The 461,373-nt window shown below is 69.8% G+C and carries 407 protein-coding genes, 7 tRNA genes, 6 rRNA genes, 1 pseudogene and 1 riboswitch (2 of these 422 running past the window's edge); of the genes and pseudogenes, 247 read left to right on the plus strand and 174 right to left on the minus strand.

The genetic code is table 11. The annotated features are described in order from the left end of the window. On the minus strand, window positions 1-986 hold the 5' portion of the coding sequence (locus tag A6048_RS02000) for a serine hydrolase (protein ID WP_107747998.1). The gene continues 115 nt to the left of window position 1, outside the view; the window shows 986 of its 1,101 coding nt (coding positions 1-986); the start codon lies at window positions 984-986; its stop codon lies off the left edge, out of view. Between the two features lie 267 nt (window positions 987-1,253). On the opposite strand from A6048_RS02000, the gene A6048_RS02005 reads away from it, so the two are divergent. From A6048_RS02005 to A6048_RS02015, 3 genes are all read left to right on the plus strand, one after another. Next, complete coding sequence (locus tag A6048_RS02005; RefSeq protein WP_107747999.1) at window positions 1,254-2,195, plus strand: exonuclease domain-containing protein; 942 nt, start codon at window positions 1,254-1,256, stop codon at window positions 2,193-2,195. 113 nt (window positions 2,196-2,308) lie between these two features. Next, window positions 2,309-3,670, plus strand: coding sequence for an aspartate aminotransferase family protein (locus A6048_RS02010; RefSeq protein WP_107748000.1), 1,362 nt, complete (start codon window positions 2,309-2,311; stop codon window positions 3,668-3,670). A 6-nt stretch (window positions 3,671-3,676) separates the two neighbouring features. Continuing rightward, window positions 3,677-4,108, plus strand: coding sequence for a phage holin family protein (locus tag A6048_RS02015; RefSeq protein ID WP_107748001.1), 432 nt, complete (start codon window positions 3,677-3,679; stop codon window positions 4,106-4,108). A 132-nt stretch (window positions 4,109-4,240) separates the two neighbouring features. Here the strand turns inward: A6048_RS02015 and A6048_RS02020 are convergent, their stop codons facing one another. The 6 genes from A6048_RS02020 to A6048_RS02045 all read right to left on the minus strand — a co-directional run bounded on the left by A6048_RS02020 (window position 4,241) and on the right by A6048_RS02045 (window position 11,444). Beyond that, window positions 4,241-5,374, minus strand: coding sequence for a glycerophosphodiester phosphodiesterase family protein (locus tag A6048_RS02020; RefSeq protein WP_107748002.1), 1,134 nt, complete (start codon window positions 5,372-5,374; stop codon window positions 4,241-4,243). Between the two features lie 268 nt (window positions 5,375-5,642). After that, window positions 5,643-6,743 (minus strand): peptidoglycan recognition protein family protein, encoded by a 1,101-nt coding sequence (locus A6048_RS02025; protein ID WP_107748003.1) that lies wholly within the window; start codon window positions 6,741-6,743, stop codon window positions 5,643-5,645. Window positions 6,744-7,141: 398 nt separating this feature from the next. Continuing rightward, entirely contained in the window at window positions 7,142-9,004 is a 1,863-nt protein-coding gene (gene leuA / locus A6048_RS02030; protein ID WP_107748004.1) for a 2-isopropylmalate synthase, read from the minus strand. A gap of 158 nt (window positions 9,005-9,162) precedes the next feature. Beyond that, complete coding sequence (locus A6048_RS02035; protein ID WP_107748005.1) at window positions 9,163-9,600, minus strand: GNAT family N-acetyltransferase; 438 nt, start codon at window positions 9,598-9,600, stop codon at window positions 9,163-9,165. 47 nt (window positions 9,601-9,647) lie between these two features. Beyond that, entirely contained in the window at window positions 9,648-10,490 is an 843-nt protein-coding gene (locus A6048_RS02040; RefSeq protein WP_162845709.1) for a trypsin-like serine protease, read from the minus strand. 60 nt (window positions 10,491-10,550) lie between these two features. Then, window positions 10,551-11,444, minus strand: a complete 894-nt coding sequence (locus A6048_RS02045; RefSeq protein ID WP_107748006.1) for a DMT family transporter — start codon at window positions 11,442-11,444, stop codon at window positions 10,551-10,553. A gap of 71 nt (window positions 11,445-11,515) precedes the next feature. On the opposite strand from A6048_RS02045, the gene A6048_RS02050 reads away from it, so the two are divergent. Continuing rightward, the gene (locus A6048_RS02050) at window positions 11,516-12,778 is read left to right on the plus strand and encodes an aspartate kinase (RefSeq protein WP_107748007.1); all 1,263 of its coding nucleotides are present in this window, start codon (window positions 11,516-11,518) and stop codon (window positions 12,776-12,778) included. Window positions 12,779-13,017: 239 nt separating this feature from the next. On the opposite strand, the gene A6048_RS02055 is transcribed toward A6048_RS02050, so the two are convergent. After that, the gene (locus A6048_RS02055) at window positions 13,018-13,893 is read right to left on the minus strand and encodes a DUF559 domain-containing protein (RefSeq protein ID WP_107748008.1); all 876 of its coding nucleotides are present in this window, start codon (window positions 13,891-13,893) and stop codon (window positions 13,018-13,020) included. 479 nt (window positions 13,894-14,372) lie between these two features. On the opposite strand from A6048_RS02055, the gene A6048_RS02060 reads away from it, so the two are divergent. From A6048_RS02060 to A6048_RS02070, 3 genes are all read left to right on the plus strand, one after another. Beyond that, on the plus strand, window positions 14,373-15,407 hold the full coding sequence (locus A6048_RS02060) for an aspartate-semialdehyde dehydrogenase (protein ID WP_107748009.1): 1,035 nt from the start codon (window positions 14,373-14,375) through the stop codon (window positions 15,405-15,407). Window positions 15,408-15,590: 183 nt separating this feature from the next. Beyond that, complete coding sequence (locus tag A6048_RS02065) at window positions 15,591-16,598, plus strand: ABC transporter ATP-binding protein (protein ID WP_235027646.1); 1,008 nt, start codon at window positions 15,591-15,593, stop codon at window positions 16,596-16,598. Further along, window positions 16,595-17,473 carry an ABC transporter permease gene (locus tag A6048_RS02070; RefSeq protein WP_200837436.1) on the plus strand — a complete coding sequence of 293 codons (879 nt, stop codon included), beginning with the start codon at window positions 16,595-16,597 and terminating at the stop codon, window positions 17,471-17,473. The genes A6048_RS02065 and A6048_RS02070 overlap by 4 nt, the downstream gene beginning before the upstream one ends. A 56-nt stretch (window positions 17,474-17,529) precedes the next feature. On the opposite strand, the gene A6048_RS02075 is transcribed toward A6048_RS02070, so the two are convergent. After that, window positions 17,530-18,495, minus strand: coding sequence for an NAD(P)-dependent oxidoreductase (locus tag A6048_RS02075; RefSeq protein ID WP_107748011.1), 966 nt, complete (start codon window positions 18,493-18,495; stop codon window positions 17,530-17,532). 247 nt (window positions 18,496-18,742) lie between these two features. On the opposite strand from A6048_RS02075, the gene A6048_RS02085 reads away from it, so the two are divergent. From A6048_RS02085 to A6048_RS02190, 22 genes are all read left to right on the plus strand, one after another. Further along, complete coding sequence (locus A6048_RS02085) at window positions 18,743-18,970, plus strand: helix-turn-helix transcriptional regulator (protein WP_107748012.1); 228 nt, start codon at window positions 18,743-18,745, stop codon at window positions 18,968-18,970. After that, window positions 18,970-19,500 carry a hypothetical protein gene (locus A6048_RS02090; RefSeq protein ID WP_107748013.1) on the plus strand — a complete coding sequence of 177 codons (531 nt, stop codon included), beginning with the start codon at window positions 18,970-18,972 and terminating at the stop codon, window positions 19,498-19,500. Before A6048_RS02085 ends, A6048_RS02090 begins: the two co-directional genes overlap by 1 nt. A gap of 307 nt (window positions 19,501-19,807) precedes the next feature. Beyond that, entirely contained in the window at window positions 19,808-21,283 is a 1,476-nt protein-coding gene (locus A6048_RS02095) for a class I adenylate-forming enzyme family protein (protein WP_235027647.1), read from the plus strand. Between the two features lie 49 nt (window positions 21,284-21,332). Beyond that, entirely contained in the window at window positions 21,333-23,198 is a 1,866-nt protein-coding gene (locus A6048_RS02100) for a DUF3556 domain-containing protein (RefSeq protein WP_107748015.1), read from the plus strand. Window positions 23,199-23,267: 69 nt separating this feature from the next. Continuing rightward, the gene (locus A6048_RS02105) at window positions 23,268-24,734 is read left to right on the plus strand and encodes a phytoene desaturase family protein (protein ID WP_107748016.1); all 1,467 of its coding nucleotides are present in this window, start codon (window positions 23,268-23,270) and stop codon (window positions 24,732-24,734) included. Window positions 24,735-24,765: 31 nt separating this feature from the next. Next, the gene (locus A6048_RS02110) at window positions 24,766-26,040 is read left to right on the plus strand and encodes a PucR family transcriptional regulator (protein WP_107748017.1); all 1,275 of its coding nucleotides are present in this window, start codon (window positions 24,766-24,768) and stop codon (window positions 26,038-26,040) included. A gap of 150 nt (window positions 26,041-26,190) precedes the next feature. Beyond that, window positions 26,191-26,445 carry a BatC protein gene (locus tag A6048_RS02115; protein ID WP_107748018.1) on the plus strand — a complete coding sequence of 85 codons (255 nt, stop codon included), beginning with the start codon at window positions 26,191-26,193 and terminating at the stop codon, window positions 26,443-26,445. A gap of 6 nt (window positions 26,446-26,451) precedes the next feature. Next, window positions 26,452-27,675, plus strand: a complete 1,224-nt coding sequence (locus A6048_RS02120; protein WP_107748019.1) for a cupin domain-containing protein — start codon at window positions 26,452-26,454, stop codon at window positions 27,673-27,675. Between the two features lie 97 nt (window positions 27,676-27,772). After that, on the plus strand, window positions 27,773-28,585 hold the full coding sequence (locus A6048_RS02125) for a ferredoxin family protein (protein ID WP_107748020.1): 813 nt from the start codon (window positions 27,773-27,775) through the stop codon (window positions 28,583-28,585). 799 nt (window positions 28,586-29,384) lie between these two features. Next, complete coding sequence (locus A6048_RS02130) at window positions 29,385-29,909, plus strand: OsmC family protein (RefSeq protein WP_107748104.1); 525 nt, start codon at window positions 29,385-29,387, stop codon at window positions 29,907-29,909. A 31-nt stretch (window positions 29,910-29,940) separates the two neighbouring features. Then, window positions 29,941-30,408 (plus strand): cyanase, encoded by a 468-nt coding sequence (gene cynS / locus A6048_RS02135; protein ID WP_107748021.1) that lies wholly within the window; start codon window positions 29,941-29,943, stop codon window positions 30,406-30,408. 44 nt (window positions 30,409-30,452) lie between these two features. After that, window positions 30,453-31,529: an acyl-CoA dehydrogenase family protein gene (locus tag A6048_RS02140; RefSeq protein WP_107748022.1), complete on the plus strand. Its 1,077-nt coding sequence runs from the start codon at window positions 30,453-30,455 to the stop codon at window positions 31,527-31,529. A gap of 48 nt (window positions 31,530-31,577) precedes the next feature. Then, window positions 31,578-32,246: an RNA polymerase sigma factor gene (locus tag A6048_RS02145; protein ID WP_107748023.1), complete on the plus strand. Its 669-nt coding sequence runs from the start codon at window positions 31,578-31,580 to the stop codon at window positions 32,244-32,246. Further along, window positions 32,243-32,530, plus strand: a complete 288-nt coding sequence (locus tag A6048_RS02150; protein WP_107748024.1) for an anti-sigma factor — start codon at window positions 32,243-32,245, stop codon at window positions 32,528-32,530. Before A6048_RS02145 ends, A6048_RS02150 begins: the two co-directional genes overlap by 4 nt. After that, window positions 32,527-33,114 carry a flavin reductase family protein gene (locus A6048_RS02155; RefSeq protein ID WP_107748025.1) on the plus strand — a complete coding sequence of 196 codons (588 nt, stop codon included), beginning with the start codon at window positions 32,527-32,529 and terminating at the stop codon, window positions 33,112-33,114. Before A6048_RS02150 ends, A6048_RS02155 begins: the two co-directional genes overlap by 4 nt. 35 nt (window positions 33,115-33,149) lie before the next feature. Then, window positions 33,150-34,379, plus strand: coding sequence for a CmpA/NrtA family ABC transporter substrate-binding protein (locus tag A6048_RS02160; RefSeq protein ID WP_159110405.1), 1,230 nt, complete (start codon window positions 33,150-33,152; stop codon window positions 34,377-34,379). Next, window positions 34,376-35,341, plus strand: a complete 966-nt coding sequence (locus A6048_RS02165; RefSeq protein ID WP_235027648.1) for an ABC transporter permease — start codon at window positions 34,376-34,378, stop codon at window positions 35,339-35,341. The genes A6048_RS02160 and A6048_RS02165 overlap by 4 nt, the downstream gene beginning before the upstream one ends. Then, the gene (locus A6048_RS02170; protein WP_107748027.1) at window positions 35,334-36,179 is read left to right on the plus strand and encodes an ABC transporter ATP-binding protein; all 846 of its coding nucleotides are present in this window, start codon (window positions 35,334-35,336) and stop codon (window positions 36,177-36,179) included. Before A6048_RS02165 ends, A6048_RS02170 begins: the two co-directional genes overlap by 8 nt. Next, a complete protein-coding gene (locus A6048_RS02175; protein ID WP_107748028.1) occupies window positions 36,176-36,493 on the plus strand; it encodes a rhodanese-like domain-containing protein in 318 nt (105 codons plus the stop codon). The genes A6048_RS02170 and A6048_RS02175 overlap by 4 nt, the downstream gene beginning before the upstream one ends. Before the next feature lie 71 nt (window positions 36,494-36,564). Continuing rightward, window positions 36,565-37,956, plus strand: a complete 1,392-nt coding sequence (locus A6048_RS02180; RefSeq protein WP_107748106.1) for an MBL fold metallo-hydrolase — start codon at window positions 36,565-36,567, stop codon at window positions 37,954-37,956. Window positions 37,957-38,050: 94 nt separating this feature from the next. Continuing rightward, a complete protein-coding gene (locus A6048_RS02185) occupies window positions 38,051-38,506 on the plus strand; it encodes a rhodanese-like domain-containing protein (protein WP_244911042.1) in 456 nt (151 codons plus the stop codon). A 50-nt stretch (window positions 38,507-38,556) separates the two neighbouring features. Beyond that, a complete protein-coding gene (locus A6048_RS02190; protein WP_107748029.1) occupies window positions 38,557-39,444 on the plus strand; it encodes a sulfite exporter TauE/SafE family protein in 888 nt (295 codons plus the stop codon). 175 nt (window positions 39,445-39,619) lie between these two features. Here the strand turns inward: A6048_RS02190 and A6048_RS02195 are convergent, their stop codons facing one another. The 3 genes from A6048_RS02195 to A6048_RS02205 form a co-directional block, all read right to left on the minus strand. Then, the gene (locus A6048_RS02195) at window positions 39,620-40,720 is read right to left on the minus strand and encodes an Rv3169 family protein (protein ID WP_107748030.1); all 1,101 of its coding nucleotides are present in this window, start codon (window positions 40,718-40,720) and stop codon (window positions 39,620-39,622) included. A 166-nt stretch (window positions 40,721-40,886) separates the two neighbouring features. Further along, on the minus strand, window positions 40,887-41,582 hold the full coding sequence (locus tag A6048_RS02200) for a DUF4352 domain-containing protein (protein WP_107748031.1): 696 nt from the start codon (window positions 41,580-41,582) through the stop codon (window positions 40,887-40,889). A gap of 196 nt (window positions 41,583-41,778) precedes the next feature. After that, window positions 41,779-42,939: a phosphotransferase family protein gene (locus tag A6048_RS02205; RefSeq protein ID WP_107748032.1), complete on the minus strand. Its 1,161-nt coding sequence runs from the start codon at window positions 42,937-42,939 to the stop codon at window positions 41,779-41,781. Window positions 42,940-43,329: 390 nt separating this feature from the next. On the opposite strand from A6048_RS02205, the gene A6048_RS02210 reads away from it, so the two are divergent. The 5 genes from A6048_RS02210 to A6048_RS02230 all read left to right on the plus strand — a co-directional run bounded on the left by A6048_RS02210 (window position 43,330) and on the right by A6048_RS02230 (window position 48,948). After that, window positions 43,330-44,310 (plus strand): LLM class flavin-dependent oxidoreductase, encoded by a 981-nt coding sequence (locus A6048_RS02210; protein ID WP_107748107.1) that lies wholly within the window; start codon window positions 43,330-43,332, stop codon window positions 44,308-44,310. Window positions 44,311-44,354: 44 nt separating this feature from the next. After that, window positions 44,355-44,975: a maleylpyruvate isomerase family mycothiol-dependent enzyme gene (locus tag A6048_RS02215; protein ID WP_107748033.1), complete on the plus strand. Its 621-nt coding sequence runs from the start codon at window positions 44,355-44,357 to the stop codon at window positions 44,973-44,975. Window positions 44,976-45,203: 228 nt separating this feature from the next. Then, entirely contained in the window at window positions 45,204-46,391 is a 1,188-nt protein-coding gene (locus A6048_RS02220; protein ID WP_107748034.1) for a Fic family protein, read from the plus strand. A 193-nt stretch (window positions 46,392-46,584) separates the two neighbouring features. Further along, window positions 46,585-48,063: a glutamine synthetase beta-grasp domain-containing protein gene (locus tag A6048_RS02225; RefSeq protein ID WP_107748035.1), complete on the plus strand. Its 1,479-nt coding sequence runs from the start codon at window positions 46,585-46,587 to the stop codon at window positions 48,061-48,063. Between the two features lie 39 nt (window positions 48,064-48,102). Then, complete coding sequence (locus tag A6048_RS02230; RefSeq protein WP_107748036.1) at window positions 48,103-48,948, plus strand: SDR family oxidoreductase; 846 nt, start codon at window positions 48,103-48,105, stop codon at window positions 48,946-48,948. On the opposite strand, the gene bioD is transcribed toward A6048_RS02230, so the two are convergent. Genes bioD through bioB form a run of 4 tightly spaced genes read right to left on the minus strand, consistent with a single transcriptional unit; the run spans window position 48,936 to window position 53,614 of the window. Continuing rightward, a complete protein-coding gene (gene bioD, locus A6048_RS02235; protein ID WP_107748037.1) occupies window positions 48,936-49,748 on the minus strand; it encodes an ATP-dependent dethiobiotin synthetase BioD in 813 nt (270 codons plus the stop codon). The genes A6048_RS02230 and bioD overlap by 13 nt on opposite strands. Next, window positions 49,745-51,022, minus strand: a complete 1,278-nt coding sequence (locus tag A6048_RS02240; RefSeq protein WP_107748038.1) for an 8-amino-7-oxononanoate synthase — start codon at window positions 51,020-51,022, stop codon at window positions 49,745-49,747. The genes bioD and A6048_RS02240 overlap by 4 nt, the downstream gene beginning before the upstream one ends. After that, window positions 51,019-52,470: an adenosylmethionine--8-amino-7-oxononanoate transaminase gene (locus tag A6048_RS02245; RefSeq protein WP_170114845.1), complete on the minus strand. Its 1,452-nt coding sequence runs from the start codon at window positions 52,468-52,470 to the stop codon at window positions 51,019-51,021. Before A6048_RS02245 ends, A6048_RS02240 begins: the two co-directional genes overlap by 4 nt. Before the next feature lies 1 nt (window position 52,471). Then, the gene (bioB, locus tag A6048_RS02250; RefSeq protein WP_107748039.1) at window positions 52,472-53,614 is read right to left on the minus strand and encodes a biotin synthase BioB; all 1,143 of its coding nucleotides are present in this window, start codon (window positions 53,612-53,614) and stop codon (window positions 52,472-52,474) included. Window positions 53,615-53,734: 120 nt separating this feature from the next. On the opposite strand from bioB, the gene A6048_RS02255 reads away from it, so the two are divergent. Continuing rightward, a complete protein-coding gene (locus tag A6048_RS02255) occupies window positions 53,735-54,271 on the plus strand; it encodes a TetR family transcriptional regulator (protein ID WP_107748040.1) in 537 nt (178 codons plus the stop codon). Between the two features lie 119 nt (window positions 54,272-54,390). Here A6048_RS02255 and A6048_RS02260 read toward each other — a convergent pair whose 3' ends face one another. Together A6048_RS02260 and A6048_RS02265 are read right to left on the minus strand one after the other, a co-directional pair. Beyond that, window positions 54,391-54,936, minus strand: coding sequence for a CAP domain-containing protein (locus A6048_RS02260; RefSeq protein WP_107748041.1), 546 nt, complete (start codon window positions 54,934-54,936; stop codon window positions 54,391-54,393). A 138-nt stretch (window positions 54,937-55,074) separates the two neighbouring features. Next, complete coding sequence (locus A6048_RS02265) at window positions 55,075-55,653, minus strand: CAP domain-containing protein (RefSeq protein WP_107748042.1); 579 nt, start codon at window positions 55,651-55,653, stop codon at window positions 55,075-55,077. A 233-nt stretch (window positions 55,654-55,886) separates the two neighbouring features. On the opposite strand from A6048_RS02265, the gene A6048_RS02270 reads away from it, so the two are divergent. Both A6048_RS02270 and A6048_RS02275 read left to right on the plus strand, forming a co-directional pair. Next, window positions 55,887-56,993 (plus strand): baeRF3 domain-containing protein, encoded by a 1,107-nt coding sequence (locus A6048_RS02270; protein ID WP_107748043.1) that lies wholly within the window; start codon window positions 55,887-55,889, stop codon window positions 56,991-56,993. A gap of 142 nt (window positions 56,994-57,135) precedes the next feature. Then, complete coding sequence (locus tag A6048_RS02275; RefSeq protein ID WP_107748109.1) at window positions 57,136-59,199, plus strand: NADPH-dependent 2,4-dienoyl-CoA reductase; 2,064 nt, start codon at window positions 57,136-57,138, stop codon at window positions 59,197-59,199. 246 nt (window positions 59,200-59,445) lie between these two features. Here the strand turns inward: A6048_RS02275 and A6048_RS02280 are convergent, their stop codons facing one another. Continuing rightward, window positions 59,446-61,062: an MFS transporter gene (locus tag A6048_RS02280; RefSeq protein WP_235027617.1), complete on the minus strand. Its 1,617-nt coding sequence runs from the start codon at window positions 61,060-61,062 to the stop codon at window positions 59,446-59,448. Between the two features lie 139 nt (window positions 61,063-61,201). Between A6048_RS02280 and A6048_RS02285 the strand changes: the two genes are divergently transcribed. Both A6048_RS02285 and A6048_RS02290 read left to right on the plus strand, forming a co-directional pair. Beyond that, window positions 61,202-61,975: a SurA N-terminal domain-containing protein gene (locus A6048_RS02285; RefSeq protein ID WP_107748045.1), complete on the plus strand. Its 774-nt coding sequence runs from the start codon at window positions 61,202-61,204 to the stop codon at window positions 61,973-61,975. A 45-nt stretch (window positions 61,976-62,020) separates the two neighbouring features. Continuing rightward, window positions 62,021-63,688 (plus strand): hypothetical protein, encoded by a 1,668-nt coding sequence (locus A6048_RS02290; RefSeq protein ID WP_244911043.1) that lies wholly within the window; start codon window positions 62,021-62,023, stop codon window positions 63,686-63,688. A gap of 175 nt (window positions 63,689-63,863) precedes the next feature. Here A6048_RS02290 and A6048_RS02295 read toward each other — a convergent pair whose 3' ends face one another. Together A6048_RS02295 and A6048_RS02300 are read right to left on the minus strand one after the other, a co-directional pair. Further along, window positions 63,864-65,060: an IS30 family transposase gene (locus tag A6048_RS02295; RefSeq protein ID WP_108835158.1), complete on the minus strand. Its 1,197-nt coding sequence runs from the start codon at window positions 65,058-65,060 to the stop codon at window positions 63,864-63,866. Between the two features lie 133 nt (window positions 65,061-65,193). After that, window positions 65,194-66,048 carry a universal stress protein gene (locus A6048_RS02300; protein ID WP_107749341.1) on the minus strand — a complete coding sequence of 285 codons (855 nt, stop codon included), beginning with the start codon at window positions 66,046-66,048 and terminating at the stop codon, window positions 65,194-65,196. A gap of 152 nt (window positions 66,049-66,200) precedes the next feature. Between A6048_RS02300 and A6048_RS02305 the strand changes: the two genes are divergently transcribed. Together A6048_RS02305 and A6048_RS02310 are read left to right on the plus strand one after the other, a co-directional pair. Then, entirely contained in the window at window positions 66,201-66,641 is a 441-nt protein-coding gene (locus A6048_RS02305) for a Fur family transcriptional regulator (RefSeq protein ID WP_162533920.1), read from the plus strand. Window positions 66,642-66,696: 55 nt separating this feature from the next. Next, the gene (locus A6048_RS02310) at window positions 66,697-68,223 is read left to right on the plus strand and encodes a catalase (RefSeq protein WP_107749342.1); all 1,527 of its coding nucleotides are present in this window, start codon (window positions 66,697-66,699) and stop codon (window positions 68,221-68,223) included. 147 nt (window positions 68,224-68,370) lie between these two features. Here the strand turns inward: A6048_RS02310 and A6048_RS02315 are convergent, their stop codons facing one another. The 9 genes from A6048_RS02315 to A6048_RS02355 all read right to left on the minus strand — a co-directional run bounded on the left by A6048_RS02315 (window position 68,371) and on the right by A6048_RS02355 (window position 78,227). Next, complete coding sequence (locus A6048_RS02315) at window positions 68,371-69,432, minus strand: phosphotransferase family protein (protein ID WP_107749343.1); 1,062 nt, start codon at window positions 69,430-69,432, stop codon at window positions 68,371-68,373. Next, a complete protein-coding gene (locus tag A6048_RS02320) occupies window positions 69,429-70,553 on the minus strand; it encodes a TIGR03857 family LLM class F420-dependent oxidoreductase (protein WP_107749344.1) in 1,125 nt (374 codons plus the stop codon). The genes A6048_RS02315 and A6048_RS02320 overlap by 4 nt, the downstream gene beginning before the upstream one ends. A 196-nt stretch (window positions 70,554-70,749) precedes the next feature. Continuing rightward, the gene (mgtE, locus tag A6048_RS02325) at window positions 70,750-72,198 is read right to left on the minus strand and encodes a magnesium transporter (protein ID WP_200837366.1); all 1,449 of its coding nucleotides are present in this window, start codon (window positions 72,196-72,198) and stop codon (window positions 70,750-70,752) included. Then, on the minus strand, window positions 72,191-72,640 hold the full coding sequence (locus tag A6048_RS02330; RefSeq protein WP_235027483.1) for a cation:proton antiporter: 450 nt from the start codon (window positions 72,638-72,640) through the stop codon (window positions 72,191-72,193). Before A6048_RS02330 ends, mgtE begins: the two co-directional genes overlap by 8 nt. Then, window positions 72,637-72,894 (minus strand): MrpF/PhaF family protein, encoded by a 258-nt coding sequence (locus A6048_RS02335; protein WP_107749345.1) that lies wholly within the window; start codon window positions 72,892-72,894, stop codon window positions 72,637-72,639. The genes A6048_RS02330 and A6048_RS02335 overlap by 4 nt, the downstream gene beginning before the upstream one ends. Then, entirely contained in the window at window positions 72,891-73,256 is a 366-nt protein-coding gene (locus A6048_RS02340) for a Na+/H+ antiporter subunit E (RefSeq protein ID WP_107749346.1), read from the minus strand. The genes A6048_RS02335 and A6048_RS02340 overlap by 4 nt, the downstream gene beginning before the upstream one ends. Further along, the gene (locus tag A6048_RS02345) at window positions 73,253-74,980 is read right to left on the minus strand and encodes a monovalent cation/H+ antiporter subunit D family protein (protein WP_107749381.1); all 1,728 of its coding nucleotides are present in this window, start codon (window positions 74,978-74,980) and stop codon (window positions 73,253-73,255) included. The genes A6048_RS02340 and A6048_RS02345 overlap by 4 nt, the downstream gene beginning before the upstream one ends. Continuing rightward, complete coding sequence (locus A6048_RS02350) at window positions 74,980-75,393, minus strand: sodium:proton antiporter (RefSeq protein WP_107749347.1); 414 nt, start codon at window positions 75,391-75,393, stop codon at window positions 74,980-74,982. The genes A6048_RS02345 and A6048_RS02350 overlap by 1 nt, the downstream gene beginning before the upstream one ends. After that, window positions 75,390-78,227, minus strand: a complete 2,838-nt coding sequence (locus A6048_RS02355; protein ID WP_107749348.1) for a DUF4040 family protein — start codon at window positions 78,225-78,227, stop codon at window positions 75,390-75,392. The genes A6048_RS02350 and A6048_RS02355 overlap by 4 nt, the downstream gene beginning before the upstream one ends. Window positions 78,228-78,394: 167 nt before the next feature. Between A6048_RS02355 and A6048_RS02360 the strand changes: the two genes are divergently transcribed. Continuing rightward, window positions 78,395-79,936 (plus strand): hypothetical protein, encoded by a 1,542-nt coding sequence (locus A6048_RS02360; protein WP_244911044.1) that lies wholly within the window; start codon window positions 78,395-78,397, stop codon window positions 79,934-79,936. Here A6048_RS02360 and A6048_RS02365 read toward each other — a convergent pair. The 4 genes from A6048_RS02365 to A6048_RS02380 form a co-directional block, all read right to left on the minus strand. Further along, entirely contained in the window at window positions 79,875-81,956 is a 2,082-nt protein-coding gene (locus A6048_RS02365; protein ID WP_107749350.1) for an acyl-CoA dehydrogenase family protein, read from the minus strand. The two genes, A6048_RS02360 and A6048_RS02365, sit on opposite strands and share 62 nt — an antisense overlap. Window positions 81,957-82,085: 129 nt before the next feature. Further along, window positions 82,086-82,159 (minus strand) — tRNA-Pro (locus tag A6048_RS02370). A gap of 69 nt (window positions 82,160-82,228) precedes the next feature. Further along, entirely contained in the window at window positions 82,229-83,215 is a 987-nt protein-coding gene (locus A6048_RS02375; RefSeq protein WP_107749351.1) for a metallophosphoesterase, read from the minus strand. Window positions 83,216-83,263: 48 nt separating this feature from the next. Continuing rightward, complete coding sequence (locus A6048_RS02380; RefSeq protein ID WP_107749352.1) at window positions 83,264-85,645, minus strand: transglycosylase domain-containing protein; 2,382 nt, start codon at window positions 85,643-85,645, stop codon at window positions 83,264-83,266. Between the two features lie 271 nt (window positions 85,646-85,916). On the opposite strand from A6048_RS02380, the gene A6048_RS02385 reads away from it, so the two are divergent. Continuing rightward, on the plus strand, window positions 85,917-86,294 hold the full coding sequence (locus tag A6048_RS02385) for a WhiB family transcriptional regulator (protein ID WP_170114850.1): 378 nt from the start codon (window positions 85,917-85,919) through the stop codon (window positions 86,292-86,294). Window positions 86,295-86,516: 222 nt separating this feature from the next. Here A6048_RS02385 and bagB read toward each other — a convergent pair whose 3' ends face one another. Together bagB and bagA are read right to left on the minus strand one after the other, a co-directional pair. Then, a complete protein-coding gene (gene bagB, locus A6048_RS02390; RefSeq protein ID WP_107749353.1) occupies window positions 86,517-87,623 on the minus strand; it encodes an ArsA family ATPase in 1,107 nt (368 codons plus the stop codon). A gap of 1 nt (window position 87,624) precedes the next feature. Then, complete coding sequence (gene bagA, locus A6048_RS02395) at window positions 87,625-88,701, minus strand: ATPase BagA (RefSeq protein WP_235027333.1); 1,077 nt, start codon at window positions 88,699-88,701, stop codon at window positions 87,625-87,627. Between the two features lie 66 nt (window positions 88,702-88,767). Between bagA and sp36 the strand changes: the two genes are divergently transcribed. Genes sp36 through A6048_RS02410 form a run of 3 tightly spaced genes read left to right on the plus strand, consistent with a single transcriptional unit; the run spans window position 88,768 to window position 90,267 of the window. Continuing rightward, window positions 88,768-88,938 (plus strand): Sp36 family protein, encoded by a 171-nt coding sequence (gene sp36, locus A6048_RS02400; RefSeq protein WP_107749354.1) that lies wholly within the window; start codon window positions 88,768-88,770, stop codon window positions 88,936-88,938. Further along, complete coding sequence (locus tag A6048_RS02405; protein WP_107749355.1) at window positions 88,938-89,417, plus strand: RidA family protein; 480 nt, start codon at window positions 88,938-88,940, stop codon at window positions 89,415-89,417. Before sp36 ends, A6048_RS02405 begins: the two co-directional genes overlap by 1 nt. A gap of 10 nt (window positions 89,418-89,427) precedes the next feature. Then, window positions 89,428-90,267, plus strand: coding sequence for an MBL fold metallo-hydrolase (locus A6048_RS02410; RefSeq protein WP_107749356.1), 840 nt, complete (start codon window positions 89,428-89,430; stop codon window positions 90,265-90,267). A 136-nt stretch (window positions 90,268-90,403) separates the two neighbouring features. Here A6048_RS02410 and A6048_RS02415 read toward each other — a convergent pair whose 3' ends face one another. Further along, on the minus strand, window positions 90,404-91,108 hold the full coding sequence (locus A6048_RS02415; RefSeq protein WP_107749357.1) for a Crp/Fnr family transcriptional regulator: 705 nt from the start codon (window positions 91,106-91,108) through the stop codon (window positions 90,404-90,406). Between the two features lie 317 nt (window positions 91,109-91,425). Between A6048_RS02415 and nth the strand changes: the two genes are divergently transcribed. From nth to A6048_RS02435, 4 genes are read left to right on the plus strand one after another with little or no spacing between them, the layout of a single operon-like run. Beyond that, on the plus strand, window positions 91,426-92,220 hold the full coding sequence (gene nth, locus A6048_RS02420) for an endonuclease III (protein ID WP_372450624.1): 795 nt from the start codon (window positions 91,426-91,428) through the stop codon (window positions 92,218-92,220). Then, window positions 92,217-92,882: a TlpA family protein disulfide reductase gene (locus A6048_RS02425; protein WP_107749359.1), complete on the plus strand. Its 666-nt coding sequence runs from the start codon at window positions 92,217-92,219 to the stop codon at window positions 92,880-92,882. Before nth ends, A6048_RS02425 begins: the two co-directional genes overlap by 4 nt. Further along, on the plus strand, window positions 92,879-93,949 hold the full coding sequence (locus A6048_RS02430) for an NUDIX hydrolase (RefSeq protein ID WP_235027334.1): 1,071 nt from the start codon (window positions 92,879-92,881) through the stop codon (window positions 93,947-93,949). Before A6048_RS02425 ends, A6048_RS02430 begins: the two co-directional genes overlap by 4 nt. Beyond that, window positions 93,946-95,142, plus strand: a complete 1,197-nt coding sequence (locus tag A6048_RS02435; RefSeq protein ID WP_107749360.1) for a MarP family serine protease — start codon at window positions 93,946-93,948, stop codon at window positions 95,140-95,142. Before A6048_RS02430 ends, A6048_RS02435 begins: the two co-directional genes overlap by 4 nt. A 209-nt stretch (window positions 95,143-95,351) precedes the next feature. On the opposite strand, the gene A6048_RS02440 is transcribed toward A6048_RS02435, so the two are convergent. The 4 genes from A6048_RS02440 to A6048_RS02455 form a co-directional block, all read right to left on the minus strand. After that, window positions 95,352-96,221, minus strand: coding sequence for an alpha/beta fold hydrolase (locus A6048_RS02440; protein ID WP_235027335.1), 870 nt, complete (start codon window positions 96,219-96,221; stop codon window positions 95,352-95,354). A gap of 95 nt (window positions 96,222-96,316) precedes the next feature. Then, complete coding sequence (locus A6048_RS02445) at window positions 96,317-96,832, minus strand: phage holin family protein (RefSeq protein WP_107749361.1); 516 nt, start codon at window positions 96,830-96,832, stop codon at window positions 96,317-96,319. 81 nt (window positions 96,833-96,913) lie between these two features. Beyond that, window positions 96,914-98,881: an acetate--CoA ligase gene (acs, locus tag A6048_RS02450; RefSeq protein WP_107749362.1), complete on the minus strand. Its 1,968-nt coding sequence runs from the start codon at window positions 98,879-98,881 to the stop codon at window positions 96,914-96,916. 144 nt (window positions 98,882-99,025) lie between these two features. Then, window positions 99,026-99,862: a PRC-barrel domain-containing protein gene (locus A6048_RS02455; protein ID WP_107749363.1), complete on the minus strand. Its 837-nt coding sequence runs from the start codon at window positions 99,860-99,862 to the stop codon at window positions 99,026-99,028. A 162-nt stretch (window positions 99,863-100,024) separates the two neighbouring features. Between A6048_RS02455 and A6048_RS02460 the strand changes: the two genes are divergently transcribed. Beyond that, entirely contained in the window at window positions 100,025-100,783 is a 759-nt protein-coding gene (locus tag A6048_RS02460) for a Fic family protein (protein WP_107749385.1), read from the plus strand. Between the two features lie 423 nt (window positions 100,784-101,206). Here the strand turns inward: A6048_RS02460 and A6048_RS02465 are convergent, their stop codons facing one another. Continuing rightward, the gene (locus A6048_RS02465) at window positions 101,207-102,037 is read right to left on the minus strand and encodes an HAD family hydrolase (protein ID WP_107749364.1); all 831 of its coding nucleotides are present in this window, start codon (window positions 102,035-102,037) and stop codon (window positions 101,207-101,209) included. Window positions 102,038-102,296: 259 nt separating this feature from the next. Between A6048_RS02465 and A6048_RS02470 the strand changes: the two genes are divergently transcribed. The 7 genes from A6048_RS02470 (at window position 102,297) to A6048_RS02500 (ending at window position 107,207) form a co-directional block, all read left to right on the plus strand. After that, window positions 102,297-103,412 (plus strand): CpaE-like family protein, encoded by a 1,116-nt coding sequence (locus tag A6048_RS02470; protein WP_244911045.1) that lies wholly within the window; start codon window positions 102,297-102,299, stop codon window positions 103,410-103,412. Next, the gene (locus A6048_RS02475) at window positions 103,402-104,586 is read left to right on the plus strand and encodes a TadA family conjugal transfer-associated ATPase (RefSeq protein WP_107749366.1); all 1,185 of its coding nucleotides are present in this window, start codon (window positions 103,402-103,404) and stop codon (window positions 104,584-104,586) included. The genes A6048_RS02470 and A6048_RS02475 overlap by 11 nt, the downstream gene beginning before the upstream one ends. Then, window positions 104,586-105,473, plus strand: a complete 888-nt coding sequence (locus A6048_RS02480; protein WP_107749367.1) for a type II secretion system F family protein — start codon at window positions 104,586-104,588, stop codon at window positions 105,471-105,473. Before A6048_RS02475 ends, A6048_RS02480 begins: the two co-directional genes overlap by 1 nt. Further along, entirely contained in the window at window positions 105,470-106,138 is a 669-nt protein-coding gene (locus A6048_RS02485) for a type II secretion system F family protein (protein WP_107749368.1), read from the plus strand. Before A6048_RS02480 ends, A6048_RS02485 begins: the two co-directional genes overlap by 4 nt. A 66-nt stretch (window positions 106,139-106,204) precedes the next feature. Then, window positions 106,205-106,456 (plus strand): DUF4244 domain-containing protein, encoded by a 252-nt coding sequence (locus A6048_RS02490; RefSeq protein WP_107749369.1) that lies wholly within the window; start codon window positions 106,205-106,207, stop codon window positions 106,454-106,456. After that, the gene (locus tag A6048_RS02495; RefSeq protein ID WP_244911046.1) at window positions 106,456-106,815 is read left to right on the plus strand and encodes a TadE family type IV pilus minor pilin; all 360 of its coding nucleotides are present in this window, start codon (window positions 106,456-106,458) and stop codon (window positions 106,813-106,815) included. The genes A6048_RS02490 and A6048_RS02495 overlap by 1 nt, the downstream gene beginning before the upstream one ends. A gap of 74 nt (window positions 106,816-106,889) precedes the next feature. Further along, on the plus strand, window positions 106,890-107,207 hold the full coding sequence (locus A6048_RS02500; protein WP_162845759.1) for an Rv3654c family TadE-like protein: 318 nt from the start codon (window positions 106,890-106,892) through the stop codon (window positions 107,205-107,207). Here the strand turns inward: A6048_RS02500 and A6048_RS02505 are convergent. Then, window positions 107,202-109,538, minus strand: a complete 2,337-nt coding sequence (locus tag A6048_RS02505; protein WP_107749372.1) for a DEAD/DEAH box helicase — start codon at window positions 109,536-109,538, stop codon at window positions 107,202-107,204. The genes A6048_RS02500 and A6048_RS02505 overlap by 6 nt on opposite strands. A gap of 293 nt (window positions 109,539-109,831) precedes the next feature. On the opposite strand from A6048_RS02505, the gene A6048_RS02510 reads away from it, so the two are divergent. The 3 genes from A6048_RS02510 to A6048_RS02520 all read left to right on the plus strand — a co-directional run bounded on the left by A6048_RS02510 (window position 109,832) and on the right by A6048_RS02520 (window position 111,701). Beyond that, on the plus strand, window positions 109,832-110,035 hold the full coding sequence (locus A6048_RS02510) for a cold-shock protein (protein ID WP_107749373.1): 204 nt from the start codon (window positions 109,832-109,834) through the stop codon (window positions 110,033-110,035). 89 nt (window positions 110,036-110,124) lie between these two features. Then, window positions 110,125-110,712, plus strand: a complete 588-nt coding sequence (locus A6048_RS02515) for a hypothetical protein (protein ID WP_211310057.1) — start codon at window positions 110,125-110,127, stop codon at window positions 110,710-110,712. Window positions 110,713-110,903: 191 nt separating this feature from the next. Continuing rightward, the gene (locus tag A6048_RS02520; RefSeq protein ID WP_244911047.1) at window positions 110,904-111,701 is read left to right on the plus strand and encodes an NRDE family protein; all 798 of its coding nucleotides are present in this window, start codon (window positions 110,904-110,906) and stop codon (window positions 111,699-111,701) included. A gap of 58 nt (window positions 111,702-111,759) precedes the next feature. Here the strand turns inward: A6048_RS02520 and A6048_RS02525 are convergent, their stop codons facing one another. Both A6048_RS02525 and A6048_RS02530 read right to left on the minus strand, forming a co-directional pair. Further along, complete coding sequence (locus A6048_RS02525; RefSeq protein WP_107749375.1) at window positions 111,760-112,830, minus strand: 2-oxoacid:ferredoxin oxidoreductase subunit beta; 1,071 nt, start codon at window positions 112,828-112,830, stop codon at window positions 111,760-111,762. A gap of 23 nt (window positions 112,831-112,853) precedes the next feature. After that, a complete protein-coding gene (locus A6048_RS02530; RefSeq protein ID WP_107749376.1) occupies window positions 112,854-114,854 on the minus strand; it encodes a 2-oxoacid:acceptor oxidoreductase subunit alpha in 2,001 nt (666 codons plus the stop codon). A 412-nt stretch (window positions 114,855-115,266) separates the two neighbouring features. On the opposite strand from A6048_RS02530, the gene A6048_RS02535 reads away from it, so the two are divergent. From A6048_RS02535 to A6048_RS02545, 3 genes and pseudogenes are all read left to right on the plus strand, one after another. Then, window positions 115,267-116,967 carry an alpha/beta fold hydrolase gene (locus A6048_RS02535; RefSeq protein WP_146166401.1) on the plus strand — a complete coding sequence of 567 codons (1,701 nt, stop codon included), beginning with the start codon at window positions 115,267-115,269 and terminating at the stop codon, window positions 116,965-116,967. 312 nt (window positions 116,968-117,279) lie between these two features. After that, window positions 117,280-120,255 (plus strand): type I DNA topoisomerase, encoded by a 2,976-nt coding sequence (topA, locus tag A6048_RS02540; protein ID WP_107749378.1) that lies wholly within the window; start codon window positions 117,280-117,282, stop codon window positions 120,253-120,255. A 118-nt stretch (window positions 120,256-120,373) separates the two neighbouring features. Beyond that, window positions 120,374-121,569 (plus strand): annotated as a pseudogene (locus A6048_RS02545) (IS30 family transposase). 145 nt (window positions 121,570-121,714) lie between these two features. Here the strand turns inward: A6048_RS02545 and A6048_RS02550 are convergent. After that, on the minus strand, window positions 121,715-123,298 hold the full coding sequence (locus A6048_RS02550) for an adenylate/guanylate cyclase domain-containing protein (protein WP_107748957.1): 1,584 nt from the start codon (window positions 123,296-123,298) through the stop codon (window positions 121,715-121,717). Between the two features lie 72 nt (window positions 123,299-123,370). Here A6048_RS02550 and A6048_RS02555 point away from each other — a divergent pair, with 72 nt between their 5' ends. Beyond that, window positions 123,371-124,582: a DNA polymerase III subunit delta' gene (locus tag A6048_RS02555; protein WP_107748956.1), complete on the plus strand. Its 1,212-nt coding sequence runs from the start codon at window positions 123,371-123,373 to the stop codon at window positions 124,580-124,582. A gap of 122 nt (window positions 124,583-124,704) precedes the next feature. Further along, window positions 124,705-124,777, plus strand: a tRNA-Thr gene (locus A6048_RS02560). 141 nt (window positions 124,778-124,918) lie between these two features. Here A6048_RS02560 and A6048_RS02565 read toward each other — a convergent pair. Then, entirely contained in the window at window positions 124,919-125,524 is a 606-nt protein-coding gene (locus tag A6048_RS02565; RefSeq protein ID WP_107748955.1) for a TetR/AcrR family transcriptional regulator, read from the minus strand. A 46-nt stretch (window positions 125,525-125,570) separates the two neighbouring features. On the opposite strand from A6048_RS02565, the gene A6048_RS02570 reads away from it, so the two are divergent. Both A6048_RS02570 and A6048_RS02575 read left to right on the plus strand, forming a co-directional pair. Continuing rightward, window positions 125,571-126,395: an alpha/beta fold hydrolase gene (locus A6048_RS02570; RefSeq protein ID WP_107748954.1), complete on the plus strand. Its 825-nt coding sequence runs from the start codon at window positions 125,571-125,573 to the stop codon at window positions 126,393-126,395. A 178-nt stretch (window positions 126,396-126,573) separates the two neighbouring features. Next, on the plus strand, window positions 126,574-127,377 hold the full coding sequence (locus A6048_RS02575) for a crotonase/enoyl-CoA hydratase family protein (protein WP_107748953.1): 804 nt from the start codon (window positions 126,574-126,576) through the stop codon (window positions 127,375-127,377). A 144-nt stretch (window positions 127,378-127,521) separates the two neighbouring features. Here the strand turns inward: A6048_RS02575 and A6048_RS02580 are convergent, their stop codons facing one another. After that, window positions 127,522-128,220, minus strand: a complete 699-nt coding sequence (locus A6048_RS02580; RefSeq protein ID WP_107748977.1) for an IclR family transcriptional regulator — start codon at window positions 128,218-128,220, stop codon at window positions 127,522-127,524. Window positions 128,221-128,471: 251 nt separating this feature from the next. On the opposite strand from A6048_RS02580, the gene A6048_RS02585 reads away from it, so the two are divergent. The 4 genes from A6048_RS02585 to A6048_RS18170 all read left to right on the plus strand — a co-directional run bounded on the left by A6048_RS02585 (window position 128,472) and on the right by A6048_RS18170 (window position 132,990). Then, window positions 128,472-129,638 carry an acyl-CoA dehydrogenase family protein gene (locus A6048_RS02585; RefSeq protein WP_107748952.1) on the plus strand — a complete coding sequence of 389 codons (1,167 nt, stop codon included), beginning with the start codon at window positions 128,472-128,474 and terminating at the stop codon, window positions 129,636-129,638. Further along, window positions 129,635-130,762, plus strand: a complete 1,128-nt coding sequence (locus tag A6048_RS02590; RefSeq protein WP_107748951.1) for an acyl-CoA dehydrogenase family protein — start codon at window positions 129,635-129,637, stop codon at window positions 130,760-130,762. Before A6048_RS02585 ends, A6048_RS02590 begins: the two co-directional genes overlap by 4 nt. Before the next feature lie 118 nt (window positions 130,763-130,880). Then, the gene (locus A6048_RS02595) at window positions 130,881-132,050 is read left to right on the plus strand and encodes a CaiB/BaiF CoA transferase family protein (RefSeq protein WP_107748950.1); all 1,170 of its coding nucleotides are present in this window, start codon (window positions 130,881-130,883) and stop codon (window positions 132,048-132,050) included. Between the two features lie 55 nt (window positions 132,051-132,105). Beyond that, on the plus strand, window positions 132,106-132,990 hold the full coding sequence (locus A6048_RS18170; protein WP_162533921.1) for a DUF1542 domain-containing protein: 885 nt from the start codon (window positions 132,106-132,108) through the stop codon (window positions 132,988-132,990). A 17-nt stretch (window positions 132,991-133,007) separates the two neighbouring features. Here the strand turns inward: A6048_RS18170 and A6048_RS02605 are convergent, their stop codons facing one another. Next, window positions 133,008-133,826 (minus strand): HNH endonuclease family protein, encoded by an 819-nt coding sequence (locus A6048_RS02605; RefSeq protein ID WP_162845741.1) that lies wholly within the window; start codon window positions 133,824-133,826, stop codon window positions 133,008-133,010. 60 nt (window positions 133,827-133,886) lie between these two features. Between A6048_RS02605 and A6048_RS02610 the strand changes: the two genes are divergently transcribed. From A6048_RS02610 to A6048_RS02620, 3 genes are all read left to right on the plus strand, one after another. Continuing rightward, window positions 133,887-135,827, plus strand: coding sequence for a hypothetical protein (locus A6048_RS02610; protein WP_107748949.1), 1,941 nt, complete (start codon window positions 133,887-133,889; stop codon window positions 135,825-135,827). Window positions 135,828-135,904: 77 nt separating this feature from the next. Continuing rightward, window positions 135,905-138,007, plus strand: coding sequence for a DUF6541 family protein (locus tag A6048_RS02615; protein WP_107748948.1), 2,103 nt, complete (start codon window positions 135,905-135,907; stop codon window positions 138,005-138,007). 89 nt (window positions 138,008-138,096) lie between these two features. Beyond that, a complete protein-coding gene (locus A6048_RS02620; RefSeq protein ID WP_107748947.1) occupies window positions 138,097-139,035 on the plus strand; it encodes an SDR family NAD(P)-dependent oxidoreductase in 939 nt (312 codons plus the stop codon). Between the two features lie 48 nt (window positions 139,036-139,083). Here the strand turns inward: A6048_RS02620 and A6048_RS02625 are convergent, their stop codons facing one another. From A6048_RS02625 to A6048_RS02645, 5 genes are read right to left on the minus strand one after another with little or no spacing between them, the layout of a single operon-like run. After that, a complete protein-coding gene (locus A6048_RS02625) occupies window positions 139,084-139,773 on the minus strand; it encodes a hypothetical protein (RefSeq protein ID WP_107748946.1) in 690 nt (229 codons plus the stop codon). A gap of 11 nt (window positions 139,774-139,784) precedes the next feature. Then, the gene (locus A6048_RS02630; RefSeq protein WP_107748945.1) at window positions 139,785-141,455 is read right to left on the minus strand and encodes an alpha/beta hydrolase; all 1,671 of its coding nucleotides are present in this window, start codon (window positions 141,453-141,455) and stop codon (window positions 139,785-139,787) included. Continuing rightward, window positions 141,452-141,799 (minus strand): hypothetical protein, encoded by a 348-nt coding sequence (locus tag A6048_RS02635; RefSeq protein ID WP_107748944.1) that lies wholly within the window; start codon window positions 141,797-141,799, stop codon window positions 141,452-141,454. The genes A6048_RS02630 and A6048_RS02635 overlap by 4 nt, the downstream gene beginning before the upstream one ends. After that, window positions 141,796-142,185 carry a DUF2304 domain-containing protein gene (locus A6048_RS02640; RefSeq protein ID WP_107748943.1) on the minus strand — a complete coding sequence of 130 codons (390 nt, stop codon included), beginning with the start codon at window positions 142,183-142,185 and terminating at the stop codon, window positions 141,796-141,798. Before A6048_RS02640 ends, A6048_RS02635 begins: the two co-directional genes overlap by 4 nt. Beyond that, entirely contained in the window at window positions 142,182-142,877 is a 696-nt protein-coding gene (locus A6048_RS02645) for a glycosyltransferase family 2 protein (protein ID WP_107748975.1), read from the minus strand. Before A6048_RS02645 ends, A6048_RS02640 begins: the two co-directional genes overlap by 4 nt. Before the next feature lie 134 nt (window positions 142,878-143,011). Here A6048_RS02645 and A6048_RS02650 point away from each other — a divergent pair, with 134 nt between their 5' ends. Both A6048_RS02650 and A6048_RS02655 read left to right on the plus strand, forming a co-directional pair. After that, window positions 143,012-143,908 (plus strand): glycosyltransferase family 2 protein, encoded by an 897-nt coding sequence (locus A6048_RS02650; protein WP_107748974.1) that lies wholly within the window; start codon window positions 143,012-143,014, stop codon window positions 143,906-143,908. A 145-nt stretch (window positions 143,909-144,053) separates the two neighbouring features. Further along, on the plus strand, window positions 144,054-144,401 hold the full coding sequence (locus tag A6048_RS02655; protein ID WP_107748942.1) for a hypothetical protein: 348 nt from the start codon (window positions 144,054-144,056) through the stop codon (window positions 144,399-144,401). Between the two features lie 74 nt (window positions 144,402-144,475). Here the strand turns inward: A6048_RS02655 and A6048_RS02660 are convergent, their stop codons facing one another. From A6048_RS02660 to A6048_RS02670, 3 genes are read right to left on the minus strand one after another with little or no spacing between them, the layout of a single operon-like run. Beyond that, the gene (locus tag A6048_RS02660; RefSeq protein WP_107748941.1) at window positions 144,476-146,536 is read right to left on the minus strand and encodes an arabinofuranosyltransferase; all 2,061 of its coding nucleotides are present in this window, start codon (window positions 146,534-146,536) and stop codon (window positions 144,476-144,478) included. Next, window positions 146,536-147,873, minus strand: a complete 1,338-nt coding sequence (locus A6048_RS02665) for a polysaccharide biosynthesis protein (protein ID WP_107748940.1) — start codon at window positions 147,871-147,873, stop codon at window positions 146,536-146,538. Before A6048_RS02665 ends, A6048_RS02660 begins: the two co-directional genes overlap by 1 nt. After that, window positions 147,851-149,239 (minus strand): M1 family metallopeptidase, encoded by a 1,389-nt coding sequence (locus A6048_RS02670; RefSeq protein ID WP_200837450.1) that lies wholly within the window; start codon window positions 149,237-149,239, stop codon window positions 147,851-147,853. The genes A6048_RS02665 and A6048_RS02670 overlap by 23 nt, the downstream gene beginning before the upstream one ends. Before the next feature lie 248 nt (window positions 149,240-149,487). On the opposite strand from A6048_RS02670, the gene A6048_RS02675 reads away from it, so the two are divergent. Both A6048_RS02675 and A6048_RS02680 read left to right on the plus strand, forming a co-directional pair. Beyond that, a complete protein-coding gene (locus A6048_RS02675; RefSeq protein ID WP_107748938.1) occupies window positions 149,488-149,937 on the plus strand; it encodes a hypothetical protein in 450 nt (149 codons plus the stop codon). Then, entirely contained in the window at window positions 149,934-150,374 is a 441-nt protein-coding gene (locus A6048_RS02680) for a winged helix-turn-helix domain-containing protein (protein ID WP_107748937.1), read from the plus strand. Before A6048_RS02675 ends, A6048_RS02680 begins: the two co-directional genes overlap by 4 nt. Window positions 150,375-150,469: 95 nt before the next feature. Here A6048_RS02680 and A6048_RS02685 read toward each other — a convergent pair whose 3' ends face one another. After that, on the minus strand, window positions 150,470-154,321 hold the full coding sequence (locus tag A6048_RS02685; RefSeq protein ID WP_107748936.1) for a Pls/PosA family non-ribosomal peptide synthetase: 3,852 nt from the start codon (window positions 154,319-154,321) through the stop codon (window positions 150,470-150,472). Between the two features lie 67 nt (window positions 154,322-154,388). Here A6048_RS02685 and A6048_RS02690 point away from each other — a divergent pair, with 67 nt between their 5' ends. From A6048_RS02690 to A6048_RS02700, 3 genes are all read left to right on the plus strand, one after another. Next, window positions 154,389-155,216: an SDR family oxidoreductase gene (locus A6048_RS02690; RefSeq protein WP_107748935.1), complete on the plus strand. Its 828-nt coding sequence runs from the start codon at window positions 154,389-154,391 to the stop codon at window positions 155,214-155,216. A gap of 177 nt (window positions 155,217-155,393) precedes the next feature. Then, window positions 155,394-155,600, plus strand: a complete 207-nt coding sequence (locus A6048_RS02695; protein WP_107748973.1) for a PspC domain-containing protein — start codon at window positions 155,394-155,396, stop codon at window positions 155,598-155,600. Between the two features lie 23 nt (window positions 155,601-155,623). Continuing rightward, complete coding sequence (locus tag A6048_RS02700; protein ID WP_107748934.1) at window positions 155,624-156,484, plus strand: crotonase/enoyl-CoA hydratase family protein; 861 nt, start codon at window positions 155,624-155,626, stop codon at window positions 156,482-156,484. 141 nt (window positions 156,485-156,625) lie between these two features. On the opposite strand, the gene A6048_RS02705 is transcribed toward A6048_RS02700, so the two are convergent. Continuing rightward, the gene (locus tag A6048_RS02705) at window positions 156,626-157,138 is read right to left on the minus strand and encodes an inorganic diphosphatase (RefSeq protein WP_107748933.1); all 513 of its coding nucleotides are present in this window, start codon (window positions 157,136-157,138) and stop codon (window positions 156,626-156,628) included. A gap of 182 nt (window positions 157,139-157,320) precedes the next feature. Between A6048_RS02705 and dacB the strand changes: the two genes are divergently transcribed. The 7 genes from dacB (at window position 157,321) to A6048_RS02740 (ending at window position 163,792) form a co-directional block, all read left to right on the plus strand. Next, the gene (dacB, locus tag A6048_RS02710) at window positions 157,321-158,715 is read left to right on the plus strand and encodes a D-alanyl-D-alanine carboxypeptidase/D-alanyl-D-alanine endopeptidase (RefSeq protein ID WP_107748932.1); all 1,395 of its coding nucleotides are present in this window, start codon (window positions 157,321-157,323) and stop codon (window positions 158,713-158,715) included. Window positions 158,716-158,722: 7 nt separating this feature from the next. Continuing rightward, window positions 158,723-159,793, plus strand: a complete 1,071-nt coding sequence (gene tilS, locus A6048_RS02715; protein WP_244911048.1) for a tRNA lysidine(34) synthetase TilS — start codon at window positions 158,723-158,725, stop codon at window positions 159,791-159,793. Further along, the gene (gene hpt / locus A6048_RS02720) at window positions 159,794-160,351 is read left to right on the plus strand and encodes a hypoxanthine phosphoribosyltransferase (protein ID WP_107748931.1); all 558 of its coding nucleotides are present in this window, start codon (window positions 159,794-159,796) and stop codon (window positions 160,349-160,351) included. A gap of 136 nt (window positions 160,352-160,487) precedes the next feature. Beyond that, entirely contained in the window at window positions 160,488-162,038 is a 1,551-nt protein-coding gene (locus tag A6048_RS02725) for an acyl-CoA synthetase (protein WP_107748930.1), read from the plus strand. A gap of 77 nt (window positions 162,039-162,115) precedes the next feature. Beyond that, window positions 162,116-162,574, plus strand: coding sequence for a hypothetical protein (locus tag A6048_RS02730; protein ID WP_107748929.1), 459 nt, complete (start codon window positions 162,116-162,118; stop codon window positions 162,572-162,574). 48 nt (window positions 162,575-162,622) lie between these two features. After that, window positions 162,623-163,459, plus strand: coding sequence for a sigma factor (locus A6048_RS02735; protein ID WP_107748928.1), 837 nt, complete (start codon window positions 162,623-162,625; stop codon window positions 163,457-163,459). Window positions 163,460-163,555: 96 nt separating this feature from the next. Continuing rightward, entirely contained in the window at window positions 163,556-163,792 is a 237-nt protein-coding gene (locus A6048_RS02740) for a DUF1059 domain-containing protein (protein WP_107748927.1), read from the plus strand. A gap of 83 nt (window positions 163,793-163,875) precedes the next feature. On the opposite strand, the gene A6048_RS02745 is transcribed toward A6048_RS02740, so the two are convergent. Beyond that, window positions 163,876-165,240: an amidase gene (locus tag A6048_RS02745; protein WP_235027595.1), complete on the minus strand. Its 1,365-nt coding sequence runs from the start codon at window positions 165,238-165,240 to the stop codon at window positions 163,876-163,878. Between the two features lie 166 nt (window positions 165,241-165,406). Here A6048_RS02745 and ftsH point away from each other — a divergent pair, with 166 nt between their 5' ends. From ftsH to A6048_RS02805, 12 genes are all read left to right on the plus strand, one after another. After that, complete coding sequence (gene ftsH / locus A6048_RS02750) at window positions 165,407-167,926, plus strand: ATP-dependent zinc metalloprotease FtsH (RefSeq protein ID WP_107748926.1); 2,520 nt, start codon at window positions 165,407-165,409, stop codon at window positions 167,924-167,926. A gap of 33 nt (window positions 167,927-167,959) precedes the next feature. Then, the gene (folE, locus tag A6048_RS02755; RefSeq protein WP_107748925.1) at window positions 167,960-168,583 is read left to right on the plus strand and encodes a GTP cyclohydrolase I FolE; all 624 of its coding nucleotides are present in this window, start codon (window positions 167,960-167,962) and stop codon (window positions 168,581-168,583) included. 59 nt (window positions 168,584-168,642) lie between these two features. Further along, a complete protein-coding gene (gene folP, locus A6048_RS02760; RefSeq protein ID WP_107748924.1) occupies window positions 168,643-169,464 on the plus strand; it encodes a dihydropteroate synthase in 822 nt (273 codons plus the stop codon). Then, the gene (gene folB, locus A6048_RS02765) at window positions 169,464-169,859 is read left to right on the plus strand and encodes a dihydroneopterin aldolase (RefSeq protein WP_107748923.1); all 396 of its coding nucleotides are present in this window, start codon (window positions 169,464-169,466) and stop codon (window positions 169,857-169,859) included. Before folP ends, folB begins: the two co-directional genes overlap by 1 nt. Beyond that, complete coding sequence (gene folK, locus A6048_RS02770) at window positions 169,856-170,380, plus strand: 2-amino-4-hydroxy-6-hydroxymethyldihydropteridine diphosphokinase (RefSeq protein WP_107748922.1); 525 nt, start codon at window positions 169,856-169,858, stop codon at window positions 170,378-170,380. The genes folB and folK overlap by 4 nt, the downstream gene beginning before the upstream one ends. 1 nt (window position 170,381) lies before the next feature. Beyond that, window positions 170,382-170,858 carry a DUF3180 domain-containing protein gene (locus tag A6048_RS02775; RefSeq protein WP_107748921.1) on the plus strand — a complete coding sequence of 159 codons (477 nt, stop codon included), beginning with the start codon at window positions 170,382-170,384 and terminating at the stop codon, window positions 170,856-170,858. A gap of 91 nt (window positions 170,859-170,949) precedes the next feature. Continuing rightward, window positions 170,950-172,104 carry a DUF6779 domain-containing protein gene (locus A6048_RS02780; RefSeq protein WP_107748970.1) on the plus strand — a complete coding sequence of 385 codons (1,155 nt, stop codon included), beginning with the start codon at window positions 170,950-170,952 and terminating at the stop codon, window positions 172,102-172,104. Between the two features lie 176 nt (window positions 172,105-172,280). Beyond that, on the plus strand, window positions 172,281-173,234 hold the full coding sequence (locus A6048_RS02785) for a Rossmann-like and DUF2520 domain-containing protein (RefSeq protein ID WP_107748969.1): 954 nt from the start codon (window positions 172,281-172,283) through the stop codon (window positions 173,232-173,234). Continuing rightward, on the plus strand, window positions 173,231-174,217 hold the full coding sequence (gene panC, locus A6048_RS02790; protein WP_107748920.1) for a pantoate--beta-alanine ligase: 987 nt from the start codon (window positions 173,231-173,233) through the stop codon (window positions 174,215-174,217). Before A6048_RS02785 ends, panC begins: the two co-directional genes overlap by 4 nt. Beyond that, entirely contained in the window at window positions 174,218-174,643 is a 426-nt protein-coding gene (gene panD, locus A6048_RS02795; RefSeq protein WP_107748919.1) for an aspartate 1-decarboxylase, read from the plus strand. A 16-nt stretch (window positions 174,644-174,659) separates the two neighbouring features. Then, window positions 174,660-175,430 (plus strand): type III pantothenate kinase, encoded by a 771-nt coding sequence (locus A6048_RS02800; RefSeq protein ID WP_107748918.1) that lies wholly within the window; start codon window positions 174,660-174,662, stop codon window positions 175,428-175,430. Between the two features lie 40 nt (window positions 175,431-175,470). Further along, a complete protein-coding gene (locus A6048_RS02805; protein ID WP_235027593.1) occupies window positions 175,471-176,133 on the plus strand; it encodes a TMEM175 family protein in 663 nt (220 codons plus the stop codon). 100 nt (window positions 176,134-176,233) lie between these two features. Here the strand turns inward: A6048_RS02805 and ygiD are convergent, their stop codons facing one another. Continuing rightward, a complete protein-coding gene (gene ygiD, locus A6048_RS02810) occupies window positions 176,234-177,025 on the minus strand; it encodes a 4,5-DOPA-extradiol-dioxygenase (RefSeq protein WP_107748916.1) in 792 nt (263 codons plus the stop codon). Between the two features lie 325 nt (window positions 177,026-177,350). Between ygiD and A6048_RS02815 the strand changes: the two genes are divergently transcribed. Genes A6048_RS02815 through lysS form a run of 3 tightly spaced genes read left to right on the plus strand, consistent with a single transcriptional unit; the run spans window position 177,351 to window position 180,456 of the window. Then, entirely contained in the window at window positions 177,351-177,794 is a 444-nt protein-coding gene (locus A6048_RS02815) for a rhodanese-like domain-containing protein (protein WP_235027592.1), read from the plus strand. A gap of 58 nt (window positions 177,795-177,852) precedes the next feature. Further along, window positions 177,853-178,815: a glutaminase A gene (glsA, locus tag A6048_RS02820; protein ID WP_107748914.1), complete on the plus strand. Its 963-nt coding sequence runs from the start codon at window positions 177,853-177,855 to the stop codon at window positions 178,813-178,815. Between the two features lie 21 nt (window positions 178,816-178,836). Continuing rightward, entirely contained in the window at window positions 178,837-180,456 is a 1,620-nt protein-coding gene (lysS, locus tag A6048_RS02825; RefSeq protein WP_107748913.1) for a lysine--tRNA ligase, read from the plus strand. Between the two features lie 27 nt (window positions 180,457-180,483). Here lysS and A6048_RS02830 read toward each other — a convergent pair whose 3' ends face one another. Beyond that, window positions 180,484-181,101, minus strand: coding sequence for a DUF1801 domain-containing protein (locus A6048_RS02830; RefSeq protein ID WP_107748912.1), 618 nt, complete (start codon window positions 181,099-181,101; stop codon window positions 180,484-180,486). A 102-nt stretch (window positions 181,102-181,203) separates the two neighbouring features. Between A6048_RS02830 and A6048_RS18585 the strand changes: the two genes are divergently transcribed. Continuing rightward, window positions 181,204-181,830, plus strand: a complete 627-nt coding sequence (locus tag A6048_RS18585; protein ID WP_235027591.1) for a L,D-transpeptidase — start codon at window positions 181,204-181,206, stop codon at window positions 181,828-181,830. A 4-nt stretch (window positions 181,831-181,834) separates the two neighbouring features. On the opposite strand, the gene A6048_RS02840 is transcribed toward A6048_RS18585, so the two are convergent. The 3 genes from A6048_RS02840 to hrpB form a co-directional block, all read right to left on the minus strand. Beyond that, entirely contained in the window at window positions 181,835-182,389 is a 555-nt protein-coding gene (locus A6048_RS02840; RefSeq protein WP_107748911.1) for a hypothetical protein, read from the minus strand. A gap of 89 nt (window positions 182,390-182,478) precedes the next feature. Next, complete coding sequence (locus tag A6048_RS02845; protein WP_107748967.1) at window positions 182,479-183,015, minus strand: hypothetical protein; 537 nt, start codon at window positions 183,013-183,015, stop codon at window positions 182,479-182,481. A gap of 112 nt (window positions 183,016-183,127) precedes the next feature. Then, window positions 183,128-185,683 carry an ATP-dependent helicase HrpB gene (hrpB, locus tag A6048_RS02850; protein WP_107748910.1) on the minus strand — a complete coding sequence of 852 codons (2,556 nt, stop codon included), beginning with the start codon at window positions 185,681-185,683 and terminating at the stop codon, window positions 183,128-183,130. Between the two features lie 217 nt (window positions 185,684-185,900). On the opposite strand from hrpB, the gene A6048_RS02855 reads away from it, so the two are divergent. After that, window positions 185,901-188,549, plus strand: coding sequence for an ATP-dependent Clp protease ATP-binding subunit (locus A6048_RS02855; protein WP_107748909.1), 2,649 nt, complete (start codon window positions 185,901-185,903; stop codon window positions 188,547-188,549). Window positions 188,550-188,724: 175 nt separating this feature from the next. Here A6048_RS02855 and A6048_RS02860 read toward each other — a convergent pair whose 3' ends face one another. Both A6048_RS02860 and A6048_RS02865 read right to left on the minus strand, forming a co-directional pair. Next, window positions 188,725-189,246 carry a flavin reductase family protein gene (locus tag A6048_RS02860; protein ID WP_107748908.1) on the minus strand — a complete coding sequence of 174 codons (522 nt, stop codon included), beginning with the start codon at window positions 189,244-189,246 and terminating at the stop codon, window positions 188,725-188,727. A gap of 63 nt (window positions 189,247-189,309) precedes the next feature. Then, a complete protein-coding gene (locus A6048_RS02865) occupies window positions 189,310-190,485 on the minus strand; it encodes an ROK family transcriptional regulator (RefSeq protein WP_200837359.1) in 1,176 nt (391 codons plus the stop codon). Window positions 190,486-190,633: 148 nt separating this feature from the next. Between A6048_RS02865 and A6048_RS02870 the strand changes: the two genes are divergently transcribed. From A6048_RS02870 to A6048_RS02885, 4 genes are read left to right on the plus strand one after another with little or no spacing between them, the layout of a single operon-like run. Next, window positions 190,634-191,851, plus strand: coding sequence for an LLM class flavin-dependent oxidoreductase (locus A6048_RS02870; RefSeq protein ID WP_107748965.1), 1,218 nt, complete (start codon window positions 190,634-190,636; stop codon window positions 191,849-191,851). A 20-nt stretch (window positions 191,852-191,871) separates the two neighbouring features. After that, the gene (locus A6048_RS02875; protein WP_235027468.1) at window positions 191,872-192,726 is read left to right on the plus strand and encodes an ABC transporter permease; all 855 of its coding nucleotides are present in this window, start codon (window positions 191,872-191,874) and stop codon (window positions 192,724-192,726) included. Window positions 192,727-192,755: 29 nt separating this feature from the next. Next, window positions 192,756-193,490, plus strand: coding sequence for an ABC transporter ATP-binding protein (locus tag A6048_RS02880; protein ID WP_107748907.1), 735 nt, complete (start codon window positions 192,756-192,758; stop codon window positions 193,488-193,490). After that, entirely contained in the window at window positions 193,487-194,539 is a 1,053-nt protein-coding gene (locus tag A6048_RS02885; RefSeq protein WP_107748906.1) for an ABC transporter substrate-binding protein, read from the plus strand. Before A6048_RS02880 ends, A6048_RS02885 begins: the two co-directional genes overlap by 4 nt. Window positions 194,540-194,597: 58 nt before the next feature. Here A6048_RS02885 and A6048_RS02890 read toward each other — a convergent pair whose 3' ends face one another. Genes A6048_RS02890 through A6048_RS02900 form a run of 3 tightly spaced genes read right to left on the minus strand, consistent with a single transcriptional unit; the run spans window position 194,598 to window position 196,245 of the window. Further along, the gene (locus A6048_RS02890; protein ID WP_107748905.1) at window positions 194,598-194,990 is read right to left on the minus strand and encodes a DedA family protein; all 393 of its coding nucleotides are present in this window, start codon (window positions 194,988-194,990) and stop codon (window positions 194,598-194,600) included. A gap of 37 nt (window positions 194,991-195,027) precedes the next feature. Next, window positions 195,028-195,336: an antibiotic biosynthesis monooxygenase family protein gene (locus A6048_RS02895; RefSeq protein WP_107748904.1), complete on the minus strand. Its 309-nt coding sequence runs from the start codon at window positions 195,334-195,336 to the stop codon at window positions 195,028-195,030. 39 nt (window positions 195,337-195,375) lie between these two features. Next, on the minus strand, window positions 195,376-196,245 hold the full coding sequence (locus A6048_RS02900) for an HhH-GPD family protein (RefSeq protein WP_107748903.1): 870 nt from the start codon (window positions 196,243-196,245) through the stop codon (window positions 195,376-195,378). 38 nt (window positions 196,246-196,283) lie between these two features. Between A6048_RS02900 and A6048_RS02905 the strand changes: the two genes are divergently transcribed. Both A6048_RS02905 and A6048_RS02910 read left to right on the plus strand, forming a co-directional pair. Beyond that, window positions 196,284-196,937, plus strand: a complete 654-nt coding sequence (locus A6048_RS02905; protein ID WP_107748902.1) for a carbonic anhydrase — start codon at window positions 196,284-196,286, stop codon at window positions 196,935-196,937. Window positions 196,938-197,007: 70 nt separating this feature from the next. Further along, on the plus strand, window positions 197,008-197,658 hold the full coding sequence (locus A6048_RS02910; protein ID WP_107748901.1) for a hypothetical protein: 651 nt from the start codon (window positions 197,008-197,010) through the stop codon (window positions 197,656-197,658). Window positions 197,659-197,719: 61 nt separating this feature from the next. Here the strand turns inward: A6048_RS02910 and disA are convergent, their stop codons facing one another. Together disA and A6048_RS02920 are read right to left on the minus strand one after the other, a co-directional pair. Then, window positions 197,720-198,772: a DNA integrity scanning diadenylate cyclase DisA gene (gene disA, locus A6048_RS02915; protein ID WP_107748900.1), complete on the minus strand. Its 1,053-nt coding sequence runs from the start codon at window positions 198,770-198,772 to the stop codon at window positions 197,720-197,722. A gap of 52 nt (window positions 198,773-198,824) precedes the next feature. Further along, window positions 198,825-199,388: a hypothetical protein gene (locus A6048_RS02920; protein ID WP_107748899.1), complete on the minus strand. Its 564-nt coding sequence runs from the start codon at window positions 199,386-199,388 to the stop codon at window positions 198,825-198,827. 197 nt (window positions 199,389-199,585) lie between these two features. On the opposite strand from A6048_RS02920, the gene A6048_RS02925 reads away from it, so the two are divergent. The 5 genes from A6048_RS02925 to rlmB are packed head-to-tail and all read left to right on the plus strand — an operon-like array spanning window position 199,586 to window position 203,802. Next, window positions 199,586-200,083 (plus strand): CarD family transcriptional regulator, encoded by a 498-nt coding sequence (locus tag A6048_RS02925; protein WP_107748898.1) that lies wholly within the window; start codon window positions 199,586-199,588, stop codon window positions 200,081-200,083. Window positions 200,084-200,112: 29 nt separating this feature from the next. Next, window positions 200,113-200,895 (plus strand): 2-C-methyl-D-erythritol 4-phosphate cytidylyltransferase, encoded by a 783-nt coding sequence (gene ispD / locus A6048_RS02930; RefSeq protein ID WP_235027665.1) that lies wholly within the window; start codon window positions 200,113-200,115, stop codon window positions 200,893-200,895. Then, complete coding sequence (gene ispF / locus A6048_RS02935; RefSeq protein ID WP_107748896.1) at window positions 200,892-201,374, plus strand: 2-C-methyl-D-erythritol 2,4-cyclodiphosphate synthase; 483 nt, start codon at window positions 200,892-200,894, stop codon at window positions 201,372-201,374. The genes ispD and ispF overlap by 4 nt, the downstream gene beginning before the upstream one ends. Before the next feature lie 42 nt (window positions 201,375-201,416). Further along, the gene (gene cysS, locus A6048_RS02940; protein ID WP_107748895.1) at window positions 201,417-202,832 is read left to right on the plus strand and encodes a cysteine--tRNA ligase; all 1,416 of its coding nucleotides are present in this window, start codon (window positions 201,417-201,419) and stop codon (window positions 202,830-202,832) included. A gap of 1 nt (window position 202,833) precedes the next feature. After that, window positions 202,834-203,802, plus strand: coding sequence for a 23S rRNA (guanosine(2251)-2'-O)-methyltransferase RlmB (gene rlmB, locus A6048_RS02945; protein WP_107748894.1), 969 nt, complete (start codon window positions 202,834-202,836; stop codon window positions 203,800-203,802). A 19-nt stretch (window positions 203,803-203,821) separates the two neighbouring features. On the opposite strand, the gene A6048_RS02950 is transcribed toward rlmB, so the two are convergent. From A6048_RS02950 to otsB, 5 genes are all read right to left on the minus strand, one after another. Next, window positions 203,822-204,769 (minus strand): aminoglycoside phosphotransferase family protein, encoded by a 948-nt coding sequence (locus tag A6048_RS02950; RefSeq protein ID WP_107748893.1) that lies wholly within the window; start codon window positions 204,767-204,769, stop codon window positions 203,822-203,824. 129 nt (window positions 204,770-204,898) lie between these two features. Next, complete coding sequence (locus tag A6048_RS02955) at window positions 204,899-205,747, minus strand: metal ABC transporter permease (protein WP_107748892.1); 849 nt, start codon at window positions 205,745-205,747, stop codon at window positions 204,899-204,901. A gap of 2 nt (window positions 205,748-205,749) precedes the next feature. After that, window positions 205,750-206,619, minus strand: coding sequence for a metal ABC transporter ATP-binding protein (locus tag A6048_RS02960; RefSeq protein ID WP_372450583.1), 870 nt, complete (start codon window positions 206,617-206,619; stop codon window positions 205,750-205,752). A 4-nt stretch (window positions 206,620-206,623) separates the two neighbouring features. After that, on the minus strand, window positions 206,624-207,727 hold the full coding sequence (locus A6048_RS02965; protein ID WP_107748890.1) for a metal ABC transporter solute-binding protein, Zn/Mn family: 1,104 nt from the start codon (window positions 207,725-207,727) through the stop codon (window positions 206,624-206,626). An 80-nt stretch (window positions 207,728-207,807) separates the two neighbouring features. After that, complete coding sequence (gene otsB / locus A6048_RS02970) at window positions 207,808-208,632, minus strand: trehalose-phosphatase (RefSeq protein ID WP_107748889.1); 825 nt, start codon at window positions 208,630-208,632, stop codon at window positions 207,808-207,810. A gap of 135 nt (window positions 208,633-208,767) precedes the next feature. Between otsB and A6048_RS02975 the strand changes: the two genes are divergently transcribed. From A6048_RS02975 to A6048_RS03000, 6 genes are all read left to right on the plus strand, one after another. Continuing rightward, complete coding sequence (locus A6048_RS02975) at window positions 208,768-210,240, plus strand: amidase (RefSeq protein ID WP_107748888.1); 1,473 nt, start codon at window positions 208,768-208,770, stop codon at window positions 210,238-210,240. Further along, window positions 210,237-210,938 (plus strand): GntR family transcriptional regulator, encoded by a 702-nt coding sequence (locus tag A6048_RS02980; RefSeq protein ID WP_107748887.1) that lies wholly within the window; start codon window positions 210,237-210,239, stop codon window positions 210,936-210,938. The genes A6048_RS02975 and A6048_RS02980 overlap by 4 nt, the downstream gene beginning before the upstream one ends. Window positions 210,939-211,043: 105 nt before the next feature. Further along, complete coding sequence (ehuB, locus tag A6048_RS02985) at window positions 211,044-211,922, plus strand: ectoine/hydroxyectoine ABC transporter substrate-binding protein EhuB (RefSeq protein ID WP_107748886.1); 879 nt, start codon at window positions 211,044-211,046, stop codon at window positions 211,920-211,922. Window positions 211,923-211,932: 10 nt separating this feature from the next. Continuing rightward, window positions 211,933-212,628 (plus strand): ectoine/hydroxyectoine ABC transporter permease subunit EhuC, encoded by a 696-nt coding sequence (ehuC, locus tag A6048_RS02990; RefSeq protein ID WP_107748885.1) that lies wholly within the window; start codon window positions 211,933-211,935, stop codon window positions 212,626-212,628. Further along, on the plus strand, window positions 212,628-213,284 hold the full coding sequence (gene ehuD / locus A6048_RS02995) for an ectoine/hydroxyectoine ABC transporter permease subunit EhuD (protein ID WP_107748884.1): 657 nt from the start codon (window positions 212,628-212,630) through the stop codon (window positions 213,282-213,284). The genes ehuC and ehuD overlap by 1 nt, the downstream gene beginning before the upstream one ends. 22 nt (window positions 213,285-213,306) lie before the next feature. Beyond that, window positions 213,307-214,065, plus strand: coding sequence for an amino acid ABC transporter ATP-binding protein (locus A6048_RS03000; protein WP_107748963.1), 759 nt, complete (start codon window positions 213,307-213,309; stop codon window positions 214,063-214,065). Between the two features lie 4 nt (window positions 214,066-214,069). Here the strand turns inward: A6048_RS03000 and A6048_RS03005 are convergent, their stop codons facing one another. Then, window positions 214,070-214,669: a helix-turn-helix transcriptional regulator gene (locus tag A6048_RS03005; protein WP_244911049.1), complete on the minus strand. Its 600-nt coding sequence runs from the start codon at window positions 214,667-214,669 to the stop codon at window positions 214,070-214,072. 112 nt (window positions 214,670-214,781) lie between these two features. Here A6048_RS03005 and A6048_RS03010 point away from each other — a divergent pair, with 112 nt between their 5' ends. Further along, window positions 214,782-215,054: a WhiB family transcriptional regulator gene (locus tag A6048_RS03010; protein WP_107748882.1), complete on the plus strand. Its 273-nt coding sequence runs from the start codon at window positions 214,782-214,784 to the stop codon at window positions 215,052-215,054. Window positions 215,055-215,103: 49 nt separating this feature from the next. Here A6048_RS03010 and A6048_RS03015 read toward each other — a convergent pair whose 3' ends face one another. Genes A6048_RS03015 through A6048_RS03025 form a run of 3 tightly spaced genes read right to left on the minus strand, consistent with a single transcriptional unit; the run spans window position 215,104 to window position 220,966 of the window. Further along, window positions 215,104-216,567 carry an NAD-dependent succinate-semialdehyde dehydrogenase gene (locus tag A6048_RS03015; protein WP_107748881.1) on the minus strand — a complete coding sequence of 488 codons (1,464 nt, stop codon included), beginning with the start codon at window positions 216,565-216,567 and terminating at the stop codon, window positions 215,104-215,106. Beyond that, window positions 216,564-219,680 carry an FAD-binding and (Fe-S)-binding domain-containing protein gene (locus tag A6048_RS03020; protein WP_244911050.1) on the minus strand — a complete coding sequence of 1,039 codons (3,117 nt, stop codon included), beginning with the start codon at window positions 219,678-219,680 and terminating at the stop codon, window positions 216,564-216,566. The genes A6048_RS03015 and A6048_RS03020 overlap by 4 nt, the downstream gene beginning before the upstream one ends. Further along, on the minus strand, window positions 219,677-220,966 hold the full coding sequence (locus A6048_RS03025; RefSeq protein WP_107748880.1) for an aspartate aminotransferase family protein: 1,290 nt from the start codon (window positions 220,964-220,966) through the stop codon (window positions 219,677-219,679). Before A6048_RS03025 ends, A6048_RS03020 begins: the two co-directional genes overlap by 4 nt. 86 nt (window positions 220,967-221,052) lie before the next feature. Here A6048_RS03025 and A6048_RS03030 point away from each other — a divergent pair, with 86 nt between their 5' ends. Continuing rightward, window positions 221,053-222,042 carry a D-2-hydroxyacid dehydrogenase gene (locus A6048_RS03030; RefSeq protein ID WP_107748962.1) on the plus strand — a complete coding sequence of 330 codons (990 nt, stop codon included), beginning with the start codon at window positions 221,053-221,055 and terminating at the stop codon, window positions 222,040-222,042. 36 nt (window positions 222,043-222,078) lie between these two features. On the opposite strand, the gene A6048_RS03035 is transcribed toward A6048_RS03030, so the two are convergent. Then, complete coding sequence (locus A6048_RS03035) at window positions 222,079-222,990, minus strand: LysR family transcriptional regulator (protein WP_107748879.1); 912 nt, start codon at window positions 222,988-222,990, stop codon at window positions 222,079-222,081. A gap of 149 nt (window positions 222,991-223,139) precedes the next feature. Between A6048_RS03035 and A6048_RS03040 the strand changes: the two genes are divergently transcribed. Next, window positions 223,140-224,375 carry a Glu/Leu/Phe/Val family dehydrogenase gene (locus A6048_RS03040; protein WP_200837376.1) on the plus strand — a complete coding sequence of 412 codons (1,236 nt, stop codon included), beginning with the start codon at window positions 223,140-223,142 and terminating at the stop codon, window positions 224,373-224,375. Between the two features lie 26 nt (window positions 224,376-224,401). On the opposite strand, the gene A6048_RS03045 is transcribed toward A6048_RS03040, so the two are convergent. Beyond that, a complete protein-coding gene (locus A6048_RS03045) occupies window positions 224,402-225,400 on the minus strand; it encodes a phosphotransferase family protein (protein WP_107748878.1) in 999 nt (332 codons plus the stop codon). A gap of 91 nt (window positions 225,401-225,491) precedes the next feature. Further along, window positions 225,492-226,217 (minus strand): cholesterol catabolism transcriptional regulator KstR, encoded by a 726-nt coding sequence (kstR, locus tag A6048_RS03050; RefSeq protein ID WP_107748877.1) that lies wholly within the window; start codon window positions 226,215-226,217, stop codon window positions 225,492-225,494. Window positions 226,218-226,383: 166 nt separating this feature from the next. Between kstR and A6048_RS03055 the strand changes: the two genes are divergently transcribed. The 5 genes from A6048_RS03055 (at window position 226,384) to A6048_RS03075 (ending at window position 233,782) form a co-directional block, all read left to right on the plus strand. Continuing rightward, entirely contained in the window at window positions 226,384-228,570 is a 2,187-nt protein-coding gene (locus A6048_RS03055; protein WP_107748876.1) for an acyl-CoA dehydrogenase family protein, read from the plus strand. Between the two features lie 83 nt (window positions 228,571-228,653). Further along, the gene (locus A6048_RS03060) at window positions 228,654-231,014 is read left to right on the plus strand and encodes an acyl-CoA dehydrogenase family protein (protein ID WP_107748875.1); all 2,361 of its coding nucleotides are present in this window, start codon (window positions 228,654-228,656) and stop codon (window positions 231,012-231,014) included. 40 nt (window positions 231,015-231,054) lie between these two features. Further along, window positions 231,055-232,164 (plus strand): bifunctional MaoC family dehydratase N-terminal/OB-fold nucleic acid binding domain-containing protein, encoded by a 1,110-nt coding sequence (locus A6048_RS03065; RefSeq protein ID WP_107748874.1) that lies wholly within the window; start codon window positions 231,055-231,057, stop codon window positions 232,162-232,164. Next, window positions 232,161-232,598, plus strand: coding sequence for a MaoC family dehydratase (locus A6048_RS03070; RefSeq protein ID WP_412523682.1), 438 nt, complete (start codon window positions 232,161-232,163; stop codon window positions 232,596-232,598). The genes A6048_RS03065 and A6048_RS03070 overlap by 4 nt, the downstream gene beginning before the upstream one ends. Beyond that, a complete protein-coding gene (locus A6048_RS03075; RefSeq protein ID WP_107748873.1) occupies window positions 232,595-233,782 on the plus strand; it encodes a lipid-transfer protein in 1,188 nt (395 codons plus the stop codon). Before A6048_RS03070 ends, A6048_RS03075 begins: the two co-directional genes overlap by 4 nt. Before the next feature lie 87 nt (window positions 233,783-233,869). Here the strand turns inward: A6048_RS03075 and A6048_RS03080 are convergent, their stop codons facing one another. After that, window positions 233,870-234,949 (minus strand): alpha/beta hydrolase, encoded by a 1,080-nt coding sequence (locus A6048_RS03080; RefSeq protein WP_235027499.1) that lies wholly within the window; start codon window positions 234,947-234,949, stop codon window positions 233,870-233,872. 187 nt (window positions 234,950-235,136) lie between these two features. Between A6048_RS03080 and A6048_RS03085 the strand changes: the two genes are divergently transcribed. Beyond that, window positions 235,137-236,786, plus strand: a complete 1,650-nt coding sequence (locus A6048_RS03085) for an AMP-binding protein (protein ID WP_107748871.1) — start codon at window positions 235,137-235,139, stop codon at window positions 236,784-236,786. 85 nt (window positions 236,787-236,871) lie between these two features. Here the strand turns inward: A6048_RS03085 and A6048_RS03090 are convergent, their stop codons facing one another. Together A6048_RS03090 and treS are read right to left on the minus strand one after the other, a co-directional pair. After that, on the minus strand, window positions 236,872-238,263 hold the full coding sequence (locus tag A6048_RS03090; protein WP_107748870.1) for a maltokinase N-terminal cap-like domain-containing protein: 1,392 nt from the start codon (window positions 238,261-238,263) through the stop codon (window positions 236,872-236,874). 11 nt (window positions 238,264-238,274) lie between these two features. Beyond that, entirely contained in the window at window positions 238,275-240,080 is a 1,806-nt protein-coding gene (gene treS / locus A6048_RS03095; protein WP_425320804.1) for a maltose alpha-D-glucosyltransferase, read from the minus strand. A gap of 34 nt (window positions 240,081-240,114) precedes the next feature. Between treS and A6048_RS03100 the strand changes: the two genes are divergently transcribed. The 3 genes from A6048_RS03100 to A6048_RS03110 all read left to right on the plus strand — a co-directional run bounded on the left by A6048_RS03100 (window position 240,115) and on the right by A6048_RS03110 (window position 241,990). Continuing rightward, window positions 240,115-240,498, plus strand: a complete 384-nt coding sequence (locus A6048_RS03100; RefSeq protein ID WP_235027441.1) for a hypothetical protein — start codon at window positions 240,115-240,117, stop codon at window positions 240,496-240,498. Continuing rightward, window positions 240,495-240,869, plus strand: a complete 375-nt coding sequence (locus A6048_RS03105) for a hypothetical protein (RefSeq protein ID WP_107748869.1) — start codon at window positions 240,495-240,497, stop codon at window positions 240,867-240,869. Before A6048_RS03100 ends, A6048_RS03105 begins: the two co-directional genes overlap by 4 nt. A 77-nt stretch (window positions 240,870-240,946) precedes the next feature. Beyond that, complete coding sequence (locus tag A6048_RS03110; protein ID WP_107748868.1) at window positions 240,947-241,990, plus strand: LLM class F420-dependent oxidoreductase; 1,044 nt, start codon at window positions 240,947-240,949, stop codon at window positions 241,988-241,990. A gap of 127 nt (window positions 241,991-242,117) precedes the next feature. Here A6048_RS03110 and A6048_RS03115 read toward each other — a convergent pair whose 3' ends face one another. Next, window positions 242,118-242,978, minus strand: coding sequence for a MaoC/PaaZ C-terminal domain-containing protein (locus tag A6048_RS03115; protein ID WP_107748867.1), 861 nt, complete (start codon window positions 242,976-242,978; stop codon window positions 242,118-242,120). Window position 242,979: 1 nt separating this feature from the next. Continuing rightward, window positions 242,980-244,716 (minus strand): 3-oxosteroid 1-dehydrogenase, encoded by a 1,737-nt coding sequence (gene kstD, locus A6048_RS03120; RefSeq protein WP_107748958.1) that lies wholly within the window; start codon window positions 244,714-244,716, stop codon window positions 242,980-242,982. Window positions 244,717-244,776: 60 nt separating this feature from the next. Here kstD and A6048_RS03125 point away from each other — a divergent pair, with 60 nt between their 5' ends. Next, on the plus strand, window positions 244,777-245,562 hold the full coding sequence (locus tag A6048_RS03125; protein ID WP_107748866.1) for a 2-keto-4-pentenoate hydratase: 786 nt from the start codon (window positions 244,777-244,779) through the stop codon (window positions 245,560-245,562). A 44-nt stretch (window positions 245,563-245,606) separates the two neighbouring features. On the opposite strand, the gene A6048_RS03130 is transcribed toward A6048_RS03125, so the two are convergent. Next, window positions 245,607-246,368, minus strand: a complete 762-nt coding sequence (locus A6048_RS03130) for an IclR family transcriptional regulator (RefSeq protein WP_107748865.1) — start codon at window positions 246,366-246,368, stop codon at window positions 245,607-245,609. A 138-nt stretch (window positions 246,369-246,506) separates the two neighbouring features. On the opposite strand from A6048_RS03130, the gene A6048_RS03135 reads away from it, so the two are divergent. The 3 genes from A6048_RS03135 (at window position 246,507) to dmpG (ending at window position 250,279) form a co-directional block, all read left to right on the plus strand. Beyond that, the gene (locus tag A6048_RS03135; RefSeq protein WP_107748864.1) at window positions 246,507-248,171 is read left to right on the plus strand and encodes an HNH endonuclease signature motif containing protein; all 1,665 of its coding nucleotides are present in this window, start codon (window positions 246,507-246,509) and stop codon (window positions 248,169-248,171) included. A gap of 105 nt (window positions 248,172-248,276) precedes the next feature. Further along, window positions 248,277-249,209: an acetaldehyde dehydrogenase (acetylating) gene (locus tag A6048_RS03140; protein WP_107748863.1), complete on the plus strand. Its 933-nt coding sequence runs from the start codon at window positions 248,277-248,279 to the stop codon at window positions 249,207-249,209. A 5-nt stretch (window positions 249,210-249,214) separates the two neighbouring features. After that, window positions 249,215-250,279: a 4-hydroxy-2-oxovalerate aldolase gene (gene dmpG / locus A6048_RS03145; protein ID WP_107748862.1), complete on the plus strand. Its 1,065-nt coding sequence runs from the start codon at window positions 249,215-249,217 to the stop codon at window positions 250,277-250,279. A 191-nt stretch (window positions 250,280-250,470) separates the two neighbouring features. Here the strand turns inward: dmpG and A6048_RS03150 are convergent, their stop codons facing one another. The 5 genes from A6048_RS03150 to A6048_RS03170 all read right to left on the minus strand — a co-directional run bounded on the left by A6048_RS03150 (window position 250,471) and on the right by A6048_RS03170 (window position 255,425). Then, entirely contained in the window at window positions 250,471-252,060 is a 1,590-nt protein-coding gene (locus A6048_RS03150) for an IS1182 family transposase (RefSeq protein WP_033098515.1), read from the minus strand. A 94-nt stretch (window positions 252,061-252,154) separates the two neighbouring features. Further along, window positions 252,155-252,676 (minus strand): flavodoxin domain-containing protein, encoded by a 522-nt coding sequence (locus A6048_RS03155; protein WP_107748733.1) that lies wholly within the window; start codon window positions 252,674-252,676, stop codon window positions 252,155-252,157. 13 nt (window positions 252,677-252,689) lie between these two features. Beyond that, window positions 252,690-253,751 carry a ferredoxin--NADP reductase gene (locus tag A6048_RS03160; protein ID WP_107748734.1) on the minus strand — a complete coding sequence of 354 codons (1,062 nt, stop codon included), beginning with the start codon at window positions 253,749-253,751 and terminating at the stop codon, window positions 252,690-252,692. Between the two features lie 55 nt (window positions 253,752-253,806). Next, window positions 253,807-254,202: a hypothetical protein gene (locus A6048_RS03165; RefSeq protein ID WP_107748735.1), complete on the minus strand. Its 396-nt coding sequence runs from the start codon at window positions 254,200-254,202 to the stop codon at window positions 253,807-253,809. Beyond that, on the minus strand, window positions 254,202-255,425 hold the full coding sequence (locus A6048_RS03170; RefSeq protein WP_107748736.1) for a 3-ketosteroid-9-alpha-monooxygenase, oxygenase component: 1,224 nt from the start codon (window positions 255,423-255,425) through the stop codon (window positions 254,202-254,204). The genes A6048_RS03165 and A6048_RS03170 overlap by 1 nt, the downstream gene beginning before the upstream one ends. 188 nt (window positions 255,426-255,613) lie before the next feature. On the opposite strand from A6048_RS03170, the gene hsaA reads away from it, so the two are divergent. The 5 genes from hsaA (at window position 255,614) to A6048_RS03195 (ending at window position 260,944) form a co-directional block, all read left to right on the plus strand. Next, on the plus strand, window positions 255,614-256,789 hold the full coding sequence (gene hsaA, locus A6048_RS03175) for a 3-hydroxy-9,10-secoandrosta-1,3,5(10)-triene-9,17-dione monooxygenase oxygenase subunit (protein WP_107748737.1): 1,176 nt from the start codon (window positions 255,614-255,616) through the stop codon (window positions 256,787-256,789). Window positions 256,790-256,821: 32 nt separating this feature from the next. Continuing rightward, the gene (gene hsaC, locus A6048_RS03180) at window positions 256,822-257,724 is read left to right on the plus strand and encodes an iron-dependent extradiol dioxygenase HsaC (RefSeq protein WP_107748738.1); all 903 of its coding nucleotides are present in this window, start codon (window positions 256,822-256,824) and stop codon (window positions 257,722-257,724) included. Window positions 257,725-257,872: 148 nt separating this feature from the next. Beyond that, window positions 257,873-258,457, plus strand: a complete 585-nt coding sequence (gene hsaB, locus A6048_RS03185) for a 3-hydroxy-9,10-secoandrosta-1,3,5(10)-triene-9,17-dione monooxygenase reductase subunit (protein WP_107748739.1) — start codon at window positions 257,873-257,875, stop codon at window positions 258,455-258,457. Window positions 258,458-258,465: 8 nt separating this feature from the next. Beyond that, window positions 258,466-259,701, plus strand: coding sequence for a hypothetical protein (locus A6048_RS03190; RefSeq protein WP_107748845.1), 1,236 nt, complete (start codon window positions 258,466-258,468; stop codon window positions 259,699-259,701). Between the two features lie 52 nt (window positions 259,702-259,753). After that, window positions 259,754-260,944: a sulfotransferase family protein gene (locus tag A6048_RS03195; protein ID WP_107748740.1), complete on the plus strand. Its 1,191-nt coding sequence runs from the start codon at window positions 259,754-259,756 to the stop codon at window positions 260,942-260,944. A gap of 52 nt (window positions 260,945-260,996) precedes the next feature. On the opposite strand, the gene A6048_RS03200 is transcribed toward A6048_RS03195, so the two are convergent. The 8 genes from A6048_RS03200 to A6048_RS03235 form a co-directional block, all read right to left on the minus strand. Then, the gene (locus A6048_RS03200) at window positions 260,997-261,818 is read right to left on the minus strand and encodes an inositol monophosphatase family protein (protein ID WP_107748741.1); all 822 of its coding nucleotides are present in this window, start codon (window positions 261,816-261,818) and stop codon (window positions 260,997-260,999) included. 10 nt (window positions 261,819-261,828) lie between these two features. Then, entirely contained in the window at window positions 261,829-262,974 is a 1,146-nt protein-coding gene (locus tag A6048_RS03205; RefSeq protein ID WP_107748742.1) for an acyl-CoA dehydrogenase family protein, read from the minus strand. Further along, window positions 262,971-263,957 carry an acyl-CoA dehydrogenase family protein gene (locus A6048_RS03210; protein ID WP_107748743.1) on the minus strand — a complete coding sequence of 329 codons (987 nt, stop codon included), beginning with the start codon at window positions 263,955-263,957 and terminating at the stop codon, window positions 262,971-262,973. The genes A6048_RS03205 and A6048_RS03210 overlap by 4 nt, the downstream gene beginning before the upstream one ends. Before the next feature lie 16 nt (window positions 263,958-263,973). Continuing rightward, window positions 263,974-265,143, minus strand: a complete 1,170-nt coding sequence (locus tag A6048_RS03215) for an acyl-CoA dehydrogenase family protein (RefSeq protein WP_107748744.1) — start codon at window positions 265,141-265,143, stop codon at window positions 263,974-263,976. A gap of 4 nt (window positions 265,144-265,147) precedes the next feature. Next, window positions 265,148-266,077 (minus strand): enoyl-CoA hydratase, encoded by a 930-nt coding sequence (locus tag A6048_RS03220; protein ID WP_107748745.1) that lies wholly within the window; start codon window positions 266,075-266,077, stop codon window positions 265,148-265,150. Between the two features lie 151 nt (window positions 266,078-266,228). Next, the gene (locus A6048_RS03225) at window positions 266,229-267,185 is read right to left on the minus strand and encodes an SDR family NAD(P)-dependent oxidoreductase (protein WP_107748746.1); all 957 of its coding nucleotides are present in this window, start codon (window positions 267,183-267,185) and stop codon (window positions 266,229-266,231) included. Further along, window positions 267,182-268,774, minus strand: a complete 1,593-nt coding sequence (locus A6048_RS03230) for a FadD3 family acyl-CoA ligase (RefSeq protein ID WP_107748747.1) — start codon at window positions 268,772-268,774, stop codon at window positions 267,182-267,184. The genes A6048_RS03225 and A6048_RS03230 overlap by 4 nt, the downstream gene beginning before the upstream one ends. A gap of 71 nt (window positions 268,775-268,845) precedes the next feature. Then, window positions 268,846-269,700 (minus strand): mycofactocin-coupled SDR family oxidoreductase, encoded by an 855-nt coding sequence (locus A6048_RS03235; protein WP_146166370.1) that lies wholly within the window; start codon window positions 269,698-269,700, stop codon window positions 268,846-268,848. Window positions 269,701-269,778: 78 nt separating this feature from the next. On the opposite strand from A6048_RS03235, the gene A6048_RS03240 reads away from it, so the two are divergent. After that, window positions 269,779-271,011, plus strand: a complete 1,233-nt coding sequence (locus A6048_RS03240; RefSeq protein WP_107748748.1) for an acyl-CoA dehydrogenase family protein — start codon at window positions 269,779-269,781, stop codon at window positions 271,009-271,011. After that, window positions 271,008-271,829 (plus strand): SDR family oxidoreductase, encoded by an 822-nt coding sequence (locus A6048_RS03245; RefSeq protein ID WP_107748749.1) that lies wholly within the window; start codon window positions 271,008-271,010, stop codon window positions 271,827-271,829. Before A6048_RS03240 ends, A6048_RS03245 begins: the two co-directional genes overlap by 4 nt. A 24-nt stretch (window positions 271,830-271,853) precedes the next feature. Here A6048_RS03245 and A6048_RS03250 read toward each other — a convergent pair whose 3' ends face one another. After that, complete coding sequence (locus A6048_RS03250; RefSeq protein WP_107748750.1) at window positions 271,854-272,642, minus strand: hypothetical protein; 789 nt, start codon at window positions 272,640-272,642, stop codon at window positions 271,854-271,856. 226 nt (window positions 272,643-272,868) lie between these two features. Next, entirely contained in the window at window positions 272,869-274,269 is a 1,401-nt protein-coding gene (locus A6048_RS03255; protein ID WP_107748751.1) for an IS1380 family transposase, read from the minus strand. 151 nt (window positions 274,270-274,420) lie between these two features. Here A6048_RS03255 and A6048_RS03260 point away from each other — a divergent pair, with 151 nt between their 5' ends. After that, window positions 274,421-275,002 (plus strand): TetR/AcrR family transcriptional regulator, encoded by a 582-nt coding sequence (locus A6048_RS03260; RefSeq protein WP_107748752.1) that lies wholly within the window; start codon window positions 274,421-274,423, stop codon window positions 275,000-275,002. A 44-nt stretch (window positions 275,003-275,046) separates the two neighbouring features. Next, window positions 275,047-276,216 (plus strand): acetyl-CoA C-acetyltransferase, encoded by a 1,170-nt coding sequence (locus A6048_RS03265; protein ID WP_107748753.1) that lies wholly within the window; start codon window positions 275,047-275,049, stop codon window positions 276,214-276,216. Window positions 276,217-276,286: 70 nt separating this feature from the next. Here A6048_RS03265 and A6048_RS03270 read toward each other — a convergent pair whose 3' ends face one another. From A6048_RS03270 to A6048_RS03290, 5 genes are all read right to left on the minus strand, one after another. After that, window positions 276,287-276,976 carry a hypothetical protein gene (locus A6048_RS03270; RefSeq protein ID WP_107748754.1) on the minus strand — a complete coding sequence of 230 codons (690 nt, stop codon included), beginning with the start codon at window positions 276,974-276,976 and terminating at the stop codon, window positions 276,287-276,289. 178 nt (window positions 276,977-277,154) lie between these two features. Continuing rightward, window positions 277,155-278,240 (minus strand): NAD(P)H-dependent flavin oxidoreductase, encoded by a 1,086-nt coding sequence (locus A6048_RS03275; RefSeq protein ID WP_107748755.1) that lies wholly within the window; start codon window positions 278,238-278,240, stop codon window positions 277,155-277,157. Continuing rightward, window positions 278,237-279,007: a CoA-transferase subunit beta gene (locus tag A6048_RS03280; RefSeq protein ID WP_107748756.1), complete on the minus strand. Its 771-nt coding sequence runs from the start codon at window positions 279,005-279,007 to the stop codon at window positions 278,237-278,239. The genes A6048_RS03275 and A6048_RS03280 overlap by 4 nt, the downstream gene beginning before the upstream one ends. Then, the gene (locus A6048_RS03285; protein ID WP_200837412.1) at window positions 279,007-279,939 is read right to left on the minus strand and encodes a CoA transferase subunit A; all 933 of its coding nucleotides are present in this window, start codon (window positions 279,937-279,939) and stop codon (window positions 279,007-279,009) included. The genes A6048_RS03280 and A6048_RS03285 overlap by 1 nt, the downstream gene beginning before the upstream one ends. Next, entirely contained in the window at window positions 279,939-280,733 is a 795-nt protein-coding gene (locus A6048_RS03290) for an enoyl-CoA hydratase family protein (protein WP_107748758.1), read from the minus strand. Before A6048_RS03290 ends, A6048_RS03285 begins: the two co-directional genes overlap by 1 nt. A gap of 78 nt (window positions 280,734-280,811) precedes the next feature. Between A6048_RS03290 and A6048_RS03295 the strand changes: the two genes are divergently transcribed. Further along, complete coding sequence (locus tag A6048_RS03295) at window positions 280,812-281,585, plus strand: SDR family oxidoreductase (protein WP_107748759.1); 774 nt, start codon at window positions 280,812-280,814, stop codon at window positions 281,583-281,585. A 29-nt stretch (window positions 281,586-281,614) separates the two neighbouring features. Beyond that, the gene (locus tag A6048_RS03300) at window positions 281,615-282,532 is read left to right on the plus strand and encodes an SDR family oxidoreductase (RefSeq protein ID WP_107748760.1); all 918 of its coding nucleotides are present in this window, start codon (window positions 281,615-281,617) and stop codon (window positions 282,530-282,532) included. Window positions 282,533-282,641: 109 nt separating this feature from the next. Here A6048_RS03300 and A6048_RS03305 read toward each other — a convergent pair whose 3' ends face one another. From A6048_RS03305 to A6048_RS03320, 4 genes are all read right to left on the minus strand, one after another. Beyond that, entirely contained in the window at window positions 282,642-284,324 is a 1,683-nt protein-coding gene (locus A6048_RS03305; RefSeq protein WP_107748761.1) for a hypothetical protein, read from the minus strand. Window positions 284,325-284,684: 360 nt separating this feature from the next. After that, window positions 284,685-285,104 (minus strand): nitroreductase family deazaflavin-dependent oxidoreductase, encoded by a 420-nt coding sequence (locus tag A6048_RS03310; protein ID WP_200837413.1) that lies wholly within the window; start codon window positions 285,102-285,104, stop codon window positions 284,685-284,687. Between the two features lie 80 nt (window positions 285,105-285,184). After that, entirely contained in the window at window positions 285,185-285,772 is a 588-nt protein-coding gene (locus A6048_RS03315) for a GNAT family N-acetyltransferase (protein ID WP_107748763.1), read from the minus strand. Window position 285,773: 1 nt separating this feature from the next. Beyond that, complete coding sequence (locus tag A6048_RS03320; RefSeq protein ID WP_107748764.1) at window positions 285,774-286,940, minus strand: steroid 3-ketoacyl-CoA thiolase; 1,167 nt, start codon at window positions 286,938-286,940, stop codon at window positions 285,774-285,776. 171 nt (window positions 286,941-287,111) lie between these two features. Between A6048_RS03320 and A6048_RS03325 the strand changes: the two genes are divergently transcribed. After that, entirely contained in the window at window positions 287,112-288,356 is a 1,245-nt protein-coding gene (locus tag A6048_RS03325) for a cytochrome P450 (protein ID WP_107748765.1), read from the plus strand. Window positions 288,357-288,525: 169 nt separating this feature from the next. Continuing rightward, a complete protein-coding gene (locus A6048_RS03330; RefSeq protein WP_107748766.1) occupies window positions 288,526-289,551 on the plus strand; it encodes an alpha/beta hydrolase in 1,026 nt (341 codons plus the stop codon). Window positions 289,552-289,860: 309 nt separating this feature from the next. On the opposite strand, the gene A6048_RS18175 is transcribed toward A6048_RS03330, so the two are convergent. The 6 genes from A6048_RS18175 to A6048_RS03360 form a co-directional block, all read right to left on the minus strand. Continuing rightward, window positions 289,861-290,667 carry a PDDEXK family nuclease gene (locus A6048_RS18175; protein ID WP_146166371.1) on the minus strand — a complete coding sequence of 269 codons (807 nt, stop codon included), beginning with the start codon at window positions 290,665-290,667 and terminating at the stop codon, window positions 289,861-289,863. A 478-nt stretch (window positions 290,668-291,145) separates the two neighbouring features. After that, on the minus strand, window positions 291,146-292,051 hold the full coding sequence (locus A6048_RS03340) for a TIGR03619 family F420-dependent LLM class oxidoreductase (protein WP_107748847.1): 906 nt from the start codon (window positions 292,049-292,051) through the stop codon (window positions 291,146-291,148). Window positions 292,052-292,053: 2 nt separating this feature from the next. Beyond that, window positions 292,054-292,572, minus strand: a complete 519-nt coding sequence (locus A6048_RS03345; RefSeq protein ID WP_107748767.1) for a nuclear transport factor 2 family protein — start codon at window positions 292,570-292,572, stop codon at window positions 292,054-292,056. Further along, entirely contained in the window at window positions 292,569-293,762 is a 1,194-nt protein-coding gene (locus tag A6048_RS03350; RefSeq protein WP_107748768.1) for a thiolase domain-containing protein, read from the minus strand. The genes A6048_RS03345 and A6048_RS03350 overlap by 4 nt, the downstream gene beginning before the upstream one ends. Then, window positions 293,759-294,820, minus strand: coding sequence for a thiolase domain-containing protein (locus A6048_RS03355; protein WP_107748769.1), 1,062 nt, complete (start codon window positions 294,818-294,820; stop codon window positions 293,759-293,761). The genes A6048_RS03350 and A6048_RS03355 overlap by 4 nt, the downstream gene beginning before the upstream one ends. A 9-nt stretch (window positions 294,821-294,829) precedes the next feature. Next, window positions 294,830-295,870, minus strand: a complete 1,041-nt coding sequence (locus A6048_RS03360) for a Zn-ribbon domain-containing OB-fold protein (protein ID WP_235027390.1) — start codon at window positions 295,868-295,870, stop codon at window positions 294,830-294,832. 89 nt (window positions 295,871-295,959) lie between these two features. Here A6048_RS03360 and A6048_RS03365 point away from each other — a divergent pair, with 89 nt between their 5' ends. Continuing rightward, window positions 295,960-296,994 (plus strand): LLM class F420-dependent oxidoreductase, encoded by a 1,035-nt coding sequence (locus tag A6048_RS03365; protein WP_107748770.1) that lies wholly within the window; start codon window positions 295,960-295,962, stop codon window positions 296,992-296,994. 45 nt (window positions 296,995-297,039) lie between these two features. Continuing rightward, complete coding sequence (locus A6048_RS03370; protein WP_200837325.1) at window positions 297,040-298,644, plus strand: acyl-CoA synthetase; 1,605 nt, start codon at window positions 297,040-297,042, stop codon at window positions 298,642-298,644. Window positions 298,645-298,768: 124 nt separating this feature from the next. Here the strand turns inward: A6048_RS03370 and A6048_RS03375 are convergent, their stop codons facing one another. Next, window positions 298,769-299,512: a hypothetical protein gene (locus A6048_RS03375; protein WP_107748771.1), complete on the minus strand. Its 744-nt coding sequence runs from the start codon at window positions 299,510-299,512 to the stop codon at window positions 298,769-298,771. A 381-nt stretch (window positions 299,513-299,893) separates the two neighbouring features. Between A6048_RS03375 and A6048_RS03380 the strand changes: the two genes are divergently transcribed. From A6048_RS03380 to A6048_RS03430, 10 genes are all read left to right on the plus strand, one after another. Then, on the plus strand, window positions 299,894-300,583 hold the full coding sequence (locus A6048_RS03380) for a hypothetical protein (protein ID WP_146166372.1): 690 nt from the start codon (window positions 299,894-299,896) through the stop codon (window positions 300,581-300,583). Between the two features lie 186 nt (window positions 300,584-300,769). Beyond that, window positions 300,770-301,294, plus strand: coding sequence for an alternate-type signal peptide domain-containing protein (locus A6048_RS03385; protein WP_107748773.1), 525 nt, complete (start codon window positions 300,770-300,772; stop codon window positions 301,292-301,294). 65 nt (window positions 301,295-301,359) lie between these two features. Then, window positions 301,360-301,848 carry a hypothetical protein gene (locus A6048_RS03390; RefSeq protein ID WP_107748774.1) on the plus strand — a complete coding sequence of 163 codons (489 nt, stop codon included), beginning with the start codon at window positions 301,360-301,362 and terminating at the stop codon, window positions 301,846-301,848. Then, window positions 301,845-302,465 carry a signal peptidase I gene (locus tag A6048_RS03395; RefSeq protein ID WP_107748775.1) on the plus strand — a complete coding sequence of 207 codons (621 nt, stop codon included), beginning with the start codon at window positions 301,845-301,847 and terminating at the stop codon, window positions 302,463-302,465. Before A6048_RS03390 ends, A6048_RS03395 begins: the two co-directional genes overlap by 4 nt. Before the next feature lie 79 nt (window positions 302,466-302,544). Then, the gene (locus tag A6048_RS03400) at window positions 302,545-303,063 is read left to right on the plus strand and encodes a SipW-dependent-type signal peptide-containing protein (protein WP_159110239.1); all 519 of its coding nucleotides are present in this window, start codon (window positions 302,545-302,547) and stop codon (window positions 303,061-303,063) included. Further along, entirely contained in the window at window positions 303,063-303,662 is a 600-nt protein-coding gene (locus A6048_RS03405) for a signal peptidase I (protein ID WP_327494957.1), read from the plus strand. Before A6048_RS03400 ends, A6048_RS03405 begins: the two co-directional genes overlap by 1 nt. Before the next feature lie 289 nt (window positions 303,663-303,951). Further along, a complete protein-coding gene (locus tag A6048_RS18180) occupies window positions 303,952-304,806 on the plus strand; it encodes a hypothetical protein (protein WP_146166373.1) in 855 nt (284 codons plus the stop codon). Between the two features lie 686 nt (window positions 304,807-305,492). Then, window positions 305,493-306,590 carry an Ig-like domain-containing protein gene (locus A6048_RS03420; RefSeq protein WP_159110240.1) on the plus strand — a complete coding sequence of 366 codons (1,098 nt, stop codon included), beginning with the start codon at window positions 305,493-305,495 and terminating at the stop codon, window positions 306,588-306,590. Window positions 306,591-307,132: 542 nt separating this feature from the next. Then, a complete protein-coding gene (locus A6048_RS03425) occupies window positions 307,133-310,984 on the plus strand; it encodes a beta strand repeat-containing protein (RefSeq protein WP_159110241.1) in 3,852 nt (1,283 codons plus the stop codon). A 124-nt stretch (window positions 310,985-311,108) separates the two neighbouring features. Beyond that, complete coding sequence (locus A6048_RS03430; RefSeq protein WP_107748781.1) at window positions 311,109-312,569, plus strand: aldehyde dehydrogenase family protein; 1,461 nt, start codon at window positions 311,109-311,111, stop codon at window positions 312,567-312,569. A gap of 18 nt (window positions 312,570-312,587) precedes the next feature. Here the strand turns inward: A6048_RS03430 and A6048_RS03435 are convergent, their stop codons facing one another. After that, the gene (locus A6048_RS03435) at window positions 312,588-313,394 is read right to left on the minus strand and encodes a crotonase/enoyl-CoA hydratase family protein (RefSeq protein ID WP_107748782.1); all 807 of its coding nucleotides are present in this window, start codon (window positions 313,392-313,394) and stop codon (window positions 312,588-312,590) included. Between the two features lie 76 nt (window positions 313,395-313,470). On the opposite strand from A6048_RS03435, the gene A6048_RS03440 reads away from it, so the two are divergent. After that, window positions 313,471-315,108, plus strand: coding sequence for an acyl-CoA synthetase (locus tag A6048_RS03440; RefSeq protein WP_107748783.1), 1,638 nt, complete (start codon window positions 313,471-313,473; stop codon window positions 315,106-315,108). A 2-nt stretch (window positions 315,109-315,110) separates the two neighbouring features. Continuing rightward, window positions 315,111-316,217 carry an NAD(P)H-dependent flavin oxidoreductase gene (locus tag A6048_RS03445; RefSeq protein ID WP_200837326.1) on the plus strand — a complete coding sequence of 369 codons (1,107 nt, stop codon included), beginning with the start codon at window positions 315,111-315,113 and terminating at the stop codon, window positions 316,215-316,217. A gap of 189 nt (window positions 316,218-316,406) precedes the next feature. On the opposite strand, the gene trhA is transcribed toward A6048_RS03445, so the two are convergent. The 4 genes from trhA to A6048_RS03465 are packed head-to-tail and all read right to left on the minus strand — an operon-like array spanning window position 316,407 to window position 321,124. Then, window positions 316,407-317,099, minus strand: coding sequence for a PAQR family membrane homeostasis protein TrhA (trhA, locus tag A6048_RS03450; RefSeq protein ID WP_235027391.1), 693 nt, complete (start codon window positions 317,097-317,099; stop codon window positions 316,407-316,409). A 20-nt stretch (window positions 317,100-317,119) separates the two neighbouring features. Further along, on the minus strand, window positions 317,120-318,805 hold the full coding sequence (locus tag A6048_RS03455; protein ID WP_107748785.1) for an AMP-binding protein: 1,686 nt from the start codon (window positions 318,803-318,805) through the stop codon (window positions 317,120-317,122). After that, window positions 318,802-319,866, minus strand: coding sequence for an acyl-CoA dehydrogenase family protein (locus A6048_RS03460; RefSeq protein WP_107748786.1), 1,065 nt, complete (start codon window positions 319,864-319,866; stop codon window positions 318,802-318,804). Before A6048_RS03460 ends, A6048_RS03455 begins: the two co-directional genes overlap by 4 nt. 1 nt (window position 319,867) lies before the next feature. Then, window positions 319,868-321,124, minus strand: a complete 1,257-nt coding sequence (locus tag A6048_RS03465) for an acyl-CoA dehydrogenase family protein (RefSeq protein ID WP_107748787.1) — start codon at window positions 321,122-321,124, stop codon at window positions 319,868-319,870. A 108-nt stretch (window positions 321,125-321,232) separates the two neighbouring features. On the opposite strand from A6048_RS03465, the gene A6048_RS03470 reads away from it, so the two are divergent. The 12 genes from A6048_RS03470 to A6048_RS03525 all read left to right on the plus strand — a co-directional run bounded on the left by A6048_RS03470 (window position 321,233) and on the right by A6048_RS03525 (window position 332,855). After that, window positions 321,233-321,427 carry a ferredoxin gene (locus tag A6048_RS03470; protein ID WP_107748788.1) on the plus strand — a complete coding sequence of 65 codons (195 nt, stop codon included), beginning with the start codon at window positions 321,233-321,235 and terminating at the stop codon, window positions 321,425-321,427. Further along, on the plus strand, window positions 321,424-322,353 hold the full coding sequence (locus tag A6048_RS03475) for a 3-oxoacyl-ACP reductase (RefSeq protein ID WP_107748789.1): 930 nt from the start codon (window positions 321,424-321,426) through the stop codon (window positions 322,351-322,353). The genes A6048_RS03470 and A6048_RS03475 overlap by 4 nt, the downstream gene beginning before the upstream one ends. Before the next feature lie 233 nt (window positions 322,354-322,586). Then, window positions 322,587-323,351, plus strand: coding sequence for an MlaE family ABC transporter permease (locus tag A6048_RS03480; RefSeq protein WP_067711895.1), 765 nt, complete (start codon window positions 322,587-322,589; stop codon window positions 323,349-323,351). 10 nt (window positions 323,352-323,361) lie between these two features. Next, window positions 323,362-324,204 (plus strand): MlaE family ABC transporter permease, encoded by an 843-nt coding sequence (locus tag A6048_RS03485; protein WP_370446349.1) that lies wholly within the window; start codon window positions 323,362-323,364, stop codon window positions 324,202-324,204. Window positions 324,205-324,225: 21 nt separating this feature from the next. Next, window positions 324,226-325,452, plus strand: coding sequence for an MCE family protein (locus A6048_RS03490; RefSeq protein ID WP_231750479.1), 1,227 nt, complete (start codon window positions 324,226-324,228; stop codon window positions 325,450-325,452). Beyond that, a complete protein-coding gene (locus tag A6048_RS03495) occupies window positions 325,449-326,504 on the plus strand; it encodes an MCE family protein (protein WP_107748792.1) in 1,056 nt (351 codons plus the stop codon). Before A6048_RS03490 ends, A6048_RS03495 begins: the two co-directional genes overlap by 4 nt. Then, the gene (locus A6048_RS03500; RefSeq protein WP_107748852.1) at window positions 326,497-327,645 is read left to right on the plus strand and encodes an MCE family protein; all 1,149 of its coding nucleotides are present in this window, start codon (window positions 326,497-326,499) and stop codon (window positions 327,643-327,645) included. The genes A6048_RS03495 and A6048_RS03500 overlap by 8 nt, the downstream gene beginning before the upstream one ends. After that, window positions 327,642-328,907 carry an MCE family protein gene (locus A6048_RS03505; protein ID WP_107748793.1) on the plus strand — a complete coding sequence of 422 codons (1,266 nt, stop codon included), beginning with the start codon at window positions 327,642-327,644 and terminating at the stop codon, window positions 328,905-328,907. The genes A6048_RS03500 and A6048_RS03505 overlap by 4 nt, the downstream gene beginning before the upstream one ends. Further along, the gene (locus tag A6048_RS03510) at window positions 328,908-330,113 is read left to right on the plus strand and encodes an MCE family protein (protein ID WP_107748794.1); all 1,206 of its coding nucleotides are present in this window, start codon (window positions 328,908-328,910) and stop codon (window positions 330,111-330,113) included. Further along, on the plus strand, window positions 330,110-331,528 hold the full coding sequence (locus A6048_RS03515; RefSeq protein ID WP_107748795.1) for an MCE family protein: 1,419 nt from the start codon (window positions 330,110-330,112) through the stop codon (window positions 331,526-331,528). Before A6048_RS03510 ends, A6048_RS03515 begins: the two co-directional genes overlap by 4 nt. Next, window positions 331,528-332,070, plus strand: a complete 543-nt coding sequence (locus tag A6048_RS03520; protein ID WP_107748796.1) for a hypothetical protein — start codon at window positions 331,528-331,530, stop codon at window positions 332,068-332,070. Before A6048_RS03515 ends, A6048_RS03520 begins: the two co-directional genes overlap by 1 nt. Continuing rightward, window positions 332,067-332,855 carry a hypothetical protein gene (locus A6048_RS03525; protein ID WP_107748797.1) on the plus strand — a complete coding sequence of 263 codons (789 nt, stop codon included), beginning with the start codon at window positions 332,067-332,069 and terminating at the stop codon, window positions 332,853-332,855. Before A6048_RS03520 ends, A6048_RS03525 begins: the two co-directional genes overlap by 4 nt. A 33-nt stretch (window positions 332,856-332,888) precedes the next feature. Here A6048_RS03525 and A6048_RS03530 read toward each other — a convergent pair whose 3' ends face one another. The 3 genes from A6048_RS03530 to A6048_RS03540 all read right to left on the minus strand — a co-directional run bounded on the left by A6048_RS03530 (window position 332,889) and on the right by A6048_RS03540 (window position 336,009). Next, on the minus strand, window positions 332,889-334,337 hold the full coding sequence (locus A6048_RS03530) for an alpha,alpha-trehalose-phosphate synthase (UDP-forming) (RefSeq protein ID WP_107748798.1): 1,449 nt from the start codon (window positions 334,335-334,337) through the stop codon (window positions 332,889-332,891). A gap of 31 nt (window positions 334,338-334,368) precedes the next feature. Then, a complete protein-coding gene (locus tag A6048_RS03535) occupies window positions 334,369-334,557 on the minus strand; it encodes a hypothetical protein (RefSeq protein WP_107748799.1) in 189 nt (62 codons plus the stop codon). A gap of 69 nt (window positions 334,558-334,626) precedes the next feature. Then, window positions 334,627-336,009 (minus strand): threonine/serine exporter family protein, encoded by a 1,383-nt coding sequence (locus A6048_RS03540; RefSeq protein WP_107748800.1) that lies wholly within the window; start codon window positions 336,007-336,009, stop codon window positions 334,627-334,629. Window positions 336,010-336,099: 90 nt separating this feature from the next. On the opposite strand from A6048_RS03540, the gene A6048_RS03545 reads away from it, so the two are divergent. The 3 genes from A6048_RS03545 (at window position 336,100) to A6048_RS03555 (ending at window position 337,081) form a co-directional block, all read left to right on the plus strand. After that, window positions 336,100-336,172 (plus strand) — tRNA-Thr (locus A6048_RS03545). A gap of 90 nt (window positions 336,173-336,262) precedes the next feature. After that, window positions 336,263-336,670 (plus strand): nuclear transport factor 2 family protein, encoded by a 408-nt coding sequence (locus A6048_RS03550; protein ID WP_235027456.1) that lies wholly within the window; start codon window positions 336,263-336,265, stop codon window positions 336,668-336,670. Window positions 336,671-336,673: 3 nt separating this feature from the next. Further along, window positions 336,674-337,081 (plus strand): nuclear transport factor 2 family protein, encoded by a 408-nt coding sequence (locus tag A6048_RS03555; protein ID WP_235027457.1) that lies wholly within the window; start codon window positions 336,674-336,676, stop codon window positions 337,079-337,081. A 52-nt stretch (window positions 337,082-337,133) separates the two neighbouring features. Here A6048_RS03555 and A6048_RS03560 read toward each other — a convergent pair whose 3' ends face one another. After that, entirely contained in the window at window positions 337,134-337,562 is a 429-nt protein-coding gene (locus A6048_RS03560) for an HIT family protein (protein ID WP_107748802.1), read from the minus strand. A gap of 127 nt (window positions 337,563-337,689) precedes the next feature. Between A6048_RS03560 and A6048_RS03565 the strand changes: the two genes are divergently transcribed. Both A6048_RS03565 and purD read left to right on the plus strand, forming a co-directional pair. Continuing rightward, a complete protein-coding gene (locus A6048_RS03565; RefSeq protein WP_107748854.1) occupies window positions 337,690-338,394 on the plus strand; it encodes a TetR/AcrR family transcriptional regulator in 705 nt (234 codons plus the stop codon). A gap of 72 nt (window positions 338,395-338,466) precedes the next feature. After that, the gene (purD, locus tag A6048_RS03570) at window positions 338,467-339,723 is read left to right on the plus strand and encodes a phosphoribosylamine--glycine ligase (RefSeq protein ID WP_107748803.1); all 1,257 of its coding nucleotides are present in this window, start codon (window positions 338,467-338,469) and stop codon (window positions 339,721-339,723) included. Window positions 339,724-339,777: 54 nt separating this feature from the next. On the opposite strand, the gene idi is transcribed toward purD, so the two are convergent. Together idi and A6048_RS03580 are read right to left on the minus strand one after the other, a co-directional pair. Next, entirely contained in the window at window positions 339,778-340,332 is a 555-nt protein-coding gene (gene idi, locus A6048_RS03575) for an isopentenyl-diphosphate Delta-isomerase (RefSeq protein WP_017835303.1), read from the minus strand. Window positions 340,333-340,376: 44 nt separating this feature from the next. Continuing rightward, on the minus strand, window positions 340,377-341,516 hold the full coding sequence (locus tag A6048_RS03580) for an acyl-CoA dehydrogenase family protein (protein ID WP_107748804.1): 1,140 nt from the start codon (window positions 341,514-341,516) through the stop codon (window positions 340,377-340,379). A 142-nt stretch (window positions 341,517-341,658) separates the two neighbouring features. Between A6048_RS03580 and A6048_RS03585 the strand changes: the two genes are divergently transcribed. The 6 genes from A6048_RS03585 to purB all read left to right on the plus strand — a co-directional run bounded on the left by A6048_RS03585 (window position 341,659) and on the right by purB (window position 349,440). Further along, window positions 341,659-343,302: an AMP-binding protein gene (locus tag A6048_RS03585; RefSeq protein WP_107748805.1), complete on the plus strand. Its 1,644-nt coding sequence runs from the start codon at window positions 341,659-341,661 to the stop codon at window positions 343,300-343,302. 75 nt (window positions 343,303-343,377) lie between these two features. Then, window positions 343,378-344,832 (plus strand): family 43 glycosylhydrolase, encoded by a 1,455-nt coding sequence (locus A6048_RS03590; RefSeq protein WP_107748806.1) that lies wholly within the window; start codon window positions 343,378-343,380, stop codon window positions 344,830-344,832. A gap of 137 nt (window positions 344,833-344,969) precedes the next feature. Next, window positions 344,970-346,592, plus strand: a complete 1,623-nt coding sequence (locus tag A6048_RS03595) for an SLC13 family permease (protein WP_235027458.1) — start codon at window positions 344,970-344,972, stop codon at window positions 346,590-346,592. A 22-nt stretch (window positions 346,593-346,614) separates the two neighbouring features. Continuing rightward, window positions 346,615-347,808: an aminotransferase class I/II-fold pyridoxal phosphate-dependent enzyme gene (locus A6048_RS03600; protein ID WP_107748808.1), complete on the plus strand. Its 1,194-nt coding sequence runs from the start codon at window positions 346,615-346,617 to the stop codon at window positions 347,806-347,808. 9 nt (window positions 347,809-347,817) lie between these two features. Next, entirely contained in the window at window positions 347,818-347,961 is a 144-nt protein-coding gene (locus A6048_RS18185; RefSeq protein WP_159110286.1) for a hypothetical protein, read from the plus strand. Window positions 347,962-347,982: 21 nt separating this feature from the next. Next, on the plus strand, window positions 347,983-349,440 hold the full coding sequence (gene purB, locus A6048_RS03605) for an adenylosuccinate lyase (protein WP_107748809.1): 1,458 nt from the start codon (window positions 347,983-347,985) through the stop codon (window positions 349,438-349,440). 76 nt (window positions 349,441-349,516) lie between these two features. Here the strand turns inward: purB and A6048_RS03610 are convergent, their stop codons facing one another. From A6048_RS03610 to A6048_RS03620, 3 genes are read right to left on the minus strand one after another with little or no spacing between them, the layout of a single operon-like run. Then, the gene (locus A6048_RS03610; protein ID WP_107748810.1) at window positions 349,517-350,173 is read right to left on the minus strand and encodes a response regulator; all 657 of its coding nucleotides are present in this window, start codon (window positions 350,171-350,173) and stop codon (window positions 349,517-349,519) included. Next, entirely contained in the window at window positions 350,170-351,438 is a 1,269-nt protein-coding gene (locus A6048_RS03615) for a sensor histidine kinase (protein ID WP_107748811.1), read from the minus strand. The genes A6048_RS03610 and A6048_RS03615 overlap by 4 nt, the downstream gene beginning before the upstream one ends. A gap of 26 nt (window positions 351,439-351,464) precedes the next feature. Then, window positions 351,465-353,615: a serine hydrolase domain-containing protein gene (locus tag A6048_RS03620; protein WP_107748812.1), complete on the minus strand. Its 2,151-nt coding sequence runs from the start codon at window positions 353,613-353,615 to the stop codon at window positions 351,465-351,467. Window positions 353,616-353,713: 98 nt separating this feature from the next. Between A6048_RS03620 and A6048_RS03625 the strand changes: the two genes are divergently transcribed. After that, entirely contained in the window at window positions 353,714-354,577 is an 864-nt protein-coding gene (locus tag A6048_RS03625) for an alpha/beta hydrolase (protein WP_107748813.1), read from the plus strand. 69 nt (window positions 354,578-354,646) lie between these two features. Here A6048_RS03625 and A6048_RS03630 read toward each other — a convergent pair whose 3' ends face one another. Then, window positions 354,647-355,906 carry a CHAP domain-containing protein gene (locus A6048_RS03630; protein WP_235027464.1) on the minus strand — a complete coding sequence of 420 codons (1,260 nt, stop codon included), beginning with the start codon at window positions 355,904-355,906 and terminating at the stop codon, window positions 354,647-354,649. 180 nt (window positions 355,907-356,086) lie between these two features. Between A6048_RS03630 and A6048_RS03635 the strand changes: the two genes are divergently transcribed. Further along, the gene (locus A6048_RS03635; RefSeq protein WP_107748814.1) at window positions 356,087-356,980 is read left to right on the plus strand and encodes a phosphoribosylaminoimidazolesuccinocarboxamide synthase; all 894 of its coding nucleotides are present in this window, start codon (window positions 356,087-356,089) and stop codon (window positions 356,978-356,980) included. After that, window positions 356,977-359,283 (plus strand): S9 family peptidase, encoded by a 2,307-nt coding sequence (locus A6048_RS03640; protein ID WP_235027463.1) that lies wholly within the window; start codon window positions 356,977-356,979, stop codon window positions 359,281-359,283. The genes A6048_RS03635 and A6048_RS03640 overlap by 4 nt, the downstream gene beginning before the upstream one ends. Before the next feature lie 57 nt (window positions 359,284-359,340). Here A6048_RS03640 and A6048_RS03645 read toward each other — a convergent pair whose 3' ends face one another. Next, a complete protein-coding gene (locus tag A6048_RS03645; protein ID WP_107748815.1) occupies window positions 359,341-359,871 on the minus strand; it encodes a hypothetical protein in 531 nt (176 codons plus the stop codon). After that, the gene (locus tag A6048_RS03650) at window positions 359,868-360,146 is read right to left on the minus strand and encodes a helix-turn-helix transcriptional regulator (protein ID WP_107748816.1); all 279 of its coding nucleotides are present in this window, start codon (window positions 360,144-360,146) and stop codon (window positions 359,868-359,870) included. The genes A6048_RS03645 and A6048_RS03650 overlap by 4 nt, the downstream gene beginning before the upstream one ends. Before the next feature lie 63 nt (window positions 360,147-360,209). Between A6048_RS03650 and A6048_RS03655 the strand changes: the two genes are divergently transcribed. The 4 genes from A6048_RS03655 (at window position 360,210) to purQ (ending at window position 362,578) form a co-directional block, all read left to right on the plus strand. After that, on the plus strand, window positions 360,210-360,701 hold the full coding sequence (locus A6048_RS03655; RefSeq protein ID WP_107748817.1) for a glutathione peroxidase: 492 nt from the start codon (window positions 360,210-360,212) through the stop codon (window positions 360,699-360,701). Window positions 360,702-360,790: 89 nt separating this feature from the next. Then, window positions 360,791-361,525, plus strand: a complete 735-nt coding sequence (locus A6048_RS03660; protein WP_107748818.1) for a DUF2334 domain-containing protein — start codon at window positions 360,791-360,793, stop codon at window positions 361,523-361,525. 124 nt (window positions 361,526-361,649) lie between these two features. Continuing rightward, window positions 361,650-361,904 (plus strand): phosphoribosylformylglycinamidine synthase subunit PurS, encoded by a 255-nt coding sequence (purS, locus tag A6048_RS03665; protein ID WP_107748819.1) that lies wholly within the window; start codon window positions 361,650-361,652, stop codon window positions 361,902-361,904. Further along, on the plus strand, window positions 361,901-362,578 hold the full coding sequence (purQ, locus tag A6048_RS03670) for a phosphoribosylformylglycinamidine synthase subunit PurQ (protein WP_107748820.1): 678 nt from the start codon (window positions 361,901-361,903) through the stop codon (window positions 362,576-362,578). Before purS ends, purQ begins: the two co-directional genes overlap by 4 nt. A gap of 79 nt (window positions 362,579-362,657) precedes the next feature. On the opposite strand, the gene A6048_RS03675 is transcribed toward purQ, so the two are convergent. The 3 genes from A6048_RS03675 to A6048_RS03685 form a co-directional block, all read right to left on the minus strand. Next, on the minus strand, window positions 362,658-362,849 hold the full coding sequence (locus A6048_RS03675) for a hypothetical protein (RefSeq protein ID WP_107748821.1): 192 nt from the start codon (window positions 362,847-362,849) through the stop codon (window positions 362,658-362,660). A gap of 157 nt (window positions 362,850-363,006) precedes the next feature. Further along, entirely contained in the window at window positions 363,007-363,207 is a 201-nt protein-coding gene (locus A6048_RS03680) for a hypothetical protein (RefSeq protein ID WP_107748822.1), read from the minus strand. A 376-nt stretch (window positions 363,208-363,583) separates the two neighbouring features. Further along, a complete protein-coding gene (locus A6048_RS03685) occupies window positions 363,584-363,781 on the minus strand; it encodes a hypothetical protein (protein WP_107748823.1) in 198 nt (65 codons plus the stop codon). 233 nt (window positions 363,782-364,014) lie between these two features. Between A6048_RS03685 and A6048_RS03690 the strand changes: the two genes are divergently transcribed. From A6048_RS03690 to A6048_RS03700, 3 genes are all read left to right on the plus strand, one after another. After that, window positions 364,015-365,226 carry a saccharopine dehydrogenase family protein gene (locus A6048_RS03690; protein WP_107748856.1) on the plus strand — a complete coding sequence of 404 codons (1,212 nt, stop codon included), beginning with the start codon at window positions 364,015-364,017 and terminating at the stop codon, window positions 365,224-365,226. A gap of 67 nt (window positions 365,227-365,293) precedes the next feature. Then, window positions 365,294-367,594, plus strand: coding sequence for a phosphoribosylformylglycinamidine synthase subunit PurL (gene purL, locus A6048_RS03695; protein WP_107748824.1), 2,301 nt, complete (start codon window positions 365,294-365,296; stop codon window positions 367,592-367,594). Between the two features lie 39 nt (window positions 367,595-367,633). Then, window positions 367,634-368,302 (plus strand): YoaK family protein, encoded by a 669-nt coding sequence (locus A6048_RS03700; RefSeq protein WP_107748825.1) that lies wholly within the window; start codon window positions 367,634-367,636, stop codon window positions 368,300-368,302. Window positions 368,303-368,311: 9 nt separating this feature from the next. Here A6048_RS03700 and A6048_RS03705 read toward each other — a convergent pair whose 3' ends face one another. Further along, window positions 368,312-369,448 carry a hypothetical protein gene (locus A6048_RS03705; protein WP_107748857.1) on the minus strand — a complete coding sequence of 379 codons (1,137 nt, stop codon included), beginning with the start codon at window positions 369,446-369,448 and terminating at the stop codon, window positions 368,312-368,314. 60 nt (window positions 369,449-369,508) lie between these two features. On the opposite strand from A6048_RS03705, the gene A6048_RS03710 reads away from it, so the two are divergent. The 4 genes from A6048_RS03710 to purM all read left to right on the plus strand — a co-directional run bounded on the left by A6048_RS03710 (window position 369,509) and on the right by purM (window position 374,416). After that, entirely contained in the window at window positions 369,509-371,095 is a 1,587-nt protein-coding gene (locus A6048_RS03710; protein ID WP_244911051.1) for an LssY C-terminal domain-containing protein, read from the plus strand. Continuing rightward, entirely contained in the window at window positions 371,092-371,475 is a 384-nt protein-coding gene (locus tag A6048_RS03715) for a sterol carrier family protein (protein WP_107748826.1), read from the plus strand. The genes A6048_RS03710 and A6048_RS03715 overlap by 4 nt, the downstream gene beginning before the upstream one ends. A gap of 136 nt (window positions 371,476-371,611) precedes the next feature. Then, window positions 371,612-373,291: an amidophosphoribosyltransferase gene (purF, locus tag A6048_RS03720; RefSeq protein WP_235027624.1), complete on the plus strand. Its 1,680-nt coding sequence runs from the start codon at window positions 371,612-371,614 to the stop codon at window positions 373,289-373,291. 39 nt (window positions 373,292-373,330) lie between these two features. Next, window positions 373,331-374,416, plus strand: a complete 1,086-nt coding sequence (purM, locus tag A6048_RS03725; RefSeq protein ID WP_107748827.1) for a phosphoribosylformylglycinamidine cyclo-ligase — start codon at window positions 373,331-373,333, stop codon at window positions 374,414-374,416. 88 nt (window positions 374,417-374,504) lie between these two features. Here the strand turns inward: purM and A6048_RS03730 are convergent, their stop codons facing one another. Both A6048_RS03730 and ygfZ read right to left on the minus strand, forming a co-directional pair. Next, on the minus strand, window positions 374,505-374,708 hold the full coding sequence (locus A6048_RS03730) for a DUF3073 domain-containing protein (RefSeq protein ID WP_107748828.1): 204 nt from the start codon (window positions 374,706-374,708) through the stop codon (window positions 374,505-374,507). A gap of 132 nt (window positions 374,709-374,840) precedes the next feature. Then, a complete protein-coding gene (gene ygfZ / locus A6048_RS03735; RefSeq protein ID WP_107748829.1) occupies window positions 374,841-376,004 on the minus strand; it encodes a CAF17-like 4Fe-4S cluster assembly/insertion protein YgfZ in 1,164 nt (387 codons plus the stop codon). A 38-nt stretch (window positions 376,005-376,042) separates the two neighbouring features. Between ygfZ and A6048_RS03740 the strand changes: the two genes are divergently transcribed. Next, the gene (locus A6048_RS03740) at window positions 376,043-376,963 is read left to right on the plus strand and encodes an aminodeoxychorismate lyase (protein WP_107748830.1); all 921 of its coding nucleotides are present in this window, start codon (window positions 376,043-376,045) and stop codon (window positions 376,961-376,963) included. Between the two features lie 179 nt (window positions 376,964-377,142). On the opposite strand, the gene A6048_RS03745 is transcribed toward A6048_RS03740, so the two are convergent. From A6048_RS03745 to A6048_RS03760, 4 genes are all read right to left on the minus strand, one after another. Next, window positions 377,143-377,832: a heme-binding beta-barrel domain-containing protein gene (locus A6048_RS03745; RefSeq protein ID WP_235027623.1), complete on the minus strand. Its 690-nt coding sequence runs from the start codon at window positions 377,830-377,832 to the stop codon at window positions 377,143-377,145. Window positions 377,833-377,951: 119 nt separating this feature from the next. After that, window positions 377,952-378,452: a DUF8021 domain-containing protein gene (locus tag A6048_RS03750; protein WP_107748831.1), complete on the minus strand. Its 501-nt coding sequence runs from the start codon at window positions 378,450-378,452 to the stop codon at window positions 377,952-377,954. 48 nt (window positions 378,453-378,500) lie between these two features. Further along, window positions 378,501-379,331, minus strand: a complete 831-nt coding sequence (locus A6048_RS03755; protein WP_107748859.1) for a sulfurtransferase — start codon at window positions 379,329-379,331, stop codon at window positions 378,501-378,503. A 10-nt stretch (window positions 379,332-379,341) separates the two neighbouring features. Continuing rightward, window positions 379,342-380,082, minus strand: a complete 741-nt coding sequence (locus A6048_RS03760; RefSeq protein WP_162845737.1) for an LmeA family phospholipid-binding protein — start codon at window positions 380,080-380,082, stop codon at window positions 379,342-379,344. An 84-nt stretch (window positions 380,083-380,166) separates the two neighbouring features. Here A6048_RS03760 and A6048_RS03765 point away from each other — a divergent pair, with 84 nt between their 5' ends. From A6048_RS03765 to pstB, 6 genes are all read left to right on the plus strand, one after another. Further along, complete coding sequence (locus A6048_RS03765; RefSeq protein WP_107748833.1) at window positions 380,167-380,856, plus strand: winged helix-turn-helix domain-containing protein; 690 nt, start codon at window positions 380,167-380,169, stop codon at window positions 380,854-380,856. Further along, on the plus strand, window positions 380,853-381,794 hold the full coding sequence (gene mshD / locus A6048_RS03770; RefSeq protein WP_107748834.1) for a mycothiol synthase: 942 nt from the start codon (window positions 380,853-380,855) through the stop codon (window positions 381,792-381,794). Before A6048_RS03765 ends, mshD begins: the two co-directional genes overlap by 4 nt. Window positions 381,795-382,041: 247 nt before the next feature. Then, window positions 382,042-383,151, plus strand: a complete 1,110-nt coding sequence (gene pstS, locus A6048_RS03775) for a phosphate ABC transporter substrate-binding protein PstS (RefSeq protein ID WP_107748835.1) — start codon at window positions 382,042-382,044, stop codon at window positions 383,149-383,151. Window positions 383,152-383,229: 78 nt separating this feature from the next. Beyond that, window positions 383,230-384,282, plus strand: a complete 1,053-nt coding sequence (gene pstC, locus A6048_RS03780; protein ID WP_107748836.1) for a phosphate ABC transporter permease subunit PstC — start codon at window positions 383,230-383,232, stop codon at window positions 384,280-384,282. Next, window positions 384,282-385,196 carry a phosphate ABC transporter permease PstA gene (gene pstA, locus A6048_RS03785; RefSeq protein WP_107748837.1) on the plus strand — a complete coding sequence of 305 codons (915 nt, stop codon included), beginning with the start codon at window positions 384,282-384,284 and terminating at the stop codon, window positions 385,194-385,196. The genes pstC and pstA overlap by 1 nt, the downstream gene beginning before the upstream one ends. 10 nt (window positions 385,197-385,206) lie before the next feature. Then, the gene (gene pstB / locus A6048_RS03790; RefSeq protein WP_107748838.1) at window positions 385,207-385,983 is read left to right on the plus strand and encodes a phosphate ABC transporter ATP-binding protein PstB; all 777 of its coding nucleotides are present in this window, start codon (window positions 385,207-385,209) and stop codon (window positions 385,981-385,983) included. 87 nt (window positions 385,984-386,070) lie between these two features. Here the strand turns inward: pstB and phoU are convergent, their stop codons facing one another. From phoU to A6048_RS03805, 3 genes are all read right to left on the minus strand, one after another. Beyond that, complete coding sequence (gene phoU / locus A6048_RS03795) at window positions 386,071-386,844, minus strand: phosphate signaling complex protein PhoU (RefSeq protein ID WP_107748860.1); 774 nt, start codon at window positions 386,842-386,844, stop codon at window positions 386,071-386,073. A gap of 101 nt (window positions 386,845-386,945) precedes the next feature. Then, a complete protein-coding gene (dusB, locus tag A6048_RS03800; RefSeq protein ID WP_107748839.1) occupies window positions 386,946-388,124 on the minus strand; it encodes a tRNA dihydrouridine synthase DusB in 1,179 nt (392 codons plus the stop codon). 126 nt (window positions 388,125-388,250) lie between these two features. After that, window positions 388,251-388,326 (minus strand) — tRNA-Lys (locus A6048_RS03805). Between the two features lie 127 nt (window positions 388,327-388,453). Here A6048_RS03805 and A6048_RS03810 point away from each other — a divergent pair. The 7 genes from A6048_RS03810 (at window position 388,454) to A6048_RS03840 (ending at window position 395,396) form a co-directional block, all read left to right on the plus strand. Then, window positions 388,454-388,526, plus strand: a tRNA-Glu gene (locus A6048_RS03810). A gap of 205 nt (window positions 388,527-388,731) precedes the next feature. Next, window positions 388,732-388,805: transfer RNA gene (locus A6048_RS03815), tRNA-Asp, on the plus strand. 49 nt (window positions 388,806-388,854) lie between these two features. After that, a tRNA-Phe gene (locus A6048_RS03820) sits at window positions 388,855-388,928 on the plus strand. An 85-nt stretch (window positions 388,929-389,013) separates the two neighbouring features. Further along, window positions 389,014-392,256: an arabinosyltransferase domain-containing protein gene (locus A6048_RS03825; protein WP_107748840.1), complete on the plus strand. Its 3,243-nt coding sequence runs from the start codon at window positions 389,014-389,016 to the stop codon at window positions 392,254-392,256. A gap of 71 nt (window positions 392,257-392,327) precedes the next feature. Continuing rightward, window positions 392,328-393,113 (plus strand): enoyl-CoA hydratase, encoded by a 786-nt coding sequence (locus tag A6048_RS03830; RefSeq protein ID WP_107748841.1) that lies wholly within the window; start codon window positions 392,328-392,330, stop codon window positions 393,111-393,113. Next, a complete protein-coding gene (locus tag A6048_RS03835) occupies window positions 393,101-394,321 on the plus strand; it encodes a CobW family GTP-binding protein (RefSeq protein WP_235027622.1) in 1,221 nt (406 codons plus the stop codon). Before A6048_RS03830 ends, A6048_RS03835 begins: the two co-directional genes overlap by 13 nt. Window positions 394,322-394,505: 184 nt before the next feature. Beyond that, window positions 394,506-395,396: a LuxR C-terminal-related transcriptional regulator gene (locus A6048_RS03840; RefSeq protein ID WP_107748842.1), complete on the plus strand. Its 891-nt coding sequence runs from the start codon at window positions 394,506-394,508 to the stop codon at window positions 395,394-395,396. Between the two features lie 60 nt (window positions 395,397-395,456). Here A6048_RS03840 and A6048_RS03845 read toward each other — a convergent pair whose 3' ends face one another. Beyond that, window positions 395,457-396,032 (minus strand): cob(I)yrinic acid a,c-diamide adenosyltransferase, encoded by a 576-nt coding sequence (locus A6048_RS03845; protein WP_107748843.1) that lies wholly within the window; start codon window positions 396,030-396,032, stop codon window positions 395,457-395,459. 72 nt (window positions 396,033-396,104) lie between these two features. Here A6048_RS03845 and murA point away from each other — a divergent pair, with 72 nt between their 5' ends. The 5 genes from murA to A6048_RS03870 all read left to right on the plus strand — a co-directional run bounded on the left by murA (window position 396,105) and on the right by A6048_RS03870 (window position 404,287). Next, window positions 396,105-397,388: a UDP-N-acetylglucosamine 1-carboxyvinyltransferase gene (gene murA, locus A6048_RS03850; protein ID WP_107748844.1), complete on the plus strand. Its 1,284-nt coding sequence runs from the start codon at window positions 396,105-396,107 to the stop codon at window positions 397,386-397,388. Between the two features lie 433 nt (window positions 397,389-397,821). Next, window positions 397,822-399,338 (plus strand): 16S ribosomal RNA (locus A6048_RS03855). Between the two features lie 348 nt (window positions 399,339-399,686). Beyond that, window positions 399,687-402,782: ribosomal RNA gene (locus A6048_RS03860) — 23S ribosomal RNA — on the plus strand. Window positions 402,783-402,882: 100 nt separating this feature from the next. Continuing rightward, window positions 402,883-402,999, plus strand: a 5S ribosomal RNA gene (rrf, locus tag A6048_RS03865). Together the 16S, 23S and 5S rRNA genes form the textbook arrangement of a ribosomal RNA operon. Before the next feature lie 301 nt (window positions 403,000-403,300). Continuing rightward, entirely contained in the window at window positions 403,301-404,287 is a 987-nt protein-coding gene (locus tag A6048_RS03870; protein ID WP_200837417.1) for an arsenic resistance protein, read from the plus strand. A 283-nt stretch (window positions 404,288-404,570) separates the two neighbouring features. Here the strand turns inward: A6048_RS03870 and istB are convergent, their stop codons facing one another. Both istB and istA read right to left on the minus strand, forming a co-directional pair. Beyond that, entirely contained in the window at window positions 404,571-405,353 is a 783-nt protein-coding gene (gene istB / locus A6048_RS03875; protein ID WP_107749439.1) for an IS21-like element helper ATPase IstB, read from the minus strand. Then, on the minus strand, window positions 405,350-406,921 hold the full coding sequence (istA, locus tag A6048_RS03880; protein ID WP_342352587.1) for an IS21 family transposase: 1,572 nt from the start codon (window positions 406,919-406,921) through the stop codon (window positions 405,350-405,352). The genes istB and istA overlap by 4 nt, the downstream gene beginning before the upstream one ends. Between istA and A6048_RS18190 the strand changes: the two genes are divergently transcribed. Continuing rightward, entirely contained in the window at window positions 406,896-407,042 is a 147-nt protein-coding gene (locus A6048_RS18190) for a hypothetical protein (protein ID WP_159110380.1), read from the plus strand. The genes istA and A6048_RS18190 overlap by 26 nt on opposite strands. 817 nt (window positions 407,043-407,859) lie before the next feature. Here A6048_RS18190 and A6048_RS03885 read toward each other — a convergent pair. Beyond that, a complete protein-coding gene (locus tag A6048_RS03885; protein WP_107749434.1) occupies window positions 407,860-408,420 on the minus strand; it encodes an RBBP9/YdeN family alpha/beta hydrolase in 561 nt (186 codons plus the stop codon). A 1,213-nt stretch (window positions 408,421-409,633) separates the two neighbouring features. On the opposite strand from A6048_RS03885, the gene A6048_RS03890 reads away from it, so the two are divergent. From A6048_RS03890 to rrf (A6048_RS03900), 3 genes are all read left to right on the plus strand, one after another. Continuing rightward, window positions 409,634-411,150: ribosomal RNA gene (locus tag A6048_RS03890) — 16S ribosomal RNA — on the plus strand. 348 nt (window positions 411,151-411,498) lie between these two features. Beyond that, window positions 411,499-414,593 (plus strand): 23S ribosomal RNA (locus tag A6048_RS03895). Between the two features lie 100 nt (window positions 414,594-414,693). After that, window positions 414,694-414,810 (plus strand): 5S ribosomal RNA (rrf, locus tag A6048_RS03900). Between the two features lie 54 nt (window positions 414,811-414,864). Here the strand turns inward: rrf (A6048_RS03900) and malQ are convergent. Next, window positions 414,865-417,039 carry a 4-alpha-glucanotransferase gene (gene malQ, locus A6048_RS03905; protein WP_170114847.1) on the minus strand — a complete coding sequence of 725 codons (2,175 nt, stop codon included), beginning with the start codon at window positions 417,037-417,039 and terminating at the stop codon, window positions 414,865-414,867. Window positions 417,040-417,232: 193 nt separating this feature from the next. Here malQ and A6048_RS03910 point away from each other — a divergent pair, with 193 nt between their 5' ends. The 8 genes from A6048_RS03910 to A6048_RS03945 all read left to right on the plus strand — a co-directional run bounded on the left by A6048_RS03910 (window position 417,233) and on the right by A6048_RS03945 (window position 428,284). Further along, entirely contained in the window at window positions 417,233-418,444 is a 1,212-nt protein-coding gene (locus A6048_RS03910) for an acetyl-CoA C-acetyltransferase (RefSeq protein WP_107748695.1), read from the plus strand. Between the two features lie 53 nt (window positions 418,445-418,497). Then, a complete protein-coding gene (locus A6048_RS03915) occupies window positions 418,498-420,675 on the plus strand; it encodes a 3-hydroxyacyl-CoA dehydrogenase NAD-binding domain-containing protein (RefSeq protein ID WP_412523683.1) in 2,178 nt (725 codons plus the stop codon). A gap of 250 nt (window positions 420,676-420,925) precedes the next feature. Next, window positions 420,926-422,026, plus strand: coding sequence for a heme/hemin ABC transporter substrate-binding protein (locus A6048_RS03920; RefSeq protein WP_107748693.1), 1,101 nt, complete (start codon window positions 420,926-420,928; stop codon window positions 422,024-422,026). An 83-nt stretch (window positions 422,027-422,109) separates the two neighbouring features. After that, window positions 422,110-423,126, plus strand: a complete 1,017-nt coding sequence (locus tag A6048_RS03925) for a FecCD family ABC transporter permease (RefSeq protein ID WP_107748731.1) — start codon at window positions 422,110-422,112, stop codon at window positions 423,124-423,126. A gap of 11 nt (window positions 423,127-423,137) precedes the next feature. Further along, window positions 423,138-424,004, plus strand: a complete 867-nt coding sequence (locus A6048_RS03930; RefSeq protein WP_107748692.1) for a heme ABC transporter ATP-binding protein — start codon at window positions 423,138-423,140, stop codon at window positions 424,002-424,004. A gap of 41 nt (window positions 424,005-424,045) precedes the next feature. Next, window positions 424,046-425,422, plus strand: a complete 1,377-nt coding sequence (locus A6048_RS03935; protein ID WP_162533923.1) for a hypothetical protein — start codon at window positions 424,046-424,048, stop codon at window positions 425,420-425,422. Next, a complete protein-coding gene (locus A6048_RS18195; RefSeq protein WP_159110305.1) occupies window positions 425,419-426,906 on the plus strand; it encodes a hypothetical protein in 1,488 nt (495 codons plus the stop codon). The genes A6048_RS03935 and A6048_RS18195 overlap by 4 nt, the downstream gene beginning before the upstream one ends. Window position 426,907: 1 nt before the next feature. Beyond that, window positions 426,908-428,284 (plus strand): hypothetical protein, encoded by a 1,377-nt coding sequence (locus A6048_RS03945; protein ID WP_107748690.1) that lies wholly within the window; start codon window positions 426,908-426,910, stop codon window positions 428,282-428,284. 159 nt (window positions 428,285-428,443) lie between these two features. Here the strand turns inward: A6048_RS03945 and A6048_RS03950 are convergent, their stop codons facing one another. After that, window positions 428,444-429,082 carry a biliverdin-producing heme oxygenase gene (locus A6048_RS03950; protein ID WP_107748689.1) on the minus strand — a complete coding sequence of 213 codons (639 nt, stop codon included), beginning with the start codon at window positions 429,080-429,082 and terminating at the stop codon, window positions 428,444-428,446. A 190-nt stretch (window positions 429,083-429,272) separates the two neighbouring features. Between A6048_RS03950 and A6048_RS03955 the strand changes: the two genes are divergently transcribed. Continuing rightward, complete coding sequence (locus tag A6048_RS03955) at window positions 429,273-429,749, plus strand: MaoC family dehydratase (protein WP_235027482.1); 477 nt, start codon at window positions 429,273-429,275, stop codon at window positions 429,747-429,749. A 23-nt stretch (window positions 429,750-429,772) separates the two neighbouring features. Here A6048_RS03955 and A6048_RS03960 read toward each other — a convergent pair whose 3' ends face one another. Together A6048_RS03960 and A6048_RS03965 are read right to left on the minus strand one after the other, a co-directional pair. Continuing rightward, window positions 429,773-430,930 (minus strand): MalY/PatB family protein, encoded by a 1,158-nt coding sequence (locus A6048_RS03960; protein WP_107748687.1) that lies wholly within the window; start codon window positions 430,928-430,930, stop codon window positions 429,773-429,775. A 43-nt stretch (window positions 430,931-430,973) separates the two neighbouring features. Continuing rightward, complete coding sequence (locus tag A6048_RS03965; RefSeq protein WP_146166368.1) at window positions 430,974-431,537, minus strand: hypothetical protein; 564 nt, start codon at window positions 431,535-431,537, stop codon at window positions 430,974-430,976. A gap of 170 nt (window positions 431,538-431,707) precedes the next feature. On the opposite strand from A6048_RS03965, the gene A6048_RS03970 reads away from it, so the two are divergent. The 4 genes from A6048_RS03970 (at window position 431,708) to A6048_RS03985 (ending at window position 437,904) form a co-directional block, all read left to right on the plus strand. Further along, entirely contained in the window at window positions 431,708-433,120 is a 1,413-nt protein-coding gene (locus A6048_RS03970; RefSeq protein ID WP_107748685.1) for a nitrate/nitrite transporter, read from the plus strand. A 35-nt stretch (window positions 433,121-433,155) separates the two neighbouring features. Beyond that, window positions 433,156-435,270, plus strand: a complete 2,115-nt coding sequence (locus A6048_RS03975; RefSeq protein WP_107748684.1) for a molybdopterin oxidoreductase family protein — start codon at window positions 433,156-433,158, stop codon at window positions 435,268-435,270. Beyond that, window positions 435,270-436,700, plus strand: a complete 1,431-nt coding sequence (locus A6048_RS03980; protein WP_107748683.1) for an FAD-dependent oxidoreductase — start codon at window positions 435,270-435,272, stop codon at window positions 436,698-436,700. Before A6048_RS03975 ends, A6048_RS03980 begins: the two co-directional genes overlap by 1 nt. Before the next feature lie 73 nt (window positions 436,701-436,773). After that, complete coding sequence (locus tag A6048_RS03985; protein WP_107748682.1) at window positions 436,774-437,904, plus strand: uroporphyrinogen-III synthase; 1,131 nt, start codon at window positions 436,774-436,776, stop codon at window positions 437,902-437,904. Window positions 437,905-438,115: 211 nt separating this feature from the next. Here the strand turns inward: A6048_RS03985 and nirD are convergent, their stop codons facing one another. The 5 genes from nirD to A6048_RS04010 all read right to left on the minus strand — a co-directional run bounded on the left by nirD (window position 438,116) and on the right by A6048_RS04010 (window position 446,104). Beyond that, on the minus strand, window positions 438,116-438,496 hold the full coding sequence (gene nirD / locus A6048_RS03990; RefSeq protein ID WP_107748681.1) for a nitrite reductase small subunit NirD: 381 nt from the start codon (window positions 438,494-438,496) through the stop codon (window positions 438,116-438,118). A 35-nt stretch (window positions 438,497-438,531) separates the two neighbouring features. Continuing rightward, a complete protein-coding gene (gene nirB / locus A6048_RS03995; protein ID WP_107748680.1) occupies window positions 438,532-441,057 on the minus strand; it encodes a nitrite reductase large subunit NirB in 2,526 nt (841 codons plus the stop codon). A gap of 189 nt (window positions 441,058-441,246) precedes the next feature. Beyond that, entirely contained in the window at window positions 441,247-441,933 is a 687-nt protein-coding gene (locus tag A6048_RS04000) for a DUF3239 domain-containing protein (RefSeq protein WP_107748679.1), read from the minus strand. A 42-nt stretch (window positions 441,934-441,975) separates the two neighbouring features. Continuing rightward, complete coding sequence (locus tag A6048_RS04005; RefSeq protein WP_107748678.1) at window positions 441,976-443,643, minus strand: DNA repair helicase XPB; 1,668 nt, start codon at window positions 443,641-443,643, stop codon at window positions 441,976-441,978. 64 nt (window positions 443,644-443,707) lie between these two features. Further along, on the minus strand, window positions 443,708-446,104 hold the full coding sequence (locus A6048_RS04010) for a helicase-associated domain-containing protein (RefSeq protein ID WP_107748677.1): 2,397 nt from the start codon (window positions 446,102-446,104) through the stop codon (window positions 443,708-443,710). A 102-nt stretch (window positions 446,105-446,206) separates the two neighbouring features. Here A6048_RS04010 and A6048_RS04015 point away from each other — a divergent pair, with 102 nt between their 5' ends. Then, window positions 446,207-446,404 carry a hypothetical protein gene (locus A6048_RS04015; protein ID WP_107748676.1) on the plus strand — a complete coding sequence of 66 codons (198 nt, stop codon included), beginning with the start codon at window positions 446,207-446,209 and terminating at the stop codon, window positions 446,402-446,404. Between the two features lie 112 nt (window positions 446,405-446,516). Here A6048_RS04015 and A6048_RS04020 read toward each other — a convergent pair whose 3' ends face one another. Next, window positions 446,517-447,149 (minus strand): transglycosylase family protein, encoded by a 633-nt coding sequence (locus A6048_RS04020; RefSeq protein WP_107748675.1) that lies wholly within the window; start codon window positions 447,147-447,149, stop codon window positions 446,517-446,519. A gap of 11 nt (window positions 447,150-447,160) precedes the next feature. Next, window positions 447,161-447,317: riboswitch (cyclic di-AMP (ydaO/yuaA leader) on the minus strand. Window positions 447,318-447,495: 178 nt separating this feature from the next. Next, window positions 447,496-447,777, minus strand: coding sequence for a hypothetical protein (locus tag A6048_RS04025; RefSeq protein WP_107748674.1), 282 nt, complete (start codon window positions 447,775-447,777; stop codon window positions 447,496-447,498). A 121-nt stretch (window positions 447,778-447,898) separates the two neighbouring features. Between A6048_RS04025 and A6048_RS18765 the strand changes: the two genes are divergently transcribed. After that, on the plus strand, window positions 447,899-448,300 hold the full coding sequence (locus A6048_RS18765; protein WP_107748730.1) for a cold-shock protein: 402 nt from the start codon (window positions 447,899-447,901) through the stop codon (window positions 448,298-448,300). Between the two features lie 9 nt (window positions 448,301-448,309). Here the strand turns inward: A6048_RS18765 and A6048_RS04035 are convergent, their stop codons facing one another. Genes A6048_RS04035 through A6048_RS04045 form a run of 3 tightly spaced genes read right to left on the minus strand, consistent with a single transcriptional unit; the run spans window position 448,310 to window position 451,096 of the window. Beyond that, window positions 448,310-448,819, minus strand: coding sequence for a DUF2771 family protein (locus A6048_RS04035; protein ID WP_107748673.1), 510 nt, complete (start codon window positions 448,817-448,819; stop codon window positions 448,310-448,312). Next, complete coding sequence (locus tag A6048_RS04040) at window positions 448,816-450,207, minus strand: MFS transporter (protein WP_107748672.1); 1,392 nt, start codon at window positions 450,205-450,207, stop codon at window positions 448,816-448,818. The genes A6048_RS04035 and A6048_RS04040 overlap by 4 nt, the downstream gene beginning before the upstream one ends. Then, window positions 450,200-451,096, minus strand: a complete 897-nt coding sequence (locus A6048_RS04045; protein WP_107748671.1) for a glutaminyl-peptide cyclotransferase — start codon at window positions 451,094-451,096, stop codon at window positions 450,200-450,202. The genes A6048_RS04040 and A6048_RS04045 overlap by 8 nt, the downstream gene beginning before the upstream one ends. 57 nt (window positions 451,097-451,153) lie before the next feature. Here A6048_RS04045 and A6048_RS04050 point away from each other — a divergent pair, with 57 nt between their 5' ends. Further along, window positions 451,154-452,038, plus strand: a complete 885-nt coding sequence (locus A6048_RS04050; protein ID WP_107748729.1) for a DUF3027 domain-containing protein — start codon at window positions 451,154-451,156, stop codon at window positions 452,036-452,038. Window positions 452,039-452,093: 55 nt separating this feature from the next. Here the strand turns inward: A6048_RS04050 and A6048_RS04055 are convergent, their stop codons facing one another. Continuing rightward, complete coding sequence (locus tag A6048_RS04055) at window positions 452,094-452,363, minus strand: DUF2530 domain-containing protein (protein ID WP_107748670.1); 270 nt, start codon at window positions 452,361-452,363, stop codon at window positions 452,094-452,096. A gap of 75 nt (window positions 452,364-452,438) precedes the next feature. Between A6048_RS04055 and A6048_RS04060 the strand changes: the two genes are divergently transcribed. Then, window positions 452,439-453,908: an NCS2 family permease gene (locus A6048_RS04060; RefSeq protein WP_107748669.1), complete on the plus strand. Its 1,470-nt coding sequence runs from the start codon at window positions 452,439-452,441 to the stop codon at window positions 453,906-453,908. A 14-nt stretch (window positions 453,909-453,922) separates the two neighbouring features. Further along, window positions 453,923-454,756, plus strand: coding sequence for a TrmH family RNA methyltransferase (locus A6048_RS04065; protein ID WP_107748668.1), 834 nt, complete (start codon window positions 453,923-453,925; stop codon window positions 454,754-454,756). A 13-nt stretch (window positions 454,757-454,769) separates the two neighbouring features. On the opposite strand, the gene A6048_RS04070 is transcribed toward A6048_RS04065, so the two are convergent. The 3 genes from A6048_RS04070 to serC all read right to left on the minus strand — a co-directional run bounded on the left by A6048_RS04070 (window position 454,770) and on the right by serC (window position 457,866). Next, the gene (locus A6048_RS04070; RefSeq protein WP_107748667.1) at window positions 454,770-455,678 is read right to left on the minus strand and encodes a DUF6928 family protein; all 909 of its coding nucleotides are present in this window, start codon (window positions 455,676-455,678) and stop codon (window positions 454,770-454,772) included. Between the two features lie 8 nt (window positions 455,679-455,686). Continuing rightward, the gene (gene sepH / locus A6048_RS04075; RefSeq protein ID WP_107748666.1) at window positions 455,687-456,571 is read right to left on the minus strand and encodes a septation protein SepH; all 885 of its coding nucleotides are present in this window, start codon (window positions 456,569-456,571) and stop codon (window positions 455,687-455,689) included. A 170-nt stretch (window positions 456,572-456,741) separates the two neighbouring features. Then, the gene (gene serC / locus A6048_RS04080) at window positions 456,742-457,866 is read right to left on the minus strand and encodes a phosphoserine transaminase (RefSeq protein WP_107748665.1); all 1,125 of its coding nucleotides are present in this window, start codon (window positions 457,864-457,866) and stop codon (window positions 456,742-456,744) included. An 88-nt stretch (window positions 457,867-457,954) separates the two neighbouring features. Between serC and pdxH the strand changes: the two genes are divergently transcribed. The 3 genes from pdxH (at window position 457,955) to A6048_RS04095 (ending at window position 460,452) form a co-directional block, all read left to right on the plus strand. Beyond that, the gene (gene pdxH / locus A6048_RS04085; RefSeq protein WP_107748664.1) at window positions 457,955-458,620 is read left to right on the plus strand and encodes a pyridoxamine 5'-phosphate oxidase; all 666 of its coding nucleotides are present in this window, start codon (window positions 457,955-457,957) and stop codon (window positions 458,618-458,620) included. Window positions 458,621-458,774: 154 nt separating this feature from the next. Next, window positions 458,775-460,064 (plus strand): citrate synthase, encoded by a 1,290-nt coding sequence (locus A6048_RS04090; protein WP_107748663.1) that lies wholly within the window; start codon window positions 458,775-458,777, stop codon window positions 460,062-460,064. 31 nt (window positions 460,065-460,095) lie between these two features. Further along, window positions 460,096-460,452 (plus strand): FKBP-type peptidyl-prolyl cis-trans isomerase, encoded by a 357-nt coding sequence (locus tag A6048_RS04095; RefSeq protein ID WP_107748662.1) that lies wholly within the window; start codon window positions 460,096-460,098, stop codon window positions 460,450-460,452. Window positions 460,453-460,574: 122 nt separating this feature from the next. On the opposite strand, the gene A6048_RS04100 is transcribed toward A6048_RS04095, so the two are convergent. Further along, a protein-coding gene (locus tag A6048_RS04100; RefSeq protein ID WP_107748661.1) for a propionyl-CoA synthetase crosses the window boundary here: on the minus strand, window positions 460,575-461,373 show its 3' portion. Its footprint extends 1,121 nt past the window's final position; only the last 799 of its 1,920 coding nucleotides appear in the window; its start codon lies off the right edge, out of view — the gene reads right to left on this strand; it ends in the stop codon at window positions 460,575-460,577.

The following is a 461,373-nucleotide window of genomic DNA, read 5'->3' on the forward strand; positions in this document are numbered from 1 at the left end:
CGGCCGGAGGCGGTGTTGATCACGGCGATGTCATGGTCCGTGGTGTCGGTCTCACCGGTCTTGTTGGCGCTCGATCCCTCGGGGAGGTGGGCCGGCAGCTTCCACAGCCGCTCCTGGCCGAGCATCAGGTCGAGCACGGTCCGCGCGACCGCGGGGTAGGTCAGGGCCTCGCTGCTGGGCGCCCGCCCGTCGGCGGCCCGGACCAGCTCGGTGAGGTACCCCACACTGCCGCGCGCGCTGACCCGGCTCCAGTCACCGGTCCACTCCCCGCGGAAGGTCCCGCCGGTGTGGAACTCGTCGGCCAGGTCCACCCGGTCGGCCACGTCGTTGATCGCCTCGATCGGGTCGTCGGTGTCGGGCGCCTCGGGACCCCGCACGGAGAGGTCGTAGAGCAGGTTCGCGGCCTCGTTGTCCGAGACGGAGATCGCCTGCTCCAGCAGCTCGTCGAGGGGCCCGTAGGGGGTCTCGGCGGCGGGGTCGGCGTCCCAGGCCTCGAGCGCGGCCACCGCGTAGGCCACTTTGATCACCGAGGCGGCATAGCGGGGTTCGTCGTCCCCGGCGCACACCACGCGCTCGTCGGGGGCGTCGATCGCCAGGACGCACGCCGCCAACTGGTGGCCCGACAGCCCCGCGTCGGCGACCGCCCCGGACAGCAGCGGACCCACCTCGCGCCAGCCGGACGGCACCGGCCGCACGCCGTGCGCGGGGTCCTCGACCCGGCCGTCCGGTACGGAGGCGGCGGGCTGAGATGATCCGGGCTCAGAAGGTCCGAGCTCAGAAGAGCCGGGGTGGGTGCTGGCCGACGCGGTGTCCGGGCGCACCAGCTCGGTCCCGGGTGCGGTCACCGCCACCCCCAGCAGCGCCGCCATGCACAGCGCGCCGTATCCGCTCGCGGTCAGGTGGAGCAGTCGACGGGTACGACGCCGCGCCCGAACCGGGGCATCCCGCAGGCGCGCCGCGGGAGTGTCCGACCGGTACCGCGCCACGTGCTCTCCTGGATCCGGCCGGACCGCCGACGGCCGGTGCGCTGATCTGACGGCGTCGACATTAGTCCGCCCGCGCGGCGCGGTGGAATCGGGCGGATGGACGGCAGGCGGCGGGAAGTCGGCGGGCAGGTCGGTCGGGAGTCTGCTGCGGGTCGGCGGGGAAGTCGCCCCGCACGTCGGCTGCGGTCCGGGATGTCGGGGCGGTCTGCCACGATAGGCGGCACGGACGGACGTGGTCGGCACGGACGGCGCGGGAGACGGGGTGACATGAGCGGCTGGGTGGTGGTGGACGTCGAGACGTCCGGGATGAGGCCGTCGGTCGACCGGGTGCTGTCGGTGGCGGCGGTGGTGATCGACGACGACGGCGAGGTGGTCGAGGAGTTCGCGACCCTGCTGAACCCGGGAGTCGACCCGGGGCCCGTCCACGTGCACGGCCTCACCCCGGCCCTCCTCGCCGGCAAACCACGCTTCGCCGATGTGGCCGCGGACCTGGCCCGTGTGCTCGACGGCCGCACCGTGGTGGCGCACAACGCCACGTTCGACGCCTCCTTCCTGGCCTCCGAGGCGCGGCGGGCCGGACTCGAGCCGCCGCTGGAGCGGTTCCTGTGCACGCTGGACTTCGCGGGTCGGCTGCACCTGTCCACCGCCGACCTCAAGCTGGTCACGCTCGCCGCGCACTTCGGGGTCGAACAGCGGGCCGCGCACGACGCCCACGACGACGCCCTGGTGCTGGCCGGGGTGTTCGCCGGGATGCTGCGGGTGGCCGCGGCCAAGGACGTCCGGCCCACCGTGCGCGAACTCGCCGGGATGCTGGCGGACCCGGAGACCGGCTTCCTGGTCTCCCGCGTCTGGGCGGAGGCACTGGCCGCACCCCGGCTCTGGCGGCCGGCCGGGAGGCTGAAGCGCGGCGGCGGGCTGGTGCAGGGCATGGAGGTGGTCTTCACGCAGGACGTGGACCGCGACCCGGAGGAGATCGCCGGCCTCGTCGTCGAGTCCGGTCTCTACCTGGCCGACCGCATCTCCTCCCGCACCTCCCTGGCGGTGTGCGACGCCCCGGGCGCGGTCCGGGGCCGCGCGGCGTTCGCCCGCAAGAAGGGGCTCGAACTGGTCCCGTTCGCCCGGTTCGCCGAAATGCTGACCGACGTCACGCCCGGGCGGCCCGTCGCGGGCGCGCAGGCGGTGGACAGCGCGCAGGAGGCGCTCTTCTGACCCAGGCCTTCTGACGGGCGCGTTCCGCATCGTGGGGCGCTGGTCCGAGGGGGCGCCGCGGAACTGACATGATGGGCTGCGGCCCACATCGTCGACCACAGGAGTACCGCCCCGTGCCCGCACCCCAGAACGCCGCCGCCCGCGAGGTCTACGAGAAGGAGCGGGCCCACGTCCTGACCCCGTGGTCCGCCTGGGGCGCCAGCGACCCGATGGTCGTCACCGCCGCAGAGGGCTGCCACCTGACCGACGGCGACGGCAACCGCCTGCTCGACTTCACCTCCCAGCTGGTCAACACCAACATCGGCCACCAGCACCCCGTGGTGGTCAAGGCCATCCAGGACCAGGCCGCCGAGCTGTGCACCATCAATCCCGCGCACGCCAACGCCGCCCGCGCCGAGGCCGCCCGGCTGATCGCCGAGGTCGCGCCCGCCGGCATGAACCGGGTGTTCTTCACCAACGCCGGCACCGAGGCCGTCGAGCACGCGATCCGCATGGCGCGCCGCCACACCGGCCGGCACAAGACCCTCTCGGCGTTCCGCAGCTACCACGGTGCCACCACCACCTCGATGAACCTCACCGGCGACGCCCGCCGCTGGGCCAATGACATGGGCAACACCGGGGCCGTGCACTTCCACGCGCCCTACCTGTACCGGTCGCATTTCTACGCCGAGAACGAGAAGCAGGAATGCGACCGCGCGCTCGAGCACCTGGACTCGCTCATCGCACTCGAGGGCCCGGACCACTTCGCCGCCCTGATCATCGAGTCGGTGCCCGGCACGGTCGGCATCATGGTGCCGCCGGCCGACTACCTGCGCGGCGTGCGCGAGATCTGCGACAAGTACGGGATCGTCATGATCTGCGACGAGGTCATGTCCGGCTTCGGCCGCACCGGCGCCTGGCTGGCCCTGGACAACTTCCGCTCCGGCGACGACGACTGGGCCCCCGACCTCATCACCTTCGCCAAGGGCTCCAACTCCGGCTACGTCCCGCTGGGCGGGGTGATCCTGCACGACCGGATCGCCGCCTCCTTCGAGACCACCCCCTACACCGGTGGCCTGACCTACGCCGGGCACCCGCTGGCCTGCGCCTCCGTGGTGGCCACGATCAACCTGATGCGGGACGAGAAGATTGTCGAGAACGCCCGCTCCATCGGTGAGGACGTGATCGGCCCGCGCCTGCGCGAACTCGCCCGGAAGCACCCGTCGATCGGCGAGGTCCGAGGCCTGGGAGTGTTCTGGGCCGTGGAGATGGTGGCCGACCGCGAGACACGCGAGCCCCTGGCCCCCTACGGTGGGACATCGGAGGCCATGGCCAGGACCTTCGCCGCCGCCAAGTCCGACGGCGTGCTGTTGTTCATGAACTACAACCGGTTCCACATCGTGCCGCCCTGCATCATCACGGCGGACGAGGCCAACGCGGGGCTCGACATCCTCGACCGCGCGCTCGATGTGGCCGATTCCTACGTGGGGAGCTGACCGGACATGGCGCTGATACTGGGGTTGATCGTCAACGCGGTCGCCCTGTGGGTGGCGACGCTGATCGTGCCGGGGATCTCCCTGTACGAACCCGCCGCGGACGCCGGGATGGCCTCTGGCACCGCGGACAACGAGGTGAGCGTGCCGACCATCGCCGCGCTGCTCATCGTGGCCGTGGTGTTCACGCTGGTCAACGCGGTGATCAAGCCGATCGTGCAGCTGCTGTCCCTGCCGTTGACCATCCTCACGCTGGGGCTGTTCCTGCTGGTGGTCAACGCGCTGATGCTCATGCTCACCGGCTGGATCACCACCACGTTCCAACCCTTCGGGGCGCAGTACGTGGTGAGCGGGTTCTGGGCGGCGTTCTTCGGGGCGATCGTGATCGGCCTGGTCAACTGGGTGCTCGGCATGGTGATCCCCACGCGCGCCCGCGACTGAGGCTGGCCCCTCGCGCGCCCGCGGTCCCTCGGGTGGCCCCGGCCGCTCGACGAGAAGAGCGTTCCGAACACGTCGCCCGAGTGGGGGTGTTCGGAACGCTCTTCTCGTGGGCGCGGCGGGCCCCGGGTCAGCTCACCCCTCGGCGGTGTACTGCGGCGGTAGCGCCAAGCCCCGCTCCGACATGAGGTCCCGCAGCCGGTCGGGATAGTCGGTGATGATCCCGTCGACCCCGATGTCCATGAGGTACTCCATGGTCGGAACGTTGTTCACCGTCCACGGGACGATCTTCAGACCGTGAGAGTGAGCGCTCTCGACCATCTCTTCCGTGACGTACGCCCGGCAGTCGCTCTCACCGACCGTGCAGCTCTGGTCGGGGTGGGTCGCGACCGGTGAGTAGGCGACCACACCGTCGATGGAGGCCGCGGCTGCGACGCCGTCACCGTCGAAGTCCCCGATATCGATTCCTCCGAGCCACGGCGAGGGCTCGCCGGAGTCGATGCCGAGGAAGTCGTGGTTCGTCAGGGCCACGAGCGGGAGGGCCGGGGCGAGCTCGTGCATCGCCATCAGCGCGCCCCAGTCGAACGACTGGACCGTGATCTGCTGCTCGAGGCCCGAGTCGGCGATCTCCTCGTGGACCGCCGAGACGAACTTCTCGCGCGGGGCGGTCTGGTCCGGGGCCCCGGCCTCCACCTTCGTCTCGATGTTCATCCACACCCCGCCCGGCCCGTCGGCCCCGTGGGCCTTGACCAGGTCGAATAGCTCGGAGAGGAGCATCATCTTCTCACCCGGATGGGTCTGCTGCTCGGGGTACCCGGGACGACGGAGCGAACCACAGTCGAGCGTCCGGACCTGCTCGAGCGTGAGCTGGTGGATGTAGTTGTCCATGTACGGGAACAGGGGATCGCCCTCCACCCCGGGTGCGGTGTCCTGGCAGACGTCCGTCCGGGGCCGTCGGTCGTGCGTGACCACGACCGCGCCGTCGGCGGTGACCTGGGTGTCGAGTTCAAGGGTGGTCACGCCCAGTTCGAGCGCATGGGAGAACGCCTGCGGGGTGCTCTCGACATGGAGCCCCACGCCCCCGCGGTGCGCCTGGAGATCGAAGGCGCGCTCCCCGGCGCCGAGCGAGCCGAGGGCATCGAGTGAACCCAGCGGTCCGTCGGCGCCGAGCGATCCCGTCGCGGCGGTGGCGACGGTCAGGGATGAGGCGGTGAGGAGGCAACCGAGGGCGGTGCCTCCTACCGTGAAGAGGGCACGTGTGCTGCGCATGGGGAACCTCGCCGGAAGTGGGATCGGCATTCCGGGTGGGCCCCGGTTGCCACTTGCCGACGAGACGTTATGCGGCGTCGCCTACGGGCGGTTCGACCCGGAGTGAACACGGGGTGACGAGTGAGACAGCCTTGGGGGCAAGGGGAGTGACGTGCGCTCTGGTGCGGCCTCGGGAGGGCGGAGTCCGCTACTCCCGTGCCGGGCTCGCCGTTCGGATTCGTCCGGATAGCGGGCCCTGCACGGAAGTAGCGGAGTCGTCAGACGGAAGTCAGGAGCCGAAGGCGGCCGAGGAGACCGCGTTCGGGGCCCAGCCGCGCGCGGCGGCGTCGCGGATGAACTGCATCTGCGGGTAGAACGAGTTGCCCGGGCAGGCGGTCCCGCCCCAGTCGCGGTGTCCCGAGACGGCCGGCATGTTGCGCGTGGCCCCGCCCTGCGGATTGCGGTAGGTGATGCCGCCACGCGGGTTGATGCCGGTGGCCGAACAGAGGGCACGCACGCAGTTGATGGTCGCGCCCACGGCGGCGGCGGTCGGCGGTGCCCCGGTGAAGTCGCCCAGCAGACTGATGCCGATATTGCCGTTGTTGACGCCGCCCGTATGGCCTGCGGTGACCACCGGGGGAGCGATACCGGCGAGCGGCGGCACCTGGAATACCGGGGTCCCGCCGACGGTTCCGCCGCGGCCCTGGTAGATCCGGCCCTCGGGGTCGATGAGCAGGTGGTATCCGACGTCGCCCCAGCCCAGCGTGTTGGCGTGGTAGTTGTAGATCGCGCGCACGCTGGCGGCGCGGTCCAGGCCGACGGGCGAGGCCGTGTGGTGGATGGTGATCGCCTGTGCCGGGTGGAACTGGGAAGCCCAGCGGTTGCCGGACACGTCGCCGGCACCCCACGCCGCGCGCGGGATGATCGGCAGGCCGAGCGTCCCGACGCTGGCCAGGCTGTAGTTGCGCGGTGCGCCCCGGCCGTCGTCGAACGCGGTCGCCCGCGCGCCGGCGGGCGCGTCGACCTCGTAGCCCACGGAACCGTCCGGCGCGGCGACGAGTTCAGAGGCGGGCGTGCTCCCGGAGTCCGGGGCGGAGTCCATCGCCTCGAGCGGCAGCCAGTCGCCCACCGAGCCGTCGGGGAACGCGAACCGGATGCGGCCGGCGATCTCCTCGGCGCTGGGGAAGGTCACCCCGACGTAGCCGAGTGGACCGTTCGGCTGGATCATGCCGCTGCCGGTCGGGACCGACTTGAGCAGATCCTGGGCCATGCCGAGGGAACCGGTGTCGAACGGGTTGGCCCCGGCGAGGGGGCCACGGACGGAGGAGGCGACAGCGACGCCCACCCCGACTGACGCGGCGGTGAGAAACCCACGGCGTGAAACGGGCATAAGGGTGCACTCCAGACTTGTACTGCAGAAAACTGACGCCTGGCATATCGGCGCGATCGACCGTCACATTACGCCCTCGACGTAACCAAATCGAGACCTTCGTTACCGGAGTGATATATGTGGCTAGTGAGGTTCAGGGGGCGCATCTGAAGCTCCTTTCGCCCGGAAACCGCGGGCCCGAGGCCCAGTCACGCACCCGCCCAGTCACGCGCCCGCCCGGCCGCACGCGCACCCGGCCGCACGCACACCCGGTCACACCGCCCGCCGCCCGCCGCCCGCCGCCCGCACGCACACCCGGTCGCACCGCTCGCCCGGTGCCACAGCTGCCCGCCCACCCGCACAAAAAAAGCGTTCCGCACACGGCGATGTGTGCGGAACGCTCTTCTGGTCGGGTCAGCTCAGGGAGCCCAGGTGCGGGCGCCCTCGGTGCTGCCCACGGTGTCGTCGGAGCCCGCGGCCTCGTCCGCGTACGCCCGGTTCACCGCCGAGACCACCGCGCGCAGCGACGCCGTGGTGATGGAACCGGCGCGGCCGACCCCCCAGAAGACCCGGTTGCCGAACTGCACCTCGACATAGGCGGCCGCGGTCGCGTCGTCTCCGGCGGTCATGGCGTGCTCCGAGTAGTCGAGGATGCGCACCTCGTCGTCGAACATCTCGTTGAGCGCGGCGACGAACGCCGCCAGGGGGCCGTTACCGGACCCGGTGAGCTCCCGGGTCTCGCCCTTCCACTTGATGACGGCCTCGATGGAGTCCTCGCCGTCATCGGTCTCGGAGACCTCGAGGTGCTGGGACATGCGCTCCATGGGGGAGATGCGGTCCAGGTACTCCAGCGTGAAGATGTCCCACATCTGCTTGGGTGTGACCTCGCCGCCCTCGGAATCGGTGACGTTCTGCACCAGCGCGGAGAACTCCATCTGCAGGCGCCGCGGCAGCTGCAGGCCGTAGTCGCTCTTCATGATGTAGGCGACGCCACCCTTGCCGGACTGCGAGTTCACGCGGATCACGGCCTCGTACGACCGGCCTTCGTCCTTGGGGTCGACGGGCAGGTACGGGACCTCCCAGGTGATGTCGGTGACGTCCTCGCCGCGTGCGTCGGCCTCGGCCTCCAGGGCGTCGAAGCCCTTGTTGATCGCGTCCTGGTGCGAGCCGGAGAAGGCGGTGAACACCAGGTCGCCGCCGTAGGGGTGGCGCTCGGGTACCCGCAGCTGGTTGGCGTACTCGACGGTGCGGCGGATCTCGTCCATGTCGGAGAAGTTGATCTGCGGGTCGACGCCACGGGTGAGCAGGTTCATGCCCAGAGTCACCAGGCAGACGTTGCCGGTGCGCTCGCCGTTGCCGAACAGGCAGCCCTCGATGCGGTCGGCGCCGGCCTGGAAGGCCAGCTCGGCGGCGGCCACGCCGGTGCCGCGGTCGTTGTGCGGGTGCAGCGACAGGATGGTCGAGTCGCGCCGCGCCAGGTTGCGGTGCATCCACTCGATCTGGTCGGCGTACACGTTGGGCGTGGCCATCTCGACCGTCGCGGGCAGGTTGAGGATGATCGGGTTCTCGGGGGTGGCGCCCACGACCTCGGTGACGGCGTCGCAGACCTCCTTGGAGAACGCCAGCTCGGTGCCGGTGAAGGACTCGGGTGAGTACTCCCAGCGCCAGTTGGTGTCCGGGTAGTCCTTCGCGACGGCCGTGACCAGGGCGGCGGCGTCGGTGGCGATCTTCTTGATGGCGTCGCGGTCCTTACGGAACACCACCTTGCGCTGCAGGATCGAGGTGGAGTTGTAGAAGTGCACGATCACGTTGGACGCGCCCTCGCAGGCCTCGAACGTTCGGCGGATCAGGTCCTCCCGGCACTGGACCAGCACCTGGATGGTGACGTCCTCGGGGATGGCGTCGTCCTCGATGATCTCGCGGACGAAGTCGTAGTCCGTCTGCGACGCCGACGGGAAGCCGACCTCGATCTCCTTGTAGCCCATGCGCACCAGCAGCTCGAACATGCGGCGCTTGCGGGCCGGGCTCATGGGGTCGATCAGCGCCTGGTTGCCGTCGCGCAGATCCACGGCGCACCACTGGGGCGCGTGGGTGATGGTCTTGTCCGGCCAGGTGCGGTCGGGCAGCGAGACGTCCTCGACCTCCTCGGCGAAGGGCCGATACCGATGCGCCGGCATCGAGGAGCCCTTCTGTCGGTTCCACGACGGTTGGTCGGGGCGTCCGGGCTTGGAGGGGGAGGTGATCGTCGACGACGACGAGACGAATGCGTCAGCGGGATTCATTGCGGGGGCTCTACTTCCATGGATTCGATCTGTGGGGGGATCGGACCGGCGCGACGAGATCCCGCGACGGGGAGCCGGTCCGCCTCAGCGGGCCCCGCCGCGGCACCCAAGAAGGAGCACGCGCTGCATGGGGGTCACGATACACCGTGTCGGGGGCGTCATGGAATCGGGATGACGAAGGTCGTGGACCCGGTGGTCGTCTCGGGTGGGGAGAGGGGCGAGTCGGGGCCCAGTTCCTGGTCGTGGTGCATGGAACCCCAGAGTCTGCGGCAACCGGCCTCCTCGGCGATGCCGACGGCCTTGTCCACGAGCTGATGGGCGATCCCGCGGCCCCGCAACGCCTCGCTCACCCGGATTCCGTAGACGAACAGGTCCGGGCTGGCGCCCAGGTACCCGGTCTCCACCGCCACCAGCATCCCCACGGGGACCTCGTCCTGCAGGGCCAGCAGCAGGAGGTTGGACCCGTTGTCGAGGAAGTCCCGGGTCCATTCCGCGGTGGGCGGGTAGGCGAAGAGGTCGCCGGCCGACAGCACGAGATCGAGGTCGGAGCGAGAGGCGCGACGGATCACGAGCTCCGACTGCTCCGGCGAGGTCATCTGTCAAGTGTGACAAAACCTGCGCGGTAAGGCACGGGTCGTCGGGTTCATCGGTTGGCGACCATCCAGTCGATCCACCCGTTCTGGAACGGGATCGACTCGTACCAGGCCGGATTGGTTCCGTTGGGCTGGCGTCGGCCGTGGTCGGAACCGGAATGGATGCCCACCAGCAGGTCGCCGTGGAAAACCGGTCCCCCTGAGTCCCCGTTCCCGTATCCACCCTGGGTGGTGTGGGACCGGCCGATCCGGGATCCGGCGCGCGGCTCCACGCGCTCGAGGCGGGTGAGTCCGGTGCGCAGCTCCGCGGAGCGCTGACCGCGGGGGGTGGTCTCGCCGAAGCCGTGGAAGCGCAGGGTCGCGCCGGGGGCGGGGTCGGCACCTGCCCGCTTGACCGACGGGGACGGCGCCCGGTGGGCCAGCTTGAGCAGCATGACGTCCCCGGCGGGGGCGTGGTAGGCGGCGACGGGGGTGTGGCGTCCGACACTGCCGGTGTCCAGGGAGCCGAACGCCCCGACGATCGACGGACTGGCCAGCGAGGCGGTCTCGGCGAACCCGCCCGGCACGGTGGCCTGGTTGCCGAAGCCCAGGGTGTAGGCGTTCGGATTGGCGGGTCCGCAGTGTTTGGCGGTGGCCACCCAGTACGGGGCCACCACCACCCCGGAGCAGGGCGTGCCCGGAATGCCGCTGAACGTGGTGATCTGCACGGCCCAGGGCGCCGGGCCGGAGGGGGTTCCGTTGACCACGGCTCCGGCCGTGGGGGCGGCGACGGCCAGTGGGGCGACGAGCGCGGCGACGGCGGCGCCGACCGTTGCGCGGCGGGAGAGGCGAGCACGGCCCCCACGCACGACGCGGCCGAAATCAGAGGTGCCGCTGGGGCGTGTGGGGCGCATGAGGTTCAGGGTAGGCGATGGAGTGGAATTGCTCAGCCGCTCGGGGTGGGTCCTCATGGCTCAGGAATCGCGGGAGACGGCGCCCGCGTTACCCGGGACCGTCTCGGCCCCGCGGTCGACCTCCTTGTTTGCTAACCGCACCGTGGCCACCACCATCAGGACGAGCGTCGCGGCCAGGATCGCCAGCTCGGGGCCGTCGACGGTGAACCACTCGCCCAGCACCACCACGCCGAGTCCCAGTGCGACGACCGGCGTGGTGACGGTCGAGGCGGGCACCGCCTGGTGCACGGCCCCCGCCGAGAACGACATCTGCTGCAGCGTCAGCGCGATCACCGCCGCCGCCACCAGTCCGTACACCTCCCCCGTGGTGAACACCTCGAGCACCCCGCCCGTGAACCACCGGTCGGCGACGCCCTTGGTGAGCAGCGCGACGTAGGCGAAGGCGAGGCCTCCGGCGACGCCCAGGAGCAGCGCCCGGTTGCCGTTGCGGCGGCGATTGCGGGACAGGCGGAGCAACACCGCGATCACCGCGAGCCCGCCCGCGCACGCGAGCGCCCACTCGTACCAGGGCGGATGGGCGTCACCCCCCGTCGGCCGACCATAGATCACCAGGACCACCACGCATCCCGCCAGGACGTATCCCCAGAACAGTTCCGTCTTGGTGATCCGCCGACCCGTCACCCACGCGCCCAGCGGGAGCGCGAAGGTCAGTGAGAGGACTGTGATGGTCTGCACCAGGATCAGCGAACCGAACGCCAGCGCCAGTCCCTGAAAGGCGAATCCGGCCAGGCTGATGGCCATGCCGGTCCACCAGAACCTGCTGGCGAGGACGCCGAAACGACCCTCGAGCCGGCCCTCGGCGCGGTCCTTGGTCCGGTGCCGCATCACGGTTCCGAAGGCCTGGCTGAGGGCGGAGGCGAGGGCCAACAACACGGCCGCCAAGGTTTCCGTCATCGGTGATGAGTAAACACCTCCCGTAAAGTAGGGCTGCGTTAAGCCGATCAACACCGGAAGGGTGTGACCGCGTGGCACTCGTAGTGCAGAAGTACGGCGGCTCCTCCGTGGAGTCCGCAGAACGAATCCGTCGGGTCGCCGAGAGGATCGTCGAGACAAAGAAGGCCGGGAACGACGTCGTGGTGGTCGCCTCGGCGATGGGGGACACGACCGACGAGCTCCTGGACCTGGCCGACCAGGTCTGCCCGGCGCCCCCGCAGCGCGAGATGGACATGCTGCTGACCTCGGGCGAGAGGATCTCCAACGCCCTGCTGGCCATGGCCATCAGCTCGTTCGGGATGGAGGCCTACTCGTTCACCGGCTCGCAGGCCGGGATCATCACCACCACCAAGCACGGCGACAGCAGGATCATCGACATCACCCCGGGGCGGGTCCGTGACGCCCTCGACCAGGGCAAGATCGCCCTGGTCGCCGGGTTCCAGGGCGTGTCCCGGGAGACCCTCGACGTCACGACTCTCGGCCGTGGCGGTTCGGACACCACCGCGGTGGCCATGGCGGCCGCGCTGGGAGCCGACGTCTGCGAGATCTACTCGGACGTCGACGGCATCTACACCGCCGACCCCCGGATCGTCCCCGACGCCCGCAAGCTCGACTCCATCTCGTACGAGGAGATGCTGGAGATGGCGGCCGTCGGCTCGAAGATCCTCAACCTGCGGAGCGTCGAGTTCGCCCGCCGGTACCACGTGCCCCTGCGCGTGCGCTCGTCGTATTCGACCAACCCGGGCACGCTCGTGGCCGGAAAAGTGGAGGACATCCCCGTGGAAGACGCAGTCCTGACCGGAGTCGCACACGACGCCTCGGAGGCCAAGATCACGGTCGTCGGTATCCCCGACCAGCCGGGGTACGCCGCCAAGATCTTCCGCGTGGTGGCAGACGCCGAGATCAACATCGACATGGTCCTGCAGAACGTCTCCAAGGCGGAGGGCAAGACCGACATCACCTTCACCTGCCCGCGTGAGGTCGGGGCCAGGGCCGTCGAGGTGCTCTCACAGGCTAAGGACGACCTAGGGATCGACCAGGTGCTCTACGACGACAACGTCGGCAAGGTCTCCCTGGTGGGCGCCGGCATGAAGTCGCACCCGGGCGTCACCGCGACCTTCTGCGAGTCGCTGTCCGAGGCCGGGGTCAATATCGAGCTCATCTCCACCTCGGAGATCCGCATCTCGGCGTTGGTCCGCGAGGACGAGCTCCCCGAGAGCGTCCGCGCCCTGCACGCCGCGTTCGAGCTCGGCGGCGAGGAGGAGGCCCAGGTCTACGCCGGCACCGGTCGCTGACCTGAGCCCCGCACGGCCCGCGCCTGTCCGCGCTCCGGTCCACCGGCCCACCTCACTATCGGCCGGTCCACCGGCCCACCTCACCATCGGGAAGAGGGATTCGCCTGTATCGCCCGAGTGGCTCTGCACGAATTCCTCTTCCCGGCGGACCTGCGGCGGGTCTGCGGCGGAGGAGCGGCGGAGGAGCGGCGGATCTGCGGCGGAGGAGGGGCGGCAGAAGGGCCCGGTGGGTGGGTGATTCAGGCACCGGGGCTCACGTAGCCGCGTCGGCCCAACGCCGCCCGCACGTGCGCCAGGATCTCGTCGGGGCTGCGAACCAGTGAGGTCGCGGTGACTACCTCGATGTACCAGCCGGCCGCTCGCAGTCGGTTCCGTCGGATCTCATCGTCGGCCTGTTGCTTCCGCGTGCGGTGACCCGCGCCGTCGTACTCCACCGCCACCTTCAGGGACGGCCACGCGATGTCGAGGCGGTATCTGAACTCGGGCACCCGGTGCTGGAGGACGAATCCGGTCAACCCGTTCTCGAGTAGGAACAGCCGCGTTCGGGTCTCCCATGGCGATTCGGCGAGGGTGTCGACCTCCCCGAGCCGCGTGAGCACGATCCTGCGGCCGCGCACGCCTCGTAACCCTTCGGCCAGCGGGCGCAGCCGATTGATCGGCAGGAGCCCCATGGTGGTGGAGGTGTCGAGGGCGCAGATGGCCTCGACTCTCGGTTCGTGACGTGCGATGTCGAAGAGAGTCCACTCCGGGCTCGCTATGCGGATGTCCGGGCAGTGCCCCGACGTCAGGATCTGGACGTGCTCGGGCGGGATCCGGTATTGCCATCCAGTAACGCCCGGCCGCTCGATCCGCCGCCCCGGCGCCACCACCTCGTCCGCGAAGTCGAGCGGCGCGAAGGCGTGCCCGTAGATGACTGCCGCGAGCCATCCTGTCACCGCTGCGTCCGGGTAGAGCTCCATGAGTGCCTCCGCCCGCGCCCAGGAGTCGATGGGAACGCCGTCGCGGAACCACAGGCCGTGATGAAGGCGGGCATAGCCGCGACTCGTCAACCGGCTTCCGGTCCGGTGCCGGAGGTCACGGGTACGGATGGGTACGTTCCGGGGGCGCGCGCTCACGGAGTGCGACTATGCCTGGTGCTCGAATCCTCGCGAGCGCTTCGATGGGGTGGTCCGGGTTGGCCTGTGGACGAGCACGGGGTGTGGATACCGCCCAGCGCCTCTTCTGAAATATCACCGCCCCGCCGATCCTGCCCTGCCCGCCCTGCCGATCCCGCCCTGCCCGCCCTGCCGCGCCGAGAAGTGGAACGCGGCGAGAAGAGGAAATCGTGCACGGCTCCTCGCGCGATTCAGGCGATTTCCTCTTGGCGGCGGAGAGGGGCAGAGAGGGCGGAGAGGGCGGCGGGGATGCAACCGGCGGGTCGACGGGCTCGAGGCCGTGGGCGGTGTGATGAGGGCCCGCAGCCCGGATGTGACGAGAGTCGCTGGAGGGCATTTACGAGGCCGGTAGACTGGGCGATCATCGGCCGACCCGAGCGCAGGGTGGAGCTGCCACCCGCGGGCGGCCGTAGCGAGTACACCAGGAGTTGACCTCACCAATGACCACTGTCGCCGTAGTCGGAGCCACGGGCCAGGTGGGGCGCGTGATGCGCGCCCTGCTGGAGGAGCGGAACTTCCCGGCTGACAAGGTGCGGTTCTTCGCCTCCGCCCGGTCGGCGGGCACCACGCTGCCGTTCCGCGGCGAGGAGATCGTCGTGGAGGACACGGCCGACACCACCGACGAGGAGCTCAAGGGCATCGACATCGCCCTGTTCTCGGCCGGCGGCACCATGTCCAAGGAGCAGGCGCCCAGGTTTGCGGCGGCCGGCGCCGTCGTCGTCGACAACTCCAGCGCCTGGCGCAAGGACCCCGACGTCCCGCTGATCGTCTCCGAGGTCAACCCCGAGGCGGCGCAGAACCCGCCCAAGGGCATCATCGCCAACCCCAACTGCACCACCATGGCCGCGATGCCGGTGCTCAAGGTGCTTCATGAGGCGGCCGGTCTCAAGCGGCTGGTGGTGTCGACGTACCAGGCCGTGTCCGGGTCGGGTTTGCAGGGCGTGCGGACCCTCGAGGAGCAGGTGACCGGGAACGTCGGCGTCGGCCACGAGTTGGTGCACGACGGCGCGGCGCTCAAGGTGGACGACACGGGGCCGTACGTGGCGCCGATCGCGTTCAACGTGCTGCCGCTGGCGGGCGCGCTGGTCGACGACGGGTCCGAGGAGACCGACGAGGAGCAGAAGCTTCGCAACGAGTCGCGCAAGATCCTCGGGCTGCCCGAGCTCCGCGTGGCCGGCACCTGCGTGCGCGTGCCGGTGTTCACCGGTCACACGCTGAGCATCAACGCCGAGTTCGAGCGGGACATCACCCCGGAGCAGGCGCGCGAGGTGCTGTCGAAGGCCGCGGGCGTGAAGGTCGTGGAGGTGCCGACCCCGCTGGACGCGGCGGGCATCGACGAGTCGCTGGTGGGCCGCATCCGCCAGGACCAGTCGATCGAGGGCAACAGGGGCCTGAACCTCATGGTGGCGGGCGACAACCTGCGCAAGGGTGCCGCGCTCAACACCATCCAGATCGCAGAGTTGCTGGTCAAGTAGCGCGCTCGCTGCGGGGAGCGCAGCCGTTGGTCGGACATGCAGCCGCGAACCGGGCTGTGGGAAGACCCCGACGACGACGAACTCCGCAGCAGCACACCACGAGAGCCGCCGCTCGGTTGAGCAGACCGGGCGGCGGCTCTCGGGGCGCTAGAGTGTGTCCAGCGATCGGAGGACTGTGTGGGCGTGAACGACGACGCCGTGCGCGGCGACGCCCGGTCGGAGGTGCGCGGCGATCCACGGACGGACGCGCGCGGCGATGACCCGATGATCGAGGTCCGCGATCTGCGCAAACAGTACGGTCGCCGTGGTCCGGTCGCGCTCAAGGGCATCGACTTCACGGTGGATCGTGGCGAACTGTTCGGACTGCTCGGGCCCAACGGCGCCGGTAAGACGACGACGCTGGGCATTCTGACCACGCGGGTGAGACCGACCTCGGGCACTGCGCGGATCGACGGGATCGACGTGGTGGCCGGACCGCAGGCGGTCAAACGGCGGATCGCGGTGATGCCGCAGCAGAGCAACCTGGACCGATCGTTGACGGCCCTGGAGAATCTGACGTTCCACGGCGCCTATTACGGAATGCGCTTGAAGGACAGGCGACGGCGCTCACGCGAGCTGTTGGAACAGTTCGGGTTGGCCGACCGCGCCGATGAACAGGTGGAGAACTTCTCCGGCGGTATGGCGCAGCGACTACTCATCGCGCGGGCACTCATGCACCGTCCGCCGCTTCTCTTCCTCGACGAACCGACCACTGGGTTGGATCCGCAGTCACGGTTGTTCCTCTGGGACAGGGTGACCGAACTCCACCGCTCCGGCACCACGATCATGCTGACCACGCATGATATGGCGGAGGCGGATCGACTGTGTGAGCGGATCGCGATCGTCGACCACGGTGAGCGCATCGCGCTGGACACGCCGGCAGGTCTGCGGGATCTGCTGCCGGGTGGTCGCGGCATCGAACTCGTGGTGGACGCCCCGGACGATCCCGCTCCGCTGCTGGGAGAGCTCGGGGAGACGGAGTCCGCCGAGATCGACCAGGGGCGGTGGCGCGTGCGGTGCTATGGCGACAGTCGCCTGGGCGAGGCGGTCGCGGTCGCCGAACAACGAGGAGCCGTGGTGCGGGATGTGCGCCGGCTCGAGGGCAGCCTGGAAGACGTGTTCGTGCACCTGACCGGGCGGGAGCTGCGATGAGTGACGTGACGAGGAACCCCGGCACGACCGCTGGTGCGCCGGCGGGGGCGTCGTCCAGACCGGACGGGGGCCGGACGACACCGGACCCGATGCTGGCGCGCGCGACCGGTTTCCGTGCGTTCCTGGGCCTGCTGCAGCGAGATATCTGGAACACCCTCCGTCACGAGCTCGGGGGTTTCCTGGCGCAGTCGCTCATGCAACCGTTGGCGTTTCTCTTCGTGTTCGGCCTCGTCCTGCCGGAGATCGGCGCGGTGGACGAGGGCTATGCGACGCAACTGTTGCCGGGCATCATCGCGCTGACGCTCGTGTTGACGGCGCTGCAGAACGTGGCGCTGCCACTGGTGATCGAGTTCTCCTACACCAAGGAGATCGAGGACCGGCTGCTGGCGCCGATCTCCCCGTTGATGGTGGGAGTGGAGAAGTTGGTGTTCGCGACCGGGCGGTCCCTGATCGCGGCGCTGCTTATCCTGCCGCTCGGAGCAGTGATCCTGCCGGACGGGTTGCAGACCGGAGGTGCGAACTGGGGGGTGTTCGCGCTGCTCCTGGTCGTCGGCGGCCTCGCCGGGGCCTCCATCGGCCTGGTGCTGGGCACGTCGGTGCCGGCGAAACGCATCAACATGGTCTTCGCATTGGCCCTGACGCCGCTGATCTTCACCGGTGCCACGTTCTACCCGTGGCAGTTGCTCGATTCCCTGCGGTGGTTCCAGGTGCTGACGTTGGTCAACCCGCTCACCTACGTCTCGGAGGGGATGCGCGCCGCCCTGACCTCGTCGCCGCACCTGGGGGCGGAGTGGATCGCGCTCGGGCTCGGGGTCTCGACGGTGGCCTTTGCGACCGTCGGCCTGCGCGGGTTCGTCCGCCGTGCGGTGGATTGACGGCTCCCGTGTAGTGCGCGCGACGGGTTCAGCCCTCGGGTCGCGGGTGGTGAGCGTCAGTAGCCGCGGCCGTACTCGACCACGGACAGCAGGTCCTCGCCGTCGACGAACCTGCGCAGGTTCTCCGCGAGGGGCCCCGCCATCTCCTCGGTGAGCCGTCCGGCCGGGTTGGCGACGTGCGGGGTGATCACCACGGTGTCGAGGCCGAACAGCGGGTCGTCCGGCGCGGGCGGTTCCGGATCGGTCACGTCGAGGGCAGCTCCCCCGATCAGTCCCGCGGTGAGGGCGCGGTACAGGGCCGCCTGGTCGATCAGCGGCCCGCGGGCCACGTTGACTATCCAGGAGTGCGGGCGGAGCAGCGCCAGGGTGCGGTCGTTGATCAGGTGTCGGGTCTCCGGGGTGTCGGGCGCGGCCAGCACCACGTGGTCGGCCTGAGCGAGCACCTCCTCGGTCCGCTCGGCCGGAACGGTGAGGGCGGCTCCCTCGACCGGGCGGCCGGACCTGGTGACGGCGAGGGTCCGCGCTCCACACGCGGTGAGCAGTGGCACGAGCTCACGCCCGATGCCGCCGGCGCCGATGATCGCGACCGAGGCGCCCCGGAGAGTGCGGACAGTCGGATCCACGGCATCCTTGGCCCAGCGGGTGTGGGCCGACCGGACCACCTGCCGGGTGCCCGCGAGCAGCAGGGCGAGCGCGTGTTCGGCGACGCCCCGGGCGTAGAAGCCGGAGGCGTTGGTCCAGGTCCGGCGGTCGTCGAGCACTCCCTCGGCGACGAAGTGCTCGATTCCCGCGGTGCTCAGCGCCACCCACTCGACCTGTTGAGGCAGGGCCGGGAAACCGTCCGGGCCCCCGATCCACACCAGCACCCGGGCCTCCTCGAGCGGAACCACCGAACCCCCCGCGCCCTCCACCGCGGCGACGAGGTGGGGGTCGCGGGTCGGTTCGACGGCCACGCGCAGCGCGGTGGCGTCACCCGTCCCGGGCCGGTTGGCGCGGTCCGCAGAGGGTGGCGAGGGGATCATGTCGGCAGGGCCTTCTTTCCCGTCTCGGCGATGGTGGACACGGTGAGGAGCCCGATCACGCAGACCCCGATCACCCAGTATGCGGGTGCCATGCCGCTGCCGGTCCAGGCGACGAGCTGCGCGGCGAAGTACGGCGCGGTCCCTCGATGACGACGACAACGCCCGCAGCAGAGCTGGTGGGAGCCGCCGCCCACTCAAAGGTCAACTACTCTTGACATGAAAAGTCAAGCCTGATTAACATCGGGCCATGGCAGTCCGAGAGTCCGACGCGACCGGATCGAACCCGGTCCGGGAGTGCCGCAAGGTCAAGCGGGTCACCCAGGCCGAGCTCGCCGAGGCGGTGGGTGTCAGCAGGCAGACGATCATCGCGGTCGAGCGGGGCGACTATTCGCCGTCGGTGTACCTGGCGATTCGAATCGCGCGGACCCTGGAGCGGTCGGTTGAAGAGCTTTTCACTCTGGAAGAGGAGTCCTGATGAATCAGCGCAACAGCGTGTTCGACAGGTGGTCGGACCGGGTCATGGATCTCGACAGCCCTGCGTACGGTGACGAGCGGGAACGCACCGTGTTCATGGAGGCGAGTTCGTTCGGTCTCACTATCGGTCTGTACGCGGGACTGGCGGGGTCCGTCGTGTCAGCAGCGTTTGGCCTTTTCCTCGTTCCGACGGTGCTCCTCGCGCTCACGATCCTGCCCGCGGCGGCGACCCAGTGGTACGCGCGGCGGCGGGGAGTCCACCTCAACACCCTTGCCGAGGAGGGCGGGGCCAAGTCGACGCTGGTCAACATGGTCGCGGTGTGCACGGTCATCGCCCTGACGTTCGCCGCGATGACCTACACCGTCTTCGCGGGGCAGCCGCTCCTGCCCTTCCCCTCGGTCACGGTGACACCGGGGGAGGGTCTTCTCGGGGGCATGGCACAGGGAGCCGTGGTCGGCGGGATGGTCGGGGCGGTCGCCGGGATCATCGGTTCCGTCGTGAGTTACCGCAAGGCGAACCGCGGGAGGTAGCAGCGGCGACCGTGCGGGCGGCCACCCTGATCGCGTCCGCCCGGCAGCCCGTGCGAGGGTGACCGGCGCGGGGGAGAGCACGTCAACCATCGCGACGACGACAACGCCCGCAGCCTCCCGGGGCCGAGCCGTCGCCCAGTCGAGCAGGTCACGCCGCGTCGTCGAGTCGTCCGGTCGCTGACCGGCCCCCCTGTCTCCCCGGCACAACAGCTGACGCTTTCTTTGGCGTCCTGGGACGTTCTCAGGCACTGGCCCGCTCCATAGTGTTGCGGATCACACCGATCCCCATCACTACGAAGGTTGCCGGATGCCAATGCGCACTGACCTGCTCGGATACTCTGTCTGGAATCGCACCGAGGGCCTCGACGCCCCCTTCGCGCAGGACGAGAGCACCGCGCTGACCTACCGCGAGTTCTCGCAGCTCGTGGCCGCGTACGCCCGGATTCTCGCGGGCCACGGAGTCGGCGAGCGGGACGTCGTGGCGGTACAACTGTCCAACAGGGTCGAGTTCCTCGTCGCCGTGATGGCGGCCTGGAGCCTGCGAGCCGTCGCGACGCCGGTCAACCCGGTCCTGGCCCCGGCGGAGCTCGAGCACCAGCTCGGGGACTCCACCACCCTCGTCGTGGTGACCGAGTCGCCGGACGCCATCCGCGCGCTCACCGTCTCGCCGACAGTGCTCGATGTCGCTGAGTGCCCCACCACCGGCGACTCGGTGCCCACCGCCACGTTCACGCCTCAGGACACGGCGCTGCTGGTCTACACCTCCGGGTCCACCGGACGCCCCAAAGGGGTCGAGCTGACCCACGCGAATCTCGAGCACATGACCCGCGCGCTGGCCGAGCATGTCGACGCCCGCCCCGACGAGCACTGCCTACTGGTCCTGCCGCTGTTCCACGTCAACGCCATCTGCGTGAGCTTCCTCCTGCCCGCCTCGGTGGGCGGTCGCCTCACCCTGCTCCGACGCTTCAGGCCGGAGACCTTTCTCGACGCGATCGAGGAGCACCGGCCGACCTACTTCTCCGCCGTCCCGGCCATCTTCGCGACCCTCGCCGACACGCCGGGCGCTGAGAACCGGGATTTCAGCTGCCTACGGCGCGCGATCTGCGGAGCGGCACCGGTGTCGAGGGAGCTCCTCGACCGGGTGACCGGCGTGCTCGGTATCCCGGTGGTCGAGGGGTACGGCCTCACCGAGGGGACATGCGCCTCCACGTGCAACCCACCGGGTGGCCCGATCAAGGCCGGCACCGTCGGGGTCCCCCTGCCGGGGATCAGCGTCAAGGTCGTCGATCAGGACGGCGGTGAGCTGCCCGTCGGCCACGCCGGAGAGGTGATGATCTCGGGCCCCACGGTGATGAAGGGCTACCTGGGGATGCCGGAGGCCACCGCCGACACCATCGAGGACGGATGGCTGCACACCGGTGACGTCGGGAAGTTCGACGCCGACGGCTACCTCACGCTGGTCGACCGCATCAAGGACATGATCATCCGGGGCGGGGAGAACCTGTACCCCAAGGAGATCGAGAACGCCCTGGCCACGCATCCCGCGGTGCTCGAGTGCGCGGTCGTCGGAGCACCACACCAGACCTACGGGGAGATCCCCGTCGCCTACGTCGTGACCTACGCGAACACCGAGGTCACCGAGGACGAACTCCTCGAGGCCGCCCGCGAGCGCATCACCAAGATCAAGCTGCCCGCGGCGATCCACTTCGTCGACGAACTGCCCCGTAACCCGGTCGGCAAGATCGACAAACCCTCACTGCGTCGCGTCGCGGCCGTCTCGTAGCCTGCCGCGTCACCCGCCCCATCACAGCTGGACGTCAAAGGAGTACATCATGGGATTCACGCAGGGCGTTCCGCCCGACATCGACCCGAAGAAGTTCAACGGCCTGCCGCTCATGGAGCGGGTACGGATCGCACACACGCACTGGGCGGACCACGGGTTCGGCACCCCCAAGATGATCAACGTCATCTACCTGTTCAAGGTGCTGATCCTGCAAATCGGCATCGGGATCACGCTGGCCACACTGACCTCCGGATTCAACCCGCTGGACGTGGGTAGCTGGTGGAACGAGCTGATCGTCTACCAGAAGGCCATCCTGTGGACCATGCTGCTGGAGATCATGGGCCTGGGCGGCACCTGGGGTCCCCTGTGTGGACGCTTCAAGCCCATGACCGGCGGAGTCCTCTACTGGACCAGGGTGGGCGGCATCCGGCTCCCACCCTGGCCGGACAAGGTGCCGGGCACCCGCGGTGACACCAGATCGCTGTTCGACGTCCTGCTCTACTGCGTGATCCTGGCCAACCTGCTGCTCGCCGTGGTCCTCCCCGGCGTCGCCGCCCGGGGGATGGCCGACCAGTCGGTGGTCAACCCGTCCGTGGTGATGCCGCTGGTCGTGCTGATGGTGGTTATGGGCCTGCGGGACAAGGTCATCTTTATCGCCTCCCGCGGTGAGCAGTACTACCCCGCGATCGTGTTCTTCTCGTTCCTGCCGTTCGTGGACATCGTGGTGGCCCTCAAGCTGCTCATCGTGACGGTGTGGATCGGTGCGGGCATCTCCAAGCTGGGCAAGCACTTCTCCCACGTGATCCCGCCGATGATCAGCAACACCCCGTGGATCGTGTCCAAGTCGGTCAAGCGGGCGCACTACCGCAAGTATCCGGAGGATCTGCGCCCCTCCCGGATGGCCTCGGGCGTGGCGCATGTGCTGGGCACGCTGGTGGAGGTGGTGGCGCCCCTGGTGCTGCTGTTCTCGACCAACATCTACGTCTCGATCGCCGCCGCCGTCCTCATGGTGTGCTTCCACCTGTTCATCTTCTCCACGTTCCCGCTGGCGGTGCCGCTGGAGTGGAACATCCTGTTCGCCTTCGCCACGATCGTGCTGTTCCTCGGATTCCCCAACCAGGACGGCTTCGGCGTGACGGACTTCTCCAACCCGTTCCTGCTGGCCCTCATCGTGGCCGGCCTGGTGTTCTTCCCGATCCTGGGCAACCTGCGGCCCGACCTGGTGTCGTTCCTGCCGTCCATGCGCCAGTACGCCGGCAACTGGGCCACCGCGCTGTGGGCGTTCGCGCCGGGCGCCGAGGCCAAGCTGGACGAGTTCATCGACCGCCCGGCCAAGACGACGCCCGTGCAGCTCGAGTCTATGTACGACCCCGACGTGGCGCGGATGACGCTCGACCTGACCCTGGGGTGGCGGTCCCTGCACAGCAACGGGCGCGGCCTGTTCTCCCTGCTCATGCACCATCTGGGGGAGGACCTGGAGAAATACGACGTCCGCGAGGCCGAGTTCGCCTCCAATACGATCATCGGGTTCAACTTCGGCGACGGGCATCTCCACGACCACCGTCTGATCGCGGCCATCCAGAAGCGGGTCGGGTATGCCCCCGGCGAGTTTGTGGTGGTGTGGATGGAGTCGCAACCCATCCACAAGGGCACCCAGCAGTACAAGATCATCGACGCGGCGCTCGGGATCATCGAGGAGGGATACGTCAACGTGGCCGACGAGGTCGAGGCACGGCCGCACCTGCCCAACGGACCCATCCCGCGCTACACCACGTGGCGGGCCGAGACGGGTGGGCAGCCCACGGGCGGCCGACGCACGGCTGAGCACAAGGCCAACCACCACGCGGCCGATCACCACGCGGCCGACCACAAGAGGATGAGCGAGCCCACGGCCGACGAGGCGGTCAGCTCATGAGGTAGCCGCGCGGCGACCACCGAGGGGAGCCGGAGAGCTCTCCACCCACCACTACGCCGGAGGAGAACAATGAGTACCGCCACCATCGTGGGCAGCGGCCCCAACGGGCTGGCCGCCGCCGTCCACCTCGCACGCCAGGGGGTCGACGTGACGGTCCTGGAGGCCGCGGACACGATCGGTGGCGGTACCCGTTCCGGCGAACTGACCGTTCCGGGACTGATCCACGACCACTGCTCGGCCATCCATCCGATGGGGGCGGCGTCCCCCTTCCTGCAGACGCTCGGCCTGGAGCGTCACGGTCTGCGGTGGCTTCACCCCGAGATCGATTGCGCCCATCCGCTCGACAGCGGCGACGCCGGGCTCCTCTACACCTCGGTGGCCCGCACGGTCGAGGGGTTGGGGGAGGACGGCCGGGTCTGGCATGCGCTGTTCAACGATCTGGCCCGGGACTTCGACATCCTGGCCGGCGAATTGATGGGCCCGTTCTTCCATGTGCCCAGGCGGCCCGACAAGCTGGCGCTCTTCGGCCCCCGTGCCCTGGCACCCGCGACGGTCCTGGCCAGGCTGTTCCGCACCGAGCGGGGGCGGGCCCTGTTTGGCGGGCTCGCCGCCCACGTGTTCTCGAGACTCGACCGGCCCGCGAGTTCGGCGGTCGGGCTGATGATCGGGGCGTCGGGGCACAAGTACGGGTGGGTGGTCGCCGAGGGCGGCTCGCAGGCGATCGCCGACTCGCTGGCTGCCGTCCTCGCCGAGCACGGCGGGCGCATCCACACGGGAGTGCGCGTCTCGTCGTCGTCGGATATTCCCCCGTCGGACCTGGTCCTCCTCGACACCTCCCCGGACACCGCCCTGCGGGTCTTCGGCTCGCGCCTCCCCAACCGGATCGCGTCGTCGTTCCGACGCTTCTCCGCCGGCCCGGCCGCCTACAAGGTGGACTACGCCGTCACCGGCGGGGTTCCGTGGCGCAACGCCGACTGCGGGAGGGCAGGGACCGTGCACCTCGGCGGGGGCTTCGACGAGATCCACCAGGCGGAGAAGGCATGTGCGCTGGGCCGGATGCCGGAGCGACCGTTCGTGCTGGTGGGCCAGCAGTACGTGGCCGACCCGGGCCGGGCCGCCGGGGACACCGTCCCTCTGTACGCCTACGCGCACGTTCCCGCCGACTACCCGGGCCGCGCGGAGGAGGCGGTCACAGCGCAGATCGAGCGATTCGCCCCGGGGTTCCGCGACCGGATCGTCGCCACCCACGTGACGCCCCCGTGGCGGCTGGAGGCGCAGAACGAGAACCAGCGGGGAGGCGACATCGTCGGTGGATCCAACGCCGGACTGCAGGTGGTCTTCCGCCCCAGGATCTCCGCCGACCCCTATAGCCTCGGGATCCCGGGCGCCTACCTGTGCTCGGCCTCGACGCCGCCGGGCGCCGGAGCGCACGGGATGCCCGGGTACAACGCCGCCCGCGCGGCGCTGAAGTATCTCGGGACGGAGACGGGAGCGCCGAGCGTGATGAGTGTCGAACGTGATGAGAACCGAGCGTGAAGAGAACAGAGCGTGAAGAGAACACAGCGCGATGAGTGACGCCCCCCGGGTCGAGTCCTTCGACAACGACGACGACGAGGGGATGGCCTCGCGCGTGTTGGCCGATCTCGCGCGTGAGCTCTCGGAGGACATCGACGCGGTGGTCGCGACGGTGACCAAGTACATCGCGGACACCATCGACGACCTGTCCGCCGAGACCGGTCTGATGGACCTGCTCACCGCAAGCGTGCACGGAAACGTGAGCACGATCCTGCACGTCATGGGCAACAAGATCCCGCTCGACCATCTGCAGCCCACCACCGCCGCGGTCGAGTACGCCTTCCGGTTGGCCCAGCGGAACGTCTCCGCCAACGCCCTGGTCCGCGCCTATCACCTGGGGGCCCACGAGATGCAGCGCGTGGTCCTGCAGCGGATGGAGACCAGAGATCTCGCTCCGCAGCGCACCATCGACGTGATCTCCGAGTTCGCCACGATGGAGCACCAGTACATCGACTGGATCATCCGCTACGTCCTCAACGCCTACGAATCCGAGCGGCAGCGCTGGAGCGACATGCCGGGCAGCGTGCTGGTCTCGGCGATCGAGGACCTCATGAACGATCCGGGAAGCGGTGCGACGCGGTTCGAGACCAAGACCGGATACGCGCTCAAGCGGACGCATCTGGCCGTGATCGCGTGGGATCCCGATCCGGAGAGTTCTGCCCGCCGGTTGCACAGCAGGATCCTCGCCGCGGCCGGGGTGATCAATGCACCCTCGCCCCCGCTGCAGGTCACGATCGACGAGACGACCGTGTGGAACTGGATCCCCGTCGACGCCGCCGCGGTGCGGACGCTCGACCTGACCAGGCTGCGGGAGTCCATGGGCGGCGCTCACCTGGCGATGGGTGAGCCGATGTGGGGGCCAGAGGGGTTCAAACGCAGCCACGAGCAGGCCCGGATCGCGTTCGGCTGCGCCACCGCCCCGGGGCGCCGGTCGCGGCCCGTGTCCAGCTACGCCGAACCGGGTCTGGCCGCGACGTCACTGATCGCCAAGGACACCCCGGAAGCGAGGATCTGGGTCCGGGAAACGCTGGGCCCACTGGCCGCGGACACCCCGCAGGCGGCGGAGTCCCGGGAGACCCTGGCCACCTATCTGGCCGAGAACCGCAGCCTGATCCGCACGGCGGAGTTGCTCCACGTGCACAAGAACACCGTGCGGTACCGCATCTCCAGGATCTTCACCGACCTCGACGCGGAGCGACGGGTGGGGGACACCCTCGACCTCGCCCTGGCGTTGCGCGTTCACGAGTATCTCGGCCACGGGCCCTGATCGCCGGTCTGTCGACCGGTCGTGCCCCGTGTTGATCCGGTGGCATAGTGGGGGAACGGCAAGCCCCATCGTGTCCGGGCCAGTCCGGGTACGTGGCGACACCGCATGAATCCGTGCAGGTCAACGCCTGCACCGACGAGAGGATCGCACATGGCTATCAGTGACGACGACATGACGACCACCGGTAACTCAGGCGAGGGAGTCGCCGACGGTGGCTCCAACCCGGAGGGCCACGACGGCGGGGCCGACGGTTCGGCCAACAAGGGCGAGGGCGCCGCTGACGGCGGTTCGAACCCGGGCGGCCACGACGGTGGTGCTGACGGCGCGGCCGGCTCGGGCGAGGGTGTCGCCGACGGCGGCTCGAACCCGGACGGGGCCGATGGCGGCGCCGACGGCACGGCCTGAGTAGTAGTGCTGGAGCGGTGCGTCGCTTGCGGGCGGGATGATTTCGCGGCGGAGGTGTGGGGACAGCGGCCCCTGCTGAGCCCGGCGGCCCAGTTGCCACGCGACTTCTCCGACCTGCTGTCTCCGCAGATGGTCGACGAGATCATCGCCGAACGAGGGGTACGCACACCCTTCGTCCGGATGGCGCGGGAGGGCACGCTCGTCGACCGGGCGTGCTTCACCCGCGCCGGCGGGTTCGGCGCGCAGATGCCCGACCAGATCGACCCCGACGGCGTGCTCACGCAGTTCGCCGCCGGGGCGACGATCGTCCTGCAGGGCCTGCACCGATTCTGGCCCCCGATCATCGACTTCGTCCGGGGCATGACCTCGGATGTCGGCCACCCGGTGCAGACCAACGCGTACATCACCCCGCCCGCGAACCGCGGGTTCGATCCGCACTACGACGTCCACGACGTCTTTGTGCTCCAGGTGTCCGGCTCCAAGCGGTGGCGGGTTCACGAGCCCGTCCACCGTCACCCGCTTCCCGATCAGCCCTGGACCGATCACCGCAAAGCGATCGCGGCGCGGGCTTCCGATGAACCGGTCATCGACGCCGTGCTCCAGCCGGGAGATTGCCTCTACCTGCCGCGCGGCTGGGTCCACTCCGCCGAGGCGCAGGGCGACACCTCCATCCACCTCACCGTGGGCGTGGCCCCCTTCACCGGCCACGATGTCGCCACGGCGATGATCGAGGCGCTGGCCTCGGAGGAGGAGCTGCGAGCGTCGTTGCCGCTCGGGCTCGCCCCGGTCGACGCCGCCGCCACGCAGGACTACACCCGCGAGGTCCTCGACGTGCTGGCCCGGCTGATCGCCGAGAAGCAGGAGCACCTCAGCGATCTCGCCGGCGACGCGCTCGCCACGCAGTACCTGGACCTCACGCGACCCGCCCCGGTCCGCCCGCTGGCCACGCTCGACGCGGTCGCCTCGCTCGACGCCGACACCCCGCTGCGGTGGCGCGACGGGCTTCACGGGCGGGTGGATTACGACGGCTCCGACGGCAGCAACCCGGACACTGTCGTGCTGAAGTTGCCCACCAAGTCGATCTCGTTCCCGGCGGTGTGCGAACCCGCCCTACACGCAGTCCTCGAGGGCGCTCCCGTGAGCGCCGGTTCGCTGCCCGGCCTTGATGCGGACGACGGCCTGGTGGTTCTCCGGCGGTTGCTGCGGGAGGCAGTACTGGTGGCACTGTGAGGGTGGTGATCCTGTGACCAGGCCTGCGGACTGGGAGCCGTGCAGCGTGTCGGCGCTGCGCCGGGGCGATCGACTAGAAGGCTCGGGCTCAAGGGGGATGCGGTGGCTCATGCTCGAGCTCTGCGGACCCTGGGGGCATTCGGCGTTGCTCGAGTCCCCGGCGCTGTTGCCGCCTGAGCTGGGACGGCAGATCGCCCAGCGTGCTCAGGCGGCCGATATCCGGGTCGCGGCGATCCGCCGGCCCGGTAAGCGTTCCGAGCAGCGACGGTGGCGGTGGGCTCTGGCCGACGCCAGACCCGGGCAGGAGTCCCTGCGATGGGGCGAGGTCGACGGCCCCGAGGGGTACGCCGACATCCCCCTCGACGGCTCCGCAGGGACGCCGACCGATGAGCCGCTGGTCGCCATCTGCGCCCATGGCAAGCACGACCAGTGCTGCGCTGTGCGTGGGCGCAAGGCCACCACCCACATTTCCGAGCGGTACCCGGAGGCGACGTGGGAATGCTCGCACCTGGGCGGGGACCGATTCGCCGCTACGATGATCGTCCTGCCGCACGGGCTCTTCTACGGCCGCGTCGATCTGGCGGAGGACCCGGCCGACATCGTCACCCGCTACACCGAGGGCCGGGTTGAGCCGCGCCACCTCCGCGGGCGAAGTAGCTACCCGGCAGAAGTGCAGGTCGCGCAGCACCACGCTCGCGCAGCGTTCGGCGACGACCGCATCGACGCCCTCGCTCCGCTGGACGTCGTCGAATCGGACGGCCACGTCGACGTCACTCTTGAGGGCCCGCGCGGACCGGTCCAGGTGCGACTGCGTGAGACCTTCTCCGAGCCGATCTTCACGATGTGTCAGGCACGAACGGCTGGCCCGGCAAAGCAGTGGGAGCTGGTGGAGATCTCCGGGGGAGGGTAGCGCGAGCGTGGTGCCCCACGTGTCCCCAGACCGCTTGCTAATACTTGGGTAGATGAGCGCGATTGATGTGTCGGGCCTGGCGTCATTGCAAGGAAGACGGTTGCCAACAGCGTGGCTGCCCTTCCCGGCCGCGGTGCTCTTAGTGGCCGGGTCGCTCCACATGTGGCTCCCGCTCATCGGAGTGACCGGTGGCTGGACGGTACATGCCGCTGGCGGATAGGCGCGATGGCGTCCATATCCTGGGCAACGAGCAGTTCTAGCAACTGCAGGCGTCCTTAGGCGGCAAGTGGATACTGCCGATAACAGCACTGGTCGCAATAGGACTCTCGGTATGGGCCTGGAGATGCGGCCGCGTCTGAGGGGCGACCTTGGATTGTGTGGGGAGCGGGTCGGGCCGCGGATTGATCTCGCCGGAGGCAAGCGAGGAGATCGCGCGGAACGAAGAACTCGAAATCGAGCACGGCGCGAGCGCGACCCCCGTGCTCAGCCTGGGCGGGTAGCCGAGGGTCGTCCTCCCCTTGGCCGGCCCCGGGACGGCACGGGGCCGGGCGTCGACACGGACGCCCAGCGGTTTCGGTGACGGACGTCACTCGTTTTACCGTTGGCGTTTCGCCTGCGTATCGACTTGTTTCGTCAGTGTAAAGGGTCGCCGGGGAGTGCAACGGAACACCGTCCGCGGGGAACGAACCGGGTGACACTCCACTGCATGACCGGCTGACGCGGTCGCTGCGTGGAGGAGCCCCGGACGGCCGACCGGCCGCCGGCCCCACCGAAGAAGGACCCCATCGTGACCGAGACCATTCGCACCCTCGTCGACATCGACCTCGACGGCCTGGCCGACCTCTCCGCCACCTCCAAGGAGAACCCCTCCACCGGTCACCGCACTCTCAAGGCGACCACCGTTTGTGAGACCGGCTTCCGCAACCTCACATCAGTGCGGGACACCGCGCCGGTCCTCGTCTCCGAGCCGTGCGCGCTGCTCGGCGACAACGCCGCCCCCAATCCGTCCGAGGTCGCCCTCGCCGCGCTCGGGTCCTGCATCAACGTGGGCCTGGTGGCGAACGCCGGGCACCGCGGCGTCGCGCTGACCACCGCCGAGATCGCCATGGAGGGCGACATCGACATCTCCGCCGTCTGGGGGATCGGCGACACCGATCCGGCCAAGATCATGGGGTTTACCGCGATCCGCTGCACCATCACGCTCGCCGGTGACACCGACGAGACCACCCTCACCGAGATCGCCGAATCCGCCATGCGCTGGTCACCGGTCGTCAACACCATGACCAACCCGGTCGAGGTCTCCCACACCACCGTCGTCGCCTGATCGCCCGTCACTAGACCCGAGGAGAGCACCGATGAACACCACCGACCCCCGCACGGTCCTGGACAAGATCGAAGCCGGCCGCATCGTCGACGCGGCGCGCGTCCGCGCCGGCAAATCCTGGGAGGAACTGGCCAAAGCGGCCGGTAGCACCCCCGTCTGGACGACCGCGGCGCTGCTCGGGATGCACCCGATGGGCGCCGAGCAGGCTGCGGCCTTAGCCGACCTCCTGGACCTGGGCGGCGACGTCGTCGAGGCCCTCGTCGCCCAGCCCACCCGAGGCGACGTCGTCGGTCCGCCTCCGGCCGACCCCACGCTGTATCGATTCCACGAGGCGCTCATGGTCTACGGACCGGCACTCAAAGCTCTGATCCACGAAGAGTTCGGTGACGGGATCATGAGCGCCATCAACTTCCAGGTCGACATCGCCCGCCGGTCGGACCCGGGTGGCGACCGAGTCGTCGTGACCTTTGACGGGAAATTTCTCGATTACAACTGGTGAGCCCCGCCACCACCACCCATCTCACGCCAATTCGGAGGAACACCATGACCGCCACAGCGATCCCCGTATCCACCTCTACTCCCGTCGACCTGGACAGTGTGTTAGAGACAGTCGCCGCCCGGGCGGACGACCTCGACCGTGGGGAGGGCGCCGCCAGAGACGTCCTGCCCCTGCTCGCCTCGACCGGCGCGCTCGACGCGGGCCTGTCGCGCAACCGTGACGGTGGACTGTCCGGGATGGTCGAGACCCTGGCCCAGGTGTCCGCCTGCTGCCTCTCCTCGGCGTTCACCGCCTGGGCGCACCGCATGACCATGGAGTACCTGGCGCAGGCCGACACCCCCTACTCCCGCGACCTGCTCACGACGATGGTCACCGGTGAACGCCCAGGAGTCACCGGAATGGCCTCGGCGTTCCGCGAGCTGGCCGGCTGTGGCAGCCTCGACGTGACCGCCACGGTCGAGGGTGAAGAACTGGTGCTCGACGGCACCCTGCGATGGGCCTCCAACCTGTACGAGGACGCCGTCCTCGTCACGGCTGCGCGCACCACCACCGGCGACCGCATTCTGGTCGCCCTGCCCGTGGACACCCCCGGCGTCACCGTGGGCCCACCCTTCTCACTCATGGCGCTCGGCTCCACCGCGTCGTCGTTCTTGAAGATCGAGAATGTCCGGATCGGTGCACACCAGGTGCTGACCAGCGATTTCGAGGCCTTCCTCACCGCCGTTCGGCCTACTTTCGTGATGTTGCAGACCGCGCTGTGCGTGGGCCTGGCTACCACTGCCCTGGAGGAGGCCCGCTCGTCGCTCATCGGCGTCAACGCGGTGTTCGCCGGCGAGGTCGACCGGCTCGTGGGCAAGCTCGCGCTGGTCCGCTCTGCCATGACCGCCCACGCCCGCGCCGAGGCGACCGCCCACGCCGCCGGGCGCGCCGAACTCCTCGCTATGCGGCTGCAGGCCGCGGAGGTCGCGTTCGAGGCCGCGATCCTGGAGACCAAATCCGCTGGGGGCAAGGGCTATGCAAGCTCGTCCGGCACGTCCCGGCGCATGCGCGAGGCCGTCTTCTTCCCGGTCCAGTCGCCGTCCGAGGCCCAGCTGCGGTGGGAGCTGGCCACCTGCGCCTGAGCGGCGTCAGCGAGGCACCCGAGACGAGCCACCTGAAAGGAGTGCACCATGACCGTCGATGAACTGGGGCCCGCCGCCGTCCTGGCCCGAGGCGAACGCCACGAGGTCGCCGGCTTGGTGGCCGAGTACTACCCGGGCATGCTCCGCTTCGCCCAGACGCTCGTGCCGTCCAGCGCGGCAGCCGAAGACGTGGTCCAGGAGACCTGGATCGCCGTGCTCGGCGGCCTGGAGGGCTTCGAGGGACGCTCCGGCTTCCGCACCTGGCTCTACGCCGTGCTGCGGAACAAGGCCTATCGGGCCACCGGGCAGGAGATCCGCCTTCGGCGTTACGAAATCGTGCCAGCTCCGGGAGACGACGGGCAGGACGACCCCCACGGCATCGCCGGCCGGATGCACCCGGCCGGACACCCGGACGCCGGTCACTGGTCGACGCCGCCCGAGGCCAGGTTCCTGCCCGAGACGGCGGCCGTCAACGCGGAACTCGGCCGGGTACTCGCTGCCGAACTCGGCCGATTACCGGACCGGCAGCGCCAGGTGGTGTTGCTGCGCGAGGTCGACGGACTGACCGCCACCGAGGTGGAGGAGCTCGCCGGCATCCCGGCGACCACCCAGCGTTCCCTGCTCCACAGAGCGCGAGCGCGGCTGCGCAGCGCGCTCGAGTGCTACACGACCGGCCAGTGCGCCGACCCCACCCATCTCCACGCGGAGGTCCGATGACCACCACTTACCGCCCCAGCCCGGTCGAACCCGATTGTGTCGAATTCGTGAACCTGGCCCACCGACTCCTCGATGCCGACGAGTCGACCTGGGATCGCGAGATACACGCCCACCTGGCCTCCTGCTCGCCTTGCGCGGTCTACCTCCGTCAACTCGAGGACCTCCGAACTCTGCTCCGCTCCCTCGGCCCCGCCCTGCCCGCAGACGACCCCCGGCTCCTCACCGCGCTGAAGGCACTCGAGAACCGCCCGAACCCGACCACCGCCCACAGGAGCACCACATGACAGTCACCGCCGATCAGACCGACTTCTCAGATCACGCCCACCTCGGGGACGACGACCTCTCGGGGGTGTGGCGCCGAGGTGACCAGGTCGACGCGGCCGCTCTCAAGCAGACAGCGGGCGCCTTCCCCAGCGGGGTCACCGTCATCACCACCGTGCAGGGAATCCAGCCGGTGGGCATGACGGTGAGCTCCTTCACGACCGTCTCCATCGATCCGCCGCTGGTGCTGGTGTGCGTAGACCGCCGCGCCAGCTGCCTACACGCATTCCGCATCGGAGCCCCGATGGGCGTCAACGTCCTCGGCTGTGAACAGGGACCACTCGCCCGGACCTTCGCCGGCCGGGGTGAGGACCGGTTCGACGGCGTCGAGTACCGCGCGGGTCCGCACGGGGTGCCGCTCCTGGAGGGCACATCCGCCTGGCTCTCGACCCATATCGACCGCATCTACGACGGCGGCGACCACCAGATCCTCGTGGCGCGGGTCCACGCCGTGCACCGCGATGACACCCCGCCGTTGCTCTACCACTCCGGGCGCATGCACGACTGGGCCGTGGCGGCCGTCGCCTCACGCGCGGAACAGCACTGATGCGCACGCCACCCGGTGCACCAGATCACCTGCATATGGGGCGCAGGGGGTTCCTCACCCTCGCAGGTACCACCGCAGGATCCGGGCTGCTCGCCGCCTGCGGGACCGGCGGCACGGCTCCGCCCGCCGCCCCAGCGGTCGAACCCGGCACCCACGGCGAGGACGTGCACGCCCTGCCGGGTATCGAGAATCCCGAGCTCACGATCGGTTTCATCCCCATCACGTGCGCCTCCCCGCTGGTCAACGCGGCCCCGTTGGGCATCTACGCCAAGCACGGGCTGAGGGTGACGCTCAAGAAGTACGCGGGCTGGGCCGACCTGTGGGGGGCGTACGTGGCAGGCGAGGTTCAGGCCACGCACATGCTGGCCCCGATGCCGCTGGCCCTGCACCACGGCTTCGCGTCCGGCCGCAAGGCCACGCGGATGCCGCTCATCACCAACGTCAACGGGCAGGCCATCACGTTGGCGAACCGCCATCGCGACACCGTGCGTGGCCCGGAGGACATGCGCGGTTTCGTGCTGGGGATCCCCTTCGACTTCTCCTTGCACAACCTGTTGTTACGCCACTACCTGTCCACCGGGGGACTCGACCCGGACCTCGATGTGGACCTCCGGATCCTGCGGCCGGCCGACATGGTCGCCAACCTGCTCACCGGCAATATCGACGGCTTCCTCGGACCGGATCCGTTCAACCAGCTCGCCGTGGCGAGGGGCGCCGGATACCTGTTCACTCTGACCCGCGACCTGTGGGACGGTCACCCCTGCTGTTGCCTCGGCGTGTCCGACGAGTGGGCACTCGAGAACCCGGTGACCTACCGAGCGCTCACCAGGGCCGTCGCCGACGCCGCGGTGTGGTCGGACGACCCCGCTCACCGGCCTCAGGCCGCGGCCTCGATGGCCACCGAGCAGTTCCTCAACCAGGAACCCGCACTGCTCACGTCGATTCTCGCGGGCACGTACCCCGACGGCACCGGGCGCACGATGCAGGAGCCCGACCGGATCGGCTTCCGCCCGTTCCCTAGAGAGGACTTCGGCATGTGGATCCTGACCCAGTTACAGCGGTGGGGACTCACAGATGACCGGGACCTCGGCAACTCAGCCGCGCTGTACGCCGCGACGACCGAGGTGTTCGACACCCCGGCCGCCGCCCGCGCTCTCAACGACCTCGGGATCGACATCCCGTCGGCCCGTACCGAGACCATCACGGGCATCCCGTTCGATCCCGCCCGAACCGATATCTGGACCCGCCGAGAGGTGACCTCATGACCACCACCCCCAGCCCACCCAGGTCCCCTGGCAAAATCGCACCCGACGACCGAGGATCCACAGGCGCCGACGCCGAGGACCGAGCCCCCACCACAGGTGGGTCGCGGGACGAACGTCCCTCCGCGTGGAATTCGCTCGTGGCCCGGTTGAGCCGACGCGGATCCGGCACGCTGGCGTCGGACCGCGCCATCTCCCGCGACCGCGCTCTCGCGGCCCTGATCCTGTTCGTCACCACCGCCGTGTTCATCGGCCTCTGGAACATGGCCACCTCGGGCAACGACGGCGGGCTCGCCCCCACCCCGGCGGCCACGCTCCGTTCGGCAATCGAGATCCTCTCCGATCCCTTCTACCGGGAGGGCATCAACAGTGTGGGCGTGTTCTGGCACCTCCTCGCCAGCCTGCAGCGGGTGCTCACGGGCTTCCTCGTGGCGGCGGTGATCGCAATACCGCTGGGCTTCCTGCTCGGGTCGGTGCGATCCGCCCGCTGGGGACTCGACCCGATCATCCAGATCCTCCGGCCGGTCTCGCCCCTGGCGTGGCTGCCCCTGGGTTTGGCTCTACTCCGCGACGCCGAGCGAACCGCACTCTTCGTAATCATCATGAGCGCACTGTGGCCGCTACTTCTCAACACGATCGAGGGAGTGCGGTCCGTCAACCCTCTCCACCTACAACTCGCCCGCACCGTCGAGGCCGGACGATGGAGGGTGATCCGCTCGATACTGCTGCCATCAGCGCTACCGCAGATGATCACCGGCCTCCGGTTGTCGCTCTCCACGTCGTGGCTCGTCATCATCGCCGCCGAGATGCTCGTCGGCGGACGTGGGATGGGCTACTTCGTCTGGAACATGTGGAACAAGCTCGACATCCCCGCGATCTGCGTGGCGATCCTCATCATCGGCCTCGTCGGCCTCGCGCTCGACCGCGCCGTGTCGGCCCTGCACAAGGTGGTCCCCCATGCCTGAGACTGCTCTCTCCACCCACGACGACCCATCGGCCAGCTCGCGCCACGACGCGTCGTTCCTGCATCTGGAAGGAATCTCGAAGTCCTTCGGAAGTGGGGCGGACGCGGTGCAGATCGTCGCCCCCACAGACGTCCGGATCGGCCGCGGTCAGTTCGTCTCCCTCCTCGGCCCTTCCGGTTGCGGGAAGTCCACGATCCTCTCGATCATCGCCGGCCTGGTCGAACCCTCTGACGGTCTCCTGTGGTTGGATCGCCGGCCGATCGACGGGCCCGGCGCCGACCGCGGGGTGGTGTTCCAACAGCACGTCCTGTTGCCGTGGATGAGCGCGCGGGAGAACGTGGAGTTCGCGCTCTCGTGCGCCCGCCCAGAGCTCGGCGCATCAGCTCGCGCCGAGGTGACGGACCACTACCTCGATCTCGTCCACCTGGGCCACGCCAAGGACCGCCTACCCGGACAGCTCTCGGGTGGCATGCAGCAACGCGTCGGCATCGCCCGCGCGTTCTCACTGGAGCCCAAGGTGTTGCTCCTGGACGAGCCGTTCGGGGCTCTGGACGCGTTGACCCGTCACTCGCTTCAGCGCGAGCTGCTACGTCTGTGGGAGGCCGACCGACGCACGGTGGTCATGGTGACCCACGACGTCGACGAGGCGATCGCGCTCAGCGACCGCATCCTGGTGATGAACCATGGTCCGGACGCCACCGTGACGCGCGATATCAGCGTGCCCTTCGACCGACCCCGCGACCCCGACACCCTGCCGGACGAGGCCGCCTACCGGAGATTGCGCACCTCTCTGCTGGACTCGCTCACCCGCGATGAGACCACGGGAGACGCAGCGTGAGCGAGCCCGGCGTCGTCACCGCGTCGTTCACCGAACTCCCCCGCGGTGCGGACGGCGGTCCGGCCGCAGGCATCGTCCTGCTCGACGTCCGAGACGACGACGAGTACGCACGCGATCACCTGGACCGAGCGCTACACGTGCCGGTCGCCCGTCTGGCTGACCGACTCGACGAGATCCCGCCGGGCACCGTCTGGGTGCACTGCGAGCGCGGCTCCCGAGCGGAACGTGCCAGCGCCGTACTCGCCGCGGCCGGTCGTGAAGTCATGGTCGTGCGCCAGAACATCCGCGCGGGTCGCGCCTCGGGCCTGGCCTGAAGCCGATGTACCGGTCGTCCTCGCCGGCGCCCCGCGGCACCAGCCCAATCACGATCGACAAGGAGATCTCGATGCTTCTCAAACGCACCTACGACGAGGACCTCGCCCAGGCCGGTTACTTCATCGGCTGCCAGGCCAAGGGCGAGGCCGTGGTCGTCGACGCCCGCCGCGACATCCGCGAGTACCTGGACCTGGCCGACCGCCACAACATGACGATCACCGCGGTCACCGAGACCCACATCCACGCCGACTACCTGTCCGGCACCCGCGAGCTCGCCGCGGCCACCGGGGCGAGGATCTACGTCTCCGGCGAGGGCGGCGACGACTGGCAGTACCGATTCGCCGCCGAGCGCCTGCACCACGGCGATCAGCTCACGCTGGGCAACATCACCGTCGAGGCCGTCCACACACCCGGACACACCCCGGAGCACCTGTCCTTCCTGGTCACCGACGGCGCGTTCGCCGATACCCCCGGGTACATGCTCACCGGCGACTTCGTCTTCTCCGGCGACCTCGGCCGGCCGGACCTGCTGGATGAGGCCGCGGGCGGGGTCGACACCCGCTACGAGGGGGCCAAGCAGATCTTCCGCAGTCTCAAGAACTCGTTCCTCACGCTGCCGGACCACGTCCAGGTCTTCCCCGGCCACGGCTCGGGCAGCGCCTGCGGCAAGGCGCTCGGCGCGCTCCCGTCGACCAGCGTCGGCTACGAGCGTCGCTACGCCTGGTGGGCGGGGTACGTGAACGACGACGACGAGGAGGGCTTCGTCTCCGAACTGCTCGACGGCCAGCCGGACGCGCACGCCTACTTCGCGCGGATGAAGCGGCAGAACAAGGAAGGCCCGGCGGTCCTCGGCCCGCTGGCGCCGCTGCGCGAGTACACCCCGGCCGAGCTCTCAGCCGCGCTCGAGTCAGGTCAGGTCGTCGTCGTCGACACCCGTGGCCAGGACGAGGTCCACGCGGGCACCGTCCCCGGGGCGCTCAACATCCCCGGCGCCGGAAAGGCTGCCTCCTACGGCGCCTGGGTCTACGACCCCGAACGCGAGGACACGCCCCTGGTGGTCCTGGCCGAGGACACCGAGATGGCCGAAGAGCTGCGCGATCACCTGCTTCGGGTCGGCATCGACACCGTTACCGGCTACACGACCAGCCTTGAGGGTCTGCACCTGACGACCCCCGAGATGATCGGCGTCGACGAGCTGGCCTCGTTCGACTCCGCCCTGGTCCTGGACGTGCGCAACAAATCTGAGCACTCAGACGGCCACATCCCGGGCTCCGAGCAGCTCAGCGGCGGCCGGGCGCTGTGGAACCTCGACCAGCTCCCGGCCGGGCCGATCGTGACCTACTGCCAGAGCGGCGTCCGCAACTCGGTCACCGCCAGCGCACTGCGCCGCGCCGGCTACCGCGTGGTCGAGCTCGAGGGCAGCTACGCCGCCTGGTCCGAACGCAACCTCGTCTCCGCCTGAGCGGACACACCCCCGCCCCGTCTGGCCCCCGGTTCGGCGGATTCCCGCCGCCACCTGACCCTGCATTTCTCACACACGAAGGATCTCGGTTCACGTGCCGCTGCCCCTGCTGGCCGAGCACGGCGAGGAGTTCGCCTCCCGCCTGCCCGGACAGGTCGTCCTGATCTGCCAGTCGGGCAACCGCGCCCGCCAGGCGAACGAGCGGCTCGAGGCCGTGGGCGCGGACCCCGACTCGGTGACCGTGCTCGACGGCGGCATCGCGGCCTTCGAGTCCGCCGGCGGCGAGGTGATCCGCGGCAAGGGCGTGTGGGCGATGGACCGGCAGGTCCGGATGGCCGCCGGGTCGCTCGTCCTGGCCGGCGTCACCGCCTCGAAGGTGTTCTCCCCGAAGTTCGCCTACCTCGCCGGCGCCATCGGCGCGGGCCTGACCTACTCGGCCGCGAGCAACTCCTGCGCCATGGCCGCGGGCCTGGCCAAGATGCCGTGGAACCGCTCGGCCGACGAGCCCGGGCTCGGCGCCGTCCTGGACTCGCTGCCCGCCCGTCCCTGACCCACCCCCGCCCGCAGCACCGGCGCACCCGCCGGAGAAAGGCACCTGCAATGGAGATCACCACGTTCATCGTCGTGTCCCTGGCCGTCCTGGTCGGCCTGTCCCTGGGCCTGCTCGGCGGGGGCGGATCCATCCTCGTCGTACCGCTACTGACCTACATCGGCGGGCTCGACCCCAAGGAGGCCATCGCGACCTCGCTGTTCGTCGTGGGCGCCACATCCCTGGTCAGCCTCGTCGGCCACGCCCGCAAGGGCAACGTCCAGTGGCGCACGGGCCTGATCTTCGGCGCCGCCGGCATGGTGGGCGCGTTCGGCGGCGGACTGGCCGGCGGGTACATCCCCGGCACCGCGCTCATGACCGGCTTCGCGATCATGATGATCGCCACCGCCGGCGCCATGATCCGCGGACGAAAAGACCGCGACGGGCAGGCCCAGGCACACCACCATCCGCTGTGGCGGATCCTGCTCGACGGCCTCGTCGTGGGCGCCGCCACCGGCCTGGTCGGTGCCGGCGGCGGCTTCCTCGTGGTCCCGGCCCTGGTCCTCCTGGCGGGCCTGCCGATGACCGCAGCGGTGGGCACCTCCCTGCTGGTGATCGCCATGAAGTCCTTCGCCGGGCTCGGCGGATACCTCACCTCGGTGTCGTTGGACTGGCCGCTCGTCGCCGCGGTCACCGCCGCCGCGATCCTCGGTTCGCTGGTGGGCGTCCGGCTCACCTCCGTGGTGCCGGAAAAGGCGCTGCGGAAGGGTTTCGGATACTTCGTCCTGCTCATGGGCGCCTTCGTCCTGTCCCAGGAACTGCCCTTCCCGGCCGCACCGATCATTCTCGGCGTCGTCGGAGTCATCGCCGCCGTGGTGGCCGTGTGCCTACTCATCGGCGGCCGGTGCCCACTGCGTTCGCCGCAGGACCGTGCCGAGCCGGCGCTGCGCACTCTATAGGGACCGGCGCGCAGTAAAGGCGAAGCCGCCCTGACGCGGTCGATCGCGAGGAGGAAAGCATGACCAGTGAACGCACTCTCGAGCTCGGACTGAAGGCCAACGCCGCCCAGTTCACGCTTCTCGTCGCCATCAATGCGCTGGTAGGCGGCAAGGTCGGACAGCAACAGACCTACACCTACTTAGCCATATCGCCCCACCCGTCGAACCCCGACGGGTCGTGGCGGCCCATGTTGGCGTGCTCGAACAAGCCCCAGCCCACGTCGCCGTTGCAGGTGGCTCGCGCCACGTGGTCCACGACGTTGAACGGCAGCATGTTCACCACGTCGGGTGAGGTCATGTCGTAGGTGACGGACTCGCTCCAGTCGCGGCCCATCCAGCGACCGTGTGACCACGCCGGGTCGCCCACGTAGCCCGCGCCCATGCTCAGCGGCACCCCGCCCAGGGTCTCGACCTCCAGCGACAACGGCTCACCGCGAGGGGTTGTCAGGTGCAGTTGGGCGCGGTCGGGATGCCGGGTGCCACTGCGATACTCGACCTCGATCCGGGGCCAGCCCAGCTGCTCGATTCGCCCGTCCGCGAACACCCGGCTCGCATGGTTCAGCGTGCGGTGCCCGTCGGGGCTCTCCTGCAGGATCATGACCATCGCGTAATCATCGAAGCGCAACGGGATGTAGGTCCACCAGAACCCCTCGCGCGGTTCGGCTGCCCACCGGCCCGGGGGATCGGACTCGCCGCTCGGGCGGATCCCCCACGAGCGGTCGCGGGTGCCCAGCCACACGTCCGGATCGACGCGGAAGTCGCGGCCGTCGACCGAGAGCGTCCCCGACCAGCTGCCCACCTGCGCGAACCGGCTCGCGTCCAACATCGGGCGCGTGCCCTCCAGTAGGACGTGCCGGTCCTCGAGCACTGCGTCGAACGTGCCCTCCCACGTCATGTCCATCGAGAGATCCGGGTGCTCGCAGATCAGACGCAACGACCGCAGCGGGTCAATGACCTCGATCCGGTACCCGCCCACGGTCGTCTCCAGCCACCGCGACTCAAGCGCATCGGAGAACCGCACCGACCGCTGCGTGTCGCCGTGGCGCACCGTCGCGAACGCGTCCACCACGCCGAGGTTGGGATACACCCCGAACCCGGTCACCAGGAACACCTCGCCGGTGCGGTCGTGCGCGTTGAAGTAGTAGCGGTCGTAGAAGTTCCGATCGCTCGTGCCCGCCTGCGCCATCGGCAGCGGCGTCTGGTGAACGGGGAACTCGTCGAGCGGGGTGGGCTTCATTTGCGGGCCTCGTCGTGTGGGAAGAATGGAAGATCTACGCCAGATTGTCTGACGCTGGGGTTTCTGGCCCGACTTCGTCCAGAGCGGAAGTTGGCGGTCTCGATCTTCCGGTCGCAACAAAGGGGCCGGACTCCCAGGCGGTGAGTCCGGCCCCTGGCTGGACTGGTCAGAAGTTATTGACCCAGGCCAGTCTGTTCGAACTGAACGAGATGAACCCGTCGTTCAAGACGACGTACTGGCCCGGCTGTGCCGCGGGGTCTCCTTCGAAACAGACATCGCCAGAGACCTGGCCGCCGGGAGCGAGGTCGCCAAACGAAAGCTCAGCGCGGTCGCCGCCGTACGTGGTCATCCTGGCTGCGCCGTTGGGGTCCTGCATTTTCCAGTCGATGGAGTTGAAGTTGACTGGCTTGTCACTATCGTTGTTGATGGTGATGGTGGTGCACATGATCTGGCTGCCGAACGTCGTGGATTCGGCTGTCAGCGGCGAGCTGGTGGTGGAGACTTCGTCCTTGGTGATCGCGTCGCCGGCATTCGCCGCAGTGTCCCCATCGGCCTTGCCCTGAAAATCCACACCCGAAGACTCGTCCTGAGCGGCGCCCTGGGAGCTGTTGTCCCCCGGAGTTACGGACGGGGAGTCGTCCTCCCCTGAACTCACCGCCGCGATGATTATCCCAATCAGCACTAGTACACCGAGAACTATAAGCCCAATTTTCATGCAGCCGGCCTTCTTCTTCGGCGGAGGCTGCTGCGGGTAGCCCTGCTGCTGGTAGCCCTGCTGTGGGTATCCAAACTGCTGTTGAGGCGGTCCTTGCTGCCAATTCGGGTCCGGATTGCCCTGGGGGTGCTGCGGTGGCTGGGTCATATGACCTCCAAGTGTGAGGGGCGCTTACTGAGAACTTCCTCAGAGGGTATCGGAAAGTTTGTAGTTCGGCTCGGGAAGCTGTCCCTTATGTCAGGGATCCAATTCGCATACGGACTCAGAAGCTCACCGGGCGAGAGTTCGATGCGGGATTCAGCACTTCGGTACCAGGTGAGGATGCTGGGGAACGGTGCTGGCATCAGTCGGCGATCAGCCGGGCGAGCATGGCGTGGTGCAGGACGTACTCGTCCGGGTGGGCGGGTGGTTCCTGTTCGCCGAAGTGAATACGACGACGAGTGATCCGCGACAGGATCACGGCCTGCCGCAGCCCGGCGTACACGTAGTAGAACGGCAGATCCCGGACGGTGGATCCGGTGAGCTGCTCGTACTGCTCGACGACCTCGCGGTGATCGAACAGCTCCGGGGTGCCGGGGAAGTCAAAGGCCACGGCGAGCTCCTGGAACAGGTCGTGGAAGTACAGGAACCACCCCAGGTCCACCTCTGCGGGCGCGATGGCCGCCATTTCCCAGTCCAGCACGGCCGAGGGGCGCGTCCCCTCGTAGAGAATGTTGCCGATCCGGGCATCGCCCCAGCTCAGCACATCCGGGCCGGTCTCGGCGGGCCAGTGGGCCTCGATCCAGTCGAAGGCGCGCTCGATCACCGGGATCTGCAGCCCGTCCTCGCGGGTGGTCCACTGGTAGTAGGCGCGCTGCTCGTCCACATGGGCGCGCAGCGCGCTTATGCCGGGGGCCGGAGCGAGCGACGAGACCAGGTCGGCGGGCGCCGGGATCTGGTGGATTGCCGCCAACACCCCGACGGACTCGCGCTGCAGCTCCCGCCGCTGCTCGGGGTCCATCTCCAGCAGCCAACCGACAAAGACGTACGGGGGATTGTCGACCGGAGCCCGCCCTGTAGCGCGGTCCATCACCAGGAACGGCGTGCCGAGGACGGCCGGGTCCTGCTCCACCCAGCGGACGCGGGGGACCGGCAGTTCGGTGTTCTCGCGGACCACCCTCATCACGTCGAACTGCTTCTGCAGGTCGTAGACGGGGAACACCGGGAACGCGTCGTCCTCGGGGCACATCCGCGCTACCAGTTGAACTGTCTGCGGCTCGACTGTCTTCGGCTCGACCAAGCCCGCTGGAGAGGCCGCGCCGACGGGGGTCGCATCTGCGGGAGACGAACCGGCGGGGGTCCACGTGGCGTCGAACAGCACCGAGATGTTGGACATCCCCGAGCTCTCCGGCCTGCTCACCGCCGAGACCTCGACCCCGGCGTCGGAGTCGACCTCGTCGCGGCCGGCCAACCAGAGGGTCAGGCGCGCGCGGAAGTCGTCGAGGTCGGCCTCACCGGAGGTCACTCGTTGATGGAGAGGTTCGTCGGAGCGCGCCGGTGTGGGAGTCGCCGGTGTGGGAGCCGGCTGTGTCGTGTGGTCGGTCATACGGTCGGGACCCTTCGTGCGGACCTGCCGCGCGGGCGATACCCGCACTCGGCCCAGTGTGACCCACCACACATAAAGAAGTGCTCGAAATGCGCAACCCCGGGGTTGTTCCCGCCGGAGGGGAGGCTCGCCTCGTCGTCGTCGTATACAGGTGTATAGACGGACTGCACTACGTTGCCACCACGGGGGTGAGGCGGGGCGGACAGGAAGGTCGGTGATCCGTCACCGAACGGCCCGCGTCGGTAGCCTCGGGGCGCGGGTCGTGACGGCTCGAACCAACAGAAGTGAACACAAGAAAAAGGTGTGCAGTTGTCGATCCCATTGAGCATCCTCGACCTGGTCTCCATCCCGGAGGGTTCCACCGCCCGTGAGGGCATCGCCGCCTCGATGGAGTCCGCGCGCCTGGCCGACCGGCTGGGCTACAAGCGTCTCTGGTTCGCCGAGCACCACAACACCCCCAACCTCGCGTCCAGCGCCACGGCGCTGTTGATCTCGCAGGCGGCCTCGGTGACGGAGAAGATCCGCGTGGGCTCCGGCGGAGTGATGCTGCCCAACCACGCGCCGCTGATGGTGGCCGAGCAGTACGGCACGCTCGCCAACCTCCACGGCGACCGGATCGACCTGGGCCTGGGCCGCGCTCCCGGTACCGACGGCATGACCGCGCAGGCGCTGAGCCGGTCGTCGGCCGAGCCGCAGGCCTTCGCCCAGCACATCTACGACCTGCAGGCGTGGTTCGGCGAGACCGGCACCGCGCACAGCACCCCGATCCTGTCGTCGGTCTCGCAGGGCATGGAGGTGCCGATCTGGGTGCTCGGCTCCACCGTGAACGGCGCCTCGATCGCCGGGCAGTTGGGGCTGCCGTTCTCGCTGGCCTCGCACTTCGCCCCCGACCAGATCGACGACGCCATCCGCGTCTATCGGGAGTCCTTCAGCACCGAGGCGCCCACCGCGCGACTGGAGAAGCCGCAGGTAATGGCCGGGATCAACGTGATCGTCGCCGACACCGACGCCGAAGCCCGCCATCAGTTCACGACCCTCCAGCAGATGTTCCTCGACCTGCGGGCCGGGCGCAGCCGCAAGATCCAGCCGCCCGTGGACCCGGAGCAGTTCGCCGGCAGCTCGCCCGGGATGCTCGAGATCAGCGCGGTGGGATCGCCGGAGACCGTCAAGGCGCAATTGGACGAGTTCGTCGAGCGCACCGACGCCGACGAGTTGATCACCGTGACCTACGCGTTCGACCCGGCGGTGCGGAACCGGTCCCTGGAGTTGCTGGCCGACCTCTGGTACTGAATACAGCGGACACCGAATCAGTCGGTAGCGAGGTGGAGGCCGGCATGGATGCCTGGGAGGCGATACTCCGGGCCCGTCGAGAGCTGGCGCAGGACCTGGCGGGGTTCGATGAGGAGCAATGGCGTCACCCGACCCTGTGCGGCCAGTGGGACGTCGAGCACGTCGTCGCGCACCTCACCGCCGCGGCGTCGGTCGGGCAGTGGGCATGGATGCGCAGCATCGTCCTGGCCGGGTTCCGGCCGGCCGTGCACAACGAACGAAGACTGCGCGACCACCTGGGCACCACGCCGAAGGACACACTCGACCGTTTCCGGGCCGTGATCGACTCGACCGTCGCACCAACCAAGGACCTGCCCGCCTACCTGGGGGAGGTCATCGTGCACGGCGAGGACATCCGCCATCCGCTGGGACTACCGAGTTCGAGCGACACGGAGGCGGTGACGGAGGTGGCGGAGTTCTACGTGAGCCGCAACTTCACGGTGAACAGCAAGACGACCGCCGCCGGACTGGCCATGCGCGCCACCGACGGACCGTTCCGAGCCGGGGCGGGCCCGGAGGTGGCCGGCCCGACGCTCGCGCTCGTCATGGCGATGGCCGGCCGGCGCAGCCACCTCGACCAGCTCACCGGCGACGGCGTGCCCCGACTCGCGGAGCGGTTGACCTAGCCGCAGGTGACGGCCGGGATCACCGCCACCTGCGCGCACGATCCGGCCGTGCGGAACCGGTCGATCGAGCTGCTGGCCGAGCTGTGGTTCTAGTTGCCAGGGATTCTCGGGCGGGAGCGATTGCGCGCGTGGAACGTGTCGGTTACGTCTGTCCAACGTCGGTTGAGTGCAATGCTGGCCCGGACAATGTCAGTCAAGGGGGCCTAGAGTGACATTGTGGACCTCGAAATGTTCGTCAACGACGCGACCGGCGCGCTCGTAGATATTGCCGGCACTGACCCGCGCGTCGGCGACTGGCGCCACAGAGCATTCGTTCCCGCGCAGCTTCCCGAGGAGATGCCAGAACTCACCATGCCTACCGTCCTCGCGGTGGGAAACGCCCGGGCGGCGTTGGCCTCGTTGGACAGCACGGCGCGTCGCCTACCAGATCCGACCCTTCTCCGCGTCCCTACCCTTCGCCGTGAGGCGCACTCGACCTCCGCCCTGGAGGGCACGTACGCACCCTTGGCCGAAGTGCTGGGGGCTGACGCGGAGGAACCAGGGTCGCCGGACCTTCGTGAGATCCTCAACTTCGAAGTCATGGCGAGCCTCGGGTTCGCATGGGCGGCGGACGGCCGCCCGCTGTCGACGACGATGCTGTACGACCTTCAGGGCGTGCTCATGAGGGGCGGGCCCCTTGAGGAGGTCTCGGGTCGGCTACGCGACACCCAGGTCGTCGTCGGACTCAGGTCGGACGTGGACCCAGGCGGGCCGGCGATCAAGCGAGCCCGCTTCGTCCCGGCGCCTCCCGGCCCGCTCCTCGAGGCAGGACTGTCCGATCTCGTCGACTGGATGCGCACTGACCACAGTTCGACGCTCGACCCCGTCGTCGCCGCGGCAATGTCGCACTACCAGTTCGAGACATTGCACCCGTTCCGCGACGGAAACGGTCGCCTAGGGAGGTTCCTCATCGTCCTACACCTCCTCTCGATGGACGTCCTGGGGGAGCCCACTCTCACCGTGTCTCCGTGGTTCGAGGCTCGACGGGCCGAGTACTACGACGCACTACTCGGCGTGAGTACGCGGGGAGACTGGGACAACTACGTGGCGTTTTTCGCGCGGGGCCTCGAAGCCGCCGCGCGCACTACGCACACTCAGATGATCGAACTCGTCGGCGTGCAAGCCGAACTCAAGGACATCGTTCGTGGGTCCCACTTGCGGTCCGAGACGCCGATTTCCCTAGTCGACCTGGCCATTGCCCATCCGACGTTCACGGTCCGTCAGGTGGAGCAGGTGCTGGGCGTCTCCTATGGCAGGGCCAACACTGTCGTCGGACAGTTGGTGGAGCTCGGGGTTCTCGCCTTTATAAACCCTGAGGCCTACAAGCGCCGGGTGTACGCCCCCCGCGTACACGACGTGATTCTCGGGAGGGGATAGAGACAGGACCCGACGACGCTCAGTTTGCCTGCGTCAACTGCGAAGGGTCGCTCGCTCTAGCATTCCGGCGGCGCAGTGCGAACCGGTCGATCGAGCTGCTGGCCGAGCTGTGGTTCTGAGACTGGGCTGGTTTTCAGACTGAGCTGGTTCTGAGTCCGGTGGGGCCTGCGCCGCGGCGCTGATAGAACGGGGTATGGCCATCGACGCATTCGAACCCCACCCCCTCGTCCGCCTGCTCGGCACGCCCTCGGCCGAGTTCACCGCCGCAGCCCTCGTGAGGGCGGTCGAAGAGCTGGGACTGGAGCAGGTGAACCTGCGCTACGTCGGCGGCGACGGCCGTCTGAAGACCCTGGCCTTCCCCATCAATTCGCGCGAGCACCTCCATGAGGTCTTGACGCGAGGCGAGCGCGTGGACGGCTCGAGCGTCTTCCCCGGGACCGACACCGACGCCAGCGACGTCTACATCGTCCCGCGCCACCGCACCGCCTTCCTCAACCCCTTCGGCGAGCGGACCTCGCTCGACGTGCTGTGCTCCTTCTATACCGAGGGCGGGACGCCGCTGCCCTACGCGCGTGAGCAGGTCGTGCGCCGCGCCGCCGAGGTGCTGACGCAGGAGACCGGCATGACGCTCGAGGCCTTCGGCGAGCTGGAGTACTACCTCGTCGACAAGCCCGATCCGCTCTTCCCCGTGGAGGAGGAGCGCGGCTACCAGGAGTCGGGGCCCTTCTCTAAGCACGAGCGGGTGCGCGAGCAGGTGCTGGGTCATCTCTGCACCATGGGGGTGCCGCTGAAGTACGCCCACGGCGAGGTCGGCAACATACTCGAAGAAGACCGTCAGCTGGTCCAGCACGAGATCGAGCTCCAGCCCGGCCCCCTGGAGCAGGCTGCCGACAACCTCGTCCTGGCCAAGTGGGTGGTGCGCGAGGTCGCCTACGCCCACGGCCTCGAGGCGACCTTCGCGCCACTGGTGAGCGGCGAGGGTGCGGGGAACGGCCTGCACATCCACAGCCGGCTGGTGCGAAACGGCACCAACACCGTCGTCACCAAGCAGGGGATCAACGACACCGGGCGCCGGTTGATCGCCGGTTACCTCTCGGCGGCCAGGGCGCTGTCCGCGTTCGGCAACACGGTCCCCACGTCCTACCTGCGGTTCACCGCCGGCGACGAGTCGCCCGAGGACATCTGCTGGGGGGAGAAGGACCGCACCGGTCTGGTCCGGGTCCCACTGGCCTGGGGCGGCGACGTGCTGGCCGGCATGGTGGCCCACGCCAATCCCGGCAGCACCGAGCCCGTCCCCGAACCGGCCACCCACCCCCAGACCATCGAGTTGCGACTCGGCGACGGCTCGGCCGACGTGCACCTGCTGCTGGCCGGCATGGCCGTCGCGGCGACGCGCGGGCTGGGTGAAAACGGGAGCTTGGAACTGGCCGAGCGGCTGAAGGCGGACCACAACGACGACTTCGAGCAGCTGCCCTCCTCGTGCGATGAGGCGGCCGACGTACTGGAGGCCGAGCGCGAGATGTTCGAAGCCGACGGCGTCTTCCCCGGTCAGCTCATCGACGCCCTGCTCGCGGGCTTGCGCGACGCCGACGACGACGAGCCGGACGGGAAGAGCGCCGACGACGAGGCAGCACGGGAGGAGCTCATCCGCCGTCACTGGCACGTCGGCTGACGGCGGAATAGCGCCCGGTAGAGCGGGGTTGGACGGGGCATGACAGCTCAACCGATCATCGCCGTCACGGGAGCCACCGGAGCCCTGGGAGGCTCGGTCGCTCGACGTCTGGCCGAGCGGGGACTCTCCCAGCGCCTGATCGTCAGAAACGCAGAGCGGGCGCCGTCGTTGCCGGGCGCGGACGTCGCCGAGGCGTCGTATGAGGACGGCGAGGCCCTGGTTGATGCCCTGCGCGGCATCGAGACCGTGTTCTTCGTCTCCGGCCACGAGGCCGCCGATCGCGAGTCGGTGCACCGGTCCGCCGTCGACGCCTTCCGGGCGGCCGGCGTGCGGCGGGTCGTGTACACCTCGTTCCTGGGCGCCTCGCCGGAGGCGAGTTTCACCTACGCGCGGACCCACCACGCGACCGAGGAGATGATCAGGGGCGCGGGTTTCCAGTTCGTATTTCTCCGCCCGAGCTTCTACCTGGACTATGTGGCCGACTGGGCCGATGCCGAGGGGGTCATCCGCGGGCCCGCCGGGGACGGGCGCATCGCGTGGGTCGCCCGGGAGGACCTCGCCGAGGCGGCCGCCGTGGTCCTGTCGAGCGGGGGACACGACGGCCGGACCTACGACCTGACCGGCGACGAGCTGCTGACCATGGAGGGGACCGCCGCGCGGCTGACCGAGGCCACGGGCACGGCCTACCGGTTCCAGAACGAGTCGATCGACCAGGCCTATGCCTCCCGCCGGCAGGACTTTCCCGGGACGCCGGAGTGGGAGCTCGACGGGTGGGTCGGGACCTACCTGGCGATCGCCCGCGGGGAGATGGCGGTGGCCACCCGATCGGTGGAGGAACTCACCGGCCACGCGCCCCAGAGCATCGCGGACTTCTACGGCAGGTGAGCTGCGCGAGGTCGGACCACGGCGTCCAGAGCGCCCGGGGCGAACCACTGCGCCGCGTGACGCGTGAACTCGGCGGGATCCAGTTGTCCGGCGCCAGCGGGAACCCGGCCGAGCACCGGCACCCCGGTCAGGCGGGGCAGGTCCTCTACATTGCAGCGCTCGGCGAGGTCCGGGTCGTACGGCCATGAGCCGATCACGATCCCGGCGCACCGGAGCCCCGCGGCCTCGATCGCGCGGATCGTGAGCTCGGTGTCGGACAGCGTGCCCAGTCCCGCGCGGGCGACCACGATCACCGGGGCGTCGAGCGACCGGGCGAGGTCGAGCACAGTGAGGTCGGTACCCAGGCGCACGAGCACGCCGCCGGCGCCCTCGATCAGGTCCAGCCGACCGGCCTCGGTGGCGGCTGCGGCTCCAGCTGAGTGGGCTTTCTCTGCAGGTGCGGCGGCCTGGTAGGCGGTGTCCACTGAGGCGGGGTCCCGGTTGGCGTCGAGCCACCGGCGGATCGGCCCGAGCAGGTCGTCGAGCGTCGACTGCGGCACCCCCGCCACTCGCGAGGCGGTCTCGGGGGCCAGCGGGTCGGGCAGGCGCCGCACCTCCAGGACGCGCTGGACCCTCGACAGTCGCGCGGCCTCATCCGCGTCACCGGGCTCACCAGGCGCCAGGCCCGTCTGCATCGGTTTGCAGATGCCCACGTCCAGGCCCACCGATCGCGCGAGCGCGGCCAGCGCGGCGGTGGCGATGGTCTTGCCGACGTCGGTGCCGGTGCCGGTGACGAGAACAGGGGCGGGCGCGGCGGTCATGCGCGGGCCCCGGCGGCGGAGGTGGCTGCGGCGGGGGAGCGCGAGGCCCCGGTAGTGGCGGGGGAGGTCGAGGAGTCGGGAAGGCGGTACCCGTGTTCCTCGAGAACCCGGGCGAGCACCTCGCTCGCGCGGGCGAGGTCAGCGTCGGAGATGTCCGCGCGGGCGGTAAGCCTGAGTCGCGCTGTGCCCTCGGGGACCGACGGCGGGCGGAAGCACCCCACGCGCAGGCCCAGCTCAGCGCAGCGGGCGGCCGCGGACGCGGCGCGAGACGGATCCCCGAGGATCACCGACACCACCGCCGAGTGCGGTCGATCCGCGCCGGTCACCGCGGCCAGGTGCTCGGCGACGTCCAGGACCCGGCGGGCCCGCTCGGGCTCCCGCCGCAGCACTGTCAGTGCCGAGCGCGCCGCGCCCACACTCGATGGCGCCAGGCCGGTGTCGAAGATGAAGGTGCGGGCGGTGTCGATGAGGTGCTCACGTACCCGCTCCGAGGCCAGGACCACCCCGCCCTGCGAGCCGAGCGCCTTGGACAGCGTCGCCGTGATCACCACGTCCTCGAACCGCGTCAGCCCCACCTCGTCGACGAGCCCCCGCCCGCCGTCACCGCGCACACCCAGCCCGTGGGCCTCGTCCACCAGCAGCACCGCGCCGTGCGCCCGGGACGCCCCGTGGAGGGCGAGCAGCGGAGCGAGGTGGCCGTCGGCGCTGTACACCGAGTCGGTGACGACCAGCGCGCGCTTCTCGGTGCGCCCGGCCAGGGCCCGGGCCACCGCCTCGACGTCGCCCCGGTCGACGACGACAACGCGCGCCCGCGACAAGCGGCACGCATCCACGAGCGACGCGTGAGAGCCCCCGTCGGAGACGATGAGCGATCCCCGCCCGGAGAGCGCGACCACCGCGCCGAGGTTGGCGGTGTAACCGGAGGAGAACACCAGCGCGGCGGGCTTGCCCGTGAACTCGGCGAGCTCGTGCTCGAGCGCTGCGTGATCGCTCGTCGTGCCGGTGACCAGCCGCGACCCGGTCGAGCCCGCGCCCCAGCGACGAGTGCCCTCGATCGCGCCCGCGACCACCTCGGGGTGCCGGCCCAGACCCAGGTAGTCGTTGGAGGCCAGGTCGATCACGCGGTCGTCGGCGGGACGCGGCCGCAGCACGCGGTGCACGTGCCGGGCCGCCCGGTCCTCGGCGGCGGCGTCGAGCCAGTCCAGGGCAGGGGAGCGGTCCGGCGCGGTTCCGCCATCCGTAGCGGAGCCAGAGGGAAACAGCTGGTCAGTCATCGGCCCGCTCCCGCCGCTTCGACCCCTTCCGCGGCAGCCCCCGCCGCTGCCCGTGCTCCCGACACGGCCGCCGCACAGATCAGGTCGATCTCCTCATCCGTAGAGACCAACGGGGGCATCGTGTAGATGAGATCCCGGAAGGGGCGTAGCCACACGCCGTGTGAGGTGATCGCGGTTGTCGTCGTCGTCATCTCCACCGGCTCCTCCAGTTGAACCACACCGATCGCGCCCAGCACCCTCACGTCCACCACACCGGGCACGTCGAGCGCGGGCGCAAGCCCGCGGCGCAGGCGCGCCTCGATCTGCGGCACGCGCTCGCGCCACTCGCCGGCCTCGACCAGATCCAGCGACGCACACGCGACAGCGCATGCCAGCGGGTTACCCATGAACGTCGGCCCGTGCGCCAGGCCACCCGCCTCGCCGGCGCTGATCACCTCGGCCACGCGGTCTGTGGTGAGCGTGGCGGCCAGGGTCAGGTATCCGCCGGTCAGCGCCTTGCCCAGACACATGATGTCGGCCGCGACACCGGCGTGGTCGGCGGCGAACAGTTGGCCGGTGCGGCCGAGGCCGGTGGCGATCTCGTCAAAGATCAGCAGCGCGCCGGCCTCGTCGGCCAGCCGGCGCAGGTCGTGCAGGTAATCGGGGTGGTGGAAGCGCATGCCGCCGGCGCCCTGGACCACCGGCTCCACGATGATCCCCGCCAGCTCGTCGGCGTGGCCGCGGATCACCCGCTCCAGCGCGGCGACGTACTCGGGGTCGTAGTGCTGTGGCGGCTGCGGCGCGAACACCTGCTCGGCCACCACGCCCCGCCACATCGAGTGCATGCCGCCGTCGGGGTCGCAGACACTCATGGGGGAGAGGGTGTCGCCGTGGTAGCCGCCGCGCCAGGTGGCCAACCGGGTGCGCTCGGGGCGGCCGAGCGAGCGCTGGTATTGGATGGCCATCTTGGCGGCCACCTCCACAGACACCGACCCCGAGTCCGCCAGGAACACCTTGTTCAGGTCGCCCGGCGCCATCTTTGCCAGCCGGGTCGACAGCTCCACTGCCGGAGCGTGCGTGAGCCCGCCGAACATCACGTGGCTCATCGTGTCGATCTGGCCGTGCGCGGCGGCGTCGAGGTGTGGGTGGCGATAGCCGTGGATCGCCGCCCACCACGAGCTCATGCCGTCGATGAGCTCGCGGCCGTCCGCCAACCGCAGCCGCACGCCCTCCGCGGAGAGGACCGGCAGCGGCTGGGTGCTCGCCGGGAACCCGCCGTACGGATGCCAGACGTGCTCGGCGTCCGCGGCCAGGAGCGCGGCGGTGGCGGCCTCCTGCGCGGCGCGGCCCAGTTCCTCGCCGGCGGGGTTCGAGCCCGTGGCGGGGTTCGAGCCCGCGCCGGGATTCGACACCGCGGCATGGCTCGGACGAGCGGCTGGGGCGGCGGTGGGGTGAAGCGAGGCGGACATGTCAGGCGTTCGCGGGCTCGCTGGTGCCGGCCCCGCGCGTACGGATGGCGACCTTCTTCTCCTGCGCGGCGGGTGCCGTCACGGGTGCAGCGCCGGGCCCCGCCCCGGGAGCCGCCGCGGGAGTCGCGGAGTGGTCCGCCGCCTGGTCGGCCCCGTCCATCCGCAGGACCTCGAGGCCGGCGTCGGCGATCATCTGCAGGTCCTCGCCGCCGGGCTGGCCCTCGCTGGTGAGGTAGTCGCCCAGGAACAGCGAGTTGGCCACGTAGAGGCCCATGCCCTGGAGGTAGCCGAGGTGGCGCTCGCGGCCGGCGGCCATCCGGATCTCGGTGTCGGGGGCGACGAACCGGACCATCGCCAGGATGCGCAGGCAGTCGCGCGGGTTGAGCGTGTCCACGCCCTCGAGCGGGGTGCCGTCGAAGGGCAGCAGGAAGTTCACGGGGATGGAGTCGACGCCCTTGGAGCGCAGGTCGAAGGCCAGCTCGACCAGCTGCTCGCGGGTCTCACCCATGCCGGCGATGAAACCCGAGCACGCCGACAGGCCCGCACCGTGCGCCTGGCTGACGGTGTGCTCTCGGTCGGCGTAGGTGTGCGTGGTGCAGATCTCCTCGTAGTGGCTCTCCGCCGTGTTGAGGTTGTGGTTGTAGGCGTCGGCGCCGCTGGAGCAGAGCTTCTCGGCCTGACCGTCCTTCAGCGCACCCAGGCAGGCGCAGACCTCGACGCCCGGGGTGTCGGACTTGATGGCCTCGATGATGTCGGAGACCTTGCCGACCTCGCGGTTGCTCGGGCCGGTGCCGCTGGCGACCAGGCACACGCGCGAGGCGCCGGCCGCGATGCCCGCCTTGGCGGCGGTGACGGCCTCGTCGGTGTTCAGCCACGTGTAGCGCAGGATGCCGGCGGTCGAGTTGAGCCGCTGCGAACAGTAGAAGCAGTCCTCCGGGCACAGGCCGCTCTTGAGGTTGACCAGGTAGTTGACCTTGACCTTGTTGTCGAAGTGCCGGAACCGCAGTCGGGACGCGGCCGCGACCACCTCCATGAGCTCGGCATCGGACGAGTCCAGGACGGCGACTGCCTCCCTGGCGTCGATCGCCCCGCCGTCGAGAATGCGGTCCGCGAGCTCGTGCCAACGGGTGGTCGTGGTGGCCATGGTTCCTCCTGAACGCCGTTCACTGAACGCCGTTAAGGTAGCGGGTATTCGCCGACTTGTACAGTGTTCAGTTTTCTGGCGCGTCGAAGGTGCACGCGCGGGGCGATAGGGTTACCGGTCGTGGCACTCAACAAGTCGGCCGTCGTCGACACTGCGCTCGACCTCCTACATGAGGCGGGGTTGCCGGGCATGTCGATGCGCACGCTGGCGACGCGGCTGAACGTCCAGCCGAGTGCTCTGTACTGGCACTTCCCGTCGAAGCAGGCGCTGCTCGCCGCCGTCGCCGAGCGGGTCCTGGCGGACGTGGCCCCGGTGGAGGCCGGCCCCTCCGCGCCCGACGAACTGCGCGGGGTGGCCCGGGCGATGCGGATCGCTGTGGCGGGGGTGCCCGACGGGGCCGAGATCGTGGCGCTCGGACTGGCCGCCGGTGCGACCAACCCGGTGGCCGGCGCGGTCGCACGGACGTGTGCGCGGCACGGGGGCGGCGATCGGGCGGCGGGCCTGACCACGGCGCTCACCGCCTACGTGCTGGGCCTGACGATCGAGGAGCAGACACACCACAACCTCGCCGCCGTGGACCCCTCGATGCCGCGGGTCCACTACGACTCGCGCTTCGACGAGGGTCTCGAGGCCATGCTGGCGGGCGTCACCGACTGACCGCGCCCCGGCCCAAAGAGAAGGACGTTCCGCACACGATTCGCGAGTAGCGGGTGTGCGGAACGTCCCTATCGATGATCGCCGTCGCCGGGAGCCGGCGGCGGCGCTCTAGCCGCGACTCAGCTGCGGGTGAACACCTGGGTGGCGTAGAGCTTGTTGCTGCCGGCCACGGCGACGCCCATGCCCATGGCGGTGTGGTCCGTGCGCAGCAGGTTGATCCGGTGGCCGTAGGACGCCATCCACTGGTCCACCAGCTCCTGCGGGGTGGCGTTGCGCCAGTTCTGCAGCACGTTCTCCGACCAGCGCGTGGTGCCACTGGGGACCTGATCGCGCAGGACGGGGTTGTGGTACATGTCGTCCACCGACGCCTGCACCTGGCTCCAGGCGGTGGCGATGTCGTTCAGGTCGTCGTTGACCGCCAGCGGCGCCCGGCCATTGGCCACCCGGGCGGCGTTGGTGGCCGCGATCAGCTGGTCGCGGTACTCGTCACTGGTGGGATCGAGATCCGGGACGGTGCCGCCGCCGCCCACGTTGAACCCGAAGGACGAGCCCGGGACGAGGACCTGCTGCGCGGAGGCCGCGGGCACGCCGAGGCCGGCGACCGCCATGGAGGCGGCCGCGCAGACGGCGAGGGACTTGGCGAAACGAGGGGAGGTGCGACGCACGAGGGGTCTCCAATTCTGCACTCACCGAGGGGGAGTGAGTGCAGATGACACTGTAAGGATCAGATGTGCGCCGGGCTAGCGGAGCCCCCATTCTGGTGGGATTTTAATCTTTCCGGTGAGGGGACGCGGGGTGTCCGATCAGCGCTCGAAGTCCAGCACCACGTGGATCTGCCCGTCCTCGTCGGTGGCCGTTCCCACTCCCACGGTGGCGAACTCGCCGTCGAGCATCCGCTCGCGCATGCCGGTGTCGGTGAGCATGGCGGTGAGCACGTTCTGCGGCGTGGCCTCCGCTGGTAGCTGGAGCACCGTGCGGTCCCGCGCCTCGGCGCTCTCGGGGACCGGGAGGTCGCCCGTCGTGGGATCGCCCGCCGCCAGCTGGTCCGCGCGGACACTGGCCTCGACGGACAGGATCGCGTCGGTGACCAGGCGTTCCGCGCCCACCGCGGTGCGCGCCTCGTTGACTCCGGCCACCACGCTGCCCTCGAACGCCTTCCGGGCCACCTCGGGTGGGACGACGACGAGGGGGGCGTCCTGCGCGGCCACCGCGGTGGCTCCCGGTGCGGCCGCGCCCGACATGAGTGAGGCCAGGCCGGGGATGTCCAGCGGGAACGGCAGGGCGAGCTCGAGTGACCCCTGGGCGGAGGCCGTGCCGGCGCCCGTGGCGAGCAGGAGGGCGGAGGCCCCGGCGACGACGGCGGAACGGATGGGATGACGCACGTGGGTGTCCTTTCCTGGGGCAGCGGCGGGAGCCGGACCCGGCGGGGATCGTTGACTCACACAGTAGTGCTGCGAGTTCACTCACGCATCTTTCGTCACACAAGTCACATCTGTTACATCGTCTGTAGTGGAATGCGTCGAGAATCGGCTGGCTTTGCCGTGTGATGGTCGCGGCCTTGCAACGATCGGGTCGAGAACCCGCATCCGACTGTGATCGGCGTTACGGTCGGGCCATGACGTCGATCCAACGAACCCGGAACATCGATCCGATCACCGTCGCGGACCTGGAGTCGCTGGGAACCGCCTCCGGCCCGGCGGTGTCGGTGTTCATGCCCACACACCGCGGCGGACCGGTGACGCGGGAGGGCCCGCTGAGGTTGCGCTCGCTTCTCGACCGCGCCCAGGCCGAGCTGGTCGCCCAGGGCGTCCCGACCGGGGACGCCGTCGAGCTGGTGGCGCCGCTGAGGGAGCTGGGCAACCGGGACCCCTTCTGGCAGCACACGGCCGACGGGCTGGCCCTCTATGCCGCCCCCGGGATCGCGCGGGCCTTCCGGCTGGGCACCGAGGTGCCCGAACAGTTCCACGTGTCGGATTCGTTCGCCGTGCGACCGCTCGTGCCGGCCGCGATCGGCGACGGCGAGTTCCTCATCCTGGCCCTGAGCCAGAACTCGGTGCGTCTGTTCGAGGCCACGCGGGGGTCGGTCCACGAGCGGGATATCGGGCGCGCGCCGGGATCGCTGGACGACGCCGAAGGCCGCACCGAGCGCGAGCCCCAGCTGCAGCACCAGGCCGCGGCCGGTGGCACCGCCGCCTTCCACGGGCACGGGGCCGGCGGTGAGGTGGATCGGGTGATGCTGCAGAAGTTCTTCCGCCAGGTGGCCGCGGGGATCGACGAGCTGCTCGCGGGTCCGGGTCGGCGGCCGCTCGTGTTGGCCTCCGTGGCCGAGCATCACCCGATGCTCAGGGACGAGCTGACCTATCCCCATCTCCTCGACGAGGTGGTGGCCGGGAACCCCGACCATGCCAGCGGAGCGGAGCTGCAGGACAAGGCGTGGCCGATCGTCCAGCCCGTCCTCAGCGCCGACGCCGCCGCGGCCACCGAGCGGTTCGGGGAGGCCCTCGGGACCGGGTTGGGGCTGAGCGATCCCGCGCAGATCGTCACCGCTGCTTCCGAGGGCAGGGTGGACACGCTGCTGCTCACCGCCACTGTGTGTCGGCCGGAGGACCAGCCGGGGGGCCTCGACGGCGCCGTGGGACACACGTGCGCCACGTCCGGACGGCTCGTGGTGCTGGAGGCGCTCCCGCACGGCAACGCCGTCGGCGCGATCCTGCGCTACTGACCGTGATCCTGCGCGACTGGCAAGGGGGCCGAGCTACTGGCCGGGGCCTGGAGGTCCTGGCGGTGTCCCTGCGTTCCGGTTCCCGCGCGACACGACCTTACCTGTGGGTAAGATCGCGGTCGGGCAGGGCACAATGGGTCCTATGAGCGCCAGCCATCCGCACCTGACCAGCCCCCTCGTCGTCGGGCCTCTCACCCTGCGCAACCGCGTGGTCATGGGGTCGATGCACACCGGGCTCGAGGACCGCAGCAAGCACCTCCCCGAGCTCACGGCCTACTTCGCCGAGCGGGCGCGCGGGGGCACCGCCATGATGATCACCGGCGGGTTCTCGCCCGACGTCGAGGGCTGGCTGCTGCCCGCCGGGTCGATGATGGCCAGCCGGCGGATGGCGGACAAGCACCGCGGTCTCACCGACGCCGTCCACGCGGAGGGCTCGAACATCCTGCTCCAGCTGCTGCACGCCGGCCGGTACGGGTATCAGCCGTTCGTCCGCTCGGCCTCGTCCACCAAGTCCCCGATCAGCATGTTCAAGGCCCGCGCCCTGAGTTCGCGGGGCGTCGAGCGCACCATCGACCACTGGGTCCGGGCCGCCCGACTGGCGAAGCGTGCGGGGTACGACGGCGTCGAGGTCATGGGTTCCGAGGGGTACCTGATCAACCAGTTCCTCGCGGCCCGCACCAACCAGCGCACCGATGACTGGGGTGGCACCGCGAGCAAGCGCATGCGGTTCCCCGAGGAGATCGTCCGCCGGATCCGCGCCGAGGTGGGCCCGGACTTCCTCATCCAGTACCGCATCAGCGTGCTCGACCTGGTGCCAGGAGGACAGACCTGGGACGAGACCGCCGAACTCGCGCAGCGGCTCGAGGCGGCGGGCGTCGACGTGTTCAACACCGGCATCGGCTGGCACGAGGCCCGGATCCCCACCATCGTCACCTCGGTGCCGCGGGCGGCGTTCGTCGACCTGGCGGGCCGGCTCAAGCAGACCGTCGACGTACCGGTGATCGCCTCCAACCGCATCAACACCCCGGACGTGGCCGAGCAGATCCTCGCCAGCGGGCAGGCCGATCTGGTGTCGATGGCGCGGCCGCTGCTCGCGGACCCGGCGTTCGCCGCCAAGGTCGCCGAGGGGCGGGCCGACGAGATCAACATCTGCATCGCCTGCAACCAGGCGTGCCTCGATCACACCTTCGCCAACAAGCGGGCGTCCTGCCTGGTCAATCCCCGCGCCGGTCGGGAGACGGAGCTGCTGCTCACGGTGGCCCCCGCGCGTCGTCGGGTGGCCGTGGTCGGCGCGGGCCCGGCGGGCCTGGCGTGCGCGGAGGCGGCCGCGTCGCGAGGGCTGGCGGTGGAGGTCTTCGAGGCGGAGGAGGAGATCGGCGGGCAGTTCCGCTACGCCATGCGCGTGCCGGGCAAGGAGGAGTTCGCCGCGTCGCTGGCCTACTTCAGTCGCCGACTCGACGTGCTCGGAGTGCCCGTTCACCTGGGTCGACGGGCCGTGGCCGCGGATCTGGCGGGCTTTGACCACGTGGTGGTGGCCACCGGCGTCCGCCCGCGCGAGCTGGATGTTCCGGGCGCGGACCACCCGATGGTCATGACCTACCCCGAGCTGCTCACCGGCGCCCGCAGGCCCGGCCGTCGCGTCGCCGTGATCGGGGCCGGCGGGATCGGCGTGGACGTCTCGGAGTTCCTTCTCGCCGGCGGGCCGGGACTGGACCTCGACGGCCGCCGCGCCCACGGGCACTCCACCGACGTAGAGGCCTGGAAGCGACACTGGGGCGTGGCCGATCCGGCCGTCGAACGCGCGGGGCTCGGCACGGCCGTGGTCGACGAGCCCGCGCACGAGGTGCACCTGCTCCAACGCAAGACCACCTCGATCGGCAAGGGCCTCGCCAAGACCACCGGATGGGTCCACCGCGCCGAGCTCAAGATGGGCGGAGTGCAGCAGTACACCGGGGTGGCCTACGAGAAGGTCGACGACGACGGGCTGCACATCCTCACCGCCGAGGGCGAGCGCCGGGTCGTTCCGGTGGACTCGGTCGTGGTGTGCGCGGGCCAGGAGTCGGTGCGCGTGCTCGCCGATGAGCTGGCCAGTCCGGGAGCCGGAACGGCGAGCCGGGTCCACGTGATCGGTGGTGCCGATGTGGCCGCCGAGCTGGACGCGAAGCGCGCCATCAAGCAGGGCGTGGAGCTCGCGGCGAGACTCTGAGCAACCGCCCCCTCCTCCCCTCCTCCCCTCCTCGCCCACTCCCTCCCTCACCTGGCGGACCCTTCCCACCAGTTGGCGGACCCGGTCCCTCACCTGGCGGACAGAATTCGTGTCCGGCGGGCCGTCCTTCGCATCAGATGTCCGCCGACCGGGGTGGTGTGTCCGCCAACCACTGCGGGGTCGCGGTGGGGTGTCCGCCAACCGGGGGAGGGGTGAGCAGGGGGTTGCGACGAGGGGTTGCGCGGTTCAGGCGCAGCGCTTCTCGCGGCGGCGGTCGACAACACTGAACGCGAGCGCGCCGGCCGCCAACGCCGCGATCAACCCGAGCGCGGCCCGGAACGCGAGCAGCCAGTCGTCCTGGGACTCGACTATCCAGAACAGCACGCCGGGGACCACAGCCGTGCCGATCGCGGTGCCCATGCGCTGGCCCAGGGAGATGATGCTGCCTGCCACCCCTCCGTACGCGGGGTCGACCGCCCGCAGCGTGAGCGTCTGGTTGGGGGAGATGGTCATGCCCTGGGCGGTGCCCATCAGTGCGGCGGGGGCCATGAAGATCAGGTAGCCCACCGCCCCGGACTCCACCACGCCCGCGAGCAGGATGAACGCCAGCAGCGCGGTGATGGTGAGGCAAAAGCCCACGATGACCAGCCGCCTCCCGAGCCGCAGTACGAACCGACCCGCGACCTGGGCGGAGACCGCGGCGCAGATCGAGGCGGGCAGGCTCACCAGCGCGGAGTCGATCGGCGCGTACCCCAGGTGGAACTGCAGGTACATGGGCATCACGATCCACAGGCTCGTGCCGCCCATGAAGTAGATCGAGACGATGATCATGCCGTTGCGGAACGCCGGGTCGCGGAAGATCTCGGGATTGACCAACGGCGGGCGACCGACCCGCTCGTAGCGGCGCTCCCACCACGCAAAGCCACCGAGCAGGGCCACCCCGAGCGGCACCAGAGCCCACAACGCGGGGTGGGCTCCGCGGTTGAGGAAGGGCAGCATCACCGAGAGCACGGCCGCCCCCAGCAGCACGATGCCGACCGGGTCCAGGTCGAGGCGACGGCGCGGTGCCTTCTGCGGCGGCGCCACCGGCGCGGAGGCGTTGGTCGCGGCCGCGGCCCGGGAGGTGGTGACCTCGTCGTCGTCGTCCTCCAGGTAGGCCAACGCGCCGGCGCGCGCCCTGGATCCGCCGATGTCGCGGCCGTCGTGGTCGGTCCGGGGCAGCGCGCGGTCGTCGGGCAACCACCGCTGACCCAGCACCAGGGCGAGCACGCCGAGCGGCACGTTGACCAGGAACATCGCGCGCCAGCCCAGGTCGTTGCCGAGCGCCTGGATGAGCAGTCCACCCACCAGCGGGCCCGAGGCGGTGGCCACCGACACGGTGGTGGCCATGGTGGCGAACGCGCGGGCTCGGGCACCCCCGCGGAAGTACTTCTGGATGAGACCGAAGGTCTGCGGGTTGAGCATCCCGGACCCGATGCCCTGGACCACCCGCGCGGCGTTGAGCATCTCGATGTTCTGCGCGAACCCCGCGATCACCGCACCCACGGTGAAGACGGCGACCCCCGCCAGGAAGAGCCGCTTGCGGCCGGTCGCGTCGCCGAGGCGCCCGGAGGGCACCAACAGCAGACCGAATGACAGCGCGTATCCCGAGACCACCCACTGCAGTCCACTGGAATCGGCCTCGAGGGCCGGGCCGATCACGGGCAGGGCCACGTTGATCACCGACAACGCGAGGAGCGCCATGAACAGCGGGACCATCAGGGTGGTGAGGACCCGCGCAGTACTCACCGGCCGCTCCGCCGAGCCCTCCGCCGTACCCGTCTCTGCGCTCTCCACTGCGCTCTGTGCTGCCCCATCGCTCACCTGGGCGATGGTATCCGTGGCCGATCAGGCGGCGGCCGGTCGTCGCGCGGCGGGCGCCCCCGCGCGCGTGCACAGGTCCCGCCTAACTCCGATGTGTAGCCTCGGCGGACTGATGCACCCATCAACGTCAGGAGATCGAGTGCTGAAGAACAAATGGCGGCTGGTCGCGGCCGCGGCGGGGGCCGTGCTCATCGCGGCGGGCTGCAGTGCCCCGGGCGACGACGACGGAGCAGCGGAGGGCGAACCGACCGCCGCGACCGAGCAGGCCGACCAGCAGACCGACCCCGAGCAGGACGCCGCCGGTCCGAACACCGACGACATCCCGGACCCGGTGGCCGAGGTCAACGGCACCGAGATCACCAAGGACGAGTTCGTCACCGTCTTCCAGGGCCAGTACCAGCAGATGACCATGCAGGCGCAGATGACCGGGCAGCCCGTGGACGAGGACCAGCTCAAGGAGCAGACCCTCGAGGGGCTGGTCGGGAGCGAGCTGCTGCGGCAGGAGGCCGTGGAGCGCGGACTCGAGGTCTCGGACGCCGAGATCGACACCGCGCTCGCCGGGTTCGCCGAGGCCAACCAGGCCAGCGAGGACGAGTTCATCTCCGCCATGGGCGAGCAGGGGATGGACCGCGACGACGTGGTGGAGCAGATCGAGAAGCAGCTCCTCGTGGAGAAGCTGGTCGTCGAGGAGTACGGCGAGTTCTCCGCGACCGATCAGGAGATCGAGGCCGCCTACCAGCAGTTGGTGGAGCAGCAGGCGATGTCCGGCGGACAGGCGGGCGGCGGACTGCCCCCGCTCGAGCAGGTCCGCGGGGAGGTCGAGGAGCAGCTGGTCGCCGAGCAGCAGGCGCAGGCCATGCAGACACTCTCCGAGGAGTTGCGCGAGGGCGCGGACGTGACCGAGCACCTCTAGCGGAACCAGGAGTAGGGCGGCGGCGTCCGTGGTGGAATCGGTTCCATGGGCGCACCGGGCGGGATCCTCGCGACTGTCACTGCCGCACTCACCGTGGCACTCACCACGGCGGTGACGAGCGTGGTGGTCCTGAGCTCGTCGACGGCCGCCGCGCAACCGGCGGCTGGGCAGCCCGCGCAACCAGCGGCTGGGCAGCCCGCGCCCCCGCCGGCCTCCCCGCCCGGACTCGGCCCCGCCGGCACCTCCACGGTCCACGGGGACGCGGCCTCCACCGACACGCTGCCCGGTCGCGGGCCGGGCGCGAACCCCGCGATCGTCGGCGCCCTGACCGGGGCCACCTGCTCCACCGTGTTCGTGGGCACCACCGGCATGCCCGTCGCCCTGTGCACCTCCTACGTGGGACTCCACCCGCCCACCCCGCTCGCGCCGACGGTCAAGCTCTTCCACCCCGACACCGCTGCGGTGCTGGCGGAGGTGCAGCTGGCCAAGGGTGCGCTCCTGGGTGGGGTGTACGGATACCTCGACGAGCGTGACCGGGTGGTGGTGGCCGACGGCAACCGCAGGCTCCTCGCCGTGGGGCACCACCGCGACCCGGACGGCTCCTGGCGGATGACGGTCGATGTCCTGGCCGACCTGTCCGCGGGCGTCCCCGACGGCGACGCCGTGACCGGCCTGATCCCGGCTTTCGACGGGCGGGTCTGGTTCGCGACCTCCGGTGGGGTGGTGGGGACCGTGCTACCGGGCGACGACGACACTCTGCGCACCCTCGCCCTGCCCGCAGGGGAGCGGATCTCCAACGGGCTGACGGTCCGCCCCGGTGGTGCATCGGTGATCACCACCCGGGCCCTCTACGAGGTGGACGTGGCGCCGGACGGGACCCCGGAGGTGCGCTGGCGGCACGCCTACGAGGTGGGCCCGGCGCGCAAACCCGGTCTGTTGGCGCACGGCTCGGGAACCACGCCCACCTACTTCGGCCCGGACGACTCGTTGGTGGCGATCACCGACGACGCCGAGCAGCCTGATCTGATCGTCCTGCGCCGTATCGACGGCTCGCAGGTGTGCCGGATGCCGGCGTTCGCGACCTCGCTCGCACCGGCCTCCGCCGCGCCGGACGGGGTCCTGATCGAGGGTCCCGCGGCCACGGAGAACTCGATCATCGCGTTCGGGGACGCGCTGGTGCTGGTCAACACCTACGGGTACGAGTATCCGCCGTTCGCAGTCGACGGCCCGGCCGTGCCCGCCTCCGCCCCGTACACCGGAGGGATGACCCGAATCGACGTGAGCCCGGACGGCACGGCGCGCGTGGACGGCACGGTGAACCCGGATGGCACCGCGAACCCGGATGGCACGGCGAACCCGGGCAGCGCATGCTCGCGAGTGTGGACCTCGCTCGCCCGTACCGCGTCGTTGCCCAAGCTCACGACCGGAGACGGCCTGATCCATGCCCTGGCGTACGGCCCGTCGGGGGTGCAGCGAGGGCTTGGCCCGGAGCTCGGACCTCTGCTCGATCAGGGGCTGGCGCAGAAGTTCGGCCCGGTGGACGTGACCTCGACGGATGTCGAGACCGGCCGCGAGGTCGTCCGCGACTTCGTGGGCGTGGCGCCGCTGGACGAGCCCATGGAACTCACCGGGACCATCGTCTCCCGCGGCGACGGCCCGGGTGTGATGTGGCAACCCACGCTCACGCGCATGCTCCGGGTAGGGCCCGCGTAGCGACGGCGCCTGCGGCGCCCAACCCTTCCCAGCCTCGCCCCTCCGAGCCCGGTTGGCGGACGCCCCGCCCCAGTTGGCGGCCGCCCCACCCCGGTTGGCGGACGCCCCGCCTCGGTTGGCGGACAGAATTCGCGAGGAATCGGGCCCGAAGTCAAGTGGTCGAAGCAATCGTGGGTTAGGTGGCTGCGGTGAGTAGCAGCTCGTTGAGTTTGTCCGCGGGGGTGGCCAGATTGAGGGTCGGCCTGGGTCGTGAGTTTAGGGTGCCCGCGACTTTGGCGAGGTCCTCAGCGGAGTGGGTAGATAGGTCACTTCCCTTCTTGAACCAGTGCCGCAACAACCTGTTGGTGTTCTCGTTAGTGCCCCGTTGCCAAGGCGAGTGTGGGTCGCAGAAGTACAGGTCCGCGTCCAGGGCGAGCTGAATCTCGGCGTACTTGGCCAGTTCGCGGCCGCGGTCCCAGGTGATCGACCTGCGCAAATGCTCTGGCAACTTACGCATTTCGCGGATCATCGCCTCCGCTACTGCCGCAGAATTGTGACCGTCAGGTAAGTGAAGCAAAATCGTGAACCGACTGGTGCGCTCAACGAGTGTGCCGATCGCCGAGTTCGAGGCCGTGCCTCCCATGATGAGGTCTCCTTCCCAGTGCCCCGGGACGGCGCGGTCATCAACCTCAGCTGGTCGCTCACTGATCTTGAACGCCTCCTTGTAGGGCGAGGGGTCCCGGCGACCGCGGGCGCGAGTCTGACGCCGACTTCGCCCCAAGCTCAGGCATCGATGCAGGTCAGCACGCAGAGAGCCTCGGGTTTGCACGTACAGGTTCTGGTAGATCGTCTCGTGGCTCACCGTGACAGTGTCGCTGTCCCGGGCAAGGACATCACTGATCAGCTTCGGCGACCAGCCATCGTCCATCCATGCCTCGATCTGACGACACAGGCCAGGGTGCAATGACAGTTTCATCGGCTTGGGCCGGGACCGCCGTCTGGCTGCGGCCCGATGAGCGATAGCCGCCCGATAAGCACCGTCAGGGCTGATGTTCCGCCTGACCTCCCGCCAGACGGTCGTCTTGTCTCGTCCGATGTCCTCACCGATCTCCTGCGCAGACGCCCCCTGCTTAACCCCGGCAGCGATCCCCACCCGGTCATCGATGGACAGCGGGCGACGGGTGCGCCCCTCCTCGGGAAGATCGGCCGGCCATGGGCCAATGCCACGAGTGCCAACACGCAGGGTGAGCTCCATGTGTCCACACTCGCCCCACCACTGCCACGCACCGCTCTTCGACACGCCAGCTCTCGCCGCGGCGGACCGAATCGTCTCTCCCTCGCACATGTATCGAACGAATACCTCACGCAGTTCCCGTGGCAACAACTTCGGCATAGCAACGCTCCTTCAGCGTTGCTTCGACTGTATGACTTCACCGGGCTCGGAGCGCGTCAGATGTCCGCCGAGTCGATCACGATGTCCGCCAACCGGAGGGGGGGAGGTGGAGCGGTCGTCGGGTGGCCGGGCTCTAGTCGGTTGGGCGGACCACGGCGACAGCGCACGGCGCAGTCTGGAGCAGACGCCGACTGACCGACCCGAGCAACAGACCGGCGAACCCGCCTTGCCCGCGCGATCCGGTCACCAGGAGTGCGGCCCCCGATGCTTCGGTGGCGATCGTGGTGGCGGGTTCGCCCACCACGAGGACCAGGTCGACGATCACGCCGGGGTGGCGGGCCTCGTGAGGGGCGAGGGCGTCGATGACCGCCTTCTCGTCCTCGGCGAGCACGCTCTCAGCGAGCTGGTCCAGGTCGAACAGCGAGGCGCCCGGCAGTCTGGGGACCTCGACGGTGTGGATCACCCGCAGGGTGGCGCCACGTCGCTCGGCCTCGGCAAAGGCGAACGCGGCGGCGGGATCGCCGGCCGCGGATCCGTCGGCGGCCAGCACCACCGGGCCGCTGCTGGGGCCTTCGGGCGTGAGCGGGGTGATCACGATGACGGGGCAGGTCGCGTGTTCGACCACGCCGGCGGAGGTCGATCCCATGGCGAAGTCCTCGCGGGCGGTGAGCCCGCGGCTGCCCACGATGATCGCCGAGGCGTACCGGGTGGCGGCGACGAGCGCGCCGACGGGACTGTCGGCGACCACGCGGTAGGTCGCCGGGACATCACCGGCCAGGTCGGTGAGCTGGTCACGCATGGCCCCCTCGACGTTGGCCCGCGCGGTCTCGTCAAAGGCCACCACGCGGCCGACGGCGCGGTCGGCGGAGATCACCTCGAGGCTCGTGTGGTGGTCGCGCGCCCAGGTGGCGGCCCAGGCCACGGCCCGGCGGGCGTCCCGCGAGCCGTCATAACCACACACGACCGGTCCGATGGCGGTCTCCGTCATGGCGTCCTCCTGCGGGTTCGGGGTCGCGGGTCAGCCTAGTCGGCGGGTTCGGAGGCGGTAGGGGGAGCGGTCACGGAGGTGCCGTCATCGTTACCAAACCGGAACCAGTCCTTTTCTGGACCAGTTCCAGAAAGTGCGCTACGGTAGTGCTCATGACGACGGACATGCAGGACCCCGGAGCGCTGCTCCGGTCGGCCGGGCTGAGGGTGACCTCTCCCCGACTGGCGGTCCTCGCCGTCGTCGACAGCCGTCCCCACATCGCGGCGGAGGACGTCGCGACCCGGGTCCGGGAGCGGCTGGGAGCGGTGTCCACGCAGGCCGTCTACGACGCCCTGCGGGTATGCACCGACGTCGGCCTCATGCGCCGCATCGAACCGGCGGGCTCGCCCGCACGGTACGAGCGCCGCACGGGGGACAACCACCACCACCTCGTGTGCCGGCAGTGCGGCCGGATCGAGGACGTCGAATGCGCGGTGGGGCATGCGCCCTGCCTGCAGGCGGACCATGATCACGGCTTCCTGATCGACGAGGCCGAGGTCAACTACTGGGGCACATGTCCCGAATGTCAGGCGGACCGTGCCCGGCTCGGTTAAGACTGAGACCCAGACCACATCGCCCATCACCCCACCACAACGAGGAGCACCAGACGTGACCACGCATCCCGCCGACCGAGGCGTACGCGACTTCCAGCCCAAGTCCGCCACCACCACCGACAGTGGCCAGCCGGTACCGAGCGACGAGTTCAGCGCCCGGTTGGGCGAGCTGGGCCCGCAGCCGATCCACGACTTCTACCTCATCGAGAAGCTCGCGCACTTCAACCGCGAGAACGTCCCGGAGCGGCTGCCCCACGCCAAGGGATCGGGCGCCTTCGGCGAGTTCGAGACCACCGAGGACGTCTCCGACATCACGTGCGCGGGCCTGTTCCAGAAGGGCGTCAAGACCCCGATGCTCGCCCGCTTCTCCACCGTCGCCGGTGAGAAGGGCAGCCCGGACACCTGGCGCGACCCGCGCGGCTTCGCGCTGAAGTTCTACACCGACGAGGGCAACTACGACATGGTCGGCAACAACACGCCGGTCTTCTTCGTCCGCGACGCCCTCAAGTTCCCGGACTTCATCCACTCGCAGCGCCGTAAGAACGCCTCCGGCCTGCGCAACCACGCCATGCAGTGGGACTTCTGGACCCTGAGCCCCGAGTCGACCCACCAGGTCACCTGGCTCATGGGCGACCGCGGTATCCCCGCCACCTGGCGTCACATGGACGGCTTCGGCTCGCACACCTACCAGTTCATCAACGCCGCGGGCGTGCGCCACTGGGTCAAGTTCCACTTCAAGACCAACCAGGGCATCGACTTCCTCACCCAGGACGAGGCCGACAAGCTCGCCGGTGAGAACGCCGACTACCACCGGCAGGACCTCTACGAGTCCATCGGCAAGGGCGAGTTCCCCTCCTGGGACCTGCACGTCCAGGTGATGCCGGTCGACGAGGCGCAGGGCTACCGCTTCAATCCGTTCGACCTCACCAAGGTCTGGTCGCAGAAGGACTACCCGCTGCGCAAGGTCGGCACCATGACGCTGAACCGTAACCCGCAGAACCACCACGCCCAGATCGAGCAGGCCGCGTTCGCGCCGACCAACATCGTCAAGGGCATCGGCTTCTCGCCGGACAAGATGCTCCTCGGCCGCGTCTTCGCCTACCCGGACATCCAGCGCTACCGCATCGGTGCCAACTACCAGCAGGTGCCGGTCAACCGCCCGCTCTCGCCGGTGAACTCCTACTCCAAGGAGGGCGCCATGCAGTACGAGTTCCCGCACCCGGCGCAGGCGGAGTACGCCCCCAACACCATCGACGGCCCGGCCGCCGACCCGGCCCAGGCGTTCGACTTCGGCGACTGGGACACCAAGGGCTCGGAGATCTACCGCGGGGACGTGTCGCCGCATGCCGACGACACGGACCAGGCCCAGGCCACGACGCTGTACCGCGAGGTCCTCGACGACGCCGCCCGCGGGCGTCTGGCGGGCAACATCGCCGGTCACGTGAGCAAGATCGACCCGTCGGAGACCGAGCTGCTCGAGCGCGTGTACGCCTACTGGGCAGCCGTCGACCAGGGTCTGTGCGAGGCAGTGAAGGCGGGCGTCGAGTCCGGTCCGCGCGGCAACCACCGTCGCCAGGAGTGACCACTCCGTAGACGAGCACGGCTCTGACGAGCACGGCCAGAGACAGGGCCCGATCCCGCGACGAGCGGGATCGGGCCCTTCTCGTGCGCCGGCCTCCCGCCCGGGCCCGGCTCGCGGAGCCCCGGCGGAGGGCGTGCCGAGGCCCCGTCAGCCGGCGCGGACCACGGCGAGGGCGTCGAGGTCGGCGATCGCCCGGCAGGCCCGCCGCATGAGCAGGGCGAACATCTCGTCCCCGCGCGGGGTCCGGGTGCCGTACATCCAGCCGAAGATCCCGAGCACCGGGGTCTGGAGCAGCCCGTAGACGTAGTCGTCCCAGCAGGTCTCGAGGGAGTAGTCGGTCACCCCGTGCCCGAGGAGCGCGCGGTGGTAGTCGGCCACGATGCCGCGTTCGGAGGCGCGGCGGTCGGCGACATCGAGGCTGGAGCCGAGGAAACCGCCGAGGTCGCGGCCGGGGAGCCCCACCGTGAGGGTCTGCCAGTCGCAGGCCAGGGACGGCCGGTCCCCGGAGGGGTCGATCAGCATGTTGTCGGCGCGGTAGTCGGCGTGCAGCAGGGCGAATCGATCGGTTCGCCCGTTGGCCCAGTCCGCGATCAGCGGCGCGATCTCGGACAGGATCCGTTGCTCGTCGTCGTCGAGTCGGTCTCCCAACTCGGAGAGGAAGGCCTCCAGCGCGGGCCCGCCGAGCTCCTGCAGGGTGACGTTGTCCTCCGCCGAGGGGCACGAGAGCCCGTCGATGCCGCGCAACGTGGGATCGCACCAGCGCGGACCGTGCAGACCGGCGAGGTTGACGGCGCAGTCGCGGGCGTCCTCGACGGTCAGGCCGGTGAGCTGGTCGCCCTGGACCAGCGGCGCCACGTCGTCGAGCACGAGCGTGAACTCGCCCTCCCGCTCCCCGAGCGCGGCGAACCGCGCCCGCGGAACCCGCACGGCCACGGTCGGCGCCAGGTCGCGGTAGAACAGCACCTCGCTGCGGTAGACGCCGTGCAGCAGCGGTCGCATGCCCTCGTCGGGGTTCGGGAGTTTGACGAACAGCGTGGGAGGCACCCCGTCGCCGTCCACGTGCGCGACCACACAGCAGCCGATCTGGCCGGTGCCCACCGCCTCGGTCCGCGCCGACCGGATCTCGGTGCCGAGCGCCTGGGAGAGCCATCCCGCGGTCACCTCCTCCGGAGTGCAGACCACTGGGGCGCTCGAATCGACGCTGGTCATGACTGTGGGTCCTTCCGCAGGTGGAGCCGTCCGGGGTTGGGTGGGAGATGGTCGAACCGGCGGGGGTCCCGCCGCGAGCGCCAGGCGGCCAGAACCGGGGCCAGCTCGTCGGGGGTCGCGCCGTGCAGGACCACCGAGTCGGCGCCGAGCGCGAGCTGACCCTCGATGCGGTCCGCGCAGTGCTCGGCGCTGCCGACCGCCGCGCAGGCCAGCCATTCGTCGGGCAGCACGTCGCGGGCGTGGCGCAGGAGGTCGAGGTCGTCGGTCGCGTCGAGCGCACCGGAGTGGGCGGACAGGCGCTCGTCGGCGCGGAACCGCTCCAAGCCCGCCGGGTCCCAGCCGTTCACCCGGACCAGCACGTCGCCGTAGCCGGTGAGGTAGGTGGCCAGGCGGCCGACGAGCTTGCGCAGCCGTGCGGTCTCGTCGAGCGAGTCCTCGATGGTGGCCATCACCGACCAGATCCGCACCTGCGCCGGATCGCGCCCGGCCCGCTCGGCGGCGTCGCGGACCAGCCGGACCGATCTGGCGACGGCGGTGTCGGACATGAAGGTGTGCAGCACCACGCCGTCGGCGATCCGTCCGGCGAGCCGGAGCGAGTTGTCCCCCATGGCCATGAGCAGCACCGGGATGTCCTCGTCGAACGAGGAGTCCTGCACGAGGTAGGGGTAGCTGCCCGCCGGGCCGTCGTGGCCGACCACCGAGCCGCCGTGCCAGAGCGTCCGGTAGATGCCGACCGCGTCCTCCAGTTGCGCTGAGGTGACGTGCGGCAGACCCATGATGTCGAACAGCAACGGGATGCCGCGGCCGAGCCCGAACGCGTATCGGCCGCCGGACATCCGGTGCAGCGTGGTGGCCATGGTGGCCGTGACCAGGGGGTGCCGGGTGTTGTGGTTGGTCGCGGCGGTGCCGACGCCGATCCGGCTGGTCGCCGCGACCGCGGCCCCCGCCATGACCGCCGCGTCCTTGAGGGCGAACCGCTCGGACAGCAGGATCGACCCGAGCCCCAGTTCCTCCGCACGGGCGGCTTCGACGACGAGATCGGCCGGCGACGCGCTGTGCCCGGCCAGGCCGTAGCAGGCGAGCTCGGGCATGAGGGGATCGACGGGATCGTCGTGGGTCATGCGTGCCCTTCGACAGGGTTGGACCACAAGGCGGAACACCAGGGTGGAAAGTGACACATGTCACGTTACCCCGGTCGTCGCTGCGGTCCGGCCTGTTCGGCGTCGGCTGAGCCCGACGACGTCGACCGTTACGAGCCCAGCACCGTCACGAACCCAGCACCGTCACGAACCCAGCACCCTCACAAGCCCGGCACCCTCACAACCCCAGCACCCAGCGTGCGATGAGGAAGTACACGATCAGCCCGATCGCGTCGACGAACGTCGTGATGAACGGGTTGGAGAACACCGCCGGGTCCGCCCTGACGGCCTGCGCGAGCAGCGGCATCAGCCCGCCCACCGTGGCGGCGATGGTGCACAGCGCCAACAGTGTGAGACCGATGACCAGGCCGAAGTCGAATCCGAAGATCAATCCCGCGGCGATGTACCCCGCCCCGCCGAGGGCCAACCCGAGGATAAACCCGGTCCGCACCTCCTGCACCAGCACCCGGTGGGCGTCGCGGGGGCGGACGTCGCCGAGCGCCAGGGCTCGGGTGACGGTCGTGGCGGCCTGGTTACCGGTGTTGCCGCCGGTGCCGATGATGAGCGGGACGAACAGCGAGAGCGCCACCACCTGCTCGAGCGTTGCCTCGAACACCGCCAACACCTGCACGGTGAGCGCGGCGCCCAGTCCCAGCACGAGCAGCCACACCACGCGGGAGCGGACGATCGACCGGACGGGCGTGGACAGGTACGGCCGGCGCAGCGGCTCGGCACCACCCTGGCGGGCCGCGTCCTCGGACTCGGCGTCCTCGAGGATCCGCAGCGCGTCGTCGACGGTGAGGATGCCCACGAGGCGGTCCTCCTTGTCCGTGATCGGCAGGACGATCACGCGCTCCTCCGCGCTGAGGCGGGCGGCCTCCTCCTCGGTGGCGCGGGCGTGGATCGAGATCGCGTCGTTCATCAGGTCCCCGACGAGGGTGTCGGGATCCGCCCCCATCAGCGACCGGAGACCGACGACCCCGACGAGTCTGCGCCCCTGGTCCACGACGGGGATGGTGTAGATGGTCTCGACGTCGACGAGCCGGGCGCGGACCCTCTCGAGAGCCTGCTCCGCCGTCATCTCCGGGCGGGCGGAGACGAACTCCGGCGTCATCCTGCGGCCGATGGACCCGGCCGGATAGCCGAGGATCTCGTTGGTGAGGGCGCGCTCCTCCGGCGGTAGTCCTCGCAAGAGACGCGTGGCGACGAAGGCCGGGAGCTCGTCGATGAGCGCGACGCGGTCGTCGGGGTCGAGTTCCTCGAAGAGGTGGGCTACCTGCTCCTCACGCAGACCCCTGAGCAGCTCGGACTGCACCGGCGCATCGAGGGCCTCGAACAGCACGAGCGCGCGCCCCTTGGGCAGTAGCCGGAACGCGACGGCCCGGTCCCTGTCGGCGGTGCGCTCGAACATGTCCACCACGACCTGGTCGGGCAGTGAGGCCATGAGGCGCGAGGCGGCCCGGAGGTCGCCGCGGGAGCGGAGTCTCGCCAACCGTCGGGTCGCCTCGTCGAGGCTCAGTTCGCCGTAGGTCCCGGACTCGTCGGCAGGGTCGTCGATCAGGGCGAAACCCGTGTCGTCGGTCGGGGGTCCGTCATGGTCCTCCCGGGTCTCCCGCGGCTCACTCATCGCGGGTGCCGTCCGGATCGGCGCCCCGGGCGTCGCCCCGCGCGTCTGCGACCCGGGCGTCGGCGGGCGAGGCATCGGAGAGCCGGCTGTCCCCGTCCGGGGTGTCGCCGATGAACTCGACCTGCGAGTACCGGGTCGCGGTGGTGGGAGCGGCACCCGAGAGGAACCCCGCGCGCGCGATGGACATCGCACCGATGGCGGAGGAGGCGAACTGCAGCACCGCGGCCACTGCCACCTTCGGCGCCGCGTCCCACGTGGGGTGCAAGAGGAAGGCGCCGACGATCACGAAGACCAGTCCCAGGCCGGCGGCCGCGCCGATCGCCGACGACCGTACGTAGAGGTCCGGGAAACGCAGGAGGCCGATCGCACCTCCGAGGAACACCACGGAACCCGCGAGGACGGAGATCGATCCCAGGACTGTCGCGATCAGTTCCCAGTTCATCGCCGACCTCCGGTCATGAGCCGGGCCAGCGAGAGCGCGGAGACCAGTCCCACCAGGGTCGCGACCAGCACGAGGTCGTAGACGAAGGGACTGTCCACCCTGACGCCGACCAGGGCGAGGAGCGCGATGAACGCGAAGAAGAGCAGGTCCGCCGCGATCGCCCGGTCCCCGGCGTGGGGTCCGCGGATCATGCGGTACGAGGACAGGACGGCCGCGATGGCGACCAGGACGATGGCGATGTCGACGACGATCACCGGACCAGCCCCTTTCTCCGAATCGCCCGCAGCATGTGGTTCTCCATATCGTGTAGCGAGGCGATCAGGTCGTCGGGATCCGGGAAGTACATCCCGTGGACCACGATCTCCCACTCCCCACCGTCCCCGGGATGGTCCGCCCCCAGGGTCAGGGTCCCCGGGGTCAGGGTGATGAGTGAGGACAGCACCGTCACCTCGAGTTCGGTGCGGCACCTCGTGGGGAACCGCACGAAGCCCGGGGTGATCGAGGCGTGGGGGAGGAACGCGTCCCGGACGACCTTCGCGCTGGTGGTGGTCTGCTGCCAGAAGAACCAGAGCAGGAACCACACGATCCGCAGCGGCCAGGTCAACGTGGAGGTCATCCGAGCACCGCCTGGACGTATCCGGTCGGGTCGTACAGGTTGGCGGCCGCGGTCCCGGACAGCTCCAGGAGCATCTGACCACCCAGCCCCAGTGCCAACGTCACCACGGCCAGCGCCAGTGCGGGCGCAGCGAGTCCCAGGCCGATCCGGCGACCCGGGGGCACCATGACGGGGTCGGGGGACCCGGCCTCCGCGGTGGTGGCGGCCCTGGTGGCGGTGCCGGCCGTGGCGGTGAAAGCTGTGGTGCCAGCGCCGGTCGTGGCGGGACCTGCGGCGGTACCCGTGGCGGAGACGCCGGTCGCGATCCCGTCGGCTCCGGTCGTGATCCCGTCGGCTCCGGCCCGATCCCGCCCGTCGGGGATCCCCGGGGCGTCGGAGTAGGCCGGATCCATCCCCGCGGGCAGCGTGCGGGAGTCGGTGGCGGTGGGTTCGCCGAGGAAGATCCCCGTCCAGATCTTGAGCATCGACAGCAGGGTGAGGATGCTGACCGCCACGGCGACGGCCGCGGCGGCGATCTGGCCGGCGTCGAGGGCGGCGATGATCAGGCTGAGCTTGGCCACGAACCCGGAGAAGGGCGGGATCCCTGCCAGCGACATGGCGGAGGCGAAGAAGGCGATCGCGATGAGGGGTTCGGTCTTGGCCAGTCCCGAGAGCTGCCCGAGTCGCCTGGGACCGTAGCGCACCTCGATCGCGCCGATCGCCAGGAACAGCCCGGCCTTGACGATCATGTGGTGCAGCAGATAGAAGATGCCGGCGGTCAGACCGAGGGGCCCGAACAGGGCCACCCCGAGCAGGATGTACCCGATCTGGCTGACCATGTGGAACGCGAGGATTGAGCGCGGGGCGGCCTCGCCCACCGCGCCCAGTACGCCGATCAGCATGGTGGCCGAGAACACGACCACGCCCACCCAGAGGTAGCGCGAGTCGCCGTCGAAGATCACCGCGTAGACGCGGTAGATCGCGTAGATCGCGATCTTGGTGTGCAGGCCGGAGAACATCGCGGTCACGGCGGGGGACATCTTGGGGTACGCCCGCGCCAGCCACCCGTGTACGGGGACCACGGCGGCCTTGATCGCGAGCGCGAACAGCACCAGTGCGGTGGCCACGGCCACGCCGGTGTCCTCCGAGGCGGCCCCGTGGAGTTCGGCGATGTTGACGGTCCCCGTCAACCCGTAGATCAGGGCCACGCCGATCAGCAGGATGGTGGAGGCGAGCAGGTTGACCGAGATGTAGAGGCGCGAGGCCGCGACGCCGGCCGCACTGGCCCGCCCGGACCGGGTGATCATCATGAGCCCGTAGGAGGGCAGGAGCATGACCTCGACAAAGACGAAGAAGTTGAACAGGTCCCCCGTGAGCAGGGCGCCGTTGACGCCGGCGGTCACGAGCAGCACCAGCGCCGGGTAGAACCTCTTGAACGCCTCCCCGGCCGCCACGGCGAAGGCCGCGCACGTGAGCGTCAACAGACTCGTCACGGTGAGCATGAGCGCGGAGAACATGTCCAGCACGAACGGGATGGCCACCCCGGGGGCCCACAGCGCGACCTGGTGCACCACGACCGAACCGTCCGACACCCACGGCACGGTGGCGATCGCCGCGGCCAACTGTGCCACGAGGACGGTGAACAGGACGGTCAGGACGAGCCGCGTCCTCGAGGCGACCGCGACGAGCAGGCCCGCCGTCAGCAACGGCACGGCGACGAACAGGGTGAGGGCGGACTCCAGCATCACCGGTGGACCCCTTCCGCGTCGTGGTTCGTCGGCTCGTCGGGCTCCGGGTCCTCCGGGTGCGCCCCGCCCGGGATCTCCGGGAGGAGGTCCAGGTGGTCGAGGTCGCCCACGTCGGTGTCGTCGTCGTCCCCGCCGATCACCGCCAGCACGAGCAGGTAGATGGTGATGGCGAAGGCGATGACGATGGCGGTGAGCACGAACGCCTGCGGCAGACCGTCGGCTGTCAGTGCCGGGTCGGGGTCGGCCACCAGCGGTTCCTCGCGTCGTGAGGCCCCGCCGGCGGCCATGATCGTCAGGTGCGCGGCGTGACTGAGCAGGATGAACCCCAGGATCACCCGGACCATCCCGCGTTGCAGGACGAGGAAGACGAAGCCGGCCATCAGGACGCCGACGGAGATCGCGAGGGTCATGCCTGTACCTCCCTGTTGTCGGCGGTGTCCACGGTCGGCTGGTCGTCCCCGGTCGGTTCCGAATCCCCGGTGGTCTCGTCGCTCCGGTCATCTCCGCCGAGCTTGTCGATCGCCGCCATGATCACACCGAGGACGGCCAGGTAGACGCCCACGTCGAAGACGAGCGCGGTGGTGAGGTGCACGTCGCCGAGGTAGGCGTGCAGCGGCAGCAGGAACGAGCCGTCCACGAAGCCCGCCAGGCCCGTGACCACGCCGATGATCACACCCGCCGCGATGACCGCGACGTACGGCACCCGGATCCGCGCCGCCTCGTCGCTCGGTGCGCGCAGGTAGTAGATCGCGATCCCGGCCCCGCCGATGAGCGCGGAGTTGAAGCCTCCGCCGGGGGCATTGTGGCCGCGGACGAGGAAGTAGAGCGAGAGCAGCACGATCAGGGGGCCGAGGATCCGGGCGAACGTGCGCAGGAAGACCCCGTTGTCCCCGGCGGACAGGAGCGGGGAGTCCGCGGGGACGGCGAGCGGAACCTCGCGTCGGGGTAGGGCGCGCCTGGCGTGCAGTGCCAGGATCACCGCGAGTCCGGCCACCCCGAGCACGGTGAGCTCGCCGAGGGTGTCCAGCGCCCGGTAGTCCACCAGGACGGTGTTGACCACGTTGATGCCGCCGGTGTCCTCCTCCGCGTTGTCGAGGAAGTACCGCCCGACGTCGGAGAGTTCGCGGCGACCCGTCATGGCCCACACCGCCGCGCCCGAGGCCAGGCCGACCACGATCGCGATGGCGGCGCTGAGGAGCGTGCGCGAGCGGGAGACCGTGTGGAAGGCACGGGGGAGACGTTGGAGGACCAGGACGATGACGACGACGGTGAGGACCTCGACGAGCAACTGCGTCAACGCCACGTCGACCGCGCCGAGCGTGAAGAACCACAGCGCCATGGCGAACCCGACGATCCCGACGTTCGCGACGGCACCGAGACGGGAGCGGGAGACGACCATGGCCGCGGTCCCCACCACGAGGAGTACCACCACGATCCAGTCCTCCACCCGGACGGGCGACCCCACCTCGGGGTCGGGCCGGACGGTCGCGACACCCACGGCAGCCAGGGCGACCAGCACCAGCAGGACGGCCCAGACGTGCCGGGAGATCCGGTCCGTCCGGGTCACGTCACCCACGCGCGCCCCGCCCGCGATGACCCAGCGGCGCAGCGCGTCGACCGTGGCCACGCCGGTGATGGGCGCGAGCTCACGGTCGAGGAAGCGGTCCACCGGATGGCGCACCAGGACCAGCACGATCCCGAACGTGATCACGACCATCGACATGAACAGTTCCGGCGCGAAGCCGTGCCAGAGCCCGAGGTCCGTCTCGTAGCCCTCGCCGATGGATGCGCGAGCGGCGGCCGCGACCGCGGGCTCGAGGAGGAAACCGGTGAGACCGAGCACCAACCCCAGCACCGCGGGCAGCGCGGCGGGGAGGAAGAACGACGCGTGGGGCGCCTCGATGGTCTCCGGGGTGCTGTGCACCGGCTCGGGCCCCGGCCTGGCCGGCGGACCGTGGGTGACGAACCCACCGAGCAGGAAGCGCGCGGAGTAGGCGAACGTGAAGGTGGCCGCGAACACGGCCAGGGCGCCGAGCGCGGGTCCGGTCCACGCGGCTCCCGGCGCGTCGAGCATGCTCTTGAACATCCACTCCTTGGACACGAAGCCCAGTAGTGGGGGCAGTCCGGCCATCGACGCCGCGGCCAGGCCCACGCCGATCGCCGTGCCGGGCATGATGCGGTAGAGCCGCGGGAGACCGCTCATGGCGCGGGTGCCGGTCTGTTGGTCGACGACGCCCACGAACATGAACAGCGAGGACTTGAACAGCGCGTGGGCGATGGTGTGCACGATCGCGGCGACCATCGCGGCCGGGGTGCCCACACCGATCGTCGCCACCAGGAATCCCAGCTGGCTGATCGTCGAGTAGGCCAGCAGCTCCTTGAGGTCGTCCCGCTGCATCGCGAACACGGCGCCGAGCACCGCGGTGGTCATGCCACAGGTGATGAGCAGCAGGTTCCACACCGGAACGTCGTGCAGCGCCTCGGAGAACCGCAGCAGCAGGTAGATGCCGGCCTTGACCATGGCCGCGGCGTGCAGGTACGCACTGACCGGGGTCGCCGCGACCATCGCGTCCGGCAACCACGCCTGGAACGGGAACTGCGCGGACTTGGTGAAGGCGGCCATGGCGATCAGCACGGCGATCACGGCCGCGAAACCGGGGTCGGCCGACCACACCGGATCGGTCAGGATGTCCGACAGGACGGTGGTGCCGGTGCGGACGACCATGAGCGCGGCGGCGGTGAGCAGGCAGAGACCGCCCGCGACGGTGACGAGCAGAGTCCGTACCGCGGGCTGCGTCCCCTTGGGTCCCGCGAGGGTGATGAGGAAGAACGAGCAGAGGGTCGTGAATTCCCAGGCGACGAACAGCAGGACCACGTCGTCCGCCAGGACGAGCCCGAGCATGGACGCCGCGAACAGGGTCATCAGGCCGTAGTAGCCACCGTGGCCGCCGCCGCGGCCGAGGTACCGGGACGAGTAGGCCATCACGATGGCACCGATCCCGAGGACGATCATGGTGAACACGCGGGCCAGCGGGTCGAGCGACAGTCGGAGCTCGACGCCCAGCGCGGGCATCCACGGGGTCGTGGACACGGTGTCGACCGGGACGGCGAACCAGATGTACAGGGCGAGGCCCCCGAGCATCGCCGCGAGCGGCCAACCGGCGTCCCGCCCCATGACGCGGGCCAGCAACGGTGAGATAGCCGCGATGCCGAAGGCCACTACGAGGGCGAGGGTCAAGGTCACGTGCCGTTGGCTCCGCTGCTGGTCGAGGTGGGCGTCGGAACAGACCCGTGGGTACCGAGCCCGCCGGGCCAGGCTAACACTGTCCTCCCCGGCGGATTCGGGCAGGATTCCGGGGCATGCCGAATGACCTGCGGGAACGAGTGCTCTATGTCACTAACATCCACGGCATGCCCCCCACCCCCGATGCAGCCGACCGCGTGGAGGACGCCGACGACGGACCTCGCACCACCGAGTTCGGCCGTGTGGACGCCCCGGTGACCACGCCGGCGGACGGCCACGTGGTCGACCCGGTGACCACGCCGGTGGATGACCCGGCTCCCGCACCCCCCGCCGCCCCGGGACCCGGTCGGCGGGTCCTCGCACTGGTGGTGCTGGTCCTGCCGCTGATCCTGGCGGCGTTGTGGGCGGCCGTCGGCCCCGCCCCGACCGAGGACGCCGACCGCGCCGGTGCGGGCGGACCACTCCAATCCGCGCTCGCCGACGCCTCGGCCCAGTCGACCTTCACCAGAGCCGGGGCGGAGCAGCTCCGGAGCGGGTCGGCCGAATTGGCGGACGGTGCCGAGCAGATGCGCGCGGGTGGCGCGGAACTCGCGAACGGGATGGACCAGCTCCAGTCGGCGATCGGACAGGCGGGCACCGGTGCGACCGAGGTCGCCGGGGGAGTGCGGGAGGTCGTCGGTGCGGTCCGCGGCGTGGCGGTGATCCAGGGCCAGGTCTCGACCGCGATCGACGACGCGCTGGGGCGCCTGGAGGGCGACGCGCCCGAGGTGGTCCGGGCCAGGGAGGCCCTCACCGGTCTGCAACAACAGCTCGCCACCCAGGGGATGGGGCAGGGGACACTCGACGGACTCGACGCGCTGGAGGGCGGGGCCGACGAGCTCGCACGCCAGCTCTCGGCGCCGGGAGCCCCCCTGCGGGACGGCGTCTTCCAGGTGACGCGCGGGTCGCACGAACTGCGGGACGGGGCCGCGGAGCTCGCCGCCGGGACCGGGGAACTGCGCGACGGTGCCGCCGATGTCGCCGGGTCCGCGGAACGGACCGACGACGCGATCGGCCGGGCCGGGCGGGCCCTGGCCGCCGAGCGCGGCGACGCCGGGGCCGCCGCCGCGGAGGCCGCCGACGACTCACAGCGCCGCACCTCGGCGGGGATCCTCGCCCTGGCCGCGGCGGCGGTGCTGGGAGCCCTGCTCGTCAACCTGGTCCGCCGGCCCGGCTCCGGCATCACCGAGCCGGTCCTCGCACTGGCCGTGTTGTCCGCGGGCCTGTCCGCGTGGGCCCTCGCCACGGCGGACGCGCCGACTGTCGCCACCGCGGCGGCCGTGGTGGGACTGATCCTCCTCGTCGTCGTCGCCTCGTCGGTCCTGTGGCACGCACTGACCGTCGTGCTCGGCACCTGGCCGGGCCGTGTGGTGGGACTATTCGTGGCGGCCGCCTCGATCGGCGTCGCCTGGTGGGTGTGGGTGTCCGGAGGCGCACCGACCGCCGCGCTGACGGCGGTGTCGGGCACCCCGACCGGTCAGGCCACCGCGGCGCTGGACGCTGTCTTGCTGGGCGGCTCGCCCACGGTGGCGTGGACGGGTGCCGCGGTGCTCGCCGCGGTGGCCCTGTGTGCCGGTCTGGCGGCCGGGATCTGCGGGCAGCGGCCCGTCAGCCGCGCTCGCCGGCTGCCGACGTGGTCTCGAGAGGGGCGTCCACGCCGCCGTCGGTGAGCATCGGGACGTCAAAGACGAACTCGGGGATCGCGAAGGCGTCCACCAGCGTGCGCGCCTTGCCGGCGAGCTTGGTGCACAGGCGGTTGTGGGCGGCGGTCGCGGCCTTGGTGCGCTCGGTCGTCAGACGGTTGTGCTCGAGGAACCACCCCTTGTCGCGGTCCACGATGTCCAGGACGTAGAGGTCGCACAGCGTCCCCAGGACCTTCTTGGCCTCCGGGTCCTCGCACGCGTCCACCGCCTCGGCGAAGCGGGCGAACACCCAGCTGTCCATGTGCGCGCGCCCGGCCTGCAGCATGTGGTCCTGGGCCGAGTTGAACACCTTGAACGCCGCCGAACCGTCCTCGCCCTGCGCCTTGCGCAGACGCCGCGCGACCGTCTCCAGCAGGTGCTCCTCGCGGTCGACCAGCAGCTCGAGCTGGTTGCCGCGGTCGAGCAGGTCGGTGTGCTCGCGGTCGGTCACCGTGTCGATGAGCTTCTGCCACAGCGTGGACGCGCGGGCCTTCTCCTGCACCACGTCGACCGCGGTGGTGAGGGCGAACGCCACGGTCTCGCGCTGGTCCATATCGCCGAACTCCGCGGCGTAGGCGCCGAGCAGCTCCTTGGCCACCAGCTGCGTGAGCACCACGTTGTCGCCCTCGAACGTCGAGAAGACGTCGCAGTCCTTCCGCATCTCGGTGAGCAGGTTCTCGGACATGTACCCGGCGCCGCCACAGGCCAGGCGGGCCTCGATGATGGTGTCGTTGGCGAACCCCGTCACGGTGGCCTTGATGCCCGCGGCGTGGGATTCCATCTCCCGCCGCCGCTCGGCGTCGAAGGCGTCCGGGTTCTTCTCGAACTCGTGGAGCTCGGCGACGATCGCGTTCTGGGCGCACGCGTAGGCGTAGGCGCGGGCCACCCGCGGCATGAGCCGACGCTGGTGCTCGCGGTACTCCAGCAGCGGGATGCCCTTGCCGGTCTCCGGGTGGTCGAACTGGCGGCGGACCAGCGAGTACCGCACCGCCAGTGCCAGCGAGGTCCGGGCCGCGGCTCCCGCGGCCGCACCCACCGACACCCGACCGCGGATCAAGGTGCCGAGCATGGTGAAGAAGCGGCCACCGACCGAGTCGATGGGCGACGAGTACTCGCCGCTGGCGTCGACGGCACCGAACCGGTCGAGCAGCGCCTCCCGGGGCACACGGACGTGGTCGAACATGATCTTGCCGTTGTCCACGCCGAGCAGCCCGCCCTTGTGTCCGTGGTCGGTCGTCGTGACACCCGGCAGGTCGTTCCCGTCCTCGTCCCGGATCGGCACCAACAGGCAGTGGACGCCGTGGCGGAGCTCCTCACCGTTCTCGGCGTGGGTGATGAGCTGCGCGAACACCGCGGCCATGGAGCCGTCGCGGGCCGCGTTGCCGATGTACCACTTCTCGGAACTCGGAGTGGGGGAGTGGACGACGAACTCGCCGGTCTCCGTGTCGAAGGTCGCGGTGGTCTCGAGGTTCTGCACGTCCGAACCCCCGCCGAGTTCGGTCATGGCGAAGCAGCCCATGAGGTCGAGGGACATGACGCCCGGCAGGTACTTCTTACGCGTCTCGTCATCACCGAGATTGGCGATCGCCCCGCCGAACAGACCCCACTGGACACCGGCCTTGACCATCAGTGACAGATCCAGGTGGCCGAGCATCTCGAAGGAGGTCAGCGCCCCACCGGTGTCCCCGGTGCCGCCGTCCTCGGTGCGGAACCCCAGTCCGGGCATACCCGAGTCGGCCAGGCGCCTCATCTGGTCGAGCACATGACTGCGGTGCTCCTCCATGCTCACCCCGATCGGGTTGAGCATGTCCGGGGTCATCGCCTCCCGCGTCATCCGGCGCGCGTCCGCCCAGCGGCCGTCGAGGACCTTCTGGAGCCCGGCGGCGAGGGCGGGGTCCCCCTGGCCGGTGGTGGTGATCCGGCCGTAGTGGGGATGGCCAGCGGAAGTCGTCTGGGGGGCCGCCGCACCGGGCGCGGCGGCGTTCTGGACGTCGGTCTGGGAGGTCATGACACGACTCTACGGATCGTTCACGCCGATTTGCACCGGTAGCGCGGCCCCGTAGCGGCCGGGCCGGGCAGCAAGTGACCCGCAAATGACCGAGGTCCCGGACCGTGAACGGTCCGGGACCTCGCATTGTCGGGGTGGCGGGATTCGAACCCACGACCTCTTCGTCCCGAACGAAGCGCGCTACCAAGCTGCGCCACACCCCGGTGACAACGAGGGATACTCTAGCGTCCCGCCGGCTGATTCGCGAAACCGGGGTGGTTCGCGAAACCGGGTCAGGCCGGCAGCGGCACCCGCTCGCGCAACGGTGTCACCGGGACCGGCGCGTCGTCTCCGCCGCCCCCGGGTCCGGCGACCAGTTCGAGCAGCGTTGCCTCGGGCCTGCAGAACGTCCGGACCGGCACGTACGGCGAGGTGCCGAGCCCCGCGGACACGTGCAGGACCAGGTTGCGACCCCATGCGGAGAGCCCCTGCGCCCGCGAGCGGTCGATCCCGCAGTTGGTGACGATCGCCCCCGTGGGCAGACAGAGCTGCCCACCGTGGGTGTGGCCCGCCACCGCGAGGTCGTACCCGTCGGCGTCGAAACGGTCCAGCACCCGGGGCTCCGGCGAGTGGACCAGACCGATCCGCAGGTCGAACGCCGGCCCGGCGGGACCCTCGATCTCGCTGTAGCGGTCGCGACCGATGTGCGGGTCGTCGACGCCCGCCACCAGGACCCGACGGCCGTCCACGACGATCTCCGCGCGACGGTGGGTGGCATCCACCCAGCCGCGCTCGGAGAACGCCGCCTTGAGGTCGCGCCACGGCAGCGGGACGGACGAGTGCTTCTTCCGGCCGATCCCGAGGTAGGACAGGGGGTTCTTGGGCATCGGCGCGTAGTAGTCGTTGGAACCGAACACGAACGCCCCGGGCAGGCCGAGCAGCGGGCCGAGGGCCTGCACGACGGACGGCACCGCGCGGTCGTCGGAGAGGTTGTCGCCGGTGTTGAGCACCAGATCCGGCTGCAGCTGCGCCAGGGCCGAGAGGAATTCCTGCTTGCGTTTCTGGCCGGGCATCATGTGCAGATCGGAGATGTGCAGGATCTTGAGGGGCGACGACCCCGGCGCGAGCAGCGGGAGGGAGTGGCGACGCACGGTGAACGCGTTGCGCTCCCACCCCGATGCGTAGACGGTCCCGGCCACGACCGCCCCCGCGAGGACGGCCGCCGCGCGGGCGGAGGGGGTCGACGGGGTGCTCTGGGGCCGGCGAGAGGGGCGCTGCATCAGACCACCCTACCGGCGGCCGCGGGTACCCTCCCCCCGCCGCGGCGGCTACCTCGGTGGCGAGATGGTGATGGGTGCGAGCCCGGGGACGTTGAGGACGACGGGCTCGTCGCCGATCGCTGCCCCCGGTCCGGAGGCGCCCTGGCCGCCGGCTCCCCGCGTTCCGGCACCGCCACCGCCCGACCCGTCGGACACGCGGAGGGTGATCTGGGATCCGGGGATCCCGGTCCCGCCGTCGAGTCCCACGACAGTCCCGTACGGGCGGCCGGTGCCGGACACGAACTGGGTGTTGACGACGAATCCGGCGCCCGTGAGCAGCGAGGTGGCCGCCGACTGGCTCATCCCCTCGACATCCGGTGTCCCCGTGCCGCTGGTGCCCGCCTGGTACGCGGGATCCGGGGCGGGCAGCTGGACCGGGCCGTAGATCTCGGCGATCGGGGCGAGCGCGGAGAACCAGGTGTTGGCCGGCTCCAGACCTCCGAAGAGGTTGCCGAACGAGCACTGCCGCAGCGGGCTGGTGCACAGCTCGCTGGTGGTGGTGCCGTCGTTGAAGGCGTAGACGGCGGCGGAGTAGTTGTTGGTGAAGCCGAGGAACGCCGAGGAGCGGTTGGCCTCGGTGGTTCCCGTCTTGCCCGACATGGGCAGGCTCCACCCGGCGGCGCCCGCGGCGCCCGCGGCGGTGCCGGCCCCCACGTGGTCCTTGGACAGGGCCACGGAGAGGGTGTTCGCCAGCCCCGGCTCGACCACCTGCTCGCACCCCGGCTCGGTCAACTCGACCGGCTTGCCCGTGCGGTCGGTGATCGACTCGACGGGACTCGGCGGGCACCACATCCCGCCGGAGGCGAGGGTCGCCCCGACGTTGGACAATTCGAGCGCGTTGACCGCCGTGGGGCCGAGGGTGAACGATCCCAGGTTGTTCTTCTTGATGAAACCGGCGATCGAGTCGCCGTCCGCCGCGGTCCCCTTGCGGTCGTAGGACCGCATGCCGAGCCTCACCGCCATGTCCACGGTGGGGGACACCCCGACGTCCTTGATGAGGTTGACGAAGGTGGTGTTGGGGGACTGCGCGAGCGCGTCCGAGACGGACAACGAACTCGGGTACGACCCCGCGTTCTCCACGCAGTACTCGGCGGGCGGGCAGCCTCGCGCACCGCCGGCACCCAGGCCGGAGACCTGGACGCGGCGCGGGACCGCCAGGTTGGTGTTGGTGCCCATGCCCTTCTCCATGGCCGCGGCCACCGTGAAGACCTTGAACACCGAGCCGCCACCATCACCGACCAGTGAGAACGGCTGCGGCTGGACGGTCTGGCTGTCGCCCAGTTCCAGGCCGTACTGGCGACTCGAGGCGATCGCCACGACCTTGTGCGACTCCCGGCCGGGGCGCACGACGCTCATGACCTCGGCCACGCCCTGACCCGTCGGGTTGCCGTACGTGTTCAGGGACCGCTGCACCGAGTCGTGGACGGTCGGGTCGAGGGTGGTGCGGATGGTGTAGCCGCCCTGTTGGACCATCTCGCGGCTCAGGCCGTTCTGGTCCAGGTAGTCGAGCACGTAGTCGCAGAAGAACCCGCGGTCACCTGCCGTGATGCACCCGCGGGGCAGCGAGTTGGGGCGCTCCAGCACACCGAGTGGCTCGGCCGCGTAGGCCGCGCCGTCGCCCGGCGTGATCGCGCCGGTCTGGACCATGGTGTCGATGACGGTGTCGCGGCGGTTCTTGGTGTCCTCGGGGTTGGTGTACGGGTCGAACCTGCTGGTGGACTGGATCATCCCGGCGAGCATGGCGGACTGCGGCACGGAGAGATCCGCGGCGTCGACGCCGAAGTAGGTCTGTGCGGCGGTCTGGACTCCGAAGGAACCGTTGCCGAACGAGATCAGGTTGAGGTACTTGCTGAGGATGTCGTCCTTGCTCATCTCGCTGTCGAGCGTGAGGGCCATCCGGATCTCTTTGATCTTGCGCGCCGGGGTGGTCTCGACGGCGGCGCGTCGTTCCGCGTCGTTCTCGGCGGAGACGAGGAACTGGTAGTTCTTGACCAGCTGCTGGTCGATGGTCGAGGCGCCCTGCTGCACGTCCCCGGACGTGGCGTTGGTGAGCGCCGCGCGGATCGTGCCACGCCAGTCCACACCGTTGTGGTCGGCGAACCGGCGGTCCTCGATCGCGATGATCGCCAGCTTCATGTTCTGCGAGATCTCCTCGCTCGGGACCACCACCCGTTGCTGGTCGTACAACCAGGCGATGGGCGTCCCGTCGGTATCGGTGACCGTGGAGATCGACGGCAGGTCACCCTTGATCAGGTCCGCCGAGGTCCCGGAGAGCGAGTCCGCCATCTTGTTTGAGGCCAACCCCGCCGCCCCGGCGATCGGGAACAACGACCCGGCCGCCACCACCCCGGCGGCGACACAGGTCGCGACCAGCTTTCCCAGCGAACTCATAGCCGACACGGGGCCAGGGTACGTGAACACCCCTGTCGCGCCACCCCGTGAGGTCTGGGCAGCACACGACTCTTTACTTCTGTTGTGTGACTACGGTAACAATATGAGGGAACGCGGGACGTTTCGAACCCGGATGAGGTCGTAGTCCGACGGCATTCTCGGCGGAGAGGCTCCCGCGGACACCGTGGGCCTGCCGCGCCGGGTGGGCCCAGAAGGCCGGAGGCGTGTGCGGGAGACCCGTCCGCGACTCCACACAGACAGGGGTACATCGATGACGGCCACCCTTCCCGGGACCTCCCGCACAGACGACGCCGGGGTCCGCCCCGGTTCCAGCAATCCTCTCGGGTCCGAGGAGACGATCATCGGGGAGGGCCGCCAGGAATGGGTGGCCCAGGCCCGGTGTAAGGACATCGACCCGGACGAGCTCTTCGTCCGTGGCGCCGCCCAGCGCAAGGCGGCCTCCATCTGTCGCCACTGCCCGGTTCTCCTGCAGTGCCGCGCCGACGCGCTGGACAACCGCGTCGAGTTCGGGGTCTGGGGCGGTATGACCGAGCGTCAGCGCAGGGCCCTGCTCAAGCAGCACCCCGAGGTCCGTTCCTGGGCCGACTTCTTCGCCCAACAGATCGAGCGACACACCGTCATCTACTGATCGGCGTCATCTGCTGGTCGGCCCCGTACCCCGACACCGACGCGACCCGCGGCACCCGCCGCGGGTCGCGTCGTCTGATCAGCCGGTCACCGGGTCAGCCGGACGTCTGTTCAACCGGGCCTCACCTCACCAGGTGTCCTGGTCAGCCACAGCGCTGGTCAGCCACAGTGCTGGTCAGCGGCAGACCTGGTCAGCCACAGTGCTGGTCAGCGGCAGACCTGGTCAGCCGCAGAGCTGGTCGCCGACCGAGCGCAGCGCCTGCAGGTTGGAGATCTCGAACGGGAGCGAGGGCACGCCCACGATCCGTACGTCCGGATGGGTGTCGGTGAACGACTCCAGCAGGCGGACCTCCTGCTTGGCCGTCCCGGCCCGGTCGGCGTGGATGCGCAGGACCGCCTCGGCCTCGGGGTTCCCCGCCAGCCGATCGGCGGCCGCACACGCCTGCTCGGCCGTCAGGTCCGTGAGTCGCGGGTGGGTGCGGTTGATCACGACCCCCGCGAGCGGCATCTCCTCCTCCGAGAGCCGTTCGGCGAAGAACGCGGCCTCGCGCAGGGCGGGCCGTTCCGCGGACGAGACCACCAGGAACTCGGTGCCCTTGCGGCGCAGGACCGCCTGGGTGCGGGAGGCGCGGGTGGCGAACCCGCCGAACGTGGAGTCCAGGGCCACCACCATCTCCGATGCGTCCTTGAGCATCGACGAGCCGACGACGGCCGACACCCCCCGCATCGCAGTACTCATGGCGCCCGTCATCAACCGGCCCACCCCGCGGCCGGGCGCGGCGAACACCCGCATGAGGCGGCTGTCCATGAAGGCGCCCAGGCGGCGCGGGGCGTCGAGGAAGTCGAGGGCGTTGCGCGAGGGAGGGGTGTCCACCACGACGAGGTCCCACGTCGAGTCCTCGAGCAGCTGCCCCAGCTTCTCCATGGCCATGTACTCCTGCGTCCCGGCGAAGGACGTGACCATGGTCTTGTAGAAGCGGTTGTCCAGGATGGACTGCGCCTTCTCGGGCGTCGTGTTGGCGGTGACCAGCTCGTCGAACGTGCGACGCATGTCGAGCATCATCGCGTGTAGCGACCCGTCCGAGTCCGCGTGCTCCGGCCCGAGGTCCACCCGGGACGGCTCGTTGGAGAGGCTGTCGATGCCCAGCGCCTGCGCGAGGCGCCGGGCGGGGTCGATCGTGAGGACCACGGTGTCGCGGCCGAGCTCGGCGGCGCGCAGGGCGACCGCCGCGGCGGTGGTGGTCTTGCCCACGCCGCCGGCTCCGGTGCAGACCACGACGCGGGTCGCGGGGTCGGTGAGCATGGCCGTGATGTCGAGACGACGGGTCATATCAGTGCACTCCCTGATCGACGAGGGCGGAGGCGAGGTCGTACAGATCGGCGACCTCGACGCCGTTGGGCAGGGCGGGCAGCACGAGGGTCGGGCAGCCGGAGGAGGTCAGCGTCTCGCCGGCCTTGAGCTGACCGCGTGCGACGCGCGCGTGTTCGATGGCCTCCACCAACAGTCCCTGCAGGCCCTCGTCGTCGAGCTCCACACCGGTCTCCTCGAGCCCGGCGAGCACCGCCTCGGCATCGATGTCCTCCTCGGCGATCCGCTCGAGCGCGGCGTCGTCGAGGTGCCTGGTCTCGGCCCGGTTGATGATCACCTGGCCGACCCGCAGTTCGTGGGAGCGCAACTCCTCGATCGCCTCGATGGTCTCCTGGACGGGCAGGGACTCGAGGAGGGTGACCAGGTGGACGACCGTCTGCGGGGAGTGGACCAGCTCGGAGACGGCATCGGCCTGACGACGAATGGGGCCGCCGGCGGCCAGGTCCGCCATCGCGGTGGTCACGTCGAGGAACTTGCCGATGCGGCCCGTCGGCGGGGCGTCCACCACCACGGCGTCGTACACCACCTCCTTCTTGGCGTGTTGGCGCGTGACGACCTCGTAGATCTTCCCGGTCAGGAGCACGTCCTTGAGTCCGGGGGCGATGGTGGTGGCGAACTCGATCGCACCCACCGACTTCATGACCTTGCCCACCACACCGAGGTGATAGAAGGTGTCGAGGTAGTCGAGCATCGCGGCCTCGATGTCGATGGCCAGCGCGAAGACCTTGCCGCCGCCGTCGACCCGGGCCACCAGCTCCTCGCGATAGGGCAGCGGGGCGCGGTCGAAGATCCGCGAGATGCCCTGGCGTTCCTCCACCTCCACCAGCAGCACGCGCTTACCGGTCGAGGCCAGTGCCAGCGCGAGCGAGGTGGCGACCGTGGTCTTGCCCGTTCCCCCCTTGCCGGACACGTAGTGGAGATCGGCACGGGCGGAGGAGTCGGACCAGCCGGTGGACAGCTCGTCGGCGATGCTCGACCGCGTCGACTGTGCCTCCTGCGTACGTGTCGCCTGCGTTCCTGGAATGTCGGTGGACGGCATGCGTTCCAGACTAAGCGCATCCACCATCGCGCGCGGGCTGCTCTCGACTTCCCTAGAGTGGGGGTCATGAGCGAATCCACCTCCGCAGCCCGGTTCGAGTACGCGACCGTCCCGCTGCTCACCCACGCCACCAAGCAGATCCTTGACCAGTGGGGCAGTGACGGCTGGGAGCTCGTCTCCGTGCTGCCCGGGCCCACCGGCGAACAGCACGTCGCCTACCTCAAGCGCCAGCTCTGATGTCGGAGGGCGAGGGCGGGGGTTACTGGAGTCGCAAGCTGGAGCAGCTGGGGATCGAGCTGCCGACCGTTGTCCCTCCGCTGGCCAACTATGTCCCCGCCGTACGGACGGGGGCGTACGTCTACACCTCCGGTCAGCTCCCGATGGTCGACGGCGGCCTCGCCGCGACCGGCAAGGTCGGCGCCGAGGTCAGCCCGGAAGCGGCCGCCGATCTCGCCCGGACCTGCGCACTCAACGCGCTCGCAGCCATCGACGGCCTGGTGGGCATCGACTCGGTGGTGAGGATCGTCAAGGTTGTCGGGTTCGTCGCCTCCGCCCCCGGTTTCAACGCCCAGCCCGCCGTGGTCAACGGCGCCTCGGACGTGTTGGGTGAGGTCTTCGGCGACGCCGGGGTCCACGCCCGCTCGGCCGTCGGCGTGTCCGAGCTGCCGCTCGACGCGCCCGTGGAGGTCGAGCTCATCGTCGAGGTCGAGGGCTAGGGCCGGAACCATGGCGACGACCGGCGGTCTGGCCCCGATCACCTTCCCCGCGTACGAGACGCTTCGCCCCGTCACCGACCTGTCCGGGGTGATCCTCTGCGACAACCCCTCGGAGATGACCTTCGAGGGGACCAACACGGTCGTGCTGCGGGCCCCGGGATCGCCCACCGCAGTCGTGGTGGATCCCGGGCCGGACGATCGCGCGCACGCCGAGCGGATCGCCGCCATCGTGGGGGAGATCGAGCTCGTCGTCGTCACCCATCGCCACGGCGACCACACCGACGGGATCGACCACCTCCGGGCGCTGACCGGCGCGCCGGTCCGTGCGGTGCAGGAGCGGTTCTGCCGCGATGCCGAGCCGCTGGTCGACGGCGAGGAGATCCACTCCGCCGGGCTCGACATCATCGTGCTTGCCACGCCCGGGCACACCGCGGACTCGGTCAGCCTCGAGGTGCGTCCCGCGGGTACCGGGTTCACCGCGCCGGCGGACTGCGTGGTGCTGGGCGACACGATCCTGGGCCGCGATTCGACAGTCCTGGACTCCACCGACGGCGATCTGGGCGACTACCTGGGCAGTATGGATCTGCTGGCCGCGCGGGCCGACGGCGTGACGGGCATCCCCGGGCACGGGCCGGATGTGGAGAACACCGGCCGCGCTGCGCAGGTGCTCGGCCGCCACCGTCGCGACCGGCTCGAGCAGATCGTGGCGGCCCGAGACGAGCTGGGCCGCGACGCCTCAGCTGAAGCGATCACCCGGCACATCTACCGGGACGTGACGCCGTTCCTGCTGATCGTCGCCGAGCAGTCGACCGTCGTGGCCCTGCGCTACCTGGACCGCCTCGACGCCTGATCCGCCCCGGCCCGCCCAACCGCTCCGGCCCGCCCAACGAAAAGAGCGTTCCGCGCACCCCTCTCTCGGGGGATGTGCGCGGAACGCTCTTCTCGATGAGGCCGGTCTCGATGAGGCTCGATGAGGCCGGCGGCGCTCAGCGGGCGCGGCGGGCCAGGCGCTCGGTGTCGGAGATGATGACGCTCTTGCCCTCGAGGCGCAGCCAGCCGCGGTGTGCGAACTCGGCCAGGGCCTTGTTGACCGTCTCGCGGGACGCGCCGACCAGCTGGGCGATCTCCTCCTGCGTGAGGTCGTGCGTCACGCGGATGTTGCCGCCCTCCTGGGTGCCGAAGCGCTGGGCCAGCTGCAGCAACGCCTTGGCCACGCGACCGGGGACGTCGGTGAAGATGAGGTCCGCGAGGTTGTTGTTGGTGCGGCGCAGGCGGCGGGCCAACACGCGCAGCAGCTGATCGGAGATCTCGGGACGCTCAGAGATCCACCGCTTGAGCGCGGAGCGGTCCATGGACTGCACGGAGACGTCGGTGACGCAGACCGCCGAGGAGGTCCGCGGACCCGGGTCGAAGATCGACAGCTCACCGAACATGTCCGACGGGCCGAGGATCGACAGCAGGTTCTCGCGACCGTCGGGCGCCTTGCGGGAGAGCTTCACCTTGCCGGAGGTGACGATGTACAGGCTGTCGCCCTGCTCGCCCTCCCGGATGATCACGTCACCCTTCGAGTACTCCTCGCGGGTCAGGTCAGCACGCAGCGCCGAGACGGCCGCGGGCTCGACACCCTGGAAGATGCCGGCCCGGGTGAGTACGTCGTCGGCAGACTGGTCCGTGCGGCGATCTATCGTCACAGTCTGTGACCCTCCCGTTCGGGCGTGGACGAGCGAGGTCCGCGCCATGGCGTGCGTGTGGCGAAAGCCACTGTAGCCGTTCCGGTGCCCGAGGTGTGACCAACGCGCGGCTACCCGGGTGGGTCAGGGGTCGATCTTCTCCGGCTCGGCCAGGATGGCGGCCTCGAACTTGTCCATCAGTAGGGCGAAACCGGCGAGGAGGACCGGGACCAGGACGACGAGGATTCCCTGCATGCCCCCGAGTAAACACCCCCGGGGACCGGCACGCACGTGCGACCCGGCGCACCCGAGGGTGGTCCGGGCCGTAATGTGGACTCATGCCCGACCCCGCTCCAGCTTCCGTGAAGCGCCGCAGACGAGGGGTGGCCGCGAGGGGGGTGGAAACCGACCTCGGGCGCACCCGCCGCGCCAGGCGCATGCTCCGCACCCTCGAGGACGCCTTTCCGCACGTCTACTGCGAACTCGACTTCACCGACCCGCTCGAGCTGAGCGTCGCGACGATCCTGTCCGCCCAGTGCACCGACAAGCGGGTCAACGAGGTCACGCCGGCGCTGTTCGCCCGGTACCGAACGGCGGCGGACTACGCGGGCGCGGACCGCGACGAGCTCGAGGCGCTGATCCGGCCGACCGGTTTCTACCGCAACAAGGCACGGAGCATCCAGGGCCTGGGCGCGGCTCTGGTGGAGAAGTACGACGGCGAGGTGCCGGGGCGGCTCGAGGACCTGGTCACCCTCCCCGGATTCGGACGGAAGACGGCCAACGTGGTGCTCGGGAACGCGTTCGGCGTGCCCGGTCTGACCGTGGACACCCACTTCATGCGACTGGTGGCGCGCTGGAAGTGGACCGAGGCCACCGACCCGGTCCGCATCGAGCGGGAGGTGGCGAGGCTGCTCCCGCGCGCGGGATGGACCGACGCCAGTCACCGGATCATCTTCCACGGCCGCCGGGTGTGTCACGCACGGACCGCGGCCTGTGGTGCGTGTGTCCTGGCCGACGACTGCCCGTCCGCGGGTGAGGTCGGCCCGCTCGATCCCGTCGCTGCCGCCCGCCTCGTGGCGGGACCGGAACGCGAACACCTGTTGCAGCTGGTCGGACTGGGGGATCAGGTGTGAGCGCCTCACTGAGATGGTCGTTGGTGGCGCTCGTGGCGCTGATCGGCGTCGTCGTCGCGCTGGTCTCCACACTGGGTGACGACCAGGAGTCCGGGGGAGCCGCGTCGGCACCGACCGCGCCCCCGGTGGGCGCACCTCCGCTCGACGAGCCGCAGACCGTCGTGGACCCCGACACCCGCGCGACGGCCGGGCTCCCGGAGTGCCGCGACAGCGCAATGGCGGCCACCACCGCGGGCCCCGTCGCCGGGTTCATGGTGCGGTGCATGGACGACGGCAGCACCACCACACTCGGCAAGATCCAGGCGGGCCGTCCGATGGTGGTCAACCTGTGGGCCTACTGGTGCGAGCCGTGCCGCAGGGAGCTCCCTGCCATCCGGGACGCGCAGGCCACGCTGGGCGACCAGGTCCGGGTGGTGCTGTCCCACACCGATCCCTCCGAGACCAAGGGGTTCGACACCCTGGCCGCGCTCGGGATCGAGGAACTGATCTCCGTCTCCGACCAGGACGAGGAGCTGCCGAGCCTGCTGGGGGCGCCGCCCGTCCTGCCGCTGACCGTGTTCGTCCGCGCCGACGGCACGGTGGCGCACGTGCTCATCGAGCCGATGGACACCGAGCAGGACGTGCTCGACGCCGTCTCCGAGCATCTGGGGGTCACCGCATGACCGGTTCCACGCGGGACGCCCCCGTGCCCCGTCCCGGCGACGTGACCGGCGTACCGCATCCCGGGTGGATGGATCCGCTCATGGCGGCGTGTACCGACGGCAGCTTCGACGGGCTGCTGCCCAGGCGGCGCCCGCCCGAGGACCGCGGCCCCAACGAGGTCGGTCGTCCCCATCGGGACGCCGCCGTGCTGGTGCTGTTCTCGGGTTCGGCGGACGCGCCCGGCCCGCACCCCCCGGAGGACGCCCGCGTGCTGCTCACCCACCGCGCACCCACGCTGCGCAACCATTCGGGTCAGATCTCGTTCCCCGGTGGCGGGGTCGACGACACGGACAGCGGACCGGTCGAGGCGGCCCTGCGCGAGGCGTGGGAGGAGACGGGGCTGGAGAGCCACGGCGTGGACGTCCTCGCCGTGTTGCCCGAGCTGTACATCCCGGTGTCCAACTACTCCGTCGCCCCGGTGTTGGCCTACTGGCGTGAGCCGATGGAGGTCTCGTCGGTGGATCCGGGCGAGACCGCGCGGGTGATGACGGTGCCGGTGAGTGAGATGCTCGACCCGGCCAACCGCTTCCTGCTCCGGCACACCACGGGGTGGACCGGACCGGCGTTCCAGCACGACGACCTGGTGGTGTGGGGTTTCACCGCCGGGATCCTGGCCGCGATGTTCCACTCCGCCGGCTGGGACCTGGACTGGGACACCGACGACGTGCGGGATCTGGAGCAGACCCTGGCGGCCTCCGGCAACGGCGAGCAGCACCGGATGTCGGCGGAGGAGGCGCGACGCGAGTCCGACGACCCGCTGGCCGACAGGACGGTGGCCGGGGTGCCCGGCGCACGATCCGGCCTCGCCGCCGCCGTGCCTGAAGCCGCCGTGCCCGCCGACGCCGCCTCCAACGCCGCCCCCGACGCCGTGCCTGATGCCGCCGTGCCCGACACGGCCGACACTGTCGACGGCCCGGTTTCCGCCTCCAGGACACTGTCCGACGCCGCGCGGGGCGGTGTACCCGTGGACGACGACGAGGAACCGCTCGACCTGCCCGCAGACGATCCCCGGAGGGGGTACCGGTGACGGGCTCTCAGTGGCTCGACCTCGCCCTGTACGCGCTCGCCGCGGCGGCGGCCATCTCGGGCTGGATCAACGGCGCCGCGGCGTCGGGTTTCGCACTGCTCGGCGTGGCGATCGGTGCCACCTCCGGACTGCTCGTGGCACCCCACCTGGTGAGGGAACTCGACTCACCGGTGGGCCGGCTCGCGGCGGGACTGGCCGTGATCGCGGTGATGGTGATCATCGGCCAGATCGCCGGGGTGACGATCGGCCGCGCAGCCAGGCGCTACATCTCCGGGGCCGGGGCCAAGATCCTCGACAGCACCGTCGGGGCCGTCTTCCAGGCCGCTGCGATGCTGCTGGTGGCGTGGCTGGTGGCCATCCCCGTGGCGGCCCAGGAGGGCCCGGGGCTGGGCAAGGCCGTGCGCGGGTCGTCGGTGCTGGCCAAGATCGACGACGTGGCGCCGGAGCAGATGCAGCGGATCCCGGCGGCGTTCACCTCGGTCCTCGGCACCACCGGGTTCCCGGACATCCTCGGCCCGTTCGGCACCACGCCCATGCAGGAGGTGCCCCCGCCCGACCCGGTGCTCGCCGGGTCGGAGGTCGTGGCGTCGGTGCAGCCGTCCGTGCTCAAGATCCTGGGCCGCGCCGAGTCGTGCAGCCGTGCGCTCGAGGGCTCGGGGTTCGTCGCCGCCCCCGGGCTGGTCATGACCAACGCGCACGTGGTGGCGGGCACCGGCTCGGTCAGCGTCGTCGCCGGCGATCAGGAACTCGAGGCGGACGTGGTGGTCTACGACCCGGGCGTCGACGTTGCCGTCCTGCGCGTGCCGGGCCTGCAGGCGCCGGTCCTGCCCTTCGCCGACGATCGGGCCCGGAGCGGTGACGACGCCATCGTCGTGGGTTATCCCGGCAACGGCCCCTATCGGCCGGACGCCGCCCGGATCCGCGAGCGGGTGACGTTGCGCGGCCCGGACATCTATCGCGAGGCGACGGTCGAGCGCGAGGTGTACATCCTTCGTGGGGCGGTGCGCGAGGGCAACTCCGGTGGACCGCTGATCACGCCTCAAGGGCAGGTCGTGGGAGTGGTGTTCGGAGCCGCGATGGACGCCGCCGACACCGGGTACGCGCTCACCGTCGAGCAGGTCCTCCCGCAGCTCCAGCTGGCGGTCGACTCGCTGGAGCCCGTCTCCACGGGAAGCTGCGTCGGGGCCCGCTGAGCGGAAGCTCCTAACCCCTAGCCCTCGCCCCGCTCTCGCCCCCTAACCCTCGCCCTCTCGCTCACCCCGCTCTCGCGGCTCGCGCTGCGCGAATGGTCCGCCTTGGCAGCGCACTCCGACGATCAACGTGCAGAGGGGGCGCGTAAGTCGAAGGGGGGTGGCGAAGTCCCGCGTGGGTGGATCTGGCTCCAGGGGATCGTGCCGAGCGGTCAGAGCCCGTTCACGTGGCGCGCGAAGTCCACGATCAAGCGGGACGTGGCCCGGGGTTGTTCCATCGCCGGGTAGTGCCCCGCGTCCGGGACCAGTTCGGTGCGCAGATCGCGGGCCCACGACGCCGACGAGCGGACCGTCTCCGGGCGGATGAACCGGTCCTCGGCGCCGCTGATCCCCAGCACCGGCTGATCGAGCACTCCGGACACCGTGCGGCGGAAGTCGCGGCCGTCCGGACGGAACTGACTGCGGACCATCCAGCGGCGGGACTCCAGGGACAGGTGCGCGACCTTGGGGATGAGCATGGCCCGCCTCAGCAGCGCGGCGGTCTCCCGGAAGTCGTCGGTGTCGGGCCACGCCGGGCCGGAGCGGGCCCTGAGCATCGACTCCACCGACGCAGCGCCGTCTGCCGTGAGGTGCCGCTCGGGTAGTCGGGGTGCCTGGTCCGCCAGGAGGCGGGGGACCAGGGCGCGACGTTGCGCGCGATCGCGGAGCGCGGCGCGGCGGGTGGCCAGGGGGTGGGGGGATCCGATGACGACGAGGCCCCGCACCGCGCGCGGCCGCCGGTACGCGGCGGTCCAGGCCACGAATCCGCCCTCGCCCTGCCCCACGATCACCGCGGAGGAGTGCCCGAGCGCCCGGATGAGGTGGGTGATGTCGGAGGACAGCGTCCACCCGTCGTAGCCGCGAGGTGGCTTGTCGGAGTCGCCGTGGCCCCGCAGGTCCACCGCGACGGCGTGGAAACCGGCCTCGGCCAGCGCGACCACGGGTGCACGCATGGTCCACCAGATGCCGCCCAGACCGTGGATCATCAGCACCAGCGGTGGGAGTTCCCCCGGGGTGGTGTCGGTCGGGAGGGCCTCGGCCACGTGCAGGCGGATGCCGTTGGCCGAGACGTCACGATGCCGCCACGACCCGTCGATCCTGACGATCGACGGGTCGGGCGGCCGGTGTGCTGGAGTCTTCAGCTGCGCGAGGCGGGCTGGGGCGTCTCGGAGACCCGCACCGTCCCGGGCCGCGGCTCGGCGCCCGTGGGCATGGCCAGCTTGAGGTCGGACACCGAGTCGATGGTGCGCTGGGGCTTACGGATCTTCTTGATCTTGCGGTACCCGAGAAGCCCGCACACCGCCGCCAACAGCACCAGCACGACGAACACGATGAGGAACCCGATCCAGTCCCACGTCTTGGTGCCGAACCACAGCGAGATGAGCTTCGCCCACATGAAGACGAACGGGAAGAAGGACATGAGCAGCAACACGAGCGCCGCGACGAAGAAACCGGACCCGGTGGCCGCCTTCTTGACCTGCTCGGTGACCTCGGTCTTCGCCAGTTCGATCTCCGCGCGGACGAGCGTGGACATCTGTGTCGTGGCGTTCTTGACCAGGGTTCCGATGCTGGCGTCGCCCCGACCGATCGAATCCGCGTCGTGCAGAGGGATCGATGCCTCGGTCGGCGAGTGGGTTCCCTGGGCGTGGCTCACGGTTGTTCCTCCATTGTCAGGCGACGGATGCACCGCCGTCCATCGTGCCACGACACGTGGCTGCCTTCACCCGCTACCCGGTCAGCCGCGGGTGCCCTTCTCCCTGATCTGTTCCATGATGGTCGGATCGGACAGCGTCGAGGTGTCCCCGCCGTCGCGGCCCTCGGCCATGTCCTTGAGCAGGCGCCGCATGATCTTCCCGGACCGCGTCTTGGGCAGCTCGGGCACGATCGTGATGTCGCGCGGCTTGGCGATCGGGGAGATCTCCCGCGAGACCTCGGCGCGCAACTCGTCGATGAGCTTCTGGCGGTCCTCCTCGGCGTCGACGCTGCCGCGCAGGATCACGTACGCGACGATCGCCTGGCCGGTGGTCTCGTCGTTGGCTCCGACGACCGCCGCCTCGGCGACCGCACGGTGGCCCACGAGGGCGGACTCGACCTCCGAGGTGGAGATCCGGTGGCCGGAGATGTTCATGACGTCGTCGACGCGGCCGAGCACCCACAGTGCGCCGTCGGAGTCCCACTTGGCGCCGTCGCCGGCGAAGTAGTAACCCTCCTCCGCGAACCGTGACCAGTAGGTGTCGCGGTAGCGCTCCATGTCGCCCCAGATGCCGCGGAGCATGGCCGGCCACGGCTCGGTGATCACCAGGAAGCCCTGCTCCTCCGGCGCGACCTCCTTGGCGTCGCTGTCCACGATCGCCACGTTGATGCCGGGGAGCGGCCGCATGGCCGAACCGGGCTTGGTCTCGGTCACGCCCGGCAGTGGGGAGATCATGATCGCGCCGGTCTCGGTCTGCCACCACGTGTCCACGATGGGGGCCTTCCCCCCACCGAGGTTGTCGCGGTACCAGCGCCACGCCTCCGGGTTGATCGGCTCACCGACGGAGCCGAGCAGGCGGATCGAGGACAGGTCGTGCTCGGCCGGGATCTCGGCGCCCCACTTCATGAAGGTCCGGACGAGTGTCGGCGCGGAGTAGTAGATGGTCACGCCGTACTTCTCGATGATCTGGAAGTGGCGGTGCTCGTCCGGCGAGTTGGGGGTGCCCTCGTAGACGATGCACTCGGCGCCGTTCGAGAGCGGGGCGTACACGCCGTACGTGTGGCCGGTGACCCACCCGACGTCCGCGGTGCACCAGTAGACGTCCTGGCCGGCCTTGTGGTCGAAGACGTTGTGGTGGGTGTACGAGGCCTGGGTGAGGTAGCCGCCGGAGGTGTGGACGATCCCCTTGGGCTTGCCGGTGGTGCCGGAGGTGTAGAGCAGGAACAGCGGGTGCTCGGAGTCGAAGGCCTCCGGCGTGTGCTCGGGGGACTGCTGGGGGACCACCTCGTCCCACCAGACGTCGCGGCCCTCCGTCCACTCGACGTCCAGGCCGGTGCGGCGAACGACGAGGACGTTCTGCACGGACTTCGCGTGCCCGTCGACACCCTCGAGGTTCCCGGCCAGCGCGTCGTCGACTCCGGCCTTGAGCGGGGCGGGCTTACCGCGACGGAACTGTCCGTCGGCGGTGATCACGAGCTTGGCCTCGGCGTCGTCGATGCGGGAGCGCAGGGCGGCGGGGGAGAAGCCGGCGAAGACGACGGAGTGGGTCAGTCCGAGGCGGGCGCACGCGAGCATCGCGATGTAGACCTCGGGGAGCAGCGGCATGTAAATGGCCACCCGGTCGCCGGCGACCAGCCCGAGGGAATGAAGGTAGTTGGCCGCGCGGCTGACCTCGTCCTTGAGTTCGGCGTAGGTGATGTCGCGGGCGTCGTCCTCGGGCTCGCCGATCCAGTGGATCGCCACCCGGTCGCCGTTGCCGGCCTCGACGTGGCGGTCCACGCAGTTGTAGGCGACGTTGAGCGTGCCGCCCACGAACCACTTGGCGACCGGGGCGTCGGACCAGTCGAGGACCTCGGACCACTCGGTCGACCAGTCCAGACGCCGTGCCTGCTCGTCCCAGAACGCGAGTCGGTCGGAGGCTGCCACGTCGTAGAGATCGGCCTGCGCGTTGGCCTGTGCGGTGAAGTCGGGCTCGGGGGCGTAGGTCTGGGTGTGGTCGTGATCGGTCATCAGCGGCTCTCTCTCGGGATATGTGTTCACGGCGGCCGGAATCGACACGGCGGAAACGACCGGACCGGTTTCTGTGAGCGTAGTCACATACCTTTCGCCGTGTTTCGCAACACACCCGATGGGGGGACGCGGGGGGAGAAGGGGTCAGGACCTCGGCTCGCGCCCTGGGGAATCGTCCGTCTCACTGCCGTCGTCAGGGGTGCCGCCGGCACCCTCCGGGGCCTCTGTCTTCCCGGTTCTCCGGCCTTCGCCCACCGTGGTCTCCGGCGACCTCGTCGTCGTCACCCCGGACTTCCCCCCGGCCTTCGCCGCGCCCTCCGGTGACTTCTCCCCGGCGGTCACCGCGTCTCCCCGGGACTCCCGCCCGGGCCGCTTCGTCCCGGGCTCGTCCTCTGCCTGCGTCGCCTCTGCCTGTGTCGCCTCTGCCGGAGTCGACTTCGTCGGCGTCCTCGTGTCCGGCCTCGCCTTGTCCTGCCTCGCTTTGTCCTGGGTCGCGTCGCCCGGCGTGTCCGCCTCGCGGGCCTTCTTCACCGCGGGCGCCTTGTCAGGTTTCTTCCCAGGCTTCGTCTCGGGAGGCGTGTCCGCAGGCTTCTCTGTGGGCTTCTTCCCGGGCGTCGATTCCGCCTTCCTCCCGGGCGCGGACGGCGAGGCCTCGCGGCCGCGCACCGGGGCCTCGATGCCGTAGTACTCCAAGAGCCGGTGCTCCTGGTCAGGGGTCAACGCGTCCTCGGTGTGGTCGGGGCGTGGCGAGTCCCGGATGATGGCGCGGGTGTGGTCCACGTGCAGCTCGTCGTCGATGAGCCGTGCGCCGTGGAGGGGGACGATGGCATCCGAGGAGAAGATGCCGGTCGAGACGGTGGCAAAGGTGATCTTGCCGCTGGCGTCGTCCACGTAGACCTGGCGGACGGCGCCGATCTTGGTCCCTGTCGAGTCGAATGCGGTCGCGTCGAGTAATGCGTCGAGCTGGTCTTTGAGGGTCACGGGATCTCCGGGGGGTCGAGGTGGGCACCGGGGCCGGGCGAGCCCTTGAAGTACTGGTGATTACACCAGCTCGACAGCGGTTGAGCCGGGTGTTGGCAGCCTGTGTCGGCGGATTGCGACGCGCGGGGCGGTGGTGACCCGCGGGTCGGTAACCTCGTCGGGGTGAACCCTCGAGCCCAGGACCCCCTCGCCCCGCTGCTCGCGCTCCCCGGCGTCGCGGAGGCATCGGAGGCCGCCAGGAGCGCGCTCGCCACCGTCCACCGGCATCCCGCCAACCGTCGGGGCTGGCCCACGACAGCGGCGGAGTCGGTCCTGCGCGGGGCCCGGGCCTCGGCCGGCGTGGAGGGCGCGTCGGTGCGACTGGACGCCGACGGCGACCACGACGAGGTGCTCGCCGGCGCCCTGCGGGTCGCCGTAGAGCTGACCGGGGAGTCGCTCGACCGGGCCGTGGCGGTGTGGACCCGTTCTCCGCTGCAGGAGCTCGCCCACCTGCACCTGCTGGCCGCGTCCGGCCCCGACGTGGACGAGGCCGCCCTGGGCCGGCCCCGATCAGACCAGGGCGTGGCCGAGCGGCTCCTGGGGTTGGCGGAGCTGGTGACCGGTGGGACGAAGGTGCCCGCACCCGTCCTGGCGGCGGTGGTCCTGGGCGAGCTGTCCGGACTGCGGCCGTTCGGGTCCGCGGACGGCGTGGTGGCCCGGGCGGCGTTCCGGCTGGTGACCGTGTCCACCGGTCTCGACCCGCACTGTCTGGGCGTGCCGGAGGTGACCTTCTACCGAGATCCCGCGGCGCACCGGTCGGCCCTGGAGGGTTTCGTCTCCGGCACCGAGCAGGGCGTCGGTTCGTGGATCCTTCACTGCTGTAGAGCGCTGGAGGCCGGTGCGCGAGAGGCGACCTCGATCGCCGATGCCGCCGGGGGCTGAGCGTCCTACTCCTGACACGCGAATGGCGGGTCGGCACGCGTGCCGACCCGCCAACTCACTGCGGTTCCATCGAGAGATCCGGGTACCAGGCGTCCTGTGGTCCGCCGTGTGGCCGGTCCGGGACAACCGTCGGTGACGGCTGGCGCGGACCCACGGCTGGGTTGCCTCTCGGGCGTTATCCGTCGCGTGGGTTCCGGAGTATCGATGACGGTGTCTCGGACGGGGGACCATGACTTCTCTTCCGTCACCGTCCTGGCGTCTTCGTCACCGTGCCCTGAGCATGCCGCGCGGACAGGCACCCCGGCGATGGGGGGATCCCACAACGAACCCGGGGACTTGCGGGTGATTCCCGCCATCGCCTCCCGCCGGCCCGGCGACGGATGATGAGGTGTTGCGCCCGAGGGGCGGGTGGAGGGACCAGGCTCAGTGGTCTCGCCGCGCGGCGCGCGCGAAGGAGAACGTCGCGGCCCCCACGGCGAGCGCGATGGCCCCGACGCCGACGATCGGTCCGGTCGCACGTTCCAGCGTGGGCAGCAACGGGGTGGGGTTGGAGAAGGTGAGGATGGGCCACCCGCGCTCCAGGGCCTCGCGGCGCAGGGCCCTGTCCGGGTTGATCACGGTGGGGTGGCCCACCTCCTCGAGCATCGGGAGGTCGGTGGACGAGTCCGAGTAGGCGTACGAGCCCTCCAGGTCGTAGCCGTAGCGCTCGGCGAAAGCCCGGATCGCCTCGGCCTTGCCCGGCCCCTGGCAGTAGAACTCGATCGCCCCGCCGTACCGCCCGTCGGCGTCGCGGTTCATCCGGGTGCCGGCGTAGTGGTCCACGCCGAGCATCCGGGCGATCGGCGCCACGAGCTCCTCTCCGGAAGCGGACACGATCACCAGGTCGTGCCCGAGGGCGCGGTGTTCGGCGAGCAGTTCCTGTGCCTCGGAGTAGACGGTCGGCGAGACGGTCTCCGTGAGCGCCTCGGTGACGATCCGCTCGACCTTCGCGGGCTCCCAGCCCTTGGTGGCGGTGGCCATGGCCTGGCGCACCTTCTGCATCTGCTCGTCGTCGGCGTCGGAGAGACTGAACGCGAGCTGCGTGTAGGCCAGGTCGATCACGGAACGACGCGATAGCAGCCCCTCGTCGAGGAACGATTTGTTGAACGCGAACACCGACGAGGTGGCGATGATCGTCTTGTCGAGGTCGAAGAACGCGGCGATCCGGCGAGGTCGGTGCGATGACCGAGGGCCCTGGCGGCGTGGGGCGGACACGTCTCCACGATACGGTTCTTGTGCTCATGGCGTGGATAAGTGATACTGATCACGCTCGAGAGAGCATCCCCCTATAGGTGCTCGGTTCGTCCCCCCACGGATCGAGACTTCGAGAAACCGCGGCGTCCCCCTGCCGCGGTTTCTCTCATTTCGGGCGGCGGGGGCAACCGTTGTCCACACCCCCGCTCTCTCCACAGTCGGTCCGCGAACGGTGCTCCGGGACGCGTCTGCCGACCGGTGGGTACGCGACGCTGAGCCCGTGACCCAGAGCCCTCGATCAGCGCACATCGCAGACCTCGACCGTGTCTCGGGCCGGGCTGTCTCCACCAGGAATGTCTCCGGCAGGACTGTGTCCGACGGGCGCACCGTCGGCACCGCCGTCGCCGTCGATGTGACCGACCCGGATCTCGACGCCGACGTCCGGGCCGTGCTCGCCGCATTGGCTCTGGACCCCGGCCCCCGCGACGGCGCCTCGGCGGACGTGGTGGTGACCGATCGTCCGGACCCCGGCGTGGGATCCGGCGGGGCGCGCGTGGTGCGGGTGGGTGCGGAGGGAGCCGGTGGCGACGACGACGAGGTGATCCGACTGCCGTCCGGCACCGCGGATCTCGTGGGGGCGCTCATGGCGCCGGTCGCCACTGGTCGAGGATCCCTGGTGGCCGTCGTGGGCGCGGTGGGCGGCTGCGGTGCCAGCACCCTGGCCGCCGCGATCGCGGTCCGCGCGGCCGATTCCGGTCGGGCCCTTCTCGTGGAGGCGGACCCTCTGGGGACCGGGATCGACCTCGTCCTGGGCATCGAGTCCGAGCCGGGCTTGAGGGTCGAGGACGTGCGCGCCGAGCTCGGCGGCCCCGACCCCGACGCCCTGTGGGGCGCGGCCCCCGCGGCGGATCCGGGGTGCAAGGTGCTGGCACGCGCCAGAGACCGCGAGGTGGGTGAGCCCGCCTCTGATGGCGCGTTGGGCGCCGCACTGGCCCATCGGTCGGCGGGTGGACTCGTGGTCTGCGATGCGGGCCGGTTCGCGGACGGCGACCCGGTCCTCGCCCGTGCGGACCTCGTCGTCGTGGTCACCAGGGCCGATCTCCAGGGCGCCGTCGCGGCCGGACGGCCGGGCGGCGACCTCCGCGGCGCGACGCTGGTGATCCGGACGCAGCGCGGCGACCCGCTCGACGCGGCGGACGTGGCCGACTCGGCGGGCATCCCCCGGTGGCATGTGCTCCCGGAGGTCCGGGCCGTGCGGCACCTGGCCGGGACCGGCGACCTCGGCCGTGCGCTCGGCCTCGGACGGGGTGGTCGGGGCGGTCGGGGAGGTCGGGTGCGACGACTCGGCGCCGTGGCCGACGCGCTCCTGGGCGAGGTGAGCACCGGTGAGTGGTGAGGGTGCCGGGCCGGCTGCGCTCCCCGCGGACCTCGTGGACCGGGTCCGAGCCCGGTTGGCCGGACTGGGGGTGGACCCGGAGCCGGACGAGGTGGTCCGCGCGGTCCGGGCCGAGTCCGACGTCCTGCACGGACACCTGGACCTGCTGCGGACCGCGCGCCTGGTGCGGGAGCACCTCGCCGGCGCGGGGCCGCTCGAGGCGCTGCTGGCGAGCCCGGGGGTCACCGACGTGGTGGTGGACGGGCCGGGGCCGGCGATGGTGGACCGCGGTCACGGTCTCGAGCAAACCGACGTGGTGGTGCACTCGGAGGGTGAGTTGCGGGCCCTCGCGGTGCGCCTGGCGGGGCGTGCCGGGCAACGGCTGGACGACGCCCGGCCCTGGGCGGACGGAGTGGTCCGGTCGCGGGACGGCATGGCGTGGCGGCTGCACGCGGTGCTGCCCCCGGTGGCGGTGGACGGGACCTGCCTGTCGCTGCGGGTCTCGCGGCCCGCGCAGGCCACCTTCGACAGGCTCGTGGAGTCCGGGACCGTACCTCCGCAGGCCGAACCGCTGCTCCGGGCGCTGGTCGCCGCCCGGATCGGATACCTGGTGGTCGGCGGGACCGGGTCCGGCAAGACCACTCTCCTCGCGGCGTTGCTCGGTCTGGTCCCGGCGGGCGAGCGGCTGCTGTGCGTCGAGGACTCCCCCGAGCTGCGGCCCGCCCACCCGCACGTCGTCCGCCTGGTGGTGCGGCACGGCAACGTCGAGGGCGCGGGCGGGGTGGCCATGTCCGACCTGGTCCGCCAGGCGTTGCGGATGCGACCGGACCGGATCGCGGTGGGCGAGGTCCGCGGCGGCGAGGTCGCGGACCTGCTCGCCGCTCTCAACACCGGACACGACGGCAGCGCCGGGACCGTCCACGCCAATTCCCCCACCGAACTCCCCGCCCGGTTGGAGGCGCTCGGGGCACTGGGCGGGCTCGATCGTGCGGCCCTGTCCGCGCAGGTCGCGGCGTCGCTGCGGGTGGTGGTGGGGATGCGTCGCCTCCCCGACGGGCGGCGGGGGGTCGATTCCATGGGCGTGGTCCGGCGAGAGGCGCAGGGGATCGTCGTGGACCCCGCCTGGCGCGCCGACGGGGGAGCGGTGCCCGGCAGACCGGCGTTCGACGTGCTGGTCGCGGGGGGTGGCGGGTGATGCTCGCGGCGGCGCTCCTGGCCGGGGCCCTGCTCGTCTGGCCGGACGGGGTGGCCCGGATGCGGCTCCGTCACCTGGGCCCCGTGCCGGACGCGGGCCTGCAGGGCCTGCGCGCGGTGGTGGGTCGGGCGCCGACGACTGTGCTGGTTCCCGCTGTCGCTGGGCTCGCCGGGCTGATGGTGGCCGGGCCCCTCCACGCCTGCGCCGCCGCCCTGCTCGGGGCCGTGGCGTCAGACCTGCGCAGGCGGGCGGGCGTGCGTGGGCGGAGGCTGGAGCGGCTCGGTTCCTGGGAGCGCGCTCTCGACGACACCTCCTCGGCGCTGCGTGCCGGAGCGGGACCGGAGGAGGCCCTGAGCCGGGCTGCGGAGGGCGCACGGTCCGGCGACCCCGAGGTCGCGGCGATCCTGACTGCAGCCGGTTCCCATGCCCGGTTGGGCGGGGACGTCGCAGCTGCGCTGTACGCGGTCGGCGCCCGGCAGACAGGTGGGAGTGCGGCGGGTGGGGGAGCGGCGGGAGCGGGCAGTGGAGGAGCGGAAGGTGGCCGGGGGGTCGATCGCGTGGCGGGCGAGCTCGCTGGCGCGTGGCTTCTGGCGACCCGTCACGGGGTGGTGCTGGCCGAGGTCGTGGACGGGCTCCGGGCGGACGTGGCCTCGCGCCGCGAGCGGGCGGTCCGCGTGGACGCCGCACTCGCCGGTCCCCGCGCCACCGCGGTGATCCTCACTGCACTGCCCGGGTTCGGCGTGCTGCTGGGTTCGGGTTTCGGCGCCGACCCTCTCGGGGTGCTGGTCGGTGGCCCGATTGGCGGCGTGTTGTGCCTGATCGGAGCCGGTTTCCTGGCGGCGGGTCTGTTGTGGACGGACCGGATCGTGGACCGGGCATCCAGATGAGTGCGGCTCTGCTGCTGGTCGCCGCCGCGGTGTGCGTGGCCCCGTGGCGGGGCGCCGCCACGGAGCGGTTGCGGGGACTCGCCCTCGCGTCCGCTTCCATCCCCTCTCCCTCTGCCTCTGCCTCTGCCCGGCGCACGGCCGGGCTGTCGCGGTCGCACCTGCTGTTACCGGTCCTCGAGTGGGTCCGGCGGCGGCGCGCGGGGCCCGCGGATACCGGGTCCCTGGCGCGGATGCTCGATCTGCTCGCGGTGGCGCTGCTCGCCGGGCTGCCCACCCATCTGGCGTTGGCCGCGGTCGGCGACGCGGTGGCTCCCACCGAGCCGGATCTGGCTGGGCCCCTCCACGCCGCGGCGGCCCGGGTCCGGCTCGGTGCGACTCCGGCGCAGGCGTGGCGTGAGGTGCCCGGGGCGGACCGGCTGGCCCCGGTCTCCTCGGTGCTCGCCCGTGCCACGGACGGGGGCGGATCCGTCCGCTCGGCGCTCGACCACGCGGCCCACCGCATGCGCTCGGACGCCGACGCCGCCGCGACCGCCCGCGCCGAGCGTGCCGCCGTGCTCGTGGCCGGCCCGCTGGGCCTGTGCTTCCTCCCGGCGTTCGTCTGCCTGGGAGTGCTCCCCGTCGTCGTGGGTCTGGCCGACGGGATGTTGCCGGGGGTCCTGCCGTGAGCCGGCGCCCCGCCCACCGATTCCGGGGCGGAGACGCCGCCCCGGTCACCATGAAGGAGAAGCACGATGAACATGCACCACAACTCCCGGATCGCCTCCACTACCCACAGTTCCCTTATCCACCGCGCCCGCGCCGCCCTGACTCGCCGATTCGCCACCATCGCCGGCCGCGACGCCGGGATGTCCACTGTGGAGTACGCGGTGGGGACAATCGCGGCCGCCGCCTTTGGGGCGGTGCTCTACACGGTCGTGAGCGGCGACTCGATACCTGACGCTCTCGGCGGGATCATCGAGCAGGCGCTCAACACCTCGGTGTGATGCCGACGCGTCGGTTCCGCGGGGCGGCCACCGGGGACGGCGGGTCGGTGACCGTCGAGGCGGCGCTGGGGATCGCCTCTCTCGTCGTGGTCCTGGCCGTGGCCGCCTCCGGAGCCGCCGCGGCGCTCACCCAGATCCGGGTCGTCGACGCCGCGCGGGAAGCCGCCAGGGTGGCGGCCATGTCCGGTGCGGGGGAGGGCGTCGCGGCCGGGCGGGCGGCGGCGCCGGGTGCCGACGTGTCGGTCGACAGTGGCGGCGGGAGCGTGACGGCGCAGGTCAGCGTGCCGGCCCGCGGCTTGCCCGGGGTTGTGCTGACGGGCCGTGCGGTGGCGCGGGCCGAACCGGGGGTGACCGGGTGAGGGGGCCGGGCCCGGGCCGCCGTGCCGGTGTGGGTCGACGCGGTGTGGGGCGGTTCGACGACGACGAGGGGTACATGAGCGTCGTGACCGCGTTCGCGGCGGCCGCCGTCCTTGCCCTCACCGTGGCGGTGCTGCTGGTGGGGCGGGCGGCGGTGGCCGCGCACTCCGCACGATCGGCGGCGGACCTGGCCGCCCTCGCCGGGGCGCACGCGCTGCGCACCGCCGAGAACCCGTGCTCTGTAGCGGCCGGGGTGGCCACCGCCAACCGGGCAGTCGTGGCCGGGTGCACGGTCGACGGCCACGACGTGGTGATCCGGGCCGAGGTCCGGATCGAGCTCGGGATCCTGGGAGCGCGGGCGGCGTCGGCGGTGGCCCGCGCTGGGCCGCTATGAGTCGACGGCCTCCGAGAGCTGCCCCACGACCTCGGTCAACAGCGCGATCGCGCCCGGCTTGGAGAGCGGGTCGTTGCCGTTCCCGCACTTGGGGGACTGGATGCACGAGGGACACCCGGTCTCGCACTCGCACGAGCGGATGGCGTCGAGCGTCGCCCGGAGCCACGAAGTCGCGCGCCGGTACCCGCGTTCGGCGAAGCCCGCGCCGCCCGCGTAGCCGTCGTAGACGAACACCGTGGGCAGTCCGGTGTCGGGGTGGAGGGCGGTCGACACGCCGCCGATGTCCCAGCGGTCGCAGGTCGCGACCAGCGGCAGCAGGCCGATGGCCGCGTGCTCGGCGGCGTGCAGCGCGCCCGGCCAGTCGGCCTCCTCCAGGCCGGCGACGCGCAGCAGCTGCGGGGTCAGGGTGTACACGACCGCCCGGGTGGCGAGGATGGTTTCGGGCAGGTCCAGCGGCGTCACGTCGAGGATCTCCCCGCCGCGCAGGCGCCGCTGGTACCCGGTCACGCGGGCGGTCACCTCGACGTCGGCCAGGGACAGGGTCACCGGCCCGGCGGAGACGGACTCCAGGGTCTCGATCAGGTCGATCGACACCTGCTCCCGGGCCGAGGTGGTCCATTCCGGTTCCTCCGGGCGACACAGGGCGAGCCCGTCGTCCAGGTCCAGCTCGTCCACCACGAAGGACTCCCCTTGATGCAGGTAGAGCGCCCCCGGGTGGACCTGCGACCGGGCCCGGACCGAGTCGATGGTGCCGAGCATCCGGCCGTCGACGGCGTCGACGATCACCACCTCGGCCCCGCCGGTCCCGCGGATGTCGACCTCCGTGTGCGGGGTGTGGTCGTCCGCCGCCGGGTACCACCCCACGGGCCGGCGCCGGACCAGGCCCCGCGCGGCCATCTCCTCCAGGACCTCGGTGGCGCCCCACGCCCGGGCCTCCTCGTGCGACATGGGCCGTTCGCTGACCGCGCACCGCAGCTGCCCGGCCAGCAGGACCGGGTTGCGGGGGTCGGTCACCGTGGCCTCGACCGGTTTGCCCAGCAGCGCCTCGGGATGGTGGACGAGATAGGTGTCGAGGGGGTCGTCGCGCGCCACCAGGACCACCAGCGCGCCCTGTCCCCGTCGACCGGCCCGCCCCGCCTGCTGCCAGAACGAGGCGATGGTCCCCGGGAATCCCGCACTGACTACGGCGTCCAGTCCGGAGATGTCCACACCCAGTTCGAGCGCGGAGGTCGAGGCCACACCCACCAGGTCCCCCTCGGCCAACCCGCGCTCGAGTCGTCGTCGGTCCTCGGCCAGATACCCGGCGCGGTACGCGGCGATCCGCCCGGCCAACTCCCGGCCCCGCTCACCGTGGTCGGAGATCAGCCGCTCGCGCGCCCGCAGCGCGGTGGACTCGGCGCCCGCACGCGAGCGCACGAAGGTCAGCGTCCGGGCGCCCTCGGCCACCAACCCGGCCATCAGGGTGGACGCCTCGACGGGCGCCGGCCGCCGCACGGGGGCCCCGTTCTCCCCGGAGAGCCCCTCCATGAGCGGCGGTTCCCACAGCGCGACGGTCCGGCCCCCCTGGGGCGAGGCGTCGTCGGTGACCTCCACGCACTGGCGGCCGACGAGGGTGCTGGCGGCCATACCGGCGTCCGAGGTGGTGGCGGAGGCCAGGACGAACGTCGGTTCGGCGCCCAGGGCCCGGGCGAGCCGGTCGAGCCGACGCAGAATCAGGGCGACGTTGGAGCCGAACACGCCGCGGTAGGAGTGACACTCGTCGACGACGACGTAGCGGAGCCCCCGCAGGATGCGGGTCCACTGGCGGGACCGGCCGAGCACCGACAAATGGAGCATGTCCGGGTTGGTGACGATCCATCGCGAGTTCTCCCGGATCCACGGCCGGGCGTCGGTGGGGGTGTCGCCGTCATAGGACGCGGGGGCCACATGCGCCAACCCGGGCACGGAGTCCACCAGCGACACCACCGACGACAACTGGTCCTGGCCCAGCGCCTTGGTGGGGGACAGGTACAACACGCAGGCCCCCCGGTCCGCGGCGAGGGTGCTGAGCGCGGGCAGTTGGTAGCCGAGGGACTTGCCGGACGCCGTGCCGGTGGCCACCACCACGTTCCGTCCCGCGTGCGCGTGCTCGGCCGTGGCCACCTGGTGGGCCCAGGGCCTGGCGACACCTCGTCCGCGCAGTTCGTCGACCAATCCCGGGTGTGCCCAGGTCGGCCAGTCGGCGTACCGGGCCTCGCGGGCGGGCAACTCCGCTGTGTGGGTGACGGGGGACGGCCCGGCCGGGAGCTGCTCGAGCAGGTGGCCCAGGAGTTCGCGTCCGTACGTCGTCACCCCTCGACCGTAGAGGGCAACCCGCCCGGACGATCACCCGAGCACGGTGTGGAGTCACCGTGGGGGAGGATCGGAACACCGGCAACAACCTCCGGGCTCGCGTCCGGGCGGGAGAGGGATCCCCGGCGGGACGGACAGCCCTGCGGAGATCGGTTCACCTGGCGCGGGTCTCGTGGTCTACTTGACGCGGTCGTCGACGCCGCCCGCGGGCTCCCCGCGGACGGAAGGGCGACCCGATTCGCGTGGCCATCCCGTGGGTCGCACCAGGCAGTACGGAAAAGGAACACAACAACATGGCACAGGGCACCGTCAAGTGGTTCAACGCGGAGAAGGGCTACGGGTTCATCGCCCCCGAGGACGGCTCCGCCGATCTCTTCGTCCACTACTCCTCCATCGAGGGCAGCGGTTTCAAGTCGCTCGAGGAGAACCAGCGCGTCGAGTTCGAGCTCGGCGAGGGGCAGAAGGGCCCGCAGGCCCAGGAGGTCCGCGCCATCTGAGGCGCGACGGTCAGTGATCGACGAGGCCCCCGCCGCGCGAGCGTCGGGGGCCTCGTCGTGTGTCCGAGGGCGGCCGTAGGCTCGGCCCCGTGACGCAGCTGTCGTTCTTCGCCGCCGACGAGCACGTCCCCGAGCCGACCGACCTCGAGGGCGCCCTCGCCGCCCGCGGCCAGTCCACCCTCACGGGGGCCCTCGCGCAGGTGTCCGTGGTGCTCGATGCCGCCTGGCGCGCGGACGCCCTCGTCACGCTGCTCTCCGAGGCCGGACTCGACCCCGTCCGCTCCGCGGCCGGCCCGGACGGCCGGTGCACGGTGTCCACCGCGCGGACCTCGGTTCTCGTCCCCGTGGTGCGGCGCTGGCGGCGCGGCGCCGTGACCGCCGTGCCGGACGGGTGGACCCCGTCGGCGGGGGCGCTGCGGGTCTGGTTTGTCACCGCCGGCCGGATCTCGGCGAGCGGGGCGGTCGATCTGGGGATCGACGCCGGCGTCGAGCAGCACGCGCCACGACGGGTGGCACTCGGTGAGGCGCTGGGCAGGGCCGGGATCCGTACCACCTATGTCGGCCCGCGGGGTGACGGGCCACTGCTGCGGCTGGGTACTGCTCGCGCCCGCTCACGGTTGGCGCAGACCCTCGGCGCGGCGCCCCCCGGGGTGCCGTCGGCACTCTGGCCTGGCTGAGCGGCCGGGCTGAGCGGCCGGGCTGAGCGGCCGGGCTGAGCGGCCGGGCTGAGCGGCCGGGCTGAGCGGACGCACCGGGTGCCGGGCTGAGCGCCTGGGTCGAGTGCCCGGGTCGAGTGCAAGGGCCGAGTCGGGGGCCGCGAGTCCCCACCCACGAGGCCCTGTGTTGCGCCTGGTCATCCGGTGCGGAAGTGTTCGATCCCATGTGCATGCTCGTCGTCGCCCGCCGGGTCCACCCCCGTTACCCGCTGGTGCTGGTGGCCAACCGGGACGAGGTCCACGCCCGCCCCACCGAACCGCTGCACGAATGGACGATCGACAGCGAGGGAGTCGGGGGCATCGTCGCAGGCCGCGACGTCACGGCCGGCGGGACGTGGCTCTCGCTTGCCTCCGGAGCACGCCTGGCCGCGGTCACCAACGTCCGCGAGGGCGGCCCGGTGCTCCCGGCGACCGCGTCCCGCGGGGAGTTGCCGATCGATGCACTCACCGGACCTGTCCCCGTGACGGGGTTCGCAGGTCACGTCGTCGACGATCTCGACCGGTACGGGCCGGTCAACCTCCTGGCCGGCGACCTCGACGAGATGTGGTGGGCGTCCAATCGCTCCAGTCGGGGGCCGATACGGCTGGGCGCCGGGGTCCACGGTCTGTCCAACGCGGCGCTGGACACCCCGTGGCCCAAGGTCGTCGGCGCGGTCGGGCAGGTGCGAGCCCTGATGGGCACCGAGGCGATCTCCGGTCCGGGCTGGTCGGGCCCTCTACTCGACCTGCTCGCCGACCGTCGTAAGGCTCCGCTGCGGCACCTGCCGCGTACGGGGGTCCCGCTCTGGCACGAGTGGCGCCTGTCGTCGCGTTTCGTCCGGATCGGCCGGTGGTACGGGACCCGGTCGACGACGGCGGTGCGGATCGACGAGCACGGTACGGCCGACGTGGTGGAGCGCACCTGGGACGCCCGTGGACGCATCGCGGGGACGGCCACCGCACGGATCTGAGTAACTCGCAGATCCGAGCGGCGACCGCCCCCGGGGACGGCCTCGCGTGTGTGGCCCTCTAGCCGACGGTCCAGGTGTTGCTGCCGTTGAGCAGCGACTGCAGATCCGACGGTGCGGTCTCCTTGGCGGCGGCGACCTGGGCGCGAGCCTGGTCGTCGTAGGTTTCCCGCCGGACCTGCCGGATGATGCCGGTGACGGTGTACTCGAGGTCCTGGCTGGACAGGTTGGCCAGCGCGTGCGCGTAGGAGGGGTCCTCGGCATGGGCGTCGTGGACGATGATGTCGGCCTCGTCGACCTCGGCGGTCGCGGCGACCCTGAGCGAGAATCCGGAGCGGATCACGCAGTGCTGGCCGTCGTCGCCGAAGATGATCTTCTCGCCGTGGCGCACCGGGATGAGGTGGTCGCCGGCGTCCTCCTTGCGCAGCAGGTCGAACGAGCCGTCGTTGAAGATCGGGCAGTCCTGGAGGATCTCCACGAAGCTGGTGCCGCGGTGGCGGGCGGCGGCCTCGAGGACCTCGGTCAGTCCCTTGCGGTCCGAATCCAGGGCGCGGGCGACGAAGCTCGCCTGGGCGCCGAGCACCAGCGACAGCGGGTTGAACGGGTGGTCCAACGAACCCATGGGGCTGGACTTGGTGACCTTGCCCGGCTCCGAGGTGGGCGAGTACTGGCCCTTGGTCAACCCGTAGATCCGGTTGTTGAACATCAGGATGTTCAGGTTGACGTTGCGGCGCAGGGTGTGGATGAGGTGGTTGCCGCCGATCGACATGGCGTCGCCGTCACCGGTGACCACCCACACCGACTGGTCGGGGCGGGCGGTCGCCAGACCGGTGGCGATGGCCGGGGCTCGGCCGTGGATCGAGTGCATCCCGTAGGTCTCGAGGTAGTACGGGAAGCGGCTCGAGCAGCCGATCCCGGAGATGAAGGTGATGTTCTCCCGCTTGAGACCGAGCTTGGGCAGTAGGGCGCGGATGGTGGCCAGGATGACGTAGTCACCGCAACCGGGGCACCAGCGCACCTCCTGGTCGGAGGTGTAGTCCTTGGGCTTCTGTGGCGCATCGCTCTTGGGTACGGAGGCCAACGCGTCCAGCGGCAGCGGGCTGCCGACGAGTCCGGGTTCGGTGGTGGTCATGGGAATCCTCTCCTCGCTCGTGGTCAGCGGGTTCGGTTGGCGGTGGTGGTACCGGTGGCGGTGTGGCCGATCCGCCGGTTGCGCGCAGCGGGCTCGCCGGTGGTGGTGATGACCCCGTCGAGCGCCAGGCGGTACTTGTCGTGCTCGGTATGCGTGAGTCGGCCGGCGAACTCGGCCTCGATGGCGGTCTGCAGCTCCTCCGCCGAGAACGCCATGCCGTGAACCTTGGTGATGGGCTGGATCTGTGCCGGGAAGCGGGCCTTGAGCAGCATGGCGAGCTGCCCCAGGTTCATCTCCGGAACGAGTACCCGGTTGTACTTGGCGAGCACCTCACCGATGTTGTCCGGGAGCGGGTTGAGGTGACGGACGTGGGCGCGGGCCACGCGGTGGCCGTTGGCGCGGGCGCGGCGGACGGCCTCACCGATGGGGCCGTAGGAGGATCCCCAGCCCACCACCAGGACGTCGGCTTCGCCGGACGGGTCGTCGACCTCGAGGTCGGGCACGTCGATGAGCGCGATCCGCAGGGCCCTGGTCCGGGTCATGAGGTCGTGGTTCTCCGCCGTGTACGAGATGTTGCCCGTGCCGTTGGCCTTCTCGAGGCCGCCGATACGGTGTTCGAGTCCGGGCTCGCCCGGGACTGCCCAGTCGCGCGCGAGTGTCTCCGGGTCGCGGGCGTAGGGCAGGTACTCCCCGGCTGCCTCGGTCTCGCCGTCGGCGCCGGCGGCGGGCGCCGTGGCGAGGTTCTTCTCGATCGGCGGCAGATCGGCGACGTCGGGCAGCAGCCACGGCTCGGAACCGTTCGCGATCGCGCCGTCGGACAGCACGATGACCGGGGTGCGGTAGGTGACCGCGATCCGGGCCGCCTCGCGGGCGATCTCGAAGCAGTCCGAGGGTGACTGAGGAGCGATCACCGCGACGGGAGACTCACCGTTGCGGCCGAACAGCGCCTGCAGCAGGTCCGACTGCTCGGTCTTGGTGGGCAGGCCGGTCGAGGGGCCGCCCCGCTGGACATCGATGATCACCAGCGGCAGCTCGGTCATCACGGCCAGGCCGATGGCCTCGGACTTCAGTGCGAGACCGGGTCCGGACGTCGAGGTGACGCCCAGCGCCCCGCCGTAGGAGGCACCGAGGGCGGCGCCGATGCCGGCGATCTCGTCCTCCGCCTGGAAGGTGGTCACGTCGAACTGCTTGAGCTTGCTCAGCTCGTGCAGGATGTCCGAGGCGGGCGTGATGGGGTAGGTGCCCAGGAAGACGGGCATGTCAGCCGACTTGCCGGCGGTGACCAGGCCGTAGGCCATCGCCGTGTTGCCGGTGATCTGGCGGTAGCGCCCCTGCGGCAGCTGGGCCGGCATGATCTCGTACTCGGAGGCGAAGGCCTCGGTGGTCTCGCCGTAGTTCCAGCCCGCGTGCAGGGCCAGGACGTTGGCCGCGAGGATGGCGGGCTTCTTGCCGAACTTGCTGCCCAGGAACTTCTCGATCGAGTCGACCGTGCGGCCGTACATCCAGGTGAGCAGTCCCAGCGCGAACATGTTCTTGCAGCGCTCGGCGTCCTTCTTGCCGATGTCCACGGACTCGACCGCGCCTATGGTCAGAGTGCCCATGGCCACCTCGTGCACCTGGAACGCCTCGAACGCCGGGGAGCCGAGAGGGTTGGACTCGTAGCCCACCTTGGTGAGATTGCGTTTGGTGAACTCGTCCGAGTTGACGATGAGGATGCCGCCGGAGGGCAGGTCGTCGATGTTGGCCTTGAGCGCGGCCGGGTTCATCGCCACCAGCACGTCGGGGCGGTCCCCGGCGGTGAGGATGTCGTAGTCCGCGATCTGGATCTGGAAGCTCGACACCCCGTGGATCGTGCCCTGTGGGGCCCGGATCTCCGCGGGGTAGTTGGGCTGGGTCGCCAGGTCGTTACCGAAGGCCGCGGCCTCCGAGGTGAACTGGTCACCGGCGAGCTGCATGCCGTCGCCGGAGTCGCCCGCGATGCGGATGACCACCTTGTCCAGCTTGGTCTTGGACACATTGCCCACCGCTGCTGACCTCCGTTGCGTCTTAGATGATCGGGGCTTGTCGTGACTCCCGTACGGCCACCGACGGTACGCCGGTTCCGGCGCAGCCCCGTGGCCACGACCGAGTTGAAAAACGGTAACACGTTCCAGTTCGGCGTAGTGGCCTCTCGTCTCTACGGTAGACCGATCTGTCTAACTGTGCCAATCCGCTGCGCCGGTTGCGCATTTTTCGGCGGATGACCGGCCAAGATGAGAAAGTCATGATCGTGACGGATTCTCCTGGGCTGTTCCCCTGGACAGCGACGGCCGTCGCTCCGGCGCCCCTCGTACCGACCTCGGGCGTGACGTCCCCCCGGAGCGGGGCGGCCGGCGGCACCCCCATCCCGAGCATCCCCTCCATCCGCCGCGAAGAATCCGCAGGAAGAAGAAATCCGTGATCAAGGCTCGCCTCTGTCGCCCGCCAGCAGTGCTGGTCGTGGCTGCCGCGCTCGTCCTGGGCCTGACGCCCACAGCGGCCACGGCCCCTCTGGGTACAGCGATCGCCGGTGTCGACACGGTCGCCTGGACCCCCTGTCCCGCTGACTCGGCGGTCGACGAGATGTTTGGTCTGCCCCGTGCGGACGTGCTCTGCTCATCGGTCTCGGTACCGGTCGATCACGACGTCGCGGACGGCCGCCGCGTCGACGTGGAGGTGCGCAGGATCACCGCCACAGGGGACCGTGCGGGAGCGGTGTTCGGGAATCCCGGTGGTCCGGGCGCCGACGCACGGCAACTCTGGTACAGCGCGCTCAACGGGGAGTACGACGACGCGATCGATGAGGTCCGACGCGATCACGACCTGGTGATCGTCCAACCCCGCGGGTTGGAGGGTGCGGGAGCGCTCGAGTGCTCCGGTGGCGGCGAGACCGTGGGGACCGACCACCTCGCACGGGCGAAGAGGTGCATGGACAGCGATCCGGAATTCGTCTCGTCGTTCACCACCGAGAACATCGTCCGCGATCACGAGGTGGTCCGCGAGGCGATGGGACTCGAGCGGATCTCGTTCCTGGGGTACTCCTACGGCACCGCGCTCGGGATGATGTACCAGACACTGTTCCCGGACAGGATCGAGCGGATGGTCCTGGACTCGGCGGTCGGGCCCACCGACTACTGGTGGTACGAGATCGACCGCCAGCAGGCGGTGACCCGCCACCAGGCCCGTGACTACGTCATGCAGTGGATCGCCGATCACGACTCCACCTATGAACTGGGCGACACCCCGCTGAAGGTCTACAACAACATCCGCGCACTGGACCGCCAGGACGGCAGTGGGGCGTCACGGTTCCTGCCGCCGCCCGCGCAACCGGGGGACGGCGTCCCGGGCTCCCTGGCCACCGGATCCCTCGGCACGGGTTCGGTGGACGGGCTCGCCACCGGGTCGGTCCGACTGGACAACGCCGCCCTCGCCTCGACCGGAGAACTCGACCGCGAGATAGAGGACTCGGTCCGGTTCTTCGCCCTGCTGGACGCGGTCGTGGGGTCACCCAGGCGCTGGTCGGACGTCGCCTGGCTGATTTCGGCCGGGGCGAACGGATGGCTCGAGGGAGAAGTCGACGGGGACGACCTGGAGGAGAAGGTCGAGGAGCAGCTGGCGATGCAGTCCGAGGTCCCGGAGCTGACCTCGGACATGGAGACGTACCTGACGATCCTCCAGTGCAACGAGACCGCTCCGCCGGTGCGTAATCCGCTGGCCCCGGCGCTGCTGGGCAGCAGCGACGCCGTCGGCAGCACGGTCGAGGACGTGAAGAACCTGGAGCATCAGACGGCGTTCTGTCCCTTCCCGCCGTCGACGGTCCCGCCGCGCATCGTGGCCAACCCCATGGTCGCCGCCCCGCTGGTCCTCCAGGCGGACCACGACACCCAGACGCCCGGGATGTTCGGGCCGGCGACCGCCGCGGCGACCGGCGGGACCCTGGTCCGGATCCGCGGGACGGTGCACTGCCACTTCGACACCGGCAACCCGGCGGTCGACGAGGTGGTCCTGAACTACCTGCGCACGGGTGAGGTGGCCCAGGGGCAGTACCTGGACACCCCCCGGCCGGCGCCCGGCCCGGTGCCGAGTGACGACGAGGACGGAGCCGGAGACGGCCGATGACGCCACACGATCAGTCCGGCGCGATGTCCGGCAACCCCGGCGGGCCGGGCGACCGTGTCCGTAGCCCCGTGGGAGGGTGCGGAGGGAGGGTCGGTGCCCGACACGACGGGCAGTGTCCGCGCGGAGAGGCCTCCGAGGGGCGGCACTGGCCAGCCGGTTCGGGGGCCCCTCCCCGGTAGAGCGCGACTCTCGGGGAGCGCCCGTGGCCTGGTATGAATTCTCATAGACAGGCCCCGGCACGCGTACCGTATCCGGGACCGGAGGTCGGTGACACACGTCGTCGACGGATCAGCGCAGGTTGGGAGCAGTTCAGTGGCGAGCAAGCAGACAGCATCGGGCGGAAAGCGGAGCCTGGTGATCGTCGAGTCCGCCACCAAGGCCCGCAAGATCCAGCCCTACCTGGGCTCCGACTACGTGGTCGAGGCGTCGGTCGGCCACATCCGTGACCTGCCCAAGGGCGCCGCGGACATCCCTGCGAAGTACAAGAAGGAACCGTGGGCACGGCTCGGCGTGAACCCGGAGGACAACTTCGAGCCGATCTACGTGGTGAGCGCGGACAAGAAGAAGAAGGTCGCCGAGCTCAAGAAGGAACTGGCGGGCGTGGACCAGCTCCTGCTGGCCACCGACCCCGACCGCGAGGGCGAGGCGATCGCCTGGCACCTGCTCGAGGTGCTCAAGCCCAAGGTCCCCGTCAAGCGCATGGTGTTCCACGAGATCACCAAACCGGCGATCCTCGCCGCGGCCGAGAACACCCGCGAGCTGGACACCGACCTCGTCGACGCCCAGGAGACCCGACGGATCCTGGACCGTCTCTACGGCTACGAGGTCTCACCGGTCCTGTGGAAGAAGGTCATGCCGCGGCTCTCCGCCGGGCGTGTGCAGTCCGTGGCCACCCGCGTGATCGTCGAGCGCGAGCGCGAGCGCATGGCGTTCGTCGCCGCCGACTACTGGGACATCACCGCGACCCTGACCACGCAGCAGGCGACCGGCGGGGATGCGGGCGAACCGCGCAGCTTCACGGCCCGCCTCGCGGCGGTGGACGGGGCCCGGGTGGCGCAGGGTCGCGACTTCGGCCAGAACGGCCAGCTCAAGACCACCGGCGCCGCCAAGGACTCGGTGGTGCTCGGCGAGACGGCGGCCCGCGCGTTGTCGGACGCACTCGACGGCGCCGACTTCGTCGTCGACTCGGTGGAGTCCAAGCCGTACACCCGTCGCCCCTACCCGCCGTTCATGACCTCGACGCTGCAGCAGGAGGCAGGCCGCAAGCTGCGCTACACCTCCGAACGCACCATGCGCATCGCGCAGCGGTTGTACGAGAACGGCTACATCACCTACATGCGTACCGACTCCACGACGCTGTCCGAGGGGGGAATGTCGGCCGCCCGCGCGCAGGCCACGGAGTTGTACGGGAGCGAGTACGTCTCGCCCACCCCGCGCCAGTACACCCGCAAGGTCAAGAACTCGCAGGAGGCACACGAGGCCATCCGCCCGGCCGGAGAGACCTTCGCCACCCCGGGTCAGCTGCATAGCGCACTGGACGCCGAGGAGTTCCGCCTGTACGAGCTCATCTGGCAGCGCACCGTCGCCTCCCAGATGGCCGACGCCAAGGGCACCTCGGTGAGCATCCGGATCTCGGGGGCCGCGGGCCAGAACCCGTCCGGGTACAGCCGTGCGACGTTCGCCGCCTCGGGACGCACCATCACGTTCCCCGGATTCCTCAAGGCGTACGTCGAGGCGGCGGAGGAGTCCACCGAGTCGTCCGACAAGCCCATGGCGGACGACGCCGAGCGACGGCTACCCCGGCTCAACGAGGGCCAGCAGCTCACGGGGTCGGACCTGTCCGCCGACGGCCACACCACCAGCCCGCCGGCCCGCTACAACGAGGCCAGCTTGGTCAAGATCATGGAGGAGATGGGCATCGGCCGCCCCTCCACCTATGCCAGCATCATCCGCACCATCCAGGACCGCGGATACGTCTACTCCCGCGGTAACGCACTCGTGCCCAGCTGGGTGGCCTTCGCCGTGATCGGTCTGCTCGAGCAGAACTTCGGCCGACTGGTGGACTACGACTTCACCTCACTCATGGAGGACGAGCTCGACGAGATCGCCGAGGGGCGCGAGAACCGCGACGACTGGCTGCGTCGCTTCTACTTCGGCGACCCCGAGGGCGGCGGGTCGAGCGGGGGAGCGGACCGCGCGGTCGGGCTCAAGAACCTCATCGACGTGAATCTCGAGGCAATCGACGCCCGCAGTATCAACTCCATCCGGGTCTTCGACGACACCGAGGGGCGACCGGTCCACGTCCGCGTCGGCCGCTACGGCCCGTACCTCGAGCGCATGGTCCAAGGGGAGGACGGTGAGCAGGAGTCGCAGCGCGCCAACCTGCCCGAGGGGATGAGCCCCGACGAGCTCACCCTCGAGGTGGCGGAGAAGCTCTTCTCGACTCCGCAGGACGGCCGCCCGCTGGGCGTGGACCCGGAGACCGGTCACGAGATCGTGGTCAAGGACGGCCGGTTCGGCCCCTACGTCACCGAGAAGCTGCCCGAGCCCACGGACGCCGAGAAGGCCGAGTGGGCCAAGAAGGTGCTCGCCGACGCCGAGGCGGAGAAGAAGAAGATCGACGCCGAGCGCGACGCCGCCATGGCGGCCGCGAAGGACGACGAGGCCAAGGCGGAGGCCAAGAAGGCCGCGACCAAGGCCAAGTCCGCCGTCACCCGCAAGGCCAAGAAGGAATCCGACAACCCGACCGGCCCCAAGCCGCGGACCGGGTCGCTGATGCAGTCCATGGAACCGGCCACGGTCACGCTGGAGGAGGCGCTCAAGCTGCTGTCGCTGCCGCGGGTGCTGGGGGTCGACCCCACGAGCGGTGAGGAGATCACGGCGCAGCTCGGCCGCTACGGGCCCTACCTGAGGAAGGGCACCGATTCGCGGACCCTGGACACAGAGGACGCCGTCTTCACCATCACGCTCGAGGAGGCTCTGAAGATCTATTCCGAGCCCAAGCGTCGCGGGCGGCAGGCCGCTGCTCCCAAGGCGCTGCGCGAGATGGGGGTCGACGAGGTCTCCGGTAAGCAGATGCTGGTCAAGGACGGGCGCTTCGGCCCCTATGTGACCGACGGGGAGTCGAACGCGTCACTGCGCAAGGGCGACACGGTCGAGACGCTCACTGACGCGCGCGCCTCGGAGTTGCTCTCGGAGCGACGCGCCAAGTCGCCACCGAAGAAGGCCGCCGCGAAGAAGGCGCCGGCCCGGAAGTCACCGGCCAAGAAGGCCGCCGCGGGCCGCTGATCCGGCCGCGGACACCCTCCCCGCGGTTGGCGGACACCTCCTCCGCGCTGGCGGACAGGATCGGTGCTCACGGGCCGGTGAAGTCATACAGTCGAAGCAACGCTGAAGGAGCGTTGCTATGCCGAAGTTGTTGCCACGGGAACTGCGTGAGGTATTCGTTCGATACATGTGCGAGGGAGAGACGATTCGGTCCGCCGCGGCGAGAGCTGGCGTGTCGAAGAGCGGTGCGTGGCAGTGGTGGGGCGAGTGTGGACACATGGAGCTCACCCTGCGTGTTGGCACTCGTGGCATTGGCCCATGGCCGGCCGATCTTCCCGAGGAGGGGCGCACCCGTCGCCCGCTGTCCATCGATGACCGGGTGGGGATCGCTGCCGGGGTTAAGCAGGGGGCGTCTGCGCAGGAGATCGGTGAGGACATCGGACGAGACAAGACGACCGTCTGGCGGGAGGTCAGGCGGAACATCAGCCCTGACGGTGCTTATCGGGCGGCTATCGCTCATCGGGCCGCAGCCAGACGACGTTCCGGCCCAAGCCGATGAAACTGTCATTGCACCCTGGCCTGTGTCGTCAGATCGAGGCATGGATGGACGATGGCTGGTCGCCGAAGCTGATCAGTGATGTCCTTGCCCGGGACAGCGACACTGTCACGGTGAGCCACGAGACGATCTACCAGAACCTGTACGTGCAAACACGAGGCTCTCTGCGTGCTGACCTGCATCGATGCCTGAGCTTGGGGCGAAGTCGGCGTCAGACTCGCGCCCGCGGTCGCCGGGACCCCTCGCCCTACAAGGAGGCGTTCAAGATCAGTGAGCGACCAGCTGAGGTTGATGACCGCGCCGTCCCGGGGCACTGGGAAGGAGACCTCATCATGGGAGGCACGGCCTCGAACTCGGCGATCGGCACACTCGTTGAGCGCACCAGTCGGTTCACGATTTTGCTTCACTTACCTGACGGTCACAATTCTGCGGCAGTAGCGGAGGCGATGATCCGCGAAATGCGTAAGTTGCCAGAGCATTTGCGTAGGTCGATCACCTGGGACCGCGGCCGCGAACTGGCCAAGTACGCCGAGATTCAGCTCGCCCTGGACGCGGACCTGTACTTCTGCGACCCACACTCGCCTTGGCAACGGGGCACTAACGAGAACACCAACAGGTTGTTGCGGCACTGGTTCAAGAAGGGAAGTGACCTATCTACCCACTCCGCTGAGGACCTCGCCAAAGTCGCGGGCACCCTAAACTCACGACCCAGGCCGACCCTCAATCTGGCCACCCCCGCGGACAAACTCAACGAGCTGCTACTCACCGCAGCCACCTAACCCACGATTGCTTCGACCACTTGACTTCGGGGCCCTCAGGACGCGGAATTCGTCCGCCAACGGCGCGGAGGCGTCCGCCAACTGCGTGGGGATGGCCGCCAACGGCGCAGTGGGGTCCGCCAACTGTGGGGGTGGCGGGCGCGGATCAGGTGTCGGCGGTGTCGACGCCCTCGACGGTGGGGCGCAGTGCCACGTTCCCGGCCTGCCACCGGTCCGCCAGGGTGGGCCGGAGCGGCCGGGCCAGCTGCGTCATGATGCCGCGCCCACGCAGTTCGACGCTGCGTCCCAGCACCCACCTCGCAGCCTCGGGAGCGTCGGCGTTGCGGATCGCGGCGGCCGACGCCAGGACGTGGCCCTGTTCGGACTTGGCCAGGGTGGTCAGCCGTGCGGCCTCGTTGACCGGGTCACCGATCACGGTGTACTCGAAGCGCTTGGCGTGACCGATGTGACCCGCGATCACGGTGCCGTAGGAGACCCCGATGCCTGCCGACAGCGGGGAGAGTCCGGCGAGCTGACTCTGGAGGGCGCGGGCGGCCCGTAGCGCCCGCCCGGCCTCGTTCTCCACCTCCAGGGGCGCCCCGAACACCGCGAGCAGTGCGTCACCCTGGAACTTATTGATGTAGCCGCCGTTGGTGTCGACGGCCTCCACCGCGATGCGGAAGAACTCGTTGAGCACCGCGACGACCTCGGCCGGTTCGTGCGCGGCGGCGAACTCCGTCGAGCCGGTCAGGTCGACGAACAGCACCGCGACCTGACGCTCCTGGCCCCCCAGTTCCGTTCCCCGCTCGAGGGCGTTCCGCGCCACGTCCTCGCCGACGTAGCGACCGAAGAGGTCCTGGATGGCCTCGCGCTCCTGCAGTCCGGTCACCATCTCGTTGAAGCCCTGGCCGAGGCGGCCGATCTCGGAACTGTCGTAGATGGTGACGCGGGCTTCCAGGTCGCCCTTCTTGACCCGTCCGACCCCCGCCTGCATCTCGCGGACGGGGTCGGCGATGGAGTCCGAGACCAGGCCCATGCCGATGGCACCCGCGATCACGGCGACACTGGCCATCACCGCCAGTGCCACGAGGATGTGCCCCGGGTCGTCGCCGAACAGCCCGACCCACTGCCCGGTGAGGATCAGCAGGATCCCGGCGACGGGGATGACGGTGGTCAGTGCCCAGCCGAGGAAGATCCGCCGCCTCACTCCCGGGACGTGCCGGTTGGCCGGCACCCCGTGGGCGAGGGCGCGGACGGTGATCGGCCGCATGATCCGCTCGGCCTGGAGGTAGGAGATCAGGCAGGTGGTCGTCCCGCCGAGGATGCTCGTCACGCCCACGACGAGGGCGAGGCGGGGGGAGTGACCCACGTTGGCGACGACAAAGACGAAGGTGCCGATCAGCCACATGGCGCCGGAGATGAGCGCCTGGTGGAACGGCAGCCCCAGGGCGCGGTTGCGGATCGCTCCCCCGAACTCCTCACCCGAGCGGTCGACCCGGAGGACGGGGAGCAGCAACAGGGTCGATGCGATGACCCCGCCGATGAACGCCAGGACCAGATAGCCGATGAACAGGTATTGGTTGAGGAACCGAAACTGGTCCAGGTCGAGGAAGCGGTCCATCGGGAGGACGAAACGCAGGAACGCGAAGACGAATACCGCGCCGATGATGTTGGCCTGGACCATCGTCAGGGCATAGACGGGCCAGGGGGTGGCCCACAGCCACCGGAACAGCCTGACCCAACGCTCCATTGGGTCAAGGGTAGTTCCCGGCCCTCGTCACGGGAACGCAGGTGTGACGGACTGCGGCGATATGGTGGAGTCATGCCAGGGGTGTTCGATCGGTTGGCCGGTCAGGCCGACGTCGTGGCGGAGCTGACCGCTGCGGCGTTGGCCGCGCGTGCGCGCGTCCCCGGCCAGGGGTGGGAGGCGTCGGACGCCCGGATGGTCCACGCATGGCTGTTCACCGGCCCGCCGGGTAGCGGCCGGAGCGTCGCCGCCACGTGTTTCGCCGCCGCGTTGCAGTGCGAACACCCGGAGATCGTGGGCTGTGGCGAGTGCCGGTCCTGCCACACCGTGCTGGCGGGGACCCACGCGGATGTCCACCTCCTGGCTCCGCAGGGCGTCAACATCCTTCTCAAGGACGTCAAGGAGACCATCCACCGCGCCGCCAGTCGCCCGAGCACCGGCCGCTGGCAGATCGTGGTGGTCGAGGAGGCGGACCGGCTCACGGAGCAGTCCGGCAACGCGCTGCTCAAGGTGGTGGAGGAGCCGCCGAGTCGTACGGTGTTCCTGTTGTGCTCTCCCACGACCGACCCGATGGACATCATGGTGACCCTGCGGTCCCGGTCCCGGAACGTCGCACTGCGCCAACCGGACGCCACCGCGGTCGAGAGCGCGCTCCTCGCCGGCGGGGGGATCGACCCCGAGCGGGCGCGGTGGGCTGCGGCGGTCTCCTCCGGACACATCGGCCGCGCCCGGTGGTTGGCCACCGACGAGGCCACCCGGGATCGCCGGGACGTGGTGTTGGAGCTGCCCATGGTCATGCACAACCCCGGCCGGGCGTTCCCGCTGGCGGACCGTCTGGTCAGCGCCGCAGAGCAGGAGGCGCTCGCCCGAAATTCCCAGAACGACGAGCGTGAGGTGGAGGAACTGCGCACCGCGATGGGTGTGGGCGGCACCGGAAAAGGTGCGGTGGCGGCGGGTCGCGGCGCCGCGGGCGCGGTGAAGGAGCTGGAGAAGGCGCAGAAGTCGCGGCGGACCCGCTCCACCCGTGACTCGCTCGACCTGGCGTTGGTCGACCTGGCGGGCTTCTACCGGGACGCGCTCATGGCCGGCCTCGGAGTGGCGGACGTCGCCCCGGTTCACCCGGACAAGGCGGAGGAGTCGGCGCGCCTCGGGGGGCACTATCCGCCGGCGTCGGTGCTGAGGGCCATCGAGGCTATCCAGGAGTGTCGCGCCGCCATCGAGGTCAACGTGAAGCCGAAGTTCGCCGTGTCCGCGATGGTGGGGGCGATCCGCGAGGCGCTGGGTTGACGGAGCAGAGTTGATGGAGCAGGGGTGATGTACCAGGGTGGAGGCCACCCGCACCCGGGGTACCGGTCGTTTTCCGGCGGCGAGAGCCGGTCGTATATAGTTGCGTCGCCCCACAAGGGCTCGCCGCGTTAGCTCAGTCGGTAGAGCATTTCACTCGTAATGAAAAGGTCGTCGGTTCGATTCCGACACGCGGCTCAGATGGAAGAACGCCCCTGATCTCGGGAAACCGAGGGCGGGGGCGTTCTGCGTCGGAGCCCCAGTCATGTCGCGGTAGGGAGTTCCCGACTGTCCGGTCTGGGTAGACCAGGTCTCCTCAGGGCTTTCGCGCCAGAAAGTTCAGCAGCGCAGTTCCACGCGAGCGTGGCGAATGAACCAACTCTCCCACTGCTCTGGTGTCCATCCTCGTTCACGCGTCAGCCTCAACCACACTGACCTGGCCGTGAGCATCCACATCGCGTCGACGACGACGTCGGGGGGAGGAGAGCCGAGGATGAGCCCGGAGGCCCACCGCACCTCGTCCCAACGGGTGCGTTCCCGTTCTGCGAGTCGCCCCGCGGCGACGTCGTCGACGACGGCGGCCTCATCGAGAACGTACTGGATGGCGGCCGATCGTTCGTGCGCCCCGCGCAGCCATCTCGCGCCGGCGGCCAGGCGGTCCTCGACAGCTCCCTCGCCCATCTTGACGTAGTCCGGCAACTCGCGGACGGGGGAGTTCGCGCCATCAGACAACGACAGATCAATGCAGGTGTCGAGAAGGGTGAGCTTCCCGTCGAACTGCTGGTAGACGGTCTGCCGGGTGAGGCCTGCGGCGGAGGCGACGTCGGACATCGTCGTGGCCACCCATCCCCGTTCGATGAACATCTCCCGCGCGACGTCCACCACTGCCGCCCGGTTGAGGCGAGCCCGCTCCGCACGGAGCTCCGACGAGTAGGTCCTGGCCATGATCCGAGTCTAGACAGAATTGAGTTTACGATGTGTAATGTCAATTATGGATTCAGGATTCGTCGATACGCGGCTCGGCCGGCTCCACGTCGATGTGGTCGGCGAAGGCCCGCCACTCGTGCTGTGGCACAGCATGTTCGTCGACTCGACGAGCTGGAACCGACTGGTGCCGCTGCTGAAGGGCGCCCATCGTCTCCACCTGATCGACGCACCGTCCTGCGGGAGAAGTGACCCGTTGCGCGAGGCGACGGACATCTCCGCATGTGCGGACGCCGCGATCGAGGTGCTGGAGCATGTCCGGGGGTCGTCCGGGCAGGACGGGGTCGACTGGCTCGGCAATGCGTGGGGTGGTCACGTTGGCATCGAGGTGGCCGCTCGCAGGCCCGACCTGATCCGCAGTCTCGTCGCCGTCAGCGCGCCGACTCACCCGATTGATCGACCCCTCCGCCGCAAGGTCCGGATGCTGGTCCCGCTCTACCGGCTGATCGGGCCCCGCGGTCCGGTGAGGTCCGCGATCGAGGAGACCATCTTCACCGACCGCACCCGCGCGCACGATCCCGAGGCCGTCGAGGTGTTGCGTGGTGCGCTCGACCGGGCGGGGCGCACGGCGACGATTCGGGCCATCGAGACCGCGATCCTCAATCGTGTCGACCTGCTCTCGGCGGCACTGGAGGTGACGTGCCCGGCCCTGTTCGTCACCACCGACGACCGCGGCGAGTGGACGCCGGAGCAGGCCCGCGCGGTCGCCGCCGAGATGATCGACGCACGCGAGTCGACGGTGTCCGGGGCGCGGGTGATACCCGCGCTCGAACAGCCCGAGTCGACCTTCCTCGCCCTGGGCGAGTTCTGGGCGGGGCTGGATCGCCGCTGATGCGCGAGGTGTTCGGCCATCCTGGGGTTTCCCCGGTGGGGGACCGCCGAACCCATCGGGGCACGGCTCTGCCGATATGGCGAACACTGGCGGTGACGACGACCGCTCGCTACAGTCGAGTAACGGATTACGTAGTTAGATAGCGCGAATTGGCGTCCCCTCGACCGAAGGATCCCTGATGACTACCTCCCCTCTGCTCGTCGAGCGAGCCGACCACATCGAGACGTGGACACTCAACCTGCCGGATTCCCGGAACGCGATCTCCGATCCTGCGATCGTCGACGCCCTGTGTGACCGGGTCGCAGCGGTCAATGCCGACCATGACGTCCGGGCCGTCGTGCTCACCGGCGCCGGCTCGGCGTTCTCCGCCGGCGGCAACGTCAAGGACATGGTCGACAAGGCGGGGATGTTCGGGGGGAGCCCGTACGAGCTCCGTAACGGCTACCGGGGAGGGATCCAGCGGATCCCCCGCGCGCTGTATCACTGCGAGGTGCCGGTGGTCGCGGCCGTCAACGGCCCCGCGGTGGGCGCGGGTTGTGACCTGGCGGTGATGTGCGACCTGCGGGTGGCCTCGACCAAGGCGTGGTTCGCCGAGAGTTTCGTCCAGCTGGGGATCATCCCGGGCGACGGTGGCGCATGGCTGCTGACCAAGGCCATCGGCCCGGCCCGGGCGGCCGAGATGGCGCTCACCGGAGATCGCGTCAAGGCCGAGCAGGCCGCCGCGTGGGGGCTGGTCAACGAGGTCGTGGAGCCCGAGAACCTGCTGGAGGCGGCCCACGCCCTCGCCGCACGGGTGGCCAAGAACCCGCCGCACGCGGTGCGGATGGCCAAGAAGCTGCTCCGCGAGTCGCAGCACCAGTCGCTCGAGTCGCTGCTCGAGCTCTCGGCGGCGATGCAGGCGCTCGCGCACCACACCGCCGATCACCGTGAGGCGCTCGCGGCGTTCGCGGAGAAGCGCGCAGGGGAGTACACGGGGCGCTGACCCGCCCCCGGGACTTCTCGGGGCGCTTATCCGCGCCCCCCGGGGCCACGCAGGGCGCTGATCCGCCCCCCGGGACTTCACGGGGCGCGGATCTGTCGCCGAGTCCATGGTCGGCCGGGGCCTCGCGTCAGCGCGGGCCCCGGTTCAGCGCAGACCCCAGGCGGTGGCGTGCCGGAGGCAGGTCTGGGCCAGCTCCTCGCTGCGCTGGACGATGAGGTCCCGCGCGGCGATGACGCCGACGGTCGCGATCGTCCGTCCCCCCTCGCGCAGTGCGACCGAGACACCGTCGCCACCGTCCACGGCCACGCCGGGGGCCGTACACACACCGGTCTCGCGGAGCTCTTCGAGCGAGGCCAGGAACCTGTCGACGAACTCGGATTCCGCAGCCGGCCGGGCGTTCAGGTAGGCCCACACGTCACGCTTCTCCCGGTCGGCCAGGAGCAGCCAGCCCGAGGAGGTCCGCAGCAGCGAGCGTCGCAACCGGTTCTCCGCGATGTACGCGTAGTGCGCATCGGCGGCGACGTGGTCCACATAGAAGAGGTCGTCACCGACGTCGGTCGACAGCGCGGTGGTCAGACCGGTTTCGGCGTGGAGTGCGGTGAGCTGCTCCCGCGACACGGAGGTGACGGGCGGCCGACCGGCGATCACGTTGAGGAGATACGGCGCGGTCCCCAGCGTGTAGACGCGATTGCGCTCGTCGAGGTAGCCGACGGCGACCAGGCCGTTGAGCAGGCCCTGCGTGGAGCTGATCGGGGCGTCGAGGGCCTTGGCGACCGCGGTGAGGGTCAGCCCGGTTCCCGACCTGGCGACCAGTTCCATGATCGCTGCGACCCGGTCGACCATGCGGTGGCGAGGACGCTCGGGGACCTTGTCCATGCTGGGCTGCTCGGTGCGCCCGCTGTCTCCCGCATCCGGTTGCGTCATGGGGTAAGACTATCCGCCCTTGCGGGACGCACGCCGCGCATACGAGAGAGCGTATCCCGATCCGCTATTGCGTAAAATCGCCATTCGTGCGATTCTCGAGCACGTGGTCCGGGTCACCATCCGGGCCCCGATCAGGCACACATGACACCAACCCCTTTCGAGGAGGCCCGATGCGGTCCGCACTCGCTCCACCGACCACCCTGGCGTCGGCGGACATGGACGCCCTGCGAGTGGAGGTCCGTGACTTCCTCTCCGAAGAGATCGCCGCCGGTCGGCTCACGCCGTGGATCGACACCTGGCTCACGCGATGGGACGAGGACTTCACCCGTCGCCTCGCCGAGCGCGGCTGGGTCGGCATGGCGATCCCCACCGAGTACGGCGGCCGGGGACGCACGCACCTCGAGCGTTTCGTCGTCACCGAGGAGTTGCTGTCCGTCGGGGCGCCCGTGGCCGCTCAGTGGGTCGCCGACCGTCAGATCGCCCCCTCTCTCCTGCGGTATGGAACGGAGGAGCAGAAGCGCGAGTACCTGCCCCGGATCGCCGCGGGGGAGTGCTGCTTCGGCATCGGGATGAGCGAGCCGGACTCCGGCTCCGACCTCGCTAGCGTGCGGACGAAGGGCGTCCGCGTCGACGGCGGCTGGACCGTCACCGGGACCAAGGTGTGGACCTCCGGTGCGCAGCACGCGGAGGCGTTCATCGCCCTGGCCCGCACCGAGCCGCTGGACACCTCCCACCGCCATGCGGGGCTGAGCCAGTTCATCGTGGACCTGCGCGGAGAGGGCGTCACCATCCGCCCGATCGTCTCCCTGTCCGGAGACCGTCACTTCAACGAGGTCGTGCTCGACGAGGTGTTCGTCCCGGACTCCCGCGTGTTCGGCACGATCGGGCAGGGATGGGAACAGGTCAACTCCGAGCTCGCCTTCGAGCGCAGCGGTCCCGAGCGGTTCCTCTCGTCCTTCCGCCTGTTCGCCGCCGAGATCGGCGCGATCGCCGAAGGGCGGTTGCCCGCGCGCACTGATCTGGGCCGCTCGGTCGCGCGGATGGCGGGGCTGCACGCCCTGAGCCAGAACATCGCCGGGGCACTGCAACGCGGGGAGCCCGCGGACAACGCCGCTGCACTGATCAAACTCCTGGGCACCACCACCGAGGGTGACATCGTCGATGTGGTCTCCACCCGGCTCGGCGACGAGTTCTCGCCGGGCGAGGCGGACACCGCCTCGTCCGAACTCGCCGACCTGCTCCGTGCGGGACTGCACCAGCGGCCCGGCTTCACGCTGCGGGGCGGGACCAACGAGATTCTGCGCGGCGTGATCGCGCGAGGAATGGGGATGCGATGAACGCGAACACCTCCACCAGTGAGACCGCCGGGAACGCCGAGACCGTCGGACTCGAGGTCGACGAGGACCTCGAGTCGATGATGGCGGGCGTCCTGGCACAGTTCTCCGGGCCCACCGTCGATCCCGATGCCGGTGCGGTGTGGCAGGCCCTGACCGAGGTGGGGATCAGCCGACTCACCGCTCCCGAGGAGACCGGGGGCAGTGGCGCGGGGTGGGCCGAGGCCGCCACCCTGCTCCGGCTGGCCGCCGCCGCCGGCGTCGCGGTCCCGTTTGCGGAGACCGACCTCGTCGTCGGGCCACTCCGCCGCTCCGCCGGCCTCGATGACTCCTCGCCCGGGACGGCGACCCTCGCCGTCCTCGGCCCCGACGGCCGCGCCCGGCGCGTGTCCTGGGCACGGGAGACCGACACCGTGCTGTTCGTACGCAGGTCAGCGGCCACCGGTGACGACGCGCCGCGGTACGAGATCGTGGACATCGCGACCGACCGTGCGGAGATCACGCCCGCTGACGGCACCTCGGCCGTACCTCGCGGTGACGTCACCCCGCCGCCCGACGCGGACTGGACCACGGTCGACGCCACGGCCGTGGAGGCGGCGGTGATGCGCGGCGCGCTCGCCCGGGCCGTCCAGTGCATGGGCGCCGCCGAGGGGATGCTCGATGCCGCGATCGCCCATACGACCGAGCGCAACCAGTTCGGTCGGGCACTCGCCAAGTTCCAGTCCGTGCAGAACCTCGTCGTCGACATCGCGGCCGAGACCGTCCTGGCCCGCGCGGCGGTCGACCAGGCCGTCGCCGACGCCCACGCGACGGACCTCGGTGGACCGCTCTCGGGCTTCCGGGTCGCCGTCGCCCGCAGCGTGGCCTCCCAGGCCGTCGCCGTCGCCGTGCGCAACACACATCAGGTGCACGGCGCCATCGGCACCACACACGAACACACCCTCCACCGACTGACCCTGCCGGCGCTGCAGTGGCGCGGGGAGTTCGGATCCGCGGAGTTCTGGGAGACCCGGCTCACCGACGCCGCGGTCACCGGCGGGATGGACGGCGCCTGGCCCATGGTCGTCGACGGAGTCAGCGTCGACGGCGCCGCGGCCGCGTGGCTCGACCGGGTCACCGGAGCCTGAACCCGTGCCCGAGACGCCCCAGACTGCGACGCCGAGGCCCGAGACGCTACGGCTCGAGACGCCGCGGCCCGAGACGCTACGGCCCGGGGCACCGCGGCCCGGGACACCGCTGACCGACATGCCCCGGACCGGTGCCCTCACAGACATCCGGGTCGTGGATCTGTCCCGGGTCCTCGCCGGGCCGTTGTGCGGCCAGATGCTGGCCGACCACGGCGCCGACGTGATCAAGGTCGAGCCGCCGGGCGGTGACGAGACCCGCGGCTGGGGGCCGCCCTTCGTGCGGGACGACCACAGCGCGTACTTCGACGGGCTCAACCGCAACAAGCGGAACATCTGCATCGATCTGCGCGACGAGGAGGGGCAGGCACTGCTCGGCAGGATGCTCGAGGGCGCGGACGTGGTGATCGAGAACTTCAGGGCCGGAACCCTCGAGAAGTGGGGATTCGGCGACGACGAGCTCGCCGAGCGCTTCCCGCGCCTGATCCACTGCCGCATCACCGGGTACGGCGTCGACGGGCCCCTCGGTGGCGCGCCCGGGTACGACGCCGTCCTGCAGGGACTCTCGGGCCTGATGAGCATCAACGGCGAGCCCGACGGGGCAGCGATGCGGATCGGGATCCCACTGGTGGATATCGTCACCAGTCTCAACGCGATGAACGGCATCCTGATGGCCCTGCACGTGCGGGCCACCACAGGCCGCGGACAGCTGGTGGACCTCGCGTTGCTCGACACCGCGGTGTCGATCCTGCACCCCCACGCGGGCACGTGGTTCGCCACCGGCGAACCGCCCGTCCGGACCGGAGTCGCGCACCCGACCATCTGCCCGTACGAGACCTTCACCTGCTCCGACGGGCCCTTCTTCATCGGCGCCGGCAACGACCGGCAGTTCCGCGCCCTCGCCCTCGCGCTGGACGCGCCCGAGCTGGTCGACGATCCCCGGTTCCTCACCAACCCGGACCGCCTGGAGAACTCGCCGGCGCTGCGGGCGATCCTCGGCGGACTCGTCCGCGATATCCGTCGCGACGAGCTGGCGGAACGCTTGCGTGAGGCGGGAGTGCCCTCGGGGGCGGTGAACGACGTCGGGGAGGCGCTGGCCATGCCCCAGGTGCTCCATCGCGAGATGGTGGTCGAGCGCGAGGGGTACCGCGGCGTCGGGATCCCGGTCAAGCTCTCCGAGACCCCGGGATCCGTGCGATTCGGTCCCCGTCCCCGGGGAGCGGACACCGGGGCGGTGCTGGCGGAATTCGGTGCGGAGTGCGCGACGGCACCCGGCCCGGAGGACCGCTGACCGGCCGGCGGCAATCTCGGTAGGCTCGATCAGTAGTACCGAGAAAGGTCGACCCGTGGAATTCCTCCTCATCGCCGCAGTGATCGCGGTGGCCGTCGCGGTGGTCTCCCGCAGCCAGAACAAGGGCCAGACGCAGCTGCAGGCGCACGACAACCGCCATCTCGAAGACCATCGAGCCGAGGCCGCGCGCTGGGTCGAACGACTCGGCGGTCAGGTGTTCAATATCGACGGCACCGACGAGGCCTCCAAGCAGGCCATGGCCGATGCCTCCGAGCGCTACACCGCCGCCGTGACGGAGCTGGAGAACGCGCGCACCCCGGTCCAGGCGCAGTTGGCCAAGGACACCGCGCTGGAGGGGCTCTACTACGTGCGGGCCGCCCGCTCGGCGATGGGCTTGGACCCCGGCCCGGAGCTGCCCAGCACCCCCGGCCAGGACCGGGCGGGTCGGGTCACCGAGGACCGCACCGTCGACGTCGAGGGTCGGACCATGAAGGCCGCCACCGATCCGAGCGACGAGACGCCGCACTACTACCCGGGCGGCGTGGTGGCCGGACGGCCCGTGCCCGCGGGCTGGTACTCGGAGCCGTGGTGGGCCTCCGCCCTGACCACGGGCGTGTGGATGATGGGCTCGATGATGATGTTCAACATGATGTTCGCCGGTATGTCGGGCATCGGCTACTCCGGTGACGACTTCGCGGCCGGGGTCGGCGAGGGCGGCGCGGACGTCAGCGACATGGGTGGCGGCGACGGCGGCGAGGGGTTCTTCGACGGCGGACTCATGGGCGGTGACGGCGGCGGTGGCGACGGCGGCGACGGTGGCGACGGTGGCGGGTTCTTCGACGGCGGCCTGTTCGGCGGCGACGGCGGGGGTGACGGCGGCGGGGGATTCTTCGACGGCGGCCTGTTCGGTGGCGACGGCGGAGGGTTTTTCGACTTCTGACCCGAGGTGCGGCCGCCTCAGCCGCAGCCGGTCAGGATCCGCTCCATGGCCTCGTGCTCGGCCGCGGTCACCCAGAGTCCGTAGCGCTCCTTGACCAGGATCTGCCGCGAGACCATGGAGCAGCGGAACTCCCGGCGCGGGGGGAGCCAGGTGGCCGCGTCCCCGTCGCTCTTGCTCTGGTTGGCGTGACCCGCCACCGCCAGCAGGTTGAGCGGGTCGTTGGCCAGGTCGCGACGCTGGTCGGCGGTGAGTTGTTGAGCGCCCTTCTGCCACGCGTCCGACAGTGCCACCACGTGGTCGATCTGCACTGCCGTCGAGGTGTCCTGACCGCGCTCGAACTCGATCCGTTCCCCGGTGTAGGGCCCGTACAGGACCCCGGTGAGCACCACGCAGTCCCGGGTTCCCGGGCGCACCGTGATGTCGTGCAGATCGCGCCGCAGGATGTCGTTGCGCGTGTCGCAGCCGTTGCGTCCGAACTCCACGGAGACGTCGTCGGACCACGCCTGACCGAACAGGTCTCGGTCGTATCCGGTCTTGGGTGCGCGACCCTTGACCTCGAGTTGGGGCAGGGCCAGCCGCGCTGAGGCGACAAGTGGATCGCCCGGCGGGATGGCCTCGGGCGGCGCCGGCTCGGGGACGGGCGGGGCCGCCGGGTCCGACATCGGTGGTGGGGGCGGTGGGGCGAGGGACGACGACGAGACGGGCATCCCGATATCGCCGCCCATGCCCGGTTCGACATCGGCGCACCGACCCAGTCCGGCCAGGACGAGGATCGCCAACACCGAGACCACTGTGACGCGAGTGGTACGGGTGGCTCGAGGGGTTCGTGATGCCATGCAGGCACCCTAGCGACACCCTCCGACACCGAGGCCCTCCGTACGGTTACGCTGACGCCGATGCCGTCCCTGACCGACCCCCAGCTGACAGCCCACGACCCCGCGAGTGCCGGGTCGCGACGGCGGGACCCGGGTGAGGTGGCCCGCCCGGCGCCCCGCGTGGTGGCGGCGTGCGCGCTGATCGTCGTGGTGTTCACCGCGATCCGCACCTGGGTGGCGGCCGCGGGCTGGTTCTACTGGGACGACCTGATCCTGCACGGGAAGGCCGCCGCGCACCGCTTCCCGGACCCGGGATTCCTGCTCGCGGACCACGACGGCCACCTGATGCCCGGAGGGATGGCCCTGGCATGGGTCGCGGCGCATGTGGCCCCGCTCGACTTCCGTCTGCCGCTGGTGCAGATCGCGGTGCTCCAGCTGATCGCGGGTGCCGCGCTCGCCCGGATGCTGTGGGTGCTGCTGCGGGGTCGGCCGGTCCTGCTTGTCCCCCTGGTCCTGGCGCTGGCGATCCCGCTGGGGTTGCCCGCGGCCACCTGGTGGGCGTCGGCCGTCAACTCGTTGCCGATGGCCGCGGCCATGGCCTGGGCGGTGGCCTCGACGATCCGGCTGGCCGAGACGGGGCGCCGCCGGAACGCGGTGGGCGCGGTCCTGGCCACCGCGGTCGGCCTGCTGTTCGTGGAGAAGGCGGTCCTCGTTCCGGTGGTGGCGGCCGCGGTGCTGTGGTGCTGGTGGTGGACCGGACGGTCCGAGCGGGGCCATGACCGGGGCCAGCACAGCGACCACCACGACGACGAGGTGGGCTCCCGCGAACCTCTCGGCGCCGCCGCGCCGACCTGGACTGCGGTGTGGCGCTCCACCCGGTGGATGTGGGCGGGCCAGGCGGTGCTGCTGGTGGGATGGGCGGCAGTCTTCGCGTCGACGGTGGGGAGGGCCGGCGGGGGGGAGGTCGACAGTGACTCCGACGGGCCGGGTCCGGGTCTCTGGGCGTTGATCGACAAGACCTACCGACTGGCGGTGGGGCCGACGCTGGCGGGCGGCCCGTGGCGGTGGGAGCGCTGGCACCCGGGGCCGCCGATTGCCGAGCCGCCCGCTCTCGCGGTGGTGGCCGGGGCCCTGCTGTGTGCGTCGGTGCTCGCGTGGTCACTGCTGACCCGCGAGCGTACGGGTCCGGCGTGGGCGTTCGCGGCGGTGTACCCGCTGGCGTCCGTCCTCATGGTGGCGGTGGGCCGCTTCGGGCCGGACACCGCTGCCGAGATCGTGCAGACGCTCCGCTATCACGCCGACTCGGCGATCGTCTTGGCCGCCGTGCTGGCGATGGCGCTGGCCGCACCCCGGCGCGACGGACCGCTCCCGCGCGCCGCCGCCCGGTGGGAGGGGTGGGCACTGGCGGGGCTGGTCGTGGTGGTGGTCTCGTCGTCGTCGATCTCCACGGCGACCTACCGCGAGGTCTGGGCCGAACAACCCTCCCGCGACTACGTCCTGCCCCTGGTGGACGCGCTCCGCGCGCGCGACGCGCCGATGCTGCAGGCGGACGTACCGCCTGAGGTCCTGTTGCCCGTCACAGCGCCGGCACACCGGCTGGCCTCCGTCCTCGCCGGGGTGCCCGGGTTGCCACCGATCGGATCGTGGACGACAGAACCGGTGGTGGTGGACGCGGCCGGTCGGCTGCACCCGGCCGACGTGGTCCCCGGTCGGACCCTCGGCCAGGGGCCGGAGCCAGGGTGCGGACACCGGATCGACGCCGGAGGGACGCGGATCGGGCTGGACGGGCCACTGCTGGGTCGCGACTGGGTGCTGCGTGTGAACTACCTGGCCGCCCGCGATGGCACCGTCGAGGTGCGGCTGGACGAGGGCGACCGGGTCGAGGTGCCCGTGACGGCGGGGCTGGCGACGGTGTTCGTGCGCGTCGAGGGCTCCGGTACCGGGGTCACCTTCACTCCCGGAGAGGGTCTCGGGGAGCTGTGCATCGGTAGCGGACCGGTCGGTGTGCTCGTGCCGCGCTGAGGTCCGCGGGGCGGGTGGACCATAATGGGCTGATCGGATGAGGACGACAGGGACGGAGGCAGGTCATCGACATCGCGATGGTCATGCTGACCCTCACCGCACTCCTCGTGGTCCCCGGGCTGATCGTGGGACTGGCCGCACAGCTACCCCTCCGGCTGGCGGTGGGCACGTCGATCCCGGTGTCCGCGGGAATCGTCACGATCGCCACCTATGCGTACGGCCGGTCGGGTGTGCCCTGGTCCCTGGGCGGGTATGCGGTCGCCACGGCGATCACCACGGTGGTGGTGGGTCTGGTCGGTCTGTTCATCTCGGGTTCGGTCTGGATGTGGCGACGACGGAGACGTCGGACGGGCCGGACTGTCCATCCGGCCGCGCCCCCGGGCCGTCGACACTCCCGGTGGTGGCTGCTGCCGGCCGCGTCGGTCCTGGTGAGCGCGTGGCTGATCGGGCAGATGATCATCACCGAGCTCTCGGCCACCCCGGACGGCACGGCGAACATCTTCCAGGGTTGGGACGCCCACTGGCACGCCAACTACATCCAGTTCATTCACCAGACGGGCCTGGCATCGCCCGACCAGGCGGGTGAGCTGCGGTACCCCGAGAACGGGGCCACCCTCTACTACCCGAGCACCTGGCACGCCATCGCCGCCCTGGTCATGGGGCTGCGGGGGATAGGGGCGGTCGAGACCTACAACCTCGTGCAGATCGGCACCATGGCGGTGGCGTTCCCGCTCGGTGTGGCCGCACTGACCTGGCTCATCACGCACCGCCGGTTCTCGCGGCCGGCCGTCGCCACCTCGGCGGCCGTGGCCGCGATGGCCACCCCGCTGTTCCCCGGACTGCCCTTCGTCGAGGTCATGGTGGCCGCGACCCCGTCCGGGGTGGCCAACGGACTGGCGGGCCTGGTGGCCGCGGTGGTGGTGGCCGCGCTGGCCGACCGCCGCCTCGTGCCCGCCGCCGCGCTCGGACTGGTCGGCATCAGCGGTGTGCACCCGTCGGCGATGGTCACCGCCGGGGTCATCGTGCTGTTCTGGTGGTTGTTCGAGGGGCTGTGGCGGCCTGTCAGGGGGCGCCTGCGTGACTTCCTCGTCCTGGCCGGGATCGGCCTCGCGGGGGTGCTCACACTGCTGCCGCAGATCCTCACCGTCTCCGAGGACGCTGACGAGATCTCGGCCTTCGAGTTCGAGATCGACGCCGACCGGGCAGCCGTCTGGGGAAGGGCCCTCACCCTCCAGGTGCGGCACGTGCAGGACTGGGGCGTGCGCTGGGTACTGCTGGCCCTCGCGGTCCTGGGCGTGATCATCCTGCTCCGCCGACTGGTGCTGTGGCCGATCCTGCTGTGGGGCGGACTGCTGGTGGTGTGCGTCAACTCGATGAGCACGTTCGGTAACTGGACCGGCGGCGTGCTCCGCGGGATCGGGAGCATCTACTACAACGACCCGCGCCGGATCGGGGTGATCCTGGCGATCGTCGTGGCGGCCGCGGTCGGTGTGGGCGTGGGGGTGACGGTCCAGGCACTGGCGGGCTGGTTGGCGCGGCTGATCGACCCGATCACCGACCCGCGCGGGACCGGAGCGGCGGGCCTTCGGGTCGCGGTCGCACTGGCCGCGCTGGTGGCCACCGGGTCGTGGGTCGTCCAGGCCTCGCCCGAGTACGCCGTGGCGGCGGGCGCGAACCAGCGCGCGGGTCGGATGGTCGACAGTCACGATCTGCGGGCCTTCGAGTGGCTCTCCGAGCAACCGCAGGCGTACTCGGGCCTGATCTACACCAACCCCGACGAGGGGTCGGGATGGATGTACGCCACCCATGGACTGCCCTCTACCGCGCGCCACTACCTGCAATCGGGTTCGACCGCTCCGCTCACGACCACCCTGTTCTTCAGCATGGACCGGGCCGGGACCGACCCGCGTGTCGACGCCGCGCTCGACCAGCTCGGCGTGACCTACGTGTACGTCAGCCCGCCCAACTACTGGGGCTTCCAGAAACCCAACGAGCACCTGCTCCGGCTCGACCAGGCCCCTGGCCTGGTCAAGGTCTACTCGGACTCGCAGGTGCGGATCTTCGCCGTCCGGGCCGCCTTCACCGAGGGGGAGATCGCACAGATACTCGCCGACTCGCCCTTCCCACCGGACAGGCGTACGCCGCTGACACGCGCCTCCGCGCTGTACGGCGGGGAGTGACCGACTCCCGCCGGGCCGGGTCGTATCCTTGGGGCTGTCGTCCGACAGGGCGCCGCGGTGGAGTCGCCGCACACCGGGAGGGGATCTGAATGAGGGCACTCGTGACGGGTGGGGCCGGGTTCATCGGGTCGACCCTGGTGGACCGCTTGCTGTCCGAGGGGCACGAGGTGACGGTCGTCGACGATCTGTCACGGGGCCGGCTGGAGAACCTCTCCCGTGCCCGAGAGTCCGGTTCGCGGTTCGCGTTCCGCGAGCTGAACCTGACCGACCCGGCGATCGAGGACCTGGTGGCGGAGGTCGCGCCCGAGGTCGTGTTCCATCTGGCCGCGCAGATCGACGTGCGCCTGTCGGTGGAGGACCCGGTGCACGACGCCGAGGTCAACGTGGTGGGCACCGTCCGGCTGGCCGAGGCCGCCCGACGGGCCGGGGTGCGGAGGATCGTCTTCACCTCCTCGGGAGGGTCGATCTACGGCCCCGTCACCGACCTGCCGGTGGCCGAGTCACGGCCGGTGGACCCGATGAGCCCGTACGCGGCGGGCAAGGTGGCCGGTGAGGTCTACCTGGAGATGTTCGCCAAGTTGTACGGGATCGAGTGGGCGGGCGTGGCGCCGGCCAACGTGTACGGACCGCGCCAGGACCCGCACGGCGAGGCCGGGGTGGTGGCGATCTTCTCCCAGCGACTTCTTGCCGGTCAGCCGACCCGGGTGTTCGGGGACGGGGGCAACACTCGCGACTACGTGTTCGTCGACGACGTCGTCGACGCCTTCGTACGCGCCGCGACCGTTCCGTCCGCCGCGGGACTGCGCTTCAACGTGGGCACCGGCGTCGAGACCAGCGACCGCGAGCTGCACACCCTGGTGGCCGCGGCGGCGGGATCGGGGGACGACCCCGAGTACGCCCCCGCCCGCCTCGGTGACGTCGCACGCTCGGCGCTGGAGGCCGGCCGCGCCGCCGAGGTGCTGGGCTGGACGCCGCAGGTCTCGATCAACGAGGGCGTCGCCCGCACCGTGGACTACTTCCGGGGTTGAGTCGCGGCACGTGGGCCCAGCGCTCCGGCCCACACACGGGTGTAGGTGTCAGCCCGCGTCGTCCGCGTTCGCCTGACCCTCGTCCGCTACTCCGGTCCCGGCTCCGGTTCTGACGTCCGCTGCGGGTGCCTGCTGCGCCACGTTCGGCTGCGGCAGGAACGGGCGCACCAGGTCGATGAGTCCCGGGAGGACACCCCCCGGCGCGGGGCGGGGCTCGACCGGCTGGGTGATCTCCTGTTCCGAGGGCTCCCCGGTGGCATCCCCGGTGGGTTCGGCGGCGGCGCCGTCGCCGGTTGTGGCCGGCGTCGCCGGGGTCGACACCCGGGGCTGCGCCGGTGACTGGACGGACGGCTGCGGGGCGGTGGCCGCGAGGGTCGCCGCCGGTGGGGGAACTGCCTGACGGGGCACGGCGACCTCGGTCGGCACGATCGCGGCGGGGGCCGCGGCCTCCACCTCGGCCGGCTCCGGAGGCTCGGGGCTCTCGGTGGGGTTCCCGGTCGATTCGGGTGTGCTGCTGCCGGTGGACCGCTCGGAGCTGGACGCGGCGACGGGCTCCGGCGCGGCGTGGGCGGTCTGAGCGGTGTTGACCTGCTGACGCGCCCGCTCGACCGCCTGTTCGCTGCGGTGCGAGTCGTACCAGAGGCCGGTTGAGATCAGGCCGACGGACACCACGCCCACAGCGCCCATCCCCAGAGCGGTGATCGAGGGGCGGGTGAAACGGGTGTCACGTGGAGCCATGGGCCCCAGTATCAGTCACCCCCGGTGCCCGGGACAACCCCGTGCCCCGCCGCGCGTGTCGACACCGGAACCGGGACAAGGCGTTCCGGGGACTCCCACAGGACCTCCGCGTCGCCGTACGGGTCGTCCGCCCGGTGGAGCCATAGTCCTCTGACATGACGCCACACGGTGGGCAGGACCCGCCCGTCGTCCCCCCGCCGGACGCGCGTGTGCCGGGCACGGATCTCGCGGTCGCGCCAGAGCGGCACCCGGCCACCGAGCATCACGGCGAGCATCGCGTCGAACGCGCCGCATCCGCGATAGAACACCCCGCCATGGCCGCGCGTGCCGTAGACGGGGGTGCCGTCGGCGAAGTACCCGGTGTCCAGGCGGACGGCACCGTCGCCGAGGTCGGAGGTGGACCAGCTCCGCCGCAGGCCTGACCTGACCTGCAACAGCTCCACCGGGTCCCCGGGGGCGGTGAACGAGAACCGTCGCACCGGGCCCGGGGAACGCCAGTCGGCCGGCCCGGACACGCCCACCCCGAGATCCGGGGACTCGGCGTAGATCACCCGGTCGGCGCGCAGTCCCCGCCGCTCCGCGGTCCCGACGATCCGCCCGCCGTAGGAGTGGCCCACCACGGTCAGTGCGGCGCCCGGGCACTCGATCCCGATCACGCGGTCCACCTCGCGGCAGAACCGGACCAGCCGCGGAGCCATCGCCTCGGCGTAGCGCGGGTTACCGGCGTCGGCCATGATGTCCTGCGGGAACTCTCCGTCCAGGAAGGCCACCACGGCCACCCGGCCCCCGCCGGCCTCGACCAGGTCCACCGCGACGTCGGTGTTGACGTGGGACATGTCGAGGTTGGTGCCCGTGCCGGGGACGTAGACGGCGACCGCCTCGGTGCGAGGGCCCAGGTCGCCCACCACCTCGATCATCCGCCCTCCGCGGAGCGGGGAGAACGCCACGAACGACCGACGACGACGACCAGGGCCCCGCCGCGCCATGGTCTCCAGTCGCCCGATCCTGGGACTCCACGGTGTCCCGGCCAGTTGCTCACGGTGCAGCGCCCGGCGAACGGCGACGGCGTTCGCACGCGCCCGCACCGCCCACGGCACGCCGTAGGTCCCGCCGACGACCTCCGGCTCGGCCAGCGCGAGCAGGCGCCGGTCGGCGGTGCTCATGTGCTCGACGCCCGAGTACACCTCCTCGGGCGTGGCCCCGGCCCAGGCCGCGACGGTGGCCCGGGTGTCCAGGGTGGCCCGTGTATCGGGGGTGTCCCGTGTGCCGGGGGTGTCCCGGGTGTCTCGGGTGTCCAGGGCGCCGGCGCCCGAGCGCCCGGGCGGGCCCGTCCCGGCCATCCGGGCCATGTCGGTGAGCGTGTTGTCGACGGCCCGGTCCAATGACGCGCGCAGGCGGTCGCGGTCCGCGACGGGCGCCGGCTCCGGGCCGTCGAGGTCGGCCCAGATGTCCTCGGCGAGCTCGACGAGCCGGTACACGCCCGCCAGGAGTTCATCCACCCCCCTGGCCTCGCCGTCGATCGCGTCGGCAAGGGCGACCAGTGCGGGCGAGCGGGTCGGTGACGACGCGAGTGCGTCGCGCGCCGTGGTGAGCGCGTCCCGCGCCGCCACCAGCCGGGCCGCCAGCTCGAGCAGTCTCCGCACCTGCCCCGGTGGTGGGTTCTCCGGCAGAGCACCGGTCATCTGGGTCGCCGGTTCGGCTGGGTGTCGGCCAGTGCGCGCACCGCCTGCGCGGCCGACTCCTCCGACGCCGAGCCGTCCGCCAGTGACCGGGCGATCTCGTGCAGTCGGGCGACCCTGGCCACCGCGGGGGCCAGGAGGGTGCGCACCTCGTCGTCGTCGAGTCCGGGGCCGGTCGCGACGCCCCCGGCCGGGGCGCGCGGCGGTGGCGGGGGACTACCAGGGGCGGGGGTCGGGTCACGCGGGTCGAGGGCGGCGTCGAGACGCGTCCGCGCCAGTTCGAGCCGGTGCACGAGCCGGGCGGCCTCGCCGCGGACCTCCGCGTCGTGGTCCGGCCTCCCGGTCACCGTCGCAGGCGGTCGTCGTCGTCCGCGGCGGGCGTCACCGCGGTCGCATCGGGTTGGTCCTCGGGCCGCACCGCGTTCTGCAGCGCGATCGACCGTGCCAGCCGGGCGTAGCGCATCTCCTGCTCGCGGAACCGCACATAAGTGGAGACGGTGACAAAGGCGAAGCCCATGACCAGCGCGTACAGCACCAGGTCGGTGCCGCGCTGAACGCCCAGCGCGTTGGCCACCACGGTGAGGTCGTCCGGGCGCATCACGGCGTAGACCATGAACACCACGAACAGCACGAAGCCGATCTTGACGCCGGCCTTGGCCCGCGCCTTGCGGCGGTTGGCCAGGAAGAACGCCACCAGTGCGGCGCCGGCGAGCAGCAGGAGTGCCTTGATCATCGGGGCAGCCTCTTTCCCACGAGACCGTCGGAGAGGATGTTGATCCCGTTGAGCAGCGACTGCCCCTTCGACATGGAGTACTCGGTGTAGAGGATGTCGACGGGCTGCTCGGCCACGCGCCATCCGCGGCTGTCCATCAGCTCCACGAACTCGCTGGCGTGACTCATGCCGTTCATGCGCAGGTTGAGATCGTCCGCCACCCGCCGGTTGAACACCCGCAGTCCGTTGTGGGCGTCGGTCAGGCCGAGTCTCCGTGTGCGTGGACTGAGCATGACGACGGTCTTCAGGACGACACGCTTGATCAGCGGGACCTGGTCGCCCTCGCGGCGTGGGCGACCGAAGCGGGTGCCCACCACGATGTCCACCGGCTCGGCGCGCAGTCGCTCGACCATCGCGAGCACGTCCTTGACCTGGTGCTGGCCGTCGGCGTCGAAGGTGACGAAGTAGCGGGCGCCGGGTTGCACGCGCGCGTACTCGACGCCGGTCTGGATCGCGGCCCCCTGACCGAGGTTGACCGGGTGTCGGACCAGGTGTGCGCCCGCGCTGTGGATCGCCGCTGCCGATTCGTCGGCCGACCCGTCGTCCACCGCCACGATGTTCGGGAACGTCTCACGCGCGCTGCTGAGTACATCCTCGATCACGGTGCCCTCGTTGAAGCAGGGGACGACCAGCCAGACGTCACGGTTGCGCACCGGGTCGCCCGGGCCCGTGTCGCCCCCGGCCGTCGCGCCGTGCCCTGGGAGTCGCTCACTGTTACTGCTCATCGCCGGTCGATACTATGCGATCGAACGGAAAACCCGGTGACGAGAAGGACGGCGGTTCCCCGATGGCCATCGATGTGATGCTCCCCTACTACGGGGACGTCGGCCACTTCAAGAAGGCCGTGGACAGTGTCCTCGCCCAGAGCTACCGGGACTTCCGTCTCGTCGTGGTGGACGACGGGTACCCGGACCCGGAGCCGGCCCGCTACATGGGGGAGATCACGGCGCGCGACGAGCGGGTGACCTACGAGAAGAACGAGACCAATCTCGGCGCCAACGGCAACTACCGCAGGTGCCTGGGGATGGTCACCGCGCCGATCGTGGTGGTGATGGGTGCCGACGACGTCATGCTGCCCAACTACCTGCAAGTGGTGGCCGACGGGTTCGCGGCCGTTCCCGACGCCGCCGTGATGGAGGTGGGCGTCAACGTCATCGACGAGCACGGCGCCCCCGTGCGCCCCCTGTCGGACACGGTCAAGGCGTTCACCTCGCCCAAGGCCGACGGTCGCACCGTGCTGCACGGCGAGAAGCTCATGACCTCGCTCATGCACGGCAACTGGACCTACTTCCCGTCGCTGGCGTGGAATTCCGAGTGGATCCGCCGTATCGGGTTCCGCGAGGGGCTCGACGTGGTGCAGGACCTGGCGCTGCTGGTCGATGTGATCACCGCCGGTGGCCACATGGTCTACGACCCGACGCTCGCCTTCCTCTACCGCAGGCACTCCGCGTCCGATTCCTCGGTCCGGGCGCTCGACGGCCGCCGCTTCGACGAGGAGGCCCGGTTCTTCGCCGGCGAGGCCGACGCGTTCGCGGCCCGCGGGTGGAAGAACGCCGAACGGGCTACGCGCCTGCACCTGACGTCGCGGTTCAACGCGCTGTCGCTGCTGCCCTCCGCGGCCAGGGCGGGCAAGTTCGCCGAAGGCGGCAAGCGGTTGCTCGGCCACAGCTTCCGAAAGTTCTGACCCCGGCGGCTTCCGGCGGCCGCGTCGATCGCGGTCACCGCAACGTGGTCGTCGCTGCTGCGCCGGATCGGGCCCGGCGCAGCAGTGGGCACGACCAGAATTCGCGGAGAGCAGCTGGATAGCACCCGATGGGAGGAGGACCCACATGATTCCCGAGTCGTGGATCGCGCACCGGCGCGGCGACGGCGAGACGATCGGCTGGATCGACATGACCGTCGCCGAGCCACGGTTCGTGCCGATCGACCGCCTCGGCCGTGCACTCGACCCGGTCGACGACTGGCACGAGGCGGAGGACGTGCTCGACGGGATCGGCCTGCGGTTCCTCATGGATCGCTACGTCGTGGAGGAGGACGATCGCGACACCGTGGTCCGGATATCTCACGTCTACGAGGACCGGATCGTGCTCTCCACGGCGCTCACGGACGCGATCGAAGAGGTCGGCCGCGAGATCGTGGCACCGTTCCCGGCGCCGACGACCCTGCGGCCCGCCTGACGGCGCCGACGACCCTACGCCCGCTGTACCTGCGAACCGCCTGACCGCGCCGACGACCCTGCGGCCCGCCCCGGTCACCGCCGCACGATCACCATCCGCGAGCCCACCTCGCGGACGTCGAACAGTTCCGGGTCCGCGAAGAGTTCCGGGTGGAACCGGATCTTCTCCCGACTGTTGTTCCGGGCCAGGGGCATCCGGTTGACCATCACCGGCAGCACCCAGTTCCGCGAACCCTCCCGTTCGAGCACCATCACGTCCGGACCACGGAAGGGGCCGGAGCTCACCGCGTCTGCCAGGTCGCCGGGGGAGGTGGTGGTGGCCCACCGACGGATCTCGTCCGTCCGTTCGGTGTAGCGACCGGCCGGGGTGGCATAGGCCTGCGTGGGCGCCTGGAAGGTGAAGAACGGGCGGTAGGCGTAGACCGTCGGGACCGAGGTGAGGACCACCAGGTCGGAGGGCTCCCGACCGGGGGTCATCTCGTCGATCGCGGCCAGCACCTCCGTCGGGGGCGCCGGGGCCTCGCGGGCTGCGGCGGCGAAATCCGAGTCCTCCTGGGAGACGTGCTGCATCATCTGGATGGCGGCGAGTGCGGCCACCACCACGGCGGCCGCGGCGACCCGGCCGCGGGAGCGGGCGGGCGACGTGGCCACCGCCCACCGGGCCAGGGCGAGCGAGCCGACCACCCCGGCGAGTGCGAGAGCGAGCGTGATCACCGGGATCATCCGGAACGGCAGCAGCGTGGACCCGGTGACGGCTCGCAGTCCCGAGAGCGCGTACCAGCCGAACACCGTCAGGGTCATCAACCCCAGCGCCTGCGCCAGGACGAGCGCGCGGGCGGGTGACGGGAGCGGCCAGCCCGGGCGGGAGAGGGTGGCCTCCTCGTCGTCGTCTCCGTGGTTGTGGTCGTGGTCGTCCTCGACGGAGTCGATCCGCGCGCTCAGCGACGCTGCACCGCGGTCGGCGAGCCGACCGGCACCGCCCGGCCACACCGTCACCACCAGCCACACCACGCCGATCAGGCACAACAGGCCCGCGGCGGACACCTCGAACATCGGCAGCGGCCAGTGTGAGCCGATCTCCGGGGCGAAGTCATTGGCCACGGACGGCTCGGTCTCGGCGCCACCCAGTACAGCCAGGAGGAAGCGGTGCCAGAACACCGATGCGAGCAGTGCGGAGATCCCGGCCGCCGCTACCAGGCGGACGAGCAGCGCGGCGACCAGGCCGCGCTCGGCGCGGTACCGCCAGGTGTGGACGACGACGACGAGGGCCACCAGCAACGCCGCGAAACCCGCGATGAGCGTGTACCCCAGAGCGGCCCAGCCCAGGTAGACGCCGATCGTCACGACCAGCGGCCACGTGGGTCGCCCGGCCCCTGCGCCCCGCGACCGCGCGGCGGCGCGGGCGCAGAGCAGGAAGGTCGCCACCACGACCTGCGGGAGCAGGCAGATGAGGATCCACGAGTAGGGCTCGTAGGCGTTGGTGTGCCCGCCGACTACCGCGGTGACCAGGCCGAACAGCACGGCCAGCCGGGTCGGCACCAGCCAGCGCCAGGCGACGAACGCGATCGCGCCCGCGATCGCCATGGTGATGATCGCGTAGGGCTTGTAGAACTCCCAGCCCTCGACCCCTGCCAGAGCAGCCAGCCGCCCGCCCACCCAGAACCACTGCGGCGGGTAGAAGGGAGCGGCATCGGCGTAGAAGGGGTCGTTCAGGGCGGGCGAGTCGGCGAAGCGGGTCACGTAGGCGACGCGGTTGAGCTGGTCGCCGCCGAGTCCGAACAGGTAGTGCGGGGTGCCGTTCAGCAGCAGGCCGAGGTGGGAGGAGGCGAGGAACGCGGGTCCGGCGGTCCCGAGGATCCACAGTCCGCGCTCGCCGGTCCCTGGGCCAGTTCCGGGGCCGGCCACGCGCCCGCCGTGCCCCCCGGCACCCCGACGGCCCCGGCGCAGCAGGTGCCAGCCGGTCACCACCACCAGACCCGCGGCGACGGTGGCGCCCAGAGCCTCGGGCAGCCAGCTGGGGTCCGGAAGGGACAGGGCGTCGATCGCCGTGAGGGTCGACGCGCCGACGAGTGCGGCCACGACGAGCCCCGCCAGCAGTTCGCCCGCGCGCCACGCGAGCAGCCTGGCCGCGCTCATCAGGCGGGCCCCGGCTCGGGGCGGGCGCTCGCCGCGAGGCCCACGATGTGCACCACCACCCCGATGCCGGGTCCGGCGAGGAGGGCGATGGCCGAACGCACGTCGAGCGGGCCGGGGACCGACACCAGGAGGATCAGGGCGGCCAGCACCGCCACCCACCAGCCGACGTTGTAGAGCAGATGCCTGTCGAAGGCCAGTGCGGCGTTACCCGTCACCATCAGCGCGGCGGTACCCACGGAGGCCGCGGTGAGGGCGGCCAGGACCGCCCCGGGGAGCTCGAACTCGGCGCCGAACAGCACGCGGATGAGCCACGGGCCCACGAGCCAGGCCGCGCCGGCGCCCACCATGCCGACCGCGGTGACCAGGCCGAGGGGCCCGGCCAGGGCGCGTGGGCCGAGGTCGCGACGCTGGACGAAGTAGACGATGATCGCGCTCTGGAAGCTGGTCAGCGGCACCAGCAGCGGGGCCCTGGTGAGGGTGATGGCCAGGATGACCGCGCCCACCAGGGGCGCGGGGTCCGACTCGCGGACGGTGGCGGTGACGAACACGGGGAAGCCCACCACGAGCACGGCCGTCCCCGCCGAGGCCAGCATCGCGGAGGCGGTGTTGCGCCAGAACCGTCGGCGCCCCACGTCGAGTGCACGGGCCAGGGCCTCGCGGGTGACCGGGGAGAGCGCGATCATCAGTGCCCAGGTGAACGCCCCGGCGACGGTGGCCAGCGCGAACCCGAGTCCGGCGTCGCCGAACCACCACGCCACCCCCGCCACCACCAGCCGCAGTGCGGCATCCACGGTGAGCAGCACCGCGTACAGGCCCCAGCGCTCGGTGCCCGAGAGCGCGCCCGCGGTGGCGGCCTGCATGGAGAAGCCGAGGATCCCGAACGCCATCACCGCCACACCGATCCCGGAGAAGGTGGGCAGACCCAGGGCGGGCCAGACGGGGGCGCTCACCATCACGACGGCGGCCAACACCAGGCCCAGCACCAGCCCGGCGGGCAGGAGTCTGACCCGGCTGCCCGGGCCCGGTGCCGGGACGGGGGTCACGCGCCCGGCGGCGGTCATGCCCGCGGCGTCCGGCGTGGAACTCAGGCGCGCCGAGCGCACCGCCCGGGTGGCCTCCTGCATGAGCCCGTTGGCCACTCCGCCCAGCGCGAAGAACGCGCCCCAGTAGGTGGCGAAGAGCGGATAGTCCGCCGGGCCCAGCGCACGGCCGGCGACAAGCATCACCAGGTAGCCGGAGGCGGCGGCGAACACCGTCGCCAGGGTCAGCGCCCGCATCCCACCCGCGGCGCGGTGGCCGGTCGTGGGCGTCGGATCAGCGGCGGCCGGCGTGGTCATCGGGCATGCCGAGGGTGGACGGCAGCGGTTCCGAGAACAGCCACGCGGCCCACAGGGGCCGCAGGTCCACGGGGGAGTGGTCGGCAGCCATGTGCAGGAAGTCGTCGGTGGTCGCGGTGCTGCCCGAGTACTTGGCCACCCAGTCACGCAGCAACTGGAAGAACTTCTCGTCGCCGATCGTCAGGCGCAGCGCGTGCAGGGTGAGCGCGCCGCGCTTGTAGACGCGGTCGTCGAACATGTCCTTGGGTCCGGGGTCGGCCAGGAGGAGGTTCTGCGGTGAGTTCTGCAGCTTGGAGTAGTAGCGCAGCGCGTGGCTGCCCGCGTCCGCGCCGCCGGAGAACTCGGTCCACAGCCACTCGGCGTAGCAGGCGAAGCCCTCGTGGAGCCAGATGTGCTTCCATTCGGCGGCGGTGACGGCGTTGCCGAACCACTGGTGGGCGAGCTCGTGGGCGATCAGGCGTTCGTCGCCGGTCCCCGCCTCGGCGGTATTGCGACCGAACGTGGACATCCCCATCGCCTCGAGGGGGATCTCCAGCTCGTCGTCGGTCACCACGACCTTGTAGTCCGGGAACGGGTACGGGCCGAACAGGTCGGTGAAGACGTCGATCATCTCGACCTGGCGGGCGAACGCGACGCGGAAGTCGCGCTTGAGGTCGGCGGGCAGGTAGGCCCGGAACGGCACCTTCCCGCCGGTCACCTCCAGGTGCTCGTACAGCCCCAGGTTGATGGTGACGAGGTAGGTGGAGGTGGGCTGCGGGAGGTCGAACTCCCACGTGGTCATGCTGCCGCTGCGCTTCTTGCCCACCAGTGAGCCCGTCACGACGGCGCGGTAGGGCGAGTCCGTGGTGAGCCGGATCCGGAACGGCGCCTTGGACGACGGGTGGTCGTCGCACGGGAACCAACTGGCGGCACCATTGGGCTGGTTGGCCACGAGGACGCCGTCGGTGAGCTCCTCCCACCCGACCTCGCCCCAGGCGCCGCGGATGGGCCGCGGGTTACCCGAGTACCGGATGGTGAGCGTGAACGCGGCGCCCACGGGGATCGGCTCGGCCGGGGTGACGGTGAGCTTGCCCCGCGGACGGGTGTACTTGGCCACCCGGCCGCGGTCCAGCGACACCTTGGCCACCTCGAGGTGGGGGGACATGTCGAGCTGGACGGACTCGAGCGGCTCGGTGGCGGTGGCGGTGATCACGGCCCCGCCACGCAGGTTGTTGGAGCTCATCTTGTAGGTGAGGTCCAGTTCGTACCGGGTGACCCGGTAGCCGTGGTTACCGGCGCTGGGCAGGTAGGGGTCGACCGGATCGGCGCGCGACGAATCACGGGGAGCAGCGATCTTGGCGACGAGGTCCTTCTTGACTGCCTTCAAATCCATGACCTGCGCGAGTGTAGTGGACCCGGGGGGATCGGCTGCGTCACCGGCCCGCCATCCGGGCACCGGCACCCCACCCAGGCACCGGCCCGGCCCGGGCACGGTAGCGGCAACGGCCCCGGCTCCGACCTGAGGCGAGAAGGCCACAATCGAGAAAGTACTTGCCAAACTGGAAAGTAGTTGCCTATGGTCTAGTCATCGCTCGGGTGGAAACCCGCCGGAGTCGCCACGAGAAAGGTGTCGCCATGACCACGGAGAACCCCACCACCGGCCCGCTCGATCGCACCGAGGCCGCCCGGCTCCTCGCCGAGGTCGAGGGGCGCCCGCCCGTCAGTTCCACCCGCGACGCCCGCGTCTTCGCCTGGTTCGCCGCGGTCATCGCGGTGGTGATGGGTGTCGGGACCATCGCGATCATGTTCACCAACTGGGCGATGGTGCCGTACCTGGTGCTGCTGTTCGCCGTGATCTTCTGGCAGCGGCGATCGATCGGCGCCAGCCCCCGCGGATCGAGTCGGACGTACCTCTGGGGGGTCGCGGGATCCGGCGCGATGGTCCTCGTCGTCGTCACCGGGTTGCACGTCATCCGCACCACGATCGGCCTCACCCCCTGGTGGTATCTCCTCGGCGCGGTGCTGGTGGCGGTGCCCGGACTGGTGGCCGCCGCGCGCATCGCGCGACGGGGCACGGCCCGATGAGCGACGCGGTGGGCGGCGCCAAGGGAGACGATCCGACGACGACGAGCGCACCGGCCGAATCGGGGGGATCCTCCCCGGGCGTATCCGGAGGCTCCGACCCGGGCGAGCCGGGGGGTTCCGCTCCGCGCTCCGACAGTCAGCCGGAGGGGCACGCCCGGCACCGGCTCGACGAGGTGATCCACGCCCCGGTGCGCTTCTCCATAGTCGCGGCGCTGGCAGGGGTGGACGACGCGGAGTTCGCCACGATCCGTGATGCGGTCGAGGTGTCCGACTCCGCGCTGTCCAAGCAGGTCGCGGTGCTCGAGAAGGCCGGGTACGTCAAGGTGCGCAAGGGCTATGTGGGCAAGCGGCCCCGGACGTGGCTCTCCCTCAGCCGCGAGGGTCGCAGGGCCTACGGGTCGCACCTGGAGGCGCTGCGCGCGATCGCCGGCGGCTGACCCCGCCGCCCCACCCCCACCCCGGCCCCGCCGCAACCCACCCCGGCCCCGATGCCGCCGCAACCCAGGGTGGTGGGTGGCGGTCTGCAGCCTGCTCAGCCGCGCCAGGGGGCGATCGGGTTGCCCTGCCAGCGGGTGCCCGGGGGGATGCGGTCGCCGCGCATGACCAGCGAGGCCGGGCCCACGGTGGAGCCGTCGCCGATCGAGGACGCCGGGAGGGTCACGCAGTGGCAGCCCAGGGTGGCGCCGTCGGCCAGGTCCACCCGGTCGATCTGCATGATGCGGTCGTGGAACAGGTGGGTCTGGACCACGCAGCCGCGGTTGACGGTGACGCCGTCGCCCAGCGAGATCAGGTCGGCCTCGGGCAGCCAGTACGACTCACACCACACTCCGCGGCCGATGCGCGACCCGAGCAGCCGCAACATCACGTTGAGGATCGGGGTGCCCGTGGCGGGGCGGGCCACCCAGGGCGCGGCGAGGAGTTCGACGAACGAGTCGGCGACCTCGTTCCTCCACACGAAGGAGGACCACAGCGGTTGCTCTCCCACCCGGATCCTGCCCACGAACAGCCACTTGGCCAGCACGGAGACGAAAAGTGCCACGAGGCCCGCGTAGGCGAGGGTGATCCCTGAGGTCAGCGCCGCGACGCCGAAGCCCCACTCCTGATGGATCTCCTGCATCACCACCAGCACGCTGACCAGCAGCAGGAACGAGAGCCACACGGGGACCAGGCGCAGCGTCTCCCACGCGCCCCGGGCGATCTTGAGGCGCCGGGGCGGCTGGTAGGTACGCGCGTCGCTGTCGCCGTCGGTCACGGCCCGGGGCAGCTTCTGCGGCGGTGAACCGAGCCACGAGGTGCCCTTCTTGGCCTTCTGCGGTGCGGAGGACAACACTGCGACCAGCCCACGCGCGGGGACCTTGCGACCGGCGGACGCGATGCCTGAGTTACCCAGGAACGCGCGTTTTCCGATCTGCGCCTGTTCCAACCGCATCCATCCCGATCCCAGCTCGTACGGCGCCACCATCGTGTCGTCGGCGAGGAACGCCCCGTCACGGACGGTGGTGAGCGAGGGGATCAGCAGGACGGTCGAGGCCTCCACGTCCTTACCGATCCTCGCGCCCAGCGCCCGCAGCCACATCGGGGTCAGCATCGAGGCGTAGAGGGGGTACAGCCAGTTCCGGGAGGCGTCCATGATGCGCTCGCTGCACCAGGCCTGCCATGCGATGCGGGAGTGGACCGGGTGGAACCCTTCCCGGAGGCCGACCGAGAGCAACCGGACCGACACCAGGGTGAGCGCGGCGAACAGTGCGAGTGCGACCAACGTCCCGGGGACGGACCACAGGGCGGCGCGGAGCAACAGCTGGCCGGGGGTCGCGGCGTCCCGCGCACCCCAGACCACCAACGCGAGTCCGGCGGCCACGGCGAGTAGCGGCATCGCGCCGAGCGCCACCGCGGAGAGCTGGTAGACCAGGCTCCACACGCGGTTGTGGGGTGCGGGCTCGGCCGGCCAACTGGACCCGCGTTTGCCCCGCTTGAGAGCCGGTGAGCCGGCATACCGTTTCCCGGCCTTGACGGTGCCCACCACGGCGGATCCGATCTCCACGTGCGCGCCCCGGCCCACCACCGCGCCGGGCAGCAGCGTGGACCGGGCTCCCACCACGGCGTTCTCGCCGATCTCCACGGCCCCGATGTGCAGGACGTCGCCGTCGAGCCAGTGGCCTGCCAGGTCCACCTCCGGTTCGATCGAGGCGCCGTCGCCCACGGTCAGCAGTCCGGTGACGGGTGGCATGGTGTGCATGTCCACGCCGTGGCCGATCTGCGCGCCGAGCATGCGGGCGAACGGGGTGAGCCAGCCGGCGCCCTCCAGGTTGGCGACGCCGGAGACCTCGACCAGCCGTTCGGCCGCCCAGAGGCGGAGGTGGACCGAACCCGCCCTCGGATAGGCACCCGGCGTGACCCCGGCCATGAGGGCCCGGCACAGCAGACCCGTCACCACCATGCGGCCCGCGGGCAACAGCAGCAGCACCGCGAGGACCCCGAGCACCCACCACGAGACCGGGCGCGCCCAGGGGATGCCCACGGCGGCGGCGACGTTGTTGGCGATCCCGAGCCAGGTCAGCCATTGCAGTCCGGTGATCGTGAGCAGCGGGAGGGTGGCCAGGACCTGCACGACCTGGGCGCCGCGGCCGACGGGTCGCACGTGTCGCGGTTCCACGGCGGCCACCGGTTCCAACTCGTCGAGGTACCCGGCGAAGTCGCCCAGGCGCGGGCGGTCGTAGATGTCTCCCACCGTGACGCCGGGAAAACGCTCCCGGACCGCCACCACCACGTGGGCCGCGGCGAGCGAACCGCCGCCGAGGGCGAAGAAGTCCTCGTCCACCCCGGAGACGTCGGCCCCGAGGGCCGAGGACCACAGTTCGGCCACCCACGCATCGGTGCCGTCCAGTTCGGTCTCCGCGGCCGAGGTCTGCGCCAGGGGCCACGGCAGGGCGGCGCGGTCGACCTTCCCCGACGTGCGGGTGGGCAGCTCGTCGACCAGGGTCAGCCGGGGGACCACCCCTGCCGGCAGGCGGTCCCGCAGGATCCCGGCGGCGTCGGCGAGGTCGAAGTGCTCGGGGTCGTCGGCCACGAGGTAGGCGACGAGTACGGACTGACCGGCATCGGTCTTCTTGACCGCGGCGGCTCCGGCGCTCACGCCCGGCAGGGCGGACACGGCGGTGTCGACCTCGCCCAGCTCGAGCCGGCGACCACCGATCTTGACCTGGTCGTCCACGCGCCCGGTGAAGTACAGGCCGTCGGCCTCGAGGCGCACGACGTCACCGGACCGGTAGGCACGCTCCCACCCGAGGCTGTCCATGGGCGCGTACTTCTCGGCGTCCTTGTCCGGGTCGAGGTATCGGGCCAGTCCCACGCCGCCGATCACCAGCTCGCCGGACTCGCCGTAGCCGACCGGCAGGCCGGTGGCGTCGACCACGGCCAGGTCCCACCCGTCCAGCGGCAGGCCGATCGAGACCTCACCGCTGCCGTCCAGCTGCGCGGCGCACGCCACCACGGTGGCCTCGGTGGGACCGTAGGTGTTCCAGACCTCCCGGCCGTCACCGGCGAGTCGCGCGGCGAGCTCGGGCGGGCAGGCCTCGCCGCCGAGGATCACCAGGCGGATGTCGGCGAGCATCTCCTCCGGCCATATCGAGGCCAGGGTCGGCACGGTGGAGATCACCGTGATCCCGCGCTCGCGCAGCCACGGACCCAGGTCGAGCCCGGATTTGACGATCGACCGGGGTGCGGGCACCAGGCACGCCCCGTGCGCCCAGGCCAGCCACATCTCCTCGCAGGAGGCGTCGAACGCCACGGACAACCCGGCCAGCACCCGGTCGCCCGGGCCGAGTGGGGCGTCGGACAGGAAGATCCGCGACTCGGCGTCCACGAACGCGGCCGCGCTGCGATGGGTCACCGCCACTCCCTTGGGCAGGCCGGTGGTGCCGGAGGTGAAGATGATCCAGCAGTCGTCGTCGACGGTGGGGCCCCGGTGTCGCGACGGGTCGACCGGACGCCCGGGGTCGGTGACCCGCATCCCCTGGGCGGTGTAGACGGCCGCCACCTTTGCCTGCCCGAACACCAACTCGGCGCGTTCGGCCGGATCGTCGACGTCCACGGGGACGTACGCGGCACCGGCGGCCAGGGTCGACAGGATCGCCAGGTACAGCTCGACCCCACCCGAGGGCATGTGGATGCCCACGCGGTCTCCCGCCCCGACCCCCTGGCTCTGCATCCAGCGCGCGGAGGTGTGGATCTCCTCCCACACCTCGCGGTAGCTCAGGACGCGCGAACCGTCGTCCAGGCAGGGAGCGTCAGGGTGACCCTGGGCGGCGGAGCCCAGAATGTCCAGCAGCGACCGGGGGTCCGGGGCCTGTGAGCTGCGAAGATACTGCTCAGGGATGGTGTGCACGTGCGGATGCTATCCCGGTCGGGTGAACTTCCCCCCACAGCGTGGGTGGAACTGGTTCTATTAACTCATGTCAGAATCGCTCGAGGACAAGACCGTCGTGATCGTGGGAGCGGGGCCCGGTTTCGGGCGGACCCTCGCACTGCGGGCCGCCGAGAGGGGCGCGACCGTCGTGGTCGCCGCCCGGACCGCCTCCAGGCTCGACGGGATCGTCGACGAGGTCCGCGCGGCAGGTGGCAGGGCGATCGCCGCTGCGGTGGACGCCACGGAGCCGGAGTCGGTGCGGGCGTTGCGCGAGACCGTCGCCCAGCACACCGACGCCGTCCACGGCCTGGTCTACAGCGCGTTCGCGGTGCCCAGCATGAAGCCGCTGGCCCAGACCGACCACGAGCAGATCTCGCGGGGGATCGACCTGTCCGTGCTCGGCGCGTTGCGCGCCACCCAGGAGTTCACACCGCTGCTCGAGGCGGGCGGGGCCCAGGGTGACGAGACACAAGGCGACGGGGCGCACCGCAGCCCGAGCTCGGTCGTGATGATGGCCTCGGCGGTCATCCACCACTCCCGCGAGCGGTACGCCGGCTACAAGATCGCCAAGACCGCACTCGTCGCGCTGGGGCATTCCCTGGCCACCGAGCTCGGACCGCGTGGGATCCGCGTCAACACCGTGGCGCCCGGTTACATCTACGGCGACACCCTCAGGGCGTACTTCGAGCACCTCGCCACCAAGTACGGCGGGACCGTGGAGGACGTCTACGAGCACACCGCCGCCAAGATGGACCTGCGTCGTCTGCCCAGCGAGCGCGAGATCGTCGACCCGGTGCTGTTCCTGCTCTCGGACGCCGCCTCCGCGGTCACCGGTCAGACCCTGACCGTGGACTGCGGTGAGTTCCACACCTGACCGCGTGATCCTGACCGCGTGATCCCGACCGCGTGATCCTGACCGAGTGATCCCGAGCGGGAGATCAGGGTCGCGACCGGGGCTTTCCCCGATGTGCCCGGGGACGAGAAGGAGGACAGTGGAGGTCACGGGGGAGACGATCCCCGACCATCCGGGAACCACGACGAGGAGATCATCATGGACTACAACGCAGGCTCAGGTGCGAAGCGACTGACCCGTTCCGAGGACCGCTGGGTCGGAGGGGTGTGTGGCGGCCTGGCGGACTACTTCGGGCTGGACCCGGTGTTGGTCCGCGTGCTGTTCGTGGCATCGATGCTGCTGCCGGGCCCGCAGGTGCTGCTGTACGTGATCTTGTGGTTCGTCATGCCCGACGTCCGCGCCTGATCCGGTTCTGGCAGGCTGAGCGTATGAGCGAAACCACCTCAGCCACGCCTGGTCAGTACTCGTCCGTCCGCATCGAGAAGGGGGTCCGGGACCCGTACGTCGCCCAGGTGACGCTCATCGGACCCGGCCCCCACAACGGCATGGGCCCCGACTTCTGGGCGGAGATGCCCCGAGTGATGGCCGAGCTCGACGCCGATCCGGAGGTCCGCGCGGCCGTCATCGCCGGAGAGGGCCGCAACTTCTCCTACGGGCTGGATCTGATGGCGATGATGCCGCAGTTCATGGAGTTCCTGCCCCAGGACAAGACCCCCGACGCCTCCAGGAACGAGCGGATCCTGGACTTCGTGGAGAACATGCGGCGGGCCATCGACTCGGTCGCGGCGGCCCGTACGCCCACCGTGGCCGCCGTTCAGGGCCGCTGCATCGGTGGCGCGGTGGACCTGATCTCGGCGTGCGATGTCCGCCACGGCGCGGCCGACTCCACCTATTCGATCCGTGAGGTCAAGGTGGGCATCGTCGCAGACATGGGCTCGCTCGCTCGGCTGCCCCACATCATCGGCCAGGGTCTGACCAGGGAGCTCGCCCTGACGGGACGGGACATCGACGCCGAGGCCGCCCTGCGTTACGGGCTGGTCACCCACGTTGCCGACGACGCCGCCGGCGTGCTGGACTCGGCCCACGCCACCGCCGCCGAGATCGCGGGCAACCCGCCGCTCGTCGTGCGCGGAACCCGAGAGGTGCTGAACCGCGGCATCGAGGGGCAGATCTACGAGAACAACCGCTACGTGGCCACGTGGAACGCGGGTTTCCTCGCCTCCGCCGACATGATGGAGGCCATCTCGGCGACGTTCGAGAAGCGCGAGGCCAGGTTCACCGGCCGCTGAGTCGACCGGCTCCGCCCGGCCTCCTGCATCGAAAAGAGCGTTCCGCACACCCGCCTCTCGGGCGATGTGTGCGGAACTCTCTTCTCGTGCTCGTCGGACGGGATTCGCGTGTCTGTCGGACGGGCGCCGTCCGGGCCGGGGTCAGCCGCGGAAGGGCTCGGCCTTCTCCTCGGGGTGCTCGCGGAAGTTCTCGATGCCCTCGGCCACGAGCTTCTCGCCGTGGGCCTTGTCCCTCCACTCACCGGGCGTGACGTGCTTGCCCGGCTCGAGGTCCTTGTAGTGGAGGAAGAAGTGCTCGATCGCCTTGAGCTCGAACTCCGGGACGTCGTTGACGTCCTGGATGTGCTCCCAGCGCGGGTCCAGGGCCGGGACGCACAGCAGCTTGTCGTCGCCGCCGGCCTCGTCGGACATCGTGTAGACGCCCACGACGCGGGAGTTGACGATCACGCCGGGGTACACCGACTCGTCGAGCAGGACCAATGCGTCGCACGGGTCGCCGTCGTCGGCCAGCGTGTGGTCGATGTAGCCGTAGTCGGCCGGGTAGCCCATCGAGGTGAACAGGAACCGGTCGAGGTAGATCTTCCCGGTCTCGTGGTGGATCTCGTACTTGTTGCGCGAACCCTTGGGGATCTCGATGGTCACTTCGACGGACACTGGCGTACCTCGCTGATCGTCATTCTCGGGACCCGGGACGCGCGCCCGGGAATTCGCAACGATTCTAGTAGGCAGGCGCGGCACCGGGGGCGGTCGCCGTCACGTCGCCCGCTAGCGTGGGTGACTGGTGGCCGCTGCCCGGTCGGGCGCGGGGTGGAGCGAGTCCAGGAGGGTGGGGGTCCGTGACCGAGCGGCGCGTGTGGCGCGAGCGGGGCCCGGCGTGGCGGATCGGGGTCGTCCTGGTGGTGGTCGCGCTGCTGGTGGCGGGCCTCGTGGTGGCGGCACTTCTCACCGATGTCGAGGGAGAACTGCGTGGCGGCCGGGACGCGTCGGCGTCCGGGGCGCCACCGCCGTCCCCCGGTCTTATCGCGGCAGGCGACGACGCGCCGGTCCCCGACCCGGCCGCCCTCGACCGGATCATGGGGCCGCTGGCCTCGTCACCGGCCGTCGGAGATCTGACCGCGAGCGTGGTGGACGACGCCACCGGGCAGGTCCTGTGGGAGCGCCGTCCCCGCGACGCCAAGGTCCCGGCCTCCACGGTCAAGCTGCTCACGGCCGTCGCCGCGCTCAGTCGCCTGCCCGCCGACGCGCGCGTCGACACCGTCCTGGCACGCGGCACCCAGCCCGACACTCTCGTGGTGGTCCCGGGCGGCGACCCCACCATGTCGGGTGCCGCCGATCCCGGCCCGCTCTTCCCGGGCGCGGCGACGATCGCGCAGGCCGCGGGGGTCGTGCGCACGGCCGGCCAGACCCCCGCACGCATCGTCGTGGCCCCGGGCCCGTACACCGGCTCGCGACTCGGACCCGGCTGGTCCCCGGTCGACATCGCGGCGGGGAACATCGCCCCCGTCCAGGCGTGGATGCTCGACGCCGGTCGCCTCGATCCGGCGGACGAGTACTCGCCCCGCACCTCCGAGCCCACGCTGGCGGCCGGCCGGGCACTGGCCCGTGAGCTGGGTATCGACCCCGCGGAGGTCCGTGTCTCGGAGGAGCCGGTGGAGACGACGGAGGAGTTCGGCCGCGTGTCCTCCGCGCCGCTCACCGAACGGGTGAGGTCGATGCTCGTCCACTCGGACAACGTGCTGGCGGAGACGATCTGCCGTGAGGTGGCGCTCGACCGGGATCCCGACCAGAAGGCAGGTTTCGGGGAGGGCAGCGCCGCCGTGGTGGAGACGCTCTCCGAGCGGGGGCTCGACATGTCCGGGGTCCGCCTCGACGATTGTTCGGGGATGAGCGCCGGCAACCGGCTCTCGTCGGCCGCCCTCACCGACGTCCTGCGCACCGCCGCCGCTCCCGATGCGACGAGGGAGTTGCGCGACCTGCTCGACGCCCTGCCCGTCGCCGCGGGTTCGGGAACCCTCGCCGACCGCTTCGACGGCCCGTCGGCGGCGGGCGCGGGGTGGGTGCGGGCCAAGACCGGCACCCTCAGGGAGACGAGCGCGCTGGCCGGGACCGTCACCAGCGCCGATGGCCGCACGATGAGTTTCGCGCTGCTGGCCTCCGGCACCGACCCGGCTGTCGCACGACCGGTCCTCGACCGGATCGCCGCCGAGCTGCGCAGCTGTGGCTGCAGGTAGCGGGCCCATGCGGTCCGGCGCCGAATCGGACCGCTCCGCCTCGTCCGGCCCCGAATCGGACCGCTCCGCCTCGACCGGCTCCGCATGGACCGGCCGGGCCTGGCTGGTCCGCGCGGCCGTGCGGGCCTTCCGCCGCGCCCACCCCGAGGTGGGCGACGAGGTGTGCGTGGCGCTGTCCGGGGGAGCGGACTCGCTCGCGCTCACCGCCGCCGCGGTCACCGAGTTCTCCGCCGTGACCGCCCTGGTGGTGGACCACGGACTGCAGGCCGGATCCGACGAGGTCGCCCGGGACGCGTGCCGGGCGGCCGAACGACTGGGTGCGCTGTCGCGGGGCCTCGTCGTCGTCGTCGACCCCGACGGTTCGGGCCCCGAGGCCGCCGCCCGCACCGCGCGGTACGCCGCGCTCGACGCCGCGCGCGAGGGCCGCCCGGTCCTGCTCGCCCACACCCTCGACGACCAGGCCGAGACCGTCCTGCTGGGTCTCGGCCGCGGTTCGGGCGCGCGGTCCCTGCGCGGGATGGCCGCCTGGGACGCGCCGTGGGGCCGTCCGTTGCTCGGGGTGCGGGCGACCGACACCCGCGCCGTCTGCCGCGCCCTCGACCTGGACTGGTGGGAGGACCCGCACAACGTCGACCCGGCGTTCACCCGCGTGCGACTGCGCCGCGAGGTGCTCCCCCTGCTCGAGGACGTCCTGGGGGGCGGGGTGGCGGAGGGGTTGGCGCGGACCGCGGAGCTGCTCCGGGTCGACGACGACGAGCTGGACAGCCTCGCCACGTCCGTGCCCGTCTCCGGCGACGGCGGGCTGGACGTCTCCGTCCTCGAGCCGTTGCCGACGGCTGTGCTGACCCGGGTCCTGCGTCGATGGCTGCTGGCGCACGGGTGCCCGTCGCCCACGTACGCGCACCTCACGGCGATCGCCGCGCTCGTCACGGACTGGCACGGCCAGGGGGGCGTGGCGGTCGGCGGGACCGGTCCCGCGGAGCCGGGTGTGGCGGGGGACCGGGGCAGGTTGGTCGCGCGGCGGCGGCATGGAAGGGTGGTCCTGGAGATCGACCGGGCGAGCGGAGCGGGGACGTAGATGAGCACGGACAAGTACGCCGACGAGATCGAGTCGGTGCTCATCGACGCCGACGTGATCCGGGACCGGATCGCCGAGATGGGCGCGATGATCGGGGAGCGCTACCGGGACTCCGAGCAGGAGGTCGTGCTGGTCGCCGTCCTCAAGGGTGCCGCGATCTTCGTCTCCGACTTCGCCCGCGCGCTGTCCATACCGTCCGAGCTGGAGTTCATGGCGGTCAGCTCCTATGGCTCCTCGACCAGCTCCTCGGGCGTGGTGCGGATCCTCAAGGACCTCGACCGGGACATCGCCGACCGCGACGTGATCATCGTGGAGGACATCATCGACTCGGGTCTGACCCTGTCGTGGCTGATGCGCAACCTCCGGACCCGCAACCCGCGCTCGCTGGAGATCGTGACCCTGCTGCGCAAGCCCGACGCGGTCAAGGCCGACCTGGACATCCTGGAGATCGGGTTCGACATCCCCAACGAGTTCGTCGTGGGCTACGGGCTGGACTTCTCCGAGCGGTACCGCGACCTGCCGTACATCGGCCGGCTGCACCCGCGCATGTATTCCTGACGGGTTCGCGGCGCCGGGTTCGGCGGCACCCGCGCGCCTGCGTCATACGTTCCCGCTGACGCGGGTTCTCCGGCGAGTTGGACGCTTGTCTGCCAATTGCGTGATCCAGGTCACGTCCGGCGGTTAGCCTGACGACATGTTCCCAGGTTCCTTCGCCGCCACCACTCCCGACAAGCCCGCCGTCATCCGCCCCGCGACGGGCGAACAGATCACCTACGCCGAGCTCGAGGCCAGATCGGCCCAGCTCGCCCGCGTGCTCACCGAGGACTGGGGTCTGCGACCGGGGGACACCATCGCCGTGGTGTCGGACAACGCCCTGGAGATGGTCGAGATCTACTGGGGCGCGCTGCGCGTGGGCCTGTACATCGCGGCGATCAACCATCACCTGACGGCAGACGAGTCGTCGTACATCATCAGTGACTGCGGGGCGCGGGCCCTGTTCGTCTCCGCATCGGTGGCCGACCACGTCGACGTGGCCCCGGGTGCGCACCCCGGCGTGGAGCACCGCGTGGCCTTCGGCGGGGCGCTCGAGGGATTCGAGGACTACCGGTCCCTGCTCGACGGGAAACCGACCGACCCGCCCGCCGACCAGCCCCGCGGCCACGACTTCCTCTACTCCTCAGGAACCACCGGCCGGCCCAAGGGCGTGCGCGTGGACCCGCCCGAGGGGCAGATCGACGAGGTCCCCGACCCGTACACGCCGGTGTTCAGCTTCCTCTACGCCTTCGACGCCGACAGCGTCTACCTGTGCCCCGCTCCGCTCTACCACGCCGCGCCGCTGCGCTTCTGCGGCGTGGTCAACTCGGTGGGCGGGACGGTGATCCTCATGGACCGCTTCGACGCCGAGGAGTCGCTGCGGCTCATCGAGCAGTACCGGGTGACGCACTCGCAGTGGGTGCCGACGATGTTCGTGCGCATGCTCAAGCTTCCGGACGAGGTCCGCGAGCGCTACGACGTGTCCAGCATGACCCACGCGATCCACGCCGCCGCACCGTGTCCGCCCGAGGTCAAGCGCCGGATGATCGAGTGGTGGGGCCCGGTGATCCACGAGTACTACTCGGCCACCGAAGGCATGGGCATCACGTTCATCAATTCGCAGGAGGCGCTCGAGCGCCCCGGATCGGTGGGCCGCGACGGGCTCAAGGGCATCGCGCACATCTGCGACGAGGAGGGCCGCGAGCTCCCCATCGGCGAGATCGGCACCATCTACTGGCAGCAGGACGAGGGCACCTTCACCTACCACGGCGATCCGGACAAAACCGCGTCCGTCTTCCACCCCGAGCACCCCAACTGGTCCACCTTCGGTGACGTGGGGTACCTCGACGAGGACCGCTTTCTCTACCTCACCGACCGCAAGGCGTTCACCATCATCTCCGGCGGCGTGAACATCTACCCACAGGAGATCGAGAACGCGCTCGCTCTGCACCCGGCGGTCGAGGACGTGGCGGTGATCGGGATCCCGGACGAGGAGATGGGGGAGAAGGTCCACGCCGTGGTGGTGCCCGCCCCCGACCGGGTCGGTGACCCCGACCTGGGCGAGAAGATCCTCGGATCGCTCCGTGGCCATGTCTCCGACTTCAAGATTCCGCGCGCGGTGGACTTCGTCGACGAGCTGCCCCGCACCCCTACCGGAAAGCTGGTCAAGCGGCGGATCCTGGACAGCTACACCAGTGGAAGCGTCTCCTGATCCGTCACGCCCCGCGGGTACCCGCCGGTACTCCTAGGGCGTGGCCGGAGACGGGACCCGCCGATAGCATTGCCCGCATGAGCGCCAGCATCTCCGGTCTCGCCGGCACCTGGACCCTGTCCGCCTACGGCGAGCTCACCCTCGACGACGCCCCCACCGGCTGGCTCACCGAGCCGCCCACGCCGATGCCGGACGCCACGCCCAACTCGGGGGTCACGCTCACCATCGGTGACCAGGGGCGGTTCACCGAGTCCGGCCGGCCCACGGAGTACGCCCTGTTCCACTCCTACGACGGCGTGCTCGGCGACGCGAACGACCTCTTCGACGGCTACCTCGCCGCGGTGGACGGTCAGGACGGCCGGGTCTTCGTGTTCAGCGACGAGGTGGCTCCGGTCGGGTGCCTGCGCGTCGACGACGGCGACACCGCCATCACCGACGAGGTCCGTCTCGACGGACCGTCCCTCCTGCGGGTGGTCTCGGTGGTCACCGACGGGGTGTACGCCTCCCGCTACCTCTACCGGTACGGACGGGGCTGAGCGGCGCGCGGGTCCGTCCGGGCGGCTCGGAACGGGGATGATGCGTGGATGGACCTGACCGGCGAGTTCGAGCACGAGCGGCCCAGACTCACGCGGATCGCGGCGCGGGTCCTCGGTGACCCGGCCGAGGCCGAGGACGCGGTCCAACAGGCGTGGCTGCGATTGGCGAGGACGGACGTCACCGCCGTCGACAATCTGCCGGGGTGGCTGACCACCGTGGTCACCAGGGTGTGTCTGGATCGTCTCAAGGCGGCGGTGCCGGCGCCCCACGAACCGCCCGACCGTGCGGGTGTCGATCCCGGCCCGGCCGAGGAGGTGGCCCTCGCCGACTCGGTGGGTTCGGCTCTGCACCTGGTGCTCGACCGGCTGACCCCGGCCGAGCGGGTGGCGTTGGTCCTGCACGACTCCTTCGCGGTCGACTTCGCCACCATCGCCGGGATTCTGGACTGCACCCCGGTCGCCGCCCGCAAGCACGCGTCGAGGGCACGGTCGAAGGTCGCGGCGCCGCCGGACGGACACGGATCGGTGGACTGGCAGGTGGTCGACGCCTTCCTCTCCGCGGCCAGGGACGGCGAGTTCTCCCGTCTACTGGAACTCCTCGCACCGGGGGTGGTGGTGGCCGGCGACCCGGTCGCGGTGGGCCTCGGCACCCCCGCGCGCATCGAGGGCCGCGACGCGGTGGCGGAGTTCTTCGACGGCGCGGCGGCCGCCGCGTTGCCGGTGTTCGTCCTCGGCCGGCCGGGCGCGGCGTGGTTCGACCGCGGAGTCGCTCGGGTGGCGTTCGACTTCCGCGTCTCGGCCGGATTGGTGACGCGCATCGACTTCCGAGCCGAACCGGAGGCGCTGGAGACCATCGACCGACGGCGGGACGGCGACCGGCGCTGACCCCCCCACCCGGGAGAGGTCACATCTCGGTCCCGCCGCTCGTCATCATGGTGAGGAGCGCACACCGCGCTACCCGGACACGGGAGGAACGATCACATGAAGACCATGACCTGCAGAGACCTCGGCGGACCCTGCGACCTCGCGCATCGCGGCGAGACCGCGGACGACGTGATCAACGCCCAGGACGCCCACCTGAAGGAGCTCGTCAAGGGAGGCGACGAGGCGCACGGGCCCGCACGGAAGGAGATGAAGGGGCGGTGGATGCGGCCCCGGCAGGCGCTCGGGTGGTACAACGACGTCAAGACGCGCTTCGCCGAACTACCGGAGGACTGACCGCGTCTCTCGAACGTCCCGCGCCTCTCGAAAGTCCCTGGTCTCTCGACCGTCGCGCGTCTCTCGGACGTCGCCGTGTCGCCTCAGGTCCCGGCCTGGTCGATCGCCCCGGCCTGGTCGATCGCGCCAGCCTGTTCGATCGCGCTGGCCAGTGCGAGCAGGGTCGTCTCCGAACCGGGACGACCGATGAGTTGCACCGAGGTGGGGAGGTCCCTGCCTGCGGGGGTCACGGTGCGACCGCACGGAACGGACATCGCGGGCCAGCCGAGCACGTTGGCCAGTGGGGTGAACGGGGAGAACCGCATCGACGCCCAGAGTGAGCGGCCCCATGAACGCCGGTGCCATTCGGTGGCCTCGGGCGGCACGTCGGCCAGCGCCGGGGTGAGCCACACGTCCACTCCGGCGGCGTCCATCGCGCGTTCGACCTCGGTTCGCAACGCCTCGGTCGCCCGGTTCCACCTGGTGTCCCCGTCGTCGGCCCCGCCGTGTCGGAACACGGTGCGGCCCAGCAGTGCGTGGTGTCGGGTGCGGCGCTCCATCGCCGAGAGCGGGAGGTTCTCGTCCTCGGCGGCGCGGGCCACCGCGGAGGTCCACCGCGCCAGATAGAGCACCGGGTCGCGAGGGGACGGCAGGGGGGTCTCGACGACGACGAGGTCGCGCGCCCGCAGCAGGGCCGCAGCCTCCCGGGCCGCCCGCGTCCACGGCTCCCGGACACGCACGAGATCCCGGCCGAGCCGGATGGGGCTGATCGTGGACAGGCCCACACGCGTCCCGCCGGGCACGGGCCCGACGGAGGCGAGCTCAGGTCTCCCCGCCATCACGGACAGCGCCAGGGCCACGTCCCCGACGGTCCGGGCCAGGGGCCCAGACTCCGCCAGCCGCCCCCAGTTGTCGCCGGCCAACCGGGTGGGGACGACTCCGGGCCCGGGCTTGATGGTGACGATCCCGCAGGCGGCGGCGGGGATCCGAAGGGAACCCATCCCGTCGTCACCCACCGCGAGCGGGACCATCCCGGACGCGACCGCCGCGGCCGATCCGCCGGAGGACCCGCCCGCGGACAGTGCCTCGTCGTGGGGGTTGCGGGTGATCCCGTGCTCCTCCGAGTCCGTCATCCCCCAGGTGCACAGCTGGGGCGCCGCGGTGATCCCCACCGGCACCGCGCCGGCCGCCAGCAGGGGCGCGATCACCGGATTGTCGAGGGACACGGTGCTCTTCACGGCCAGGGGGACCCCGGCCAGGGACAGTCCCGACCGTTCGGTCGCGTCCCGTGCGTCCACGGCGGCCGCGGCCGCACGGCCGTCCGCCCCCAGGAGCGTGGTGAAGGCACGGAGAGCCGGATCCAGGTGGGCGATCCGGCCCAGGGCCGCGTCGAGCGACTCCGTCGCCGTCGCGGCACCGGATCGCACCGCCTCTGCGATCCGGCTCGCGGGGGGAGTGGGGGTGGTCACGACCTCGATGGTACGGGGCGGATACGACACCGCTGCCTGTCCGCCCTCGGCGATCAGCGCGGTCGGCCGTCGGGCCCCGCAGGTAGCCTGGGTCGATAAGCGACGACGTCGGTCGCATCACGAGGTCCGCCGACCGGCGGGGCCGTCCTTCGCACACGAGGACCGAATGGAACGCAAGAGCAACACCGTTTTCCGCAACGTGGCGATCGCGGGCGTCATCATCCTGGCGATCGTCGGTTTCTCGTTCTTCGCGAACGACGAGCGGGGGTACACCGAGGTCGACACCTCGGTGGCGCTCGCGCAGATCGACGCCGGGAACGTCACGGAGGCGACGATCGAGGACCGCGAGCAGCAGCTGCGGCTCACCCTCGAGGCGCCGATCACCCCGGAAGAGGGTGCGGACGAGACCGACCAGCTCATCGCCAAGTACCCGGACCGGGCGGCGGACCAGATCTTCGACCGGATCGCCGCGGCGGAGCCGGAGAAGTACGACACCACCGTCACCCAGCAGGGCTTCTTCGCGCAGATGCTCTCGTTCCTGCTGCCCATGCTCATCCTCTTCGGGCTCCTGTTCTATTTCATGTCGCGCATGCAGGGCGGCAAGGGCGGGTTGTTCGGCGTCGGCAAGTCGCGTGCCGTGGAGTTCACCAAGGACATGCCCCAGACCACGTTCGCCGATGTCGCGGGCGAGGACGAGGCGGTCGAGGAGCTCAACGAGATCAAGGACTTCCTCCAGAACCCGGCGCGCTACGAGCGTCTCGGTGCCAAGATCCCCCGCGGCGTGCTGCTCTACGGCCCGCCCGGAACGGGCAAGACCCTGCTGGCGCGGGCGGTCGCGGGTGAGGCCGGTGTGCCGTTCTACTCCATCTCGGGTTCGGACTTCGTCGAGATGTTCGTCGGTGTCGGCGCCTCGCGGGTGCGCGACCTGTTCGAGAAGGCCAAGCAGAACGCTCCCTGCATCGTGTTCGTCGACGAGATCGACGCGGTGGGCCGGCACCGTGGTTCGGGGACCGGCGGCGGCCACGACGAGCGGGAGCAGACGCTCAACCAGCTGCTGGTCGAGATGGACGGGTTCAGTGACCGCGAGACCGTCATCATGATCGCCGCGACCAACCGCCCGGACGTCCTCGACCCGGCGCTACTGCGGCCGGGCCGGTTCGACCGCCAGGTCCCGGTCACCAATCCCGACCTCAAGGGCCGCGAGGCGATCCTCGCCGTCCACTCCGCTGGTAAGCCGCTGGCCGAGGACGTCAACATGACCTCGCTGGCCAGGCGCACGATCGGCATGTCGGGCGCGGACCTGGCCAACGTGCTCAACGAGGGCGCCCTGCTCGCGGCCCGGCTGGGTCGCGACGAGATCGACATCGACATCCTCGAGGAGGCCACCGACCGGGTCGTGGGCGGCCCACGTCGCAAGCACCGGGTGATCAGCGAGCACGAGAAGAAGGTCACCGCCTACCACGAGTCCGGGCACGCCCTGGCGGCGTGGGCGATGGAGGATCTCGAGCCCGTCCACAAGGTCACCATCCTCGCGCGCGGCCGCACCGGTGGTCACGCGTTGGTGGTCCCCGAGGACGACAAGTCCTTGATGACCCGGGCGGACATGATCGCCCGGGTGGTCATGGCGATGGGTGGCCGCGCCGCCGAGGAGTACGTCTTCGGCGAGCCCACGTCGGGTGCCAGTTCGGATATCGAACAGGCCACCCGGATCGCGCGCACGATGGTCGCCGAGTACGGCATGAGCGCGAAGCTCGGTGCGGTGAAGTACGGCGGTGAGGGCGGGGACCCGTTCCTCGGCCGCGGCGGATCCGCGGCAGGGGAGTACTCGCCCGAGGTCGCCAAGATCATCGACGACGAGGTGCGCCGGATCATCGACGCCGCGCACACCGAAGCGTGGCTCGTCCTCGAATCCAACCGGGAGATCCTCGACTCGGTCGCGGGAGAGCTGCTCGAGAAGGAGACGCTCCGCCAGGAGGATCTCCAACGGCTGTTCGCGGACGTGGTCAAGCGGCCGAGGATCACCGAGTTCGACGACTTCTCCGGTCGCGTCCCGTCGACCCGGCCGCCCATCAAGACACCGGGTGAGCTGGCCAAGGAACGCGGCGAGCCGTGGCCGCCACCGGTGAGCGACCCGTTCTCGATGCCCGTCCTCCCGGCGAGCCGCGAGTCCGGGGGCACCGGTCAGGACGGAGTCGCCGGGCAGGACGGAAGCACCGGTCAGGACGGACACATCGGGCAGGCCGGGGGCCGGGGCCCAGTGGGCCGGACGGGCCCCGGGCGGGAGTCGGTACCAGCGGGTTCGTCGTCGGGCATCCCGGCCTACGGCACCCCGCCGCCCCCCGGGTGGTCGGCCCCCGGGTGGCCCCCGCGGGGAACGACGCCGGGCACGGTCCGGACACCGGACCCGGGTCAGCGCGGTGGGCAGGGCCCCGACGGGAACCGGCCCCAGAACGGGACGTATGGTCCGAGCGGGTCCGAGACCACCCGGCTCCCTGCCGCTCCCGCAGCCCCGGAGACGACCCGCGAGGAGCCCGGTCACACGGGGGACGAGGACACGTCCCCGACCGTCTCCGACCAGTCGACGCGGGCGTGGTCGGCGGTGGACGGTGACGGACGCCGGAGCGGGTCCCGTCGTCGTGAGGACAAGGAACCCGGTTGGCGTGCCCCGTGGGAACGTGACGACTGACCCTCCGGTCGGTGACATGCGAGAAGAGGACTGATGACGAATCCAGACCACATCCCCGCGGCCGACGCCCGGTCGGAGTCCACCGGCCGAGTGTTCGATGCCGAGCGCGCCGAGTCCGCGGTCCGCGAGCTACTGATCGCCGTGGGCGAGGACCCGGAACGTGAGGGCCTCCGGGACACCCCTGCGCGCGTGGCCCGCGCCTACCGCGAGGTGTTCGCGGGGATGTACACCGACCCGGCCGACGTGTTGTCCAAGACCTTTGACGAGGACCACCGCGAACTGGTGTTGGTGCGGGACATCCCCATCTACTCGACCTGTGAGCACCACCTGGTTCCGTTCCACGGCGTGGCGCACATCGGGTACATCCCGGGGCGCTCTGGTGCGGTGACCGGGTTGAGCAAGCTCGCCCGACTCGTGGACCTCTATGCCAAACGGCCGCAGGTCCAGGAGCGACTGACCAGCCAGGTAGCGGACGCGCTGGTGAACAAGCTCGCCCCGTCCGGCGTCCTCGTGGTGATCGAATGCGAGCACCTGTGCATGAGCATGCGTGGCATCCGTAAACCGGGCTCCGTCACCACCACCTCCGCGGTCAGGGGCAGCATGCGCACCAATGCGTCCACCAGGGCGGAGGCCCTCGGCCTCCTGCGCGGTACGTGAGCCGTCCGTCTGACCCTCCGCGTCCCGCCGGTCTGCCGCGCCCCGACCGCTGCGCGGTGATGGGCATCGTCAACGTCACGGAGGACTCCTTCTCCGACGGCGGGCGTCACCTCGCCCCGGAGGCCGCCCTCGCCCATGCGCGCCTCCTGGTCTCCCAGGGAGCCGACCTCCTCGATGTCGGCGGCGAGTCCACGAGACCGGGTGCGATCCGGGTCGACAGCACCGACGAGGCGGCCCGGGTGATCCCGCTGGTCCGTGCGCTCGTCGAGGACGGGGTCACCGTCTCGGTCGACACCATGCGCGCCTCGGTCGCCGCCGAGGCCCTCGAGTCGGGAGCGGGGATCATCAACGACGTCTCCGGAGGCCTCGCCGACCCCGGGATGCTGCAGGTCGTCGCCGACCACGGTTGCCCCGTGATCCTCATGCACTGGGTGTCGCCGGACCAGTACCGGGCGGGCGCCGGCGGCCGGGCCGACTTCGCCGGGGACGTCGTGACCTCGGTCCGTGACCACCTCGCGCGCCGAGCCGACGCGGCAGTGGCCGCAGGCGTCGACGCCGATTCGATCGTGCTGGACCCCGGCCTCGGGTTCGCCAAGGACGCCGCAGACAACTGGGCGCTGCTCCACGGACTCGACGCCCTCACCGACCTCGGTTTCCCGGTGCTGGTGGCCGCCTCGCGCAAGCGTTTCCTGGGTTCACTCCTGGCGGATACCGGCGGCGTGCCACGAGCAGTGTCCGACCGCGACCCGGCCACGGCGGCCATCACCGCACTGGCGGCCGCGGCCGGCGCATGGGCGGTGCGCGTCCACGACGTCCCGCCCAGCGCCGATGCGGTACGAGTGGCGGGCGCGTGGGCGGCCGGAGGGGCGGAGCGGGACTGATGGCGGACCGGATCGAACTCAGGGGGCTGCGAGTCCGCGGCAACCACGGCGTCTTCGAACACGAGAAGCGCGACGGCCAGGACTTCCTCGTCGACGTGGTCCTGTGGACCGACTTCACCGCTGCGGCGGCGTCCGACGACCTCGCGGACACGGTCGACTACGGTGCGCTGGCACTGTTCGCCCGGGACGTGGTGTCCGGGACACCACGCGACCTGATCGAGACCGTGGCCTCGCAGATCGCCGACGGGATCATGGACCTCGCCCCCCACGCGCACGCGGTCGAGGTGACACTGCACAAGCCGCAGGCTCCCATCCCGGCGGAGTTCGCAGATGTCGCGGTCGTGGCCCGGCGCTCGCGCATGGACGGGCGCGGCCAGACGGGTGAGGACCAGTGACCTGTCGGGCCGTCCTGTCGATCGGCGGAAACCAGGGAGATTCCCTCGAGCTCCTCCGTGGTGTGGTGGCCGCCGCCGCCGGGGACGGGACCCTCCGTCGCGTCTCGTCGGTCTATGCGACCCCTCCGTGGGGAGGGGTGGAGCAGGACGACTTCCTCAACGCGGTCCTCGTCGTCGAACACCCCGGTTCCCCGCGCGACGTGCTCGAATGGGGATTCGCGCGGGAGCGTGCCGCCGGCCGCACCCGCGAGGTCCGGTGGGGGCCGAGGTCCCTCGACGTGGACGTGGTGTCCGCGGAGATGGACGGGACGCCGGTGAGCTCCCGGGACGAGTCCCTGACCCTGCCCCACCCGCGCGCAGCCGAGCGGGCGTTCGTCCTCGTCCCGTGGTCGGAGGTCGAGCCCGGGGCCCGGCTGGGCGGGCTCGCCCTCTCCACACACCTCGACGCCCTCGACCCCGCCGAGGTGGCCGCGGTCCGCCGAACGGCCGACCAGCTGGCCCCCGAAGGGTGGGTCTGCTGACATGGCTCGCATCGCGGTGTCCACCCTCGTCCTGGTCGCGCTCGTCGCCGGGGTGGCCGCCTACTTCCTGACAGGTTCGCTGCTCGGGTCGTTGCCTCCCATCGGGTGGGGATGGGTCACACTGCTGGTGGTAGCGCTGATCGACCTGCTGCTGGCACTCCGGGTCCGATCCGCGATCTCGGACGGCGGGGTCGGGCAGGACCGCAGCCAGATGCATCCGCTGACGATCGCGCGGTGCGCGGCCCTCGGGCAGGCGTCGGCGGTCCTCGGGGCCGCGGCCGGAGGCCTGGGAACCGGGCTCGCCCTCTACTTCCTGCCGAGGTTGGGCGAGCTGGCTGCGGCCGGCGAGGAGCTGCCGGCGTCCTTGGCGGTACTGGTCTCCGGGGCCCTACTCGTGGGGGCCGGACTGTTCCTCGAGTCGGCGTGCGCGACCCCGCCCTCCGACGACGACGTCGGAGGACTTGCCCAGTCGACCTGAGCGGATCGAGAAGTGGGCAGCCTGCGGCCTTCTCGAGGAACACGCGCTGGTTACCCGTGTGACTAGTGGTTCTCCGAGTATCATGCGGGGCATGAGTTCCGACGGCGCGATCGACAAGCCCCGATCCGTTCGCCCTGTTCGCGGCGACGACCGCGGCCTGGCGGGGATCGCCCTCGGGGTGCTCCTGGCGCTGTCGCTCGTCGCAACCGTGGTGATGGTCTTCTCCGACAACCCGGTGTGGATGCGCATCGGCACCCTCTCGGCGCTGTGGGCGGCGTTCATCGGCGCGTTCCTCGTGGCCCGTTACCGGCGGCAGGCGGCGGCCGAGGCCGCTCGGGTACGCGACCTGCACACCGTGTACGAGCTGCAACTGGAGCGCGAGATCTCCGCTCGTCGCGAGCACGAGCTCGTGGTGGAGAAGGATCTGCGCGACTCCGTTCGCGCTGAGACCTCGGACTCCATCTACGCACTGCGTCACGAGATCGCGGCGTTGCGGGAGCAGCTCGGCCAGATGGGCGTCACCCTGACCGATGACCGTCTCGCCGTGGGCGGGGACACCGCCGCCGGGGAGCTCGGCGCCGGTTCGTCCCTGCCGTCCGTGCGGTCCGAACGGGTCGAACCCCGTCGTCGAGCCCCGGAATCGACCGTCACCACCCCGTCCGTCACCACCCAGTCCGCCACCACCCCGGCCGGCAGCTACCCGTCGGGTCGCCCGTCCAGCGCCTCCTCATCAAGCGCCCCCCCGTCGAGTGTCCCGGATTCGTCGACCACCTCCGGTCCGATCCGGTCCCGGTCGACCACGTCCGAGCCGACGGTCACTGGCGTCGGACGTGATGTCACACCGAGTACCGAGCGCACCGAGAAGCTCTCGCCGGTCGACGCGGAGAAGGCACGTTCCACCGATTCCCGGGACGACAAGCCCCGCGGCCCGGCGGTCCGCCCCGTCGGCCGCTCGAGGTCGGAGCCGCAGACGCGGCCCGAGCCGCAGCAGTCCGCGACCGCGTCGGAGTCCGAACCGCCGAAGCAGCCAGCGACCGCGTCGGAGCCCGAGCCGAAGAAGCAGCCCGCGACCGCGCCCGAGCGCGCGCCGAAGCGTGCACCGAAGCCCGAGCCCGCTCCCGCCGACTCGGCGCCGCACAGCCGTCACGGTGAGGGAGGCGGCCTGTCCGTCGCCGAGCTCATGGCGCGTCTGGGTGGAGACGAGACATCTGGTGGTGGCCGTCGCCACCGCCACTCCGCGGACTGAGGCGTCCCCTCACCTCCCGACGCGGTCGAGCACGGATGGCCGCGCCGACACGGGAATGTGAAGTACGCCACTCAGCCGTGCTGTCGCCGGAGAGTGCGACTACTCTCGCCCCCGAGATGTCCGGGACCCACCACGTGAGCGGGCCTGGAACGGATCGAGCACTGGAGCACCTCATGATGGCCGAGTTCGGCGTCACCGGAACACCCCCTGCCCGCCTGTCCGTCGGCCTCGTGTCCGCAGGGCGCGTGGGCACGGCGATCGGCGCTGCGCTGGAACGGCGTGGACACGTCGTCTCCGCGGTCGTCGCCCGGTCCGAGCGTTCCCGCGACCTGGCCTCCCGTCGGCTGCCGGAAGCGCGGTTCGGCGATGCGGTCGCGGTGGCCGAGGCCGGGGAATTGTTGATCCTCGCGGTACCCGACAAGGCGCTACCCGGGGTGGTCGCGGAACTGGCCGCTGCCGATGCCTTCCGCCCCGGCCACATCGTGGTCCACGTCGCCGGTGCAGTGGGCGCTGCCGTTCTCCGTCCCGCGGCGGACGCCGGTGCGGTCGTCGTGGCAGCACACCCCGCGATGACCTTCACGGGTGGCGACTCGGACATCGACCGCATGGAGGGGTGCTCGTGGGCGCTGACCTCCCCGGACGAGGTCGGTCTGGTCGTCGGGCAGATGCTGGTGATGGAGACCGGCGGCCTGCCCGTCACCGTCGCAGAATCCCACCGGGCGCTCTATCACGCGGCGCTCGCGCACGGTGCAAACCACCTCGTCACCCTGGTCAACGACGCCGCCGAGGCGCTCGCGGCGTCGTTCTCTGTCCTGCCCGGTGGCGGGGTCGAGGGTGACCCGGACGGCATGCTCGGTTCGGACGCCGGGGCGCTCGCCCGCCGCACCCTCGAGCCGCTGCTGCGGGCCGCGCTCGACAACGTCCTGGCCTCCGGGGACTCGGCGCTGACCGGTCCCGTGATGCGCGGTGACGCGGTGACGGTGTCGCGCCACCTCGACGCGCTCGAGGACGTGGACAGCGGAATCGCCGCCGGCTACCGCGCGTTGGCGCTGCGGACGGCCGACCGCTGCGGTGCCGGCCGCGACGTCACCGACCTCCTGGCCCCCGACCTGACGGAGCAACTGCGATGACCACCTCGATCTACCCGGTACGCACGGCGGTCCCGGGACGGCCGGGCACCGGCTACACCCGCGGTGAGCTGACCGTCCACCACGAGCCCTCGGCGCTGCACGCGGTCACCGAGTCCCTGCGCAAGGTCGGCAAGCAGATCACCTTCGTCCCCACGATGGGCGCCCTTCACGAGGGGCACCTGGCGCTGGTCGAGGCCGCCCGCCGCACGCCCGGCTCCGTGGTGGTCGCGTCGATCTTCGTCAACCCACTCCAATTCGGACCCGGTGAGGACCTGGACGCGTACCCGCGCACCCTCGACGAGGACGTGGCCCGGCTCGCCGCGGCCGGGGTCGAGCTGGTCCTGGCCCCCAGCGCCGCCGCGATGTATCCCGACGGGCCGCGGACCACCGTCCAGCCCGGGCCGACGGGAGACATCCTCGACGGCGCCGCCCGTCCAGGTCACTTCGCCGGGATGCTCACCGTGGTGGCCAAGTTGCTCAACATCGTCGCTCCCCACCAGGCGTTCTTCGGGGAGAAGGACTACCAGCAGCTCGTGCTGATCCGTCAGATGGTGGCCGATCTGGACATGGACGTCCGGGTGGTGGGGGTTCCCACCGTCCGCGAGTCCGACGGTCTGGCCATGAGCTCACGGAACCGCTATCTCTCCGAGGACGAGCGGGAGCTGGCCACCACCCTCAATGCCGCTCTCGTCGCCGGGACGTTCGCGGCCAAGGGTGGTCAGCAGGCCGTACTCGACGCCGCCCGGGCGGTCCTGGCGGAGCGACCGCAGATCTCGATCGACTACCTCGAACTCCGGGCCAGCGACCTCGGCGAGCCGCCGGTGGAGGGGCCGGGACGGCTCCTCGTGGCCGCCCGGATCGGCTCCGCCCGACTCATCGACAACGTCGGCGTGGCCATCGGCACCGGCTTCCTCGCCGCAGCCGAGGCGACCGTCGCCTCCCAGCAGGCCGAGCTGGCCGCAGACCTCCAGGAAGGCCTCTAGATGCAGCGCACCATGCTCCACTCCAAGATCCACCGGGCGACCGTGACCCAGGCCGACCTGCACTACGTCGGTTCCTGCACCATCGACGCGGACCTGATGGACGCCGCCGACCTGCTCGAGGGGCAGCAGATCGACATCGTCGACATCGACAACGGTTCCCGTCTGACCACCTACGCCATCACGGGCGAGCGGAGTTCGGGGGTCATCAGCATCAACGGCGCGGCGGCGCATCTGGTCCATCCCGGCGATCTGGTGATCATCATCGCCTACGGGGTGATGGAGGATGCCGAGGCGCGCACCTACAAGCCACGCGTGGTGTTCGTGGACGAGCACAATCGGACGCTGACCGAGGGTACGGATCCCGCGAACGTCCCCGAGGGGTCGGGACTGAAGAACCCGCGCGTCCCCGAGCCGGTCACCGTCTAGGTACCGGGGTAGGGCCGTGCTTCTCACCGTCGACGTCGGCAACACCCATATCCGGCTCGGCGTCTTCCCGGTGGACGGTGGTCCACTGGAGCGCACCTGGAGCATGCGGACGTCGCCGGCGGTGACCTCCGACGAGTTGGCGTTGACCATCCGGGGGTTGCTCGGGGAGTGCGCCGGGCGGCTCTCCGGTATCTCGGCGATGTCGGTCGTGCCGTCGGTGACCGGCGAACTGCGGCGGATGGCCGCCGACTACTGGCCCGACTTGCGCGCGGTGGTGGTGGCGCCCGGCGTGAAGACCGGCGTTCCGTTGCTGGTGGACAATCCGCGGGAGGTCGGTTCCGACCGGGTGGTCAACGCCCTGGCCGCCCACACCCTGTTCGAGGGCGCCGTCATCGTCGTCGACGTGGACACGGCGACCACGGTCGACGCCGTCTCCGAGCGTGGCGAGTTGCTCGGCGGTGCGATCGCGCCGGGAATCGACATCTCCGTGGACGCCCTCGCGGAGCGCGCGGCGGCGTTGCGCAAGATCGAGGTGGTGCGGCCCCGGGGCGCCCTGGGCAAGAACACCGTGGCCGCGCTGCAGGCCGGGATCGTGATCGGGTTCGCCGGGCAGATCGACGCGCTGGTGGACCGTCTGCGGTCCGACGTTGCGGAGCTGGCCGACGCGGCGGTGGTGCTGACCGGGCTGCGCGCCGACGTCGTGGCGGAGGAGTCGCGGACGATCACCGACGTCGAACCCGAGCTGGCGCTCGAGGGTCTGCGGCTGGTGTTCGAGAAGAACACCTGAGTCCCGCCCCGGGCTCCGCGCCGGTGGCATGCTGTCCGCCATGGACGGGGTCGGGAGGGAAGAGATCGACGACGACGAGGTGATCCGCAGGGACACCTCCGAGTTCGACCGCGGGCTGTCCTTCTTCGACGCCATCTACGGCTTCGCTGTCACGCTCCTCATCGTGAACGTCGACCTGCCGGAGCCGGAGGCGTGGCGGGACCTCGGCTCGTTGTCGAATTCCGGGCTGGGCCATCAGTTGTCCGGGGTCGTGTTGAGCTTCGTGGTGATCAGTGCGCTCTGGCGGGTCAACGTCAGGATGACCAAGGGACTCACCGGTCTCGACGGCCCGATGGTGTTCACGAATCTGGTGGCGACCGGTCTGGTGGTCCTCGTGCCCTTCACCACGGACGCGATCAGCAACCCGGCCACTGCTGATCTCGCGTTGCCGACCGCGTTCTACGCCCTCAACATCGCCGGGGTCGCTCTGGCCCAGGCGGCCGTGTACCAGCGTGGTCGCGCGGTCGGACTGGAACGTCGTGCCACGTCCGCGAGGGAGAACGGCATGCTGCTCCTCGCGGCGGCGGCCACGCCGGTGGTGTTCCTGTCGTCGGTCCCCGTGGCGGTGACGGTCGGCGCGGGGACCGCCCAGCTGATGTGGGTGTCGTTGGTCGTGCTGCTGCCGTTGACGGGTGGCCTCGCGAAACGGGCCAGGGGGACCTGACGGCGCAGCGGGGTCGGGCTGCGCGTGGGGTCAGGCCGTGCGTGGGGTCAGGCTGCGCGTGCGGGTCAGGCCGTGCGTGGGGTCGGGCTGCGCGTGCGGGTCAGGCCGCGGAGCGGTAGCTCGTCATGGAGACCGACCCCCACGCGTACCCCTTGCTGAAGGCGTCCAGCGTCTCGCCGGATCCAGCTGCCATCCCCGCCGTGTAGAGCAGGGGCAGGAAGTGGTCGGCGCTGGGTACGGCCAGTCGGGCGTCGGGGTGTTCGAGCAGCGAGAGGGCGTCCTCCGGCCGCTCGGTGAGCAGTTCCTGGGCGTGGTCGTCGAATCGGTGGGCCCAGTCGGTCCCCGAGTCGCCGCGGGAGGGGTCCACGGCGGCCAGGTTGTGCACCACGTTCCCGCTTGCCAGTACCAGGACACCGGAGTCCCGCAGCGCCGACAGCTTGGTTCCCAGGTCGAAGTGGTAGCCGGCGGGCTTGGACGCGTCCACGGACAACTGGGCGACCGGGACGTCGGCGTCGGGGAAGACGTGGGTGAGGACGGACCAGGTGCCGTGGTCGAGGCCCCACGAGTCCCGGTCCTCGCCGACCCAGGTGGGCTTGACCACCTCGGCCACCTCGGAGGCGAGTTCGGGCGCGCCGGAGGCCGGATAGTCGAACTCGTTGAGTTCCCGCGGGAACCCGTAGAAGTCGTGGATCGTCCGGGGGTTCGCCATGGCGGTCACCGCGGTGGCGTTGATGTACCAGTGTGCCGAGACGGCCAGCACGGCCCGGGGGCGCTCGGGGAGGGAGTCTCCGAGCGCGGCCCATTCCCGGGTCCACTGGTTGACCTCGAGCGCGTTGAGGGGGACGCCGTGGCCGATGAAGACGGCGGGCTGGCGCGTGCGTGTAGTGGTCATGATGCTCCTTAGCTCTGACTATATGATGCATCAACTAACTGTGGAGCGCCAGTGGGGGCGGGGTCGGGTGTGGGGCCGGTCGTGTGGCGGGGTGTGCGACAGGGTGCGCGACGGGGTGTGTGGCGGGTGCCCGATGGGAAGTTCGCCCTTGCAGTAGATAGACCGGTCTGTCTACTATTGGTGTCATGAACGCACGACGAATGCCCTCGGCCGGTCCGGTGGCTTCCGCGCGTGCGCAGCACTGGTGTCCCCGACCGGCAGTAGCCCCCGCGAGAGCAGCCCTCTCCAACCGACCAGCCGGGACCCACCTCGCCAGGAGCACCAGATGACCACTGTCGCCGTCACCATCCCCGACACCACCACCACCGTCACGATCACGGACACCGCCACCGTCACGCTGGATGTCTCGGACTACCGCAGCACCGTCGAGTCAGGTGCCCTCGTCGTGGACATCCGCTCCCGGGCCCAGCGCGAGCGGCAGGGCGTGTTGGCCGGCGCGGTCGCCGTCGAGGCCCGCCCCGTCGTCGACCTGCTCGATCCCCGTTCCGCCGCGCCCCTCGCCGTCGTGGACGAGGGCCGCGAGGTCGTGTTGGTCAGCGACGACGGCCTCGATGCCGAACTGTTCGCGCTGGAACTGCACTCGCGCGGCGTGCGGGGAGTGCGTGCGGTGGACGGTGGGCACGATGCGCTCCGGGCGGCAGGGTCACTCGGCCTGCTCTCGAACGCCGAGCACCTGCTGCGCGAGCGGTCCGCGATCTCGGCGCACTGAGCGCAGCACCACGCCCGACCGGGGGCGCGCCCGCGCCGACGCCGGTACGGTCGCGTCCATGACGGACGACATCACGGCAGACCTGCTTCTAGGCATCCTCGACGAGGTCCGTGACGATTCCTCGGGCGACCTGGTCCCGCACCTCGGCGACTACGAACACCCGAACCCCGACGCCCTGGCGATGGCGGTGTGCGACCTCGACGGCACCGTGACCTCCGCGGGGGACGACGGCATCCGCTTCGATCTCCAATCGGCCTCCAAGCCGTTCGTGTACGCCCTGGCACTGGACCAGAAGGGCGTCGACGAGGTGGCCAAGCGGATCGGCGTCGAACCCTCCGGGGACGCGTTCAACGAGATCTCCCTGGAGGCCGGCACCGGCCGGGCCCCCAACGGTCTGGTGAACGCCGGGGCGTTGGCCGCCCACGCTCTCGTCGGGGACACCGACGACGACGAGGTCTCGCGCTTCGAACACATCCGCGCGCTGTTCTCCCGCCTCGTCGGCCGCGAGGTGGAGGTGGACGAGGAGATCGCGGACATCGAGGCCAAGAGCGCGCACCGCAACCAGGCGCTCGCCCACCTGCTGGCCGAGGAGGGCAATCTCGCGGACGACCCGCACGAGGTGGTGGCGGGGTACGGGCGCCAGTGCGCGGTCCGCGTGGACGTCCGCGAACTCGCCCACATGGCCGCCATGTTCGCGAACGGCGGTCTGAAACCCGGGAGTGACGAACGGATCCTCGGGCGCAAGGCGGTGCGCTACGCCAACAGCGTGATGTTCACCTGCGGCATGTACGACGCGGCCGGCGACTGGGTCTACCAGGTGGGACTGCCCGCGAAGAGCGGGGTGTCGGGGTGTCTGTTCGCGGTGGTTCCCGGCAAGTTCGGGATCGCGGCCTACTCGCCCCGACTGGACGAGCACGGCAACAGCGTGCGGGCGGCGGCTGCGATCGAAGAGCTGTCGGACAGGTTTGACCTCCACGTCCTGGACCACGTGCACGACGACGGGTTCGGCCCCGCCGCATAGGGGCGACTATCCTCGGGAGCCGTGACCGACTCGACTCCCGCCGCGCCCGGGGCCGCCTCGAACGAGCCCGCCGACGACACCCCCGAGCAGCTGCGTATCCGCCGCGACAAGCGGCAGCGCATCCTCGATTCCGGCGTCGACGCCTACCCGGTCGACGTCCCGCGGACGCACGGCCTGGTCGAGATCGCCTCGGACCCGCGCTTCGTCGCCCTCGAGCCAGGGGAGGAGACCGACGTCGAGGTCTCCGTGGCGGGCCGGGTGCTGTTCGTCCGCAACACCGGCAAACTCTGCTTCGTCCGCCTCCAGGACGGCGTGGACCCGGCGGCGACGCTGTCCGCCCCGGCAGCCGAGGGCGGACCGGACGCGTTCGCCCCTCAACTGCAGGTGATGCTCTCGCTGGCCAACGTCGGTGAGGAGCGGCTCGAGGCGTGGAAGCAGGACGCGGACCTCGGTGACCACGTCTCGGTGACCGGCCGGGTGGTGCGGTCCAAGCGCGGCGAGCTGTCCGTCATGGCCGACTCCTGGGTGATGGCGGCCAAGTCTCTTCGCCCGCTGCCGGTCGCACACAAGGAGCTGAGCGAGGACACGCGCGTCCGTCAGCGCTACACCGACCTCATCATGCGCGACACCGCCCGGCGCAACGCGATCACCCGCATCAAGGTCGTCCGGGCACTGCGGGACGCCCTCGACAGGCGCGGGTTCCTCGAGGTGGAGACGCCCATGTTGCAGACGCTTCACGGCGGCGCGGCCGCCCGGCCGTTCGTCACGCACTCCAACGCCCTGGACCTCGACCTCTACCTGCGCATCGCCCCGGAGTTGTACCTCAAGCGCTGCGTGGTGGGCGGGATCGAGCGGGTCTTCGAGATCAACCGCAACTTCCGGAACGAGGGCGTGGACTCCTCGCACAGTCCCGAGTTCGCGATGCTCGAGACCTACCAGGCCTACGGGGACTACGACACGTCCGCCACGATGATCCGTGAGGTCATCCAGGAGGTCGCGCTGGAGGTCTTCGGTTCCACCACGGTGACGCTGGCCGACGGCACCGAGTACGACCTGGGTGGGCAGTGGCGTGAGATGCGCATGTACCCCTCGCTCAACGAGGCCCTCCGCGCGCGGCACCCTGAACTCGACGCGGAGGTGACGGTGGACTCCACGGTCTCCGAACTCACCGACCTGGCGGGGAAGGTCGGGCTCGAGGTGCCGTCGGGCAGGGGTTGGCTGCACGGCAAACTGGTCGAGGAACTCTGGGAGCACCTGTGCGGTGACCAGCTCGAGGGGCCGGTTTTCGTCCGCGATTTCCCTGTGGAGACCTCCCCGCTGACCCGCGATCACCGCACTGATCGGGGGGTCACCGAGAAGTGGGACCTCTACGTCCGTGGGTTCGAGTTGGCGACCGGGTACTCGGAGCTCGTCGACCCGGTGATCCAGCGTCGGCGGTTCGAGGACCAGGCGAGGCTCGCCGCGGCCGGCGACGACGAGGCGATGGTGCTGGACGAGGACTTCCTGGCCGCGATGGAGCAGGGGATGCCGCCCACCACCGGGTTGGGCATGGGGATCGACCGTCTGCTCATGGCGCTCACCGGGCTGGGAATCAGGGAGACCATCCTGTTCCCGATGGTCAAGCCGCTGCCGCGGGACTGACGCCGCGACCACCAGGGAACGCGCAAGCTAGCCCGCGCGCGACCAGGCGGCTGCCACGAGATCCCGGAGCACCTGTTCGTCGATCCGGGCCAGGGTCGTCACGTACAGGCACCCCTTGCCGGTCTTGTGCGGTCCCAGAGTCGCGAGCAGCGCATCGGCCCCCGGGGCCTCGAGCAGGCCGTAGAGGGTGAGAGCGGAGGAGCGGGGACTGAAGCCCACCCGGAGGGTGTCACCCTCGCGGCCGCTGTCGTACACGTAGTGGTGAGTGCCGTAGCCCACGATCGAGGGGCCCCACATGGCGGGCTGTTCGCCGGTGACGTCCAGTAGTCGCAGGCCGTCCTGCACACGTCGGGCGGTGGGCAGCCCCTCGATCCACTCCCGGGGAGAACCCGGTGCCGCGAGAAACGCCGTGTTGTCGTTGCGGCCGGTGGCCCGGGGTCGGGCGACCGGCTCACTGAAGGACAGGCCCGCCGCGGTCAGCGCGTCCCGTAGCACCCCGAGCTGGGCGGGGCCGATGCCGTGCAGTGCCAACACGTCCTTCTCGGCCATGCCGTCGAACTGGCGGAGGTCGGTGATCCCGGCGTCGTCCAGGGCGCGGGTCGCAGGGGCGGAGAGCCGGGGGAGGGGAAGCGGTGAGTCGCTCATGATGCAGACGCTAGCCCCCGCGCGCGGTACCGGGCCCGGTCGAGATCCGAACGTGACTCCGAGTCGCCCGTCCAGGTGACCTGCCCCGGACATAATCACTGCATGAGGAGAAACCCATCACGTGTGTTGGTCGGTCTGGTGGCCGCTCTGCTGGTCGCGGGGACCTCGACCTCCGGTGCCTCGGCCCAGGTCCCGCTGCCACTGCCGCCGGAGTTCCAGCAGGCACTCGATCAGGCCCAGGCCGGATCGGCGCAGGCGGACGCGGACCTGCGCACCGCGGCCGGCGGCTGGCTGGAGTCGGCGGGGATCGCTCCTCCGCCCGGGTTCGTGCCTCCTCCGCCTGCACCGCCGCCGCCCCCACCGCCGCCGGACCTGACCCCGGAGAGCCCGTGTCCACGTACCGCCGCGGCGTGCGTGGACCTCGACGGGAACCGGACCTGGCTGCAGTCGGGAGAGCGGTTGAGCTACGGGCCGGTGCGGATGTCCCACGGCAAGGCCGGGTGGGAGACCCCTCGCGGGACCTACCAGGTCACACGGAAGGTGCGACACGAGGTCAGCCGTCTGTTCAACGACGCCCCGATGCCGTACTCGGTGTATTTCGTGGGCGGGATCGCGTTCCACGAGGGCGATCCCGCCTACGAGTCCCACGGCTGTATCCGGATGGATCAGCCCGCTGCGGCCACCTACTTCGAGAGGCTGCAGGTCGGGGACACGGTGGTGGTGTTCTGACGACTCACGAGTCCTTGAACATGCGGGCTTCGGCACGGTCCGGCAGGAGGTACTCGGCGGACTTGGCCGCCAACGCGGATCCGGCGATCACGAGTACGAATCCGATCGCGGCGACGAACGGCCCGTAGGTTACCGAGGTGCCGTCGGGCAGTCCCGCCAGCATCGGATCGGCGGTGTCGGTCGAGTTGAACAGGACCCAGACAAAGATGAGGTGGGCGATCAGGACGAGGGAGGCGAGTACCGCGTTGGCGGCCGCGAAGAATCCCAGGCGGGTGAACAGCGTGACCGCCACCAGGACCGACAGCACGAGCAGGCCGAGGAAGTTCAGGGGCGCCATGGTGCGCAGGTCCAGTATCTCAGTGAGGTCGAGCGCGCTGATCCCACCTCCGGTCTCCGTGGACAGCCAGGGGAGGTACAGGCTGAGCAGGGCGAGCGCCAGTCCGACGAAGGCGATCAGTCCGCCGATGCGGTTACGCAGGTGGGGGATGATCTTGCCGCCGGCCGGGGTGCGGGTCGGCGAGGGCGAGTCGTGGGTGACAGGCGTGGTCTGTGCGGCCATGGTGGGTGCCCCTTAGTCGGACCGGAGTCATCGATGTGAATTAAGTCACATGATAGGCGCGGTTTTCCGGATGTGCCACAACGGTGTGTTCACTCCGGATCGCGCACCGACTTCACGTACCGCGCCGACCGGGCGGCCCACGCCGACCCCGCCGCCACCATCACGAACCCGAGTGCGGCCACATAGGGCCCGAAGGTCACCGTTGCATCGGCCGGCAGTCCCGACAATGCCGGTTCCGTGGTCCCCGTCGACAGGATGAGGGTCCAGACAAAGGCGAGGTGTCCCGCCAGGACCCCGACCGCCACCACTGTCGCCGCGACTGCGAATGCGCCCAGGCGGGTGAGCGCGGTGACCGACACCAGGAGGGACAGGACCAGCAGTCCGAGGAACAGCACCGGTGCGACGCTGCGGACGTCGATGATCTCGGTGATCCCCAGGGCGGAGATCCGTTCGCTCTCGCCGGTGGAGAGCCACGGCAGGTAGAGGCTGAGCAGCGCCAGGGCCAGGCCGGTGAGGGCCATGAGGGCCCCGATCCGGTTCCGGGCGTGCGGGATCGTCTTGGTCCGTGCCGGCGTCCTCGTCGGGAGGGGGACACGGTGGGGTGCGGGCGGTGTGTACGCGGTCATGGCGATCACCCTCTGGCAGGAGTCGACGGGCGCAGGTGCGCCTGATCACATGATATGAGCCGAGTCCCTCCGGGGCATTGCAGAAACCCGGTTCGTTATGGTAATGGGATCCTCATCGCCGTCTGTTGGTCCGGCGCGTGGGCTCCGCGTCCATCGGGTCCTCCGGCCACGGGTGCCTGGGGTAGCGGCCCCGCATCTCGGCCCGCACGCCGGGATAGGCCTCGCGCCAGAAGAACTCCAGGTCGCGGGTCACGGCGAGTGGTCGGCCGGCGGGGGAGAGCAGGTGGACCGTCACGGGAACCCGTCCGTCGCAGATCCGGGGCGAGGCGGTCCAGCCGAAGCACTCCTGCAGTTTGACCGCCAGCACGGGGGCGGCGTCGGACCCCGGTTCCGGGTAGTCGACGCGGTATGACGACGAGCTGGGCACCTGTAGCCGGTCGGGCAGCAGTTCGTCGAACCTGGAGGCCTCCGGCCACGGGAGCAGGCGTCGCAGCGCGGAGCCGACGTCGCGACCCGTCATCTTCCCGCCGCCCGCGAGAGCGTCGACCTCCGGCCCGAGCCACTCCGTGAGCCGATCCGCGAGCGCGTCGGCGGACACCTCCGGCCAGGGGGCCCCGAGCTCGCGATGGGCCAGGGCCAACCGGTGCCAGAGGCGTGACGCGTCGTCGTCGGGCCCGAGTGCGGGCAGTCCGCCCGTCCGGACGGCGGCCGCCACGGCCGACACGGCGGCGGCGGGCCCCGGACGCACGGGAGTGGCGGAGAGCTCGATCGCCCCGAGCCGTCGGATCCGGCGGCCTGTCAGTGCGCCGCCCGAGAAGGTGGCCGTCTCGTCGTCGTCGAGCAGTCCCGACGCCGCTCGCTCGGCTCCCTCCCGGTCCAGGGGCGCGGCGGCCCGGATTACCGCCCCCGCCTCCCCGGCGGCCCGCCCGGACGCACGGGCGACCTCGGCCACCGCCAGCCACTCGTGCCCGGTGAGGGCGGACCCGGGCGGGAGGACCGCCCCGGTCCCCGACGCGAACGTGTACTGCCCGCCCCGGCGGCGCGCGACGCGGTCGGGATGGGCGAGCGCGACGACCAGACCGACGGCCTCCGCCGGCGGGATCCCGCCCCGGCCGTCACCGGTGTGGACCAGCCGCTCCAGACGGCGGGCCTCGCGCTCCCAGGTCCCGGAGTCGGCGGCTCGGCCCTCGCGCAGTGCCCGCAGGTCCGCCACCAGGTCGCCCGCGGGGGAGCGACGGCCCGAGGCCAGCAACGCCACCACCTCGGCGGCCATCCCGCGGCCGACGACGGGGGCGCCGTCGAGCAACGCGCGGGCGTGCCGCGGATCCACGGGGACCCGCGCCAGGTCGCGTCCGCGGTCGGTGGCCCGGCCCCGTGCGTCGAGCGCGCCCAACCCCTGCAGTACCGACTGCGCGCGGTGGATCTCCCCGGCCGGCGGGGCGTCGGGCAGGGCCAGCCCCTCGCCGCGCGGCGCGCCCCAGCAGGCCACGTCCAGCGCGAAGGTCGTCAGGTCCGAGGTGGCGATCGCCGGGGTGCGGTGCGGTGGCAGTCGCGAGAACTCGTCCTCGGACAGGCAGCGCACCGCGATCCCCGGGCCGAGACGGGCGGCGCGGCCCGAGCGCTGCACGCAGGAGTCGCGGGAGGCCGACACCGTGACGAGCCCGGTCATGTCGCGCGCGGCGTCCCTGCGGGGTTCGCGGCTCAGGCACGCGTCCACCACCACCCGAACCCCCGGCACCGTGAGGGAGGACTCCGCCAGGTCCGTCGAGACCACCACCCGTGGCCGCGGTCCGGCCCCGCTCCGGTCCGGGGCGGGGTCCCCGCGTCCGGATCCCGAGACCGCCCGGTCCTGCGCGGCCGCGTCGAGCCCGCCGTGCAGGGGCAGGACCTCGGCGCGCTCACCCAGCCGGGCCGAGAGTGCGCGCACCACGCGGTCGATCTCGCGGACCCCGGGGAGGAAGACCAGGGTGTCGGTACCGCTCGCGGACACCTCGGCGGCGGTCACCGCGGCCACGTGGTCCAGGAAACCGTCGGTCACCCCGCGGGGGTCCAGGCGGGGCACCGGTGGAAGGGAGTAGCGGATCTCCAGGGGGTGCAGGACGGCCGGGATGTCGATCACCGGTGCCGTTCCCGGGTCACCCAGCAGTCGGGCGAAACGCTCGGCCTCGACGGTCGCGGACATGGCCACCACCGGCAGGTCGTCGCGGAGTTGGCGTAGCTCGCAGAGCAGGGCCAGGGCGAGGTCTGACTCGACGTCCCGTTCGTGGACCTCGTCGAGCACCACCGCGCCGATCCCGGGCAGGTCGGGGTCGGCGATCAACCGCCGCACCAGCACCCCCGGTGTCACGAACTCCACGAGGGTGTCCCGGCCGAGGCGGGTGTCCCCGCGCACGGAGTAGCCCACCACGGTTCCGACGTCCGTCCCCGTCAGCGTGGCCAGTCGTCGCGCCGCCGAGCGGGCGGCCACCCGTCGGGGCTGGGTGACGACGACCCGCCCCGCGATCCCGTCCGCCGAGGCGACCGCCGGTGGCGCGAGAGTGGTCTTACCGGTGCCGGGCGGAGCCTGGACCACCGCGGTGCCCGTCGTGGCGAGGGCGTCGAGCAGTGCGGGCAGGGCGGCCGCGAAGGGCAGGCCGTGGCCGATGCGATCCAGATCGAACGGACTCATCCCCCGGTCCCGTCCACCTGTGCCATGTCCACGACCCTAGATGTCCGTGTCGTACGGCACGGATTCACGGCGTTCGCTGTCGGCGTACACGGATCTGCAATGGTTCCCCGACCTGCCGCGTTGAACCCTGGTGACGGACCCGCTCCCGCTCCTGCGGTGCAGCGCGTCAGACACGGCCACTAGAGTGGACGAAACCCGAGGAATGTGAGGTAGCACGATGTTCGAACGGTTTACCGACCGCGCGCGTCGCGTCGTCGTCCTGGCCCAGGAAGAGGCCCGGATGCTCAACCACAATTACATCGGCACCGAGCACATCCTGCTGGGTCTCATCCACGAGGGCGAGGGAGTGGCCGCCAAGGCACTCGAGTCCCTGGGGATCTCGCTGGAAGCGGTGCGGAGTCAGGTCGAGGAGATCATCGGCCAGGGCCAGCAGGCGCCCAGCGGGCACATCCCGTTCACGCCGCGGGCCAAGAAGGTGCTGGAGCTGAGCCTGCGCGAGGCACTGCAGCTCGGCCACAACTACATCGGCACCGAGCACATCCTGCTCGGCCTCATCCGTGAGGGCGAGGGCGTGGCCGCCCAGGTGCTGGTCAAGCTCGGAGCGGACCTCACGCGGGTCCGCCAGCAGGTCATCCAGCTGCTCTCGGGTTACCAGGGCAAGGAGGCCGAGGCCACGGGCGCTCCCGCCGGCACCGGTGGTCGCGAGTCCGGTACGCCGTCGTCCTCGACGGTGCTGGACCAGTTCGGCCGAAACCTCACGCAGGCCGCGATGGAGGGCAAGCTCGACCCGGTCGTCGGCCGCGCCAAGGAGGTCGAGCGCATCATGCAGGTGCTCTCCCGGCGCACCAAGAACAACCCGGTGCTCATCGGCGAGCCCGGCGTGGGCAAGACCGCGGTCGTCGAGGGTCTGGCACAGGCCATCGTCAACAACGAGGTCCCCGAGACCCTCAAGGACAAGCAGGTCTACTCGCTCGACCTGGGGTCGCTCGTGGCCGGTTCCCGCTACCGCGGTGACTTCGAGGAGCGCCTGAAGAAGGTGCTCAAGGAGATCAACCAGCGCGGCGACATCATCCTGTTCATCGACGAGATCCACACGCTCGTCGGCGCGGGTGCCGCGGAGGGTGCGATCGACGCGGCGTCGATCCTCAAGCCCAAGCTGGCCCGCGGTGAGCTGCAGACCATCGGCGCCACCACGCTCGAGGAGTACCGCAAGCACATCGAGAAGGACGCGGCGCTCGAGCGTCGTTTCCAGCCGGTGCAGGTCCCGGAGCCCAACGTGGAGCTGTCCATCGAGATCCTCAAGGGTCTGCGGGACCGTTACGAGGCGCACCACCGCGTCACCATCACGGACGCAGCCCTGGCCGCGGCCGCGCAACTCGCGGACCGGTACATCAACGACCGGTTCCTCCCGGACAAGGCCATCGACCTCATCGACGAGGCCGGCGCCCGGATGCGCATCAAGCGGATGACGGCCCCGCCGGATCTGCGGGAGTTCGACGAGAAGATCGCGGAGGCCCGTCGCGAGAAGGAGTCCGCGATCGACGCGCAGGACTTCGAGAAGGCCGCCGGACTGCGGGACACCGAGAAGAAGCTCATCGCCGAGCGCTCGGAGCGCGAGAAGCAGTGGCGTGCCGGCGACATGGATGTGGCCGCGGTGGTCGACGAGGAGCAGATCGCCGAGGTGCTGGGGAACTGGACCGGCATCCCCGTGTTCAAGCTCACCGAGGAGGAGACGACGCGTCTGCTCCGCATGGAGGAGGAGCTGCACAAGCGGATCATCGGGCAGGAGGACGCCATCAAGGCGGTCTCGCGGGCCATCCGCCGTACGCGGGCTGGTCTCAAGGACCCCAAGCGCCCGTCGGGTTCGTTCATCTTCGCCGGCCCGTCCGGTGTGGGTAAGACCGAGCTCTCCAAGGCGCTGGCCAACTTCCTGTTCGGCGAGGACGACGCGCTCATCCAGATCGACATGGGCGAGTTCCACGACCGCTTCACCGCCTCGCGTCTGTTCGGTGCACCCCCCGGGTACGTCGGATACGAGGAGGGTGGCCAGCTCACGGAGAAGGTGCGGCGCAAGCCGTTCTCGGTGGTCCTGTTCGACGAGATCGAGAAGGCCCACTCCGAGATCTACAACACGCTGCTCCAGGTGCTCGAGGACGGCCGTCTCACCGACGGACAGGGCCGCATGGTGGACTTCAAGAACACCGTGTTGATCTTCACCTCCAACCTCGGCACGAGGGATATCTCCAAGGCGGTCGGCATGGGCTTCCAGTCCTCCGACAACACCGAGGACGCCTACGAGCGGATGAAGCAGAAGGTCAACGACGAGCTCAAGAAGCACTTCCGGCCGGAGTTCCTCAACCGCATCGACGAGATCGTGGTGTTCCACCAGCTCACCAAGGCTCAGATCGTCCAGATGGTCGATCTCATGGTCAGCCGCGTCGGCGTGGCGCTCAAGGCCAAGGACATGACCATCGAGGTCACGGATCGGGCCAAGGAACTCCTGGCCAAGAGGGGTTTCGACCCGGTCCTGGGTGCCCGTCCGCTGCGTCGCACGATCCAGCGCGAGATCGAGGACACGCTCTCGGAGAAGATCCTCTTCGGAGAGGTCGCGGCCGGCGAGCTGATCACCGTCGACGTCGAGGGCTGGGACGGCGAGTCGGACAAGACGGAGGACGCCAAGTTCACGTTCTCCGGCGTCCAGCGACCTGACGCCGGGTCCCGCGAGGGCGAGGAGATCACCGCAAGCGTCGCGCCCACCGGCGAGGCCGGACCGGGCGATTCGCTCCCGCCGAGCTCGGGAGGCTTCGGGGGCGGCGCCCCCGGTGGCCCGTCGGGTAGCGGTGGGGCGGCTCCCGCCACCACCTGATCGGGTCTCGCCAGTGCTCCGGCACAGCGACTGACTGGAAGAACGGCGCCTGGCACGAATAGCAGCGCCTGACACGAAGAACGGCCCCCGCTCCGGCGGGGGCCGTTCTTCTGCTGTGTCCGTCGCACGCTCTGCCCGAGAGGCGGGAACTCAGCGGGCATCCGGACTGGCCTGGTCAGTCAGCGGCCGATGGGATCGTCCGGAGCCCGCCATCCACGATGACGAGCGGATCGATCGGCTCGTCGTCGAACCAGGCGTCGAGCAGCCGGGCGATCACCAGGACGTGGTCGCCCGCCGGTACGAGGCGGTCCAGGGCTACTCGCAGTCGTGCCCGACCACCGTGGAGGAGTGGCTCTCCGGTCTCGGACCGGGTCCACAGTGAGTTGTCGGCGAATCGCAGGTGAGAAGGGCCCGCGAACCGGAGGGCGAGGGGCCGGTCGGCCTCGCCGAGCAGGTGGATCACCGCGGTCCGGGCATCGAGTACCGCTGCCAGGCTGGACGACGAGATCCCGACGTTGAAGCTCACCAGCGCGGGCTCCGACGACAGGCTGGACGGCGACGAGGCGGTGAAGCCCACCGGCCCGTCGGCGCCGTCGAGGGTGATGATCGTGACGCCGGCCGGATGCATACGCATCGCCCGACGGTGGGTCTCCGCCGAGACGGAGTGGTGCGCGGTGGAGGGGCTGCGTTCGGTCATACGAGAAGTCTGTGGCCGGGCGCTACGGATGTCGAACTTTCCGCTCGCGGTGACCGGAACGGGTCAGGACGCCGTCAGCAGCCCCGCCCGCAGAGCACCCGTGGGGTCGGCGGAGATGGTGTCGAGCGCTACCGCCATGGCCGCGAACTGCTGGATCCGCCCACCCGCCGTCGACACCCTGAGTTCGGGCTCCCCACCCGTCAGTGGAGTCTCCCGCGACGCTCGCAGAAGGGGGCCCAGGTATCGCGGATGGTCGGTGAAGGCCTGGCCGCAGAGCACGACCGAGTCGGGGCGTGTGATGGCCGAGACCAGTCCCACCAGGCGGCCGAGGATCGTCGCCCGCTCGACGAGGATCGCGTCGGCCATCGGGTCGCGGTGTGCCCGGGCTGCGAGCTCTGGCACCGACTCGACGGTGATGCCGCGGGTGGCCGCGGCGCGGACGAGCCCGGAGTCGCCCACCACATCCAGTAGGCCGCGGCCGCGGTCGTCGAGGTAGGTGGTGGGACCCACGGGGAGGTGGGCGAGTTCGGACGACCCGGCGCGGGGCAGGTGGACGGCGCCGTCGATCACGAGGGCGGAGCCGAGATGCTCGCGCGCGTAGACGACCAGGGTCGTCCCCCGATGGGACTCGTGCCCCACGAGGAGCTCGGCGGCGGCCATCGCCTCGACGTGGGGCGCCAAGGAGAAGGGCACCCCGATCCGGTCGGTGAACAGGTCCGCCACGGGAACGTCGCGCCATCCCAGCAGGTCGTGGTCGATCCTTCCCGGCGCGGTGATCCGCGCGGCCGTGGCCACACCGCCCCAGACCAGCCGGCGCCCTCGGTGGCCGTCGAGGAGCCGGAACGCGATCGCGGTCAATTCGTCGGCGATCAGCTCCGGATCCCTGCCGGGGGTGGGGATCGCGTAGTCGGACAGGATCCGGCATCCGAGGTCACTGATGGCCACGACGCAGCGGCTGAGGCCGATGTGGACGGCCACGACCACCGGCCCGGAGGGATCGATCTCCACCGGGATGCTCGGCCGACCGACCGAACCGTCGTGCATGAGCTCCGGCCGCTCGCGGATGACCCCGGCGGACAGTAGTGCTGCCGTGGCACGGCCGACCGTCGCCACCGACAAGCCGGTGGATGTCGCGACCTCCGGACGGGTCACCGGCCCGCGGAACCGGATCGTGCGCATGACCCGCGCCGAGCTCACGTCGGACAAGCGCAGGTCAGGTGCCGGTGATCGGGTCGTCATGCCGAGGAGACTAACACAGGCAATAGACCGATCAGTCTACTATTGTTAAGTGTTTCTCTCGGCCTGACGCCAATGGTGGCCACCCGCCGCCGTCCGGCCCCACGATGTGTCGGTCCGCACTCCGATCCGAGACACCGAGGAGCCATCCGTGGCCACCGACCCGACACATCCGTCCGCCGACCACGCGGGGTTGCACTTCCACTGGTTTCTGCCCACCTACGGGGATTCGCGCAACCTCGTGGCCGGAGGGCACGGCACGCTGATGTCGGGGGACCGCCCCGCGACCCTGGCCTACCTGCGGCAGGTGGTGGCGGCGGCGGAACACAACGGGTTCGAGTCCCTCCTCACACCCACCGGTGCCTGGTGCGAGGACGCGCTGATCACCGCCGCGTTGCTCGCCGACTCGAGCGAACGAATCAAGTTCCTCGTCGCCCTGCGCCCGGGGCTCATGAGCCCGGCCCTCGCCGCGCAGATGGCGACCACTTTCCAGTGGCAGACCGATGGCCGGTTGCTGCTCAACGTGGTGACCGGCGGGGAGTCACGCGAGCAGCGCGCGTACGGGGACTTCCTGGACAAGGAGGGGCGCTATGTCAGGGCCGACGAGTTCCTCGACATCGTGCGAGGACTGTGGAGTTCGCAGGATGCGCTGTCCTACAGCGGCGAGCACCTCGCCGTCGAGGGTTCCGTTCTCGCCCGTCGACCCGACCCGGTGCCGCCGATCTTCTTCGGCGGCTCGTCGGCGGCCGGGATCCGCGTCGCCGCCCGCCACGCCGACACGTACCTGACCTGGGGTGAACCGCCGGCCGCGGTCGCCGAGAAGCTCGACCGGGTCCGCGGCGCGGCGGCCGTCCACGGCCGCACCCCGTCGTTCGGGATCCGACTCCACGTGATCTCGAGAGACACCTCGGAGCAGGCGTGGGCGGAAGCCGAGCGTCTCCTGGCGGGGATCGACCCCGAGGACGTGGCCCGCGTCCAGGCCTCGCTGGCGGCGAGCGAATCGGAGGGACAACGCCGCATGCTCGACCTGCACGGCGGCCGGACCGATTCGCTGGAGGTCTCGCCGAACCTGTGGGCCGGGGTCGGCCTGGTCCGCGGGGGAGCGGGAACCGCGCTCGTCGGATCCCACGAGGAGGTGGCCGACCGGATCGCCGAGTACGCGGGGCTGGGGCTCAGCCACTTCGTCCTCTCCGGGTACCCGCACCTGGAGGAGACGTACAGCTTCGGCGAGGGTGTACTGCCCATCCTGGCCCGTCGCGGGTTGTGGTCGTCGGGCGAGCGCCGTGAGGACACCGTGTCCGTCCCGTTCACCACCGTTGCCACCGTCGCCGACATCCGGTCCGGGGAGCCCGCCTCCGTCGGCGGGTGACGTGACGAGGAGACATCACCATGACCACTGTTCTCGCCTCTACGCCGCCGGAGACTCCTCCCGTGGCGACCGGCCCCGCCACGGATGCCCTGCCATCCGGGCGCGGTGATCCGAAGCGCCGTCGACCCCGTCGCCGGACCACCTGGCTGCGATGGCTCAGCCCCGTCCTGTTGATCCTGATCTGGCAGGTCGCCGGCGCCACCGGCGTCCTGCCGGAGCGGATCCTGCCAGCCCCGCAGCTCATCGCCGAGTCCGCTCTGGAGCTCATCGCCTCCGGCGAACTCGCGGACGCGCTGGCCGTATCGAGCGTGCGCGTGGTCCAGGGGTTCGTCCTGGGTGCCGTGGCCGGGCTCGTCCTGGGGGTGGTCGTGGGGACCTCGCGGATCGCGGACGCCCTCGTCGACCCCCCGCTCCAGATGCTCCGCGCGTTGCCCCACCTGGGGTTGATCCCGTTGTTCATCCTCTGGTTCGGCATCGGTGAGACCCCCAAGGTGCTGCTCATCGCGCTCGGAGTGGTCTTCCCGATCTACCTCAACACGGCCTCCGGACTGCGTCAGGTGGATCCCCGGCTGCAGGACATGGCGACGGTGTTCGGGTTCAGCCGACGGCAGCGACTGACCGAGGTGATCCTGCCGTCGATCGCGCCCCAGGTGCTGGTCGGGGTCCGGCAGTCGCTCGCGATCGCCTGGCTCACGCTCATCGTGGCCGAGCAGCTCAACGCGACCAACGGCATCGGCTACCTCATCATGAACGCCCGCGACTACTTCCGGATCGACGTGATCATCGTCGGACTGGTCGTCTACGCGCTGCTCGGCATCCTCACCGACGCGGTCGTCCGCGTCGCCGAGGCCCGCGCCCTGCGCCACTACCGCTGACACCCGCTCACAGCTCAGGAGACACAGGTATGACCACCACCCTCGCCCCCGCGGGCGCTCTGCGCGGCGTCACCCGCAGCTTCGGCGACACCATCGTCCTCCGGGACCTCGACCTGACCGTCCCCCGCGGAGACATCGTCGCGCTGCTCGGGCGGAGCGGGAGTGGCAAGTCCACCGCGCTGCGGATCCTCGCCGGACTGGATCGGGATCTCGACGGCGGGAGTGTCCACATCGACGGCGCCCCGGCGGTCGTGTTCCAGGACTCCCGACTGCTGCCCTGGCGGACCGTCGCCGAGAACGTGCGGCACGGCCTCAACCGGGTCGGGGTCGGGCGTGGGGAGAAGTCCGCCCGGGTCACCGGGATCCTCGCCGAGGTGGGGCTCGAGGGCCGTGAGGGCGCCTACCCGGGGGAGCTCTCCGGTGGGCAGGCGCAGCGGACCTCGCTCGCCCGGGCGCTCGTCGCGGAGCCCGCGTTATTGCTCCTCGACGAGCCGTTCGGCGCGCTCGACGCCCTCACCAGGCGGACCATGCACCGTCTCCTGCTGCGGTTGTGGGCCCACCACGGCTTCGGCGTCCTCCTGGTGACGCACGACGTCGACGAGGCGGTTGCCCTGGCCGATCGTGTGCTCGTCCTGGACGACGGCGTAGTCGGCCACACCGAGACCATCGACCGACCCCGGGGCGGGGGCGAGACGAGCCACCACCGCCGCCGCCTACTCGACGCGCTGGGCGTCGACCACACAGACGAGGACTACTCGATATGACCACGACCCTCCCCCCGATCGATCGACGATCCGCGATCCCCGCCGCCCTTCTCGCCCTGGCGTTGATCGTGGTGCTCGTCGGCGCCGGATGCGCCACCCGCGACTCCGAGGCCGCGGCCCCGGTCCCCGAGCGCGTCGACCTGGCGGGCCTGTCCGACCTCGTCCTGCGGGTGGGGGACCAGAAGGGCGGCACCCAGGCCCTGCTCACCGCGGCGGGGCAGCTCGACGACCTGCCGTACGAGGTCGAGTTCTCCACCTTCACCTCCGGGCCGCCGCAGGTCGAGGCGCTCAACGCCGGGCAGATCGACGTTGCCGTCACCGGCAACACCCCACCGGTGTTCGGGGCGGCCGCCGGGGCGCGGGCGTCGATCGTCTCCGCGTACGCCAACGGAGGTGAGGGTGACAGGATCCTCGTCCCCGGCGACTCGCCCGTGCAGTCGGTGGCCGACCTGGCGGGCCGGACGGTATTGGTGGCCAAGGGGACCTCCGCCCACGGGCATCTCCTGCTCCAGCTCCGCAAGGCCGGGGTCGCGCCGGAGTCCGTCGAGTTGGTCTTTCTCCAGCCGGCCGAGGCGGGTTCCGCGTTCTCCCGCGGCGACGCCGATGCCTGGGCGATCTGGGACCCGTACACGGCCATCACACAGACCACCACCGACGCCCGGACCATCGCGACCGCGGCCGGGGCGTCCAACGGGTTCTGGTTCGGGCTCGCCTCCCACGACGCCCTCGCGGACGCGCGGCGCCAGACCGCGATCGCGGACTTCCTGGTCCGGCTGGCGGAGGCGGGGACCTGGAGCGCGGAGAACCCGGCGCAGTGGGCCGCGTTCTACGGCGAGGCGGTGGGGTTGACCCCCGAGGCCGCCGAGCTCTCGCAGAGCCGGAGCACTCGACAGCCGGTGGCGCTGACGGACACGGTGGCCAGCGAGCAGGAGCTCGCCGACGTCTTCACCGAGGACGGGCAGATCGACCCGGTGGACATCGACCACCTGGTCGACGACAGGTTTCAGGACGTGCTCGGGCCGGTGGTCGGGCCCTTGCCCGAGAAGTAGCGGACCGTGAGCGGTCGGTCTGCGCGGTCTGTCCACACGGTCGGTTCACGAGGTCGGTCTACGAGGTGATCCCCGACCAGAGGGTGGCGATCGCCGCCCAGCCGACCATTCCGACGGTGGAGTAGAGCAACGCCCACATGAGCCCACCCACGGTCACCGCGGGCAGGTACCGGGTCAGCGGCATGCGGGTGAACCCGGCGCTGAAGTTGATCGCCGTCTGCACGCCCACGGTGAGGAAGGACAGCGGCACCGCGATCACCCCGTAGCGGGCCGACAGCCGCTGTGCCCGCTGCATGTGCCGCCCGTCCAGGTGGCGGGCCGCTCTACGGCTCAGTCTGCCGCCGCTCAGTGCCCCCCGGCCGAGCCAGTAGGTGGCATTGGCGCGCAGCATCACTATGACGAAGAGCGCGCCGAAGGCGATGGGATACGGCTGTTCCGAGATCCGGTCCACGTGAGGTGTCTGGGTGCGCCGGTGGAGGTGCCGGGGGTCAGGCGGAGGGCTTGACGTCCAACACGACGTCGAACTCGAGGAGGTTGGCCCCCTCGGCGACGGGCTTGCCGTGCTGGCCGGCGTGGGCGGTCCGGGCGTCGCCGTCGCGCCATGCGGCGAAGGACGCCTCGTCCTCCCAGGTGGTCACCACGAAGTAGCGGTCCTCGCCGGCGGTGGGACGCAGCAGCTGGAAGCCTAGGAACCCGGGGGAGTTCTCCACGGTGTGCGCGCGCTCGGCGAACCGGCGCTCGAGCTCGGCACCGGCCTGGGTCGGTACGGACAGGGCATTGATCTTCACGACGGCCATGTAGGTGAGCCTACGCTTTGGTGTCGCGGCCCCGGCCGGTCAACCCGGCAGCGAGTACCGGTCCCCGGCCCGCACCATCAACCCGTCGGCGACCAGCGAATCGAGCGCGCGCTCGCGCTGGACCGCGTCCGGCCAGACCGCGTCCAGACGGTCCCGGTCGGCTGCTCCGTCGCCGTCGCGCAGGACGTCGAGGAGCAGGCCGCGGACCTGACGGTCGGTGCCGGCGAAGGTCTGGGTCCGGCGCCGGGGCCCGTCCCACTCGGGTCTGCCGGCGGCCAGCCACGCGCAGGAGGGGGCGAGGGGGCAGTCGTCGCACCGCGGCACCCGGGCGGTGCAGACCAGCGCGCCGAGCTCCATCAGGGCCACGGAGAAGGCGACCGCCCGTTCGCGGCCCGCCGGCAGCAGGGCGTCGACCGCCGAGAGGTCGCGTCGGGTGGACGGCGGCCCGGCCTCGGCGGCCCCGCCCACCGCCCGTGCGACCACCCGCCGCACGTTGGTGTCGACCACGGGGACGCGCTGACCGTGGGCGAAGCACGCCACCGCGCGGGCGGTGTAGTCGCCGACGCCCGGTAGTGCGAGCAGGGCCTCGACGTCGGTGGGGACCTCGCCGCCGTGGTGATCGACGACGACGAGGGCGCACTCCTGCAGCCGGAGGGCGCGACGGGGATAGCCGAGTTTGCCCCACATCCGGATCACCTCGGCGGGGGATGCCGCGGCCAGTTCGGCCGGACCGGGCCACCGCTCGAGCCACGCCCGCCAGACCGGTTCCACCCGCGCGACGGGGGTCTGCTGGCTCATGACCTCGCAGAGCAGGATCTCCCACGCGCTGACGTCCGGCCCGCGCCAGGGCAGGGGTCGGCCCGCACGGTCGAACCAGGAGAGGAGAGCGGGTGTGTCGACGGAGGTCACCGTGGCTCCACGGTGGCGGAGTGTGCACAATATGAGTCATGCCTCATACCGATCCCATCAAGGCCTGGGCCTCGCTCCGCGACGGCAACCATCGATTCGTCGAAGGGCAGATGCGTCATCCCAGCCAGAATACCGAGCGGCGGGAGAAGCTCGTCGCGGCGCAGCACCCCAAGGCCGTGCTGTTCGGCTGCTCGGACTCCCGGGTGGCGGCCGAGATCATCTTCGATCAGGGCCTCGGCGACCTCTTCGTGATCCGCACCGCCGGCCACATCAGCGACTCGGCGGTGCTCGGGTCGATCGAGTACGCGGTCCACGTGCTCGACACCCCGCTCATCGTGGTGCTCGGCCACGACAGCTGTGGCGCCGTCAAGGCCACCGTCGATGCGCTGAACACCGGGGAGATCCCGCCCGGGTTCCTGCGCGACGTGGTGGAGAAGGTCTCGCCCTCGATCCTCAACGGGCGCCGTGAGGGGCTCAGCACCATCGACGACTTCGAGGCGCGCCACGTCCTGGAGACCGGTGAACTGCTCAAGCAGCGCTCCAAGATCATCAGCGACCGCATCGAGGAGGGTCGCCTCGCCATCGTCGGTGTGACCTACAAGCTCTCCGACGGGCGCGCATACCTGCGCAGCGCGTTGGGGGAGGTCGAGGACACCCCCCACGGTCCGGGCGAGGAGATGATCGCGGTCTGATGAACGCGGTCTAGGGACACGCCGCGAGGGGGATCCGGCGCGGCGCGCCCTCGGCCCTAGAGTTGGGCCCGTGCACGAACCCCAGGGCTCCCTACCGCGCGAAGTCTATGTGCGTCGCCGCGTCGCCGCCGTCGCCATCGCGGTCGTCGCCGTCCTGGCGGTGGTGCTGGCGCTGTTCCTGGCCTCCCGGGACAGCGGCACGGACACCCAGGACTCGGCGGCGGGCGGCGAGATCGACTCGGCCGAGGCGGCCACCACCTCGGAGACGACGACGTCCGAGACCACCGCCCGGGACGACGGCGGGGCCTCGCGGGGACGGTGCGCGGACGAGGACCTGAGCCTGGAGGTCTGGTCCGCCGAGCCCAACGTGCCCGTCGGGGAGGACGTCCGGTTCTTCGTCAACATCCTCAACACCTCGGACACCACGTGCGATCGCGACCTCGCCGAGGCGCCGCTGTCCTTCGAGGTCTACCGCCTGGACACGAACGTCAAGGTCTGGTCGAGCATCGACTGCACCACCCCCCGGGACGAGGACGAGGTCGACCTGCGGCCCGGTGAGCCCGAGCCCCGTCAGATCGACTGGACCGGCCGCAGCTCCGCGGAGGGCGCCTGCTCGGAGGCCGATCGGACGCCCGTCGAGGTCGGCGCCTACCAGGTCTACGCGCTGGTCGGGAACGTCTTCAGCCCGGCCGCCACCTTCAACGTGGTCGAGGGAGACTGACGTCCGGTGTGACCAACGCTCGGGGTGACCTGCGACGGCGTCCGGCCCCCGGGCATCACGCCTAGGTCGACCCCAGGCCGGTGAGCCACTGGCGGACGTGTCGGGCCCACAGGGCGCCCACCCCCTCCACGTCCGCGAAGTCGGTCTGTTCGGCGGCCAACAGTGCCGGAACCGATCCGAACCGTTCGACCAGAGCGGAGATCTGGACGGGCCGGAGTCTGGGGATGTGGGCGAGCATCCGGTGTCCACGCGCGGTGACGTGCTCGTCGAGGTCCTCCGGCTCCGCGGGCAGGCCCAGGCAGCGGGCGACGGGGCCGGGGAGGAGGAGGTCGGCGTCGGTGAGGGCGGCCAGGCGCTCGAGGCCGTTCGTCACCTGCTCGGCCGTGGGGACCGGGTTTCCGCCGGTGGGGTCCACGGCGAGGTGGTCGGCGACGAGGCCCCACAGCTCGTCCGGGGTGTCGGCCAGCAGCTCCTCGAGCTGGAGCGTGGTCTGACGCCCGTACTCGCCCATCTCCACGGTGAGTTCGGCCAGTTCGGCCCCGAGACGATCCAACCGGATCAGGCGCTGCGCCATCGTCACGACGTCGCGGACGGAGGCGTACCCGCCGATCTCCGCGCGGTCGAGTCGGGCGCGGGCTCGGGCGGTGCGGGCACCGTGGCGTTCCATGGTGGCCACGGTCTGGTCCGCGCGGGCCAACAGGACCACGGGGTCGGCCAGGACCCGGGCCTGCCCTTCCGCGTAGACGGTCACGGTGGTCATCGAGGCGGACACCGCCACCGACGGGACCCCGGTGTGCAGCGCGGTGCGCTCGGCCGCTCGGTGACGGGTCCCGGTCTCCACCGCCGGCAGGGTGGGGTCGGGGACCAGGTGGACGTTGGCGTGGGTGATGCGCGTGCCGTCCGTGGACAGCACCACGGCGCCGTCCATCTTGCTCAGCTCACGCAGCCGCGCCGGGGTGAACTCGACGTCCAGGGCCACGCCGCCGTCGCAGATCTCCTGGACGGCGGGGTCGTCGCCCAGGACGACGAGACCGCCGGTACCGCTGCGTCGGATGCGGTCCAGGGCGTCACGTAGTGGAGTGCCCGGGGCGAGACGCCGGAGGACGGCGCGCACGGCCGCGTCGACGGGTGATCCGTCGGCCGCGCGGGCGGACAGGGCGGACGTCTCAGTGCCCCTCGGCGTGGGTCTCGACCGGACGGGTGTACTCGTCGCTGGCCGGGACCTCGGCGATGACGGCCGCGTCCATCTCGATCTGGTCGCCGTTGGAGAAGGAGACGGTGGCCGGCACCGAGGTGCCGATGTCGAGGTCGTCGGCTCCGGGGAGGGTGGCGGTGGTCCGCTCGACGCAGAGGTCGTCACCGGCGGGGACGGGCTCGGCGTCGGCGGCCGCCGAGACGATCAGTGAACACCCGCGACCGAGGGGCTGCGTCTCGCCGATCTGGGCCTCCATACCGTCGATCTCGACCCGGTCGAGGGAGACGGACTCACCGATACCGGAACCGGTGTAGGAGGCGGCGAACCCGAGCCGGGCCTCACCCGTCTCGGGGAGGACCACCACGAGGTCGTTGACGTAGAGATCGCCCGCGGAACCCTGTCCACCGTCCACCGCGGCGACCTGGCTGGCCGTCTGGGAGACCTGGCCGGCGCCACACGCGGACATGCCGACGGCGGTACCCACGGCCAGGACTACGAGCGCGGTGCGGCGCAGGCCGGTGTTCGGTGAAGTCACGTCAGGCTCCTCGGGGGATGGTCGTTCTCAGGCCGGTCTCATCGTAGTCCACGGCTGGTCATGACCGGCGTCAGAGTGCGCCCCTCACACCCCCCGGATTCACCAGCCGGGCCATTCGGGTTTCTGACCTGCATAAACGGATAACCCCAGCGCTGAGGGCGTGCTAAGATGGCTCAGTCGAAAGGGGAAAGCCACTCATGGAGTTCAAGGTCGGCGACACTGTCGTCTACCCGCATCACGGCGCCGCAAGTATCCAGGCGATCGAGATGCGGACGGTCAAGGGCACCGAGAAGGAATACCTCGTCCTCAAGGTTTCACAGGGCGATCTCACGGTCCGGGTACCGGCCGAGAACGCCGAGTACGTGGGCGTACGCGATGTGGTCGACGAGGCGGGGCTCGACAAGGTCTTCGATGTCCTGCGCACCGAGCACGCGGAGGAGCCGACCAACTGGTCGCGCCGCTACAAGGCGAACGGGGAGAAGCTGGCCTCGGGGGACGTGAACAAGGTCGCCGAGGTCGTCCGCGACCTGTGGCGTCGCGATCTGGACCGCGGTCTGTCCGCGGGCGAGAAGCGCATGCTCGCCAAGGCGCGGCAGGTCCTGGTGGGTGAGCTCGCGCTGGCCGACCGTGCCGACGAGCACCGTGCGGACGAGCTCCTCGAGCAGGTCCTGGCGTCCGCGGCCGCACCGGCCTGACGCGACCTGCGCGAGTGACCCGGTACTAGGTGACGCAGCACGAGTCGAGTGGCCACCCCGCCCCCACGGGCAGGGTGGCCGCCGTCGTTCCCGCGGCAGGGTCCGGTGTCAGGCTGGGAGCCGGTGTGCCCAAGGCGTTCGTCGAGGTGTCCGGCCGGACGATGCTCGAGCGGGCCGTCGCCGGGCTGCTGGCGAGCGGGGCCGTCGACGACGTCGTGGCAGTGGTCCCGGGGGACCGCGTGGCCGAGGCGGAGGAGCTGCTCGCACCGCTCCGCTCCGGGGACCACCTCGTCGTCGTCACCACGGGTGGGGCGCAGCGCACCGACTCGGTGCGGAACGGGCTCGCGGTCCTCACCGCCTCCCTCGCGCGATCCGGGACCTCGGTCCACGACGTGGTCCTGGTCCATGACGCGGCGCGCTGCCTCACCCCCGCGGCACCGATCCTGCGCGTCGTCGAGGCCGTCAGGTCGGGGGAGGGCGCGGTGGTGCCCGTTCTCCCCGTCATCGACACCGTCAAGCAGGTCGACGCCGGCGGGTACGTGGTGGGGACGCCTGACCGCGCCGCCCTGCGGGCCGTCCAGACACCACAGGGGTTCGCGCCCGACGTGCTCCTCGCCGCCTACGACGCGGCCGGGGACGTGGCCACCGATGACGCCGGGCTGGTCGAGCGACTGGGCAGGCGGGTCGCGACGGTCGCCGGAGACGTGCTGTCGTTCAAGATCACCACGGCGTCCGACCACGCCCGTGCGCTGGAAGAAGTCCGTGCGCTGGAAGAATCCGTGCACCGGAAGAACTCGAAGGAGGATCCGTGACCGGACCCGTGATCCCGCGCGTGGGCATCGGCACCGACGCCCACCAGGTGCAGCCGGGCAAGCCCTGCATGATGGCCTGCCTGCACTTCCCGGACGACGCCGGCTGCGAGGGGCACTCCGACGGCGACGTCGTGGCACACGCTCTGGTCGACGCCCTCCTGTCCGCGGCGGGCCTGGGCGACCTCGGCACCCTGGTCGGCACCGGCCGCGCCGAGTACGACGACGTCTCCGGAGAGCGACTGCTCCGCGAGGCGGTGGCGGAACTCGCCGGACACGGGTGGGCGATAGGCAACGCGGCCGTACAGATGGTGGGCAACCGGCCCAAGATGGGTCCGCGACGGCTCGAGGCGCAGGACACACTCTCCGCGATCATCGGCGCCCCGGTCTCCGTGTCGGCCACCACGACCGACGGAATGGGCTTCACCGGTCGCGGCGAAGGGGTCTCCGCCGTGGCGACCGCTCTGGTGTTCCGGAGCTGACGAAGCGGGCGGGAGGGTTCCTCACCGGTAGACTCGCTACCCGTGACGCTCCATCTGTACGACACCGCCTCCCGCTCCCTCCGGGAGTTCACCCCTGTCCGGGAGGGGCACGCGTCCGTCTACCTCTGTGGGGCCACCCCTCAGTCCGTCCCGCACATCGGCCACGTCCGGTCCGGCGTCGCCTTCGACGTGCTGCGCCGCTGGCTGCTGGCGACGGGTTACGACGTGGCGTTCGTCCGCAACGTCACCGACATCGACGACAAGATCCTGACCAAGGCCGCCGAGAACGGTCGACCGTGGTGGGAGTGGGTCGCCACCCACGAACGGGAGTTCACCAGAGCCTATGACGCCCTCGGGGTCCTGCCGCCGTCCACCGAGCCGCGGGCGACCGGGCACGTCACGCAGATGGTCGACTACATGGAGCGGCTCATCGAGCGCGGTTTCGCCTACCCGGCCGAGGGGAGCGTCTACTTCGACGTGGCCGCCTGGTCGACCGCCCCGGAGGGCGACTACGGGCACCTGTCGGGTCACCGCCTGGACGAGGTCGACCAGGGTGAGGCGGCGGACCTGCGCGGGAAGCGCGACAGCCGCGACTTCGCCCTGTGGAAGGCGGCCAAGCCGGGCGAGCCCAGCTGGCCCACCCCGTGGGGCGAGGGCCGGCCGGGCTGGCACCTCGAGTGCTCGGCCATGGCGACCTGGTACCTCGGTGGGACCTTTGACATCCACGGCGGTGGCCTCGACCTGCAGTTCCCGCACCACGAGAACGAGGCGGCCCAGTCGCACGCGGCCGGCGACGGGTTCGCCCGGTACTGGCTGCACAACGGGTGGGTGACCATGGCCGGGGAGAAGATGAGCAAGTCCCTGGGCAATGTGCTCAGCGTGCCCAACATCCTCACCGCGGTGCGCCCCGTCGAACTGCGCTACTACCTGGGCAGCGCCCACTACCGGTCGATGCTCGAGTACTCGCCGGAGGCGCTGCAGGAGGCGGCCGCCGGCTACCGGAGGATCGAGGCGTTCGTGCGGCGTGTGGCCGAGGCCGGTGGCGAGGTGCCCGTGGGACGGTGGACCGACGGCTTCGCCGCGGCGATGGACGACGACCTCGGGGTCCCCGCCGCACTGGCGGAGATCCACGGCCGGGTGCGTGCGGGGAACTCCGCCCTGGCGTCCGGCGACCACGACGCGGCGCTGGCCGCCGCATCGGCGGTCCGGGCCATGACGGCCGTGCTGGGCGTCGACCCCCTCGACCCCCACTGGGTCGCCGACGGTGGCGCGGACGACGCGGTCACCACAGCGCTCGACTCGCTCGTGCGCGCAGAACTCGAGGCGCGCGACGAGGCGCGCTCGAACAAGGACTTCGCCACCTCCGATGCCATCCGGGACCGCCTGGTCACCGCCGGCATCGAGGTGGCCGATACCGCGGACGGCCAGAAATGGTCGCTCGCCAACCGGAAGGACTGACATGGCTGGCAATTCGAGCCGACGCGGCGCGATCCGCAAATCCGGCACCAAGAAGGGCCAGGTCGTGGGCTCCGGCGGGCAGCGACGACGGGGACTCGAGCCCCGCGGCGCCACCCCCAAGGCCGAGGACCGGACCTATCACTCGGCGCACCGCAAGGCCAACGCCGCCTCGCGCAAGGCGGACACCACGCAGCAGCGCCGCCGGTATGCGCAGAAGCAGGCCGATGGGCCGGAGTACGTGGTGGGCCGCAACCCGGTGGTGGAGTGCCTCCGCGCCGGCGTGCCCGCGACCGCGCTGTACGTGGCGATCGGCTCGGAGGCCGACGAGCGGCTGACCGAGGCCGTCCACCTCTGTGCGGACAAGGGGATCTCGATCCTCGAGGTGCCGCGCACCGACCTCGACCGCATGGTCTCGAACGGCATGCACCAGGGGATCGGTCTGCAGGTGCCGCCGTACCAGTACACGGACCCCAAGGACCTGCTCGACATCGCGATGGGGTCGTCCCAGCCCGCTCTGCTCGTGGCGCTGGACAACATCACCGACACCCGCAACCTCGGGGCCGTCATCCGTTCGACCGCCGCGTTCGGTGGGCACGGCGTCCTCATCCCCGAGCGGCGCAGCGCGTCCATCACGGCCGTGGCGTGGCGCGCCTCCGCCGGTGCCGCCGCCCGGCTGCCGGTGGCCAGGGCCACCAACCTCAACCGCACTCTGCTCGACTGGGCCAAGGCCGGGGTACAGCTCGTGGGGCTGGACGCCGACGGCGACACCACCCTGGACAGCTACGACGGCACCGGTCCCACGGTCGTGGTGGTGGGATCCGAGGGCAAGGGCCTCTCGCGGCTCGTGCGCGAGAACTGTGACTCGATCCTGTCCATCCCGATCACCGGGGGAGTGGAGAGCCTCAACGCGTCCGTCGCGGCCGGCGTCGTGCTCTCGGAGTTCTCGCGTCAGCGGCGCGTCAAGGGATAGCGGCCACCTCGGAGCCCGCTCACGCCCGCGGGCGGCGGGGAGACCGGCACCGGTCGAACGTCGCCCGCGCGTACTCCCACGTCTCCTCGCCGTAGTAGAGGTGGCCGACGACCATGTAGAGCCCGGCGAATCGTTGATAGGTCCACGCCCGGTCGAGGAAGGTGTGGTCGATCCCGCCGACGTAGTGCGCCACCACCTCGTCGACGAATCGCGGCCCGTACTCGTACAGTTCGGCGAAGTCGACCGCCGGGTCGCCGAGGCACATGTCGGTGAAGTCGATGAGCCCCAGCCGACCCGGCGACGTCTCCCGATCCCAGTACAGGTGGCGTGTGTAGACGTCGTTGTGCAGGAAGACCCGCGGTAGCAGGGTGGACTGCAACGCGGCGACCTCGTCGCAGATCTCCTGCGCGGTCCGCAGCTCGTCGCCGGTGAACACCGCTGGGAGGTCGTTGGCCACTATCCCTCGTACGAAGTCGAGGTTCTCGGGCTGATAGGAGTCCGGGACCCGGTCAAGCGGGGGCGTGGAGGTGTCGGCCACGTGCAGTGCCGCCAGCAGCGCACCGAGTTGCCCGGCGACCGATGTCCTGTCCGTCGTGGGCAGGCTGCGGAGCAGTGCCGGGGTGAGCCTCTCCCCACGCACCAGCGGGTACCCGGCGAATCCGCCGTCCGCCGGAACGTGGGTGTACCGGGGCATCGCGGCCTCGACCCTGGGGGCCAGGTGGTCGAGGACGGCGACCTCCTGCGGTAGCTGCGCGAGCGCCTGCTCGTCCGTCGGGAACCGGAACACCAGGTCCCGGTGCCCGAGGGAGTCGACCCCGCCGCACCCGCGACAGATCACCACGACGTGGTCCCAGCCCTCGTCGATCCGCTGCGCCGAATCCCAGGTGAGTGTCGGGAACGCGGCGCGGATCGCGTCGAGCTCAGCCGGGCTGTCGGCGGGGCGGTCGAGGTCGCGGTCGGTAGGCACCCATCAGACGGTAGTCATGCGTCCCCGTCCGTGCTGATCCCGCGGCCGTGAGGTGCCCCGCCACGGAGCGGATTGCCGGGGCGGATTGCCGGGGCGGGTTCCTGGGCAGGGTCTGGGTCCGGCGCGGGGTCAGCGCCGTACCGCGGCGACCGCCCGGCATGCCAGGTAGATGACGAACGAGATGGTGGTGACGAACACCGAGACCGGCACCCCGGGCGCGAGCGAGAGCAGCATCCCGCCGACCGCCGCGATCTGGGCGAACAGGATCGTCAGTGCGATCGCCCGCCCCGGGCTGGAGGTGACCGCGGCGGCGGCCGCGGCCGGCGTGATGAGCAGCGAGAGCACGAGTAGCGCACCCACCACCTGGACCGCCTGGGCGGCCGCGAGCCCCACCAGCACCGCGAAGATCAGGTTGATGGCGCGCACCGGCACGCCCCGCGCCTCGGCGACCTCGGGGTCCGCGGAGGAGAAGACCAGCGGCCGGTAGAGCGCGATCAGCGTGACGCAGATGATCGCCGCGACCACCGCCATCTGGATCATGCCGTTCTCGGACACACCCACGATCTGCCCGGTGAGCAGCGAGAAGCTGGTTCCCGACCGGCCCGGGTAGAGGTGGATGAACAGCACGGCCATGCCCAGGCCGAACGCCATGACCACGCCTATAGAGCTGTCGCGTTGGGAGGCGCGGGAGCCCATGAGCCCGAAGATCAGCGCGGCCACCACGGAACCGAGGATCGCACCCAGGCCCAGGTTCAGACCGAAAAGCAGGGCGGCGGCGGCTCCGGTCAGGGCGAGTTCGCTGGCCCCGTGGACGGAGAACGACATCTGTCTCATCACGATGAACGGACCGATCGCACCCGCCAACAGACCGAGCAGCGCGATCGCGACCAGACCGTAGAGCACGAAGTCCTGCCTGAGCAGGTGCGCGGTGACCTCGGTGTCGGCGATAGATCCGGCGATCTCGAGCAGGCGGTCCATCGTTAGGCTCCGTGTCCGGGGTGGGTGTCATCGTGATGGTGGTGGCCGGTCGACCAGGGTTCGGCGCACAGGTGTTGGGTGTCGCCCACCACGATGATCTGGCCGCGCACCCGCAGTACCTCGACGGGGGAGGAATAGAGGTCGGACATGACCTCGGTGGTGAACACCTCCTCCGGGGTGCCGATGCGGTGGCGCCCGTCCACCAGGTAGACGATCCGGTCGACCATCGGCAGGACCGGGTTGATCTCGTGGGTGACGAAGAGGACGGCGGTCCCGTGTTGCCGGCGACGGTGGTCGAGCACGGCGGCGACGGTGCGCTGGCCGGTGAGATCCAGGCTGAGCAGTGGCTCGTCGCAGAGCATGACGCACGGGTCGCAGGCGATGGACTGGGCCACTCTGACGCGTTGCTGCTCGCCTCCGGACATTCGCCCGAGCGGCTTGTCCGCCAGCGCACCGGCCCCGAGGCGGTCCAGCGCGTCCTCGACCACCCGACGCTTCTCGCCACGTCCGGACGGCCATCCCGGGCCCCAGCGGGTGCCGTCGATCCCGAGCCCCACCAGGTCGCGCCCACGCAGGGTGATGCCGGGATCGAACGCCCGCTGCTGCGGGACGTATCCCAGGTGGGTTCCCCGGTCGCCCGGGGCGCGGCCGTCGACGAGGACGGTCCCGGAATCGGGCGACAGTTCACCGAGCAGCACCTTGAGCAGGGTGGTCTTGCCGGCCCCGTTGGGGCCGAGCACCGCGACGAACTCGCCGGCGGCCACCTCGAGGTCGAGGTCGCGGATGAGGGTGCGCCCCCCGCGTGAGACCGTCACCGACTCCAGTGAGACGACGGGCCCGGGGCCGGGGGTGCCGCGGAAGTGGGGTGACACCGGGTCAGTGCCCACCGTCGGCGACCGGGGTCGCCCCGGCGAGGGCCGAGGACAGCGAGTCGACGATGCCGGTCATCCAGGTGGTGTAGTCCACGCCTTCGGGGAGGGTCTCGGTGAGGTCGACGACGGCGACGTCCGCTGACTCGGCAGCGTCACGGACCCGGGCGGTGACGGGGGTCTCGGTCTGGTTGTTGAACGCGAGGAACGCGACCTCTCGCTCGGCGATCAGGTCGAGCATGGCGGAGAGGTCGGCCGCGGACGGGTCGGTGTCGTCCTCGATCGAGGACAGGAAACCGCGCGGGGTCCGGTCGACCATGTGGGCGGCGTCGAACAGGTGGGCGCCGACCCGCTCGGTCTGCGCGTAGGGGAAGTGACCGCGGTCGTGGATCACGTCGAGTTGCTCCTCGAGCGGGGTGAGGGTCTCGGCGAAGCGGCGGGCGTTGTCCCGGTACTCCTCCGCGTTCTCCTCGTCGATCGTCGCCAGCTCCTCCGCCACCCGTTCGGCCACCGCCGCTGCGGTGGGCAGGCTGAACCAGACGTGCTCGTTGGTGTCGGAGGTGTGGTCGTGGCCCTCGTGGTCATCCTCGGTGCCGTGGTCGTCCGCGGCTCCGTGCTCGTCGTCCCCGCCGTGGTCGTCGTGATCGCCGTCGTGATCGTCCGCGGCCCCGTGCTCGTCGTCGTGTGAGTGCTCGGCGACCGTCTCGCCGGTCACGCGCGCGTACTCGTCGACCGCCCGCACCACCGGGACGTCCGCGGCGTTCTCCAGGGCCCGGTCCACGAAGGCGTCGTAGCCGGCTCCGTTGTAGACCACGAGGTCCGCGTCGGCGACCGCCGCGGCATCGGCCGGGCTCGCCTCGTAGGAGTGCGGGTCGGCGGCCGGGTCGTAGATCACGGACTCGACGGTCGCGTTGTCGCCGGCGACCTGCTCGGCGATGTCGGCGTAGACGGTGGTGGAGGCCACGAGGTTCAGGCCGCCGGCGGCGGTCCCGTCGTCCGTGCCGTCCTCGGACCCGCAGGCGGTGAGGACGGCCCCTCCGACGAGTGCGGCCATGGTGAGGGCGGCCGCCCTCGTCAGGCGGGGACGGCGGGGGAAGGGGGATGACGACATCACGAGTACCGCTCTCGTAGTAATGGGAACCGTTGTCGTTAAGTGTACGGCGACGACCGCTCCCGGGTGCAATCCGGGCGTCAGGCCCGCAGTTCGGCGAGCTGGGAGAGCAACCCGACCACCGCCGGGATGTCGGCCACGCGGTAGGCCGCGAGCGTCTGGCCGTCTCCGACCTTGATGCCGACATCCCCGTCCCGGAGGCGCGCGAAACCGCGCTCGTCGGTCACGTCGTCGCCGATGAAGATCGCGATCTCCGCCCCGGTCTGCTCGACCAGCTTCTCGATCGCCGCGCCCTTGCTGGCCTCGCGGACCGCGATCTCCACGACGTTCTTGCCCTCGGTCACGAAGACGCCGTCGAGGGCAGCGGGTCCGGCCATGGCCTCGGCCATCGCCTTCTGACGCAGGGCCGGGTCCTCGACCGGGCGGACGTGCAGGACGGCGGCCGTGGGCTTGGGTTCGACGTGCGCCCCGGGGGTGCGCGAGACGATCTCCTCGAGCTCGGAACCCACACGGGCGAGCCGCGCGAGCTCGTCGTCGTCCAGGGGCGTGTCGAACCCGCCCTCCCACTCCGACCCGTGGCTGCCCACCAGGGCCACCGGAGCGACGGCGCCGCTCACCTGGGCCAGTGCGGCGCGGTTGCGGCCGGACAGCAGGGCGACGGTGGTCCGCGGGAGCCCGGCGAGGCGTTCGATGGCGTCGATGGCGCCGGGCGCCGGGACGGCGAGAGTCGGGTCGTCGACGAACGGCGCCAGGGTGCCGTCGTAGTCGCACGCGATCACGAGGGTGGGCGTCTCCGCAGCTCTGCGCAGGGCCTCGGCGAGCTCGGGGGGGAGGTCGACGGCGGGAGGGGTTCCGGTGGGGTGGGCGGACGTGCCGTCGGGGGTGCTGTCGTCAGCTGGGGTCATGGCTCCCAGATTAGGAGGCGAACCCGCCCGGGGTTGTGATGTCCGGATCAGCGCCCGCGGATTCGGGGTGACCGGAGTGTTGACGACGAGGGGGCCGACTGTAGGATTGTCGACAATCTGACGGAAGGTACACGGATGACTTCTTCCCTGACGGCCCTGGAGCTCTCCGAGCGCTTCCGGAGCGGCTCGCTCTCACCGGTCGACGCCGCGGAGCACGCGCTGGAGGCGATCGAGCGGGTCAACGGCGAGATCAACGCCTTCTGCCACCTCGATCGAGAGGCGACCCTCGCGTCCGCCCGCCGATCGGAGGACCGGTACCGGCGGGGTGAACCCCTCGGCCCGATCGACGGCGTCCCCACCTCGATCAAGGACATCTTCTACACCCGCGGGGTCCCGACACTGCGTGGATCGCGCCTGCTGGCCGACAAGGCCGGGGCCGCCGACCCCGACTCGTGGCCCGACGACGCCCCGGTGACCTCCGCGGTGCACGAGGCCGGCTGCGTGGTGATCGGCAAGACCACGACCCCGGAGTTCGCCTGGAAGGGGGTCACCGACAACACGCTCACCGGCATCACCCGCAACCCGCACGACACGGCGCTCACCCCGGGCGGCTCGAGCGGAGGGGCGTCGGCCGCGGTCGCCGCCGGGCTCGGGCCCCTCGCCCTGGGCACCGACGGTGGCGGCTCGGTCCGGATCCCCGCGGCGTTCTGCGGGATCGTCGCGCTCAAACCCACGTACGGCGTGATCCCCATGTTCCCGTCGAGCCCGTTCGGCACACTCGCCCACGCCGGCCCGATGACGCGCACCGTGGCCGACACCGCCGCGTTCATGGACGCGCTGCTCCGTCCGGATCCCCGGGACTGGTCGGCGGTGCCGGCCCGCGCCACGACCCCCGGCCCGGGCGGGTACCTCGCGGCGGCCACCGAGGGCGCCGGCGGGGATCGTCCGCTCGAGGGTCTGCGTGTCGCGTACAGCCCCGACCTGGGCTTCGGCACCAACGACCCCGAGGTGGAGCGCGAGGTGGCGCGCGCGGTCGACGTCCTGGCGTCGCTGGGCGCGCGCGTCGAGTCGGTGGACCCCGGGGTCACCGATCCCGTCGACGCCTTCCACGTGCTGTGGTTCGCCGGCCTCGCGGCGGTCCTGGCGCCGCACGGCCCTGACGCGATCGACCACGTCGACCCGTCGATGCGTGAGGCGCTGGGCCGGTATCACGACCACTCCGCCGCCGACTACCTCGACGCGGTGGCGGTCCGGATGGCGCTGGGCGCACGGATGGCCGACTTCCACCAGAGTCACGACATCCTGATCACACCCACCACCCCGATCCCCGCGTTCGCCGCCGGATCGGACGTGCCACCGGGCTGGCACAGCCCCGACTGGACCTCGTGGACCCCGTACACCTATCCGTTCAACATGACCCAGCAGCCGGCACTGAGCATTCCCTGTGGGACCACCGACGCGGGGCTGCCGGTGGGGATCCAGATCGTGGGGGCCAGGTTCGACGACCGGCTCGTCGTGCGGGTCGGTGCGGCTCTCGAGGCGGCGCTGGGCCGGGTGGTCCCCGCCCCACGGGTCCACGCGGGCGCCGCCGGAGGTGCCGGGGGATGACCGCGCTCGGACCGGACCCTGGTCCGGAGGCCGCCGCCGGGCTGGAGCCCGTCGTCCGGGAATCGACCCCCGCGCTCATCGCGCGCACCCTCCGCCGGGCGATCTCGGACGGCACGTTCCCCCCGGGTACGCAGCTCGGGGAGGCCGCGCTGGCGAGGTCGCTCGGCGTGAGCCGCGGGCCGTTGCGGGAGGCCATGCAACGGTTGACGCAGGAGGGGCTGCTCGTCTCACACCGCAACCGGGGACTGTTCGTCGCCGACCTCTCCGCCGAGGCGGTCGAGGACATGTACCTGCTGCGCACGACCGTCGAGACCGCCGCGCTGGACCGGGTGCTCGACCTCGGGCTGGGCGTCGTCACCGCCGACGCGCTCGACGCCGCCGTCGACGCGATGGCCTCCCTCGCCGACGAACCGCGGTCGGAGGCCATGGTCGCCGCGGATCTGGACTTCCACCACGTCCTGGTCGAGGCGGCCCGGAGCCCACGCCTGTCGAGGGTCCACGAGACCGTGCTGGTCGAGACGAGCATGTGCCTGCACGCCATGCGCGGCACCTACTCGGACGCGGCGTCAAGGCTCATCGAACACCGTGCGATCGCCGACGCCGTGCGTGCCGGGGACCCGGATCGGGCCAGGGCGTTGCTGGTCGACCACATGAGGGACGGGCTCGTCCGGGTCCGCGAGGGTGGCGAGGCCCGTTGAGGTTCATTGTTACGGCGAGGTCACGCTTGTCGCGTTAGGTGATGGACCCGGACCGCCCGGCCATACGGTCGATGAACCGTTAACTTCAACCCGACGGAGGCACCGATGAACACCACCATCTCGCGAAGGCAACTGTTCCGGGGAGCACTGGCACTGGGCGGGGTGGTCGCGGTCGGTGGATCCCTCGCCGCCTGCACCACCACGGAGACCGGCGGCCCCGAGGCCGGCGGAGGCGGCGGCCTCCTCGAGCGGGCCCGACAGCAGGGCCTGCGGATCGCCATCGGCAACGAGCCGCCCTACACCGAGCTCGCTCCGGACGGCACCGTCACCGGCGCGGAGCCGGACGTCGTCAGGGCCGTCGCCGCGCGGATGGGGATCGACAGGGTCGAGGGCATCGTCTCCGGCTACGACGCGATGATCCCGGGGCTCAAGGCCAACAGGTGGGACACCATCGCCGCGGGGTTGTTCATGAAGCAGTCACGCTGCCGCGAGGTCGCCTACGCCTCACCCGTGATCGTCTCCACCGAGTCGTTCGGTGTGCGGCCCGGCAACCCGGAGAACATCCTCACCATCGCCGACGTCCTGGAGCGGCCGGACCTGCGCGTGGGTGTGGTCCCCGGCGGGTTCGAACAGGGCATCCTCGAGACGGCGGGAGTCGGGGCCGGCCAGATCATCAACGTCACCGACGCCCGCGGCGGCGCCGACGCGCTCAACGCGGATCGTATCGACGCCTTCCTCCTGCCCACGCTGTCCCTGCGCGAGCTCGAGGGCGTCGAGGTCACCGAGCCGATCGAGGACGCCCCCAGCACGGGTTCGTCCGCCGCGTTCCGGACCGAGGACCAGGACTTCCTCGACGCCTACAACGAGGAGCTCGAGTCGTTCAAGACCGAGCCCGAGTTTGCCGAGATACTCGAGAAGTGGGGATTCGACCCCACCGTCGTCGAGGGCGTGACGACCGAGGAACTCTGCGCCGTCGACGGCTGACCGGCGATCGATGGACGCTATCGCCGAATACCTCCCTCTCATCCGGCAGGGCTTCATCACCACCGTCCAGGTGACGGTCCTCGGCGCGGCGCTCGCGCTGGTCGTGGCCTTCGCCCTGGGCCTGGCGCGCCTGTCCACCCACCGCTGGGTGCGCTGGCCGGCGGCGTGCACCGTGGAGTTCCTCCGCGGCACGTCGCTGGTGGTGCAGCTCTTCTGGCTGTTCTTCGCCCTCCCGTTCTTCGGGGTCCAGCTCACCGCCATCTTCGCCGGTGTCCTCGCGCTGGGCCTCAACGAGGGCGCGTACGCCTCGGAGGTGGTCCGCGGGTCCATCGCGTCCCGGCCGAAGGGCCAGACGGAGGCCGCGATCGCGCTCAACATGACGCCCGCCCAGCGGATGCGCCGCATCCTGCTGCCGCAGTCGATCCCGGCGATGCTGCCGCCCATGGGCAACGTCATGGTGGACCTGCTCAAGAACAGCTCACTGGTCTCCCTGGTGACGGTGGCGGACCTGACCTTCAACGCGGGGCTCATCCGGTCCGCCACCGGTGAGACCGCCCTGATCTACGGGATCATCCTGCTCCTGTACTTCGTCCTGAGTCTGGTCATCTCGGTGATCATCGCGCTCCTGGAGCGGCGGTTCTCACCGACCCGTGAGCGCCGGTCGCTGCTCACCGCCCTCACCGGCCGGACGCAGGGGGTGAGCTGATGATCTGGGACAACGCCTTCGCGATCAGCATCATCCCGGACCTGCTCCGGGGGCTGGTCACCACGGTGCAGATCACCTTCGCCGGCATGGCCATCGCGGCTGTCCTCGGGTTGCTCGTGGCCGTGTTCAGATACCTGCGGATCCCGGTGGTCTCGCAGATCCTGGGATTTCTCGTGTACTTCATCCGTGGGACTCCGTTGCTCGTCCAGGCGTTCTTCGTGTTCTACGTCCTGCCGGAGTACGGCGTCACCATGAGCGCGCTGGTCACCGGCATCATCGTGATCGGCGTCAACTACAGCGCCTATACGGCCGAGGTCTACCGGTCCGGTATCGAGGGGATCCCGGTGGGTCAGTGGGAGGCCGCCACGGCCCTCAATCTGCCGGGCGGACGCACCTGGACACGGATCGTCCTGCCCCAGGCGGTGCGACGGGTGGTCCCCCTGTTGGGCAACTACCTCATCCAGATGTTCAAGGACTCGGCCATCCTGTCCGCCATCACCGTCTACGAACTCATGTCCGTGGCCAAGGCGATCGGGCAGTCGGAGTTCCGCTACATCGAACCCTTCACCATCGCGGCGCTGCTCTACCTCGTCGTGAGCGTCCCGTGCACACTCGTCCTACGTCGATTGGAGACCCGCTATGGCACCGTCCACTGAGCTCGGCGAGCCAGGGGAACCGATGGTCCGCTTCGAGAAGGTCAGCAAGAACTGGGGGGAGAACAAGGTCCTGCGGGAGCTCGACTTCACTGTTGCCAAGGGCGAGAAGATCTCGATCATCGGTCCGTCCGGTTCCGGCAAGACCACGATCCTGCGAGTGCTCATGACCCTCGAGTACCCGACCTCGGGACGCGTCCTGGTCGAGGGCGACGAGTTGTGGAACACCGACGTCGCGAGGAAGAGGCCCCGCGAGACCAAGCGGATGAGGCAGATCCGCAGCCGGATCGGCATGGTGTTCCAGCAGTTCAACCTGTTCCCACACATGACCGCGCTGGAGAACGTCATGGAGGCGCCGGTGCACGTGCTGGGCAAGGACAAGGCGACGGCGCGGCAGGAGGCGGAGGAGCTGCTCGCGCTCGTCGGCCTGGCCGACCATTCAGCCAAGAAGCCGCCGCAGCTGTCCGGTGGCCAGCAACAGCGCGTGGCGATCGCCCGGGCCATGGCCACGAAGCCGGACATCATGCTCTTCGACGAACCCACCTCGGCCCTGGATCCCGAGCTCGTGGGGGAGGTGCTCAAGGTGATCCGGGACCTCGCCAACGACTCGACCATGACGATGCTCATGGTCACCCACGAGATGAACTTCGCCCGGGAGATCTCCGACCGGGTGGTGATGTTCGACGAGGGCGTCGCGGTCGAGTCGGCGCCGCCCGCGCAGTTCTTCGACTCGCCCGGCCACGAGCGCACCCGGAGATTCCTCGGCGCTGTACTGGGGTACTGAACGCTCAGCGGGTGACCGCGAGCCCGCTCCGCATCGCCCAGGCCACCGCCTGCGGTCTGGTCGTCACGCCGATCTTGCGGTACGCGTCCCGGATGTAGGTCTTGACCGTGTTGATCGACAGGTAGCACGCAGAGGCGATCTCCTCGTTGGACCTGCCCTGGGCGATCAGCGCGAGCATCTCCGATTCGCGGGGGCTCAGACCCGCCTCGCCGGTCGGCCACAATCCGGCGGAGGCGTACTCGCCGTCGTGGCCGAGTAGCCGGACCTGCTCGCCCGCCGCGACACGTTCGACGGCCCCGACCAGATCCTCACCGGACAGTGACTTGGACAGATACCCCGTGACCCCCGAGGCGAAGGCCTCCTCGACGGCCCGCGGGTCGGTGACGAACGAGTACACGGCCACGGCGCCGATCGTCGGATCGAGGACCATGGACGAGCACCGGGCCCGCCAGTTCACCGGGGAGGCGAAGGTGTCGAACAGCAGGACGTCCACGGGTACACCGTCGCGGGAACCGGGCCCGTTGACCACCACCTCGACCCGGTCGGGGTAGGGGGCGAGCAGCGCGTGCACGCCGGCGATGACCACCGTGTAGTCGTTTACCACCGAAACCCTGACGGCCATCCGCGAATTTTATCAGTTGTGACCCATCCCACCCCTGGGGGTGTGCCGAACAACCTGGCGCGTGCAAGAAGCTGGATCCGACGGGGGGAGAAGCATGACGACCGCTACCAGCAGGATCGACGAACGATGGGCATGGGCCGAGTACGGGATGTGCCAGGACGTGCCGGACCTGTTCTACAACACCGAGGACGAGTCGAAGAGCCTGCGTCGACGCAAGGAGACGGCGGCGAAGAAGCTGTGCGCGCAGTGTCCGGTGATCGACAGGTGCCGCGCGCACGCGGTGGCACACCGCGAGCTCTACGGCGTCTGGGGCGGGATGTCGGAGTCCGAGCGGCACCGTCTCGCCGGCCGCGTCCGCACCGGCTGACAGCCCACCCGGTGCCCGCCTGACCGGCGCCCGGCCCCGTGGGCGCCGGTCAGCGGACCGGGATCGCCACGAGCTTGGTCTCCACGAACTCCTCGATGCCCGTCAGCCCGCCCTCGCGGCCCAGGCCGGACTGCTTGATGCCTCCGAACGGGGCGGCCGGATTGGAGACGATCCCGGTGTTGATGCCCACCATCCCGGCCTGCAGGCGCTCGGACATGGTCATCGCGCGGTCGAGATTCTCGGTCATCACGTAGGAGACCAGGCCGAACTCGGTGTCGTTGGCCATGGCCACGGCCTCGTCGTCGGAGTCGAACGGGATCAGGGCGGCCACGGGGCCGAAGATCTCGGTGGACATCAGGTCGGAGTCGGCGGCCACCCCGCTCAGGACGGTGGGTGGGTAGAAGTATCCGGGGCCCTCGACGCGCGAACCGCCGCACAGCACCTCGGCGCCGCGCTCCACGGCGTCGTCGACCAGCTCGACCACCTTCGTCACGGCCTTCTCCTCGACGAGCGGGCCCACGTCGGTGCCCTCTCGCGTGCCGTCGCCGACGGTCAGGGCGGACATCTTCTCGGTGAGGCGTCGTCCGAACTCGTCCAGTACCGACCGGTGCACGAGGATCCTGTTGGCCGAGGTGCAGGCCTCGCCCATGTTCCGCATCTTGGCTGCCATCGCGGCGCCCACGGCGGTGTCCATGTCCGCGTCCTCGCACACCACGAACGGCGCGTTCCCGCCGAGCTCCATCGATGTGCGCAGCACGCCGCGCGCGCACTGCTCGAGAAGCATGCGGCCGACGGGTGTGGATCCGGTGAAGGACAGCTTGCGGGCGATGCCGGAGTCGATCCACGGCTCCACCACACCGCCCGGGTCGGTGGTGCACACCACGTTGAGCACGCCGTCGGGAAGTCCGGCCTCGCGCAGGACGTCCACCACGTACAACGAGGTCAGGGGGGTGAGGTTGGCCGGTTTGAACACCATGGTGCAGCCGGCGGCGATGGCCGGGCCGATCTTGCGGGTGGCCATGGCCAGGGGGAAGTTCCACGGGGTGATGAGGATGCAGGGGCCGACGGGCTCGTGGGTCACCATGAGCCTGGTCTTGCCGTCAGGCGAGCGGCGGGCGTCGCCCCGGACGCGGCAGGTCTCCTCGGAGAACCAGCGGAAGAACTCGGCGCCGTACGCCACCTCCCCCTTCGCCTCGGCCAGTGGTTTTCCCATCTCCGTGGTCATGAGCAGCGCCAACTCGTCGGCGCGGTCGACTATCAGCTCATACGCCCGGCGCAGGATCTCGGCCCGCTCACGCGCCGGCACCGCGGCCCACGAGGCCTGGGTGCGGCCCGCGCACCCGATCGCGGCGGCGGCGTCATCGGCTCCTCCGTCGGCCACGGTCGCGATTACCTCGCCGGTGGCGGGGTTGACCACCTCGAAGGTGGCGCCGGAGGCGGCATCGCTCCACTGCCCGTCGACGTGGACGCCGGTGCCGAGCGCGGCGATGATGTCGGTGACGGAGCGGGTCATGTGGGCCTCCTGGTGGGCACGGGGTTAAGGGGCACGGGGTTAAGGGGCACGGGGTTAAGGGACACGGGGTTAAACGGCACGGGGTCGGGGCTGTGATCGGGATCAGGGTCGAGGAGTTCGAACAGGTGGAGGCCGGCGCGGCCGGATCCGGTGGTGGGGTCGGTGGCACCGAGGTGGCCGACCTGGGTGGCGCAGGAGAAGCCGTCGGTGAGCACGGGCGCGTCCCGGTCGGCCCGCAGGGCGGGGGCCAGCGCCTGCTCGGCGACGGCGGCGGTCACGGCCTCGTGTCCGGCGGTGAACCCGAAGTCGCCGGCGACACCGCAGCACCCGGTGGCCTCCCGGACCGAGCCCACCCCGAGCGCGGTGAGGGTCGCCCTCTGCACGCGGTTGCCGAAGGTCGCGTACTCGTGGCAGTGGGTCTGCACCGTGACCCGGTCCGGGGCCGTACCGCCGGGCCAGGCGGGGGCACGCCCTTCGCCGGCGAGTCGGCCCAGGTGATCGGCCGCCGACCGGATGCGGGCCGCGACGCGGCGGGCGGTGTCGGCGTCCGGGGTGTCGGCGAGCAGGCGGGGGAGGTCCTCGCGGAGGGTGGCCGCGCAGCTGGGTTCGACGACGACGACGGGGACCTCGCCCCCGTCCGGACCGCGGATCGCGTCGAGGTGCCGGGCGGTCGCACCCATGGTGCGGCGTGCGGCGGAGAGCCTGCCGGTGGTGACGTGGGTCAACCCGCAGCAGTGGCTGGCGCTGCACGCGACGGAGGTGTGCACGCCGCCCAGGACGCGGGCGGCGGCGCCGGCGACCGTGGGGCGCAGTCCGCGGGTGAAGGAGTCGAGGAACAGCACGATCTCGGCCGAGGTCCGCCCTTCCGGATGACCCTGTCCGCGTATCGTCCACACGCTGTCCGGGACGCGGGAGAGTTCGCGCCGCAGCTCGGAGGCGGAGGTGAAGCGCGGCAGGGTGCGGTCCGTCGCGAGGCCGCCCAGTCGTGCGGCGGCCCGGCCGGCGCGGGTGCCGAGCACGGCGTTGAGTGGTCGGGCGGCCCGCGCCGTGCCGCGCAGCCACAGTGGGAGCAGTCCGAGGGAGTAGTGGGCCACGGGCCGGACTCTGCGCCTGTAGCGCCGGTGTAGCGCCTCGGACTTGAAGGCGGCCATGTCCACGCCGGTGGGGCAGTCCGAGGAGCAGGCCTTGCACGCGAGGCACAGCTCCAGCGAGTCCTCGACCGCCGGGTCGTCGATGGGGAGTGTCCCGCGGACCACCTCCTGCAGTACGCGGGCCCGGCCGCGGGTGGAGTCCTTCTCGTCGCCCGTGGCGCGGAAGGACGGGCACATCACGCCGCCGGTGGACGTGCGGCAGCGGCCCACCCCGATGCAGGCCTGGACGGGGTGTGCACCGTCGGCGGAGGTCAGCAGGCCCAGGTCGCGCCTGCCCACCCCGGCGAGGGCGAGGTCGGCGTCGAGTGGCCGTGTGGCGGTCAGCCCGCCCGGGGCGAGGATTCCCGAGGGGTCCCAGATGCGGGCGAATCGGGCGAAGGTGTCCAGCATCTCGGGCGAATACATGACCGGCAGCAGTTCCGAGCGTGCCCGGCCGTCGCCGTGCTCCCCGGAGAGCGACCCGCCGTGGCTCACCGCGAGGTGGGCGGCGTCGGTGCAGAAGGCGCGCATGACGCCCCGGCCCTCCTCGGACCGCAGGTCGAAGCTGATGCGGATGTGCATGCATCCGGCGCCGAAGTGCCCGTACATGACTCCGGTGAGGCCGTGCCGCCCGAGCAGTCCCCGGAAGTCGTCGAGGTAGTCCGCCAGGCGCTCGGGGGCGACGGCCGAGTCCTCCCAGCCGGGCCAGGATTCGATGGTCGCGCCGGTCGCGGGGTCGGTGAGCCGCGAGCTCAGCCCGGCGCCGTCCTCGCGCACCCGCCACAGGTCCGCGCGGGCCACCGGATCCGTCACGACGAGAGCCTCGACCGCGTGGCCGTCGCCGGTGAGGTCCGCGGCGAGTCCGGCCACCCGGTCGTCGAGCGTTCCGGCCCGCGAGCCCGACCCGTCGTCGGCGTCGGCGTTGGCGTTGCCGTCGCCGTCGTCGTCGAGTTCCACGAACAGCCACGCCCTGCCCGCGGGGAGGGCGGCCACGGCGTCGGCGCCGCGCCGCTCGCGCATGGTCTCGACGATCACCTCGTCGATCCCCTCGACAGCGGTGGGGTGGTGCCGCAGGATCGCGGGCACGTCCCGGGCGGCGTCCACGACGTCCGCGTAGCCCACGACCAGCAGTCCGGTCCGGGCGGAGCGGGGTACGGCGCGCATGGTCGCGGCGGTGACCACCGCGCAGGTGCCCTCGGAGCCGACGAGGGACCGCGCCACGTCGAATCCCTCCTCGGGCAGCAGGTGCCGTAGGTGGTAGCCGGACACCTGGCGGGGCAGCCGTCCGAGTTCGGTGCGGATGGCGGCCAGGTGGTCGGCGGCCAGGTCGCGCAGCTGCGCGGTCAGGTGCTCGGCACGTGCGGTCGCCGCCGCGTCCGACGGGTCGGTGGCCTCGATGCCGCTGCGGGTGGCGGTCAGGCGCAGGCCGTCGGCGGTGACGATCCGCAGCGACTCCACGTGGTCCGCGGTCCGGCCGTGGCGCACCGAGTGGTTGCCGCAGGCGTCGTTGCCGATCGCTCCGCCCAGGCAGGCGCGGGACTGGCTGGAGGGGTCGGGGGCGAAGGTCAGCCGGGAATCGGTGGCGGTGTGGACGGCCGCGCGCAGGGCGGTCAGGACGCACCCGGCCTCGGCGGTGACGGTCCGGGCGCCCTCGTCCACCCCGAGGACCCGGTTCATGTGCCGCGACAGGTCCAGCACCAGGCCGGTGCCGATCGCGTTGCCGGCCATGGACGTCCCGCCGCCGCGCGCGGTGGCCGGCACGCCCAGCCGGTGGCACACGGCCAACGCGGTGGCGACCTCGGCCTCCGTCCGCGGGAACAGGACGGCCGCCGGCACGACCCGGTAGTTGGAGGCGTCATAGGAGTACTCGGCGATCCGGCGGGGGTCGGCCTCGGGCGCCAGACCCGCATCCACGAGCGCCGCCACCAGCGCCTCGACGGGCGCCTGTCCGGCGTCAACCGACGCGGCGACGCGGGAGGTCATGCGGCCCCGTCGCACACCCGGTGGACCGCACGGGTGAACCTCTCGACGCCGGCGTCCACCTCGTCCGCTGTCACCACCAGGGCCGGGATGAGGCGAACCACCGAACCCGTGGGACCGCAGGTGAGGGTGAGCAGGTCCTCGTCGACGCACGCCTGCTGCACGGCGCCGGCCAGGCGCGCGGCCTCCACCGCTCCTACACTGCCGGCGGGCGCGGTGGGGTCGCCGAACTCGACGCCCAGCATGAGCCCGGTCCCGCGGATGTCGCAGATCTCGCCCACGTCGCCGAGGCTACGCCGCAGTCCCTCGAGGAGCTGGGTTCCGCGCTCGGCCGAGTTGGCCACCAGGCCTTCCCTCTCCACCACTCCCAGGGTCGCCACGCCGGCCGCGGCCGCCACGGCGTTGCCGCCGTAGGTGCCGCCCTGGGATCCGGGCCAGGCCTTGGCCATGATCGCCTCGGGCGCGGCGATCGCGGAGATGGGGAAGCCCGAGGCGATTCCCTTGGCGGTGATGATGATGTCCGGGACCAGGCCGTCGGTGTGCTGGTGGCCCCAGAAACGGCCCGTGCGCCCGATGCCGGCCTGGACCTCGTCGAGCACGAGCAGCGCACCGGTCCGGTCGGCGCGGTCGCGCAGTCCCTGCAGGTAGCGCGGCGGGGTGGCCATGTAGCCACCGTCGCCGAGCACCGGCTCGATGAGGAACGCCGCGATCTCGCGGGCGTCCACGCGGGAGGCCATGAGGTAGTCCAGCTCGGCGAGCGCGAAGTCGATCGCCTCGTCCTCGCTCCACCCGTGGCGCAGGGCGTGCGGGAACGGGGTCATCACCACGCCGCCCATGAGGGGGGAGAAGCCGGCGGAGAAGCGCGTGCCGGCGGTGGTGAGGCTCGCCGCGGCCACGGTCCTGCCGTGGAAGCCGCCCTGGACGGTGACGATGTTGGGCCGGCCGGTGGCCATACGGGCCAGTCGGACCGCGGCCTCGACCGCTTCGGATCCCGAGTTGGCGTAGAAGACCGAGTCGATCCCCTCCGGCAGGTGCTCGCCCAGTTTCTCCGTGAGTTGCAGCAGCGGCTGGTGCATGACGGTCGTGTACTGCGCGTGGATGATCTTCCCGCACTGCTCCCGCGCGGCCTCGACCACGTCGGGGTGGCAGTGCCCGGTGCTGGTCACGCCGATTCCGGTCGTGAAGTCGAGGTAGGCGCGGCCGTCCGTGCCGTGGATCCACGAACCGAGTGCGTGGTCCACCACGACGGGTGTGGCCTGCTTGAGGTGGGGCGACAGGTGCGCGGTCATGAGGCCAGTCTGTGACCGATCCCGGCAGATTGTCAACAATCAGACGATGTGTGGGGGTTCCGGACCGGTCGCGCTACGGTGTGTCCATGACGCAGCCCCACCGGGACCCGGGCGCCCGACCGACAGTCGTCCTCCTCACCGCCGACGGCGTCGTCCCGCCCACCCACCTCGAGGAACTCCGTGGACTCGCCGACGTGCGCGAGTGCACCGCCGACACCCTGGCCGAGGCGCTACCGGGCGCCGAGGTCCTGTTCGTGTGGGACATCTTCTCCGGCGCGCTGGCCTCCGCCTGGCACGCCGCCGACGCGCTGCGGTGGGTCCACGTGGCCGCCGCCGGGGTCGACGCGCTGCTGTTCGACGGGCTCCGGGACTCCGACGTCGTGGTCACCAACGCCCGCGGCGTGTTCGACGGCCCCATCGCCGAATACGTCCTGGCCTGCGTTCTCGCCCACGACAAGCAGCTGCACCACACCGAGAGGCTGCAACGCGCCGGCGTGTGGCGCCACCGCGAGACCACCCGGGTGGCGGGACGCCGCGTACTCGTCGTGGGAACCGGGGGGATCGGACGGGCCACCGCGCGGCTGCTGAGGGCGGTGGGGACGGACGTCCGTGGGGCGGGGCGCCGACCATCCGACGACGACGAGGACTTCGGCGTCGTCCTGGACTCGGCCCGACTGGTCGAGCACCTGGGCGACGTCGACCACCTGGTCATGGTGGCCCCGCTGACCGAGGCGACGCGCGGGATGCTGGGGGAGGCCGAGTTGGCCGCGCTCCCGGACGGCGCCCACGTGATCAACGTGGGCAGGGGCCAGCTCGTGGATCAGGACGCGCTCACGCGCGAGATCGCCGCGGGCAGGCTCTCGGCGCACCTGGACGTCCTCGTCGTCGAACCGCTCCCCGACGGCGACCCACTGTGGACCCTCGACGGCGCGCACGTCAGCCCCCACATGTCGGGCGACGTGGTGGGCTGGCGGGACACCCTGTCCGAACAGTTCCGGGACCACCTGAGCACGTGGGCGCGCGGCGGAGTGCCCGGCCCGGTGGTCGACAAGAGTCGGGGGTACGTGAGCGGCTGATCGAGTGCGTCTACAGGATTCGTCGACAGGGTGCGTCTACGGGGCACCCAGCCCCAGCCCGAGGGCGGCCTCGGTGAACGCTTCGACGAAGGCGTGCAGCGGCCGGCGGCGGTCGTCCCGCTCGCGGTAGGCGATCGAGACGGTCCTGGTGAGGGCGTCGCTCAGCGGAAGCACGTCGACGTCCGCGGGGGAGGTGCTCAACCCGAGGTCGGAGGCCAGTGTCACGCCGAGGCCGGCGGCGACGAGTGCGAGTGCCGTCGACTGCTCACCGGCCTCGTGACGGATGTGCGGCTCGAACCCGGCCTCCCGGCACGCGATCCGCACCGCCCTGCCGAAGTGTGAGCGCGGGTGGGCCAGCACCCAGGGCTTGCCCTCGAGGTCGCGTAACGACACCTCGCCGGCGTCGATCGACCCGCGGGGGGCCACGAGGTGCAGCGATTCCACGGCGATGGGCGTCCGGGTGAGTTCGGGGACCCGAGCCATCGGATAGCTGGAGTAGTCCAGGACGAAGGCCAGGTCGAGTGAGCCGTCCCGGACCGCGCCCGTGGTGTCCTCCGGGGCGAGCTCGCGGCTCCGCACCTCGATCCCCGGGTGGTCCCGCGCGAGCACGTGGATCCCGGCCGGCAGGAGTGTCGAGGCCACCGACGCCCACACCCCCGCCGTGAGAGTGGTCCCGACCCCGGCCCGCGCCGATTCCATCGCGTGACCGGCGTCCTCCACCGCGGCCAGGATGGTCTCCGCGTGCCCGGCCAGGACCAGCCCGGCATCGGTGAGTCCGATCCGCCGGCCGCGCCGCTCGAACAGCGGGGTCCCCGCCTCCCGTTCGAGCAACGCGAGCTGCTGTGACACGGCGGAGACCGTGTAGTCCAGCGCCCCCGCGACCGCGGTCACGGTCCCGCGCCGCTCCAGTTCGCGGAGCAGTCTGAGTCGGTGTAGTGACGGCTCCATGGACCCGAGCGTAGGGCCTGACCGGGGACAGTGCAGAAAAAGTGAACGGTCGGGTCCATCGATTCTCGCTGGACCGGCGGCCGTGCGCTGTCCCATGCTTGGGGGACCCCGCAGGAGAGTCGGGGAGAGGCGCTGAGGAGGCGAGCACCATGACATCCATCGAGATTCCGGGTTTCACTGCGACAACCGGGTCGGCGCCGGTGGCCGTGCCGGCTCCACCCGCGGCGGGGTCCGCCACCCGCGAGCCGTACCTGAGGCTGCACTGGAAAGACGACATCACGGGAGCCCGCGGCTTTCTCGTCGTGGACACCCTCACCGGTGGCCTCGCCACCGGCGGGACCAGGATGCGGGCCGGGTGCACCCTGGGGGAGGTGGAGGACCTGGCTCGCGGCATGACCCGCAAGACCGCCGCGTTCGATCTCCCCGTCGGTGGGGCCAAGGGCGGAATCGACTTCGATCCCAAGGACCCCCGCGCCGTCGAGGTGCTCTCCCGTTTCTGCGAGGCGATGCGCCCGTTCCTGGACCGCCACTGGGTGACTGCCGAGGACCTGGGCGTACCGCAGCACCTGATCGACGAGGTCTTCGCCGGTCTGGGGATGCGGCAGTCCTACCACGCCGCCATCGAGCGGTCCGACGATCCCGCCGCGACTGCCGGACGCATCTTCCGCGGGCTCACCGCCGAGGTCCCGGGCGGGCTGCTCGGCGACGTGATCGGCGGGTACGGGGTGGCGCAGGCCTGCCTGGCCGCCGCGTACGTGCGCGGCTGGGACGTGGGACGCACCACCGTCGCGGTCCAGGGCGTGGGCACGATGGGTGGCGCCGCGGCCTGGTATCTGCACGAGGCCGGGATGACGGTGGTGGCGGTCGCCGACGCCGCCGGGACGCTCTACGACCCGGCGGGCCTCGACATCCCCGCGCTGCTGGCCACCCGCGACCGCTTCGGCGAGATCGACCGCGATGCCGTCCCCGCACGGGTGCAGCGACTGGCGCGTGACGAGGTGATCGGGATGGACGTCGACGTCCTGGTCCCCGCCGCGGTCTCGTACGCGATCACCGCGGACAACTGCGCCTCCGTCACCGCACCGATCGTGGTGGAGGCCGCCAACGCCGCCACCACCATCGACGCCGAACTCGACCTGACGGCACGCGGGATCGCGGTGTTGCCGGACTTCGTGGCCAATGCCGGCGCGGTGGCCTGGGCCTGGTGGTTGATCCTCGGAGAGGTCGACGACCAGCCCGAGACCTCGTTCCTGAGGCTCAGCCGGGAGATGACGGCCAAGGTGGCGGACCTGCTCACCGACTGGAGCCCTGCGGACGGCCCGGTGCGCTGGACGGCCGACGTCTCGCACCTGGTGCGTGAGGTCCCGACGGTCATGGTGCCCTGACCCGGTTCGGCCGGAGCTGCGCCCGGTCAGACCCTCGGCCGTCTCGACGAACGGCACCGGTCGAAGGTCTCGCGGGCGCGGGCCCAGGACTGCTTCCCCAGTTCGACGTGGTCGGTGAGCATGTACACGGCGACGAGTCGCTGGTGGTCCCATGCCCGGTCGAGTAGCCCGTCGAGCAGTCGCTCGTCCCGGGGTCCGCGGTACCGCGCGAACACCTCGTCGACGAACCGCGGCCCGTACTCGAACAGTTCCGCGAAGTCGATCGCGGGATCGCCGAGACACATGTCGGCGAAGTCGATCACTCCGAGTCGGCCGGGCGTCACCGGGGACATTCCGGGAGCGCGGGAGCGGCCCGGCTCCCAGAACAGGTGGGCGGAGTAGACGTCACCGTGCAGGAACACCGGGGTCACAGGCGCATCGAGCAGCTCGTCCAGCCCGTCGAGGATCAGGTGTACCTCCCTCATCTCGTCGGCGGTGAGCCGCGACGGCAACTCCTTGGTGGCGATCTCGCGGAGGTGGTGGCGGTCCTCGTGCGGCCACGCCGGAGGCAGTCGATCCAGCGGTGGCCTCGAGGTGTCCTGCCGGTGCAACTCGGTGAGCAGTCCGCCGAGCCGATCGGTGATCGTCGTGACATCGGCGCGGGGGAGAGCCCCGAGCACCCCGGGTGTCAGTCGGTCGCCCCGGATGGTGGGGTAGCCCCCGAACACCGGGACGCCGCGGGCGGCGGAGATGTGCTCCCTGTGCGAGTAACGCGGAACCGTGACCTCGACGAGCGGGGCCACCAGATCCAGGGCGGCGACCTCCGTCTCGAGCAGGGGCGCGTACTCACCGTCGGGGAAGCGGAACACCAGGTCGGTGTGGCCCCGCGCGTCAGGGCCGGAGCAGCCACCCAGCAGGAGCACGACGTGGTCCCAGCCCTCCGTGACGCGCCGGGCGGTGCGCCAGCTCAGCTCCGGGTAGTGGAGTCGGAGCAGGTCGAGTTCGGACTGGTCCGTAGGTCCGGGCACGGTCGCGTCGTCCCGCATGGCCCCATGGTCGCACGGGATGCGGGCACCGATCCTGCTATCTCCGGACGCCGCCCGCGCCCACTCCGGACGCCGGCCGCGCTGTCGCAGCTCAGGCCTCGGGCTCGGCTGCCGCCGCCGCGTTCCCCTCGGTATCCCCGTTGCTCTTGCCGATGGCGGTGTGCAGGCGCGCCCGGCGGGGGGAGTCGTCGGTGCCCAGCAGGAGGTCGATGGTCAGACCCAGCCGACTGTTGACGTCGGCGGCCGACGACCGCCTGGTGAGCCAGGCGACGAGGTTCGACATCCACACGTCCGAGACGACGCGGGCGATCGAGAGCTGGACCTCGTCCGGCTCCCCCTCAGCCATGGCGCGCGCGATGATCCGGTCCATGTGGAAGCCCACCTCCTCGACCTCGTTGGCCACGGAGGCGTCGGCGAACATGAACGCGCGGGTCATGGCCTCGGTGAGGTTGGGGTCGCGCTGCATCGACTTGGTGATCATGTCCACCACGACCTTCATGCGCTCCTGTGCGGTGTCCCCGGGCGGGGCCGAGCGCTCGGTCCGCTGGTCCAGGCGGCGGAACTCGCGGGCCAGAGCCGAGACCAACAGGTGGACCTTGGAGGGGAAGTAGCGGTAGAGCGTGCCCACCGCGACCTCGGCCTTCTCGGCCACGGCACGCATCTGTACCGCCTCGTACCCGCCCTTGGCGGCCAGGGCCAGCGTGGCGTCGAGGATGCGGCGACGGCGCTCCCGCTGCGACGAGGTACTGGGTTCGTCACCGCGGGTCGCTGAGTCGGACGCGGCAGGACCGGAACCGGTCTCGGTCGACTTTGTCATGAGGCGAGCCTCCTGGGCTGGCGAGCGGCCGACGGGGGCCGGGTTCGGTGTTCACGTCCTGCTGGTGCATTCTAGAACACGGTTGTTAGAACACGTTCTACTATGGGGGAGTGCGCCGGTCCGCGAATCCGCGCCGGTTCGAACCCCGTCTCGACGAGGAGCCACCGTGAGCATCGCCACCACCCCGGATCAGACCGAGATCCAGAACTCGATCAAGTCCTGGGCGAAGTCAGTCGATCCCGTGGACACAGTACGCGCCCAGGAGACTGACCCGGACGCCTGGAAGGCGCTTTGGCCCCAGTTGGCCGAGCTGGGGCTCTTCGGCGTCGCCGTCGCCGAGGAGCACGGCGGGGCCGGAGCCGAGATCGTCGACCTGGCCTGCATGCTCGAGGAGGCCACCGCCCGGATGGCCCCGGGCCCGGTCCTGTCGACCGCGCTCGCCGGTGTCCTGGTCTCGCGTGCCGGGGGTGCCGTGGCCTCCGCGCTGGGCGAGACCATCGCCGAGGGCGGGCTGCCCGTGGGCGTCTGCCTGGGATACGGGGTCGCCACCCTGGACGGCTCGGGCGGTGCGGGGTCGATCACGGTGACCGGCGACCCGGGCGTGGCCTACGGCGGCACCACCGAGGGCGGGATCCTCCTGCCCGTGGAGTCAGCCGGCCAGGTCCGCTGGGCCCTGCTCGAGGGCGGCACCGAGGGCCTCACGGTGACCCCCGCCACCCCCTACGACCTGTCGGCCTCCATCGGTCACGTGGCCCTGGACGGGGTGAGCATCCCGGCCGACCGGATCCTCGACGGCATCACGACCGACGACGTCCGGCAGCTCTTCGTGACCCTCGCCGCCGCCGAGGCCGCCGGGGTCGCCGGTTACACGCTCGCCACGGCCGTGGAGTACGCCAAGATCCGCGAGCAGTTCGGTCGCACCATCGGCTCGTTCCAGTCCATCAAGCACCTGGCGGCCGACATGCTCTGCCGCACCGAGCAGGTCCGCGCCCTGGCCTGGGACGCCGCGGTCGCCGCCGAGGACCTCGGGACAGACTCCTCCGAACTCCCCGTGGCGGCTGCCGTCGCCGGAGCCCTGGCCTTCGACAACGCCGTCACCAACTCCCAGGACTGCATCCAGATCCTGGGCGGCATCGGCTTCACCTTCGAGCACGACGCGCATTTCTACATGCGCCGTGCGGGCGCGCTGCGGCAGGCGGTCGGCGGGGCCGCACGCTGGCGCCGGTCGTTGGCCGAGCTGACACTCGCCGGGACGCGTCGGCATCTCGAGATCGACCTGACGGAGATCGACGGGCTCGACGCCAGGCGCGAGGAGATCAGGGCCCTGGTCGCCCGGGTGGCCGCCGTGGACGGCGCCGAGCGCAAGCAGGCCCTGGCCGACACGGGCCTGTTCATGCCCCACCTTCCCGAGCCGTGGGGGCTGGGCGCCTCGCCCGCCGAGCAGCTCCTGATCGACGAGGAGCTCGAGGCCGCGGGCGTGAGCCGCCACAACATCACCATCGGCGGCTGGGCCGTGCCGACCATCCTGCAGGCCGCGCCCGAGCACTCCGATCTGTTGGTGCGCGGCACCATGGCCGGCGAGATCAAGTGGTGTCAGCTGTTCTCGGAGCCCGGCGCCGGCTCCGATCTCGCGGCGCTGCGAGCGACCGCGGAGAAGGTCGACGGCGGCTGGAAGATCAACGGCCAGAAGGTGTGGACCTCGCTGGCCCGCGAGGCCGACTGGGCCATGTGTCTCGCACGCACCGATCCCAGTGCCCCCAAGCACAAGGGCATCACCTACTTCCTCGTGGACATGAAGTCCGAGGGGATCCGGACCCGGCCGCTGCGCGAGATCACCGGTGAGGCGCTGTTCAACGAGGTCTACCTCGAGGACCTGTTCGTCCCCGACGAGTTCCAGGTCGGTCAGGTGAACGACGGCTGGAAGATCGCCCGCACCACTCTGGCCAACGAGCGCGTGGCCATGGGCGGCGGCTCCTCGCTCGGTGATGCCGCCGAGGAGATCGTCGGCTTGATCCGCGCGGCCGGTGCGGAGGACGACGCCCTGGTCCTGGACGAACTCGGCAAGCACGTCGCCGACGGCGTCGTGGGGAACCTGCTCGACCTGCGCACCGCCCTGCGCACCCTCGCCGGTTCCGGCCCGGGCGCGGAGTCGTCCGTCCGCAAGATCGTGGGCGTGCGCCACCGCCAGGACATCGCCGAGTTCGGACTCGAACTCACCGGCACCGGCGGGGTCGAGTTCACCGAGCAGGGACGCAAGTTCCTCATGGTCCGCTGCCTGTCCATCGCCGGCGGCACCGAGCAGGTCCTGCTCAACGTGGTCGGGGAACGCATCCTCGGCCTCCCCCGCGACTGACCGGCGCGAGCCCGAACACTCCCGCCCCCTTCCCGCACACCCCCTAACCGCACACCCCCGGACCCGAACAGGACTGATCCCCAGTGGACTTCACCCGCACCGAGACCCAGGCCGCCGTCGCCGAGGCCGTGGCCGGGGCACTCACCACGGCCGCCCCGGCCGATGAGCTGCTCACCGCACTGCCCAGCCGCGGTGTCGCCGACGCCGGATACGACGAGCGGCTGTGGTCCGCGTTCGCCGGGTCGGGGCTGCTCTCACTGGGCCTGCCCGCCGCGCTCGGCGGCGACGACCTCACCGTGGCCGACATCGCCGTGGTCCTCGAGGAGGTGGGCCGGTCCGGCGTGGTGATCCCCGCACTGGAGACCCTGGGCTTCGGCGTCCTGCCGATCGTCGCCCTCGGGACCGACGAGCAGCAGAAGGCTCTCCTCGAGGGCATCGAGGACGGCCGCATCCTCACCGCCGCCCTCGCCGAGCCGGGGAACCCGCTGCCGCTCGAGCCCACGGTGCGTCTGGACGGCGGGACCATCACCGGCACGGTCACCGCGGTCCGTTACGCAGCCCAGGCCCGATCGGTCCTGGTGCCGGTGTCAACGGCTGACGGGGCCCTCGGCGTCGTCGTCGTCGCCCCCGACGCCCCCGGGGTCACCCTGACCCCGACCCTCGGGTCGCTCGGCGTCCCCGAGTACGCGATGCGGTTCGAGGCGACGCCGGTCGACGACGACGAGGTACTCCGCGGCTCGGGTGACGGATCGGTCCTCGACGAGTTCCGTCGCCTCGTCCTGTCGGCGTGCATCGCCCACGGCGACGGCCTGGTCTCCGGCGCGCTGGACATGACCGCCGACTACCTCAAGGAGCGGGTGCAGTTCGGCAAGCCCCTCGGGGCGTTCCAGGCGGTCCAGCAGGAGCTGGCCGACGTCTACATCGTCTCGCGCACGCTGCACGTGATCTCGCAGTCGGTGACCTGGCGGATCTCGGAGGGTCTCACCGGCCCGGCGGACCGCTACGAGACCGACCCCACGATCGGCGCGTACTGGTTGGCCGCCGAGGGGCCGCGCGCGGTGCAGATCCTGCACCACCTGCACGGCGGGGTCGGAGTCGACATCACCTACCCGATGTTCAGGTACTCCTCGGCCGTGAAGGACCTGGCCCGCTTCGTCGGCGGTGCTCAGCTCCACCTGGACACCCTGGGCGCGGCGGTCGCGGCGGACCCGATCGACCACGTCGCCGCCACGGACGTGCACGCCCACGCCGACGCGGGCGCGGCCCCGGACGGCACGTTCATCGACCTCACCCCCGACCAACGGGCGCTGCAGGCCGAGCTCCGCGAGTACTTCTCCACGCTCATCTCGCCCGAGGAGGCGGCGGACATCGCCACCACCCGCCACGGTGACACCTACGCGGAGATCATCACGCGCATGGGCCGCGACGGCTGGCTGGGCGTGGGCTGGCCCACGGAGTACGGCGGCAAGGGCTTCGGCCACATCGAGCAGTTGCTCTTCACCAACGAGGCCACCCGCGCCGACGTGCCGTTGCCGTCGGTCACACTGCAGACGGTGGGGCCGACCCTGCAGAACTACGGCTCCGAGATGCAGAAGGAGAAGTTCCTCCCCGGCATCCTCGACGGCACCCTCCACTTCGCGATCGGCTACTCCGAGCCCGACGCCGGCACCGACCTCGCCGCGCTGCGGACCACGGCCAAGCGCGACGAGGCCACCGGTGACTGGATCATCAACGGTCAGAAGATGTGGACCACCGGCGGCCACCACGCCGACTACATCTGGCTGGCCGCGCGGACCGGTACCCCGGACTCCCGCCACCGCGGGCTGACGATCTTCATCGTCGACACCTCCGACCCCGGCTTCTCGTTCACCCCGATCATCACCTGCGACGGCGCCCACCACGTCAACGCCACCTACTACTCGGACGTGCGGGTCCCGGCGGACATGGTCGTGGGTGAGGTCGACGGCGGGTGGAAGATGCTCACCACCCAGCTCAACCACGAGCGGGTGATGCTGGCCCCGTCCGGTCGACCGGGCGGTTACTACGACGGGCTGGCCGACTGGGCCCGGGGCACCGGCGCCGACGGGCTCCGCCACCTGGACCGACCCGAGGTGCGGCGCGGGCTCGCCGAGATCTTCGCGTTCGTCCGACTCAACGAACTGCTCAACTGGCAGGTCTCCTCCGCGGGGGAGAACCCGTCGATGGGTGACTCGGCGGCGTCCAAGGTGTTCTCCACCGAGAAGATCCAGCATGTCGGCCGGATCATCGAGGAGCTGCTCGGTCGCTTCGGCGACCCCACCGACCCCGACACCGCGAAGCTGCAGCGCTGGTTCGACATGATGAACAAGCGCAACGTCGTGATCACCTTCGGCGGCGGCGTCAACGAGGTCATGCGCGAACTCGTCTGCATGGGCGGCCTCGGCATGCCCCGCACGGCCCGCTAGACCCGGCCCGCTGAACCCCCACGAACGAAGTGAGGCACACATGAGTGACGACACAGTCGACGACACCGCGACCGACGAGCGCGCCGGTCGCATCCTCGCCGCCGCCGACGAGGTCAGGGCCGCCGGCGGCAGCGCCCGCCGCGCGGGCCGCGACCCCGTCAACCTCCCCATGATCCGCAACTGGACCGAGGCGATCGGCGACGCCAACCCGATCTACTCCTCCGAGGATGCGGCCCGCGCCGCCGGCCACGGTGGCCCGGTGGCCCCGCCGGCCATGGCGCAGGTCTGGACCATGCGCGGACTCGGCAAGACCCGTGAGGGCGACGACCCGTTGGGCCGCATGACCGACATCCTGGACGCCGAGGGGTTCACCTCGGTCGTCGCGACCAACTGCGACTCGACCTATCACCGCTACACGCGACCGGGCGAGGAGATCACCATCGAATCGGTCCTCACCGACGTCGTGGGACCCAAGACCACGGGCCTGGGGGAGGGCTGGTTCTTCACCACCCGCAACTACTGGCGGGTGGGCGACGAGGTCGTGGCGGAGATGGACTTCCGCATCCTCAAGTTCCGGCCCGCCGCGAAGACCACCGAACCCGCGCCCGGTGACACTCCCGCCGAGCGGATCGTGGCCAGCTCCGGCTCGGCCACCGACGACCTGGTGGTGGGTAAGGTACTGCGCCCGTCGGTCTCGCACGACACCCGCTTCTTCTGGGACGGCGTGCGCGCCCACGAGCTGCGCATCCAGACACTGGAGGACGGGTCGCCGCAGCACCCGCCCGTACCCGCCCTGTGGAAGGACAAGACCGAGCAGACCGACTACACGGTGTCCTCGGGCCGCGGCACCGTGTTCAGCTTCGTCACCCACCACGCCCCGCGCGTGCCGGGCCGCACCCGGTTCCCGTTCGTCATCGCACTGGTGGAGCTGGACGAAGGAGTGCGCATGCTCGGCGAGCTGCGTGACGTCGACCCCGGCGAGGTCCGGATCGGCATGGAGGTGGAGGTCGAATTCCTCGACATGCCCGGTGGCCCCGGTGAGGATGCCGCGTTCGGCACCGAGCCGTGGACGCTGTACGCGTGGCGTCCCGCGGGGACTCCACCGGTGACGCGTCAGATGTCCGAGGTCCGGGAAGGGGCCGTCAAGTGAGTGAGAACCGCACCGTCTGCCCCGCCGAGCCGCCCGCCGCCCGGGTGGGGGACCGGCTCCCCGAGCTGACCATCGAGGGCACGCCGACCTTCATCGTGGCCTCGGCCCTGGCGACCCGGGATTTCCAGGACGTCCACCACGACCGCGACCTCGCCCTCGCCAAGGGTTCGAAGGACATCTTCGTCAACATCCTCACCGACACCGGCCTGGTGCAGAGGTTCGTCACCGACTGGGCGGGCCAGCGCGCGCGGATCACGTCGATCACGCTCCGCCTCGGCGTGCCCTGGTACGCGTACGACTCCCTCACCCTGGCCGGTGAGGTCACCGGGGTCGACGACGACGGGCTGGTCACGATCAAGATCGTCGGCACGGACTCATTGGGTGCGCACGTCACCTCGACGGCGACCCTCTACATGAACGGAGACCCGAAGTGAGCACGCTCACCGCTGATGCACTCTCGAACCGGGCTGCGATCGTCGGCATCGGCGCCACCGATTTCTCCAAGGACTCGGGCCGCTCCGAGCTGCGTCTGGCCGCGGAGGCCGTGCGCGCGGCCGTGGCCGACGCCGGACTGCAGCCATCGGACGTCGACGGGTTGGTGTCCTTCACCATGGACACCAACACCGAGATCGCGGTGGCCCGCGCCGCCGGCATCGGTTCGCTCAACTTCTTCTCCCGCATCCACTACGGCGGCGGCGCCGCGTGCGCCACGGTGCAGCAGGCCGCCATGGCCGTGGCGACCGGGGTCGCCGAGGTCGTGGTCTGTTACCGGGCCTTCAACGAGCGCTCCGGGATGCGGTTCGGTCAGGTCAACTCCGCGCTGGTGCAGCAGGTCAACTCCTCCGGGACGGACAACGCCTTCTCCTACCCGCACGGGCTCTCGACCCCGGCAGGGTTCGTGGCCATGGTCGCCCGGCGGTACATGCACGAGTACGGGGCCACGAGCGAGGACTTCGGCCGGGTCGCGGTGGTGGACCGCAAGCACGCCGCGGTCAACCCCGCTGCGTTCTTCCACGGCAAGCCCATCACGCTGGAGGACCACCAGAACTCGCGCTACATCGCCGAGCCGCTGCACCTGCTCGACTGCTGCCAGGAATCCGACGGCGGTCAGGCGATCGTGGTGACCACTCCCGAGAGGGCCAGGGACCTGCCGCACCGGCCGGTCTCGATCGCCGCGGCCGCGTCGGGCTCGGGCCCGGATCAGTACATCATGACCTCCTACTACCGCCCGGAGCTCGCGGGACTGCCGGAGATGGGGATCGTCGGCGACCAGCTGTGGGCGCAGTCCGGCCTGCGTGCGCAGGACATGGACACGGCGGTGCTCTACGACCACTTCACGCCGTACGTCCTCATGCAGCTCGAGGAGTTGGGATTCTGCGGTCGAGGCGAGGCCAAGGACTTCGTCCGGGAGCCGGGCGCGCTCGAGGTGGGCGGGAGACTACCGCTCAACACCCACGGCGGGCAGCTCGGTGAGGCCTACATCCACGGGATGAACGGTATCGCCGAGGGGGTGCGTCAGCTGCGCGGAGACTCGGTGAACCAGGTGCCGGGAGCCGAGACGCTCGTGGTGACCGCGGGTACCGGGGTCCCGACATCGGGTCTGGTGCTCACCGTCTGAGCTGACCGAATCGCCTGAACAGCCTGGTGTCTGGCCAATGACACCGTCGGCCGTGGCCACGGCAGTGGCCACGGTCCGGGGTGTCGCTCAACCGCGTAGACACCCGCGGACGAACGACCCGATGTCGCGGACCGCGACCTTGGCCTCGGGGACGAGGGGGTGGAAGACCTGGAACACGTGGAACTGGTGCGGCCACAGCTGGAACTCGTGGCGGACCCCGTGTTCGGCGAATCGCTCGGCGAGCTGCTCGATCCCTCCGCTGAAGATCTCCTCGCCGCCACACTGGATGAGGAACGGCGGCCACTCGGGGGAGGGGGTGTAGTTGATCGGGGAGATCGCCGGGTCCTCGGGGTCCACACCCGGTGCGTACTGCGAGCGACAGAGTTCGGCCAGCCCCACCGCGAGGAACGGGTCCTTGCGGGCGCGGTCCCGTGCGGACATGTCCGTGAAATCGAGGTCCACCCACGGAGAGAGCAGGACGACCCCCGCCGGCATCGGGGCCTTCTCCCTCTCCAGGGCGGCCACGAGTTGGAGGGCGAGGTTGCCGCCGGCGGAGTCGCCGGCCACCACGATGTCCTGGGCGCGGAACCCCATGCTCAACAGCCACTCCCAGCCCGCGAGGGTGTCCTCCGTGGCCGCGGGGTGCGGATGCTCCGGTGCGAGCCTGTAGTCGGGCAGGAAGACGGGCACGCCGGTCTCGCTGGCGATCCGGGACGCGAGCGCCTTGTGCGACCAGGGGGATCCGAACGTGAATCCGCCACCGTGGATGTGGAAGATCACCTTGTCCGAGTGGAAGAACCGCTTCCGGCCCACCCACAGACCGGGCACGGGGCCGTCCGATGACCAGTCGTTGGTGGTCTCCAGGGCTGCCGCTCGACCGGCGCCGGAGGTCAGCGCACGCAGGCGTCCGAGCGACACATCGGTGGCCGGCATCTTGTCGAGGGCCGGCCGGACGAACATCCGCAGTCCTCCGGCGAGGCCGCGGGACCGGAGGGTCCCCTGCTCTCCGGGGCCCGTCAGGGCTGGTCTTCGGGCGGACGGGCGATCCGCCTCCGGGGCGGCGGACCGGCGACCGTCCACCGGGACGCTCCCCGTCCGGGTGGCGTGGGGCAGCATCAGGCCCCCGTCATAGGGCGTGCCGCTCTGCGGAGACCGCCGTGAACTCATGTCCAAAATGTAGGCGGTCCTGAGCGTGGGGTCACGCAGATTCGCCGTTGGCACACCGATTACCTTTAGAACTCGTTCTATTTATTCGAAGTTTGCGCTGCTCAGGGTGCCGTCTGGACATGAGAACAAGTTCAGGTCACAATGTGAGGACAGCCACAGTTCGTCCGCCCTCGCGAAGGATTCTGCCATGACCGAAGCTGCTGACCATTCGACCGATCCACTCGCCGGAACAAACCCGGAGATGAACGAGGCCGCGGTGTTCGAGGCCGTCGCCGACAAGATCCCGGACAACACACTGCTGACCATGGACGGGGTGGAGTACACCTACCGTCAGATGGACGAGCTCGCCAACCGGATGGGTCATCTGCTCAAGGCCCACGGCGCGGAGCCGCAGAGCCATGTCGCGCTGTACATGAAGAACAGTGCCGAGCACATGGCGGCGATCGTCGCGGCCATGAAGATCCGGGTGGCCGGGATCAACGTCAACTACCGCTACACCCCGGCCGAGCTGGTCTACCTGTTCAACGATTCGCAGTCGGTCGCCGTCCTCGTCGACGCGGAGTTCGCGGAGACCATGGCCGCCGCCGTGCCCAAGCTCGAGACCGCCCGCACGGTCCTCGTGGTGGGCGGCGTCCCGCAGGTCCTCGCCGACGCCTGCGCGGAGAACGGCCTGACGGTCGTCGACGTGGACGCCGAGCTGCCGACGCAGTCCGCGGAGCGCGATTTCGCGCCCGCTCGCGGCGACGACCACTGGATCGTCTACACCGGCGGCACCACCGGCTTCCCCAAGGGCGTCCAGTGGCACATGTCGGACTACTACTACGCGTGCCTGTCCGGCGGTAACCCGTACGGCGACAAGCGCCACAGCGCCCAGGAGGTCGCGGACAACGTCTCGCCCGAGGGCGGCTTCAAGATCGTCATCTCGGCCCCGCTCATGCACGGCGCCGGACTGTTCACCCTGCTGACCTTCGTCAACCTGGGTGGCCACCTGGTCATGTTCCGCGACTTCGACGCCGAGGTGATCGTGGACGCGACCGCCGAGTACAAGGCCCAGCTGCTGATGTTCGTCGGCGACGGCATGGCGGTTCCGATCACCGATGCCCTGCTCGAGGCGAAGAAGACCAAGGACTTCAGCGCGCTGTTCATGGTCGCCTCCGGCGGTGGTATCTGGTCCAAGACCTCGCGCGACCGGCTGGTCGCGGAGTTCCCGAACGTCATCATCCGAGACAACTTCGGCGCGTCCGAGACCGGCAACGACGGCGAGATGAACCTGAACGAGCAGGGCGAGATGCTTCTCTCGCCCACGCCGCGCCTCGGTCTGATCGACGAGTCGAACCAGCCGATCGCGCCCGGTTCGGAGGAGGTCGGGTACATCGTGCGCCGCGGCCATGTCCCCATCGGCTACTGGAACGACCCGGAGAAGACCGCCAAGACCTTCCCGGAGGTCGACGGGCAGCGGGTCGCCGTGCTCGGCGACATGGGTCAGATCCGCGAGGACCGCACGATCGTCTTCCTGGGCCGCGGCTCGGGTTGCATCAACACCGGTGGCGAGAAGGTCTTCCCGGAGGAGGTCGAGCAGGCCCTCAAGGCGCACCCGGCCGTCCACGACGCGCTGGTCGCCGGAGCTCCGGACGAGCGCTACGGCCAGAAGGTGGCCGCGGTCGTGTCGTTCCGCGACGGGATGTCGGCCGAGCCGGAGGAGCTCTCGTCATTCCTGCGCGAATCTCTGGCGAACTACAAGGTCCCCAAGGTGATCGTGGACGTCCCCGAGATCCGTCGCTCGCCCGCCGGTAAGGCCGACTACAAGTGGGCCAAGGAGCGAATCTCCAGCAACTGACGCCACACGGCGTCACCACACGGCGCCATCCCGGCCGTCCGCCCGCCAGGCCGGGCCCGCAGCAGCGGGCCCGGCCGCGGTGCGTTCAGCCTGCGGCGAGGATGCGTTCGACCGCGCCCATCGGCACCGCCACCCAGCCGGGCCGGTTCCGTGTCTCGTACACCACCTCGTACAGCGCCTTGTCCAACGTGTAGGCCCGCAGCAGCGCGCCGGTCTCGCGCGGATCCGAGGCGCTGACCTCAGCGTAGCCGGTGCAGAAGGCGTCGACGTTGCGGTCCCGCCACTCGCGAGCCCGGAATCGCAGCTGCCGGTCGTCGACCCCGACCAGCGTGTGCTGGGCGGCGTAGTCGAGGCTGCGCAGGATCCCCGCCACGTCCCGGGCGGGGGAGTCCGGGACCCGGCGTTCCGCCAGTGGGGCGGAGGGCTCGCCCTCGAAGTCGATGATGATCCAGTGGTCCGGGGTCCGCAGCGTCTGGCCCAGGTGCAGGTCGCCGTGGACGCGGTGGACGGGCACCGGGCCGGAGTCGGCGACCTCGTCGAACACCGCCCGGGCGGCGTCGGCGAACCCGGACAGCCCGGGGACCTCGGCCACCGCCGCGTCGAGCCGCGCCCGCATGGCCGTCACGAGCTCGGCGCCGTCCCGGGTGGTGGAGCCGGTCGCGGCCGCGAGGTCGCTGTGGACCCGCGCCACGGCGGCACCGAGTCTCCTGGACTCGTCGGCGAAGTCGGTCCCCACCTCATCGGCCAGCAGGTCGGCCTCGGCGAACAGATCGCGAACGCTCGCCGTGGCCATCGCCCACCCGTCGGCGGCGCCGGCGAGGAATTCCTGGGCCATCGCCAGCGTGGTGGGGCCGATCGCGTCGTCAGTGTTCCCGCCGTCCGTGTCCCCGCCGTCCAGCTCGATCCAGCCCCGCAGCGACGCCACGGCCGGGCACTCCCGACCGGCCAACGCGGCGTGGAGCTCCACGTCGGGGTTCAGGCCCGGTTGGACCAGCCGGAACACCTTGACCATGAGGTCGTCGCCGAACACCAGGGAGGAGTTGGACTGCTCGCCCTCGAGCAACCGGCCCCGCGTGGGCTCGGGCAGCGTGGCACCGGGGACCAGTCGAAACCGCAGCCCGCCGACCTCGTCCTGCCCGGCCAGGTGGCGGAGCAGCGACTCGGTGCCGCGGGGGTCGCGCAACCCGTCGTAGACCACGGGGGAGGCGCCCTCCGGGGTCAACGGGAACGTCCGTCGGTCCCCGGGCAGCTCGGCCGCGGTCGCGATCGGCACCTGGTAGCGCTGGGGCCGGCCGTCGACCAGGACGTCCACCAGTAGGTGCTCGACCAGTACGTCCGGGTCGTCCAGGAAGACCTCGCGTCTGGCGATCCGCACTCCGGTGAGTGCGAGCCCCTTACCCGAGAACCAGCGTTGAGCGGGCAACCAGTCGGTCAGTAGCCGGGTGAGCGTGCCGTCTTCGACCGGGGGGATGCTCATGCCGGTGCCTCTCATGCCGGTGCTTTCGTGGGACTGCGCAGCTCCAGCCAGTAGAAGCCGTAGCCGGGAAGGGTGAGCTGGTACGGGTCGGCGTCGATCTCGGGGAACGGGACCCCGCCGGTGAGCTCGGTGGGCAGTCGGCCGGCGAACTCCGACAGGTCCAGGCGCACGGCCTGCGGGAACCTCGAGAGGTTGTTGACGCACAGGATCAGATCCGACTCCGAGTCCTCGCCGGGGGCGTCCATCGACCTGAGGTAGGCCAGGATGCTCGGGTTGGACCCGCCGAGGTCGGTGAACTCGCCGCGGCCGAACGCGGGGTGGCTCTTGCGCACGTGGATCATCCGCCGCGTCCAGTGCAGGAGGCTGGCGGTGGAGTTGAGCTGCGCCTCCACGTTGACGCCCTGGTAGCCGTACTGCGGGTCCATGATCACCGGCAGGTAGAGCCGGCCCGGGTCGCAGCGGGAGAAGCCGGCGTTGCGGTCGGGGCTCCACTGCATGGGCGTGCGCACGGCATCGCGGTCGCCCAACCAGATGTTGTCGCCCATCCCGATCTCGTCGCCGTAGTACAGCACCGGTGATCCGGGCAGACTGAGCAGCAGCGCTGAGAACAGCTCCAGCTGGTTGTGGTCGCCGTCGAGCAGCGGGGCCAGCCGTCGGCGGATGCCGATGTTGGCCTTCATCCGCGGGTCCTTGGCGTACTCGGCGTACATGTAGTCGCGTTCCTCGTCGGTCACCATCTCGAGCGTCAGCTCGTCGTGGTTGCGCAGGAAGATGCCCCACTGGGCCGACGACGGGATGCCGGGGGTGTGCGCGAGGATCTCGGTCACGGGGAACCGGGATTGGCGCCGCACCGCCATGAAGATTCGCGGCATGAGCGGGAAGTGGAACGCCATGTGGCACTCGTCGCCCACCTCGGGCTCACCGAAGTACGCCACCACGTCCTCGGGCCACTGGTTCGCCTCGGCCAGCAGCACCCGCCCGGGGTACTCCTCGTCCACCACCGCTCGACACTTGCGCAGGAACTCGTGCGTCTCCGGCAGGTTCTCGCAGTTGGTGCCGTCGCGCTCGAAGAGGTAGGGCACGGCGTCCAGGCGGAACCCGTCGATCCCCAGGTCCAGCCAGAACCGCAGGACGTCGATCATCGCGTCCTGGACCTCGGGGTTGTCGTAGTTGAGGTCGGGCTGGTGGGAGAAGAAGCGGTGCCAGTAGAACTGTCCGCGCACGGGATCGTAGGTCCAGTTGGAGGACTCGGTGTCGACGAAGATGATGCGGGCGTCCGGGTACCGGGTGTCGTCGTCGGACCACACGAAGAAGTCGCCGTACGGCCCGGTCGGGTCGGAGCGTGACTCCTGGAACCAGGCGTGGGTGTCGGAGGTGTGGTTCATGACCAGGTCGGTGATCACGCGCATGCCGCGCTTGTGGGCCTGGTCGAGGAACTCCACGAAGTCGTCGACGGTGCCGAACTCGGGGAGGACCGTCCGGAAGTCGCGGATGTCGTAGCCGCCGTCGCGGAGCGGGGAGTCGTAGAAGGGCGGCAGCCAGAGGCAGTCGACCCCCAGCCACTCCAGGTAGTCGAGCTTCTCGGTGAGCCCGCGCAGGTCCCCGGTGCCGTTGCCGTCTGAGTCGTTGAACGCCCTGACCAGGACCTCGTAGAACACGGCCGACTTGTACCAGTCACGGTCGATCTCGAGCTCGGTCGCGTGCCGGTAGTTGTCGGCGCTGGGCTCGACCACGTGACCGTCGTCGGTCAGCTCGGTCTCGGAGTGTCGGGGATCGGACGCGTGTAGGTCGGCCTGGTGGCGCGACATCGGTGACATGGGGGCGAGCCTACGGCCCAGTACGATCCGTTGCATGCGGAAAATCGAGCCGGCAGAGCGTGTGCGCGGCGCGGGGTGGCCAAATCCGGTGCGGTCGTATCGGGATCGGCACGGCCGACGTGCCCGCGCGCTGGCGGCGCTGTTGGACGGCGACGACGACGAGGTGGTCGTGCGCCCCTGGGACCTGCGTCTACCCCGGACGGTCATTCTCGCGGCAGCCCGGAACAGGGGCCTGGAGCCGGTGAGTGGCACCGAGGCGCTCGCCCAGCGTGGGCCGTGGCTGGAACCGATGCACTTCACCCGCGTGCGGGATGCTGGCATTCACCCCACCGGCATTCACCCCACCGGAAGTCGCTCCACTGGCGTGCGGTCCACCGGTGACTACTCCACCCGAACCGTCGGGCCGGGCGCCCGATGAGTGTCGGCTGGGTGCTCGTGCTGTTGGCGCTGCTGCCGCTCGCCGCGTGGCTGGTGGCGCTCGCCGTGGTCGCCATGCTCCGGGCACTGCGCCGTCGGGGGGACGAGCAGACGCGCCGCCTGCGACTGGCGCGGATGCTGGGCTCCGCCGACCTCGTCGTCGTCCCCACCTCGGACGTCGACCTGCCCGAGTCCACCGTCCTGGCAGTGGCCGCGGATGCCGGTTTCCGGTTCCTGGGGTACGAGCGCACCGACTCGCCGCTGCGGCGCCGCGTCGGGGTGTTCGTGCGGGTGGGCGGAGAGGTGGACACTGTCGTTCAAGGAGCTGTTGTTCAACGAGCTGTTGCTCGAGGAGCTTCGGTTCGGGGATAAGGGGTCCGCGGGATCGGCGGCTCGGGGATGAGTGGTCCGCGGGATCGGGGACCGGCCCGCCCGGTAGTGTCGCCCGCATGCGAATCGGAATGGCACTCAACTACAGCGGCGGGTTCTCCGAGGTCGCCGCGGAAGCCGCGGATCTCGAGCGGGCGGGCCTGGACATCGCGTTCGTGCCCGAGGCCTACTCGTTCGACGCCGTGAGCCAGCTCGGCTTCCTGGCCGCGCGGACCTCGCACATGGAGCTGGCCTCCGGCATCCTGCAGATCTACACACGCACGCCCACCCTCACCGCCATGACGGCTGCGGGTCTGGACTACGTCTCCGACGGTCGGTTCACCCTGGGTCTCGGTGCCTCGGGGCCGCAGGTGGTCGAGGGCTTCCACGGCGTGAAATATGACGCGCCGCTGGGCCGCACGCGGGAGATCATCGAGATCTGCCGGAAGGTGTGGCGGCGCGAGAAGCTGGTGCACGACGGCGCGAAGTACCAGATCCCGCTGCCGGCCGACCAGGGGACGGGGCTGGGCAAGCCGCTCAAGCTCATCAACCACCCTGTGCGCGAGAGCATCCCCATCGTGCTGGCCGCGCTGGGGCCGAAGAACGTCGAGCTCGCCGCGGAGATCGCCGACGGCTGGCAGCCGATGTTCTTCCACCCCGAGAAGGCGCACCTGGCGTGGGGTGAGCCCCTGCGAGCGGGGCGCGAGAAGCGGGATCCGTCGCTCGGCGAGCTCGAGGTGTACGCCGGCCCGCCTCTGGCGATCGTCGACGAGTCCGAGGTCCCGGGCTACCTCGATCTGGTCCGGCCGCACCTCGCCCTCTACATCGGTGGCATGGGCGCCAAGGGCAAGAACTTCTACAACGAGCTCGCGTGCCGCTACGGCTACGAGGCCGAGGCCGCCCGAATCCAGGACCTGTACCTGGAGGGCAAGAAGGACGAGGCGGCAGCCGCGGTGCCCGACGAGCTCGTGCGGTCGGTCTCGCTGATCGGCCCCGAGTCCTACGTGGCGGAGCGGGTCGAAGCCTTCCGCGAGGCCGGGGCCACCACTCTGACCGTCACACCCATGGCGATGGACGCGCCCGGCCGTGTCCGCCTCGTTGAGCAGTTCCGCGCGCTGTGTTGAGGGAACCCCGGGGCTGACGGTCTCCGGATAGCGCAACGCCCCGAGTTATCGAGCAACTCCCCGCGGTCGTCGACCGCGGGGAGTTGTCGTCTTGATCGTTGTCGTGTCGGGGATCGGCGTCGCCGGGTCAGGCGAGCGTGACCACCACGTTCTTGAGCACGGGGGCGTCGTCGCGCTCGGCGGCCGTGGCGGCCACGAGCAGCTGCGAGCCGTCCTCCCACACCCGGATGCGCATGGTCTCACCGGGGAAGAAGACGCCACCGAAGGTCACGCCGTACCCGCGGACCCGCTCGACATCGCCTCCGAGGACCTCGTCGACGACCGCCCGCAGCACCATGCCGTAGGAGCACAGCCCGTGGAGGATGGGCCGCGGGAACCCGGCCGCCTCGGCGAACGCGGGATCGGAGTGCAGCGGGTTGCGGTCACCGCAGAGGCGGTAGAGCAGCGCCTGCTGCGGCAGGCTCTCGACCTCGATGGTGTGATCGGCCTCCCGCTGGGGGTACTCGACCTTCTCGGAGGTTCCGCGCTCGCCACCGAAGCCACCCTCACCCTTGGCGAAGATCCCGGACCGCGAGGTCCACAGCTTCTCGCCCTCGGCGGAGACGGTCTCGGACTCCTGGATGATCACCGCGGCGGAGCCCTTGTCCTGGATCTCGGCGATCCGGGTGGTGGTGACGGCGGTGCCGTCCGCGGGGATGGGGCGGTGGAGCTCGACGGACTGGCTGCCGTGCACGACCTTGGCCAGGTCGATCTCGACACCGGGGAACGACACCCGCGGGGCCTCGGTGACGTTCATCGTGGCGGCGACGGTGGCGAACGACGGAAGGACCTTGGGCTGCGAGTCGTCCACGTAGGCCAGCCCGACGGTGTCCATCGGATCGCCGGCCGCGCCCACGCCGAGCGCGTAGAGCGCCACGTCGGAGGCGGTCCAGGAGAACTCCTGGGAGGGGAGCTCGGCCCCCAGGGCCGTCGAGAGGTCGATCGGCACGTCAGACTCCCGTCTTGTCGGTGTTGGCGGTGGACTCGGATGAGGCTCCGGCCAGCATGTGCTCGACCGCGAGGTACCCGAAGACCATCGCGGGGCCGATGGTCGCCCCGGGCCCGGCGTAGGTGTGACCCATGACCGGCGACGACGCGTTGCCGGCGGCGTACAGTCCCTCGATTACGGAGCCGTCCGAGCGGAGCACGCGGCCGTGGACGTCGGTGTTCGCCCCGCCCTTGGTGCCGAGGTCACCGGGCACCATCTTGGCGGCGAAGAACGGGGCCTTGCGGACGGGACCGAGGCTCGGGTTGGGCTTGTTGGTGGGGTCACCGTAGTAGTGGTCGTATCCCGAGACACCGCGCTGGAAGTCGTCGTCGACGCCCTTCTCGGCGAAGCCGTTGAAGCGTGAGGCCGTCTTCTCCAGCGCCTCGGCGGGGACGCCGATGAGGTCGGCGAGCTCGGCGAGGGTGTCGGCCTTGTGGAAGTTCTCCGTCGCGAGCCACTTCTTCGGCAACGGCTGCTTCGCCTGGAGACCGGCGAAGAGGTACCGGTTCTTGTACTCCTGGTCGAAGATGATCCAGGCCGGGACGTTCTCGCCCTCGGCTCCCTCCTGGCCGGGTGCCGCCTGGCCGAACTCGCCGCCGTACATCCTGTGGCCGGCCTCGACGTAGGGCAGGGACTCGTTCATGAACCGTTCGCCGCGCGAGTTGACGAGGAACGAACAGGGCAGGGACCGCTCGGCGAGCGCGAACCAGGGACCGCGGGGGAGCAGGATCGTGGGACCCCACCATGCGTCCTCCATGAAGGCCAGTTCCGCACCCACCTTCTCCATGTACTCGATCCCCTCGCCGGTGTTGGCGGCGGCACCGACGGTCCACGAGGTGGGGATGGGCTGGCGCTGGTACTTGTCGCGCATCTCCTGGTTGTGCTCGAACCCGCCCGAGCCGATGATCACGCCTCGGCGGGCGCGGAGCGTCTGCTCCTCACCTCCACGGGTGACGGTGATTCCCACGACCCGCTCGTCCCGGCCACTGCCCTCGGTGACCAACCCCGTCATCGGCGTGTTGAGCCACACCGGGACGCCCGCGTCCAGGAGGCCCTTGCGCATGGCGGCGATGAGCGCGCGGCCCATGCCCACCATGTTGGCCCCGCGGGCCTTGGCCACGAGCATGCGAACCGAGACCCGGACCGAGCGCCGGATGCCCTTGGTGGTGGGGCGCTGCAGCAGGTTGAGCCAGCGGTAGTCGGACTGCTTGACCACCATGTTCGCGGGGGCTTTGGCGTAAGGGGGCTCGAGCCTCGACGCCTCTGAGCCCAACTGGCGCAGATCGAACGGCTTGGGCTCGACTGACCTGCCGCCGAGCCGTCCCCCCGGGGCCTCGGGGTAGTAGTCCGAGTAGTCCACGACCCACTCCATCTCGAGGGGGGAGTTGTCGAGGACGAACTCCAGGACCTCGGGGCCACGGTCGACGTACGCGTCGATCCGCTCCGGGGCCACGACGTCGCCGACGATCGACCGGAGGTAGGTGCGGGCGGCCTCAGGGGTGTCCTGGACCCCGTCCCGCCGGAGGACGGAGTTCCCCGGGATCCACACGCCGCCACCGGAGCGGGCGGTGGAGCCTCCGTAGTGGGGGGCCTTCTCCACGAGGACCACGCTGAGGCCCTTCTTCGCTGCTGCGAGGGCGGCCGTCATGCCTGCTCCACCGCTGCCGACGACGACGACGTCGAATTCCTGGTCTGCCATGTAGAACACGTTATAGAACCGGGGGCTGTAGCGCCAGACGGTCGAGGTAGCATCCCGTTCATGCTCAATGAGGAGACCCGCGCCACACTCGCTCAGCGACTCTGGGACGCCGAAGCCGACGTCGCTCCGATCGCGCCGCTCACCGCCGACCACCCCGACATGACCCCGGATGACGCGTTCGAGATCCAGCTCGTCAACATCCGGCGGAAGCTCGGGGCCGGCGCGGTGGTCACGGGGCACAAGGTCGGCCTGGCTTCCAAGGCCATGCAGGAGATGATGGGCGTCGACGAGCCCGACTACGGACATCTCCTCGACACGATGGAGTACCCCGAGGGGGCCCCGGTCGAGGCTGCCCGATTCTGTTTCCCACGTGTCGAGGTCGAGGTGGGCTTCATCCTCGGTTCCGACATCCCGCCGGAGGGGTGCTCGCAGGAGGAGGCCGCCGCGGCCATCGAGTGGGTGGTGCCGTCGATCGAGCTCATCGACTCGCGGATCCGCGACTGGAAGATCACCCTGCCCGACACGATCGCTGACAACGCCTCTTCCTGTGGGTACGTCGTGGGGGCGCAGCGGGTGAGGCTGGCGGACATCGACGTCGCCGCGATCGACGCGACCCTCTACAAGAACGGTGAGTTCCTGGCCTCGGGTCGGTCCGACGCGGTACTGGGGAACCCGCTCAACTCGGTGGGCTGGCTGGCCTCGACGGTCGCCAAGTTCGGCGTCCGCCTGCGCAGGGGCGACGTGATCCTGCCCGGCACCGCGATCCGCGCCATGGACGCCGCTCCCGGCGATTCCTTCCGCGCGGAGTTCGCGGGCCTGGGCGACGTGACCATGGAATTCAACTAGCGCGGGACGTGAGCTGACGCCGGAGTCCAGCTAGGACGCCTCTCCTAGCGGTCTGACGCCATCGCGCGACTGGCGGCCACCGCCACCCTGGTGACCAGCGGCTCGAGTCGCGCGAGTGCAGCCCCGTCCGCGGCACTCGCGGACAAGGCCGCCACTGCTCGCGTGCCTCCGGTGCCCTCCTCGTCGTCGTCGAACACCGGCGCGGCCACACAGTAGAGGCCTGGCGTGAGTTCCGCCCTATCCACCGCTCGCCTCCTGCGCCGGATCTCCGCGAGCTCCACGGCGAGCGCATCCGGCGAGGTCAACGTGGTCTCAGTCCAGGCGACCAGAGGGCCCTGCGTCACCCGCTCGGCGGCCGCGTCGTCGAACGCCAGCATCGCTTTGCCCACACCGGTGCAATAGGCCGGCAGTCCGCCGCCGATCCGCGACGGCGACGGGATCGGCCGCGGACCGTGCAGCTTGTTGAGGTACACGACCTCGTCACCGTGCAGCGTGGCCAGATGCACCGTCGCCCGGGTCGCCTCGAATAGGTGCGCGAGGAAGGGAGTGAGGACGCGGCGGGTCCGCTCGTACACCGGCGAGGCGGGTGTCGGATCGAGCTCGTGCACCAGCGGCCCAAGTCGGTAGCGCTGTCCGATGCGCGTCACCGCATCGTTGCGTTCCAGCGCGGTCAGTAGGCGAAGGGTCGTGGACTTGGCCAGCCCGGCCTCGCGAGAGATCTCGCTCAGGGTCAGGCCGGTGCCCGCCGCCGTCACCCGTAGCACGTCGAAGGCGCGGTCGACGGGGGAGGCGGGTGGTTCGTTCATGCGGTGAGTGTAGCGCGGGGCCCCGACATCGCGGCCCGTCTTGTTCGAACACTTGCGCTAATTCGACGGTTGCACTAGTGTAGTACACACGTTCGAATATGACGGGTCGTCGGTTGTGGCGCGGGAGGTGTGGCGGTGATGAGCGTGACGATGGCGAGTTGGTTCGAGTACGGGTCGCTTCGCGTGGCGCCGGAGCCGTTGGACACGCTCGGCGCCGAGGCGCTGAGTGAGGTGGCGCGGTCGGCCACGTTGGCGCAGAACCTCGCGGCGGCAACCCGTCTGCAGGCCGCTCACCACATCGTCGACACGATGAGGCGCCTCGACGAGGCCGCCCATGGCGACGTGGTGTGCCCGCGGCCGGCGTTCGCCCGCCTGGACCCGGCCGATCGGGCCCGCGACCACCTGGCCGCGGCGATGGCGCTGACCACCTGGCACGCCGGGCGGTTGGTCACCGCCGCCGTGCAGATCCACACCCGCTTGTCGCGGTTGCGCAAGGCCGTCGAGCGCGGCCAGTTTCCCGAACAGTTGGCCATCGACACCGCCTGCCGGTTGGCCGAGATCCCCGACGAGACCATCGGCGAGGTCGAGTCCGAGGTGGTCGGGGCCCTGGCCCGCGCACTGGACGGCGGCCACCGCCCCAGCCGGGCAGCCCTGGACACCGCCGTCGATGCCGCCCGCGAACGCTGCGACCCCACCGGTGCCCAGGACGCCGTCTCCGACGCCGCCGAGCAACGCACCGTCCGGTTCCGCCCCGGCCGAAGTGGCATGACCAGCATGTGGGCGAACCTGCCCTGCGCCGACGCCGAGAAACTCCGCCGCCGGATCGACGCCGCAGCCCGTAACGCCCACGACGCCGGCCATCCCCGCACCCGCAACCAGTTGCGCGCCGACGCCCTGGCCGCCCTGGGTGACCCGAACACCGACGACATCGGCGCCGCACTGCATGACCCCGAGGGCCACGACATCCACCCCGCCGACTCCCGCGACCCCGCCGACACCGCCGACTCCCGCGACCCCGCCGACACCGCTGGCTCCCGCGACCCCGCCGACACCGCTGGCTCCTGCGACGCCGCGGGCACTGCCGAACCGGCTGACTCCACGGATTCCGCCGACGGTTCCAGGGGTGACCGTCCGCCCCTGGGTGCGTCGTGGGGTACCGACAAGCCGGTGCGGATCTCGATCATCAACTCGATCGCCCAGGGCCTGCCCAACCGGGTCCAGTTCGTCACCGGCGCCTACGCCAGCTTCGACTGGTTGTGCGAGGAACTACTGACCGGCGGGGACGCCAAAGTTCGGTTCGAACTCATCGACCCCCAACCCGGAGTGCTCGACGTGCCCGACGCGGTCCTCAAGTACTTCATCACCCCTGCACTGGCCGAGCGGATCCGTCTCCGTGACGGCACCTGCCGCCACCCCGGATGCACCGTCGATGCCAAGGACTGCGAAATCGACCACATCATCGCCTTCGACCACCACAGTCCCGAGATGGGCGGACCGACCGCCGAGTGGAACCTGATCTGCCTCTGCCGCAAGCACCACCGCGAGAAGACCTTCGGACACTGCGCCTACCAGCCCGGACCCCTCGGCGAATTGACCATCTTCACCGAGACCGGACACCAACACCGCACCACCCCCACCGGCCCCCTGGCCCAAGCCCGAAACCGGATCCTCGACCACCGATGGCGAACCCACCTCGACCGCCTCATCAGCCCCGACGGCTACCTCGCCAACCCGCCAGGAGTCGAACGGCCCCGCCCCAACTCGCTCCACCGGGCGCCAGGCACCGAGACCCGCCCCGCCTGAGATCGGACTCTGTTGCCGGTCAGACCCAGTAGTCCGCCGATCCAGTTGTTCCGCTGAGTGGCACGCCCAATTGTGGCAGGTGATCCACGCGGTGAGACTGTCGGTATGACAGAAAAGACCAAGCTCAGCGCCGCGATAGTCGGGTCGGGAAACATCGGAACCGACCTCATGTACAAGCTCGAGCGCAGTGAGTACATCGAGCCCAAGTGGATGATCGGTATCGACGCGGAGTCCGAGGGGATGAAGCGCGCCGCGGACCACGGATTGACCTGTATGTCGGGCGGCGCCGACGAACTGCTCGCCTCGATCGAGGCGGGAGGCGAGAAGCCCGACCTGCTGTTCGAAGCCACCAGCGCCTACGTCCACAAGGCGTACGCACCCCGCTACGAGGCGGCGGGCATCACTGCCATCGACCTCACGCCCGCCGCGGTGGGCCCGATGGTGATCCCTCCCGCGAACCTGCACGAACACGTCGACGCGCCCAACCACAACATGGTCACCTGTGGCGGACAGGCCACCATCCCGATGGTCCACGCCGTCTCGTCGGTCGTGCCGGTGGAGTACGCGGAGATCGTCGCGTCCGTCTCCTCGGAGTCGGCGGGGCCGGGGACCCGCGCGAACATCGACGAGTTCACCGAGACCACCAAGCTGGCCATCGAGAAGGTCGGTGGCGCCAAGCGTGGAAAGGCGATCATCATCCTCAACCCCGCAGAGCCGCCCATGATCATGCGGGACACCATCTTCTGCGCCATCCCCGAGGATGCCGACCACGACCTCATCACCACCGCCATCCGCAAGCGCGAGAAGGAGATCCAGGAGTACGTCCCGGGGTACCGGCTGCTCCAGGAACCGCAGTTCGACCCGCCCACCGAGATCACCGGCGGGATGGCGCGCGTCGCCATCTTCGTGGAAGTCGAAGGTGCCGGAGACTTCCTCCCCCCGTACGCCGGCAATCTCGACATCATGACCGCCGCCGCCACCAAGGTCGGCGAGGACATCGCCAAGACCAAGCTCGCCAAGACCACGCTCGGAGTGTGAGAACCATGGACAAGACAAATCCGTACAACGCCGACGCCCGCGCGTACAGCTCCGACCTCGACATCCGCATCACCGACTCGTCCCTCCGCGACGGTTCGCACCACAAGCGTCACCAGTTCTCCGTCGAGGACGTCCGTAACGTCGTCGCCGCGCTCGACGGTGCCGGCGTCCCCGTCATCGAGGTCACCCACGGTGACGGCCTCGGCGGTGCGTCCTTCAACTACGGCTTCGCCAAGTCCTACGACCAGGACCTCATCAAGGTCGCGGCCGAGACCGCCACGCAGGCCAAGATCGCGTTTCTCACACTGCCGGGTCTGGGGATCAAGGACGACATCCTCGCAGCGCGCGACAACGGGGGATCGATCTGCCGAGTCGCGACCCACTGCACCGAGGCCGACGTCTCGATCCAGCACTTCGGGTACGCCCGCGAACTCGGGCTGGAGACCGTCGGATTCCTCATGATGAGCCACACCCAGCCTCCGGAGGTGCTGGCCAAGCAGGCCCGCATCATGGCGGACGCGGGGTGCCAGTGCGTGTACATCGTCGATTCGGCGGGCGCACTGGTCATGGACCAGGTCTCTGACCGGGTCGCGGCGGTGGTCGCTGAACTCGGCGACGACGCGCAGGTGGGATTCCACGGACACGAGAACCTGGACGTGGGAGTCGGCAACTCGATCATGGCCATCCGCGCCGGCGCTCAGCAGATCGACGGCTCCACCCGCCGCTTCGGAGCGGGCGCCGGAAACACTCCCGTCGAGGCGCTGGTGGGCGTGTGCGACAAGCTCGGCATCGCCACCGGCGTGGACTTCTTCAAGATCGCGGACGCCGCCGAGGACGTGGTGCGTCCGCTCATGCCGACCGAGTGCGTGGTCGACCGGTCGGCGCTGATGCTCGGCTACGCGGGCTGCTACTCGTCGTTCCTCAAGCACGCCGAAGGCCATGCGAACCGCTACGGCGTGCCGTCGTCGGAGATCCTCATCCGTGCCGGCGAACGTCGGCTGGTGGGCGGCCAGGAAGACCAGCTCATCGACATCGCTCTGGAGATCCAGAAGGAGCAGGCGAACGCCTAGGAGACTGCTGAACAAGGCGCTATTGGGGTTGGCGGTCGTGTGAGCGGCGGGCCCGGGCGTCACCGGTGGGATGGCGAGCGGCGTTTTAGGTCAGCACTCTGGGTGCGACGACCGAGGGTCTTCGGTCCACTTGATGTGATTATGCGCGGTCTCACCGGCCATCGGTGAGAGGCGGCTCCCCTAACTGCTGGTCAGGCCAGGGCCCAAGCTCCGTTCTGGTGGGTCAGGCCCATGGCTAGCAGTCGACGTAGGTTGAGGGCGGCGGCGCGGTGGTGGAGCCAGCTGTTGTTCTTATCCACCCCGCGATAGGGCACTCGTCGGGCGCCTCGGGTGAGCCAGGCGATGGAGCGTTCCACCATCGGGCGATGCTGCCGGTAGGTGGCCCGGAAGTCCTCGCCCTGTGCGCGCTGGCGGTGCTGGCGTTGCAGCACATGGTGCTCGCCCAGCAGCACCGAGCGGCCGGATTGTGAGGTGGTGCACCGCTGGCGCAGCGGACACTGCCGGCAGGCCGCACCGAACTTCGCCCGGCCCTGCGGCGACACTGTCCGCGTGACATCAGCCGGGCAGGTCAACGTGTTTGCCGCGGCATCGAAGGTGAAGTCATCCAGACCAAACCCGCCCTCCACAGCGGGCCTGGTCGGCCAGGGTTTGACCAGGGGCAGCCACTGCTTTCCGGCGAGGGTGGCCAGCATGTCTCCGGTGGCGTACGCCGAGTCTCCGAGCACTTCAATGTGTTCGACGTCTGTAGTGGTGGGATCTGTGGTCACCAGGTCCGCACCGACGGCGGCGTCGGAATTGTCCGGACCGCTGGCCCGAGTCAGCCGGGCCGCAGTGGTCAGCCCGGTATCGGGTTCGACCACGATGTGGGCTTTGAACCCGTCCTGGCGACGCTGCTGGGTCTTGTGCGCGTGCCGGGCATCGGGGTCCACGGTAGAGATCACCCGGTCCGGGACGGTGCGGCGGGCGATGCGCCACCGGCCGTCGGTGCCATCGGAATCCTCGGCGGGCTCGACGTCCTGGCCGGCGACCAATGCCAGCAGCGCCACCGCCTCGGCTGGTCTGCCGCCGGCGGCGGTGATCGCCTCAACATCCAGAGCCTCAAGCAGTGCCAGAGCGTCTGCGACCAGGGCCGAGACCAGCTCGTCGCGGGCGGCCTGGTCATCCCAGGCAATACGCGGCTTACCGGCCTCGGAGTAATCGTGCCCGCACACCGCCGCCAACCGGGTGCACTCGGAGGCGATCAGCTCTTTCGCGCCGGGCACTTCGCGGCCGACCCGCCTGATCTGGGCGATGAGTTGGGTGATCGTGTCCTGACGGGCCACCGCATCATCCAGAACCGTCGAGTCCAGTGCGCGGCGGGTCTTAGTCTTGACCGCTCCGGTCTCGGCGATGACCTGGCGCACCACCTCGAAGATCCGCTGCGGATTCTCGCTGGCGGCCAGCCGGCGCCGCCAGTAAGTCAACGTCGACGAGTCGAAGCCCTTGGCATCGACCGCGTACCCGCACGCGGCCTTCCACCGCAGGTCAAACGTCAACGCATCCACGGCCTCCCGGTCGGAGTGCCCAAACAGAGCCTGAAGCACGATGACCGAGGCGATCACCTCCCCCGGGATCGACGGCCGGCCCCGGCCCGAGGGAAACAGATCGGCGAACAACTCCGCCGGGAACAAGCGATCCCGATGCTCGGCCAGCAACGCGAACACGCTGCCGGGCTCGAGCAGATGCCCCGCCACCGACTCCACATCCAGCAACTCACGCTGCCGATCCCACTCACCCTGCATGAACCAAGTATTTCAGGCCCGGGTCACCCCGCGGGGCGGACACCCTGATTGTTCAGCAGTCTCCTAGGGCGCGATGCCCCGTCGGCGGGTCCGCTCACGACCCGGGCGTGCCGGGTCTCCGCGCCCAGGCCACGACCGGGTCGAGGGTGGACTCGTCGACGAACTCGATCCGCTCGCGAGTCAGAAGTAACCGGGCCATCGGTTCGTTCGGGGTCTTGCGCAATTCCCTACGCAGCGCGGCCATGAGAACGCGGTCCATCCACCGAAGCCGGTCCGGGTCGAAGTCGCCGCGTAGGTGGAAGGTGGTGACCTCGCGGCCGGAGGCCGCCACGAGCTTCTGTGCGAGGGTGCCGCGCCCGGGGTCGTCGGCGGGGGACAGGGCGACGACGACGAGAGCCGTGCGGCCCGGAGCCGAGCGGATCGCCCGGATGATCCGCCGTCGCCCCAGGATGCTGGTGACGTACTGAGGTGCGAGCACCACCAACGGGTCGGCGTCGGACGCGTCCCGCATCGCGGCGAGATCCACAGCGCGCGTTCCGAGCCTCCCGGCGAGCGCGTCCGCGTACCGGCGGGTGGAGCCGTACTTGGAGGTGAAGGTGACGACAGGGTGGTTCACGCCCTGAAGTCTGTCACTCCGAGTACGAGACCTCGACGCGATCGGTCTTGGGTAGGAGTTGGCAGCTCAGCACGTACCCCTCCTCGACCTCCTCCGGATCGAGGATCCCGTTGTGGATCATCTCGACCTCGCCCGACTTGAGAACGCAGGCACAGGCGGAACACTCGCCCTTGCGGCAGGAGAACGGCGCCTTGATGCCCTTGGACAGCAGGACGTCCAGGAGTGGGGTGTTGCGCGGCCACGAGAGCTCGTGGGTCTCGTCGTCGAGCTCCACGATCGCCGTGGCCGGCCCGACGCCGTCATCCGAGGGGGAGTCGTCGATCACGATCTCGGCGAACGGATCGCCCTCGATCGAGGAGAACGCCTCGGTGTGGATGAGGTGCATGTCGGCCCCCGAGCGGCGGAGCCCGTCCTTGACGGTCTCCATGAACGGCGCCGGGCCACAGATGTACGACTGGCGCTTGGCCGCCACCGGGTGCAGGAGGTTGCCGATCATCTCGGGGGAGGGAATACCCGACACCGACTCGAGCCAGTGCAGAACGGTGAGCCGGTCGGGGTTCTCCCGCTGCAGGGTCTGCAGTTCGTCCTTGAAGATCACGGACTTCTCGTCCCGGTTGGCGTACACCATGACGATGTGCCCGGTGCCCTGGGCGAGCGCCGACTTGAGGATCGACATCACCGGGGTGACACCGGACCCGGCGGCCAGGAGGATGAAGTCCTGATCGAGGTTCTTGGGGGTGAAGATGCCCGACGGCGCCAGCACGTGCATGGACATGCCGACCTCGGCGTTGTCGCACAGCCAGTTGGAGCCGTAGCCGTCGATCGTGCGCTTGACGGTCACCTTGAGCCTGGAGTCCTCGGTGGGGGAACTCGAGAGCGAGTAGCAGCGCGCCACGGACCCGGTCTGGTCGCTGGGGATCCGCAGGGTCAGGAACTGCCCGGGGGTGTACCGGAAGTCGTCCTCGGCACCGGCGGGGATCTCGAAGACGATCGACTTGGCGTCGGCGGTCTCCTCGATCACCTCGGCGATTGAGAGTTCGCGCACGAAGGAGCCGAGTTGTGGGGTGGCGGTCATGGATTGGGAGCCTATCGCTTGAATGCGGCGGGGCGGGAGGTCACTCCGGGGCGTCTCACTCAGGGACGTACAGCGGGTTGACCATGTGATCGGCATCGGCCGGGTCGACGCCCTCGGCGAGGGTGATCAGACCCTCCGCGTAGGCGTACCGGATGCTCGCGAGCATCCTGGGGCAGGTGTCCTCCCCCTGCGGCCGCTCGCCGCCCTGACGCCATTCGGCGAGCACGGGGCACGAGCGGTCGCTGCCCTCGGTCCACTGGATGGAGGTGTGCTTCTCGCTGTTCTTGCGCACGGAGGCGCACGCGCCACAGGCGCGGCACTCCACGGGCTGGAAGCCGGCGCGGGTGTAGGTCTCGCGGTCCAGGTCCGTGTAGGCGTGCAGCCGCGCGGCGCGCGCCGGGTCGGTCTCGTCCCAGGTGGGCGCGCGCCGCGAATCGTGCTGTCTGAACATCACTTCTCGGCTCTGGAGGCGGCGGCCTCCCCGGCGACGTCCGCCATGCCCGTGTACTGAGTCTGCTCGTTGGAGATCTCGGCCTCACCGGCGTCCTGCTTGCGCATGTTCTCGGCGACCTCGCTCTCCCAGTACTGGTTGGCCGCCGTGGTGTCGACCTCGAACTCGAAGCGCTCCTGCATCTCGGGCTCGACCTTGTCGCGGTCCACGTAGAACTGCTCGTACCACCGGCGGAGCTGGTAGACGGGGCCGTCCTCCTCGCACAGGAGGGGGTTGGCGATCGAGGACTTGCGCTGCCAGATACGGACGTCCTGGAGGAAGCCCTCGCCGAAGAACGTCGCGATCTTCGCGGCCATCTTGGCGGACGTCTCGTCGTCGAAACCCGCGGGCTTCTTGACCGACAGTCCGTACATCAGCACGAACGAGTTCTGGTCGATCGGGTAGTGGCAGTTGATGAGGATCGCCTCGGTCTCGAAGGCGCCGTACATCTGCTTGAGGGGGTTGATCATGTACGCCGGCCCGAAGTACGAGGCCTCGGACTCCAGGAGCGTGTCGCCGTACTTGCCGGCCGTGGGATCGTGGTCCGGCCGACCCTTGGTGTTGAGGTACTGGGTGGCCGTCTGCCCCTCGAAGACGTTCTTGAAGTACGTCGGGAAGGCGAAATGGATGTAGTAGAAGTGCGCCATGTCGACGACGTTGTCGACGATCTCCATACAGTTGGAACCCTCGATCACGAGGCGGTTCCACTCCCAGTCGGTCCACTCGCCGGTCTCGTACTCGGCGATGGCCGGGATGGCGTCCTCGTCACGGGGGGGATTGCCCTCGTGGTCGTGCCAGACGAAGACCTGGCCGGACTGGACGTTGGTGATCCAGGCGCGGGTCTTGGCGCGGAGGGGAACGCGCTTGGCATAGGGGATGCCCTTGCACTTGCCGTCGCCGCCCCAGCGCCAATCGTGGAACGGGCACGCGATGTTGCCGTCCTTGACCTCGCCGTCGGAGAGATCGCCTCCGAGGTGGCGGCAGTAGGCGTCGAGGACGTTGATCTCACCCTGGTCGTTGGCCCACACGACCAGCTTGGTGCCGAACGCCTGGATGGAGTGGGGCTTGCCGTCGGTGAACTCCTTGACGGTGCCGATGCAGTGCCAACCGCGCGCGTAGCGTTCCCGGGCCTCGCCCGTGTCGATCTCGCGGATAGCTCCGGGGGCCGAGCTGATTGCGGTCATGATAATCCTCCTGAGGGCATGAGCCGGATGAGAACAGGTTATAGAATCGGGTTGCTGGTCACAACCAATCCCTGTAGGCGCTGGCACGGGGTGCCATAGCCTTCCTTCCGGGGGGTTCAGTCTGGTGGAAAACTGTAACGTGTTCTAGTCTAGGGCCAAGCGCCCCACAAAAGCCAGAGAGGGATCACATGAGCGAGCACGCCAACCACGAGGTCATCGACCGGATCAAAGCCCTGCTGCCCGGTTTCGCCGAGCGTGCGCAGGAGACCGAGGACCTGCGCCGGGTCCACCCGCAGAACATCGCGGAGCTCGACGAGGCCGGTTTCTTCAAGCTCTGCCAGCCCGCCCAGTGGGGTGGCTACGAGGCGGACATGGAGGCCTTCTACACCGCCGCCATGACCATCGCGACGGCGTGCCCGTCCACCGGGTGGTGCGCCAGCATCCTCGGGATCCACAACTGGCACCTGGCCCTGTTCCCGCAGCAGGCGCAGGAGGAGGTCTGGGGTTCGGACAGCACCGTGCGGATCTCGTCGTCGTACGCCCCGATGGGTGCGGCCACCAAGACCGACGACGGGTACCTCCTCAACGGCAAGTGGTCCTGGTCCTCGGGCTGCGACCATGCCGACTGGGTGTTCGTGGGCGGTCCCGTGCTCGACGAGAACGGGAAGATGATCGACTTCTGCACCTTCCTCGTGGAGAAGTCGCAGTACGAGATCCTCGATGTCTGGCACGTCGCCGGTCTCAAGGGCACGGGGTCCAACGACATCCTGATCAAGGACGCGCTCATCCCCGCGCACCGCGTGCTGTCCTTCGGCGACATGGCCAACACGACCAGCCCGGGGCTGGAGGTCAACACCAACCCGATCTACCGCATGCCGTGGGGCACCATCCACCCCACCACCATCTCCACCCCGATCGTCGGTATGGCGTTCGGCTGCTACGAGGTGCACCGCGAGCACCAGCGTGCGCGGGTCCGGGCCGCCTTCGGCACCAAGGTCAAGGACGACCCGTTCGCCAAGGTCCGTCTCGCCGAGGCCGCGGGTGACATCGACGCCGCGTGGCTGCAGCTGATGCGCAACGTCCGCGAGGAGCTGGACCTGATCAAGGCCGGCGAGTACCCGGGGATGGACATCCGCACCCGGGCCCGTCGGGACCAGGTCCGGGCCACTCAGCGCTCCATCGACGCCATCGGGCTACTGTTCCAGAACTCCGGCGCCCGCGCGCTCGAGGACACCTCGCCGATCCAGCGTTTCTGGCGCGATGCCAACGCCGGTCGGGTGCACGCCGCCAACGAGGCGACCAAGGCGTACATCATGTACGGGCAGAATGAGTTCGGCGAGAAGATCTCGGACTCGATGGTCTGATCCGCCCTGCGGATCGAAAGGACTGACTTGGCATGGCAATAAGCAACTTCGGATATGTCCGGCTGTATGCCACCGACATGGACGCATGGCGTGAGTACGGAACCAAGGTACTCGGGTTCGTGGTGGGTTCCGGCGACGATCCGGACGCACTCTACTTCCGTATGGACGAGAATCCGCACCGGTGGATCGTGGTTCCCGGCCCGGAGGACAAGCTCGCCGCGGTGGGCTGGGAGTGCGCGAACGAGGCGGAGCTCGATGACGTCATACGACGCCTCGACGCCGCCGGTGTGGCCTGGCAGGAGGCCCCCGACGAGGTCAAGCGGGACCGCAGGGTACGGGGTCTGATCACCTGCCAGGACCCGGCCGGGTTCACGCTGGAGATCTACCACACCATCGCCCTCCAGCACCGGCGCATCCCGACGCCCTACGGGCACGAGTTCGTCACCGGTGACCAGGGGGCGGGTCACATCGTGCTCTCCACCCCGGACGAGGTGGCGGCGCTGGAGTTCTACCGGGACGTCCTCGGGTTCGCCCTGCGCGACTCGATGAGCCTGCCGCCGGAGATCGTCGGTCGACCGGCCGACGGGGAACCGGCGTGGCTGCGCTTCCTGGGCTGCAACCCCCGGCATCACTCGCTCGCGTTCACACCGTTCCCCAACCCCACCGGGATCATCCACCTGATGGTCGAGGTCGCGTCGGCGGACGACGTCGGTCTCGGGCTGGACCGGGCACTGCGCAAGAACGTCAGGATGTCGGCCTCCCTCGGCCGGCACGTCAACGACAAGATGCTGAGCTTTTACATGAAGACGCCCGGTGGCTTCGACTGCGAGTACGGCTGCGAGGGCGTACAGGTCGAGGACGACGAGAAATGGGTCGCGCGGGAGTCGACGGCCGTGAGCCTCTGGGGCCACGACTTCTCCGTCGGTTTCAAGTAGACGCCTAGGCTGGGTTACTGAACAACCGGGTTCTCGAGCAGCAGGGTTCGTGAACACGCCGGGTTCGTGAACACCCGGTGACCAGCCGCCGGACGCACCCACAGCCGTGACGGCACCGTATCCGCCAGTCCAGGGAGGACCGACCGAGATGAGCAGTACCGACCACACCCCGGAGGGCCAGAGCTTCTCCAACCGGGAACTGCGCGACGCGCTCGGCCAGTTCTGTACGGGGATCACCGTCATCACGGCGGTCAAGGACGACGCGCCGGTCGGGTTCGCCTGCCAGTCCTTCTCCGCGCTCTCCCTCGAGCCTCCCCTGGTCCTGTTCTGCCCGATGAAGACGTCGGGGTCGTGGAAGGGGATCGAGGCGGCCGGCAAGTTCTGCGTCAACATCCTCTCCGAGGAGCAGGAGGACGTCTCGTCCACGTTCGGCCGTCGCGGGGACGACAAGTTCGCGTCGATCGACTGGTCGCCGAGTCCGCTCGGCTCTCCGGTGATCGACGGCGTGATGGCGTGGCTGGACTGCGAGATCGAGCAGGTGCTCGACGGCGGCGACCACTGGATCGTCCTGGGGCGGGTCAACCACCTCGGGCCGACCGAACGGGACGTCCGTCCCCTGCTGTTCTACCGCGGGGCGTATCTGAGTATCGAGGAGGACGTCGTGGATCCGACGCCCGAGCAGGAAGAGCTCGCCAACTTCATCACCTCCGCCGACTCCTACACGTGGCTGTGAGCGCCGCGATGGGGGAGAACTCAGTGGGGGAGAGCTCAGTGGGGGATAACTCAGTGGGGGAGACCGGGGCGACCGGGCCGCTGGCCAGGGCGCTGGCCGAGGCCGAGGAGATCATCCGGTCGGCGCCGCACGTGCGGACCGAGGCAGACGTGGCCGAGGGGCTCGAGTACCTGCTGGGGACCATCCGTGGAGTGATCGAGAGCGGACAGCACCGAGGTCGCTCCCATCCGCAGCTGTTCCAGGCCACGGGCCCGTACACGAAGATGGGCCTCGACAACCCGGACACCTTGTACTTCTACGCCAACCTCACTGACGGCGCCGAGTACGTGATCGAGGGTCGACGCGGGACCACCGCGGACCTGTCCTTCCAGGTGATGGCCGGTACCTATTCGGCGGACGAGCGTGCGGCGTCCCACGCGGCATTCGACGACCGCGCACTCGAGATAGACGAGGACGGTCGGTACTCGTTCCTCCTGGGACCCCCACGACACGACGACGACGAGGGCGACCCCGGTTACGTGGTGCTCCACCCGGGGACCTCGATGATCGCCGTCCGCGAGGTCTACTCGGACTGGGACACCGAGGAGGCCGGCACCGCCGTCCTGCGCCGTGTCGACGCCGTGGGCACCGCTCCGGAGCCGGTGTCACTGGCGGGGCAGGAGAAGTTCTACGCCAAGCTCGCGGACGCGCTGACCGGCCGGTTGCAGACCTGGTTGGCCTTCCCGGGGTGGTTCTTCGGCGACCAGCCGCGCAACACCCTCGGCCAGCCGCGGCAGACGCCGGGCGGACTCACCACGCAGTGCTCGTCGGCCGGGGTCTTCGAGCTGGAGCCGGACCAGGCGATGATCATCTCGGTGCCCGTGGCCGGCGTGCCCTACCAGGGCTTCCAGCTGGGCAGCATGTGGTACGCCTCGCTCGAGTACGTGCACCACCAGACCAGCCTCACCGCGGACCAGGCGCACGTCGCCGCCGACGGGATGGTCTACCTGGTGGTGGCCGACCGGGACCCCGGGGTGGCCAACTGGATCGAGACCCTGGGCCACCGCGAGGGCATCATGCAGTTCCGCTGGCAGCGTGTCGACGCCCCCATCACACCGGAGCAGGGACCGACCGTGAAGGTCGTGCCGTTCGACCACGTCGCCTCCGAGCTGCCCGGCTATGACGACCAGCGGGTGACCGCCGAACAGTGGCGCGCACGGATCGCCGCGCGTCAGGACGCGTTCGCACGACGGGGTCTGTCATGAGAAGGGGTCTGTCCATGAACAGCAATTGTCTCGTGGGCAGGAGGCCCAGCTGATGTCCGCACCGACCGACGCCGACCGCATCTTCGTCGGCACCGTCGACGACCTCCACGCGAGCGCCTCGAGGGCGGTCGGGCTCGAGGACTTCGGGGACGGCGAGGACCGCCACCGCGAGGCGCTGGGCGTGCTACTCGACTCCCTGCACTCCGACGCCGGCCTCACCCCGGCCGGCAGCAAGTACTGGCGCTCCGTACTCAAGGGCGCGATGGCGGCGCGGCTCGTCTCGCAGGCGGGTTTCTCGGCGGACCCGGCCCAGGCGGACGTCGAGATCGTGCGGCCCGTCGTCGTCACCGGTCTTCCCCGGACCGGAACCACGGCACTTCACCGACTCCTGGGCGCCGACCCCGCGAACCAGGGACTCGAGTTGTGGCTCACGGAGGTCCCCAAGCCGCGGCCGCCCCGGGAGCAGTGGGAGGACGACCCCACCTACCGCGGGCTGCGCGACCTGTACGCCGGGTTCATGTCGGAGAACCCCGACTACGGAGGGGTGCACTACATCTCCGCCGACGACCTGGAGGAGTGCTGGCAGCTGCTGCGCCAGTCCGCCACGTCGGCGTCGTACGAGTGCCTGGCCAGGCTCGACGGGTATTCGACGTGGCTCGAGGGCGTCGACTGGGTGCCCGTGTACCGGCGACACAAGCGCAACCTGCAGCTGATCGGGGCGGACGATCCCGGACGGCGATGGGTGCTCAAGAACCCCAGCCACCTGTTCGCGCTCGACGCACTGCTCGAGGTGTACCCCGACGCCGTGGTGGTGCAGACCCATCGAGATCCGCGCAAGTCCATGGCGTCGATGTTCTCGCTGGCGCACCGGACCGCCGCGGACTGGTCGACGCGCTTCACCCCGGAGTACATCGGGTCCTCGCAGCTCGACCTGTGGGCGCGCGGCGTGGTCGAGTTCGACGCGGTCCGCGCCCGGCACGAGTCGGACCCGGCGTCGCGGGCGACGTTCGTGGACGTCAACCACCGTGAGCTGATCGAGGACCCGGCGGGAGTGGTGGAACGTGTGTACGCCGCTGTCGGTACCGGGCTGGACGACGGGGTGCGAACGGCGGTCGAGGCCGAGAACGCGAAGAGTCTGTCCGGCGACCGGGCGCCCGCACACCGCTACACGCTCGCCGACTACGGATTGAGCGAGGAGCAGGTCGCCGAGCGGTTCGACGGCTACCGGGGCCTGGAGGGGTAGAGGCACCGGACCAGAGGTGCTGGGTCGGAGGTGCTGCGTCAGAGGTACTGGGTCAGAGGTACTGCCGGACGGCCTCGATGATGCGGTCGGCCACGTCCTCCTTGCACACCAGCAGGTCGGGGAACTCGATCTGCTCGACGTTGTAGACCAGCTCGGAACCGTCGAGTCGGCTGGCGTGCAGCCCGCGCTGGCGTACCACGCCGAACGTGGCGGCCGAGTCCCACTGGTGGTGCCCGCTGGTGTGGATGTAGGCGTCGCACTCGCCCTCGACGACGGTGGCGGTCTTGCCGCCTCCCGATCCGAGGTGCACCAGCGAGGCGTCGAGCGACTCCGCGAGCTCCTCCGCGAACGCCGGGGGATCGGCCTCCGAGACGGCGATGCGCAGGTGATCGTCGTCGCGTGGCGGAACCAGCGGGCGGGGGCGTGGGCCGCGGATGATGGAGATCGGCTGGTAGGTGGTGGCGCCTCGGCCGGTGATCACCCGGCCGTACGCGGGCATGGCGATCGCGCAGGCGGTGATACCGCCGGTGCCCGCCGGGTCCCTCTCCCACAGAGCCACGTGTACCGCCCAGTCGGGACGTCCCTCGGTGCAGTACGAGTGCACGCCGTCCAGTGGGTCGATCATCCACACCCGGTCCGCCTCGAGGCGGGCCCGCGAGTCCGGGTTCCATTCGCCAAAGACGAGGTCGTCGGGCCGGGCCACGGCGAGCCGGTCCACGATCACCGCTCGGGCCTCGCCCTCGGCGAAGTCGCCGAGTTCCTCTGGAGCGACCCGGGAGACCCTCAGATCGGTGAGCAGTCGTCCGGCCTGCGCCGCCAGGTCCTCGGCGAGTCGTTGGTCGTTGGTACGTCCGTGCTCGGGGAAGGGACTCATACCGGCGATTCTAGAGGCCTGCGGCCACCTCTAGCGCCCCGAGGATCTCGTGGGGCTGACCGAGCAACTGAGCGGTGCCGTGCGCGCGCTTGAAGAACAGGTGGGCGTCGTATTCCCACGTGATCCCCACGCCGCCGTGGAGCTGGATGGACTCGCCGGTGATCCACTGCAGTGCCTCGGAGCAGTACACCTTGGCGGCGGCGGCCTCGATCTCGGCGGCGTAGGCGGCCTCGTCGGAGTTCGGCCCGTCCCCGAGAGACTGGGCCTGGGCGACCATCGCGGCGGCCGAGTAGGACAGCGACGCGGCGGTCTCGGCCCTGACGTACATGTCGGCCATGCGGTGTTTGAGCGCCTGGAACGAGCCGATGGTGCGGCCGAACTGCGTGCGCTCCTGGGTGTACTTCACGGTCGCGTCGAGCACGGACCGCGCGGCGCCGACCTGCTCGGCGGAGATCGCCGCCCACGCGGCCGCGCGAAGTCGGGGCAGGAAGCTCGCGCGGGTGGGGACGGGCGTCGCCGTGACGGAATCGAACTCGACGCGCGCCATCGTGCGGGTGGGGTCCATGACCGGGACCCGGGTGACCGTCACCCCGGAGGTCTCGGTGGGAACCTCGAAGAGCCCCACCCCGCCGCCCGTGATCGCTATCACGAGCAGCGTGGAGGAGGTGTCGGCGCCGAGGACGTGGTGGGCGGTGCCGCTGAGCGTGTCACCGTCGGAACCGGAGGCGCTGACCCCCGGCGTGGCCCAGCCGTCCTCCGACGCCCAGCACAGCGCCACCTGCTCGCCGGCGGCGATGCCGGGCAGTATCCGGGCGCAGGCCGCCTCGTCACCGGAGGCCAGCACGGCCTGGGCCGCGAGGACCGCCGAGCCGAGCAGGGGGGAGGGGGTGAGGCGACGGCCCAGCTCTTCGCACACCAGGTGGGTCTCGACCCAGGTGGCACCGGCGCCGTCGTACTGCTCGGGGATCGACAGCGCTGCCGCGCCGATCTGCTCGACGAGGGTCGACCACAGTGCGGGGTCGTGCCCGTGCTCGGAGGCCATGGCCGCACGTACGGCCGCCGGGTCCGACTTCTTGTCCAGGAGCCCGGCGACCGAACTCCGCATTGCCGCCTGCTCCTCGGTGTCCACCCCGGGGGAGGTTGTGAGCGCGGTCATCGCGCACTCTCCAGGCTGTCCAGGACACGCCCGCGGTGGTAGCTCTGCGTACCCCACGCGGTCTGCAGTGCACGGGTCTTGGTGAGCAGGAGGCCCAGATCGTGCTCAAGGGTGTAGCCGATCGCGCCGTGGATCTGCAGCGCCGTGCGGGCGGACAGGTAGGCGGCGTCGGCGACGGCCACGCGGGCGGCGGAGACGTCCCGGACGGCGGCGGCCGGATCGTCGGGGTTCTCGGCCACCGCGAGTGCGCCGGCCCACAGCAGGGGGCGGGCCATCTCGAGCGCGATCGCGACCTCGGCGAGCTGGTGCTTGAGCGCCTGGTACTGGCCGATGACCTTGCCGTACTGCGAGCGCTGCGTGGCGTAGTCCACGCTCATGTCGAGCATGGCCCGCCCCAGGCCCATGAGCTGGGCCGCGGTGCCCAACGCCCCGTGGTTGACCAGGTCGACGGTGCTCGCCGCGCCGACCTGGTCGCCGCGGGTCGGGGTGGTGACGGTGCGGGCGCGATCCACCGAACGACGGGCCTCTCCGGCCTCGCCGGTGAACACCTTGTCGTCGTCCGCGATCCACAGGTGCGCGGCGACATGGGCGTCGGGTGCGAACGGGGAGACGCCCGGCACGGCGACCGAGGCGAACGCGCCGCCGGCGAGCTCGCCCGCGGTGTCGGGCGCTGTCGCGTTCAGCGCGGCCGCGATGCGGGGTGCGACCATCACCGACTCGGTGACCGGCCCGGGGACGGCGTATCGCCCCATGACCTCCAGCGCCACGACGGCCTCGACGGCGGTGGCCCCGGCCCCGCCCGCGTCCTCGTCGATGAGCAGGGCGGCGGCGCCGGTCTCGGCGACCCTGCCCCACACGGTGGTGCCGGGGCCGGTGTCACCGGCGCTCCAGGCCCGGATGACCGACGGCATGTCGGATTTGGCCAGCAGCGAGTCGATGCTCGCCGCGAAGTCGATGATCTCCGGATCGAGTGAGAATCTCATGGTGTTCGATGTCCCGTCAGCCGCGCGGTAGGCCGAGGAGCCGCTCGGCGATGATGTTCTTCTGGACTTCGTTCGTGCCCGCGTAGATGGGCCCGGCGAGGGCGAACAGGTAGCCGTCCATCCACTGCTCGCCGGCGAGTTCGCCCGCCGTGCCGAGTACGTCCAGGGCGGTCTCGTGGGTGGCGATGTCCCAGTTCGACCAGAAGACCTTGTTGATGGAGGACTCGAACCCCAGGTTGGCGCCGCCGGTGAGCGTGGTGACGGTGTTCCAGGTGCTGAGCTCGTAGGCGCGGGAGCCGATCCAGGCGTCCACCACGCGATCGGCCAGCTCGCCGCGGGTGCGCTCGTCGAGATCCGCCTCGGCCGAGCCCCAGAGGTCGAGCAGCCGGTCAGTCGTGGCCAGGAAGCGCCCCGGCGAGCGCAGGGAGAGCCCGCGCTCGTTGTTGGCGGTGGACATGGCCACCTTCCACCCCTGGTTGACCTCGCCGATCACGCCGGACTCTGCCGGGTCCGCGGGGTCGTCGGGAACGAAGACGTCCTCGAGGAACAGCTCGGCGAAGCCGGGCAGGCCGTCGAGCTGGTCGATCGGGCGCACGGTGACGCCCTCGGCCCGCAGGTCGAACATGAAGTAGGTCAGGCCCTTGTGGCGGGGCTCGTCCGGGTCGGTCCGGAACAGGCCGAAGCCCTTGTCCGCGAAGGAGGCGCGGGTGGACCACACTTTCTGGCCGTTCAGGACCCAGCCGCCGTCGACGCGGGTGGCGGTGGAGCGCAACGACGCCAGGTCCGAACCCGCCTCCGGCTCGGACCAGGCCTGCGCCCAGATGTCGTCGGCGCGGGCCATGCGCGGCATGATGTGCGCGAGCTGCTCGGGGGTCGCGTGGTCGAACAGGGTCGGCGCCAGGAGGAAGATGCCGTTCTGGCTCACGCGCAGCGGGGCGCCCGCGCGGAAGTACTCCTCCTCGAAGACCACCCAGTTGACCAGGCCGCAGTCCCGGCCGCCGAACTCCTCCGGCCAGGACACGACCGACATGCGCGCGTCGGCCATCGTGCGCTCCCACTCGCGGTGGGCCTCGAAACCCTCGCGGGTGTCCATGTGCGGCAGCGGCTCGGCGGGCACGTTGGCCGCGAGCCACTCGCGAACCTCGAGGCGGAACTCCTGTGTCGAGGCGTCAAGATCCAGATCCACGGCGTCAGCCCTCGTTCTTCCCGGTCGAGCCCTTGTTCGCGCTGTCGCGCATGGACCGCGCGTCCATCCCGCCGAGGGAGGTAGAGAACGAGTCTGTGTCGTCGGGTTCGGCGTTGGCAGAGTGGGCGAACATGTGCCAGCCGAACGCCGTGTCCAGCGAGGTCTGCAGACCCATCTGGTCCTCGTTGGAGTTGATGACCTTCTTGGCCAGCGTGAGACCGAAGGCGGGCATCGTCGCGATCTCCCCGGCGATCTCGTCGACCTTGGCCTGCAGTTCGTCGCGGGGCACGACGTGGTTGAGCATTCCCCAGTCCAGCGCCTCGGCCGCGCCGAATCTGCGACCGGTGTAGAGGATCTCCTTGGCGCGTCGGGGGCCCAGCACGAAGGCGTGGGCGAAGTACTCGACACCCGGAATGCCCATCTTGACCACGGGGTCGGAGAAGAACGCGTCGTCGGAGGCCACGATGAAGTCGCAGACCCACGCCAGCATGAGGCCGCCGGCGATGCACGCGCCGTGGACCTGGGCGATCATCGGCTTGGGGATCTCTCGCCAGCGCCGGCACATCTGCACGTAGACCTCGGTCTCGCGGGCCAGTCGCCGGTCGCCGCCCCCGCGGGTGGTGTGGTCCCACCAGATCGAGGCGCGGTTGGGGTACTCGACATGGTGGTCGCGTTCTGTGGTGCCGATGTCGTGGCCTGCGGAGAAGTGCTTGCCGTTGGCGCGCAGGACGATCACCTTGACCGAGTCGTCCTCGACGGCCTTGATGAAGGCATTGTCCAGCGAGTACGTCATCACCGAGTTCTGCGCGTTGCGGAAGTCGGGACGGTTGAGGGTGACGTAGGCGGTGCCGCCCGCGACCTCGTAGGCGACCGGCTGCGTGTCCGGGCCGAGGTCGTCTACACCGAGGACCGGAGGGATGGGTGCGTCGGTCATGAGCTGGGGTTCTCCTTACCTAGCAAGTGCTTGGTTGGTACTGTACCGGACCCGCTCGGTTCGCACCCCGTGGCCACGTTCCCGCGGCGCACTGGACACCGCCGTTCAGGCGCCATGTCCACCGCCGTTCAGGCGCCACGGCCATCGCCGTTCAGACGCCGTAGCCACCGTCCACGTCGAGCTTCTGGCCGGAGATGAAGCCGGCGCGGCCGGAGGCCAGGAAGACCACGGCCTCGGCGACGTCGTCCGCGGTGCCGAACCGTCGCAGGGGGATGTTGCCGCGGGTGACCTCGAGTGCGCGGTCGTCGAGGTCGCCCGAGGAGATGAGGCGTTCGGCCATCCCGTCGATGAGCATCCCCGGGCCCACGCAGTTCACGCGCACGCCGAAACGGCCCTCCTCCGCCGCCAGGCCCCGGACCAGCTGCTCGACAGCGCCCTTGGGGACCGCGGACAGGCCGTCCCGGACGGGATAGCGGGTGGTGGCGGCGGTGGTGACGACGACGACGTTGCCGCCCACCGCGCGCAGGTGCGGCAGCGCCGGGTGCGCGATGGCGAAGAATCCGGCGGCGTCCGCGTCCAGCTGGGCGCGGAGATCGGCCGGGCTGGTCCGGGACAGGTGGACCATGGGAACGTGCGGGCCGGCGCAATGGGCGAGGACGGCGATCCCGCCGTACCGGGAGCCGATCCCGTCGACGATCGCGGCCACCTCGTCGTCGTCGTGGTGGTCGTGGGCGCCGTCCTGGTCGACGTTCCTCCGCCCCGGGAACAGGCGGACGCACTCCACGGTGCGCCCACGGGCTTCGGCGCGCCCACCAGATGCGATGCGCCCACCAGATGCGATGCGCTCTCCCATTGCGGCGTCCCCGGTGTCGGACAGCTCGGCCATCAGGTCCACCGGTTCGGTCGATCGGTAGCCCAGCACCAGGGGAGCGTCGGGGAACTCGTCGGCGAGGCGCCGGGCCACCGCGCCCCCGATGCCGCCCGAGGCACCGGTGATCAGGACCGCGCCCGCCCCCCGCTCCACGTGCTGGCCCCCCTCGGAATCCTCGGGTTGGTCGGGGCTTGCGGGGTGGCCGGGGCTGTCGGAGCGGTCGGTGGGGACGCTCATCGCAGGTCGGTCTTGAGGATCTTGCCCGAGGCGTTGCGCGGGAAGGACTCGACGAACTCGACCGCGCGGGGGCGTTTGAAGTTGGCCAGGTGCTCGCGGCAGAACCCGAGGACGTCCTCCTCGGTGAGCGATGAACCGTCTCGGAGCACCACGAAGGCCTTTCCGACCTCGCCCATCCGGTCGTCGGGGACACCGATGACGGCGGTCTCGACCACCCCGTCCAAGCGCGCGAGCGTCTGCTCGACCTCCGCGGGGTACACGTTGAACCCGCCCGTGATGTACATGTCCTTGAGGCGGTCGGTGATGCGCAGATTGCCGTGGGAGTCGATCTCGCCCACGTCCCCGGTGTGGAGCCAGCCGTCGGGGTCGATGGTGTCCGCGGTGTTCTCCGGGTCGTCGAGATACCCCTGCATGACCATCTCGCCCCGGGTGAGGATCTCGCCCTTGTCGCCGATCCGGATCTCCATGCCGGGGTAGGCGCGGCCGCAGGTGGTGGCCACGGTGACGTCGTCGTCGTCCGCGGTGGTGGTGGTGATGAAACCCATCGTCTCGGTCTGGCCGTACGCGGTGAGGACCGTCTCCAGCCCCAGGTCGGACTGCATCCGCTCGACCAGCACCACCGGGACCACCGACGCGCCGGTCACCGCGAGACGCAGGGAGGACAGGTCGAAACGCGAGCGGTCGGGAGCGTCCAGGATCGTCTGGAAGATCGTGGGCGCGCCCGGCAGGACCGAGGCTCGCTCCTGCTGGATGAGCCGCATGGTCTCGGTGGGCGAGTACACCGCCAGGGGGATGATCGTGGCGCCGAAGAGCGTGCAGACCAGGAATCCGGCCTTGTAGCCGAAGCTGTGGAAGAACGGGTTGACGATGAGGTAGCGGTCGCGTTCGGTCAGCCCTCCGTTCGAGCCCCACGCGCGTGCCCCCGCGACGGTCTGGCGGTGCAACGCCACTACGCCCTTGCTCTTGCCGGTGGTGCCGGAGGTGAACAGGATGTCGGCCACGTCCTCGCCCGTCACGGCATCCGCGCGCGTGTCCGCGTCGGCGAGGGTGGACTCCGTGGCCAGCGACTGGAGGTCGGTCAGGTCGAGGACGTCGATGTCGGTGGCCGCGGTGTCGCCGCCGTCGAGGGGGATCCGCACGAGGATCCGCAGTGTGGTGGCGCCGGCGAGCGATCCGCCCGCCGCTGAGGTCAGCTCGGCGATCCGCTCGGCGCCGAGAAAGGCGCCCGCCACGACCGCGGCGGACGCGTTCGTCCGCTGGACCAGTTCGAGCGTCTCGCTACCGGTGTAGCGGGTGTTGGCGGGGACCACCGTCCCGCCGGCGTACTGCACACCGAGCGCGGCCACGATCCAGTGGCGGGTGTTGGGCGCCCAGATCACCACGCGGTCACCGTGGCCGACTCCGCGCGTGATGAGGCCCGCGGCGAACCGGCGGACCTCGTCGAGCAGCTGCGACCACGTCCACCGGGTGTCCTGGCCGGGCTGGACGTCGGCGATCGCCTCGCGGTCCGGCCAGAGTTCCGCCGCCCGTCGCAGGGCTGCGGCGGTGGTCTCGACGTCGCGGGTGGCGGCGGCGGGGCGGTCGGTCATCGCGGACTCCTCGGGTGCTGCGGGTGTGGCGCCCACCACGGTACCAAGCACCTGCTTGGTCGGCCCCGTGCTCAGTACCTGAGCGCGCCCCGGTCGAACGGGACCTGGACCCCCGAGATCGAGCGGGAACCGTCCCCGGCCAGGAACGACACCACGTCGGCGACCTCCTCGGGGGGCATGAAGTCCGCCAGCGTGCTGACGCCGTCCGCGAGGACGTTCTTGAGGGGCATCGGCGAGAAGCTGTGCAGGTACGACGGGAACCGGCCGAAGATCTCCGCCATGCCGTCGGGGTCGATCATCGGCGTGTCCACCGAGTACGGGTGGATCGAGTTGACCCGGATGCCGAACTCGCCCGCCTCGAGGGCGAGTGAGTTGGTCAGCGCGACCAGGCCGGCCTTGGAGGCCGAGTAGTGCCCGTTGCCCGGCGTGGCCTTGAGGCCCGCCGACGAGCTGACGATGATGATCGACCCGCCGTTGCCCGCGGAGATCATCGCCGGCACCGCCGCGCGGATCGTCCGCCACGTGCCGCTGAGGTTGACGCCGATGACCATGTCCCAGTCGTCCTCCGGCAGCTCCCACAGCCGGCCCCAGTTGAGGACGCCGGCGTTGGCGACGACGATGTCCAGCCGGCCGAAGGTGGCGATGGTGCGGGTGACCAGGTCCTGCAGCGCGCCCAGTTCCCGGATGTCGAGGACGGCCGAGAGGGATCTGCCCCCGGCCTCCTCGACCAGGCGAACGGTCTCGGCGAGATCGTCCGGTGTCGGCGCCGGGTAGGAGACGGACTCGGATACGGGGGCGCAGATGTCGGTGACCACGACGTCCGCGCCCTCCGAGGCGAGACGGACGGCGTGGGCCCGGCCCTGTGCCCGGGCGGCGCCGGTGACCAGTGCGACCTTGCCCTCCAGGGGCGTGACGGGTGTGCTCATGTCGACCATCACACCCGACGCGGTCCGTGGGGGCGGCCGGTTCGGGCAAACCAAGCAAGTGCTTGGTAGAGTGGCCCCATGACCCAGAGCACCAGGCCGGCGTCGGAGATGACCGACGACGAGTTCGCCGCGGAGTTCCGCACGTGGCTGGACGACAACCTGACCGGAGACTTCGCCGAGATCAAGGGCACCGGCGGGCCCGGCAGCGAGCACCAGTTCTTCGCCCGACGCCTGGCCTGGGAGCGGCACATGGCCGAGGCCGGGTGGACCTGCGTGGGCTGGCCGGTCGAGTACGGCGGCCGCGGGGCATCCCTGAGCCAGCAGGTCCGCGTGCACGAGGAGTACGCCAAGGCCGACGCCCCGGCGCGGGTGTCGCACCTGGGCGAGACGCTGCTCGGGCCCACCCTCATCGCGCACGGTACGCAGGAGCAGAAGGACCGTTTCCTGCCGCGGATCCTCGACGTCACCGAACTGTGGGCGCAGGGGTACTCCGAGCCCGGCGCCGGATCCGATCTGGCGAACGTGTCCACCACCGCGCGCCTGGGCGAGGACGGCAGATGGCATCTGCACGGGCAGAAGGTGTGGACCTCCCTGGCGCACCTGAGCCAGTGGGTGTTCGTCGTGGCCCGGACCGAGGAGGGGACCAGCCGTCACAAGGGCCTGAGTTTCCTGCTGGTGCCGCTGGACCAGCCGGGCGTCGAGATCAGGCCGATCCAGCAGCTCACCGGGACCTCGGAGTTCAACGAGGTCTTCTTCGACGACGCCGTCACCGACGCCGGAATGATCGTGGGGGAGCGGGGCGAGGGCTGGAAGGTCGCCATGACCCTGCTGGAGTTCGAGCGGGGTGTGTCGACGCTCGGTCAACAGGTGGGCTTCGCCCGCGAGCTCGACCAGATCGTGGCCATGGCCCGGTCCAACGGCAACGCGGAGGTCCCCGCGGTGCGCGAACGGATCACGCGCGCCTGGGTCGGGCTCAAGGTGATCCGCGCCCATGCACTGCGTACCCTCGCCGAGCGCGACGCCTCCGGGGGTAACGCCTCCGCGGCCAAACTCCTGTGGGCCACCTGGCACCGCGATCTGGGCGAACTGGCGATGACCGTGCAGGGGGCGGAGTCGCTCACCGGGCCCACGCACGACTCCGAGGGCGCGGCCAACGACCTGCACGACCCGGAGCATCTCGAGTTGGCGCGGTGGCAGCGGCTCTTCCTGTTCACCCGCTCCGACACCATCTACGGCGGATCCAACGAGATCCAGCGCAACATCATCTCCGAGCGCGTGCTCGGACTACCCCGAGAGGCCAGGCCGTCATGACCCAGCACAAGTCCCCCCTCGCCGCGTCCCCCCTGTCCACGGTGCCCGAGGAGACCTCGGGACACGGGCTGCTCGCCGGCAAGAAGGTCGTGGTGACGGCGGCCGCCGGCACGGGGATCGGGTTCTCGGCCGCACGTCGCGCCGCGCTCGAGGGTGCCGACGTGCTGGTGTCGGACTTCCACGAGCGCCGCATGAACGAGGCCCGCGACACGCTCGCCGCCGAGTTCCCCGAGCAGCGGTTCGAGGCCATCACCTGCAACGTGCAGTCGACCTCGGACGTCGACGCGCTGATCTCCGGCGCCGCCGAAAAGCTCGGCCGCATCGACGTGCTGGTCAACAACGCCGGCTTCGGAGGCGAGGGTGAGCTGGTCGACATGACCGACGAGGACTGGGACCGGGTCCTGGACATCACGCTCAACGGCACGTTCCGCGCGACCCGCGCGGCGCTGCGGTACTTCCGCGACGTGCCCCACAACGGGGTGATCGTCAACAACGCCTCGGTGCTGGGGTGGCGCGCGCAGCGGGCGCAGGCGCACTACGCGGCGGCCAAGGCCGGCGTCATGGCGCTCACCCGGTGTTCCGCGATCGAGGGCGCCGACTTCGGCGTGCGCATCAACGCGATCGCGCCCTCCATCGCCCGCCACGCGTTCCTGGAGAAGTCGGCCTCCGCCGAGCTCCTCGACGAGCTCGCCGCCAAGGAGGCGTTCGGGCGGGCCGCCGACGTCTGGGAGGTGGCCGCGACCATAGCCATGCTCGCCAGCGACTACACCACCTACCTCACCGGGGAGGTCGTCTCCATCTCGTCCCAGCGGGCCTGACCCGCGGTGGCCCCGGGCCCGGGGCTAGGCGTCCCGGATCTTCTCGACCTGCTTGCCGAAGGCGTCCACAGCCGTGTCCCGTTCGACGTCGGAGACCGGCCCCGCACCGTTGGCGACCGTGACGGAGACTCCGATCCCCCGCACGACCCCGGTGATCAGGACGTTCCCCGTGAGCATCTCCTGACCCATCATGTCCATGGTGTTGGTCTGCGAGATGGCGGCGAAGTGCTCCACGCCCTCGGGGGCCTGGAGTTCCAGCAGCGAGTTCTCGGCCCGGGTGGTCACCTCGGTCCCCTCGAGGGGGATCGTGACCGTCATGGTCGGGCAGTCGGCGATGAGCTGCTCACGAGCGGGAAGGCTGTCGGTCACCGTCGTCACGGACACCGCGTACGCGGAGTTCCCGCTCTGGCCCGCCTGGATCGCCATCGCGCCCGGTTCGGCCTGGGCGAGGAAGGCGTCCTGGCTGAAATCCGCGCAACGCTCGGGGTCGACACGGATCCCCGCGGCGATGTCCTCCAGCGCGCCGACCCCTCCCGCGATGTCCTCGGACGAGACGGGGGACAGGCCCAGTTCGGGGGCGTCGTCGGCGTTCAGCACCAACTGGTCGACGCCTGCGTCCGGCGCGCCCGGTGCGCTCGTCGGCTGGTCCCGGGGCGCCTCGGCCACCGCTGTGGTCGTGCCCGCGGGGGTGTCGTCGTCGCCGGTTTCACCGATCGTGCAGGCGGTGAGGCTCAGGGCGAGGCCGAACGTCGCCGAGGCCGCGAGGACACGGCGACCGGCTCGGCGCGGTGGGGACGAGATCGTGGGGCGCATGGTGGGGAGTCTAGGCAGTCGGCCGCGCCGGCGGGCGGACCGACGCGGCCGCCGCAGGCCTCGGGTCGCGGTGTCCTGTACCTAGCCCCGGTGATTCACGGGGGTTGAGGAATCTGGTCCCCTACTGATGTGGCGTCCGGGTGGGGATTTGGGCGTGCGGGGGTGCCGGCTGGCGCTGCCGGTGGGCGGGTCTCCGGGTGGTGCTGTTGTGGGTGGACGGGTGGGGTCAGGCGGGTTTGGGGATCGCGGCGATGGTCTGGAAGACGGCTTCGATGGCGGTGGCCCAAGGCCAGGTTTCGGGGATCTTCACCCGGCGCCTGCGGCCGCTACGGGTCAGTCTGGCGGCGACGTGAAGGAAGCGGTAGCGCAGCGCTTTGGGCTCGCACAAGGCGAGCACGGCGGCGGCGCCGGTGCAGGCAAGCATCCGCGTCCAGGCCACCAGGTCCGCGGCGATCATCACCGCTACGAGCCAGGCCTGGTTGAGGGCGAATTCGCGTGAGGGAAGGCGGCCCAGGCCGGTGTCTTTGGCGTGGCGGATTCGGTCTTCGACGCGGGCGTGCGCCCGGTGCCTGGCTTCTAGGAAGTGCAGTTGACCGGTGGCGGTGTTGGTGACAAATGCCTGGTAGCGCCACCCGTCGATCTCCTCGAACATCGACAACTGGGCGCCTGGGTGGGGTCGTTCGCGGCGGACGATGACCCGCATCCCCTCGGGCCATTTCGCGAGCATCTTCGGCGGCAGGATCCCTGTCAGTTCCGCGACCTCGGCCCCGTCGCGGATTTCGCCGGACTGGTTCAGTGCCGGACCCCACGCCTCCTCGGGGGCGATCGCGATCGCTCGGCGTATCGGGGCGGTGACCGAGAACCCGACCGAGTACTCCACGCGTCGACCACGAACACGGTTCTGGTCGGTGACCCAGTTCAACAGGTCGTGGGAGGCGCCGGCACCGTCGGAGCGGATCAGCAGATCACGACGGCGGGCGGCGGGGATCTGCGCGATCGCCTGGCCCAGGACGTCGATGTGGTCGGAGGCGGTGTTCGACCCCGCGTTGCCCGGACGCAGACTCGCGGCGAGGAACTCTTCTGTGTTGTCGCACCACACGCCGATCGGGTGGTAGCCGAACGTGCGCTTGTACGTCGGAGCGGTGTTCTCTTTTTCGCTGTGGGTGACCACGATGGTGGCGTCCACATCCAGCACGATCGTTGATCCCAGGTTACGACCTGCACATGTGGATGCGGGAACTCCACCTGGCAGGCGGGACCACACATGCCGCCGGGTGCGGGCACGAGCGACCTGGATCTTCTTCCGCTTACCTGCGGTGACCTCGTCCAGGGTGCGCCACACCGTCGGTGCCGAGGCCACCGGGCCCAGGACCTCTGACTGGTGGCGCAGGACCCCGATATCGGAGATCGTCTCGCCACCGTCGGCGAGCATCACCGCGACATCAGTCAGAACCCGGCCGCGATCGTGAACGGGATTGAACCGGCGGCGAGCCATAGCCCCGGACAGTTCGGCCGTGAGCCCCACACGGTCCGCCAGCAGACGCGGCGCCAGAGCCCCGGCGTGAGAAATCACCCCGACACCATCAGCGGTAACAGACAGACCAGACGACCACGAAGTACGCTTCACCTACCGAGTGCTTTCTGCTTGAGGATCAGGAACCTTAGACAAGTCCCAGTTTCCCCTGCTCAGGAAGCACTTCGGTCTATTTACACCCAGCGATCCGCAGATCCCCGTGAATCACCCGGGCTAGCAAGTGCTTGGTTGGTAGGGTGGCCGAATGACCAGCACGACCAGACGTGAGGAGCTCCTGGCGATCGCCGCCGGGCTCTTCGCCGAGCGCGGCCTCCGCGCCACCACCGTGCGAGACATCGCCGACGCGGCCGGCATCCTCTCGGGCAGCCTGTACCACCACTTCTCGTCCAAGGAGGCGATCGTAGACGAGATCCTCCGCGGATTCCTCGACTCGCTCTTCGGGGACTACCAGCGGATCGTCGACGCGGGGTCGTCGCCCCGGGAGACCCTCGAGGGGCTGGTGCGCGTCTCGTTCGAGGCCATCCACCGCCACCGCGACGAGGTGGCCATCTACCAGGACGAGCTCAAGCATCTCCGGGGCAATCCGAGGTTCGACTACCTCCGCGAGCGCAACACCGAGTTCCGCGAGATGTGGACCGACGTGCTGAGTCGGGGAATGGAGTCCGGGGAGTTCCGTCCCGACCTCGACATCCGGCTCACCTACCGGTTCCTCCGTGACACGGTCTGGGTGGCAGTGCGCTGGTACCGGCCGGAGGACGCCGACGACCACGCCGCGATCGCGGACCAGTACCTGCGCATCGTGCTCGACGGCCTGGCCGTCGACTGATCAGCACCACCCCATCCTGATCTCATACCCCCACGAGGAGACACATGACCAGCGTGACCGGCCGCGAGGCCTACGTGATCGACGCAGTCCGGACGCCCGCGGGCAAGCGCGGCGGCAGCCTGTCCGGCCAGCACCCGGCGGACCTGGCCGCGCACGTCATCCGCGCCGTCGTCGAGCGCACGGGGATCGACCCGGAGGTCGTCGACGACGTGATCTTCGGCTGCGTGGACGCCATCGGCCCCCAGGCGGGCAACATCGCGCGCTCCGCGTGGCTCGCGGCGGGGATGCCCCTCGGCGTGCCCGGCACGACCGTCGACCGCCAGTGCGGATCCAGCCAGCAGGCCATCCACTTCGGGGCCCAGGGGATCATGTCCGGGACCCAGGACGTGGTTCTGTTCGGTGGAGTCCAGAACATGAGCGCCCTGCCCATCTCGTCGGCCATGCTGGCGGGTCGCGAGTACGGGTTCGACGACCCGTTCACCGGCTCCACCGGGTGGGTCGAGCGCTTCGGCGCCCAGGAGATCTCGCAGTTCAACGGCGCGCAGATGATGGCCGACAGGTGGGACATCTCCCGCGAGGAGATGGAGCAGTGGGCGCTGCAGTCGCACTCCCGCGCCCGCGCCGCGATCGCCGAGGGCCGGTTCGCCGGTGAGTACGTCCCGCTGGCCGGACTCGAGTCGGACGAGACCACCCGTGAGACGACACTCGAGAAGATGGCCTCACTGCCGGTGCTCGCCGAGGGAGGGTCCCTGACCGCCGCGGTGGCGTCACAGATCTCCGACGGGGCGTCCGCGGGGCTGCTCGCGTCCGCGGAGGCGGTGGAGAAGTACGGCCTGACGCCGCGGGCCCGGATCCACCACCTCACCGTGCGCGGCGACGATCCGGTGATGATGCTCTCCGCGCCGATCCCCGCCACCCGGTGGGCCCTGGAGAAGACCGGACTGACGATCGACGACATCGACGTGGTGGAGATCAACGAGGCGTTCGCCCCCGTCGTGTTGGCCTGGATCAAGGAGATCGGCGCCGACCCGGCCCGGGTGAACCCCAACGGCGGCGGCATCGCCCTCGGTCACCCGCTCGGTGCCACCGGCGCGAAACTGTTCGCCACGCTCCTGAACGAGCTCGAGCGCACCGGCGGCCGCTACGGCCTGCAGACGATGTGCGAGGGCGGCGGCACCGCCAACGTGACGATCATCGAGCGCCTGGACACCTGACGGCTCAGCCGCGGCTCAATAACGGGACGGGCCCCGCACCGACTGGTGCGGGGCCCGCGTGCGTGTGCTGTCAGTTCTCGGTGTCGCCGGCCGCCGAGAGGGTGTCGAGGTTGAGCTCGCCACCGGCCTCGCCGCCCATTGCCGAGGACAGGGCGTCGAGACCGAGCTCGCCACCGGCCTCGCCGCCGCCGAGCAAGCCGAGGACGCTGCCGAGGCCGCTGTCATCGCCCTCGCCGGTGGCGGCGGAGAGGGTTCCGAGGGTGTCCTCGGTCGAGAGTCCGCCGATGCTGCCCTGGATCGCGTCGAGCGGGTCGCCGACGAGCACGGGCCCGGCGACGTTCGCCTCACCGAGCAGGCAGTAGGTGACCACGGCGTACACGTTGGAGTCCACTGTGGCGGAGACCGTGACGTCGCCGGTCAAGGAAGTGATGACGGCAACCGGGCTGTTCAGAGGGCCGCCGCGGAGAGCGGTCAACTCAGTGTTCCCGCTGACCAGGTCCAGGATCGCGTCGGCGTTCAGGCTCGAGAGCGCCTCGAGCTGCGCCGCGATGGCGGCGGCGCTGGAGGTGGGGGCGGCCACGGCGACGCAGGTGTCACCGTCGACCAGACCGTCGGTCTCGAAGGTGACGGAGATCGTGTTGCCGTCCACGACGGGAGCGGCGGGGGTGACAGCGGTCGCGGCGCCGGCGCCGGCGAAGGTCAGGGCGGCGGTGGCGCCGAGGACGGCCGCGGTGCGGACGGCGGTACGGGGGGAGGTCATAGTGTTCTCCTGAGGGTGCGTGGTGGAGTCCGCGGTTGGCGGACAACGACTCTCAGATTAGGCCAAGAAAATCCTGAGGAAGTACTGATTCGGTGAACATGACCGCACCCGCCAACCTTCGCGGTCGGCGGGTGCGTTAAAGAAGTTGCCCGTGGGTCGGGTGGGGATGAGAGTGGACCTACGAGCCCAGGTCCCGCAGGGTCTCCAGCCGCTGGTGCGCCTGGGTCATGATCCGCTGGATCAGCTCGTCGCAGCTGGGTAGGTCCTCGATCATGCCCACGACCTGACCGGAGGCCAGCACGCCGGCCTCGGTGTTCCCCTCGACGAGGCCGGCCTTGAGCAGCATCGGGGTGTTGGCGGCCATGACGATCTGCTGCCACGTGCGGTCGGACGCCTTCTTCATGTTGAGGCCGTCCCTGGCGAGTGCCTGCCACCTCATGCCCGTCATGGACTTGAACTTGTTGGCGTTCTGGACGGCCGCCAGCATCCCCTTGACGGGGCTGCCCGACTCCAGGGCGTTGACCAGGCCGGTACGCAGGACGCGGTGCGGCATGCCGTCGACACGGGTGGAGACGACGGTGTCCTGCAGCCCCTTCTCCAGGTACTGCTGCTTGACCGCGTCCGGGACGCGGGAATCGCTGGTGAGCAGGAACCGCGTGCCCATCGCGACGCCGGCGGCGCCGTAGGCCAGCGCGGCCACCAGGCCGCGGCCGTCGAAGAACCCTCCCCCCGCGATCACCGGGATGGAGGTGTTCCCGGCCCCGCCCAGCGCGTCGATGACACTCGGCAGCAACAGCGTCGTGGCCACCGGGCCGGTGTGTCCACCGCCCTCGCCGCCCTGGACGATCACCGCGTCGGCGCCCCACGAGGCCACCTTGACGGCGTGTTTGGCCGCACCGATGGAGGGGACGACGACGAGGCCGTTCTCCTTCAATCTGGCGATCAACTCCGGCTTGGGCGCGAGCGCGAACGACGCGACCCTCACCCCGTGGCGGATCATGAGCTCGCACCGCTCGGCGGCGTCCTCGGCGTCGGCGCGGAGGTTGACCCCGAAGGGCTTGCTGGTCAGCTCCTTGGTGCGCACGATGGCGTTCTCGAGCTCAGCAATTGTCATGGTGGCCGAGGCGATGATCCCCAGCCCCCCGGCGTTGGCGGTGGCCGCGGTGAGCTCCGGACCGGATACCCACCCCATGCCCGTCTGGACGATCGGGTACTCGACGCCGACGAGTTCGGTGAAGGCCGTGGTGATGGTGGGGGCGTTCACGCGGCCGGCACCTCGCGGTCGCGGAACCCGCGTGGGTCGAGGACCTCGCGGATGAGGCGGAGCTCATCGGCGGACGGGTCGCGGGTGACCCCCGCCTCGGCCAGCCCTTCGATAGCGAACCCGGTGTTGTCCGCGACCTCCTCGGCGGTCACCCCCGGATGCAGGCTCACCGCGCGCATCCCGCGATCGGATCCGGTGAAGTCGAACACCCCCAGGTTGGACACCACCCGGTGGAGGTGGTGGTAGCGGAACGCCGGATCACCCTCGTCGTACCGGTCGTTGCCCACGCCGCAGACGATGTCGACCTTCTCGGTGAAGACGCGGGTGGAGTGCTTGCCCACCCAGTAGCTGGTGGCGTGGTTGATCGAGTTGCCCGGGGCACCGCGCAGGCCGAACATCTGCCGCGCGGGTTTCTGGACGTCGTCGCCGAAGGCCGAGAGGTTCTGGTTGCCGAACCGGTCGATCTGGTTGGCGCCCATGACCACGTGGCGGGTGCCGGCCTGGAGGACGTCGAACACGCGGGGGAACGGGATGTACCCCTCGAAGTCGATGACCTTGCCCAACGGCGGGGTCTGGGCCAGGAAGCGGTACTCGCCGTCGGTGATGAGCAGGTCCGGCTCGGTGGTGAGACGCGCGAGGCGGGCGCCGATGGTGGCCATCGGCGTCATGGGGGAGGCGAAGATCTCACCGGCACCGGCGAAGATCTCCGCGCATGCCACGGCGCAGTACTCGGCCCGGGTGACGGACTGGGTGGTCGTGTCGGTCATCACTTGGCTCCCTTGTCTGCGGCGGTGGCCTTCTCGGCGGCGGCTTTCTCCGCGAACGCGGCGACCGCCTTCTGGTAGTCCTCCTCTGAGCCGGACAGGAACTCGGAGACGAAGTCCGCCCACGACGCGTCGTCCTTGGCCGAGGAGGCGTAGTGCCTCTGGAACGCCTCGTCACGGCCATAGCCGCCGGCGAACGTGAAGTGCGCGCCGTTCGGCGCCTCGGAGACGGTGTCGACGAACATCCGGCTCAGCAGCATGCGCTGCGGGCCCACCTCGTTCATCAGCGCGTCCGCCGACTCCACGACCTCGTCGACCTCGAGGAGGACCGTATCCGCGGACATCGCGTAGAGGTCGTCGAAGTACCCGTCAACGCCCGTGAACGCGGCGTTGCCGTGCTTGTCGGCCTTGTCCAGGTGGATCAGGGCGGCGTCGAGCCGCAACGCCGGCATCGCCACCAGCGTCTCGGTCCGGCCGTCCACCTGATACGGCGAGTCGACGGTCTTGAGCTCGTCTCCCCAGAAGCGGAACACGTCCGAGCCGAGGCCGGCGCGCGTGGGCAGGAACGGCAGGCGGTGCGCCGCGGCGGTGAGGCCGGCGCGGACCATGCCCTCGTCCATCTCGCGGGAGATGATCGCTCCCTCGGTGCGGCGGCGTGCGAACCACGGGTCGTAGAACGGCGCGGAGTCCAGCGAGACGAAGCCGTAGTAGACCTTCGAGACCTTCCCGGCCGAGCACAGGAGCCCCAGGTCCGGGCCGCCGAAGGTGACGACAGTGAGGTCGGTCAGGTCCTCGCGGCGCAGGATCGCGCGGACGAGCGCCATCGGCTTGCGCCGCGAACCCCAGCCACCGATGCCGATGGTCATGCCGCTGGAGAGGCGTCCCACGGCCTCGTCGAGACTGGTGCGCTTGTCGCGCGGGGTGGGGGTCGTCATCACTTGTTCTCGCCCGTCCTCTCGGATCTGTTATCTCGTCGGTCCAGGTTCCGGCCCGTCTTGACGAACTCGTCCCGGTGCTCGTCGGCCACGCCGGCGAGGTTGAGTTCGAAGGTGAAGCCCTGCTCCATGCGGTACGAGGTCTTCACGTCGACCGGGTCGATGTGGTTGATGGCTTCCTTGGCCGCGCGGATCACCCGGGTGTCCTTGGCGGCGATCGTCTCCGCGAGGTCACGCGCCGCCGCGTCCAGCTGGTCACGGGGTACCACCTCGTACACCGTGCCCCAGCTGTGGAGCTGCTGTGCGGTGACGTTCCGGGAGGTGAAGTACAGGGTGCGCATCATGTGCGCGGGGACCATGCGCGCCAGGTGGGTCGCGGCGCCGAGCGCTCCCCGGTCCACCTCGGGCAGCCCGAACACCGCGTCGTCGGAGGCGACGATGCAGTCCGCGTTCCCCACGAGCCCGATGCCGCCTCCGACGCAGAACCCGTTCACCGCGGCGATCACGGGGACCGCGCACTCGTAGACGGCGTTGAAGGCCACGTAGCACCCGCGGTTGGCGGCCAGGAGGTGGTCGAAACCCTCGAAGTCCTGCATCTCCTTGATGTCGACGCCCGCGTTGAACCCCCGGCCCTCGGCCCGGAGGATCACCACGTGCACCTCCGGGTCGCGCCCGGCGGCGAGGATCTGCTCGCCGAGGTCGAACCACCCCGCGGACGGGATGGCGTTGACGGGGGGAAAGTCGACGGTGACGGTCGCGATGCCGTCTGCTCCCTTGTCGACACTGATGCCCATGGTGCTCCCTTCGCACGCCGCCGCTGTGCTTCAGCGGTCGGGTGACTAACCAAACGCTTGCTTGGTAGGCTAGCACGCATGTCGAACATCGATCTGGGTCTGGCGGGAAGGGTCGTCCTCGTCACGGGCGGCGTCCGCGGCGTCGGCGCGGGCATCAGCAGGGTCTTCCGAGAAGCGGGCGCCGTCGTCGTCACCTGCGCGCGACGTCCCGCCGACGACGGATCCGACGTCGCGGATCTCGAGTTCCACTCCGTCGACCTCCGGGACCCCGACGCGGTCCGTGCGGTGGTCGACCGGATCGTGGAACGACACGGTCGTCTGGACGTGGTGATCAACAACGCCGGCGGAGCCCCGTTCGCCCTGGCGGCCGACGCCAGCGCCAACTTCCACTCCAAGATCATCGCGCTGAACCTGCTGTCCGCCCTCACGGTGGCCCAGGAGGCGAACCGGGTCATGCAGCCGTCTGGCGGGGCGATCGTCAACATCTCGTCGGTCTCCGGCCACCGGCCCTCGCCCGGGACCGCCTCGTACGGAGCCGCCAAGGCGGGCATCGACTCGCTCACGCAGTCCCTGGCCGTCGAGTGGGCGCCCGCCGTGCGGATCAACTCCGTGGTGGTGGGCCCGGTCAAGACCGAGCTCGCCGAGATGCACTACGGGGACTCCGACGGTGTGGCCGCGGTCGACGCCACGATCCCGATGGGCCGGATGGCGGACCCGCGGGACGTGGGCCAGGCGGCCGCGTTCCTGGCCTCGCCGTTGGCGGCCTACATCACCGGCGCCGAACTCCTGGTCCACGGGGGCGGCGAGAAGCCGGCCTTCCTCTCGGCGGCCAACGCCAACACCAGCCCCTGACATCACCGAACCACTATTCAAGGAGAACCATGGGAATCTGCGACGGACGCGTCGTCATCGTCACCGGCGCCGGCCGCGGGATCGGCCGGGAGCACGCCCTGGCCTTCGCGGCCGAGGGGGCCAGGGTCGTGGTCAACGACCTCGGCGCCGGGCTCGACGGATCGGACGTGGGGGAGTCCCCGGCCGAGCAGGTGGTGGAGGAGATCCGGGCCGCCGGCGGCGAGGCTGTGGTCAACGGTAACGACATCTCCTCGTGGGAGGGGGCACGCGAACTCGTCCAGCAGGCGATCGACCACTTCGGGGGACTCGACGTGCTGGTCAACAACGCCGGCTTCCTCCGCGACAAGATGCTCGTCGGCATGGGGGAGCAGGACTGGGACAACGTGATCACCGTCCACCTCAAGGGCCACTTCGCGCCGCTACGGCACGCCGCCGAGTACTGGCGCGCGGAGTCGAAGGCCGGCAGGCCCCGCCAGGCCCGGGTCATCAACACCTCGTCGGGCGCCGGTCTGTTCGGTTCGGTGGGACAGGGCAACTACGCCACCGCGAAGGCCGGCATCGCGCTGTTGACCGTCCAGACCGCCGCCGAGATGAAGGGCTACGGCGTGACCGCCAACGCCATCGCCCCGGCCGCGCGTACCCGTATGACCACCTCCGCGGGGGAGGGTATGGCCTCCCAGATGGCCGCGCCGGAGGACGGCTCCTTCGACGCCATGGACCCGGCCAACGTCTCGCCGCTGGTCGTGTGGCTCGGGTCGACGGAATCAGCCGATGTCACCGGACGCGTGTTCGAGGTCGAGGGTGGAAAGGTCACCGTGTGCGACGGATGGCAGCGCGCCGCGTCCGAGGACAAGGGTGCCAAGTGGGACCCGGCAGAGCTGGGGTCCGTGGTGCCGCGACTGCTCTCCGAGTCGCCCGCGCCGGTGCCCGTGTACGGCGCCCGCTGAGCCCGCCGGTCTGAACCGCGCCCGGCCTGAACTGCGAGAAGGAGCCCCGCACCAGCTCGGTGCGGGGCTCCTTCTCCGGTCCCGGGCTCAGCGCCCGATATCAGGTGACTCAGTTCTCGGGATCCGGGCAGTCCTGCGCGTGAACCGATCCTGCGTTCGCGAGCTGGTCGACCTGCTCCTGCGGCAGGTCGCAGATCGTGGGCAGCGGCGGCAGGCCGGGCATCGGGGGCAGGGCGGGGAGCGCCACGCCACCATTGATCGCAGCGCCCGCGAGGACGAGCGTGCCGCCCAGGGACAGGACCGGAAGCAGGGCGATTCCCGAACCGCTCTCGCCGCCCAGGCTGGCCGCGGCCTCCAGGGAGCTGAGCGCGCCCATCTCCGACCCGAGGTTCGTCGAGAACGTGCCCTGGACGGAACCGTTCTCCAGCGAACCGGTCAGCGCGGTGAGCGAGCCGTTGACCGCGGTGAGGTCACCGAAGGAGCCGGTCAACACCTCGGCGCTGCCACCGGTGGATCCGGTGATCAGGTCCGAACTCTGGCCCGTGGAGCCGCTGTTGCCCGAGAGGGATCCGGAGACCTCCTCGATGGAGCCGGACAGTGCGGGCAGGATCCCGCCCTCGGCGATCGACCCGATGATCGGGTCGGCGGAGTTGCTCTCCACCGAGCCGGCGAGCTGGTTGGCGGAGCCGTTGGTCAGCGACCCGGCGATCCCGTCGCCGACGAGCTCGGCAGAACCGCCGATGCCCGCGGTGGAGCCGTCAGGGAAGTTGGCGGACAGCGGCGGGAGCTCCGCGGACCCACCGAGGAAGTTGAGCTCGGTGGACAGGGGAGACATTCCGGTGGAGCCCATGCCCTCCGAACCGGTGAGGGGCGCGAGGTCGGAGGAGGTGAACTCAGCAGAACCACCGAGGAGATCGAGTTCCGTGGACAGCGGGGTCATGCCGAGGGATCCGACATCGGTGGAACCGAACTCGGCCGAGCCGCCGAGGAGTTCCGTGGACAGCGGCGTCATGCCGGTCGATCCCACGTCGCCCGACCCCACCAGGAGCTCGCTGGACAACGGGACCATGCCCGCGGAGCCGACGAGCGGGGCCAGGTCGGAGGAGGTGAAGCCAGCGGAGCCTCCGAGTAGGTCGGTGGACAGCGGGGTCATGCCGGCCGAGCCGACCTCGGTGGAGCCGAACTCCGCGGAGCCGCCGAGCAGGTCCAGCTGGGTGGACAGCGGGGAGAGGTCGGAGGAGGTGAAGTCCGCGGAGCCGCCGAGCAGGTCGGTGGACAGCGGCGGGAGCTCCGACGAGGCGGGGAGTTCGGCGGAGCCGCCGAGGAGGTCGGAGGACAGGGGCATCATGCCGAGGGAGCCGATATCCGTCGATCCGAACTCGGCGGAACCACCGAGCAGATCCGTGGACAGCGGGGCCATGTCCGCGGAACCGATCTCCGACGACCCGCCGAGCAGGTCGGAGCTGCCCGGAATCTCGGACGACCCGCCGAGGAGATCGGAGCTGCCCGGAATCTCGGACGACCCGCCGAGCAGGTCGGAGCTGCCCGGCAGTGCCGAGGAGCCGCCGAGGGGATCGGAGCTCAGAGCGGGGAGGTCGGCCGAGCCACTGAGCGGATCGAGGCCGGCAGAGCCCCCGGCGAGGTCGCCGGCGGACCCGGTGAACGGGCCGAGAATCGGACCGATCGCATCGATGACACTGCCGAGATCCTGCGCGTTCGCCGTGCCTTGGACTCCGGCGGTGGCGAGCAGGAATGTCGCCGCGACCGCGGCGGCCCTGTTGGGCTTGTTCATGGGGGAGGTCCTTTCGGTGGTGTGACCCCTCGGACGACCGGGACCGTGTGGTCCCAGGTCCGGTCTTCTAACCCCGATAAGAATCCTCTAAGGCTGAGTGGATGTCAACGGTTTGCTCAGGAAGTGGTGCGCAAGTGACTAATGAGGTGATATGAGGTTGATAAACACTCGTCAACACCTGTGTGCCGAGTAAACGAACACCCAGAACCGTGGGATCGACCACGCGTCGGGGCGGGGTCGCCGCCCCGGGCCGCGGGGAGGGGGAATCGGGATCTCTGCGACCGGATGGACATCCGGGTGGACGACAGCGGCCGGGGCCTCTCGGAAGGAGAGGCCCCGGCCGGAGCGGGAGTGCCGGCGTCAGCCGAGCGGTTCGCAGATCACCACCGGGATGACCCTGCTCGTGTTGGCCTGGTACGAGGCGAAGTCCGAGTAGCGCTCGACGAGGCGGGGCCAGAGTTCGGCACGCTCCTGCGCGGTCGCCTCCCTCGCCCTCATCGCTCGGGTCCTTCGCCCGACCTGGATGGTGACCTCGGAATTCACCAGGATGTTCCGGTACCACTGCGGGTGCTTCGGCAGCCCGCCCTGGGAGGCGACCAGCAGGACCCGGTCACCGTCCGGGAGGTGGAGCAGCGGCACCGTGCGCGGTTCGCCGGATTTGCGTCCCGTCGTTGTCACCAGGCAGACCGGAACCGGTGCCTTCAGTGCCGATCCGACCCGCCAGTTGCCACCGATACGGCCGCCGGAGACGCGGTACGTCCAGGTGTTGACGCGGGACATCACCTTGATGATGCCGAGGACCCACGGCTTGGAGCGCCGGGGATCGTCCACGCCGGTCTCCACCCCGGGGTGACTCTCGCTCACTTGGACCCCGACAGCGGCGCGCGGACGATCACGTGCTTGCCCGGGAAGAACGCTGCCAGCTCGCGTCGGCTCTCCTTCAGCGCGGCCAGACCGAAGCCCTTCTTGCGCTCCTCGGGGTGGATCCAGATGGCCACGTCGACATCGCCGTCGTCGATCTGCTCACCGAACACCAGGCCCACCGGCTGGTCACGGGAGGTGTCCACGGCGACGAACCACATGGCCGACTCGGCCTCGACGCGCCGCAGTCCCTCGCGCAGTTCGGCCTCGGTCTTCTTCTCGTCCCACGCGCCTCCGGTCGCGGAGGTCTCGTCCGAGGACCGGGAGTGGAAGAGGGACCTGTGGTGCTCCGAGTCGCGGAACGGGTGCAGGGTGAAGCCGCCCGGCCCGGTGGGGGCGGAGGAGTCGCCCGGTTGCCCCAGAAGGTTCTCCAGCGGCGCCCGGAGTACTGCTTCGGCCTCCTCGGAAGGGATGGAGAGGAGGTCGGCCAGTGCCGCTGCGGCATCCTGCCTGGAGTCCGCTGACGCGAGGGCCGCGAAGACCTCGCTCCTGCGGGCCGCGGCCGTCTCGATGGCGTTGCTGCTCATGTCAGATCCTCTCGATGATGCTCGCCGAGGCCTGGGCGCCGCCCGCGCACATCGTGATGAGGGCGCGGTCGCCGTCCGTGCGCTCGAGCTCGTGCAGGGCGGTCGTGATGAGCCTAGCGCCGGTGCTGCCGACGGGATGTCCGATCGCGATGGCGCCGCCGTTGACGTTGACCTTGTCCATGTCCGGCCCGTGGACCTGCGCCCAGCTGAGCAGCACGGAGGCGAACGCCTCGTTGCACTCGAAGAGGTCGAAATCGGAGATGGACATCCCCGACCGGTCGAGCACGCGCTGGGTGGCCTGGACGGGGCCGTCGAGGTGGTACTCGGGCTCGCCGCCGACCAGCGCCTGGTGGACGATCCGCGCGCGGGGCCTGAGCCCGTGGGCCTTGGCGACGTCCTCGTCCATGAGCAGCACCGCGGCCGACCCGTCGGACATCTGGCTGGAGGTGCCGGCGGTGTGCAGGCCGCCCTCCAGGACCGGCTTGAGGCCGGCGAGCGCGTCCGCGGTGGTCTCGCGCAGGCCCTGGTCCCGGGTGACGGACACCGTCTCGCCGGTGTAGGTGCCGTCCTTGAGGCGTTCGGGGGCGTCGACCGCGAAGGTCTCGCGGTCGAAGCGTCCCTCGTCCCACGCCCGCCTGGCGTTGGCCTGGGACCGGACGCCCAGTTCCTCGAGGTCGGCGCGGCTCAGCCCGCGGCGGTGGGCGATGCGATCCGCGGCGGTGAACTGGTCGGGCAGATCGAGCTCCCAGTCGTCCGGCCGCGGCATCCCGTTCTCCCCGTTGCCGACCGCCGCGCGCAGGGCGATCCAGCTCATCGACTCCACTCCGCAGGCGATCCCGACATCCATCGCGCCGGCGTGGATGAGGTTGGCGATGAAGTGGTTGGCCTGCTGAGCGGACGAGCACTGGCAGTCGATCGTCGTGCACGCGGTCTTCCACGGCAGTCCGGAGGCGAGCCATGCGCCGCGGGTGACGTTGTTGCCCTGCGCGCCGGCCTGGGTGACACAGCCGCCCACGACCTGCTCGACCAGCGACGCGTCGATCCCGGCGCGCCGGATGACCTCCTTCTGGGAGGCGCCCAGCAGGTGTGCGGGGTGCAGGCCCGACAGTGCGCCGCGAGCCTTGCCGATCGGGGTGCGAACGGCCTCGACGATGACGGGATTGCCCATGGTGGTCCTTCCGGGTGACCGGGCCCGATGAAAACAGGGACCCAGGGGGAACGTGTTCTAGTATGGTGGGTGGAACGTGTTCTAGATTACCGCTCGGGTCCCGGGTTCGCAGTATCCCGGGGTCGTCGGTCGACGAGCACGAGACGCATCCGACGCGGTCAAGGAGTACCAGTGCAGGCAGTCACCATCCCCGAGGGTTTCGACTTCACGGACCCGGAGCTCTACGAGAAGCGGCTCCCGCATCCGGAGTGGGCTCACCTCCGTCGCACCGAACCGATCCGGTGGTGCGCCAACGAGCCCGGGGCCGACGGCTTCGACGACCACGGGTACTGGGTGGTCACCAAGCACGAGGACGTCAAGGAGATCTCCCGGCGCACCAACGAGGTGTTCTCCACCTTCGAGAACACCGCGATCCCGCGCTTCGCACCGGGCACCGAGCGCGAGATCGTCGAGCTGACCCGCCTGCTGTTCATCAACCAGGACGGTGAAGAGCACAAGAAGTACCGGCGCACCATCTCCAAGGGCTTCACCCCGCGCAACATCGAGAAGCTCCGGGACCACCTCGCCGAGAAGGCGCGGGTCATCGTCGAGACCGCGGCCGCCAAGGGCAGCGGCGACTTCATCACCGAGGTGGCCTCCGAGCTGCCTCTGCAGGCGATCGCCGAGCTCATCGGCATCCCCCTCGAGGACCGGCATCAGATCTTCGAGTGGTCCAACCAGATGACCAGTTACGACGTACCCGGCAAGGTCGAAGAGTCGCAGATGGCCAACGCCATGGTCCTGTCCTATGCGCAGGACCTCGCCGCCAAGCGCGAGATCGACCCCCGTGACGACCTGGTCACCAAGCTCATCCAGGCCGACATCGACGGCGAGAGGCTCACCGCCGACGAGTTCGGTTGGTTCGTGGTGCTGTTGGCCGTGGCCGGCAACGAGACCACCCGCAACGCCACCACACACGGGATGGTCGCCTTCCTCGACAACCCCGACCAGTGGGAGCTGTTCAAGGACGAGCGCCCCGCGACCGCCTACGACGAGATCCTCCGCTGGGCCTCGCCGATCACGTCGTTCCAGCGCACCGCCACCGAGGACGTCGAGATCGGGGGTGTGACCATGAAGAAGGGCGACCGCGCCGCCATCATGTACGGCTCGGCGAACTTCGACGAGGACGTTTTCGAGGACCCCTTCTCGTTCAACATCCTGCGCGATCCCAACCCGCACCTGAGTTTCGGCGGGAACGGCCCGCACTACTGCATCGGGGCGAACCTGGCCAGGCTGCAGATCGAACTGATCTTCAACGCCATCGCCGATCACCTCCCCAACCTGGAGGCCCTCGGGGAGCCCTCCCGCATCCGCTCGGGGTGGCTCAACGGCATCACCGAGTGGTCGGTCGACTACAAGTGCCCGGTCATGCGCTGACCCGAGCCCCACACACGGCCCGGCTCACGGCCCCGACCCCGCCTTCTCGCCAGGCCGGGTCGGGGCCGTCGGTTCTCTCCGGGCGGGCCTCGTCGTCATCCCTCGGAGAGGCTCCATCGATTAGGCCGAACCCCGTCGGGCGGAGGCCGGAGGAGGCAGTGTGAAAGACATGCTCGACCACCGCTACGTGGACCGCGACGGCGTCGGTCTCCACTACGTCGTCGCCGAACCGGACACGGCATCCGCGGACGGCCCCCCTGGTTCCGCGGACGGCCCCCCGGGCACCGTGGTCCTCCTCCACGGTTTCCCGCACTTCTGGTTCACCTGGCACCGCATGATCCCCGTCCTCGCCGCAGCCGGGTGGCGGGTCATCGCGCCCGACCTGCGCGGCATGGGGCGTTCGGACGCGCCGGCCGACGTCCGGGCCTACTCGCCGCGCGAGGTGGTCGACGACGTCCTGGCGGTGTGCGACGCCGAGGGTGCGGAGCGCGTGGTGGTGGTGGGCTTCGATTTCGGCGCGGGCGTCGCGTACGACACCTGCCATCTGGAACCGGGCCGGGTGCGCGCGGTGATCGGGATGGAGAACCCGTTCATGGGTACCGCAGGGTCGGTGCCGCCGCTGGAGGGCTCGGCGATGATGGCCGAGAAGCACTTCCTGCACCTGAACTACTTCACGCAGCCGGGAGTGGCGGAGGCTGATCTCGCCGGCTGCGAGCGCGAGTTCCTCACCCGGGTCTTCTACGCCCTGTCCGCGGAGTACCACTACCTCGACGTCTGGCAGCACCCCCCGGGGTCGACCTATCTCGAGGCGCTGCCCCAGGCGCCGCCGCTGCCGTGGCGGTGGTTCTCCGTCGAGGAGATGGACGTCTACGAGGCCGAGTACGCCCGGACCGGGTTCGCCGGCCCGCTGCAGTGGTACCGGGCGATGGACGTGTCGTGGTTCGCGCGCAAAGAGTTCGAGCGGCAGACCAACCCCGTCCCGTTCTACTTCCTCTACTCCGAGCACGACCCGGACCTCGAGGGTTTCCACGGGCGGGATCCGCTCTCCAAGCTGGGGCGTCATCACGACGATGTGCGGATGGTCCGGGCGATCTCCTCACCGGCGGGGCATCTCATGCACCTGGAGGCCACGGAGGACACCCACCGGGAGATCCTCGCCTGCCTGGCGGACATCGCGGCCGCCGTTCCTGCCTGAGGCACTCGGCAGGCGCATGTCACCCCGCCCCCGCCCGAGCTCGCCCCCGACTACCTCTCCAGCACGCCCCCCGACTGCTCCGAGCCTGGTTGGCGGACAAGAGCTTCCGGTTGGCGGACAGGCGCATCGGGTTGGCGGACATTTTTCGCGTTTCAGGTCCGGTTTTCGCATATCGGGTCCGCCAGCTGCGAGGGGGTGACCGCCAGCTGCGAGGGGGTGACCGCCAGCTGCGAGGGGGTGACCGCCAACGGCGAGGACATGGCCGCCAAGCGAGGTGGGGTGCCCGCCAGCTGCCACGCGAGGGCTCGTTCAGGATGAAGTCAGGTGCCGGAGGTGTCGTCGGGCGCGGGTCAGGGCACTCGCGATATGGCCGATGACCTCCTCCGGGCGCATTCCCTTTGTCACACGGACGACCTGCCAGCCGAGGTCCGCCAACCGAGCGGTGATCCGGAGGTCCCGGCGCCACTGTTCCGGATCTCCGTGATGCCTGCCGTCGTAGAAGATCGCGACCTTCTCGCGGGCGTACGCGAGGTCGGCAATTGTAAGGAGATGCCCCGACGGTTCGCATATCTCGAACTGCGAGACTGGCTGAGGCAGTGAAGAGCGCTCGATTCTGAGCCGGAGGAGGCTCTCCTGCGGAGAGTGCGCGTCCGCGTCGCAGGCGGCGAGCAGTCGCACCACCCTCGAGACCCCGTGTTGGCCGGGCATCCGCGTTGCAGCGTCGGCAACCGCGCGAACGCTGGTGTTGGTGGCGAAGCACACGGAGTCCACGATGCAGATCCTCCGATCAGCGCCAGTGGACCACCTTGCCACGTCGACCGCGGTTCGGGCTGGTGCGGTAATTCGTACTCCGCCGATCTCGCACGCGTCCGCGGCCGGGATGGGTTGCCGCAGCCTGCGCTCCCGAACCCCGGTCGGCACGCGGGGCTCGGCTGAGGTGAAGACATCGACGACGCCGTTGCCCCGCTCTGTCGAGTACCAGTGTTCCCCATGGAGGTACGCGGCGGACCACCCTCCGATCACCGCGTCTGCAGGCGCCCAGATGTCGACCGCGCGTATGAAATCCCACCTGCTCAGCTGTGCCCCCTTCGCGGCGTACACACCGGGGACGATCATTCTGAACGTCGATCGGAGCGCGTATCTCGTCACCAGTCCGGTCTCGAGAGCCTGGCTCGCCGCGAATGGCTGCCCGCCTGCCACCGCATCCGCCAACGAGGCTGGGAGCGGGGTGGGAGGCCGGGTGTCTCGGAATCGCCGGTCGCGTCTCATGACGGCAATCCTGACCGGTCATCACGTGTCGACCGGCGGGTGACGACGTCCATGTGGACAGGGATGACGACGATTCACAGGAACTACGACGAGTTCAGTCCGCCGGGCTCACGTGGCGGTCCGGCAGACCGGGCCGGACCCGCTCCCCGAGTTGGCGGACATGCTTCGTCAGCTGGCGGGCAGGAGGTGCCACAATCGGCCCGGAATCGCACGAGAAGTCCGCCAACCGCGGGGGCAAGTCCGCCAACCGCGGGGGCAAGTCCGCCAACCGCGGGGGCAAGTCCGCCAGGCAGGCTGGCCGCGGGCTGACGAGACCTAGGCAGGGCTAGGGACCGAGACCGTACTTCTCGCCGAAGGCGGCGATGGACTCGAGCTTCTGTTCGGTGGAGCAGTCGAACCCGTGGCCGTCGACCATCCAGGGCATCACGATGATGTCGGTGACCCCGGCCTCGGCCAGCTCCGTGAAGCCCCGGGTGCCGAAGCGGTCGAGGCAGACCACCTGGATGGCGAAGGGGGTGCCGTCGCCGCGGTCGGCCAGCGAGCGACCGTCGGCCTCGAGGAGTTCGCCCAGCCGCCGGACGGTGGCGACGATCTCGTCGTAGCCCATCATGGCGCTGGTCCACCCCTGGCCCACGCGCGCGGCCCGCTTGAGCGCGATCTCGGTGTGGCCGCCCACGTAGAACGGCACCTGCTCGCTGGGCGCGGGGGTGAAGATCAGCTCGTCGAAGTCGAAGTGCTGGCCGTGGAACTCCATCCACTCACCCCGCAGGGCCTGGCGCATGATCGCCAGCGACTCGTCCGTGCGCTTGCCGCGGCCCTTGAACGGCGCGCCGCACCACTCGAACTCGTTGGGGTCCCAGCCGATGCCCACGCCCAGGTCCAAGCGGTTCCCGGTGAGCAACGCCACCGAGGCCACCTGCCTGGTGAGCAACAGCGGATTGCGCGGGCCGACCTTGAGCACCTGCGGGCAGAAGCGGATGGTCGAGGTGGCCCCGCCCATGGCCGCGGAGGCGATGAGCGGCTCTACCCACTGCGTGTCCTCGTTCCACATGCGCGAGCCGTCGGGGGTGTACGGGTAGTCCTCGTCCTGGCGTCGCGGGTGGAACAGCGAGTCGGGCAGGACGATCCGGTCGAAGCCGGCGGCCTCGGCACCGCGGGCGATGTCGATGATCTGATCGACGGGGGAGAAGGAGATGGGGACGGAGAACTCGGCGTCCACTACGCGGCCCATGGTCACTGGCCCTTTCCGGCGGCGCCGGCGATGGCGGCCCTGTCGTCGTCGGTGAGCGGCCGCAGTCCCGAGGCCATGGCCACGTCCTGCTCCCAGAAGGCGCGAAGGGAGACCAGACGACCGTCGGAGTCGACGCGGTAGTCCACGGCGATGTCGATCTCCATGATGCTGGAGCCCATGTGGGTGCGCATGGTGCCGACGCAGAGAAGTTCGTCGCCCGCGGCGATCCCCCGATCGAAGCGGAACTCGATGTGGTCCGGGGTGGCCACGGCTTTCTCCCAGAACTCCAGGAGTCGCGTCGTGCCGGTGTGGCCGATTCCCTCGGCGTCGAACATCGACGGACCCACGGGATCCTCGATAGTGCCCTCGGGGGACCATCCGGCGATCCAGGCGTCGCGGTCGCCGGCGTTGGTCGCCGCCCACGAGCGGCGCGCGGCGGCGAAGGCGGGACTGGCCAGGGCGGCGTCGCTCATCTCCAGAGGCCGATACTGGCCGGTCTCATCCAGGTAGGGATTGCTCATGAGTGACGCTCCCGACGGTCGGTCCCCACGACCCACATGGAGAAGTACTGGGACCCGCCGCCGTAGGCGTGACCGAGGGCCTTGCGTGCCCCCGGGACCTGGTGCTCGTCGGCGCGGCCCATGACCTGCCGGGCGGCCTCGGCGAAGCGCAGCATGCCGGACGCGCCGATCGGGTTGGAGCACAGCACGCCGCCGGACGGGTTGACGGGCAGGGACCCGTCGCGCGCGGTGGCACCGGACTCGGTCATGCGCCAGCCCTCGCCCTCCTCGCAGAACCCGAGGTTCTCCAGCCACATGGGCTCGAACCAGGAGAAGGGGACGTAGATCTCGGCCGCGTCGATCTCCTCGGCCGGGTTGGTGATCCCGGCCTCGGCCCACAGCGCGGCGGCGGCGTCGCGGCCGGCCTGCGGATTGCGGTAGTTGCGGAACGCGTAGGTGCCGGGCTCGGTGCGCAGCGCGGTGGCGTGCACCCAGGCGACGTTCCGGCCGGTGGACTCGACCGCCTCGGCCGCCTCGGCGTCGCCGAGGACGATCGCGCAGGCGCCGTCGGAGGACGGGCAGGTCTCGTCGAACCGGATGGGGTCCCACAGCATCTGCCCCTGCAGCACCTTGTCCACCGTGAGGTCGGGCTGCTTGAGGTGGGCGTGGGGGTTGATGGACCCGTTGAGCCGGTCCTTGACCGCCACCATCGCGCCGACGTGCTCAGGGGCCCCGGTGGTGCGGATGTAGGAGCGCACGTGCGGGGCGAAGTACCCGCCGGCACCGGCCCCGACGGGGGCCGTGAACGGCACGGGCAGGCTGAGCGCCCACATGGCGTTGGACTCGGACTGCTTCTCCCACGCCACGGCCAGCACGCGACGGTAGCGGCCGGACTGGATGTGCGAGGCGGCCACCACGGCGGTGGAGCCGCCGACCGAGCCGGCGGTGTGCACGCGCAGGAGCGGCTTGCCGACCGCGCCGAGCGCGTCGGCCATCATGAGCTCGGGCATCATCACGCCCTCGAACAGGTCCGGGGCCTTGCCCACGATCACCGCGTCGATGTCGTCCCATCCCACGCCGGCGTCGGTCATGGCGGCGTCGATCGCCTCGCGGCAGAGGCCGGCCATGGAGACGTCGGTTCGCCGGGCGACGTGGTGGGTCTGGCCGGTGCCGAGAACGGCCGCGGGGAGACCGGTGCTGTGGGCGCTCATGCGGGGCGTCCTTCCAGGAGGCAGATGAGGTTCTGCTGGAGCAGATGTCCGCTGGTGGCGTGGGCGAGGGCGCGTTCGGTGCGGCCCTCCATGACGTCGTTGGCGGCGTAGCCGATGCGCTCGAGCCCGGCGGAGAACAGCGGGTCCGCGAGCAACGATCCGCCGGACGGGGTCACGGCCACGTGATCGCCGATACCCAGCGCGGCACGCAGGAGCAGTTCCTGGTGCGTGTACTGGGTGTGCAGCTCGGCGACGGTCACGCCACCGAGATCGGGGCGCTCGCCCGAGGACCGGGTGGCGCGCACGGCGGCGGCGCGGGCCGAGGGGGAGTCGGTGAGGTCGCGGGCGCCGAACTCGGCGGAGTCGGCGATGTGCTCGATCCCGGTGACGTAGGCCGGGGTGTCGACCAGGTCCCGGGCCCGGTCGCCGGAGGCGAGGATGATGGCGCCGGCGCCGTCGGTGACCGGCGGGCAGTCGTGCCGGCGCAGCGGGTCGGCCACATACGGCTCGGCGAGCAGCTCCCGCTCATCGCGGCCGGTGGCCCGGGCGGCCACCGAGGCCATCTCGCCCTCGGACCACCTGCCGGCGTCGATCCCCGCGCGGGCCTGCAACGCGGCCATGTGGTGGCGGCCGGGCCACAGCGGGGCCACGGTGTACGGGTCGAGCTGCAGCGCGAGCGCCGAGTCGAGGTCGGTGCTCGCCGAGGCCTTGCCGAACCCGTAGACCAACGCGGTGTCGGCCTGGCCGGTGGCGATCTTGAGGTAGGCCTCGAAGAACGCCCAGGCGGCGTCCATCTCCACGTGCGACTCGCAGATGGGAGGGAACGCGCCGATGGTGTCGACGGCGGAGATGAAGGAGAAGGCCCGGCCGGCGAGGTAGTCGGAGGAACCGGAGCACCAGAACTCGATGTCAGTGCGGTCCAGCCCGGTCTGCCGGTAACACTCGGCGAAGACGGGTGCGAGCATCTCGACACCGTTGGTGGTGCCGAAGGTGGACTCTGTGTGTCGGGCGTGGGCGAAACCGACGACGGCCACGTCCCGGGGTGCGGTGGGGGTCACGGGTGTCCTCTACAGGTGATCGGCGTAGGTGTCGGGGTCGGCGTCCGGATCGCCGGTCGGCTCGAAGTGCGTGATGGCCTTCATCGATGCCGGGCGGTCGGCCTCGGGTGTCCAGACCGCGCGCACCCGCATACCCATGCGCACCTCGGAGGCCTCGCAGCCGAGAACCAGGTGCTGGATGGGGACGTCGGACCCGTCCAGGAGGATGTACGCGGTGACGTACGGGGGCGTGATCTCCTGACCGGCGAACGGCACGTTGACGATGCCGAACGTGGTGACCGTGCCGACGCCGGAGACCTCCACGTACTCGCCCATGGCCACCCCGTCGGAGGGGCAGTAGTCGCGCGGCGGGACGTAGACCTCGGGTCCGTTGGAGCGACGCCGCCCGAGCACACGGCCCTGCACGATGGCCCGGAGGAACTCGCTCTCGGCGGGACCCGCGGTGTGGGTCACCGAGAGCCCGATCGGGGTGACGACCATGGTGACGGGCTCGTCCCCGGAGGGCTGCGGGACCTCGTCGTCGTCGCCCTGATCGGTGCCGCCCGGGTCGTCCCCACCCGCCACGTCCACGGGGACCACGCACGCGATGTCGTGGATGGTCCCGGTCCGCTCGGCGGACCACCGTAGCCGCACGCGCATCCCCGAGCTCACGTCCTCGGGGCCGTCGGCGGCGAGGGGCAGCAGGATGGCGGTGTCGGCGCCGTCGAACCGGACCAGGGCCCAGGCGAACGGCGAGTCGAGCGGGTTGACGCCGGTTGGTTCGGGAACCCAGGTCCAGACGACGACGACGCCGTCGATCCCGGTCCCGGAGCCCACCTCGACGAAGTCCGTCAGGGCCTCGTGCGTGTGGGGGTCGAACTCCACCGGCGGCAGGTGCACGGCGCCGCGGGAGTCGCGGACCCCCACGAGTCGGCGGTCGCGCAGGCCGGTGAAGAACGCGCCCAGGACCGGTCCGGTCGACCGCGTGTAGTCGAAGGACGGGGCGAGCGGGGCCTCGAGCACGGCCTCGTCGGGCGGGGTGATGTCGACAACGATCTCTCTGGATGTCACGCCACAAGTAGAACACGTTCCACTGCGCCGTGTGTGACTTTTCGTGAGCCGGACACCGTCGCGGGGCGGTCTGGGTCACACTGGTCCCCATGAAATTCGCCTTGCAGCTCGGATACTGGGGCGCCCAGCCGCCCACCAACCACGCCGACCTCGTGGTGGCCGCGGACAGGGCGGGGTTCGACACCGTCTTCACCGCCGAGGCCTGGGGTTCGGACGCGTTCACCCCGCTCGCCTGGTACGGCTCGCTCACCGAACGCATCCGCCTGTCCACGGCGGTGGTGCAGCTGTCCGCCCGGACGCCCACGGCCACCGCGATGAGCACCATGACCCTGGACCACCTCTCCGGTGGCCGGTTCTGCCTGGGCCTGGGCGTCTCCGGTCCGCAGGTGGTGGAGGGCTGGTACGGCCAGCCGTTCGCCAGGCCGTTGGCCCGGACGCGGGAGTACATCGACATCATCCGCGCGGTGCTCCGCCGCGAGGCCCCCGTGACCTCCGACGGACCCGCGTACGCCCTGCCGTACCAGGGGCCGGGCGCCTCCGGACTGGGCAAACCGCTCAAGTCGATCCTCCACCCGCTGCGCGAGGACGTGCCCATCTGGCTGGGGGCCGAGGGGCCCAAGAACGTGGCACTCGCCGCCGAGATCGCGGACGGGTGGCTGGGGTTCCTGGCCTCGCCGCGGACCGCGCACGAGTTCAACGCGTGGCTCGACGAGGGCTTCGCCCGACCCGGCGCGCGGCGGACCCGGGAGGACTTCGAGGTGGCGTTCCTGTGCCAGCTTCACATCACCGACGACAGGCGCGCGGTCCTCGACGCGTACAAGCCGTTCACCGCGCTCTACGCCGGTGGCATGGGCGCGGAGGAGAAGAACTTCCACGCCGAGGCGTTCCGCCGGATGGGCTTCGACGACGACGTCGACCGCATCACCGAGCTGTTCCGCTCCGGGCGCAAGGAGGAGGCCGCGGCGGCGGTCCCGGACGAGATGGTCGAGGCCACCGCGATCATCGGCGACGAGGACTCGGTGCGGTCGCAGATCGCCGAGTGGGAGGCCGCGGGTGTGACCATGCTCGTGGTGACGGCCCGCTCGGTGGAGGAGATCGAGTCACTGAGCCGGTTGATGGACTGAGGCAATCCCTGGACCCCTGGCAGGAACAGGTTCTAGTCTGGGGTCATGAGCGCACCCACACCCACCATTCCCACCGAGACCGGAGTCCTGAACAACCGGACCGGGGAGTACGTGACCAGTGTCTACCGGATCGCCGAGGCCGAGCCGGATCGCGTCGCGGTGATCGAGGCGTCCGGCCGCCAGGTGACCTTCGGCGAACTCGTGGACGCGGCACACGGCCACGCGCGGGGACTGCGCGCGCTGGGTCTGGGGGCCGGGGACGGGATCGTCCTGATGGCGCCGAACAGTATCGGTTTCCTCGAGGTCTACTTCGCCGCACTCGAGATCGGTCTCTACGTGGCCCCCGCCAACTGGCACCTGACCGGGCCCGAGGTGGCCTACATCCTGGAGAACTCGGGCTCGACGGTGTTCGTGGCCGACGAGAGGTTCGCCGACGTGGCCACCACCGCCGCCGCCGAGGCCGGACTCGACCCCGCCCGCTGCTACGCGATCGGGGACGTACCGGGGTTCCGGCCGCTCTCCGAGCTCGCCGTCCCGGCCGAGGGGGAGGACCCCTTGCCGTCGGGCCGCACCCTCGGCGCCCCGATGCTCTACACCTCGGGCACCACCGGTCGCCCCAAGGGCGTGCGCAGGCCTCTGACCGGCGCCTCTCCCGACCAGGTGACGGTTCCCAACTACTTCTTCTTCGCCGGCTTCGGCATCCAGGGCGCGGACAACGTGCACATTTGCGGCTCACCGCTCTACCACACGGCCGTCCTCAACTTCGTCGCCATCTCGCTCAACCTGGGCCAGACGGTGGTGCTCATGGACAAGTGGGCCCCGGAGGAGATGCTGCGTCTCATCGACGCGCACGGCGTGACCCAGTCCCACATGGTCCCGACCCAGTTCTCGCGTCTGCTCGAGCTGCCGGAGGACGTGCGCGCGAAGTACGACGTGTCGAGCCTCCGGACGATCGTCCACGGCGCCGCCCCGTGTCCGAAGCACGTCAAGCAGGCGATGTTGGACTGGTGGGGGCCCGTCCTCACCGAGTACTACGCCGGCACCGAGGGCGGTGGCTGCACCATCACCGGCGAGGAGTGGCTGCGCAAGCCCGGTAGCGTGGGCCGGCCGTGGAAGACCACCACCCTGAAGATCCTCGACGACGACGGCAACGAGTTGCCCGCCGGCGAAACGGGCAACGTCTACCTCCAGATGCACGGGTCCAAGTTCGAGTATCACCAGGACGCCGAGAAGACTGCGAAGACCTACGTCGGCGAGCTGTTCACCATGGGCGACATCGGCTACGTGGACTCCGACGGCTACCTGTTCCTGTGCGACCGCAAGAACGACATGATCATCTCCGGGGGCGTGAACATCTACCCGGCCGAGATCGAGTCGGAGATGACCCGCCACGAGGCCGTCCGCGACGTGGCGGTGTTCGGTATCCCGCACCCCGACTGGGGTGAGGAGGTCAAGGCCGTGGTGGAGCTGGCCGAGGGTTTTGTCGAGTCCGACGAGCTCAAGGCGCAGATCCTCGACGACCTCTCCGGCCGACTGGCCAAGTTCAAGATGCCGCGGTCGATCGACGTGGTGGAGGAGCTGCCCCGGCAGGCCAACGGCAAGTTGGTCAAGCGCAAGCTCAAGGATCCGTACTGGTCGGACGCGAAGTAGGTCGCCCGGTGCGGGCGCGCATGCTGGACTCCGAATTGGGCTGACACGCTAGTCGAGCCCCTGCGCCCTCGATGGGAGGGTGGCAGGGGCTCGACGCGTTGCGACCGGTCTGACGGTTACCTGATCAGCTGATGCCGATCAGCTGGCTGATGTCGAGTCCGTTGATGATCTCCGAGCTGAAGGAGGCCGGGTCGCTGGAGATGCCGCCCGCGGTGGTGGATCCGGAGGTGAGGGAGCCCAGTCCGAGCCCGTCGAGGCTGCCGGTGAAGGCCTCGGCGGCGTTGGGCTCGCGGATGGTGACGCAGGTGTCGATGGGGTTGACGATCCATCGGCCGCTGGCGAGCGCGACATCCGTGCCGGCGCCGGTGTTCAAGACAGTGCCGGGCGTAGCATCGTTGGGTACCCGGTAGGTGGTCTCGAGGGTGACGAAGGAACCGCCGGCGGTGGTCCAGCCCGAGCCCTCGCGGTAGACCGAGTTGTTGCCGGAGTTGGTGCGGACATCGCTGGTCACAGAGGTCCATGACTGGCCACCAAGGACTTTCCAGACGCTCTCCCGGGCGCGGAGGAGCTCAAAACCCTCTGGGTGGAAGTCGTCGATCCGGGTGACCAGGGCACCGGCACCGCTGACCGTGGTCCGGAAGGTCACCTCACCGCCGGGGGCGGCCGTGCCGTCGCCGACGACTTCCTTGTTGATGTAGTAGCTGGTGCCCAAGGACCCGGCCCAACTGCGCTCGACGATCTGGCTGGTCTTGCACTGTGACGTATCCGTGACCTGGGCTGAGGCGGTGGCGGTGCCGACGGTCAGCCCCGACACGGCCATCAGAGCGGCCGCCCCCAGAGCGAGCAGCTTCCTGTTGTTCTCAGGCATTCATCGGTCCTTTCGATGTGCAGAAGGCGGCGGCTGCGGTCTTGGTGTGATTGGGCAAGCGCCTGATGGAGGTTGGGCCGCCGGAGCCGATGGTCGCGCTTGGAGATGGGCACCCTGCGTGCGGTAACGAATTGCCTTCGCACCCTAAGAGCTTCCATAACTATGTGTCACGCATCACTATGACGAGCCTGGTTGGGACCATACCGCATGGGCGGTGAGCCGCAAGGCCCACGTGGCGCTGACGTCGGTCTTAGCGGAGAGAAACGCGGCGGACCGTTTCCGGCGCCCGGGGTCGATCGCGGACCGATCGGAATTGGACGGTTGAAAAGAAAGCTCACCAACCATCTGGACGCTCGTGCAGGTGTGAGCTAGGTTACATCCATGCCTCGACCCGATTCGTCGTCCTCACGGCTCCACCGGAATCGTCGCGGGACGCTGGCGGCTCTTGCCGCAGTGGTGGTCCCGATGGCGACCGCTGGCTGCGTGGCCACGGCGGCCCCTGGCGATTCCGCGTCTGCCGAGCAGTTGCGTCAGGAGTACTCCGCGGACGGTGTGGTGTGGGGAGGCGTCGAGGCGATCCCGTGGGACGAGACCACCGTTCTGGTCCCCGGTGGGCGCGGCAATGAGACGACCTTCCAGATGAGGACATCCGGAGACGGTGACCTCAACGGCGAGGTGTATCTGGGCGACTGGTCCATCGATCGCGGGAGTGCATGGTTCCGCGTGGACGTGGACGGAGTTCCGGGCCAGAGCGTCCTCATCGCGTCCGGCGATACCCGCGCGTCGGGCGTGATCGTGAGCAACTTCATGCTCACGTCCGGAAAGTCGGTGGAGTTGACCCTCAGCGTCGGTGTGCCGTTCGGCGAGACCGCCCAAGCCGCGCGGATCGTCCCTGACTGGGGGCTCGTCCTGGAGGAGAAGGCTCCCTCCGGCGGTGGATCCGGGTCTGCCGGATCCATCGGCGGCGGCTCGCTGGGATCGAGCGGCGCTGGTTCACGTGGCTCCTCGGGCTCGGTGGGCAGCGGTGGCTCGTCCGGCTCACTGGGAGGCCCCTCGGTGTTCGGCGGATAGCGCCGGTTTTCCCTGCCCCGGGGATTCACGCCGGGGCTCCTGATCCTGGTCGAGGGCACCCGCCACCGGCCGCCGACGGACACCAGGTGTCCGTCACCAACAGCGATGAGAAGGCGCGTGGCCGGTGACATCGCAACGCTGACACGGCCCCCGGCCATCCCAGCGTGTTCACAGAGAAGAGGAAGCATGAAGAAGATCACCAAGGGTGCGATCGCCCTCGGAGCGGCCGCGCTGCTCCTTGCCGGCGGCGCTGGAACGATGGCGGCGTGGAGCGACGAGGCAAGCCTCGGTGGCGGCGAGGTCACCGCCGGCCATCTGCGCATCACCGAAGCGGCCGCGGGTGCGTGGACCTGGGCTGACGGTGAGACGTTTGACCCGGCCACGGACCTGATCGTTCCCGGTGACGTCGTCGAGTACACCGCCTCCTATGATCTCGATGTCGCGGGCACCAACCTCGTCGCCACGCTTACCCCGACTCTCGGCGGCATTGATGAGACCGGCCTCGGCCAGTACCTGACCGTCGACGCACAGTCGGACACGACAGGCATCACGCTCGGCAACATCACCGAGGCTAACGACGGCGACACCGTCGAGGTGACCACCACCATCACGTTCGACTCGGACACCATGGACCAGGACGGTATGGATCTGACGGCCAACCTCGCCGGTTCGACGATCACGCTCGAGCAGACCGCTCCGGCGAGCAACTGATCTGAGCTGATCAAGTGATACCCGCTCATCTTCGTTGGTCCCTAGCGGCAGCTGCTGTCGCGGGGGTGTCCGTCTTGTCCGTGCAGCAGACCGGTGCATTATGGAGCGATTCTGCGGAGTCGCCCGGGGCGACCATCAGCTCCGGCCGGCTCGACATCTCTGTCGGCACGTCCGAGACCCGGACGGAGGCGTACGGGTTCGCCGATCTGGCGATGGAAGACATGATGAGTGGCGACTCTGTGCAGCGCCCGCTGCACGTGCACAACACCGGCAGTGTCGCCATGCAGTACCGGTTGGTTTCGGCTGAACTCGGTGCGGATCTGCCGCTAGATCTGCGGGTCGCCGCGGTGTCCTCCGAGTCCGAATGTCTGGGCTCGGGGGACACCGCTGGCAGCACGCTGTACTCGGGCGCCCTGCCGTCGGCGTCGACCGCCGACCGCGACCTCGCGGCCGGTGCGTCAGAGATCGTGTGCTTCCGGGTGGAGATGGTCGACGACCCGACCGCCGGCGAAGAGGGCGCTGCCGTCTTCACGTTTCAGGCGACGCAGTCATGACCTCGGTCGTGGACCGACCGGGGGCGGTGGCGGAGGCCGAACTGGAACGGACCGGGGTGTGGTGGTGGATCCGGACGGTCACGTCCTGGCTGCTCATGCTCATAGCGGTTGCGGTGCTGGCCGCGCTCGTGGTGGTGCCCCGACTCGCCGGCGCCACTCCGTACACGGTGCTCACGAGCTCGATGGAGCCCACGCTCTCGCCGGGCACGTTGATCGTGGTCAAACCCGTCGCCGCCACGGAGCTTCGCGCGGGTGACGTGATCACCTTCCAGATCGAGTCGGACAACCCGGCCGTCAACACCCACCGCATCACGCAGGTGGCCTACGACGCTCAGGGGACTCCACGGTTTCGGACCCAGGGCGATGCCAACAATGTTGCCGACAGAAACCTGCTGGTCCCCGGGCAGATTCGGGGAAAGTACTGGTATTCGGTTCCCTACCTCGGCTATGCCAACAACGCGCTGACGGGCGACAGCCGTCAGGTACTGCTCGTGGTCGCAGTGGGTGGGCTGAGTACCTATGCGCTGTGGATGTTCGGGTCGGGTGTCGCTGACGTTCGGCGCAGGCGCAGCGGTGCGGCCGATGCGGGATCGGAGAATGAGAATGACGACCTCTGACAGGCGGATCGGCGGCGGGAAGCGGTCCGGGCCGCGGAACCTCCGTGGTGGACGTGCGTGGGCGTATGCCCGCGGCGGGTTGACGGTCGGGATCGTTCTGGGCGCCGGCGCGGTCGGCACGATGGCGGCCTGGTCGGATTCGGCCACGGCGGTGAGTGGAAATTTCAGCGCCGGAGAAGTCGAGGTGGTGAACCTCGAAATCAATGGTGATGCCCCCGTCCATCAGTTCCTCACGATGAATCGCAGTAGCGTGCTCCGTGGCCAGAGTGCGGCGGGATCGCTCGACGTCCAAAACACCGGCACGGCCGATCTCACTTGGTCGATGTCCGCCGGGGCGAGCGGTGCGCAGGAGCTGACCAGCGTGCTGACGGTGGGTCTGTATTCCGGGGCGGGCAACAACGGCTTCACCTGTTCGGGTCAGCAGATCGGGTCGACGCTGGCGATGTCGTCGTCGCCGACCCTCGCGACCGAGAGGCCTCTCGCGAGCGGGGCGTCCGAAGAGGTGTGTGTGCAGGTGACGGTTCGATCCGATGCGGGAATCGCGGCCCGCTTCAAGATCGCGAATCCGACGTTCCAGTTCGTGGCAGAGGGGGCGTGATGGCGATGGCCGAGCAGTCGACCACCCCGACTGACACCTCCCGGGCGGACCGTCGTGATCGGGTCCGCGAGCTGATCCTCAACGTGGGGGCCGTGGTCGGACTCGTCTGCATCGTGGTCGCTGCGCTCTCGATGCTGCTCGGGGTGACCCCACTTGTCTTCCGGTCAGGTTCGATGTCGCCGGAGATCCCGACCGGGTCCCTGGCACTGGCCCGGTCGGTGCCGGCATCGGAGATCGCCGTAGGCGATGTGGTGAGTGTGGACAACCAGCAGGGAGTCCGCATCACCCATCGCGTGGTTGACCTGGCCGCAGCGCCGGCTGATAGCGGCGTCGTGGCGACCCTGCAGGGCGATGCCAACCCGGTCCCGGACGTATCGCCGTACGTGTTCGACCACGCAGATCGGGTGTTCTTTCACGTTCCGGCGATCGGATACGCGGTGGGTTGGCTGACGAGCCCTGTCGCGATCTTCTTCGGGGGCGCGCTCGTCGGCGCCGTGGTGGTCCTGGCGGCCGGGTACGGCCCAGCGCCGCGCCGGGCCGAACGACCAGAAGACGACGACAACTTCAGTTCCGAAGCTCAGGAGGGGCACCGTGCGTGATCACACACCGATCAGGGCTCGCATGACGTCGTGGCGTATCGCGATAGCGACTGTCGGCGTCGCCGCGATGGCGGTGACCCTGGGGCAGTCCGTGTCGACTCTCGCCAATCCCAATGAAGCGGTCTCAACTGAAGGCTCCCAGATCGCTACGGGCAACTTCTTCCCGACGCCGCTGGTTACTAATATCCGGTGTTCTACTAAATCAGGATTTCTTTGGCAGAATTCTACCGTGAGCTGGGATCCTCCCACACCCGCCCCGGGATTGGAATCACAGACGTATCGATACCGGGTGGACTGGGCAAACGGTAACGGCGAGGTCTTTAGGAGCTACGAGACCAACGAGACATCATCGGGCGAAATCCAGGTCGGCGTAACCGCCAGGACCACGCGTATCCGCGTTCATACAATCAACCCAAACGCGCCGGGAATCGTATCCTCTGGCTTCAGTAGCCATACTGTTTATTCATCGACCATCACCTATACCTATTGCACCGGTGACCCACGGTACGACGCCCCGAACCAGCCATGGGAGAACACCTCCGAGTGGAACCCGGCGCTGCCAGCACCCGCGTCGGCCGGGCAGCAGACCGTGGTGATGGCTCAACGCTCGGGGCTGGCAGCCGACGTCGAGCAGGTGGAAGAAGACCAGGCTGAAGTGGTCGCGGTGGCCGGGGCGGAGTCGTCCGAGGAGACGCGTGCCCCGACCGCCAACGAGACGAGCGAGGCGTCGCCGTCGCCGTTGTCGACGCCTGCGGTGACTGCGCGGCCGCCAGCAACTTCGCGCTCTACTGTGACAACGGTGCCGAGTCCATCGGCGACCGCGACACCGTCGACCAGAGCGAGATCCGCGCCGACGCCGACGCCGACGCCGACGCCGACATCGACCCACACGCCGTCGACTTCTCCCCTCGCGATCACGACCACGACGCAGGCGCCGAGCACACCGGTGCGTCTATCCGGCGGAGGAGAGGCCGAGATCGCCGACGACACCAGGCTGGTGGTCTCCGGCGCGGGTGCACCGAAGTGTTCGGTCCTGGTCCGCAAGGGTTCGACACTTGAGGTACGGGATGGCGTCCTCGAAGTGACCGATGCGGTCGAGACCCGGGCCGTGGATCCGGAGTCGTGCGTACTGACCAAGATCTAGAACTGTTGGACTCGCCGCGTCAGATTCTCCGCCGACACGACTCGAGTTCTCCGCGCCAATCTGACAAGCGCTCAGTTGGTTGGTGCTCAAGCTGGCTTTGGTTGGTGCACTACAGAAGGCACGGACACGACAGGCTAGCGTCATGGACTCGTGTTCAGATGAGTATTTGTTTCTCGCGTCGACTTCGTTATTGTTATGTACGTCACACCGTGCGCACTGTGTCTTCGGCGATCAGCGTCGATCCGTGTACGGGGGTTCATGAAGACCAGGAGGGGTTCATGAGGAACGGAAAGACTGCCCGGGGGGTAGCCGGAGCGAGCGCGGCCGCAATGGCGGGCGCTGCACTCATTGTGGGCGGGGCGGGGGTCGCCTCGGCGGAGCCGGTATCGGCAAGCGCCACGTACTCGGGCGCATTCGCGTCGAGTTTCCGTATCGATCGGACGGTGAGTGAGGCGTCGCCGACGTACGGGGATCAGGTGACGGTCCGGACCAATGTGCAACGTACCTCCAATCTGGATCTGCTCTACGGGGTCCGGAGCGACGTGCCGTCCTGTTTCGAGCGGGTTGCCGGGACGACCAGGGGGCAGGCATCCGGGGGAGCTCTGATCACTGAGTCGAATAGCCAGTTCTCATTCTCGGGAAATCGCGCCAATTGGAACGGGCCGGGCGTCGGGCCGTGGTTCTGGATGGAGACGGACTACCGCGTGCTGTGTGGCGCGGGGAGCGTCCCGACCGGGGGTGCGGAGTTCGCCTCCGTCGCGGGCCAGTACCGGGGTTCGATGTCGCTCGGCCCGACCATCACCGTCCAGCGTATGGGCACCTCGGTATTTCTGGCACAGCCCACCAACCCGGAGGTCGGCCAGCAGGTCACACTGAGGGTCACGACCTCCGGCGTCCCCGATGGTGGTCAGGTCGTCTTCAACGTGGATGGCCAGAACGTCGGCAATGCCACTGTCTCAGCAAATCAGGCGACGCTTCCGTGGGCGCCGTCCGGCGCGGGTGCCAAGCAGGTTCGTGCCAGTTTTGCGCAGACCGGCACCCACGGAGGCTCTGTGTCGCAGGTACGTGAGGTGATCGTCTCGCCGAGCAACGTCGCTTCCACCGTGACAGTCGTGGCCACGGGCACACCGAAGGTCGGACTGAGTACGCAACTCACCGCGTCGGTCTCGCCGGCGGGCGCCGGTGGCGAGGTCGTATTCCTTGACGAGGGTGCCCAGATCGGCGCGGCGCCTGTCGGAGAAGACGGCACCGCGAGCATCGACTGGGTTCCGTCGGCGGGAGGCGAACGCACGATCGATGCCAACTTCTCGGGGCGCAGCGGCGTGGCCCCGTCCAATGGGGCGATCCCCGTCACCGTGGCCGCTGCCGATCCGAGCGACGTGGCGACCACCACAACGCTGGATCCGATCGCGACCACACCCGTAGGGCAGCAGATCACGCTCAGGGCCGTGGTCAATGCGGGCATGGCCGGTGGGATAGTCAGTTTCTACGACGGCAACAACCTGATCGGCACCGCCCCGGTCCAGTCGGACGGCACGGCGACCCTTCCGTGGAACCCGACCACCGACGGAGAGCGCACTGTCCGCGCTGTCTTCTCCGGACATGGCGTCTACCTGTCCTCGCAGGGCACCAGGCAGGCGATCATCACGCCGCAGGTCGTGAACCCGGAGCCCGACCCGGACCCGGAGCCGACCGACCCGGCCACGGGCAGTCTCGGTTCGCTGACTGACTCTCTGGGTGGCGGCGCCGGCGGAGCCGGGGCCCTGAGCTCACTCGGGAGCTGACTGACAAGTTGCTCGGTGCCCCGTCCCCGGAACGGGGCGGGGCGCCGAGCGGCCGGACCAGAACGCTGGGGTTCGGAAAGCGCGATGGCAGCAGGACAAGAGCGCAATGTGCTCGACAAGCGGGGAGACAGGAAATGATTCGACAAGTGGCACGACGGACTACAGCGGCAGTCTGCTCCGTTGGCTTGGCCGTGGGCTGTCTGGTCGTGGGCGGGGCGGGGGTCGCCACTGCGGAGCCGGTAACGGCCAGCGCTACGTACTCGGGTGCATTCGCGTCGAGTTTCCGTATCGATCGGACGGTGAGTGAGGCGTCGCCGGCGTATGGGGATCAGGTGACGGTCCGGACCAATGTGCAACGTACCTCCAATCTGGATCTGCTCTACGGGGTCCGGAGCGACGTGCCGTCCTGTTTCGAGCGGGTTGCCGGGACGACCAGGGGGCAGGCATCCGGGGGAGCTCTGATCACTGAGTCGAATAGCCAGTTCTCATTCTCGGGGAATCGCGCCGCTTGGAGCGGGTCCGGCGTCGGGCCGTGGTTCTGGATGGAGACGGACTACCGCGTGCTGTGTGGCGCCGGAAGCGTCCTGACCGGGGGTGCGGAGTTCGCGTCAGTTGCCGGCTCGTACCGGGGTTCGATGTCGCTCGGCCCCACTGTCACTGTGCAGCGCAAAGCCACGGCGACGTCGATCAATCAACCCCAGTCTGTCGTCATCGGTCAGTCCACGAATCTGAATGCGACCACCGACGCCCCGGACGGAACCACCCTCGAGTTCATCGTCGATGGTTCCGTGGTCGGCTCTGCGCCGGCATCGGGAGGTGCCGCTGCATTCAGCTGGACAGCAGGAGCCCCAGGGTCCTATGAAGTCCAGGCGCGCACCGTTGAGACCAACACTCACGGCGCGTCGTCGTCCTCGGTCGTGTCCGCGGAAGTAGTCAAATCCGACTCGACGGTGTCCGTCGGTGCCGCCTCGCCCGCCATGGCGGGGTCCGCGGTCCCGCTGACCGCCACCACCACCGGCATCCCCGACGGCGAGCCCGTCGAATTCCTCGTGGGCGGGCAGTCGCTCGGTACCGCAGACGTTGACGATGGCTCGGCGACGTACACGTCATGGACGCCAGCCACGGCGGGTGACTACACCGTTCAGGCGAGGTACGGAGGCTCTGCCACGGTGGCCGGATCGCAATCCCAGCAGGTCGGCGTCACTGTGATCGACCCGATCCAACAGACGTCCACCACGTTGACCGCCGACCCGACCCCCGTGCCGGGCCGGCCCTCCACTCTTACTGCCACCGTGGAGAACGGCAACGACGGAGACACCGTCGAATTCTCGAACTACGGCACGGTGGTCGGCACCGGCGCCGTCGAGGACGGCGTCGCCACATTCAGCTGGACGCCGTCCACCGGGCAGGCCGGCCAGCCTTACAGGCTCACAGCCGACTACCTCGGTTCGGGTGGATACGCGGCCTCCTCCTCCGACCCCGTCTCCGGCACCGTGGGGCTCGTTCAGACATCCGCTTCCGTCGTCGGCGCGCCCGCTACGGCGACGGTGGGGGAGCAGTTGACGCTCAGCGCGAGCATCGCTGGTGGTGCCGCAGGCCAGACCATCGAGTTCCGTGACGGCGACACCATCCTGGCGGCTGTGACTCTCCCGAGCAGCGGCGTCGCCACCGCCTTCTGGACCCCCGACGCGACCGGTGAGTACAACGTGACCGCGCACTACCCGGGCACCGCCACCACGAATCCCGCGTCTTCGCCCACCGCCACCACCATCAGCGTCCAGGCCAGAGAGTCGGCCATCGAACTGGCGGCGCCGTCGCCGGTGACTGTTGGCCAGACCTCCTCGCTGACCGCTCACACCACGGGCGTCCCCGACGGCCAGAGCATCAGCTTCACGGTCAACGGCACCGAGGTCGATACCGCTCAGGTTGCCGGCGCGCAGGCCAGCATCCAGTGGACCCCGGCAGTCACCGGCGAGTACGAGCTCCGGGCCGAGTACGCCGGCTCGAACGATGTGGGCGCTTCGCAGTCGAATCCCGTTCTCGTCGTCGTCACCAGCGTCGAGACCGCGACCTCGGTCGTCACCGCGTCATCCAATCCGGTCACCGGCGCTGCGGTGACCCTCACGGCCACCGTCACCGGCGGCACCCAGGGCGCCGACGTGGAGTTCCGCGAGGGCACCACCGTGCTGTGCAACTCCCAGGTGGGGGCTGACGGCACCGCCGCGTGCTCGTGGACCCCGGGGGAGATCGGGGACGTCGCGGTGACAGCGCACTACCCCGGTAACGACACCACCTCCGCCTCAGAGTCCCCGGCTTCCACCACCGTGCAGGTCGGACAGGGCACGGTGGCCGCGCCCACCGGGCTCATCGCGACACCAGCGGCCCCGACCACCGCGGACGTCGTCACCGTTTCCGGTCAGGCACCCGCCGGCTCCAGGGTCTACGTTTATGTCGATGGCGGCGAGGAGTGCACGGTGATCTCCGGCGCCGATGGCTCGTTCTCCTGCGACCTGGCTACCCTGCCGGTCGGCGGGAATCAGATCAAGACGGTGGCCGAGCTCAACGGAGTGCCGTCCCAGATCGTCACCCTCGATGTCACGGTCGGCATGGCCTCGTCGACGATGGCGCTGTCCGGCCCCGCGTCGGTGCAGCCGGGCCAGCCCGCGGTGCTGGACCTGACCACGTCGGGGATCGCAGACGGCCAGACGGTGGACATCCTCGTAGACGGGGACGTCGTCGGCCAGGCCACGGTCACCGGCGGCGCGGCCACCTACTCGTGGACGCCCACCGAGACCGGTGAGTTCGAAATCAGGGCCGGCTACGCGGGCTCCGGCACGGTCTCGCCCGTCCAGTCCGATGCGCTGACCATCACGGTCGACGAGACCGCCACCCAGATCTCCAGGGTCACCGCGCCCACCGGGGCGACCATCGGGCAACCCGTCACCCTGACGGCCTCCGTCAACGGAGGCGCCGAGGGTATCGGCGTGGTGTTCCGCGACGGCACTACGGAACTGTGCACCGGCCAGCTCGCAGCTGACGGCACCGCCAGCTGCGACTGGACTCCGGCCGTCGTCGGAACGGTCACAGTGCGGGCGCACTACCCGGGCGATGCCACCACCGGCGCCTCACAGTCGGTCAACGCAACCAGCATTTCCGTGGGCAAGACGGTCTCGACAGTCGACCTGCAGGCCACCAGCCCGGTCGAGGTCGGCGGGTCGGTGACGTTCACCATCATCACCACCGGCATCGCTGACGGCCAGACCGTCGACATCGCCGTGGACGGCACGGTGATCGGCTCTCCGACCGTCAGTGCAGGCCAGGCCACCTTCGCCTGGACCGCGCCCGCGACGACGGGCGATCTCACCGCAACGGCCGCGTACGCGGGCACGGACACCGTCGCCGGATCGGAGTCCGACTCGGAGACCATCGAGGTCGGACTGGCCGCAACCTCGACCTCCGGCGTCGCGGCCTCGTCCGGGGCCACCGCCGGGGAGCCGGTGCAGTTGTCGGCCACCGTGACAGGTGGAACCCAGGGCGTAGCAGTCGAATTTCGCGAGGGCACGACGGTGCTGTGCACCGGCCAGCTCGCAACCGACGGCGCCGTCAACTGCGAGTGGACCCCGGCTGCGGCCGGAACAGTCGCTGTGATCGCGCACTATCTAGGCGACGACGCGACCGGATCATCGCAGTCGGGCGCGGCCACCTCCGTCACGGTCGCGGCGGCACCCGACACCGAGGCGCCCGGGGCGCCCATCGGGATCTCCATCGCGCCCCAACCGGCCACCGCCGGCCAGACGGTCACGGTGACGGGTTCGGCTGAGGCCGACTCGACGGTGGCGGTGCTTGTCGACGGCGTGGAGGTCTGCGAGACCACCGCGACGGGCGGCATGTTCATGTGCGCCTTTGATGTCGCCGAGGCCATGGACGGCCACCAAGTGACGGTGACCGCCACCGACGAGGCCGGAAACACCTCCGGCGCCGCCGCCGGTGGCGAGCTACAGGTCGAGCCCGAGGCCGTGGACCCGACCGAGCCCACCATCACCCTGACCCCGGTTCAGCCGGTGGCCGGGCAGACGGTCGAGATCGAGGTCGCCGGTGACGCGGGAGAGGAAGTCGTGATCGTCTCCGGCGGCACCGAGATATGCCGGGTCACCCTCAACCAGGACGGGACCGCCACCTGTGGCTGGACACCGGCCGCGGAGGGACAGACCGTCCTGGAGGTCACCGTGGGTGATCAGACCGTCACGACGGCGGTCACCGTCCGGCCCGTTCCCGGTAGCGGAGACGACGATGACGACGACGGCTCGCTCGACATGGGCTCCCTCGGGGGTCTGTTCGGCGGGGCCGGCGGCTCGTCAGGCTCATCCGGATCGCTGAGCTCGCTTGGGGGCTGACCTAACCTTCGGCTGATCCGTCGCGAATCCGAGGGCCCGCCTTCTCTCCGGGGGAGGCGGGCCCTCGGCGTTGTCGTCGTCGTACCTATGGCGCCGGTCATCTGCCGCGACCTACCCTGGACGCATGACCAGAACCCCGACCGCCCGTGATCTCACGCTCGCCCAGATCCTCGAGCGGCAGCAGCAGGCGTTCCTCGCCGACCCGCAGCCCGGAGCCGGGATACGGCGGGATCGGATCCAGCGGCTCAAGCACCTCGTCCTGGACAACGCGGCCGAACTCACCGAGGCGATCCGCGAGGACTACGGCTCGCGGCCCGAGACGTTCTCCACGATCACCGACATCGCCTCGTCGATCCCGGACCTGGATCATCAGCGCGGGTACCTCGCCAAGTGGATGAGGCCGACGCGGGTCTCCCGGGTCCTCGACGCGGTGGGGTTCACCCAGCAGGTCCGCCACGATCCCAAGGGGGTCGTCGGGATCATCGGCCCCTGGAACTTCCCCCTGTATCTGACGATCGTCCCGGCCGGGTCGGCGCTCGCCGCGGGCAACAGGGTGATGATCCGGCCGTCGTCGGTCACCGCTCATACCACCGAGGTGCTCTGCAGGCGGGCTCCCGAGTACTTCGCCGTCGACGAACTGGCCGTCGCCGGACCCGAGCACGGGCGCGGCTCCGACTTCTCCACGCTTGCGTTCGACCACCTGTTCTTCACCGGCTCCCCGGGCGTCGGCAAGTCCGTCGCCAGGGACGCCGCGGAGAACCTCACCCCGGTCACCCTCGAACTGGGCGGCAAGAACCCCGTCGTGGTGGACTCCAGCGCCGACCTCGACCGCGCCGCGCGAGGCATCGCGGCATCCCGCATGATCAACGGCGGCCAGGTGTGCATGTGCCCGGACTACGTCTTCGTTCCCCAGGAAGAGCTGGAGACGTTCTGCGACACCGTCCTGGACCAGTGGCGCCGCACCCTGCCGGCCATCGTGGGCAACCCCGAGTACACCGCCATCGTCAACACGTCCAACTACGAGCGCATCGTCGGCCTGATCGACGACGCCGTGGCCAAGGGTGCAGTCAGGCGCGACGCCGCCCCGGCGGGGGAGCAGTTGCCGGACGCGGGCGTCCGCAAGATCGCACCCACCCTGCTCACCGGTGTGACCCCCGAGATGGAGATCGACTCGGACGAGGTGTTCGGGCCCGTGCTGACGGTCTTCGGTTACCGGAGCCTCGACGAGGCGGTCCGCTACATCACCGAGCGGCCCAGTCCGCTGGTCCTGTACTGGTACGGCCAGAAGAACAGCCGCTTCGACACCGTGGCCGACCGCACCCGCTCGGGAAACATCTACGGCAACGACTTCGGCATCGGGATGGCGTCTCCGGGCATCCCCTTCGGCGGGGTCGGCAACTCCGGGATGGGCGGCTACCACGGGCACTACGGATTCCGGACGTTCACCCACGAGCGGGCGGTCGCGATGCACTCCTATGACGTCAACGTCTCGCAGTTCATGGCGCCCCCGTTCACGGCGGGCAAGAAGAGGCTGGCCTCGGGGTACCTCGGGGTGATGAAGGCCCGGACCCGGCTGGGTCGCTAGTCGGGTCCGGGCCCCTGGTCACTCTCCGCGGAACTCGGGCCTGCGCTTCTCGGCGAAGGCGCGCGGGCCCTCCTTGGCATCGGCCGAGGCGAAGACCCGACCGCCGACCTCGGCGTCGACGCGGAAGGCCTCCTCCTCGTGCATGCCCTCGGTGCGGCGGATGGTCTCGATCATCCCCTGCACCGCGAGGGGCCCGTTCGCGGCGATGAGCTCGGCGATCTCCAGGGCCTTGTCCAGGGCGGTGCCGTCCTCGACCACGTGGCCGATCAGCCCGAACCGCTCCGCCTCCTCGGCGGTCAGGTGGCGGCCCGTCATGAGGACCTCCATCGCGACGGTGTACGGGATCTGACGCACGAGCCGCACCGCGGAGCCGCCGAGGGGGTACAGGCCCCAGCGGGCCTCGGAGACGCCGAACTTCGCGGAGCGACCGGCGACCCGGATGTCGGTGCCCTGCAGGATCTCGGTCCCGCCGGCGATCGCCGGGCCCTCGACCGCGGCGATGAGCGGCTTGCTCAGCCGGCGCCCCTTGAGCAGCGCGGGCAGACGGGTCAGGTCCCAGCCCCCACCCGCGAATTTGTCGCCCGGAGCGTCCTTGTTCATTGCCTTGAGATCTGCGCCCGCGCAGAAGTACCCGCCCGCACCGGTGAGGATGCACGCACGGATGTCCGGGTCGGAGTCCACCAGGTCCCATGCCGCCTCCATGCCGCGCATCATCGGGCCGGACAGGGCGTTGCGGGCCTCGGGTCGGTTCATGGTGACGATCAGGACGTGGCCGCGCCGCTCGGTGAGCAGGTGCTGGTCCTCGGGCGTCTCGACGCGGGTCATCGGGCCTCCAAAAATTAGTTACACGGGTTCACGGCTTTCGCCCACGGCCGACGGTAACACGTTCTACTTTAGGTGTATGGCGTACACCATCGGAGATCTCGTCGAGCACAGTGTCGATCGCGTTCCGGACCGGGTCGTCCTGGTCCAGGAGGGGCGGTCCTTCACCTTCAGGGAACTGGAGGAACGGGCCAACAGGCTCGCCCACCACCTCCGGTCCGTCGGCGTCGGGCCCGACGACAAGGTAGCGGTCTACAGCCGCAACACCATCGAGGCGGTCGAGGCGATGGTCGCGATCTTCAAGATCCGCGCGGTCATGGTCAACGTCAACTACCGGTACGTCCCGGCCGAGCTCGAGTACCTGCTCGACAACTCCGACTCCGTCGTGGTGATCCACGAGCGCCGCTACTCTGACGTACTCGCCCAGGCGCTGCCCAACACCCCGGGGGTCCGGCACTGCCTTGTCATCGAGGACGGCACCGACACCCCTGACCCGCAGACACCCGACGGGGTCTCCGTCGCCCACTACGACGATGCGCTGGCGGCGCAGTCGCCCGAGCGCGACTTCGGTGAGCGCTCGAACGACGACATCTACATGCTCTACACCGGCGGCACCACGGGCTCCCCGAAGGGCGTGATGTGGCGGCAGGAGGACGTGTTCATGGTCCTCGGCGGCGGCATCGATTTCCTCACCGGTGAGAAGGTCGCCGACGAGTGGGAGCTGGCCAACAAGGCGGTCGACGGTGGCGTGCTGGTCCGCGCCGCACTGCCCCCGCTCATCCACGGCGGCGCCCAATGGGCGATCCTCATGGCACTGTTCGCAGGCCACACCAGCGTGCTCATCCCGGAGTTCGACGCCGAGACCGTCTGGCGGACCGTGACCGAGCACAAGATCAATCTCCTGTTCATCACGGGAGACGCCATGGCGCGTCCCCTGATCGAGGAATGGGACCCGGAGAAGTACGAGTCGTCGTCGTTGTTCTACATCGGGTCTTCCGCGGCCCTGTTCTCGCCCTCGGTCAAGGACCAGTTCATCGAGGCCTTCCCGAACGTCATGCTCTCGGATTCGATCGGGTCCTCCGAGACCGGCTTCTCCGGCATCGCGCTCGCGGAGAAGGGCAAGACCCACACCGGTGGACCCCGCGTGAAGATCGACGGTGAGACCACGGTCCTCGACCCCGACGGCAACGAGGTCCAGCCCGGGTCCGATGTCATCGGCAAGGTCGCGCGCACCGGGCATATCCCGGTGGGGTACTACAAGGACGAGGTCAAGACCGCGGCCACGTTCAAGACATTCGGCGGAAAGCGCTACTCGATCCCCGGCGACGACGCCCGGGTCGAGTCCGACGGCACCGTTACGATGCTCGGTCGCGGATCGGTCTCCATCAACACCGGAGGCGAGAAGGTCCACCCGGAGGAGGTCGAGGCCGCCCTCAAGACGCACCCCGACGTGTACGACGCCCTCGTGATCGGCGTTCCCGACGAGCGGATGGGTCACAAGGTCGCCGCCGTGCTCCACACTCGCGACGGCCAGTGCCCGCCGATCGACGAGCTGAACGACCACGCGCGGCGAGAGATCGCCCGCTACAAGTGCCCGCGAGCGCTGTGGGTCGAGAAGTCGGTCAAGCGCAATCCCGCGGGTAAACCCGACTACCGGTGGGCCGCGGAGATCGCCGCGTCCCGCCCCGCAGACGACAGCCAGGAGATCAGCAAGTGAGCATCCGTACCCCCCTCGCGGAGGAATTCGGGATCGAGTACCCGGTCTTCGCCTTCACCCCGTCCAAGGCGGTCGCCGCAGCGGTGACGCGCGCCGGCGGTATGGGCGTCCTCGGGTGCGTCCGCTACAACGACGCGGCCGAGCTCGACGAGGTCCTGACCTGGATGGACGAGAACACGGACGGGAAGCCGTACGGCGTGGACATCGTCATGCCCAACAAGGTGCCCACCGAGGGCAGCACCACCGACATCGCCGCGATGATCCCCGAGGAGCACAAGGCGTTCGTCTCCCGGGTCCTCGACGACCTCGGGGTGCCGCCCCTCGGTGACGACGCCGAGCACAACGCCGGTGTCCTGGGGTGGCTCCACTCGGTCGCCGAGGCGCACGTCGAGATGTCGCTCAAGCACCGCCCGGTGCTCATCGCCAACGCGCTCGGCTCCCCGCCCAAGCACATCGTGGACCTCGCGCACGCCAACGGGATCAAGGTCGCGGCGCTCGCCGGTGCGAAGAAGCACGCGCTCGCGCACGTGGACAACGGCGTCGACATCGTGATCGCCCAGGGCGGGGAGGCCGGCGGCCACACCGGCGAGGTCGCGACCCTCGTTCTGGTGCCGGAGATCGTCGCCGCGCTCGACGGGCGCGCGCCCGTGCTGGCCGCCGGCGGGATCGGGAGCGGCTCGCAGGTCGCGGCCGCGATCGGCATGGGTGCCGAGGGGGCGTGGATGGGCTCCCGGTGGCTCACCGCCGCGGAGTACGGCGATGACGGCGGCTCCAAGGCGATGCAGGAGGCGCTCGTCGCGGCCACCAGTGCCGACACCGTCCGCACCCGCATCTACTCGGGCAAGCCCGCGCGCCTGCTCAAGAGCAAGTGGACCGAGGCGTGGGCGGCCGAGGGTGCGCCGAGTCCGTTGCCGATGCCGCTGCAGAACATCCTCGTCGCGGAGGCGCACCAGCGGATCTCGGAGGCGCAGGATCCGGAGGTCGTGGCCATGCCGGCGGGCCAGATCATCGGGTCCCTGGAGGGTGTCGTCCCGGTCGCCGAGACGATGGACCAGATCGCGAGAGAGTACGAGGCGGCGGTGGAGCGCCTGCGCGGCACCCTCGGCTGATCACGCTGACCACCCTGGGCTGACCACCCCGGGCCCACGTCACCGCGCGTCCGCATTTCTTTCACTGCCGCCCCCGTCGATGAACCCTCGCCCGCACCGATGCGCACGCGAGAGTTCATCGCCGGGGGCGGCTGTGTTCTGGGCGTACAGGCGCGGCCGCGGATGCCCGCCCACGCGCCGTGGGGCGGCTCAGGACTGCGTGATGAACAGGAACATCGCCGCCCAGTGACAGGCGAACGCGATGACCGTGCAGGTGTGGAAGACCTCGTGGAAGCCGTAGACCCCGGGAACGGGATTCGGCCGCTTGAGCCCGTAGACCACGGCCCCGCCCGTGTAGGCCACGCCGCCGGCGACCACGAGTGCGACCCCCACGAGGTTGGCCTCGACGAGGTCGCCGGCGAACCACACCGCCGTCCAGCCCAGGACGATGTACAGCACCACGTACAACCACCGGGGCGCCGACAACCAGAACAGGCGGAACGCGATACCGATCAGCGCGCCCGTCCACACGATCACCAGCAGGATCGTGCTGGCCGGGGGGTCGAGCGCGGCGACCGTCATGGGGGTGTAGGTGCCCGCGATGAGCAGGAAGATGTTCGAGTGGTCCAGCCGGCGCAACAGCGCGGTGGCCTCCGGGCCCCAGGTACGGCGGTGGTAGAGGGCCGAGATCCCGAAGAGCAGCGACGACGTGGCCAGGAACACCGCGCACGCCCATTTCAGCGCGGTCCCGTCCGCCAAGACGGTGAGGACCACGCCGAGGACCACGGCCACCGGCAGCGTCCCGGCGTGGATCCACCCGCGCAGCAGCGGTTTCTCGGGTAGCGCGGGGACGCCGAAGTCGTCGTCGTCCCCCTCGGGCCTCGGGTGTGCAGCGGAGTTCACACGCAGAACCTACCGCCACCTCACACGGGCGTGAACGTCCTGTGACCGTCCACACGCGCCCACACACGGTCGCCGGCGGGGTCGGGGCCCAGCGCGGTGAGGTCGCGGGCGCGGAACTTGAAGCTCGCCGTGCGCGGCAGCCCCGCGGTCACCCGCAACAGCGACGGCCACTGCTTGGGACCCAGGTCGGACTGCTCGGCGAGGAACTCCCCCATGCCGGCCGCCACCTCGGACGGTTCCGCCCCGTCCCGCAGGACGACCGCCGCGGCGACGGCGTCGCCGATCGTGCCCGGTCCGCGCACCTCGCCCGCCGGCACGGCGTACACGCCCACCTCGACCAGATCGGGATGGCGTCGCAGGACGCGTTCGACCGGCGCGGCGGCCAGGTTCTCCCCGTCGACCCGCATCCAGCCACCGGATCGGCCCGCGAAATACACCCACCCGTCGTCGTCGACATAGGCCAGATCCCCGGAATGGAACCGCCCCCCGCGCATGCGTTCGGCGTCGGCGTCCGGGTCGCCCCAGTAGCCGGCGAACAGGCCGGGTCCGTCGGCGACCAGCTCGCCGACGGCCTCGTCGGCGTTGAGCAGTACCCCGGCGTCGTCGAACCGGGCTCGCGGGCACGATGCACCGGTCTCCGGGTCGACGATCGACACGCCGGCGGGCAACGGGCCCAGCGCGGCGTCGGGGGTGTCCGGCGTGCGGGACACCGAGACCCCGCCCTCGCTCGAGCCGAACCCGTCGACCACGGTCACGCCGAAGCGCCGGGCGAACTCGTGGCGCACCTCCGCCGGCGCCTCGTTGCCGTAGACCACGCGCATCGGGTTGTCCGCGTCGTCTGGTCTCTCCGGTGTGGCGAGGATGTAGGACAGCGGCGCCCCGACGTAGTTGGCGAAGGTACAGCCGTGGCGGCGGACGTCGTCGAGCCACTGGGAGGCGGAGAACCGGCGACGCAGCGCGATCGAGCAGCCCGTGAACAGGGCGATCGGCCAGGCCACCATCACCGCGTTGGAGTGGAACAGCGGCATGGCGCTGTACACGCAGTCGTCCGGACCGATCCCGAACCTGTCGGCCAACATGCGACCGGGGACGGAGATCTTGGACTGGGTGATCCGCACCGCCTTGGGATCGCCGCTGGTACCCGACGTGAAGACCAGGGCGACCAGGTCGTCGGGCCCCGCGGGAGCCCCGGAGAGGTCCGGGTGCGCGGCGTCGGCGTGCCGCGCGAGCAGGTCCGCCCACTGCGGGGAGTCCACCGAGATCACCGGGATGTCGATCGACAGACCGTCGAGCAGAACGGCGTGGTCGGTGTCGGTGAGGATCAGCGCGCAGTCGGCGAGCGCGGCGTCCCGGGCCAGGGCCGCGCCACGGCGGGTGGGGTTGAGCCCGGCCACGACGATCTCCGAGCACGCGGCCGCACCGAGCAGGTGGAGGTACTCGGGTGTGCCGGCCAGGAGCAGCCCGACGTGGGGTGGAGACGCCGAGGCCGGCGACGCCGACGACGAGGATGACGACGACAAGCCGAGCACCTCCCGCAGCGCCGCGATCCGCACCGCCACCTCACCGACCGCCTGCGACCAGGGCGTCAACTCGCCGTCGGAGAAGATGCCGCGGTCCCGCACGTCGCGCAGTGCGACCACCGCCTCGGCCACCGAGGCGTACGGCCCGGCGGCGACGTCCGCGATGGTCCGGACGGGGGCGTTCACGCGGAGTACTCCCAGGGGTCCCCGTTCTCGGCCAGTACCGCACCGAGGTCGATCAGCTGCCGGGTGGCCCCGCCCAGGCGGAACTCCCCGGCCTTGGCCGCGAGGAAGTAGCGGTGGGCGGGCTCGGAGCGGTCCAGCCCCACGCCGCCGTGGACGTGGACCGCGGTGTGGGCGAGGCGGTGCCCGGCGTCGCAGGCCCAGAAGTGGGCTGAGGCCACCGCGGCGTGGGCGGGGGCGCCGGGCTCCCCATTACAGGCGTCGAGCTCGAAGGCCGCGCGCAGGGTGCTCAGCCGGACGGCGTCGACGTCGATCGAGCCGTCGGCCAGTCTCGCGGCGACGGCCTGGAAGGACCCGATGGGCCGACCGAACTGGTGGCGGGTGCTCGCGTACGCGGCGGTGCGCTCCAGCGCGGCCTCGATCACGCCCCACTGGTAGGCCGCCAGGTGGACGCGGCGGCGCAGGGCGTCGACCTCCGCGGCCCCCTCGGCGAGACGCTCGGCGCGGACCGTCGCGCAGGTGACGAGTCCCGCGCACGAGAAGTCCACCGGGATGGTGCGCTCGACATCGAACTCGGCCGGCATGATCAGACCCTCCGGCGTGGGCCGCAGGTAGGCGTGGGCGATGGGGGCCCAGTCGACCTCGGGGGAGTCGGGGTCGGCGACCGCCGCGATGACGCGTCCTGTGGCGATGCCCTCGGCGAGGTCCGGATCGCACCCTCCCACCAGGTCGAGCAGGTGAGCCGCGCGGATCGCGGGGGAGAGCGGAACCGGCGCCAGGACCCGGCCGAGCTCGCGCAGGACCAGGGCTTCGCCCACCACGCCCAGGTCGGCGCCGCCGAGCGACTCCGGGGCGAGGGCGGCGGGCACGCCCGCGCGGACCAGCTCGTCCCAGTACCGGGCGTGGAACCGGGCGGTGGAGTGGTCTCGTCCGCCGTCGGCCTCGGTCCCGGGGCCGAAGCGGGCGTCGAGCTCGCGCAGGGAGTCGTCGGTGACCAGTTGCTCGCCCATGGTGCGGACGAGCGTGGAGAGCTCACGGGTGGTGTCGTCGATGTGGAAATCCATGTCAGCTGTCCTTCCGGGCAGAGGACGGAGTGGGGGCGATCCGCGGCGCCGGTGGCAACCCGAGTCCGGCGGCGGCGATGATGTCGCGCTGGACCTCGTTGGTGCCTCCGCCGAAGGTGAGGATGAGGGCCGAACGATGCAGCTTCTCGATGCGCCCGTGGAGGACGGCGGTGGGGGAGTGGGAGCGTTGGAACCCGGCGGAGCCCAGCACCTCCATGAGGAGCCGGTACGCCTCGCACGCGGTCTCGGTGCCGTACACCTTGGTCGCCGACGCGGCGATGCGGGTGGGCGTGGTGGAGTCGGCGGAGACGATCTCCCAGTTGCGCAGCGCCAGGTACTCGGCCATCGCGTGGACGCGGGCCAGGTGGGTGCGCACCCACTCGTTGTCGATCACGTCCCCGCCGCCGGGCAGGCCGACGTCGGCCGCACGCGTGGTGCGCGCCCACTCCAGGACCTGCCGGAGCGAGGCCTGGAGTGGACCGGCGGCCGTGAGGGCGACCCGCTCGTGGTTGAGCTGGTTGGTCATGAGCGGCCACCCGCCGTGTTCGGGCCCGACCAGGTTGGAGGCGGGCACCACCACGTCCTGGTAGTAGGTGGCGCTGGTGTCCGGGCCCGCCATCGTGTGGACGGGAGTCCACGAGAACCCCTCGGCGTCGGTGGGCACCATGATCATCGAGATGCCCTTGTGTCGCTTGGCGTCCGGATCGGTGCGTGCGGCCAGCCAGATCCAGTCCGCGTAGGCCACGAGGGACGTCCACATCTTCTGCCCGTTGATGCGGTACACCTCCCGGCCCGCGTGCTCCCCGGTCCCGGCCTCGCGCACGGCCCGGGTCTTCAGGGAGGCGAGGTCCGTGCCCGATTCCGGCTCGGAGTAGCCGATGCCGAAGTGCAGCTCGCCGCGGCTGATCCGGGGCAGGAAGTAGCTCTTCTGCTCCTCGGACCCGAAGGCCATGATCGTCGGCGCGACCGAGTTGATGGTGAGGAAGGGCACCGGGACCCCGGCGATCGCGGCCTCGTCGGTGAAGATCAACTGCTCCACCATCGGGCGGTTCCGACCGCCGAACTCCTCCGGCCATCCGATCGTCAGCCAGCCGTCGCGGCCCATCTCGGCGACGATCTCACGGTAGGCGTTGCCGTGGCCGTATTCGCCGGTCGTGGAGGTGAAGGCCTCTCGGCGCTCGGGGGTCATCAGGGCGGAGAAGTACTCGCGCAACTCCCCGCGCAGCCGTTGCTGGTCTGTGGTGTAGGTGATGTCCATATGCCCTAAGCTCATCTCGAGTGGAACACGTTCTAGTGTCGTGTCTCACATAGTATCGAATCATGCTCGCGGCCACAGTGGTCGCGGGCCCGGCCAAGGAGGACGGGTATGAGGATTGACGTGGATCCCGACCGCTGCGAGGGGCAGGCCGTGTGTGTCGGGCTCGCCCCGAAGGTCTTCGAGTTGAACGACGACGACGAGGTGGTGCGGGTGATCGTCGACGAGGTCCCCGAGGAACTGCAGAAGCGCGCGCTCAAGGCTGTCGAGAAGTGCCCGATGGCGGCGCTCAAGGTCGCGGAGTGACGCCCGGGCAGGGCCGGAAGGACCTCGGGGCGGATCTCTCGCTCGACGGCCGGGTGGCGGTCGTCACCGGGTCCGGCTCCGGGCTGGGCGCCGCGGAAGCCGTGGAGTTGGCGCGCTCGGGTGCGGCCGCGGTCGTCATCAACGACATCCGGTCCGGCGAGGCCACGGACGCCGTGATCGGCGACATCGAGGCGGCGGGCGCCAAGGCCGCCCTGGTGGTCGGGGACGTCTCCGAACGGGAGACCGCCGACGCGATGGTGGCCGAGGCCGTGCGACTCGGCGGCCTGCACGTGGTGGTCAACAACGCCGGCATCACCCGGGACAAGATGCTGTTCAACATGGAGGACGACGACTTCGACGCGGTGATCAGGGTGCACCTGCGCGGGCATTTCCTGCTCACCCGCAACGCCGCGGCCCACTGGCGGGGCGAGAGCAAGAAGTCCGACTCCCCGGTGTACGGGCGGCTGATCAACACCTCGTCCGAGGCGGGACTCTTCGGCCCGCCCGGGCAGGCGAACTACGGCGCGGCCAAGGCCGCCATCACCGCGCTCACCCTCTCGGCCTCACGTGTGCTCTCCCGGATCGGCTGTACGGCCAACGCCATCGCTCCCCGGGGACGCACGGGGATGACCGAGGGCGTCTTCGAGGACTGGGACGAGTCGAAGGGGCCCGACCCGCTGTCGCCGGACCGGGTGGCGGACCTGGTGTCGTACCTCGCGTCGCCCGCCGCGGCCGGTGTCAGCGGTCAGCTGTTCGTGGTATACGGCGGCATGGTGGCGTTGGTGGACGCCCCGGTGGTGGAGAAGCGGTTCGACGCCGAGGGCGGTGTGTGGGACCGCCGGGAGTTCGCCGACGCGGTCTCCGGCCACTGGTCAGGGCGGCCCGAGGGCAAGTCCTTCTCCGCCTCGGAGATCATGACCCTCTGACCTGAACCGATGCGGTCCCCGCGGCGTTTGCTGAGAGACGCGCGGGGACCGCTTTCGTTGTGTCGGGGCGTGTTAGATTCCCGGCACACGCGCAGGGGCACCGTTCGGGGGTGATTGGTAGGCCTTGCTAATGAGAACGTGTTCTAGCTACTATGTAATCTAGGTCACGCCGAACCGGTCACTTGTTCAGTTCGGTGCGACCGGGGGATGAGAGAAGACAGGAGGGGGGCGATATGGCGAGAGTTCTCGATGCGCCGCTCAAGGGAGTCGGCGATTTCGTCGCCATGAGCCTCGACACGTTCGTGTCCTTCCCGTCGATCGTGCGGCAGGGCCGGGAGTTCGTCGAACAGTCCTGGTTCATCGCCCGGGTCTCCATGATGGCCACCATCCTGGTGGCGATCCCGTTCACCGTCCTGGTGAGCTTCACGCTCAACATCCTGCTCCGCGAGATCGGTGCGGCCGATCTTTCGGGGGCGGGGGCCGCGCTCGGCGCCGTCACCCAGGTCGGTCCCATGGTCACGGTCCTCATCGTGGCGGGGGCCGGGGCCACCGCCATCTGCGCGGACCTCGGGGCCCGCACCATCCGCGAGGAGATCGACGCGATGGAGGTCCTCGGGATCGACCCGGTCAAGCGCCTGGTCGTCCCCCGGGTCGCCGCGTCCACCTTCGTGGCGCTGCTGCTCAATGGCCTGGTGTGCACGATCGGCATCCTCGGTGGTTTCCTCTTCTCGGTTCTCCTGCAGGGCGTCAACCCGGGCGCCTTTGTAGACGGGATCACCCTGCTCACGGGCCTGGGTGAGCTCATCCTGGCGCAGATCAAGGCCGGGATGTTCGGGATGCTCGCCGGCCTGGTGGCCTGCTACAAGGGCCTCTACGTCCGGGGCGGGCCGAAAGAGGTGGGCAGCGCTGTGAACGAGACCGTCGTCTTCGCCTTCATGGCCCTGTTCGTCGTCAACACCGTGCTCACGGCGGTCGGCGTCAAGGTCCTGGGGGCGTGAGGTGACCGTCATTGAGACCACCCGGTTCCCGCGCCTCGCGCGGGCCCGGCACCACACCGTCGGCAGGGCCGACGACTTCGGCGGCATCGCCCTGTTCTTCTGGCGAGCACTGCTGGCCACGCCGCGGGCGCTCACCCAGTACCCGAAGGAGACGCTGCGTCTGATCGCCGAGATCGCCATGGGAACGGGTGCGCTGGCGATGATCGGCGGCACAGTGGTGATCGTCGGCTTCCTCACCCTCGCCACCGGCGGCGTGATCGCGGTCCAGGGCTTCTCCTCGCTCACCGACGTCGGGGTCGAAGCGCTCACCGGCTTCTTCGCGGCGTTCATCAACGTCCGTATCGCCGCCCCCGTGATCGCTGGCATCGGGTTGGCCGCCACCATCGGTGCCGGCGCGACGGCCCAGCTCGGGGCGATGCGGGTGTCCGAGGAGATCGACGCGCTGGAGGTCATGGCGATCGACTCGATCACCTACCTGGTCTCCACCCGGATCGTCGCCGGGATGATCGCCGTGGTGCCGTTGTACTCGCTCGCCGTCATCGCCTCGTTCGTGGCGAGCCGGTTCGCGACCGTCCAGATCTATGGTCAGTCCGGTGGCGTGTACGACCATTACTTCTCGACGTTCCTCATCCCCACGGACATCCTGTGGTCCTTCGTCCAGGCCATAGCGATGGCCATCACGATCATGCTCATCCACACCTACTACGGCTACAACGCCGCCGGCGGTCCCGCCGGCGTCGGCTCGGCCGTGGGCAACGCCGTCCGCACCTCGCTCATCGCGGTGGTGACCGTGACCCTTCTCGTCTCCCTCGCGATCTACGGCGGAGACGGCAACTTCAACCTGTCGGGATAGGAGGCGGACGTGGCGAGAACTGTGAGTCAGAGCGATACGGTGCCCAAGCGCATCGCGGCGACGGTGCTGGCGCTCTTCATCGTCGTGGTGATCGCGCTCTCCCTCCTGATGTTCGCGAGGGTCTTCGACAGTCGGGTGCCGTTGACCGTCCGCAGTGATCGCGCCGGTCTGGTCATGGAGGCCGACGCCAAGGTGCGCGCCCGCGGTGTGGAGATCGGCAACGTCAAGGACATCCGCCAGGAGTTCGGCGGGGCGACGATCGAGATCGAGGTCGATCCCGCGGCGCTGGAGGCCATCCCCGCCAACTCCCCGGTGACGATCGGATCCAACACGGTGTTCGGTGCGAAGTCCGTCGACTTCGAGTCCCCGATGCGGCCGGACCCGACGCCGCTGGCCGCGGGCACTGTCGTCGAGGCGTCCAATGTCACCGCCGAGGTCAACACACTGTTCCAGGACCTCACCGACCTGCTCATCGCGATCGAGCCGGAGAAGCTCAACGCCACCCTCGGCGCGGTCTCTGGGGCGGTCGACGGGCGCGGTGAACAGGTGGGGCGCACGATCACCGACTTGGGCGACTACCTGCAGGAGATCAACCCGCAGATCGACACCCTCCAGAGGGACCTGGCCAAGGGGTCGCGGGTGGCCAACCTCTACGCCGACGTCACCCCCGACATCATGCGCCTGCTCGACTCCGGCACCGATGTCGGCGCCAACGTCGTCAGCAACCAGGCGCGGTTCGAACAATTGCTGGTCTCTGCGATCGGCACGGGCGAGACCGGCAAGCGCCTGCTGTCCGAGAACGGCAACGAGTTGGTCAAGATGCTCTCGGACCTGCGTGCCTCGACCAGCCTGCTCGCGGAGTACCACCCCATGCTCACCTGTCTGATCGTGGGCCTGAACCAGGGCGTCGAGGGCGCCACGTCAGCCTTCGGCGGCGAGGACCAGCCCGGCCTGGTATTCAAGTCGGGGTGGCAGCAGGGGGCGCGAGCGTACGAGTACCCCAAGGACCTGCCGAAGGTCAACGCCAGCACCGGACCCAACTGCTACGGCCTCCCGTTCCCCGACCCGAACGTCCACGCCCCGTTCGTCGTGACCGACACGGGCTCCAACCCCGTGGAGGGCATGCCCGACGTGTTCACCTCTCGCCCCGCCCCGCTATTCGGCCCGTTGCGGCCCACCGAGCCCGGTCGTCCCGCGCCCCCGACGCTGCTGCAGGTCATGCTCGGCATGGACGGGGAGACCCCGTGACCGCCGGGCGCTCGGCAGCGCGAAACGCCCGTCTTACCCTGATCAAGCTGGCGATCTTCACCACGGTGATGGTGCTGGTCCTGGCCGGTCTGGTCATGGTCTTCAGCGAGTACCGCTCCGGCGCGTCCGAGAAGTTTAATGCCGTGTTCACCGACGTCTCGGGGCTGGAGTCCGGGGACAAGGTGCGCATCGCGGGAGTGGAGGTGGGCCGCGTCGACCGGATCGCACTGGCGGACGGGAACACAGCCGCGGTCCGGTTCTCCGTGGCCGGGAACCAGGTCGTGCACGCCAGCACCGAGGCGATGGTGCGGTACGAGAACCTGACCGGGGACCGCTATCTGGAACTCAACCGGGGGGAGGGGGATCAGTCTCCGCTCGAGGCGGGCGGGACGCTGCCGATCTCGCAGACCTCCCCGGCCCTGGATCTCGATGCCTTGCTCGGCGGGTTCCGTCCGCTGTTCCGCGCGTTGGACCCCGGCCAGGTCAACCAACTGTCGGAGTCGATCGTCAAGGTGTTCCAGGGTGAGGCCGGCACCGTGCAGGACCTGCTCGCCTCGACATCGTCCCTCACACAGACACTTGCAGACAGGGACCAACTCATCGGGGACGTGATCACCAACCTCAACGGCGTTCTCACCACCGTGTCGGACAACCAGTCCAACGTCGATTCGATCGTCGACGACCTCCAGCAGCTCGTCTCCGGTCTGTCCGCGAACGCCGAGCCGATAGGCGAGTCCGTCGAACGCCTCAACGACGCCAGCGCCAACATGACCACACTCCTGTCCGACGTCCGCCCGGCCCTGCGCGAGGACGTCGCCCAGATCGACCGGGTGGCGACGCTCATCAACGAGGACGAGCCGTTCGTCGAGAACGTGATCAACCGGCTCCCGTCCGACTTCGAGAAGATGGGGCGCTTGGGCGTGTACGGCAGCTTCTTCCAGTTCTATCTCTGCGGTGTGATCGTGCAGGTCACCAACCCCGTGACCGGTAGGGGCGTGTACCTGCCCCAGTACGAGCAGACGACGGGACGGTGTGCGTTCCCCGATGAGTGACACAATAGACGGGACCCCGCCGAAGGCGCCCCGAGGACAGCTCCGCTTCCGCGACCGCGACCCCAAGACGATCGGTGTCTGGGGAGCCGTGGGGGCCGTGGCGTTGATGGCGATCTCGCTCAACTACGACCGGATCCCGTATGTCAACGGGATGCGCGGCGCGACCGCGTACGTGGCCGACGCCGCCGGGCTCAACACCGGTGACGAGGTGCAGGTGGCCGGGATGAGGGTCGGCTCGGTGCGGAAGATCGAGCTCGACGGGGACAGGGTCAGGGTCCGCTTCGACATCGACACCGGCGTCGCGCTCGGCACGGACACCTCCGCCCAGGTCAAGACGGACTCGATCCTGGGCCGGCGCGCGCTCGGTGTCTTCTCCGACGGTCGGGGTGAACTCCCCGACAACACCATCCCGCTCGAGCGGACCTCGGTCCCGTACTCGCTCACCGCCGCGCTCGGAGACCTCAGCGACACGGTCGAGGCGATGGACACGGACAAGGTCGACGAGGCGCTGACCGTGCTCGCCGAGACAATGGAGGGGTCCTCGCCCGAGATCCGCGGCGCGTTGGACGGGATTACCAGGCTCTCGCGCTCTCTCAACGAGCGCGACGAGGGCGTCCGGCAGCTCCTCGACAAGGCCGCGGGGACCACCGACATCCTCGGGCGGCGAAGTGACCAGATCAACCAGCTCATGGTGGACGGCAACGTGCTGTTCACCCAGCTCGACCTCCGGCGAAGGGCCCTCAGCGAGTTGATCGTCAACATCGACGAACTCGCCCGGCAGCTCTCGGGGGTGGTCCAGGACAACGAGGCACAGCTCGGACCCGCCCTTGACAAGTTGGAGCAGGTGTCGGATCTGTTGATCCGCAACAAAGAGGACATCGATCTGGGGCTGCGCCGGATCGTCCCGTTCTCCACGGCGCTGAGCGAGGCCGTGGCGTCCGGACCGTGGTTCAACGCCTACGTGTCCAACCTGTCGATCGGTCATTACCAGCAGACCATCCTGCGCGACCTCATGCCTCTCATCGACGACCGCGTCCAGCCCGAGCCGGGACTGGTCCGCGAGCCGACGATGCCGGCCGTACCGGGTCTGACCCTGATGGACGAGCACCCCGGCTGGGGCGAGAAGAGGTTGCCCCGATGAGTCGACTGCTGGCGTCCACACTGTCCAAGGTCGTGGCCCTCGTCGTCGTCGTCCTCCTCGTGATTGCCGCGGTGTGGTTCTTCTCCACCCGGACCAAGACGATCGTCGCCTTCTTCGAATCCACCCGGGGCGTCTACGAGGACGACACCGTCCGGGTGCTCGGGGTGCGTGTCGGACGGATCTCCGAGATCACCTCCGAGGACGGCAGGTCCAAGGTCACGATGAAGGTCGACCGGGACGTCCCGGTCCCCGCCGACGCCACCGCGTTGCTCGTGGCACAGTCCCTCGTGGCCGAGCGGTTCATCCAGATCACCCCCGCCTTCACGGGCGGCGAGGAGATGCCGGACGGCGGCACGATCCCCGTCGAGCGCACCGCGATCCCGGTGGAATGGGACGGGGTCAAGGAGCAGCTCATGAAGCTGTCCACCGCCCTCAGTCCCGTCGGTCACGAGGAGACGGGCCCGCTCGGCGAGTTCGTCGACTCGGCCGACGCGATGCTCGACGGCAACGGTGTGGAGGTCCGCGACGCCCTCAACGAGGTCTCGCAGACCATGGCGCTGCTCTCGGACGGGCGGGAGAACCTCTTCACCACCCTCAAGAACCTGCAACTGTTCGTCACAGCGCTCTCACAGAGCGAGGAACAGATCGTGTCCTTCGGGGGGAAGCTGGCCAGCGTGTCGCAGGTGCTCGGAGACCAGACGGGCGACATCGATGCGGCGCTGAGCGATCTCGACCTGGCGGTGACCGACATCAACCGGTTCCTCGACAACAACGGGGAACGCGTGACCACTGCTGTCGACAAGCTCGGCCAGGCGACCGAGGTGGTGCGCGACCGGCGGGCCGAGCTGGAGGGAGTGCTCCACGTGGGCCCCACCGCCATGGCCAACTTCTACAACATCTACCGGCCGTACCAGGGCGTCCTCACCGGGGTGTTGACCATGAACCAGATGGCCAACCCGACCAACTTCATCTGCGGTGCGATCGCGGGCCTGGCCAACAACACCGCCGAATCCGACGCACAGCTGTGCGCCCAGTACATGGGCCCGCTGTTCAACTCGCTCGCCTCCAGCTACCCATACGGCGCGGTCACCCCGCCGATCACCCCCACCGCGGAGCCCCAACAGATCTGGGACTCGCAGAAGCCAGGGACGCAGACCCCACCGGGTGTGCAGCCGGTCTCCGACCGGCCTGACCCGCTGATCAACGTGGTCAACAAGGGCGACAACCTCACCGACACCCTGCTCGTGACGGGAGATGCGTAGATGTTTCGCAACCGACCCAGTGGCCGAATTCTGACGGCAGGTGCACTCGGCGCCGTCGTGCTGCTCTCCGGTGCCGGATGCACCTGGGAGGGTCTCAACTCCCTGCCGCTACCCGGAGCGCAGGGCAGGGGGGAGGGTGCGTACGAGATCACCCTCGAGATGCCCAACGTCACCACCATCACCCGCAACTCCCCGGTCCGGGTGAACGACGTCAACGTCGGGTCGATCACGGACATGCAGGTGGAGGACTACACGGCGATCGTCACGGTCTCGCTCAACGAGGATGTCCGGCTCCCGGCCAACGCACATGCGAAGATCGGGCAGACCAGCCTCCTGGGGTCGCAACATCTCGAGATCTTCCCGCCCCCGGACGGCGAACCCGAGGGCTCGCTCTCCGACGGGGACGTCATCCCGTTGGCCCGCGCCGGAGTGTACCCGACCACGGAGCAGACGCTGTCGGCCTTGTCGGTCGTCCTGACCGACGGCGGGCTGGCGCAGTTCGAGACCATCGCCAGCGAGCTCAACACCGCGTTGGACGGCCGGCAGGTCGACGCCAAGGAGGTCATCACCCAGCTGGAGACCACCGTGAGCGGCCTCGACGAGCAGCGGGCCGACATCATCGCCGCCATGGACGGGCTGGACCGGCTGTCCCGCCAGATCAACGACCAGACCGACACCCTGGCCAGAGCGCTGGCGCAGATGCCCGAGGCCGTCGCGCTGATCAACGACCAGAAGCAGGAGCTGACCACAGCAATGGTCTCGCTCGGGGATTTCGGCAACAAGGCCAACCAGGTGATCGACGCCGGTGGTGGACAGAACCTGGTGGACAACCTCCGCGACATCACGCCGGTCCTCGACTCGCTGGCCAACGCCGGGCGCGACCTGACCCGGGCGCTGAGCGTGCTCATCACGTTCCCGTTCCCGCAGGCGGGCATCGACAACTTCCTCCGCGGCGACTACGCCAACCTGTACATCCACGCCGACACGACGATGCCGCGTCTGTCGGAGACCTTCCTCCTGGGCACCGAGTTCGGCAACCGTATGGCCGGCCTCGAGGGCTATGTGGGCCTCGCGCCCAATCCGCTGGCCGGCGCGAACCCGTTCTCCCTCGACATCCCGCGGCCGGAGCACTCGGGCGAGGAGCCGTTCGCCGAACTGCCACCTGAGCCGGGATCCGGCGCCCCGACTGAGGAGGCCCCCCGATGACCCGGTTCGTGCGAATCCAGCTGACCATCTTCGCCGTGGTGACGGTTCTCGCCCTGTCGGTAATGTCGGTCTCCTACCTCAAGCTGCCGACTGCGTTCGGCTGGCAGCGCACCGATGTCGCACTGCAGATGCCGGACACCGGTGGGGTCTACAAGAACGCCAACGTCTCCTACCTGGGCAATGTGATCGGGAGAGTCGACGCGGTCACCCTCAAGCCCGGTCACGTCGTGGCCGAACTGCACTTCGACACGCGGGCGGAGGTCCCCGAGAACGTCCGCGCGCAGATCCGGAGTGTCTCCGCGGTCGGGGAGCAGTTCGTCGAGCTAGTGCCCGAGGGCGAGCCCGTCGGCGAGATGGCCGACGGCACCGTGCTCGGCGAGGACCGGGTCGACATGCCCCAGGGGATCGGCCCCGTCCTGGACCAGGCCACGGTGCTCATGGCGTCGATCGACGACGGCAAGATGCGCCGCGTCATCTCTGAGTCGTTCGACGCGTTCAACGGTTCCGAGCGGGAGCTCCAGCAGTTCCTGGACTCCGCGCAGCTCCTCCTTGAGGAGGCCCAGCGCAACACCGGGGCCACCCGCCAGCTGATCGCCGACGCCGAGCCGGTCCTGGACTCGCAGCTGCGCTCAGCGGACTCGATCCGTGCCTGGACCCGGAACCTCGCAGACCTGACCGATCAGCTCCGGGTCAACGAGCCCCAGCTGACCTCGATCATCCAGCGCGGCCCGGACTCCCTGGCCCGGGCGACCAGGGTCCTCAACGATCTGCAGCCGACCATGCCGGTGCTGGTCGCCAACCTGGTGAGCGTCGGCGAGGTTGGCGTGGTCTACAACCGCTCCATCGAGCAGTTGCTCGTGATCTACCCGGCCCTGGTGTCCTCGCTCATCACCGCGATCAACGGCGCCAAGGACACCGGTGAGATCAAGGTGGATTTCAACCTCCAGATCAACGAGACCCCGCCGTGCACCACCGGCTTCTTGCCGGCGGACCAGCGGCGGTCGCCCGCCGACCTGTCCGTGCCCCCGCTGATGAACGGCATCTACTGCAAGGTCCCCAAGGACTCCCAGACGACCGTCCGTGGAGCCCGCAACCTGCCGTGCATGGAGTACCCCGGTCGGCGAGCAGCCTCTCCGGCGGAGTGTGCGGCCGATGACTACGTCCCCGAGGGCATCAACCCGCCGGACACCAGCGAGGTCGGCCCGCCCGGTGACAGCCCGAACGCGTACAACGTTGTCCCCTCGTCCAACAGCGGCGAGCGGGAGATCCGCACCTCCGCCGCCATGTACGACCCGGCGACGGGCGAGTACCTCGGTGCGAACGGCAAGACGTATCGTCAGCTTAACCTGGGGACCGCGAGCAAGCTGTCCGCGGACGCCGACCTGGCCGACATCCTGACGAATGGAGTGACCTAGTGCCGCAGTCGGACGAGACCCCCACTGATGGTGAGCGGACCGGGCTGGTCGTCGCCTCCGTGATCACTGCCCTGTGCCTGGTGGCGGCCCTCGTTGCCTCGGGGCTGTGGCTCACCGAGCGTGGCCAGGCGGCCTCGATCCGGGCGGACCGGGCGTCCGCGAGCGAGCTCGATGGGTCATACCGCGACTTCGCCACCGACGTGATGACCCGGCTCATGACCATCCGTCAGGAGACCCTGACCGAGGACGTGGACCGGATCGTGGACATGATCGAGGGCGACTTCTCCGAGCAGTTCACCCCCCGTCGCGACTCCTACGAGGAGGTCGTCAAGACCACCGCGGTGGTGGCCGACGGGGTGGTGTCCGCCGCAGCGGTCGAGCACTCCTACCCCGAGCGCGCAGAGGTGATCATGGCGATCGACCAGACCATCGGCAATCCCCGGTCCCAGGAGGACCAGGACCGGCAGTACCGCGTCCGGGTGACGGTCAACCGTCACGACGACGGCGAGATGAGGGTCTCGGGGGTGAACTTCATCCCGTGAGCAGCAACGACGTGCCAGACGCCCGCTCCGCCCGCCGTGCGCAGCGTGAGGCCGAGCGTGCGGCCCGGGCCCAGCGCAAGGCCGACGCGGCCCGGGAGCGCGCCCTGGCGGCCGCCCGTGCCGGTGGCCTGTTCGAGGGGATGGAGGCCATGCCCCGCACCGCCGCCGCGGACACGACCACCGGCGGGGAGGCGGAACCGGCTGATTCCGGGGAGGCGGAGCCGGCCGGGACCGAGCGGGCGCGCGCGACGCCGGGGCCCACCCGGGAGCCGCTCGATTCGTCGCGTCGACGCAGGCTCACCGTGGTCCTGGCCGCGGCGTCCGCCGTCCTCGTCGTCGTCACCGGTCTGACCTCCTGGCAGTACGTCGAGGCCAGGGGAGATGCGGCGACCGAGCAGCGGGTCGCGGACGCGCCCGCCTCCGCGACGGACGCGGCGCGCGAGATCGTGACCCAGATGTTCACCTACGATCACCGGACGGTCGATTCGGAACTCGCTGCGGTCCGGGATCGGCTCGCCGATCCAGCACTGTCGGAGTTCGTGGAGCAATCCATGCCCACCGTCGCCTCCGCTGCCAAACAGCAGGAGGCCAGCGTCTACGCGACGGTGGCTGCCGCCGCGCCGCAGGAGGTCGTGGACGCCGATAACGTCACGGTTCTGCTCATGCTCAACCGGATGGTGTCGACGAAGGACGCGCCCGAGGCGGCGAGCTCGGCTTCCCGGCTCACCGTGTCGATGGTGCGGGTCGACGACACGTGGAGGCTCGGGGAGCTGGAAGCACTCTAAAGACGGCCGGGCCGGGGGCCCGGAACCGTCGACTCACTCGTCGGAGGTGGCGTCCAACGTCTCGAAGAACCGTCGTGCCCACGCGTGGACGTCGTTGCCCAGCACCTGACGGCGCAGCGCCCGCATCCGTCGACGACGGTCGTCCTCCGCCTCGGTGACGGCCGCCATGATGGCGTCCTTGACCCCCTCCAGGTCATGCGGATTGCACAGGTACGCCTGCCGGAGTTCGGCGGCGGCGCCGGCGAACTCGCTCAACACGAGAGAGCCCTCGCCGTCGGTGCAGGATGCCACATACTCCTTGGCCACAAGGTTCATCCCGTCGCGCACGGGAGTGACAAGCATGACGTCGGCGGCCACGTAGAAGGCCGTGAGTTCGGACTTGGGGACGGGGCGGTGGATGTAAGTCACCACGGGGTGCCCGATCTCGCCGAAACTACCGTTGATCCGTCCCACGGACTCCTCGATCCGCGAGCGCATGATCTGGTACTGCTCGACCCTCTCGCGGCTCGGGGTGGCGAGCTGGAGCAGGGTGACGTCGGCGGTCTCGAGCCGCCCCTCCTCGAACAACTCCTCCAGGGCGCGGAGCCGGACGTCGATCCCCTTGGTGTAGTCGAGGCGGTCGACACCCAGAAGCAGGATCTCGGGGGAGCCGAGTTCGGTGCGCAGGCGTTCCGCGCGGGCGCGGGTGCCGCGGTCGCGGGCGGCCGCGTCGATGGAAGCCGAGTCGATCGAGATGGGGAACGCTCCCACCCGGACCCTCCGGTCGTCCACCCGGATCTCGGACGCCCGCCCCCGGGTGGAGCGCAACCGCACCGAGGGGTGGCCGCCGAGCCGGTGGGCGAGGATCCGGAAGTTGTCAGCGCCCCCGGGCAGGTGGAAGCCCACCAGGTCGGCCCCGAGCATCCCCTCGACGATCTCCGAGCGCCACGGCAGCTGCATGAACAACTCGACGGGGGGGAACGGGATGTGGAGGAAGAACCCGATGGTCAGGTCGGGACGCATCTCACGTAACAGGCGGGGGACCAGCAGGAGTTGGTAGTCCTGCACCCAGACCGTGGCGTCGGTGGCGGCGGCCGCGGCGGTGGCCTCGGCGAACCGGCGGTTGATCGCGACGTAGGCGTTCCACCATTCGCGGTGGTACTCGGGGGGGACCACCACGTCGTGGAACAGCGGCCACACCGTGCCGTTGGAGAACCCCTCGTAGTAGAGCCCGACATCCTCGGCGGACAGCGTGACCGAGTGCAGCCGGATGCCGTCGGCGTCGAAGGGCTCGGGGGCGGCGTCCGCCACGCCGGGCCAACCCACCCAGGCGCCGTGGTTGGCCTTGAGGATGGACTCCAGGGCCGTCACCAGCCCACCGGGGCTGGCCTTCCAGTGTTCCCGGCCGTCTTTGTCACGGACGAGGTCGACGGGTAGCCGATTGGCGACGACGACGAAGTCCGCACCGGCGTCCGGCGGCGTCTGCTCGGTCGCGCGCGTCATCCCCGTCCCTTCCGTGATCGCTGTGATGCGGCTAGTCGACGTCGGCAGGGTCGACCTTCTCGGGGCCGATCCCGAGCATCTCGAGCAGCATCAGGCACTCGTCGGCGTCTGCGGCGTACGAGGCCACGATCCTCTGGGCCTGATATGCGGTCTCGTCGGCGACGGGCTCGAGGTCGACGTCGAGCTCGGGCTCCTTGCTGGCCGCTGCGGCGGATGCCATGTGTGTCCTCCCGTGGTCGGTATGGCACGCAGGGCCCGTGTGGGCTCAGGCGTCCGACGTCATCTTACGTCACTGGTCGGCGGCGGCGGACCTGCGCAGATTACGCGTGACCCATTCGCCGAACACGATGCCGGCCGCCAGGGCCACCGCGATCGCCAGGGCCTGGAACATCAGTCCCACACCGATACCGGTCTGGTCACTGGTGAGGGCCGACAGTCCCCGATAGACGGACAGCCCGGGCAGGAGTGGTGTGATCCCCGCGATGGTCACGATCAGTGGCGGGACGGTCGCGATACGGGCGAGGATGCCGCCGAACAACCCCATCGCACAGGCCGCGAGCGCGGAACCCACCACCACGCCCAGCCCGGTCGTCGTGACCACCTGGAAGATGACCATCCCGATCGCCCCGACCGCCGCGGCGAGCCACGTCGCACGCACGGTGGCATAACTGGCCACCGCGAAGCCGGCGGCCCCGACCCCCGCCGCGAAGACGGCGAGATACAGGGGCGCGTTGCCGGAGATGGTCGGGTCGATGGGGGGCGGGGACATGCCCAGTCGCGCGAACACCGCCAGGGCGATCGTGATGCCGCCGAGAACCCCGCCGGTGAGGATCATCGTCTCCACGCCGCGGCCGGCCGACGTCACGGGGAACCCGGTGATGGCGTCCTCGATCGCGCCGACGAGCGTGAGCCCCGCGAGGAGCACGATGATTCCCGCGGCGACGAGTGTGGATGGCTGGATGTCCACGAAGTTGTCGCTCAGGAACACGTAGGCCAACAGCGCCCAGGCGGCCGCGATGAACCCCCCGACGATCTGCTGGAAGAACTTCGGGAGGCGGTGGCCGTCCAGATAGCGGTTGGCGTACATCAGCGCGAACGTCGACACCATGGACAGGAGTCCGGCGAGCGGGCTGCCACCCAGTTGGATGACGACCGCGCAACCGAGCATCGCCCACCCCAGGACCGCGACCCGGAACGAGTGGGGGTGCGGGGAGGCGATGATCTGCTCGACCTCCGCCGTGGCCTGCTCGACGGTCAGTTGGCGCCGCACGATGAGGTCGATGAGCCGGGCGACACGGGTCACCCGGGTCATGTCGATCGTGCGGTAGTTGACCACCCGGATGACGGAGATCGGCGGGCGACCACGTCGGCGGTTCACGCCGATGGTCAACGAGGTGAAGGTGACCTCGACGGTGGCGCCCGGCAGGCCGAACGCCGCCGCGACCGATTCCCCCTGGGCGACGGTGTCCGCCGCGCCCTCCCCGGAGGAGAGGAGGATGCCGGCGATCTCCAGGGCCAGGTTCAGGACGTCGGTGACGGCGCCGTCGTCGTCCAGGTCGACCGGCGCCATCGGTGACAGGGGCGGCTCGACCGCCAGGTCCATCGTGGACTTGCGCAGACCCAGCCACGCCAGGGGGCGGGTGAACGGGGCAGGTGCGTCGCGGATCTCCACGTGGACACCGTAGTCAAGACCGCGGCGGTCGAGAGCGCGGCCCGGGATCCGGTTAGGATGTGAGCCGGACCCCGGCCGTGCCGGAGCCGTGCTGGAGTGGCGCAATTGGTAGCGCACCCGACTTGTAATCGGGCGGTTGCGAGTTCAAGTCTCGTCTCCAGCTCTCACCCGCCGCCCGGTGGAGCCGGGAGTGCGCGCCACGCGCGCGCGGTATACGTTTAGTTTTCTCAGGTTTCTGGGTAGGATGTGGCAGGTGTTCAGCGACGGCGAGGACTCCGGGGGCGTGGACGCTGAGTCCACCCGGCGGATCGCCGAGGCGTGGATGCGCGCGGTCACCTCATGTGACGTGGACGCCGCGCTGGCACTTTCCTCGCCGTCGATCGTCTACTCCAACGGCGGCCACCTCCGTCTCTACGAGGGGCACGACGGAGTGCGTGACATCATCGAGGATGTCGCCCGTATGTCCGGGTTCCTCGACGTGGCCGTCCTGTCGGTGGTGGCGCAAGCGGGGACCGTTGCCCTCCGGCGACTCGAGACCTACACCCTGCCCGAGGGCGGCGTGGAGATCCCGGCACTGGCCTTCGTCGATGTCGCGGACGGTGTGGTCACGCGCTGGGAGGACTACAAGGACTTGCGCACGCTGAACGCGATCGCGGAGTAGACGGTGAACGGGGGCGGTCCGGTGGACTGGGAGGAGCATCAAGTCGACGCCGCCGCGGTGGTCAGGGCGCTCGTCGAAGCCAGGTTCCGGGGGGATGTGACCACGACGACCGCTCTGTGCACGCCCGACATCGTGTTGCGGATCGAGGGGTCTCATGAGGCGCGCGGGCGAGAGGGACTGGCGCACCTGATGGAGTTCAACCGAGAGGTCGCCACCAACGTGCGTGTCGAGATTCACCGGGTCATGGCATCGGGTGACACCGTCGCGATGAGCAGGACCATGTTCCTCACCATCAACGGGCAGGCCGTCGAGCTCAGCGCGGGCGCGTTCTTCACGTTGCGTGACGGCCTGGTGCGGGAATGGAGTGACTACCTGGACATGAGCGAGGTGGCGCGCGCGCTCGGGCACTGAGCCGGTCACCCGCCCGACCCGACCACCGGGGCGGCGAGTCGGGGTGGGCCGGTCAGTCCCCGGGAACGAACTCGTCGTGGCCGAGTTCCCGCAGAGCGCGACGGATCGTCGCGGCCGCCGCGTCCGACTCCTCCGCCGGGGCGTCGGGGTCCGCGCGGGACAGGTCGAAGCCGGACATGTCGTCGGCGGGGAAGACGTGGATGTGGGTGTGTGGGACCTCGAAACCCGCGATCAGATAGCCGGCCCGCGACGCCCCGAAACCCTCGACGACGGCCTCGCCGACCGCCTGGGCGACCTCGTTGAGCCGCGCCCACAGCCGGGGGTCGAGGTCGGTCCAGCGGTCGATCTCCTCTCGCGGGACGATGAGGGTGTGGCCGGCCGCGACGGGCGCGATCGTGAGGAAGGCGACCACCTCGGGGTCCTCCCAGACGAACCTGCCCGGCAGCTCACCGGAGATGATCTTGCTGAAAACGGTCGACATGCTCCCAGCCTACGTACCCGGGGCGGCCGGTTGCCGCTGATGCGCGGTGGCTCGTGGTGTAATGAGGGGTACGCCACCCGGACAACGAGCGGCGAACGGTCCTTAGAGGATGGCGGAGGGACGGCAGATGATCGAGGCAACGGCACCGACGGCAGACGACACCGTCAAGAAGAAGTCCTACCACCACGGTGACCTGCGGAACGCGATCATCCACGAGGCCACCACGCGGGCGAGGTCCTCGGGGGAGAAGGCGATCGTGCTGCGGGAGATCGCGCCGGTCATCGGGGTGTCGGCCACCGCCGCCTACCGACATTTCACCAACCGGCAGCAGCTGGTCGAGGAGGTCTCGGCCCGCGGGTTCGCCGCGATGGGTGAGCGTGTCGCCCTCCCGGGGGTCACCGGCGCGGAGTCGGCCCCGGGGCTCGCGGCCTACCTGGACCTCCGCAACGCGGGGATCGCGATCGTGGCGTTCACGGTCGCGGAGCCCGCCTGGGCGCGGATGATGATCGAGACTCTGGGGGAGTCGCCGACGGTCGGGTTCGCTGCGTCGGATGTCACCGACATCATGCAGCAGATCGTCGACCGCGGGATCGCCGCGGGGATCTTCCGTCCGGGGACGAGGATCAGGGACCAGCGCGTCCTGTGGGCGGGGATCGACGGCCTCTGTTCGCACGCGATGTTCGGGCTCAAGCCGATGGGGACCCCGGAGGCGGACCACGCGACGGCGCGCACGCTCGATCTCTGCATGACGGACATGCTCACCGCGGAGGGGCTGCGGGTCCGCGATGAGGCCACGTTGCCGGACGGGATCGCGACCGACCTGCCGAGCTGAGGTCCACCCGACGACGCCCGCACCGGCCGTGCCGGGTCACGTCGCCCGGGGGGCGCGACTACTGTGGTCGCTGTGCGAATTCTCGTGATCGGTTCCGGTGCCCGTGAGCACGCCATCCTCGTCGCCCTCGCCGCGGACCCCGCGGTGACGGAGCTCCACGCCGCGCCGGGCAACCCCGGCATGGTGCAGGCCACGTGTCACGACGCGTCGGTGACGGATCCCTCGGCGGTCTCCGCGTTGGCACGGCGGCTGGAGGTGGACCTGGTCGTCATCGGCCCCGAGGTGCCGCTGGTGGCGGGGGTGGCCGATGCCCTCCGCGCGGCCGGCGTCCCGGTGTTCGGTCCCTCGGCCGAGGCCGCCCGGATCGAGGGCTCCAAGGCCTTCGCCAAGGACGTCATGGCCGCGGCGGGGGTCCGCACGGCGCGCGCCGAGGTCGTCGACTCGCCCGCCGACCTGGACGAGGCGCTCGACCGGTTCGGCCCCACCTGGGTGGTCAAGGACGACGGCCTCGCGGCCGGCAAGGGGGTCGTGGTCACGCCCGACCGCGCCGCCGCGCACGCCCACGCGCTCGCCTGCCTGGACGACGGGCACCCGGTTCTGCTCGAGTCCTTCCTCGACGGCCCCGAGGTGTCGCTGTTCTGTCTCGTGGACGGCGAGACGGTGGTCCCGCTCCTCCCCGCTCAGGATCACAAGCGTGTCGGGGAGGGGGACCGCGGACCCAACACCGGCGGGATGGGTGCCTACACCCCCCTGCCGTGGCTGCCGCAGGGGATGGTCGACCGGATCGTCTCCGAGGTGTGTGAGCCGGTCGCCCGCGAGATGGTCGCACGGGGATGCGGCTTCTCCGGTCTCCTGTACGCGGGTCTGGCGATCACCGCGTCCGGCCCCGAGGTCGTGGAGTTCAACTGCCGTTTCGGTGATCCCGAGACGCAGGCGGTCCTGGCGCTACTGGAGTCGCCCCTCGGGCAGGCCCTCCACGCGGTGGCCACCGGCCGTCTCGCCGAGCTGCCTCCGCTGGTGTGGCGCGACGGCGCCGCCGTGACCGTCGTGCTGGCCGCGGAGAACTACCCGTCCTCGCCACGCCGGGGGGACGTGATCGAGGGCGCCGAGCAGCCGGGGGTCTTCCACGCCGGGACGGCCCGGGACGAGAACGGGCGACTGGTCTCGGCCGGGGGGCGGGTCCTGTCGGTCGTCGGGACCGGTCCCGACCTCGCCGCCGCGCGCGCGGAGGCCTACCGGATCCTCGACGGGGTCGAGCTGGGCGGCGGTCACTTCCGTCGCGACATCGGCCTGGCGGCCGAGGAGGGACACATCAGCATCCCGGGCTGACGGCGGCAGCCCGCCGGGCTGACGGCCGATCCGCCGTGCTGAACGCGTCCGTCCTCAACGAGCGTAGAGGGCCATGCGCGGCGCCTGTGCGACCAGCCAGGGGCTGAACGCGAACGGCGTCGCGTCGATGGCCTTGCGTACGTCCTCGGGCCGGGCCCAGTGGTGGGCGCACACCTCGTCCGCCCGCGGGGCCAGGTCGGCGCGGATGCGGGCGGTGAACACGGGGCAGATCTCGTTCTCCACGATCCCGGAGTCGTCCACCGCCCGGTACCGGAAGTCCGGCAACGCCGGCTCGATCCCGTCCACGCGCGTCCCGAGTTCCTGTTCCGCCCGTCGCACTATCGCCTCGGCGGGGTCCTCGCCCGGTGCGGGGTGACCGCAGAACGAGTTGGTCCACACACCCGGCCAGGCGCGCTTGTGCAGCGCGCGACGGGTGAGCAGGACGCGGCCCTCCTCGTCGACCACGTGGCACGAGAACGCCAGGTGCAGCGGGGTGTCGGTGGTGTGGACGGTGGCCTTGTCCGCGGTGCCGACGGGCTGGCCGTCCTCCGAGAGGAGGACCACGTACTCGGTGCCCGCGGGAGCGGAGGCGTCGGGGAGGGAGGACATGCCGCCAACCTTAGGCGCTCCGGGCCGGACGGGCCGCCGGGGACTCAGACGGCGAGGTCGCGGGCGATCACCAGTCGCTGGATCTGGTTGGTGCCCTCGAAGATCTGGGTGATCTTGGCCTCGCGCATGTACCGCTCCACGGGGAACTCCCGGGTGTAGCCGACGCCGCCGAGCACCTGGACCGCGTCCGTCGTGACCTTCATCGCCGCGTCCGTGGCGGTGAGCTTGGCGATCGAGGCCTGGCGGGAGTAGGGACGGCCGGCGTCCTTGCGCCGGGCGGCGTCGAGGTACGTGGCGCGGGCGGAGGTCACGGCCGCGGCCATGTCCGCCAGCAGGAAGCCCAGGCCCTGGTGGCCGATGATGGTCTTGCCGAACGCCTCGCGCTCATTGGCGTAGGCGACCGCGTCGTCGAGTGCCCGCTGCGCGATGCCGGTGGCCACCGCGGCGATCCCGAGCCGGCCCGAGTCCAGGGCGGAGAACGCGATGCGCAGTCCGTCGCCCTCGGCGCCCAGGAGACGGGCGGCGTCGACCCGGGCGCCCTCGTAGGCGGCGGTGGTGGTGGGCACGCCGTTCAGGCCCATCTTGTCCTCGGGCTTCCCGAACGTCAGGTTCTCGGTGTCGCGGGGGACCAGGAGACACGAGATGCCGCGGGACCCCTCGCCGGTGCGGACGAAGGTGTTGTACACGTCGGCGATCCCACCGTGTGTGATCCAGGACTTGGTGCCGGTGACCACGAACTCGTCACCCTCGCGCTCGGCGCGGCACCGCAGCGCCGCCGCGTCCGACCCGGCCTGTGGCTCCGAGAGCGAATACGCGCCGATCTGCTCGCCGGCGAGCATCCCGGGCAGCCACTCGGCCTTCTGCTCGTCGGAGCCGGCGGTGGCCAGGGGGAAGCAGGACAGACCGTGCACGCTCGTCGCGACGGCGACAGCCGCCCACCGGGCACCGAGCTCCTCGAGCACCTGCAGGTACACCTCGTACGGCTGGTCGCCGCCGCCGAACTCCTCCGGATAGGGCAGCCCCAGCAGGCCCACCTCGCCGAGTTGCGCGAAGAGCCCCTCGGGATAGGTGTGGTTCCGCTCGTGCTCGGCCGCGATCGGCTCGAGCAGCTTGTCCGCGACCGAGCGGGTCATGTCGAGGAGTTCGTACGCCTCGTCGCTGGGGAGCAGTCGGTCGACGGCCATGGGAGTCCTTCCGGGTACGTGCGGGAATCGTCGGGTGGTCCCATTAGAGTGCACGGCTCCGGAGCAGTCGTACCAGCCCCGAAAGCGGGGGTGCCCGTCGGTGGGTGGTGTGCGGCGGGCCTCTGCAGCAGTATCTGCAGACATGTCTGCAGATACGACCGAGACCACGCCGCCCACCGGCACGCCCCTGTCCCCGGACGAGCTCCTGGCGATCTACGACGTCCCCGGTGCGAGTGCGGCGGAGTTCCTGTGCGACCGCCACGACCCCGACGCCGTGGCCTTCACCGTGATCGACGCCGACCTGTCCGGTCGCGACATCACCTACGGCGAGCTGAAGGTCGGGAGCGAGAAGGTGGCCGCCGCCCTGGCGGCCCTCGGTGTGGGCGAGGGGGACCGGGTCGCCACGCTCATGGCCAAGTCCGCGGACCTGGTGTTCACGCTCATGGGGATCTGGCGCCTGGGCGCGGTGCACATGCCGCTGTTCACCGCGTTCGCCTGGCCCGCCATCGAGATGCGGATCACCGGCGGCGACGCCCGGGTGATCGTGTCCGACGCCGACCAGCGGGGGAAGCTCGAGAGCACGTCCGTCCCGGTGGTCGTGGCCGGGCTGGCGGACTGCCCCGGTGCCCGGGAGGGAGACCTCGACCTCGACACGATCGTCGGCGACCAGGAGCCCGGTCGCGGCGCCGCGGTCACCGGCCCGGACGCCGGGATGGTGATGCTCTTCACCTCGGGCACCACCGGCACCCCCAAGGGGGTCGTCGTCCCCGTCCGCGCGCTCGCCGCGTTCCACCAGTACATCGAGACCGGTCTGGACGTGCGCGCCGACGACGTGTTCTGGAACGGTGCCGATCCGGGCTGGGCGTACGGCCTCTACTACGGCATCCTCGGTCCGCTGGCGGTGGGCCGCCGCAGCCTGCTCCTCCACGCCCGATACACCCCGGAGTTGGCGTTCGCCGTCCTGCAGTACTACGGGGTCACCAACTTCGCGGCGGCGCCGACGGTCTACCGGACGATGCGCGCCAAGCGCGACATCGCGCCGGACGTGAGGCTCCGCCGGGCCTCCGCCGCCGGTGAGCCGCTCACCCCGGAGGTGATCGAGTGGTCGATCGAGCAGTTCGGTGTCGAGGTCCGGGACCAGTACGGCCAGACCGAGCACGGGATGTTCATCATCAACCCCTGGCACGACTCGCTGCGCGAGGACGTCCGTCCCGGGTCCATGGGAGTGCCGCTTCCCGGGTGGGGGTGCACCGTGCTCGCGGCCGACTCCGACGAGACCGCGCCGGTGGGGGAGCTCGGCCGCGTCGCGATCGACGTCCCCGCCAGCCCGCTCATGTGGTTCACGGGGTACCACGACGCGCCCGAGAAGACGGCCGAGCGGTTCAGCGCGGACGGCCGCTGGTACTACACGGGCGACGCGGCCAAGCTCGACGCCGACGGTCATTTCTACTTCTCCAGCCGCGACGACGACGTGATCATCATGTCCGGCTACCGGATCGGCCCGTTCGACGTGGAGTCCGTCCTGGCCAAGCACCCGGACGTGCTGGAGTCGGCGATCATCGGCGTCCCCGACGAACTGGCCGGTGAGGTACTCGAGGCGTACGTCGTGCTGCGCGAGGGTGTCGAGGGTGACGACGACAAGGCGGAGGAACTGCAGAAGTGGGTCAAGACGGAGTTCGCGGCCCACGCGTTCCCCCGGAAGGTCCACTTCGCCCGTGAGCTGCCCAAGACGCCGTCGGGCAAGATCCAGCGGTTCCTGCTGCGCAAGGAGCGCGGGGCGAGATAGAGAGCGCGGAGCGGGGCTCCAACCGGGAGTTACGTACGGTCACATAAAGACGGTTCATGGGTCTATGCTCGGCCGATGAGAATCTCGCGAGGAGCGCGCGCCCTCGGCGCCGCCGCGCTGGCCGTCGTCGTCCCCCTCGTGTCCGCCACCGCGGCGGTGCCCGCGGCCGCGAACCCGGTGATCTCCTCCATCGCCCCGGACCCGTCGGTCCAGAGGGGAGCGGACGGCGCCTTCCACGTCTACGCGTCCTCGGACGACTGGTCGGACGGTGCCGGGTACCGGCTCGTCCCGCACTTCCGGTCCTTCGACCTGGTCGAGTGGGAGTACGTGGGGGACGCCTTCGGATCCCGTCCCTCGTGGGCACCGTCGGGGTCGTACCTGTGGGCGCCGGACGTCCACGTCGCCGACGCCGGAGCGGTCATGTACTACACGACCGGCGGGCCGGCCCCCTGTATCGGGATGGCCACCGCGCCCGGGATCGAGGGCCCGTGGACCCACGGCGGTGCGCCGATCGTCTGCTACGGGGCCGACGCGCCCTATCGGGATCTGGATCCGATGGACCCCGAGGTGGTGTTCACGGCCGACGGCCCGGTCATGTTCATGGGGAACTTCGAGGGGATCCACGCGGTGCGGATGAACCCAGCGGGGACAGCTCTGATCGGCGACCCCGTCCTGGTGGCCGGTACGGGCGTCGAGGCCCCCGCCATCGTCAGCCGCGAGGGCAGGACGCACTTGTTAACCAGTGCTGGACTGTGTTGCAACGGCGAGCAGTCCCAGTACCGGGTGTTGGGTGGCCGCGCCGACGACGTGATGGGCCCGTACTCCGATCGGCAACAGCGCCCGTTGGTGCAGGGGCCGGGTTCCCCGCTGCCCGGCGACGTGATCCTCAAGGGTGACGCCGACTGGGTGGGACCGGGTCACGTCGACGTGACCACCGACGACGCGGGGCAGGACTGGATGCTCTATCACGCCGCCCCCCGCGGCAGCGCCGTGCTCCCCAACGGGGTGCAGCGGAGGTACATGATGCTCGACCGCCTGGACTGGGTCGGCGGGTGGCCCGTGGTCGGGGACGGCACCCCGTCCTCGACCCGGTCCGCCGATCCCGTCGTCTCCCTTCCCGTACGGCTCACGGCGGTGGGTGGTGCGGTGCTCCGGCCGGACCGGGACGGACAGGTGCTCGACGCCTCGGTCCGGATGGACTCGACGGGGTCCGCCTACTCCGGCGACCTGCGCGCCGCGCTCACCGGACCCGACAAGCGCCGGGTCGCGTTGCCCGTGCTCGTCGACGGGCAGGCGCTGCCGTCCGTCCCCCAGGCCGTCGGTGCGGGTGCGACCGTGACCCGCGCGCTGACCCTGCGCCCCGCTGCCCCGATGGCCCCGGGGCGGTACGAGCTCGTCGTGTCCGTGGGCGACGCCGGCGGCCCGGCTCGCGAGCTGGCCGTGTTCGGCCTCGAGGTGGCCCCCGACGGGTCGCTCTCGATGGGCTCGGGGGCGCTCGGTTCGGCGCCGCTGGGGTCGCTCGGGGGCTGATCGGCTGACCCGCGCCGGGATCGCGTTTACGGTGAGTACACGAATTTTCCGGGGGGCCGCTCCGGGACGCGTGGCGCGCGACGGAGAAGGCGATGGCAACCGGCGACCGTGATCGGCCGAGGGGCCGGAGGATGGTCATGGCCCCCCACCTGAGCGGCCTGGACCCGGACCCGGACCGCGGCGCGGAGATCGAGCAGAAGTCGCCCGGTGAGCGCGACGGCGCCGTGCCCCGCGGCGAGTTCGTCCGCAGGGTGATCGGGACCGTCGCCGGGGTCGCGGCCGCGGTGCTGGTCTACACGGTCATGCCGGGGGACCTGGAGCACAACGCGCGACTGACCGCTGCCGTGGCGGTGCTGCTGGGGATCTGGTGGATGACCGAGTGCATCCCCATCCCCGCCACGGCGCTGGTGCCGCTCATCGCGTTCCCGGTGCTGGGTCAGGACATCTCGGTCGACGACGTCGGCGCCCAGTACGGCAACAACATCATCTTCCTGTTCATGGGCGGATTCCTCATCGCGATCGCCATGCAGAGGTGGAACCTGCACCGACGGATCGCCCTGCTGACGGTCCGGGCGATGGGCACCCGCTCGACACGGGTCATCGCCGGGTTCATGATCGCGACCGGCTTCCTGAGCATGTGGGTGTCCAACACCGCCACGGCCGTGATGATGCTGCCGATCGGCGTCTCCGTCCTCATGCTCGCCTCCGAACTGGGCGGGAACGGGTCCGGAGGGCAGGAGGACGACCCCGAGGGGTCGATGCCCCGGATGGACTCCTCGTCGGACCCGACGTCCGACGAGGTCAAGAAGGCCGTCATCCGGTCGAACTTCGGGACCGCCCTCATGTTGGGCATCGCTTACGCCGCGTCGATCGGATCGCTGGCGACGATCATCGGAACCCCGCCCAACACCCTGCTCGCCGGCTACCTCGAGAGCGAGCACGGCATCATCCTGGGTTTCGGCCGGTGGATGATGGTGGGTCTCCCACTGTCGACCGTGATGCTCCTGGTCGCCTGGTTCCTGCTCACCAAGGTGCTGTTCACGCCGGAGGTGGAGCGGATCCCCGGGGGGCGGCAACTGTTCGACGACGAGCTGCGCAGCCTCGGCCCCATCTCGTCGGGCGAGAAACGCGTCCTGGCCGTGTTCGTCGCCGCCGCCGTCGCGTGGGTGACCGTGCCGTTGGTGTGGGAGGACCCGCCCGTCTCCGACGCGGGGATCGCGTTGATCGCCGGACTCGTGCTGTTCCTGCTCCCCGCCGGCACCGCGCGTGGCGTTCGCCTGTTGACGTGGGAGGCCGCGCTCGCCCTGCCCTGGGGGGTGCTCCTGCTCTTCGGCGGCGGGCTGGCGCTGTCGGCCCAGTTCTCCGGGTCCGGGCTCACCGACTGGATCGGTGAGAAGTCCGCCGCCCTCGGTGGCCTGCCGGTCGTCCTGCTGGTCGTCGTCGCCGCCGGCGGGGTCCTCATCCTGACCGAACTGACCAGCAACACCGCGACCGCTGCGACGTTCCTGCCGGTCGCGGGTGGGGTGGCGCTGGGTCTCGGGCTCGACCCGATGCTGCTGGCGGTCCCGGTCGCCCTGGCCGCCACCTGCGCGTTCATGCTGCCGGTGGCGACCCCGCCCAACGCCATCGCGTACGGATCCGGATACGTGACGATCGGCCAGATGATCCGCGGCGGGGTGTGGCTCAACCTCGTGGGGATCGTGCTCATCACGCTCGTCACCATGACCCTCCTGGTGTGGGTGTTCGGACTGACCTCCTGACGGGGGCGATAGCGTCGGGGGCATGAGCGTCGCGCGTACCCCCTCTCTCAGGTCGGCCGTCGAGCCGTTCCACGTCATGAGTGTCCTGGCCGCGGCGGCGCGGCGTCAGGAGACCCACGGCGACGTGATCTCCCTGTGTGCCGGGCAGCCCTCGACCCCGGCGCCCGGGCCGGTGCTGGAGGCCGCACGGCGCGCGGTGGACGGCGAGATCCTCGGCTACACCGAGGCGATCGGAATCCGACCGCTCCGGGAGGCGATCGCGGACCACCACCGGCGGGTGGACGGTGTCGAGGTGACCGCCGACGACGTCGTCGTCACCACCGGGTCGTCCGGCGGATTCACGGTGCTCTTCCTGGCCGCGTTCGATCCCGGGGACACCGTCGTCATGGCCCGCCCCGGGTACCCCGCCTACCGCAACACCCTCCAGGCCCTGGGCTGCCGCGTCCACGAGATCGCCTGCGGCCCCGGGACCCGGTACCAACCCACGGTCGCGCAGCTCGAGGCGGTCACGGTGGAGCTGGGCCACCCACCCGCCGGCCTCATCGTGGCCAGTCCCGCCAACCCGACCGGGACGATCATCGACGCCGCCGAGCTCGCCGCCCTCGCGCGCTGGTGCGAGGCCAACGGCACGTTGCTGGTCAGCGACGAGATCTACCACGGCGTCACCTACGGCCGGGAGTGCGCGAGCGCATGGCGGACGAGCCGCGAGTCCGTGGTGATGGGCTCGGTGTCCAAATACTTCTCCATGACCGGCTGGCGGATCGGGTGGATGCTGCTGCCGCGGTACCTGGGCGCCCCCGTGGACCGGCTCATCGGCAACCTCACCATCTGCCCGCCCGCGCACGCCCAGTTCGCCGCCGTCGCCGCGTTCACCGAGGACTCGGCAGGCGAGCTCGACTCACACGTGGAGCGGTACGCCCGGAACCGCGAGCTCGTGCTGCGCCGACTCGCCGGACTCGGGGTGGGGGAGACCGCACCTCCCGACGGAGCCTTCTACACCTACTTCGACGTCTCGCAGTGGACCGACGACTCGGTGGCGTGGTGCGCGGAGATCCTCGAACGCACGGGGGTCGCGCTGACACCCGGCGTCGACTTCGACACCGTCGATGGTCGGCACACGGTGCGCCTGAGCTTCGCCGGGGACACCGCCGAGATCGCCGAGGCGATGGACCGACTGGAGGCCGTACTGGTCCCGCGTCAGCCGCCCACGGGTTAACGTCGGCGCATGGGTTCCGCCGAGATCATCACCACCATCGTCTACATCACCCGCCCGTGGCTGTTGCTCGAGGCGCCGCTGACGGTGGATCAGGTCTACCTCAACGCGCGCGAGATCCTCGCCGGGTCCACCGGCGGCTCGATGATCTCCTGACCGGGCTGCGATACTGGGGGCGTGACCGCCCAGAACGCCGTACCCGCCCGGGCCACCAAGCCCCGGATCTCCAACGTCCTCGCCTCGCGCTACGCGAGCGCCGACCTGGCCACTCTGTGGTCCGCCGAGCACAAGATCGTGCTCGAGCGGCAGCTGTGGATCGCCGTCCTGCGCGCTCAGCGTGATCTGGGAGTCACCGTTCCCGACGGTGTGATCGAGGCCTACGAGGCCGTGATCGATCGCGTGGACCTGGCGTCGATCGCCGAGCGCGAGCGGGTGACCCGGCACGATGTCAAGGCCCGGATCGAGGAGTTCAACGCCCTCGCCGGACACGAGCAGATCCACAAGGGAATGACGAGCCGGGACCTCACCGAGAACGTCGAGCAGCTCCAGGTGATCCGCTCCCTCGAGTTGGTCCGCGACCGCGGGGTGGCAGCGGTTCGCCGGTTGGCCGAGCACGCGGTGGCGCACCGCGACCAGGTGATGGCCGGCCGCAGCCACAACGTCGCCGCGCAGGCCACCACCCTGGGCAAGCGCTTCGCCTCCGCGGCCGATGAGCTGCTGTTGGCGCTCGAGCGGGTCGACTCACTGATGGAGCGGTACCCCCTGCGCGGTATCAAGGGCCCGATGGGCACCGCGCAGGACATGCTCGACCTGCTCGGGGGCGACGCCGGGAAGATGTCGGAGCTCGAGAGCCGCATCGCCGGGCACCTGGGCTTCTCCCGGACCCTGGACTCGGTCGGCCAGGTGTACCCGCGGTCCCTCGACCACGAGGTCGTCTCCGCGCTGGTCCAGTTGGGCGCCGGCCCGTCCTCGCTGGCCCACACGATCCGGCTGATGGCCGGACACGAGCTGGTCACCGAGGGTTTCCAGCCCGGCCAGGTCGGGTCGTCGGCGATGCCGCACAAGATGAACACCCGGTCCTGCGAGCGGGTCAACGGGCTCCAGGTGGTCCTCCGCGGGTACGGCTCCATGGCCGCCGAGCTCGCCGGCGCGCAGTGGAACGAGGGCGACGTCTTCTGCTCGGTGGTGCGTCGTGTCGCTCTGCCGGATGCGTTCTTCGCGCTGGACGGCATGTTCGAGACCTTCCTGACGGTCCTCGACGAGTTCGGCGCCTACCCCGCGGTGATCGACAAGGAGCTCCAGCGCTACCTGCCGTTCCTCGCCACCACCAAGGTCCTCATGGCCGCCGTGCGGGCAGGAGTCGGCCGCGAGGTCGCGCACGAGGCGATCAAGGAGAACGCGGTCGCGGTGGCGCTGGCGATGCGGGAGGAGGGGCGTGAGCCCGACCTGCTGGACCGGTTGGCGGCGGACGACCGGTTGCCGCTGGACCGCTCGGCGCTCGACGCGGCCCTGGCCGACCGCGCGGCGTTCGTCGGTGCGGCGGGGGACCAGGTCGACGCGGTGGTCGCGAGAGTCGAGGCCCTGGTGGGCCGCCACCCGGAGGCCGCCGGCTACACGCCGGGTTCGATCCTCTAGAGCGTGCCCTCAGCGCCGTGACCAGGTGACGCGGGGCGACGCGGGCGACGCGGTCCAGCTGTGTCGAGCCGGCCGCTCACCGGCCGCCGGCGACCCCCGTCCGGTAGGCCCACACCACGGTCTGCAACCGGTCCCTGGTCCCGAGCTTGGTCATGGCGCGCCCCAGGTGCGACTTCACGGTCGACGGCTCGACGTGGAGGGCGGCGGCGATCTCGGCGTTGGACATGCCGTCGGCGAGAAGCCGGACGATGTCGCGTTCGCGGGGGGTGAGGGGGCCGGCCGCCTCCACCGGGTCTGGGGCGGGGCGCCGGCGGGCGAACTCGGCGATCACGCGGCGGGTCACGGCCTGGTCGACCATTCCCTCACCGTGGGCGAGGCGGCGGATGGCGTGGGCGAGGTCCGAGGGGTCGCAGTCCTTGAGGATGAACCCGCTGGCCCCGGCCTCGAGGGCCCCGAACACGTAGTCGTCGAGGTCGAAGGTCGTCACGACGAGCACCGCGGGCAGGTCGCCGTCCCGTTCGGCGACGATCCGCCGGGTGGCGGTCAGTCCGTCGCCTCCGGGCATCCGCACGTCCATACACACGACGTCGGGCCTGGTGCGACGCACCATCGTGACGGCCTCCGGACCACTGGCCGACTCCCCGACCACGTCGAGGTCCGCGGCCTCCTCCAGCAGTACCCGGAACCCGGCCCGCACCACCGCCTGGTCGTCGACCAGTGCCACCCGGATCATGCGCGTCCCCCGCCATCGGTGGCCACGGGGACCCGCAGGCGCACCCGCCACCCGCCGTCGTCGGTCCCGCCCACGTCGAGGGTCCCCCCGACGAGGGCGGCGCGTTCCCGCATGACTGCCAGTCCGGCCCCGCCGTGAGGCCCACGAGCCGGTGCCGACCCCTCGGGGGCCGGGCCGTTGTGCACCTCGAGCATCACCCCGTGGGCCTCGTAGGTGACCCGCACCGTCACGTCCGCGCCGCCCGCGTGCTGCCGGGCGTTCGTCACAGCCTGCTGCGCGACCCGGAACACCGACACGTCGGCGAGGGTCGGCAAGGGGACCGGGTTGCCGACGTACTCGAGGGTCACGTGATCACCGAGGGCCCGGGCGGTGCGGGTCAGGTGGTCGAGGGCCGCGATCCCCGGCACGGGCGCCAGGCCGTCCCCGTCCCCGTCCTCCCCGGAATCCTCGCGCAGCAGCCCCACCATCTGCCGCAGGTTGTCGAGGGTCTCGCGGCCCTGGTCCCGCAGCCACACGGCCCCGGCGCGCGCGGCGTCGGGGTCCCGGGCGACGAGCCGTTCCACGGCCGCGGCCTGGACGACCATCCCCGACAGGTGGTGGGCGGCCACGTCGTGCAGCTCGCGGGCCAGGCGTGCCCGCTCCTCGGCGACGGCCGTGCGTACCCGGGTGTCCCGGTCGCGCTCGAGCTGCTCGGCGCGCTCCTGGACGAGCCGCAGGTGATCGCGCCTGGTCGCGAGATACACCCCCAGCAGCACCGATGCCATCCACACCACCACCGAGGAGGTCACGTGCTCGACCGCCGTCCCGATCCCCGCGCCCCGGGTGAGGGAGACCACCGCGATCGCCACGGACTCGACCGCAGCCGCGGCACCGGCCATCCGCACCGCCCGCCCGGCGGGGAACAGCGTCCCTATTGTCACCGCGACAACGACCCCCGCGACGCTCCGCACCGAGACCTCGGGGTCGAGCGCCACCAGAGCGACCTGCGTCGCGATCGTCACCCACACGCACAACCCCACCCGCACGCGGCGCAGCACGAGAGCCAGGGACTGGACCACGACGATCACGACGAACCACGTCACCGTCCCCTCGCGGGGCGAGAGGTCGGCCGGGGCGTGCCTCATGGCGGTCAGGACCGCCACGGCCATGACTGCGGCGATCGACACCGCGAGCAGCGCGTCACGGGCCACCGGCCCGCGTACCCCCAGCCGGGTCAGGCGTGCATCCCACCAGACCCCGGGGGCAGTGAGCTGGTCGGTGCGCATGACGGACATCCTGTCGTACCGGGCCGTCAGTAGCTGATGTCAGGGGACACGAGCAGGAACTCGTACGCGCCGACCGAGAACGCGGCGAACCCCAGCAGCACCACGGCTGCGGTACTCATCCGGAACCAGCCCGAGCGGGTGCGGACCTCGGCGGTCACCCGCCACGCCGCCGCCAGGAACCCGAGCATCCCGAGGGCGGTGAGCACCTGCGCCACCCGGATCACGGCGGTCGGCACCGGTTCCATGCCCAGTACGGAGACAAAGACGTATACCCAGGTGAGGAGCCCCAGCACGGCCGACAGTGCGGTGACCCGGGTCAGGGTGCGCGGAAGCCAGGTCGGGCCACGGTGCGGGAGATGACCGTCCGGGCCCGCGCCGCCCGGGACCCCGCCGTCCGGGACACCGTCGTCCGGGCTCCCGCTGTTCGGTGTCCGACGCCGGGTGCGCACCCACCGGACGAGGGCACCGGCGGGCCACGCGAGGACGGTCACCAGGAGCAGCACGACACCGCCGGCGAGGGCCGGCAGCGCCACGGCCCGGACCGTGGTCAACGGCACCAGTGACATCGCCGAATCGTGGCCGATGAGCTGGACCCGGCCCTCGGCGTCCGTTCGCACCGAGAGGACACGGTTGCCGTCGACCTCCCGGTACAGCCACGGTTCGACCTCCTCGTAGACGGTGGGGCGCAGCCCCACACCGGCGGAGAACAGCACCCGGTCACCATCGACGACCTCGGCCTGTATCGGCTGGAGGGGCCCGGCGACGGTGAGGAAGGTGGTGTGGAACCCGCGCGTGCTCTCGTAGGTGCCGGCCAGGGCCCGGGCGTGGGCCGCCCGGGTCGTGGCGTCGACCGTGCCGGGGGCGGACTCGACCGCGGGGAAGTACCGGTCTGCGAAGCCGTCGAGAAGGTCCTCGCGCAGGAGTAGTGCGGCGGCGTCGGTGCCGGTGCTGTTGAAGGACACGAAGACGCCCGTGTCGTCGTCGGGCCACAGCTGCGCGTGGGAATGGAAGGCGAGGGTGTCACCGCCGTGCCCTGCGACGGTCCGACCGTTGCGGGACTCGTCGAACCAGCCCAGACCCATCCGCGGACCGGCGGCTAGGGCCCCCAGGGTCCCTGCGTCGAGGGCGGGTTCCCGCATCAGCTGACGGGCGTCGTCCCCGAGGATCTCTGTGCCGGTGCCGGTGCCGGTGCCGGTGCCGGTGGGGTGACCGAGATGCGCGAGCATGAACCGGGCCATATCCGTGGCCGTCGCGCTCAACGAGCCGGCGGGTGGTACCCCGACCACCTCGAAGGGGATCGCGTCGTCGTCCGATGTCGGGTACCCCAGGGCGACGTCCGCTGCCAGGTGGTCCGGGAGAGGTTGGGCGAAGGACGAGGACGTCATCCCGGCGGGGGCGAGGATGTTCTGGTCGACGTACTCCTCGAACGGCACGCCGCTCACGGCCTCGACGACGTACCCGGCGAGCGCGTTGCCGTAGTTCGAGTACGCGGGCGTGGTGCCCGGTTCGTACACCTGGGCGGGTGGGTCCTCCACCAGGGAACGGCGCAGGTCCACGCCCACCCCCTGCGAACCGAAGAGCCCGGCGGCGCGCTCCTCGTAACCGGGGGTGTGGCTGAGCAGGTGCCGCAACGTCACCGGGTGCTCGTGGGGCAGGCCCAGACCGGTGTACTGCTCGACGTCCGTGTCCAGGTCGACCTCGCCGCGTTCAACGAGCTGCATGACGGCTGTCGCGGTCACGACCTTCGACACCGACCCCACCCGGAACAGGGTGGTTTCCGGGTCGACGGCGGTGCCGGCGGTGACGTCGGCCTCGCCGAACCCACGGGCGGTGAGGATCTCGCCGTCGTGCACGACGGACACCGTCGCCCCCGCGATCCGGCCGGACTCGAGCGCTGCCGGGATCGTCCGGTCGAGCCACGCGTCGACGTCGGCGCGGGTCATACCCTCGGTGGAGGCCGGTGGGGCGGGCGTCGGGTCGGGTGGTGGTTCCGCCGACCCGCATGCGCCGAGCGTCGCGAGGACGACCGCGCCGAGCACGGCGGCCCCGGCACGGCGTGCGCCACGGCGACGGGACCTGGGTACCGGCGCCGGGACTGGGGGAGTGGTGACCACGGGGACCTCCTGTGCGGTGAGCGACCGGACGGGTTCCGGGCGGATCTCTGGGCCTGACTCCATGCTGGTCCACGCATGGCCCCGGGTCTTGAGGCCTGAGGAGGAAACCCGGTTGCGACCTTTGGGGGAGATAGAGGGCCTCCGGGCGCTAGTCTCGGCGCATGCGCGAGACCGTCATCCCCATCCCCGGCACCTCAGGCCTGCAGGCGACCCTGCACCACGCCGAGGAACCCCGAGCGCTGTTGCTCCTGGTCCACGGCTTCGGGGAGCACTCCGGGCGGTACGGGCGGACGGTGGAGTTCCTGGTGGATCGCGGCGTCAACGTGGTCACCTACGACCTCCGGGGCCACGGCACGGCTCCGGGGCCGCGGGCCAGGGTCGCGACGGAGGCCCACATCCGGGACAACCTGGCCGTCCGCGACGCCGTCCTGGAATGGTGCCGCTCCCCGGAGGGCGGCGGGACCGAGTCCCTCCCGCGACTGCTGATGGGGCACTCGATGGGCGGACTGATAGCGGGGGAGTCCGGTCTCCGGCGACCGTGGGACCTGGCGGGTCTGATCCTGTCCTCGCCCGGCCTCGTCGTCGGCGAGGGAACCCCCGCGCCGCTCCGGGCGGCGGCCCCGGTGATCGCCCGCCTCCTCCCGTTCCTCCCGGTGGAGAAGCTGGACCCTCGTGAGATCTCCCGCATCCCCGAGTACGTGGCGGACTACACCTCGGACCCGCTCGTACATCACAAGGGGGTGCCGGCCCTCACCGCCGGGACGTTGCTCGCGGGCGGACAGAAGTTCCTGGGGCGCTCGAGCGCCCTGCGGCTGCCGACCCTGGTGATCAACGGATCAGCGGACTCCATCACCTCACCCAAGGGCGCCCGGCGGTTCGCCCAGGTCGCGGGATCGGACCACGACCCGCGACCGGAGATCACCTACCGGGAGTTCGAAGGCGGGCTGCACGAGCTGTTCAACGATCTGTGCGCGGACGAGGCGTACGCGGCGCTCGGGGAGTGGCTGGACGCGCGGCTGGGCTGACGTCGGGTTCGCGACGCGGGGCGCACCGGACTCCGGTGCGCCCCGCGTCGCGTGCAGAGGGAGAGGGAGTCAACTCCCGAGCGATCCCGTGCCCACACCGGGTGCGGGCGCGGCGGCGACCTCGATGCTCACCGTCTTGCAGCCCAGCGAGGTGTTGTTCCACCCGACACCCGTATTGATCGCGTAGACACAGATCTTCTGGGTTCCGGTCTTCTTCACGGCGAGCCGGCTGTCGAACCCGTGGTTCCCGGAGATCCCATGTGCGTTGTTCACGTCGGACCTGGCCACATCGGCCCTGATCTTGTGGACCTCCACGTTGGCGTTCCCGGCCTCTCCGCCGACGTAGACGTGCATCTCGAGCGCAGTGCTCGTCCTACTCCGGTCGAACGACCACCCCTTGACGTCGATCGTTCCGGGGACGGACGACGCGGCGGTCTCGAACTTCCCCAGGGGGTTGGGGTCGGGGATGGTGACCGTCTTGCACCCGATGAGCGCGTTCCCGCCGTTCCCCACGCCGATGCCGTACACGCAGACCTGCTGGGAGCCCACCTTCCTGGAGTTGATGAACGAGTCGAAGCCGTGATTTCCCGAGATCTTGTGGGTCGAGTTGACGTCGGGCCGGCTCTTGTCGGCCCGGACCTCATGGCCCTCGACGCCGGGAGCGCCGGCGTGACCGCCGATGTAGACGTGGACCGCGAGTGAACGGGCGGCGTCATCCCTGTCGAATGCCCAGCCGCGGACCGCGATCCGTCCGGGCTCGGCCACGGCGACCGAGTCGACGTGGCCTATCGGGGCGTGCCCTGTCGGCGCCGGCGGAGTCAGGTTCTTCGGTCGCAGGTAGCCGATGATCCCCGCTTTGCTCATCGAGATGATCTCGGTCGGGGTGGTGCCGTTGTACGGGGCGTGGTTGTTCTGGCTGAGGATGCGGACGCTCCCGCCCTGGTCGGCCAGGACGATCCCGGCGTGGCCGTATCCACCTCCGACCGAGGCTCCCCACACCGCGACGTCGCCTTTGACGGGCGCGGTTCCGGATCCGAGCTTGTGATAGTGGGCACCCGAGGCAGTTCCGAAGAGGTCCTTGGCGTTGCCGGTCAACCGGGGCGCACCGACCACATCGCGGTTGTAGAACTGGATGAGGTCGACGCACTGGGCTCCGTAGGCTCCGTCGAAGTCCCACTTCCCACCATTGTGTTTCGCCACGAACTGGTCCACGGACATGGCGGCGTGGGCCGGCGCGGGGACGGCGATCGTCGAGATGGCCAGGGCGAAGAGTGACAGCAGTGCGGCCAAGAGGAGGCGGCCACTCCTGCCGGGCGCGAGCGGGCACATGGTGGTCAAGACGACTCCAAGGTCTCGGGTGCAGGGGGTGAGCTTCCGTCCTGCGTCGGTGATCGGGTCAGGCAATTCTCTGCGCCGTCTGCTCCGCTGTCTGTCCTGCGTTCGAGCGACATCAGTGCAGCCTGACGGCACCGTGGGCCGCGCCGACCCCCTCCGACTACGCTGGCGCCCATGCGACCTGAGCTCTCCTCCTACCGCCATCTCGCCGCCGGGAAGGTCCGCGAGTTATACGAGATCGACGGCGAGACGCTGCTCCTGGTGGCCACCGACCGGATCTCGGCGTACGACCACGTGCTGAGCACGCCGATCCCCGACAAGGGACGGGTGCTCACCGCCATGAGCGCCTACTTCTTCGACGCCCTCGACGTGCCGAACCACCTGGCCGGGCCGCTCGACGACGAACGGATCCCCGCCGAGGTGCTCGGCCGGGCGATGGTGGTGCACCGCCTGGACATGGTGCAGGCCGAGTGCGTCGCCCGCGGCTACCTGACCGGGTCCGGGATAGTCGAGTACCGCGAGTCGGGGACGGTGTGCGGCGTCGAACTGCCCGAGGGGCTCGTCGAGGCCAGCCGCCTGCCGGAGCCGATCTTCACCCCGGCCACCAAGGCGGCGGTGGGCGACCACGACGAGAACATCTCGTTCGAGCAGCTCTCCGGGATCGTCGGCGACGAGCTGGCCGGCCGGCTGCGGACCGCCACCCTGCAGGTGTACGCGCGGGCGTCCGAGATGGCGGCCGACCGTGGGGTGTTGCTGGCGGACACCAAGTTCGAGTTCGGATTGTCCGACGGTGAGCTGATCCTCGCCGACGAGGTGCTCACCCCGGACTCCTCGCGCTACTGGCCGGCGGATGGTTACGAGCAGGGACGCGTGCAGCCGAGCTTCGACAAACAGTTCGTACGCGACTGGCTCACCGGCCCGGACTCGGGCTGGGACCGGGACTCGGACTCGCCGCCGCCCCCGCTATCGCCGGAGGTGGTCGAGGCGACCCGCGCACGGTACATCGAGGCCTACGAGCGGATCTCCGGCCTGCGGTTCTCGGACTGGCTCGGCGGTGAGTCCGCATGAGCGACAAGGACACGACCGGCACCGGCACCGTCGCGGGCACTGACACCGGCACCGTCGCGGGCACTGACACCGACTCCGTCGCGGGCACCGACACGGCCGGCCCGGGCACCGAGGGTCGGCAGGTCCCCACGCCTCCGCGGGCCGAGCGTCGGCCCCATCGCCGCGAACACCACGGCCGCGTCTTCGTGGACGACTACGAGTGGCTGCGCGACAAGGACGCCCCGGCGACCCGCGAGTACCTGGAGGCGGAGAACGCGTACACGGACGCGATGACGGCCGGGCAGAAGCCGCTCGAGGACGAGGTCTACGAGGAGATCCGCTCCCGCGTCAAGGAGACCGACATGTCGGTTCCCGTCCGGGCCAGCGGCTGGTGGTACTTCTCCCGCACCTCGGAGGGCCTGTCCTACGCGCGGCACTGCCGGGTGCCCGTGCCTCCCGAGTACGTGGCGGACGCCGACGACCCCGCCGGTTGGGTGCCGCCGGAGGTCTCGCCCGGGGTCGAGCTGCCCGGGGAGCAGCTGCTGTTGGACGGCAACGCCGAGGCCGAGGGGCACGAGTACTTCGCGCTCGGAGCGTTCTCGGTCAGCCGTGACAGCCGCGTGTTGGCCTGGGCCACCGACACCGAGGGCGACGAGCGCTACACCCTGCGTTTCCGGTCCCTGGACCCCGACTTCACGGCGCCTGACGAGGAGATCTCGGGCGTCGCGGCCGGTGTGACCTGGTCTCGCGACGGGCAGTACGTGTTCTATGTGACGGTCGACGAGGCGTGGCGCCCCGACACCGTGTGGCGTCACCGTCTGGGAACGAGCCGTGACGACGACGACAAGGTGTTCCACGAGCCCGACGAGTCCTACTGGATCGGGGTGGGCGAGACACGCAGCGAGAAGTACCTGCAGATCGCCGCGGGGTCCAAGATCACCACCGAGGTGTGGTGCCTGGATTCCGCCGACCCGGCCGGCGAGTTCTGGTGCGTACGCCCTCGCGAGGAGGGCGTCGAGTACGACGTCGAGCACGCGGTCGTCGGTGGCGAGGACCGTTTCCTCATCACCCACAACGCCGGATCGCCCAACTTCGCCGTGGTCGAGGCCCCGGCCGGACCGGTCGACCGTGACTTCCGCGAACTGAACCCGCTCGTGCCGCACCGCGACGACGTGCGGGTGGAGGGGGTCGACGCGTTCGCCCGCGTGCTGGTGCTGGGGTACCGGGAGCAGGCGCTGCCACGGTTCGCCCTGATGCCCCTTGATCGTGCGTCCACCGCTGGCGAGGGAGCCTATTCGGCGTTCACCCCGGTGGAGTTCGACGAGGAGCTGTTCACCTCGGGTCCGGGGTCGAACCCGGAGTGGGACGCGCCGGTGTTGAGGTTCGGGTTCGGCTCGTTCGTCACCCCGGGGCGCATCTACTCCCTGGCGTTGGCCACGGGGGAGCGGACCCTGCTTCGGGAGCAGGAGGTTCTCGGCGGCTACGACCCGGCCGGGTACGTGCAGCGCCGGGACTGGGCCATCGCCGAGGACGGCACCCGGGTGCCGATCTCGCTGGTGATGTCGGTGGACACGGCGGCGCGGATCGATGCGGGAGAGAAGGTTCCGACCCTGCTGTACGGCTACGGCTCGTACGAGACGAGCATCGACCCCGCGTTCTCGGTGGCCAGACTCTCGCTGCTCGACCGGGGGATGGCCTACGCGGTGGCGCACGTGCGTGGTGGCGGCGAGATGGGGCGTCTCTGGTACGAGCAGGGCAAGACCCTGACCAAGCGGGCCACGTTCACCGACTTCGTCGACTGCGCCCGCCATCTCATCGACAGTGGCGTGACGGCCCCGGACCGTCTGGTGGCGGAGGGCGGCAGTGCCGGCGGCCTGTTGATGGGCGCGGTGGCCAACCTCGCGCCGGAGCTGTTCGTCGGCATCCAGGCTGTGGTGCCGTTCGTCGATCCGCTCACCTCGATCCTCATGCCGGAGCTCCCGCTCACGGTGATCGAGTGGGACGAGTGGGGGGATCCGCTGCACTCCGAGGAGGTCTACGACTACATGGCCTCGTACGCGCCGTACGAGAACGTCGAGGCCAAGGACTACCCGGCCATCCTCGCGGTGACCTCCCTCAACGACACCCGGGTGCTCTACGTGGAGCCGGCCAAGTGGGTGGCCAGGCTGCGGGCGGTGTCGACCTCGGCGAACTCAGCCGATCGGCCGGTGCTGCTCCGATGCGAGATGAGCGCCGGACACGGGGGAGTGTCCGGTCGCTACGAGCGCTGGCGTCAGACGGCGTTCGAGTACGCGTGGACGGTCCGCACGGCCGGGGCCGACTAGAACCATCCCCACACACACGCACACACGAAATCCGCGCTGGTCGCGGGGTGGTCGGTTCTACCGGTCGTCGTCGGCCTCGGCGGGGTCCATGGTCCGGGCCATCGCCGCGGCGGGGATGATCCCGCCGACGAAGACCGCCAGGATCGCGAGCCCGCCCATCGCATAGGCGAGTCGGTGGCCGTCCCCGAGTTCCATGGTGGAGCCCCACACCAGCACGATGCCGATCACGAAGCAGATGCCGACGAGCACCGACAGTGCGGTCGACCTGGCGCGCAGCAGCGTCTGCGTCTCGAACTCGTCGAGGTAGCGCGCCGGCGCGGAGTCCTTGATGTCGATGACGGTGCGGAGCATCGTCCACACCGTGCAGATCGCCACCGTCATGGGCAGCCACGCGATCACGATCGGGAACCAGAAGAACCCCGCGACGGCGATCACCGCCATGACCGCGACGCATGCCCAGTTCAACCGGACGAGCAGCTGTCGGCGCTCCGGGGTGCGCCATGAGCGGAGTCCGGTAGCGATCCTGCCGACGTTCTTCTCGTAGCGGCGCTCGGCGGCGGTCAGCGTGTCGTTCGCGACGGTGGTCATGGTGTGTCCTCTCGTGAGCGGCGGTAGATCTCTGTGGACATCGGCTGGAACTCCTCCCGCGAGAAGACGGCCTCGACGGGAAGATCGAACACCGCGCAGATGCGGAAGGCCAGATCCAGGCTGGGGTAGTGGTCGCCCCGTTCGAGGGCCCCCACGGTCTGAGGATTGACCTCGATTCGCTCGGCGAGCGCGGCGCGGCTGAGTCGGTGCTCGGCCCGCAGCACGGCGATCCGATTGAAGATGGGAAGCTTTTCTCCCCGTCGCACTGGGCTCATGCAATGCAGTGTTGTATAAACCCAACGATCTGTCAACGGCAGTGGCCGCGTAAGCTGGCTCACATGAGCAGCCTCCACGACATCACCTTCACCACTATCGACGGCGAGAGCGCCACGCTCGCCGACTACGCCGGTCACGCGGTCCTGGTGGTCAACGTGGCCAGCGAATGCGGTCTGACCCCGCAGTACGAGGGCCTGCAGGAGCTCGCCGACGACTACCGCGAGCGCGGGTTCTTCGTCCTGGGGTTCCCGTGCAACCAGTTCATGGGGCAGGAGCCCGGCGACGAGGACGCGATCAAGGAGTTCACCAGCGAGAAGTACGGCGTCACCTTCCCGCTGGCGGCCAAGGTCGACGTCAACGGTCCGGACCGCCACCCGCTGTACGCCGAGTTGACCGCGGTCGCCGACACCGACGGTGAGGCCGGCGACGTGCAGTGGAACTTCGAGAAGTTCCTGCTCTCCCCGACGGGTGAGGTCGTGGGCCGCTTCCGCCCCAAGGTGGAGCCCGGTGCCCCCGAACTCACCGAGGCGATCGAGGACGTCCTCCCGGTCTGACCCGGCTCCGGGCCAGCACGGCCGGCCCGGACATCGGACGTACACCTCGTCGTCGTCATTCCGTCATCCCCGGCTGCGACGATGCGCGAATGACTCCGCGTTCGGCGACACCGCGTTCCGCCACCCCCCGCCTCATCGTCTCCGTCTCGGGGCTGCGCGACTCCACTCTCGAGGGTGCAGTGGACCTGGTCGGCGAACTCGAGCGCCGCTCCGTGCCCGTCTCGCTGCTCGTCGCGCCGAGGCGGGGGCGCGAGTACCGGATGACGGACGACCGGGCCACCCAGGGGTGGTTACGTCACCGTCGCGAGTTGGGCGACTCGATCGTGCTGGGTGGCTACGACGAGGCCGCGACCAGGCCGCGGCGACCCGAGTTCGCCTCCATCGGGCCTGCCGAGGCGGCGGTACGTCTGGCCGCTGCCGATCGGATCATGGCCGACATGGGCCTGAGGACTCGTCTGTTCGCCCCGCCGCGGTGGAACGCGTCCCCGGGCTGCCTCGAGGCGTTACCCGGGGCGGGTTTCCGGGTCTGCGCCTCGCTCACCGGCATCCATGACGTGGTTCGCGGGACCTCGGAGCGTGGCCGGGCGCTGTCGATCGGAGAGGGGTTCGTCGCCGATGCCTGGTGGTGTCGCGCCCTCGTCTCCGCGGCCGGCCGGACGGCGGCGGCCGGTGGGCTCGTGCGCGTCAACGTGTCCGCCAAGCAACTCGCACGCCGGGCTCCGCGGTCGGCGCTGCTGGACGCGGTGGACAGGGTGACCGGCGAACACGGAGCCGAGGCCGGACGCTACGAGTGGCCGAAGGTCGCATTGGCCCGCGCGGCCTGAGCGAGAACGCAGTGCCGCGCGGCCTGAGCCGTTCGGTGGCCCCGCGGGCTCCGGGTAGGATCGGCAGTCGAGCCCCGGCCGGTCCGGGTCCGCCCCGCATTTCAACCGATCGAGGAGTTCCACCGTGGCCCGAGTCGTCGTCGAAGTCATGCCCAAGGCCGAGATCCTCGATCCGCAGGGCCAGGCCATCCACAGAGCTCTGGGTCGTCTCGGCCACGCAGGCGTGACCGACGTCCGGCAGGGCAAGCGGTTCGAGCTCGAGGTCGCCGACGACGTGTCGGACGCCGAGCTCGAGGAGATCGCCTCGTCGCTCCTGGCCAACACGGTGATCGAGGACTGGAAGGTCGTTCGCGTGGACACCGCCGAGGTGGCCTCGTGACCGCACGGATCGGCGTCATCACCTTCCCCGGCACGCTCGATGACATTGATGCCTCGCGGGCCGTCACGAGGTCCGGTGCGGAAGCCGTGTCGTTGTGGCACGACGACGCGGACCTCAAGGGCGTCGACGCCGTCGTGGTGCCCGGCGGCTTCTCCTACGGCGACTATCTGCGTTGCGGTGCCATCGCCTCGATGGCCCCCGTCATGGGCGAGGTCGTCGCAGCTGCCCGGGGTGGCATGCCGGTGCTGGGGATCTGCAACGGTTTCCAGATCCTGTGCGAGGCCGGCCTGCTGCCCGGCGCGCTCGGTCGGAACCGCGACATGCACTTCGTGTGTCGCGACGAATGGCTGCGCGTGGAGAACACCGGCACCGCGTGGAGCAGTCGGTTCGAGGAGGGGGCGGAGATCCTCATCCCCCTCAAGTCCGGAGAGGGCCGGTACATGGCCACCGCGGAGACGATCGAGCAGCTCGAGGGCGAGGGGCGCGTGGTGTTCCGCTTCGCCGGCGACGCCCCCAACGGCTCGACCAACGGCATCGCCGGCATCTGTTCCGAGAACGGCCGGGTGGTGGGCCTCATGCCCCACCCCGAGCACGCGATCGACCCGCTGACGGGCCCATCCGACGACGGGCTGGGGTTGTTCCTCTCCGCCCTCGACGCGGCGGTCACCGCCTGAACTGAACAGTGAACCCATAGCGAAGGGCCCGCCGGAATCCCTCCCGGCGGGCCCTTCGTTCAGCAGAGGTGTGGCGGGATCAGACGTTCCCCATCGCGCTGCCGAGGTCCGCGCCGACTCCGGCGGCGAGGTTCAGGAGGAAAGCCGGCACGACGAACGCGGCCTGCAGCAGGGTGTCGATGGCGGACGACCCGGTCGGCTCGCTCATCAGGCTGCCGAACTCGGCGCTCAGGGGGGCGGTGGCATCGGCGATGGAACCGGTGAGGTTCATGGGGACTCCTTCGGGTAGCCGCCCAGAGTGGACTCAGGGCGAGTGCCGGCGACCCGGGTGGTCGCGCGTGCCAAATGATTCTTCACCTTTTCACAGGTGCATGGTCAACTTTGGCCACACCAGTGGCAGGAATCACTCCCGCCCCAGGCTAGGGCTGTCAGGCGGGGACGGGGAAGACTCCGGTGCTGCCCAGGTCGCCACCGAAGCCGCCGATGAGCATCAGGAGTGAGTTGTAGAGGTACACGGGGGTCGTGATCAGCGTGTCGAGGAACGCCGAACCGGTGCCCCCGTCCGCGCTGCCGTAGATGACTTCGAATGCCGAGTTGCCTGCGTCCAGCAGCGATCCGGTGAGGTCCATGGGGTCTCCTGGAGAGTCGTCGCCCCACCATGTGTGCCCGGGGGGCGAATTGCCGCGACCCGGGTGGTCGCGCGCACCAGATAATTCTCCACAGGCGCTCGGATGCCGTTCACATTTTCAGAATCGGCGTGACGCAAATCACTTCGAACGGCCCTCTGCGGTAGTTGTGTGAGCGTGGGCTTTCCAGTCTGGGTGTCCCGGACGAGGGCCTTCGTTCCTCCGACGGGGATGAGGAGGCAGCCCCGTCCGCCCGTGTCCACGGTCCGGCCAGGCGCCGAGTCGCCCTGCGGGGGAGCGCATGAAGTGGCGACTCGTCCGTCGGGACGAGCCGCCACTGTCGGTGCGGTGCGGTGCGGTGCGGTGATGGGGCGGGGCGCTACGGGCCCACCATTCCGAGGGTGCTGCCGATGTCGGCGCCGATGCCGGCGGCGACACTGAGCACGACGGTGGGGAGCGCGACGATCGTGAAGAGGATGGTGTCGATCGCCGACGACCCGGTGGCGCCGGCGACACTGCCGAACAATTCGCTGCTGAGTGGTGCGGTGGCATCGGCGATAGAGCCAGTGAGGTCCATGAAGGACTCCTTTCGTCCGGTCCGCCGACTCTCGGCGGACGCCGTCGCGGCGGCGCGGATGGTCGTCGCGGACCCGCCTGTCGCGCGGGATGTGAGAATTGTCCCATGTCCGCGCAGTGTCGCTGGGAATCGTTGCCAGGATGTGATAGTGGACGCGCGGTCAGCTCGGGCCTCCAGTGGTGCGGACCGCCGACGGCGACCGCGATCCGCGGTCGATGCGGTACAACCGTGGGATGAGCGAATCCACCCCCCAGTCCGTTTCCGTGCCAGACAAGGCAGACCGGCCGTTCGACATCGTGCTCTACGGTGCGACCGGATTCACCGGCGGTCTGGTCGCCGACTACCTGTTGCGGAATCTGCCTGAAGGTGGTGCGTGGGCTGTGGCCGGGCGGTCGCGGGTCAAGCTGGATGCGCTCGTGGCCCGGCTCGCCGCCGAGATGCCGGACGTCCCGGCTCCGGGGATCGTGGTGGCGGACACCGAGGATCCCGGGTCACTGGCGGACATGGCCCGGGCGGCCCGTGTCGTCATCACCACGGTCGGCCCGTACCTCGAGTACGGCGAGCCGCTCGTCGCCGCGTGCGCCGAGGCAGGGACCGACTACGTGGACCTGACCGGCGAACCCGAGTTCGCCGACCGCATGTACCTCGAGTACCACGACAAGGCCGTGGCCTCCGGCGCGCGGATCATCCACGCGTGCGGGTTCGACTCCATTCCCCACGACCTGGGTGTCTTCTACACGATGAAGCAGGTCCCCGAGGGGGTGCCGGTGGCTGTCTACGGTGCGGTTCACGCCGATGCCCAGTTCTCCGGGGGCACCTTCCACTCGGCCATCGGCCAGTTCGCCAGACTCCGCGAGGCCGGCCGCACCGCGAAGGCCCGCCGCAAGAAGGAGGGCAGGGTCGAGGGGCGGCGCATCAAGTCGGTGACGGGCAAGCCACACCACGACAGCGTGCTGGGCCGGTGGCTGGTGCCACTGCCCACCATCGACCCGCAGATCGTGTTGCGCTCGGCGGCCGCGCTGGACAATTACGGTCCGGACTTCACCTACGCCCACTACGCGTCGGTCGGCTCGCCGGTGACCGCGACGGCCGGCATGGTCGGAATCGGGGCGTTGACCGTGGGTGCGCAGATCGGCCCCCTCAGGTCCCAGATCCTCAAGCGGATCGACCGCGGCGCCGGACCAAGTGAGTCGCGACGCGCACGGTCCTCCTTCGACGTGACCTTCGTGGCGTTGGCGGGCGGACGCCGGGTGGTCACCCGGGTCTCGGGCGGCGATCCCGGGTACACGGAGACGTCGATGATGCTCGCGGAGTCCGCGCTGTGCCTGGCGTTCGACGACCTGCCCCCGCTCTCCGGTCAACTCACCACCGCCCAGGCCATGGGCGACCCGTTGCTGGAGCGCGTCGAGCGCGGCGGCCTCACCTTCGAGGTCCTGTCCACCTAGACCGGCTGTCCTGCCCCGTCCCGGGAGCGGATTCGCGGCCGGGTCGACGCCGACTAGACTCGGCCGCGTGACCACTCACGTCGACTCCGTCTCGCACGCCACCGACACCCCTGACCTGGGCCAGCCCTGGGCCGAACTCGGGCTCAAGGAGGACGAGTACACCCGCATCCGGGAGATCTTGGGCCGACGGCCCACGGACGCCGAGCTGGCTATGTACTCGGTCATGTGGTCGGAGCACTGCTCGTACAAGTCGTCCAAGGTGCACCTGCGCTACTTCGGCGAGACCACCACGGACGAGATGCGTTCCACCATGCTCGCGGGGATCGGCGAGAACGCCGGCGTGGTGGACATCGGCGACGGCTGGGCCGTGACGTTCAAGGTGGAGTCGCACAACCACCCGTCCTACATCGAGCCCTACCAGGGCGCGGCGACCGGAGTCGGCGGGATCGTGCGCGACATCATGGCGATGGGCGCGCGCCCGGTCGCGGTCATGGACCAGTTGCGCTTCGGTGCCGCTGACGCCGACGACACGCACCGCGTGCTCCCGGGCGTCGTGGCCGGAGTCGGTGGCTACGGAAACTGTCTCGGTCTGCCGAACATCGGTGGCGAGACGGTCTTCGACGAGTCCTACGCCGCCAACCCTCTGGTCAACGCGCTGTGTGCGGGCGTGATGCGGGTCGAGGACCTCCACCTGGCCTTCGCCTCGGGCACCGGAAACCGGATCATCCTCTTCGGCGCCCGCACCGGTCTGGACGGCATCGGCGGCGTCTCGGTCCTGGCCTCGGAGACCTTCGAGGAGGATGAGCACGGCGCGCCCGTCAAACCCCGCAAGCTCCCCAGTGTGCAGGTGGGCGACCCCTTCGCGGAGAAGGTGCTCATCGAGTGCTGCCTCGACCTCTACCGCGACAAGCTGGTCGTGGGTATCCAGGATCTCGGCGGCGCCGGCCTGGCGTGTGCCACCTCCGAGCTGGCCGCCGCGGGCGACGGTGGCATGCACGTCGTCCTGGACAACGTGCCGCTGCGCGCCGAGGGCATGACCGCCGCGGAGATCCTCTCCAGCGAGTCCCAGGAACGGATGTGCGCCGTGGTGGCGCCGGAGAACGTCGACGCCTTCATGGAGGTGTGCCGCCGCTGGGACGTGCTGGCCACCGACATCGGCGAGGTCACCGACGGCGACCGGCTCACCATCGAGTTCCGCGGCCGGACCGTGGTCGACGTCCCCCCTCGCACCGTGGCCCACGACGGCCCGGTCTACGAGCGTCCCCTGGAGCGCCCGGCGGACCAGGACGCGCTGCAGGCCGACACCACCACCGCGCTGACGCGCCCGTCCACCGGTGAGGAGCTGCGCCGGACGCTGCTCGACATGGTGGCCAGCCCCGCGCTCTGTTCGCGCAAGTTCATCACCGAGCAGTACGACCGCTACGTGCGCGGCAACACGGTGCTCGCGGAGAACGCCGACGGCGGGGTCCTGCGGATCGACGAGGAGTCGGGCCGCGGCATCGCGCTCTCGACCGACGCCTCGGGTCGGTACACCCGTCTCGACCCGTACACCGGCGCCCGCCTCGCGTTGGCCGAGGCGTACCGCAACGTCGCCGTCACCGGCGCCACCCCGGTCGCCGTGACCAATTGCCTCAACTTCGGCTCGCCCGAGGACCCGGGCGTGATGTGGCAGTTCCGCGAGGCCGTCCACGGACTGGCGGACGGTTGTGCCGAGCTCGGTATCCCCGTCACCGGCGGCAACGTCTCCTTCTACAACCAGACCGGGTCCACCCCGATCCTGCCGACGCCCGTCGTGGGCGTGCTCGGCGTGATCGACGACGTCGCCCGCCGCACGCCCACCGCGTTCGGTGACACCCCGGGGGAGAGCGTCTACCTCCTCGGCGAGACCCGCGACGAGCTCGACGGGTCCATCTGGGCGCAGGTCGCCCACGACCACCTGGGTGGTATGCCGCCGACGGTCGACCTGAAGTGGGAGGCCACCCTCGCCCGGATCCTGGCCACGTGCTCCAAGGACGGCCTGATCACCGGCGCACACGACCTGTCGGAGGGCGGCCTCGCCCAGGCGCTCGTCGAGTCGGCCCTCGCCGGGGAGTGCGGGCTCCGGGTGGTGCTCCCCGCCGACGCGGACCCGTTCGTGTGGCTCTTCTCCGAGTCGGCCGGCCGCGTGATCGTCTCGGTCCCCCGAGGTGAGGAGATCCGCTTCCAGCAGATGCTCACCGCGCAGGACATCCCCCACACCCGGATCGCCGTCACCGACCCCGATTCGGGGACATTCGAGGTGCAGGGGCAGTTCACCCTGGCCACCGAGGAGCTGCGTGCCGCCCACGAGGGGACGCTGCCGGCACTGTTCGGCGTCGACCCGGTCTGAGACGGGCCAGTCTGAGTCGGACCGGTCGGACGCGGCCTGATGCGTGATCTCCGCAGGCGGGAGCGACTGCTCGCCGTGGTCCTGGCCGGAACGGCGGGCTTCGTCGACGCGGTCGGCTTCCTCGTGGTGGGCGGCTACTTCGTGTCGTTCATGAGCGGTAACTCCACGCGGATGGTCGTCGACCTGACCGAGGGCGACTACGGGGGCGCGGGCATCGCGGCCATCGTCCTGGTCTCGTTCTTCCTCGGCGCGGTCGCCGGGGCGGTGGTCACCCGCCGTCGCAATCTCGACGACCGCCCCGCAGTCCTGGGTCTGGTCGCGTTCCTTCTGCTCTCGGCGCTGGCGCTGCACCGGATCACCCCCGCCGAGATAGTGGGGGTGCCGGTGTCGATGGCCGTGGTCGCGGCGTCGATGGGCGCCATGAACTCGGTGTTCCACTCGCGGGGCGAGGTCTCGCTGGGGGTCACCTACATGACCGGCGCGGTGGTCAAGTCCGCTCACCGGTTGGTCGACGCGCTGGCCGGGGGGTCCTGGGCGCCCTATCGTCAGCAGGTCTCGCTGTGGGCCGCGCTCGTGCTGGGCGGCATGGCGGGCGCGGTACTCCAGGTGGGCCTCGGCGTGGCCGCGCTGGGCGTCGCGGCGGCGGTGGTGACCGGCGCCCTGGTCATCACCGTGTGGTTCCGCGGACGGGAGTACCGCAGGGTCTGAATGAAGGGGTCAGCCTCGTCGTCGTGCCCGGATGTAGGACTCGCGCGCGGCGAGGCCGTGGACCACCTCGTCGATCATGGGACGCACGAACCGCGCACGGTGGGCGGCGTCGGACGCCGCCGCGGCGGCCAGGTTGAGTGCGGAGAACGCGGCGAGGGTCAGGGAGACACGCACCAGGGTGACACTGACCGGGACGCCGGCCAACAGGCCCCCCAGATCCTCGGTGGGCCGCAACGTCCAGCGGGTCTCGGTGGCCTCCGGGATCGCTATCCAGCCCAGGAACACGAAGAACAGGAACACCAGGCAGGCGAACAACACGGCCTGGATGAGGGTGGCCAGTACCGGCACCAGCAGGATGTTGATCCGTTCGGACAGTCGCAGTTCCCGACCCGGCGCCCGCGCCTCCAGCTCATCCTGCAGGTCGTCCCGGGTGGTGATGGCCACCAGCAACACGGTGAGCAGACCCATGACTCCCACCACCGCGAAGGTCCGCGCCCAGGACAACGCCACCATCACCTGCCAGATCTCCGCGCTGAAGAACAGGAAGAGCACGGCCAGCATGAGGACGGGGAGCACCCTCGCCACCATGTGGCCCATGGTGCCCAGCTCGCGTCGTACCCGCCGCGCGGCCCAGCGCACCAGTGAGCCCGCGCCGACGTAGGTGCCCACCAGGACCCCCACCAGGACCAGGGACGTGGTGCGCAGGCCCGGGCCGTCGTGGGGTTCGAAGGTGAGGGGTGCCACCACCACGAGGGCGATCGCCGAGGCGAGCCCGACGACGGAGCCGGACGCCCAGCCCAGGCGACGCACCACCCGGGCCACCAGCCAGCCGACGACCGGCGCGGCGGCGAACAACACGAGCGCCAGCAGGAGCAGCAGGATGATCGGATCGGACAACCCGATGAGGTCCCACTCGGGGGAGTCCTCGCCGACCCGCTCGAGCAGCGCCACCGCGTAGTCGTTCGAGCGGTCCAGCGCGGAGAGACCGGACGCGAACACCGCGAGCCCCGCGCTGACGCCCGCGGAGCGGGGGAGAATCTCTCGACACCGCGTGGACGGGACGATCATCAACGGTAGTCCCAGCGACCGCAGATACTCTTCGTGGGCGCCGCGGCTGCTGGCCGGGGTCGGATCGGTCGTGGGCACGGGGACATTCTGGCAGTCATCGTGGTCCACACGGCCCGTACCGCCGACTATCGTCTAGCCATGCCCACCAGTGAGCGAGCGGTGCAGACGCCCGGGGCGGAACCGGCCGGGCCGGCCGCGCCCCCCGTCTACGCCCGCCTGCCGTCCAAGGTGCGGGACGACGATGTCCGGCCACCACTGCCGGGTCAGGTCGTCGACACCGTGTTCTTCACCCTGGCCACACTCGCGGCCGGATTTCTCGGCTGGCGGTTGTTGGACGACGTGTGGCGCCACACCTGGTGGCATCTCTTCCTGTTGATCCCGTTCTGGGCGCTGGTCGCCTATCTGGTGCTGCCCAGGCTGCAGACGCTGATCACCTCGGTGTACGTGCCGGGATACTTCATCGCGCGGACCCGGACGTCGGACGGGTTGCTGGGGGACCCGGTCAACCTGGCCGTCGACGGCACCGCCCGTCAGATCCACGAGGCGATGACGGCGTGCGGGTGGGTGCTGGCCGACGACATCACGGTCCGTTCCTCGTGGGGCATCATCATGTCCTCGGTTCTGCGACGGTCCTATCCGTCCGCGCCGGTCAGCCCCTTGCGGCTCTTCGGCCGCAGGCAGTGCCTGGCCTACCAGCAGGAGGTCGAGGGCAACGCGGCGCAACGGCACCACGTCCGGTTCTGGCGGTGCCCGGACGGGTGGCTGCTGCCCGGTGGCCACCGGGTGCAGTGGCTCGGCGCCGGCACCTACGACCGGGCCGTGGGGTTGTCCCTGTTCACCCTCCAGGTGACCCACAAGATCGACGCGGACATCGACGTGGAGCGCGACTACATCGTGGACTCGATCCGCTACCACGTCCCCGGCGCGGGGGTCCGGGTGCTCGAGAACTTCTCCGCCGGCTACCACTCGCGCAACGGCGGTGGCGACGCGATCCGCACCGACGGTGACCTGCCGGTGGTGGATCTGCGGGCCGTGCCGGTCCCCGAGGCGGCGGCGGCCGCGCTTCCGACCGGGGTGGTGCGCGCCGCCCGCGGCTACGACGACCCCCAGGCGGAGGGCGGGCTGGCGGCGGGGGACGCCGATCGCCCGGTCGACGACGTCGCCCCCGACCCCGGGCATCTGCCGCGTCCGGCCGCGCTCACCGCGGGCTGCGCGCTGGTCGCGGCGTCGGTTCTCGCCCTGCTGGTCATGGCGCTACGCGACATCATCGGAGATCAGGGGATGGAGGAGTTCGCCGGGCTGGACGAGTCCGAGGTGGTCCCGGCCATCCTGGTGCTCGCGGTGTTCATCGGCGGGGTGTACGGCGCGATGGGTGTCCTGGCCCTGCTCACCTACCTGGGCTACGCCCGACCGCGGGTGTGGCTGCTGACCCTGACAGTGGTGAGCATCGTCTCGACCGAGTCCGGCCGCGTCACCACGGACGCCGAGCTGGGCACCGTCCTCGGCGGCTATCTGGTCCTCGCGGTCAACGTACTCATCCTGCTGTTGCTCACCAGCCAGGCCACGCGGACATGGAGCCGTCGGACCGCTCAGGAACGGCGGAGGGCGCGGCGGGCCCGGCGTCGTGGGCTCCCACGCGCGGGGTCGGGGTCGGAACGGTCGGAGTCGGGTCCGGCGACGGAGTCGGCGACAGTGGGGGACAAGACAGTGGGGGACAGGACGTGAGCCGCGTCCCCGACGCGGCGACGGTCCGGGCCGCCGTCGAGGCGGTCACCCCGTGGCTCGACGACGACGAGGCGGCCACCCCCGGCCGGTCCGCACTCGCCGCGGCGGTCCGTGCGACCACTGCCGTGTTGGCGGCCGAGCTCCCGGGCAGGACGGTGGAGGTGCGGGTGCCGCCGTACGCGGCCGTGCAGTGCGTCGAGGGGCCCCGGCACACGCGCGGGACTCCGCCCAACGTGGTCGAGACCGATCCCAGGACCTGGCTCGAGCTCGCCACCGGCCGCCTCAGCTGGGAGTCCGCGGTGGCCGGGGGCCGGGTGCGGGCGTCGGGGACCCGGGCCGCGGAGGTGGCGGCGGGGCTACCGGTGGTGCGTTCCGGCTGACCGATCCCGGCCGGGGCGGGTGCGGACGGCCTGCGTCAGGGGAGGGGCTCCGGCCACGGGACTGGGGTCACGAGGGTCGGGGACCGTACACTCGAACAGCACCGCCGGGGTCCGTCCGGGCGGACCGCCCCGAAACATGAGGGAGCACCACCAGGTGGAGAGTACGTCGTCACGTCCGGCCCCGTCCGGATCACTCCGCCGCACCAGTGGCCGCGCCGCCGTCGGTCTGGGTCTGCCCGACCCGTCCGTCCCCGGCCCGGCCGGCCTGCCGATCGACACCGAGCGCATCGGTCCGGTCGAGGAGTGCGGCGTCTTCGGTGTCTGGGCTCCGGGCGAGGACGTCGCCAAGCTCACCTACTACGGTCTGTACGCACTGCAGCACCGTGGCCAGGAGGCCGCCGGAATCGCGGTTGCGGACGGCGAGCAGGTCCTGGTCTACAAGGACCTCGGCCTGGTCAGCCAGGTCTTCGACGAGAAGACCCTCGAGTCGATGAGCGGTCACGTGGCCATCGGCCACTGCCGGTACTCCACGACCGGCGCCGCGTCCTGGGACAACGCGCAGCCCATGTTCAGGCCCACCACCGGCGGCGGGTCCGTGGTGCTCGGGCACAACGGCAACCTGGTCAACACCCAGGAACTCAAGCGCTACGCCACCACGATCGGCATCCGGGGTTACACCGAGAACAGCACCCACTCGGACTCGGACATCGTCTCGACCCTCCTCGCCCACGAGGCGGGGGACGGGGGCCTCGAGGAGGCGGCGGCCCGGTTGCTGCCGCGACTGCGCGGCGCCTACTGCCTCACGTTCTCCGACGAGAACACGCTGTACGCGGCCCGGGACCCGCACGGCGTGCGCCCGCTCGCCCTCGGTCGGCTCGAGCGCGGCTGGGTGGTCTCGTCCGAGACCTCCGCCCTGGACATCGTCGGGGCCTCGTTCGTCCGCGATATCGAGCCCGGTGAGCTCATCGCCATCGACGCCGACGGCGTCCGGTCACGCAGGCTCACCGAGCCCACGCCCAAGGCCTGCGTCTTCGAGTACGTCTACCTGGCGCGCCCCGACTCGGTGATCAACCAGCGCCTGGTCAACTCCGCCCGCGTAGAGATCGGACGCAAACTGGCGGTGGAGCACCCCGTCGAGGGCGACCTGGTGATCCCGGTGCCGGAATCGGGGACCCCGGCCGCAGTGGGTTACGCCCAGGGCTCCGGTATCCCCTTCGCCCAGGGACTGACCAAGAACGCCTACGTCGGGCGCACGTTCATCCAGCCCAGCCAGACCATCCGGCAGCTCGGCATCCGGCTCAAACTCAACCCGCTGCGCGAGGTCATCCAAGGTAAGAAGCTCGTGGTGGTGGACGACTCGATCGTCCGCGGCAACACCCAGCGGGCACTGATCAGGATGCTGCGTGAGGCGGGCGCCCTCGAGATCCACGTCCGGATCGCCTCGCCGCCGGTCCGCTGGCCGTGCTTCTACGGCATCGACTTCGCCAGTCCCGCCGAGCTCATCGCCAACGGCGTCGACGCCACGGACGGGATGCTCGAAGGGGTGCGCAGGGCGATCGGGGCGGACACCCTCGGGTACATCTCGGTCGACGGGATGATCTCGGCGACCGGACAGCGTCCTGACGAGCTGTGTGCCGCGTGCTTCGACGGCCACTACCCCATCGAACTGCCCGATGACTCGACCATGAGCGCGGCCGTGCTGGCGCTGAACGCGCAGGTCGACGGCGAGAACCGCGACCAGAACACGGCGCCGAACGACACGGCCCCGAACGACACGGCCTTGAACGACCACGCGGACGCCGTCCGCCGACCCTGACCGGGCGCCCGACGACGGGCGCCGATGAGGAGAATCCAGATGACCGAGAACCCCCACTCCGCGACCGGCGCCTCGTACGCCGCCGCCGGTGTCGACATCGACGCCGGCGAGCGCGCTGTCGAGCTCTTCGCGCCCCACGCCAAGCGGGCGACCCGGCCCGAGGTGATGGGTGGCCTCGGCGGGTTCGCCGGGCTGTTCTCCCTCAAGAACTCCTACCGTCAGCCGCTCCTCGCCTCGTCGACGGACGGCGTCGGTACCAAGATCGCGGTCGCGCAGGCCATGGACGTCCACAACACGGTGGGAATCGACCTGGTGGCGATGGTGGTGGACGACCTGGTGGTGTGCGGCGCCGAGCCCCTGTTCCTCCAGGACTACATCGCGATCGGCAAGGTCGTGCCCGAGCACGTCGCCGACATCGTCGAGGGCATCGCCGAGGGCTGCGTCCGGGCGGGCTGCGCCCTACTGGGCGGGGAGACCGCCGAGCACCCCGGGCTCATGGCCCCGGGCGAGTACGACATCTCGGGCACCGGAGTGGGGATCGTCGAGGCCGACGAGATCCTCCGGGCGGAGAACGTGCGCCCCGGCGACGTGATCGTGGGAATGGCGTCCTCGGGCCTGCATTCCAACGGCTATTCGCTGGCCCGACACGTGCTGCTGGATCTCGCCCGCCTCCCGCTGGAGGGGCACGTCGAGGAGTTCGGGCGGACCCTGGGCGAGGAACTCCTCGAGCCCACCCGAATCTACGCCCTGGACTGCCTGAGCCTGATCGCCGAGACGGACGTCCGTGTGTTCAGCCACGTCACCGGTGGAGGCCTGGCGGAGAACCTGGCGAGGGTCATGCCGCGCGGCCTGGTCGCACGTCTCGACCGCGGTCGGTGGCCGGTCCCCGCCGTGTTCGGCACCATCGCCCACCACGGACGTGTCGAGCAGTCCGAGATGGAGCGCACGTTCAACATGGGGGTCGGCATGATCGCCGTCCTCCCCGCCGATGACGTGGACCGCGCCCAGGCGGTCCTCACGGCTCGCCACGTGGACAACTGGGTGATCGGCCACGTGGACAAGGCCGGCGAGGTCGCCGCCGATGCACCGCGCGTCGTCCTCGAGGGATCGCACGCGCGGTTCTAGACGGGCGGCGCACCCCGCCGCACACACGTGGGCCGGGCATCCAGCCAGGATGCCCGGCCCACGTGTGTGCGGCAGTCGGGGAGCGCCGTCAGAACCTGCTGTCGCCGTCGGACCAGGACCCGTACGGATCGTCGTCCTCGTCAGTACTGGGCCGCTCGGTGCTGATTCGGGTGGTGGGCGAGCCACCACCCGCCAACTCCGCTTGGAGACGTTCTAGGTCCGTCTGCGGAGTGTTGTACTTGAGTTCGCGAGCGACCTTGGTCTGCTTCGCCTTCGCGCGGCCTCGGCCCATTGACCTGACCCCCTCGGAAACGGTGCTGGGCCACCTCGGGGGTGCCCATCAATGTGAGTATCTGCCTGACCACAGGATAGCGTGCCCGGCGCGGAATGTCCGCCCGGGTGTCCTGGGAGCCGTCTCCGGCGCCTACGCCTGGCCGCGCAGCCTGCGGATCGCCTCGCGTCCGGCCTGCGGGCCGGAGTCGCCCGGGACGGAGTCGGGATCGATTGCGGCGGAGACACCGTCCACCTCGAGAGCGGTGTCCGAGGGCACCGAGCGTTTGAGCAGGGCGAGCGCCACGGGGCCGTACTCGTGGTGTTGGACGACGGTGCCCAGGCGACCCACGGTGCGTCCAGCGGCGAGGATCTCGGCGCCGGGGGCGAGAAGCTGGTCCCCGCCCGAGCCGTCCAGATGGAGCCGTACGAGGACCCGGGGGGACTTGCCGAGGTTGTGGACGCGGGAGACCGTCTCCTGGCCTCGGTAGCACCCCTTGTCCAGGTGGACCGCGCCGCGCTGCGCGACCTCTCCGATCCACGTGGGGATCTCGTGGGGGATCGTCTTCTCGTCGGTGTCCACGCCGAGGCGCGCCCGCAGTGGGACGGTCTCGACCGCGCGGAGGGCCTCGAACGCCCACGAGCCGGCGGGTCGGGCGCCGGATCGGACCGCCGCGTCGAACCAGGCGGGCAGCCCCGCGCGGGGGATGAGAAGGTCGACGGACCCCGCCAACGGCCACGGCATCCGGCGGGCGACCCCGCCCCCCGGCAGCGGGACGCTCGCGTAGTCGCCGACTGGCAGCTCCACGGTGGTTCCGTCAGGGGCGGTGACGGCACCGGGGAGCCCGGTGCCGGCGAGGGTGATGACGACGAGGTCCGCGGCCTCCGGAGCCGCATCGGCCCAGAAGACCATCCTGGTCAGGAACGTGAGCAGCGCCGCGCCCCGGCCGGGCTCGGTGTCCACGACCAGAGTCCCGTCGACGTCCGACAACACCACGTGGTGCTCCACCCGCCCGTTGGCGTCCAGGATCAACGTCTCGCCACCGGCGCGGTCCGCGAGTTCTGACACGTGCTGTGAGACGAATCCCTCCAGCCAGCTCAGCCGCTCGCCGCCGCCGATGGTCAGCACATCCCGGTGGGAGCGGTCGACGACCACCACGGAAGTGGTGGCCGCCCGCTGCTCGCCGAGGGGGTCGCCGTAGTGGAACGGGACCCCTGCGTCGGGGCCCGGGCCGGTCGTGTCCACGGCACCGGGTCGGGTCAGGATCGGGCTGTGGTAGCCATGGTCGGTCCTGTCGGGCACAGCTGGGACGGTCACGATCGCGATCCTACGTGCGTCGTCGTAGTGTTGCCGCCATGGGCACTACAGCGGGAGTGGGAGCGGGCCGGGCACCGGGCCGGGAAGCGGACGCGCGGGTCATCGTCCTGATCGCGGGTGGTCCGGACGGTCCACGTCCCCGGGTGCACCCCGCCGGGGAGCCGTTGTTGCTCGCCGACGACCTCGCCGCGGTCCGGGGCGACGGCTGTTTCGAGACCCTTCTGGTGGTGGGGGGCCGACCGGCCAAACCGGAGCGGCACCTGGCCCGCCTAGCGAGGTCGGCGTCGGCCCTCGGACTCACCGGGCCCACGGCGGAGGAGTGGGGTGCCGGTATCGCACTGGCCGCGCGGGAATGGGGCCCGGGCTCCGAGGGGATGCTGCGTCTGGTGCTGTCCCGTGGTCCCGAGCGAGGGGGCCCGGAGACGGCCTACATCACCGTCGCGCCGGTCGGGCCGCACGCGCTGCGTGCTCGGGCTGAGGGCATCGACGTGACGGTGTTGGGCAGGGGGTTCCCGGTGGATTTCGCGGCGTCGGCCCCATGGATGCTGCTGGGCGCCAAGACGCTGTCCTACGCGGCCAACATGGCGGCTCTGCGCCACGCGGCGGCGAACGGATACGACGATGTCGTCTACCTGTCCTCCGAAGGGGAGGTTCTCGAGGGGCCGCGTTCGACGATCGTCATCGCCCGTTCCGGTGAACTCGTCAGTCCGCCTGCCGAGGTCGGGATCCTGGAGGGCACCACGCTCGGGGCACTCGCCGAGATCGCGGACGGGCAAGGCGTCCCCGTGCGCCGCGAACGGCTCCTGCTGACCGATCTGCTCGCCGCCGACGCCGTGTGGCTGCTCTCCTCGGTCACCCTCGCCGCCAGGGTGCGCCGGATCGACGATGTGGCGCTTGAGGGATCCGATCCCGGGATCGACGTCGCCGGGATGGTCGATCGCGCCGTGGGGCGGGCCTGACGCTCTATGCACGGCGTTCCGCCCGGCGCGTATCGAACAGCGCTAATCGAGCAGCGACTACCGCCTACCGACTACCGCTTACCGCCTGCTGACCCTGGTCGTCCGACTTCCGACCGCTGACCACGGTCGACCGACTGCCGCCTGCTGACCACGGTCGACCGACTGCCGCCAACCGTCGGTCAGCCGGCGACGCGACGCAGACGTGCCGACATGTGCGGGACGAGACCCTTCTCCGGGTGGACGCGCTCCTCGACCCAGCCCAGGTCGCCACCGTCCACGATCCCGTAGATGCGCTTCGCACCGCCCCGCTCGGGGCCGGTGGGGGAGGCGAGAACGACGTCGGTCGCCATCTCCCAGGCGGCCTGGTTGATCGGCGCGCCGTAGTAGATCTCGATGACACCGGAGGCATGGGCGACCAGGAACTCGAGCTGGTCGTCCGCGGAGATCCGCCAGAAACCGGACTCGCGGTAGGCGGCGTCGTCCACGGCGCCACCCGGGTCGAACGTCCAGGCGCGGGAGCTCCAGCTCAGGTAGTTCTCGCCGTCGTGGGACACGACGATCTGCTGGCCGAAGCGGTGCTCGCCCCGGTCCACGGTGTCCGCCTCTCCCTCGCCCTCCCAGACCCCCACCAGGGGGAGCAGGGCGAGCAGGCCCGGGTGCAGGTCCGGGCCGAAACGGAGGTTCGCCGTGTCCTCCGGGACCGGGAGTTCGGAGAACACCGGGATGTTCCGACCCGCGGTCTGCTCGGATCGCTCCGCCGCGGCATCGACCGCCGCGTTCGCGGATCCGCGCACGACCGAGCCGCCGTCTCCCCCCTCGGGGGTGGACGACGTGGGGTCGACGGCGCCGGTGTGGTCGCTGTCCGTCACGACTCGTCGGTGACCGTGCGGTACACGATGTAGCAGGTGGCCCATGTGATGGCCAGCGTGCAGAGGACGAGGAGGATCTCGAAGAAGAGCACCATGGCCTAATCCTAACCCCGAGGGGTTCAGCCCAGTGAGATGCGGGCGTCGATCGAGTGGATGAGGCAGTCCTCGGGGGGTACGACGAAGTCCTCGCTGACCCGTGCCTTGAGCCCCACCACGGTCACGAGGGTGAACTCCGCGTGCACGACGCCCTCGCGGCCCGGGGGGTCCACGGTGATCACGACGTCGCGCACCTCCCGGATGGTCGAGTACTGCAGGTGCAGATGCAGGTCCCACTTGAGGTGGTCGGCGCCGAACCCGGTCTTGAGCCCGTTCTCGCGACGAACGCAGTCGGGCGCGAAGGGCACGCGGAACGCGGCCGCGGGCAGGGTGAGGGCGGTGAGGTACATCCGTACCGCGGCCTCGCGCTCCCCTGGGGAGTACGGCCCGGGGTGGTCCGGGATCTGCGGGGTGGCGCCGCGCCGTTGGTCGATGCCCACGATGACGGTGGAGGCGACGGAGGCGCCGACTGCGACGACGGAGGCGCGTGCGGCCAGTCCGAGCGCTCGGGAGAGGAGTGACATGCTCCAGAGGTTAGCGAGTCCGTGGCCCCTGCGGGGCGACGACGATCCTCACCTCTCGACGGGGACTCCGATGAGAGAGCCGTACTCCACCCAACTGCCGTCGTAGTTGACCACGTGGGGCTGGTCGAGGAGCTCGTGGAGGACGAACCACGTGTGGCTGGACCGCTCACCGATCCGACAGTAGGTCACCACGCGGCGACCGGGTTCGTGGAGGAAGTCCGCGTAGATCTCCCGGAGGTCCGCGTCGGTGCGGAAGGTCCCGTCGCGGGTGACCGCGCGGTTCCAGGGAATGCTCACGGCGCCCGGGATGTGCCCGCGTTGGCGCCCGCCCTCCTGGGGCAGCCCGGCCGGTGCCGTGAGCCTGCCTGTGTACTCGTCGACAGAGCGCACGTCCACCAAGGCGTCGCTTCCCAGTCCTGCCAGGACGTCATCGCGGAACGCGCGGATGGACAAGTCCTGCGGATCGGCGACGTATCCGGTCACCGGACGCTCGGGGACGTCGGTCTCGAGCGGCAGACCGTCGCGCTCCCAGCGCATGCGTCCACCGTCGAGCAACCGCACGTCGGCGTGGCCGTAGAGTCGCAGGTACCAGTAGGCGTAGGCGGCGAACCAGTTGTGGTTCCCGCCGTAGACGACCACCGTGTGGTCGCGGGTGATGCCGCGTTCGGACATGAGCTCGCCGAACCGCTCTCGGCCCACGAGATCGCGTGTGTACTCCTCCTGGAGTTCGGTGCGCCAGTTCAGTGCGACGGCACCGGGGATGTGGCCGTCGGTGTGATACGCCGCCACGTCCTCGTCGACCTCGAGGAAGACCACCGAGTCGTCGGCCAGGTGCGATTCGGCCCAGCGGGTGCTGACCAGTACGTCGTCGCGACTCATGACGGCGAGTCTAGTGGTCCGGCCGGGCCAGCTCACCGAGCGGCGCGGTCCCCGGGCCGCCGGTGCCACGGGCGGTGAGTGTCCCGCCCCTCACGGTCAGGGTCTCCACCGCGACGCCGAGGGGGAGCACGTCCGGGGAGAGAGACAGCGCGCTCCGGCGCAGTGCGAGGTCGGTGTCCTGGTCCGGGACACCGGAGGGGCCCGTCGCCGCCGCGACCGGGACGAGGTGCGCTCCACGATCGTCGACGACCAGGTCGACGAGAGCCGAGACGCGGGTGTCGGACCCCGCGAGGGTCCCGGTGACGCGGGCCCGGTGTTCGACCCCCCCGGCGAGGCTCGGATCGTCGGCCCCGCCGACCAGGACGTCCTCCATCCCCAGGGCGGGGCCGAGCGCATCACCGGAGATGTGGACGGAGACGGTCACCGACCCGGCGGTCATGTCGGCGGACCGGTCGCCGGGTACGTGCAGATCGGTCGCGACCGCCTCCACGGACACCGGGCCCAGCCCAGGGCGGGTGACGCCGTCGGCGCGGATCGACGCCGACGCGAGGGTCTCGGGTCCGGACCACCGCGCGGTCGGGCCCCCGCCGATCATCACCGACGGGGCCGTGACTCCCGATGTGGCCGGGCGGATCCGGGTGGACAGATCGGCCTCCACCCTGGAGGCGTTGACGGAATCCACAGTGAAGGCGCCGACCGCCACGACGGCCAGAACGGCTGTCGCCACCGCGACACTGCGACGGGCTCTCATGGGGTTCAGGTCTACTCCGATCGCCGGAACGGGGGGACGGGTCGCTAGTATCGTCTGGGCGCCCGGACGAGGAGGAAGCGACACATGGACGTAGTGCTCCTCACGACTGAAGCCGACCCCGAAGCGGTCGTCCCAGCACTGTCTCTCCTACCGCACTCTGTCCGGCTGCTGCCGGCCCTCGCATCTTCCGTGGGGGAGCTGTCCGGGGCCGCCCTCGCCGTGGTCGACGCGCGGAGTGATCTCGCGGCATCCCGCGCGCTGTGTCGCCTCCTCTCGGGGAGCGCGGACATCTCCGTCATCGCCGTGGTCTCGGAGGGTGGGCTGATCGCGGTCAGCGGGGACTGGGGGCTCGACGACATCATCCTGCCGACCACCGGGCCCGCAGAGGTGGACGCGCGGTTCAGATTGTCCGCCGCCCGCCACTCGGCGCAGGGGGAGTCCGACGGCGGGTTGCTCACCGTCGGAGAACTCGTGATCGACGAGGAGACCTACGTGGCCCGGGTGAAGGGGCGACCCCTGGACCTGACCTACAAGGAGTTCGAGCTCCTCAAACATCTGTGCCAACACCCCGGGCGGGTCTTCTCGCGCGCCCAGCTCCTCCAGGAGGTCTGGGGTTACGACTTCTTCGGCGGCACCAGGACGGTCGACGTCCACGTCCGACGCCTACGGGCAAAGCTGGGACCGGATCACGAATCCCTCATCGGTACGGTCCGTAACGTCGGATACAAAGCGGTCCGACCGACCGACCGCAGGGAGGACGGGGGAGACGCATGACCGTCATCGAACACGCGGTGGACGAGGACACGGCCGCGCTGATCGAGGCCGTCGCCCGGGAAGCCGAAGCCGCGGACGGGGTGGCCCCGCTGGGGGAGCAACCGTTGCGGAACCTGCGGTCGGGCGCTGGGAACGGCGTCCGTCATCTCCTGGTCCCCAGCGGCGAGGGGGGCGGGATCCTCGGATACGCCCAGCTCGAGGGCAGCGGTGGCGAGTCGACCGCCGAGATGGTCGTGGCCCCCGGACACCGTCGACGCGGGGTCGGATCGGAACTGGTTCGCGCGGTGGTGGATCGGGAGCCGGCCGCCGCGGTGTGGGCTCACGGTGACCTGCCGTCCGCGCGGGCACTCGCGGACGCGGAAGGGCTGGTTCGTACCCGCGAGCTGCTCAAGATGCGTCGGCGTGCCTCGGACGGCCCCCCGCTTCCCGGGACGCGGCCCGCGGAGGGGATCGAGACGGGCACGCTCGCCGACGCGGCCTCCGAGGGCGGCGCGCGGTGGCCCGGGTTGGATGCCCGGGAGGAATTCCTCCGCGTGAACAACGCGGCGTTCTCGTGGCACCCGGAACAGGGCGGTTGGACCCGCGGCCGACTTGACGAGCGGCTGGCGGTGGACTGGGTCGACCCCCGGGCGATCTTCCTGGCCGTCGACACCACCGGGCCCGTTCCGCGGCTCGCGGGGTTCCACTGGACCAAGACGGTCGCCGAGCCCGGTGACCCCGTGGAGGGCGAGGTCTACGTTGTGGCCGTCGACCCGGCCGACCAGGGGCGTGGGCTCGGAGGGATGCTCACCGCGCTCGGTGTGACGCACCTCGAGGGGCCGGTGGGCGCGGAGTCGGTCGTTCTCTACGTGGAGGGCGACAACACGGCGGCCATCCGGACCTACGAGAAGCTCGGTTTCACCGTCGAGCACCGTGATGTGACCTACGCCTCGGCGTGAGGCGCCGGTTCGAGCGACCCGTAGTCCCTCTATCAGCCCAGGTTGGGGCACTGCTCTAGGCCCAGGTGAGTGTTCTTTTCGTGACGCATCCGCTGAGTTCATCTCCAGTTCATCTCCTCCGGCGTGATCGTTCATATCGGGCCCTTAGGTTCTGTCCTCGTCGGGTCGCGATATCGGCTCGGCTTTGTGATGCAGTCGCCACAGACATGTTCGGGGGGTCCCCCGCCGGACGAACCAAGGAGATTCAGTGAACCTCAAGCGCACCGGTGCTCTACTCGGCCTCACCGCCCTCACCGCGGTCGGGCTCGCCGCCTGCTCGGATGACAACACCGGAACCGGTGACACCGCGGCGCAGAGTGTCTCCGACGCGGAATGCGGCGGCAAGGACACCCTGACCGCATCGGGATCGTCCGCCCAGAACAACGCCATGACGATCTTCGCCAACTCCTTCGCCATGAGCTGTGAGGGGCAGACCCTCAACTACAACTCCAACGGGTCCGGCGCCGGCGTGAGCGAGTTCACCGGCGGGATCACCGACTTCGGCGGGTCCGACTCGCCGCTGGACGACGCCGACTACGCGGCGGCCGAGGAGCGGTGCGACTCCGAGGCGTGGAACATCCCCGCGGTGTTCGGCCCGATCGCCGTTGCCTACAACCTGGACGGCGTCGAGCTCAAGCTCTCCGGCCCCACCCTCGCCAGGATCTTCAACGGTGAGATCACCACGTGGAACGATCCGGCCATCGCCGAGGAGAACGAGGGTACGGACCTCCCTGACGAGCCCATCACCGTGATCTTCCGGTCGGACGAGTCCGGCACGACCGACAACTTCCAGATGTACCTGGAGGCGGCGTCGGACGGTGCGTGGACGCAGGGGGCCGGTAAGACCTTCAACGGTGGCATCGGCGAGGGCTCCCGCGGCAACGAGGGTGTCTCCGGGGCCATCGGCCAGACCCCCGGCACCATCACGTACACCGAGTGGTCCTACGCGAAGAACCAGGACCTGTCGATGGTCAAGGTCATCACCCCGGCCGACCCGGAGGGCGTCGAGCTCACCGCCGAGACGTCGGGCGTGACCATCGACTCGGCGCGGCTCATGAACGAAGGCTCCAACGACCTCGTCATCGACACCTCGTCGTTCTACGTCCCCGAGGCCGCGGGTGCCTACCCCATCATCCTCCCCACCTACGAGATCGTCTGCTCGACGTACGAGGATCCGGAGACCGCCGCGGCGGTCAAGTCCTTCCTCAACATCGCCGTGGCGGAGGACGTCCAGGCTCAGCTCGAGGACGAGGGCTACATCCCCGTGCCGGATGCCTTCCGCGATCGGCTCACGACCGCGATCTCCGAGATCTCCTGATCCATCCGGTCACCGGCCCGCCGTGGAGCAGGGCGGGCCGGTGACCGACCCTTTCACCCCCGAGCGACTGAAGGTCCCATGACAGTTCACGAATCCGTCGACCGCGACGCCGACCAGAACACCGTGCAGTCCGGTGGGCTCTCCGACGGCCCGGGGTTGGTGCCGGATCCGGAGAAGGTCGCGAAGGGCGACCTCCGCGACGCCAAGTCCTCTCAAAAGGCGGACGCGATCTTCCGAGGCGTCACGGTTGCGGCCGGCGCCGTCATCGTCGCTCTCATCGGCTTGATCGCGATCGTCCTGGTCATGCAGGCGACACCGTCTCTCCTGGCGAACAACGTCAACTTCCTCACCTCGTCCGAATGGAACACGAGCGATCCGGAGAACCTGCAGTTCGGCATCCTCGACATGTTCCGGGTGACCGTGTTGAGCTCGATCTTCGCGCTGGTCCTCGCCGTGCCGGTTGCCATCGGCATCGCCACCTTCCTGGTCCAGTACGCACCGGAGAGGCTGTCGAGGTCGCTCTCGGCGCTCATCGACCTGCTGGCGGCGGTCCCGTCGATCATCTACGGCATGTGGGGCCTGATCGTGCTCGGGCCGTGGTTGGTTCCCCTGTCCACGTGGCTCAACGAGAACCTCGGGTGGATATTCCTCTTCGGGGACGGCAACGTGTCGATCGCCGGCGGCGGCACGATCTTCACCGCCGGGGTGGTCCTGGCGATCATGATCCTTCCGATCATCACCTCCATGTCGCGTGAGACCATCCGTCAGACCCCGTCCCTCCACCAGGAGGCAGCCCTCGCGTTGGGTGCCACCAAGTGGGAGAAGATCCGGATGACGTGCTTCCCGTACGCCAAGTCGGGCATGATCGCGGGTTCGATGCTCGCGCTCGGTCGTGCTCTCGGTGAGACCGTCGCGGTCCTGATCATCCTGCGGGCGGCGAGTGCCCCCGGCACCCTGTCGCTCTTCGACGGCGGTTTCACCTTCGCCTCCAAGATCGCGTCGGGCGCCGCCGAGTTCAACCACCCGCTGCCCACCGGTGCCTACATCGCAGCGGGCCTCGTGCTCTTCATCCTCACCTTCTTCGTCAACCTCATCGCGCGCTCCGTGTCCGGTGGAAAGGTCAACGGCTGATGTCCCAGGCAACTCCCGACCTCGCGAAACCCGCCAAGCCGTCGGACACGTTCCTGCCCATCGCAGGGAGCCGCCGGGTCAAGGACAAGACGGCAACGGTGATCTTCTCGCTGTGCTTCGTCCTGGCCGTCATACCGCTGGTGGCGTTGCTCTACAAGGTGATCGAGTCGGGGCTTCCCGCGGTCCTCAACCCCGCGTGGTGGACCAATTCGTTCTTCCTCGTCTCGCCGTCCTCGATGGGAGGCGGTGTGGGGCACGCCATCTACGGCAGCCTCGTCCAGGCGATCATCGCCGCGGTCATCTCCATCCCGCTCGGAGTGGCCGCGGGCATCATGCTCGTCGAGTACCCCGAGTCGAAGCTGGCCAAACCGACCACCTTCATGGTCGACGTCCTCGCGGGCGTGCCCTCTGTCGTGGCCGCCATCTTCATCTTCGGAGTCTGGGTCTCGGTCCTGAAGTTCCAGCTCAGCGCCTTCGCCGTGAGCCTCGCCCTGGTGCTGCTCATGCTGCCCTTGATCGTGCGGTCCACCGAGGAGATGCTCAAGCTCGTCCCGGACGAGCTCCGCGAGGCGTCGTACGCGCTCGGGGTGCCCAAGTGGAAGACCATCGTCAGCATCGTGGTCCCCACCGCGCTGTCGGGCATGATCTCCGGTGTCTTCCTCTCGATCGCCCGGGTGATGGGCGAGACCGCCCCGGTGCTGATCCTCGTGGGGTACACGGCGAGCTTCAACTACAGCCTCTTCGAGGGCAACATGGCATCGCTGCCGCTGTTGATCTTCAACCAGCTCTCGAACCCGAACGAAGCCGGCCAGTACCGGATCTGGGGAGCAGCCCTCACCCTCATCATCATCATCGCGCTGGCGAACGTCCTCGCCACGTTCGCTTCCAAGGCGCTCGCGCCGAAGACCAAGTAAGGACCCCGTCATGGCCAAGCGACTCGACCTAGAGAACGTCGACATCTTCTACGGTGACTTCCACGCCGTGAAGGATGTCGACCTTCACGTCCCCCCGCGCTCGGTGACCGCCTTCATCGGCCCGTCCGGGTGCGGCAAGTCCACCGTGCTCCGCTCGCTCAACCGCATGCACGAGGAGATCTCGGGCGCGTACGCCACGGGTTCCATCAAGCTCGACGGCGTGGACATCTACGACAAGAAGGTGGACCCGGTCGCCGTGCGACGGACCATCGGAATGGTCTTCCAACGGCCCAACCCGTTCCCGACGATGTCGATCAAGGAGAACGTCACCGCCGGCCTCAGGTTGCAGGGCGTCAGGAACAAGAAGACGCTGGACGAGGTGGCGGAGAAGTCGCTGCGCGGCGCCAACCTGTGGAACGAGGTCAAGGACCGTCTCGACAAGCCGGGTGGCGGACTCTCCGGTGGGCAGCAGCAGCGCCTGTGTATCGCCCGCGCGATCGCGATCGAACCCCAGGTCCTCCTCATGGACGAACCGTGTTCGGCCCTCGACCCGATCTCGACCCTCGCGGTGGAGGACCTAATCGCTGAGCTCAAGAGCGAGTTCACCATCGTGATCGTGACCCACAACATGCAGCAGGCGGCGCGCGTGTCCGATCAGACCGCGTTCTTCTCGCTCGAGGCCACCGGCATGCCGGGCCAGCTCGTCGAGGTCAACTCCACGGAGAAGATCTTCTCGAACCCGGACCACAAGCAGACCGAGGACTACGTCTCGGGCCGCTTCGGCTGAACCTCGTCGCACCACACCACAGCACCCCGGTACCCGCCACGAGAGCGGGTACCGGGGTGCTGTGGTTGTCAGCGCCCTCGCCAGCGGTCAGCTGAGGTTGTCACCCTGCGTGGAGTCATCGCCGGCGACGCGGTTCTTCAGCGACCTGTCGGTCTCGTTGAAGCGGCGGACCAACTCCTCGTTGGAGGCGGAGGAGTGCTCCGGGTTGTCCTCCGCAAGGGTGGCGTACTCGCCGGTGGCGAGGAAGATCACGCGCTGGGCCACCTCGACGGCGTGGTCGGCGAACCGCTCGTAGTAGCGGCCGAGGAGGGTCACGTCGACCGCCGACGCCACACCCCACTTCCACTCCCGCACGGTGAGCAGGGTGAACAGGTGGCGGCGGAGATCGTCGACCGCGTCATCCTGCTGGGCCAGCGTGGCGGCCTGCTCCGCGTCCCGGTTGAGCAGGACCTCGGTGGCCGACCGGCCGAGAGAGACCGCGACCCGGCCCATCTCGGCGAAGTACCCGTTGACGGGCTCCGGGAGCACGCTCTCGGGGTGCCTCCGGCGCACGATCTTCGCGACGTGTCCTGCCAGCGTGCCCATCCGGGTGAGATCCTGGACGAGCTGGATGGAGGTGACCACCTGGCGGAGATCACGGGCCACCGGGGCCTGGAGGGCCAGGAGCGCGAATCCGCGCTCCTCGTTCTCCGTCGCCAGCCGGGACATCTCCGTCGAGGACTGGAGAACCTTCTCTGCGGCCACGAGGTCGATCTGGAGGAGCGCGTGGGTAGCCAGCTCCATATCGTCGGTGGCGAGGGAGCACATCCGAGCCATCGAGGTGGCCAGATCAGTGAGTTCTTCAGAGTAGACAAGACGCATGTGAACCAGCATACGGGCATGTCAACCGCACTATCGATCGCGGCGATGAACGACCGATGAACAGGCGGACACGTCGCCGGCGGGTGGTCGCCGGGCCCGGCTCAGCCGCCCGAGTTCTCGGCGTCCGCTCCCTCGAGTGCCACCGCGTCGTCTTCCGGGTCGTCCAGCCAGCCCTCGGGCAGGAGCACGCGGGAGGGAGAGCCCTGACGCCCGCGTGGTCCGTAGCCGTCGGCGGGGAAGGGCTCGTCGGCGGGGAGATCGGCGAGCATCTCCGCGAGGTCGCCCAGGGTGCGGACCGCCGCCAACGCGACCCGCTTGCCGGATCCGGCCGGGAAACCCCGCAGGTACCAGGCCACGTGCTTGCGGATGTCACGCATGCCCTTGTTCTCGCCGTGGTGTTCGGCGAGCAGTTCGCCGTGTCGGTACATGATGCGCCCGACCTCGCCGAGCGTGGGCGGGGTCGGGGCCTCGCGCCCGTCCAGGGTGGCGGCGAGCTCGGAGAACAGCCACGGTCGGCCCAGGCAACCGCGTCCGATCACGACGCCCGCGCACCCGGTCTGCTCCCTCATCCTGACCGCGTCGTCGGCGGAGAAGATGTCGCCGTTGCCCAGTACCGGGACGTCCGAGACCGCGCCGATGTGCTCGACCAGCCGGGAGATCTGTGACCAGTCGGCCTCTCCGGAGTACCGCTGGGCTGCGGTCCTGGCGTGGAGGGCCACGGCCCTGGCGCCCTCGTCGACGGCGATGCGACCGGCGTCGAGGTGGGTGTGGTGCTCGTCGTCGATGCCTACACGCATCTTCACCGTGACCGGGATGTCGGTGCCCTCGGTGGCCCGGACTGCCGCGGCGACGATGGACCGGAACAACCGTCGCTTGTAGGGGATCGCAGATCCGCCCCCGCGCCGGGTGACCTTGGGAACCGGGCAACCGAAGTTGATGTCGATGTGGTCCGCCAGATCCTCGTCGACGATCATCTTGGCGGCCGCGTAGGTGTACTCCGCGTCGACCGTGTACAGCTGCAGGCTGCGCGGGGACTCGTCGGGCGCGAACGTGGCCATGTGCAGGGTCCCCGGCTGGCGTTCGACGAGCGCCCGGGCCGTCACCATCTCGCAGACGTAGAGCCCGGACACCGAACCCTGCTGCTCGCGTTCCAGCTCGCGGCACAACGTACGGAAGGCGACATTGGTCACGCCCGCCATCGGCGCCAGTACGACGGGCGAGGCGAGCTCGAGGGGGCCGATGCGCAGGGCGGGCCCGCCGGTGGTGGTAGGTGCGGACATGCTCTGAGTGTCCCAGCGTGGGGCGGGCAGGTCCAATGAGCGCGGACTGGGGCGGGCAGGTCCAATGGGGCGCGGACTGTGGTGGGGCGCCGACGGTGGACGGTCTGCTCGTGAACGGGCCGTTCGTGGTGCCCCCAGTCGGGCTCGAACCGACGACCTGCGGATTAAAAGTCCGTAGCTCTACCAACTGAGCTATAGGGGCGTCGGACACGATACCGTCCCCGTTCGCGTCGGCGGGCGTCGGCTTACGCACGGTTGGTTTAGACGTCAGCTGGGCGGTGCCCTAAACTCGAACGCGCTGCGGACCGGCGATCCCGGACGTGGCGCACGCCCCCTTCGTTTAGCGGCCTAGGACACCGGCCTTTCACGCCGGCAGCGCGGGTTCGAATCCCGTAGGGGGTACGCGGGTTGATGCCCCGGTCACCGTTCGTCGGTGACCGGGGCATCCGCCATTTGCGGGTCGGACGTCAACGGCCCCGTCGCGGGGCGGCCGGGCTCAGGAGTTTGGGCCCGGGAATGCTCGCGACCTGCCCAGGAACCACCGACGAGCTCCCGATTTGCGTCCGGCGGGAGCGTCGATTACTGTTCTGTCTCGTGCGAAAAGCACGGCCCTGTGGCGCAGTTGGTTAGCGCGCCGCCCTGTCACGGCGGAGGTCGCGGGTTCGAGTCCCGTCAGGGTCGCTAGAGACAACCGGCGCATTCGGTTTACCGGATGCGCCGGTGGTCTTATGGCCAGGTAGCTCAGTTGGTACGAGCGTCCGCCTGAAAAGCGGAAGGTCGTCGGTTCGATCCCGACTCTGGCCACAAAGTTCGCAGCGCGTCGGAGGGATTCCCTCCGACGCGTTCGTCGTTTCGGGGAACCCCCGTCCGTCGTTATAGCGTGGACGCCATGCCATCGACTGCCACCGAGGTCCGTGACGTGCCGGACAGGTCCCGAACAGGAACCCGGTGGGGGATCGTCGCCGCGGTCAGCGGTCTGGTCGGAATCCTCCTCGCGATCATCGTCCCGCTCCTCCCGGTCACCCAGACCACCTCGACGATCAGCTGGCCCGAGGCCGGGACACTCGACCCGGTGACGGCGCCGCTCGTGGCCTACTACCCGCTCGACCTGTCCGTGGACGTTCCCTGCGCGGCAGTGGGGGAGTTGCGGGACCAGGGACGCGAGGACGGTGTGCTCGTGTCCACCGCTCCCCGTCAGGCCGGCGACAACGCCGGCGCCCGCGCACTGATGGTGTCCGTGGCCGGCCCCACCGTCGAGGTGCGCAGCCGGAACGTGTTGGTGGCCTCCGCCCCCACCGAGGCGGTCGCCTCCGCCGGGGCGTGCTCGGTGATCCGGGTCGTGGCGGACTCCGGGTCGATAGGCGCGGAGTTCGTCGGTCTCGAGGTGGACGGGCGGGAAGTGGGTGGCCGGATCGATGAGGACCTGCGCCCGCAGGTCGTCGGGGTGTTCACGGACCTGCAGGGGCCGGCTCCCGAGGGCATGTCCGTCGACATCACCGTGGACTCCCGCTACACCACCCAGGCGACCGTGATCAAACAGATCGCGATCGCGGTCGGCATCCTCGCGATCATCGTCGCGCTCGTCGCCCTGCACCGACTCGATCTGCGCGACGGACGCGCCGGGCGACGAGTCCTGCCGCGCCTGTGGTGGAAGCCCCGTCCCCTGGACCTGGTGGTCGTGGCCACGCTCCTGGTGTGGCACGTCATCGGGGCCAACACCGCGGACGACGGGTACATCCTCACCGAGGCGCGCGCTGCGGTCTCGAGCGGCTACATGCCCGAGGTGTTCCGCTACTACGGCGCCCCGTACGCGCCGTTCGGAATGCCGTACTACCTCTACACGGCGATCAGTTCCCTCACCGTCGGAAGCGTGTGGCTGAGGCTGCCGGCGCTCCTGCTGGGCATAGCGTCCTGGATCCTGCTCTCCCGCGAGGTGATCCCGCGCCTGGGCATAGCCGCCCGCCGCGCGTCGGCCGTCCGGTGGAGCACCGCCGCGGTGTTCCTCGCGTTCTGGCTCACCTACAACAACGGCCTGCGTCCCGAACCGATCGTGGCCTTCGGCGTGCTGGCCACCTGGGTCTCGCTGGAGCGGGCCCTGGCGACCGGACGACTGCTGCCCGCGGCCACCGGTTTCATCATCGGCGGGCTCACGTTGTCCGCGGCACCCACCGGGACCTTCTGCATCGCCGCGATCATCGCCGCCTCGCGGCCGCTTCTCCTGCTGGTGATCCGCCGGGCCCGGCGGGACGGCTGGATCCCGACGGTGGCTCCGCTGCTGGCCGCCGGTCTCGGCGTGCTGCACCTGATCTTCCTGGACCAGCCGTTGGTCACCACGCTGCAGTCGTCGGCGCTGCTCGGCGACGTGGGCCCCACCGGACGGTGGTTCGAGGAGGTGTGGCGCTACGAGTGGCTCATGAACCCGACACCGGACGGCTCGCTGGCCCGCCGCTTCGGCGTCCTCACGATGTTCCTGTCGCTCATCACCTGCGCCGCCATCCTGTTCCGAAAGGGCCGGATCCCGGGGGTCTCGGTCGGCCCCGCCCGCCGGATCGTGGGACTGGCCGCCATCTCCATCGCCTTCATGGCGCTCAACCCCACCAAGTGGACCCATCACTTCGGTGCGTTCGCCACCATCGGCGCAGCCCTGGCAGCGCTGGTGACCATGGCGGTCCTCCCCGCCGCCACCCGGTCGTTGCGCAACCGGCTGCTGTTCCTGTCCGCGGTGTTCTTCGTCCTGGCACTCAGCTTCACCTCCACCAACGGCTGGTGGTACATCTCGATCTACGGCATCCCGTGGGGTGGCGTACAGCCCTCGATCGCCGGGATCACGCTCTCCTCGGTGTTCCTCGCGCTGATGGCGTTCTCGCTCCTGACCGCGCTGTTCCTGCACTACCGGGAGCCGTTCGTGAGGCCCGCGGGGCCGGAGCGCGCGGATGCGGACCGCGGCCCGGTGGTCCGGGTGCTCCGTGAGGTCTCGCACGCCCCACTGGGGCTCGCGGCGGCCCTCGTCGTCGTCGTGATCGTCGCGTCCATGGCGGCGGCGGTCCGCAACCAGTACCCCGCCTACTCGGTCGGTCTGCAGAACCTGCGGGCGCTGTCCGGCCAGCCGTGCGGCATCGCCGACATGGTGCTCGCCGAGCCCGACGCCAACGCCGGACTCCTCGCCCCGGTGGGTGAGCCCCGGGACCAGCTCGAGGCCGGCGCGGACCCCGTCGAGTTCATCCCCGACGGCATCCCGACGGACCTCACCGCCACCCAGGCCGTCGACACCGACACCCCGGGCACCGGCGAGGACTCCGACGCCACCGCGACGACCGCCGGCACCGAGGGCGGAGTGCGCGCGGGGGAGGGCATCAACGGCAGTCACGCCGTCCTTCCCTTCGGTCTCGACCCGGCCCGCGTCCCCGTCCTCGGCAGCTACCAGACCGGTCCGCAGTTCAACGCCGAGACCACCACTGACTGGTATCGCCTCCCCGATCGGGACGAGGAGAACCCGCTCATCACGATCGCCGTGTCCGGCTCGTTCGCCCCGGACGCCATCCGGGTCGAGTTCGCCACCGGCGCCGAACCGTTCGAACCGACCGGTTCGGTCCTGCCCGTGGACATCGGTCCGGCACCGTCCTGGCGGAACCTGCGCGTGCCCCTGGACATGCTGCCGGCCGATGCCACGGCCATCCGGCTCGTGGTGCGCGATCTCGACCCGGACCCGTCACGGTGGATCGCGTTCACCCCACCGCGGATGCCCGAGCTCGTGACCATGCAGGAGCTCGTCGGAGACTCGCGCCCGGTGCTGCCCGACTGGGCGGTGGCCTTCCACACCCCGTGCCTGCGCCCCTTCGATGAGTACGCCGGGATCCACGAGTTGCCCGAGTACCGGGTCCTGCCGGACCGCGACCTCGCCGTCAGCTCCACCAACACCTGGCAGGCGTGGGACGGCGGGGGGCCGCTCGGGTTCATCGAACTGCTGCTCGAGGGCGAGACGGTGCCGACCTACCTGGAACACGACTGGGACCGCGACTGGGGTTCGCTGGTTCGGTACGAGTCACTGGTGCCAGGGGCGCGGACCGCGACGGTCACCCACGGCGAGACCGTACGGTCGGGGCTGTGGAACGGGGGACCGCTCGCCCGATGACCGGCTAGCATCGGCCCCGGAGCTTTTTACAAGGAAGTCCAAGTATCCCCTGACGCAGACTGGAGCACGCGATGTCCGTGATCGAGAAGCAGTTCGAGAACATCCTGGTGGAGCAGAACGACCGTGTCGCGGTCATCACGCTCCACCGTCCCAAGGCGCTCAACGCCCTGAGCAGTGGCATGGAGAAGGAGGTCGTCGAGGCGGTCGAGGGCCTCGACTCCGACCCCGGTGTCGGCTGCATCGTCATCACCGGTTCGGAGAAGGCCTTCGCGGCCGGCGCCGACATCAAGGAGATGAAGGACAAGACGTACCCGGGCATCTACCTCGAGCGGTTCTTCCACGACTGGAAGCGCCTCACCGCCGCGCGGACCCCGATCATCGCGGCCGTGTCCGGCTTCGCGCTCGGTGGCGGCTGCGAGCTGGCCATGATGTGCGACATGATCATCGCCGGCGACAACGCCAAGTTCGGCCAGCCGGAGATCACCCTGGGCGTGATCCCGGGCATGGGCGGCTCCCAGCGGCTGACCCGCGCGGTGGGCAAGGCCAAGGCCATGGACCTGTGCCTGACCGGCCGGCAGATGGACGCCGACGAGGCCGAGCGCTCCGGCCTGGTCACCCGCGTCGTCCCCGCGGCGGAGCTGCTCGACGAGACCATGAAGGTCGCCGGGAAGATCGCCTCGATGAGCAAGACCACCGCCATCGCGGCCAAGCAGGCCGTCAACCGCTCCTTCGAGACCACGCTCGAGGAGGGCCTGCTCGCCGAGCAGAACGCCTTCTACGCACTGTTCGCCACGGAGGACCAGTCGGAGGGCATGTCCGCGTTCGCCGAGAAGCGCAAGCCCGAGTGGCGTCGCTGAGCCACGAGGTGAACCCCGGGTCGGCGCACGGTCACCGCGCCGGGGGCCGGAGCGGGCGCGCCGATGCCCGCCGGGCCCCCGGAGACCCGTTGCCCGTGCTGGTCCTCACCGGCTACCTGGGTGCGGGCAAGACCACACTGCTCAACCACCTCCTCGGTGGCGCCCCGGGGCTGCGCATCGCGGCGATCGTCAACGACTTCGGAGAGATCGACGTGGACGCCACGTCGGTGGCCGGCCGCGTGGACTCCATGGTGTCGTTGGCCAACGGCTGTGTCTGCTGTGAGGTCGACGCGAGCGAGCTCGGCGACACCCTGGCCCGGCTCGCCGACCCCGATCTCGGCCTGGATCTCGCGGTGATCGAGGCCAGCGGGTTGGCCGAGCCGGCGATCCTGTCGCGGATGGTTCACGAGGTGCCGCGGGACGTGGTGCGTCACGCGGGGATGGTCCAGGTCGTCGATGCCGAAGGGCTCGACGACGCCATGGCGCGGCACCCGCGCCTGGCGGCGCATCTGTCGGAGGCCGATCTCGTCGTCGTCAACAAGTGCGACCTCGTGGACCGCGTGCGGTTCGACGGCATCCGGGCGACGATCCGCCGACACGCCCCCCGGGTCGCCGTGCTGCCCGCGGTCAGAGCCGCGGTGCCGACCGGGCTGCTGTTGGGGATGGAACCGGACCGGGCCTCCGCCGCCGAGCAGTCGGGCGACGAGGCCCACCCGCATGTCCACTCCCACCTCCACCATGGCTACCGGGCCCTCACCGTGATCCCGGCAGGGCCCCTGCATCCCCGTCGGGTACTGGCCGCGCTCGCCTCGCCGCCGACCGGTGCCTACCGTGCCAAGGGCACGTTGACACTCGCCACCGCCGACGGCCGGCGACGCTACGAGGTGGCGCTCGTGGGACGCAGGCTCGAACTCCGTGCGAGCGGGGAGGGCGCCGGGGAGGGCACCGAGGGGTTGGTGGTGATCGGCGTCGATCTGGACGACGACGAGGTGTCGCGATTCCTCGACGACTCCGTGCTGACCCCGGGGGAGGCGGTCGACGCGGACGCCGATCTGGGCCTGCACCCGTACCTGGTGGGCGACCCGGACTCGAGCGACGTCGAGGAATGGATCTACGACGAACAGCGCGCCGCGCCCCTCACCGGGGCGGCCGCGATGCTGGCGGATCCGGAGGACCCGGAGGCATTCGATCCAGCTTTCACTCCCTGAGTGCACTCCGGTTGGGAAGCGGGGCGGGGCACCCCCGGGGACATCTGGCGGCGGCGGCCGACTGCGGTCGGCATCGGCCCGGCCACGTGCGTATAGTGACGCTGACGATGGTGATGTGTGGCACTTGCGGGGGGTCGTCCCCTACTCGCGGTGGGGGTATGCCACGGACGTGGGAGGAGACCTCATGGACGAGGAGAATGCCGGCCGTGGTGTAGCCGGAAGTGCCGCGAGCGAGGCGCAGCGGCGCAGGCGCGACCTGGCGTCTGTCCGCAGCGCGATCTCCGCCCTGCGAGAGGCCACGGGCATCCCGGTGACCATCGGGGGCGTGGTGGGCGAGGGCCATACGTTGGTGTTGTCCGAGTCCCTCGGGATGCGGACCTCGGCGATGAAGGACCTCACGGTCCACTACGGCGCCGGCGTCGGTGGTCGGGTCATGGCCACCGGGAAGCCGGTCGGGGTGGCCGACTACCCGCGGGCCGGTGTGATCACCCACGAGTACGACCTCCCGGTCTTGTCCGAGGGGTTGCGGTCGATGGCGGCGATCCCGGTCGTGGTGGGCAAGGACGTGCGGGCGGTGCTCTACGCCGGCGTGCACTCCTCGGTCCGTTTCGGGGAGAAGGTCCTCAACCAGATGGCGGCCACGGCCCGCGCCCTCGAGCAGGAGATCGCGGTGAACGACGCGCTCGCCGCTCGTGGCGCCGCCCCGATGGGTCCGGGCGCCGGCGAGGGGCGGTGGGACGACGTCCTGTCCAACGAGCGCATGCGCGACACCCATGCGCGGCTGCGGATGCTGGCCTCCCGTACCGAGGACCCCGAGGTGCGTGCCGAGCTCGAGAAGATCTGCGCGGAGATGGTCTCCCCGCCGCCGGAGATGCCCACCGCGAGGCTCTCCCGCCGCGAGCTCGACGTGTTGGCGTGCGTCGCGCAGGGCAAGACCAACATCGAGACGGCCGCCGACATGGGTATCGGCGCGGAGACGGTGAAGAGCTACCTGAGATCGGTCATGCGCAAACTGGACGCGCACACCAGGTTCGAGGCGGTCAACGCGGCGCGTCGGATGGGCGTTCTCCCCTGATCTGAGGTCGCCCTCGATCTCAAATCGCCGGCTCAGCTCCGCCGGGCTCCGATCGCCCGGTCAGCCGCGCCTGCCGCCGGGGACCCAGAGGACGTCACCGTCCGGATTGGCCACCCGGCCCAGGACGAACAGCAGGTCCGACAGGCGGTTGAGGTACTTGGCCGGCAGGGCGGAGGTGGTCTCGGGATGCGCCTCGACCGCGGCCCACGCGGCACGCTCGGCGCGTCTGACCACGGTGCGCGCAACGTGCAGGTGGGCGGCACCGGGGGTTCCGCCGGGCAGGATGAACGAGGTCAGGTCGGCCAGCTCGGCGTTGAACTCGTCGATCCACCCCTCGAGTCGCTCGATGTAGGACTGCTCGATCCGCAACGGGGGATATTTGGGATCCTCGACCACCGGGGTGGAGAGGTCGGCCCCGGCGTCGAAGAGGTCGTTCTGTACCACCCGGAGCACGGTGGCGACCCGGGCGTCGAGGTCCCCGCAGGTCAGGGCTACCCCGAGGGCGGCGTTGGCCTCGTCGCAGTCCGCGTAGGCGTCCAGGCGGGTGTCGTTCTTGCTCACCCGGGAGAAGTCGGAGAGACCCGTGGTCCCGTCGTCGCCGGTCCGGGTATAGATCTTGGTGAGATGCACAGCCATGACGCCAACGTACGCGTGGCCCGGGCGCGCCGGTTCCGTTGGTCGCTCCCCGTTCTCGCCTAAGGTGGACACGTGAGCGGTAACCCCACGTCCCGCGAGGAGAGCTTCCTCGTCACCGGCGGAACCAGACTGGTCGGCGAGGTCTCTGTCGCCGGCGCGAAGAACAGCGTGCTGAAGCTGATGGCGGTGGCACTGATGGCCGAGGGGCGGACCACCCTGACCAATTGCCCGGACATCTCCGATGTGCCCGCGATGGCCGACGTCCTGCGGCACCTCGGATGCACGGTCGAGATCGCCGACGGCACGGTGGTGATCGACACGCCGGCGGACCTGGGACACGTGTCCGACGACACGGCGGCCCAGCGCCTCCGGGCCTCCGTCTGCATCCTGGGACCACTGGTCGGTCGCCACCACCGGGCGGAACTGGCGATGCCGGGTGGTGACGCGATCGGGGACAGGCCCCTCAACTGGCACCGTGAGGCGCTCGAGAAGCTGGGCGCCACCACCAGGATGGACCACGGTCGCCTGGTCGCCGAGGCCACCGCACTGAAGGGCGCCCGTTACACACTCGAGTTCCCGTCGGTGGGAGCCACGGAGACGTTCCTGTTCGGTGCCGTGCTGGCGGAGGGGACGTCAACCCTCGTCAACGCGGCGCGCGAGCCGGAGATCGTGGACATCTGCGACCTGCTGTCCAAGATGGGCGCCCAGATCAGCGGTGCGGGGACGAGCACGATCACCATCGAGGGGGTCGGGTCGTTGAGCCCGGTGAGTCATCGGGTGATCGGCGACCGGATCGTCGCGGCGACCTGGGCGATGGGTGCGGTGATGACCCGCGGCGACGTGACGGTCACCGGTATCGACCCGATGTTCATCCACGTGGTGTTGGAGAACCTCCGGGGAGCAGGAGCCCAGGTCTCGACCGGGGCGGACTGGGTGCGGGTCACCCAGGAGGGACGTCCTCGTGCACGGGACGTGCGCACCCTGCCGTTCCCCGGATTCCCGACCGACCTCCAGCCGATGGCGATCGCCCTCGCCTCCGTTGCGGACGGCGCGTCGGTGATCACCGAGAACCTCTTCGAGGCGCGCTTCCGCTTCGTGGAGGAGATGGTGCGCATGGGAGTGGACGCCGAGACCGACGGGCACCACGCCAAGATCCGGGGACGCGAACGACTGGACTCCGCCACCGTGTGGGCCAGTGACATCCGCGCCGGCGCAGGGCTCGTCCTTGCAGGCATGTGCGGGGACGCCGTGACCGAGGTTTGCGAGATCTTCCACATCGACCGCGGATACCCCGACTTCATGGAGAAGGTGCGATTTCTGGGCGGCCGGATCGAGCGAGTCGATACCAACCGGTGACCGCACCGCGGTGACGGAGAACCGGTCGGTGACCAGGCGATTTGCGTTTGGGTTCACGTCTGCGTAACTTATTGGAAGTCGCCGAGAGCGAGCGCGGACCGAGAGGCCCGGGCCGAGGGAGGTGACGAGTTTCAGGTGGTGGCGCGGACCCGGTTTTGACTTGGTGGGTCGGAGTCGCTAGGCTGGAGAAGTTGCCCCGAAACGGGTGGCGAAGGTTGTGAATCCTCGAATTCGGGTGGTCGGAGACTGTCTGGGGTTCGATGTGGTGGTGTTGTTTGAGAACTCAACAGTGTGTTTTGTTTGTGATAGTGCCAAATTTTTTGTTTGGTTGCGACCCTTTCACATCCCTGTCGTGGGGGTCGCGTTTTTTGAACAGCCAGTTTGTTTGGTTTGTTTTTTGCTTGGATTGTGCTTTTTGTAGTGCTGAGAAGCTTTTATGGAGAGTTTGATCCTGGCTCAGGACGAACGCTGGCGGCGTGCTTAACACATGCAAGTCGAACGGTAAGGCCCCTTCGGGGGTACACGAGTGGCGAACGGGTGAGTAACACGTGGGTAATCTGCCCTGCACTTCGGGATAAGCCTGGGAAACCGGGTCTAATACCGGATATGAGCTCCTGCCGCATGGTGGGGGTTGGAAAGTTTTTCGGTGCAGGATGAGTCCGCGGCCTATCAGCTTGTTGGTGGGGTAATGGCCTACCAAGGCGACGACGGGTAGCCGGCCTGAGAGGGTGATCGGCCACACTGGGACTGAGACACGGCCCAGACTCCTACGGGAGGCAGCAGTGGGGAATATTGCACAATGGGCGGAAGCCTGATGCAGCGACGCCGCGTGGGGGATGACGGTCTTCGGATTGTAAACTCCTTTCAGTAGGGACGAAGCGAGAGTGACGGTACCTGCAGAAGAAGCACCGGCCAACTACGTGCCAGCAGCCGCGGTAATACGTAGGGTGCAAGCGTTGTCCGGAATTACTGGGCGTAAAGAGCTCGTAGGCGGTTTGTCACGTCGTCTGTGAAATCCTCCAGCTCAACTGGGGGCGTGCAGGCGATACGGGCAGACTTGAGTACTACAGGGGAGACTGGAATTCCTGGTGTAGCGGTGAAATGCGCAGATATCAGGAGGAACACCGGTGGCGAAGGCGGGTCTCTGGGTAGTAACTGACGCTGAGGAGCGAAAGCATGGGGAGCAAACAGGATTAGATACCCTGGTAGTCCATGCCGTAAACGGTGGGCGCTAGGTGTGGGGTCCTTCCACGGATTCCGTGCCGTAGCTAACGCATTAAGCGCCCCGCCTGGGGAGTACGGCCGCAAGGCTAAAACTCAAAGGAATTGACGGGGGCCCGCACAAGCGGCGGAGCATGTGGATTAATTCGATGCAACGCGAAGAACCTTACCTAGGCTTGACATATACAGGACGACGGCAGAGATGTCGTTTCCCTTGTGGCTTGTATACAGGTGGTGCATGGTTGTCGTCAGCTCGTGTCGTGAGATGTTGGGTTAAGTCCCGCAACGAGCGCAACCCCTGTCTCATGTTGCCAGCACGTAATGGTGGGGACTCGTGAGAGACTGCCGGGGTCAACTCGGAGGAAGGTGGGGATGACGTCAAATCATCATGCCCCTTATGTCTAGGGCTTCACACATGCTACAATGGCTAGTACAGAGGGCTGCGAGACCGCGAGGTGGAGCGAATCCCTTAAAGCTAGTCTCAGTTCGGATTGGGGTCTGCAACTCGACCCCATGAAGTCGGAGTCGCTAGTAATCGCAGATCAGCATTGCTGCGGTGAATACGTTCCCGGGCCTTGTACACACCGCCCGTCACGTCATGAAAGTCGGTAACACCCGAAGCCGGTGGCCTAACCCTTGTGGAGGGAGCCGTCGAAGGTGGGATCGGCGATTGGGACGAAGTCGTAACAAGGTAGCCGTACCGGAAGGTGCGGCTGGATCACCTCCTTTCTAAGGAGCACTCACCACCGTTTGGTGGTCAGAGTTAGCGTCTGGTTCGTGCCCGTTCGTGGTGCGCCAGGTGGCTCATTGGGTGGAACACTATTGCGTAGGACTCGCCTGGATCTTCGGCGTCGGCTCAGGGCTGGCTGCTGGGGGGAGCGTGGTTCGGACAAAACACACTGTTGGGTATCTGAAACAGCACCGTTGAGCATTCCTGTTGGTTGAGGGGTGTGGGTCTGTTTTTGATGGCACTGATTCCCGAGATGCTCCGCGGCCGGTTGGTCCGAGTGTGGGTGGGGTTGGTGTGTGTTGTTTGAGAACTGCACAGTGGACGCGAGCATCTTTAATTGTTTGTGAATGTAAGTGTGTAAGAGCACACGGTGGATGCCTTGGCACCAAGAGCCGATGAAGGACGTAGGAGGCTGCGATAAGCCTCGGGGAGCTGCCAACCGAGCTGTGATCCGAGGGTGTCCGAATGGGGAAACCCAGCACGCGTGATGGCGTGTTACCCACATCTGAATACATAGGGTGTGTGGAGGGAACGCGGGGAAGTGAAACATCTCAGTACCCGCAGGAAGAGAAAACAACAGTGATTCCGTCAGTAGCGGCGAGCGAACGCGGAAGAGGCTAAACCGCATGCGTGTGATACCCGGCAGGGGTTGCGTGTGTGGTGTTGTGGGGCATGATGTCCTGGTTCTGCCGGATCAGGCGCTTGATAGTCCGCGGGTTAGGGGAACGACTTGGAAGGGTCGGCCGTAGAGGGTGAGAGTCCCGTACCTGAAAACTTTGTGGCTGGGCGATTTGTGTTCCCAAGTAGCAGCGGGCCCGTGAAATCTGCTGTGAATCTGCCGGGACCACCCGGTAAGCCTAAATACTCCTTGGTGACCGATAGCGGATTAGTACCGTGAGGGAATGGTGAAAAGTACCCCGGGAGGGGAGTGAAATAGTACCTGAAACCGTGTGCTTACAAACCGTCAGAGGCTTTCGGGCTGATGGCGTGCCTTTTGAAGAATGAGCCTGCGAGTTAGTGGTATGTCGCAAGGTTAACCCGTGTGGGGAAGCCGTAGCGAAAGCGAGTCCTAATAGGGCGGTTGAGTGGCATGCTCTAGACCCGAAGCGGAGTGATCTACCCATGGCCAGTGTGAAGCGACGGTAAGACGTCGTGGAGGCGCGAACCCACTTAGGTTGAAAACTGAGGGGATGAGTTGTGGGTAGGGGTGAAAGGCCAATCAAACTCCGTGATAGCTGGTTCTCCCCGAAATGCATTTAGGTGCAGCGTCGCATGTTTCACCTCGGAGGTAGAGCTACTGGATGGCCGATGGGCCCTACAAGGTTACTGACGTCAGCCAAACTCCGAATGCCGAGGTGTGAGAGTGCGGCAGTGAGACTGTGGGGGATAAGCTTCATAGTCGAGAGGGAAACAGCCCAGATCGCCGGCTAAGGCCCCTAAGCGTGTACTAAGTGGAAAAGGATGTGGGATCGCTGAGACAGCCAGGAGGTTGGCTTAGAAGCAGCCACCCTTGAAAGAGTGCGTAATAGCTCACTGGTCAAGTGGTCCTGCGCCGACAATTTAGCGGGGCTCAAGTACACCGCCGAAGCCGCGGCACTCACACAATAACCTCCTCCGGGCAGGTGTGTGGGTGGGTAGGGGAGCGTCGTGTGGCCATAGAAGCGTCGGAGTGATCCAGGCGTGGAGGCCACACGAGTGAGAATGCAGGCATGAGTAGCGAATGACGAGTGAGAAACTCGTCCGCCGAATGATCAAGGGTTCCTGGGTCAAGCTAATCTGCCCAGGGTGAGTCGGGACCTAAGGCGAGGCCGACAGGCGTAGTCGATGGACAACGGGTTGATATTCCCGTACCCGTGTGTGCGCGCCCATGGTGAATCAGTGATACTAACCGCCCTGAATGGCCTAGAGCATCCTTCGGGATGACGTGGTCTGGATGCGCGGGACCTGATCTGGTAGTAGCCAAGCGATGGGGTGACGCAGGAAGGTAGCTGAGCCAGTCAGTGGTTGTACTGGTGTAAGAGTGTAGGCCGTGACATAGGCAAATCCGTGTCACATTAAGGCTGAGACTTGATGCATACCCGTTGTGGGGAATTCAGTGATCCTATGCTGCCGAGAAAAGCCTCTAGTGAGTTCATACACGGCCCGTACCCCAAACCGACACAGGTGATCAGGTAGAGAATACCAAGGCGATCGAGAGAACTGTGGTTAAGGAACTCGGCAAAATACCCCCGTAACTTCGGGAGAAGGGGGGCCATGCCCGGTGAACATCTTCACGGTGGGAGCTGGGTGTGGTCGCAGAGACCAGAGAGAAGCGACTGTTTACTAAAAACACAGGTCCGTGCGAAGACGTAAGTCGATGTATACGGACTGACGCCTGCCCGGTGCTGGAAGGTTAAGAGGACCGGTTAGCCGCAAGGCGAAGCTGAGAATTTAAGCCCCAGTAAACGGCGGTGGTAACTATAACCATCCTAAGGTAGCGAAATTCCTTGTCGGGTAAGTTCCGACCTGCACGAATGGCGTAACGACTTCTCTGCTGTCTCGACCACAGACTCGGCGAAATTGCACTACGAGTAAAGATGCTCGTTACGCGCGGCAGGACGAAAAGACCCCGGGACCTTTACTATAGCTTGGTATTGGCGTTCGATTCGGTTTGTGTAGGATAGGTGGGAGACTGTGAAGCATGCACGCCAGTGTGTGTGGAGTCGTTGTTGAAATACCACTCTGATCGTATTGGACGTCTAACCTCGGCCCATGATCTGGGTTAGGGACAGTGCCTGGTGGGTAGTTTAACTGGGGCGGTTGCCTCCTAAAGAGTAACGGAGGCGCCCAAAGGTTCCCTCAGCCTGGATGGCAATCAGGTGTTGAGTGCAAGTGCACAAGGGAGCTTGACTGTGAGACTGACACGTCGAGCAGGGACGAAAGTCGGGACTAGTGATCCGGCACCGGCAAGTGGAAGCGGTGTCGCTCAACGGATAAAAGGTACCCCGGGGATAACAGGCTGATCTTCCCCAAGAGTCCATATCGACGGGATGGTTTGGCACCTCGATGTCGGCTCGTCGCATCCTGGGGCTGGAGTAGGTCCCAAGGGTTGGGCTGTTCGCCCATTAAAGCGGCACGCGAGCTGGGTTTAGAACGTCGTGAGACAGTTCGGTCTCTATCCGCCGCGCGCGTAAGAAACTTGAGGAAAGCTGTCCCTAGTACGAGAGGACCGGGACGGACGAACCTCTGGTGTGCCAGTTGTTCCACCAGGAGCATCGCTGGTTAGCTACGTTCGGAAGGGATAACCGCTGAAAGCATCTAAGCGGGAAGCCTGTTCCAAGATGAGGTTTCTCACCACCTTGCGTGGTTAAGGCCCCCCACAGACCATGGGGTTGATAGGCCGGAACTGGAAGCGCAGCAATGCGTGGAGGTGACCGGTACTAATCGGCCGAGGGCTTACACACAAACAAGCCAAGAATTGTTACGCGTCCACTGTGCAGTATCTGAAACAACACACCCATACCGCGAGAGGCTTCTCGCGGTGAGGGCCTTGTTTCACAGAGTTACGGCGGCCATAGCGGCAGGGAAACGCCCGGTCCCATTCCGAACCCGGAAGCTAAGCCTGCCAGCGCCGATGGTACTGCACTCGTGAGGGTGTGGGAGAGTAGGTCACCGCCGAACACAACTTCACACACGGAAAGCCCCCGAACGCATCACGCGACCGGGGGCTTTCCGCTATTTCACCCCACCCACTGCCGCACCCATCACCCGGCCCGCCAACCCACACCCACGAAGCGCCTCCACCGAGACGTTCCCGGCGGTCTCAGACGACACGAGGAACGCGACGTGGTCGAAGTCTGTAAACCCTTCCCGCTCGGACGTACACACGAGGTGGAGCCAAGAGGTGTCAGGCGGTCAAGCACACCATGTACTGGGGCATCCTTGGTGCCATGCGTGAGTACTCGCGGAAGGAGCCGGCGCGGTGAACGGTGCGCTGGGTCGGCTCACACTTGAGCGCCGGCAGGTGTGGATCTATGCCGGCTCTATCGCCGCTGGTCTCGCACTGGGGAGCGCAACATCTGGATTCGGGCAGATCGCCGAGCCGCTGCTGTGGCCGGTCCTCGCCCTACTGCTCTACGCTACGACTCTTCAGGTACCACTGCTGCACCTGCTCTCTGCTACGCGCGACATCCGCTTCACCGGAGCAGCCCTCCTGGGCAATTTCGTTCTGTCGCCACTCGTGGTGTGGGCGATGGTGTCGTTCCTTCCCGACGACCCTGCGATTCGTCTGGGCGTGCTCTTGGTGCTGCTGGTGCCGTGTACCGACTGGTTCATCAGCTTCACCCAGATCGCAGGCGGGGATGTTCCGCGGGCCGTCGCGGTGACCCCGGTCAACCTGGCTCTCCAGCTCCTTCTACTACCTCTCTACCTGCTGGTGATGGCGCGAGCGGAGGTCAGCGGACTGGTCTCGTTCGATGTGGTCGCGCCGGCGATGCTCGTCGTGGCCATGCCGCTGATCGCAGCTGCGCTCACAGAACGGTGGATCGACGCTCGTCCGGCTCGTCACGAGGTGCGGGATAGGTGGGCCTGGGCGCCTATTCCTCTCCTGGCGAGCGTCGTGTTCCTCATCGCGATCACTCAGGCCGAGACCGTGCTCAGCGCACTCGACGTACTTCCCGTCGTAGTCCCGGTCTTCGTGGCCTTCCTGGTCGCGGCCGTTTTGACCGCCAAGTTGCTCGCCATCACGTTCTCCCTGCCAGGCGAACAGGGCCGGACACTGGCGTTTGGTCTGGGAACCAGGAATTCCTTCGTCGTGCTACCACTCGCACTGGCACTGCCTCAGGGGCTCGAGGTCGCTGCGGTGGTGATCGTGGCGCAGTCCCTGGTCGAGCTCCTCGGAATGATCTTCTTCCTGTGGTTGATCCCGCTCGTCTTCAGGACGGACTCGCGCGTCACACCGGGGAAGTGAGACTTGACCGTACTGCGAACCGCGACGTCGGACATGGCTGTCCACCGACCTCCCAGGTCCCTGAATCGATCAGCGGCATGGAGGAAGTGACGGGACGAGCGCCTTCGCTGAGTTCCCGGCCCAGTTCCTCAGTTCGCGGGCCGTTGAAGCGGCGGTGAAACGGTGGTCAGTTGTCTCTTGTGTCAAGGGACATTGGGATCTCCCTGTGGGCGGTCAGTTCATCTCCCTGCTCACGGACAGCTGATCTCCCTGTGCGCGGTCAGTTGATCTCCCTGGTGGTCGGTTAGTGCAATGGGACCACCCCCTTGCCGGCGGTGGCTTCGGCGAGCCGGAGGGAGGTGCCCTCGGTGATGATGACGTGGGCGTGATGCAGTAGTCGGTCCACGGCGGCGGTGGCCAGGGTTTTGGGCATGAAGGTGTCGAATCCCGCGGGGTGCAGGTTGCTGGTGACCGCCAGGCTGCGGCGTTCGTAGGTGGCATCGACCAGGCGGTAGAACGCCTCTGCGGCGGCTTGACCTGCGGGCAGCATCCCGATGTCGTCGACGACGATGAGCTCGGCGCGGGTGATGCGGGCGATGACTTTGCCGGCGGAGCCGTCCACGTTGGCGCGTGCCAGGGCTTCGGTCAGTGATTCGAGGGTGAACCAGGAGACCCGCATGCCGGCGTCGATGACGTTGTGGGCGAGGGCCTCGACGAAGTGCGTCTTTCCGGTGCCTGAGGGGCCACTGATGGCGAGGTTCTCGGCTCGGTGGACCCATTCCAGTCCGGCGAGCGCTGACTGGGTCGGCGCGGGGATGGAGGAGTCGGCTTCGCGCCAGGAGTCGAACGTCTTGCCGGCGGGGAGTCCGGCGGCCTTGCGGCGGGCGGCTTTGGTGGCCTCGTCTCGTCCGCGGATCTCCTCGGCGAGCAGGACCCGCAGCAGTTCGGTGGGGTCCCAGCGTTGGGCTCGGGCGGTGGCCAGGACCTCGGGGGCGGCGGCCCGCAGGTAGGGCATGCGCATTCGTTTGAGTACCGCGGTCAGGTCCTCGGGCAGTGGCACCGCCGGCGTGGTTGTCGGTGTGCTCATCGGGCGGTGTCCTTTCGGGTGCCGAAGCCGGCCCAGGCTCCTGTGCCGGGCTGAGCGGAGTGGGCTTCGTCGGCGATGACCAGGTCCGCACCGGTCGCGCCGGTGGCCAGGTGCCGGACGATCGCTGCGACGTCGCCGTCGGCGAACCGTCCGGCCGCGGCAGCAATCCCCAGTGCTTCGTCCACGTCGTCGGCGCCGACCAGGGCGGCCAGCTCGACGGCGTCGACCATCTTGGCCCGGATCCGCGAGGTCCCGGCGGCGGAGGCCTCGATCAACCAGGACTGGGCTCCATCGCCCAAGGCTAGGAACTCCTTCTCGGCCTGGGATCGAGCCTTGGGCCGGGGTGGGCGCGGTGCCCCGTCGGGCTCCTGCGGGTGGTTGGGGTAGTGGCCCAGATCGATGCGCGGCGTGCCCGGGGTGGACAAGTGGTGCCGCGCCACCTCGCACAGTCCCCGCCGATCGGCGACCCAGTCCGGGGCCACGGGTAGCCGGTCGAGGTCGGCGACGATGACCAGGTCCATGCCGTCGGCGCGGACCCACACCTCAGCGCCGACCAGTCCCGGTGGGGTGGAGTAGCGCACTGACCCGAATCGGATGGTCTGATCGGTGCCCACGGTGCGGGTCTGGCCCAGCGCCATGGTGTGGGGCGCCGTCGGCAGTACATGCAGACGACGGCGCTCCTGGGCCAGAGCCTCATTCGGGACCCTTGCCGACTCCCGATGCTTACGGGAGTTGACCTTGGCGCAGAACTGCTCGCATGCTGCCTCGAGCTCGGCGAACGAGCCGTACTGCTCCCGCAGGTTCGCCTCGGTGGGCACCACATCGGCCTTGGCTAACCGGACGGTGGACTCGGTGCCGCCTTTGGACTCCGGATCGAACGGCACACAGGTGTGCACCTGGGTGCCGTAGTGACGTGCGGCCTGGACGATCTGCGGATGACGCACCGGCACACCGGCGACGTGATCCACGCTGACCGTCTTGGCGTTGTCGGTCAGCACGTAGGTCGGTACCCCGCCCACGCGGCGCAGGGTCGCGTCCAGGCAAGCGATCAGCGTGGGCAGTTTCTGGTCCCACGCCGGGATGACTACCCGGAAGCGGGACCACGCCAACCAGGCGCAGAACAGCAACGTCGAGCGCAGGACCCCGTCCGGGCCGGGGACTTTCGGCCCTTCGCCCCAGTCGAACTGCAGCCACAGGCCCGGCTCGGTGATCCACGGCCGGTAGGTGCGCTGATGCCCGGCCCGCCACGCGGCCTTGACCTGCGCCACCGCCCGCCTGGTCGTGCGCTCAGTGCCGGTGAACCCCATCGCCACCAGCCGTTCGTGGACGATATCGGCGCGGACCTTGCCGTTGCCGCGCTCGACCCACTCCTCGATCTTGGGCATGTACTCATCGAGCATCCGCGGACGGCGGCCCGCGCCGGTCACCGGACGCCCCTGGTCACGAGCGGCGACGTACCGCCGCACGGTCTTGGGATCCACACCCGCCAGCTGCGCGGCGGAGTGCGCACTTTCAGTGGCGTCGTATGCCTCGAGAATTTCCATGATCTCCCTGTCAGACTTCTTCATGCGTCCCTCCGGTGGAACAGCGCTCGTGGTGGTCGAAGACCTCGAGCACATCCCCGGAGGGGCGCTTTTCGCGGGACCGACACGGCCCGATCCCTTGGCCACGGACAGGGAGATCAACTGACCGTCAGCAGGGAAGTACGTGTCCGCCTACAGGGAGATTGGCATGGCCGCTAGCATCTTGAGCTAGACGGCCGTTGCTATGGGGGGTCGGCCGTCCCTTCAGCGTGGAGTTGGAGATCCCGAAGGACTGCTCGAGCTTCATCGGTTCCCTGTGTCCCGGTTCGACGGGGCGTCCGTCGGGGTCACCGGGGCGTACGTGGGGTGGCGCGGTGACGGTCGCTGATAGCCGGTCCGCATTGTTCTGGACCCGACTTCCATGGGAAGGAATCGGTACGCGTGAGGAGTCGTGAGGAGTCAGGTCGAAAGAGGTGCTCTCTGCGATGCACCCCGGCCTGTTCCGGACTCGCTACTACCGAATGGCGATCCAGAACTACCTGCTGGGGCCTCCCGGTTCACATGGCTGAGCATCGGTCGCGGTGATCGTCCACGAGATGAAGGGACCGGGCGTGGCCAGCTCATGAACCCTGTGCGCAACCCGATAGGTCCCTGTACCGCCAGCCCGCTGAACAACACCGACGTGAACACCGGGGGAATAGCTACGTGATCACCGGGGAGTATCGGTTGGGTTAGTCATTTCCAGTGCCTGTCCTAGTGCCGTATTCCAGGATGTCGCGGGCGGGGGCACGAACGAGTGTCCGTACCCACGGTGCCGACCTGCCGCCAGCCGGCACCCTGCTCGACTTCGAGTCGAACGCTCATCCATGGGCGCGGAAGGGTGACGACCGGCCGTGCCCGCACACTCGGCCGAGCCCGAACTCGGATAGCTCCGGGGCTCTCCAGAATCTCAGGTCGTTCGTGATCGGGAGGTCGGGCTGGATTCACTCGATCGCCGCGAGAGCCTGGGGCAGGGTTGTGACTCCGTCGGTCGCGAGGAAGTGGCCCGCCCCGGGGACGACCAGAGCGGATGTGCCAAGAAGGTGGGCGAGCCGATCGGTGTGCCCGACCGGGACGTGCGAGTCGTCTTCGGATCGCATGATGGTGAGAGACCCCACTCTCTCTCGAACTCCGGATAGGTTCACGCCGTCGCCGATGAACTCGTCGAGGGCGGGCAGTGCCGGCAACTTGTCGACGAACCCCGAGACGAGCACGAGCGTCCCTACCCGCCACGGCTCTGTCAGCGAGGCGAGATGCCGCAGCACGGTGAGGCAACCGAGGCTGTGGGCGATGATGACTGATTCGTGCCCCGGCTGACCGAGCGCCTCTGCGGTCGTGGTCGCCCATCGGTCCGGGGATGGAGACGTGGAATCCGGCAAGGCAGGGATTTGAGTGGACACTCCCGTGCGATCCAGCCGCTCAGCGAGCCAGCCGAACCAGTGGTCTTCCGGCGTCGCGCCGTATCCGTGGAAAATCGCGGCGTGTCTCGTGGTTGTCGATGACATAACAACGCAGGGTAGACCTCGATCCGACTGCTGGGCCACAACGAACAATGGCGGGTGATGTCTGGCGTCCCTCGGGCGCGAGGACCGGGGGCTGCGGCAGCACACTCGATGTCCGCCCGGAGACTCGCGCCTTGAGCATCGAGTGGAGGCAGACGCGACTCCTGGCCGTATCGCCTGGCACTAGATCGTGCTCATCCAGACGACGCAGCGACGTTGCGTGCTCACGCTGACTAGCCGATGAGCGCCATTCCAGGTGGCGGATGGGGAAGGGTGTTCGCGAGGGCTGAGACCGGGTGCGCAGTGGAGCACTGTCGGATTCTGTCCGGGTGTGCAGGGAGCACGTGAGGTCGGTGAACCCGGTGCAGTCCGAAGAGAGCGCTCAGAAGTCGAACTCGACCAGCTCGAGGGCCGGGATATAGCGGAACGCCGTAGCTCTTCGGATTCACAGGTAGCTCGGGAATGGATGAGCGCGGAAGCCCCGTCATTCGTGACTCGGGATCCCCGAGTAGGTCGCTGGTCAGACCGCCGTGGAGTCGGTGAAGGCTGAGCTGCGAGTCGGCTGCGCCGGGAGTTGGTTGCGCCGGGAGTTGCCTGGGCCTCGGGCTGGTAGGAGCTCGACGTAGCGATCGGTGCATACGCCGACAACCGGCTGGGATTCGGCAGGCGCTCTATCCGCGAGTGCGTCAAGGCCGAACCTGGCGCCCGTCGGACGGGGCCGATAACCGGAGGAAACGACACTCACCGAAGTCCCCGGGGGCGCGAGCCGATATCGATTCCTGATGGGGACACGACGGCGGTGAACTGCCTGTGACCTGGCGATTTGGTGTTCTGTTGGCGCGCGTGTAACTTTATCGGAGCCGCCAGGGAGCGGGGTTTGAGCCGAGAGGTTCGGAGCCTGGTTTCGGGCGGTGGCTTCGCGAAGGGGGCCCGAGGAACCGGTTTGACCGGTGAGCTTCGGTCCGCTAGAGTAGGCAAGCTGCCTCCCAGAGGGGCAGCGAGATCGCCCCGAAGGTATGTGGCCACGATGCCACATGGCAACGGTGTGTGGGTGTTGTTTGAGAACTCAACAGTGTGTTTTGTTTGTGATAGTGCCAGATTTTTTGTTTGGTTGCGACCCTTTCACATCCCTGTCGTGGGGGTCGCGTTTTTTGAACAGCCAGTTTGTTTGGTTTGTTTTTTGCTTGGATTGTGCTTTTTGTAGTGCTGAGAAGCTTTTATGGAGAGTTTGATCCTGGCTCAGGACGAACGCTGGCGGCGTGCTTAACACATGCAAGTCGAACGGTAAGGCCCCTTCGGGGGTACACGAGTGGCGAACGGGTGAGTAACACGTGGGTAATCTGCCCTGCACTTCGGGATAAGCCTGGGAAACCGGGTCTAATACCGGATATGAGCTCCTGCCGCATGGTGGGGGTTGGAAAGTTTTTCGGTGCAGGATGAGTCCGCGGCCTATCAGCTTGTTGGTGGGGTAATGGCCTACCAAGGCGACGACGGGTAGCCGGCCTGAGAGGGTGATCGGCCACACTGGGACTGAGACACGGCCCAGACTCCTACGGGAGGCAGCAGTGGGGAATATTGCACAATGGGCGGAAGCCTGATGCAGCGACGCCGCGTGGGGGATGACGGTCTTCGGATTGTAAACTCCTTTCAGTAGGGACGAAGCGAGAGTGACGGTACCTGCAGAAGAAGCACCGGCCAACTACGTGCCAGCAGCCGCGGTAATACGTAGGGTGCAAGCGTTGTCCGGAATTACTGGGCGTAAAGAGCTCGTAGGCGGTTTGTCACGTCGTCTGTGAAATCCTCCAGCTCAACTGGGGGCGTGCAGGCGATACGGGCAGACTTGAGTACTACAGGGGAGACTGGAATTCCTGGTGTAGCGGTGAAATGCGCAGATATCAGGAGGAACACCGGTGGCGAAGGCGGGTCTCTGGGTAGTAACTGACGCTGAGGAGCGAAAGCATGGGGAGCAAACAGGATTAGATACCCTGGTAGTCCATGCCGTAAACGGTGGGCGCTAGGTGTGGGGTCCTTCCACGGATTCCGTGCCGTAGCTAACGCATTAAGCGCCCCGCCTGGGGAGTACGGCCGCAAGGCTAAAACTCAAAGGAATTGACGGGGGCCCGCACAAGCGGCGGAGCATGTGGATTAATTCGATGCAACGCGAAGAACCTTACCTAGGCTTGACATATACAGGACGACGGCAGAGATGTCGTTTCCCTTGTGGCTTGTATACAGGTGGTGCATGGTTGTCGTCAGCTCGTGTCGTGAGATGTTGGGTTAAGTCCCGCAACGAGCGCAACCCCTGTCTCATGTTGCCAGCACGTAATGGTGGGGACTCGTGAGAGACTGCCGGGGTCAACTCGGAGGAAGGTGGGGATGACGTCAAATCATCATGCCCCTTATGTCTAGGGCTTCACACATGCTACAATGGCTAGTACAGAGGGCTGCGAGACCGCGAGGTGGAGCGAATCCCTTAAAGCTAGTCTCAGTTCGGATTGGGGTCTGCAACTCGACCCCATGAAGTCGGAGTCGCTAGTAATCGCAGATCAGCATTGCTGCGGTGAATACGTTCCCGGGCCTTGTACACACCGCCCGTCACGTCATGAAAGTCGGTAACACCCGAAGCCGGTGGCCTAACCCTTGTGGAGGGAGCCGTCGAAGGTGGGATCGGCGATTGGGACGAAGTCGTAACAAGGTAGCCGTACCGGAAGGTGCGGCTGGATCACCTCCTTTCTAAGGAGCACTCACCACCGTTTGGTGGTCAGAGTTAGCGTCTGGTTCGTGCCCGTTCGTGGTGCGCCAGGTGGCTCATTGGGTGGAACACTATTGCGTAGGACTCGCCTGGATCTTCGGCGTCGGCTCAGGGCTGGCTGCTGGGGGGAGCGTGGTTCGGACAAAACACACTGTTGGGTATCTGAAACAGCACCGTTGAGCATTCCTGTTGGTTGAGGGGTGTGGGTCTGTTTTTGATGGCACTGATTCCCGAGATGCTCCGCGGCCGGTTGGTCCGAGTGTGGGTGGGGTTGGTGTGTGTTGTTTGAGAACTGCACAGTGGACGCGAGCATCTTTAATTGTTTGTGAATGTAAGTGTGTAAGAGCACACGGTGGATGCCTTGGCACCAAGAGCCGATGAAGGACGTAGGAGGCTGCGATAAGCCTCGGGGAGCTGCCAACCGAGCTGTGATCCGAGGGTGTCCGAATGGGGAAACCCAGCACGCGTGATGGCGTGTTACCCACATCTGAATACATAGGGTGTGTGGAGGGAACGCGGGGAAGTGAAACATCTCAGTACCCGCAGGAAGAGAAAACAACAGTGATTCCGTCAGTAGCGGCGAGCGAACGCGGAAGAGGCTAAACCGCATGCGTGTGATACCCGGCAGGGGTTGCGTGTGTGGTGTTGTGGGGCATGATGTCCTGGTTCTGCCGGATCAGGCGCTTGATAGTCCGCGGGTTAGGGGAACGACTTGGAAGGGTCGGCCGTAGAGGGTGAGAGTCCCGTACCTGAAAACTTTGTGGCTGGGCGATTTGTGTTCCCAAGTAGCAGCGGGCCCGTGAAATCTGCTGTGAATCTGCCGGGACCACCCGGTAAGCCTAAATACTCCTTGGTGACCGATAGCGGATTAGTACCGTGAGGGAATGGTGAAAAGTACCCCGGGAGGGGAGTGAAATAGTACCTGAAACCGTGTGCTTACAAACCGTCAGAGGCTTTCGGGCTGATGGCGTGCCTTTTGAAGAATGAGCCTGCGAGTTAGTGGTATGTCGCAAGGTTAACCCGTGTGGGGAAGCCGTAGCGAAAGCGAGTCCTAATAGGGCGGTTGAGTGGCATGCTCTAGACCCGAAGCGGAGTGATCTACCCATGGCCAGTGTGAAGCGACGGTAAGACGTCGTGGAGGCGCGAACCCACTTAGGTTGAAAACTGAGGGGATGAGTTGTGGGTAGGGGTGAAAGGCCAATCAAACTCCGTGATAGCTGGTTCTCCCCGAAATGCATTTAGGTGCAGCGTCGCATGTTTCACCTCGGAGGTAGAGCTACTGGATGGCCGATGGGCCCTACAAGGTTACTGACGTCAGCCAAACTCCGAATGCCGAGGTGTGAGAGTGCGGCAGTGAGACTGTGGGGGATAAGCTTCATAGTCGAGAGGGAAACAGCCCAGATCGCCGGCTAAGGCCCCTAAGCGTGTACTAAGTGGAAAAGGATGTGGGATCGCTGAGACAGCCAGGAGGTTGGCTTAGAAGCAGCCACCCTTGAAAGAGTGCGTAATAGCTCACTGGTCAAGTGGTCCTGCGCCGACAATTTAGCGGGGCTCAAGTACACCGCCGAAGCCGCGGCACTCACACAATAACCTCCTCCGGGCAGGTGTGTGGGTGGGTAGGGGAGCGTCGTGTGGCCATAGAAGCGTCGGAGTGATCCAGGCGTGGAGGCCACACGAGTGAGAATGCAGGCATGAGTAGCGAATGACGAGTGAGAAACTCGTCCGCCGAATGATCAAGGGTTCCTGGGTCAAGCTAATCTGCCCAGGGTGAGTCGGGACCTAAGGCGAGGCCGACAGGCGTAGTCGATGGACAACGGGTTGATATTCCCGTACCCGTGTGTGCGCGCCCATGGTGAATCAGTGATACTAACCGCCCTGAATGGCCTAGAGCATCCTTCGGGATGACGTGGTCTGGATGCGCGGGACCTGATCTGGTAGTAGCCAAGCGATGGGGTGACGCAGGAAGGTAGCTGAGCCAGTCAGTGGTTGTACTGGTGTAAGAGTGTAGGCCGTGACATAGGCAAATCCGTGTCACATTAAGGCTGAGACTTGATGCATACCCGTTGTGGGGAATTCAGTGATCCTATGCTGCCGAGAAAAGCCTCTAGTGAGTTCATACACGGCCCGTACCCCAAACCGACACAGGTGATCAGGTAGAGAATACCAAGGCGATCGAGAGAACTGTGGTTAAGGAACTCGGCAAAATACCCCCGTAACTTCGGGAGAAGGGGGGCCATGCCCGGTGAACATCTTCACGGTGGGAGCTGGGTGTGGTCGCAGAGACCAGAGAGAAGCGACTGTTTACTAAAAACACAGGTCCGTGCGAAGACGTAAGTCGATGTATACGGACTGACGCCTGCCCGGTGCTGGAAGGTTAAGAGGACCGGTTAGCCGCAAGGCGAAGCTGAGAATTTAAGCCCCAGTAAACGGCGGTGGTAACTATAACCATCCTAAGGTAGCGAAATTCCTTGTCGGGTAAGTTCCGACCTGCACGAATGGCGTAACGACTTCTCTGCTGTCTCGACCACAGACTCGGCGAAATTGCACTACGAGTAAAGATGCTCGTTACGCGCGGCAGGACGAAAAGACCCCGGGACCTTTACTATAGCTTGGTATTGGCGTTCGATTCGGTTTGTGTAGGATAGGTGGGAGACTGTGAAGCATGCACGCCAGTGTGTGTGGAGTCGTTGTTGAAATACCACTCTGATCGTATTGGACGTCTAACCTCGGCCCATGATCTGGGTTAGGGACAGTGCCTGGTGGGTAGTTTAACTGGGGCGGTTGCCTCCTAAAGAGTAACGGAGGCGCCCAAAGGTTCCCTCAGCCTGGATGGCAATCAGGTGTTGAGTGCAAGTGCACAAGGGAGCTTGACTGTGAGACTGACACGTCGAGCAGGGACGAAAGTCGGGACTAGTGATCCGGCACCGGCAAGTGGAAGCGGTGTCGCTCAACGGATAAAAGGTACCCCGGGGATAACAGGCTGATCTTCCCCAAGAGTCCATATCGACGGGATGGTTTGGCACCTCGATGTCGGCTCGTCGCATCCTGGGGCTGGAGTAGGTCCCAAGGGTTGGGCTGTTCGCCCATTAAAGCGGCACGCGAGCTGGGTTTAGAACGTCGTGAGACAGTTCGGTCTCTATCCGCCGCGCGCGTAAGAAACTTGAGGAAAGCTGTCCCTAGTACGAGAGGACCGGGACGGACGAACCTCTGGTGTGCCAGTTGTTCCACCAGGAGCATCGCTGGTTAGCTACGTTCGGAAGGGATAACCGCTGAAAGCATCTAAGCGGGAAGCCTGTTCCAAGATGAGGTTTCTCACCACCTTGCGTGGTTAAGGCCCCCACAGACCATGGGGTTGATAGGCCGGAACTGGAAGCGCAGCAATGCGTGGAGGTGACCGGTACTAATCGGCCGAGGGCTTACACACAAACAAGCCAAGAATTGTTACGCGTCCACTGTGCAGTATCTGAAACAACACACCCATACCGCGAGAGGCTTCTCGCGGTGAGGGCCTTGTTTCACAGAGTTACGGCGGCCATAGCGGCAGGGAAACGCCCGGTCCCATTCCGAACCCGGAAGCTAAGCCTGCCAGCGCCGATGGTACTGCACTCGTGAGGGTGTGGGAGAGTAGGTCACCGCCGAACACAACTTCACACACGGAAAGCCCCCGAACGCATCACGCGACCGGGGGCTTTCCGCTATTTCACCCCACCCACTGCCGCACCCATCACCCGGCCCGCCAACCCACACCCACGAAGCGCCTCCACCGAGACGACGTCACCCGTGCTGCCGGACACCGACACACGCCAATTCGGATACTCATCCGACGTTCCCGGCATATTCACCGGCCGGCGGTCACCCACCAGGTCTGCGACCGACACCGCGTAGAGGAGAGACGGCGCCGCGGCCAAGAACCCGTGCAGCGCCACCACCAGATCCTCCGCACTGTCTCCCTCGAGGAGGCCGCGCTCTCGGACAGCATCGGTGTAGGACCGGATCTCGCGCGCGGCGTCACGGCGTTCCTGGTCTACATCTCCTGCCAGCTGGCCCAACTCCTCGCGGATATCGACGTGGACGAGATCTACGTACCCCGCGGACGGCGGCAGGTCGTGAGTGGTCACCGACGCCATGCACAGGCGTCGATAGTCCTCCGGAGGAATCGGACGGCCATCCTTCTGTTCGAACCACATCACCGAGGTGCCCAGGACCCCGCGTTCGGACAGTTCCTCCCGAACCCCCGGTGCGACTGTGCCCAGATCCTCTCCCACGACCACCGCGCCTGCACGCCAGGCCTCCAGCGCCAGCACACCGATCATCGCGTCGTGGTCATAGCGGACATAGGTGCCCTCGGTGGGTGGACGGCCCGCGGGTATCCACCAGAGTCGAAAGAGGCCGAGGATGTGATCGATCCGAACCCCACCCGAGTCGCGCAACGCAGCGCGGACGATGTCCCGGAACGGCCGGTACCCCTCCTCGGCGAGCGCATCCGGTCGCAGCGGAGGTTGGGACCAGTCCTGCCCCAGCTGGTTGTAGACATCCGGTGGCGCGCCGACGGTGACCCCTCGTGCCAACGACCGGTGCAGGGCCCAGGCGTCGGCGCCGGCGGGATGGACCCCCACGGCGAGGTCGTGCAGGATACCCAGTCGCATCCCTGCCGAGCGCGCCGCATTCTGTGCCTCGGAACGTTGCTGTGCGACCTGCCATTGCAGCCACTGGTGAAAGCGGACTTCCTCCGCCTGGTCGTGTGCGTATCGAGCCACAGCGTCCGAGTCGGGATCCTGCAGTTCGCCGGGCCAGAGCGACCAGTCCGGACCCAACCCGGCCGCCAACGCGCACCACGTGGCGAAGCGATGGAGACCGGTCCCCTGCTCGTCGACGAAGTCGTTGAACTGCTCGGAACGGTCGCCCGGCAGGGGAGCGGTGAACACTATCCGCAATGCGTCGAGCTTGGCGCTCCACGAGGAGTCGCGGTCGATGGTGTCGGCTGCGTTGTTCCGGCGCTGGGAGCTGGCCAGATCGTCGACCAGCTGCCTGTCGCCGGCAGCGAGGGCGGAGTACTCCGGGATCTGCTCGGGGCGTAGATACAAGGGCGAGGCGAACCTGCGTGTGGTGGGAAGGTACGGCGACGGTTCGACAGGCGGAAACGGCTCCCCGGCGTGCATCGGGTTGACCAGGACGAAGTCGGCTGCGAGATCCCGGCCCGCCCAGTCGGCGAGCTCGGCCAGATCGGCCAGGTCCCCGACCCCCCATGAGCGCTCGGACCTGACCTGGTAGATCTGCGCGGCCAGGCCGACGGCACGACGTCGATCGAGGTCAGGGGGAACCGGGATCGACTGCGGAGAGACGAGGAGCGTGGACTCGACGGTTCGGGAACCCTCGCCGGACGGTCCGGCGACCCCCGACGGGACCGTGACGACGGCGACCAGCCGGTGCCACCCGATGGGTAGAGAGTCGGGGAGCTCCAGTCGAACCCTGTCGATGAGTATCCCGTCGAGCTCCTGCGAGTCCTGCGGGGCCATGGGGAGCTCGAGGTCGAGAGGCGCGGCCGAGTCCTCGAGATGCGCCGACACCCTCACCACCGCGCCGCGCGGGACGTGTACCTCGCAGGTCGCGCCCACACCCTGTCTGGTCACGATGGTCGGCGGGAGCACCCGCCGCCACGGGCGCAGACGAACCTCCTCGAGAGCCGTACGGACATCGGCGCCGGACTCGTCGTCGTCGCCCGTCCGGACGCCCATGGCGGTGAGTACCGAGCGGAGCGTCCGAGCCGAGATGTCGTGTCGGACACCGCGGGCGTCCTCGTAGCTCGTGGCCACGCCACATGTCTCGGCGAGCTCCACCAGGGCGGGGGGTACGGCGTCGGTCAAGGTCACGTGTCGTCCTCGCGTGGGGTCGGGCGGCGCTGCTCTCGCGACGCCGCGGACATTCACGGTCCACTGTGCCACCGGAAGGCCCCGGGTGCCGGTCCGCAGAAAACGGACCGCACTCCGAGCTTGCGGGGAGGGACAACGTAACCTGAGTTCGAACACGTATCAGTTCCGCCCAGAGAAAGGCCGTGGACAACCCATGACCGAGGCATTCATCTACGACGCCATCCGGACCCCGCGAGGCAAGGGCAAGCCTGGCGGCGCTCTGCACGGGGTCAAGCCGATCGACCTGGTCGTCGGTCTCATCGAAGAGATGCGGCGTCGCTTCCCCGACCTCGACGAGAACCGGATCTCGGACATCATCTACGGAATCGTCACCCCCCTCGGTGACCAGGGCATGGACCTGCCGCGCATCGCCGCGCTGGCCGCCAAGATGCCCGACACCGTGGCCGGCGTACAGATCAACCGCTTCTGCGCCTCCGGTCTGACCACCATCAACATGGCCGCGCAGAAGATCCGATCCGGCTGGGACGAGGTCGTCCTGGCGGGTGGCGTCGAATCCATGTCGCGCGTGCCGATGGGCACCGACGGCGGCGCCTGGGCGCTGGACCCGGCCACCAACTACGACACCTACTTCTCCCCGCAGGGGATCGGCGCCGACCTCATCGCCACGCTCGAGGGCTTCACCCGTGAGGACGTGGACCGCTACGCCGAGCGCTCGCAGCGCCTGGCGGCCCAGGCGTGGGAGGAGGGGCGGTTCGCCAAGTCGGTCGTGCCGGTCAAGGACATCAACGGCGTCACCATCCTCGATCACGACGAGCACATGCGTCCGGGAACCACGGTCGAGAAGCTGGCCGGCCTCAAGCCGTCGTTCGCCATGGTCGGCGACATGGGCGGCTTCGACGCCGTCGCGCTGCAGAAGTACCACTGGGTCGAGGAGATCAACCACGTCCACCACGGTGGCAACTCGTCCGGCATCGTCGACGGCGCCGCGCTCGTGGTCGTCGGTTCGGAGAAGGCCGGCAAAGAGATGAACATGACGCCGCGTGCCCGCGTCGTGGCCGCGGCCACCTCCGGCGCCGACACCACCATCATGCTCACCGGCCCGACGCCGGCCGCGAAGAAGGCCCTGGAGATCGCCGGGCTCACCCCGGACGACATCGACCTCTGGGAGCTCAACGAGGCCTTCGCCTCTGTCGTCCTCCGTTTCCAGAAGGACTTGAACATCCCCGACGAGAAGCTCAACGTCAACGGCGGGGCGATCGCCATGGGCCACCCCCTCGGTGCGACCGGCGCCATGATCACCGGCACCGTGCTCGACGAGCTCGAGCGGACCGGCGGCAAGCGCGCCCTCATCACGCTCTGCGTGGGTGGCGGCATGGGTGTCGCCACCATCATCGAGCGCGTCTGATCCGCACCACCGACACCACAGCCTTGAGGAGTAGAGAACCAGTGAGCGAAAACATGTTCCGGTGGGAGCAGGACGGCGACGGCATCGTCACCCTCACCATGGATGACCCTGACCACGGCGCCAACACGATGAACGCCCGTTTCATCGACGATTTCTCGGAGACCGTCGGCCGCATCGAGGCGGAGAAGGAGTCCATCAAGGGCGTCGTCCTGACCTCGGCCAAGAAGAGCTTCTTCGGTGGCGGCGACCTCAAGTCCATGATCACGGCGGGTCCCGAGGACGCCGAGCAGCTGTTCGAGCGGTCCATGGGCATCAAGGGCCGCATGCGCGCCCTCGAGACCCTCGGGGTCCCGGTCGTGGCAGCCATCAACGGTGCTGCCCTGGGTGGCGGCCTCGAGCTCGCGCTCGCGTGCCACCACCGCGTCATGGCCGACGCCCGCGGCGCCAAGGTCGGCCTGCCCGAGGTCACCCTCGGACTGCTGCCGGGCGGCGGCGGCATCGTCCGGACCGTCCGCATGTTCGGTCTGGCCCAGGCCGTGCCCAACATCCTCATGTCCGGCCGGTCCTTCGCGCCGGCCAAGGCCCTCGAGACCGGCCTCGTCGACGAGGTCGTGGCCCCCGAGCAGTTGATCGACGCAGCCAAGGCGTGGATCGGCACCGAGCCCGAGGCCACGCAGCCGTGGGACCGCAAGGGCTGGACGCTCCCCGGCGGCACGATCAAAGACCCGGCGCTGGCCGGCGTCCTGCCGTCCTTCCCGGCCAACATGCGCAAGCAGACCAAAGGCGCGCCCTCCCCGGCGCCGCGTGCCATCATGGCCGCGGCCGTCGAGGGCTCGCAGGTGGACTTCGCCACCGCCGAGAAGATCGAGGCGCGCTACTTCGTCTCACTCGTCACCGGCGCCGTGGCCAAGAACATGATCCAGGCGTTCTTCTTCGACATGCAGCACTGCTCCTCCGGCGGCGCTCGGCCCAAGGCCGCCGACGGTTCGGAGATCCCCAGGACGCAGTTCACCAAGGTGGGCGTCCTGGGTGCCGGCATGATGGGCGCGGGCATCGCCTACGTCTGCGCCAAGGCCGGCATCGAGGTCGTGCTCAAGGACGTCGAGATGGCCGCCGCCGAGAAGGGCAAGGCGTACTCGGAGAAGATCGAGGCCAAGGCCCTCGAGCGAGGTCGGACGACCCCGGAGAAGTCCGCTGAGCTGCTCGCCCGGATCACCCCGGCGGTGGACCCGCAGGCGCTGGCCGGCTGTGACCTCGTGATCGAGGCCGTCTTCGAGTCCCCGGACCTGAAGAAGAAGGTCTTCCAGGAGGTCCAGGACGTCGTCAACCCGGACGCGCTGCTGGGCTCCAACACCTCCACTCTGCCGATCACCGATCTCGCGACCGGCGTCAAGCGCCCCGAGGACTTCATCGGGCTGCACTTCTTCTCCCCGGTCGACAAGATGCAGCTCGTCGAGATCATCTCCGGTGAGCAGACCACGCCGGAGACGCTGGCCAAGGCCATCGACCTCACCCTGCAGATCCGCAAGATCCCGATCGTGGTCAACGACTCGCGGGGCTTCTACACCTCGCGCGTCATCGGCACGTTCGTCAACGAGGCGATCGGCATGCTCGACGAGGGGATCGACCCTTCGACCATCGAGCAGGCCGGGCGCATCGCCGGATACCCGGCGGCTCCGTTGCAGCTGTCGGACGAGCTGAACCTCAACCTGATGGTCAAGATCCGTCAGGCCACCCGCGAGGCGGAGGAGGCCGAGGGCAAGCAGTACGTGCCCAACGCCTCCGACCGCGTGGTCCTCAAGATGGTCGAGGAGATCAAGCGTTCCGGCCGTGCCGCCGGCGCGGGCTTCTACGAGTACGCCGACGGCAAGCGCGCCGGCCTCTGGTCGGGTCTGCGCGAGGCGTTCAACACCTCGCCGGACAACGCCCCGCCGCTGCAGGACCTGGTTGACCGCATGCTCTTCGCGGAGGTTCTCGAGACGCAGAAGTGTGTCGACGAGGGCGTGATCGTCGATGACGCCGACGCCAACATCGGTTCCATCATCGGCATCGGGTTCCCGGCGTGGACTGGTGGGACCCGCCAGTACGCCAAGAACTACTCCGCACCCGGCGAGCACGTCGCCTCGGGCTACAAGGGTTTCGTCGCCCGCGCGGAGGAACTGGCCGCGAAGTACGGTGAGCGTTTCGCACCCACCGAGTCACTGAAGAAGGCGGCTGCCGAGCAGAACTGACCCGGCCACTGGCCGAGCGGTCCGCTGTGAGCGCGGTAGAAGCGGCCGCCCCCGGGAGATCCCGGGGGCGGCCGCTTTCACATTTCCGGCCGAGTGTAGGTGAGGTCTTAGAGTTCTCAGTGGCCGGTTGGCGTCGTTCTGGGGCAGAGAATTGGACGCCGAAATCTCTCTGTACTGGGGCTTCAGAAATAAGGTAAGCCTTTCCATGCAAAGGTTAGGCTGTCCTTGGTTCGGGTGCTATCGTTGCCGCATGTTCAGACAGCGCTCAGGCTCGCTCCGGCTGGCCCTCGCCGCCATCCTGGCTCTCAACCTGACCTCGTGTGGCGCCGCGACCGGGCTCGGTGGCGACCCCGAGACGATCTCCGGGATCCCGCTGGCGTCGGAGGTCTCGGCGATCGGTGACCCGCGATCCTTCGCCGGCGAGCTCGCGCTGGAACTGGTCGACGATCCGGTCGAGCCCGTCGCGACCGACCCGGTTCCGCAGCTGCCGGCGGTGGTCACCGACAACCAGGGCACGGTCGTCGAGGTCGCGGATGTCTCCCGGATCCTGCCCCTGGACATCTACGGGACGCTCTCGCGCATCATCTTCGAGCTCGGGCTGGGCGACAACGTGATCGGACGCGACATCTCGTCCGCCTTCCCGGAGATCGCCGACCGGCCCCTGGTGACACAGGACGGCCACCAGCTCAACGCCGAGGCGATCCTCGCGCTGGACCCCAGTGTGATCATCACGGACACCTCGCTGGGTCCGTGGGACGTGATCCTGCAGCTCCGGGACGCAGGGGTCCCCGTCGTCGTCATCGACTCCCACAGATCCCCGGACAACGTCGAGGCTCTCACCCAGTCCGTCGCCGACGGCCTCGGCGTTCCCGAGCTGGGGCGTGAGCTGGGGGAGCGCACCCGCGCGAAGATCGCCCGGACCGAGGAATCGATCTCGTCGATCGTCCCGGAGTCCGAGACCACGCGGCTGCGCACCGTCTTCCTCTACGCCCGTGGATCCGCAGGCGTGTACTACATGTTCGGTCAGGACAGCGGCGCGGACGAACTGATCACGGCGGCCGGCGGCTACGACGTCTCCTCCGAGGTCGGGTGGAAGGGCGCCAAGCCGGCCAACGACGAGGGGCTCATCGCGGCCCAGCCGGACGTCATCATCATGATGAACAAGGGTCTTGAGTCCGTCGGCGGCGTCGACGGCCTGCTCGAGAAGTTCCCGGCCATGGCCCAGACGCCCGCCGGCGCGAACCAGCGGATCGTCGCGATGAACGACGACCTCGTCCTGTCCTTCGGCACCAGGACACCCGCTGTGCTCAACGCGCTCGCGGTGGCCCTCTACGCCCCCGACGCGCTGTGACACTCACCGAGGAGCACCGGCGGTCGGCCGCGCGACCCACAACCGGTCCCGGGCTCGCCAGCACCCCCGGTGGGACCAACCGCATGCTGACCGGTGGCCTGTTGGTCGCCGGGCTGGCCGTGGCGCTCATCGTCCTTGCCGTGGTGGCCGCGGCCTCCGGCCAGCTGTCCATCCCGGCGACGGAGGTCGCGTCCGGCTTCCTCCGAGGCCTCGGCATCGACATCGGGCCGGCCGCGAGCCACCCCCGCGCCGACGCCACGCTGTGGAGCGTCCGTTTCCCGCGGGTGGCCATGGCGATGGTGGTCGGTGCGGCGCTAGCGGTGGCCGGGGCACTCATGCAGGGTGCGTTCGGCAACCCGCTCGCCGAGCCCAGCGTGGTGGGGGTATCGGCCGGCGCGGCCGTGGGCGCCGCGTCAGCGATCGTGTTCGGCCTGACCGCCTTCGGTGCCTGGACCAGCGTGGTCTGCGCCTTCGTCGCCGGCATCATCACCACCATCGCGGTGTACCTGTTCAGCCGCAGTAACGGCCGGACCGAGGTCGTGACGCTGGTGCTCACCGGTATCGCCGTGAACGCCGTCGCAGGTGCCGCGCTCGCACTGCTGATGTTCCTCGGTGACACGCAGGCTCGCGAGGAGATCGTGTTCTGGCAACTGGGCAGCCTGAACGGCAGCCGGTGGGAGCACGTCCTGGTGGTGGCGCCGCTGGCGTTACTCGGACTCGTCCTGGCCGCCCGGCTGGCGCGGCCGCTCGACCTGCTGTCCCTGGGGGAGCGTCCCGCTCGGCACCTGGGCGTGAACGTGGAGGGACTGCGGATCCTCGCCATCCTGTTGGTCGGACTGCTCACGGCCGCGGCGGTGAGTTTCTGCGGCATCGTCGCCTTTGTCGGCCTGGTGGTGCCACACCTGGTCCGCATGATCGCCGGACCGGGGCATCGTCTGTTGCTGCCGGCGTCGGCACTGGGCGGCGCGGTGTGTCTGCTGGCGGCCGACCTGCTCGCCCGCACCGCCGTGAACTACGCGGAGCTGCCACTGGGCATGGTGACGGCCGCCGTCGGCGGGCCGTTCTTCTTCTGGCTTCTCCACCGCACCCGTCGGACCTAAGGAGGGTGGGGATGAGCGCCGACGGGACCCGTGTGCCGGTGCTCTCCGCCGAAGGCGTCACGGTACGAATCGGCGGTCGGGTGCTGCTCGACGCGGTGGACCTGGATGCCTACGCCGGTGAGGTGCTGGCGCTGGTCGGCCCCAACGGAGCGGGCAAGTCCACGCTGCTCGGCGTGGTCGCGGGGGACACCGACCCGGACTCCGGCCGGACCCTGCTCGACGGCACCGATCTGCGGCGGTGGCGCCTCGGAGACCTCGCCCGCCGTCGGGCCCTGCTCACCCAGGCCAACTCGGTCGCCTTCCCCTTCACCGTGCGCGAGATCGTCGCGATGGGGCGCGCCCCCTGGGCGGCGCTGCCCGAGGACGACGACGAGGAGATCATCGACGAGTCCTTGGCCGCCACCGACACCTCCCACCTGCAGTCCCGCACCTTCCCCACGCTGTCCGGTGGGGAGAAGGCGCGAGCCTCCCTCTCGAGGGCGCTCGCCCAGCGAGCCGGCGTGCTGCTCCTGGACGAGCCCACGGCGGCAGTGGACCTGCGCCATCAGGAGACCGTCCTCGAGCTGGCACGGACCGTCGCCGACGCCGGCGGCGCGGTGGTGGTGGTCCTGCACGACCTGGAGCTGGCGGCTGCGTGGTCCGACCGTCTCGTGATGATCTCCGACGGACGGATCCGTGCCGAGGGGCCACCCGATCAGGTCCTCACCGCCGACCTGGTGGAAGAGGTCTATCAGCAGCCGGTTCTCATCCACCGTCATCCCGTCACCGGGGACCTGTTGGTCACCCCGGATCGACGACGATTCCGCACCGCCCGGACGCCGGCGGAGCCGGCGTTCGACGCAGCGCTCGAGTCCGCACCCGTCAAGGAGTTCTCGTGATACACACCCGGTCATCCACAGTGCGGGCGTTCGTGGTCCGGATGTTCTCAGTCCTGACTCTCGCGCTGCTCGGTACCTCCGCTCTCGCCGTACTGGCAGTGGCCCCGGCGAACGCCGCGGCCCGCCTGAACGTATCCAGCTCGCTCGGCGGGGCGGTGGCGTCGACCTCCGGCCAGACCGGTTTCACGGTGTCGGGTTCGGGGTTCCAGGCTGTCGACGGTGGTTTCGGTGGGGTGTACATCGGCTTCGGTTGGGTCAACGGATCCGGCTGGGGGCCGTCGAAGGGGGGTGCGACCGGCCGGACCTACGACTACGTCCCCGACGAGCAGTCGCGCAGCAACCAGGGATTCCAGGCGTTCGTCGCCTTCCCCGGATCATCGACATCGGGTGAAGCCCAGGCGACCATGGGTTCCGACGGGTCGTTCCGGGTCAACCTCACGGTCCCCGGGCCCACGTTCACCGGAGCCGGTGGCAAGAGCATCGACTGCACCAAGGTCACGTGTGGTTTCCTCACGTGGGGCGCGCACGGCGTTCGCAACGGCGCCAACGAGACCTTCACTCCGGTGACCTTCCAGGGCGGCGCGCCGGCCCCTGAGGTCGAGGAGGCTCCGTCAGCGGGCGCGCCCGCCGCCAATGCCCAGCCCGGTCGTTCGGCCGCGACCGGTCGGGCCGCCACCCGCTCGCGTTCGAGCGTGACGGCACAGGGCTCGGCGGCCGGAACGGCCGGGTCCGCCGGGCAGCAGTCCCCGAATACCGCCGGTTCGGGCGGTACCGACACCGCGGCGGGGGGCGATACCCCCACGGACGGTGCACCCGCCGCGGCGACCGGGGGGACCACGACCACGGTGACCGCGGTGATCGAGGTCGATCGAAAGGCCGCCCGGCCCGGCGGCACGATGGGATTCGCCGCAGCGGGTTTCTGGCCTGGCGAGCAGGTCTACGTGGTGCTCGGCGAGGGTGACGCCGCGGTCGGGCCGGTCCTCGCGGGAGTCGATGGTGAGGTCGCCGGAGTGCTCGTGCTCCCCGAGGACATCGACCCCGGAACCCACGAGATCCGGGCGGCGGGCGCCGGCTCGGGCCTCGAGGCCGCCGAGCGGTTCCCGGTGCGGACCGACATCTCCCCGACGGCGTCGGCCGCCGGACTCAGCGCGTCGGCTGGGTGGGTCTTCCTCGCCCTCGCCGCACTGGCGTTGCTGGCGGCCGGGGCGGTCACCGTCAACCGGCGATTCCTCGCCAGGCACGACTCCGTCGACGGGCCCGATGCCGTCGACGGACCCGATGCCGTCGACGGGGAGGGTGGCGAACCGCTCGATCCGTCCGGTCCCGGTGACCAGTCGACCGGGCCGTATCCCCACCCGGCGATGGCCGGAGGCCCCCGTCAACACCCGACCGACCTCGAGCAAAGGGATCCCCGATGATCAGTCAGCTGCGACCGACCTATCGCCTGGCCACCGCGCTGGCGTTGGCGCTGGCGCTGGTACTCGCCTTCGGTGCACTGATGAGTGCTCCGTCGGCGCGAGCGCAGGGCTCTGCACTCGAGTTGACCGACGCGGAGTTCCGATGGGGGCTCACCTCGCAGAGCTCGGGGCCGAGCCACGGTCCCGGACTGAACTTCCTCTCCGCAGGGGACAGCTCTTCGGCGCTCGCCGGCTCCGGGGCGACGATCACCGAACAGACGTGGAGAGCCACGTCGGGCGATGTGAGGATCGAGAAGCGATCCGCGAACGGGGCCACGGCGACCGCCACCTGGGCCGGCACGCAGACCGACCAGTCGGGCAGACCGATCCGTGACGCCTCCTCGAGCAAGTACAGCGGCCTCGAGATGGTCTTCGGCCACGGCGCCGGGACCGTCGATGCCGAGGCGGGAACCGCCGAGATCGAGTGGAAGGGCACCACCTCGGTCCTGTACTACTCGGGCCTGGTGTTTCTCAGCGTGGAGGACCCGGTCCTCACCGTGACTCCCACGAAGGCGGTCGTCACCGCGACCCTGGGTGGACGACGGAGCTCGCAGGACAACCCAGACGTGTCGGTCCCGATCTCGTCCCGCACCGTCGTCATCGCCGACCTCTCCCGAAACCGCGTCGAATTGGGTGGGGAAAGAGGGTTTTCTGTCACTCCCGAATATCTCGGAGTGTCCTATTCCGCCAAGGCCGGAGAGAACCCGCAGTCCAAGGATGGAGCCTATTGGGGATCATTCCCCAAAGAATTCGTGGACTTTGCCGCGGATGCGGGTTCGGGAGGGTTCTGGTATTCCACTGGTACATCCGATAACTCAAAACCTGCACTACCGATAGCCGTGAGTTGGAATTCCGATGAACCCGAGGAGATGCCGAATTCCGGAGAATCGGGTGGGTCGACGGGAATCGTGGGGCAGGTCTTCGACGACACGGTCGAGCAGATCCTCCGCTCCGCGGGTGACGACGTCGCCGACACCGCGGCCGCCTGGATGGACGAGGCGTGGAAACCGCTCCATCCCGACGCGGTGAAGGCGGAACAGGAAGGCGACGGCCCGGTCTCGACCGACACCGGTGACGCCACATCCGACAACCGGGTCGACGAGGTGTTCGAGGGGTATCACGAGGAGTACTACACCGCGGGTGGACCGGTCACCGCCGGGACCGTCGCGGGGACTCTCGCCTCTATCCCGGCGTCGTCGTCCGGCGGGGCGTCTCCGGGCGGGTCGCCCTCCGCGTCGCCCTCGAGTCCCTCCTCAGACGCAGACCAGGGAACGGTCCCGGTGGCGGCGAACGCGCCGCTCTACGGCTCCGACGTGGTCTACGCACAGACTTCCGCCTCCCAGAAGGCCGGAAACCCCACCCACCAGTGGCAGTGGTGGGTGGGGGCCGCATTGCTCGCGCTCGCGGCAGTGCTGTTCTACCAGACAGTTAGACGAAAGGACTGATGTGAAGTCATCTCGATCCCGGCTCGCGCTCGCCGGTCGACGGGGCACGATGATGGGGGCAACGCTCGCGTTGCTCGCCGGAGTCGTCGCCGTCCCGGCGGCCCAAGCTCAGGACACCACCCCGGGGACCGTCTCCGATGCCTCGTTCGTCTGGGGAATCAGCGGATACGCCCAGAAGGGCATCTTCGGACCGTGGCGCATCTTCGACGCCTCCGGTGACGCCTCCGCGCTCGTCGGATCGGTCTCCGGAGGGACTCAGACCGAGTACGCCCCCGGAGCGTTCCCGGCCACCACGATGCCGGTCAGGCTGGTCGACGGCCAGCAGGCGACCCCGAACGCGATCAAGTTCTCCGACGGCGAGGGAAACCGCAACGCGGAGGGCGCCGTCACCATCGACTGGGACGGCGAGTTCACCTTCAACGCCTACCCGGCCAACCTCAACGCTCCGGATGAAACCCTGGCGGACCCCACGCTCATCGTGAACGCCGACGGCTCCGGGGAGCTGGAGGCCGATGTCACCATCGGCGCGGCGAACGACATGAGCGGTAACCCGACTCCGGAGGTCAACGCCGGTCGTACAATGGTCCTGTCCTTCGGAACGGGCGCCGCCCAGGTGGCTCAGGACGGCACGATCACGCTGTCCCCCGAGTACGCGGGAGTCCAGCACAACGGCGGCGCGCAGGACCGGACCTGCACCACACCGAACGTCTGGGGCGCATGGGCCCCCGAGTGGTTGGCGGCCGTGCCGGGCTCGGTGCATCCGCACTACTACAACACAGGGTGCGGTGGGGACCAGAACCTCAAGCGTCCGCTGCCTCTCCAGGTCCGCTACGACGTGACCGAGGACGAGACCCAGGAGCCCGTCGGGACCCCGACGATCGAACTCTCGGAGACCACTCTCGCCGCTGACGGCAGTCACCAGGTGACCATCACCGGTTCCGGCTTCGACGACCAGTCCGTGCTGGGTGTCCGACCTCCTCTGGCGGGCAAGCCCTCCGGCTTCTACCTGGTGTTCGGCAAGTTCGAGGACGCGTGGAAGCCGTCCGCGGGCGGAACCTCCGCGGCTCGCAAGGTCGTCGAGCAGAAGTGGGTTCTCGGTGCCGAGAACCACGCCACCATCGGCGGCGCCGCCGCCGGAGCGGTCGAACTCCGTCCCGACGGCACCTTCACCACGACCGTCACCGTCTCCAAGGACGCGGCCGACGCGAAGTCGGAGACGGGCAGCTACGGGATCTACACCTATGCGGCCTCCGGCGCGGTCCACGCGCCATGGGAGCTCTCTGCGCCGATCACCTTCACCAGTGGCGGGGATGACGACGACGCCGGTGCCGGCGGGTCGCTCTCCGGCATGACGAACCTGTTCGGCAGCCTCATGTAGCTCACGCAGTTGACGGACGCGGCCCCGACACCCGGCCAGGGTGTCGGGGCCGCTTCTCGTCGGCGCGGGCCGGAGGTCGGTCCGGGCCGCGACCACGCCTGATGCGACAGATGCCCCGGATCCGACGGGATCCGGGGCATCGAGTGCCGGAGGCGGTGGTCAACGAATGCCGTGGGCCTCCAGGTCGAGGAAGATCTGGTGGTTGAGTTCGAAGGCCCGGGTGGCGGCGGCCAGAGCGGATCCACGATCTGCCTCGCTCAGCGGCAGGGCGTCGAGCGCGGCCCGGTAGCCGTCCTTGTAGACCTTCGGCTTGGCCACGTCGAAGTCATAGAAGCTCAGACCGGTCTCGATGCCGTAGTGGCGGCGCACCATGGTCTTGATGATCTGCCCGCCCGAGAGATCACCGAGGTACCGGACGTAGTGATGCCCGATCAGGGCGGCCGGGTCCGTGGCGCACGCGCGCAACTCGGCCACGTAGGTCTCGGTGGCGGGCACCAGGACGTCGCAGGAGCGGCCCTGCATGCGGTGCGACTCCAGGTCGGCACGCAGGGAGGCGGTCCGGTCGAGGCGCGGATCGAGGATGGCCGACAGGCGCGGGTCACCGCCGACTCCGCGGCAGGCGTCCTCGAGCGCCTCGTACACGGGGAGGGACTGCCGGAGGAGTGCGACCAGGCCGTCCAGGGTGCCGTCGCCGTTCATCAGACGGGTGATGAACGAGGCGTTCTCCGCCTGTTCATGCGCGACCATCGTCGAGTCGTGTAATGCTCTCGACAGGGGTGCGGAAATGATCGTCTCCATGGGTCCTCCGGGCTAGTTAGGTATGCCTAATGAGGGTACGGCAACAATAAGGGGATAGCCATACCTGGAGTGGATTTGAATGGCGTGAACAAATCCGGCCGTGAGGACGAGAATGCACCTACCGGATAATGCGTCAGGCACTCTCGTGGACTCCTTTCGAGGGTCGTTTCCGAGCGGAAGGGAATGTCGGATGGACACAATCGTCACCGTCGATGACCTGACTCCTGGTGATCGTCTCGAGCTCGGCCGACTCACTCTCACGGAAGAGGAGATCGTCGGATTCGCGGAGCAGTGGGATCCACAGTGGTTCCATACGGATCCGGAGGCGGCCGCCGGCGGTCACCACGGCGGGGTGATCGCCAGTGGGATCCACACCCTGGCCGTACTGCAGCGGCTCTGCGTCGAGTCGGCCTACTCGAGGTGGGCGGTGATCGCCGGACGTGGATTCGACCGCCTCCGTTTCACGACACCGGTCCGGCCGGGGGACACGCTGACCGGTTCGATGTACGTCACAGAGGTGAGTCCGGACGAGTCGAGAGGGCGGGTCACCCTGGAGCTGGAGATGCGCAACCAGGACGGGGCCGTGGTGCTCACCGCCACGATGACGGTGTTCCTGTGGCGGCGCGGCCACGGACCCACCGGCCCCGGGAGCGAGGGGTCGGCGTAGGTGGAGTGGGCAGAGAACCGGGCTCAGTCACGCCTCTCGGCGACGCGGCCCATCCGGGTGAAGGCTTCGGTGAGGAGCTCTTCCGAGCACGCGAAGTTCACGCGAGCGAACCCCTTGCCCTGGGAACCGAACGCGGGACCGTTGCTCAGCGCCACCCGGCCGTCGTCGAGGAACGCCGCGGCGGGGTCGTCGCCCAGTCCCGGGTAGGCGCGCAGGTCGATCCACGCCACGAACCCGGCGTCCGGCCGGCGCCACCGGGCGCGGGGAAGATGCTCGGCCATGAGCTGTTCCATGAGGTCGAGGTTGGACGACAGGGCGGCGCGCAGATCATCCAGCCAGTCGAGCGACCCGGTCAACGCGGCCTCGGCCGCGAGCGCGCCGAAGTGCCCCACCGCTCCGGACAGGGCTGAACGCCGGACCTCGAACCGCTCCGGGTTGCCGTTGACCACGAACGCACACTTGAGTCCGGCGAGGTTGAAGGCTTTGGACGCCGACGATATCGCCAGCCCCACCCCGCGCGCGGCCTCGGAGACGGCGAGGAACGACCGGAACTCGACCCCCGGCATGGTCAGGGGCGCCCAGATCTCGTCGGAGACCACCACCGCCCCGTACTCAACCGCCAGGTCGGCGAGCGCGGCCAACTCGTCCGAGGAGTGCACTACCCCGGTGGGGTTGTGGGGGTGGCTCAACAGCACTCCTCGCGCACCGTCCGCCAGCGCGCGCTCGATGCCCTCGAGGTCCAGCCGCGGGTCCTCGCCGTCGTGGTCGATCAGCGGCACCGCGACGGGCGACATTCCCACGCGCCGGAGCCACGGCGCGAACGGCATGTACACCGGCGGGGTGTAGATCACTCCGCTGCCGGCCGGAAGGGTACGCGCGAGCGATTCGCGCACCCCGACACCGACGTCGTTGACCGGGACCACCGAGACGGAATCGTCGGGGACGTCGTAACCGAAACGGGAGTAGTAGCGTGCGCACACGCCCGAGAGCCGCTCGATCTCGGCGAAGTACCCGGTGTCGCCGTCGGCGACCGCGGCGGCGAGGCGGTCCCGGATCGCAGGGGCCAACAGGACGTCGGTCTCCGCGACGAACAGCGGCAGGACGTCCTCCGGGTACGCCACCCACTTCTGGCTCCGGCGCCTGCGCAGGACGGACTCGGGGACATCCAGGGGGAACGGCACGGCGGGGGTCCTTTCGACCGGGTTCACAGGACCCCCAGGCTACTCAGCTGCCGGGCACGTACCCGGGATGCACCCACACGTCCCACACCGGACTCGAACCGTGGGGGGAGAGCGGCATCGTGGTCGAATAGGTGCCGGCCAGGCTGCCCCCGGAGTCCGGGGGAACGAAGACCCCGCCGGAGGTCGTCATCCAGCCCATCCGCTGCGCGAGATCATAGAGGCCGGTGTACGCCGACGTGGTGGATCCGGTCTGCGTGAAGAGCGAGTGCCAGACGTCGTTGACCATGGTGTCGTGCCGCAACTCCACGAGCATGCCGTCCGGGTCGAGCTGCCAACATCGCCCGTACGGGTGGCCGCGGTCGTTCGTGCAGAACAGCGGGCGAGAGGACCCGTGTGGTGAGAGCAGTCGGACCCGGTCGCCGATCATCCAGAACGCCGGCTGGTCCGGGGTGATGGTCTGCCCGGGCGCCAGCTCGACACCGTGACCCGGGATGAACGACGCACGCCACGCCTCGGTGGGCTGGGCGGACGCCGCGGGCGCGAGGCCCACGGCGAGGGCGACGGCGGCGACGACGCCGAGAACGCGGGGTGTGAACCGGGGTGACATGACCTCAGTCCACCACGGCGGCAGGCCCCTCACGGCCGATTCCGTCCGGCGTGAGGACACCGTGACCATCACGTCATCCCGGGTAGCGCCGGGGAAACAGGGCGTGCCTACCGTCGGTTCGCAGGGGGCACCGAGGGGGTGTCCACGTCATTGGAGAGGGGGTCGACTTCATGTCGCGCTCACATGTCATAGAGAACTGGGATCCGGAGGACGACGCGCAGTGGAAGTCCGGCGGAAGAAAGACCGCCATGCGCAACCTCTACTGGTCGGTCTTCGCCGAGCACGTCGGGTTCTCGGTATGGACCCTGTTCGCCGTCATGGTGCTGTTCATGCCCGAGGACGTCTACGGACTGGACGCGCCCGACAAGTTCCTCGTCTCCGCGGTGGTCACTCTCACCGGCGCGTTCCTCCGAATCCCGTACACCCTGGCCACCGCCACGTTCGGCGGCCGCAACTGGACCATGTTCTCGGCCTTCGTCCTGCTCATCCCGGCGGTGGCGATGCTGTGGATCATGGCGAACCCGGGTCAACCGCTCTGGATGTACCTCGTCGTGGGCGCACTCGCGGGACTCGGTGGCGCCAACTTCGCGTCCTCGATGACCAACATCAACGCCTTCTTCCCCCAGCGGGAGAAGGGCTGGGCACTGGGCCTCAACGCGGGCGGGGGCAACCTCGGAGTGGCCACGATCCAGGTGGTGGGCCTCGTGGTGATCGCTCTCGCGGGCAACCGCGCGCCCCACTGGGTGATCGGCGTCTACATCGTCCTGCTCGTCGTCGCGGGGATCGGCGCGGCACTGAAGATGGACAACCTCGCGCACCAGACGGTGGACGTGCAGAGCATGAAGGACATGGCCCGCGACAAGGACGGATGGGTGCTGTCGCTGCTCTACATCGGCACCTTCGGCTCGTTCATCGGCTTCAGCTTCGCGTTCGGCCAGATGCTCACCATGACCTTCATGGGTAACGGGCAGGAACCTGCACAAGCAGCGCTGCACGCTGCGCAGATCACCTTCCTCGGGCCGCTGCTCGGCTCGCTGACCCGGATGGTCGGTGGCCGTGTCTCGGACCGCTTCGGTGGGGCACGGGTGACCTTCGTGACCTTCTGCGGAATGGCGATCACCACGGTGGCGCTCGTGTACACCTCGAACGTCCAGGCGACCAACGACGGCCGGCTCGCCGGTGGCGCGCTCGTCCTGTTCTTCGTGGCCTTCCTGACGCTCTTCGGGCTCACCGGAGTGGGCAACGCCTCGGTGTACAAGATGATCCCGTCGGTCTTCGAGGCGCGCAGCCACGCGCTCGGTCTGGACGAGGCGGCGCGGACGACGTGGTCGCGGGCCCACGCGGGAGCCCTCATCGGGGTCGCCGGAGCGATCGGCGCGTTCGGCGGGTTCCTCATCAACATGACCCTGCGCACCTCCTACCAGTCGTCTGGTGCGGCCACGTCGGCGTTCGTGGTGTTCATGGTGTTCTACGTGGTGGCCGCGATCGTCACGCGTGTCGTCTACATGCGGGCTGCCGCAGGAGTCGACGCGGTCGCCGCGGCACCCCCCGAGCCCCGGGTGCCCGTGGGCGCACAGGCCTGACCGAGCACGCCTGACGACCGAGACGAAGAGGACACATGGTGCACGCGTTGCCGACAACCGGCTCCCCGACACACACCCACTGCCCGTATTGCGCGCTCCAGTGCGCGATGTCGGTGACCCCGTCTCCCGGCGACGGACCGGCGACGATCACCCCGGAGCAGTTCCCCACCAACAGGGGCGGGTTGTGCCGGAAGGGCTGGACGTCGGCAGTGCTGCTCGACCACCCGGATCGGATCACCACCCCGCTGATCCGGGTGGACGGGCACCTGCAGCCGACCGATTGGGACACCGCGTTGACCCGGGTCACCGACGGCATCCTGCGGGCACAGGCCTCGGGCGGCCCCGACGCCGTGGCGGTGTTCGGCGGGGGCGGACTGACCAACGAGAAGGCCTACACACTGGGCAAGTTCACCCGGCTCGCGCTGGGGAGCAGGCTCGTGGACTACAACGGACGCTGGTGCATGTCGAGTGCGGCGGCCGGTGCGAACCGGAGCTTCGGGCTGGACCGGGGGATGCCCTTCCCCGTGACCGACCTCGACGACGCCCGCGCGGTGCTGCTGATCGGTGCGAACCCGGCCGACACGATGCCTCCGTTCGTCCAGCACCTCGACACGGCCGCGGCGGCCGGCGGCATGGTGGTCGCCGATCCGCGGCTCAGCGCGACCGCACACCGGGCCGTTGACGGCGGCGGGATCCATCTCCGTCTGCGACCGGGTACGGACTCCGCGCTGGCGCTGGGCCTCCTGCACGTGGCCGTGGTCGGTGGGCACCTGGACACCGAGTACGTGTCCACCCGCACGTCCGGGTTCGACGACGCGTGGGCGATCGCGGCGGACTGGATGCCCGACCGCACGGAACGGGTCACCGGAGTCTCCGCCGACCAACTCGAACGCACGGTGGAGCTGCTCTCGAGCTCCCGTGACGCGGGCTCGGGCGCCTACATCCTCACCGCCCGGGGCGCCGAGCAGCACTCACGGGGGACGGACACCGTCGGAGCCGTGATCGCCCTCGCCCTCGCGCTGGGACTCCCGGGGCGACCCGGCACCGGCTACGGCACCCTCACCGGCCAGGGGAACGGGCAGGGAGGTCGAGAACACGGGCAGAAGGCGGATCAGCTGCCCGGGTACCGGATGATCACGGATCCGGCCGCCCGCGCGCACGTCGCCTCGGTGTGGGGCGTGGAACCGGAGGAGATCCCCGGCCCCGGGCTCTCGGCCTTCGAACTCCTGGACGCACTCGGAGAGCCCGGCGGGCCCACGGCGATGCTGATCCACGCGTCCAACCCCGTCGTGTCCGCGCCCGACGCCGACCGGATCACGGCCCGGCTCCGATCGCTGGACACCCTCGTGGTGGCCGACTTCGTCCTCTCCGAGACCGCGGAACTCGCCGATGTCGTCCTCCCGGTCCCGCAATGGGCCGAAGAGGAGGGCACGCTGACCAACCTCGAGGGACGGGTGCTGCGTCGACGCCGCTCGGTCACGCCGCCGGACGGCGCCCGGGACGAGCTGTGGATCTGGAACGAACTCGCGCGTCGGCTCGGTCGTGGTCCGGAGCGTTTCCCCACCGACCCACGCGTGGTGTTCGACGAGCTGGCACGCGCCTCCGCCGGGGGCAAGGCCGACTACTCCGCAATGGACTGGGACCGCCTCGACGCAGGGGAAGCCCTGTTCTGGCCGTGCGGCGCCGACTCGCCGGCCGGGACGCCGCGTATGTTCCTCGACAGCTTCGCCACCGGGGACGGCCGCGCCCGCTTCGCGGTGGCCGCCGTGGACCCACCCGCGGAGGACACCTGCCCGGACTACCCGCTGCTGGGAACCACCGGACGCGTGCTCGCGCACTACCAGTCCGGCGCTCAGACCAGGCGGGTTCCGGAGCTGGCCTCCGCCGAGCCCGAGATGTGGGTCCAGGTCCACCCGGTGGTGGCGCGGGCCGTGGGGCTCGACGACGGCGGGCGCGCCCGGGTGGTGTCCCGCCGGGGCGCCGTCGAGGCGCTCGTGCGGTGCGACGAGGACATGCGGACCGACACCCTGTTCCTGCCGTTCCATTTCGCAGGTGCCGCCCGCGCGAACCTGGTGACCCTGCCCGAGCTCGACCCCTACAGCCGTATGCCCCAGTTCAAGGCGTGCGCCGTACGGCTGGAGGCGGCGTGATGCGGGTCGTGGTGGTGGGGGCCGGGATGTCCGGTGCGCGGCTCGCCGAGGAACTGCGGCGCGCCGAGCCGGACCCCGAGAAGGTTGCGGTGACCGTCCTGGGCGCCGAGCCGGAGGCGCCGTACAACCGGATCATGCTCTCGCACGTCGTGGCCGGTGGGATGGGTGACCCGAGTGCCACCCGGCTCAAGCCCTCCGGATGGTGGGAACCCAACGCCATCGAGATGCGCACGTCGGCCTCGGTGCGTGGACTCGACCGCGCAGCCCGAGAGGTGGAGCTGATCGACGGGGAGCGCGTCCCCTACGACCACCTGGTGCTGGCGACCGGCTCGGAGGCCACCATCCCGCCGATCGACGGGGTGCGCGGACCGGACGGATCGCTCGCCGCGGGGGTGTTCCCGCTCCGCGACGCCTCCGATTGCCGGGGGCTCACCGCCCACCTCGACGGGAACCCCGGTCGGGTCGCGCTGGTGGGAGGCGGGTTCATCGGTCTCGAGGTGGCCTGCGCACTGGCGCGGTCCGGTCGCGATGTCGTCGTGGTCCATCCCCGCGCCTGGCCCATGGACTCGCATCTGGACTCCGGAGGCGGACGCGTGCTCATCCGCGCGCTGGACGAACTCGGCGTGCGGGTGGTGACGGGCGCGCGGGCTGCGCGATGGGACGGCACCGCACTGGGGCTCGACGACGGCACCGAGATCGAGTGTCGGACAGTCGTCCTCTCGGCGGGCACCCGCCCACGCACCCAGCTGGCCGAGGCCGCCGGGCTGGAGGTCGGCCGGGGGATCGTCATCGACGACGCCCTCCGGACCAGCGACCCGGACATCAGCGCGATCGGCGATTGCGCCGAACACCGCGGGTGCGTGACCGGGCTCGTCGGGCCCGCCTGGGATCAGGCCGGGGTGGTGTCCGCGCGGATCACGGGCACGGACCCCGGCGCGTGCTACCTCGGTGGTGTCGCGGTCACCAGGTTGAAGGCGTTCGGGGTCGACGTGGTCTCACTCGGGGAGCTCGCCGGGGACGTCCACGACCCCGGGGTGGAGGTGACCGTGGTCTGCGAACCCTCCCGCGGACGATATGCGCGCGTGGACGTGGTGGACGCACGGGTGACCGGTGCCGTTCTCGTGGGCCACCCCGAGCCCGTCGGATTTCTCACCCAGCTCTACGAGCACTCTCTTCCCGTCCCCGACGACGTATTGTCCGTGGTGCTCGGTCGGGCCACCGCCACGACCACCGACACGCCGTCGACCATGCCCGCCGCGGCCGTGGTGTGCCGGTGCAACGGGGTGAGCAAAGCCGACCTCGTCCATGCGTGGTCCGAGGGGGACCGGGACGTCGCGGCGATGGCGTCGCGCACCCGCGCCGGGACCGGGTGCGGAGGGTGCGCCGCGGCGGTGGACGGAATCTGTGGATGGTTGCGCGAATGCGCCTGATCACGACCCCGGCAGACCCCGGAACCCCTCCGACGACGGCAGGGAAACATGAACGACACACGATTGCGGCAGGATGGACATCGTGACCACCAACGAGGACTACCCTCTGCTTGGCCGAACGGTCGCTGTGACCGCTGCACGCCGGGCATCGGAACAGAAGGTCCTGCTGGAACGTCGTGGAGCGACGGTCCTGCACGCTCCGGCCATCCGGATGATCCCCGTGGCCGAGGACGAACTCGTCCGTTCGGCCACCGCCCAGGTGCTGGCCGCTCCGGCGGACCTGATGGTCCTCACCACCGCGACCGGGGTCCGCTGGTGGACGCAGGTGTGCGAGGAGTGGGGATTCTCCGAGGACCTGCACGCACTCATGGACCGGGTGCCGCTGTATTCGCGCGGGCCCAAGGTGACCGGGGCGCTCCGCGCCGCCGGACTGCGCGAACACGCGTCGGCGGCGAGCGAGGCGACCCCCGAACTGTTGCAGATGCTGTTGGAGCGTGGGGTCGACGGTCTCACGGTGGCCGTGCAACTGCAGGGCGCGAGTTCGGACTGGAATCCTATGGCTCCTCTGGTGGAGGGCCTTCGTGCGGCGGGAGCCGACGTGATCGTGGTGCCCATCTACCGATGGGAGCTGCCCGAAGACCTGGACGCCTTCGACGACCTCGTCCGGACCATCGCGCGCGCGGGCGTCGACGGGGTGACGTTCACCGCCGCCCCGGCCGTGGTGTCGATGCTCGAACGGGCCGAGCTGATGGGGATCCACGACGACGTCTTGGACGCCCTCTCCGGTCCGGTCGCCGCGCTCTGCGTGGGCCCGGTGACCGCGGAGCCGCTCGTGGAGCTCGGTGTACCCGTGTCGATGCCGGAGCGGATGCGACTCGGCGCGCTCATGCGGCACGTCACCGACGAACTGGTCGCCCGGTCCCAGCCCGTCGTGGTGGCCGGACACGAACTCACCGTGTGTGCGGCCGGGGTCCTGATGGACGGTCGGTCGATCGACCTCTCGCCGGCGCCACTGGCGCTGTTGCGTGCGATGGCCGACCGGCCGGGCAAGTGTGTGAGCCGCGAGGAGCTCCTCGCGGTGCTGCCCGGCGACGGCGCCGATCCGCACGCCGTGGAGACGGCCATGGGGCGCCTGCGTAGGGCGCTCGGGGTCCCCGGGTTGGTCACGACGGTGGTCAAGCGCGGGTATCGGCTCACGGTCTAGTTCACACGGCAAGCGGCCCCCGAGCATCACGGCCTCCCGCGAACTACGGGGCCCCGGGCACCAGAGCCGCCCGGACACGCTCCGCGTGCGACCGGGCCGACGGGACACGCTGCGCGTGCGACCGGGCCGACGGCACACAGTAAGGCGCCACCGCGTGGATCCCACCCGGTGGCGCCTCACTGCTCCGGAAGTCGTCCGGGCGGTGCCCGCTCTACGCGGCGATCCGCCGACCCTGGTGGCGGATCGCCGCCTCGGTGGAGACCAGGACGGTGCCGTCGACCACGCGGGCCGGGAAGACGGACAAGCCGTGCGACTCGTCGTCGATCCCACGCCCGTCCTCCAGTGCGTAGGCCTGCTTGCCGATGGGGGAGATCGCCACGGGTACCCCTGCGCGGTCACCGACGAGCCCGCGGCTCATCACGGCCGCCCGGGCGATCGGGTCGATGTTGCACAGGGCGTGGACGCTGCCGTCATCCAGGAGATAGACGGCGATCTGCCGGCCGTCGGGCAGCAGGGCGGCGACGCCCCGCCCCGGGATGAGGCGCTCGAGGGGGCAGACGACGATCTCGGCGGGGGACAGGGTTGCGGTCATGACGGTGTCCTTTCGGGGAGAGCTGAGATGGTTGATCAGACTCGTGCGGGCATACCGGGGGAACCGAGGAGAACGGGGACCTTGCGGCCGTCCTGTTCCTCGAACTCGACGGTCGGGTCCGGGGACTCGGGGGCGTTGACGAAGGAGACGAACCGGGCGAGCTTGTCGGGGTCGTCCAGAACGGCGGACCACTCGTCGACATAGCCGGCGACGTGCGCTTCCATCCGGTCCTCGAGCTCGGCGGCCAGACCCAGAGAGTCGTTGCACACGACCTCTCGCAGGTGGTCGATCCCGCCCTCCAGCGACTCGAGCCACGGTGCGATGCGTTGCAGCCGCTCGGCGGTGCGGACGTAGAACATCACCGTGCGATCGATGTAGCGGACCAACTGCTCGTCGGTGAGGTCTCCCACGAGGAGCTCGGCGTGCCGTGGTGTCGCGCCACCGTTACCACCGACGTAGAGGTTCCATCCGGACTCCGTGGCGATCACGCCCACGTCCTTGCCGCGCGCCTCGGCGCACTCGCGGGCACATCCGGAGACCCCCATCTTGATCTTGTGGGGTGCGCGGAGCCCGCGGTAGCGGTTCTCCATCTGCACGGCCATCGCGACGGAATCCTGCTGGCCGTAGCGGCACCACGAGGTGCCGACGCAGCTCTTGACCGTGCGCAGCGACTTGCCGTAGGCGTGTCCGGACTCCATACCGGCGTCCACGAGTCGCTTCCAGATCACCGGCAGTTCCTCGACGCGCGCACCGAACATGTCGATGCGCTGACCGCCTGTGACCTTGACGTACAGGTCGTGATCGCGAGCGATCTCGCCGATCACGATGAGTTGCTCCGCGGACACCTCGCCGCCGGGCATCCGGGGCACCACCGAGTAGGTGCCGTTCTTCTGGATGTTGGCGAGGAAGTGGTCGTTGGTGTCCTGGAGTGCCGCCTGCTCCCCGTCGAGCACGTGATCGGAGCTGGTGGAGGCCAGGATCGACGCGACCGTCGGCTTGCAGATGTCGCAGCCGGTCCCACGGCCGAAGCGCTCGATCAGACCGGTGAACGTCCGGATGCCGGTGACCGTGACGACCTCGAACAGCTCCGAGCGGGACTGGTCGAAGTGCTCACACAGTGCCGTCGACTGTTCGACGCCCTCCGCTTCGAGGACCTGTTTGAGCAGGGGGATGCACGATCCGCACGAGGTGCCGGCCCGGGTGCACGACTTGAGGTCGGCCACGTCGCAGGCGCCCCCGCAGATCGCCTCGCGTATGTCGCCCTTGGTGACGGCGTTGCAGGAGCAGATCTGCGCCTCGTCGGGGAGTGCCTCCACCCCGACCCCGGCATCGGTGCCGGTGGAGCGTGAGATGAGGGAGAGGGGATCGGCGGAGGGCAGCGTGCGGCCGACGAGCGGCTTGAGCAGCGAGTACGGTCCGGAATCGCCGACGAAGACGCCGCCGAGGAGAGTCTGGGCGTCGTCGCTCATGACCAGCTTGGAGTACGTCCCGGCGACGGGGTCGTTGACCACCACCTCGAGGCAGCCGGGCGTGACGCCGTGCGCATCGCCGAAGCTCGCCATGTCCACCCCGAGGAGCTTGAGCTTGGTGGACAGGTCGGCTCCGGTGAACTCGCCCTCGCCGCTGAGGATCTTGGCCGCCGCCACCTCGGCCGAGGTGTATCCGGGGCCGACGAGGCCGTAGCAGGTGCCGTCGATGGCGGCGCACTCGCCGATCGCGTAGATGTGCGGGTCCGAGGTCCGGCACCCGAGGTCGGTGAGGATTCCGCCTCTCCCGGCCGTGTCTAGACCGGACAGCGTCGCGAGTTCGTCTCTCGGGCGGACTCCCGCCGAGAACACCACGAACGCGGCGTCGATGACCGTGGTGATCCCGGCGTTGCCGGTGAGCCGGACGGTGAGGCCGTCGGGCGTCTCCTCGATCTCCGTGCCGGTCACCGAGAGGTGGATGTCGATCCCGAGTTCACGGATGAGCGAGGCCAGGACGTGTCCGCCACCGGCGTCGACCTGGAGCGGCATGAGCCGTTCGTTGCGTTCGACGACGTGCGGCGTGAGCCCGAGCAGGCTCACCGCGTTGGCGGCCTCGAGCCCGAGCAGCCCGCCGCCGATGACGACGCCGTGGGCTCCCGACCCGGCGCGTTCGGCGGCCGCCCGGATTCCGTCGAGGTCGTCGAGGGTGCGGTAGACGTGGCACCCCGGAAGGTCGTGGCCGGGGACGGGTGGGACGAACGCCCGCGAACCGGTCGCGAGGACCAGCGTGTCATAGGGGATCCGCTCACCCGACGAGAGTTCGACCTCCTTGGCGCCGCGGTCGATCGCGGTGACGAGGTGGCCCGACCGCACGGTCACCCGTGGGTCGGCGCCGTGCCGGGCGTCCTCGAGGTGGAGCGACTCGCGGTCCCATGCGCCGACATAGGAGGAGAGCCCGACGCGGTCGTAGGCCGGGTCCGTCTCCTCGCCGATCACCGTGACGGTGAGGTCGGCGGTGGCCCACCGGGACGCGAGGGTGGAGACGAACCTGTGGGCGACCATTCCGTGTCCGACGACGACGATGTGCTCGGTCATGTGGGGACCTCCTTCTAGCCTGTGCCGACCAGGCTAGGAACCGCGTGTTGCCGGGGAGTGGCGGCGGATCACGGTGCCGTGACGAGTTGCTCACAGGGGAAGGTCCGCAGGGTGAGGCTCCCGTTCCCGGGCGACAGCAGCGCTCAGGGGCGGAGGAGGCCGCGGGCGGGCACGGCTGTCGGCAGCCGGTCAGTCGAGGGGCAGGAGGTTGGTCGGCGACGCCGACACCTCTCCGACACGGTCGAGGTTCTGGCGCAGGGTCTCCCACTCGCCGGGGGGGATCTCCCTGACCAGGCGCCGCAGGACGGCGGCGTCCGGGGTGGCCCAGGCGACGGGCATGGGGGAGATGAACTGGTACAGGTTGTCGCCGCCGCGAGCGCTGCGGTTGCCGACCACCGCGACGCAGGGGACCCGTTCACCCACGCGGACATCGTGACCCGGGATCTTCTCGCAGCTGCGGACGGCCAGGGCGGGGAGCGTGCCCGCGGAGCGGTCGACCGCGCGATCGACCAGTGACAACAGGGTGAGCCCGCGCGGCCGGACCTCGGCGACGATGGCCGGCACCAGCTCAGAGGTGGCGTAGGTGTGTGCCATCGACCCCATCTTGCGGGGGATGTACCCGATCATCGCGAGGCAACCGATCGCGAAGACGCCTGCCATCGCGGCGATGATCCACCCCCATGCGGCGAGGTCCGAGTACAGGAGCATCCCGATTCCGGCGGCGAGCACGACGACGCCCAGGATCCCCGCGGACCACTGCAGACGACGCACCTCGGCAAGGCTCTCGTTGTTCTTCCGGACCCAGGCGTCGTCGACGGGGAAGTCGGTGAGGCGGTACTGCTCGTGCGGTGCGCGGGGGGCGCGATCGGAGGCCATGGACCCAGTATCCCAGGCCCCCCCGGCGCGGGTGCCCCCCGCTCAGCCGACCTCGGGGAGTTCCGGGCCGAGTAGGTCGTCGGCGTCGATGATCCGGTAGGCGTAACCCTGCTCGGCGAGGAAGCGCTGGCGGTGGGCGGCGTACTCGGCGTCGAGGGTGTCCCGGGAGACGACCGAGTAGAAGTGCGCCTGCCCGCCGTCCTTCTTGGGCCGCAGTAGCCGTCCTAGCCGCTGGGCCTCCTCCTGGCGGGAGCCGAAGGTGCCGGAGACCTGCACGGCGACGCTGGCCTCGGGCAGGTCGATGGAGAAGTTGGCGACCTTGGACACCACGAGCGTGGAGATCTCCCCGGCGCGGAAGGCGTTGAACAGCTTCTCCCTCTCCTTGTTGGAGGTCGATCCCTGGATCACGGGCGCGTCGAGCTCGATCCCCAGTTCCTCGAGCTGGTCGAGGTAGGCGCCGATGACCAGGGTCGGTGCGCCGGCGTGCGTGGCGAGGATCTTCTTGACCACCGGGATCTTGGTGCGGGCGGTCGAGCACAACTTGTACTTGTCCTCCGCCTCGGCGGTGGCGTAGAGCATCCGCTCGTTCTCGGTCAGCGTCACGCGGACCTCCACACAGTCCGCAGGGGCGATCCAGCCCTGCGCCTCGATGTCCTTCCAGGGGGCGTCGTAGCGCTTTGGGCCGATCAGCGAGAAGACATCGCCCTCCCGGCCGTCCTCGCGGACCAGCGTCGCGGTGAGCCCGAGACGGCGGCGCGACTGCAGGTCCGCGGTCATCCGGAAGACCGGTGCCGGGAGCAGGTGCACCTCGTCGTAGATCATCAGGCCCCAGTCTCGGGAGTCGAACAGCTCCAGCGCCCGGTGCACACCCTTGGTCTTGCGCGTGACGACCTGGTAGGTGGCGATGGTGACCGGACGGATCTCCTTGCGCTCGCCCGAGTACTCACCGATCTCGTCCTCCGTGAGTGTCGTGCGGGCCAGCAGCTCGCGCTTCCACTGCCGCCCGGCGACGGTGTTGGTCACGAGGATGAGCGTGGTGGCCTTGGCGCGGGCCATCGCGGCCGCGCCGACCATGGTCTTGCCGGCCCCGCAGGGCAGCACGACCACGCCGGACCCGCCGGCCCAGAAGGAGTCCGCGGCCATCTGCTGGTAGTCGCGGAGCTCCCAGGGCTCGGACTCGGTGGAGAGGGAGATCTCGTGGGCCTCGCCGTCGACGTACCCCGCCAGGTCCTCGGCCGGCCACCCCACCTTCAGCAATTCCTGCTTGAGCCGGCCGCGCTCGGATGCGTGGACGATGACGGTGTCGGCGTCGATCTCGGCCCCGAGCATCGGAGCGATCTTCTTGTGGCGCCTGACCTCGGCGAGCACGGCGGCGTCGAGCGAGATCAGGGTCAGGCCGTGGACCGGGCTCTTGACCAGCTGGAGTCGCCCGTAGCGGGCCATCGTGTCGGCGATGTCGACCAGGAGCGGCTGGGGGACGGGGAAGCGCGAGTAGTTGACCAGCACATCGACGACCTGCTCGGCGTCGTGACCGGCGGCCCGCGCGTTCCACAGGGCGAGCGGGGTGATCCGGTAGGTGTGGACGTGCTCGGGAGCGCGTTCGAGCTCGGCGAACGGGGCCAGGGCCTGCCGGGCGTCGTTCGCCTGATCGTGGTCGATCTCCAGCAATACGGTCTTGTCCGACTGGACGATCAGCGGTCCACCACTCACACGGTTCTCCTCGGTTCTCGCGGGCCCGCGTGGGCCCGACCCTCCAGTGTCCCGGAAATCCGCCTCAGCGGGTCGGGTCGACGTCGGAGACTGATATCACCCGGTGCAACGGCAAGGTCACTGCATCGGCGGAATCGGGCTCGACCCCCTCGATCCGCCCCCCTGCGACGGACGCGGGAATGATCAGTCGCGACGTCGATCGACCCTGCGCGTCGACGACCGAGACCGTGACCGCGGTGCCCGAACCGGCGGCCTCGTGGAGGCGGGCGATGGCGGACTCACCGGTGTACCCGCTACCCGAGCCGCCACGGGCCGAGCGGACGCGGTCAGCCGAGCGCATCGCGGTGATCGCCGCACGGAGCTCGGCGGGGGTGGCCGCACGCGTCGGGACGCGGGGGGCCCGCCCGGGGGAGGTGGCGCTGATGCGGGCCACCGGGCGGGTGAGCGCGACGACGGTGCCGGAGGTGTCCTCGACGACCGGCGCGTACCCGTGCTCCCGGAGGGCCTCGACGAGGTCCAGCGGACGAGCCTGGGAGATGAGGACGGTCGGGGCGACGGAACGCAGCGCGCAACTCTCGGCCACGGGCGACCCCAGAACCTGGGCCACCAGCGACGGGTCGTCACAGCGGATGAACGACAGCGCGGCGCCCACCCGCAGCCGGCCGTGCCTCCGTGCCACGTCCTCGATGAGGTAGTCCAGCGACTGCGGGACCGGGGTGATGGAGGTCCGGGCGAGCAGGTCCCTGATCCCGGCGGCCGTGCGGCCCGAGTCGAGGGCCCGGCGCAGCGACTTCTCGGTCACGCGGTAGGTGGTGGCGGCGCCCGCGGACTCGACGTCGGCGAGAAGGGCGAAGTCCGCGGCGAGCTCCGGAACGAGCGGTCCGGGCGCGAGGATGGTGAGGTCGGCCTGGACGATCACCTCGGAGACGGGTTCGGGGAGCGCCGCCGTCAGGACCGGTTCGAGGTCGTCGACTGTGGGGAGACCGGCGGTGGGGAGGCCGGCAATGGGGGTGCCGGAGGTCAGGAGTCTGGCCGCGGTGGTGGCGGTGGTCCCGACGACGAGGCCCAGCCGTTTCGCCTCGCTGACGGTCTGCGTGCACGGCCGTGATCCGGCCCGCGAGAACCACACCGGCGAGAACCAGCGCACGACCTCCGGCAGCAGGTCGTCACCGGGCTCGGAACCCGGGTCGAGTTCGGCGAGGGCACGGAGGACCCTGTCGCGTCCGCCTGACGCGGGCGGGCCGGTCGGGTCGCCCAGCGCGGGGACCGTGCCACCGCCCTCGATCTCGGAACCCACACGCCACGGTGCGCGGGGCATCGACCACCAGGCCAGGACGAGTTCCGCCCAGCGCCGTGCGCGATCACGAGCGGACCACACGTCCGCGGACTCCGTGGGCGCCCACACCGAGTCGAAACCGGCGTCGCCGACATCGGTGTCCCCGACGGCGATCAGACCGGCGGCCGCGAGGACCTCCAACAGCAGGGGGAGTTCGTGCTCGTCGACGCCGGCGGCCCGGGCGACACGACGGAGTTCCCGGACGCCCACTCCACCGGCTTTGAGGGTGGCGGCCGGATGGAGGGACAGCGCCGCGAGGACCGCGTCGCACCGGTGGAGGAGGTCGAGTGCGGCCACGCCCCCGGAGGCGTCGGCCCTGTCGGAGACTGTCGTCCCGGTCGTCGTCCCTGTCGTGGTCCCGGTGCTCGCGGAGCCGCGGGTTGACGCACCGGGCACCGACCAGGTGGGCACGTCGAGTAGGGACGAGCCACTCGGTCGGGCTCCGTGCCGGGCCCGGTCCAGGGCGTGGGCGCGGGGTACGACGACCTCGCCGTCGGCGGTTCCGGTGACCTCGGCGAGCCCGGCGTCGACCAGTTCCGAGGCCGCCGCGCGAACGGTCTCGGACGCGCCGGATCCGAGGGCACCGACAGGCGTGCGGCCGCGGGCGACGGCTCCGAGGACGCCCAACGCCCGTTCGGACAGGCCGCTCCACGCGGTGTCGAGATCGGTTCCGACGGGCTCTCCGGGGAGGGGGGCCTGCACGGGCGCTGCCTCGACCGCCGCCCCGGTGACCGGAACGATCCGGACATGGGCCGGATCTCCCCAGAACAGGGCGAGATCCCGGAGGGTGTCGACGGCTGCGCGGAATGCGGGCTCGTCGTGGTCGACACCGAGACGCCGCGATACCGCACCGAGCGGGACCGGGCCGGAATCGGCGCCGAGCGCGGCAGCGGTGGCCAATACCAGCAGTTCCGGCCAGGTCAGGGTACCCATCGCGCGCGCGGTCGACGCCGGCAGACGCAGTCGGGAGGCGAGCACGCCGAGAGAGGCCGGGGGAGGGGAGGCCACGTCCGCGCGCAGTTCGCACAGGCGGACCAGGGTGTCGTCCGACAGGCCGGCCAACCAGGCGGGGAAGTCGGGTTCACCGCTGGTCGGGTGTCGGGGCGTGGTGCGCGAGGTCGACATATCCGCTCCAGCCTAGTGAGATCCGGCCGGCGACGAGTAGCGGCGGCGGTGGTATCCGACCCGGTTGCTGACGGATCGGGCTCGAGGTGAGACACTTACCACGTGGCTGCCAAGAAACTGACCTACGACAACCCGGGATGGCCCGACGACTCGTTCGGCGAGCACCCGGTGACCGAACTAGCTGCTCTCGTTGCGGGGGGGCTGTCCCCCTTCGGGCAGGAGACCTTCCCGTTGCCGCAGGAGCGCCTGAACTACGTCCACCCGGTGACGGTGGTCAACAAGACCGTCCGGTCACGCTGACCTTCGCCGTAACGCGAGACTCGCCGTAACCAGAGACTCGCCGTAACGCGAGAACGGGCCGCCACTCCCTTCAGGGGGTGGCGGCCCGTTCCCGTGGTCGGGTCGACCGGTGTCAGTTGGCCAGGTAGGTGGCGAAGAAGCCGTCCACGGCAGCCTGGTTACCGGCGTAGGCGGAGTCGACGAGGTCCTTGTTGGCCTGGTAGCCGTCCGTGATCGGCAGTGCGATACCGCGACCCTCGGCGAACGCGGTGAGCGTCGCGACGTGGTCGGCGGCCGAGACGGCCTCCGGAGCGGCGGGCGCAGCCGGGGCGGCCGGGGCGGCCGGCGCGGGGGCGGGCTGGGCCACGTCGCGAGGCGTCGGGGCGGAGTTCAGACCGAGCTTGGCGGAACAGGCGGGCCATGCTCCCCAGCCCTGACCGGCGAGGGTCTTCTCGGCGATCGCGATCTGCTGCTCGCGGGTCGCCTGGTTGGCGGTCGGCGCGTACTGCGTACCGCCGTAGGCCGCCCAGGTGCTCGGCGAGAACTGCAGTCCGCCGTGGTAGCCGTTGCCGGTGTTGATTCCCCAGTTGCCGCCGGCCTCACACTGGGCCAGTCGGTCCCAGTCGGAGTCCGGGGCGGCGTTGGCGGCCGGGGCGAGGGCGAGCCCGGCGGCGGAGAAGGCGGTGCCCGCGAGGACGACCTTCACTGCCGTCTTGGGCGCGGAGGCGGTGGTGGCGGCGCGGTGCCGTCCGGTGTTCGAGGTCATATTCGCGTCAGTCCTTTTCACTCTGTGCCTACGAGGTGAGCTGTCGGGTTCGGACGAGTGCGTCCGGCCGCCTGCGGCGGCTTGACCCCAAGGCGACACGTGGTCGCCGGCCCGTGGTGGGCCCTGATCGGGTCCCCCGTCCCCGCCCGGTAACGGTCAATGTCGCATCGTCCGCAGGGCGGGGTTCGGTGGTGCGTCCGATGCCAACTCGCTGACGAGTCTGATGCGAACAGTAGCGGCTTGATGCCGGATCGTCACCATTCTGAGATAAAACCAGGTCACGCGGTAAGGCGGGAGGCAGCGTTATCGGCTTGTTACCTGGACGTTCGCTGAATGGTGCTTTCCGTCACACCCTGGGCGGTCGCGAGCCCAGAATCGCGTACAGCAGACCCAGGAGGAAGCCGACCGGGGTGAACACCATCGCGCCCAGATAGAGGAGGGTGGGCGCGTCCCGGCCGAGGACGAACGGGGTGAGTGCGGCGAGGATGGTGAACACCACCCCCACGGCGAAGACGGCCAGCGCAGCGACGAACAGTCCGCGGCGTCGGGGGCGGGTTGGGGCGGGCTCGGCCGCGTGGGGTGCCCAGGGGTCGTGGTCGTCGGCGGGTCGTCGGGCGTCTGAGGTCACACGTGGGAGGCTACCGGCCCGGCAGGGGCGCCGGACCAACGCCTCGACGAGGGTAGTGTCAGGTGATTCGTGGTGGTTGCCGGTCGCACGTGTGCGCGACCGCGTGGAGAGGTGGTTCGCCGTGCCCAGTGGCAGGGTCAAGTGGTACGACGCGGAGAAGGGCTTCGGTTTCCTGTCCCACGAGGGCGGGGAGGACGTCTACGTCCGGTCCGACGTGCTCCCGGACGGGGTGGACACGCTCCGGCCCCGCCAGCGCGTGGAGTTCGACATGGTCTCCGGTCGGCGCGGCCCACAGGCCCTGCGTGTCGTCGTCCACGAGGAGCCCGCCGTCGTGCAGGACCGTGCCCCCCGTGGCGGTCCCAGGCACTCGCCCGATGAGTTGCACGGGATGGTCGAGGACATGATCAAGGTGCTCGAGACGACCGTCCAGCCGGAGTTGCGGCGCGGCCACCGTCCCGACCACAAGGTGTCGGGACGCGTGGCGTCGGTGCTCCGCGCCGTCGCACGCGAACTGGACGCGTGACCGTAGGTATCAGTCCGCGTAGGTGATACCGACCGACCACTCACCGCTGAGGACCGTCTCCGAACCGTCGGCCGCGTAGACGAGGGCAACCGCGCGGAGCGCCAGGCCCTCGATCCGGCCCTCGTCAGGGAGCGTGACGGGGATCAGCAGTTCGCCGGGTCCGTCTGGCTCGACGGTGTACTCGCGGAACCCGTCCGCGCGGATCTCGTAGACGTCGAGGGTGGCGCGACGCAGTTCCACTGGCAGGCGGACGGTGAGGGTGTGTTCACCTCGGACGGTGAACTCGCCCACCGGGTTGGTGTAGCTGGTGCCGTCGAGGTCCGTCGCCGCGAACGGGAGCACCTCCACGTGGTCGCGGTCGGTGGCGACGGTGATCGCCGGCACCGCCCCGTGGCGGGAGACCGAGCCCTGCCACGCACCCACGATCGCGGCGATCATGATGATCACCCACGCGAGGATCGCCCAGGTGACTGGACGGACGCGGGGGCCGGACGAGGGGGCATCGCTGTGAGAGCTCACTCGTCCATTCTGCCGAGCAGCCGCGCGCCGAACGCACGGGGGTCTCGTGGGGTGCCCGGGAACCTGGGCCGGTTGCCGCCGAGCCCCGGTACGAGGGTGGACCCGCGCGCGGTCAGGAGTGACTGGCCGAACAGCAGGGCGCCGACGATCGCGATCACGGAGAAGCCGATGGTGAAGTCCGGGGGGAGCAGGACCCCCAGCGCACCGCCCGCGACCCACGCGAGCTGCAGAGCCGTCTCGGACCGGCCGAAGGCGGATGACCGTGCGGAGTCCGGGATGTCCGTCTGGATCGAGGCGTCGAGCGCCACCTTGCCGAGCGCGCTGCACACCGCCGCGACCAGAGCGAAGGGGGCCGCCACCCAGATGCTGCCGAGGAACGCCGCGACCACCGCTGCCGACAGCGCGGCCCCCGCCGCGGTCGTGGTGATCCGACCCGGTCGACCCAGCGGCAACCGCGCGCCCACGGCGTTGCCCGCGAAGGTGCCCAGGCCGCCGGCCACCCCCGCGATCGCGAGCATCCCGGCCTGTTCCGCTGCAGTGGCGTTCTCCTGGGCCTTGGCCACGAACGCCAGGAACAGGGTGAGGAAGCCGGTCATGAAGCGGATCATGGACGCGGCCCACAGGTTGGCCAGGACCTGACGCCCCAGCGGCCGCGTGAGAACGGCCTTGAGCCCGACGGTGAACGGACGGCCGCGGTCCATCCGCAGTGTGGCGGACTCCTCGTCGAGGGCGGCCTCGGCGTGCGCGGGGATGGTCATCGCGATGTACGCCGTCACGAGCCCGACCGCGGCGAGCAACCACAGGGCCGCGTCGGAGCCCCACACCCACGACACCGCCCCGGCCAGGGCCCCGGCGATCAGTGACCCGCCGACGTGGCCGAGCACGGTCAGTCGGGAGTTGGTCCTCACCAGGTCGAGCGCCGGCGGCAGGACGTGCGGGGTGATCGATGCCTTGACCACACCGAATGTCTTGGACAACACGAGCATCCCCAGCGCGAGGGGATACAGCAGCCAGGAGTCGAAGTTGAGGGCGAGGATCACCGCGAGCACCGCCCGGAGGGTGAAGGTCAGCGACACCGTGAGGCGCCGCCCCCTGTGCAGACGGTCCAGGGCCGGGCCGATCACGGGGGCGATCAGCGCGAACGGTGCCACCGTCACGAGGAGGTAGAGGGCCACGTTGCCGCGCGACTCGGCGGTGGCGGCGGAGAAGAACAGCGTGTTGGCGAGGGCGACGGCGAGGATGGCGTCGCACGCGAAGTTGGCGACGGTGACGTAGCTGAGCTGTGAGAGCCCCGAGCGGTCCGCCCCGTCGGCGTGGAAGACCCTCCGGACACCTCGACCGGCGGTGGCCGCGGCCCGGCGTGCCGGCCCGGGGGAGCGGTCAGCCAATGAGGCGCACCTCGTAGAGCGAGGTCCACAGCTTTCCGGTGAGCAGCACGTTCTCCGAACCCGGGAGAGCGGCGATCCCGTTGAGGACGGCTTCCCGACTGGCCGGCCGGGGCTGCTCGAGAGCAGAGGCGTCGTAGATGGCGGTGACCGCGCCGGTGGCGGGGTCGATGCGGATGACCTCGTCGGTCATCCAGACGTTGGCCAGGACGGTGCCGTCCGCGCATTCGAGTTCGTTGATCTGGTCGACAGGTGTGCCCCCGGAGGTCACCGAGACCGTACCGGTGGGCTCGAACGTGACGGGGTCGCGGAAGGTCAGCTCGTCGGAGCCGTTACTCATGATCAACCGTGCGCCGTCGTGGCACAGGCCCCACCCCTCGCCCGCGTACGGCACCTCGGAGCGCACCTCGAGGGTCTGCGGGTCGCGGTTGTGGGCGATCCCGTTGGTCCAGGTCAGGGTCCAGAGAGTGTCCGGGGTGACGGCCAGCCCCTCGCCGAACTCGTTGCCCGCCATCGGGACGGACACGGTGGGCGGGCCACCGGCGAGCGGACGGCGCTGCACCTGCGAGCCGCCGTACTGGCCCGTCGACTCGTAGATCTCGTCGCCCACCACCTGCAGCCCCTGGGTGAACAGCCGGGGGTCGTGCTCCAGAGTCCGGACCACCTCGACCGAACCCCGCGCGGGCCGGGGCTCGGACGGGCCCACCGGGACCTGCCCGCCGGTCGTGTCGCCGGAACCGGAACTGGTGGGCATGCTCGACGACGCGAGAGAGGCGCTTGGAGCAGTGGTGCCCCCGGCGTCGTCGGAACCGGTCGCGGAACACGCCGCGACGGCGCCGACGAGCGAGAGGGTGACGGCGAGAGGGCCGAGTGTGCCGAGGACGCTGCGCATGCCTAAAGGATGCCGTACGACGGGCCGGACCGCGACGTCGTCGCGATGATGCGCATAATGGGTTGGGTGAACACCGAGGTAGGCACGGATCAGGAGGCGGACCCCGTGAGCACCGATCAGGCGTCGGGCTTCGACGAGGCCCTGCGCGAGCGACTGGCCTCGGGCGTCGACGTGGCGCGTGCCGCCGTCGAGGAGTTCGCTGCCGACGGTGTGGGAGAGCATCGCGGGATCGTCGTCGAGGCGCCGTTCACCACGACGCACCGGTTCGCCTCGGACCTCGCCGGGTACCGGGGGTGGTATTGGGCCTGCGTGCTCGCACTGGTCCCCGGCGGTGAGTTGACGGTCGACGAGATCTCGCTCCTGCCCGGACCTGACGCCGTGGTGGCCCCGGAGTGGGTGCCGTGGGAGAAGAGGATCCGGCCGGGTGATCTGGGCGCCGGTGACCTCCTGCCTCCGGCGGAGGACGACGAGCGTCTGGTCCCTGGTCAGCTCCTCACCGGGGACGACGGACTCGACGAGGTCGCCGGCCCCGTGGGACTCGGCAGGCCCCGGCACCTGAGCCGGGAGGGCCGGTCAGCGGCCGCCGCCCGATGGGCCGCCGAACGTGGCCCGGACACCGAGATCGCGCGAGGGGCCAAGCACCACTGCGGGTCCTGCGGTTTCCTGGTGCCCGTCTCCGGCTCGCTGGGGACGATGTTCGGTGTGTGCGCCAACGAGTACTCCGCCGACGGGCAGGTGGTGCACCTCCAGTACGGCTGCGGGGCCCACAGCGAGGTGCAGGTGGCCACGGACACCACGACCCCGGTGCCCGAGGCGTACGACGACGCCGCCGTGGACGTGGTGGTTCTCCCGCAGCAACTGGCGGCCTCCGCCCGGGCGCGGGAGGCGTCCGATCAGAACGACGAGGTGGGGGAGACCGGGCAGGCGAGCGGTTCCGACTAGCATCCGGCCCACCTACTGCTCGTAGGTGGCGACGGTGGCCTGACACACCGACTGTTCAGGTGCGGTCGAAGTCGAGACCGCCCTGTGCGCCCGCGCTACCGCGCAAGACGGCACGCCGCTGCAGGGCGTAGACGAGCGTGCCGATCGCGCCCACCCCCACGCCCACCGCGCAGAGGATGACCGAGCGCATGTCGACCTCGTCCATGAGCATCATGGCCAGGAGGGCGATCGTCCACGCGAGGGTTCCGATGAGGACGACCGGCCGCGGATCCAGCAGGTAGGCCGGGATCCTCGGCACCTGTGGCTCCGTCGACTGTTCCGTCATGACCGCGACGCTACCGCAGGCGGGGGGCCGGTTACTCTATGACGGTTCCTCACCCACCGCCAGGAAGGTCTCCAGATGTCGCAGAGCGCCGGGGCCCCGTCGCAGTCCCCAGCACGGATCGGGGCGATCGACCGGTACTTCAAGATCAGTGAGCGCGGTTCCACGGTCGCACGCGAGGTGCGCGGTGGGTTGGTCAGCTTCTTCGCGATGGCCTACATCATCGTGCTCAACCCGCTGATCCTCGGTTCGGGTGTCGATGTCGAGGGCAATCAGCTGTCGATCATCGAGATCGCCGCGGTCACCGCGTTCACCGCCGGCGTGATGACGGTGGCCTTCGGCGCGATCGCCCGCTATCCGTTCGCGTTCGCCACCGGCCTGGGCATCAACTCGCTCGTCGCGGTCACCATCGCCAGGCAGGTCACGTGGGCCGAGGCCATGGGGCTGATCGTCATCGAGGGCATCATCATCGTCATCCTGGCGGTGAGCGGGTTCCGCAAAGCCGTCTTCGATGCCATCCCCTCGGACCTCAAGGCCGCCATCGCCGTGGGCATCGGACTGTTCATCGCCATGGTCGGGTTCGTCGACTCCGGGTTCGTGCGCCGACTCCCCGACGCCGCGGGCACCACGGTCCCCGTGGGACTGGGGATCGAGGGGTCGATCGCGTCGTGGCCCACCGCGGTGTTCGCGTTCGGACTCCTGTTGTGCGGTGTGCTCGTGGCCCGGCAGGTGCGCGGCGGCATCTTCATCGGCATCGTGGTCACCACCGTCGTGGCCATCATCGTCGAGGCCATCGCGAACGCCGGCCCGTCCTTCGTCGACGGTGAGCCCTCGCCCACCGGGTGGAACCTCGCGGTCCCGGGGATACCCGAGACGCTCGGCGGTCTGCCCAACCTGTCCCTGATCGGGCAGGTGGACCTCTTCGGCGCGTTCGTCCGCATCGGCCCGCTGGCGGCCAGCCTGTTCGTCTTCACCCTGTTGCTCGCCAACTTCTTCGACGCCATGGGCACCTTCACGGGCCTGGGTAAGGAGGCCGGGCTCATGGACGAGAACGGCAACCTGCCCAACATGAAGACCGCGCTCGTGGTCGAGGGCGTCGGCGCCGTCGCGGGTGGATTCACCTCGTCGTCCTCCAACACCGTCTTCCTGGAGTCGGCGACCGGTATCGCCGAGGGCGCCCGCACCGGCCTGGCGAACATCGTCACCGGTGTCCTCTTCCTCATCGCGATGTTCTTCACCCCGCTGTACGAGGTCGTCCCCGTGGAGGCGGCGGCCCCCGCACTCGTGGTGGTCGGGGCGCTCATGATGTCGCAGATCGTCCAGATCGACTTCACGCGCTTCTCGATCGCGCTGCCGGCCTTCCTCACCATCGTCACCATGCCGTTCACCTACTCGATCGCGAACGGCATCGGCATCGGGTTCGTGGCCTGGGTCGTGATGGCCACCGCCACCGGCAAGGCCCGGTCCGTGCACCCGCTGCTGTGGGTGGTCGCGGTGGCGTTCCTCGTGTTCTTCGCGATCGGGCCCATCACCGACCTGCTGGCCTGACCGGGGCGCCGGCAGTGCTCGTCGTCGACGTCTCCGATCCCGCCGATCCCCGGTTGGACGATCTCCGCGACCTCAACCACTCCGACCGTCGCCCCGACCTCCCGGGAGGTCGGGGCCTGGTGATCGCGGAGGGCACCTACGTGGTGGGTCGGATGCTCCTGTCGCGGTTCCGGCCGCACGTCCTGCTGGGAACCGACGCGCGACTGCAGCAGCTGCGGCGTGAGGCGACCGCCGAGGGCTGGGACGCCGACGAGCGGGCCACCGGCGCCGTGTACCTGCGCACCACCAAGGACGTGCTCAGTGAGGTGATCGGGTTCCGGTCCAGCCGCGACATCCTCGCCGCAGCCGACCGACCGTCCCCGCTCGAGGTCGGCGCCGTCGTGGACGACGCCCGGACCCTCGTGGTGCTCGAGGGCGTCAACGACCCCGAGAACCTGGGCGCGATCTTCCGCAACTGCGCGGCACTCGGTGTCGACGGGGTGCTCTTCGGCGCCTCCACCGGGGACCCGCTCTACCGGCGGGTGGTGCGCGTGTCCATGGGACATGTACTGCGGCTGCCGTTCGCGCATCTGCCGGGGACGCCGACCACCTGGCAACACTCCCTCGGGGATCTCAAGGCGAGGGGTTTCCGCACCGTGGCCCTGACCCCCTCGGCAGATGTGCCCCTGTCGCGGGCCGTGGACGCCGACAAGGTGGCCTTCGTCCTGGGCGCGGAGGGGCCCGGTCTCACCGAGCACGCCATGCGGGCGTGCGACGTCCGGGCGACGATCCCCATGACGGACGGGACGGACTCGCTCAACGTGGCCACGGCAGCGGCGGTGGCGTTCTACGAGCGGTCGCGGGGCTGAACAGGGGCGTTCCTCACCGCCGGTTCGAGAGACGGCCCTTTATGGCTTCGCCGGCGCGTCGTACGGTGTCGCCCACGACGTCGGCGACCCTGCGTACGGCTCCGGAGACGGGTGAGGCGGCCCGCGCCACCGCGGGGACGAGCGTCGCCCGCTCGTAGTCGTCGTCGACATAGGGGGAGGACGGGCTCCCGCCCCTGCCCCCGCCCTTGTTCCCGGTGCCGGCGTCGCGTTGGTTGGCGGCGTGGAGTTCGGCGCGACCGGGAGAGCCCACCACGTGGACCGCGGCGCCCGTGGGCGCGGTGCGCTGGCGGACCTCCCGGCGGCCGTCGGTGGCGAAGCCGTGCACGGGGACGTCCAGCCCGCCCGGGGAGAGATCGAAACCCAGCCAGTCGCGGTGTGCGGCGTGGAGTAACGACGACGGCGAGAAGGGGAGCGCGAGCGAGATGGCGTCGGCCCCGTCGAGCGGGAACTCGCCCGCCCAGTAGGGCCGTTCGAACGGCAGGGGCATGCCCTCGTCCTCGACGATCCGGTCGTCGGCCCCGGCGAACGAGCGGACGAGTCTCCCCGATTCCCAACGGGCGAACCCGCTGACCCCGGTGTCGGGGTCGTGCGAGAACAGCAGGACCGTGGGGGCCTCGACGAGACGCAGCCACGTGTCGTCGGTCGCGGACGGAAGCACGGGCGACTCGAGCTGGACCTGGAGGACGGTCAGCCCGGGGAAGGACCCCACGTAGATCTCCCCGGGACCGGTCGAGGCCGAACGGTTGAGGGGGAACATCCCCAACGAGGCGACGGTGACGGTCGGGTAGAGCCGGGAGAGAAGACGCCGGGCGAACCCGGGGTCCGAGGGGTGGCCGGACCTGATGGGTGCGGAAGGGTCGTCGGTGCCCAGATACCAGAAGGTCGCGACGTGGTGGCCCATGGCTGAACTCAGTCGTCCTTACCGCGGACACCGAGCAGGACGTCCTCCCACGAGGGCATGGTGGGATGTCGGCGGGCGGCGCGGCGCTCGGGTTCGGCCGGCGGGTGCTGCAGGAAGTGGTCGTCGACGGATCCCACCGCGGCGGGCGGTGCGGACTCGGGCGAGGTCTCGGCCGGGGGCTCCGACCGTTCCACCGGGGTGGGCCCCGGTTCCCTCCGCGCGGGTCTCCCGGGGGTGGGCACGGCGCGAATCGGTGGTGGGCCCGGCGGGAGCGGGGGAGGGGACGAGACGGTACGCAGGGCGGTGGTCCTGGACGGGTCGAGGATGCGCTGGGCCTCGTCGTCGAGCGCACGGGTCGACCCACCGTGGGAGTCGAGCACGAACGACCAGGTCGCCGAGGCGTCGTCGGACAGGCCGGCGGGCCAGGAGGTCCGCACGATCCACCCACCTGCACGGTCGCGCCAGGCGTCCCAGGCCACGACGTCCGGGTCGACACCACGATGATCGAGGGCGGATTCGACCCGGTCGGCGAGAGTGTCGAGCGCCGGCCCGTCCGGCAGCACCGGATGTGACGCCCGGGCGAGGTCGGCCGCGTTCGCGCGTTCGAGGAGTACGGGGACGGCGAAGCCCTCGATCCGGGACATCGGGACCCCGGCGTCGGCGGCGACGTCCTCGGGGGAGGCGCCGTGCCGGATACGATCCTGGATCTCGCGCGGGCGCAGCGTGCCCGTGACGGGCACGCGCCGGGCGTCCTCCGGGGGCACGGACTCTCCCCTCGCGGCGGCGCGGAACCGGTCGTCGAGGGGGAGGGCCAGCTTCTCGCCCGAGTCCGGGACCTCACACTCGACCACGGACGAGTCGGCGTCCACCCCGATGATCCTCAGCTTCCGCATGCCGCCTCCTCGACTCCTCGTGGTCCCGTGGGCGGCTTGAGTGGCCCACTCCCCGGGTCCCGGGCGTTCCCCACATGGTAGGCCAGCGCGGCCCACCCGGCGCGGTGACGGGCCGGGTGGGCTGCGGAAAACCGTGGAGAGGCGCCCCGGGGAGGGGAGCGGTCGTGGGGTCAGCCGAGCTGGCCCACCACGTGGTCGATGCAGCGGGTCAGCTGCGAGACATCCTCGGGGTCGATCGCCGGGAACATGCCGATGCGCAGCTGGTTACGACCGAGCTTGCGGTACGGCTCCGTGTCGAGGATGCCGTTGGCCCGCAGTGTCTTGGCCACCTTCGCCGCGTCGATGCTCTCGTCGAGGTCGATGGTGCCGACGACCAGCGAGCGGTGGGCGGGCTCGGCGACGAACGGCGTGGCGTACTCGCTGGCCTCGGCCCAGTCGTAGAGCCGGGAGGACGAGTCCCCGGTCCGGGCGACGCACCAGTCCAGGCCGCCCTCGGCGTTCATCCACTCGATCTGGTCGGCGAACATCAGCAGCGTGGCCACGGCCGGGGTGTTGTAGGTCTGGTTCTTGGAGGAGTTGTCCACCGCGGTGGGCAGCGACAGGAAGTCCGGGCACCAGCGGTCCGTCGCCGCGATCTCGGCGACCCGGTCCAGGGCTGCGGGGCTCATGATCGAGACCCAGATGCCGCCGTCGGAGGCGAAGCACTTCTGGGGCGCGAAGTAGTAGACGTCGGTGTCGGAGATGTCGACGGGCAGGCCGCCGGCACCGGAGGTGGCGTCGATCGCCACGAGTGCGTTCTCCGAGCCCGCCGGGCGGGTCACGGGGACCATGACGCCGGTCGAGGTCTCGTTGTGCGCCCAGCCGATGAGGTCGACCGACGGGTCGGAGGTGGGCTCGGGGGCCGAACCCGGGTCGGCGGAGATGACGATCGGGTCGGCCAGGAACGGCGCGCCGCCGGTGACCTTGGCGAACTTGGAGGAGAACTCGCCATAGGTCAGGTGGAGGGACTTCTCTCGCACCAGGCCGAACGCGGCGGCGTCCCAGAACGCGGTGGTACCGCCGTTGCCCAACACGACCTCGTAGCCCTCGGGGAGGGAGAACAGCGAGGACAGGCCTTCGCGGACCCGGCCTACGACGTCCTTGACCGGCGCCTGGCGGTGGCTGGTGCCCATCACGGAGGTGGCGGCGGCGGAGACGGCCGCGATCTGCTCGGGGCGGACCTTGGACGGGCCGCAGCCGAAGCGGCCGTCGGCGGGCTTGAGGTCGGCGGGGATGGTGGGCAGCTGATCGCTCATGCTCTTGGGGTGCCGTTCCTTGTGGTGGGATTTCAGATCGACTCCATCTTAGTCGGGGCGGTGCCCGGCTCGGAGTAGCGTCTGGGTCATGGAGGATCCCGTACTCGAACCGGCCGACTTCGACACGATGCGGGTCGGTTACGGCCTGCACACCAGCCTGGACGTGACCGATCTGCACGAGGACTGGCTACCGCTGTTCGCCTCGTGGCTCGACGAGGCCGGGCGCCGGGGGGTGCGCGAGCCCAACGCGATGGTGCTCGGCACCGTCGGTGCCGACCGTCGGCCGTCGACGCGGACGGTCCTGTGCAAGGGCGCGGACGAACGGGGCCTGACCTTCTTCACGACGACGAGCTCGCGCAAGGGCGCGCAGTTGGCGGAGTCCGGTTACGCATCGGCCACGTTCCCGTGGTTGGTGGTGGAGCGACAGATCCACGTCGAGGGCGAGTGCCGACCGCTGGACCGGGCGGACAGCCTCGCCTACTGGCGCACGCGCCCCCGGGGGTCCCAGGTGGCGGCGTGGGCGTCGGAGCAGTCGCAGCCGGTGGAGACCGTCGAGGAGTTGAGCGCGCTCTACGCGATCGCGGAGGAACGCCTGTCGGACGTCGAGGAGATCCCGATGCCCGACAGGTGGGGTGGGTACCGCCTCCGTCCGGACCGGGTCGAGTTCTGGCAGGGCGGCCGGGACCGGTTCCACGACCGGGTCGAGTGCCTTCGGGGAGAAGAAGGGTGGACGGTCCGACGACTGCAGCCCTGATGTGCGCCGTCGCCACGACGCCGCCCGGCGGAGAGGTCCCGGGGGGAGAGGACCGGCACGCTTCGGAGCGATGGCGGCCGTCACGGTAGGGTGTGGCACAGCACATTCGTGGCGGGACATGGCCGCCGGGACCAGTCGTCGGAGAGGGAATCGCGTGACCGCAGGCTCGAACGGTTCGGACCGCAAGGCAACACTGTCCTACCCCGGCGGTGAACTCGAACTAGACGTTGTCGACGCCAGCATCGGTAGTGACGCGGTGCAGCTCGGGCCGCTGTTGGCCAAGACGGGGATGACCACCCTCGACGTGGGGTTCGTCAACACCTCCGCGTGCACCTCCTCGATCACCTTCATCGACGGCAACGAGGGCATCCTCCGCCACCGCGGGTACCCGATCGACCAGCTCGCCGACAACGCGTCGTTCCTCGAGGTCTCCTACCTGCTCATCTACGGTGAGGACCCCACGGAGGCCCAGCTCGCCGAGTTCACCGAGAAGGTCCTCGGTGAGACCGCGCTGCCCGGCCAGATGATGCCGCTGCTGCAGGCCTTCCCGCGGGACACCCACCCGATGCCCGTCTTCTCCGCCGGCGTGAGCCTGTTCGGCACCCACGGGGACGACCTGGACATCGACGACCCCAAGGCCGTGGACCTGGCCACCGCCCGACTGCTGGGTCGCGGCCCGACGCTCGCCGCGGCCATCGAGCGCATCCGCTCCGGCCACGACGCCCTCGACCCGGATCCCTCGCTCGGGTACGTCCGCAACTTCCTCCGCATGACGTTCGGGCCGGATTATGAGGTCACCGACGAGGTCGCCGACGCCCTCGACATGCTGCTGGTGCTCCACGCCGACCACGAGCAGAACTGCTCCACCTCGACCGTCCGCATGGTCGGTTCCTCGGAGGCGCCGCTGTACGCGTCCATCACCGGCGGGATCAACGCCCTGTACGGGCCGCTGCACGGCGGTGCCAACCAGGCCGTGTTGGAGATGCTCGAGCGCATCGAGTCGGAGGGCGGAGACGCCACCGATTACATGGACCGCGTCAAGAACAAGGTCGACGGCGTCAAGCTCATGGGCTTCGGTCACCGTGTCTACAAGAGCTACGACCCGCGCGCCCAGATCGCCAAGAAGCACGCGCACGCGCTGCTGTCGCAGAGCAACGACCCGCTCCTCGAGATCGCGCTCAAGCTCGAGGAGACGGCGCTGGCCGACGACTACTTCGTCGAGCGCAAGCTCTACCCGAACGTGGACTTCTACACCGGTCTGATCTACCGCGCGATGGGCTTCCCCACGGAGATGTTCACGGTCCTGTTCGCGCTCGGCCGGATGCCCGGATGGATCGCACACTGGCGCGAGATGCGCGAGGATCCGTCCACCAAGATCAACCGCCCGCGCCAGGTCTACACCGGCCCGGCCGAGCGGAGTTTCACCCCGATCAGCCAGCGCTGAGTCCGGGAACCGGACTCCAGGAGGAGACACCATGGACAAGCCCGAGATCGACAGGCCGACCGGCCCCGCGCCCACTGACCTCGTCAGCGAGGACCTCACTGTGGGGGACGGCGCCGAGGCGGTGGCCGGTGGCAAGGTCACGGTCCACTACGTCGGTGTCGACTACGAGACCGGCGAGCAGTTCGACTCCTCGTGGGACCGTGGCGAGTCCATCACCTTTCCGCTCAACGGCCTCATCCAGGGCTGGCAGGAGGGGATCCCGGGAATGAAGGTCGGCGGTCGTCGCCAGCTGGTCATCCCGCCGGACAAGGCCTACGGCACCTCCGCGGCCCTGCACCCGCTCGGCGGGAAGACCCTGGTCTTCGTGATCGACCTGCTCGAGGCCTGACCCGACCCGTCGCACCACTCACGCCCCGCCCCGCCCTCCCGTCCGGAGGGCGGGGCGCCGTCGTCCGTGCGGGGCGGCCAATTCCGTCGCCACGCCGCCTCGACCGGGAGCGGGCTCGGGTACTACTCCTGTTGCCGCAGGAGGGGCGCCAGGTCGTCGAGCACTCCCGGGTCCTCGATCGTCGACGGGACCGTCACGTTCTCCTGCCCGTCCGCGATCTGCCGCATCGTCTTGCGCAGAATCTTGCCCGAGCGGGTCTTGGGCAGACCCTGAACGACCGTGCAGTCGCGGAAGGTCGCCACCGCGCCGATCTCCTCGCGGACCATCGCCACCAGCTCTGCCCGCAATTCCTCGGGGTCCCGGACCTGACCGGATTTGAGGACCACGTATCCGACCGGTCGTTGACCCTTGAGCTCGTCCTTCACACCGATGACCGCGGCCTCGGCCACGGCGGGGTGGGTGGCGATCACCGCCTCCATCGAGCCCGTCGACAGCCGGTGCCCGGCGACGTTGATGACGTCGTCGGTTCGTCCCATCACGTAGACGTACCCGTCCTCGTCGAGGTATCCGCCGTCGCCGGTCGAGTAGTACCCCTCGAACACGGACATGTAGGAGGAGACGAACCTCTCGTCGTCGTCCCACAGGCCCGACAGGGTGCCCGGCGCCATCGGCAGTCTGATCGCCAGGTTCCCCTCCTCCCCGGCGGGCAGGGGGGTGCCCTGGGAGTCCAGGACGTGCAGGTCGTAACCGGGCACGGGCACCGTCGGGGACCCGGCCTTGATCGGCATCGGGTCGAGCCCGCGCAGATTCGAGGCGATCGGCCACCCGGTCTCGGTCTGCCACCAGTTGTCCACCACGGGTGTCCCCAGAGTGTCGGTGGCCCACCGGTAGGTGTCCGGATCCAGGCGCTCGCCCGCGCAG

This window comes from Dietzia psychralcaliphila (assembly GCF_003096095.1).
GTDB classification, from domain to species: Bacteria; Actinomycetota; Actinomycetes; order Mycobacteriales; family Mycobacteriaceae; genus Dietzia; species Dietzia psychralcaliphila.

Coding starts and splice junctions, on each gene's coding strand:
- A6048_RS02005 (WP_107747999.1), top strand. CDS start 1,254: ATGAGCGGCTGGGTGGTGGTGGACGTCGAGACGTCCGGGATGAGGCCG.
- A6048_RS02015 (WP_107748001.1), top strand. CDS start 3,677: ATGGCGCTGATACTGGGGTTGATCGTCAACGCGGTCGCCCTGTGGGTG.
- A6048_RS02020 (WP_107748002.1), bottom strand. CDS start 5,374: ATGCGCAGCACACGTGCCCTCTTCACGGTAGGAGGCACCGCCCTCGGT.
- A6048_RS02025 (WP_107748003.1), bottom strand. CDS start 6,743: ATGCCCGTTTCACGCCGTGGGTTTCTCACCGCCGCGTCAGTCGGGGTG.
- leuA (WP_107748004.1), bottom strand. CDS start 9,004: ATGAATCCCGCTGACGCATTCGTCTCGTCGTCGTCGACGATCACCTCC.
- A6048_RS02035 (WP_107748005.1), bottom strand. CDS start 9,600: ATGACCTCGCCGGAGCAGTCGGAGCTCGTGATCCGTCGCGCCTCTCGC.
- A6048_RS02040 (WP_162845709.1), bottom strand. CDS start 10,490: ATGCGCCCCACACGCCCCAGCGGCACCTCTGATTTCGGCCGCGTCGTG.
- A6048_RS02045 (WP_107748006.1), bottom strand. CDS start 11,444: ATGACGGAAACCTTGGCGGCCGTGTTGTTGGCCCTCGCCTCCGCCCTC.
- A6048_RS02060 (WP_107748009.1), top strand. CDS start 14,373: ATGACCACTGTCGCCGTAGTCGGAGCCACGGGCCAGGTGGGGCGCGTG.
- A6048_RS02070 (WP_200837436.1), top strand. CDS start 16,595: ATGAGTGACGTGACGAGGAACCCCGGCACGACCGCTGGTGCGCCGGCG.
- A6048_RS02075 (WP_107748011.1), bottom strand. CDS start 18,495: ATGATCCCCTCGCCACCCTCTGCGGACCGCGCCAACCGGCCCGGGACG.
- A6048_RS02085 (WP_107748012.1), top strand. CDS start 18,743: ATGGCAGTCCGAGAGTCCGACGCGACCGGATCGAACCCGGTCCGGGAG.
- A6048_RS02090 (WP_107748013.1), top strand. CDS start 18,970: ATGAATCAGCGCAACAGCGTGTTCGACAGGTGGTCGGACCGGGTCATG.
- A6048_RS02095 (WP_235027647.1), top strand. CDS start 19,808: ATGCCAATGCGCACTGACCTGCTCGGATACTCTGTCTGGAATCGCACC.
- A6048_RS02100 (WP_107748015.1), top strand. CDS start 21,333: ATGGGATTCACGCAGGGCGTTCCGCCCGACATCGACCCGAAGAAGTTC.
- A6048_RS02105 (WP_107748016.1), top strand. CDS start 23,268: ATGAGTACCGCCACCATCGTGGGCAGCGGCCCCAACGGGCTGGCCGCC.
- A6048_RS02110 (WP_107748017.1), top strand. CDS start 24,766: ATGAGTGACGCCCCCCGGGTCGAGTCCTTCGACAACGACGACGACGAG.
- A6048_RS02115 (WP_107748018.1), top strand. CDS start 26,191: ATGGCTATCAGTGACGACGACATGACGACCACCGGTAACTCAGGCGAG.
- A6048_RS02125 (WP_107748020.1), top strand. CDS start 27,773: ATGCGGTGGCTCATGCTCGAGCTCTGCGGACCCTGGGGGCATTCGGCG.
- cynS (WP_107748021.1), top strand. CDS start 29,941: ATGAACACCACCGACCCCCGCACGGTCCTGGACAAGATCGAAGCCGGC.
- A6048_RS02140 (WP_107748022.1), top strand. CDS start 30,453: ATGACCGCCACAGCGATCCCCGTATCCACCTCTACTCCCGTCGACCTG.
- A6048_RS02145 (WP_107748023.1), top strand. CDS start 31,578: ATGACCGTCGATGAACTGGGGCCCGCCGCCGTCCTGGCCCGAGGCGAA.
- A6048_RS02150 (WP_107748024.1), top strand. CDS start 32,243: ATGACCACCACTTACCGCCCCAGCCCGGTCGAACCCGATTGTGTCGAA.
- A6048_RS02155 (WP_107748025.1), top strand. CDS start 32,527: ATGACAGTCACCGCCGATCAGACCGACTTCTCAGATCACGCCCACCTC.
- A6048_RS02160 (WP_159110405.1), top strand. CDS start 33,150: ATGGGGCGCAGGGGGTTCCTCACCCTCGCAGGTACCACCGCAGGATCC.
- A6048_RS02165 (WP_235027648.1), top strand. CDS start 34,376: ATGACCACCACCCCCAGCCCACCCAGGTCCCCTGGCAAAATCGCACCC.
- A6048_RS02170 (WP_107748027.1), top strand. CDS start 35,334: ATGCCTGAGACTGCTCTCTCCACCCACGACGACCCATCGGCCAGCTCG.
- A6048_RS02180 (WP_107748106.1), top strand. CDS start 36,565: ATGCTTCTCAAACGCACCTACGACGAGGACCTCGCCCAGGCCGGTTAC.
- A6048_RS02190 (WP_107748029.1), top strand. CDS start 38,557: ATGGAGATCACCACGTTCATCGTCGTGTCCCTGGCCGTCCTGGTCGGC.
- A6048_RS02195 (WP_107748030.1), bottom strand. CDS start 40,720: ATGAAGCCCACCCCGCTCGACGAGTTCCCCGTTCACCAGACGCCGCTG.
- A6048_RS02200 (WP_107748031.1), bottom strand. CDS start 41,582: ATGACCCAGCCACCGCAGCACCCCCAGGGCAATCCGGACCCGAATTGG.
- A6048_RS02215 (WP_107748033.1), top strand. CDS start 44,355: ATGGATGCCTGGGAGGCGATACTCCGGGCCCGTCGAGAGCTGGCGCAG.
- A6048_RS02220 (WP_107748034.1), top strand. CDS start 45,204: ATGTTCGTCAACGACGCGACCGGCGCGCTCGTAGATATTGCCGGCACT.
- A6048_RS02225 (WP_107748035.1), top strand. CDS start 46,585: ATGGCCATCGACGCATTCGAACCCCACCCCCTCGTCCGCCTGCTCGGC.
- A6048_RS02230 (WP_107748036.1), top strand. CDS start 48,103: ATGACAGCTCAACCGATCATCGCCGTCACGGGAGCCACCGGAGCCCTG.
- bioD (WP_107748037.1), bottom strand. CDS start 49,748: ATGACCGCCGCGCCCGCCCCTGTTCTCGTCACCGGCACCGGCACCGAC.
- A6048_RS02240 (WP_107748038.1), bottom strand. CDS start 51,022: ATGACTGACCAGCTGTTTCCCTCTGGCTCCGCTACGGATGGCGGAACC.
- A6048_RS02245 (WP_170114845.1), bottom strand. CDS start 52,470: ATGTCCGCCTCGCTTCACCCCACCGCCGCCCCAGCCGCTCGTCCGAGC.
- bioB (WP_107748039.1), bottom strand. CDS start 53,614: ATGGCCACCACGACCACCCGTTGGCACGAGCTCGCGGACCGCATTCTC.
- A6048_RS02270 (WP_107748043.1), top strand. CDS start 55,887: ATGACGTCGATCCAACGAACCCGGAACATCGATCCGATCACCGTCGCG.
- A6048_RS02275 (WP_107748109.1), top strand. CDS start 57,136: ATGAGCGCCAGCCATCCGCACCTGACCAGCCCCCTCGTCGTCGGGCCT.
- A6048_RS02290 (WP_244911043.1), top strand. CDS start 62,021: ATGGGCGCACCGGGCGGGATCCTCGCGACTGTCACTGCCGCACTCACC.
- A6048_RS02295 (WP_108835158.1), bottom strand. CDS start 65,060: ATGCCGAAGTTGTTGCCACGGGAACTGCGTGAGGTATTCGTTCGATAC.
- A6048_RS02300 (WP_107749341.1), bottom strand. CDS start 66,048: ATGACGGAGACCGCCATCGGACCGGTCGTGTGTGGTTATGACGGCTCG.
- A6048_RS02305 (WP_162533920.1), top strand. CDS start 66,201: ATGACGACGGACATGCAGGACCCCGGAGCGCTGCTCCGGTCGGCCGGG.
- A6048_RS02315 (WP_107749343.1), bottom strand. CDS start 69,432: ATGACCAGCGTCGATTCGAGCGCCCCAGTGGTCTGCACTCCGGAGGAG.
- A6048_RS02320 (WP_107749344.1), bottom strand. CDS start 70,553: ATGACCCACGACGATCCCGTCGATCCCCTCATGCCCGAGCTCGCCTGC.
- mgtE (WP_200837366.1), bottom strand. CDS start 72,198: ATGAGTGAGCCGCGGGAGACCCGGGAGGACCATGACGGACCCCCGACC.
- A6048_RS02330 (WP_235027483.1), bottom strand. CDS start 72,640: ATGAACTGGGAACTGATCGCGACAGTCCTGGGATCGATCTCCGTCCTC.
- A6048_RS02340 (WP_107749346.1), bottom strand. CDS start 73,256: ATGACCTCCACGTTGACCTGGCCGCTGCGGATCGTGTGGTTCCTGCTC.
- A6048_RS02345 (WP_107749381.1), bottom strand. CDS start 74,980: ATGCTGGAGTCCGCCCTCACCCTGTTCGTCGCCGTGCCGTTGCTGACG.
- A6048_RS02350 (WP_107749347.1), bottom strand. CDS start 75,393: ATGACCCTCGCGATCTCCGTCGGCGTCCTGATGGCCGGCTTCGTCTTC.
- A6048_RS02360 (WP_244911044.1), top strand. CDS start 78,395: ATGCCCCCCACCCCCGATGCAGCCGACCGCGTGGAGGACGCCGACGAC.
- A6048_RS02365 (WP_107749350.1), bottom strand. CDS start 81,956: ATGACCTCCCAGACCGACGTCCAGAACGCCGCCGCGCCCGGTGCGGCG.
- A6048_RS02375 (WP_107749351.1), bottom strand. CDS start 83,215: ATGCAGCGCCCCTCTCGCCGGCCCCAGAGCACCCCGTCGACCCCCTCC.
- A6048_RS02380 (WP_107749352.1), bottom strand. CDS start 85,645: ATGAGTTCGCTGGGAAAGCTGGTCGCGACCTGTGTCGCCGCCGGGGTG.
- A6048_RS02385 (WP_170114850.1), top strand. CDS start 85,917: ATGACGGCCACCCTTCCCGGGACCTCCCGCACAGACGACGCCGGGGTC.
- bagB (WP_107749353.1), bottom strand. CDS start 87,623: ATGACCCGTCGTCTCGACATCACGGCCATGCTCACCGACCCCGCGACC.
- bagA (WP_235027333.1), bottom strand. CDS start 88,701: ATGCCGTCCACCGACATTCCAGGAACGCAGGCGACACGTACGCAGGAG.
- sp36 (WP_107749354.1), top strand. CDS start 88,768: ATGAGCGAATCCACCTCCGCAGCCCGGTTCGAGTACGCGACCGTCCCG.
- A6048_RS02405 (WP_107749355.1), top strand. CDS start 88,938: ATGTCGGAGGGCGAGGGCGGGGGTTACTGGAGTCGCAAGCTGGAGCAG.
- A6048_RS02410 (WP_107749356.1), top strand. CDS start 89,428: ATGGCGACGACCGGCGGTCTGGCCCCGATCACCTTCCCCGCGTACGAG.
- nth (WP_372450624.1), top strand. CDS start 91,426: ATGCCCGACCCCGCTCCAGCTTCCGTGAAGCGCCGCAGACGAGGGGTG.
- A6048_RS02430 (WP_235027334.1), top strand. CDS start 92,879: ATGACCGGTTCCACGCGGGACGCCCCCGTGCCCCGTCCCGGCGACGTG.
- acs (WP_107749362.1), bottom strand. CDS start 98,881: ATGACCGATCACGACCACACCCAGACCTACGCCCCCGAGCCCGACTTC.
- A6048_RS02480 (WP_107749367.1), top strand. CDS start 104,586: ATGCTCGCGGCGGCGCTCCTGGCCGGGGCCCTGCTCGTCTGGCCGGAC.
- A6048_RS02485 (WP_107749368.1), top strand. CDS start 105,470: ATGAGTGCGGCTCTGCTGCTGGTCGCCGCCGCGGTGTGCGTGGCCCCG.
- A6048_RS02490 (WP_107749369.1), top strand. CDS start 106,205: ATGAACATGCACCACAACTCCCGGATCGCCTCCACTACCCACAGTTCC.
- A6048_RS02495 (WP_244911046.1), top strand. CDS start 106,456: ATGCCGACGCGTCGGTTCCGCGGGGCGGCCACCGGGGACGGCGGGTCG.
- A6048_RS02500 (WP_162845759.1), top strand. CDS start 106,890: ATGAGCGTCGTGACCGCGTTCGCGGCGGCCGCCGTCCTTGCCCTCACC.
- A6048_RS02510 (WP_107749373.1), top strand. CDS start 109,832: ATGGCACAGGGCACCGTCAAGTGGTTCAACGCGGAGAAGGGCTACGGG.
- A6048_RS02525 (WP_107749375.1), bottom strand. CDS start 112,830: ATGACCACCACCGAACCCGGACTCGTCGGCAGCCCGCTGCCGCTGGAC.
- A6048_RS02550 (WP_107748957.1), bottom strand. CDS start 123,298: ATGGAGCGTTGGGTCAGGCTGTTCCGGTGGCTGTGGGCCACCCCCTGG.
- A6048_RS02555 (WP_107748956.1), top strand. CDS start 123,371: ATGCCAGGGGTGTTCGATCGGTTGGCCGGTCAGGCCGACGTCGTGGCG.
- A6048_RS02565 (WP_107748955.1), bottom strand. CDS start 125,524: ATGGCCAGGACCTACTCGTCGGAGCTCCGTGCGGAGCGGGCTCGCCTC.
- A6048_RS02570 (WP_107748954.1), top strand. CDS start 125,571: ATGGATTCAGGATTCGTCGATACGCGGCTCGGCCGGCTCCACGTCGAT.
- A6048_RS02575 (WP_107748953.1), top strand. CDS start 126,574: ATGACTACCTCCCCTCTGCTCGTCGAGCGAGCCGACCACATCGAGACG.
- A6048_RS02580 (WP_107748977.1), bottom strand. CDS start 128,220: ATGGTCGACCGGGTCGCAGCGATCATGGAACTGGTCGCCAGGTCGGGA.
- A6048_RS02585 (WP_107748952.1), top strand. CDS start 128,472: ATGCGGTCCGCACTCGCTCCACCGACCACCCTGGCGTCGGCGGACATG.
- A6048_RS02590 (WP_107748951.1), top strand. CDS start 129,635: ATGAACGCGAACACCTCCACCAGTGAGACCGCCGGGAACGCCGAGACC.
- A6048_RS02595 (WP_107748950.1), top strand. CDS start 130,881: ATGCCCCGGACCGGTGCCCTCACAGACATCCGGGTCGTGGATCTGTCC.
- A6048_RS02605 (WP_162845741.1), bottom strand. CDS start 133,826: ATGGCATCACGAACCCCTCGAGCCACCCGTACCACTCGCGTCACAGTG.
- A6048_RS02610 (WP_107748949.1), top strand. CDS start 133,887: ATGCCGTCCCTGACCGACCCCCAGCTGACAGCCCACGACCCCGCGAGT.
- A6048_RS02615 (WP_107748948.1), top strand. CDS start 135,905: ATGGTCATGCTGACCCTCACCGCACTCCTCGTGGTCCCCGGGCTGATC.
- A6048_RS02620 (WP_107748947.1), top strand. CDS start 138,097: ATGAGGGCACTCGTGACGGGTGGGGCCGGGTTCATCGGGTCGACCCTG.
- A6048_RS02625 (WP_107748946.1), bottom strand. CDS start 139,773: ATGGCTCCACGTGACACCCGTTTCACCCGCCCCTCGATCACCGCTCTG.
- A6048_RS02630 (WP_107748945.1), bottom strand. CDS start 141,455: ATGACCGGTGCTCTGCCGGAGAACCCACCACCGGGGCAGGTGCGGAGA.
- A6048_RS02640 (WP_107748943.1), bottom strand. CDS start 142,185: ATGATCAAGGCACTCCTGCTGCTCGCCGGCGCCGCACTGGTGGCGTTC.
- A6048_RS02650 (WP_107748974.1), top strand. CDS start 143,012: ATGGCCATCGATGTGATGCTCCCCTACTACGGGGACGTCGGCCACTTC.
- A6048_RS02655 (WP_107748942.1), top strand. CDS start 144,054: ATGATTCCCGAGTCGTGGATCGCGCACCGGCGCGGCGACGGCGAGACG.
- A6048_RS02660 (WP_107748941.1), bottom strand. CDS start 146,536: ATGAGCGCGGCCAGGCTGCTCGCGTGGCGCGCGGGCGAACTGCTGGCG.
- A6048_RS02665 (WP_107748940.1), bottom strand. CDS start 147,873: ATGACCACGCCGGCCGCCGCTGATCCGACGCCCACGACCGGCCACCGC.
- A6048_RS02675 (WP_107748938.1), top strand. CDS start 149,488: ATGACCACGGAGAACCCCACCACCGGCCCGCTCGATCGCACCGAGGCC.
- A6048_RS02680 (WP_107748937.1), top strand. CDS start 149,934: ATGAGCGACGCGGTGGGCGGCGCCAAGGGAGACGATCCGACGACGACG.
- A6048_RS02690 (WP_107748935.1), top strand. CDS start 154,389: ATGTCAGAATCGCTCGAGGACAAGACCGTCGTGATCGTGGGAGCGGGG.
- A6048_RS02695 (WP_107748973.1), top strand. CDS start 155,394: ATGGACTACAACGCAGGCTCAGGTGCGAAGCGACTGACCCGTTCCGAG.
- A6048_RS02700 (WP_107748934.1), top strand. CDS start 155,624: ATGAGCGAAACCACCTCAGCCACGCCTGGTCAGTACTCGTCCGTCCGC.
- tilS (WP_244911048.1), top strand. CDS start 158,723: ATGCGGTCCGGCGCCGAATCGGACCGCTCCGCCTCGTCCGGCCCCGAA.
- hpt (WP_107748931.1), top strand. CDS start 159,794: ATGAGCACGGACAAGTACGCCGACGAGATCGAGTCGGTGCTCATCGAC.
- A6048_RS02725 (WP_107748930.1), top strand. CDS start 160,488: ATGTTCCCAGGTTCCTTCGCCGCCACCACTCCCGACAAGCCCGCCGTC.
- A6048_RS02730 (WP_107748929.1), top strand. CDS start 162,116: ATGAGCGCCAGCATCTCCGGTCTCGCCGGCACCTGGACCCTGTCCGCC.
- A6048_RS02735 (WP_107748928.1), top strand. CDS start 162,623: ATGGACCTGACCGGCGAGTTCGAGCACGAGCGGCCCAGACTCACGCGG.
- A6048_RS02740 (WP_107748927.1), top strand. CDS start 163,556: ATGAAGACCATGACCTGCAGAGACCTCGGCGGACCCTGCGACCTCGCG.
- ftsH (WP_107748926.1), top strand. CDS start 165,407: ATGGAACGCAAGAGCAACACCGTTTTCCGCAACGTGGCGATCGCGGGC.
- folE (WP_107748925.1), top strand. CDS start 167,960: ATGACGAATCCAGACCACATCCCCGCGGCCGACGCCCGGTCGGAGTCC.
- folP (WP_107748924.1), top strand. CDS start 168,643: ATGGGCATCGTCAACGTCACGGAGGACTCCTTCTCCGACGGCGGGCGT.
- folB (WP_107748923.1), top strand. CDS start 169,464: ATGGCGGACCGGATCGAACTCAGGGGGCTGCGAGTCCGCGGCAACCAC.
- A6048_RS02775 (WP_107748921.1), top strand. CDS start 170,382: ATGGCTCGCATCGCGGTGTCCACCCTCGTCCTGGTCGCGCTCGTCGCC.
- A6048_RS02780 (WP_107748970.1), top strand. CDS start 170,950: ATGAGTTCCGACGGCGCGATCGACAAGCCCCGATCCGTTCGCCCTGTT.
- A6048_RS02785 (WP_107748969.1), top strand. CDS start 172,281: ATGGCCGAGTTCGGCGTCACCGGAACACCCCCTGCCCGCCTGTCCGTC.
- panC (WP_107748920.1), top strand. CDS start 173,231: ATGACCACCTCGATCTACCCGGTACGCACGGCGGTCCCGGGACGGCCG.
- panD (WP_107748919.1), top strand. CDS start 174,218: ATGCAGCGCACCATGCTCCACTCCAAGATCCACCGGGCGACCGTGACC.
- A6048_RS02805 (WP_235027593.1), top strand. CDS start 175,471: ATGGACGGGGTCGGGAGGGAAGAGATCGACGACGACGAGGTGATCCGC.
- ygiD (WP_107748916.1), bottom strand. CDS start 177,025: ATGACCACTACACGCACGCGCCAGCCCGCCGTCTTCATCGGCCACGGC.
- A6048_RS02815 (WP_235027592.1), top strand. CDS start 177,351: ATGACCACTGTCGCCGTCACCATCCCCGACACCACCACCACCGTCACG.
- glsA (WP_107748914.1), top strand. CDS start 177,853: ATGACGGACGACATCACGGCAGACCTGCTTCTAGGCATCCTCGACGAG.
- A6048_RS02830 (WP_107748912.1), bottom strand. CDS start 181,101: ATGAGCGACTCACCGCTTCCCCTCCCCCGGCTCTCCGCCCCTGCGACC.
- A6048_RS18585 (WP_235027591.1), top strand. CDS start 181,204: ATGAGGAGAAACCCATCACGTGTGTTGGTCGGTCTGGTGGCCGCTCTG.
- A6048_RS02840 (WP_107748911.1), bottom strand. CDS start 182,389: ATGGCCGCACAGACCACGCCTGTCACCCACGACTCGCCCTCGCCGACC.
- A6048_RS02845 (WP_107748967.1), bottom strand. CDS start 183,015: ATGACCGCGTACACACCGCCCGCACCCCACCGTGTCCCCCTCCCGACG.
- hrpB (WP_107748910.1), bottom strand. CDS start 185,683: ATGAGTCCGTTCGATCTGGATCGCATCGGCCACGGCCTGCCCTTCGCG.
- A6048_RS02855 (WP_107748909.1), top strand. CDS start 185,901: ATGTTCGAACGGTTTACCGACCGCGCGCGTCGCGTCGTCGTCCTGGCC.
- A6048_RS02860 (WP_107748908.1), bottom strand. CDS start 189,246: ATGACCGAACGCAGCCCCTCCACCGCGCACCACTCCGTCTCGGCGGAG.
- A6048_RS02865 (WP_200837359.1), bottom strand. CDS start 190,485: ATGACGACCCGATCACCGGCACCTGACCTGCGCTTGTCCGACGTGAGC.
- A6048_RS02875 (WP_235027468.1), top strand. CDS start 191,872: ATGACCACTGTTCTCGCCTCTACGCCGCCGGAGACTCCTCCCGTGGCG.
- A6048_RS02880 (WP_107748907.1), top strand. CDS start 192,756: ATGACCACCACCCTCGCCCCCGCGGGCGCTCTGCGCGGCGTCACCCGC.
- A6048_RS02885 (WP_107748906.1), top strand. CDS start 193,487: ATGACCACGACCCTCCCCCCGATCGATCGACGATCCGCGATCCCCGCC.
- A6048_RS02895 (WP_107748904.1), bottom strand. CDS start 195,336: ATGGCCGTCGTGAAGATCAATGCCCTGTCCGTACCGACCCAGGCCGGT.
- A6048_RS02905 (WP_107748902.1), top strand. CDS start 196,284: ATGCCTCATACCGATCCCATCAAGGCCTGGGCCTCGCTCCGCGACGGC.
- A6048_RS02925 (WP_107748898.1), top strand. CDS start 199,586: ATGGAGTTCAAGGTCGGCGACACTGTCGTCTACCCGCATCACGGCGCC.
- rlmB (WP_107748894.1), top strand. CDS start 202,834: ATGGCTGGCAATTCGAGCCGACGCGGCGCGATCCGCAAATCCGGCACC.
- A6048_RS02955 (WP_107748892.1), bottom strand. CDS start 205,747: ATGGACCGCCTGCTCGAGATCGCCGGATCTATCGCCGACACCGAGGTC.
- A6048_RS02965 (WP_107748890.1), bottom strand. CDS start 207,727: ATGTCGTCATCCCCCTTCCCCCGCCGTCCCCGCCTGACGAGGGCGGCC.
- otsB (WP_107748889.1), bottom strand. CDS start 208,632: ATGACCCCAGCTGACGACAGCACCCCCGACGGCACGTCCGCCCACCCC.
- A6048_RS02975 (WP_107748888.1), top strand. CDS start 208,768: ATGACTTCTTCCCTGACGGCCCTGGAGCTCTCCGAGCGCTTCCGGAGC.
- A6048_RS02980 (WP_107748887.1), top strand. CDS start 210,237: ATGACCGCGCTCGGACCGGACCCTGGTCCGGAGGCCGCCGCCGGGCTG.
- ehuB (WP_107748886.1), top strand. CDS start 211,044: ATGAACACCACCATCTCGCGAAGGCAACTGTTCCGGGGAGCACTGGCA.
- ehuC (WP_107748885.1), top strand. CDS start 211,933: ATGGACGCTATCGCCGAATACCTCCCTCTCATCCGGCAGGGCTTCATC.
- ehuD (WP_107748884.1), top strand. CDS start 212,628: ATGATCTGGGACAACGCCTTCGCGATCAGCATCATCCCGGACCTGCTC.
- A6048_RS03000 (WP_107748963.1), top strand. CDS start 213,307: ATGGTCCGCTTCGAGAAGGTCAGCAAGAACTGGGGGGAGAACAAGGTC.
- A6048_RS03010 (WP_107748882.1), top strand. CDS start 214,782: ATGACGACCGCTACCAGCAGGATCGACGAACGATGGGCATGGGCCGAG.
- A6048_RS03015 (WP_107748881.1), bottom strand. CDS start 216,567: ATGACCCGCTCCGTCACCGACATCATCGCCGCGCTCGGCACCGGCGTC.
- A6048_RS03020 (WP_244911050.1), bottom strand. CDS start 219,680: ATGACCTCCCGCGTCGCCGCGTCGGTTGACGCCGGACAGGCGCCCGTC.
- A6048_RS03025 (WP_107748880.1), bottom strand. CDS start 220,966: ATGACCGCGCACCTGTCGCCCCACCTCAAGCAGGCCACACCCGTCGTG.
- A6048_RS03030 (WP_107748962.1), top strand. CDS start 221,053: ATGACGCAGCCCCACCGGGACCCGGGCGCCCGACCGACAGTCGTCCTC.
- A6048_RS03035 (WP_107748879.1), bottom strand. CDS start 222,990: ATGGAGCCGTCACTACACCGACTCAGACTGCTCCGCGAACTGGAGCGG.
- A6048_RS03040 (WP_200837376.1), top strand. CDS start 223,140: ATGACATCCATCGAGATTCCGGGTTTCACTGCGACAACCGGGTCGGCG.
- A6048_RS03045 (WP_107748878.1), bottom strand. CDS start 225,400: ATGCGGGACGACGCGACCGTGCCCGGACCTACGGACCAGTCCGAACTC.
- kstR (WP_107748877.1), bottom strand. CDS start 226,217: ATGACAAAGTCGACCGAGACCGGTTCCGGTCCTGCCGCGTCCGACTCA.
- A6048_RS03065 (WP_107748874.1), top strand. CDS start 231,055: ATGAGTGACGACACAGTCGACGACACCGCGACCGACGAGCGCGCCGGT.
- A6048_RS03080 (WP_235027499.1), bottom strand. CDS start 234,949: ATGAGTTCACGGCGGTCTCCGCAGAGCGGCACGCCCTATGACGGGGGC.
- A6048_RS03085 (WP_107748871.1), top strand. CDS start 235,137: ATGACCGAAGCTGCTGACCATTCGACCGATCCACTCGCCGGAACAAAC.
- A6048_RS03090 (WP_107748870.1), bottom strand. CDS start 238,263: ATGAGCATCCCCCCGGTCGAAGACGGCACGCTCACCCGGCTACTGACC.
- treS (WP_425320804.1), bottom strand. CDS start 240,080: ATGTCACCGATGTCGCGCCACCAGGCCGACCTACACGCGTCCGATCCC.
- A6048_RS03100 (WP_235027441.1), top strand. CDS start 240,115: ATGCGGAAAATCGAGCCGGCAGAGCGTGTGCGCGGCGCGGGGTGGCCA.
- A6048_RS03105 (WP_107748869.1), top strand. CDS start 240,495: ATGAGTGTCGGCTGGGTGCTCGTGCTGTTGGCGCTGCTGCCGCTCGCC.
- A6048_RS03110 (WP_107748868.1), top strand. CDS start 240,947: ATGCGAATCGGAATGGCACTCAACTACAGCGGCGGGTTCTCCGAGGTC.
- kstD (WP_107748958.1), bottom strand. CDS start 244,716: ATGGCAGACCAGGAATTCGACGTCGTCGTCGTCGGCAGCGGTGGAGCA.
- A6048_RS03125 (WP_107748866.1), top strand. CDS start 244,777: ATGCTCAATGAGGAGACCCGCGCCACACTCGCTCAGCGACTCTGGGAC.
- A6048_RS03130 (WP_107748865.1), bottom strand. CDS start 246,368: ATGAACGAACCACCCGCCTCCCCCGTCGACCGCGCCTTCGACGTGCTA.
- A6048_RS03135 (WP_107748864.1), top strand. CDS start 246,507: ATGAGCGTGACGATGGCGAGTTGGTTCGAGTACGGGTCGCTTCGCGTG.
- A6048_RS03140 (WP_107748863.1), top strand. CDS start 248,277: ATGACAGAAAAGACCAAGCTCAGCGCCGCGATAGTCGGGTCGGGAAAC.
- dmpG (WP_107748862.1), top strand. CDS start 249,215: ATGGACAAGACAAATCCGTACAACGCCGACGCCCGCGCGTACAGCTCC.
- A6048_RS03150 (WP_033098515.1), bottom strand. CDS start 252,060: ATGCAGGGTGAGTGGGATCGGCAGCGTGAGTTGCTGGATGTGGAGTCG.
- A6048_RS03160 (WP_107748734.1), bottom strand. CDS start 253,751: ATGACCGCCACCCCACAACTCGGCTCCTTCGTGCGCGAACTCTCAATC.
- A6048_RS03165 (WP_107748735.1), bottom strand. CDS start 254,202: ATGTTCAGACAGCACGATTCGCGGCGCGCGCCCACCTGGGACGAGACC.
- A6048_RS03170 (WP_107748736.1), bottom strand. CDS start 255,425: ATGACCGCAATCAGCTCGGCCCCCGGAGCTATCCGCGAGATCGACACG.
- hsaA (WP_107748737.1), top strand. CDS start 255,614: ATGAGCGAGCACGCCAACCACGAGGTCATCGACCGGATCAAAGCCCTG.
- hsaC (WP_107748738.1), top strand. CDS start 256,822: ATGGCAATAAGCAACTTCGGATATGTCCGGCTGTATGCCACCGACATG.
- hsaB (WP_107748739.1), top strand. CDS start 257,873: ATGAGCAGTACCGACCACACCCCGGAGGGCCAGAGCTTCTCCAACCGG.
- A6048_RS03190 (WP_107748845.1), top strand. CDS start 258,466: ATGGGGGAGAACTCAGTGGGGGAGAGCTCAGTGGGGGATAACTCAGTG.
- A6048_RS03195 (WP_107748740.1), top strand. CDS start 259,754: ATGTCCGCACCGACCGACGCCGACCGCATCTTCGTCGGCACCGTCGAC.
- A6048_RS03200 (WP_107748741.1), bottom strand. CDS start 261,818: ATGAGTCCCTTCCCCGAGCACGGACGTACCAACGACCAACGACTCGCC.
- A6048_RS03205 (WP_107748742.1), bottom strand. CDS start 262,974: ATGACCGCGCTCACAACCTCCCCCGGGGTGGACACCGAGGAGCAGGCG.
- A6048_RS03210 (WP_107748743.1), bottom strand. CDS start 263,957: ATGAGATTCTCACTCGATCCGGAGATCATCGACTTCGCGGCGAGCATC.
- A6048_RS03220 (WP_107748745.1), bottom strand. CDS start 266,077: ATGACCGACGCACCCATCCCTCCGGTCCTCGGTGTAGACGACCTCGGC.
- A6048_RS03225 (WP_107748746.1), bottom strand. CDS start 267,185: ATGAGCGTCCCCACCGACCGCTCCGACAGCCCCGGCCACCCCGCAAGC.
- A6048_RS03230 (WP_107748747.1), bottom strand. CDS start 268,774: ATGACCGACCGCCCCGCCGCCGCCACCCGCGACGTCGAGACCACCGCC.
- A6048_RS03235 (WP_146166370.1), bottom strand. CDS start 269,700: ATGAGCACACCCGTCACGCCCCTGGAGGGCAAGGTCGCACTGGTCACC.
- A6048_RS03240 (WP_107748748.1), top strand. CDS start 269,779: ATGACCCAGAGCACCAGGCCGGCGTCGGAGATGACCGACGACGAGTTC.
- A6048_RS03245 (WP_107748749.1), top strand. CDS start 271,008: ATGACCCAGCACAAGTCCCCCCTCGCCGCGTCCCCCCTGTCCACGGTG.
- A6048_RS03250 (WP_107748750.1), bottom strand. CDS start 272,642: ATGCGCCCCACGATCTCGTCCCCACCGCGCCGAGCCGGTCGCCGTGTC.
- A6048_RS03260 (WP_107748752.1), top strand. CDS start 274,421: ATGACCAGCACGACCAGACGTGAGGAGCTCCTGGCGATCGCCGCCGGG.
- A6048_RS03265 (WP_107748753.1), top strand. CDS start 275,047: ATGACCAGCGTGACCGGCCGCGAGGCCTACGTGATCGACGCAGTCCGG.
- A6048_RS03270 (WP_107748754.1), bottom strand. CDS start 276,976: ATGACCTCCCCCCGTACCGCCGTCCGCACCGCGGCCGTCCTCGGCGCC.
- A6048_RS03280 (WP_107748756.1), bottom strand. CDS start 279,007: ATGACCGACACGACCACCCAGTCCGTCACCCGGGCCGAGTACTGCGCC.
- A6048_RS03285 (WP_200837412.1), bottom strand. CDS start 279,939: ATGACGACCCCCACCCCGCGCGACAAGCGCACCAGTCTCGACGAGGCC.
- A6048_RS03290 (WP_107748758.1), bottom strand. CDS start 280,733: ATGGGCATCAGTGTCGACAAGGGAGCAGACGGCATCGCGACCGTCACC.
- A6048_RS03295 (WP_107748759.1), top strand. CDS start 280,812: ATGTCGAACATCGATCTGGGTCTGGCGGGAAGGGTCGTCCTCGTCACG.
- A6048_RS03300 (WP_107748760.1), top strand. CDS start 281,615: ATGGGAATCTGCGACGGACGCGTCGTCATCGTCACCGGCGCCGGCCGC.
- A6048_RS03305 (WP_107748761.1), bottom strand. CDS start 284,324: ATGAACAAGCCCAACAGGGCCGCCGCGGTCGCGGCGACATTCCTGCTC.
- A6048_RS03310 (WP_200837413.1), bottom strand. CDS start 285,104: ATGTCCCGCGTCAACACCTGGACGTACCGCGTCTCCGGCGGCCGTATC.
- A6048_RS03315 (WP_107748763.1), bottom strand. CDS start 285,772: ATGAGCAGCAACGCCATCGAGACGGCCGCGGCCCGCAGGAGCGAGGTC.
- A6048_RS03320 (WP_107748764.1), bottom strand. CDS start 286,940: ATGGGCAATCCCGTCATCGTCGAGGCCGTTCGCACCCCGATCGGCAAG.
- A6048_RS03330 (WP_107748766.1), top strand. CDS start 288,526: ATGCTCGACCACCGCTACGTGGACCGCGACGGCGTCGGTCTCCACTAC.
- A6048_RS18175 (WP_146166371.1), bottom strand. CDS start 290,667: ATGATCGTCCCCGGTGTGTACGCCGCGAAGGGGGCACAGCTGAGCAGG.
- A6048_RS03340 (WP_107748847.1), bottom strand. CDS start 292,051: ATGGGCCGCGTAGTGGACGCCGAGTTCTCCGTCCCCATCTCCTTCTCC.
- A6048_RS03345 (WP_107748767.1), bottom strand. CDS start 292,572: ATGAGCAATCCCTACCTGGATGAGACCGGCCAGTATCGGCCTCTGGAG.
- A6048_RS03350 (WP_107748768.1), bottom strand. CDS start 293,762: ATGAGCGCCCACAGCACCGGTCTCCCCGCGGCCGTTCTCGGCACCGGC.
- A6048_RS03365 (WP_107748770.1), top strand. CDS start 295,960: ATGAAATTCGCCTTGCAGCTCGGATACTGGGGCGCCCAGCCGCCCACC.
- A6048_RS03370 (WP_200837325.1), top strand. CDS start 297,040: ATGAGCGCACCCACACCCACCATTCCCACCGAGACCGGAGTCCTGAAC.
- A6048_RS03375 (WP_107748771.1), bottom strand. CDS start 299,512: ATGCCTGAGAACAACAGGAAGCTGCTCGCTCTGGGGGCGGCCGCTCTG.
- A6048_RS03380 (WP_146166372.1), top strand. CDS start 299,894: ATGCCTCGACCCGATTCGTCGTCCTCACGGCTCCACCGGAATCGTCGC.
- A6048_RS03385 (WP_107748773.1), top strand. CDS start 300,770: ATGAAGAAGATCACCAAGGGTGCGATCGCCCTCGGAGCGGCCGCGCTG.
- A6048_RS03395 (WP_107748775.1), top strand. CDS start 301,845: ATGACCTCGGTCGTGGACCGACCGGGGGCGGTGGCGGAGGCCGAACTG.
- A6048_RS03405 (WP_327494957.1), top strand. CDS start 303,063: ATGGCGATGGCCGAGCAGTCGACCACCCCGACTGACACCTCCCGGGCG.
- A6048_RS03420 (WP_159110240.1), top strand. CDS start 305,493: ATGGAGACGGACTACCGCGTGCTGTGTGGCGCGGGGAGCGTCCCGACC.
- A6048_RS03425 (WP_159110241.1), top strand. CDS start 307,133: ATGGAGACGGACTACCGCGTGCTGTGTGGCGCCGGAAGCGTCCTGACC.
- A6048_RS03430 (WP_107748781.1), top strand. CDS start 311,109: ATGACCAGAACCCCGACCGCCCGTGATCTCACGCTCGCCCAGATCCTC.
- A6048_RS03435 (WP_107748782.1), bottom strand. CDS start 313,394: ATGACCCGCGTCGAGACGCCCGAGGACCAGCACCTGCTCACCGAGCGG.
- A6048_RS03440 (WP_107748783.1), top strand. CDS start 313,471: ATGGCGTACACCATCGGAGATCTCGTCGAGCACAGTGTCGATCGCGTT.
- A6048_RS03460 (WP_107748786.1), bottom strand. CDS start 319,866: ATGGATTTCCACATCGACGACACCACCCGTGAGCTCTCCACGCTCGTC.
- A6048_RS03465 (WP_107748787.1), bottom strand. CDS start 321,124: ATGGACATCACCTACACCACAGACCAGCAACGGCTGCGCGGGGAGTTG.
- A6048_RS03470 (WP_107748788.1), top strand. CDS start 321,233: ATGAGGATTGACGTGGATCCCGACCGCTGCGAGGGGCAGGCCGTGTGT.
- A6048_RS03480 (WP_067711895.1), top strand. CDS start 322,587: ATGGCGAGAGTTCTCGATGCGCCGCTCAAGGGAGTCGGCGATTTCGTC.
- A6048_RS03500 (WP_107748852.1), top strand. CDS start 326,497: ATGAGTGACACAATAGACGGGACCCCGCCGAAGGCGCCCCGAGGACAG.
- A6048_RS03505 (WP_107748793.1), top strand. CDS start 327,642: ATGAGTCGACTGCTGGCGTCCACACTGTCCAAGGTCGTGGCCCTCGTC.
- A6048_RS03510 (WP_107748794.1), top strand. CDS start 328,908: ATGTTTCGCAACCGACCCAGTGGCCGAATTCTGACGGCAGGTGCACTC.
- A6048_RS03515 (WP_107748795.1), top strand. CDS start 330,110: ATGACCCGGTTCGTGCGAATCCAGCTGACCATCTTCGCCGTGGTGACG.
- A6048_RS03530 (WP_107748798.1), bottom strand. CDS start 334,337: ATGACGCGCGCGACCGAGCAGACGCCGCCGGACGCCGGTGCGGACTTC.
- A6048_RS03535 (WP_107748799.1), bottom strand. CDS start 334,557: ATGGCATCCGCCGCAGCGGCCAGCAAGGAGCCCGAGCTCGACGTCGAC.
- A6048_RS03560 (WP_107748802.1), bottom strand. CDS start 337,562: ATGTCGACCGTTTTCAGCAAGATCATCTCCGGTGAGCTGCCGGGCAGG.
- A6048_RS03565 (WP_107748854.1), top strand. CDS start 337,690: ATGATCGAGGCAACGGCACCGACGGCAGACGACACCGTCAAGAAGAAG.
- idi (WP_017835303.1), bottom strand. CDS start 340,332: ATGTCCTCCCTCCCCGACGCCTCCGCTCCCGCGGGCACCGAGTACGTG.
- A6048_RS03580 (WP_107748804.1), bottom strand. CDS start 341,516: ATGGCCGTCGACCGACTGCTCCCCAGCGACGAGGCGTACGAACTCCTC.
- A6048_RS03585 (WP_107748805.1), top strand. CDS start 341,659: ATGTCTGCAGATACGACCGAGACCACGCCGCCCACCGGCACGCCCCTG.
- A6048_RS03590 (WP_107748806.1), top strand. CDS start 343,378: ATGAGAATCTCGCGAGGAGCGCGCGCCCTCGGCGCCGCCGCGCTGGCC.
- A6048_RS03595 (WP_235027458.1), top strand. CDS start 344,970: ATGGCCCCCCACCTGAGCGGCCTGGACCCGGACCCGGACCGCGGCGCG.
- A6048_RS03600 (WP_107748808.1), top strand. CDS start 346,615: ATGAGCGTCGCGCGTACCCCCTCTCTCAGGTCGGCCGTCGAGCCGTTC.
- A6048_RS18185 (WP_159110286.1), top strand. CDS start 347,818: ATGGGTTCCGCCGAGATCATCACCACCATCGTCTACATCACCCGCCCG.
- A6048_RS03610 (WP_107748810.1), bottom strand. CDS start 350,173: ATGATCCGGGTGGCACTGGTCGACGACCAGGCGGTGGTGCGGGCCGGG.
- A6048_RS03615 (WP_107748811.1), bottom strand. CDS start 351,438: ATGCGCACCGACCAGCTCACTGCCCCCGGGGTCTGGTGGGATGCACGC.
- A6048_RS03620 (WP_107748812.1), bottom strand. CDS start 353,615: ATGGAGTCAGGCCCAGAGATCCGCCCGGAACCCGTCCGGTCGCTCACC.
- A6048_RS03625 (WP_107748813.1), top strand. CDS start 353,714: ATGCGCGAGACCGTCATCCCCATCCCCGGCACCTCAGGCCTGCAGGCG.
- A6048_RS03630 (WP_235027464.1), bottom strand. CDS start 355,906: ATGTGCCCGCTCGCGCCCGGCAGGAGTGGCCGCCTCCTCTTGGCCGCA.
- A6048_RS03635 (WP_107748814.1), top strand. CDS start 356,087: ATGCGACCTGAGCTCTCCTCCTACCGCCATCTCGCCGCCGGGAAGGTC.
- A6048_RS03640 (WP_235027463.1), top strand. CDS start 356,977: ATGAGCGACAAGGACACGACCGGCACCGGCACCGTCGCGGGCACTGAC.
- A6048_RS03645 (WP_107748815.1), bottom strand. CDS start 359,871: ATGACCACCGTCGCGAACGACACGCTGACCGCCGCCGAGCGCCGCTAC.
- A6048_RS03650 (WP_107748816.1), bottom strand. CDS start 360,146: ATGAGCCCAGTGCGACGGGGAGAAAAGCTTCCCATCTTCAATCGGATC.
- A6048_RS03655 (WP_107748817.1), top strand. CDS start 360,210: ATGAGCAGCCTCCACGACATCACCTTCACCACTATCGACGGCGAGAGC.
- A6048_RS03660 (WP_107748818.1), top strand. CDS start 360,791: ATGACTCCGCGTTCGGCGACACCGCGTTCCGCCACCCCCCGCCTCATC.
- A6048_RS03675 (WP_107748821.1), bottom strand. CDS start 362,849: ATGAACCTCACCGGTTCCATCGCCGATGCCACCGCCCCCCTGAGCGCC.
- A6048_RS03680 (WP_107748822.1), bottom strand. CDS start 363,207: ATGGACCTCACCGGATCGCTGCTGGACGCAGGCAACTCGGCATTCGAA.
- A6048_RS03685 (WP_107748823.1), bottom strand. CDS start 363,781: ATGGACCTCACTGGCTCTATCGCCGATGCCACCGCACCACTCAGCAGC.
- A6048_RS03690 (WP_107748856.1), top strand. CDS start 364,015: ATGAGCGAATCCACCCCCCAGTCCGTTTCCGTGCCAGACAAGGCAGAC.
- A6048_RS03700 (WP_107748825.1), top strand. CDS start 367,634: ATGCGTGATCTCCGCAGGCGGGAGCGACTGCTCGCCGTGGTCCTGGCC.
- A6048_RS03710 (WP_244911051.1), top strand. CDS start 369,509: ATGCCCACCAGTGAGCGAGCGGTGCAGACGCCCGGGGCGGAACCGGCC.
- purF (WP_235027624.1), top strand. CDS start 371,612: ATGAGGGAGCACCACCAGGTGGAGAGTACGTCGTCACGTCCGGCCCCG.
- purM (WP_107748827.1), top strand. CDS start 373,331: ATGACCGAGAACCCCCACTCCGCGACCGGCGCCTCGTACGCCGCCGCC.
- A6048_RS03730 (WP_107748828.1), bottom strand. CDS start 374,708: ATGGGCCGAGGCCGCGCGAAGGCGAAGCAGACCAAGGTCGCTCGCGAA.
- A6048_RS03740 (WP_107748830.1), top strand. CDS start 376,043: ATGGGCACTACAGCGGGAGTGGGAGCGGGCCGGGCACCGGGCCGGGAA.
- A6048_RS03750 (WP_107748831.1), bottom strand. CDS start 378,452: ATGTCACTCCTCTCCCGAGCGCTCGGACTGGCCGCACGCGCCTCCGTC.
- A6048_RS03755 (WP_107748859.1), bottom strand. CDS start 379,331: ATGAGTCGCGACGACGTACTGGTCAGCACCCGCTGGGCCGAATCGCAC.
- A6048_RS03760 (WP_162845737.1), bottom strand. CDS start 380,082: ATGAGAGCCCGTCGCAGTGTCGCGGTGGCGACAGCCGTTCTGGCCGTC.
- A6048_RS03765 (WP_107748833.1), top strand. CDS start 380,167: ATGGACGTAGTGCTCCTCACGACTGAAGCCGACCCCGAAGCGGTCGTC.
- mshD (WP_107748834.1), top strand. CDS start 380,853: ATGACCGTCATCGAACACGCGGTGGACGAGGACACGGCCGCGCTGATC.
- pstC (WP_107748836.1), top strand. CDS start 383,230: ATGACAGTTCACGAATCCGTCGACCGCGACGCCGACCAGAACACCGTG.
- pstA (WP_107748837.1), top strand. CDS start 384,282: ATGTCCCAGGCAACTCCCGACCTCGCGAAACCCGCCAAGCCGTCGGAC.
- pstB (WP_107748838.1), top strand. CDS start 385,207: ATGGCCAAGCGACTCGACCTAGAGAACGTCGACATCTTCTACGGTGAC.
- phoU (WP_107748860.1), bottom strand. CDS start 386,844: ATGCGTCTTGTCTACTCTGAAGAACTCACTGATCTGGCCACCTCGATG.
- dusB (WP_107748839.1), bottom strand. CDS start 388,124: ATGTCCGCACCTACCACCACCGGCGGGCCCGCCCTGCGCATCGGCCCC.
- A6048_RS03825 (WP_107748840.1), top strand. CDS start 389,014: ATGCCATCGACTGCCACCGAGGTCCGTGACGTGCCGGACAGGTCCCGA.
- A6048_RS03830 (WP_107748841.1), top strand. CDS start 392,328: ATGTCCGTGATCGAGAAGCAGTTCGAGAACATCCTGGTGGAGCAGAAC.
- A6048_RS03840 (WP_107748842.1), top strand. CDS start 394,506: ATGGACGAGGAGAATGCCGGCCGTGGTGTAGCCGGAAGTGCCGCGAGC.
- A6048_RS03845 (WP_107748843.1), bottom strand. CDS start 396,032: ATGGCTGTGCATCTCACCAAGATCTATACCCGGACCGGCGACGACGGG.
- istB (WP_107749439.1), bottom strand. CDS start 405,353: ATGAGCACACCGACAACCACGCCGGCGGTGCCACTGCCCGAGGACCTG.
- A6048_RS18190 (WP_159110380.1), top strand. CDS start 406,896: ATGATCTCCCTGTCAGACTTCTTCATGCGTCCCTCCGGTGGAACAGCG.
- istA (WP_342352587.1), bottom strand. CDS start 406,921: ATGAAGAAGTCTGACAGGGAGATCATGGAAATTCTCGAGGCATACGAC.
- A6048_RS03885 (WP_107749434.1), bottom strand. CDS start 408,420: ATGTCATCGACAACCACGAGACACGCCGCGATTTTCCACGGATACGGC.
- A6048_RS03910 (WP_107748695.1), top strand. CDS start 417,233: ATGACCGAGGCATTCATCTACGACGCCATCCGGACCCCGCGAGGCAAG.
- A6048_RS03915 (WP_412523683.1), top strand. CDS start 418,498: ATGTTCCGGTGGGAGCAGGACGGCGACGGCATCGTCACCCTCACCATG.
- A6048_RS03920 (WP_107748693.1), top strand. CDS start 420,926: ATGTTCAGACAGCGCTCAGGCTCGCTCCGGCTGGCCCTCGCCGCCATC.
- A6048_RS03925 (WP_107748731.1), top strand. CDS start 422,110: ATGCTGACCGGTGGCCTGTTGGTCGCCGGGCTGGCCGTGGCGCTCATC.
- A6048_RS03930 (WP_107748692.1), top strand. CDS start 423,138: ATGAGCGCCGACGGGACCCGTGTGCCGGTGCTCTCCGCCGAAGGCGTC.
- A6048_RS03935 (WP_162533923.1), top strand. CDS start 424,046: ATGTTCTCAGTCCTGACTCTCGCGCTGCTCGGTACCTCCGCTCTCGCC.
- A6048_RS18195 (WP_159110305.1), top strand. CDS start 425,419: ATGATCAGTCAGCTGCGACCGACCTATCGCCTGGCCACCGCGCTGGCG.
- A6048_RS03950 (WP_107748689.1), bottom strand. CDS start 429,082: ATGGAGACGATCATTTCCGCACCCCTGTCGAGAGCATTACACGACTCG.
- A6048_RS03955 (WP_235027482.1), top strand. CDS start 429,273: ATGGACACAATCGTCACCGTCGATGACCTGACTCCTGGTGATCGTCTC.
- A6048_RS03965 (WP_146166368.1), bottom strand. CDS start 431,537: ATGTCACCCCGGTTCACACCCCGCGTTCTCGGCGTCGTCGCCGCCGTC.
- A6048_RS03970 (WP_107748685.1), top strand. CDS start 431,708: ATGTCGCGCTCACATGTCATAGAGAACTGGGATCCGGAGGACGACGCG.
- A6048_RS03975 (WP_107748684.1), top strand. CDS start 433,156: ATGGTGCACGCGTTGCCGACAACCGGCTCCCCGACACACACCCACTGC.
- A6048_RS03980 (WP_107748683.1), top strand. CDS start 435,270: ATGCGGGTCGTGGTGGTGGGGGCCGGGATGTCCGGTGCGCGGCTCGCC.
- A6048_RS03985 (WP_107748682.1), top strand. CDS start 436,774: ATGGACATCGTGACCACCAACGAGGACTACCCTCTGCTTGGCCGAACG.
- nirD (WP_107748681.1), bottom strand. CDS start 438,496: ATGACCGCAACCCTGTCCCCCGCCGAGATCGTCGTCTGCCCCCTCGAG.
- nirB (WP_107748680.1), bottom strand. CDS start 441,057: ATGACCGAGCACATCGTCGTCGTCGGACACGGAATGGTCGCCCACAGG.
- A6048_RS04000 (WP_107748679.1), bottom strand. CDS start 441,933: ATGGCCTCCGATCGCGCCCCCCGCGCACCGCACGAGCAGTACCGCCTC.
- A6048_RS04010 (WP_107748677.1), bottom strand. CDS start 446,104: ATGTCGACCTCGCGCACCACGCCCCGACACCCGACCAGCGGTGAACCC.
- A6048_RS04020 (WP_107748675.1), bottom strand. CDS start 447,149: ATGACCTCGAACACCGGACGGCACCGCGCCGCCACCACCGCCTCCGCG.
- A6048_RS04045 (WP_107748671.1), bottom strand. CDS start 451,096: ATGCGCAGCGTCCTCGGCACACTCGGCCCTCTCGCCGTCACCCTCTCG.
- A6048_RS04050 (WP_107748729.1), top strand. CDS start 451,154: ATGGGTTGGGTGAACACCGAGGTAGGCACGGATCAGGAGGCGGACCCC.
- A6048_RS04055 (WP_107748670.1), bottom strand. CDS start 452,363: ATGACGGAACAGTCGACGGAGCCACAGGTGCCGAGGATCCCGGCCTAC.
- A6048_RS04060 (WP_107748669.1), top strand. CDS start 452,439: ATGTCGCAGAGCGCCGGGGCCCCGTCGCAGTCCCCAGCACGGATCGGG.
- A6048_RS04070 (WP_107748667.1), bottom strand. CDS start 455,678: ATGGGCCACCACGTCGCGACCTTCTGGTATCTGGGCACCGACGACCCT.
- sepH (WP_107748666.1), bottom strand. CDS start 456,571: ATGCGGAAGCTGAGGATCATCGGGGTGGACGCCGACTCGTCCGTGGTC.
- serC (WP_107748665.1), bottom strand. CDS start 457,866: ATGAGCGATCAGCTGCCCACCATCCCCGCCGACCTCAAGCCCGCCGAC.
- pdxH (WP_107748664.1), top strand. CDS start 457,955: ATGGAGGATCCCGTACTCGAACCGGCCGACTTCGACACGATGCGGGTC.
- A6048_RS04095 (WP_107748662.1), top strand. CDS start 460,096: ATGGACAAGCCCGAGATCGACAGGCCGACCGGCCCCGCGCCCACTGAC.